Genomic DNA, 449360 nt, shown 5'->3' on the forward strand with positions numbered 1-449360 from the left:
CGATCACGGGAGGCGCGGCGTTGCGGGAGCAGCGGCTGGCCGCCGCGGAGGAGCGCGGCGGCCGACGTGCGATGGCTCAGGTTGCCGAGGGTCAGCAGGACGTGATCCGCCGGCTGTTCGGGGTGACGTTGCAGCTGGCGTCCATCAGCCAGCGACGGCAGGGTGTCGACGTGGCGATCGGCTCGGTCATCGACACCGTCGATGCGATCATCCGCGATCTGCGGAGCCTGACGATTCCGAACTGATCCGCCACAGCGGGACGAAAGTCCCTACGGAGACCTGGCTCGTGCCTGGCTGAATGGGGTCATCGCCTCCGGCAACGGAGGAGATGCCGCAAGGCGCACGTGGTGCTCTTCTCGGGTAGGACCCGGTGGGAGATCGTTCCCTGGACGAGGGATGCGTAAGCACCGCGCAGCGCCGGACCGGCTGCCCGGCACGTCGACCGGGCGGGCGAGGCTCGGAGGACATCTACGGAAAACCCCCGGGCCTCGCGCACGACCAGCGCCGCGCCCCAGGGGCGGTGAGATGTCCCGTCGCTGTGGGAAGCCGGACTGTCTCATCTCGGGCCGGGTGGGTGTGCGGCCGTTCTTCGCGGCGCGGTACGCCCGGGCTGAGGACGCGATGCGCGGATCGTGGGAACGCGCCAGTCCTCAGCCGCCTGGTCGTGATCAACCCACAGGCTCCGGAACATCCCGACACCACCTCGTACGGCGTCAGCCCGGCCCGACCCGGGACGAAGGTCCCTGGTGGCCGGTCGCGTCCGGTGACTGAATGGAATCACCGCCACCGGTAACGGCGACGGGACGGAACAGCACCGGTGGTGCTCTCGACCGAGGTGATCCTCGGCCGCAGATCGCCCATGGACGAGGGCGCGCAGGCGCCACCACAGGGCTGAACCGGTTGCCCGGCACGTCGACCGGGCGGGCGAGGCCCGGAGGAAGTCCACGGATACCTCCGGGCCTCGCACTTGCATGCTCCGCGCTCTGCGCTCGCGCTCCCCCCTCCACCATGCCCATGGTCCCGCCGGTCCGCGCAGGAAGTCGGGTCTTTCGTCCCTGGTGACGACCTCGATGCGGGCCCACGGTGGAGACGACGCTCGGTCGAGGAGGAAGCAATGACCATGACGACATACCCGGTGCGCGTTGACGCCCATCTCGACTCCGGACTGAACCGGTGGCTCTGGTTGGTGAAGTGGATCCTGGTCATCCCGCACCTGATCGTGCTGGCGTTCCTGTGGATCGCGTTCATCGCGCTCACCGTGGTGGCCTTCTTCGCCATCCTCATCACCGGGAGATACCCCCGCGCGATCTTCACCTTCAACCTCGGCGTGCTGCGGTGGACCTGGCGCGTGGTCTTCTACGGGTACGGCGCACTCGCGACCGACCAGTACCCGCCGTTCACGCTCGCCGACGTGCCCGAGTACCCCGCGCGCCTGGAGATCGACTTTCCGACCGAGCATCTGTCGCGCGGGTTGGTGTTGATCAAGTGGTGGCTGCTCGCCATACCGCACTACATCGTGCTGTCCTTCTTCCTGGGTGCCGGCGGTTGGGCGGCCGACCGCGCGCACAGCAACGATTCCGCGCTCTGGTCCAGTGGGCTGGTGGGCCTGCTGGTGCTGGTGGCGGCCGTCGTCCTGCTCTTCACCGGCCGGTACCCGCGATCGGTCTTCGACTTCGTGATCGGGATGAACCGGTGGGCCTTCCGGGTCGCTGCGTATGTCGCCCTGATGTCCGACCGTTACCCGCCGTTCCGGTTGGACATGGGGGCCAGCGATCCCGGGACCATCGAGTTGTCGAAGGGGGCGGCCTCATGAGCCGGAACCACGGAATCCGTCACCTCCATGGTGTCCGGCGGCCGATCCAGCGAGCGTGCCTCGCAGCGATCGCTGCCGTGGCCGTTGCGCTCGGCGTCGGCCCGACGCTCGCCGCGGCACAGCCGGCGACGTCGGTGAACTATCCGGGCGGCTCGAGCGCTACGAGGTTCACCGGCACGGCGTTCGACACCTGTACGGCACCGACCACGGCCCAGATGCAGGCCTGGCTGGCCTCCTCCTATCGCGGGATCGGTGTCTACATCGGCGGCGCCAACCGCACCTGCGCCCAACCGCAACTGACGGCGAGCTGGGTCACCACCGTGAGCCGGCAGGGGTGGAGTGTCGTGCCCGTCTACATGGGCCTGCAGGCGCCGTGCACCTACCGTCCCAACGCGCACAAGATCACTCCGAGTCTTGCGGCGTCGCAGGGCAGGTCGCAGGCGGCCGATGCCATCAGCAGGGCGCGTGCCCTGGGAATGCGATCGGGAAGCGCCATCTACGGCGACATGGAGCACTACGACCCGACGAACTCGTCGTGCCGCACGACGGTGCTGACCTACCTGTCGGCCTGGACGCTGGAGCTGCACCGTCAGGGATACGTCTCCGGTGTCTACGCACATCAGAACTCCGGGGCGCTGCATCTGTCCCAGGCCTACGACTCCTCCGCCTACGCACGGCCGGACGTGCTGTGGATCGCCCGATGGGACCTCAACCCGGCACTGACCGGCTGGCCCGGGATCTCGAACCTGCACTGGGCGAACGGTCAGCGCGGCAAGCAGTATCGCGGGGACCACACGGAGACCTGGGGCGGGGTGCGGCTGAACATCGACAGCGACCGGTTCGACGCTCCGGTCGCAAGTGCCGGGCTGCCGTTCAGGGTCACGAGCACGGTGCCCCTGAATTACCGCAGCGCTCCCAGCACGAGTGCTGCGGCGCTGGGCTCCTACCCACCGGGAACCACGGTGCGGGTCATGTGTCAGACATACGGAACGAAGGTGTACACCACGGCGGTCTGGGACCGGCTGGGCAACGGTGCGTACTCGACGGACTACTACCTGAGCACGCCGTCCAAGACGACATACAGCAAGCCGCTGCCAAAGTGCACCTACCCGTACCAGACCACGCCGCCGAGCCTGAACCGGCGCGCCGGCCCGGGCTCGACGTACGCGCTCCGAGGGACGCTTCCGGCAGGTTCGCTGGCCTGGGTCTCCTGCCAGGCGCCGGGGTCGCGGGTCAACTCGACCGTGGTCTGGGACCGGCTCTCGGACGGCACCTGGGTGAGTGACTACTACGTGTCCAGTCCGAGTACGACGACGTACAGCTCGCCGATCCGGCGCTGCTGAGTGGGACGACGGTGCGCCCGCGGACACGTCCACGGGCGCATCGCCACACGTGCGGTCAGCGCAGCTCTTCGAACAATTCGTAGGTCAGGAACGCCGGCCAGACGACGCCCTTCAACACGGCCAGGACGTGCCACCAGAAGCCGTCGTGCTGCTGCCAGAACCAGACCCAGGCACCGATCATCGCCAGGAAGTAGAAACCGCCCCATGCCGGCGGTGCCGCTTTCGCGCTCTGTTTCTCCATGATTCACGCCTTCGTCCTCGTATCGGCCGGTCGTGGTGGATGCGGCCCGGTTCGGCCGCGACCTGATGGTGACGATGCTGGTGCGTGTCGGTGCCGAGGGGCAGGGGCGAACGTCCCTCGCGGCGGTGTCGGGTCACCGACCCCGGACTCGACCATGCAGGACTGCGCGTGCGGCGAGGGTCCGACCTCGGCAACCCCGGGGGCGAATCATCAAAGGACAGGACGAAGGTCCCTGTCGAGAGCGACCGTCCCGTGGGGTAATGGATTCATCGCACCGGCAACGGCAGCGGTACCGGAACGGCACCCATGGTGTTCTTCGCGGGAGTCACATCCCGCCGAAGCGTGTCTCCCGACGAGAGACCCGGACGCACCGTGACGGACCGAACCGGTCGCCCGGCAACGTCAGTCGGACCCGCGAGGCTCGGAGGACATTCTTCGGAAAGACCCCCGGGCCTCGCTCGCGTCATCACGACGTCGTCGCAGGCAACGCATACCGGGTTGGAGTCAGGGGGAGCGGATGAGCACCACGGAAGACGGGTGGCCCCGCCAGGTCGCCGACCTGGTCGACGGCTTGGTCGACGGCCTGGACCCGCTGGTTCGTCGCCAAGTCGACGCGATGCTCGACATACCCGACGGGAACGGCCCGCCCTCGCACGCCGAGGTGCGGGACATCGTGAAGCGGGTGACCGGAGAGATCACCTTCGACGAATTCGTCCGTCGCAACCGGTCCCATCGGGCCGGTGGATGAGCGGCCTCGGGACCTTGGACCCGTTTGCCGGCACCGTGCCCGACACAACCTGAAAGGTATGGACCGCGGCACGTCACCCGGGCGGGTCAGTACGAGCGCAGGATCGCGCGGCGAACTGCCGCTGCTGCTCGCGTGTTCGGTGCTGCTCGCAGGAGGTGCCGCCGCCTCGTTGGCCGATGCCGACCTACTGGCCGGGATGCTCTGGGCGGCTGCGACCGTGCTCGGTCTGGCTTTCGCCCTGACCAAGGCCGTCGCCGCCCTCCGGCGCCGCGAGTTCACTGTCGACGTCATCGCGATCCTCGCTCTGCTCGGTGCGGTGCTGGTCCGGGAGTGGTTCGCGGGCGCGATGATCGCGATGATGCTGGCGACGGGCGCTCTGCTGGAGCAGAAGGCGTCGACTCGGGCCGCCCGGGACCTCGGTCTGCTGGTGCAGCGTGCGCCGCGGACGGCGCGACGGCGGGAGGCAGGAGCGGTCGTGACCTGCCCGATCGAGGATGTGCGGGTCGGGGACGAACTCCTGGTGGGCACCGGTGAGGTCGTCCCGGTCGACGGTCGGCTGGCGTCGACGGCTGTGCTCGACGAGTCCGCACTCACGGGCGAGTCGCTGCCGGTGGCCGCCACGGCCGGACAGAGCATCCGCAGCGGGGTGGTCAACGGGGGCGGGCCGCTGGAGATGGTGGCCACCACGACCGCAGCCGAGTCGACCTACGCGGCGTTGGTGCGTTTGGTGGAGGAGGCGAAGAACTCGTCGGCGCCCTTCGTGCGCGTCGCTGACCGGTTCGCCATGGCCTTCGTCCCGCTCACCGTCCTACTGGCCGGCGCGGCATGGCTCGGCGGCGGTTCGGTGCGTGCCGTCGCCGTGCTGGTGGTGGCGACTCCCTGCCCGCTGCTGTTGGCCGCACCGATCGCGTTCCTGTCGGGGATCTCCAGGGCGGCCCGCCGGGGCGTCGTGGTCAAGGGCGCCGGCGCTCTCGAACAGCTGGCCGAGGGAGAGGTGATGATCTTCGACAAGACAGGAACGCTCACGCTCGGCCGGCCGGTGCTGCGCGACGTCCTCCTCGCGCCCGGACCGCGGGACGCGCGAACGGTGCTGGCCCTGGCGGCGTCGCTCGACCAGGTGTCCGCGCACGTGCTCGCGGACCCGATCACGAAGGCAGCCCACGACCAGGGTCTGACACTGCGTCTGCCGGAGACCGTGGAGGAGGTCCGTGGCTACGGAATCCAGGGGGGCGTCGCCGGCCGCCGGGTGCGGGTCGGCAAGGCGTCCTGGATCCTGGGCACTTCGACGCCGGAGTGGGTGACCCGAGCGCAGCGCCGGGCAACGCTGGAAGACTGTATGACGGTGTTCGTCGCGGTCGACGGACAGCCGGCGGCGGCATTGTTGTTCGCCGATCGAGTACGCCGCGACGCTCCGCGCATGATCGGTGCGTTGCGTGACGCCGGCATCGACCGGGTGGTGCTGCTGACCGGTGACCGGAGCAGCACTGCACACCGGGTCGGCCGTGAGGTCGGCGTCGACGAGATATTCGCCGAGTGTGATCCCGCGGCGAAGCTGGACACCGTCAGACGGGAGTCCTCCCATCGGGCGACGGTGATGGTCGGGGACGGCATCAACGACGCACCCGCACTGGCGGCCGCGCACGTCGGTGTCGCACTGGCGGCGCGTGGTGCGACCGCGTCGTCCGAGGCGTCCGACATCGTGCTGACCGCCGATCGGGTGGACGTGCTCGCGGACGCGATCCAGATCGCGCGGCGGTCGAAGCGGATCGCCCTGCAAGCGGTCGTCGTCGGCATGGGGCTGTCGCTGGTGGCCATGGGCTTCGCCGCCATCGGCCAGATCCCGCCGGCTGCGGGTGCGTTGGGCCAGGAGGGCATCGACGTGCTGGCGATCGGCATCGCGCTGCGTGCCGTGGTCCCGGCCCGTCGTCGGGTGCGACTCACGCCGCCGGACCGCGCAACCGTCGAGCGACTGCAGCGCGAGCACGACGACGTCCTGCCGGTCGTCGAACGGGTCAGGACGGTGGCGGACGCACTGGCGAGCGAGCCGATCGACCTCGGCCCGAGCCGCGAGCTGCTGCACCTTCTCGAACGCGACGTGCTGGCGCACGAACGGTCCGACGAGCAGGACCTCCTGCCACTCCTCGGTCGTGTCCTCGGTCGCCAGAGCACCTCGGCTCTGCGTCGCGGACACGCCGAGATCGAGGTCCTCGTCGCGCAGTTGCGCACCCTGCTGACCGAGGTACGTAGTCCCACTCCGGCGGACCTGGTCGAGCTGCGCCGCATCCTCTACGGGTTGTATGCCGTGCTGCGCCTGCACAACGCACAGGAGGAGGAGCAGTCCAGCAGCCTGCCCGACGACGGCTGAACGGCTGCTGACCGATGCCGGGTGGCGGGTCGGCTTCCGGTGAAGAGGACGTTCGTCCCTGGGCGCCTTCCCGTTGCCCGGTGAGGATCGCAGTGGTACGCAACGCCACGAGAGGAGCCGGAAATGAATGACAGCAAGCGGGTCGTCGTCGGGGTCGACGGGTCACCGGAGTCCGCGAAAGCGGTGCGGTGGGCCGCGGACTTCGCGGATCTCACCGGGGCAGATCTTCTGCTGGTCATCGCCTGGCAGTGGCCGGCCATGTATGGCGCCCCGGTCCGCTGGCCCGAGTTCAGCCCTGGCAACGATGCCCGGGTCGTCGTCGAGAAGGCGAAAGCAGACCTCGCACGGGCACACGGCAAGGTCGACGTCGCGGTGTGGGAGGGCCGGCCGGGCAAGGTGTTGGTGGACGAAGCAGAGTTTGCAGCGGTGCTCGTCGTCGGTAGCCAGGGACACGGAGCTGTGGCGGAGGCGGTGCTGGGCTCGGTGAGCGCGTACTGCGTGCGGCACGCCCACTGTCCCGTCGTGGTGGTGCGTTGAGGCACGGCGTTCACGCCGCCGTTTCGCGGATCGAGCGGCGGCGTCGGATCGCCCCGCCGGACGTCGTGGTGGCAGGGGCTGCCGATCAGATGAAGAGCAGTTGCGCACCCGCCGTCTTGTCGATGAAGTCGCTCGCGCTGATGATGCCTTCGACATCGTCGATCAGGTCTTCCCGGCGCAAGTTGTTCATGTCGGTCGACATCCGGCACGCCCACAGGTGCCCGCCCGCCGCCACGATCTGCTCCAGCATCTCGGGCACGTCGGGCACATCGAGTTCGGCGATCGCCTTGCGCATCCGTGAGGTTGCCAGGTGCGTCATACCGGGCAGCCCGCCGATACCCTGCGGCAGATGCGCCGCGGTGTTGCCCACCGGGGTGAACTTCAGGTGCGCGCAGGTGTCACGGTGGATCATGTCCAGGCCCCAGAAGGTGAAGAACAGATGGGCTCGGACGCCTTCGCCGAGGGCTGCGTTGGCGAGGATCAGCCCCGGATAGGCCATGTCCAGACTGCCCTTGGAGCAGATGATGGCCAGGGTTCTGTCCGGCGACAGGTCGTCGAACGGTGTCCTCGGCTCGTCGTCGACGGTCGGCTGGCTCATGGATCCTCCCGGTGGATTCGGTCGTCGGCTACACACAGCCGCGGGGTTTGGGTAGTCCCGCGACATACGCCATCTTCTTGGCGGGCTTCTGCGGGAACAGTGCGAAGAGATCCTTGATGGGCACCCCGCCGGCGGTGCTGACGCGGCGCAACGTCGGTGTTTCGCCGCGATCCGCGAAGTCCCGTCGGAGGAACCGCAATGGCTTCCAGTGCGCCTCCGTCAGGGTGATGCCGATGCGCTGTGCGAGCTCGGCGGCAACCTCGTCGTCCCATTCGTCGTACTCGGTCATGAATCCTTCGTCGTCCACGTGCACGGTGCGTTCGTGCAAGGCGGTGGTCGGCATGGGTCGCTCCTCTACGAGTTCCTGGCGGCAGCACCGACGGTGCCGGGGCGATGCGTCGTGAGGTTGTGCGTCCGGTGACCGGAGGTGGCGTGTCCGCGCATCAGGACGTTCCAGTAGAAGGGGCGGAATGCCAGCTTTCCCAGGTGATTCCGCCGGGTTTCGGTCAAGAGGCTCAGCGGCCCGAGGCCGCGGAACGGAAATCCGCCGGTAGCGGGGTCACGCTCGTAGTCGAAGTCGATGAGGAGTGCCTTTCCCTCACCGGACTCGATGAAGCAGTTCACGTGACCGTCGTACGACGCGGTGACGGGCTGCCCTTCGGCGAAGGCGACGATGTTCGTGACCACGCTCGGGATCTGGTAGTGCGCGGCCGAGCCGGCCTTCGAGGTCGGCAGATCCGCCGCATCGCCGAGAGCGAAGATGTTCGGGTACTCCTGGGACTGCAGGGTGTGCTTGTCGACGGGGACGAATGCCAGTTCGTCCCCCAGTCCCGAGCGGGTGACGAACTCCGCGCCCGTGACGAGTGGGATGGTCACCAGCAGGTCGAAGGGAACGGTCCTCTCGTCGTACGACACCAGTGTCTTGGCGACCGGGTCGATCCGTTCGACGACGAAGTCGGTCTCCAGGGTGATGTCACGCTCCGCAAGCAGGTCGCCCAGCGCGGCCGCGACGCTCGGCTTGGTGAAGGCCTCGGACAGTGGCGTGACGTAGGTGATGTCCACCTGGCTTCGCCGCCAGTGGGCGCGCAACCACGCGTCGACCAGGAAGGTGAACTCCAGCGGCGCGACCGGGCACTTGATCGGCAGGTCGGTCAGGTGCACGACAAGCCGACCGTGTTCGAGTTCGGTCAGCGCCGTGTGCAGCGCCCGCGCGCCGTCGGCGGTGTAGAAATCGAAGATGCTCCGTCGCCACTCCGGCCCGAGCATCCCCGGCGTCAGGTCCGGGCGGATCCGCGAGCCGGAGGCGACCACCAGCAGGTCGTAGGAGAGAGCCCGCCCGTCGGACAGGCGAATGCTGGAGGTCCCGGGTTCGACGATGTCGACGTTTCCCACCTCGAAGTCGACGCCGTCCGGGATGAACGTATGCCGTGACCGGGTCAGATCGGCAGCGTCATCGGTGTTGAACGGGAGGAACAACAGGCCCGGCTGATACAGGTGTTGATCGTCACGATCGATGACGGTGATCGACCACTCGTCCGGAGCCAGCCTCCTGCGCAACTGGTGAACGAGCATCGTGCCGGCAGTTCCGGCGCCGATGACGACGATCCGCCGGGTCATGATGTCGCCTGCGCTGTGCCGTCGAGAGGTGCCGGGTCCTGCCGGTACTCCTCGACCAGGTCCGGTCGCGGCACCGGGGCCGCGTCCGTCGGGAGCACGACGACCGGACAGACCGCCATACGCGAGCAGTATTCGCTGGTCGAGCCGAGTACGGCGTGCCGCATCGAACCGACACCGTGGCTGCCGATCACCAGCAGGCTCGCGTGCTCGGACCGGGTCACGAGCACCTCCTCGGCGGAACCCGTCTCGACCTCGGCGGCGATCACCGGTTCGGGAGTCACTCCGGCGATCGCCTCGCGAATGATCCGGGACTGCAGGTCCGCAGCAGCTTCCGCGGTGTCGGTCCCGCCCGGCCGCCATACGGTGACGGCCTCGATCGCGCTGTCGCGCAGGCGAGCCTCCGCGATCGCCCAGCGCAGTGCGCTCAGCGAACCCTTCGAACCGTCGACGCCCACCACGATGACTCGGGTGTCGTGCTCAGCAGTCGTCATTGCACCTGCTCCTTCGTCGAAGGGCGGTGCCCCAGCGCCGCCTGGTCCCTGAGGAACTCCTCCACGGAGATCTCTCCGCGGGCGAGTCGCAACCGCAACTCGCGTTCCGCGTCCGCCATCGGCTCGGTATGGCGATCCCGGTAGTTCACCCGGATCAGCACGATCGTGGCGCTCAGCAGGGCGAGCCCGATTGCCGCGCCACCCATGGCCATCCACTCGTCGAAGGCATCGATCCCGACCGGCCAACGCATCATGACGAACCTCCTGGTCTCTCCGTCAGGACCAGCCTCGTGCGCGATGCTGCCGCGTGGCAGGGCACAAAGTCCTACGGCGCCGGAAGGTCAGTCCTGATCCTTCAGTGCACGGGCACGCAACGGCAGCCAGACCAGCAGGGCCATCATCGCCATGGCCAACGGCACGTGGACGGCGGTGAGCGAGTCCTTGCTGTCGTCGCGGATGAGTCCGCCCAGGTAGGCCTCCAGCACGAGCAGCACCGTCAAGGTGCCTGCACCGAGCCACAATTCGCGCTTGCTGCGCAGCCGCAGGAACGCCCAGACGGTTGCGCCGAGCATGAGCACGATCGTCAGGTCCGCGCCGCGGGCGTGCACCTCCATCCACCCGTCAGCGGTGGCGCCGTCGCCGCCGTTGCCGAGGAACAGGCCGGCCCAGACGCCCTGCAGCAGGACCAGCAGTGCGGCGACGCCGAGGAGGACGGACAGGATCCGGTGGTCGCGGCGGGTGGTCGATCGGGTGCGGTCGGTCCGGGCGGGGGCACTGGTGTGGGTCATCGTGGTCGCTTTCGATCGGTTCCGTGTACGAACGGCGGGTTCGCCGGACACCGACCCTTCCGGTGCTTCTTCTCATTTCCTTCTCAGCGCCCTGATCTTTCGGTGACGTCACGTTCGTGACGGTGATCCGTGGTTCGCCGGCCGATAGTGTGACGACATGGTCGGCGACGATTTCCCGCCGGCGGCCCCGGACGGTCGCCCGTTGCGGGTGCTGGTGGTCGAGGACGAGACCGGCATCTCCGAGGCGCTCGTTGCGGCATACGGCTTCCGCGGCTGGGACGCGCAGAGCGCCGCCACCGTCGCCGAGGCGACCGAGAAGGTCCGCGTGCTGGCACCCGACCTGGTGGTGCTGGACGTCATGCTCCCGGACGGGAGCGGATTCGATCTGCTCGAAGTGCTGCGGGCCCGCAATCCGCAGATCGCGGTGCTGTTCCTGACCGCCCGCGACACCCCGCAGGACCGGGTGCACGGGATCGAGATCGGCGGCGACGACTACATCACCAAGCCGTTCGACCTGTCCGAGGTGCTGGCGCGTTCGCTCGGCCTGATGCGTCGAGCGGGCCTGCTGCGGCAACGACAGGGCACCCAACTACGCGTCGCCGATCTGGTCGTGGACATCGACGCGCACGAGGCCCGACGGGCCGGACACCTGCTGAACCTCACGGCCACCGAGTTCGCGCTGCTGCGGTACTTCGCGCGGCATCAGCGCAGGGTGCTGTCCAAGGAGGAGCTGCTGCGCAAGGTCTGGGGGGCCGACTTCGGCGGCACGGTGCACGTCGTCGAGTTGTACGTCAGCTACCTGCGCAAGAAGGTCGACGCGGAGGGCATGGAACCGTTGATCCACACGGTCCGCGGCGCCGGTTACGTCCTGCGGCCGCCACTGTCATGAGACTCGTCCCGAGAAGCCTCACCTCGCGTATGGCGCTGCTGCTCGCGGGGCTCGTACTGCTCGGCGGCACCATCGCCGGCGTGGCGGGCACGATCGGCATCCGGTCCTTCCTGATGGGCCAGCTGGACGACCAGTTGCACCAAGCGGCGGCGCGCAACCTCGTCCTGAAGGGACCTCCCGGTGACGATCACGACAGGGACAACCAAACCGACGACAATCGGGCCAACGACAACGCGGGACTGCCCCCGGGCACGATCACCGGTCAGCTGACCGGCGGAAAGGTCACCGACCTGGTGGTCGCGGCCGACCTGGACGGAGACCACCGACCCACGACGGCCGATCGTGCCGCGGTCCAGCGCATCGCCGGCTCGAACTCCCCGACGACGGTGGACCTGCCGTCACTGGGTGATTACCGATTCCTCACCTCACCCAGCCGGGGTGGCGCACAGCTGGTCACCGGTGTGCCGCAACAGCGAGTCGACCACACCATCCGGGAGCTGATCGGTCTCGAGGTGGCGGTGCTCGCCCTCATGGTCGCGGTGGTGGCGGGCGCCGGCGCGCTGGCCGTGCGCCGGTCGATGCGGCCGCTGCAGCATCTGGCCACGGTCGCGCGGCGGGTGACCGAGTTGCCGCTGGAGTCCGAGCAGAGCCACATCCCGGTACGTGCCGAGGAACTGGTCGAACCCACCGAGGTCGCGCAGGTCGGCCGAGCGATGAACGCCATGCTCGGCCACGTCGATCTGGCCCTGCAGCAACGCGACGAGAGCGAGCAACGGTTGCGGGACTTCGCCGCCGACGCGAGTCACGAACTGCGCACCCCGCTGACCGTCGCGCGCAGCCACGCGGAGCTGCTGCGCGAATACATGGCCTCGACCGAACTCCCCGAGCACGTGCACCAGTCGCTGCGCCGCATCAGCGACGAAACCGGTCGGATGGCGAGCATCGTCAATGACCTGCTGCTGTTGGCGCGGCTCGACAAGTCCGGGCCCGAGCAGCACGACGACGTCGACCTCACCCGGCTCGTGCTGGAAGTGGTGGACGACGCCCGGATCACCGCGCCCGACCACCACTGGTCGATGGGGGTGCCGGCGGATCCGGTGATCGTGCACGGGGACGAGGAGCAGCTGCGTCGACTGGTCAGCAACCTCACGACCAACGTGCGACTGCACACGCCCGCGGGCACTCACGCGCGGGTGGACCTCGACCAGTCCGCCGGGCGGGTCCGGTTGCGCGTCCACGACGACGGGCCCGGATTTCCGCCGGACCTGATCGACCATGCTCACGCGCGCTTCGCGCGTGGTCGGCACCGGCAGGACAGCACGGACAGCACCGGGCTCGGCCTGGCCATCGTGCACGCGGTCGCCCGCTCGCACGGCGGCACACTCGACATCGCCGGCTCACCCGGGGACACGACCGTGACCGTCACGCTCCCGGCCGGCACGGCCGGCTGAGGTCAGGGCTTCCGGGTCACCAGAAGGGCCCGGGCCGGACAGCCCTGCACGATCTGCCGTGCCTCCTCGGCACTCAGGGTCATCCGGGACGGGATCGGATAGCCGAACTCGTCCACTGCGATTGTGCCGCCGGACAGGACGGAGCACACACCGTGTGCGGTGCACGCGATCCGATCCACGACGACCTCCTGCCGGCGGGCCGCCGCCCGCTGCTCAGCGCGCGACACCGGACCGCTCCCGTGCCGCGATGCACCGTCCGCCCAGGTGCGCTTCGACGTCGGGGCCGAAGGCGCGCAGCGCCGACGCGACGAAACTGCTGACCCCGTCGGGGAATCGGCAGGCGCCGCGGCCCGGCAGGAGGTCGAGCCGCTGGTGCAACAGCGGCAGCTCGTCGGGTCGCAACTCGCCGCGGCTGAGCCGGCCGAACTGGTCGGCGACGGCGGGGACACCGAACATGCACGGCCCGCACTGGCCCGCCGATTCGCCCGCGGCGAAGCCGGCGATCCGGGCCACATGCTCCAGCGGGCAGGTCGCCCGGTCCAGCACCTGTATGGCGCCCGTCCCGGTCCGCAGCCGGTATGGCGCGAGCCCCTCGTCGGACCACGTCGCGTCCCAGGCCTGGCGGTCGGTCAGCCAACCGCCGCTGAGCCCGGACAGTCCCGCGGCGGCGACATCGGTGGCGCCGGCCGCGTGCAGCAGGTCGCGCAGCGGCACGCCTGCGGCGGTGTCGTAGACGCCCGGCCGATCGACGCTTCCGCCGATCGTTACCAGCCGTGGCCCGGGCTCGGCGGCCGTCCCGTGACTGCGGAACCAGTCGGGGCCGTAGCGCTCGATCTGCCCGATCCGCCATACGGTCTCGGCGTTGAGGACCAGGGTGGGGCGCAGTCGCCGACCGCTCGGTCCCCGGCCGCCGAACACGACCGGCACCTGTCGCGTGACGGGCCTGGCCCGACCGCCGTGCAGGTGATGGACGAGGGCGGATTCCTCGGATGCGACATACCGTGCGGGCACCGACAGGATCCGCAGGCCGGCGCTGAGCAGCCGGTCCTCGGTGTCGGTGCCGCGGTGGACCGCCCAGTGCACCGTGTGGCTGATCAGTCCGGCGCCGTACTCCACCTCGGCCAGGTGTTCCGCGACGACCAGGGCGTCCTTGCGGGTGCCGATCTCGCCGTCGCAGGCATTGACGATCAGGTCGGCGCGCTGCTCGTATGCCGCGCGCAGTTTCGTGCCGGTCGGGAAGACCGCGCCGCCGCGACCGGTGAGCCCGGCTTCGTCGAGGAGGTCGATCAGGTTCATGTCCACTCCTGCCGTAGAACCTCGCGGCGGCGCCCGCTGTCGTGGTGCGAACCGGCCAGCCGCCACAGGACGGTGGCCGCGCCGACGACGCCGCAGCCGATGGTGGTGTACCGCAACAGCGGCTCGTTGCCGGTGCTCATCGCGATGCCGTGCCAGAGCGTCAGCGGCCACATCACGAAGCTGGCCCGGTGCACCAGTCGCCATACCCGCTCGCTGATCCGGCGCCGCGCGAGAGACGTCACCACGATCGCGACCAGCACGTCGAAGCCGAGCGTGCCCAGCCCCACGCTCAGTCGGCTGTACGACGAGGTGAACGGCAGCACCACGGCGAGCACGTTGATGTGCACGTAGGTGTCGATGATGGCGGTCGCGATGTGCACGACGAGGAAGGTCAGCATGCCGAGCGCCAGGCTGCGGTGCAGGGCCTGCGTGATGGCGGTACGGTCCGCGACGCCGTGCCGCACCCCCGACAGGACCAGGCCCAGGACCATGACCGCGGTCATCAGCACCATGCTGAGCACCCCGGTCGCCCGGGACAGGTACCACAGCGCGCTCATGACGCCGCGCCCATCGAACGGGACGGCCATGCCGGGGTGCGCAGCGGCTCACCCTGCTCCGGCACCAGCAACGCCGGTATGCCGCGAGCCGCGAGCCAGTCCGGCGCGGCAGCACCGAGCACGCACGCCGCGGTCGTCGCCGCATTCGCCTCGAGTGCGGAAGCGGCCACACAGGTCACCCGACGCCAGGTGTGTTCCACCGGTCGACCGGTGGACGGGTCGAGCAGATGGTGGCGGGCGATGCCGTCGGCATACCAGCGACGTCGATCGATGCCGGAGGTGGCGAGACCTTGCGTCGTGATGACGACCCGGTCGTCGCCGGTCGGTGTCTCGGCCGAGACCACCCAACCGCCCGTGGGCGACGGGCCGGCGACGGCGATGTCGCCGCCCAGGTCGACCAGGAAGCCTCCGCGTCCGCGGCGTGCGATCTCGCGCGCCAGTCGGTCCGCCATCGTCGCCTTCGCGGTCGCCCCCAGATCGAGGAGCGTCCCTGCGGCGAAGGTGACGGTGCTCGCAGCCGCGTCGACGGTCAACGAGTGCAGGGTGCTCGGCGGAGCCGGCGTCGTCTCCGCTGCCGATCGACTCCGACCGGGCCGTGCCAGAACGTCGGCGAGATCGGCGTCATACCCGTTGGCCACCATCGCCCGACCCAGGGTCGGGTCGACCAGACCGTCGGTCGCCGCGGCGGCCCACAGGGCGTCCTCGATCAACGATCGCAGCAGCGCGCTGACCGAGGCGGTGACTACCCCGGTCGTGTTCGTGGCGGGCGCTCGCATCAGCTGTGACACCTCCGAGTCGGTGCGGAAGCGGGAGGCGGCGACGTCGAGTTCGCGCAGGCGTGCCTCCGCCAGTGCACGAGCCGCCGGCAATTCGGCGGCGCGCGTCGCGACGATGCGGCACTCGACGCCGATCGCCCGGAAGGAGGTCGCCGTGGTCATGACGATCGGGTGTTCGCGTGGGTCGATTGCGTTGCGGACGGCGTACTGACCGACGGAACCCGACTGAACGTCGAATTGCCCGATGAATGCGAGGAACTCGACGAGCCCGAACTCGAACTCGACGAACCCGAGCTCGACGAACCTGTCGACGGCGTCGTCGACGTCGTGGCCGGCGACACGTGCGACGTCCCCGCGCTCGCGGTGCCGTCCACCGCGAGGTGCGCGGTCAGTGCCAGTGCCGCCGCGGCGCCCAGACCGAGTACGGCGCGGCTGATGCGGCGTGCCCGACGAAGAACAGGAAGCATGAGGAAGAGCCTTTCCAGGAGAACTTCTTCGATCGTCCCGACGGAACTTCTCAACCTCTTCAGGACCAGCTATGACATGCACCGATCCCACATCCGTTGAATGCGTGTCGCGCACGTGTCGGTGATGAGGGGTTCAATCGGAACGAACCCACCGGCCGAGGCGACAGGGAGAGCAGCAGGATGAGTGAAGTCCTCCTGGGCGGCTACCCGGCCAAGCAGTGCCCGCGGGTGGTGCACAACGAGCACGCGCCCGGCTCGGTCGCGGTCGAGTTGCCGGTGCCGGCACAGCTGCAGATCCTGTTCGACGAGGGACGCGCCTTCCAGGACGAAGTCGTCAGCGTGCTGCGGGACGTCCTCGACGACGGCGCCTTCATCGACGCCGACCAGTCGTGGGATGCCTCGATCGACGCGACCGTGATTGCGATGCGTCGGCGTGCTCCGGTGATCGTCGGTGGCCGGCTACCGGACGTCGCGGCACGCCGGGGCGCTCCCGATCTGCTGGTGCGTGTCGGCGCCGGGGCGGCATACCTGCCCGTCGATATCAAGCACCATCACACCCTCAAGGCGTCCAAGACCAACGAGCTGACCTTCTCCTCGATCGACGCACCGATGCGATGGGAGTCGACCAGCGGCGTGTGCAACCGCGGAAGCCACCGACGCGACGACGTCATGCAGCTGTCCCACTACACGCGGATGCTGCAGGACCTCGGCTTCCACCCCGGAGATGAGTGGCTGTATGGCGGAATCCTCGGCACTGACTCCTATGAGGGACTGACGACTCACGGGTGCGGAATCACCTGGTACGACCTGACCGAGCCCGGAGAGCGAACCTTCTCCCCGTCGTCGGAGTCCGGCCGCAAGATGCGCTCGCCGCTGGAGCGTTACGACCACGAGTTCGACTTCCGGGTCGAGGTCGCCAAGGCCGCGCGCGACGGGCGTGAGCTGGTGCGACCGATCGGCACCGACGAATGCTTCACCTGCGTGTGGGCCGAGCAGTGCGAGAAGTCCGTCGGCCCCGATGACGCCGGGTTCGCGCTGCGGCACGGCCGGCTGCGGACACGCGAGTGGCAGTACCTCGCATCGCACGGGGTGACCACGTTGACCGATCTGGCGACGCTCAAGTTCGACGCCGACTTCTTGGACGGCTTCGTTCGAAACGCTGCCAGCCGGTCGGGCGCCGCCGCGGCCGAGAAGGCGCTGCGTGCCGCCGTCACCAAGGCGGACCTGACCTTGCGCGGTGTCGACATAGAGCCGATCACCGGCGCTTGGCCGGAGGTCCCGATGGCGGACGTCGAGGTCGACTTCGACATCGAGTGGGACCGGGCGGGCCGGATCTACCAATACGGCCTGCGCGTCCGGCACGACGCCGACGACACCACTGCGCGCTACGAACCCGTCGTCTCGTTCGAGTCGTTGGACGAAGGCGGAGTGGCGGCGCTCGCGGATCGGGCGGCCGACCGGTTCGAGGAGCTCATCACCGATGCCGAGCGAAGCGGGCGCTCACTGCTGATCTTCCACTGGTCACCGGTCGAAATCTCTCGCACGCAATGCTTTCCGAGGCTCGCGTCGTTGCTGGCGGGCCGGACTTTCGATCTGCTCGCCTGGGCGAGCACCGAGTTCGTGGCACGAAAGTCCTTCTCCATCAAGGACGTTGCGCCGATATTCGGATTCGCGTGGGGCGTCGACGATGCCGGCGGCTTCTCTTCGATGGACAAGATCGAGCATGCTCGTGGGCATGGCCCCGAGGTCGATGCCGCACGTCGATGGTGTCTCGAATACAACGCTGCCGATGTGGCTGCGCAGGCTGCAATCCGCGACGGCTTGCGGGCTCTTCGGGACACGCCGAACAACGCGGTGTGATCAGCAGGTCAGGTGGCATGGCTGTCGGCGTTCCGGAAATGGGTATGACGCGACTGCACGTGCTGAAGGGTCTTCGTCGGTGAGAACGGGTGCGGCGGCAATCCGCTGGGCGTCTTTCTCGACGCGCGTCACCGGGTGGTCCTGGACACGCCCGGTGTCCCGGACGTTGCCAAGGCCACCGACCTGGCCGAGCCTGCGACCGGACATGCATACCGGAAGCCAAGGCCGCCGCGCGACCCCGCCTGAGTAACTCGTTCTTCCAGCAGCGGCCTGTGCGGTGAACGGTGACCGGGACCTTGGTCCCGTGCGCTTCGGGCGAAGACAGCACACCGTGGACGGAAAACCGCATCAGATCGATCGCCCAAGGGACATCCATGACCGCCACAACCACAACAGCGTTGCCGACCCCGAGCGAACACGACGAGCGGACGCCCGAGGGCATCCGGGTCAGGCACGAATTGCTGACTGCCGTTGAGGGACTCGTGGGCGAGTTCCCGTTCCTGCCGGCGGGCACCGTCATCAGGTGCTTCGGCCGGGCAGTCCGCGAGGTCCGCGCCGCAGGCGTCCCCAACCGTGGGGTCGCCGCTGCGTCCGAACAGCTGGCGCGGGTCATTCTGCAGCTGCGTGAGCAGCGGACATTGCGCACGCCCGCCCGCGGTTTCGTGCCTGCCAGCGGCTGACATGGAGGAGGGTCCAGCGTCCTGGACGACGGCCGCCTGGGCGGTGAGCCGCTGCATCGGTCACAGCGCAAGGATGCTCGCGCGGCGCGAGGTACACCTGCCGCGTGCGTGGGTCGGGCGGACCGTTCACTTCGGTGACAGCACCTGCGGTCGGGTCTATCGCGAGACGGCAGTGGCAGCCCGTCTCGCACACCCATGTGTGCTGGACGTCTGTTTCCGGCTGCGTGGTGTGCGCAGTCTCGGACATGTGTTGTTCGAGTGGGAGAGCCTGTTGAACACACCGCTGTTCGTCGGTTTCCCGGGGTTCGGCACGAAACTCTGGATAGCCCACGATGCCCATGGCACCTATCGGGGTATCTACGAATGGGACGGTGCGGACCTGGCTGTGGCATACGCCCGATCGCTGTGGCGCGTTCTGCAGCTGGTGAGCGTGCCCGGATCCATCCATTACCGGGTGCTGCCGGACGTGCGACGCGAGGACCTGCTCGTGACCGTTGGTGACGGTGTGCACCGCCCGGTAGGACCTGCGGCCCGTGACTGGTGGGACATCGTGGGCGTCTCCTGAGGGTCGCAGCGACTCATCAGCACAGCCGCGGCTGAAGCGCGACCTCGTTCTCGCTGGTCTGTGCGTGACTGCCGTACCGCGCCAGGGGTGTCTTGGGCGGTGGACCTTCTTGCGCCGCGGATGTGGTCCCGGAAGGGGAGGGCGCAACGGACCGAGTAGTGGAATCCTTGACGGTCCGTGGATTGTGGTGTGAGCCTGCCTCGGCGGCGCGGACCGGGGGTGTGGGGTTTCGCGGTGGAGGTAGGAGGCGACAGTGGTTGATACTGGCGTTGGTGACGAGGGACAGGGCGGCCTGGCGGGTCTGCTGGATGCGACCGCGGTGTTGGGCCGCGTTCCTGCAGCGGTCACGGTGTGGGACGGTCAGCTGCGATGTAGGTTCGCCAATCTCGCGGCGGAACGTTACCGAGATCCGGACGGCAGTACCGGTGGGGTGCACGGACGGACCCTGTCCGAGTGGTTGGGGGATGAGGATGCCTACGCCGCGTATCTGCCGCACGCGATCTCGGCGTTGGGGGGGCACGACGGTGTCGTTCGACGCGATGTTCCGAGGGAGCGATTCGCAGGCGTTGTCCTTTGCGCACGTGCGGATGCAACCGGTGCACGCGCAGGACGGGCAGCACGGCGAGGCTGCGTCGAGGACCGAACCGGTAGGGATGCAGATGCTCGCGGTTGCCTCGACCAGTGGCACGGGTGTGCGCGAACGGCGGCTGGCGGCGGCGGAGGACCGCGGTGTCCGGAGAGCGATGGCGCAGGTCGCCGACGCCCAACAGGACGTCATTCACCGGCTGTTCGCGGTCACTCTGCAACTGGCCTCCATCAGTCAGAGGCGATCGCTGCGGACGGCCGACCCGTCGATCAGGGCAGTCATCGAAACCGTCGATGGGATCATTCGCGATCTGCGTTCCCTGACCATCGTGCGCTGATCGCGCGGCTCGGGACGAAGGTCCCTACAGCCGTCCGCCCCGTGGTGGCTGAATGGAGTCATCGCCTCCGGTAACGGCGGCGGTACCGCAAGGCACCGGCGGTGCTCTCCCTCGGTGTAGAACCCGAACGGAGATTGTCCTTGGACGAGGGACGATGCACGCTCGCGCAGGAGCCGGACCGGTTGCTCGATGACGTCACACCGAGCACGCGAGGCTCGGAGGAGATCTACGGACACCCCCCGAGCCTCGCGCACGACCCCCTGGCAGGGATGTTGCCGTCGAGGGAAGACGCTCGGTTCGGCACCGAAATCGGTATCCCAGCCGGGCAGAGGCCGGTCCCCCCGCTGGGCACGGGAGAACCGGACCTCGATGGACGGGGCACGCGCAGACATTCGGAGGTGCGCATGCCCGGCCGGGGGCATGACGCGCGATCCAGGGAAACGCGTCTGCCCCCGGCCCTTTCGGGCGGCGCATCGCACCCTCACGATCCACCAGGGCGCCGCTTCTCGGATCGTCGTACGACCGGCCGACGACGGCACCGTCGCCATCGGTGGTCGTGTCGAGTATGTCGAGAGCAGAGACCTTCCCGCCCGACCCCGGGCGCCCCGGTCACACCTGTGGCACCCCGGTCGTCATACAGGTGAACACGACACCTGAAAGGACGATCTCATGAAGACGATGACCTGCCGCCAGTTCGGTGGACCGTGCGACCTGGAGCACCGCGGCGAGACCGCCGACGATGTGATCAAGGCGCAGGACCAGCACCTCAAGGATGCCGAAAAGGCTGGAGACGCAACGCATTTCGCGGCGCGCAAGGAGATGAAGGGCCGCTGGTTGCACCCGAAGAAGTCGATGGGCTGGTACCGCGACATGAAGCAGGCGTTCGCGGACTTGCCGGAGGGCTGACCCTGCCACCGCAGCGCGGTCGAGAATTCGACGACATCGATGGGAACCGATGCAGCGGCCGGGTGGTCTGAAGGCTGTTCGACATGGTCAACCGGCTGCACGAGGCGGCTGGTGGGAGAGGGAGATCCGCATGGTTTCACTTCGTACGTCCGCAGCTGCGATCGGCATTGCCGCCGCGCTGGGTGGTGCCGGACTCGCAACGGCCAGCCCCGCATCGGCGACCGTCCGTGACGGGTACTGCCAGAGCGGCGAGTTCTGCTACTTCTACAACAGCATCTCCGGTGGCTACTTCCACGGCTCGGGTTCGGACTTCAAGGCGAGCCTGTCCAACTACGGAAGCAAGCAACCCGGCTGCTACGAGTTCCGCAGCCCGGGAGCTGGGCGCGGCCAGTGCATCAAGAACAATGCCGCGGCGTACTGGAACAAGTCGAAGCACAGCGTCCGGATCTACGAGAACACCGGCTACAAGGGCCGATACATCACGGTCAAGCCCGGTGGCTTCGGCAACCTGCCGAGCTGGTTGAAGAACAACGAGGCGTCGCACAAGTTCCTCTGAGCGACCTACCTCGACCCCCGAGGACGCGAAGGCCAGTGGACCCCGATCCACTGGCCTTCGCCATGTGCGCAGCCGGTCCGCGACACCCCTGGGGACGATCACGCCGGCGAGGGAGCAGCTTCACTCGCGCGGGGGAATCGTCGGGCGTCGCAGCCGACGACGCTGGTGGGACCGCCGGGGGTCGGCCCGATCTCCGCACTCGTGAAGGGAACGGAAATGGTTTCAATTCGTACGTCCGCAGCTGCTATGGGCATCGTCGCCGCGCTGGGTGGTGCCGGTGTCGCCACCGCGAGCCCTGCGTCGGCGAGTGTCCGTGACGGGTACTGCCAGACGGGCGAGTTCTGCTACTTCTACAACAGCGTCTCGGACGGCACGCTCCACGGTTCCGGGTCGGATTTCACGGCGAGCGTGTCCAACTACGGCAGCACCCAGCCCGATTGCTACGACTTCCGCAGCCCGGGGGCTGGACGTGGGATGTGCATCAAGAACAACGCCGCGGCGTACTGGAACAGGTCGTCGCACAGCGTTCGCATCTACGAGAACACCGGCTACCAGGGCCGTTCCATCACCGTCGCACCCGGTGCCTGGGGCAACCTGCCCAGCTGGTTGAAGAACAACGAGGCCTCGCACAAGTTCCTCTGAGCGTGTGACCGACGGAGCGCCCCGACACATCGTGCTGCGTCGGGGCGCTCACTCGTTGCCCGAGGCGACGACTACTTCACGACGGTGAGACGCACCGCTTCGACGGGACTGCCGTCGGCACGCTCGGCCTGGGGCCCGGTGGTGCGGGTCGTGAGTGTCGTCGTGCCCACGGGATAGTCGGTCGGGATGCGGACGGTCGTGCGGAACGTGCCGAGGTCGCCCTGGGCCTGCACGGTCCGTAGCAGCACGGTCCGACCGTGCCCTCGCAGGAAGATGCTCACCTTCAGGGGATGCGGCGTCGGCGCGTGATTGGTGTCCTGGCAATCGTCCGTGTAGTAACGGCCGGTGACGGTCAACGCCTGCCTGGCACGCACCGACGTCGTTGCGGGAGCTACGGTTTCGGCAGTCTTGTCCTTGGCCAACTGCAGTTGAGGCCCTGCACACGACATACCGATGGCGGTCCGATTGGTGGGGTCGGTCGACCGCTGCGCAATGACACCGGCGACAGGTATGCCGACACCAGCGACGAGAACGGCGGTCGCGGCCACGAGGACAATGCGGCGCTTCGGCACAACATGTCGTCGGGCTGGTGGTGAAACCTGTTGTGACGCAGCAGCATCGACGTGTTCGCGCCATACGCGCCCGGTGTCCCGGAGCCGGTCCTCAATCGTTGGCATAGGAGTCTCCCAAGGCGTGTTCCAGCGCAGCGCGGGCGTCGTGCAGCTGCGACTTGACCGTGCCGGGTGCGCAGTCGAGCAGTATGGCGACGTCGGCCACGGGCAGGTCGACGAAGTAGTGCAGCACGACTGCAGCGCGTTGCTTGTCAGGCAGCGCGGCGACGGCGTGAGCGAGATCGACTGCGGCGGAGTCGGATTCGGGTACGACGAGCGCCTCCGGATCCAGCTCGTGCCACCCGGGACGAGCCCGGCGCCGGCGTTGCCGCGCCTGGTCCGCGACGATCGCCAGGAGCCAGGCCTGTGCGCTCCCCCGGGCCGGATCGAAGAGCCGCTGTTTGCGCCATGCGCGCTCGCACGCATCCTGGACCAGGTCATCGGCGTGGTCGGGTCCGACGAGCGCGTAGGCGAAGCGGCGCATGACGGGGCGGCACGCGGACAGGGCCGCGGTGAGCTCGCCGCCTGCTCGTGTCGATGCCACGTCAACCCACCTCCCGCCGCTGCGTGCTGTCATGAGGTCTACTGCACGAGCGGTCGTTCCGGTTGGGTCCGGGATGCACGTTTCGCAAGAGGGCGGCCCACGCGCGGCGCCGCACGCGGTGCTCGCGCCCGTGAAGATCCGATCAGCCGGCGACCGGCAGGCGCGTGGTGACCGGCGACGGGGTGGGCGGTTCGCCGATCCCCGGCCGCTCGACCTGGACGGTCTGCGTCCGGGTGACGGTCACGGTGGCCGTCACCGTCTTCGTCTTGGTCTCCGGGTCCGAGCCGTCGCCCGGGTAGCCGTTGGCGGAGGTCTCCACGTCCCACGGGTCGGGCGTCGGGGTCGTGTTGCCGCAGATCTTGGCGACCTTCAGCAGGTCCGCCTGGTCGAGGATGTCGACCTCGCCGATCACCTGCGCGGTGAGGCCGTCCGGGCTGATCCCGCCGCCGACGACGATCGCGTCGGGGAAGTAGTCGCTCGGGCCGGTCAGCACGACGCTGCCCGTCTCGCCGGCGGCGAGGTGCAACGGTCCGGCGTGCGGGTAGTCGTTCATGTCCTCGCTGTCGTCGTTGAAATTGACGCCCAGCGCCAGGTAGTCCAGCGGTCCCGCGTCGGCCGGGTTCGTCACGGTGACGCGGGTCGACCAGCGGCTGGCCGCGACGTCGTCCTGCGTGCAGGGACCGGGCGTTGCGGTGATGTCGATGAACTCGGGCTCGTCGTGCGAGTCGCCGGACGTCGCCTGCTCGGACGAGGACGGTTGCGAACCCGGATCGAAGGAGGCAGTGGAGGTCACGCTGCTCGAGGCGGTGCTCGACGCCGTGCTCGACGCCGTGCTCGAGTCGCTGCCCTGGACCAATGTCGAGAAGGTGGTCGACCCGCCGAGCCAGCGCGGACCTCCCGCTGAATGCGATGCCGCGATCGGGGTCGCGGTCGACCCCGCGGCACCGATGACGGCAATGGCGATGACGGCTGCGCCGATCGAACCGGCGAGTGCTCCCTGGTGCAGGCGAGACAGAGTGGGCATGAGCGTTTCCCCCGGGTGAACGTGGGATCCGCGCCGGGAACGACGCGGATCGGTGACGGTGGCTGAAAAGTAATGGACCGGGGTGCCGCGTGATCCGGTTTTCCCAGAACTCGTCGCACACCGGCGCGCGGGCCGCTCCCCGACATACTCGGGGTATGGCGCTACGCATCGTTGTCCTGCTCTGGCCGCGCGACGGACGGGAGGCACAGTTGCACGATTACGAGGACGCAGTCTTGCCGCTCCTCGCGGATCACCGGGGCGTCCTGATCGCGCGTGAACGGGTCGCCCGCAGCTCAGCGGAGGATCCGATCGAGGTGCAGATCATCGAGCTCGCCGACCAGGACGCGTTCGACTCATACATGCGTGATCCGCGGCGAATCGCCTTGGAGGACAAGCGAACCGAGGCGATCGAGCGGACCCAGATCCTCGACGCCGCCCCTCCGCCCGTCAGCTAGCCGGCGGCCTCGCGACGCTTCACCAGATTCATCACGGAGCAGGTCATCACGACGACTCCGTCCTGGTTGCTGACCTCGCACCGGGTGCGGATGAGTCCGCGATCCGGCTTGCTCCGGCTCGGGCGGGCCTCGAGCACCGTGGCCTGCAACGTCAACCAGTCGCTGGGTCGGACGGGTGCCGGCCAGCGCAACTCGTCGACGCCCGGTCCGCCGAGGCTCGCGTCGTGCGAGATGAAGTTGTCGACATACAGCCGCATCATCAGTCCTGCCGTGTGCCAGCCGCTGGCGATGATTCCGCCGAACGGGCCGCGCTCGGCAGCCGCCTCATCCACGTGGATCGGCTGCGGATCGAATTGTGTTGCGAACTCGAAGATTTCGTCGCCATCGACGCCGATCGGTCCGTAGCTGTCGGCAGCGCCTGGCAGATAGTCCTCGAAGCGGCGCTCGTCCCTGGGAACAGCGGAGAATGTGTTCGTCATCCGGCGCTGACCCGTGTTCCCCGTGCGTCACTCACCCTGCCACTCTGCCAGCCTCGGCTGCCTAGTGTTGGTGTGGTGAGCGAGTTGATCTACCACGTCCGCAAGACCTCGATCGGCATCAAGCGCAAGTATGTGATCTCCGCCGACGACGGCGCCGGTCGCCCGGGCGCGATGCTCGGGTATGCCGAGAAGCAGCTGAAGGTCTCCGACGAGATCGTCCTCTACCGGGACGACGAGCGCACCGAATGCATCGCGGTCGTCCGGGAGAGCAGCGCCGGCTTCGTTGCAGCCCTCACCGGATATGACGTCTTCGACGCTGCAGGGCAGCGGCGCGGCTCATTCGGGGTGTTGGTGAAGAAGTCGATGGACCGGACGACGTGGGAGTTCGAGCAGCCCTCCCTCGGGCGGTTCACCGGATCGGAGCGCAGTGTGAAGACGGCTCGCTGGCGGCGACTGATCAGCCTCGGCGGTGGCACCGCGGGCGAGATCGCGGGCGCCGTGATGAAGTACCACTTCGACTTCGTGCGCGATGGTGAGCCGATGTTCAGCATCGAGAAGCCCAAGGTGCTGGACGACTGGTACCGCGTGACCGTGCACGACGACGGCATCGACCGCACGTTGCTGTTCGCGTTGGCGATCACCATGGAAGCGCGACAACGGGGCTGAGCCGACTACTGCCCCGTGCGACCGTCGATGCACTCCCGCAACAGATCGGCGTGACCCGCGTGCCGGGCGTACTCCTCGATCATGTGCACCAGGATGTCCCGGATGCTAGCCGTTTCGTCGCGGTCGGCGAACGGGATCTCATCGCCGAGCTGGTCCTCGGTCAGTGCGTCGCACCAGCGTTCGGCCTCGGCGATCACGCGATCCCAGCTGGCGAAACCGTCGTCGACGCAGTCCTGGGTGCCCACGGCGCCGGTGAAGTCCAGGTCCGGCTCATCCTCGGTCCGGTAGAGCCGCGGCTGGTCCCACTGACCCTGCAGGAAGCGGCGGAACCAGTTGTGCTCGACCCGCGCCATGTGCCGGACCAGCCCCAGCAGACTCATGTTGCTCGGCGGGACGCTCTGCGTCGCCAGCTGCTCCGGGGTGAGACCGTCGCACTTCAGCCGCAACGTCGTCCGGTAGTTGTTCAGATACTCCCGGTATGTCGCCAGCTCTCCTTGCGGATTTCCTTGTGTCCGTGGGTCTTCCGCGACCGGAAGCCACATGCCGTCATACCCCGGGGAGTTCGTCATGGGCCAAGTCAACCGGGTGGGCGGGGCACCGGCAATCGGTTTTGCCGGTGCCCCTGCGGTGTCAGACCTCGCTGTCCAGGTTGGACATCAGTGCGGCCGGATACCGGCTCCCCGCAACGGCATCGGCGGGTATGGCGCGATCGGCCTCGTCGAGGTCCTGCGTGGTCAGCTCCGCCGCAACGGCGTCGACCGCGGGCTGGACCCGTGCGACCTGCTTCATCCCGACGAGCGGCACGATGTCGTCGCCGCGGGCCGCCACCCAGGCGATCGCGAGCTGCGCGACGGTGATGCCGTGCCGGGCGGCGATCGGCTCGAGCCGGGCGATCAGGTCGAGGTTGTGGTCCAGGTTGTCGCCCTGGAAGCGCGGCCAGGCGGCGTGGACGTCGTCGGCGCCGGTTTGACCCTTGGCCGAGCCGATCAGCCCGCGGGAGAGCACGCCGTACGCAGTGATGCCGATGCCCAGCTCCCGGCAGGTGGCCAGGATGTCCCGCTCGATGCCGCGGCTGAGCAGGGAGTACTCGATCTGCAGGTCGCTGATCGGGTGCACCGCCGCGGCGCGGCGGATGGTCTCGGCGCCGACCTCGGAGAGGCCGATGTGACGGACATAGCCCTTCTCGATCTGCTCGGCGATCGCGCCGACGGTCTCCTCGATCGGGACCGCGGGGTCGAGGCGGCCCGGGCGGTAGATGTCGAGGTGATCCACGCCCAGCCGGGTCAGTGAGTAGCCGAGCGAGTTCGCCACGGCGGCGGGTCGAGCGTCGAATCCGGTGAATCCACCGCCGGGTTCGCGCATCCCGCCGAACTTGACGCTGAGCACGTAGTCGTCACGGTCACGCCTCTGCAGGGCTCGTCCGAGCAGCATCTCGTTGTGCCCGAAGCCGTAGAAGTCGCCGGTGTCGACGAGGGTGATGCCGGCGTCCAGGGCGGCGTTGACGGTGCGGATGCTCTCCGCGTCGTCCGATGCGCCATACGCGCCGGACATGCCCATGGCGCCCAGGCCGACGGCGCTGACGACGGGTCCGGTCCGGCCGAGTTTCTTCGTTGCGAGTGTCATGCCTGCCACGGTGCGCGGGCTCGCCGCGTGGCGCTAGGCACGGGCGGTCCGAGGGACTGCCAGTCCCTGGCTAATCCCAGGTCGGTGCGGCACCGTGGAGGGTATGGATCGTGCTGCTCTCGCCGACCTGCTGCGCAGTCGTCGCGAACGACTGGACCCGGCGGACGTTGGGCTTCCGGCCGGACGCCGACGCCGTACGCCGGGCCTGCGACGCGACGAGGTGGCGGCCCTGGCCTCGATCTCGACCGACTACTACGCGCGGCTCGAGCAGCGTCGTGGACCGCATCCGTCCGTCGGTGTGCTGAGTGCGCTGGCTCGCGCGCTGCGGATGACCGAGGACGAGCGGGACCACCTCTTCCACCTCGCCGACCAGGCACCACCGGCGCGGCACAGCACCGGGGCGCACGTCAGCCCGGGTGTTCTCTATTTGCTCGACCGCCTTGACGACACACCGGCTTTCGTCGTCGACGACCTGAGCCGGGTCGTGCTCCAGAACCGTATGTCGAAGCTGGTCTCCGGCGATCAGGAGTCACTCGTCGGGCACGAGCGCAGCCACACGTGGCGATGGTTCACCGACGAGGCATCGCGCAGTCGGGTGCCCGAGCAGGACTGGGACTCGCACTCGCGCATCCACGTCGCCGACCTGCGAGCGACCGTGGGCCGCCGCGGCGACGATCCGGAGGTGGTGGAGCTCGTGACCGACCTGCTCCGGGCCAGCCCGGAGTTCGCCGACCTGTGGGCCGAGCACGAGGTCGCAGTGCGCCGCTCCGACGAGAAGCGGATGCTGCACCCCGAGGTCGGCCTGCTCGACCTGCTGTGTGAGCACCTGACCAGCGGCGTCGACGGCTCCACCCTCGTCCTGCTGCACCCGCGGCCGGGCACCGACTGCCGGGAGAAGCTGGATCTGCTCGCGGTCCTCGGCACGCAGGACCTCACGACGACGAAGGCATAATCGGGTCGTATGACGCAGACACCGCTGGAACTCTTTGCCACCGATGAGCTGATCAGCGCGGACGATCGCGAGTTGCGGGACGCGGTGCGAGCCTTCGCGACCGACAAGATCAAGCCGCACCTTGCCGAGTGGTACGAGGCCGGAGACCTCCCGGCCCGCGAATTGGCCCGTGAACTGGGCGAACTCGGCGTGCTCGGAATGCACCTGGAGGGCTACGGGTGCGCGGGGACGTCGGCGACGGCATACGGACTGGCGTGCATGGAGATGGAGGCTGCTGACTCCGGTGTCCGGTCGCTGGTGTCGGTGCAGGGCTCGCTGGCGATGTTCGCGATCCACCACTGGGGCAGCGAGGAGCAGAAGGACGCCTGGCTCCCCCGGATGGCCACGGGTGAGGCCATCGGCTGCTTCGGGCTGACCGAGCCCGATTTCGGCTCCAACCCGGCGGGCATGCGCACCCGCGCTCGCCGGGACGGCGACGACTGGGTCCTGAACGGCAACAAGCTGTGGATCACGAACGGCTCGATCGCCGACGTGGCGGTCGTCTGGGCGCAGACCGACGAGGGTGAGAACGGCCGCGGCATCAGGGGATTCGTCGTTCCGACCGACACCCCCGGCTTCTCCGCGCCGAAGATCATGCACAAGATGTCGCTGCGCGCATCGGTCACCAGCGAGCTGGTGCTCGACGACGTCCGGCTGCCGGCCGACGCCGTGTTCCCCGAGGTGCGTGGCCTCAAGGGACCGCTCACCTGCCTCAACGAGGCCCGCTTCGGCATCGTCTTCGGCTCGCTCGGTGCCGCACGGGACTGCCTCGAGGCGACCATCGCGTATGCCGCGGACCGGCAGATCTACGACAAGTCCCTCGCGTCATACCAACTGACCCAGGCGAAGCTCGCCGACATGTCGCTCGAGCTGGGCAAGGGCATGCTGCTGGCGTTGCAGCTGGGGAAGCTGAAGGACGCGGGAACCCTTCGCCCGGAACAGATTTCGCTGGGCAAGCTCAACAACGTGCGCGAGGCGATCGCCATCGCCCGCGAATGCCGCACCATCCTCGGCGCAGCGGGGATCACGCTGGAGTTCCCGATCCTGCGGCACGCCAACAACCTCGAGTCGGTGCTGACCTACGAGGGCACCAGCGAGGTGCACCAGCTGATCATCGGCCAGGCACTGACTGGGCAGTCCGCGTTCCGGTGAGCGTTCTACAAGTTGTAGAGTCGGCGGCGTGACCTCCACACTGCCGCCCTCGTCCCGCCGCGCCGCCGCCCTCGTCGCCACCACCGGCCTGCTCCTGGCCATCCCGGTCGCCGCCCAGGCGCACGTCAAGGTGGATCCCGACACCGCGCAGGCGGGCTCCTATGCGACCGTGAACTTCCGCGTGCCGACCGAGAAGGCGAACGCCTCGACCGTCAAGGTCGAGGTCGACCTGCCCACCGACCACCCCTTCACCTCGGCGTCCTATCAGCCGGTGCCGGGCTGGTCGGCGAAGATCACCACCACCAAGCTGGCGAAGCCGGTGAAGACCGAGGACGGCACGATCACCCAGGCGCCGACGAAGATCGTCTGGACCGCGTCCAAGGGCGCCGAGATCAAACCCGGTCAGTTCCAACAGTTTCCGGTCTCCATCGGCATCGTGCCCGACGTGCCGTCGGTCAGTTTCGATGCCATCCAGACCTATTCCGACGGCTCCGTCGTGAAGTGGGACGAGCCGACGAAGGCCGGCGGCGCGGAGCCGGAGCATCCGGCACCCGTGCTGACCATCGGTGCGGCTGCACCGTCGTCAGCGCCGACGGACGCTCCCTCCGTCGCCGCCGCACCGCAGTCGTCGGACAGTGGCAACGACTCGAACAGTGGCGTCTGGTTCGGTGTCGGCGGCCTGGCAGTCGCCGTGGTCGCCCTGCTCGTCGCCCTGTATGGCGCAACGCGGCGATCGCGATGAGCGCCATACCGACTCGAAAAGCGTTGCGCCGCCTGACCATCGGAGCGGTCGCGCTGCTTGTCGCGGTGCTCGGCGTCATACCGGCGGCGCAGGCGCACGACTATCTGGTCGGGAGCACCCCGAAGCTGAACAGCACCGTCACCGCCGCCCCGAAGCGGGTCTCGCTGACCTTCAACGACATCGTGTTGAGTCGCCCGGCGCCGCCGCAGGTGAGTGTGCGCGGGCCGGACGGTCGCTACTTCGAGACAGCGTGTGCGACGGTGACGGATGCGACCGTCGCCATACCCGTGGCGCTCGGCGCAGCCGGCAAGTACACAGTCACGTGGCGGATCGTGTCCGCCGACGGTCATCCGGTCTCCGACAGCATTTCCTTCACCTATCGACCGAGGGCCGGAGCCGTCGCCGCCAAGGGCATCTCTGCCCCGAAACCATGCAGCGCCAACGGTTCTGCGAGCGGTGCGGCTGCGCCTGCGGACACCTCGTCGAGCAACGGCACGCCGACCGCTGCCATCGTGGCCGTCGTCGCGATCGTCGTCATCGGAGTCGTCGGTGCGGTCGCCATGCTGCTGACGCGCGGGCGGCGCCGTGATGAGACGATCGACGACCAGGAGAACGACGAGGAATACGACGACGAGGACTGAGGGAGCCGGCTGATGCGCGCGGTGCTGATGGACGCGATCGCCGGACCACTCGCGGTGCGGGAGGTTCCCCGGCCGGTCGCGCCGCAGGGTGGCGTGGTGGTGCACGTCCGTGCGACCGGACTGTGCCGGAGTGACTGGCATGCGTGGGCGGGGCACGACGACATCGCGTTGCCGCACGTGCCTGGCCACGAATTGGCCGGTGTTGTCGCCGAAGTCGGTGTGGGAGTGCGCAATTGGCGCGTTGGCGACCGTGTCACGGCGCCGTTCGTCGAGGGCTGCGGCCGCTGTGAATGGTGTATGGCGGGCAACGCCCAGGTCTGCCCCGACCAGGAACAGCCCGGCTTCACGCACTGGGGTTCGTTCGCGGAGTACGTCGTGCTGCACGCGGCCGACACCAATCTCGTCGCGATCCCGGACGGCGTGAGTTTCGAGGCCGCGGCGAGTCTGGGCTGCCGGTTCGCCACGGCATACCGCGCGCTCGTGGGCCGTGCGCACCTGCAGCCGGGCGAATGCGTCACGGTCGTCGGCGCCGGCGGCGTCGGTCTGTCCGCCGTGATGATCGCGAAATCCCTTGGTGCGCAGGTGATTGCGGTGGACCGTCATCAAGGTGCACTGGCGAAGGCGACCGAGTTCGGGGCCGACCACCTGCTGGTCGCCGACGGGGGCGACATACCGGAGCAGGTGCACCGGCTGACCGGCGGCACCCACGTCGCGGTCGACGCCGTCGGCACCGAAAACACTTGTGCCGACTCGATTCTCAGCCTGCGACGGCGGGGCCGGCACGTGCAGGTGGGCCTGTTGCCGCCGGTCGAGGGCCATCCCCGCGTGCCGATGGCGCGTGTGATCGGCTGGGAGCTCGACCTGCTCGGCAGCCACGGTATGGCGGCCGTCGACTACCCGGAGATGCTCGCCCTCATCGAGTCGGGTGCGCTGCGTCCGCAGGACCTCATCGAGCGAGTCGTCGGGCTGGACGAAGCCGCCGAACTACTGCCCACCATGGACACCGCCGCACCAGCAGGCATGACGATCATCGATCCGACACGCACGTCGGTCGAGTAGCGAGTGGAGGAGCGAAGCGGGGGAACGAGTGTATCGAGACCGGGGTCTCGATACACCTCCTCCGCTACGCTCCCCCGGCACCCGACCAGCGTCGGGATTACGGCTTGATGGTCGAGGTGTCGATCACGTAGCGGTAGCGCACATCCCCGGCGACGACCTTGTCGTAGGCGTCGTCGACCTGGGTGGCGTCGATGCGCTCGATCGTGGCGCCGATGCCGTGCTCGGCGCAGAAGTCGAGCATCTCCTGGGTCTCGGGGATGCCGCCGATCATCGAGCCGGCGACGACCTTGTTGCGGCCGATCAGGCTGCCGGGTGAGATCTCGTAGGGCTTGTTCGGCATACCGACCGAGACGAGGGCACCGGTCGGCTTCACCAGTCGCAGGTAGTCCTCCATCGGCAGGTCCGCGCTGACCGTGTTGAGGATCAGGTCGAAGCGGCCGGCGTTGTCCTTGAAGACGTTCTCGTCCGAGGTGGCCAGGTGGTCGACCGCGCCGAACTCCTTGGCGTCCTCGGACTTCGCGGTCGTCCGCGACAGCACCGTCACCTCGGCGCCCATCGCGGCAGCGATCTTGACGCCCAGGTGGCCGAGGCCGCCCATGCCGACCACGGCGACCTTCGCGCCGGGACGAGCGCCCCACCGCTTCAGCGGGGAGTAGGTCGTGATGCCGGCGCACAGGAGCGGCGCCGCGACGTCCAGGTCGATGCCGTCCGGGATGTGGCAGACGAATCGCTCGGAGACGACGACCTGCTGGGCGTAGCCGCCCTGGGTGATCTCGCCGTCGTAGCCCTTGCTGTTGTAGGTGCCCACCGAGCCGCGCTCGCAGAACTGCTCGAAGCCGTTCTTGCACTGCTCGCACTCACCGCAGGAGTCGACCAGGCAGCCGACGCCGACGCGGTCGCCGACCTTGTGGCGGGTGACGGCGGAGCCGACCTCGCTGACGATGCCGGCGATCTCGTGGCCGGTGACGAGCGGGAAGTTGGCGCTGCCCCACTCCTCGCGGATGGTGTGTATGTCGCTGTGGCAGATGCCTGCCCACTGGATGTCGATGCGGACGTCGTTGTCGGCCAGGTCACGACGCTCGAGGTTGATCGGAGCGAACCGCTCGCCGGGCGCGGCGACGGACAATGCAGGTGTTGTTGTCGGCATGGATCCGACGATAGACCCGATCACGAAAGCTGCAAAACTCTCGGAATCCGTTGTCCGGTAAGAAAATTCACAGCCGAAATCGGGAATAGACCCAGGCGGGCCGGCGTCTCCTTCCCTGGGTGCCCGGTGCGTCATACGATCGAGAGGATCGACGCACGGAGCGGAGCTCAGCGGACCCGAGGAGAGTCATGGCAGATCTCGACGGCAAGAAGTACGACTACGTGATCGTCGGCGGAGGTGTGGCAGCGGCCGCAGCGGTGGGCGGCATCCGCGAGATCGACGAGAGCGGCTCGATCCTCGTTCTCGGCGCCGAACCGGACGGGCCCGTCTACCGACCCGACCTGTCGAAGAAGCTCTGGCTCGACAAGGACGCCACGCTCGACGGCACGCAACTGCTGGACGGCCAGCAGGCCGACCTGCAGACCAACAGCCCGGTCACGGCCATCGACCCCGACGCGCACACCGTCACGGTGCAGGGTGGCGCGACGATCACCTACGGCAAGCTGCTGCTCGCCACCGGATCGACGCCACGGATGCTCGACCTGCCCGACTCCGACCGCGTCATCTACTACCGGACCGCGGCGGACTACCGGCGACTGCGCGACCTCGCCGGCCGTGACACCGCAGGCACTGTTGTCACCGCCGTCGGCGGCGGCTACATCGGCGCCGAGATCGCGTCCGCGCTGACCCAGAACGACGCGAAGGTGACGATGATCTTCGACGAGGAGCTGGTGCAGCAGCGCATCTTCCCGCCCTCGATCGCGCAGCTGATCACCAAGGACTTCACCGACCGTGGCGTGCGGCTGCTCACCCGGGAGCAGGTCGCCGACGGCACCCTGACCGGCGACACCGTCGCCATACAGGTCGGTGACGGGACGTCCGTCGAGGCCGGCGTGGTCGTCGTCGGCATCGGGGTGACGCCCCGCGTCGAGCTGGCCGAGGCCGCCGGGCTGACCACCGACAACGGCATCGTGGTCGACGATCACCTGCGGACCTCCGCCGCCGATGTGTATGCCGCGGGCGATGTCGCCAGCTACGACGACGCGCTGCTCGGCCGGCGCCGCGTGGAGCACGTCGACAACGCCGAGGCGATGGGCAAGAAGGCCGGCCGCAACCTGGCCGGGGCCGACGAGGTCTACGACTACACCCCGATCTTCTGGTCCGATCTCTTCGACAACGGCTACGAAGCGGTCGGTGACCTGGACTCGCGGCTGGACACCGTCGAGGACTGGAACGACGCCCACACCGCGGCCGTCGTCTACTACCTGCGCGACGACGTGGTGCGTGGCGTGCTGCTCTGGAACGTCTGGGACTCGACCGGCAAGGCGCGTGAGGTGATCGCGAAGTCCCGCGACGGCAAGCTCGGCCGCGACGAACTCGTCGGCACGATCCCGGCCGGCTGAGGGTCAGCGACCCTTCGGCAGCACCCGCAACAGGTCGGCGTGCATGGTCGCCACGACGTCGTCGAGGTCCTGGCCCAGCAACTCGTCGCGGACGGCTCGCTCGCGGAGCGCGTCGACCTGCGCGGCCAACAACTCGAACGGCGGGTCGAAGACCCAGCCCAGGGACTCGTAGCGCTCCCGCACCGCCTGTTTCGCGGCGGCATACGCCTCCTCGATCTCGTCGGCGTAGCAACGCAGGCCGGGCTCGAACTGGCTCTGGTTGCGCAGGTCGAACCGGATCCGGTGCAACCGGCGGTTCGTGCGCAGGCTCTCGCAGATGGTGTCCGCGACGAGTCGGGAGTATGACGTGACGTCGTCGGGGCTGCCGTTCCCGGCACTGAAGATCTGCGAGTCGCGGATGATCCGCACGCACTCGGCGACCAGCGCGTCCTTGCTCCGGAAGTAGTAATGCACCATGCCGTGCGAGAACCGCGTGCGTCGTGCGACATTGCGCACCGACACCTGGGAGTAGCCGTATTCGCTCCACGTGTGCAGGGCGGCCACGGCGAGGTCGCGTCGGCGACCCTCGTGTACATCGTCTTCGGATCGAGGGGCAGCGGATCCGGCGCGCGCGATTTGGGTCATCGATCAAGTCTCCCATCGTGCGCAACGGCGATCGGCGTTGGCAGGCGGTGGGATTCGCCGTAGTTGGTATGGGATTGGTCAAGCCCGGAAGGCGGACGAGCGTTCATGTCCTGGCGTCGGTCGTACCCTGGACGCATGCCGAGCAGCCCGCCCAGTGGTGCCGTCTCGCCGGCCATCAGCACCGCCGGTCTGGGCGTGCTCGGTGCCGTCGCCGAGGGTCGAACGCACGGCTTCGCGGTGGCCTCGCTGTTCGCTGCGAACGGCGACCTCGGTCGGGTATGGCGTATCCCGCGCGCCGTCGTCTATCGGGAACTCGGACGACTCGAGGACGCGGCCCTGGTGCAATCCGACGGCATCGAGACCGACGGGCCGGGTCCCGACCGGACCGTCGTCCGGGTCACGGCCGCCGGACGACGTCGATTGCACGCCTGGCTCGACGAACCGGTGCTCCGTCCGCGGGATGCCCGCTCCGCGTTGCTGCTGAAACTCGCGCTGCTCGATCGCAGCGGCCGGGATCCGAGTGCCTTGATCGCGGCCCAGCGCGACGTGTTCACCGCACGCCTGGTTGATCTGCGGGCCGACGTGGCGGCCGCCGAGCCCGGCAGCTTCGAGCGCACCCTCGCGCTGTGGCGGGTCAGCTCCACCCGGGCCGTGCTCGACTTCCTCGCCACCATCTCCGACGCGCGAGTTCCCTGAGGAGCCCGTGAGGTACGAGCGGGCGTCTCGAAGGGGGACGAACGAACGTCTCGAAAAGTAGCGCGCGGACGGCGACCTCGAGACGGCCTCCCCCGCTCCGCTCCTCCAGCCTCCTCGGCCAGCAAGGATGAACTAGTCACAGTGTCACTAGTCGGCTGCTAACTTCGTTCCCATGAGTGATCTTTCGCGTCGTGGCCTGTTGGCACTCGGACTGGTCGGCGGCGCCTCGGCGCTCGCTGCGTGCGGCTCTTCTGGGGGCGGCACAGGAGGCGGCACAGCCGGCGGCTCGGGCTCCTCATCCGGAGCGGGCGCCACATCAGGGGGTGGCACCGGTTCCGGCTCCTCCGCCGCTCCCACCGGATCGGGCACGGTCAACGTCCTCTATGCCGGCTCGCTCGTCGCGCTGATGGAGAAGCAGCTCGGTCCGGCATACGAGAAGGCGACGGGTTACACGTTCGCCGGATTCTCGGCGGGCTCGACGGCGCTCGCGGCGCAGATCAAGGGCAAGGTGCGCAAGGCCGACGTCTTCATCAGTGCCAGCCCGGATGCCGATGCCGAGCTGATGGGAGCGAAGAACGGCGACTGGGTGCAGTGGTACGTCACCTACGCGACCTCGGCGCTCGTGCTGGGCTACAACAAGGGCAGCAAGTTCGCCGACAAGATCAAGGCCGGCCCTTGGTATGACGTGCTCACCGAGCCCGGCCTGCGGGTCGGCACCACCGACCCGAAGGCGGACCCCAAGGGCAAGCTCGCGCACAAGGCGCTGCTCGCTGCCGGCAAGGACCACCCCAAGCTGCTCGACCTGGCCAACAACGACAAGATCGTCTTCCCGGAGGAGACGCTGGTCGCGGACCTGCAGTCCGGGCAGCTGGATGCCGGCTTCTTCTACACCAGTGAGGCCAAGCTGGCCGGCATACCGACCGTCGAGCTCACCGGCCAGCAGCTCAAGGCGACCTACACTGCGTCCGTGGTCAAGGGAACTCCCAATCAAGCCGGCGCGGAGGCGTTCGTCGCCCACCTGCTCGGCCCTGACGGCCAGGCGATGCTGAAGAAGGACGGCTTCACGCTCGTCACCCCGCCCACCGTGACCGGCTCCGGCGTGCCGGACACGGTCCGAAAGGTGTTGCCCAGCACGTGACTCGACGACGGGGTGGGCCGCTCCCGCTGCTCGGGGCGGTGCTCGCCCTCTATTTGGCTGTCCCCCTCGTCGCGTTCGTCATCCGGCTGGCCGGCTCGGACAACCGAGGATTCGGCGAATCCGGCCTCGTCGACGCCCTCCGCACCTCGGCGATCAGTGCGTCGATCAGCGCCGGCATCGTCACCCTGCTCGGTGTCCCGCTGGCTCATTGGATGGCGCACTCGCGTGGCCCGCTGCGACGTGTCGTCGGCGTGCTCGTCCAGTTGCCGCTCGCGCTGCCGCCGGTGATGAGCGGCATCGTGCTGGTCTACCTCGTCGGTCCCTACACCTGGCTGGGCGAGCGGTTCGGCGGCCGGCTGACCGAGTCGATCGCCGGCGTCGTCATCGCTCAGACCTTCGTCGCCGCACCCTTTCTGATCATCGCGGCGCGGTCGGCGTTCGAAGCGATCGATCCGCAACTGGAGGACGTCGCAGCGACACTCGGGCACCGGCCGCTCGCCCGCTTCGTCCGCGTCGACCTGCGGATCGCCGCACCGGCCATCCGGGCCGGGATGCTGCTGACCTGGCTGCGTGCGCTGGGTGAGTATGGCGCCACGGTGCTGCTCGCCTACCACCCCTACACGCTGCCCGTCTTCACCTACGTGCAGTTCTCCTCGACCGGCATCCCGACAACGCAGGCACCGACCGCGCTGGCGCTCGGCGTTGCGGCGATCGTGTTGTTGCTGGCGGGTTTTCGAGCCCCTCGCGTCATACAGGAGCGATTGCGGCGGCCTGCTCCGGCGGTCGAACCGACACGACCGACGGCCGTCGATGCCCGACCGGTGGCGTTCGACATCGACACCCGGGTCGGTAGCTTCCATCTGCAGGTGGCGCACACCGCGCGCAGCCCACGCATCGCTGTGCTGGGTGCATCGGGCGCAGGGAAATCCGTCCTGCTCCGCTCGCTCGCCGGGCTGCTCGGGTCCGACGTGGGATCCGTGCGACTGGGTGACACGGAGCTGTCCGCGACGGTGGTCGAGGACCGCAACCTCGGCTACGTGCCGCAGCAACACGGGCTCTTCCCGGACCGAACAGCCTGGCAACAGGCGACTTTCGGCGTCCATGCCGACCCCGGTGTTGCGGCCTGGTGGTTGCATCGACTGCAGCTCGACGGGCTGCAGGACCGACTACCGCACCAGCTGTCCGGCGGACAGCGTCAGCGAGTGGTTCTCGCGGCTGCCCTCGCCGGTTCACCGCGGCTGTTGTTGCTGGACGAACCCTTCTCCGCGCTCGACTACCCGGTCCGCCAGGAACTGACCGGCCTGCTGCGTCAATTGCAGCAACGTGATTCTCTCGCAACGGTTCTGGTGACGCATGACCCCACCGAGGCCGCGATGCTCGCCGACGAACTCGTGGTGATCGTCGACGGTCGGGTCGCCCAGGCCGGGACGGTGCGGGAAGTCTTCGACGCACCCGCGAGCCCGGCCGTGGCACGGTTGCTCGGCCTGACCAACGTCCGGACCGGGGTGATGACGTCCGGGGGTGTCGTCGAAGCCGACGGCGTACGCGTGGCAACGACCAGCACACTGGCCCCCGGGACTCCGGTCACCTGGTGTGTGCGACCCGAGCGAGTGACGGTAGGTGACACCGGCGATCACGAGGTCACGATCGCCGACGTCGTCGACCTCGGCAGTCAGCTGCTGCTCGAGCTGCACTGGTCACAAGGCCTGGATCTGCAGGCGCACCAGTTGATTTCGAATGGCGCTCGGCCCCGTGTCGGCGACCCGGTGAGCGTGCACATCGCCCCGGAGGCAGTCAGCGTCTGGCCAACTGCTGCGGGTTGAGCGCCGGAGCGGCGCCCTGAGGAGCGGTGAGGTACGAGCCGCGTCTCGAAGGGGAGCGAATCGGGGGGCGTATCGAAAACCCCGGGCCAACTGCTGCGGGTTGAGCTCCGGAGCTGCGCCCTGAGGAGCGGTGAGGTACGAGCCGCGTCTCGAAGGGGAGCGTATCGAAACCGCGGCTCGTTACTCGACGCCACGCCTTCGGAACTCCGCCCGGTAGCGGTTGCCCTCGACGTCCTGGTCAATGCGCTGCAACGCCAGGCCGTCCACTCCGAACGCCTCGATCTCGGCATGGGTGAGACGCCACGGCGGACCCTCCAGCGGGTCCGCGTCCGCCGGCAGCACGCTCCCGATGACGAGCAGCACGCCACCCGGCGCGACCAGCGACCGGACCGCCGCGGTGCCCTCTGCGCGCACGTCACGCGGCATCGACTGCACGGTCATCGCCTCGACGACCAGATCGAAGCGGCCGGACCATTCGACCGGCAGGTCGAACAGGTCGGCCACCCGGTAGTCGACCGAACTGTCGGGATGCGCAGTCCGCACCTGCTCCACCGCACTGGGTGCCACGTCGAACGCCGTTGTCCGGAAACCCAATGACGCCAGCAGTTCCGAGTCCTGTCCCGGACCCATACCCGGCACGATCGCGGTTCGCCCGGCCCCGATGGCTTCCTCTGGGTGCTGTGCGAACCACTCACTGAGCATCGGATGCGGCGTCCCGCGGTCCCACGGGACCTCTGCTTCACCGCGGCCGGCTGCGTCATACAGCGATTCGAACCACGCCGTCGGACTGCCCGCGGCGAGTGATTCCGCCGCCAGCTGCTGTGCATGGTCGTCGGCTGAAGATGTCTGGCTCATTTCTCCAGCCTGCCACCCACGCGGGTCGAGTAGTGGAGGAGCGAAGCGGGGGAGCGTATCGAAACCGCGGGCGAGGCAGAATGCGCAGGTGAGCCCTTCGATCCAGCGTGTGACAAGCCGCAACGCGACCTTCCAGCAGTGGCAGGCGCTCCTGGGCAACCGGACCAAGCGACACCGGGCCGGCGAGTTCCTCGTGCAGGGTGTTCGGCCGATCTCCCTTGCCCTGGAACACCATTGGGACTTCGCGGCGCTGCTGCGTCCAGTTGGCGCCCGTCCGACCCGCTGGGCCGAAGAGGTATGGCGCACTGCGCCCGGGCAGCGATTCGAACTCGCCGACGAACTGCTCGCCGAGCTCGGCGAGCGGGACACGGAAGAGCGCCCCGAGCTGGTGGCGGTCGTGCGTATGCCGGCCGACGACCTCGATCGACTCGTGACTCCGGACAAGTCACCACTGATCGCGGTCTTCGACCGGCCGTCCGGCCCGGGCAACATCGGCACGCTGACCCGGTCGCTCGACGCGTTCGGCGGCACCGGTCTGGTGGTGGCGGGCCACGCCGCGGACCCTTACGACCCGCGCGCGGTCCGGGCCTCCACCGGCTCGCTCTTCGCCGTCCCGACCGTGCGGGTCCCGGCTGCAGCGGACGTGATCTCCTGGGTCGCCGCGCAGCGCGAATCCGGTGTCCCATACACGGTTTTCGGCACCGACGAAGGCGGTGAGACCGACCTGCGCGCGGTCGACCTGGCCGGCCCGACCATGGTGGTGATCGGCAACGAGACACGTGGCATGAGCGCGGCGTGGCGGGAGGCGTGCGATCGGATGCTCAGCATCCCGATGGTCGGCTCGGCCAGCTCACTGAATGCCGCCACCGCCGGTTCGATCGTCCTGCACGAAGCTCTCCGACAACGGCAGGCCTGACAGGTCCCCCGCGCGGGGGACCTGTTTCACTCGCGCGAGCATGTCGGGGTCGCACCGTGCCGCCATACGTTCGGTGACATGACACGGCGTACCCACTTCCTCGGCATCTTCCTGGCGGCCTGGTCCTTCGGCTTCGCCTGCGTTCACCTCGCGTGGGCCGCGGGCTGGCGCGGTGGATTGCCCGCCTCCTTCGAGTCGATCTTCGATCGACCGTGGTTCCTCGCGTATGACGTCCTCGCCGGCCTGCTCATGTATGCCGCCGCAGCGGGCGCGTTGCTATTGGTGTCCGGTCGGGGCACGGACCGGCTGCGTGCGGTCACCCGCATCGCCGCCGTCTTGGCGCTGCTGCGTGGCGCTCCCGCACTGGTCTTCGACGTGGCGGGCGGCGACTTCGGCGTGGTCAGCTTCGGGGCGGACGTGTGGTTCACGGTGGCCGGTGTCGCCGGACTGCTGCTGTGGTCCGGCACCCGGCGGCGTACGGCGTTCACACCCGTCGTCGTCCGGCCGGACCACCGGAGCACGCTCTCCGTCTGAGCTGTCGACCCGGGCTAGCCGGGCATCGGGGCCAGCGCGATCTCCAACTGGTAGAGCTGCAGATCGCCCGCGTCATCGCTGATCTCGACCCAGCGCTCGCTGAGCGCAGTGATCTCGTCGATGAGTTCGAGCGCCTGCGCCTCGGTGATCCACAGTCCGCGGCCGCTCTGATGGATCGGGACACGCGGACCCTGCGGGTTCTTGAGCATCCGCTCACGGGAACCGCGGACGGGTGACGTCGCCGAGATGCGGAAGTCCCCGGCGACGACCCACTCCGGGCCGGCTGCGGTGAGCGCCTCGGTCATCTCCGCGTTGGTCCGGCGCATCACCCGCGCGAAGTAGTCGTCCGGCATCGACTCGGCAGGAACGACGAATTCCGTTGCTATCGCTCGGTATCGCTTGATCGCACGACCCTTGCGAGGAGTCTCGGCGACCACCTCGAGAAGACCCACGTCATACAGGCTGCGCACCCAGTAGTGGACCCGGGCGAGGGGCAAGCGCAGGAGCGCAGCCGCCTCGCTCACCGAGTGGTCGTCGTGCAGGAACGGCGCGAGGTACGTCGCTGCCTCGTCGCGCACCAGCGAACGGACCATGACCGGATCGGTGATCTGCACCTACTCAGAGTAACCAGTAGTAATCGAAGTAGGTCTGTGTTTACATTCCTCCTTGTGCAAACTCTCGATATATCGCGTCTTTGGGGATGGGTGCGGCGCTGGGTGGGTGTCGAGCGACACTTCTGGCGGATGATGTGGCGGTCCAGTCCGCCGCTCGTGCTCGGCCTCTTCGTCATCATCGCGGTCCGTGGCGTCGCGATCTGGCTGATGGTCTACGCGAGTGGGCATGCCGTCCAGGCGATCACCGATCAATCCGACCAGGTGTGGACCTGGCTGGTGCTCACGGCGGTCGGGCTGGGTCTCGAGCCGTTGGCGGAGGCCTGCCAGGCAGCGGCGTCGGTCGCCCAGCAGCAGCGGTTCACCCGCCAGCAGGTCCTGCTGGTCGCCGAGGCCGCCAATGCTCCGCACGGTATCGAGCATCTCGAAAACCCCGAGACCAGAGCGCGATTCAGCGATATCGAGGATTACCTGCGAGGCATGTTCGGCGTCAACGCGATGTACGCCACCTGGAACGTCCTCGGCTTCGGAGCCATCGGCCTCGGTGGCCTGGTGGCCGTTGCGCAGTGGTCCTGGCTCGCCGCCCTGTGGACGCTGCTCGCCTTCCGCGTCCTGCATGTGACCTGGACCGGCTATCTCGACGTCCTGCTGCGAGACCTGGTCGAGGACGGCAGCCTGGGCCGCCGCGAGGCCGACTACCTCCGGTCGCTGCCCCTGGAGCGCGAGGGTGGCAAGGAGTTGCGCCTGTTCGGCATGACTCCCTGGCTGCTGCAGCGCTACCGGGAGGTGTGGCTCGCCGCCTTCGCCGGCATCTGGCAGCGCCGGTCGCGGGCGCTGCGGGGTGCCCTCATCGGCTGCACGGTGAGCGCGATCATGCTGGTCGGCTCCTACGTCTGGGTAGGGCACGCTGCCTGGACCGGCAGTCTGGCGATCGGATCCACCGTCACCGTCCTGCAGGGCCTGATGCAGATGTCGACGCTCGGTGCCCTTGGCGATATCAACGTGCAGGCCATCCGAGCCCGCTTCTACGAGAACGAGATTCGCCAGCTGCGTGCCGACTTCGGACTGGGTCCAGAGCTGCTCGAGAGCTCGGGACATGGCCCCGCGCTGGTCGAGTGCGGCGAGGAACGAGCCGTGTATCGAGACCACAGCGGGAAAGCTGGTCGAGTGCCGGAGGAGCGCAGCGGAGGAGGTGTATCGAGACCCGCCGCGGTGGATGTCACCGACGCGACCTTCACCTATCCCTCACGCACCGAGCCGGTCTTCCGGAACCTCGACCTGCACATCCCGGCCGGCCAGTCGGTGGCGGTCGTCGGGGTCAACGGCGTGGGCAAGTCGACCCTGATCAAACTGCTCTGCGGGCTCTATGCACCGGACTCGGGAACGGTCCGCGTCGACGGCCGCGATCCGGCCGTGGACGACGAGGCGCGTCGCCGGGTGGCCACGATCTTCCAGGACTTCGTCCGCTACCAGCTCAGTCTGGAGACGAATGTCGCCCTGCCGCTGCTGGCGCTCGGCGGCGACGCCGGTTCGGTGCGTCATACGGCCGAACGGGCGTTGCGCGACGCCGCGGGGACCGACGTGCTGACCCGCCTCGACGACGACTGGGGAACGGTCCTCGAGCCCGGATATGCAGGCGGCACAGACCTTTCCGGTGGCCAGTGGCAGCGTGTCGCGCTGGCCCGAGCGCTCAGCGCCGTCGCCGCGGGCGCCGGTGTTCTGGTGCTGGACGAACCGACAGCGGCGCTCGACGTACGTGCCGAGGCAGAGATCTTCGGCCGTTTCCTCGAGGTGACCCGGGGTGTCACGACGATCCTGGTCAGCCACCGGCTGTCCAGCGTCCGCCATGCGGAGCGGATCGTCGTGCTGGGACCCGAGGGCGTCGTCCAGGACGGTTCGCACGAGCAGCTCCTGGCATCCGGCGGTCCCTACGCGGACATGTTCCGCCTGCAGGCAGCGCGGTTCGCCGCCGCGGGCGCCGCACGAACCGACGACGAATGGGCGGAAGACGCTGAAATGGCCGGTGAACACTGATGATTCGCTATCACCTGCAGTCCATCGCACTCGTTCTCCGGACTTCCTGGGGGATCAGCCGCAGCGCCACCGTGGTCGCGTTCCTCGAGGCGACCGGCCGCGTCCTGCAATATCTGCGGCCGCTGTTCTTCGGACTCGTCGTCGGCGGTCTCGCGACGCACCAGCTCCACCTGCTCGTGCTGGGAGCCGGCGGCATCGCGTTCACCGAGTCGTTCGGCTTCGTTCTCGGGGTCGCCGGTGTGCAGGCGCGCGTCGGCCTGAACGAGCGCATCGGACACCACTTCGACGCCCGGGTCGCCCAGGTCAGCGGCACCGCAGCGACGCTCGATCATCTGCAGGACCCGCGCTACCGCGATCAGATGCACGCCCTCCGCGAACGCATGGGTGCCCTTGGTATGGCGTACAACTCGCTGATCAACGCCGTCAACAACCTGGTCGCTCCGGTGACGACGATCATCGTCGCCGCGACCGCCGACCTACGCCTCCTGCTGCTGCTCTTCATCGGTGCTCCGGCGACCTGGTGGGCCAGCTCGACCATGCGGTGGGAGGAGCAGGCCGAGGACATTTCGGCGGCAGCCGGTCGGCGCAGCAAGCATTTCGCCGGCCTCGCCGTGGACCCGGTCGCCGCGTCCGAGCTGCGCATCTTCGGCGCGCGCGGGCTGCTGTTGCGGCTGTTGGGCCGTGAAGCCAGCGAATGGCGAAAACCGTTCGTCCGCGCGGAAGCTCGAGGTTCGGTCTTCTCCGCCGTCGTCACCATCGTCTACGTCGTGGCAGCCACGGGCGTGCTGGTCTGGCTGGCGCACGACGCCCTCCACGGGCGCGTCTCGGCGGGGCGATTCGCCACGTCCGTGCTCGTCGTGGGGCAGTTGCGGGACGTGGTCAGCAACCTGCAGTCGATGGTCCACTTCCTCGGTCAGACGTTGCGGACCGTGAAGCGTTACCGCTGGCTCGAGGAGTATGGCGAGTCCACCGCGGCCGCACACGCCGGTTCGACATCGGCGCCGACCGCCCTGCGGGACGGGCTGACCCTGCAGGACGTGACGTTCCGCTACCCCGGTGCCGACCGCGACGCGTTGAGCCACATCGACCTGCACCTCCCGGCCGGTGAGGTGATCGCCGTCGTCGGCGAGAACGGCGCCGGCAAGTCCACCCTGATCGGCCTGCTCACCGGAATGTATGACGTGAGCGGCGGCAAGGTGCTGGTGGATTCCGTTGATCTGCAGGACCTTTCGCTCGACGACTGGCGCCACCGATGCGCTGGAGCGTTCCAGGACCACCTCAAGCTCGAGCTCACCGCGCGCGAGGCGATCGGCATCGGCGGCCTGGCGGAGCCGCGGGTCGAGTGCCGGGGGAGCGCAGCGGAGCTGCGGGTCGAGTGCCGGGGGAGCGCAGCGGAGCCGCGGGTCGAGTGCCGGGGGAGCGCAGCGGAGGAGGTGTATCGAGACCAGGTGTATCGAGACCAGGTGTATCCAGACCAGGCCGACCGAGACCAGATCGACCGCGACCTCGAGATCCCCGACGACATACGCCTGCTCGAGGCACTGGAGGACGCGGCGGCGTCCGACGTACTCACGGCTCTCCCCGACGGGCTCGACACCCGGCTCGGTGCATCCTGGCCGGGCGGGGTGGACCTGTCCGGCGGGCAGTGGCAGCGGCTGGCGATCGGGCGGGCGATGGTCCGGCGAGCGCCGTTGCTACTGGTACTCGATGAGCCGACGTCGGCGCTGGACCCGGCGACGGAGCACGCGCTCTTCGACCGCTACGCGGCGGCCGCGAAGGAGACGTCCCGCGCGGGCGGGGTGACGCTGATCGTCACCCACCGCTTCTCGACGGTGGCGTCGGCCGATCGGGTGATCGTCCTCGCGGACGGCAAGGTCGCCGAGCAGGGCACCCACGAGGAGCTGATGGCGGGCGGCGGTCACTACGCCGAGCTCTACGGCCTCCAGGCCGCCGGATACCGCTGACTCTTCCGCCGAGTGACGCAACAAACGCCGACTGACGCAATTGCACGTGCGTCAGTCGCCGGCAAGTGCGTCAGTCGGTCGGGGTGGTCCAGACCCGCGCCAACGAGGTGAGCTGCGCCTCGAGATCCGGCCAGGGGAAGTGACTCATCGGCTGGTGCAGCACCACCAGCCCGTGGATGCCGCACCAGAGCTGGGTTGCGCGCAGCTGCGCCTCCTCCGGAGTGCGTGACACCTCGGTGAGCGCGTCGACGACGACGTGGAACTGCGCCGCGCCGACGAAGTCCTCCCCCTCGCGCAACGGCAGGTTCCAGGTGGCGGTGAAGAGTGTGCCGAACGCGCCGGGGTTCTCCTGCGCGAAGGCCACGTAGGCCCGCCCGAACCCCAGCACGCGTTCGTATGGCGCGGCGTCCGCGGGCACGGCGTCCAGCATCGTCTGCCCGAAGCGCTCCCAGAGCGTCCGCTTGACCACCAGCAGCAGGTCGTCCAGCGAGTCGAAGTGCAGGTAGATCGACGTCGCGGCGACGCCGACCCGCCGGGCGACGGCGCGCAGGGACAGCTGCCACGGGTCGGCAAGTTCCTCGACCAGGGCGATCGCCGCCTCGATGATCTCCTCGCGCAACCGGGTGCCTTCGCCGCGCGCCGCCACCGCTCGGCGGCGCGACCCGGACGCCGCGGTGCCCCCGTGGTGTGTCGCGGACTTCGACGTCATACCGGCGATCCTTTCAGAGACGTGTATTGACGGTTGTTGCGCTACAGGTGTTAACTTACTTCACCGAACACCCGTAGCCCAAAGAATCAGCCAGCCGAGATCGAGGCGGAGACCATGTCCACGAGCACCCTCACGAAGCCGACCCGAGAGGGCGCTCCCACGCCGCAGCGGCCCGGTCTCGCCCTCGCCCTGGTGTGCGTCGCGATGTTCATGCTGATGCTGGACATGACGATCGTCGCGGTCGCACTGCCCGACATACAGGCCGACCTGCACGCCGACCTGGGTGACCTGCAGTGGGTCGTGGACGCCTACACGTTGCCGCTCGCGGCGCTTCTGCTGACCGCCGCGACGCTCGGCGACCGGTTCGGTCGCAGGCGCCTCTTCTCCGCCGGTATGGCGATCTTCACGCTCGGATCGCTCGCATGCGCGTTGGCGGTAAACCCGTTGATGCTCAACGCGATGCGCGCCGTCCAGGGGGTCGGTGCGGCGATGCTCTTCGGTACCGCGATGCCGATCCTCGGCCACGCCTACCCGGACGTGAGGGCGCGGGCGAAGGCGATCGGTGCGTTCGGTGCGACCCTCGCCGGCGCGACGGCGGTCGGCCCGTTGCTCGGCGGTCTCATCGTCGACAACGCCGGCTGGCAGTGGATCTTCGCGATCAACGTGCCGATCGGAGCGCTCGCGTTCCTCGCGGCCCGGGTCGGCCTGCCGGAGTCGCGCGCCGAGAAGGCCCGTCGGGTCGACGTCGCCGGCACCGCGCTACTCACGATCTCGTTGGCAGCATTGGTGTTCGGGCTGATTCGCGGTCAGTCCGAGGGGTGGGGTTCGGGCATCATCGTCGGCTCGTTCGCGCTGGCGGCAGTCGCACTCGTCGTCTTCCTGGTCCGTGCCGCCCACGCCGACGAACCGATGGTCGACCTCGAACTCTTCCGCCGGCCAGGCTTCGTCGGGATCGGCGTCGCCGGCTTCGTGATCGCCGGAACCATCGTGGCCGCAACGAATTACGTCGGTCTCTACTTCGTCAACACGCTCGGCTACACACCGTTCGAGGCGGGACTGCGCTTCCTGCCCCTCACCGTCACGTCGTTCATCGCCGCCCCGGTCGTTGCGCGCATCGGCCACCGCGTCCCGACCGTGGTGACCATCGGCGGCAGCCTGCTGCTCGTGACGATCGGGCTCGTGTGGGCCTCTCGGGTCGACGCATCGTCCGACTGGACCGCGCTCGCACCGGGATTCGTCCTCGCCGGCATCGGCCTGGGCGCCTCCAGCGCGGTCCTGTCCAGCGCCGCCCTCGCCAGTGTCGAACCCGATCGCGCCGGTATGGCGACCGGTGTCGTCAACACCCTGCGGCAGGTCGGCACCGCCGCCGGTGTCGCCGGTCTCGGTGCGGTCTTCGCGGCCCGCACCGGCTCCCGGATGACCAGTGATGTCGCGCCCGCGCACCTGCCGGCCGGTCAGCTCGGACAGCTGAAGGAAGCGATCGCCTCCGGCGCGGGGCGGTTGGTGTCCGGCCACGCACCAGTGAAGGTCCGGGACCAGCTGACGCACGCGGCCGTCGACAGCACGGCATACGGCATCCACGTGATTCTGCTGATCGGTGCGGTGATCGCCGGCGTCGCGACCATCGTCGTCGCAGCCCTGCTCGCCCGCGCACACCGCGCCGACTCGCACAGTTAGCAGCGACCCGCACAGTTGCGACTCGACGTCACCTGTGCGGCTCGACGCGGTGCCGGATTCTGGTTGAGTGGCGACATGAGTGCCGAACCACGCCGGGCCCGTGACCTCGTCGACTTCGACGGCGCACCCGGCGCATGGAACGCGCTCACCGACGTGCCAGGCGTCGAGGTCGGATACGCCACTCTCGTGCACGGAGAGGGAACGCTGGTTCCGGGCGAGGGACCGGTGCGCACCGGTGTCACCGCGATCCTGCCGCTCGGCCGCGAGCGGATCGGCACCTCGGTCCCGGCGGGGATGTTCTCGTTCAACGGCAACGGTGAACTGACCGGGAGCCACTGGATCGAGGAGACCGGCTCGCTGGCCCTGCCCGTGGCGATCACCAACACCCACGCGGTCGGCCCGGTGCACCGCGGCGTGCTGGAGTGGGCCGTCGCGCGGAACCCGCGGCTGCGCGACGGCTGGCATCTCCCGGTGGTCGGCGAGACGTATGACGGCTACCTCAACGACATCAACGGCCGACACGTGCGGGAGGAGACGGCGATGGCCGCTCTCGACGCGGCGACCGCCGGACCGCTCGCCGAGGGCAGTGTCGGTGGCGGCACCGGGATGAACTGCTACGGCTTCAAGGCCGGCACCGGCACGTCGTCCCGCCGGGTCACCGTCGCCGGGCGCTCGTATGTCGTCGGCGTCCTCACCCAGGCCAACTTCGGCGCACGCCACCAGTTGACCGTCCGGGGCCGGCAGCTCGGCCGGCAACTGCTGGACGACAACCCGATGGAGGAGGCCGCACACCGCACGCCGCCCGGCTCCGGGTCGTGCATCACGGTGGTCGCCACGGACGCTCCGCTATTGCCGTTGCAGTGCAAGGCGCTCGCCCGCCGGGTCACGCTCGGCCTGGCCCGCACCGGCACCACCGGCAGTCACTTCTCGGGCGACATCTTCCTGGCCTTCTCCACCGCCAACGCCGGAGCGCTCGACAGCGGCATCGGCGAAGCACCGGCCGGCATACGGCAGCTCGACTTCGTCCCGTGGCCGGCCGTCAACCCGCTGTATGACGCAGTGGTGCACGCCACCGAGGAAGCGGTCATCAACGCACTGGTCGCGGCCGACACCATGATCGGCCGCGACGGTCACCGCAGTCCGGGCTTCCCGAACGACGTGCTGGCCGGTTGACTCAGGGCCCGACGAGCCCGCCGCGCAGCGCACGCATCGCGGCCGCCCAGCGCAGCAGCGCGTCGAGCATGGCGTTCAGGTTGGCCGGCTGGTAGTCCCGCGGCGTGAGCTGCACGAAGTCGGTCATGTCGTCGTAGATCGACAGCGACACCTGCGCGCGCACGGTCGCGATCTGCACCTCGCCGAGCGTGGACTTCAGTTGTTCACCGGCCCGCAGCCCGCCGCTCGAGCCGTAACAGATCAGCCCGGCGGCCTTGTCGTTCCATTCCGCGTAGAGGAAGTCGATGGCGTTCTTCAGCGCCGCCGAGACGCCGCGGTTGTACTCCGGGGCGACGAAGACGAAGCCGTCATACGAGTCGATCAGCCGTGACCAGCGCTTGGTGTGGTCGTGCCGATAGTGCTGCGCGGCGGCCGGTTCGGGCTCGTCGAGCAGTGGCAGGCCGACGTGCGCCAGGTCGATCAGGTCGTACGACGCATCGCCCCGCTCCTTCGCGTGGCCGAAGGCCCACTCCGCGATCGTCGGCCCGACCCGGTCCGGGCGGGTGCTGCCGATGATGAAGGCGATCCGCAAAGAAGTCACCTGCGAACTCTATGGCTCCGCGCTGCCGCCGGAATCGTCCCGCGACCTCGTTCGTTGGCTCACCATGGAACGTCGCGGTGCCTTCCGCGGTCGTATGACGTGCGCGGGGTGTCGATGTTCCGCGCTGATACATAAGGTGAGAGAAACAAACTCGGGGGTCCGCGGACGCACCGCGGCAGCTAGGAGGCTTGCAACATGTCCAACCTCGATCTGAGCGGTGGGCTCGGTGACCAGTTCCAGCAGAACAACGGTGGGCAGCAGCCGGCCGCACCGGCACCACAGCAGCAGCCTGCGCCGCCGCAACAGCAGCAGGCAGCTCCCCAGCAGCAGACCGCACCGGCACCGGCTCCCAACCTGCCTCCGGCACCGGCCCCGGGGTCGACCGATCTCGTGCTGCAGGCGCCCGACGCCGTCCCGATGATCCAGGAGCAGCAGGCCGTGCAGGCCGTCCCGGTCGCGCCCGAGGCGCAGACCGAGCTGGACAAGAAGGCCCAGGCGTTCGTCAACGAGCTGACCGCGATGGACATGAAGGCCCCGGCGTTCACCGACAAGGTCAACTCGATCGTCAACATGGGTGACAGCGAGATCCGGCGTACCTCCGACGTCTCCAACCGCATGCTGCAGCGCCCGGCCGCGCAGGCCGGCAAGGACTCCGCACAGTCCAAGGTCGGTGGCACGCTGATCGACCTGCGCCGCACGATCACCGACCTGGACCCCAACCGGGCCGACCTCAAGGGCGCCAAGAAGATCCTGAAGTTCCTGCCGGGCGGGAACAAGATCGAGAACTACTTCATGAAGTACCAGTCGGCGCAGAGCCACCTGGACGCGATCATCCGATCGCTGGCCGCCGGTCAGGACGAGCTGCGCAAGGACAACGCCTCCATCGAGGTCGAGCGCAACAACATGTGGCAGTCGATGCAGAAGCTGGGCGAATACAACCAGCTCGCAACGGCATTGGACTCCGCGGTCGAGGGCAAGATCGCCGAGCTGTCGGCGGCCGGCCGCACCGAGGACTCCGACATCATGAAGTCCGACGTGCTCTTCGCGGTGCGCCAGCGGCGGCAGGACATCATGACCCAGATGGCGGTGTCGGTGCAGGGTTACCTCGCCCTCGACCTGGTCCGCAAGAACAACCAGGAGCTCATCCGCGGTGTCGACCGCGCGCAGACGACGACCGTCGCCGCGCTGCGCACGGCGGTGATCGTCAGCCAGGCGCTCGCCCAGCAGAAGATCGTGCTCGACCAGATCACCGCGCTCAACACCACGACGTCCAACCTCATCGAGCAGACGTCGCAGCAGTTGCGCACGCAGGGCGCCGACATCAACCAGCAGGCGGCCAGCAGCACGATCGAGATCGACAAGCTGCAGGCGGCGTTCGACAACGTCTTCGCCACCATGGACGCCATCGACAAGTTCCGCTCCGACGCGACGGTCTCGATGTCGCAGACGATCGGCGCTCTGGAGGGTCAGGTGCAGCGCGCCAAGCCCTACCTCGAGCGGTCCATGCGTTCGCAGGGCATCGACGCCACGACGGCGGCGACCTTCCAGCCGACCGGCGGCAACCAGCAACTGCCCGGCGGTCAGAACAAGCAGTAGGGTCACGATCCGTGGGTTTACTGTCACGACTGTTCGACCCGGAAGGATCCTCCGGGCGGCTGCGCGCCCAGACCGAGCATCGGCTGCAGTCCGCGACGCAGGCGGTGACCGACAGCTCCGGTGACTCGGTGCAGGCGCTGTTGCGCAAGAACCAGTCGCTGATCCTGGAGATCAACAGCAGCGCCGGTGAGTTGCCGACGATCGGTGTCGTGCTCGCCCGGGCGGTCACCGACACCGTGCGCGAGGTGCTCACCTCCGGGGAGGCGGACCGGCTCGACATCGGCGTACGCGTCGCGATCAACGGCACGCTGACCGACTATCTACCGGGGTCGATCCGGGCGTATGTCGGTGCCGTGCGAGCCGGAGCCGGTGGGTCGAGTAGTCCGGAGGAGCGAAGCGGGGGAGGACGTATCGAGACCGCCACCGATTCGCTGGTGGAGCAGCTCACCACGTTGCGGCGCAGCGTGGAGCAGTTGGCCGAGGCGAGTCGGGCCCGGGACATGCAGGCGTTGCAGGTCCACGGGCGGTTCCTGGAGGACAAGTTCGGCGAGTCCGACCTGGACCTGTGATGAAGTGACGACGATCGTGCGGAACGAACGTCGGTGGGTGAAGCTCGGAATGGAGAGGTACGGATCGTGAGCCCGATGGCCAAGGGTGCCAACATCGCGTTGCAGCGCGAGTTGCCCAACCTGACGGGTGTGGTGTTCGGGGTCGACTGGGACTCCGGCGGGGAGCGCGTGCTCGACGACAACCTCACGCTGCTGACCCTGCTGGTCGGCGCCGACGGACAGGTGCTCTCCCCGCAGCACGTCGTCCACTTCAACCAACTCGTCTCGGCTGACCTGTCGACCGCCCAACTCGAGGAGGCGCTCGGCACCGACGACGCGCAGGTCGAGGTCGAACTCGGCGGCGTGCCCGACGAGGTCGCCAAGGTCGTCTTCGTCCTCTACCTCTCCGAGGGCAGCGGGAGCAGCCGCAGCATCGGACAGCTGCGCAGCCTCATCGTCCGGCTGCTCAACCTGGACGGCGGCGCATCGATCATCTCCTCCGTCGATCTGGCGGGTGACCTCTCCACCGAGAGCGCGCTGAAGCTGGCCGAACTCTACCGGCACGGCGGTGAGTGGAAGCTGCGCGTGCTCGGGATGGGTTACTCGTCCGGACTCGCCGGCGTGGCCAAGGAATACGGCGTTCCGCTATGACACAGCGAACCGACCTGCCCTTCCTGCGCGCCAGGCGACGGCAGGCCGAAGCGGGTCGAGTGCCGGAGGAGCGCAGCGGGGCGGCGGGTCGAGTGCCGGGGGAGCGCAGCGGAGGAGGTGTATCGAGACCAGGTGTATCGAGACCTGGCGATGCGCTCGACCTCAGCGCGCCGTCCTCGGAGTCTGCGACCAGTTCGTCTCTCGATCTGGGCGGTTTCGATACGGACTCCTCCGCTGCGCTCCCCCGTCCTACTCAACCCGCTTCGGAGACGATTTCGTCGCTGGACCTCGGCAGCAGCGAACCCGCGCCCTCGACGCCTTCGGGCGGTACCTCGCTGAGCCTCTTCGCCGACGAGCCGCCGACGCCGACGCCGACGAGCGCGCCACCGGCCGGGCCGAACGGCTCGACGTCATTGTCGCTGGACGCACCGTCGGGTGCGCCGGTCGCGGTGCAGACGTCGCCGGGCGGGCACCGGCGCATCGCCGACCACGAGCTGGGACTGCCCGGGATCCGAGCCGGTGAGCGTCGGCTGATGACCGAGCACGAGCCGGTCGTCGAACTGACCCGGATGCAGTCGGCCGCCGGGGCACTGGAAGCCAAGGTCGCGGTCCCGAACCCGTCGGAGGTGGTGCTCGGCATCGTCTTCGAGACGAGCGACACCCGCGAATCCCTCGTGCTGCCAGGGCTTTCCCAGCAGGGCCCGGATCCACGCCGACCGATCTTCCGGGCGACCTCGAGCGGTGTGGCGGTCAACCTGCGCCGCATCACCGACATACATCGCCTGTTGCTCTTCGCGGTGCCCACGCGTCCGTCCAAACAATTGCCGGGCGGCACCGTCACCCTCACCACGTATGGCGACTCCCGGTTCGAACTCCCCCTCGTGGCCGGTCCGACGCTCGGCGCCCAGGCGCTGCTGACCGCGCACGTCGTCGAGGGTCGCCTGGTCCTGCGCGCGGAGCACGATCCCTATTCCGGCACCTTGCAGCAGGTCTGCTCGGCATACGGTTATCGGGAGATCTCCTGGCGCGACCCCTACACCCCGCTCGTATGACGAGCCCGAACCAGAAGGCTTGTCCTGCGCTGGGAAGGCATCAGCAAGCTGCTGCCTTCCCGCACAGCCCAAGCTCGCTGTGTTTGTTCAGATTCAACTTCAGAAGTACGACAAGAAAGGAACCTCACGATGGCTGTGAGCCTCAGCAAGGGCGGCAACATCTCGTTGGCGAAGGCCGCACCGGGTATGACGAACGCCGTGGTCGGCCTGGGGTGGGACCCGCGGACGACCGACGGTGCACCGTTCGACCTCGACGCGTCGGTGCTGCTGCTGGCCGACACCGGCAAGGTGCGCGGTGACGCCGACTTCGTCTTCTACAACAACCTGACCGGCGACAACGGCGCCGTGCAGCACCAGGGTGACAACCGCACCGGCGAGGGCGAGGGTGACGACGAGCAGATCATCGTCTCGCTCAACCAGGTGTCGGCCGACGTGCAGCGCATCGTCGTGGTCGCCTCGATCGACCAGGCCGACGCGCGCGGCCAGAACTTCGGCCAGGTCGCCGACGCCTACATCCGTGTCTACGACGCCGACGACCCGCACAACACCGACAAGGGTGTGCGGTTCGACCTCGGTGAGGACGCCTCGACCGAGACCGCGCTGATCTTCGGCGAGCTCTACCGCAACAGCGGGGAGTGGAAGTTCCGTGCCATCGCGCAAGGCTTCGCCGGCGGTCTCGCGAGCGTCATCACCCAGTTCGGCCTGCAGGTCGGCTAGGTAACCCCACGAAGTTCCACCGCCCGACGGGCCACGACCGGGAACCCTCGGTCGTGGCCCGTCGTTGCCTGTGCGGTGAAACCGCTCACCGGTTGCGGCCGTCATACTGGCAACCGTTCCCGTCCCGTCACGCCGAGAAGAGCACCTGTTGCAAGCCCTGAAGCATTTCCGGATCGACTTCATCATCACGGCCGCTGTGCTCGTGGTCGCCTTCCTCTACAACAACTGGACCGGTGTCGGGCTGACCGCGATCCTGATCGTCGTCGAGATCGTGTTCTCGTTCGACAACGCGGCGGTCAACGCCAAGTACCTCGACCGGCTCAACCACTTCTGGCAGGACATCTTCCTGACCGTCGGTGTCATCGTCGCCGTCTTCGGCATGCGGCTGGTCTTCCCGTTCGTGATCGTCTGCCTGTCCGGCTCGATCAGCCCGTGGCACGCCCTGCAGTTGGCGCTGGAGAAGGGTGACCCGCACACGCCGGGCACCTACGGCTACATCCTCACCGAGGCACACCCCGCCATCGCGGCCTTCGGTGGCATGTTCCTGCTGCTGCTCTTCCTGGACTTCATGTTCGACGAGGAGCGCGAGATCAGCTGGCTGACCTGGATCGAGAAGCCGCTGCAGAAGCTCGGCAAGCTCGATGTGCTCTCGGTCGTCATCGCCGGCATCTTCCTGCTGGTCGCCAGCGAGACGCTGGTCCACGAGACGCACGTGCACACGGCCGTGCAGATGCGCTCGATCGTGCTCTTCTCCGGTCTGCTCGGCATCGTCGGCTACCTCGCGGTGAGCGGCCTGTCCACGATGATGGAAGACCGCGAAGCCGCCAAGGACCACGAGTTCGAGGAGGCCGACGCGCACTCCTCGACCGGCCAGAAGGTACTGCTGGCCGGCAAGGCCGCCTTCTCGATGTTCCTCTTCCTCGAGGTGCTCGACGCGACGTTCTCGTTCGACGGCGTCATCGGTGCCTTCGCGATCACGCCCGACCCGATCATCATCATGATGGGCCTCGGCGTCGGCGCCATGTACGTCCGGTCGATGACCATCTTCCTGGTCCGCAACGGCACCCTCGCCGAATACCGGTTCCTGGAGAACGGCGCCCACTGGGCGATCGGGGCGCTCGCAGTCATGCTCGTCATCAGCATCCGGTACGACCTGGGCGAGTTCGTCATCGGTGGTGTCGGCATCGCCTTCATCCTCGCGGCCTGGGCCAGCTCGGTCCTGGCCAACAAACGTGACGCGGCGGCCGAGGGGGCCGACGCGGAGATCGAAGGAGCAAAGTTGTGAGCATCTCGCTTTCCAAGGGCCAGACCGTCGACCTGCGCAAGCAGGACGGTGGCAACCTCAGCCGGGTCCGGATGGGCCTGGGCTGGGACGCCAAGGTCGTCACCAAGAAGACCCTCTTCGGCGGCAGCAAGCAGGTGCAGCGCGACATCGATCTGGATGCCTCCGCCCTTGTCATCAGTGGCGGCCGGGTTCTCGACACCGTCTACTTCGGCAAGCTGCGCTCGAGCGACGGCGCCATTCAGCACACCGGAGACAACCTGACCGGTGAGGGCGACGGGGACGACGAGTCGATCATCGTCGACCTCGGTGCGGTGCACGGGTCCGTCGAGCACATCGTGTTCGTCGTCAACTCCTACAGCGGTGAGAACTTCACCGAGATCGACAACGCCTTCGTGCGCGTCGTCGACTCGATGGCCCGGGACGCCGAGCTCGCGCGTTTCCAACTGACCGGCTCCGGCACGCACACCGCGCTGGTGATGGCGCGCGTCTCGCGCACCCCGGCCGGCTGGACGTTCACCGCCATCGGCGCGCCCGGCAACGGCCGCACCGCCCGGGACCTCGAGCCGCTCGCCCTGAGCGTCCTCTGACCCACCCCACTCCCATCCGGTATGACACGGCAGACACGGCCGGGCGGGGTCAGCCTCGACATCTGGGGCACCCTGCTCGGCAGTGACCCGGCGTTCAAGCCTGCCCGCAACGAGATGCTGCGCGCTGCCGTCGCACCGGACGTGTCCGGCGACACGTTCGACGCGGCCATGCGCCAGGCGGACCGCGACGTCGACGACGTCTGCGTGCGCGACGGCATCGACATCGGTTTCGGCGGCCGGATCGAGGCGACGCTGACCGCGCTCGACCTGCCCACGGACGGCGTCGTCGCCCGGCTCCCGGAGCTGTATGCCGCGCAGGAAGCACTGGCGCTCGCACACCCGCCGCGACCGTTGCACGTGGAACTTCCGGCAGCCGTGTCCGCGCTTCCGGTGCCGGTGGTGTTGACCAGCAACACCGGGATGCTGCCCGGTGACCTGATGCGAAAACTGTTGGCACTGGCGGGGTTCGGTGCGGTGCCCGGTGTCTTCTCCAACGAGCTCGGCGTCGCCAAGCCGCACCCTCGGATGTTCGCGGCGGCGAGTGACCTGCTCGGCATACCCGCCGGTGAGGTGCTGCACGTCGGTGACAACCCGGACGCCGACGTCGCCGGCGCCCGCGCCGCAGGTATGACGGCAGCGCTGGTGCAGCCGGACGGCGGCTCGACGTTGGCGGTGCTGGAGCAACTGCGATGAGCGCACCGGTCATCCAGGTGGTGGCGCACCCGCTGACCGGCACGGCGGAGCGGCCGATCGACGGGCGGAGCGGTGCGCCGTTCGACACCCGGACCTATTCACTGATGAAGCACGGCGACCTGCCGGCGCTGCAGCAGCTCGCCGACGAGGTCGCCGACGTGCTGATCGCGCGGTGTCCCGAGCTGCCGACCGATTCGCGACCGCTGATCCTGCCCGTCGCCTACCTGGTGGCACCGCCCGCCTGCCGGTACCTCGCCGACCGGATCGCCGACCGGGTGAACGCGCTGCGCACGGGTCTCCCCGCTGCCCGGGTGATGCACGTGCACAAGGACTCGGTGACGCACATCGACTACGCCGCGTCGTCAGAGCAGGACCGCCGAAACGACCTGGCAAGCATCGGTTTCCGGCTCACCGAGCCGGTGCGTGATGCAGTTGCGATCGTCGTCGACGACGTGCGGGTGACCGGACTCGCCGAGCAGGTCATGGTGGACCTGTTGCAGGACAACGGTGTTGGGCGGATCGTCACGGCATACGTCGCCACCTGCGACGAGCAACTGGCCGCGGACCCGAGCGTCGAATCGGCCCTCAACCATGCCGAGGTCCGGTCGGTCCACGACATGCTGCCCAGTGTGCGGCGCGGCGACTTCGTGCCGACGATCCGCTTCCTCAAACGACTGCTCGCCGACCCGGACATCGCCGACTTCCTGGCGGCCTGCCCGGCCGACCTGGTGCAGCGCTTCCGCGCCGACGCCGAGGCGACCGGTGACCGATTCCTCGCCGGCTACCCGGCGGGAACCGCCGCGCTGCTCGCCGAGTCCGACCTCCGCTCCCAGGGTGCACCGGAAGGAACGAGTCGATGAGTAAGAAGCGGATCTGCCTGACCAAGCTGGCCTCCGCGGACGGCCTGCCGCAGGCGGCGCTCGTCGACGCGCGCAGCTACTCCCGGTTCAAGCACGGCGACGCCGCGACGGCCCGTCGCTTCGCAGTCGCGCTGGCGGCGCTGGCCGCGCGCCGGCTCGACGAGCGACCGGTGCTCGTCACGACGTCCGCGTTCGCGCTGGTGCCGCCCGCGGCATACAGCCTGCTGATCCCGTTCGTGCAACACCTGCAGTTGCTGCGTCCCGACCTGGAGGTCGGCACGTTCCGGATCACCCGGCGCGGTGTCAGCAACGGTGACTACTCGCGGATGACGCCCGAGGACCGGCGCGCCTCGATCGGTGCCGGCGACCTGACCCCCGAGCGCGACATCACCGGCGCGGTCGTCCTCGCGCTCGACGACATCCGGGTGACCGGCAACCACGAGCGGGCGATGGATCGCTGCCTGACGGAGGCCGGCGTCGCCGAGGTCCGTCATCTGTATGTCGTCGACGCGGCCGGGTTCGCGGACTGTCCGCAGATCGAGTCGGTCCTCAACGAAGCGGCCATCGACGGTGCGGCCGATCTGCTCGAGATCGCCGCCGAACGCCGGTTCGTGCCCAACGCACGACTCTGCCGACGGGTGTTGTCGTTGCCGGCGGACGAGGTGCGCCGGTTCGTCGACGGCGTGCAGCCGGAGCTGCTCGGCTGGCTCTCGGCCGCGATCGAGCACGACGGGCTCGCCCGTGTCCCGGCATACGAAAAGCGAGTGCACACTTGGGAATCCGTGCTCGCCGAGCACCGCGGCAACCGGCTCGTGACCGAGCCGGACGCCGAAGCCGTCACCGGCTGAGCACCCCGTTCGCCGCGGCCGATGCGCCGCGAACGCGACTGGACAGGCGTTAAACCTTCCCGCCCATCGGCGCAAGTGCGTCAGCGTCACGACTTCGCATCGAACCGGAAGCATGCAGGAAACGCTCGGGAGACCCACATCACACGGGGATACTTTTCCCGGCAGTGGGTTCACACATCCTGATGACGCTGCCTGACACCAGTCCAAAGCACTGATCGCGTTGTGATGCTGAACAGCAGTTCCGGGGGGCGCAGCAGCACAAAGGAGTGATGAATCGGCTCTTCCTGGCAAACCCAGGAAGTGACGAATGAAGGAGAATCACCATGCGCTGGACGAAGTTGGTCGTGTTGACGGCCGCGGGTGCCACGTCCTTGTCATTGGCTGCCTGCGGCAGCGGCTCGCCATCCGGCAAGGGCAGCGGAAGCGGGGGCGGGAACAACACCGCGGCGGCGGCTCAGACCAAGGCGGCCCAAGCAGCCACCGACCCGAACCTCAAGGGTCCGGCCCCGGCCGTTGCCGGTGCGAAGAAGGGCGGCACGCTCTACATCGACGACGGGTCGAACCCGCCGACGATGGACCCCTCGGGCATCTACTACATCGATTCGAACGCCTACGCGACGCAATACCTGTACCGCACCCTGACGCAGTACAAGGTCGTCAACGGCAAGCCCGTGCTGGTGCCCGACATGGCCACCAATGTGGGGACCCCGTCGGCGGACGGCCTGACCTGGACGTTCAAGATCAAGCCCGGACTGAAGTACTCCAACGGTCAGCCGGTCAAGCTCGCCGACTTCGTCTACGCCATCAAGCGGTCGTTCGCGACCGAGAGCGTCGCCGCCAACGGCACGAATTACCAGATGCAGTATCTGAAGGGCGGGAGCACCTACAAGGGCCCGTTCAAGCAGCCGAACGCGAAATTCCCGGGCGTCACCACGAAGGGCAACGACACCCTGGTCTTCCACCTGACCAAGAAACTTCCGTCGTTCAACTATTTCGCGTCGTTCCCGGAATTCAGCCCCATTCCGCAGAGTGCCGACACCAAGACCAATTACCAGAAGAAGCCGCTGACGACCGGCCCCTACAAGGTGTCCAGTTACAACATCGGCCAGAAGATGGTGCTGACGCGCAACACCAACTGGGACCCGAAGACCGACCCGGTGCGCAACGCCTACCCGAACACCATCCAGATCAACTTCTCGGTCGTCGACCTGCCCTCGCAGCAGCGGATCCTGGCCAACAGCGGAACCGGCACCAACACGATCAACATCGACGCGATCGACTCGTCACTCACCAGCAAGGTGACCGGCGCGCAGAAGAGCCAGTTCGCGCTCGGGTCCTCCTCGTGTGAATACTTCGACGAGCTGGACTCGCGCAAGATCCCGCTGAACATCCGCAAGGCGATCGGCTACGCGTGGCCGTACAACGAGATGCGCAAGGCCGCCGGGTTGTCCACCCTGAATTACCAGCCGGCGACGACGTATGCCGCGCCCAGCCTGCAGGGCTTCAAGAAGTACCCGCCGCTGCCGTACGCCACCGGCCAGGGCAACGGTGACCCGGCCAAGGCCAAGGCCATCCTGAAGAGCGCGCACAAGCTCGGCTTCCAGCTCTCGTACTACTACGAGAGCGACAAGCCGACCAAGGTCGCCGCGAACAATGCCGAGAAGCAAGGGCTGACGGCGGCCGGGTTCAAGGTCAAGGACATCCCGGTCTCCACCGCCGAGTTCGAGAAGAAGATCTCCGACCCGTCGGCTCCGGTCAACATGGGTCAGGGCACACCCGGTTGGTGCTACGACTGGCCGACCGGTGACTCGGTCTACCCGGTGCTGTTCAACGGTGCCGGCATACCGAACGGCCTGTCCGTCGGACAGTTCAAGAATGCCGCCGTCAACAAGCAGATGGAGGCCATCGAGCAGTTGTCACCGGCTGCCGCGGCACCGAAGTGGGCAGCACTCGACAAGGAGCTGATGACCGACTACCTGCCGTCGCTGCCGGATTACTACTCGATGAACACGGCGACCTTCGGCAAGAACGTCCAGGACGTCCAGATGAACCCGCTGATCAGCATGCCGACGCTGTCGCAGCTGTGGGTGAAGGGCTGACGGACACCACCAGCCGGGTGGCCGGGGTGCGCCCCGGTCACCCGTCGGGTCGCGACCTCCCCTGTCGCCGACCCACGACACGGTTGCGGATCCGGCGAGTCACAGCCAAGCCGGATCCGCAGCCGCGCCACAATGCGTGGGTCGAGTAGGCCGAGCCCCTCATTGAGGTGGCCGAGGAGTCCGTGAGGCACGAGCGGACGTCTCGAGGTCCCGCGCCCCACGCTGGTCGAGTAGGGCGAGGGGCGAGGCCGTATCGAGACCACGCCCGTCTCGAGGCCACGGCACCACTCTGCGAGACGTGCGCAGCAAAGACCTACCAGTTAGTTGACTCGGTAGTAACTTGGTGTCGGTGACCACACAGGACACGAACACCAGAGTCCACGCATTCACCGACGACGCGTTGGGTGACCTCGACGCGACCGGCGTCGCCGAGCGGATCCGCCATCGCGAGATCAGCGCCGCCGAGGCGGTCGATGCGGCCATCGAACGCAGCCAGCGGGTCGAGGAGTCGCTGCACGCGCTCCGGCACCCGGACTTCGACCGTGCCCGCCAACGCGCACAGGACCCTGGGGACGCCGAATTCGCAGGCGTACCAGCCGCTTTCAAGGACAACATCAAGGTCGGCGGTATGCCGATGACCGAGGGCTCGGCCGCCATACCAGCCAAGCCGCTGCCGAAGGACGGGCGGATCGCCGCGCAGTTCCGCGCGACCGGGATCATCCCGATCGGCACGACGACCATGCCCGAGTTCGGCTGGACGGCCACCACCGAGACGTTGACCGGGCAGACGCACAACCCGTGGCACCTCGACTACTCCAGCGGCGGCAGCTCCGGCGGGTCGGCGGCCTGGGTCGCCTCCGGCGTCGTACCGATCGCACACGGCAACGACGGCGGCGGCTCGATCCGGATCCCGGCCGCTGTCTGCGGGCTCGTCGGGTTGAAACCCACCCGTGGCCGGCTGCGGCTGACCGACGGCGGCGAGGCGATGCCGGTCCGGGTCGTCACCGACTCGGTCCTGGCCCGATCGGTGCGCGACGTCGCGAACTTCTATCTGGCGGCCCAGCGGGTCCACCGCAACCGGCTGCTGGCACCGATCGAGGGTGTCGACCGGCCGATCGACCGACCGCTGCGGATCGGTCTGCTGCTGGACTCACCGGTCGCGCCACCGACCGACGGGCCGACCCGGGAATCGGTCGAGGCGCTCGGCCGGCTGTTGGAGACGCTCGGCCACCATGTCGAGCCGTACTCGATGCCGATCCCGTCCTTCTTCAAGAGCGACTTCGTCGACTACTGGCGGTTCCTGGCGATGGCGGTCGAACGGTCCGGCCCGAAGATGTTCGGTGCCGGCTTCGACCGCGACAAGCTCGAGCCGCTGACCCTCGGTCTGGCCGCGCAGGGCAGGTCCCGGCTCTGGAAGGCGCCGGTCTTCATCAGCCGGTTGCTGGCGTCGTCGGCCGCGTCGCGCCTTGCGTTCGCCAAGGGTCCGGATGTGGTCCTCAGCCCGGTGCTGGCCCACACGACACCGAAGCTCGGCTACTTCGCACCGGACCTGTCCGCCGAGGAGCACTTCGGCCGGCTGGTCGACTACACCGGGTTCACGCCGCTGCACAACGCGACCGGCGGCCCCGCCCTCTCGGTGCCGTCCGGCCGGACCGACGAAGGCCTGCCGATCGGCGCCATGCTCTCCTCGAACCACGGCACCGAGTCCCTGCTGCTGCGGCTGGCCCTGCAGATCGAGCAGGCGCAGCCGTGGCAGCGGATCCAGGACGCGAGCTGACCCGGTCCTGCGCCTGGACGGCCGGACGGCCGGCCCGGCGTACCTCGCTACTGTCGTCAGGTACTCGCCGAAAAGTGGCTCCGACGGCGAGTAACCGACGACAGTAGGCGCTTCGTCGTCCGGGGATGGCGGAAGCTGAATCAGTCGCGCTGCCAGCGGAGCTCGCCACCGACATACGTCTGCAGCACCTGGGTGTCGCGGATGCGCAACGGCTCGTCGGCCAGGATCGCCGGGTCGGTGATGTCGGTGTCGACCGCGATGAAGTCGGCGAGCATGCCGGGCGCCAGGGTGCCCTTGTGGTCGGCGGATCCGGTGAGCTTCGCCGGGCCGGTCGTGTAGCCCGCGATCGCCTCGGCAACCGTCACCCGCTCGGCGGGCTGGAAGCCGCCCTCGGGCGTGTTGTCGGCGCGCTGCCGCGTCACCGCCGCGTGTATGCCGTGGAACGGATTCGCCTCCTCCACCGGAGCGTCGGACCCGAACGCCAGATCCGCGCCGGAGTCGAGGACGCTGCGCCAGCCGTACGCGACCAGGTCGTGGTAGGGCAGCAACGTCCGCACCAGGTCGATGTCGCTGGTGCAGTGGGTCGGCTGCATGGAGGCGGTGACGTCCCATTGCCGCAGCCGTGCCACGTCGCCGGGTTGCAGGTACTGCGTGTGCTCGATGCTCAACGGCAGGGTGGTGCCGGTGTCGCGGCGAATCTGCTCGTAGACGTCCAGCACGATGTGGTTCGCCTGATCGCCGATCGCGTGCGTCGCCACGGCGATGCCGGCGGTGACGGCCGCGTGCGCGGCGTCATACAGGTGCTGCTGGGTCATCACCGCCATACCGAGGTTGGTGGTGTCGTCGGCGAAACCGCGGCTCATGTGACAGGTCCGCGAACCGAGCGCGCCGTCGCTGAACAGCTTGACCGGCCCGGTCCGCACCCACTCGTCGCCGTCGCCCGTATGACGGCCTTCGGCGATCGCCGTCTGCAGCGCTTCGATCGGGATGCCCTTGACGACGCGGATCGCCAGCTTGCCGGCCTGGTGCAGCGCCAGGTATGCCGCCCTGGCGTCCTCGCCGTTGAGGTCGGTCACCGTGGTCAGACCGACCGACAACAACAGGGTCTGCGCTGCGAGCAGCAGTTCGCCGAGGTCGCCCGCAGCCGGCCCGGCGGCGACCTCGTCGATCGGCTCCTGCGCGGACTCGCGCAGGATGCCGGTGGGGTTGCCGTGCGCGTCGCGCACCGCCATACCGCCGGGCGGGTCCGGCCACCGGGCGTCGATGCCGGCGAGCCGTAGGGCCTCGGAGTTCGCCCACATGGTGTGGCCGTCGATGCTGGACAGGGCGATCGGGTGGTCACCGCTGACGCTGTCCAGATCCGCCGCGGTCGGTTGCTTCGGGTCGGCCCACTTGTTGCTGTCCCAACGGCCACCGAAGATCCAGCTGCCCGAGGGCAGGATCGCCGCGTGCTCACGGACCAGCTCGAGGGCCTCCTGCAGGGAGCGCGCCCCTCTCAGGTCGACCGCGACGAGCGAGCGCGCGACGCCCGCGGTGTGGATGTGCGCGTCGTGCATGCCGGGCAGCACGAGCTCCCCGGGCAGATCGACGACGTCGGCGGCGGGCTGTTGGGCGAGGAGCTGCTCGGGGTCGCCGATCGCTGAGATTCGGCCGTTTTCGACGAGAATTCCGGTGACGACCGGTTGATCGGCATTCCCGGTGACGACGCGCGGGTGGCGGAAGACTGTTGACACGGCGGCCAGCTTAGGGAGGGATAGGAGAGGAATGGTGATCGGTGTCCCTGTCCGGGTGCCGACATCCGTCGACGTTCTCCATGAAGGGAGTCGGTCAAAATGGTGTGGATTTGGATCGTTGTTGCGATCATCATCATCGCGCTGATCATCTGGTTCTTGATGCGTGGGAGGAGCTCGCAGGGCGCCTCCGCCGACCGGCAGACACAGGTCGGCCGGCACGCGTCCCCTGACACTCGCACGGACTCCGGCACTGCCGGAACCTCCGGCACCGGGTCCGCCGGTGCCGGAGCCACGACCGACCGATCGTCCGGATCGGGTGCGGCGGCCGCCGGGTCCGCCGGCGCGGCAGGTGCCGGTGCAGCGAGTGCTGCCGGCACGGAGTACGGCCGCGCGGACGATGCGACGACGGGCTCGGCGACCGAGACCTCAACCGGATCCACGAATGCTGGTGCCGACCACGGCGCGGGCGACGCGTCGAGCGCACAGACCGCACAGACCGCAGCGGCGGGCGACGCGGCCGACCCCGACGCCGACGTGCACGACGCTCCCACCACCGCCGTTCCACTCGCCGGCGGGCCGAGGCACGGTGCGAGCACCGACTCCGGCCTGCCCGCCGACGGATCCGACGAATTCACCGACGTGCACGATGCCGTCGACGCCGCCCACTCGCCGACCGGTGAGTCCGCGACCGCGACCGGCAGTGGCAGCGGCGTCGACACCGACACAACCGCCTCGGGCCTGAGCTCCGGGACCGCCGCCGACACCGCCGACGAGCGCGGCCCCGGCAGCGACGATCGGGTTGCCGCGGAGAACGACGACCCGACGGCGCGTGCCGCGGACGCGCCGGGCCAGACCCCGGCAGCCGCAACGCGCCACAGCGACAACGAGATTCAAGGCACGGCGGTCCAGCACCCGACGGCCGGGACCATCACGCCGGAGGACACCGAGGGCACTGACGGTGGTGCCGGCGCGACCGGCACGGACACCGAGCACGCCTGGAGCGACAGCCACGACCCCGAGCGGGCGACGGGCAATCTCGACGGCTCGGCCGGTTCCACTGCTGCCGGATCGGCGACTGGTTCGACGACCGGTTCGACGACTGACTCGGCGAGCACGCCGACTCCGACGTCCGACGGCGACGGTGCGGGCGACGGCTCGACCGGCGGCCACGCCGCCGGATACGCCGCTGCCGCGGGCGGTGCCGCCGTCGTCGGTGGTGGCGCAGCAGCTGCCGCCGCATCGCGCGACGGTGACAACGCGACCAAGGCATCCGGCACTGACGCGACGTCCGGCACTGACGCGACGTCCACCGGGGACGACAAGCTGCCCCTTGGCGATCACGACACGGCAGATTCGGCCGACACGGCCGCGGCTCCCGTGGTCGGTTCGTCGTCGGCCGCGACGCACGACGGCAGTGAGACGTCGGCCGCCGAGACGGACACCGCTGCGACATCGGGCACGGGTGCAGCGGGCAAGGACCCGATGGCCGAGCGCTTCGGTGACGGTGCCGCCTCGGCGAATCCGGACGGCTCCGCGCCGGCCGGATTCCCGATCAAGGGCAACGCCGACTCGATGCTCTTCCACACCGAGGACAGCCCGCGGTATGCCGCGACGAAGCCCGAGGTCTGGTTCCGCGACGAGGCTGCAGCAACGGCAGCCGGCTTCGCCCACTGGGACCGGGAGAAGCGTGGCAAGGCGCCGTCCGGTTCGCAGGAGACGACCGGCAGCTCCGGCACGGCTTCCGCTGCCGGCGCGGGCGGTGCAGCAGCAGCGGGTGCAGCAGGTGCGTCCGGCGCCGCGGTCGGTGGCTCGGCGGGCGATACCGCTGCCGCCGGCTCGGCCGAGGCGGCCGGTTCGGCGTCGACCGGATCCGCCACGGGCGGGTCGGCATCGACAGCCGGTTCCTCGGCGGCATCCGACTCGGCAGCATCGGACTCGGCGGCCGGCGGCACGTCATACACCGTCGGCACCAGCCACACGGGTCCGGCGGTGACCGGCCTGACCGGCACGTCGTCGACCGGGCACACCGCCGACGCGACCTCCGCCGAGGGCACCTCGGACGCCGGCGCCGCGGCAATCGACTCGGCGAGCGACTCCTCCGGCGGTGCCGACTCCGGCAGTGCAGCGTCGGGCGCGGGTGACGGTGCAGCGGCCGCGAAGGACACCGCATCGGATCCGATGCAGCAGCAGTTCGGCGCCGGAGCCGCATCGCCCCGCGAGGACGGCAGCGCACCGACGGAGCAGCACAAGATCAAGGGCAACGCCGACTCGATGCTCTTCCACACCGAGGACAGCCCGCACTACGAGCGGACCGTCGCGGAGGTCTGGTTCACCGATGAGGAAGCCGCCAAGGCGGCCGGCTTCAAGCACTGGGACCACCGCAAGCGGTAGTCCTCCGAACAGTTACGACCACCCGACCCTGGGCAGACGCACCTGCGTCCGCCCAGGGTCGGGTGGTTATATGGCCGGGTGACGGCCGTGACGCGTGAACTCCGCACGCTGTGGCGCGGCCCGCTCGCCGTGCCGGAGACGAAGCTCTCTCCGCGCACCCTGGTCACCGAGACCGGCCTGGTGCTGCTGCTCAGCCTGGGCGCGTCGGCGATCTATTCGATCCTGTCGATCATCCGGGACCTGCAGTCGCACGTCGCGCTCAACCAGCAGACGTCCTCCCTGAACAACTCGCAGGCCACGGTCTCCTGGCTCGACCTGACCTATCAACTGGTCGGCGTCGCACTCGGCATCGTGCCGGCGCTGCTCGCCATACACCTGCTCGGACGCGAGATCCGTCATTCGACCAGCTACCTCGGCATCGACCGGACGCGCCCCGGCCGCGACCTCCTGTGGGGCGCGGGGTTGGCCGCGCTGATCGGCATACCCGGCCTCGTCCTGTATGTCGTGGCGCGTGACCTCGGCTTCAACACCACCGTGGTCGCCGCCGATCTCGGCAGTCACTGGTGGGTCACCCCCGTCCTGTTGCTCTCGGCGGCACAGAACGCGATCGTGGAAGAGGTGGTCATGGTCGGCTACCTGTTCACCCGATGGAGCCAGGCCGGCTGGCCGCTGCCGCTCGTGATCGTCTGTTCGGCCGTCATCCGCGGCAGCTACCACCTCTACCAAGGCTTCGGCGGTTTCGCCGGCAACATCGTGATGGGGCTGATCCTCGGCACCGTCTATCTACGCACCAGGAGAGTCCTACCGTTGATCATCACCCACACGATCCTGGACTCGGTGGCCTTCGTCGGCTACGCGCTCCTGCACAACCACGTGGGGTGGCTGTCATGAGCGAACGCACCATGACCGCACCGAAATTCGAGCGGATCAAGGTTGACAAGGTGAGCTGCGTGCAGGGTGAGGTCATCATGCTGCCGCCGACCTCGATGACGGTGAAGGCCGGCGAGAACATCGCCATCCTCGGCCAGAACGGCGTCGGCAAGACGACCTTCCTGCGGGTGCTGACCGGCAACCTGGCACCGACCAGCGGCACCGTGACGTTGGACGGCCAGCCGATCGACGAACGCGATCGCGCCACGCGTGGGGTCATCGCCCCGCTCATCGGCCCGGTCGCGGGCTATCGCGACCTGACCGTCGCCGACCACCTGATCCTGATCGACCAGACCTGGGGCGGTGACCGCGACGGCGCCGGCGAGCGCATTGCAGCCGTCCTCAATCGGCTCGACATACTCCGCTTCGGCAACCGCTTCCTGGCCGAACTCTCTTCCGGGCAAAGGCAACTCGTCGAACTCGCGATGGTGTTGCTGCGCCCGTCGGCGCTGCTGGTGCTCGACGAGCCGGAGCAGCGTCTCGACGAGGGGCGCCGGGCGCTGCTCGGAGAGGTGCTGCGCGAGCGCGTCGCCGCGGGCAGCTCGGTGGTGTGGGTCTGCCACGACAAGGAACTGGCCACCTCCACCGCGACCCGGACCGTCCACTTCCCGCAGGGCGCCTGATGGCGCGCGGAGGGACCCCGGAGGAACGTGAACGCCTTTCGGACGCCTACGAATTGCGCTACCGCGGCGATGGCGGCCCGTTGTCCTCCGCACTGTTCGGTTCCTACCTGGCGGGTCTGGTCGGCACCGTCTACGGGTCGGTGCTCGCACACTATGTCTTCGAGGAATGGCCGCAGATCGCGGACTGGATGGAGCGGCAGCCGTTCGCTTCGGCCGGCATCGCCGTGGTCGCCGTGCTGCTCGTGGCCGCAGTGGCCTTCAAGCTGGGCGGTGCTCGCGGTCCGGTGCTGCCGGAACCGGGCCACATCGAGTTCGTCGTCGCCACCGACCTGCCCCGGCGGGTGACGTTGCGCGACGCGTGGTGGGGCAGCCAGCTGATGGTCGTCACCTCCTGCCTGTGCCTGGGCGCGGCGATCCCGATCGGTTTCGTGATGGCCGGCGGCGCACCGGTGGCGCTCGCGGTCGGCCTCGTGCTCGGCCTGCTCGGCGGCATCCTCATCGTCCAGTCCTGGTTGCGCGGGCAGGTGCGTGGCGACGCACCGTTGACGGGTATGGCGAGCTGGCCCCTCGTCGAGGCGTTGCCCGGGCACAAGCTGCTGACGCAGTCGTTGCTGTCCGAGGCGGTCACGTCCTCGCTGATGGTGTCCGACACGCGGCGTGCCCGTGCCCAGGCGTTCTCGCTGAAACTGCGGCACAAGCCGGAGCGGATCCGTGTCGCCGGGCCGCATCTGACCGTGGTACTCGCAGACGTCAGTGGCCTGCTGCGCACCGGCTGGTCCTCGCTCGGCTGGGTCGTCTTCGAAGTCGTGGCAGTGGCCCTGGCCGGACTGCACGCCGTGCAGCACGCGAACTCGCCGCTGCTGTTGCCGATCCTGGTCGTGCTCACGCACATCGGTGCGGCCGGACTGACCCGCGGGCTGCAGGGTCAGGCAGCCGCGGCGGGTGACCAGTCGCTCCTCGGTCTCAGCTGGCTGCACGAGTCCGTGCTGCACCTGGCGCCGGTGGTCGTGGTGCAGGTCGTGGTCGCGACGATCGTGGGATTCGTGACCGGGTCCGGCGGGTCGGCTGCGGCATACGCCGTGGCGATCGCGGCACTCGTCGTCGGTGGGCAACTGCTCTACGCGCACAAGGGTCCGGCCCCGCTGGGGCTGATGGCCGGTCCCGGACGTGGCGCGGGCGTGCTGTGGTCGATGCACCCGGGGATCGTCGTGTTGGCCGGCGGATTTGCCGCAACCCTCGGCCCCGACATCGCGCTGATGGCGGGCGCGGTCGTCGCAGCGATCGGATATGCCCGCAGCTCAGCAGCTTTCGCGCCCGCGCGGATCAGCTGAATCCTTCCTGCAAATAAGGCCCGTCCCGCGCGAAACGGGTCGACTCTGTACGGAGCCTGATTTCGTCGTTCCAGGGTGCCGTGCGGTGACCGATCGCTGTCGGTGGCGACACGGGACATGCGGAGGAACGCCATGCACGAACTCCTGGGTCGGCTCGGCCGGTTCTGCGCCTCGCGCGGCTGGGCCGTCATCATCGCGTGGCTCGTCGTCGTCATCGCACTCGCCGGTCTGCGAGCCGGTTTCGGCGGTGACTTCTACAACAACTACACCGTCCCGGGCAGCCAGTCCTCGCACGGCCTGACCGTGCTGCAGAAGGAGTTCCCGTCGCAGGGCGGGTATGCCGGGCAGATCGTCTTCCACGCGAAGAAGGGCACCATCGACGACCAGTCGAGCGCCGTGAATTCCGCGATGAAGAACGTTGCGGCGCTGCCGGACGTGGTGGCCACCACCAACCCGCTGACGGTCGACCCGCCGCGGGTGTCGAAGGACGGCACCATCGCCTACGGGACCGTGAACTTCACGGTGGTCCCCGCCTCACTGGGCACCGACTACCTGACCAAACTGGACACGGCGGTCAAGCCGGCCCGGTCGGCCGGACTGCAGGTGGAGTATGGCGCCGGCGCCGGCCAGATCGGCCAGCAGACCGACGACAAGTCGTCGGAGATCATCGGCCTGAGCTGCGCCCTGCTGCTGTTGCTGTTCATGTTCCTGTCGATCTGGGCGGCGGTCATCCCGTTGCTGTCGGCGCTGTTCAGCGTCCTGACCGGCCTGTCGCTGGTCGGCCTGCTCGCCGCCGCCTCGAGTTTCCCGACGACCGCGCCGACCGTGGCGACCCTGCTCGGTCTCGGTGTGGCGATCGACTACGGCCTGTTCCTGGTTGCCCGGCATCGTGAGCACGTCGACCAGGGCATGGACGTGATCGATTCCGCCGCGGACGCGACCTCCACCTCGGGCGGCGCGGTGGTGGTCGCCGGCGGCACCGTCGTCGTGGCCATCCTCGGTCTCTATGTCTCCGGGGTGCCGTTCGTGGGTGCGATGGGTGCGGCATCGGCCGTCGTGGTGGCGGTCGCCATACTCGCTGCGCTCACCCTGACGCCGGCGTTCATGGGTGTCGCGGGAACTCACGTGCGGGCCTTCGGTCGCTATCGCCGCTCGCACCCGAACGACGAAACCGCCCACGAACACAGCGCATTCGCGCGCTGGGGGACCATGGTCAGCAACCGGCCGTGGCCCTGGGCGATCGGGTCGTTCCTGCTGTTGTGCGTCCTGATCATCCCGGTCTTCTCGCTGCGGTTGGGCCAACTGGATGCGGGCACCAATCCGACGGACCAGACGAGCCGCCGGGCCTATGACCTCGTGTCCGAAGGATTCGGCCCTGGTGCGAACGGCCCTCTCAGCGTTGTGGTTTCGCTGCCGAAGGGAGCTTCGTCGGACAGCAACCAGACACTGCTGACGAACCTGCAGTCCACCCTCACCAAGACGCACGGGGTCGCCTCGGTCAGCAAGCCGGACGTCAACAGCGCCGGCACCACCGCGACCCTGACCGTCATACCGACGACGGCACCGCAGGACGCGGCGACCACCGACCTCGTGAACGACCTGCGGGACAACGTGCTGCCGCCGGTCAAGGCGACGACCTACCTGGCCGGGACGACCGCGGGGTATGTCGACTTCACCGAACGCACCGCGCAACGCATGCCGTGGCTGATCCTCGCGGTGGTGGCGCTCTCGTTCGTGCTGCTGACGGTGGCTTTCCGGTCGGTGGTCATCGCGACGAAGGCAGGCGTGCTGAACCTGGTGTCGGTCGGCGCGGCATACGGCGTGATGGTGGCGGTATTCCAGTGGCAGTGGGGCTCGGAGCTGATCGGGATCCACGAGAGCCTGCCGATCCCGGCGTTCGTGCCGATGCTGATGTTCGCGATCGTGTTCGGCCTGTCGATGGACTACGAGGTCTTCCTCATCTCCCGGGTGCACGAGGCCTGGATGACGACCGGCGACTCACACCGCAGCGTCGCGATCGGCATCGGCGGCACTGCGCGAGTCATCACCACGGCCGCGGCGATCATGGTGGTCGTCTTCACCAGCTTCGTGCTCGATGACGACCCCACCGTCAAGATGCTCGCGGTCGGTATGGCGGTCGCGGTGCTCATCGACGCGAGCGTGATCCGGATGATCTTCGTGCCGGCGGTGATGTCGGTGCTCGACGAGCACGCCTGGTGGATGCCGCGCTGGTTGGACCGCATCACCCCGCACATCGACATCGAGGGCGGCGGGTCATCCTCGTGACGGCCGGTCCGGATCCTGTCGGGCATCGAGGCTCGTCAGCGGCCGCCGCTCGCGCGGCAGGGTGCGACCGTCCGGCAACTGCGCGGCGTATGGCGCAGGCTGCTCCGGCGGCACGCCGATCGCGGCCATGCTGGCGACCTGCCAGCCCGGGGCGACGGTGAGCAGCGCCTCGATCGCGTCCCGGTCGAAGCTGCGGAACTGCCGCACGGACAACCCCATCGACTCGGCCTGGATGGTCAGGTGCGCGACGGCCTGCCCGAGGTCATACATCGCGAATTCAGAGTATTCGTAGTCGGTTTCGCCGACCGTGCGGTGGCACAGGTTGACCAGCAACAGGCTCGCACGAACGCCCCAGCGACGTGCGCCGCCGAGCAGGCAGGGGGTGAGCCGCTGATGCATCGCATCAGCACGGCGCGCCGCGACGAACGCCCATGGCTGCGAGTTGCCCGCGGACGGCGCCCAGCGGGCGGCCTCCAACAGGGTGGCGACATCCGCCGCATCGAGTTCGTGGTCGGCGCGGAAATCCTGCGGGCTCCACCGCTGTCGGAGCAGCGGATGCAGGGGATTCGGCTCGGTCACCGGATCAGTTCACCACGCGCAGGCTCCGCGGTGTCACGCCCGGTTCCGGGAGGCGTAACGGCTTGTCGCCTGGGCTGATTCGGCCGAGCACCCGCGGTGTCCCCGCCCCGGTCAACGAGCGCCCGTCGGCGTCCGTGAGCACCCCCGGTATGCCGTGCCAGGTCAGGTAACCGATCAACGCCATCAGGTAACCCTCCTTGTCGTCGACCGGCAGCCCGAGCTCGTCACTGGTCGTGAGCCGTGCCGGCCCGAGATGTTCGGCCAACCGGTCCATCAGGACCGGGTTGCGCACGCCACCGCCGGAGGCGAACACCTTCACCACCTCGTACGGCGCGAGCGCATTCGCGACGGTCACGGCCGTCAGCTCGGTCAGCGTCGCGACCAGATCCGCGAGCTCGCCGGTCGAGTAGCGGTGAGGTACGAGCCGCGTATCGAGACCCGGGGTATCGAGACCATGGGTATCGAGACCAAGGCCCGCGAGATAGTCCGTCGTGAAGAGCTCCCGCCCGGTCGATTTCGGTGCCGGCAGTGCGTAGTACGGCTCGGCCAGCAGGCGCTCCAGCAGCACCTGATCCACCTGACCGGCGGCCGCGAGACGCCCGTCGGCGTCATACGCCTGAGAGCCGGAGGTGGCTGCGGACACAGCGGCGTCGATGAGGCAGTTGGCCGGGCCCGTGTCGAAGGCCGCGACGCCGTGCGGCGATGCCACGGTCACGTTGGCGATGCCGCCCAGGTTGAGCAGCGCGGCGCTCGACCCCGGTCTCGATACAGCTCCCCCGCTTCGCTCCTCCACTACTCGACCAGCTTCCTGCAAGAGCAAGAGATCCATCGTCCCGGCCAGCGGCGCGCCCTGGCCTCCGGCGGCGATGTCGCGGCTACGGACGTCGCTGACCACCGGCAACCCGGTGCGTTCGACGATCGCGGCCGGCTGCCCGAGCTGCAGCCCGCCGTGCGCGACGCCGTCCTCGACCCAATGGAAGACGGTCTGCCCGTGACTGACCACCAGATCTGCACGACCACCGGCGAACTCGTCGACGGCCGACTGCACGGCGTCGGCGATCTCGCGGCCGGCGAGGATGTCGAGGCGGCATACGTCCGCGGCCGTCGTCGACGCGGGCGGCAACAGTGCGAGCAGCCCGGCGCGGGTCGACCCGGACCAGGCGTGGGTGCGCGCACCCAGCGGCCGCAGTGTCAGCTCCCCGTTGTCGGCGCCGGCCAGCTCGGCGACCGCGACATCGATGCCGTCGACCGATGTTCCGGAGATGCAGCCGACGACGATCACAGGGACTCCTTGCAATATGGGCCGGGTTCTCAGCGGGCTGTCGGACAATGCGCGAGTTGTGGCGTTGTATGCCGGGACGCGCCGACGAACGTGCACTATGAGTCAGGCAGGGCACCACGCTCGTTGTGCTTGTTCGGAACCAACGTCTTGGTCAGGATATGTCAATCTTTTCCAAGTGGAGTGACGCTCCTGGCACTTGATTTTCATTCGATGGTTACAGTGACGAGGCAGAAGATCAGGTGGCTCGGACGAGCGGCCGAGCGCAACGAACACCTTGCGACGCCCCGCGCCGAAGGTCGGAAAGGGACGTGATGGCAGAGGTAACGGGTGACCCGTCGGGAGACCCCACGCGTGACGTGCTCGTCCGCATGCGGTCCGCATTGCCGCAACTGCAGCCGGCAGAGCACCGGGTCGCCGAGGTCGTGTTGCGCGACCCGGCGGGCGCCGCGCACCTGTCGATCACCGAGTTGGCCGAACGCGCGGAGACCTCCGTCGCGACCGTCGCCCGCTTCAGTCACAGTGTCGGTTTCGGTGGCTATCCCCAGTTGCGTCTCGCGCTGGCCGGCGCCGCTGCCCGGGAGTCGGCGCTCGGCGGCCCGACCCGCCAGCCGCCCTCCGACCTGAACGAGGCCGAGACCACCGAGGACATCGTGGCGGCGATCGTCCACCACGAGGTCCGCGCGCTGCAGGAGACCGCTGAACACCTCGATCTGTCGGCCCTCGACGCGGCGGTCGCCGCCGTCGCAGCGGCACCGCGGGTGGAGATCTTCGGCATCGGCGCCAGTGGCCTGGTCGGCACCGACCTGCAGTACAAACTCGTGCGCGCCGGCCGGGTCGCGCTCTGCTGGGCGGAGTTCCATGCCGCGATGACGGCAGCGGTGCTGCTCGGACCGGCGGACGTCGCCATCGGCATCTCGCACTCCGGCAGCACCCAGGACGTCGTCGAGACGCTGGCCGCCGCGAAGAAGGCGGGCGCGACGACGATCGCCATCACCAACTTCTCCGGCTCCCCGATCGTCGAGCACGCCGACATCGTGCTGACCACGGCCGCCCGCGAGACCGCCTTCCGTTCCGGCGCGCTCGCCAGCCGGACCGCGCAGCTGGCCGTCGTCGATTTCCTCTTCGTCGGCGTGGCACGCAGCTCGCTGGAGGCGACCACCGAGGCGTTGCGCCGTACACACGAGGCGGTCCGGGACTCGCGGCCGATGAAGCGCGCGGCCAAGAGGAACAAGACCAAATGAACCTCGGTGAACTCACGACCGAGGCGCGCAACCCGCGTAGTGCCGACCTGGATTCGATGGACACCCGGCAACTGCTGGAGCTGATGAACGACGAGGACCAGACCGTGGCGCTCGCCGTGCGGGAGGTGCTCCCGGACATCACCCAGGCCGTCGACCTGATCGCCGAGTCGCTGCGCGCCGGCGGCCGGTTGATCTACCTCGGTGCCGGCACCAGTGGCCGCCTGGGTCTGCTCGACGCGGTCGAGTGCCCGCCGACGTTCGACACCGACGCCGACCAGGTGACCGCACTGCTCGCCGGCGGTCAGGGCGCCTTCGTGCAGGCCGTCGAGGGCGCCGAGGACGACTTGGATGCCGCTGCCGCCGACATCGACGACCTGCAGGTCGGACACGACGACACGGTCGTCGGCATCGCGGCGAGCGGCCGGACGCCCTACGTCATCGCCGGGCTGCGCCGGGCGCAGGAGCGCGGCGCGCGGACCGTCGCCGTCGCCTGCAACAAGAGCTCGCTGATCGGGCGCGAGGCCAAGGTCGCGATCGAGGTCGCCACCGGACCCGAGGTGCTGACCGGTTCCACCCGGTTGAAGGCCGGCACCGCTCAGAAGATGGTCTGCAACATGCTGTCCACCGGCGCCATGGTGCGGATCGGCAAGACCTACGGCAACCTCATGGTCGACATGCGACCGACCAACGACAAGCTGGTCGACCGCGCGCGGCGGATGGTCGCCGCGGCGACCGAGTCCGATCAGCAGACCGCCGCCGATGCGCTCACCGAGGCCGGTGGGCGCACCAAGGTCGCGATTGTCATGCTGCTCGCCGAGGTCGACGCGACGCAGGCGGAGCGATTGCTCGAGAAGGGCAGCGGCAGCGTGTCGGCTGCGACCCGCTGACCGAGTCCTCACGCGTTCATCCGCACCGACGTTTGAACAATGTGTGATCCGGAACACGTCGTCGTTCTACAGTTGTCGCCATGACGAACCTCGCCGCAAACCTGGCCCGTACGGCGGAGCAGCACCCGGACGTCGTGGCGGTCAAGCTCGATGACTTCACGCTGACCTACGCCCAACTCCGTGACGCCGCAGCGAAGTTCGCCGGAAAGCTGGTCGCGCGCGGCATACGACCCGGAGACCGGGTGGCGCTGTCGCAGCCGAACCTGCCGACGTTCCCGGTCATCTTCTACGGCACGTTGTGGGCCGGCGCGACCGTCGTGCCGATGAACCCGCTCTTCAAGCCGCGCGAGATCGCCTACTACCTCAGCGACTCCGGCGCCTCGGTCATGTTCGGTATGCCGGGCGATGGTCCGGAGGGTGCGCAGGAGGCGGGCACCGACTTCGAGATCGTCGATCCGACCGATCAGGCGGGGCTGCTCGGTGACGCCGACCCGATCCCCGAACCGGTCGAGCGAGCCGACGACGACACCGCGGTCATCCTTTACACCTCCGGTACCACCGGCCGGCCCAAGGGCGCCGAGCTCACGCACCACAACCTGGACGACAACTGCCGGATGGTCACCGATCAGCTGGTGCACCTGAGCCCGGGTGACGTGATCATGGGTTGCCTGCCGCTCTTCCACGTCTTCGGGCTGACCTGCGGGCTCAATGCGGCGGTGGCCGCCGGGGCGACGATCACGCTGATCCCACGCTTCGAGCCCGGCAAGGTCCTGGAGATCATGCAGCGCGACACGGCGACGGTCTTCCAGGGCGTGCCGACCATGTACAACGCGATGCTCGTCGCCGCCGGCGACCCGGCCGACAACGACATCGACGTCTCGTCGTTGCGGACCTGCTGCTCGGGTGGCGCGGCGCTGCCCGGCGAGGTGATGCGCAAGTTCGAGGAGCGGTTCGGCGCCAAGATCCTCGAGGGGTACGGCCTGTCCGAGACGTCGCCGGTCGCGTCCTTCAACCTGCCGGACCGACCGCGCAAGGTCGGCTCGATCGGGTTGCCGTTGCAGGGCGTCGAGATGCGACTGTCGCAGCCCGACGGCACTGACACGCCGGCCGGTGAGATCGGCGAGATCGCGATCAAGGGCGACCTGATCATGAAGGGCTACTGGGGCCGTCCGGACGCGACGGCCGAGGCCGTGCGGGACGGGTGGTTCTACTCCGGCGACCTGGCCCGGCAGGACGAGGACGGTTACTACTTCATCGTCGACCGGTCCAAGGACATGATCATCCGCGGCGGTTACAACGTCTATCCGCGCGAGGTCGAGGAGGTTCTCTACGAGCACCCCGACGTCGTCGAGGCGGCGGTCATCGGCGTGCCGCACGAGCACTACGGCGAGGACGTCGCGGCATACGTGGTCCGCAAAGAGGGATCGGATCTGGACGCCGAGACGTTGACCGATTACGTGAAGGAGCGCGTGGCGGCATACAAATATCCGCGGACGATCACCTTCGTCGACGCGCTCCCCAAGGGCGCGACCGGCAAGATACTCAAGCGCGAGCTGCGGCAGCCGGCCCGATGACGCAGGAAGGTTGACGACACATAGTTTTTCTATGTAACATTCGCCCATGAAACCCGAAACCGTCGATCTCGAAGGCGCTCGCCTACTGGGCGCCGTCGCCCGGCTGAACCGCTGGGCGACAAGACACGCCGAGCTGCGCATCCCGCCGGCGCAGGCCCGGTTGCTGTCGCTGATCGAGGAGCTGGGCCCGGCGCGGATCGGCGAGCTCGCGCACGCCGACCACTGCAGCCAGCCGACGATGACCACGCAGGTGCAACGACTGGAGGGCGCCGGTTGGGCGACCCGCTCGACCGACTCGACCGACGCGCGCGTCGCGCTGATCGACCTCACCGACGACGGTCGCGCACAGCTCGAGCAACTCCGCGCATCCCGCGCCGCGGCACTGGCACCCGAGGTCGCCCGGCTGAGTGAGCAGGAGCGACAGGCGCTGCGCAGCGCGACGGAGATCATCCTGCGGATAGTTCACCCCGGTGATGGTGACCAGTAGTCCGACGCGGGCCGTAACCTGACCCCTATGCCCAAAGCCCACCCCGCAGCGCGTGCCGAGGACGCGGTCAATGCCGTCGTGGCCAGACGGCTGCGCAAGCGTGGATGGAAGCTGCAGGTGCTGCCCTACATCGGGTATGGCGGGACCGGTTTCGCTCGGGTGCTGGCGCGGGTCGTGCTCGGCCGGGACGGCCAGCCGACCACTGCGCCCAGTGCGGAGGAGGCGCCGATCCGGCGCGGTTTCAAGGTCTTCTTCACCGCACCGCTCGCCGAGGTCGGCGTGGTGGTGCAGTTCGGCGCGGCGCGCACGACGGCCACCACCGACCGGGGCGGCTACCTCGACGTCGAGCTGCGCGACCACGGGCTGGAGCCGGGCTGGCACACCGCGACGATCAGCGTCGAGGACCTGCAGGTCGAGGCCCGGGTCCAGGTGATCTCGCCGGACGTCCGGTTCGGGATCATCAGCGACGTCGACGACACCTGTCTGGTCACCGCCCTGCCGCGTCCGATGATCGCGGCCTGGAACAGCTTCGTGCTGGAGGAGACCGCTCGCAAGGTCGTGCCCGGTATGCCGGCGATGTACCGCTCCTTGCTGGCGAACCGCTCCGGGGCACCGATCTTCTACCTGTCCACGGGCGCCTGGAACACCCAACCGATCCTGACCCGCTTCCTGCGCCGCCACGGGTTCCCGTCCGGGCCGGCCCTGCTGACCGACTGGGGGCCGACCAACGACAGCATCTTCCGCAGCGGCCAGGCGCACAAGCGGGCGTCCCTGCGGCGGCTGGCCGCCGAGTTCCCGCACATCCAGTGGCTGCTCGTCGGCGACGACGGTCAGCACGACCCGGTGATCTACGAGGACTTCGCGGTCGAGCATCCGGACAACGTCGCGGCGATCGCGATCCGGCAACTCACCGCGACCCAGCAGTTGCTGTCGCACGGTCACCCGTTGGTCCGCGACGAGTTGCGAGGCCGCCCGATCCGGATGATGGTCTGCGAGGGGCCGGACGGTTTCACGCTGCACCGGTTGGTGCGCAAGGCACTCGGTGACGGGTCGGCCGGTGACGGGTCGGCCGCTGACAAGAGGAGCGGTGCCGATGCCTGAGCTTCCCGAGGTCCAGGGTCTCGTCGACTTCCTGGCATCACGCATCGTCGGACTGCCGGTTGCCCGCGTCGACCTCGGGTCCTTCTCGGTGCTGAAAACCTATGACCCGCCGGTGGATTCGCTCGGCGGTCTCACCGTCACCGACGTGACCCGGCACGGCAAGTGGATCGACATCGACGTCGACGGGATCCACCTGGTCTTCCACCTGTCGCGCGCCGGCTGGCTGCGCTGGTCCGACGCGTTGCCGCAGACCGTGGTGCGCCCGGGCAAGTCGCCGATCGCGTTGCGGATGCGGTTCGCGGATGATTCGGGATTCGACCTGACCGAGGCCGGAACGCAGAAGCGACTGGCCGTGCACATCGTGCGCGACCCAGCGCAGGTGCCGGGCATCGCGTCGCTCGGTCCGGACCCGCTGGAGATATCCCGTGCCGATTTCACCGCGCTGTTGACGGGGTCACGGTCACAGATCAAGGGGGTGCTGCGCGACCAGTCGGTCATCGCCGGGGTCGGCAACGCCTACTCGGACGAGGTGCTGCACGCCGCGAAGCTCTCGCCATACGCTGCCGCCGGGAAGCTGGACCCCGACGCGGTCGATCGGCTGTATGACGCGCTGCGCGACATCCTCACCGAGGCGATCGCGGCGGCGTCGGGCAAGCCGGCGAAGGACCTGAAGGACGCCAAGCGAGCCGGGATGCGGGTGCACGGCCGCACCGGCGAGAAGTGTCCGGTGTGTGGCGACGTGGTGCGCGAGGTGTCGTTCGCCGACAGGTCGATGCAGTACTGCGCGACCTGCCAGACCGGTGGCAAGCCCCTCGCCGATCGGCGGATGTCGCGTCTGCTCAAGTAGTCCGGCGTACCGAAGTCTCCCCCGGGTCGGGTTCGGTACGGCGCCCGGGCCGTCTCGCGTACCGAAGTCTCCCCAGGGTCGAGTGCGGTACGGCGCCCTGGGCCGTCTCGCGTACCGAAGTCTCCCCTGTGTCGACGCGCGTCGGCCGGTATGGGGAAGATGGACCCATGACTGACACCACCACGCCCGAGAAGCTGGCCGACGATGCCGTCGTGATCGACGTGCGTGAGCAGAACGAATGGGACGCCGGGCACGCGCCAGGCGCCATACACATCCCGCTCGGTGAGTTGCCGGGTCGGCTCGGTGAGTTGCCCGAGGCCGACGAGCGCGACCCGCTGCCGATCATCTGCCGGTCGGGCAACCGATCCGGGCGTGCGGTGGCCTGGCTCGCGTCGCAGGGTTTCGACGCGGCGAACGTCGAGGGCGGCATGAAGCAGTGGGCCTTCAGCGGCAAGCCCGTGGTGACCGACTCGGGCGCCGACGCGCAGGTGATCTGAGAGTCGCACCCATCACTCGATCGAGGGCCGGGTCGTCGCCAGACCCTCGAGGAGTATGCCGAGCTGGCGCTCGAAACGCTGGTCGGCATTCTCGAAGATGACTCGCCCCGCCGCGCGGCTGAGCGGGGCGTCGGTCAGTGCGGAGTCGCGGTCGGCCAGCGAGTAGCGCTGCTCGCCTGACTGCGCACGCTCCTGCTCCTCGATCACGAATCCGACCACGAAGTTGCTGATCAACTGCGCCGCGGTCACCATCTGTTCCAGCGTCAGCCCGGAGTCGACGCCTGCCTGCAGCCACGGCTCCTGAGCGGCGAGCAGCGCCGGATCGGTCAGCCGCGTCCCGCTGAAGGTCCGCGCGCCGTCCCGGTGCCGACCGTATTCCGCACGCAACACTCGCGCGTATTCGCCCAGTCCCCGCGGCCAATTCGCAGTGCTACCAGCAAAATCCAGCCGGCCGACGATCCGGCGCTGGATCTCCGTGCCCATCTCGTCGAGCAGTTCCTGCTTGCCCTTGACGTGCCAGTAGAGCGCCGGCGGTTTGACGTCGAGAACGTCGGCGACGGCGCGCACGGTCAGCCCGTCGATCCCGCGCTCGTCCAACACCTGTAGCGCGGCCTCGACCAGCCGCGCGCGGCTTACTCCCTTGCTCATGCCGATTCCCTCGTCCCTCGGGTGTCGGCATTCGTTCTGAGCCTGTTTGGTCGCTCGCTGCGCTCGCTCATGCCGATTCCCTCGTCCCTCGGGTGTCGGCATTCGTTCTGAGCCTGTTTGGTCGCTCGCTGCGCTCGCTCATGACTTGACACCTTAACGGTGTTAGGGAGACAGTTGCAGTCCACTGAACTTAACAACGTTAAGGAAGCATCATGAAAGCGGCAGTTGTCACTGAAGCGGGGGCGCCGCCCGTCTGCGCGGACTTCCCGGAGCCCGACGCTTTCGAGGGCGCCACCGACTACGACCTGGTCGGCGCAGGTATCCACCAGGTGGTGCGGTCGCTGGCCTCCGGGCGGCATTACGGCAGCGGCGGCCGCTACCCCCAGGTCATCGGCGTGGACGCCGTTGCCCGTAGAGCGGACGGAGCGCTGGTCTACACCGGAGATGCCCGCGCACCCTGGGGCACGATGGCCGAGCGCATCGCGACCCCGATGGGGTTCGAGTTGCCGTCCGGTGCCGATCCACTAGCGGTGGCCGCCGGCACCAACCCCGGCATGTCCGGCTACCTGCCCCTACGGGCGCGACGCGATGAGCTCGGCGGGCTCGGCACCGTCCTCGTCCTCGGCGCCACCGGCATGTCCGGCCGTATGGCGATCCAGTCCGCGCTGCATCTCGGAGCGGGGCGTGTCGTCGGCGTCGGCCGTGACCCGGACCGACTCGAACAGGTCGCGTCCTACGGGGCGACGGCGGTGTCACTCGGCGACGATCCGGCCGCGGCGATCCGGGCCGGACTGGACGGGCATGCGCCCGACCTGGTGCTGGACTACGTGTGGGGCGGTGTCGCTGAGGCGGCCTTCGCAGCACTGGGACGGACCGGTATGGCCGAGGACGACGCCGACATCACCTACACCCAGATCGGCGCGCTCGGCGGGCCGGATGCCGCGGTACCCTCGACGTTGTTGCGCAGCAGGCGAATTCGGGTGGTTGGCAGTGGTGCCGGCTCGGCGACCCGCGAGGCGTTGATGACCGGGCTGCCCGAGGTCATCGGTCTGATCGGGTCGGGTGTGCTCGACGTGCCGTACCGCAGCTTCCCGCTCAGCCGGATCGACAGCGCGTGGGCGCACACCGGTGGCGACCGAGCCGTCGTGGTGCCCGGCTGAACCGTCGACTCGACTCCTCGCAGCCGACTTCGAGCCGGCGCTCGCGAGCTCGCCGCTGGCCCGAGCCCGTCTGGTTGTCGCCTTCGTGTGCGGAGGCTGGCGCCATACACTTCCGCGGTGAACATCCTGTCGATCCAGTCCTCGGTCGCCTACGGTCACGCGGGCAACAGCTCGGCGGTCTTTCCGTTGCAGCGCCTCGGTTTCGAGGTGTGGCCGGTCTACACGGTGCACTTCTCCAACCACACCGGGTATGGCGAGTGGCGTGGTCCGGTCTTCGAGCCGGAGACCGTGGCCGACGTGATCACCGGCATCGAGGAACGCGGTGTCCTCGGCGAGTGTGACGCGGTCCTGTCGGGCTACCAGGGCGGCGAGCAGGTCGGTGCCGTGATCCTCGACGCGGTGTCGCGGGTGAAGGCCGCGAACCCGAAGGCGATCTACTGCGCCGACCCGGTGATGGGAGATGTCGAGCGCGGCTTCTTCGTCCGGCCCGGCATACCGGAATTCATGCGGGACACAGTGATTCCCGCCGCTGACATCGTCACGCCGAACCAGTTCGAGCTCGAGTTCCTGACCGGCTCCGAGGTGCGCACGGTCGACGGACTGTTGTCAGCGGTTGACGCGCTGCGCGACCGGGGCCCGCGAACCGTGCTCGTCACATCGGTGCAAACCGACGAAACCCCAGCGGACTCAGTGCAACTCGCGGTCGTCACCGATGACGGCGCCTGGCTGGTGACGACGCCGCTGCTGCCGATGTACGTCTCCGGCGCCGGTGATGCCACCGCGGCGATCTTCCTCGCGCGCTGGCTGGCCGAGGAACCCGCGAAAGCTCTTGCCGACACTGCGGATTCGGTCTTCTCGATCATGGAGCGCACCCACCAGGCGGGCACCCGGGAGATCCAGCTGATCGCCTCGCAGGACGCGATCGCGCACCCGCAGGGCCGTTTCGAGGTCGTCCGCCTCCGCTGACCCGGTCACTCGGCAGGGATGGGGTCGTCGAGGTCGCGCAGGTGACGAACCGGACTGCACAGCAGAATGACCGGCGAGACCACTGTGACGACGCCGAGGACGAGCAGCGCGGCGCGCGGGCCGATCCAGCTGCCCAACACTCCCGCGACCAGCGCGCCGATCGGTATGGCGCCCCACGAGACGAAGCGCACCGTCGCCATAACCCGTGACAACAACTCCGGCGGAGTGGCCGTCTGGCGGAAAGTTCGGGTCGCGGTGCTCAGCACGACGACGCCCGATGCGAAGACGGCGTTGCCGACACCGAAAAGGACCCACGCACCGACGTGACTGCCGAGCGGGAGGAGCAGTGCGCCGACGACGGAGACGAATCCGAAGGCGATGCAGGCGCGCGCAGAGCCCAGTCGCCGGACGATGTATGGCGAGGCCGCCGCACCCAGCAGGGCGCCGATGCCCTCGGTGGCGAGCAGAAAGCCGACCAGACCGGCAGGTGCATGTGCGATCTTCACCAGGTAGACGGCGAAGAGCGCCAGCTGCGCGCCACAGACGAAGTTGGTGACGGTTGCGTCCCACATGCACACATTCATCACCGGGTGGTTCCGGACGAAGTTCCACCCCTCGCGCATCTGTTGGCGGAGCGGTGTGCGGTCAGCGCGTTCGACGCGTTCGACCGACTCGGGCAGATGCCGCAGCAGTAGTGCGGACATGACATAACTCGCAGCGTCGACCAGCAGCGTCGGCACCGCGCCGACACTCTGCACCAAGAGACCGCCGATGGACGGTCCGCCGAGCTGAGTCACGGCATCGGTGCCGCTCATCAGACTGTTCCGGGAGTGCAGTTCGCTCTTGGGCACCACTCTCGGCAGGAACGTCGTGTTCGCGACACCGAAGAAGACGTTGGCGAACGACACGACGAGGGCGACCGCCACCAGCTGCGCCATCGTCAGTCCGCCGGCCCACCAGCTCACCGGGATGCTGAGCATCGCGCCGGCCCGCACCAGGTCGAGCGTCACCTGGAGACGTCGCAAGGGCAGGTGCCGCACGATGGCGCCCGCGGGCAGGCCGACCACCAGCCAGGCGATGTATGACGCCGCCGCCAGCACGCCCATCTCGAACGCCCCGGCATGCAGGATGAGCACGCCGATCAGTGGCAACGCGACGCCGGTGACCGCGCTTCCGACTCCGGAGGTCGTCGATGCGGACCAATACGTCCAGAAGGCACGGGGATCCCCGACATCCGGTTCATCGGGCGCGATCGATTTCACTGCTGCGTGGTCATCGGGCGGCATGCAACTCCCATCGAGTACCAAAATGGAACCTACTACGTTTCAGGATGGAATGTACTACGCTCGCGGCTCGTTGGAGGTTGCATGCGGCGAGAAGACCTCGGCGACGCCGACTGTGGCATCGCGCAGACCTTGGGGGTGGTCCAGGACTGGTGGAGCTGGCTCATCGTGCGCGAAATCGCCGCGGGTGCAACGCGTTTCGACGCAATTCAGGACGTACTCGGCATCAGTCGCCGCGCTCTGAGTGAGCGGTTGGCCTCGCTCGTCGACGATGGGCTACTGGAGCGACGGGCCTATTCGAGCAGACCGCCTCGGCACGACTACGTGCTGAGTCGACGCGGCGAAGGGCTGCTGCCGGTCCTGCTCGCCATGCAGGAGTTCGGCGACCGTTGGCTGCTCGGTGACGGTGCCGTCGCCGCGACATCAACGGCCCGGTCGGTGGAGGTCGAGCGCGTGCACCGGTTGCTCGACCACGAGATCCCGAAGCTGCAGCTGGTGGCACACGACGGCGCGACGGTCCCTCTTCGTGGCGACGGATGGCGCGTTCTCTACTTCTTTCCCGGAGCCTTCGTGCCGGACGTGCAGGGTTACCCGCCCGGTTGGGGCGACATACCTGGCGCGGCCGGATGCACGCTCGAGTCGCGGACGTACGCCGCGCGCCATACCGACTTCGCGACGCTGGGAGTTGAGGTCTTCGGCGTGAGCACCCAGCGCCCAGACCAGCAGGCGGCGTTCGCCGACTTTGCGAAGTTGCCGTTCCAGCTGCTCTCGGATCCGGACGGCCGGGTCGCGACGGCGTTGCGACTGCCGATGTTCCGGGTGGCCGGCGGCGACCGCTACAAGAGGCAGTCCCTGTTGGTCGATCCAGCCGGCACGGTCCGCTTCGTCCAGGCTCCGATCACCGATCCTGCCGGCTCTGTGGACGAAATGCTCAGTCAGGCAAAGAAACTCGTCAGCGCACGACCTACGATCGATGGGTGACCGAATACCTGCAGCGACCAGACGGCCTTCCCCCGACCAACGGATACAGCCATGCGGTGTCCTTCGAGGGACCGATGGTCGCAGTCTCAGGACAAGTGCCCATCGACGGTGGTGACTATGTCGGTGACGACGGCGCGGACCAGGTGCGTCAGGTCTTCACGAATCTGGCGACCGCTTTCACCGCTGCCGGATCAGGGCTGGACCGCGTCGTCTCGATGACCGTCTACCTGACGAATCGCGATGATCTGCAGGCGTTCCGAGAGGTTCGCGACACCTTCCTGGATCCGGAGAAGCTACCGACCTGTTCACTGGTGCTGGTCGCCGGCCTGGTGGATCCGCGATTCCGCGTCGAGATCGATGCCATGGCGACCTGCGGAGCCTGATCAGCGAACGACCCGGGCCGGATCGTCCACGACGGGGTGGCCTTCCGCGGCATACTGCCGAAACCCGCCGATGAGGTCGGTCGCGCGCCGAAACCCCAGGCGCTGCAAGTCTCTTGCTGCGATGGAGGACGAGTAGCCCTCGTTGCAGACGATGACGACCACATCGTCGAAGCCGGGCGCGTCGTCCATCACGGCGCCGCTGGTCGGGTCGAGGCGCCATTCGAGGACGAGGCGATCGACGACGACCGACCCCGGGATGTGCCCCTCGGGCAGCCGCGTGTGGTCGTTGCGGATGTCGATGACCCGGCCGCCCTCGCGCCGGATCTGCTCGAGCTCGTCACCCGTCACGCGTTCCAGTCCGGCGCGTACCTCGGTGAGGAAGTCGGCGACGGTGAGCCGGTCGGTCTCATTGCACATTGCTTCAGGCTACGAGCCGCCGTCAGCGGGTGAACTTCAACATCTGCCAGGTCGATGCGATGGCGACGACGATGATCAGCGCCGCGAAGCACACGACGAGCGTGACCGTCGGCACCCACGTCAGCAGCACGCCACACGCGATGACCGGCACGGTGATGCCGGCGTATGCCGCGAGGAACATCCCCGCCACCGTCTCGCCGCGCCGCGCCGGATCGGCCATCCGGTTGGCCGCCGCGATGCTCGAGGCGAAGATCAGCCCGATGCCGGCACCGGCGACGACGCCACCGATCGCGTAGAGCGGCAGGGACCCGACCATCGTGCCGACCGCGACCACCACGAGGCCGGCGACGATCAGCGCCATACCTGCCTGCAGCTTGAGCCGCGGTCGCAGCGCGTAGAGGACGACCTGCGACACCGACGAGGCGCCCATCGTGCCGAAGACGACCAGGCCGATGACCAATCGCGAGTGCTGGTGCATCACCTCACCCAGCACGCTCCCGGTCAGCGACGTGAAGAAGCCGAGCACTGCGAACGCACCGGCGGCGGCTAGGCCCGAAGCGATGAATTCCCCTCGTACCTCTGGCGATACGCTCACGCGCTGAGGTCGGTATGCCGGGCGCTGCTCCGGTATGGCGACGGTCTCCGGCACGCTCACGGCGATCACGCCGACGAGCAGCAGCGCGACGAGGAAGACGAGGAACGGAAGCGTCAGCGGGTGCGGCCACCACTCGGTGAGCAGACCACCGACGAGCGGCCCGAGCGCCAGCCCGCCCGTGTTCACAGCACTTGCCACCAGGCTCGCGCGCCGACCGTCCTCATCGGGCGCACCCACGGACCGCAGTTCGCTGAGGTGCGCCGTTGCAGTCGAGGTCAGCGCACCGATGCCGGCGCCGCAGATGAATCGTGCGATGAGCAGACTGGCGACATCCTTGAGGAAGATGAACATCAGGCACGACACGACTTCGGCGAGGACGGCCGCGACGAGGATGCGGCGACGCCCCAGGTGGTCCGAGATGTGCCCGGCGAAGAAGAGACCACCCATCACCCCGAAGCCGTATGCCGCGAAGATCACCGTGATCATCAACGTCGGGAAACCGTCGCGTGCCTGGTAGAGCGCATACAGCGGGGTCGGCACCGTGGTGAACGCCATCGTCGCGGCGAATGCCGCTGCTACCAGCCAGAATGCGCGCCGGTGACCGGCTTGGCCGGCGCGCGCGGAGGCCGAGTCCGGGGTGGTTGTCGTCATACCTCCATGGTCGTCCCGTCCGCTGATCGTGTCCAACGAACAATCGTCAGGTGATTCATCGACGGGAGCGATTAATATCGTGGCCATGGACACCCGGCAGCTCGAGTATTTCGTGACGGTGGCGCAGGAGCGCAGCTTCACGCAGGCCGCCGCGCGACTCAATGCGGTGCAGTCCACCGTCAGTGCCGGGGTCGCCGCACTCGAGAAGGATCTGCGGTATGCCGTGCTGGCCCGCTCGACCCGCCGTGTCGAGCTCACCCCACAGGGCGCCGAGCTGCTGCCGATCGCGGAGCGAATCCTGGGCGAGGAGCGAAGGATCCGGGCGATCGGCGGCGACCAGGGCGCGGCGCTGCGCGGCCGAATCCGCATCGGCACGCTGACCAGCCTGGAGTGGCTGGACGTGCCCGGCCGGTTGGGTGCCTTCCACCGTCGGCATCCGGACGTGAAGCTGTCGCTGGCGCAGCGGCCCCGCGGATCGAGCGACATCGCGCGGGATCTGCGGGCGGGCCGGCTGGACGTCGGTCTGGTCGGTTTCGACGCCACCGAGCTGGAGGACCTCGCACCGATCGTGCTGCAGGACGTCCCGTTCGTGGCGATGCTCCCGCCGACGCACCCGCTCGCGACCGAGTCGGCGGTCTCGATCGCGGCACTTGCACGCGACAGTTTTGTCGACGTACCAACGGGATTCGGCAACCGGATCATGGTCGATCGGTTCCTCGCCGGGCAGGGCGTGCGCCGTTCGGTCCTGGTTGAGGTGCCGGATCTGGCGACCGTGTCCGATTACGTCCGATCCGGGCTCGGGGTGGCCGTGGTCCCGAGACCGTCGGGCGAGGCGCGCGGTGTCGTCATACGGGAGTTGGCTGAACAGTTGCGATGGCAGCTGTGTCTGGTGTCCTCGCCCAAGGCCCGCGACAGCGGCGCAGTGCAGGAGTTGCTCCGCGTGCTCGGGGAACGGCAACCGACCGCCGGTTAGGTTGGAGGCATGGCTGACATGAGCAGGCGCGCCCTGGTGACCGGTGCCAGCGGATACATCGGCTCCCGCCTCGTGCCTGCACTGCTGGCCGACGGATGGCAGGTCACCGTCCTGGTGCGGCACCCGAACGCGATCCGCGAGCGAGCCTGGGCGCGCGACGAGACGGCCGTCCGGATCGTGGCGGGTGACGCAACGGAGCCGGCCGATCTCGCACGCGCGCTCGAGGGCGCCGACGTCGCCTACTACCTGCTGCACTCGATGGACGGCAAGGGCGACTTCCGCGAGCGCGACAAACGGATGGCACATCAATTCGCCCGTGCCGTGGCCGATTCCGGCGTCAGCAGGGTCGTCTACCAGTCGGGCCTGCACCCCCGCGACGAGCAGCTGAGCGAACACCTGGCGTCCCGGGCGGAGGTCGGGGAGATCTTCCTCGCCGGAGAGGTGCCGGCGACCGTTCTGCAGGCGGCAGTGATCATCGGCTCCGGGTCCGCATCCTTCGAGATGCTGCGCCATCTGACGCACCGACTGCCCGCGATGGTCGCGCCGCGCTGGCTGCGCAGTCGCATCGAACCCATCGCGATCCGTGACGTCGTACGGCTGCTTGTCGCCTCGGCCGGATTGCCCGAGGACAGCAATCGCACCTTCGACATCGGCTGTGGCGACGTACTGACCTACCGCGACCTCATCGATCGTTTCGCGCGAGCGGACGGGCTGCGGCGTCGCGTGATCGTCCCCGTGCCGGTGCTCACTCCGTGGCTTGCCAGCCATTGGGTCGGGCTGGTGACGCCGGTGCCGACCGGCGTCGCGAAACCCTTGGTCGGCAGCCTCGTTCACGACGTCGTGTGCGCCGAGCGGGACGTCTGGGATGCGACGGGCGTGGCCGCACCGCTGTCGCTCGACGACGCGATCGAGGCGGCGCTCGGTGGGCCGTCCCGCGACGCGGCGGCGTTGCCCGAGCCGGGCGAGGTCGATCCGGCCTGGTTGACCGGCGCCGACCCGGACTGGGCAGGCTGAGGGTGCGGGCGCACCTGGGCCGACGGGCCGCAAACGCTGCCGCCGCGGTAACTCTCGCGGTCGGAACCCCGATGCTGCGCCGGGCCATCCGCAGCCCGCGCGGAGGTATGGCGTTCCGGCGCAGAACCGTTGAGCTTGCTGCGGTCTGGACCGCGGGAGCCGTCGCCATACGAGCGTTGGGTGAGCGGCCGTCCGGTGAGTTGCGTTCCGTCGTGCTGCAACCGGCCGCAACGGGCGCGGCGACCGTCGGCGTCTTCACGGTCGGGGCGCTGGTCGGTGCGCGACTCCCGATCGTCCGCGATCGGATGGCCGACGTGCTGGATCACGCCCGCAAGGGGCCACTGCCGACGGTCGCGGGGCTCGCGCTGCTCACCGGCGCCGCCGAGGAGGTCTTCTTCCGCGGCGGACTGTATGACGTGACAGGGCATCTCGGCTTGCCGCCGGTCCGCACCACGACGGCGGTGCACATGGCGGTGACCACGGCGACGGGCAACCCGATGCTGGTGCTCGCCTCGGGACTGCTGAGCGCGCTGGCGGGTCTGGAGCGTGAACGCACGGGTTCAGTGGTCGCCCCGGTGGTGCTGCACGTCGTCTGGTCGGCCGGGATGTTGCTGGTCCTGCCGCCGATCGTCAACGGCCGGAACGATATCCGCCCTGAAAGCCGTCCTCGCCCTCGTCCAGGATCTGCTTGGCCGAGCCGACGATCTTCGGATCCGGGAAGCCGATGACCGCGCGGTCCTTGCCCGGATAGGGCAACGAGTCGAGCACGAACCGCATCGCCTCGATGCGTCCGCGCTTCTTGTCGTTGGACTTGATCACCGTCCACGGCGCCCACGCGGTGTCGGTGTGCTCGAACATCGCCTCCTTGGCCTCCGTGTAGGCGTTCCACTTGTCGAGGCTGGCGAGGTCGGTCGGGCTGAGCTTCCACTGTTTGACCGGATCGGTGGCGCGCCGCTCGAAGCGGGCGATCTGCTCCTGGCGACCGACCGAGAACCACAGCTTGATCAGGCGGATGCCGGAGTTGACCCACATCTGCTCGACCTGCGGGCAGGAGCGCATGAATTCGTCGTACTGACTGTTGCTGCAATAGCCCATGACCCGCTCGACGCCCGCGCGGTTGTACCAGGAGCGGTCGAAGAAGACGAGCTCGCCGGCGGCGGGCAGGTGGGCGACATACCGCTGGAAGTACCACTCGGATTGCTCACGCTCCGTGGGCTTCTCGAGCGCGATGACGCTCGCACCACGGGGGTTCAGGTGCTCGGTGAAGCGCTTGATCGCGCCACCCTTGCCGGCGGCATCGCGCCCTTCGAAGGCGATGACGACCTTCTGCCCGCTGTCCTTGACCCACGCCTGCATCTTCAGCATCTCGATCTGCAGGCTGCGTTTGATCCGCTCGTATTCCTTGCGGGTCATCCGCGTGTCGTACGGGTAGCCGGCTCGCCACGCGCCGTCGCGGACCTCCGGCAGCTCGACGGGCGGCCGCGGGAACGGCTGCACATCGGAGGGGTGTTCTTCGACGGTGTGCTCGGCCGCGGTCCTGGAGACGTCCACCGGAAGAGTCTGGCAAACCTGCACCCGATGGTCGAGTGGCGGCGAGCGAGTATCGAGACGGACGCGAGACTGACTGCCGACGTTCACCTGCCCGTCACCGCGGCAGCCGATCGAGTGCCGGCGGAGCGAAGCGGTGGAGGTGTATCGAGATCGGTGGCCGAGGAGCGACGAAGGAGCGTCTCGAGGTCCCGCCCCTCGATGCCCGCTTCTATCGGTGTCTAGTGTGAACCCCAGAAGGCGCCATACGGACCAATCCGAAGGAGCAGCGATGCGCGGAGTGATGTTGCACAGCCAGGGCGACGTGCGGGTCGAGGACCGTGAGGATCCGAAGATCACCGCGCCCACGGACGCGATCATCAAGGTCACCGCGGCGTGCGTCTGCGGGACGGACCTGTGGCCCTACCGCGGAATCATCGGCGAGGGCAGGGGTCCGACGCCGATGGGTCACGAGTTCGTCGGCGTCGTCGAGGAGATCGGTGCGGAAGTGCGGACGGTCAAGCCCGGTGACTTCGTCGTCGGACCGTTCATGGCGTCGGACGGCACCTGCGAGATCTGCCAGGCGGGTTACGAATCCCGTTGTGCGAACGTGCGATCCATGGGCTCGATCGGCACCCAGGCGGAGCGCACGCTCGTCCCGTGGGCGGACGGCACGCTGCTCGCCACATCGGGTATGCCGGATGCGGACCTGATCCCGTCGCTGCTCACGGCGTCCGACGTGCTGGGCACCGGCTGGTTCGCGGCCGATGCCGCCGCAGTCGCTCCCGGCAAGACCGTCGTGGTCGTCGGCGACGGCGCGGTCGGTCTGCTCGGTGTGTTGTCGGCGCGCGAGTTCGGAGCGGAGCGGATCATCGTGATGAGCCGCCACGAGCCGCGCCAGCAGCTGGCGAAGGAGTTCGGCGCGACGGACATCGTCGAGGAGCGCGGCGCCGAGGGCGTCGAACGGATCAAGGAGATGACGAACGGGTATGGCGCCCACTCGGTGATCGAGGCGGTCGGCACGCAGGAATCGATGGAGCAGGCGATCCGCTCCACGCGTCCGGGCGGGCACGTCGGCTTCGTCGGAGTCGGCCACGGTGTGATGCTGGACGGCCGTGAGCTGTTCACCTCGACGGTGCATCTGCACGGCGGCCCGGCGCCGGTACGCCACTACCTGCCCGACCTGATCGAGCGGATCATGAGCCGAAAGATCAATCCTGGCAAGGTGTTCGACCTGACGCTGCCGTTGGAACAGGCCGCGGAGGGATACCGCGCGATGGACGAGCGACGCGCGATCAAGTCGCTGCTGACGATCTGAGCCACGCTGACCGGTACGGCGAAACCGCGGGGCGAGCACGTGCCGAGATCACCAACACGAGGGGAAAAGCGTTGACACACAAGCGGGTTCGCTTGGCGGACGCGGCGACGATGCCATGGCTGGGTGGTGGCGGGGTCACCCACGAACTCGCCCGCTACCCGGCGGAGGGCGACTTCGACTGGCGATTGAGCGTGGCCGAGGTCCTGCAGGACGGGCCGTTCTCCCGTCTCGACGGGGTTGACCGGGTCATCGTGCTCTGCTCACCCGGTCGGATGGTGCTCAACGTTCCGGAACCTATGGAATTGCAACGATTTTCACCATACGCCTTCGACGGTGGAAGCGACGTCAGCTGCACCGTCCCGGAGGGTCCGACGCTCGACTTCAACGTCATGACCAGGCGCGGTGCGTATGCCGCCGACGTGGCGACCGTCGCCGGCGCGACCGCTGAGGTGGACGTGCCCAGTGACGGGCTGGCCTTCGTGCTCTGCATGGACGGCGCGGTGACGTGTGGGGTCGGGCTTCGTGCGTACGACTTGGTGCGACTGGACGGATCGACACGTCTTGACGCCACCAACGGCACGGCCGCCGTCGTCGCTCTGAGGTCGACGACCGGCCCCTGAGGAGAGCGAGAGCGTGCCCCTGAGGAGCCCGTGAGGGACGAGCGAGAGCGTGCCCTGAGGAGCCGGTGAGGTACGAGCCGGCGTCTCGAAGGGGTACGAACCGGCACGAGCGATCATCCCGCCCGGGCGCCCGCGCCCCTCTAGGGTGAACCGATGACGGAGACCGAGGCCGGCCCGCCTGCCGGAGCGTATGGCGGACGCATCAAACTCAGCGGCCTGGTGACGATGCTGGCGTGGGACGTCGGGCTGCCGCTGGTGGCGTACTACCTCGCGCGCGCCGCGGGGCAGAGCGCGTTTTGGTCGCTGATGGCGGCGACGATCGTGGCCGGGTTACGGGTGGTCTGGAGCGCGTGGCAGCACAAGAAGGTCGACGCGTTCGCGGCATTCATGATGATGATCTTCGCGCTCGGCATGGTGTTGTCGGCGATCACCGGTGACGCTCGTTGGTTGCTGGTGAAGGGGTGCTTGGTCACCGCGATCGCGGGCGTCGTCTTCCTGGCCAGCGCGGCGCTCAAGCGACCGCTCACGTTGACGGTGGCGAAGCGGTTGGCCGCACGCGACCGGGAATCGCTCGCCGAGCTCGAGCAGGGTTGGCGCGAATCCGCCGATTTCCGAACTGGATTCATCCAGTTGGCGCTGCTTTGGGGCGTCGGTCTGGTGCTCGAGTCGGTCGTGCGGCTGGTCGTCATCTACACGACGTCGCTCGACTTCTCGGTCGCCGCGTCGGCCGTCATACAGATCGTGGCGTATGCCGTGCTGGTCGCGATCACCATCGCCCGCGTGAAGGCGATGCGCGCACTCGCCGGCGAGCCCAAGCTGGTCGAATAGCTGACCCAAGCTGGTCGAGTAGCGGCGAGACACGAGCGAGAGCGTGCCCTGAGGAGCCGGTGAGCTGGTGCCCTGAGGAGCCCGTGAGGAACGAGCGAGAGGGTGCCCTGAGGAGCCCGTGAGCTGGTGCCCTGAGGAGCCCGCGAGGGACGAGCGAGAGCGTGCCCTGAGGAGTTCGTGAGGCACGAGCGAACGTCTCGAAGGGTCTCGAAGGGGCAGGAGCGAACGTCTCGAAGGGTCTCGAGGTCCCGTCCCTGGCGTGGTCGCGTCAGGCTGCGACGGTGTGGTGGCTGCCCATGAGTCCTGGTGTCAGGTTCCAGTGCACGCTGTCTGCGCGAACGCATGCCGTGTAGCCCTGCCGGTGGACGATCTGGTGGTGTCGGCCGCAGAGGAGTGCGGAGTTGATGAGGGATGTTGGTCCGCCTGCCCACCAGGGGTTGATGTGGTGGACTTCGCAGAAGCCGGGTGGTCGGTCGCAGCCGGGGAAGGAACAGCCTTGGTCGCGGAGGATGGTTGCGGCTCGGATTGCTTTGGTGGCTAGGCGTTCTCGCCTGCCGACGTCGAGGGGTTGGCTGGGTCCGCCGAGGACGGCGGGGATGAGGTCTGCGGTGCAGGCGAGGCGGCGGGCGGCTCCGGCGTCGATGACGTTACCGTCGGTGGTGGTGGCGCCGTGCCCGTCCAGCAGTTCCTGTAAGCCCATGGTGAGCAGGACGGTGGCTGCGCCGGCTTGGACGCCGTCGCCGGCAGCGACGCGTGCGCCGGCGCCGATGAGGTCCATGAGGGCGTCGACGCGGCGTTTGCCGGGGGAGCGTTCATCCCGGACCGGGTCACCGGGACCGGCCGATGCCGAGCCGCCAGGACCGTCAACTGGTTTGGCGGGTCGTGGTGCGGACTTGGCGGTGATGGCTTCTTTGAGGATGGCCGCGTTCACCGGTGCCAGTTCCGCCACCAACCGTGTCATCCCGGTGGGTGTGGTGCCCCAGGTGAGGGATTCAGCTTGTTCGAGTTTCTCGTCATCGTGGGTGAGTCGGTCGGGGTTGAAGCGGTCGATGATCCGCCGGGTCAACTGCGTCAACCCTGCCGCGCCGAGCGCCGGGTCGACTTGCAGGAACCAGCCCAGGACCTCGTCCCGGTCAGCGGTGGGTATGACGGGTGCCACCTTGTCCGCCTGGGTCAACGCTGTCTTGGCGGAGTCGACCGAACACGTCCCCTCCCGCAACGCGGCCGTGATCACCGCGTTTTTCCGCTCCCGGCACGCGTCCGCGACAGACGCCACGACCCGCACGGTCCTCGGTTCGACCGGCACATCGCCAGCCACGTGTCCCAACAGCCACTGACTGGTGTTCGCGGCATCGGACTCGGCGACCGCACCGCGGCCGACGGCGTCCGCTGTTGCCACCGTGGCGACCTGGGCAGACCGCCCGTGCAACCGCAGTAGCACCGACACCAGCCGGTCCTCATCGGCGCCACCCAACTGGTGGATCACACCAGGGACCTCGTCCAACGCCTCGACGGCTGCCTCCAAGAGGGCAAGCACTTCCGGGCCACGACCCGGCTCCGCACGCGGAACGTCAGCCACATTCACCGAGACCCCTGCAGGGCGAGAGTAGGGCGTCATCGAAGGGCTCATATCGGCCGAATTCCCTTCCCCTGCTTGCTGTTTCGCGTATGTAGAGGATATCAAGAATGGCATCTGACGTAAAGGTATATCCGAACAAAATTATGAAACGTGAGGGCTGGTCGAACGTTGCAGGACGTCTCTGTGACTGGTTGAGGAGCAGCGAGGGGCCGCCATACGCCGCCGGCCACGACGTCGTCCGTCGTCGCGCCGGTCGACGTCGAGCGCAACCCTTCCCGGCACCGGAGCCGCCTGCCGATCACCTTCATCGAGCACGAGACCGGCCGGTCCACGATGAATCCGGGCATCGCGCGCAACACCGGTCGCCATACGGACAACGGGCGAGTGCCGCACCCTGGCCGCTGCGCCCGACTTCCGGTTTGATCAAGAGGTACGCCCATTCTCAAGGGATCCAGGGGCACGCCATGAGCACCGTCATCGTCAACCAGACGATCACCGCGGACGGCTACGCCGCGGGGATCGATCAGACCGAGGAACATCCGTTCGGCGAGGACGGCGGCGACGGCTGGGGCAACAGGCTGCATGCCTGGATGTTCGATCAGGCGGACGAGAACCGCGCCGAGATCGAGCAGATGGCCGGCGCCCGCGTGCACATCATGGGGCGGAACATGTTCGGTCCCGTGCGCGGCGAGTGGGACCGGGAGTGGAAGGGCTGGTGGGGCGACGACCCGCCGTTCCACGGTCCGGTCTTCGTCCTCACCCATCACGCGCGCGACCCGCAGCCGATGGAGGGCGGCACCACCTTCTACTTCGTCACCGACGGAGTCGAGGCGGCACTCGCCCGGGCACGCAAGGCCGCCGGCGACGGCGACATCGCGATCCAGGGCGGCGCGGAGACGATCAACCAATACCTGGCAGCGGGGCTGGTCGACGAGTTGCGACTGCACATCGTCCCGTACACGCTCGGACGCGGAGCTCGCCTGTTCGACGGGGTGCCACCGCTGAATCTGGAGCAGGTCCATGCCCGTATGGCGAGCGCGGTCATCCACGTGACCTATCGGGTGGTGCGCTGACCCGGGATCGGGATCGACCGCTCGATGCGACACGCTAACGATGTATCGGACAGGCCCTAGATTTGCCCATACAGTCCTCGCGTGGACCCGATACGCAATCCCTACGCGCCCGGTGCCGGGCAACGACCGCCCGAGCTGGCTGGCCGCGACGACGAGCTGCGCACCTTCGACGTGGTGCTCGAGCGCATCGCCCGCGGGCGCCCCGAGCGGTCCGTCGTACTCACCGGACTGCGTGGGGTCGGCAAGACCGTCCTGCTGAATGCGTTGCGGTCAGCGGCTGTTCGTGCCAAGTGGGGCACCGGCAAGCTGGAGGCCCGTCCGGAGCAGCGGCTGCGGCGGCCGCTCTCCTCTGCACTGCACCAGGCGGTCCGGGAGCTGGGCCACTCCCAGCAGGACGATGTCGACCAGGTGCTCGGTGTCATCAAGTCCTTCGCCCAGCGCGACACGCCACCGAACGCGAAGCTCCGCGATCGCTGGAATCCGGGCATCGATGCCCCGGCGGTCCAGGGCCGCGCAGATTCGGGCGACATCGAGATCGATCTCGTCGAATTGCTCTCTGATGCAGGCGGATTGGCCGCCGACCTCGGTCGCGGCATCGCGATCTTCATCGACGAGATGCAGGACCTGCACCCCGAGGACGTGTCGGCACTCTGCGCCGCGTGCCACGAGATCAGCCAGGCGTCGCTCCCGATCATCGTCGTCGGCGCCGGCCTGCCGCACCTGCCGGCGGTGTTGTCCGCGTCGAAGTCGTACAGCGAGAGGCTGTTTCGCTACGCGCGCATCGATCGGCTCCCCCGCGAGGCCGCGGACAAGGCGCTGCAGGCGCCCGCCAAGGACGAGGAAGCAGAGTTCGACGACGCCGCCCTCGAGGCGATGTATGCCGCAACGGGCGGCTACCCCTACTTCATCCAGGCGTACGGCAAGGTCGCATGGGACATGGCCCCCGGCTCGCCGGTCGGTGCTGCGGACGTCGCTGTCGCCGCGCCGGCAGCCGAGGCCGAGCTCGCCGTCGGCTTCTTCGGATCCCGTTACGAGAGAGCGACTCCCGGTGAGCGCGAGTACCTGCGCGCCATGGCGGACGCGGCGACCGACATACCCGACGAGGAGAGGGACGACGTCGAGTCGGTGCCGACGTCCGCCGTCGCGAGTGTCCTCGGCCGCAAGCCGCAGTCGCTCTCGCCGGCGCGCGATGCGCTGCTGAAGAAGGGCCTGATCTACTCCGGCGAGCGCGGCCGTATTGCGTTCACCGTCCCGCACTTCGGCCGGTATCTCCGCAGCGTCAGCTGATATTGCCCCGCAAGCATCCGGCGGGAGCGAAGTGAGACTTCTGCGTACTACCGTTGGCAGGTGAGTGATTCAGCGAACGAGGCCCCGGCGGCACGCGAGATGCCGTCCTTCGCCGAGCTCGGGTTGCCCGAGAAGGTGCAGGCCGTGTTGCGGGAGGTGGGCTACGAGGCTCCGTCGGCGGTGCAGGCCGCGACGATCCCACCGCTGCTCGAGGGCCGTGACGTCGTCGGCGTCGCGCAGACCGGCACCGGCAAGACCGCGGCGTTCGCGCTGCCGATCCTGTCCCGCCTGGACCTGACGCAGAAGGCGCCGCAGGCGCTCGTGCTCGCCCCGACGCGCGAACTCGCACTGCAGGTGTGCGAGGCCTTCGAGAAGTACGCCGGCCATCTCAAGGGGGTCAAGGTCCTGCCCGTCTACGGCGGCCAGGGGTATGGCGTACAGCTCTCCGCGTTGCGCCGCGGAGTCCACGTGGTCGTCGGCACCCCGGGCCGCATCATGGACCACCTCGACAAGGGCACTCTCGACCTGACCCAGCTGCGCTTCCTGGTCCTCGACGAGGCCGACGAGATGCTCAAGATGGGCTTCGCCGAGGACGTCGAGACGATCCTGGCCGACACCCCCAGCGACAAGAACGTCGCGCTGTTCTCGGCCACCATGCCGGCCCAGATCCGCCGGCTGTCGAAGAAATACCTCAACGACCCTGTCGAGATCACCGTCAAGGGCAAGACGTCCACGGCGGCCAACATCACCCAGCGCTACCTCACGGTCAGCTATCCGCAGAAGGTTGACGCGCTGACCCGGATCCTCGAGGTCGAGAACTTCGAGGGCATGATCGTCTTCGTTCGCACCAAGAACGAAACCGAGACCTTGGCCGAGAAGCTGCGGGCCCGGGGATTCTCGGCCACGGCGATCAACGGCGACGTGGCCCAGAACGTCCGGGAGCGGACGGTGAACCAGCTCAAGTCCGGTGCCCTCGACATTCTGGTGGCCACCGACGTGGCGGCACGCGGCCTCGACGTGGAGCGGATCAGCCACGTCGTGAACTACGACATCCCGACCGACACCGAGTCCTACGTGCACCGCATCGGCCGCACCGGCCGGGCCGGGCGCAGCGGCGACGCGATCTCGTTCATCACCCCGCGGGAGCGGTACCTGCTCAAGCACATCGAAAAAGCCACCCGCCAGCCGCTGACCCAGATGGCCTGGCCCAGCGTCGAGGACGTCAACACCACGCGGCTGGCCCGCTTCGACGACCAGATCACCGAGGCGCTGCAGGCGAGGGACCGGATCGACGGCTTCCGCGAGATCGTGGCCCACTACGTCCGCGAGCACGACGTGCCCGAGGTCGACGTGGCCGCCGCACTGGCCGTGGTGGCCCAGGGCGACGAGCCGCTGCTGCTCGACCCGGCCGACGAGAAGCCGCGTCGCACCGAGCGACCGGTCCGCGCCGAGCGGCCCGACCGCGGCGCCGGCACCACCAAACCAAGCCGGGGCTACCGCGCCGAGCGCCGCGAGCGGTCCGACCGCGGCCGGGTGACGTTGGCGAGTTACCGGATCAACGTCGGCAGGCGGCACAAGGTGCAGCCGCGCCAGATCGTCGGCGCGATCGCCAACGAGGGCGGCCTGAGCCGCAGCGACTTCGGCGCCATCACGATCCGGCCCGGCTTCTCGCTCGTCGAGCTGCCGGCCGACCTGGCACCCGAGGTCTGGGACAAGCTGCGCACCACCCGCATCTCGGGCCGGCTCATCGACCTGGCCAAGGACGACGGCACTTCCGAGGACCGGGCGGTTCGTACGCACCGTCAGAAGGGCTGACCGGTCCGGTCGACCGCCCGGCTCGCGTCACCCGGGTCCGCCTACGGTCACAATGGCCCGCGAGTCGGACAGGGTCAATCGTTCTGGTGCGGGGCCAACGCAGCGTCTACTGCGGCCTCGACGTGCAGACGCGTGGTGGGGAAGACGGGCACCGGACTGTCGGCTGCGGAGATCAGCAGCTCGATCTCGGTGCAGCCGAGTATGACGCCCTCGGCGCCGGCCCGGACCAGGCGAGCGATGACTTCGCGATAGACCTGCCGCGACTCCTCTCGGACGACGCCGAGGCAGAGTTCCTCGTAAATGATGCGGTGCACCGCAGCCCGGTCGTCGGGCTCCGGAACGAGCACGCGCAGACCGTGGCTCGCCAGCCGGTCCCGGTAGAAGTCCTGCTCCATGGTGAAAGCCGTTCCCAGCAGGCCGACCGAGGTCAGCCCTGCCCGCGTCACCGCTTGCGCGGTGGTGTCGCCCAGGTGCAGCAGCGGTATGCCGATCGAGGCCTGGACCTGCTCGGCGACCTTGTGCATCGTGTTGGTGCAGATCAGTAACAGCTCGGCGCCGGCCGACTCCAGCCTCGTGGCCGCCTCGGCCAGCAGGTCGCCCGCCTCGTCCCATCGGCCGGCGACCTGCAATGCCTCGATGTCGGCGAAATCCACTGAGGCCAACACGATTCGGGCGGAGTGCAGACCGCCGAGCCACTCCCGTACCAGCTCGTTGGCCAGCTTGTAGTACTGCGCGCTGGACTCCCAGCTCATCCCGCCCAGCATCCCGATCACTCGCTGCGAGCCGGTGGTCACAGCAGTCGTGCCCGTCTTCTTCGGCATGCGATTCATTATGTGCCGCCAGAAATTGAGGCGACTGCACCGGTGCGGCGTTGCTACTGTTCGGGGGCCGTGCACGTGACCGAGGAGGTGGTACCCATGAACACATCGACATGGGTGCTCCTTGCGGGAGTCACGGTCGGGCGATAGGTCGTCCGGGAGCGCCATACAAGAGCCCTCCCGAAAGGCACGACCATGCAGTTCCTCTCTGAAACACGCCCAGCCGACGGCCTCGTCGAGCGCAGATTCGTCCTCGGCGACATACCCGGATTTCTATGGATGCCCGAAAACCTTTCTGCGGCAGCGTCATTGCCGTTGATCCTGATCGGGCACCCCGGCGGCTTGGCGCCGTTGCACCCGCGTCTTGCCGCGCGGGCACGAGCCACCGCAGCACTCGGATTCGCCGCCGCCACCATCGAACTTCCCAGCAACGGCGAACGTGCCCGATCCGCTCCGATCGAGCAGGGGCGCACTGCGCTGCACAACGCGCTCCGGGACGGCGGACGACCGTCCGAAGAGGTGATCGACGCATTCATCCTCCCGTTGGTCGACCGGGCAGTCCCCGAGTGGCGGGCCGCCCTCGACGAATTGCTGGAGTTGCCGGGAATCACCGGCCCCGTGGGGATTTCGGGTGGCGTCGTCGCCGTGGCCACCCGGCTCGCGCTCGTCGATCCGCGCATCACGGCAGCAGGCCTCTTCGCCGGCAGCTTCATCCCCCGAGCCACCCTCGAGGAAGCCCGGCGCGTCACGATCCCGCTGCACGTGTTGCTGCAGTGGGACGACGCCGGCAACGACCGCACGCGGGCGCTCGAGTTGTATGACGCCTTCGGCTCGACGGAGAAGACGCTGCAAGCCAATCTGGGCGGGCACACCGGCGTTCCGTCGTTCGCGGGCGATGATGCGGCCCGGTTCTTCGCGCGGCATCTGGCTGGGACACGGTGACGTCATACCCGATGATCGTCGGTGCCTGTGGGTCGCTCCGGCGTGAAGAGGGACATCAATGCAGCAGACCACGACTCTGCGCCGCCATACCGGCCTGAAAGCGGGTACGCGCTCCGAGTGCGTCCATCAGCTCACTCGTCCTGCGATGCACGGTCCGCAGGCTGACGCCGAGCTGGCGCGCGATCGCCTCGTCCTTCAGTCCGGTGGCGAGCAATGCCAGCAGTTGTGATTCGCCGACCGCTCCACCCGACAGACCGTCGGTCGAGAGCGCCGCCCAACCGTCCGGTCCAGGGTCGATCACCGGCAGCGGATGCGCTGTGCGCCAGAGCATTTCGAAGAGTCCGGCCAGCGCACCGACCAGTGTCGGGTTGTGTACCACCAGCGCGCTCTCGACCGTGTCGACCTCAGTGTCGGTCAGCGGCAGCAACGCCGATGTCGTGTCACAGATGACCATCTTCATCGGGACGTTCGGATGGACCCGTGCCTCTTCGCCGGCCGCCATCGCTTGCTGGGTGAGCGCGAATGCGCCTGGGATCTCGAAGGATTCGGGCGCATAGATCCCACGCAACTTCACACCGCGGGACAGCAGCGGGTTCTCGCCCGGGTTCGGCTCACTGGTGTCCTGTGCGTATGGCGGACGGTCGAGCACCAGGATCTCGTGCTCGACCGAGTGCTGCAGTTGCCGGAACCTGCTGGCGACGGCGTCACGGTCGACGATGATCTCGACCTGCTCCTCGGGCCGGTGCCGCCGGTCGACGGGAAGTTCAGCCAGCAGCGCGCGAGCGGCGGTCCGGGATCGTTCGAACTGCTCCTCGCGCGTCGCGGCCAGCGCGTCGACCGCGATGTCCGGTCGGGTGGCGACATACCGAACGGGCCGGCCGGGTACCTGGTTGACCAGGCCGTGGCCGGCGAGCCGGGTGAGTGCCTTGCGCACGGAGGTCGGTGTGCGGCCGACGAGGATCCGCAGGTCCTCCAGCGAGCTGCTCGGGTGGTGCAGCAGGTGCCGGTAGAGCAGCTCGTCATCCCTGCCGACGCCCAGCACGTCGAGCATTGGCTGCCATGCCGTATGGCGGGATGGTGTCACGGCACAAGTCTGCCAGTGATAACCGATGCGTCGGCGGGTTCGCGACGACTAGACATGAATGAATCCACCCGTTGCACAACCCGATTGGGGTCATGATGAAACGAACGATGACCGCTGTATTGGCAGCATCTGCAATGCTTTTCGCTGGTCAAGCGAGTGCCGGAGCCGAACCGTTGCCGGGCCGCGGCTGGCACTCCCCGCAGTGTGCCGTCGTGGACAGTGACGGCACGCTGACCTACACGACCGACGGGTTGAGGACAGCGCACGCCACCGCCGGCGCGGTGCACGCGACGAAGTACGTCTACGGCATCGTCGCGCTCAGCACGCCGGACCACCTGCTGGCCATCGACAGTCACGGGAATCTCTATCTGACCCGCGACGCGGGCTGCATGTGGGTGCAGATCAACCAGGTCCAGGGTCTCTACTACCCGCGGCTGACGGCGGGCCCGGACGGCTCGGCATACATCTGGGGCATCCACAGCAACCGGGTGTTGCGAGTCACCGGCACGAGCATGACCGAACTGCCCGCAGCTACGCCCGACGACGGCGGCGACCTGGTGGCGCTCGCCGTCGACAAGCACGCGCCGCGTCACGTGCGTGCGGTCAGTGAGACCGGTCAGATCTACGACTCGACGAACGCCGGTGTGCATTTCGTCGCGAGCGGCAAACCCGGTATCGCTGCTAGGGATTCGCTGTATGACGCGTCGATCGACCCGAGCAACCTCAACCACGTCGTGCTCGGGAGCATGGGCGAGGGTGCGTACATGACCCACAACGGTGGACGGACCTGGAGCCACACCGGGATGGGTGCCGCGGGTGACAAGGTCAACGCGTTCTCGATGTCGATCTCGCCCGCCAACGGAAATGTCGTGTACGCGCAGGGTCTCAACCTTGCTGAGAACAATGCGAACGCGCCGTCGGAGGGGCGGCACATCTACCAGTCCAAGGACGGCGGCCGGACGTTCCGCGCGATCGTCGACGCCGACGCGATGGGCGGTGTCTTCCTGCAGAACGGCGCACTCCTCGCGCCCAGCCCCACCGATGCGAACCGGCTCTACTGGGTGTTCAGCATGTCGTATGGCGGCTACGGCACCGACCTGTGGAGCATCGACACCCGCACCGGCGAGCGGACGCTGGCACATGACAATCACCCGAAACTGACTGCTATCACGTTCAATCCGCGCGATCGGGCTGTCATGTATCTCGGCTTCGGGTACGAGCAGGTCTCCTAGCCGTCGGCAGCTCGCTCCTCCGCGGACGAAGGTCAGCTACCACGCGCCGGCGATCTGCCGGGTCGGCAGGTTGAGCCGGTTGAAGAGATTGGTCGTGGCGATCTCGAGCAACAGCGTCGCCATACCCGCCTCGTCGAAATGCTCGACGGCCGCATCCCAGACGCCGTCGGGCACCGCGTCCTCGCGGTCGGAGAACCGGGTGACTGCCTCGGTCAACGCCAGCGCGGATCGTTCGGCGTCGGTGAAGTAGTCGGTGTCGCGCCACGCCGCGACGGTTGCCAGCCGATCCTCGGTCTCACCGGCCCGTCGTGACTGGGCCGCGCCTGCCTGGACGCACGCGCTGCACCCGTTGATCTGACTCGCGCGCAGATGGACGAGCGCCAATGTCGTGGGCGAAACGCCCGCCGTCTCGATTGCCTTGTTCAATTGCTGGATCGCTGTCATTGCCGCCGGGATCACTGCCGCCGGGTTCTTCATGCGTGCTGACATGTCGGTTCCTCGGGTCGATTTCGGATTGGTGGTTCGTTGACGATCCGGGAGTGGTAAGTGTGACGACGGGTTCGGTATGGCGGCGGGGCGTCGTGGTCACACGTTGTCGGCCCGGCTCGTCATACAGGTATGAGTGAGCCCCAGGCATTCGTCACCTTCGAGTCAGCCGTCGAACCGCCCGAACCGATGCGCGGGTTGCAGGTGCCGGAGGAGTTGGTGGATGCCCTCGACCGCGGAAAGCGTCCCCGCGTGACGGTCACCGTGAACGGTCACTCGTGGCGCACGCGCGTCGCGATCATGCGGGGCCGCTTCCTGATCGGCTTCAGCAACGCGAATCGGAAGGCCGCCGGCGCGAGCGTCGGTGACGTCGTCGAAGTCCGACTCGAGCCGGACGACGAACCCGCGGTGGTCGTCGAGCCCGAGGAACTCACCGTCGCGCTGGACTCGGATGGAGCGATTCGAGAGGCCTTCGACCGGTTGTCCTTCAGCAGGCGCCGTGCGCACGTCCACGCGGTGGAATCGGCCAAGCGACCGGACACGCGGCGCCGTCGCGTCGAGGCTGTGATCGCCGACCTGCAGGGTGTGGACGGATAGCTAGTTCGAGGGCCGACCGTCACGTGCACCCACAAGCACGCGTCGGCCCGTGTCAAACACTCGGACCTCGTTGCCCGCCTCGGGCCAACGTGATTCGTCTCGATGTGAGACAGCGGCGAGGTCCCAGAGCGCGTCTGGCGGTTTCTACCGGTGGCGCCATGCGATCTCGGTACTCTGAAGGTCGCGACCGAAGTGGTCCGACTCGGGCGAAACCCGAGACAGATATCGACTCGTGAGATGGGGCACTTCGGTGAGGATCAAGTCAGTTCACTTTGAGGCGTTCAAGTCGCTGTACGACTTCACGGCTGACCTCGCTGACCTGACTGTCATTACCGGTGCCAACGGGTCAGGCAAGAGCAATCTCGTGGATGGTCTGGTCTTCATCGGTAACGCGTATCTGCACGGCCTCGAACTCGCTGTGAGCCACGGCGGGGGGTACGAGAACCTCGCTCACCGACGGACACGGCGAGCGCGACGCCCAATCCGGCTAACGGTTGAGGTGGAGGTCGATGCTAAGGAGGTAACTGAGGGACTTCGCTACGCCGGAATTCGGCGTAGAGAACGCAAGGAAGAAAAGAAGCGTAGGCGGGATCCGAGCGTGATCGTTCGGCACGACTTCGCATTCCGTGCGGTCTCCCAGAAGCTCACCGCCGATTTCGAGGTCACTCAGGAGTCGCTCACTGTGGCAGCGCTGAACGGACGTGTACTCGCCACGATCGTCCGACAAAAGGGCGGTGGTATAGCGGTCGAGCGTCAACGCGGCTCGGAGGATTTCTCCGAATTTCTTGATGATCTCCTTTATATGTACGAGCGGGAATATCTCTTAACCGAGGTGAAGTTGGACCGCAGCGAGATTCTGTTTGGACGCGTCATTTTTATCGACGTCTTTTGGCAGATTTCACGTTTCCTTTCATCTATCCGAGTCTTCCAGTTGTCGCCCCACACGTCGCGACTCCCGGGGGTGGCTTCTCCCCGTGCTCAATTGGAATTGCATGGTGACAATCTTCCTGGGGCGGCCGATTTTCTTCGACGGAACGACGCGAAGGCGTGGGCAAGTGTCGAATCTGCCATGCGCACCATTATCCCCACGCTCGAAGAGATCTCGATCGCATACACCGAGGACAGGCGACTCGCAGTTCAGTTTCGCGAGCGAGGAGTCGGTCGACCGTGGAATGCTGCGGAAGTCTCGGATGGCACAATTCAGGCTTTTGCCCTGCTGGTAGCGATCTTTGATCTGCGAGCCTCGATCCTAGTCATTGAAGAGTTGGAGAACGCGTTGCATCCGTGGATACTCCGGCAGTTACTTGAGCTATGCCAAGACTCGCCGAGGCAGATTCTGTTGACGAGTCATTCTCCGGTTTTGCTTACCGCCGTGCCACCTGAATCGGTGAACTTGATGTGGATGGAGCAAGGACGGAGTCACATCGCCGAGGTTGCCTTGATCGATGCCGAAGTCAGGCAGCAGGTACTCGACGGTGAGATCACAATCTTCGAGCTTCTCGACAGCGGCGCTGTTGCTCAGGCTCTGCCACGCGGACTTGGGTGAGGTCTTTATGAAGACCATGATCGTGACGGAGGGCGTGGGCGAGTACTCCGCATTCAAAGTATTGTTCAGTTCCCTGCCCACGACGTCGGGCGCGCTAGCTCCGAAAATCGTCCGTGTGACATGTCAACCGGACGGACCGATTAAGGGCATCGCCAAGGCGTGCGAGCCACTACTCCGACAAGCTCACGCCCGAAAAACCGATCTGTTCGTCCTCGTCATTGACCGCGAGCAGCAGGAGAGCACTCCTCTAGAGCTGGCCTCTGCACTGAAGGGCGAGCTAGCCAGCCTCTCTCCTGGCTCCTTTCATATCGAAGTTGTCTATAAGGACCGCACGTTCGAGAACTGGCTCATTGCGGATCTGAATGCCCTGCGCAAGCAGCCCGCTCGCTATGCGGTGTCGAACGCGTTGATTAGGCATGTCGAGCCCGACAAAGCCGACAGCGCTAGGGCCATAGATCTACTTAAAAAGGCTGTCAAGGGCAAGCAGTACGACAAGATCGACGACGGCCAGAAGATCGCAGATCGGCTTGACCTAATGGCTGCTGCCCGCAACAGTCGCAGCTTCAGGCACCTGCTCCATGTCCTTGGGCACGTCGAGTATCTCGACCAGTGCAGACTGGCCGCCACCGTGTCGCGGACGTAGTGGGTCGCCAGTACGCCGTCTTACCCTTTTCGTCTCGCGAGGCGGCTATGACTCAGTGACAACCCGTGGTTGTTTTAGAGGTTGACGCAGCAGATGCACGGTCTTGTGAGCTTGCCGACAAGACTCTGCAGCTTCCTCCGTGAACGGTGGAAACGCACCTTGCCACCGACGTTGTCCTGGTTGTAACGAGGCCCTACTTGCTGAAACACGGCCCCAACCCCAACTGCCGGAGGCCCTCCCGGTCACCCGAGCCGAAGTCGGTGCGGCCGGTGGTCTCGGCATACATCAGTTCGTTGCGTGAGGTGACGTGCTCGAGGCCGACGAGGTGGCCGAGCTCGTGCATGACGATGGCGCGCGAGATGTTCCAACCGGTGGGGCGGCGGAGGGCAGCGGACAGTTGCGGGCCGTCGAGGTTCATCGATCCGCTGACCCAGTGCTCCTGGTCGGTGTCGAAGTATGGCGCCCCGTCCGGCCCGGCCAGCCCGGCGACCGTGCCTTCGAGTTGCGGCACCGTGGTCGGGTCGGTCCAGGCGACGAGGACCGGCGACCACCTGTTCCCGTAGCGCGCCCGATCCTTCGGCGCCCGGTCAGTGGACGGCATCTCGGTCGTCGGCCCGTCGATCACGAACTTCAGACCGGTGGCGGCGCCGACCCGCGCGGTCGCTTCCTGCAGCAGCTTGTCGCTGTCAGCGGGAGCGTGTGCGTTGTTGACGACCAGGTGGATCGGCCGGCACGGATCCCATGCGACGGGGCGCGTGCCAGTGGGGCTGTCGACCGTCTGGATGAACGAATACTCCGTGGACGACGACGCCTTCGCGGGCGGACGTCCCAGCGGGGTCGTCCTGGCATCCGACGGCACGGGCGGCCACGAACTCGGTATGCCGCTGCCGGTCCCCTTCGACGTGGTCGCCGGACCGCCGATGACCAGGTCGGTGCCGGGGATGTGTACGCCGTTGGCGAGGCTGTTGCCGGAGCCGCCCATCAGCACCGATCGCGCATAGAAGGCGCCGACGGCCAGCAGCAACACCATGACCACGACCAGGACTCCACGCCCCCGATGTTTCTTGACGGGCGCCGGCCGTGAGCTGCGTCGCGTCTGCTGTGGTTGCGTGCGCGCCGTTGTCGACTGAGCGCTCACCGTCCGCCGCTTGCGCGGCAGGGCGCGACCGGCCTGCAGGTCTGCCAGGCATTGCAGACATCGCAATGTGCGGCGTTCGCCGACGAGACCCGCGCGATCGCCCGCGTCCAGTGGTTCCCCGCAGGCGCAGCGAGCCGGCTTCCGCAGGCGGACCATCCTCACCGGCTCGTCCACTGCACCCCCACTTTCCCTTCAACCCGGAGCAAGAGTCTTGCCGATGCCGCACGGTCGCGCGCTGAAATGACGATACGGGCCGTAGCTCGCCTGTCCGCCGGCGATCCACCCGTTACCCCATTGATGTAACGGTTGCCGGACGGTCGCACCGCAGACGCCGAGGGCACGGCGGACGCCGGCCTGCGACGCTGATCACCATGAGCGACTCGAAGCGGTTCACCATCACCCGGACCATCCAGGCGTCGGCCGGCGACATCTTCGCCATACTGCGCGATCCGCGCGGGCACCTGGCGATCGATGCGTCGGGCATGTTGCAGGACGTCGAGGGCGAACCCGTCAGTGCCGTGGGCGACCGGTTCCTGGTGCACATGGACCGCGCGCCGCTGAACGACATACCGCAAATGGGTCGGTATGACGTGACGGTGGTGATCACCGAGTACGAGCATGACCGGCACATCGCGTGGACGATCGACGGGACGATCCAGCCGCCGCTGCGGCACATCTACGGCTACACGCTCGAACCCGACGGGGACGCCACCCGCGTGACGACCTACTACGACTGGTCGCAGGTGGACCCTGAGCGGATCGAGTCGTCGGTCTTCCCGGTGATCCCCGAGGTGGGGTTACGTGCCACGCTCGGCGTTCTCGACCGCACCGTTCGGCTGGGTCTGCTGCCGAAGCGCTGATCGGCCGACGGTTGTTTAGTCGACGGACTCGGCGAGCTTGCCCAGGGAGTCCTCGAGCTGGGACTGAGAGATCAACGGGAACGTGACCTTGCTCAGGATGTCCTTGTCCGTGACCTTCGACCAGTCGTAGGTCAGGCTCACGTCAGTGGAATCCGCACCCTGGGGCGTCAACTCCCAGACCCATTCCCATCCCGGCGGTTCGGTGCCGGCCGGCGCGGTCTTCCAGGAGACCAGTTTGTCCGGGACGAATCCGGTCACCTGGTTGTCCGTCTGGTAGTCGCCACCCATGTGGGGACCGGACATGTTCATCCGGAAGGTCTGCCCGACGGCGGTGATCCGGTCGGCGTGATCGTCGCTGCGCACGAACCCGGATCCGTCGAGGCGCACGTGGTTGGCCGGGAGCGTCAGCTCCTCGAAGACCGCTTTGGCGGGGGCCGGAATGCTGCGGGTGACGGTGATCGACTTCTCGTTGTCAGCCATACGAACGACCCTACGCTTCAGCCCGCGGCATGCGCAGGGTGCAACTCGGTCACCCCGGTGTCACCGGGCGCGGATGCCCCGGCTGCGGGCCGACGGCGCAGCCGGGCGGCGCCGACCTGCAGGGCCAGGCCGAACGCGAGCCAGCAGCCGAGCACGACGAGCGAGCGACTCGACCCGTTGCCGTCGAAGAACGCCACCGACCGCAACGCCGTGTTGGCGGCCCCCGCCGGCAGCAACTGACCCAGCGCACCCCAGCCGACCGGCAGCATCTCGGGCGCGGATGCGGCCGCCGAGAGCGCGTTGCCGACGAGCATTGTCAGCACCGCACCGACGGCCAATCCTCTTGTCCCCAAGAGACTTTCCAAGCCGAGCACGGTCATCGAGATTGCTCCGAGCGTCAGCGCGAGCACCGCGGCATTCGCGATGAACTGCCCTTCCAGCGAGCCGATCCAGCCCTGCAGTACCCCGGCCATCGCCAGGCCGCCGACGATCGAGAAGCCGGCGGCCACCAGCGTGCGGTCCCCGCGCCGGCGGATCAGCACCGTGCTCAGCGATGCACAGGCGAGGCCGGCCAGCACCGACGGCAACACCGCCGACGTGATCCCGGTGCCGTGCGGGTCATCGGCGGGCGCCGGCACCACGTCCGTCATGTGCAACGGCCGGTGCGCGGCCGCCGCGGCCTGAGCGCCGACCTGATCGAGCAGCTGGGCGACGCTGCTGGACCGGGCGCTCGCGGTCAGCACCTCCACGCCGTCGGCCGAGGCCACCAGTGCGCCATACGCCTTGTGCTCGGTGATGGACCGCACCGCCTCCGCGCGCGTCGGCGCCAGCTGTATGGCGTACGCACTGGGCTGCTGTATGACGAGCCGCTCGGTCAACGGCCCGGTCTCCGCGTGCGGCCCGGCGATCACGATCGGCAGGTCGCGCGGTGCGCTGTTCGCGGCCGGCCAGGCGAAGAGCGCGAGCATCGCGCAGATCAGCGCAGTGAGGCCGACGACGAGGGTGAGGATGCGCTTGGTCTCCGGGCGGGCGACATATGCGGTGGGACCCGACATGGACAACTCCTTAAAACGAATATTCGTTCTTTTTATAAGATCGAGCTTGCCTATCTCCGCCGGGTCTGTCAAACAGAACGACCCTTCTTCTAAAGTGGATGGATGCCCCGCATCTCCGAAGCCAGACGGCAGGCCCGCCGTGACGAGATTCTGCGCGCCGCCGTGCGGTGCGTGGTCCGTTCCGGCTATCAGGGTGCGACCATGGCCGAGATCATCGAGGAGTCCGGGCTCTCCGCGGGCGCCGTCTACGGATACTTCGCCAGCAAGACCGAACTCCTTGCCGCAGTGGCAGATTCGCAACTCGGCGTGCTTGACGACGTGATGGCCGACGCGCTCGCCGACGGCGCCGTCCCTGACCCCGCCGACCTCCTGCGTCGGCTCACCGATCACGTCCGCAAGCGGGCGGCCGGCGCCGACGGAGATCTGACGGTCGTCATCGTGCAGGCCTGGGGCGAGGCCGTCCTCGGCGGTCCGATGCGCGATCTCGTGGCGGAACGCGTCGGCAAGCTGCTCGACGGGTGGACCGAAGTGGTCCGCCGTCGCCAGGCGGCCGGACTCATCGACCCGTCGGCGCGCCCGGCGGATGTCGGATGGGTGCTGCACTCGATGGTCCCGGGCTACATGCTGATGCGGCTGAACGTCCGCGATCTCCCGCCGCGCAGATATCTCGCCGGCGTCCAGGCGCTACTCGACGGGCCGCCCCGCGAAGGCTGAGGCAACGGCCGGAAAAAAATTCTGCGCCCCGATGTCGAAGACGCTGGTATGCATTCGACGTACGTGTGACCAGCAAGTCCGAGCAACAATCAGTAGGAGATCGAGATGCCACGTTTCATGGGGTTCGTCCGGATGGAAGAGAACATCGGCATGCCGCCGAAGGAGCTCTTCGGAGCGATGGACGAATACATCGGCAAGCAGACCGCCAAGGGCGCATTCCTTGACGGCGGAGGCCTTTTCGGCACCGAGGATGCGGTGAACTTCATCTCCCGCAAGGGTGAGGTCAGCCGGGTCGACGGGCCGTATGCCGAGGCCAAGGAGGTCGTCGGTGGATGGGCGATCATGCAGTACGACACCCTCGAGGAGGCCGTCGCCGACCAGCAGGAGTTCGCCGAGCTGCACGCGAAGTACTGGCCCGAGGCCACCGTCATCTCCACGATGCGGCAGATCTCGGACGGTCCGGACGTCCCTGAGGACTGATCTGCCGTCACTACGCTGGCCTGGTGCCGGCGCAGACAAGGGCGAACAATCCCCATGAGGCAATCGTCGCCGCGTGGCGGGCCGAATCGGCCCGCCTCGTCGGCGCCCTCACCCGGATGACGCGGGACGTCGCGCTGGCTGAGGACCTCGCGCAGGATGCGCTCGTCGCTGCCCTCGAGCAGTGGCCCTCCGCCGGCATACCGGACAGCCCGGGTGCTTGGCTGATGACGACCGCGAAACGGCGCGCCATCGATCATTTTCGGCGCGCCGACGTCCTGCGGCGCAAGGTGGCCGAGCTCGAGCAGGCCGGTGGGCGGGAGGAGGACGCGATGCCCGATCTCGACGACCAGGTCGATCACATCGAGGACGATGTCCTGCGGCTCATCTTCCTGTCCTGCCACCCGTCGCTCACACCGGAGTCGCGTGCGGCACTCACCCTCCGCCTGGTCGGCGGACTCACCACCGGGGAGATCGCTCGCGGTTTCCTCGTCGCGGAATCCACCATGGGGCAACGCATTTCGCGTGCCAAGAAGACGCTGTCGACGGCGCACGCCGAGTTCGAGCTACCGACCGGGCAGGACCGGATCGACCGGCTGGACGACGTGATGGCGGTGATCTACCTGATCTTCAACGAGGGATATGCCGCGACCGCGGGCGCGGACTGGATGCGTCCCGCCCTCGCGAACGAGGGGATGCGGCTCGCGCGCATGCTGTCCGACCTCGCACCGGAGGAGCCCGAGGTTCTCGGGTTGCAGGCATTGCTCGAATTGCAGGGTTCGCGCATGTCCGCCCGACTCGACGACGCCGGCGAGCCGGTCCTGCTGGAGGCACAGGATCGAAAACGCTGGGACCAGTTGTTGATTCGTCGGGGTGCGGCCGCGCTGCGACGGGCCGAGGAGCTCGCCGCGCGCGGTCGGCCGGTCGGCCGCTACTTCCTGCAGGCGTCGATCGCCGCGCAACATGCGCGGGCAGAACGGGCCGAGGACACCGACTGGCAGCGGATCGCCGCGATCTACGACATCCTGGCGAAGATCGCGCCCGGTCCGGTCGTGGAAGTGAACCGCGCTGTCGCGCACGGCCGGGCGTTCGGGCCGGCTGCCGGCTTGGCCGTGCTGGAAGCGCTGCCCGTCGACGCGCTCACCGGCTCCCCGCTCGTGCCCAGTGTGCGTGGTGACCTGCTCGAGCGGGCCGAGCGCCATACCGAGGCACGTGCGGCATTCACCGAAGCCGCGGCGTTGACCCAGAACGACAGCGAGCGCGCCATACTGCTGCGACGGGCCGAAAAGGCCTGATCCGCAAGCGGGTTCAGCCGGGGATGCTGTCTCCGGGGAAGCTGGCGCAGGGCAGCACCTCATAGGTCATCATCCCCGCCTGCACGCACGGGTCACCGGCCATCAGCTCGTCCGCCTCGTCCAGTGTGTTGGTCATGATCGCCACACCGGCGACGGTGTCGGACTGGACCGGGCAGAGGATGGCGATCACGCCATCTGCGCGTAGGCCCACCATTCGCCGTTGGTGTTCGAGTTCGATCGCGTCCGCGCCGTCCTGGTGCCGGTCCGGAGCCCAGCGCAACTGCACCATGCTGAACGGTATGGCGCTCGCGGCCACGGCCTGGATCTGCTCGTCGGTCACCTTCGGGCTCATGTCGTCAACATCCCATGAAACCGGTCGGTAGGCCATCCGCAGGGGCGGGCGAATCCGGTTGGGGGGTCGAGTTGACCTCAAGCCTGCTTCAACTGTGAGAGTTGCCGCATGACGATCATCGACCCGGCATACCCCGTCCGCATTGCACGCCCCAGTCGCTCGTTGCCCACGGCAGAGGCGTTCTGGTGTGATGGCGCGGGCATGGAAGTTCTCTGGCGCACCGGCTCGGACGCCGAAGGCGGACACGCGCTGCTGATGCTCGGCACGCCGGGTGCGACATGGCACCTGGAGTTGGTGGACGACGCAGCTTCGCTCGCCGCGAATCCACCCGGACCGGAGGACCTGCTCGTCATCTATCTGGGCCGGCCGGCGACGCAGAGCGAGATCGACCGGCTGGTCGCCGCCGGTGGGCAGGTCGTGCCCGCCCGCAACCCGTACTGGGACAGGTATGGCGTGACGATCGAGGACCCGGACGGCTATCTGCTGGTCCTCAGCTCGCGCACCTGGGGCTGATCGACCGTCGAACCCGATGGTGGACAGGACGAGTTCACGTGGCTACCGTCAACTATGTCAATAACGACATAGTCAGGGGATGTCATGAAGAAACTCTTTGCCGCACTCGCACTGTTGGCCGCGCTCTGCCTCGGCCCGCTCTTCCCGGCGACCGCCCATGCCGCCGAACCGTCCGCGCCGAACTCGTCGCACACGACGGCGAGGCCGAGCACCGTGGCGCCGCGCGGGAACGACACCGTTCCGGTCGGCATCACGCTGCCGGAGCTCTCGCTCTTCCAGTGCCCGGTCACCAAGTGCAATCAGGGGCTGGCGATCCGTGGTCAATCGGTGGACGACTTCTGCTACCTGCCGACCACCACGCCATGGGGCGGGATCTGGCACCTGCTCATCGACACGTCGAATGACGAAATCGGTTTCGCCTCATCGAAATTCATCACGGCCGGACCCGGGGGCCACCTCAGTAGTCAGCCGTGCGCGAGCGTGGGCCAGGGCGTGCACATGACGCTCCCGGCGCTGTCTCTCTTCCAGTGCCCGGCGACGAACTGCAACCAGGGACTGGCCTACCGAGGCGATTCGCTCGCCCTCGTCAGCACGCTCTGGTCCGACGCCCACCGGGACCCGTGGACCGGCACCGGCGAGTGGGACATCCTGCTGGATCACAGCAACAACGAAGTCGGTATGGCGGCACCGAGCTTCATCTACTGAGCCGCGCGTATTTTTGAGCGCGGGCGTTCTGTGGTGGGCGACCTGCATCCCGACGACGATCGGGGATTAGCCGCGACGCCGCTTGTAGTAGGCGTACGTCACGGCACCGAGCAACGGCCCCCAGGCGATCAGCGGCACATACATCGCGGTCGCCAGGATGCCTTGCCAGGTGTGCAGGTCCATCGCGGTGTCCCGAGGAATGTCGCCGCCGGTCATCGTCCGCCCGAACGCGAGCATGACCAGCGAGTCAGTCCACATGATCGTCAGGATCGTCGCGCCGATCGCGCCGGGGATCACCGCAGCCATGGTCGGCACGCGGCGTCCGCGCAGGAACGGCACCCACCGCGGGAACACTTCGCCCCAGGTCGAGACGAGGCCGATCGCGGTGAATGCCAACAGCTCCGAGAGGATCGACAGCAGGACGACATACACCCCGAGGGGCAGCCAACCCGGCAGGTTCCCGCTGTCGTCCGCCGTGCGCTCCTTGAGGATCGGCAGGTGCAGCGCGAAGGTGGCGACCCGCCACGCGCTCGACGGCAGGACCAGGAGTGGCACGATGAGCGCCGCACGTCGTGCCCAGCCGGGCACGCCCGCCACCGGCTCATGGGCGCGTGCCCACGCCATTCGGAGTGGACCGCGATCGGCAGTAACAGCAACGATTTCCGTCATACCGTCAACGATGTCGAGCGGCGGCCGCGGCAGCGTCCCTCTTCGGGAGGAACCTTCTCACTCTGCAGGGGGAGAAGCGGTCAGGCATCCCCGTCCGGGGTTGCCCGTCGGGTGACGGCTTCGCGCTTGGTCTCGTTCACGGCGCTCTCGTATGAGGCAACAAGGGCCGCGATCGTCAACGGTTTGAAGCGTTCCACCGTCTCGCGCAGCTGATCCGGCGGCAGCCCCGACTCCTTGTATGCCGGCCAGACCTGCTCGCGGAACACGTCGGTCAGCTCTTCCGCAATGGCCCTGCCGTGCGCCGTGAAGATCGACTGTGCGGCTACTGCTGCGGACGACGGCAGGCCCAAGTCCAGGATCGACACGCTGATCGAAAGATGAGAAACCGCAACGTGATAGCGACCTGCTCCGGCCGGCTGCACCGTGCCCAACGCCTCCAACGTCACCAGGTCGTCGGCGCTGAGCGTCCGACCGGCACGGTCCTCCAGTTCGCCGCGCGACAGCGTTTCCGGCAGGTCGGGCATCCACGGTGCCAGCAGGGTCCGATGCAGCGCGATCGCCTCGGGTGTGGCGTTCTCCGGCAGCCGCGCCATGTAGCTCTCGATCGCGGCGAGCGTGAACCCGTGCGCCTGCAGCTCGCGCACCAGCTCGAGCCGCGCGAGGTGGTCGGCGGTGTAGACGGCCGACCGGCCGCGCCGCACCGGAGCGGGCAGGATCCCGCGGCCGGTGTAGAAGCGGATCGTGCGCACTGCCAGGCCGGATCGCGCGACCAGCTCCTCGAGTGTCAGCTCGTGCGGTCCTCCGTCTGGCATGGGCAGCATCCTGGCACAACGCGAACTCGCCATAACAGTGACAGTGTCACTGTTAGTGTTGAAGCGACTCGTTCCGTATGCCGTACAGGAGTTCCCACCATGGCTGATGCCCCGCAGGCGCTCGTCTTCGACGCCATCCGCACGCCGCGCGGTCGCGGCAAGAAGACCGGATCGCTGCACGAGGTGAAGCCGATCGACCTGGTGGTGGGGCTGATCGACGAGCTTCGCAAGCGCAATCCGGAGCTGGACCCGGCACGCATCGACGACGTCGTGCTCGGCGTCGTCACCCCGATCGGTGACCAGGGTGCCGACATCGCCAAGACCGCGGCGCTCGCAGCCGGCCTGCCGGAGACGGTTGCCGGGGTGCAGCTCAACCGCTTCTGCGCCTCCGGCCTCGAGGCGGTCAACCAGGCCGCGAGCCGGGTCCGGTCCGGCTTCGAGGACCTGATCGTCGCCGGTGGTGTCGAGTCGATGTCCCGCGTCCCGATGGCATCCGACGGCGGCGCCTGGGCGATGGACCCGGCGACCGCGCTCGCGACGGACTTCGTCCCGCAGGGCATCGGCGCCGACCTGATCGCGACCGTCGAGGGCTTCACCCGCGCCGATGTCGACGCGTATGCCGCGGAGTCGCACGCGCGTGCCGATGCCGCCCACAAGGCGGGCTACTTTAAGGATTCCGTCATACCCGTTGCCGACCGCAACGGCCTGACCGTGCTCGACCACGACGAGACGATCCGACCCGGAACGACGGTCGAATCGCTCAGCAGCCTCAAGCCCTCGTTCAAGGACATCGGGGACATGGGCGGCTTCGACGCGGTCGCGCTGGAGAAGTACCACTGGGTCGACGAGATCGACCACGTCCATCACGCGGGCAATTCGTCCGGCATCGTTGACGGTTCGGCGCTGATGCTGATCGGCACCGAGGCCGTGGGCCAGGAGCTCGGCCTGCATCCTCGCGCCCGGATCACGTCCGTGGCGGTCAGCGGCGCCGACCCCACGATCATGCTGACCGGGCCGACCCCGGCGGCGTTGAAGGCACTCAAGCGCGTCGGACTCCGACCGTCGGACATCGATCTCTTCGAGATCAACGAGGCGTTCGCAGCGGTGCCGTTGCGCTTCATGAAGGACCTGGAGCTCTCGCACGACAAGGTCAACGTCAACGGCGGTGCCATCGCGATGGGCCATCCGTTGGGTGCGACCGGCGCGATGATCCTCGGCACGCTGATCGATGAGCTCGAGCGCCGTGGCCTGCGACGCGGTCTGGCGACGCTGTGCGTCGGCGGCGGCATGGGCATCGCCACCATCGTCGAACTCGTCTGAAACACCATTCACTTCAAGGGAATCCGATGACAAACACCGAGACCGCAGTGTCCTCCGCCGTGCGCTACGACAAGGACGCCGAAGGCATCGTCACGCTGACGCTCGACGATCCCGAGTCGAGTGCGAACACCATGAACGACCGCTATGCAGCAGGTATGGCGGCCGCTGTGGACCGCCTGGAAGCCGACGTCGCGACCGGCGAGGTCGCCGGCGTCGTCATCGCCAGCGCGAAGAAGACCTTCTTCGCCGGCGGCAACCTGCAGATGCTGCAGGCCGTTCGACCCGATGACGCCGGGCGATTCTTCGAGGAGGTCGAGAGGGTGAAGGCGCAGCTGCGCCGGCTCGAGCTGATCGGCAAGCCGGTCGTCGCCGCACTCAACGGAACCGCACTGGGCGGCGGCCTCGAGATCGCGCTGGCCGCGCACCATCGCATCGCCGTGGACAATCCGAAGGCGAAGTTCGGCTTCCCGGAGGTCACCCTCGGTCTGCTGCCCGGCGGTGGCGGTGTGACCCGCACGGTGCGCATGCTGGGCATCCAGTCGGCACTGATGGATTGGCTGTTGCAGGGGCAACAGCGCGGTGTGGCCGCGACCCGGGACAAGGGCCTCATCGACGAGGTCGTCACGAGCCAGGACGAGCTGATCCCGGCCGCCCGCGCGTGGGTGCTCGCGCACCGCGACGACGCGGAAGCCGCTTCCCAGCCGTGGGAACGCTCCGGCTATCGGATGCCCGGTGGCACACCCAGCACCCCGAAGCTCGCGCAGTTCCTGCCGGCCTTCCCGGCCAACCTCCGCAAGCAGCTCAAGGGTGCGGCATACCCGGCACCGCGGGCGATCCTCGCGGCGGCGATCGAGGGCGCGCAGGTCGACTTCGACACCGCGAGCCGCATCGAGTCGCGCGGTTTGACCAGTCTCGCGAGCGGGTCGGTGTCGACCAACATGATCCAGGCGTTCTTCTTCGACATGCAGCAGATCACGTCGGGGTCGTTGCGTCCCAAGGGGATCGAGCCGCAGAAGGTGTCGCGGGTCGGCGTGCTCGGTGCCGGCATGATGGGCGCCGGCATCGCGTATGCATGCGCCAGCCGCGGCATCGACGTCGTCCTCAAGGACATCTCCGTCGACAACGCGGCCAAGGGCAAGGCATACACCGAGACACTGCTGACCACGAAGGTCGACAAGGGCCGGATGACGGCCGAAGCGCGCCAGCAGATCCTGGACCGCATCACCGCCACCGATGACGCCGCCGATCTGCAGGGCGTCGATGCCGTGATCGAGGCGGTCTTCGAGGACGCTGACCTCAAGGCGAAGGTGTTCGCCGAGGCCGAAACGGTAATAGGCACAGACGTTCTGCTGTGCTCCAACACCTCCACGCTGCCGATCACATCCCTGGCCCAGGGCGTTACCCGTCCGAAGGACTTCATCGGACTGCACTTCTTCTCGCCGGTCGACAAGATGAAGCTCGTCGAGATCATCAAGGGTGAGCAGACCTCCGACGAGGCGTTGGCTCGCGCCATCGACCTGGTCCAGCAGATCGGCAAGCTGCCGATCGTCGTCAACGACAGCCGTGGGTTCTACACCAGCCGCGTCTTCGGCACGCTCATCCTCGAAGCGGTCGCGCTGGTCGAGGAGGGTGTCGACCCCGCGACGGTCGAGCGGGCTGCCACGATGGCCGGCTTCCCGGCGCCGCCGCTGGCGATGCTCGACGAGGTCTCGCTGACCCTGACTCAGCACATCCGGTCCGAAGCCGAGAAGGACGCCGCCGAGCGCGGCGTGCAGTTGCCCCCGACGCCGGGTTCGGCCCTCGTCGACCGCATGGTCGGCGAGTTCGGGCGCAAGGGCCGTGCCGCGGGCGCGGGTTTCTATGACTACCCGGCGGATTCGGGCAAGAAGCTGTGGCCTGGCATACGCGAGCACTTCACGACGCCCGACGTCGACGTACCGCTGCGGGACATCCAGGACCGCTACCTGTTCGTCATGGCGTTGGAGACCGCGAAGTGCTTCGAGGAGGGCGTGCTCGACTCGTCCGCCGCCGCGAACATCGGGTCGATCTTCGGCATCGGCTTCCCGCCGCTGACCGGTGGAACGGCCCAGTTCATGCAGGGGTATGACGGGGGGCTCACCGGATTCGTCGCGCGTGCACAGGAATTGGCGGCTGCGTACGGACCGCGCTTCGAGCCGAGCGACTGGCTCGTTGCCAAGGCAGAGTCCGGCGAAACGCTCTGAGGGAGCCATCATGCAGCTCACCAGCACCTACCGATCGCCTTGGCTCACAGGAGAACTCGACGATCTGCGCGCTTTGGCGAAGACCTTCTTCGCCAAGGAGTCGATCCCCAACCAGGAGCGCTGGGCGCAGCAGCACCAGGTCGACCGCGGCTACTGGACGGCCGCCGGGGCCGCCGGTCTGCTCTGCATCGGCCTGCCCGAGGAGTATGGCGGGAGCGGTGGCACCTTCGCGCACGAAGCCGTGGTGATGGAGGAGCAGTCCGCGGCCGGGGACGACGCCTTCGGTTACAGCGTGCACAGCACGATCGTGGCGCCATACATCAACAACTACGGGACCGAGGAGCAGAAGCGGCGCTGGCTGCCCAAGCTCGCGTCCGGTGAACATGTCGGAGCCATCGCCATGACCGAACCCGGCGCCGGCTCGGACCTGCAGAGTCTGCGGACCACGGCCCGGTCGGCCGGCGACCACTACGTCGTCAACGGTTCGAAGACGTTCATCACCAACGGTTCTCACGCCGATCTGGTCATCATCGTCGCCCGCACCGGAGGCGACGGCGGCAAGGGACTGTCCCTGATCGTCGCCGAGACGGACGGTCTCGAAGGATTCGAGCGCGGCCGGGTGCTGGAGAAGATCGGCATGCCCGGCCAGGACACCCGCGAGCTGTCCTTCTCCGACATGCGGGTCCCGCGCGAGAACCTGCTCGGCGGCGAGGAGGGACAGGGTTTCCTGCAGCTCATGGAGCAACTGCCGCAGGAGCGGCTGATCATCGCCGTCGCCGCGGCGAAGGGCATGGAGGTCGCGATCGACCAGACGGTCGCCTACGCCAAGGAGCGTCAGGCGTTCGGTCGAGAGCTGTTGAAATTCCAGAACACTCGCTTCGTGCTCGCTGAATGTGCTACCGAAGCACGCGCCGTGCGCACCCTCGTCGACCACTGCATCGAGCAGCACCTCAACGGCGAACTCGACGCCGCAACGGCATCGATGGCCAAGTGGTATTCCACCCAGAAGCAGTGCGAGGTCATCGACAGGTGCCTGCAGATCTTCGGCGGCTACGGCTACATGCTCGAATACCCGATCGCCCGGGCGTATGCCGCCGCGCGCGTGCAGAAGATCTACGGGGGCACGAACGAGATCATGAAAGAACTGATCGCCCGCACCCTGTGAGTGCGCGTCGTGTCCTGCCCGTCGTCAGCCCGAGTCGTCAGCTGATGCCGGCGACCGGCTCGGTCACCGCATGGTCGGCACTGACCAGCCACACCGTGCCACCCACGATCGTCATGTCGGTCGCGCCCTGCCACTTCTTCGTCCCCGACACGCACCGTTTGGTGTCACCGCCGCCGGCCTTCCCCACCGAGATCCCGCACGCGGTCCGTGTCGCGGTGTAGATGGATCCCGAATCCGTCGCGATGGCAACGACTCCCGGTCGTGAGTCGACCTTCTGCCACGACGATCCCGTGGAGGTGCTGTGCCGGATCGAGCCGTCGGAGCACAGCGCGACCAGGTCGGACACGGAGTTGACGGCCAGGTCGACCACACCGCTCGAGCAGGGTTCTTTCCCGACGGGCTTGCCCGTGGTCAGCAGTGCGGACACGTCGCTCGGGTCGGTGCCCCACGTCGGCTGCAGCCCGCTCGACTCGGCGGCGGTCGCGGACAGCGCATAGGTCGCGGGCTTGCAGGACGAGTCCAGGCCGGTCGCGATCAGCTGGGTGCCGACGAACGCCAGGCCGTTGACGGCGGTGAGGGGAACCCTGATCCGCGCCCAGTTCCGGCCGCCGTCGTCGGTCCGCTCGACCTGGGCCGCCTTGGAACTGCTCGTGCAGTGCAGCGATGATGACGCGGCACGCCATGCACGGTCGTTGGTCAGGGCGAGGACGATGACCTTCGGGAGCAGCGCCGCGGTGGCTTTCGGTGTCGTCGCCGGTGAGCTGCCGGTCGGGGAACTGCCGGTCGATGGCGCCCCGGTCTCAGGCGCTGCCGTGTTCGTCGCGTCGGCCAGAGCCAGCTTCGCGGTGTCGACATGGGTGGACCGCAGCGCGCCGGTCACGAGCACTGCGTCCGCCGCGACCAGCCCGGCCAGCAGGAAGACGGCGGCACTCGGACGTGGCATCACTCCACCCATCGGGACGAGGACAGGCGCCGGCGAGGCCGGCGAGGCCACTATGCCGCATTCAGCGACGCATCATCCACGTGTCCAGGGATATTGCTCGGCACCACTCGCGGCCGCCATACGGACCGGCGCAGCCGCCACGGCATCAGCACTGATTCGAGCTGCACGCCGAGCGACATCTTCGACGTTCCGTCGGTCCGATCCACGAAGTGGATCGGCACCTCCAGGCTGATGAACCCCATCAGCGTGAGCCGGTGCGCCATCTCGACCTGGAAGCTGTAACCGCCGCTCAGCGCCGTCTCGGGCTCGAGCAGCCGCAACGCCTCGGCCTTCCACGCCTTGAAACCGGCGGTCGCATCGTGGACCTGCAGGCGCAACACCCGACGGACGTACCTGTTCGCTCCCGCGGACAGCATGCGGCGGTGCCAGGGCCACTGGTCGTCGACGCTGCCACCGGCGACATACCGCGAACCGACAGCAACCACAGCGGAGTTCGACACGAGCTCGGACACCATCCGCGGGATGGCCTCGACCGGATGCGAACCGTCCGCGTCCATCTGCACGACGATCTCCGCACCGCCGGCCAGGGCCTGCGACATACCAGCCGCATAGGCACGGCCGAGGCCGTCTTTGCCCGGCCGATGCAAGACCTGCACCCGCCCCTTGGTGCTCACGGCCAGCGAGTCGGCCACGTCGCCCGTGCCGTCCGGTGAGTTGTCGTCGACCACGAGGATCGAGAGCTGCGTCGTCGGCAGGGCGAGCAGTTTGTCGACCAGGTGCGGCAGCGACTCCCGCTCGTTGTATGTCGGGACGACGACCGTCACTCGGTGGTCCGAGAGCCCAGGTGAAGCGTTCATACCGCCAGCATGCGGCGGGTCGTGTGTAGGCCGGATGTACGCCGAGCAGAACGGTTTTCGCGGCTAGCCCGCGGAGACCATCCGATAGCCGACGCCCCGCACGGTGACGATCTCGGCGGTCGACTGCACCACGTCGAGCTTGCGCCGCAGGCTGGCGATGTGCTGATCGATGACATTGCTGGCGGGCAGGCTGGCGAAGTCCCACACGTGGTCGAACATCTGGTCCCGGCGCAGGACCTCACCGGCCCTCCTGGCCAGCAGCTCGGTCAGTGCGAACTCGCGCGCGGTCAGGTCTGCACGTCCGAAAGGCGTTGTCACTTCACGCGATGCCGGATCGACGACCAGGTTTCCGACCTGCAGCGTGGTCGGTCGTTCGGTGGCGCCGCGTCGCAGCAGCGCGCGCAGCCGCGCCGTGAGCTCGTCGAAGGCGAACGGCTTCATCAGGTAGTCGTCGGCGCCCGCGTCGAGTCCGTCCACGCGGTCCTCGACGCTGCCCCTCGCTGTCAGCAGCAGGACCGGACTCCAGATCCCGTCCTCGCGCAGCCGCCGGCAGACCTCCAGACCGTTCATCCCGGGCAGCATCACGTCGAGCACGATCGCGTCGAACGTCGTCTCCTGCGCATGCCACAGTCCGTCGACCCCGTTGTGTGCCACCGTGACGGCGTAGTTGTGCTGGGCCAGGCCGCGCTGCAGGAGAGCGGCGAGACGCTCCTCGTCCTCGACGATCAATACGTGCATGTGTCCATATTTTCCGCGTCCTCGCTGAGGAGTCGCTGAGGGCCGACCCGGGCCGGCCGGCAGCCGGATCGGCGTACATCATTCCTTCACCGACACCGGCCCACCGTGGTCCCATGCAACAGCCAGGACTTCTCCTCGAGCGGTCGACCGCGGCCGTCGAACGGCCGCAACGCGCCGGGCACGAGGCGCACCAGCGGCGGCTGTTCGTGGTCGCCACCGCCCTGGTGTTCCTCGTCGGTCTGGTGGCCCGCCTCGGCGTCATACTCCGCAAGGGCGGCATACACGGGATCATCGGCTACGACACCGGTGTCTACTTCTCCGGATCGGACGCCCTGCTGCACGGCCGGCTGCCGTACCGCGACTTCACGATGGTGCACCCGCCGGGGATCACCCTGGCGGTGACGCCGTTCGCGGCACTGACCAACATCATGAGCGACTGGAGCGCGTTCATCGTCGCCAACGTGGCGTTCTGCATCATGGGCGCGGCGAACGCCGTTCTCGTGGTGGTCGTCTCCCGCCGACTGGGCATCGCCCGACGTGGTGCCGTCTGCGCGGGCCTGTTCTACGCCGCCTGGTTCGGCTCGGTCAGTGCCGAGTTCGACGTGAAGCTCGAGCCACTCAGCAACCTGCTACTGCTCCTCGGTCTGCTCGCGCTGCTGCGCGACCAACGGCGGCCGACCCGCTGGTCCGCGCTGCTGGCCGGTGCGGTGATCGGCCTGCCGCTGACGGTCAAGATCTGGTGGGTGGTGCCGGTGCTGCTGATCATCGGCTGGCACGGTGTGTGCCGACGCAGCGTGCGCGCCGGCCTGCAGACGCTGCTCGGCGCCGCGGCGAGCGTGACCGTCGTCTGCCTGCCGTTCTTCCTGGCCGACCCGTCCGGCATGTGGCGATCGGTCGTCACCGGCCAACTGGGTCGCCCCGACACGGTCCCGGTCCTCGCTCGCCTGGCCCAGTTGAGCACCGTGCCGGAGATGCTGCAGCACGTGACCACTCGGCAGGAGCACCTGGCCGCGCTGGTCTTCGTCGTATTGCTCTGCGCGACAGTCGCATTCGCCTGGCGGGGCAGCCGTCGAGCGCGCTTCCTGGCCGCCGTCGTGCTGGTGCAGTTGGGCGTGCTGCTGGTCGCACCCTCGTGGTTCGAGTACTACTCGGACTACCTCGCGGTCGGTCTCGCCGTCACCGTCGGTGCCGCCGCGGTCGCCGTACGACGCGAGCACCTCGCCCGCACGCCCGCCGTCGCGCTCACCGCGGGTGTGCTGGTGGTCACTTCCCTGGTGACCGTCACCGGCGTCCACGCGATCCGGCCGTATGGCGGGGCCACCGAACTCACCCGGGCCGTCCGCACCGAGAAGTGCGTGATGTCCAACAACCCCACCGTGCTGCTCCGCCTCAACGCGCTGAGCAGGGGCTTCGCGGCGGGCTGCCCGAACTGGATCGACGTCTCCGGCCGCAAGATGAGTCCGGACGCTCCGGCTGCGCTTCGGGCGCGGCACACGACCTGGCACCAGGTGCTGCTGCAGTACCTGCGCTCCGGCAATGCGATCGCGCTGTGGAAACCGAACGGCAGCAACACGATCAAGATCGTGAGCAACCAGCTCGCGAAGGGCGGCATCGTCGCGCGTGCCGGTGGCCATGTGATCTATGTCGGCCGGTCGGGCTCGTGAGCCACCACAGTTCTCAGCATCGTCTCAGCCGCTCTGCGGGAGCGTTGCAGCAGTCATCAACCCCGTCCCGAAGAGGATCCATGCTGCAACGTGCCCCGCGGGTCGCTTTCCGTCCCTCGTTCCGTCCCGGCCTGATCGGGTTGGGCATCGTGCTCTACCTGATCGGGACCGCGATCGGCATCTGGGCGGTCTCGACCGGTGCCCGGCACACCGGCGAGTTCGCGCTCGACCGCACCATCGCCGCGGACCGTGGGACCTTCGTGGCCGACGTCAGTCGGGTCATCAATGTAGCGTTCGGTCCGGTCGTCGGCCCGATCTGGGCGCTGCTGCTGTGCCTGGTCGTATGGCGCACCCTCGGTCGCAGCGTCGCGCTGCGCGCTGGTCTGCTGACGCTCGTGGGTTGGCTGTCGGTCGAGGTCTGGAAGATGATCTTCCACCGGCATCGCCCGCCGACCGCGGCTGTGCATGCGCTCGTCACGGAGACCAAGCCGGACAGCTTCCCCAGTGGTCACACGGCTTTCACGGCCGCCCTCGTGGTCGGGTTCGCGGTCGTGTTCGCTGCGCACCGCCGGCTGCGCCGCATCGTGCTGATCGTGGGCATCCCGCTGATCGTGGTGGTGGCCGCCAGCCGACTGGTCCTCGGCGCGCACTACCTGGCGGACGTCGTCGCGGCGCCGATCCTGGTCTGCGGGACCATCGCCGGCATCGTCGGACTCGGTCTCCTCGGCGGCCGCACCGCCGACCACACCGGCGACCGTCCCGTCCATAAAGGTGATACTCCTGGGGTATGAGGGTGCTGCTGGTCGAGGACGAGGCCCCGCTCGCTCGACTGGTCGAGCGCGGGCTGCGCAAGGAAGGCTTCGTGGTCGAGGTCGAGCACAACGGCGTCGACGGCCTCTGGCGCGCCACCGAAGAACCGTTCGATGTGATCGTGCTCGACATCATGTTGCCCGGCATACACGGGTATGACGTGCTGCGCCGGCTGCGCGAGCGCGAGGTGTGGTCACCGATCCTGATGCTGACCGCCAAGGACGGTGAGTTCGACCAGGTCGACGCCCTCGATCTGGGAGCCGACGACTATCTGACCAAACCGTTCAGCTTCCCGGTGCTCGTCGCCCGGCTGCGCGCCCTGGTCCGCCGGACACCGGTGTCCCGTCCCGCCACTCTCGAGACCGGTGGCCTACGGCTCGACCCCGCATCCGCTCGGGTCTTCCGCGGCGACGTCGAGATCGACCTGACCCCAAGGGAATTCAGCCTGCTGCAGTTCCTGATGCGGCGCGCCGGGACCACCGTGTCGAAGTCCGAGATCCTGCAGCACGTGTGGGATCCCGCCTTCGACGGCGACGACAACGTCGTCGAGGTGTATGTCGGCTACCTGCGCCGGAAGATCGACCGGCCGTTCGGCACGGGCACCATCAGCACGGTGCGCGGCGTCGGCTACCGACTCGAGGAATCCTGAGCGCCAGGCAGTGTCACGGTGAATCGTGCTCCGCCCAAAGGTGATTCGCCGGCACGAACGTCACCGCCGATGCTGCGGGCGAGCTCCCGCACGATGGCCAGCCCGAGCCCGAAGCCGCCCTCGTCGCGGCTGCGGCCCTCGTCGAGTCGGACGAACCTGTCGAAGACCCGCTCCCGGTCGGTCGGGTCGATGCCCGGACCGTCGTCGTCGACGGTGACGACCGCCGTACCGTCCGGACCGGCAGTCGTGGTGACCAGGACCTTCTTCGATGCGTGGCGGATGCCGTTGTCCACCAGATTCCGCAGAACACGCTCGACCGCGGGCTCGGATGCCCTTGCCCACGTGGGGTTTCCGACGCAACGCACCGCGACCGCCGAGTCGCCACGCCACCGACCGGCCTCGGCCCGGGCCAGGTCGTCGAGGTCGATGGATTCGAGTGATGCGGTCGTACGGCGCTCCTCGGTCCGTGCGAGCAACAGCAGGTCGCCGATGAGGTCGTTCATCCGCTCCAGCTCGGTGTGGACCGTCGATGCGACCTCCGGCCACTCCCCGGCCGGGTCCATCGACGTCAGATCGGCAGCGGCCTGCAGCGTCGCCAGGGGCGACCGCAACTCGTGACTGGCATCGGCGACGAACCGTTGCTGGCGCTCCTGGGACGACTCGAGGCGGTCCAGCATTCTGTTCAATGTCCTTGCCAGCGCAGCGATTTCATCCTTGGATGGCGGCACGTCGACGCGGGCGTCCAGGTGCCCGGCTTCGATGGCGTCCACTTCCGAGCGCATCTGATCCACCGGAGCGAGCGTGCGACCCGCGACCAGCCAGGCCAGGCCTGCGGCGAGCAACGCCAGCAATGGCGTGCCGAGCAACAGCAGCTTGACCACCGTGCTGACCGCTTCGTGCTCGGGTTGCTGCGGCGAGGACACCTGCACGATGTAGCGCCCGGAGTGGGTGGTCACGCTGCGGCTGACCACGAGCGGCGCGCGCACGTCTCCGGGCGTCCACCAGTACTGCGCGTTCTGCACCCGCTTGTGGCTGGTGGTCGGTCGATCGTCACTCAGCGGCCCGGTGACGGTCTTCGGCTGGGCGGCGATCAACCGCCCCTTCGTGTCGAGCACCACGGCCTTGAACGGGCGGTCGGTGTCGGCGAGCCGGATCGCATGTGGCCCGTCCTCGTGCACGGTGTTGGCCACGATGTCCGCCTGCTGCTTGACGCGTGAGCTCAGGCTCCCGGTCAGGGATCGCTGCTGCAGCGTTGCGAGCACGAAGATCCCGGCCAGCAGCGGCACGATCACCGCGAGAGCCGTCACTGCCGCCATACGGGGGCGCAGTCCGTTCGCGCGCGTGCCGCTCACCGAGATCACCCCGCCATACTGCGCCAGGCACGGGTCGCAACGCGAGACGCTGACCTCAGCGTTTCCTCAGCGACGCGTGGGCACCCTACGCTGGTGACTACTCTCTCGTCCCGCGCGGAACGCCGGTCGACCACCACATCCTGGGTTGCGCCCGTCGGCGCGCTCTTCTGGATCCTCAAGTTGACGACCACGGCATTCGGGGAGGCGGCGTCCGACGGACTGGCCGGGATCAGCCCGGTGCTGGCGGTGCTCGTCGGTCTCGTCGGGCTGGTCGCGGCGTTCCGCTGGCAGACCCGCACGCACGGCTTCGTCTCGGAGCGCTACTGGGCGATGGTCGCCGCGGTCGCGGTGTTCGGGACGATGGTCGCGGACGGGGTGCACGTGGCGCTCGGCCTGACCTACCCCGTCACGAGCATCCTGTATGCCGCCGCCACCGCTGCCGCCTTCATCGCGTGGCGGCGCACGGAGGGGACCGTGTCGATCCACGAGATCAACACCCCGCGCCGGGAGCGCTTCTACTGGGCGGCGGTCATGTGCACCTTCGCGCTGGGCACTGCCGTCGGCGACCTCACCGCGGCAACCTTGGGGCTCGGATATTGGCCGTCCGTCATGCTTTTCGCGATCCTGATCGCCATACCGGCACTCATCTGGCAGGTCACCGGCCGACACGAGGTCGGGTTGTTCTGGGCTGCCTACGTGCTGACCCGTCCGCTCGGCGCGTCCATCGCGGACGGGTTCGCCAAGCCCCCGTCCGTCGGGCACGGGCTCGGCCTCGGCGACATACCCGTCGCGCTCGCGCTCGGTGCCCTGCTCGTCAGCCTGGTGCTGATGACGCTGGACCGCCGCCCGACTTCCTGAGCATCGCACCACGGCGTATGTCGCACGGCGCGAGTAGCGTTGCGGCATGGCTGAGTTCACCGAGTCCGACGATCTGCGGGGAGCGACCTTCCGGGACGTGAACCTGCGCGATGCGCGTTTCAATGCGGTCGACCTGTCCGGTGCGGTGCTGCGCGGCGTCGTCGTCGCGGACGTCGAGGTCGACAGTCCATGGCTCTTCGACGGCGACCATTTCCTGCGGGTCAACGGCGTCGACGTGCTCCCGCTCGTCGACGCCGAGCTCAACCGGCGCTTCCCCGGCCGGGAGCAGCGCGCCGCCGGGACACCGGAGGGACTGCGCGCTGCCTGGGATGCGCTGCAACGCACCTGGGCGGCGACGGTGGAGCGAGCGGCCGCCATGCCGGCGGGCACGGTCGACGAGTCGGTGGGTGGCGAGTGGTCGTTCGCGCAGACGCTGCGGCACCTGGTCATGGCGACCGACGTGTGGCTCGGCCGCGCCATACAACGCACGGAGCAGCCGTACCACCCGGCCGGACTGCCCGATACCGGCACCGACAGCGGGAGCGCGGCCTACGAGGACTCCTCGGTCTTCTCGGCGACCGCGCCGTCATACGCCGAAGTGCTGGAGGCGCGGGCGAGCCGGGTCGCGATGGTCGGTGACTTCCTGGCGACGGTCACCCCGGAGGTGCTCGCCGAGCAACGCAGCAACCCGCACGACCCGCAGTACGACGAGACGGTGCTCTCCTGCCTGCACACGATTCTCGACGAGGAGTGGGAGCACCACCGCTATGCCGTGCGGGACCTCGACGCGCTCGCCGGGGGTCAGCCCTCGGCCAGCTGAGCCAGTGCCGCGACGACCAGCGCCTGCGTGCCCCGGTCCAGCGTCGGCTGTATGACGGGCGCGAAATACGGCGAGTGGTTGACTGGGATGTCCGACGAGATCCGGCCGGCCTGCTCCGCCGCGGCATACGTGTCCGGGTCGATGCCACCGATTCCCCAGTAGGAGTAGGGCGTTCCGAGCGCGGACGGGATGTCGCTGAAGTCCTCGCTCGCGCTCTGCAACGGCAGTTCCCGTGCGTCGTCGCCGAAGAAGTCGGCGAACGCCTCGGTCACCCGACCGGTCACCGTCTCGTCGTTGATCGTGAGCGGGAACTCGTCATACAGCTCGAATTCGGGTTCCTTCGGCGAGCCGGAAGCGTCGCACTCCGCGGTGACGATCCGGCGGATCGCGTCGAGCACGTGTCGGCGGGTGTCGTCGTTGTAGGTGCGGACGTTGAGCTCGATGACGGCGCTGTCCCCGATCACGTTGCTCTTGGAGCCGGAGCGGATGCTGCCGACGGTCACCACCGCCGGCTCGGTCGGCGCGACCTCGCGGGACACGATCGTCTGCAGCCGGATGACGATCATCGCGGCCAGCACGACCGGGTCGATCGCCGCCTGGGGCATCGAACCGTGGGCGCCGCGTCCGTGCACGGTGACGCGCATGCTGTTGGCCGCCGACAGCACCGGTCCGACGCGGCTGCCCACGACGCCGGCCGGCATCGGCAGCACGTGCTGGGCGAGGGCGACATCGACGGTGCCGATGACGTCGCGGAGTCCGTCGTCGAGCATGGTGCGGGCGCCGTCGCCGACCTCCTCGGCCGGCTGGAAGAGCGCGATGAGCGTCCCCGACCACTGGTCCTTCGCGGCGGCCAACAGCGCGGCGGCGGTGGCGAGGCACGCGACATGCACGTCGTGTCCGCACGCGTGCATCACCGGAACCGATTCGTCGGCTGCGTCCGTGCTGGTGACGGTGCTGGCGTAGTCGACGCCGGTCGCCTCCTGCACGGGCAGCGCGTCCATGTCCGCGCGCAGCAGCACCCGTGGCCCGTCGCCGTTCGCGAGGATGCCGACGACCCCGGTCCCGCCGATGCCGGTGGTGACGTCGTCATACCCGGCGGAGCGGAGGCGGTCGGCGACCTTCCCGGCCGTCTCGGTCTCCTGGTGCGACAACTCGGGGTGCTCGTGCAGGTCGCGGTAGAAACTCTCGAGGTCGTCGCGTGTGTCGTCGAGACCGGCGAGAACTGTCCGGGCCGCCGTGGTGCTCATGGTTCCTCCAGGTGGTCGGGTGCTTCGTCGCTCAGCCTGCGTCGTGCGCCTGAGCGTCGTCTGGCCTGGATGGCGTGGGCAAGCTTCTCCCGACGTGCGCGGTCGAGCCGGGCCTTCGCCGCGACCCGTCGTGGCGCCGACCAGGCGTCGGCTTCGGGCAGCATCCACCCACGCCAGCGCGCAATCAGGCACAGCCCGCCACCGGTCACTGTGGATGCCACCAATCCCACTGTCGGATAACCGTTCTCGGTGCACACCACGAGTACGCCGCTGGCCAGGATCGCGCAGGTCGCATAGAGCGTGCTGCCACCGAGCACTGTCGGGATGCGTCGCGTGACGATGTCCCGTATGGCGCCGCCGCCCACCGCGGTGATCGTGCCCAGCAGGATCGCCGGCAGCCAGCCGATGCCGACCGCGAGACTCTTCTGCGCGCCCGCGGCAGCCCAGGTGCCGAGCGCGACGGCGTCGATCACCGGCCAGACCCGGTCCCACACCGGACCGCTGACGTTGGCGACGTAGGTGATCGCCGCACCGGCGAGAGCGGTCAGCAGATAGGCGTAGTCCTGCAGTGCGACCGGCGGCCCGGCCTGCAGCAGCACGTCGCGGACGATCCCGCCGCCGAGACCGGACAGCACCGCGAAGGTCAGGAAGCCGATCGGATCGAGCCGCTCCTGGCGGGCGATGAGTCCGCCGATGATCGCATTGGCGAAGACGCCGGTCAGGTCGAGGATGCGGAACAGCTCCGAGAGGTTGCCGGTCTGCATCGGGCTCCTCCTGACGAGGGTGGTCTGGGGCCTCAACGCTAGCGGCTCGATACGCGGAGTTCGGACAACGTCCCGCCGGTGTGGCCGGTGATGGACCACCATGTGCCCATGGGGAATGGAAGGGCCAGGGGATCCCGCGACGCGATGCTGTTGACGCTGCTGGTCGTGCTCGCGTGCGTACCGATCGCCTGGGGAATGGGGCGCTTGCTCAGTGATGGCTGGTTCCCGCAGGGTGACGAGGCGATCGGCGCACTGCACGCACATGACGTCTTCTCGGCACATCCGCCGCTGCTCGGCATGCGCTCGACCAGCAACCTGTCCAACCCTGGCGTCTGGGCGCACCATCCCGGGCCCATGCAGTTCTACCTGCTCGCCATCCCTTATGCCGCAAGCGGATTCGCACCCTGGGGTCTGATCCTCGGATGTGCGCTGATCGCAATGGCTCTGGTCGCCATAGCGATCGTCGCGGGATTCCGGGCGGGCGGCTGGCCCGGTGCAGGCTGTGCGGCGGGCGTTGCCGTCGTGCTCGAGTTCGTCTTCCGCGACAGCCTCGTGCGGCCGCTCAACGTGTGGCCGCCGATCCTCGGCCTGCTCGCGGTGGTGATGCTCGCCTGGCGACTGCAGCGCGGTGATCGTCGGGCACTGCCGCTGTATGTCGTCTGCGCCTCGTTCACCGCGCAGTGTCACATCGGGTTCGTGCCCGTGGTGCTCGTGCTGTCCGTCTTCCTCGGGGTCGTCGCACTGATCCGCTGGTGGCCCGACCGTGGCTGGTCCGACCGTGGCTGGTCCGGTCGGCGGCGGCGCCGGTGGCTGATCGCCGGCGGGCTGCTCGTGCTGTGCTGGTTGCCGCCGATCATCGATGTCTTCGTGACGGATCCGAACAACGTCGAGGAACTGGCCAGGCTCATCACGGGGTCCACGGCCGGCGCGCCGCTCGGCTGGGGCGCCGCCGCCAAACACGTGTTGCTGATGCTGGTGCCCGTTGCCGTCTTCCCGGCGAACGTGTCGCAGGCGACGCTGCTGGCGCACGGAGACTCCGTCCTCACCGCGCCGGCCGCGAATGCGGCGCTGATTGCGGTGTGCTCGCTGGTGGTTGTCGCGGTCCTGCCGGCATTGTGGGCTGCACGCCGCACCGTGCTGCTGCCTCGCCGCAGGTCCGATCCCGCACTGCCGGATCTCGCGGTGGTCTGTCTGGTCACGTGCGTCGCGGTCGTCTGGGCGACGGCGACACTGACGCGCACCAGGATCATCTACAGCGATCTGCTGATCGCGGGTCCCCTGTGCCTGACAGCGGCGGCGGTGTGGCAGGTCGCCCGCTTCGTCCGTGACCGCGTGCCGCCGATGCGGCGCCGTGTGCCGCACGCCGTTCCGGCATTGGCGGTGACCGCGGTGGCTGTGCTGACCGCTGTCGTCATACTCCCCGACTCGCAGTTGCTGCACCTGCTCGGCGGCGGCCGATCCGATTGGGACACGGCGCGATCGGTCAGTGTGCCGGTGTCCGACGCGGTGGCGCAGCGCGCACCGGGTGCGCCGGTGCGGGTCGAGTGCAGCGGCCTCGGGTGCGAGGCCAGCGTCGGCCCGGCGATCCGAGCTCAACTCGCGGCCGACGGCCATCAGGTCTATTTCGACAAGCAGTGGCCGAGGCACGAGGACGACGACTTCCGCCGTCTGCGGCACGCCCCGCACGATGCCCTCACCGTCATCATTCGCGAGAAGGAGACCGGCACGGCCTGGCCGGCCGACGGCAAGCCGGGCGCCGGCGCACTGTGGAGCAGGGAATGGACCGTCGACTATTACGGGCACCACGAGGACATGGTGGCCTCGATCCTGCCCGGGCGTTGATCGGTCCTCCGACCGGAGACAGCTGCCCCTTCACGCAGTGAGACAGTTACCGATCGGTCCTTGACGGGCAGATTCCACTCCTGCCAACCTCTCACAGGTTGGAAGATAAATTCCGCGAGATGGAATCGGAGCCACCATGTTGTCGCACCACGCCAGGTTGAACACGCGGGGGATCTACCGGAGGCAGCGATCATGAGCCGGTTGCGACAGTTCCATATCGCGCTCGCGGCGGTGCCGTTCGTGCTGATGCTGGTGTGCACGCCGTTCGTGAATCGCACCCGGCCGACGGTCGCCGGATTCCCGTTCCTGCTCGTCTGGATCGTGGTCGCCGTCGTCCTCACCTCGGTCTGTATGGCGATCGTCTACAAGACGGACCCGGTCAACTCGCGGGACGAGGAGACGACCGAATGAACGTCGCACTCGCGATCCTGGTGATCTTCTTCGCGGCGTCGCTCGGCCTCGGACTGTGGTCGCGGCGCGGCAAGGAGATGGACATGGAGGGCTGGAGCGTCGGCGGGCGCAACCTCGGCTCGATCATCGTCTTCCTGCTGCTGGCCGGTGAGATCTACACGACCTTCACCTTCCTCGGGGCGTCCGGCTGGGCCTATGCCCACGGCGGCGCCGCCTATTACATCCTGTGTTACGGCAGCCTCGCGTACGTCATCTCCTACTGGCTGGCGCCGGCGATCTGGCGTTACGGCAAGCAGATGCGCCTACTGTCCCAACCGGATTGGTGGGTCGCGAAGTACAAGTCACGCACCAGCGGAACCGTGGTCGCCATCGTCGGCATCGTGGCGATGGTGCCCTACCTCGAGCTGCAGCTGGCCGGCCTCGGGATCATCGTCAACGCGACGTCATACGGGAAGATCTCGACGACCACGGCGGAGTGGTTCGGAGCGATCGCCCTGGTCGCGTATGTCGTTGTCTCCGGCATACATTCGGCGGCGAGCAACGCGGTCGTCAAGGACATCATCGTGCTGGTGATCGTCGTCATCCTGGGCATCTATCTGCCGATGCACATCGGTGGCGGCTTCGGCCACCTCTTCGACGCGCTGGACGGTGGTGGTCTGCCGAGCGCCTGGTCGCAGGGCGGCGTCTCGCTGCATCTGAGCGAATCCGGTTACGACATGGGATGGTTCATCAGCAACGTGCTGATGTCGACCCTCGGGTTCTTCATGTGGCCGCACTACTTCGGTGCGGTGTATGCCGCGGACAACCCGAAGACGTTCCGCCGCAACGCCGTTTTCCTGCCGCTCTACCAGCTGGTCATCCTGTTCGTCTTCTTCATCGGCTTCACCGCAGCGCTCGCGCTCAAGTCGGCACCGGCGGGCGGTGCGAACAACGCGCTCCTGGAGATCGTGACTCAGGAACTGCCGCAATGGGTGGTCGGTCTGGTGGGTGCTGCGGGCCTCTTCTGTGCGCTGGTCCCTGGCGCGATGCTGCTGACGACCTGCGGCACGCTGATCTCGACGAATCTCTACAAACCGTTGTTCCCCAAGGCTTCTGCGGCCTCGGCGTCCTTGGTCGCCAAGGCATCGGTGCCGGTGGTCGCGCTGATCGCGCTCTACCTGCTCTTCCAGGGCGGCCAGGCGATCGTCAATCTGTTGCTGCTCGGCTACGCCTTCGTGACGCAGCTGCTGCCGTCGATGCTGGCCAGTCTGCTGAAGAGGAACCCGGTCAGCGCATGGGGCGCCACGGCCGGCATGGTCGTCGGTGTCGTGCTGGTGACGTGGTTCTCGTTGGACACGGCGATCTACAGCAAGGCGGGCGTGACGACGTTCGGTTTCCTGCCGGGACCGTTGCAGCACATAGCGATCGGCATCGTCGCGCTGGTCGCCAACATCATCGTGATGTTCGTCGTGTCGGCGTTGACCCCGGGAAGTCGCCCCGCTCCCGAGGGAGAACCTGATCGGGAGCTGGCGACGGCGTGAGGCGTGTGCCGTGCTGCGCTCAGAGCACGACGACCGAGCGCAGCACGGCACCGTCGTGCATCTTTGTGAAGGCCTGCTCCACCTCGTCGAGTGCGATCTCTTCGCTGACGAACGCGTCGAGGTCGAGCCGGCCCTGCTGGTAGAGGTCGATCAGCATCGGGAAGTCCCGGCTCGGCAGGCAGTCGCCGTACCAACTGGACTTGAGTGAACCGCCGCGTCCGAAGACGTCGATGAGCGGCAGATCGGGGAGCTTGAGGTCGGGCGTCGGGACACCGACCAGCACCAGCGTGCCGGCCAGGTCGCGGGCGTAGAAGCCCTGCTTCCACGTCTCCGGGCGACCGACCGCCTCGACGACGACGTCGGCACCCTCGGCGCCGGGGTAGATGCGTTCGCAGATCGCCTTGATCTCCGCGACCGGGTCGACCTTCGAGGAATCGATCGTGTGGGTGGCACCGGCGGACTTCGCCGCCTCGAGCTTGCGCGGGTCGATGTCGACCGCGATGACCGGTGACGACCCGGCCAATGCCGCGCCGGCAACCGCCGCGACGCCGACGCCACCGCAGCCGATGACCGCGACCGACCGGCCGCGTGTCGCACCGCCGGTGTTGATCGCCGCACCGAGGCCGGCCATCACGCCGCAGCCGAGCAGTCCGGCCGCGGCCGGGCGGGCCGACGGGTCGACCTTGGTGCACTGGCCTGCGGCGACCAAGGTCTTCTCCGCAAAGGCGCCGATGCCGAGTGCGGGCGACAGCTCGGTGCCGTCCTCGAGCGTCATCTTCTGGGTCGCGTTGTGGGTGGCGAAGCAGTACTTCGGCTCGCCGCGCTTGCACGCCCGGCACTCGCCGCAGACCGCGCGCCAGTTGAGGATCACGAAGTCGCCGGGCGCCACGTCGGTGACGCCGTCACCCACGGACTCGACGACGCCGGAGGCCTCGTGGCCGAGCAGGAACGGGAAGTCGTCGCTGATGCCGCCCTCGCGGTAGTGCAGGTCGGTGTGGCACACCCCGCACGCCTGGATCGCGACGACGGCCTCGCCCGGACCCGGGTCGGGGACGTTGATCGTCTCGATGCTGACCGGCGCGCCTTTCGCTGTGGCGACAACGGCTTTCACTTGCTGCATGGTGACTCCTCACGTCGGCTGCTCGTGAGAAACGCTACCCTGACCTTTCGAGACGTTCGTTCGTCCCTCACGAACTCCTCAAGGACCTTCTGTTGAGGTGGCTGAGGAACGGGGGAGCGAAGCGGAGGAGTGTCTCGAAGCCTCCCGGTGCAAGGGCTTTCGAGACGTTCGTTCGTCCCTCACGAACTCCTCAAGGTCCTTGGTCGGTCACCAGAAACGGGCGGCGTGCGCGAGCGCGGGCGCCTCGAGCAACTGCACGAGTTGCTCGAACAGGGCGACTGCCTCGGGTGCACTCCAGTCGTCGGCGAGCAACTCGCGGGGCAGGCCCGGGTCACGGAACGGCAGCTGACGCCAGGCATCGATGACGCCGAGGTATGCCGCGAAGGCCTCCCGCGGGTCGGGCGTCGCACCCGCACCGAGGTCGGTCGCGATCCGCTCGTGCCGCTCGATGAATGCGCGGTAGCTGCGGTCGATGCCGGCCAGGTCCCAGCTGTCGTAGAGCAGCGACGTCAGATCCTGCGTGCCCACGTAGTTGCCGACGAAGACGGCGGCATATTTGTCCAGGCCGAGATCGGCGATCGCTCCCTCGGCGGCGCTCTGCATCCGCGCCGGAGCCAACCAGGTCGCGGTGCCGACATTGCCGAACCCCAGGTTGCTCAGATGGGAGCGCAGTTTGTAGCGCTTGCTCCGGTCGGACTCTGGAACGCTGAAATTGACTATGCACCAACCATTCTCGAGGTCAGCAGGTCGTCGGGCGTGCCAGATGACCTCGTCGCCCTCGGCGAGGACTGTGAGGGCGTGTTCGGTCAGCCGGTAGCCACGCACCCCGTCCCCTGCCTCGGCCGTCAGCCAACCGCGCTCCTTGAGCCGGAAGACCGCGGTCCGCACACTCGGTGCGTCGACACCGAGCTCGCTCAACAGCTCGATCGTTCCGGCGATCGGGAGCCAGCCGCCGTGCTGCCGGACCACCGACCCGAGGAAGGACACGATCAGGCTGCGGGTGCGGCGGGAGCGGATCTTCGCGCTCTGCTCGTCAGCGGCGGTCATCGCGATCATTGTCCACAGTGGCCGCCGCGGGTCTCCACCGCAGGTGCACATCCGCTGCTTCGCCGTCGCGCAGCAGCTGCAAACGCGGTGGCACCTTGTCGGTGCGTGCGGTGGGCGGGCGACGCCGGCCGGCGGCGAACTGGTCGGGCCAGGGTGCACCGGGACCGGCATACTCCTGCTCGGCCGCCGCATGCAGTGTCCACTGCGGGTCGTAGAGGTGCGGCCTGGCCATCGCGCACAGGTCGGCGCGGCCGGCCAGCAGGATCGAGTTGACGTCGTCGTAGCTCGAGATCGCCCCGACAGCAATGACTTTCACGTCCGCGCCGGAAGCGACCCGGTGACGGATCTTGTCCGCGAACGGCGTCTGGTAGGACCGACCGAATGCCGGCTTCTCATCCTTGCCGATCTGCCCGGACGACACGTCGATCGCGGCCGCGCCGTGCTCGATGAAGGCCTGAGCGATCTCGACTGCATCCTCGTCGGTGTTGCCGTCGGGGAGCCAGTCGGTGGCGGAGATCCGCACCGTCACCGGTATGTCGGACGGCACTGCCGAGCGCACGGCGTCGAAAACCTCTAGTGGATAACGCAATCGGGCTGTCAGCGGGCCACCCAGCTCGTCGGTGCGCTGGTTGGACACGGGGGACAGGAAGGAGCTGAGCAGGTAGCCGTGTGCCGCGTGGACCTCCACCAGGTCGAACCCCGCATCGACTGCACGCTCTGCTGCGGCCACGAATTCGTCTCGTATCCGGTCGAGTTCGCTTCGCCCGAGTTCTCGCGGCAGGTGGCAGCCGTCGCCATACGGGATCGCCGACGGGCCGACGACCTCCCAGTTGCCGTCCGCGAGGGGTTCGTCGATGCCCTCCCACATGAGTTTGGTCGAGCCCTTCCGGCCGGAGTGCCCGATCTGCGCGCCGATCCGAGCCGTCGACCGCTCGTGCACGAAGTCGGTGATCCGCCGCCAGGCGTCGCGCTGTGCGTCGTTCCACAGACCGGTGCATCCGGGCGTGATGCGACCGTCCGGTGAGGTGCAGATCATCTCGGTCATCACCAGACCGGCGCCGCCGAGTGCCTTGGACCCCAGATGCACCAGGTGGAAGTCGTCCGGGAGCCCGTCGGTCGCGGAGTACATGTCCATCGGCGAGACGATCACCCGGTTCTGCAGTCGCAGGCGGCCGATCGACACGGGCTGGAACATCGCGGGCGCGACCTCGCCCGAGCCCTGATCCCCTGCGAACTCCTCCTCCATCCGGTCGGCGAACGCGTGGTCGCGCTCCTTGAGGTTGTCGAAGGTGATTCGACGGGAGCGGGTCAGCAGGTTGAAGACGAACTGGGCCGGCGCCTGCCCGGCATACATGCCGATGTTCTCGAACCATTCCAGCGACGCCTGGGCGGCACGCTGCGTCGACTCGACGACCGGCTTGCGCTCCTCCTGGTATGCCGCAAGGGCCTCCTCGACGTCGGCGTGCTCGTGCAGGCACGCGGTGAGCGCGAGTGCGTCCTCCATCGCCAGCTTGGTGCCGGAGCCGATCGAGAAGTGCGCCGTGTGCGCGGCGTCCCCCAGTAGGACGACGTTGCCGTGATGCCACGAATCATTGCGAACGGTGGTGAAATTCAGCCATTTGGAGTTGTTCGTCAGGATCCGGTGACCCTGCAGTTCGTCGGCGAAGATTTCGGCGATCCGGGAGACCGCGTAGTCGTCCGAGACGCCCGGTGGCAGGTCGTCCTGCGCCGTGCGGTCGAGGCCGGCGCGGCGCCATACGTCCTCGTGCATCTCGACGATGAAGGTCGAGCCCGACCCGGAGTAGGGGTAACCATGGATCTGCATGGTGCCCCACTCGGTCTGTTTGACGAAGAACTGGAAGGCCTCGAAGACCAGGTCGGTGCCGAACCAGATGTACTTGTTGTGCCGTCGGTCCAGGTCCGGTGCGAAGACGTCGGCATACGTGGTCCGGACGGTCGAGTTCAGTCCGTCGGCGGCGACCACCAGGTCGTGGTCGCGCCGGAGCCGGTCCACGTCCGGTGCGGCGGTCCGGTAGTGCACGGTGACCCCGAGGTCGGCGACCCGTTGCTGCAGGATCTGCAGCAACTCCTTCCGGGACATGGCCGCGAATCCCTGCCCACCGACGGTGAACTCGTGCCCGTCGACGGTGACGTCGATGTCCGTCCAGCGGGCGAAGCGCGCCTCCATGGCGGCGTGGACCACCGGATCCGCACCCTCGATGCTGCCGAGCGTCTCGTCGGAGAAGACGACGCCGAAGCCGAACGTGTCGTCGGGCGCATTCCGCTCCCAGACCGTGATCTCGTGGCCGGCGTCGAGCGATTTCATCAGGGTGGCGAGGTAGAGGCCGCCCGGACCGCCGCCGACGATGGCGACCTTCACGAGGAGGTCTCCCCGGTGGGCGCAGCGGCAGCTTCCTGTCCGACGATCTCGCGCAACCGGAAGTGCTGCAGCTTGCCGCTCGCGTTGCGGGGCAGGCTGTCGACGAAGCGCACCTCGCGCGGATACTTGTATGGCGCGATGTGCGCCTTCACGAAGTCCTGGATCTCCTTGCCCTTGGCCGCATTCGGCGACACGCCCTCGCGCAGCACCACGAAGGCGCAGACGATCGAGCCGCGTTCGGCGTCGGGTTTGGCGACCACCGCACACTCGGCCACGTCGGGGTTGTCCTCGATCGCAGCTTCGACCTCGGGGCCGCCGATGTTGTAGCCGGAGGAGACGATCATGTTGTCGGTGCGTGCTTCGTACCAGAAGTAGCCGTCCGCATCGCGGCTGAAGGTGTCGCCGGTGATGTTCCAGCCGTCCACCACGTAACCGAGCTGTCGGTCGTCGGCCAGGTAGCGACAACCGACCGGGCCGATGACGGCCAGCCGCCCGGCCACACCCGGTGCGGCCTCGTTGCCGTCGGCGTCCACGATGGTGGCCCGATAGCCGGGCACCGGCTTGCCGGTTGCCCCCTCGCGAATGTCGTCGCCCGCGGCGGTGATGAAGATGTGCAGCATCTCGGTCGCCCCGATGCCGTCGATGATCTTCAGGCCGAGCTGCTCGTGCACCGCCCGCCAGGTCTCCAGCTGGATGTGTTCGCCGGCGCTGACCGCCGTGCGCAGACTGCGCAGCTTCGCGATGTTGCCGGACTTCAGGATCTGCTTGTATGCCGTGGGTGCCGTTGCGAGCGTGGTGATTTCGTGGGTTTGGACCAGGTCGGCGAGCTGCGCCGGCGTCGCTGTCTCGGTGAGGAACGCGCAGGCACCGGCCCGCAGCGGAAACACCACGAGCATGCCGAGCCCGAAGGTGAAGGCGAAGGGCGCAGTGCACGCGACCAGGTCGTCCGGCTCCAGGAGCAGCATCGTGCGCCCGAACGTGTTGTCGATGGACAGGATGTCGCGGTGGAAATGCGTGGTGATCTTCGGGACGCCGGTGCTGCCGGAGGTCGGTCCGAACATCGCGACGTCGTCGGCTGCGGTGTCGACGGCGGTGAAGTCGGTGGGCTGGTCGGCGATCAGCGCGGCGAGGTCGTCCGCGCCCGCACCGCCATACGTGACGATCCGCAGGTCGGTGGCCACCGTGTCGCGCAACTCGACGACGGCGTCGGCGAAGCGGTGATCGACCAAGGCGATGCTGGGAGAGGTCTTTTCGACGATCGGTGCGATCTCCCGGGTGCGGAGCGCGGCCATCGTCGTGACCACGATGCCGCCGGCCTTGAGCACCGCCAGCCAGGCGGCGACCGTCCAGGGGTTGTTCGGGGAGCGCAGCAGCACGCGGTTGCCGGTGACCAGTCCGAGCCGGTCGGTCAGATAGCCGGCGATCTGATTGGTCCGCTGCTGGAGCTCGCCGTACGACCAGACCTCGCCCTCAGGCGTCTTCAGCGCGGGTCGGTCCGGGCCGAACTTCTTCGTTGGTATGTCGAGCAATTCGGTCGCTGCATTGAGGCGCTCCGGATACTGGAGCAACTCGGTGGTGAACTCCAGCGTCGGCCACTGCTCTCGCGGCGGTAGATGGTCGCGCGCGAAGGAGTCCCGGTATCCCGATGGGGCGAGATCGGTCATCGTGCACCTCCGGTGCTGGTCCGGATCATGCCCTCCTGGACGACCGTCGCCAGGTGCGTCCCGTCCGGGCTGAAGAAGCGGCCCAGGTTGAGGCCGCGACCGTCGCCGGCCGACATCGCCTCCTGGGCGTAGAGCAACCAGCCGTCGACCGGCGCCGTGCGGTGGAACCACATGGAGTGGTCCAGACTCGCGGTGACGAGACCCTCGTCGGCCCACGCCAGGCCGAGGGCGCGCAGCGTCGGCTCCAGGATCGTGTAGTCGCAGACGTAGCTCAGCGCGGCCGTGTCGCGCTGAGCGGCATCCAGGCCGGGCACCTCCCGCAACACGTCGAAGGGTCGGACCCAGACGGCCTGGTGCGGGACCCGGGCGCCCTCGACGGTCAGGTAGATCGGGCCCGGGACGTGCCGCATGTCGAAACTGCGGCCGTGCGACCAGTAGGCGCGTGAGTTGTCGGTCATCGTGCCGCCGGACGTGCCGTCCAGATAGTCCGCGGAGCTGGGCAGCGTCTCCGGATCCGCAACGTTCGCAGGAAATTCGGACTGTATGACGCCGCCGGCCTCGCCGGTCGCGAAGCTCGCCAGGCAGACGAAGATCGGTTTGCCGCCCTGGTGCGCGCGCACCTGACGGGTGCTGTAGCCGCGGCCGTCCCGCAGCACCTCCACTTCGTAGCGAATCTCGGCACCGATCTCCGCCGGCCGCATGAAGTAGGAGTGCGTCGAGTGCAGCCGCTTGCCGTCCACCGTGCGGATCGCCGCGACGACCGCCTGCGCGACGAGGTCCCCGCCATAGGCCTTGGGCCACGGGCACGGTCCCGTGACGGCCGTGAACGCGCGGTCGAAGTGCTCCGGCTCCACCTCGGTGAGGGTGACAGCGTCGGTGAAGATCTGCGAGGTGACGTCCGCGGATCGAGTTGCGGTCATGGACGATTGGTCCAATCGGGCAGCTCGCTGTCCGGGACCTGCGGCAGGTTGACGACGATGTTGTCCGGAGTGCGGGTCGTCATCCAGGTCAGCGGGTTGTTCCGATCCAGGTTGCACTCGACGTGCGGCATGTGCGGCGGTACGAAGACCCAGTCGCCCTCCGACATGTCGATGTAGTCCTCGAACTTCGCACCGAAGTAGATGCGGGCTCGCCCGGACAGGACGTAGCCGCCGGTCTCGGCATCGCCGTGGTGGTGCGGGACGGAGCGGTAACCGGCGAGGTTGTGCACCTTGCCGAACCAGATGCGGGTCGCGGGGGTGTGCTGGATACTCACGCCGGAAACCCTTGTCGCTCCGTCGGATTGACCGGTCTGGCCGAGATCCGGCTCGTGTCCTCCCCGCGTGACGACCGGAACCACGAGGCCCGCTTCGTTGCGGTACATCGAGTTGTCCATGGCTTCGTAGTTGTCGGAGTTGGGATCCACGCCAGGTCCTTTCACGGCCGTCTCGTATTTCAATTGGCGCATGATCGTCATGGCGATGTCAATAGACCCGTTACGCTGAGGACAGGTCAACCACGAAGGAGATCCGATGCCGATCGACCTGACGCCCCTCCCGGTGAACCCCGCCGAGTTGCCGACGCCGAGGGGCTATTCGCACGGGACGCTCAGCGGCAACACGATCCACCTGGGCGGCCAGACGGCGCTGGATGCGGACATGCGCATCGTCCCCGGCGGCATCGTGGCGCAGTTCCGGCAGGCGTTCTCCAACGTGCTCGCCACGCTGCGATCGGTCGGTGGGGTCCCCGAGGATCTGGTCAGCATCACGCTCTATCTGACCGACATCCCGGATTATCAGGCGCACGGCCGGGAGATCGGTGAGGTATGGCGCGAGCTCGCCGGGCCGGTCTATCCGGCGATGGCCGGCATCGGCACGACGGCGTTGTGGCAGCAGGAAGCGCTGATCGAGATCCTCGGTGTCGCGGTGGTGCCGGACGAGCGCCTGATCCGCCCGGCGACCGACGGTTAGTGCTGCGCGCGCAGGATGTCGTGCAGGTGCGCCAACGCCGCCGCGACCTCCGTGAAACTCGTTGACAGCGGTGACATTCCGGCGCGGAGGCCACGTGGCCTCCGGAAGTCCGGTATCACGCCACGCTGCCACAGTTGCGCGATGACGGACTCCATCGCGTCGTGCTCCAGAGTCACGTGACCGCCTCGGATCGCAGGGTCGCGTGGCGAGGCGACGACCACGCCGAGCGGTGCGAACACCTCGTCGGCCACGTCCGCGACGAACTCGGTCAACCGGATCGACTTCTCCCGGATCGCCTCGATGCCGGCGCGTTCGACGAGCGCGAGCATGTCCTGCATCGGCAGCATGCCCAGGATCGGCGGCGTGCCGCTGATGAACCGGCGCATCCCGCTCGCCGGCGCGTATGACGGACCCATCGTGAACGGCTCCGCATGCCCCATCCAGCCGCTGATCGGCTGAACCAGCTTGTCCTGCAACGCCTTTGCGACATACCCGAAGGCGGGTGCGCCAGGCCCGCCGTTGAGGTACTTGTAAGTGCACCCGACGGCGAGGTCGACCCCGGAGGCGTCGAGCCCGATCGGTGCCAGCCCGACGGAATGGCACAGGTCCCACAGCACCAGTGCACCGGTGTCGTGGACTATCCGGGTGATGGCCGGCAGGTCGGCGATGAAGGCCGACTTGTAGGTGATGTGGCTCAGCAGTACGAGCGCGGTGTCCTCGGTGACCACCGCACGAACCTCGTCCGGCGTGACGCCGGTCGCCGGGTCGGGCTCGATCCAGTCGATCGTCAGACCCGACTCGGCGGCGATGCCCTGCACGACGTAACGGTCGGTCGGGAAGTTCTCGGTGTCGGCGACGATCCGGGTGCGTCCGGGGCGCGCGCCGACTGCGGCGCGCAGCAGCTTGTAGAGCAGCACCGTGGTGGAGTCGGCGACCGTCGTCTGGCCGGCGGCGGCCCCGAGGGCCACCTGCCCGATCAGGTCACCCAGGCGCAGCGGCTGCTCCATCCACGACTCGTCCCAGGCACGGATCAGCCGCTCGCCCCATTCGTCGTCGACGAACTGTGCGAGCCGGCGGCCGGTCGCTCGCAGGGGGCGCCCGAGGGAATTGCCGTCCAGGTAGGCGACGACTCCGTCCGGCAGCACGAACTCGTCCCGGTATGCCGCCAACGGATCGGCCGCATCCAGTGTCTTCGCCTCTGCGACAACGTGATCCGGCAGTTGAGCCAGTATGTCGTTCGTCATGTCAGCCACCGATCTGGGTGCGCACGGAGTAGAGCTCCGGGAAGAAGGTCAGGTCCAGCGCACGCTTGAGGAAGTCGACGCCGGAGCTGCCGCCGGTGCCGGTCTTGTAGCCGATCGTGCGTTGCACGGTGCGCAGGTGCCGGAACCGCCAGAACTGGAAGGCGTCCTCGAGGTCGACCAGGTCCTCGCACATGGCGTATTCGGCCCAATGCGCGCTCGGGTCCTCGTAGATGCGTCGGAAGGCCGGGATCAGGTCGGGTTGCTCGACCCACGCCTGTCGGACGTCCCGGTCCAGGATCTGCGCCGGGATGTCATGGCCGTGTGCGACGAGGAAACGCAGGAAGGCGTCATACACGGTCGGTGAGTCGAGGAGTTCGCGCAGCCGGTCCTGCTGCTCCGGCTTCGCCGCGAAGACCGGCAGCATGCCGGCGTTCTTGTTGCCGAGGATGAACTCGACCGAGCGGTACTGGTAGGACTGGAAACCGGATGCAGAGCCGAGAAAGCCTCGGAACTCTGCATATTCACTCGGTGTGAGGGTCGCCAGCACCGACCACTGCTCGGCCAGGGTACGGAAGATGTGCTTCACCCGAGCGAGCGCCTTGCGGGCCCGGCTCACGTCGTCGGTCTGCAGATAGGTGCGCACCGACTCCAACTCGTGCAGGACGAGTTTGAACCACAGCTCGGTCGTCTGGTGCTGGATGATGAAGAGCAACTCGTCCGGGTGGACGGGATCGCTGACCGGGTGCTGCGAGTCGAGCAGCTTGTCGAGGTCGAGATAGCCGCCGTAGTCCATGCGCGACCGGAAATCGGTGCGCACTCCCTCTTCGATCCGTCGTTCGCCGTCTTCGATCGACACTGCGTCCTCGCCCTTCCTCGATGGTCTGCCCAGTCTGGCAGTGTCGACATGGAGGTGGCAGCGGAGGTGTCGGGGCGGAAGCGGTGCGGCCCCCGGGACGGGCGGCGCACGCTGTCCCCCCTGTTGGACAGCGTGCGCCCGGTCCCGTCGTTCCCCTCCGGCGGTTTGCAACGAGACAAGCTTCCTGCGCCCGGCAAGGGGCCGCAACGATTCGACGGGGGCCGAATTCACCGGCACAGTCCGGGAACTCGGTGGCCAGCCACGCCGCGACCTGCGACCATCGTTCGCATGGCGGATCAGGGGCATTGGCAGGTGCAGGCGGCGACCGATCCGGTCGCAGTGCGCGATCTGGCTAGCGAGCTCGTCGCAGCGAATCCCGTTGCCTATTCGGTCTTTTCGACCGTCACCGATTCACTGATCCGCGAACCGAGCCGGTATGTCGATCCGAAGTGGTTCGTGGTCACGGGCGGTACGGGCCGGCCCGAGTTGGTTGCGATGCTGACCCCGCCGCACCCGTTGCACCTGCCGCAGTCGATTCCGGGTGCGGTCACGGCGCTCGCTGAATATCTGGCCGCGACGGATGCCGACCTGATCGGGGTCAACGGACCGCAGGAGGCCGCACTGGAGTTCGCCGACGGCTACCTACCGGTGGTGGGCCGGCAGATCTCCGGGCGCGAGGGCATGGGCGTCTACGACCTGCCGGTCCCGGCCGAGTTGCCCTGGCCGGTCGAGGGCGAGCACCGGACGGCGAACGACGCGGACATGCCGTTGGTCTCGTCGTGGGTGAGCGCCTTCATGCAGGAGATCGGCGACACGACGATCGACGCCTCGGCGACGGCACGGCGGCAGATCGCAGCCGGCAACGTCAGTCTGTGGACCGTTGGCGAGCGTCCCGTGGCGATGTGCTGGGCGAGTGCGCCGTTCGGCGGGGTGGTCCGGGTGTCCGGCGTCTACACGCCGCGGGCCGAACGCGGTCACGGCTACGCCAGCGCCGTCGTGGCGACCGCGAGTCGTCGACAGCAGGAGCAGGGGCACACGTGCATGCTCTACACCGAGCTGGTGAACCCGACCTCCAACAAGATCTACCGCGCCCTGGGTTACCGGCACCTCGGCAACGACCTGCGGCTGAAGTTCGCCTGACCGCGCCGGTCGGAGAGGACCTCGAGACGCACGCTCGTTCCTCACGTGCTCCTCGGTCATCTGTGAGAGGTGGCCGAGAGTGGGGGAGAGCAGCGGGGAGGGTGTATCGAGACCACACCGCGCGGGTCGAGTGCCCGGGGGAGCGCAGCGGAGGAGGGTGTATCGAGACCACACCGCGCGGGTCGAGTGCCCGGGGGAGCGCAGCGGAGGAGGGTGTATCGAGACCACACCGCGCGGGTCGAGTGCCCGGGGGAGCGCAGCGGAGGAGGGTGTATCGAGACCACACCGCGCGGGTCGAGTGCCGGAGGAGCACAGCGGGGGAGGTGTATCGAGACCGTCAGCGGTCGAACACGCCTGCGGCCGCACACTTGGCGGCCACGAAATCCAGCGGCACGGCGTGCTTGGTGTACCCGTGGAAACCCTCGGTGGTGGTCGCCAGGAAGAGTGAGTCGAGCAGCGCCTCGGCAGTCGCCTCGAGTACGGCGGCAAAGATCGGTCCCAGCTGTGCATCCGGTATGCCGCGCCGCTCTCCCGTGTCGAACGCGATCGCGTAATCCCCACTGCCCTGGGCAAATTCGGAACCCACTTGCGCCATACCGAAGACCGAGCGGGTGGCGACTCGGGTGAGCTGTCGAGAGTCCAGCCCCGCGTCGATCGCGACGATCAGCATGCACGAGTTGCCTCGTTCCCGCTGGTCGATCGCTCGGGATGACGAAGCGGAGGAGGGTGTGTCGAGACCAAGGGCCTCGGTGGCGTCGATCGGCACGCCGCGCACGGTGAGTGTGCCGGAGAAGTTGGTCTGAGCGAGCACACCGACCGTGCACGTGCCGAAGCCGCCGAGATCCACGACGCGTGACGAACTGCCGATGCCGCCCTTGAAACCGAGCGCAGCCGTGCCGGTGCCTGCACCGACACACCCCTGCTCCACCGGATCGGTGCTCGCGCTCCGAAGTGCTTGCCGGACATGGGCTTCCGTGATCGGCCGGCTGCGTATGTCGGACAGGAATCCGTCGTTGGTCTCGCCGACGATCGGATTGAGCGTCTCGACACCTTCGTTGCCCGGCTTCTCGAGCACATAGGACACGAGCGCGTCGGCGGTCCGGAAAGCGGAGAGCGTGCCGGTCAACAGGATCGGCGTCTCGATCTCCCCGAGTTCGACCAATTGCGTTGCGCCGACGAGCTTTCCGTAACCGTTGCCGACGAAGAGGCCGGCCGGCATACGACCGCCGGCGACGTCGACGGCGTCGGGCACGATCGCGGTCACGCCGGTGTGCAGCCGCGTGCCCTCGTCGATCGTCACCTGACCGACACGCACGCCGGGGACGTCGACGATCGTGTTGGTCGGGCCGGGTGTGCCGGTGCCCGGCGCCAGCCCGAGCTCGCGAGCCCGCGCGCGATCGGTCGGCACGGGAGCTTCGCTGCGATCGGGAGGCATGTGCTCAACCGTAGTTGGCGATCAGGTTGCGCTGCGAGAATCTCGGCATGAGGACCTCGGGATCGACCATCGGTGCACGTCCCACGCATGTCGGCGTGATCATGGACGGCAACCGTCGCTGGGCGAAGGCGGCGGGTCTCGCCGGAGCCAGTGCCGGCCACCGCGCGGGCGCGGATCACCTCGCGGATCTGTTGCGGTGGTTGACGGCTCGCGCCATACGGCATGCGAGCGTCTATGTCCTGTCGGCGGACAACATTCGCAAACGCGACGGTGACGAGGTCGCTTACCTGTTCCACCTGCTCGAGACCCTGGTGCCGGCGCGGGTCCGCGAGACGGGCGAATGGCAACTGCACGTCGCGGGGGATCTCGACCTGCTGCCGACGAGCTGTGCCGTTGCGCTGCGCGATGCGATGCGGGACACCGCCGATCGGCGCAGCCACCTCACCCTCGCTATCGGGTACGACCCGAAACAGGACCTCGTCGATGCGGTCCGTGACCTGCTGCGTGACGGCGCGGTCCATGACGGCGAGGCGCTCATCGCGGCGATCGGCAGTCGACTGCCGGGTGGGCCGATCAAGGACATCGATCTGGTGATCCGTACCAGTGGGGAGCGGCGCATCTCGGGCTTCTTCCCGTGGCAGAGCGAACACGCGGAGATCGTGTTCAGCGACAAGATGTGGCCGGCGTTCGACGAGGGCGATCTCGACGCTGCGCTTGCCGAGTACGGCCGGCGACGGGCACGCGCCGCGAGCTGATCGCGGAGGTTTCCGACGGCAACGGGTGGCGTCGAGCGGCTTTCCCGCCTACTGTGAAGTGGATCACTACACCTGTTGTAAACGCGGAGGCGCGATGAACCCGGCAGATCATGTGAAGCGCGGCGTGCGGTGGGGCCTCGGGCACGGATTGCCCGGCGGCCTGATGCGTATGGCGGCGCGCAAAGGCGACTTCCAGGGTCGTATGTCGACCGAGGCGGAGCAGGTCAGCACCCGCGAGCTCGTGCCGCTGCTGAACGAGATCCGCGCCGAGGGCACGATGGCGAAATGGCGTCTGGGGCACATCACCGTCGACCATGCTGCGGTGCGGGAAACGTTGAGCAGCAACGATGTTCATGCCGGTTTCGTCTTCGAGGAAGGCACCGTCCTCGGTCGGATCGGACGATGGGCGAAGCGGGACGGGCTCAACCCGGTCGAGTCGCCATCGCTGCTCGCGGTCGAACCGCCGGACCACACCCGCTACCGCAAGCTGGTGACCCGGGTCTTCTCCGCACGGGCGGTCGAGAAGTTGCGCGTACGCACGGAGCAGATCGCGGCCGACCTGCTGGCCGACATACCGGCCGACCGCCCGGTCGACCTGGTCGAGTCGTACTGCGCGAAGCTCCCGGTCGAGGTCATCTCGGAGATTCTCGGCGTGCCGGAGCGGGACCGCGGCCTGGTGCTGCGGCTCGGTGCCGGCGCGGCGCCCAGCCTCGACATGGGTCTGAGCTGGCGCGACTTCCGCGACGTCGAGGACTCGCTCGACGAGTTCGACGCCTGGTTGGGCGACCACCTCGGTCGGCTGCGCAAGCACCCGGGCGACGACTTGTTCAGCCAGCTCGTGCAGGCCAGCGACGACTGCGCACAGCTGACCGAACGCGAGTTGAAGGCAACCGCCGGACTGGTGCTCGCGGCCGGCTTCGAGACGACGGTCAACCTGCTGGGCAACGGCATTCGGCTGCTCGACGAGCACCCGGAGCAGCTGCAGTTGCTGCGCGACGACCCCTCCGGTTGGGCAAACGCGGTGGAGGAGGTCCTGCGTTACGACCCGCCGGTGCTGCTGACCGGGCGACAGGTCAGCCGGGACACCGAGATCGTCGGGCAGCGCCTCAAGGAGGCGGAGCTGGTCATCACCGTCCTCGCCGGCGCCAACCGTGACCCGAAGGTGTTCGCCGACCCGGACAGGTTCGACATCGGGCGGGCGAACGCCGGTGATCACCTGTCGTTCTCGGCCGGGCGGCACTACTGTCTGGGCGCGTCGCTCGCACGGATGGAGGGGCAGGTCGGACTGCGTGCCTTCTACGACCGGTTCGGCACCGTCGAGCTGCTGCCCGGCGCGGAACGTCGTCCGACCCGCATCCTGCGCGGCTGGGAGAACCTGCCCGCACGGCTCACGCCGGCCGACCGCACCCAGCCCGTAGAGACGGTGCCGGCGGCGTCTTGAGACTGCCACCGTACGGTGGGAGACATGGAGTTTCGCTACCTCGGCAATTCAGGTCTGAAGATCTCGGAGATCACCTACGGCAACTGGCTGACCCACGGGTCCCAGGTCGAGAACGACGCCGCGATCGCGTGCGTGCGCGCTGCGCTCGACGCGGGCATCACGACATTCGACACCGCGGACGTCTACGCCAACACCGCGGCGGAGACCGTGCTCGGCGAGGCGCTGAAGGGTCAGCGTCGCGAGAGCCTGGAGATCTTCACCAAGGTCTACTTCCCGACCGGGCCGAAGGGCCACAACGACACCGGCTTGTCCCGCAAGCACATCACCGAGTCGATCAACGGCTCGCTGCAGCGGCTGGGCACGGACCACGTCGACCTCTACCAGGCGCACCGCTACGACTACGAGACGCCGCTGGAAGAAACCATGCAGGCCTTCGCGGACCTGGTCCGGCAGGGCAAGGTGCTGTATGTCGGAGTCAGCGAGTGGACGGCTGAGCAACTGCGCGAAGGCCACAAGCTCGCGAAAGACCTTGGTTTCCAGCTGATTTCGAACCAGCCGCAGTATTCGATGTTGTGGCGGGTCATCGAGGAGCAGGTCGTGCCGACCTCGGCCGAGCTGGGCATCTCGCAGATCGTCTGGTCGCCCGTGGCGCAGGGAATCCTGACCGGGAAGTACAAGCCGGGCGAGCAGCCGCCCGCCGGCAGTCGCGCGACCGACGAGAAGGGCGGCGCGGACATGATCGCGCGCTTCCTGAACGACGAAACCCTCACGGGCGTGCAGAAACTCGCGCCCATCGCGGCCGACCTCGGCCTGACGATGGCGCAGCTTGCCGTCGCCTGGGTGCTGCAGAATGACAACGTCGCCAGCGCGCTCATCGGTGCCTCCCGGCCGGAGCAGGTCACCGAGAACGTCAAGGCCTCCGGAGTGAAGCTGGACGCGGACGTGATGGCCAAGATCGACGATGCGCTCGGCAGCCTGGCGCAGCGCGACCCGTCACTCACCAAGTCGCCCGAGCACCGCGTGGCCTGACCACGGAGATGGCCGAGGAGTTCGCGAGGGACGAGCGAACGTCTCGAGGTCGCTCCGACATGAGGGACCTCGAGACGCTCGTTCCTCGCTCCTCGGCCACCTCAGGGGCGGGGTTTGCGGGGCTTGAGTCGCAGCGGCGGCAGCTCAGGAGCGGGGATTCGGTCGACCGGGCCGTCATACCCTTCGACGTGACCGAATCGCCCTGAGCCCGCTTGCCATTCGTCACGTGCGGCGACGATCTCCTCGTGGCTGCGGGCGACGAAGTTCCACCACATGACGATGTCCTCGTCCAGCGGCACGCCGCCGATGAGTATGGCGCGCGCCGGCACGTCGCCGGACATGAAGCGGATCAACTCGCGACCGGAGTCGACCAGCCCGAGCTCGGCATGCTCCAGCACCAGCGCTTCCTCTTCCATGGCATCGCCGGGAGCGATCGTCAGGTCACCGTCGTCGAGCAGCACGGCGTGCTCGAAGGACGGGTCGACCGCGATGTCGACGGCGGTGCCGGGAGCCAGCTCGATCTGCGCGCCCACCAACGGGCTGAACGTCCGCACCGGCGACGTCGCACCCGCCAGTTCGCCGACGAAGACCCGTGCGGTCGCCTCACCCGACATCACCGGCAACGGTATCTCCGGGGTGGAGAAGTGGTCGAAACCGTTGGTGCCGTTGCGATCCGCGTCGGGTTGCGCCACCCACAACTGCACGCCGCGCAGGTTGTCCGAGCGGGACACCTCCGAATGGCTGATGCCGTTGCCGGCGGTCATCAGGTTGACCTCGCCCGGTCGGACGAGCTGCACGTTGCCCGCGCTGTCGCGGTGTTCGACCTCGCCGTCGAAGAGCCACGTCACCGTCTGCAGTCCGCAGTGCGGGTGCGGAGCGACGTCCATCGGCGTGGTCGACGGCCCGAAGTGATCGGCGAAGCACCACGCACCGACCAGCGTCCGATCGCGGTGCGGGATCGTGCGCCGGACCAGCATGGCCCGCAGGCCGCCGAGCGGAACCTCGCGCGGCTCCAGGCGTTGCAACGTCGTCATTCGGACACGATAACTTCCGGTGAACTTTGCAAAATTTGAGATTAAGCTGCATGCGATGGCGACCGTCTCCCGTGTGCAGGCCTGGCGCTCCTATCTGGAGTCGAGCGTCCTGTTGCAACAGGCCCTCGACGACCGGTTCCGGGCGACCTCGGACCTCACCCTTGCCGAGTACAACCTGCTGCTGGCGCTCCGCGAAGCCCCGGACGAGCAACTGCGGATGGGCGATCTGGCGCACGCGATGGTCTTCTCCAGCAGCCGGCTGAGTTATCAGGTCGGCGTACTCGAACGTCGTGGTCTCGTATGCCGCAAGCGGGACGCGCAGGACGCGCGCGTCATACATGCGTGTCTGACCGACGTCGGACGGGAGACGTTCGACAGATCGAGTCGGTCGCACCTGATGGCGGTGCGCGAACTCTTCCTGGACGACCTCAGCGCCGATGAGGTCGCCACGCTCGATGCGGTCTTCGGCCGGCTGAAGACCCGGCTGCGGGAACCGACCACGGAATAATTCAAATCTGAAGTAAGTTGGACCGCACATGCCTGCTGTCACAGTGTCGAACATCCTGACCCTCCCGCGAGTCTCCGTGCCCGAGCCGGGTGCGCAGCCGCGTGCGGTCCGGTCGGTCACGACCGCCCCGCAAGGGTTCGAGGGTGAAGGTTTCCCGGTGCGCCGTGCGTTCGCCGGAGTCTCGATGGCGGATCTCGATCCGTTCATCCACATGGATCAGATGGGTGAGGTGGAATACGCGCCCGGTGAGCCGAAGGGCACTCCGTGGCACCCGCACCGCGGCTTCGAGACCGTCACCTACATCATCGACGGCATCTTCGAGCACCAGGACAGTGCCGGCGGCGGTGGCCGCATCACCGACGGCGACACCCAATGGATGACCGCCGGGTCCGGGCTGCTGCACATCGAGAAGCCGCCGGAGTCGCTCGTGATGTCCGGCGGTCTCTTCCACGGCCTGCAGCTGTGGGTCAACCTGCCGAGCACGATGAAGATGTCCGACCCGCGCTACCAGGACATCCGCGGTAAGGAGGTCGCGCTGCTGTCCAGTCCGGACGGTGGTGCGCTGCTGCGCGTCATCGCCGGCGAGGTCGACGGCCACGAGGGTCCGGGCATCACGCACACCCCGATCTCGGTCGTGCACGCGACCGTGGCGCCGGGCGCGCGCGTCCAACTGCCGTGGCGCAAGGACTTCAACGCGCTCGTCTACGTGTTGGCCGGCCGCGGATCCGTTGGCGCAGGGCGCCGTCCGATCGAAATGGGCCAGCTGGCCGTCTTCGGGCCCGGAGATGTCATCGAGGTTGCCGCGGACGACAGCCAGGAGTCGCGCAGCCCCAGTCTGGAGCTCTACATCATAGGCGGCCGCCCGATCCGCGAGCCCGTCGCGGCATACGGTCCGTTCGTGATGAACACCCGCGAGGAACTGATCACGGCGTTCGAGGACTTCCAGGCCGGTCGGCTCGGCACCATTCCCGCCGAGCCGCACCCCGGCCACGACGTGCTCTGACCGGGTACCTCCGCTCCGGTCGGCCGGGTCAGGGACCAACGTCCCTCGCCAACTACGCAACGTAGTAGTACCGTTGGCTACGACAATTCGTAGTAGTCAATGGAGGAGGCGGCGTGGACGCCCTCGATCTGGCGCGATGGCAATTCGCGATCACGACGGTCTACCACTTCCTGTTCGTGCCGATCACGATCGGCCTCTCGGCGATGGTCGCCGGATTCCATACGTGGTACCTGCGCCGCCGCCGGCCCGAATTGCTCCGGTTGGCAAAGTTTTTCGGCAAGCTCTTCACGATCAACTTCGCCCTCGGGCTGGTCACCGGCATCGTGCAGGAGTTCCAGTTCGGGATGAACTGGTCCGACTACAGCAAGTTCGTCGGTGACATCTTCGGGGCGCCGCTGGCCTTCGAGGCGCTGCTGGCGTTCTTCATGGAGTCGACGTTCCTCGGCCTGTGGATCTTCGGCTGGGGGCGTATCCCGGAGAAGATCCACGTGGCGTGCATCTGGATCGTGCACATCGGGACGGTCCTGTCGGCATACTTCATCCTCGCCGCCAACTCCTTCATGCAGCACCCGGTCGGCTACAAGTACAACCGGGCGACCGGTCGCGCCGAACTGACCGACTTCGTCGCCGTACTCACCAACAAGGTGCAGCTCGTGACCTTCCCGCACGTGCTCGCCGCGGCATACCTCTGCGGTGGCGCGATGGTGATGGGTGTCGGTCTGTGGTCGATGCGCAAGCACCCCCACGACATCCAGATGTATCGCAAGGCGGCGCGTGTCGGCGCCGTCGTCACGCTGCTCGCCGGCCTCGCCGTCTCCATCACAGGTGACACCCAGGGCAAGGTGATGACCGAGGTGCAGCCGATGAAAATGGCTGCGGCAGAAGCGCTTTACCAGACCCGGGACAGTTGCGCGGAATTCTCGATCTTCACCATCGGTTCGCTCGACGGTGAGCACGAGAAGTTCTCCATCACCGTGCCGTGCGTGCTCAGCTTCCTCGGCACCGGCTCGTTCAACGGCAAGGTCCAGGGCATCGACGACCTCAAACGTCAGTTGCCCGGTCAGATCGAGAAGGCGGCCGCCCAGCGCGGACAACCCGCTCACTACGTGCAACCCGCCGACGCCGTGTTCACCCCGAACATCCCGCTGGCCTACTGGTCCTTCCGATTGATGATCGGCATCGGCATGCTGGCGTCGTTGATCTCGGTCGTGGTGCTCTGGCTGACTCGCAAGGGCCGCTCGGAGATCCCGCGGTGGCTGGTGCTCGCGGGCATCGCGGCGCCACTGCTTCCCGTGCTGGGCAACAGTTTCGGCTGGATCTTCACCGAGACCGGTCGTCAGCCGTGGCTGGTGTACGGCGTCATGACGACCTCGTCCGGCGTCTCGCCGAGCGTCAGCGTCGGCTCGGTGATCACCTCGATGGTCGTCTTCACGATCCTGTATGCCGGGCTCGCGGTCGTCGAGATCAAGTTGATGCTCGACTACACCCGCCGCGGCGCAGACCCCTACAAACCCACGAAGCAGTCCGCGGACGACGAGCCGCTGGCGTTCTCGTACTGACTTTGAAAAATGATGAGCACAGGAGGTCCGGGGCGCAGGGTGGCAGGCAGCTTGCTGCCAGCCACCCTGCGCCCCGGGCATCACTGATGCTGAAGGGAATTCGCGATGTCTCTGGAAACGTTCTGGTTCATCCTCATCGGCGTGCTCTGGGCGGGCTACCTCATCCTGGAGGGCTTCGACTTCGGTGTCGGCATGTTGTTGGCGATCATCGGTCGCGGCCGTACGAAGGCCGAGACCAACGACAAGCGGCGGCTGATGCTCACCACGATCGGTCCGTTCTGGGACGGCAATGAGGTGTGGCTGATCACCGCCGGAGGGGCGATGTTCGCGGCCTTCCCCGCCTGGTACGCAACGATGTTCAGCGGCTTCTACCTCGCCATGCTGTTGCTGCTGGTTGCGCTGATCCTGCGCAACATGGGCCTGGAATACCGCTACAAGCGCGACAGCGACCGGTGGCGATCGGCCTGGGACGCCGTGATAGTCGGTGGCTCCGTTCTGCCGCCGCTGTTGGTCGGCATCGCGCTGACCAACCTGATCCACGGGGTGCCGGTCGACCGCAGCGGGAACTTCACCGGCACGTTCTTCACCCTGCTCAATCCGATGAGTCTGCTGGGCGGCGTTGCGTTCGTGGCGCTTTCGCTGGTGCACGGCGCGTTCTTCCTCGCGCTCAAGACCAGCGGCTCGGTCCACGAGGACGCGCGGCGGATCGCCCGCCTGGCCGCTCCCGTTGCGGCGTTGCTCGCTGTGGCGCTGCTGGTGTGGATCAACGTGCACACCGGCACCGTCTGGTCGTGGATCGTCACGATCATCGGCGTGGTCTGCTTCCTCGGCGCGCTGGTCGCGGACCGGTTGGACAAGGACGGCCTGGCGTTCGGGGGCACGTTCCTGACGATCGGCGCGGCCACCGCGACCTACTTCCTGGCGGCATACCCCGATGTCATGCCGAGCACCACCTCCGCGGCATACAACCTGACGGTGCACAACGCCGCGAGCTCGCACCTGACCTTGCAGATCATGACCGGGGCGGCGGTCGTCTTCACCCCGATCATGTTGCTCTACACGGCGTGGAACTACTGGGTCTTCCGCAAGCGGATCAGCACCGATCACATTGCGCCACAGACGGATCCGCTCGCGACGGTCGATGTGCCGGCGGATCAGCGGACCCTGGGAACCGGGCCGACGACGTGACGGCTGCAGGCGGATCCGCGCGCCCGTTCGACACCCGACTGCTGCGAGCCGAACCGCGGGTACGTCGCCCGTTGGCCGCGCTCAGCGTGATCGGTGTGGTGCAGGGTGCGCTCGCGATCGCGCAGGCCGTCGCGGTCGCCGGCATCGTCGTTGCCGTGGTGCGCGGACACTCGCTGCTGGGGCCGGCGGTGTTCGTGTCGGCAGTCTTCGCGCTGCGGGCGATCGTCGGAGGGGCGGCGGAACGCGTTGCGGCCTGGGCAGGTTCGTATGTCGGCAACCTGCTCCGCCGCCGTGCGATGAGTCGCTGGCTGGGTGGCACGATCGAGACGCGTCCGAGTGAGACCGTCATGACGACCCGCGCCACACAGGGGACTGCTGCGGTCGAGCCGTATGTCGCCCGATATCTGCCGACCTTGATCAGCGCCGCCGTGGTCCCCGCATTCGCGCTGGTGGCGCTGGCCGTCACGGACTGGGTCAGCGCGCTGATCGTGGTGCTCACATTGCCGCTGCTGCCGCTCTTCGCCGCGCTCATCGGAATGCACACCCGGGACGAGACAGCCGCCCGGTGGCGTGAAACCGACCGACTGACAGGGCATTTCCTCGATGTGATGCGTGGTCTTCCCACTCTGGTCAATTACCAGCGCGCAGAGCACCAGGTCGGCCTGGTGCGTACCGTCGGCCGGCGGTGGCGTGCGGCGACGATCCGGACGTTGCGCACGGCGTTCCTCAGCTCGGCTGCGCTGGAACTGCTCGCCACGATCTCGGTGGCGATCGTCGCGGTCTCGGTCGGGCTGCGGCTGGTGAACGGCGGACTGAGCCTCGAGGTGGGGTTGGTCGCCATACTCCTGGCGCCGGAGGCGTATTGGCCGATCCGCAGGGTGGGACAGGAGTTCCACGCGGCGGCGGACGGTGCACAGGCGATCGAGGAGCTGCTCGCCGACGACTCGACGCGGCCCGCACGCCGGGCGACGTCCGGAACGGCGGTGCGCGCACAGAGTCTGGGCTATCGCTACCCGGGGGAGCAGCAGCTGGTCATCCGTGATCTCGATCTGGACTGTCGCACCGGGCTGACCGTGCTGACCGGGCCGTCGGGTTGTGGGAAGACGACTCTGCTGGAGTTGCTCGCCGGCGTGCGCACTCCCACGACCGGTTCCGTCAGTGCGCCACCGATGCACTTCGTGACCCAGCGACCCTTCCTGATGCCGGGCAGCATCGCCGAGAACCTCACCGTGGCAACGGAGTTGCCGCCGGGGACGGACTGGCTTCCGGAGCCGCTGCGCCGCCTGCCGGACGGCCTTGACACGATCGTCGGGGACGACGGCTTCGGCCTGTCCGCGGGGCAACGCGCGCTCCTCGCCCTGACCCGGGCGAAGCTGTCGGACGCCCCGGTCGTCCTGCTGGATGAGCCGACCGCGCATCTGGACACCGCCATGCAGCAGCAGGTCGAGTCCATGATCCGGCACCTCGCGCGCACCCGCACCGTAGTCGCGGCCACGCACGATCAGCGGCTGATGTCGTTGGCGGACAGCTTGATTCGGCTGGAGTCAGCGACGACCGAAGAGACCCCCGAGGAGCCGGTGAGGGACGATCCGGCGTCTCGAAGGGTCTCGAGGTCTCTTGGCCCTTCTTCCGACGAGCGGGACCTCGAGACGCTCGCTCGTCCCTCGCGAGCCCTCAGGGCGGAGCTCGCGACCTCCTCAAGGACCTCTGCCTCTGTGTGGCGGCCGGTGCCGGGCGTGCTGCCGGCGGCGCTGATCGGCGCACTCGCCTCCGTGTGCGGCGTCGCCCTGACCGCGACCTCCGGCTGGCTGATCGTGCAGGCGAGCACCCGGCCGCCGGTGTTGACCCTGCTGGTGGCCATCGTCTGCGTGCGGGCGTTCGGCATCGGACGGCCGGTGCTGCGCTACGCCGAACGGATCCGCTCCCACGACGCCGCGCTCGGCGATCTCGTCGAGCGCCGGGCGACGCTCTTCGCGAGGTTGATCCCGTTGACACCCGCCGGGCTGGGCCGGCGCCGCCGGGCCGACGTGTTGACCGGCGCCGTGAGCGACCTGGATGACGAGGTCGACGTGCAGGTCCGGGCGTTGGTCCCGTTCCTCGGCTGTGCCATCGCCGCTGCGCTGACGCTGGGTGTCGTGACCGTGCTCCACCCGGCGAGTGGGCTGGTCCTCGGCCTCGTCGTTCTCGCCGTCGCCCTGGTCGGCTGGTGGGACTACCGGCTGGAGAGCGACGGCCAGCGGCATACCCTCCGAGCGCGGGCGAAGGTCCACCGCTCCGCACAGCTCGTCACCACGAATCTGCCTGCGGTGCAAGCGATCGCGGCCGCCGAACCATTGCTCCGACAGCTCGACGACGCGGCTCGTGAGAGCACCCGCGCGACGATCCGGCAAGCGCGCGGACGGGCCACCGGGATCGCCCTGACCACCGCGCTGGCCGGAGCAGCCACCGTCCTGACCGCGCTCGTCGCTCGCGACGGTATGGCGAGCGGGGAGCTGACGGCGCCGATCGCCGCATTGCTGGTGCTGGGACCACTCGCGCTCACCGACGTGCTCGCGACGCTGCCCGATGCCATCGGCGCGGCGGCCCGTGGGCGGTGGGCGCATGCCCGGCTGCGGGACCTCGCCGAGCAGTCACCCAGGGTGCACGACCCCGAGGCACCCGTCGACCTGCCGGGAGGGCCGGACCGGGTCCGGCTGCGCGACGTTCGTGCCTCCTGGACCGGCGACACCACGGACCTGGCCGTCGACGACTTCCGCCTCGAGCCCGGTGACCGGGTCAGCGTCACCGGCCCGAACGGCGCCGGCAAGTCGACCCTGCTGGCGGTCCTCGCCCGACACCTCGAGATCGCCTCCGGTGACTACACATTCGACGGGGCCGACGTACAGCGCAGTCGACTCGTCGACGTGCGCGCCCGGCTGGCGATCGTCGACGACGAACCGCACGTCTTCGCCGGCACGGTCCGCGCCAACCTGCTCCTGGCGCGCCCGAGCGGCACCGACCAGCAGATCGCGCGGGCACTCGTCGACGCCGGGCTCGGCCGGTGGCTGGCGACCCTGCCGGAGGGGTTGGCCACCGAACTCGGTGGCGGCCGGAACCTCAGCGGGGGCGAACGCACCCGCCTCGCGATCGCTCGTGCCCTGCTGTCCGCGCGCCCGATCCTGCTGTTGGACGAGCCCGTCGCACACCTCGATTCGCCCACCGCGCGAGCGGTGATGCACGACCTGCGCGTCGCCGCGGCCGGCGCCTCCGTCGTTGCTGTCTCCCATCAGGGCGTCGGGGACCTGGCGCCGGACCGGGAGTTCGCCATACGGCTGCCGAGCGCTGCGGACGAGCGGGTTACGGTGTCGTCGTGGTGAGGCAGGGACGGTCCGGACTCGGTGATCTGGAGAGTGCGGTCATGGAGCAGTTGTGGGCGCTCCCGGAGGGCGGCTGGCTGTCGGTCCGCGAGGTCCACGAGCGGCTCGTCGACCGTGATTTGGCCTACACCACGGTGATGACGGTGCTCGACCGGCTGGCCAAGAAGGATCTCGTCGGGCGGGAGCGTGCCGGCCGTGCCTGGCGCTACCGCGCCGCGTCGACGCGCGACCAGCTCACCGCCGAGGTGCTGCAGTCGAGCCTGGCGTCGCTGGCGCCGGACGACCGCAAGGCGGCGCTGCTCAGCTTCCTGGACAACGCCTCCGCGGACGACATCGACGTGTTGCGTGCCGGACTCGCCGAGGTCGAGCGCCGGCACGGACGCTGACGCAGGGCCGTCAACCGACTCCGAGCAGCGCCCCCCACGCAGTGACGCCGGTGGCCACCACGACCAACACGGCAACCGCGAGGACCACCACGGACAACCGCCGGTGCGAACCGTTGTCGGCCAGCAGCTCCATCCGGCGGACCGCCGGAGCGCCGTTCGCCCCGAGCATCGCGTCCGGGTGCGCACCGTCCGACAGGTGCACCAGCGCCCGGGCCACCGGCACCGGCCCGACCGTGCGGCACGCGGCGCGGTCGGCGAGCAGCTCGATCAGCAACCGCACCTCCTGCATGCCGCGATCACTGCGTATGGCGCGAGGCACTGCCGTGTGCAGCACGGTGAAGAACTCCAGGACCAGGTCGTGCCGGAGCCGCAGGTGGGCTCGCTCGTGCGCCAGCACGCCAGCCAGGTCCTCGCCCGGCAAAGCGCGAATAGTGCTGTCGGTCAACACGACTCGGCGTCGCTTGCCCGGAATGCAGTAGGCCGTGGGCGTCGGATGGGCCAACACCGTCACCGAGTCGTATGGCGCCTCCGCCCGCGGGTCACCCAGCAGGTCGACGAGCTCGGCATGCTCGCGTCGTGCCGCGCGCAGGTTCCGGCCGATCCGGTGACCCTGCAGCAACAGTCGCGCGACGATCAGGCCGGAGATCAGCAGACCGACGAGCAGTAGCGGGATGTTCGCGGCCGGGGCCGGGATCTGCCGTCCGTCCCGGACGACCTGCAGGATCGCGAGCGGTGCAAGGCACACGGACGCGAAGACTGCGGACAACGAAATCGCTTGCCACAGAAGCAGACCCGGACCCGGGACGTATTCCAGCGCGGTCAGGCGCGGTAGCAGCCGCGGGACCGGCCAGGTGAGCAGGACCGCGACCACGAACAATCCGGTCGTGAGCACGGCGTCATTCTCGCAAGGGAGACCGTGTTGTCGCGGTCAGCCCTTGATCGGGACGGCATACAGGGTGGTGTCGCTGCCGATCGACGCGACGCAGTAGGCGACCTTCGCGGTGCCGCCCTTGGGCACGGCGACCTGGCCGTTGGACTGCTTGGCGGGTTGGACCGACTTGCCCCGGTTGGTTGCCGTCAGGACGTTGTCGCCGGACTTGCTCCACGAGTTGAACTGCGAGATCCCGATCGGTGACCACTTCGCCGCGATGATGTGGCTGTCGCCCGTGGTCATGTCGACCCAGGTGTTGCCTGCGACGGCCCAGGTCTCGTCCGGGGCGAGCATGAAATTCGCAGGGAACACAGCGGGTTCGATCGGCGCGGTGGTGATGCGCGGCTGCAGCTGGGGCAACGAGAAGGTCCGCACCCGCGACGCCTTCGGGTCGTTCTTTGGCACGAAGGCGGTGATCAGCTGGTCGCGGGTGGCCGCGATGAAGGTGCCCGGTGTCGTGCCACTCGGCGCCTTGAGGGTGTGCGGCTCGGGAGCGGTCGTGGCGTCCTTGCTGAGCCAGACCTTGCCCTGCGAGTTGGTCGCGACGAGTGTGCCGTCGGCGAGCACGGCCACCGGGTTGGTGCCCGTGGGCAGTACACGCGGGGTGAGCTTGTCGCCATACAGGATGTAGGCGGACTTGCGGTCGCCCGGCTTGGTGACGATCACGCCGCTCGGAGCCAGCGCAGTGCTCCACTTCTGCTCCAGCGGCCAGGTCTTGGGGTCGCCGCCGGCGAGGGGGTAGGCGATGATCTGCGTCTGCGTGGTCAGGACGATCAGATCGGTCCCGTCGATCGGGACCAGGGCCGGACCATCGGCCACGACCGCGTCGACCGGGAGGTCGGCCTTCCACTGCGACTTGCCCGACGCCGGATCCAGGGAGACCAGTTGAATGCCACCGGTCGTGTCGTTGTCGACGGTGACGACCAACTGCTTGGCGGTCACGACGAGCTGCGGCGAGACGTCGGAGATCTTCACCACCGACCAGAGGTAGCTGGCGGGCAGGCCGGCGGGCGGGCGGATGCTGTCCGGCAGTGGCGTCCCCGACACCGTGGGCGTCGGCCGGCCGGTGGTGCCGTCACCGTCGGAGCGCAGTGCGAAGAACCCCGCAGCCGCCGCGCCGGCCAGCACGACCGCGCCGGCGCCGCCGAGCAGCAGCGAACGACGCGACGGTCCTCGCCCGTCCCGTGTCCCCGCAGGCTCCGGTTCCGGTGAGGTGTCCTGGCCGTCGAAGGTGTCGTCCTCGTCCGACCACGCCGGGGCAGCGGGCTGGTCGAAGCCGTGCGGCGCGGTCGAGGGCGCCGTCGTCGTCGGGATCGGACGACCGTGGTCGTCGGTGAGCGCCTGCGTCGGCGGGGTCAGCGCCTCGGTCGGTTCGTCGTCCTCGAGTGCGTATGCCGGTTGCGGCTCCGGCTCCTCGACCGCCGGTGCGGGGTCCGCCGGACGGAACGCGTTGACGGGGGCCATCGGTTCGGTGCGCGGCTCGGTACGCGTGTCCGTCCGCGTCTCCGCACGCTGCTGGACCGGGGCCACCACCTGTGGGGTGCCGTCCGGGGTCAGTGCGATGTGCCAGACCCGGGAGCCCGGAGTCCGGCCGAGCACCCGGACGGTCTCGCCCGGGGCGTGGCGGTCGGCCCGGCGCCGCGCCTCGCGCAGCAACTGGTCGTAGGGGTCGGTGCCCGGCGTCAACGAGACCTCCTCGTCGTCGACGAGGCCGACGAGTCCCTCCTCGCGGTCCTGCAACTCGATGACGTGCGAGATCTCGTCCGGGACGGGTCCACCGGCCGGTTCGGCCGAGGCGGCGGCCGTGTCCTTCGACGTGCCGGCCGAGGTGTCGTCCGCGGTGTCGTCCGTGGGGGCAACCATCTCCGGCGGCGGCACTTCCCACGCCTCGCCGTCCGGTCCGATCGCGAGGTGGAACGTCGCGCCGTCCGGCGTCATACCCGCGACCCGGATCGTGTGTCCCGGCTGGGTGCGATCGGCGCGCCGGCGCGCGGCACGGATCAGGGCGCGGTGGATGCCAACTCCGGGCGGGACGGTGATCTGCTCGTCGTCCAGCCAGGCCGTCGGTGCGCCGCTGGGGTCGGTGCGCACTTGCAGGACGAACGCCGGGCGCGGCGGAACGTCGTGTTCGTGCTCAGTCATGGCGCTTTCGAGTCGGCTGCTGGAGGTATACCGGACCGGAGGTTACCGGCGGGTTGGGACAACCTTCCGGGAATCGCGGTCGCTCGGCATGAGTCTGACACGCTGTTTGTCGCGTTCCCACGCCGAGCCGCCGTCGAAATCTGTTCGTGACCTACCGGCGTGCTCGATGCCGTCGTGTAGGGGAGTATCGCGACAACACTAGAAATCCCTAGACGGTGATATCGGGACGCGCTCCGATGCGCCCGCGCACCGCGCGCCCACCGTCCGCCGTCGGCCCCGTGGCGGGTACGCTCCCACGGTGTCGTTGGACCAGAAGAGCGTTGCGCGCGTGCTCGGAGTCGAGGTGCCCCCTCTCTCCGGGCCGATCGTCGCAGTCACCCATGACTCACGTGCAGTCGTGCCCGGCGGCGCATTCGTCGCCATCAACGGGTTCACCAGCCGCGGTGCCGACTTCGCGCCGCAGGCGATGGAGCGAGGTGCCGCGCTGGTGGTTGCCGAGGAGCCGATCGACGGCATCCCGACGGCCGTCGTGCCCGACGACCGGGTGGCGCTCGCGGCGCTCGCGACCGAGCTCGCCGGACACCCCTCGCATGACCTGACGGTCTACGGCGTCACCGGCACCAACGGCAAGACCACCAGCTCCTACGTGCTGCACGCGATCCTCAGCGGTGCGTACGGCGAGGCCGCGACCGGCCTGATGACCACCGCCGAGATCATCATCGCGGAGCACCACGAGATGGCCGTGCGTACGACGGGTGAGGCCACCGTCGTGCAGGCCAACCTGGCCCGGATGCGTGACGCGGGTGTGCAGCACGTGGTCCTGGAGACCAGCTCGCACGGCATACATCTGCATCGGGTGGACGGAACTCGTTATGCCGCGGCACTTTTCACCAACCTCACCCGCGACCACCTCGATCTGCACGGCACGATGGAGGCCTACTACCTGACCAAGCGCCGGCTCTTCGAGTGGACCGACGGACCGAAGCTCGCCAACGCGGATGACGAGTGGGGTGCGCGCCTGGCGCACGAGATCCCCGGCACGCTCACCTTCGGGGCGGCGCTGACGGCCGACTACCGGATCGAGGACGAGCGTCGCGACGGCGCGCGCACGGTCTTCGAGCTGGTGACGCCGCGCAACGGACGGCTGCAGCTGAGCATCCCGCTGCTCGGCGACTACAACGTGCACAACGTCGCCGGCGCCGCCGGGATCGCGCTCGAGATGGGTATGTCGCCGAACATACTGGCCCGCGCGGTCAGCGCGATGAACCAGGTGCCAGGGCGATTCGAGCGCGTCCCCGCCGCCGTCGACCGCGGCTTCGAGGTCGTCGTCGACTACGCGCACACCGACATCGGGCTGCGCGCCGTCCTCGAGGTCGCGCGCGAGGTCGCCGGCGACGGCCGCCTGCTGTGTGTGTATGGCGCGGCCGGTGCCCGCGACCGCGACAAGCGTCCGAAGATGGGCGCCGTCGCCTCCGAACTGGCCGACGTCGCGATCATCACCACCGACGACGCCTACCACGAGGACCCGCAGGACATCGCCGACGAGGTGATGGCCGGTGCCGACCCCGCCAACACCACGATCGTCATCGACCGGCGGGCCGCGATCGACGCGGCGCTGCGCGAGGCACGCCCGGGCGACGTCGTCGTCGTGGCGGGCAAGGGGCACGAGCGGGTGCAGCACCTGGCCACCGGTGACGTGCCGTTCCACGACACGACCGTCGTCACCGAGCTGTTGGCCGCTCGCTGACTCAACCGGCGCGCGTGTCGCCGGCGACCCAGGACATGTCCGGGTAGCGATCACCGACGACCCGCAAGGCGGACAGTTCGTCGACGGCTGCGGTCGGAAGCTCGAGCGTCGTCGCGCCGACGTTCTGCCGCAGATAGCGGCGTTGCTTGGTGCCGGGAATCGGGACGACGTCCTCGCCCTGTGCGAGCAGCCAGGCGAGGGCGACCTGTGCAGGTGTGGCGGACAGGTCGGCCGCGATGCCCCGGATGCGTTCCACCAGTGCGAGATTGGCGGTCAGGTTGTCTCCTTGCCAGCGCGGCAACGTGCTCCGGAAGTCGCTGCCGATCCCGGTCGTGGCAGCCGCCGATCCGGTGAGCATCCCGCGCCCGAGCGGGCTGTAGGGCACGATCGTGACCCCGAGTTCGCGTGCCGCGGGCACGTCGGACTCCTCGATGTCCCGGCTGAAGATCGACCACTCCGACTGCAGTGCCGCGATCGGATGTATGGCGCTCGCCCGGCGCAGCGTGTCGGCGGACGCCTCCGAGAGTCCGAGCTGTCGCACCTTGCCGGCGGCGACGAGTTCGGCCATGGCGCCGACGGTCTCCTCGATCGGCACGTCCGGGTCGACACGGTGCAGGTAATACAGGTCGATCGTCTCGACGCCCAGACGCTGCAGTGAGGCGTCGATGCACGCGCGGAGGTAGTCGGGTGTTCCATTCGACCCGTTCGGGAATCCGTCGGCTCCGGTGGTGATGCCGAACTTCGTGGCGAGCACGACTTCGTCGCGGCGGGTGGCCAGTACTTCGGCGAGCAGCCGCTCGTTCTCCCCGGCGGCATACATGTCGGCGGTGTCGAGCAGGTTGATCCCGAGGTCGAGCGCCTCGTGCAGGGTCGCGAGCGCTTCGGGGCGGTCGTCGGCGGTGGCGCCATACCCGAAGTTCATGCCCATGCAGCCGAGGCCGAGGGCCGAGACCTCGAGGTCGGCGATGTGGCGGCGCGGAACGGTGGTGTCGTTGTTCACGGTGCGGTGTCTCCTCCGTAGGTGGCGATCTTGTATTCGGTGGCGGCCAACGAGAGCGTGAGTTCGCGGATCTGCCGGCGCAGGGTGTCGCGGTGTTCCAGCAACATCTCCAGGCGCTCGGGCACCGTTTCCGCACCCTCGTCGACCAGCGCGATGTAGTGCTGCAGGTCTCGGATCGGCATACCGGACAGGCGCATTCGGGTCAGGAACACCAGCCGCCGGACTGCATCCGTGTCGTAGCGACGGTGACCGGCGTCGTCCCGGTCGATGTCGACCAGGCCGATCCGCTCGTAGTAACGCAGCGTGTGTGGGGACGTGTCGAGCAGTTCCGCCACCTCCTGCACCGTCATCGGTTCGGTCGGCAGGCTGTTGGTCACCAGCCGGTCGAACACCTCGCGAATCAGCGGACTGTCCGGCTCCCCGACCGCGTCCAGCGCCTTGCGCATCAGTTCTTCAACTGCCATACCGAAGACGCTAGGCCTTTGAGCGCGCTCGAACGCAAGCACGGATGTTCCGCGGGTCGCTGGCCGGACCGAGATCGCCTTTGCGACGATGGGTGCGTGCGCACAGTCGGCTCACCACTCGGTGGCGGCCCGCCCAAGGTGATCGCTCACCGCGGGGCCAGCCACGAACATCCCGAACACACCCTCGGCGCCTACGAGCGCGCGATCGCCCAGGGCGCCGATGGCCTCGAGTGCGATGTGCGGCTGACCGCTGACCGGCACCTCGTCTGCGTCCACGACCGCCGCGTCAACCGAACCTCCGACGGGCACGGCATCGTCTCGGCCATGGAGCTGGCGCAGCTGGAGGGGATGGACTGGGGGAGCTGGAAGCAGGCCCACGGCGACGACGACGAGGTGCCCGACCGGCACCACGCCAACATCCTCACCCTGCGACAGCTGATCCGGTCGGTGCTGGCCAGCGAACGCAAACCGGATCTGGTCATCGAGACCAAGCACCCGACCCGGTATGCCGGGGAGGTCGAGCGTCGGCTGGTGAGTGTGCTCGGCGAGTTCGACCTACTGCGGCCGGCGCCCGACAAGCCCGTCGTGCGGGTGATGTCGTTCTCCTCGCTGGCCGTTCAACGGATGGCCAAACTCGCGCCGCACCTGCAACGGGTCCAGCTGATCGAGGTCGGGACGTCGCCGTTCTTCCGCGACGGACTGCCGTCCAACGTCGCGATCGCCGGTCCGCGGATGGGCATCATCCGCCGTAACCCCGAGTTCGTGGCGCGCCAGCACCACTACGGACACCAGGTGCACGTGTGGACCGTCGACGACGAGGCGGACATCGAGTTGTGCCTGCGGCTCGGGGTCGACGCGATCATCTCGAATCGCCCGGCGCTGGTGCGTGAGATGGTCGACGCTGCCTACGAAGGACACTGAACGGACACTGAACCGCCCATCCGGCATGATGGCTGCTCGGTACGCCGCGGTAGCGACATGCGCCCACGGCATACGTTCACGACAACGACCGGGCGGCGCGACCGCTGATGACGAGGAGAGGCGGCACCACGTGAGTGAGAAGCGCAAGTCCGAGCCCTGGGTGCGGACGGTGCGGCTGCCGTGGACCATCGACTCCGTGCCGCGCGTCCGTGAGGAGATCGTCGCCGACCTGGGCGACGGCAAACTGCCCGGGGACGTTGTCGAGGAGGCGGAGACGGTCGTCGCCGAACTCGTGGCGAACGCGATCCTGCACGGGCGCCCGCTGCCCGACGGAACGGTCCGCGTGCGGTGGCGTGCTCGTCCCCCGCGGGTCGAGATCGAAGTCACCGACGGCGGATCCGACAAGCAGCCGAAGCCCAAGCCGCAGGCCGACTGGGCGCCGAGTGGTCGCGGGCTGCGGATCGTGCGTTCGCTGGCGTTCGAGTGGGGCGTCAGCGACGAGGACGGTCACACGATGGTCTGGGCGGCACTCGGCGGGGCGTCGCGGCGCCGGATCTGAATCGGCCTCGTGGGTCCCGCCCCGAGGGAAGAGGGAGCAACACCATGACGATCCCGATCGACGGGGTGAAGGTCGGGCACTGGACCGACGCCGAGGCCCGAACCGGTTGCACCGCAGTCGAATTCCCGCCCGGCACGGTTGCGTCATACGAATGCAGGGGCGGTGCGCCGGCGGCCCGCGAGTTGACGTTGATGGAGCCGGACAAGTCCGTCACGACCATCGACGCGCTGCTGCTGACCGGCGGTTCGGCGTTCGGTCTCGCGGCCGCGGACGGCGTGCTGCGCCGTATGGAGGAGGCCGGCCGCGGTGTTCCCACCCCCGGCGGTGCCGTGCCGATCGTCCCGACACTGGCGCTCTTCGACCTCGCAGTCGGTGACGCGTCGGTCCGCCCTGGCCCCGATCAGGGGTATGCCGCAGCAGCCGCCGCCACGACCGACGATCCGGCGACCGGCCAGGTCGGTGCGGGAACCGGTGCGTACGTAAGTCATTGGCGCGGACCGGACGGTGCGCTGCCCGGTGGTGTCGTGACCGCGACCCGGCGGCTCGGCGACGTCGTCGTGTGGGCACTGGTGGTGGTCAACGCCTTCGGCGACATTGATCGCGGCTCGCCGACCGTCGACACCGCTCCGGTCGAGGCGCTGCGGCAGTCCTTCGACTTCGGCCGCACGCACACCACGATCGGGGCGGTCGTCACCAACGCCACGCTCGACAAGGTCGGCTGCCACATCGTCGCGCAGGGCGCGCACGACGGGCTGGCCCGCGCGATCAACCCGCCGCACACGCGCTTCGACGGGGACGCCCTGGTCGCCGCGGCGACTGGTGCGGTGTCCGCGCACGTCGACGTCGTACGCCTGCTCGCGCTCGCGGCCGTCACCGATGCGATCCGCTCGGTCCCGGCCGTCTAGTCTGATGCGCCATGGGTAAGGCATCGCGCCGCAAGGGCGCCGACAAGAAGACCGCACGCGCGGCCCGCGTTCCGTTCGCCGCCAGGCCGTTCGACGGTCTGCCGGGCGAGACCGGCTGGGTCGCGATGCGCGAGATCCTGCCGGCCGCGACCGCCCGGGTGTCGTTCTCGTATGACGGTGCCGATCACTCCGCCACCGTCGCAACCGTGCTGCCGCTGGCGTGGGCGGGTCTGCACCGCAGCGACGGCGAGCGTTTCATCGCGACCCAGTCCGGCGCGGGATCGGGCGACCTCAGTCGCGACCTGGCCGCAGCACTCGTCGCCACGGTCGACACGGAGCCGGGGCAGCCGATCGTCAAGACGCCGCAGGTGACGGCCGAGACGCCGCGCCTGCAGGACCTGCTGACCGGCGACGCCCCCGCGATCGAACTGCACGACGGCTTCGACTTCTGGCTCGAGCAGGACGAGCTGGACGATGCGACGGCCGCCTCGCTGGAGCAGGCCAACGCTGCGGTCACGCCGACGGTGCCGCTGCCGTCCGCGCCGTCGGCCTACTGGTGCCGGCTCGGCGAGCGCACCTACGTGCGGTGGGTGCTCCCGCACGACGAGGACGAGGCCACCGCAGCCCTCGCCCGGCTGCACGCGGCCGGCAATGATGCCCTCGGTGAGGGCCGGTTGCTCGGAGCCTTCCGGACCTGTGGCCTGCTGGTCCCCGTCTGGGAGGTCGACGCGTCGGCCGAGCCCGCGTCATACGACGGCAGCATGGGGGAGCTCAGCGGTCGGTTCGCCGAGGCGCTGGAGTCGGTCCGCGGTGGTGCGGCACTGACCGACGAGGAACGGCGCGCACGCGCCGGCCTGGTGTCGCGTCAGATCACGATTCGTTGACCGTCAGGTCGGCGGTCGGGGCGTCCTCGGCCGATGGCTGACTGACCCGCCTCGGATGCGCGATCGTGCCGCGGATGCGGTCGGTCGAGCGAGCCGCCGCCGGTGCGGCGAGCAGCAGCATCAGCAGCGGCGCGAGCAACAGCAGCCCGGTCGGCGGGATCGACACCCCGGAGTCGTTGGAGATGAACCCGAGGATCCAGCAGACGACGATCGCCGCGAGTCCCTCGCCGAGCATCGGCACCCGGTCGACCAGCGGCATCAGCAGCCGCCCCGGCCAGCGGGACGGGGTGAGCAGCGCCCAGATCGCCACGATCAGGATCAGCGGCACCAGCGCGGTGAGCCAGTTGCTGCTCAGCATCACCCAGTTGGCGCGGAAGATGCGCTGGATGCCGGAGAAGTCGCCGTGGTTGCGCACCTGGGAGACGAAGTCACCCAGGTGGGTGCGGTCCTGCGGCGGACGCAGGTAGTCCAGCACGCCGATGGTGCCGACGATCGCGACCGCGCTGCCGAGGATCAGGGCGGCCCGTCGCCAGGTCAGGGCCAGGCCGCCCGCGTTGAGCGCGAGGTAGGCGAACGCCGGGAACATCGCGAGCGGCCCCGCGCCGTCGGCGCCCCAGTTGGGTGCGCCGTCGATCAGCAACGTCACCAGGGCGATGAGTATGACGGTCGCGGCGGCGAGTTTCCGCTGGCCGGCGCGGACCAGCACACCGGACAGCAGCGCGCAGATCAGCAACGCCGCGGTCGCGATCAGCGCGTCGCCGACGTTGCCCATGCCGTAGAACCGGCCGCCATACACCGGTTGCAGGCCCATCATCGAGACGAACTGCAACTGCGTCCCGTGTATGACGTCCAGCAGCAGCGTGGCCAGGGTGACTGTCGCGATGAACAGCGGCGCGCCGATGGGGATCTTCCGCCACGGTCCGAGCAGGGCGACTGCGGCGATGAGGACCGCGAATCCGACGACGCCCCAGCCGAGGGCGAAGCCCGGGTCGGGCGCATCCCACCACGGCACCAGGCCGATCAGCCAGGTGCTGACCGGCATCGACGCGGTCACGGCCGCGCAGCCGCTCAGCCACCAGCGCAGGGCACGACCCGCCGTCGGGATGGTGCCGGCTGCGTGGGCCCGGCTGCGTCGGCGCCACCACCAGATGCCGCCGATCCCGAAGAGCGCGGCCATCACGACGGCGAAGCGGGTCAGGAACGGTGCCGACAGGCCGTGCTCGACGCGCAACTGCATGGCGATCATGCTGGCGTCGACGATCGCACTGGTGCCGGCCGGCCGCGGCTGCACCACGGGTCGACGGCCCTCGGGCAGATGCGGTGCGGCTTTGCCGAGGCGGCTGAAGACCAGCGCCGACAGGTCGGTCAGTTGGATGACGCCCCGCTGCCGGCTCGAGTTGGAGGTGAGCAGCCCGTGCGGGACACCCGGGCCCTTCACCACCGCGGGGTGCAGGATCTCCGGGCCGGTGTCGTCGGAGAATCCGGCGACGACGATGGTCGCGTCGGCGGGGGCCTTGGCCATGATGTCGCCGAGCAGCCGGTCGTTCTGTGTCGGGAACTGCAGGAAGGTGATGGGGCAGGACGTGAGATCGGCCTTGGCCGGGTCCGAGACGTAGTGGTCGGCCGTGCCGTCGACGTCGGTGGCGGCGAGTGCGGCCAGGCGGCCGCCGTTGGTGATGCACTGGCCGGCGGGCTTCATCAGCTCGGCGATGTGCGAGGGGTTCGCCGGGACCGGGCGGTTCCGGGTGCGGGTCAGGACCTTGTCCCAGTTCGTGAACAGCACCGGAACACCGGACCCCGTCGGCGGCGAGTTGCTCAGGAAGGTCGGTGCCGGGAAGACGTAGCAGGGCGGGCTGGGCGTCTGGCCCGGCGGCGTCATACCGACCAGCGATCCGTAGGACGTGCGCTTGCCGGCGCCGAACGTCAGCCACGACTGGGTCTGGCAGCTGTGCGACGAGAGCGCGCGGGTCGCCATCGATCCGACGGCGCCCTCATGGGCGAGTTTCCAGAGGTTCGGGGTGCCGCTCTCGGTCACGTGATCCCAGGACAGCGCCGGCTCACTGATCACGATGAGCGGCCCCGGCTGGGTGATCTTCTCGGCCGCCGGCCACCGGGTCAGGTAGGAGATGAGGTACGACCCACCGACCGCGACAATGGCAACGCACAGCACGCACACCAGCCACCGTCGGAACACCGGGCAAATCGTACGGGACAAATCCAGCAATCTCCTGTGTCGGATGGTGTATGGCGGGCAACGTCCGTATGACGAAGCGCCTCCACCCATCGGCTCCATCGCTCGTAAACTTCCGGCGTGACCCCACCTCGACGCATCGCCTACCAGGGCGAACTCGGCTCCAACTCACACGCGGTGTGCGAACGCGAGTACCCCGATCTGGAGGGCGTGCCGTGTGCGTCGTTCGAGGACGTCTTCGCCGCGGTCGACCCGGGGGACGGGTCGGCGCCCAAGGCCGATCTGGCGATGATCCCGATCGACAACTCGCTGGCCGGGCGGGTCGCCGACATACATCACTTCCTGCCGCGCAGCCGGCTGCACATCGTCGCCGAGCACTTCCACCGGATCCGGTTCTCGCTGATGGGTGTGCCCGGCGCGTCCCTTGATCAACTGCGTACGGTGCACAGTCACGTGCACGCGCTGGGGCAGTGCCGCAACGTCATACGTGAGCTCGGGCTGGAGCCGGTGATCTCCGGCGACACGGCCGGTGCCGCACGGGAGGTCGCCGAGGCGGCCGACCCGACGATGGGTGCGATCAGCCCGCCACTGGCGGCCGGGATCTACGGCCTGGAGGTGCTGCGCGAGGACATCGAGGACGAGGACCACAACACGACGCGGTTCGTGGTGCTCTCGCGGGACTTCGTCGTCCCGCCCGTCGGCAGCGGGCCGATGGTGACGAGTTTCATCTTCAACGTGCGCAACATTCCGGCTGCGCTCTACAAGGCGCTCGGCGGGTTCGCGACCAACGGCATCAACATGACCAAGCTGGAGTCGTACATGGTCGGTGGCCGGTTCGCCGCGACGCAGTTCCTCAGCGAGGTCGACGGGCATCCGGAGGATCCGGGCCTGAAGCTCGCCCTCGACGAACTGCGCTTCTTCACCACGGACGTGAAGATCCTCGGTGTCTACCCGGCCTCACCCGACCGGCACTGAGGACCGGAGATCCCTGAGGAGCCCGCGAGCTGGTGCCCTGAGGAGCCCGTGAGGGACGAGCGGGCGTCTCGAAGGGGTACGAGCGAGAGCGTGCCCTGAGGAGTTCGTGAGGCACGAGCGAACGTTTCGAAGGGTCTCGAAGGGTCTCGAGGTCCCGTCCCTGGCGTGGTCGCGTCAGGCTGCGACGGTGTGGTGGCTGCCCATGCGGCCGGGTGTCAGGTTCCAGTGCACGCCGTCGGGACGGACCAGCGCGGTGTAGCCCTGCCGGTGGACGATCTGGTGATGTCTGCCGCAGAGCAGTGTGGAGTTGATGAGGGATGTTGGTCCGCCTGCCCACCAGGGGTTGATGTGGTGGACTTCGCAGAATCCGGGTGGTCGGTCACATCCGGGGAAGGAACACCCTTGGTCGCGCAGGATTGCTCCGGCGCGGATTGCTTTGGTGGCTAAGCGTTCTCGTCTGCCGACGTCGAGGGGTTGACTGGGTCCGCCGAGGACGACCGGGATGAGGTCTGCGGTGCAGGCGAGGCGGCGCGCGGCTCCGGCGTCGATGACGTTACCGTCGGTGGTGGTGGCGCCGTGACCCGACACGAGTTCCTGTAAGCCCATGGTGAGCAGGACGGTGGCTGCGCCGGCTTGGACGCCGTCACCGGCAGCGACTCGTGCGCCGGCGCCGATGAGGTCCATGAGGGCGTCGACGCGGCGTTTGCCGGGGGAGCGTTCATCCCGGACCGGATCACCGGGACCGGCTGATGCCGAGTGGTCAGCATCGTCAGCGGGTTTGGCGGGTCGCGGTGCGGACTTGGCGGTGATGGCTTCTTTGAGGATGGCCGCGTTGACCGGGGCCAGCTCGGCCACCAAGCGTGTCATCCCGGTGGGTGTGGTGCCCCAGGTGAGGGATTCGGCCTGTTCGAGTTTCTCGTCGTCCGCGGACAGCCGGTCGGGGTTGAACCGGTCGATGATCCGCCGGGTCAACTGGGTCAACCCTGCCGCACCGAGCGCCGGGTCGACCTGCAGGAACCAGCCCAGGACCTCGTCCCGGTCAGCGGTGGGTATGACGGGCGCGACCTTGTCGGCTTGGGTGAGCGCGGTTTTGGCGGAGTCGACCGAGCAGGACCCCTCCCGCAACGCTGTCGCGATCACCTGGTTCTTCCGCTCCCGGCACGCATCCGCGACAGACGCCATGACTCGCACGGACCTCGGTTCGACCGGCACATCGCCAGCCACGTGGTTCAGCAGCCACTGACTGGTGTTCGCGGCATCGGATTCGGCGACCGCACCGCGGTCGACGGCATCCGCTGTTGCCACCGTGGCGACCTGTGCGGACCGCCCGTGCAACCGCAGCAGCACCGACACCAGCCGGTCCTCGTCGGCGCAACCCAACTGGTGGATGACATCCGGGACCTCGTCCAACGCCTCGACGACTGCCTCCAAGAGGGCAAGCACTTCCGGGCCACGACCCGGTGCGGCGGGGGCGTCATACATCGCAGACTGGGTGATGCTCATGACGTGAATCCCCTTCCCCCGCTTGCTTTTTCATCTCTCAACATTCTACTGGACCGCACTGACAACGACTAGTCATTTATCGAACAAAGTTCGGGTAATTGTTCGGTGATGAGCATCCGTTGATGTTCAGAAGCCGCCATGTTCGGGGCGCAACGAGAGAGGGTCGGTGTTTGGGGCTGTGGATCGACGCTCGTACGCGGCACGGCGAAGAGTCGTCCTAACCGTCGGGGTCCTTGGTGTCGCCCTGCTCTTGAGTGCGTTAAGGGCAACCGTCGGTATGTCGCGCGCGGTGCGGAAGGTCGCCGACGCCGATCAGCGAGCAACGTTTCAGGCGCCGACATCGTGTTGCCGATCGTCGTGATCCTCGCGTACTCAACCCCGTTCTTCCTGGCTCCCGTCGTTCGGCCGTAGGCACGCAGGCGGGCTGGTCGATCGTGGGTGCGAGCCATAAAAGCTGACTGCCGCGTGGATGGTTGGGGCCCGCGGGATTTCGCTCTCTTCACGATGATTGCCGCCGGCGGCGTCCAGGAATGGTGGCATGCTGCAGGTATGAGCAGGACGATTCGCAAGCGCTGGCAGTTCGACCACGCAAGCGGCGAACTGCGCTTGGTCGCCGGTCGCGAGCAGACCTGTCGCCCCGGCTGTCGTGTCTGCGGCAAGGACCGAAAACGCGCGCAGCGCCGCAGAATTCGTCACGGAGAGCGCGCGTCGGTCCGGCTCGACGCGTAGTCGCCCATGCCCGATCGTCGTGCCTCGTAGCGGGGGCGACGACTCAGGCCGGCTTGGTCCACACGACGTAATTGTTCAGGTGATGCCCGTCGACCATCGGTGACGCGATGTCGCAGGTGACCAGCGTGACGACGGGTGTCGGGCTGCTGCCCCAGACGCGCTGGTCGGTGGTCAGCTTGGTCTTCAAGACCGATTCCTTGTGGGTGACCGTCAGCCGAACAACCTTGTCGTTGCTACAGGTCACGGTCACCCCCGCGCCGACCGGCACGTTGCGCAGGTTGTAGAAGTTGTCGGGTCCGTCATACGTGACGTGCCCGGCGATCACCGAGATGCCGTTCTGCCCCGGCTGGGTGGAGCGGTCGTACCACATCGTGGTGTGCGCGGGCGGGTAGATCTGCCCCTGCGAGTTGGTCCCCATCGGCACCACCCGCTCGTTGCCGATGCCCACCGAGGTGACCGTCAGGCTCTTCGGAATGCATGCAGCACCAGCGGGATTCGCGACCGTGACGGGCTTGCTGTTGCCGGTCGGCTTCGGCAACACGTCCGTCGACCGGGAGTGGTGCGCCGACGGCGGGTGTTTGCTCGTGGCTCTCGTGGAGTGCCGCGTGGCGGGTGTCGACGACCCCGTGGGCGGGAGTGCCGTCGTGGCGACCGCGTTGTGTGATCCGTCCGTGCCGCCGTCGTCGCTGAGGCCGTGGATCAACACGCCGGCGCCGACGACCGCAACGGCGACACCCGCGACGATCGCGACCGTGCCCTTCGTGCGCTGTCGGCTCGTGTGTTTGCCCACCGGACCTCCTCGTCATACCCCCGCGGCCGCCGCGGCCGCCCTCCGATTATGTCTGCCGCTTCTGTATGCCGTGCCCCGAGCCCGCCGAGCGCGTCACGTATCGGTCCGCAGGAACACCCTTGACACATCGGTTTACAAATTGCATCATTTTGTAAACCTCGAGTGTGATCGGAGTCACAACATGGCCGTGCTTGATGCATCCGGAACGGTGCCCGACGGGTCGACGCAGGCGTGGCGCGACAAGAAGCGCTACCTCTGGCTGATCGGCCTCGTCATACCGTCGGCGTTCGCGTTCGTCTACGTGGCGTATTCGCTGACGGCCTGGTCCGTGTTCCTGTGGGTCGGTCCGATCCTCATCCTCGGCATCGTCCCTGCGATCGACCTGCTGGCCGGCCTGGACCGCAGCAACCCGCCGGACGACGTCATCGAGGCGCTGGAGAACGACAAGTACTACCGGTGGATCGTCTACATGTATCTCCCGCTGCAGTACGCCGGACTCTTCGCGATCATGGCGATCATCGGCGGCGTCAACCCGGTCGGCTGGGTGCTGCAACACACCGCCGGCTACGACTGGGCGTTGGCCAATCTGCCGCACCGGTTGATCGAGCCGTGGAACCTGACCGTCATCGACAAGATCGCCGGGGCGATCTCGATCGGTTGCGTCGGCGGCATCGGGATCAACACCGCGCACGAGCTCGGCCACAAGAAGGAGAGCCACGAACGCTGGCTGTCGAAAATCGCTCTCGCGCAAAGCTTTTACGGTCACTTCTACATCGAGCACAACCGCGGCCACCACGTTCGTGTCGCCACACCGGAGGACCCGGCGAGCAGTCGCGTCGGTGAGAACTTCTACGAGTTCTGGCCGCGCACCGTCCTCGGTTCGCTGAAGAGCGCCTGGCGGTTGGAGAAGCGCCGCTACTCACGACGCGACAAGCACCCGTTCCGGATCGGCAACGACGTCCTCAACGCCTGGTTGATGTCGGCGGTCCTTTGGGGCGTGATCGTCGCGCTCTTCGGCTGGGAAGTGTTGCCCTACCTCGTGATTCAGGCAATCGTCGGATTCTCGCTGCTCGAGGTCGTCAACTACATGGAGCACTACGGGATGCGTCGTCAGAAGGTCGGCGTCCCCGGCAAGGTCCGCTACGAGCGGGTCAACCCCAGCCACAGCTGGAACTCCAACAACATCGCCACGAACGTGCTCCTCTACCACCTGCAGCGGCACAGCGACCATCACGCGAACCCCACACGTCGCTACCAGGCGCTGCGTGACTACAAGGAATCCCCTGTGCTGCCAACGGGATACGCCGGCATGATCGTCCTGGCCGCCGTCCCTGCCGTATGGCGCCGGGTGATGGACCCGCGGGTGCTCGCGCACTTCGACGGCGACATCTCGCAGGCCAACATCTCGCCGCGCAAGCGCGAGAAGATCCTCGCCCGGTACGGCGCCGCCCCCGACACCGCACCCGTGGAGGCGATCGTCGGCGGTGACACCACCGCGCACGACCAGTCCGGCGGGCACGGCGGCCGGTGCCCCGGCTGTGGCTACACCTATGACGAGCGCACCGGCGCACCGCGCGAGGGCTTCCCCGCGGGCACGCCGTGGGACCAGATCCCGGACACCTGGTGCTGCCCGGACTGCGGGGTCCGCGAGAAGCTCGACTTCATCCCCGTCGGCGCCCAGGAGGTGGCCTGATGCGGATCGTGGCGGACATCGACCAGTGCGAGGGACTCGGGATGTGCGAGGCCATGGCGCCGGACATCTTCGAGGTGGGCCCGGAGGGCCACGTCGTCATACATGACGCGTCGCCCGACGAGTCGCGTCGGCAGGACCTGCAGGCCGCGGTCGACTCCTGCCCGGTGCTCGCGCTGACCCTGCAGAGCTGAGGTGAGCGTGCGGCGTCTGGTCGTCGTCGGTGCCTCCCTGGCCGGACTGCGTGCCGTCGAGGCCGCTCGCCGGGCGGGGTTCACCGGCTCGATCACCCTCATCGGTGCCGAGCACAGCGCGCCGTACGACCGGCCCCCGCTGTCCAAGGCCCTCCTGTTTGGCGCGAGCCCGGCGGAGGTCGCGCCGTTCCACACCGTGGAGCAGTTGCGCTCCGAGCTCGGGGTCGAGCTGCGCCTCGGAGTCGCGGCGACCGGGCTCGACCTCGGGCAGCGGCAGGTCCACCTCGGCGCGGCTCGGGTCACCTACGACGGCCTGATCGTCGCCACCGGTGCCACGGCCACCAGCTGGCCGATGGGCGCCGGCGTCCCCGGCATCCACCCGCTGCGCACCGCCGACGACGCGCTCGCCATCCGGGCGGCGCTCGACAACGGCGCGCGGGTCGCTGTCCTCGGTGCCGGCTTCATCGGCTCCGAGGTGGCGTCGGCTGCTCGCGCGCGCGACCTGCCGGTGACCGTCATCGAGGCCGCGCCCCAGCCGTTGACACGCTCGGTCGGCACTGCCGTCGCCGGCGTGCTGACCGCTCTGCATCGTTCGGCCGGCGTCGACCTACGGGTCGGCACCCAGGTCACCGAGGTGCATCGAAATGCTTCGGGTGTCACGGGATTGAGCCTCAGCGACGGCAGCATGGTGCCGGCCGAGCTCGTCGTTCTCGGCATCGGCGCCCGACCGGCCACCGGCTGGTTGCGCGACAGTGGCCTGGCCCTGCACGCGGACGGGGGTGTCCTCGTCGACGCGACGCTGGCGACCAGCGCACCCAGTGTGTATGCCGCAGGAGATGTCGCCCACGCACCGCTGTCCGTCTTCGACGACGACGTGCTGCGGCTGGAGCACTGGACCAGCGCGGCCGAGCAGGGCGCGGCCGCCGCGCGGCACCTGCTCGACCCGGACTCCGCACAACCGTTGCGGACCGTCCCCTACTTCTGGTCCGACTGGCACGGCCACCGGCTGCAGTTCGTCGGGGTGCCGGCCGCGGACGAGGTGCGCGTCATACGAGAGCAACCGGAACGCTTCCTGGCGCTCTACCGGCGCCGCGACCGGGTGGTCGGCGCGTTCACCATCAACGGGCAGCGCGAGATCATGCGCTACCGCCGCCACATCGCCGGACGCGCGCCGTTCGAGGACGCGCTGGCCGAAGCCGCCGCCGGCTGATCCGGCCGGCGGTCGCGGGAGCCCGGGCGGACGATCCGGACGGATGCTTAGACTCGCGGTCGTGAGCACGGCATCGGGAGCGGGGGAGGATCTGCGCGCGCGCCTGCTCCGGGTCGCGGCCGGGCTGACGATCGCCGAGGGGTGGTCGAAGGTCACCATGGCCCGGCTCGCGGACGAAGCCGGAGTGTCCCGGCAGTCGGTCTACAACACCTTCGGCAACAAGCCGGCACTCGCCCAGGCGCTGGTCATGGGCGAGCTCACGGTCTTCCTCGGCAAGGTCGTCGATGCCTTCGAGCGCAGCGGTGACGACCCGATCGTGGCGATTCACGACGCGGCGCTCGCGGTGCTGCTGCTCGGCCGCGAGAACCCCCTGTTGCGGGCCGTGATCGCCGGGTCGCACGGTGCCAACTCCGAGCTCCTGCCGCTGCTGACCACCGACGGTGCACAGCTGCTGGACACCGCGAAGCAGGTGATCACCGCGGGCGTGCTGCGGTTCCGGCTGCCGCTGGACCAGCAGCAGCTCGCGGTCGGCGTCGACGTGATCGTGCGCACCGTGCTCAGCCACATCATCCAGCCCAGCGGAACGCCCGAGGAGACGGCGTCCGGCATCGCGTGGATCGCGGGTGCCGTGCTGCGCTCCGAGCAGTGACCCCGGATCGGCCCGGCGTTCGCACTCCTCAGCGGTATGCCGCAGCCCGCGCCAGACCTCGCATCCCACTGCGCATCATCGCCGCGTGGTTGGCGATGAGCACCGGCCGGGCGAGCGGGTTGGCCGCGAGTCGGCCGGCCAGGCCCGGCATACCGAGACGAACCTCCTGCGTGTAGTCCAGGATCGTCCGGTCGGCACCGTCAGCACGCAGCGCGAATTGCGACCAGCCGACCAGGTCACCGGCCAATGTCGCTCGTAACACTCCGGATTCGGCGTCGACGAGCTCCGTCGCCAGCTCGATGCGCAGGGTGAGCGGTAGGAAGCTGCGGATCTCGGCGCGGCCGTGGACGTCGTCATACGGCGTCACCGAACGGATCTGCGGCCACCAGCTCGGCCAGCGTTCCGCGTCCTCCAGCACCGCGAAGACCGCGTCCCGAGGTGCGGCCACCGGGTGGCTGCTGGCGAAGCGGAAGAGCCGACTCACCTCGGCAGGCGCACCGTGAGCGCGCCGCGTGCGGCGGCGAAGCGGATCGTGCTCGCCATACCGATGACGTCGCCGTCCACCTCGACCCGCTGTGGCGTGCCGACGTCGACGGTCAGCTCCGCGACCTGCGCGCGGGTGAATTGTTCGGAGTCCTTGTGCGACCGGGTGAGCACCTTGCCGACGACGGGCAACCAGCGCAGCCCGCCGCCCTTGATGACCACGACGTCGAGCAGGCCGTCGTCGACGACGGCGTCCGGCATCAGCCGCATGCCGCCCTGCAACATCCCGCAGTTGCCGGCGAGGACCGCCGTGATGTCGCGCTCGAACACGGGCCGGCCGGGCACGTGGATCCGGGCCGGGACCAGCTCGTGGGACAGCTGGCGCAGGCCGGACACGAGGTATGCCGTCCAGCCCAGCCGCGACTTCAGTTTCTCCGTCGTCTCGGCCATGATGTCGGCGTCGCGTCCGACCCCACCCATCACCAATCCGATGTGTTCGGAGTCGAATTCGCTGGTGCCACGCGAATCCAACGAGATGCGGATCGCATCGACCGACGTGTCGGTGCCGGACAGTCCGATGCGCAACGCGTCGGCATACCTGTTGATCGGCAACCGGAGTTGCCGGGCGAAGAGGTTGCCGGTGCCACCGGCCAGTACGACCAGTGGTGTGCCGGTGCCCAGCAGCGCGGATGCGACGCACCGCATGGTGCCGTCACCGCCGAGCGCGACCACGAGATCGACACCGTGAGCCAACGCCTCGGCGGCCTGGCCGGCGCCGGGATCCTCCCGCGTGGTCTCCCACCAGAGCGGGGCGGCCCAGCCGTATCCCTGGAACACTGCGGTCAGTTCGTGCTTCAGGCGCGGCAGGTTCTTGACCTTCGTCGGGTTGACGACAACAGCGGCTCGTTGCACCGACGCCACCTTTCGCTACTCACGGGTCCAGAATCTGGGGCTCAAAATGAACAACGATCTTGGGTGCGTTGGCACAGCGGCAGCCTGCTGACGCCATTGCCGACGCAGAACAAACCTCGTTGGACACTGCGGCAGACGTTATCGGGTTGCACTCGTCAGTGGTGCGCCGCGTAGCCTTGCCTGTCGTGATCGACATCAAGCTAGTGCGCGACAACCCCGACCTCGTGCGTGCGAGCCAGCGTGCCCGCGGCGCCGACGAGAGCCTGGTCGACCAGGTCCTCGCAGCCGACGAGAAGCGACGCTCCTTCATCACCGAGTTCGAGAGCCTGCGCTCGCAGCAGAAGACCGTCAGCAAGGCGGTCGGTGCCGCCATGGGCAAGCTGAACGCCGCGCGCAAGGCCGGCTCGGCGGATGTCGACGTACTGGCCAAGGAGGCCGAGGACGCCCGTGCCCGGGCGACCGAGCTGTCCGCCGAGGTGAAGCAGCGCGAGGCCGCTGCCGACCAGGAGGACAAGGAGTTCACCACGCTGCTGCGTGCGCTGGACAACATCGTCATCGACGGTGTGCCCGCCGGCGGCGAGGACGACTTCGAGACGCTCGAAACCGTCGGCACTCCGCGCGAGTTCGACTTCGAGCCGCTGGACCACCTGGCGCTGGGTGAGAAGCTCGGCGCGATCGACATGGAGCGCGGCGCGAAGGTCAGCGGTTCGCGGTTCTACTTCCTCAAGGGTGCCGGCGCGCGCCTCTCGAACGCGCTGATGGCCTACGCCCAGAGCGTCGCTGCCGACGAGGGCTTCACCCAACTCGTCGTCCCGACGCTGGTCAGCCCGGCGACGATGGGCGGCACCGGCTACCTGGACGCGCACGAGGACGTCTACCACCTGGAGTCGGCCGACCTCTACCTCACCGGCACCAGCGAGGTGGCCATTGCCGGCTACCACACCGACGAGATCATCGACCTCAGCAACGGGCCGCTGCGCTACACCGCGACGTCGACCTGCTACCGCCGCGAGGCCGGTTCCTACGGCAAGGACACCCGCGGCATCTTCCGGGTGCACCAGTTCACCAAGACCGAGATGTTCGTGCTGTGCGATCCGGAGCAGGCCGTCCAGGAGCACCAGAATCTGCTGCGCATCGAGCGCCGGCTGCTGGACGACCTCGAGCTGCCCTACCGGGTCATCGACGTCGCCGCCGGTGACCTCGGTGGTTCTGCCGCGCGCAAGTACGACTGCGAGGCCTGGGTGCCGACGCAGGGCAAGTACCGCGAGCTGACCTCGACGTCGAACTGCACGACCTACCAGGCCCGCCGGCTGAACATCCGCCGTCGCGTCGAGGGCGGCAAGACCGAGTTCGTCGCGACGCTGAACGGCACGATGCTCACCGACACCCGGCCGATCGTGGCGCTGCTGGAGAACCACCAGCAGGCCGACGGATCGGTCCGCGTGCCCGCCGCGCTGCAGCCGTTCGTCGGCACGGACGTCATCCGCCCGGCCTGACCGCGGCACACGAGCCGCCGCACCAGCCTGCCGAATGACGGCTTCTTCGCCGAGTGACGGTCCAATAAGGCCGTCACTCGGCGAGAGAGCCGTCATTCGCGACGGTCAGTCGCGCAGCGAATACGTGAGTATGGCGTTGCCGTTGGACGTGATCTGCGAGTCGACCAGCCGCAGCCGGGTGAGGGGCACCGACTCGTCGAAGAGCCGGGCACCGTCCGGGGTCACCACCGGATGGGTCGTGAGCGTCAACGCGTCCACGACGCCGGCGATGAAGAGCGAGCGAATCGTCTTGATACCGCCACCGATCGAGATGTCGCCCTCGGCGCCGTTGTCGCGCAACGCCCGCACGTAGGCGACCGGGTCACCGTCGATGAGCGTGCTGTTCCAGGGCAGCTCGCCCGACAGCGTCGAGGAGACGACGTGCTTGCGCAGCGGGTTGATGAAGCTGCCGAACGGGTCGTCGTTGCCCGGCCAGTACTGCGACCACTCCTCCCAGAGCCCGCGGCCGAGCACCATGTCGGTGACCGGGGCGATCGCCTTGCCCATGGCCTCGCCCTCCTCGTCCCCGAACGAGTCGAACTGGAACAGGTTCGGCGCCTCGACGACGCCGTTCAGTGAGTGGAACAGATGCGCGGTGACCTTGCGGCTCATGGAGAACTCCTGAATAGGTGGTGTGTTGCCGAAGGGTTGGACGACGCGGCCCTCAGGAACTGAGCGGTCCGCGCGGAGGAAGTTCTCCCGGGAGTCCGAAATCGGCGAAGACCTCCGCACCCATGAAGTGCGTGATGGCCGTGATCTCGCCCGCCGCGATCTCGAGCACATGTATGGCGAAGGCGCCGAAGCTGCCGTCATCGCGTGGATGGAAGACTGCGACGGCAGCACATCCGTTCGCCGTCGTCGGTATGACGCGGGACCCGCGACAGATCGCACCCGGCCCCGACCACCACTCTTTTATGGCGGAACGGCCACGCAGCCACAACTCGAACGGCGGCATACTGAAAACGGCCTCGGCAGAGAGCAATTCGACGAGTTCGTCGACGTCATACCGCTCGAACGCCGACACGTAGGACTCGGCCACCCGCACATCGCCCTCGGTACGGATCGGCGCAGCCGACTCGCGGCCACCGATGCTCCGACGAGCCCGGGTGAGGGCTGAATTCACAGACGGCACAGTGGTGTTCAGCAGCTCGGCGCACTCCGCCGCCGACCACGACAGCGTCTCGCGCAGGATGAAGACGACGCGTTGCAACGGCGGCAGCGTCTGCAGGGTCGCGATGAAGGCCAGTCGCAGTGAGTCGCGCAGCTCCGCGGCCTGCAGCGGATCGTCCGGTGACTCCACCTGCTGCCCCGGCAGCGGTCCGATCCATGACTCAGCCGGCAGCGTCGGCAGGTTCGCGCCGCTGCCCGGCACCTCCCCGGGCGCGCTCAGATCCATCGGCAGCGCACGCCGCGACGGCGCCTTGCGCATGTCCAGACAGGCGTTCGTGGCGATCGAGTAGAGCCAGGTCCGCAAGGACGCCTCGGCACGGAACCGGTCGCGGTGCTGCCAGGCGCGGAGCACGGTCTCCTGCACGGCGTCCTCCGCGTCGGCATACGTGCCGAAGAAGCGGTAGCAGTAGGCGATCAGCTCCTGCCGGTAGCCGTCCACCTCCTCGGCGGTGATGGTGGCGACGGTCGACATGGAGCGAGCCTACAAACGATCTCCGTCCCGCGACGGAGGTAGCGCGAGGAGCGCCTGGCTACCCTCGCCTGTGTGCGCGACACGTGGCGGCATACCCTCACCGTCGATGACAGCTGGGTGCGCCCGTTGCCGGCGCGATGGTGGCGTGTCGACGCGGTCGTCGCCACCCTGTGGCTCGTGGTCGCGATCGCGAGCACCGAGGGCTACCGGGCGCTGGGCGCGCTCAACCGGGACCACACCGCGCTTTGGTTGCAGTACCTCTTCCTCGCGATCCCGTGTGTGGCGCTGCTCTTCCGGCGGCGCTCCCCGTTGCTGACCGTCAGCTTCACCACGGCTGCGTGGGTCGTGACGGGACAGGTCGACGGCAAGCTGACCCTGACGCTCGGCATCCAGTTCGTCTACATCTTCGCGATCTACTCCGCGACCGCCTGGTGTCGTACCCGCCACCGCGGGGCTTGGGTCATCGGCGGTTGCCTGCTGGTGCTTTTCGGTTGGGTCGCCTACACGCTCCTGTTTGAACGGTATGACGTCCCACCGGTCCCGCACGCCATACCCGGGTGGCTGGGCGCGACCATCGTCACCATCCTCACCAATGTCATCTACCTCGGCGGCGTGGTACTGCTCGGGATCCTCGAATGGCGCAACCTGCGCCGGCGCAGTGACCTGGAGGCCCAGGCGCGGACGATCGACGCACAAGCGGCCGAGTTGCGTCGTCAGGCGGTCGACGCCGAACGGTTGCGGATCGCCCGCGAACTGCACGACGTCGTCGCGCACCACGTGTCGGTCATCGGCGTGCAGGCCGGTGCGGCCCGACGAGTGCTCGATAAGCAACCGGACACCGCCCGTGAGGCGCTTGCGGGCATCGAGCGGTCCTCGCGCTCCGCCGTGTCCGAGATGCGCGCGCTGCTGAGCAGCCTACGCTCCCCGAACGAGCCGGATCGCGCCCCGACACCGGGCCTGACCGACGTCGACGTGCTGATCTCGGACTACCGGTCGGCCGGCCTGACGGTCGAGCTCACCACCGTCGGCGACCTGCCGCCGACGACGCCGGACGTCCCGCCCGGGGTCGGGCTCGCGATCTATCGCACGGTGCAGGAGGCGCTGGCCAATGTGCAACGGCACAGCACGGCAACGGCGGCCTCGGTCGTGACGCGGTTCGGTCGGCATACCGACGGAGCATGGGCCGAGGTCGAGATCCTCGACGAGGGCCGCCCGAGAACCTCGGGCACCGGCACGGGTCTCGGCCTGGTCGGCATGCGCGAGCGCGTCGTCGTGCTCGGTGGTGAGGCCGAGATCGGACCACGAGAAACGGGCGGCTTCCGCGTGCGGATCCGGCTGCCGTTCGAGTGACCCCGCACTGCGACGGTCGTGTCGTGCGGCGATCACTACAGTTGCCGCACGACGGACCGGAGCCGCTTCGCCAGAGGGAGAGCAATGAGCGACAACTCGCACACCAGCCCGCCGGCAGCCGCGACGCGGGTCGTCGTCGTCGACGACCAACGCCTGGTGCGGAGCAGCTTCGCGATGATGCTGTCGGTCGAGGACGACATCGAGGTCGTCGGTGATGCGGCCGACGGAGCGCAGGCGATCGAGCTGGTGCGTCGCGAGAGACCCGACCTGGTGCTGATGGACGTGCAGATGCCGGTGATGGACGGCATCGCCGCGACCGAGCAGATCGTCGCCGGCGATCTCGCCAAGGTGGTGCTGCTGACCACCTTCGATCGCGACGACTACCTCTTCGAAGGTCTGCGGGCTGGCGCGAGCGGCTTCCTGCTGAAGAACACCGCGCCCGAGGATCTCGTCGAGGCGATCCGGTCCGTCGCACGTGGGCATGCGCTGCTCGCGCCGGAGGTCACGCTCCGCGTGATCGAACGTATGACGACAACACCCGACACACCTTCTGTGGACCCGCAGCGGCCAGCGGCCCTCAAGCGACTCACCCCGCGCGAGCGTGAGGTGCTCGGACTCGTGGGTCGCGGTATGGCGAACGCCGAGATCGCCCGTGAGCTCTTCCTCGGCGAGGCCACCGTGAAGACCCATGTGTCCAGTTGCCTGGCGAAGCTGCACCTGCGGGACCGTGTGCAGGCCGTGGTCTTCGCCTACGAGACCGGCATCATCCGACCAGGCGATTGACCGTGCCTCAGCAGCGGTCCGATCCCCCCTGGTGCTTGTTGGCCGTCCTACGTCCGGGGGACCAGGGCGACGACCGGATCTCCATCCCGCGCCGGATCCGCGGCGTGGCCGATCGTCATACGTTCGAGGCATGTTGCAGATTGACCGACTGACGCGCCGCTTCGGTGAGACGGTCGCCGTGGACGCCGTCAGCTTCGAGGTGGGGGACGGGCAGCTGATCGGCTTCGTCGGTGGCAACGGCGCCGGCAAGACCACGACGATGCGGATGATCATGGGAGTGCTCGAGCCCAGCAGCGGTGCGGTGCGGTGGAACGACGCACCCTTGACGGCGCTCGATCGTCGCGAGTTCGGCTACATGCCCGAGGAGCGCGGCCTCTACCCGAAGCAGCCGGTGCTGGAGCAGGTCGCCTATCTCGCGCAGTTGCACGGGGTTTCGGCCCGTGACGCACGTGCACGGGGTATGGCGCTGCTCGACCGGTTCGGGCTCGGCGAGCGTGCGAAGGACAAGCTGGAGTCGCTGTCGCTCGGCAACCAACAACGGGTGCAGATCGTCGCCGCCGTCATCGCGCGCCCCAAGATGCTTGTGCTCGACGAGCCGTTCTCCGGTCTCGACCCGGGCGCCGTCGACGACATGGTGGCGTTGCTGCGCGAATTCACCGCCGACGGCACCCCGGTGCTGTTCTCGTCACACCAGCTCGACCTGGTCGAGCGGTTGTGCGATCGGATCGTGATCCTGTCGCACGGCCGCGTCGTCGCCAACGGCATCGCCGACGAGTTGCGACGCAGCGGACCGGTGCGGCATCGCCTGGTGACCGGTGGCGACGCCGGATGGGTGCGCGACCTCGGGTGGCTCGAGGTGATCGACGTCGCCGGCAACACGGCGGTCGTGCAGCTCGCGGCAGAGGAGGACACCGACCGGTTGCTTGCCGAGGCGATGCAACGGGATGCGGTGCGCGAACTCGCCGAGATCGTCCCGTCCGTCGCGGACATCTATCGCGAGGTGACGGCATGAACACCACGACAACCACCGTGTGGCGCCTCGTCGCGACCCGGGAAATCTCGGTGAAGCTGCGCGACCGCAACTTCCTGGTCTCGACGGCGCTGATGCTGGTCCTGGTGGTCGCCGCGATCGGCATCCAGTTCATCGCCACAGGTCACGAGGAGACCAAGCGGATCGCAGTTCAGAACTCCGCCGCGTCAACCCTCGTGGCCTCCGCGGACCGACTGGCCGACCACGCCGACGCATCGGTGAATCTGCAGTCGGACCGGGTGGATTCGGCGCAGGCCGTCGAGCGGCGAGTGTCCTCCGGGAAGGCGGATGCCGGGCTGCTGCGTGCCGGGGCCGGCTGGCGGTTGATCGGCAAGTCCGGCCGCAGCACCGATGTGGCGACATACCTCGGGCAGGCCGTCCAGCAGGACGCGGTGCGGCGCAACGCCGAGAAGGCGGGGACCTCACTCGCCGCGTTGCAGCACGGAGCACAACTGTCCTACGACCTGCTGTCCCCGGACGATGACGACGAAGGCGCCGCACGCGTCGGCGGGGTGGTCTTCGGGATGCTCTTCTACCTGGCAGCACTCCTCTTCGGTATGGCGATCGCGAACAGCGTCGTCGAGGAGAAGCAGAACCGCATCGTGGAGATCATCGCTTCGGCGATTCCGTTGCGGCAGTTGTTGATCGGCAAGATCATCGGCAACACCGTCCTCGCTCTCGGGCAGGTCGTGCTGTTGTCGCTGGTCGGCGTCGGCGGGCTGATGGTGACGGACAACGCCGACCTGCTCGACCAGCTGGCACCGGGCATCGTCTGGTTCGTGCCGTTCTTCCTCGTCGGGTTCCTGGCGCTCGCGGCGTTGTGGGCTGTCGTGGGCGCGCTCGCGACCCGCTCCGAGGACGTGCAGGCGACCTCAGCGCCGATGACCGCGTTGGTCGCGATCGTCTTCTTCGGTGGCATCCTCGCGACCGGGACGATCCAGTCGGTGCTGTCGTTCGTCCCCGTCTTCTCCACCATCGCCATGCCGGCGCGCGTCCTCACCGGCGCCGCGTCCTGGTGGGAACCCCTGGTGTCATTGGTGATTGCGCTCGCCGGTGCCTACGCGATCCTGCGGCTGGCCGAGCGGATGTACCGCACCGCGCTGCTGCAGACCTCGCACAAGATGAGCTTCCGCCAAGCGCTGCATCAAGAGGCCGACTGAGTCGCCCCATAAGCTGGCGACGTGCAGAAGAAACTCGTGGCACTGGACATCGACGGCACGTTGTTGCAGTACGACGGCAGCATGGACGACGAAGTGCGTGATGCGGTGCGTGCAGTCGCCGACGCCGGCCACCACGTGGTGATCGCAACCGGCCGCAGCATCCTCGGCGCGGCATCGGTGATCGAGATGCTGTCGCTCACCGATGGATTCGCGGTGACATCCAACGGCGCCGTGACTGCCCGGTTGCACGGCACCGGCTGGGAGATCGTCGACATGGTGACCTTCGATGCGACCCCGGTGCTCCGGGTGCTCAAGGACGCGTGGCCGGACGCCGTGGTCGGCGTCGAGGAGCCGGGTGTCGGCACGAAGGTCAGCGCGCCGTTCCCTGAGGACGAGTTGGTCGGTCCGAAGCGGATCCTGCCGTGGGACGAGCTGGGCGCCGAGCCGACCACTCGACTCACCTTCCGCTCGCCCAGCGGCACGGCGGAGGACTTCGTCGACCTGGTCGACCGGCTCGGCCTGCACGGGGTCAACTACGCCGTCGGCTACACCGCCTGGTTGGACGTCAACCCCGAAGGCGTCTCCAAGGCGTCCGCGCTGGAGCAGGTGCGTCGGGAGCTGCACGTCGAGCCTGCGGACACGGTCGCGATCGGTGATCACACGAACGACCTGGAGATGCTGCGCTGGGCGGCTCGCGGTGTCGCCATGGGCCAGGCGCCGGACGAGGTCAAGGCGGTCGCCGACGAGGTGACCTTGCCGATCGACGAGGCCGGCGCGGCCGTCATACTCCGGCAGCTGACGCGAGGATTCGTTCCGCATCCTCGCGTCGAAACCGATACGGATGGCCGTCCTTCGGCCGGACCGCTGGTCTGAGATGGCCGACCAGACGATCACCTCGGCGGCCAACCCACGACTCAAGGCGCTGGTCGCGCTGCGCCGCAGGCGGCGCCGTGAAGAGGCGGGCCGCACCTTGCTGGAGGGGTATGACGAACTGGCGCTCGCCCTCGACGCGGGCGTCCGGCCGGAGGAGCTCTACACCTGTGACGAGCTGATGGCCGATCCCCGGGCGCAGCACGACGTGGTGCGACAGGCGCGGGAAGCGGGTGCCGACATCGTCCGCCTGAGCCGCCAAGCGTTCGAGAAGGTCGCCTACCGCGAGGGCGCCGACGGCTTTCTGGCCGTGGTGCCGTCGGTGGGCGCGACTCCGCGTGAGCTGGCCCTTCCGGAGCACCCGTTGGTGCTGATCGCCGAGGGTGTGGAGAAGCCGGGCAACCTCGGCGCCATGCTGCGCACCGCCGACGCGGCCGGTGTCGATGCGGTGGTCGCGGCGAATCCGGTGACCGACTGGGGCAATCCCAACGTCGTGCGCGGCTCGAAGGGCACGGTCTTCTCGGTGCCGGTCGCGACCGCGACGACCGCGGAGACCTTCGCCTGGGCGAAGGAGCGCGATATCACGGTCGTGGCCGCCACTCCGGCGGCCACCGCACTGCACACCGACGTGGATCTCACCGGTTCGGTGGCGATCGCGGTCGGCACCGAGAAGGAGGGGCTGACCGACGAGGCCCTCGCGGCGGCGGACGTCCTCATCCGAATCCCTATGAGTGGCAAGGCAAATTCACTGAATGTCGCCACGTCGGCAGCGATCGTGCTCTATGAGGCGGTCCGCCAGCGCTGACCGTCGACCGGCCCCGCTGCAAAGTCGCTGAGTGAGCAGTGGCACCATCGGTTCATGCGAGTAGATCATCTTGTTTTCGCCGCCGAGCCCGACGGAATGATCGCCACCGCGAAGCGTTTGGGGGCGCTGTTGGGGGTTGAGCCGGTCGACGGTGGACTGCACCCCCGCTTCGGCACTCGCAACTCGATCATCCCGCTGACCGATCGCCGGTTCATCGAAGTCGTCGAGGTCCTCGATCACCCGGCGTCCGACAAGGCTCCGTTCGGTCAGGCCGTCCGCGCTCGTTCCGCAGCAGGCGGAGGGTGGCTCGGCTGGGTCGTCGAGGTCGACGACATGTCGATCGCCGAGCGGCTGCTCGGCCGCAGCGCGGTTCCCGGCAACCGGCACCGCCCGGACGGCGTGGAGATCTGCTGGAAGCAGATCGGCATCCTCGGTTTGATGGCCGACCCGCAGGTGCCGTTCTTCATCGAATGGCCCGAGGGGCAGGACCACCCGTCGACCGAAGGTGTTTCGACCGCGGCGCTCGCCGGTCTGCAGATCGCCGGATCCCCGGACCGCGTCCGCGAGTGGCTCGGCCTGGTCGGAGAGCCGGGTGTGGACCGTGAGGAGTGGGAGCCTGAGCTGCACTTCGACTTCGCTGCGCCGCACGGCACGCCGGGCCTGATGTCGGTGCAGTTCCGCAGCGCCGGCGCCCCGGTCACCATCTGAGCGACCCGGCCGACGGCCGTCGGTCAGCCGACGAGTTCGTAGCCCGCTTCGTCGACCGCGTCGGCGATCGCCTGCCGGTCGAGCGCCGCTTCGCTGGTGATGCGCACCGGTGAGTCGCCGCCCTCGTGCAGGTCGATCTGCACATCGCGTACGCCGTCGATCGTCTTGAGTTCCTCGGTGACTGCGGCCACGCAGTGGCCGCAGGTCATGCCGTTGACGGTGATGTCGGTCTGAGTCATCTGTCTCTCCTCGGTGTCGGGCGTCGATGTGCCGTCGGTATGGCGGAGCGGTCGCGGGTCAGCTGCGGACCAGGCGCGCGATGGCGTCGGACGCCTCACGCACCTTCTCGGTCGCGGCCTCGTCGGACTCGCGGGCGGCGTCGACCACGCAGTGACCGACGTGATCCTCGAGCAGGCCGAGGCCGACCGTCTGCAACGCCTTGGTGACCGCGCTGACCTGGGTCAGCACGTCGATGCAGTAGGTGTCTTCCTCGACCATGCGCTGGATTCCGCGCACCTGTCCCTCGATGCGCCGGAGCCGCTTGAGGTAGTCGTCCTTGGTGCCGGTGTAGCCCGCCATCCGTGCCTCCCGGTGCAGTGAGCCGCTGGATTTTGTATGACGAGTAGCTCCCGTCATACCTCCCGAACAGAATACCCCAAGGGGGTATTCGCCGAAGCTGTCACTCGTTGGAGGGGGCGGCGCGGATTGCGCTCATCGCCTTGTCGAGGTCGGCGCCGATGCCTTCCGCCCCGTCTGCACGGGACCGGCGCATCGCTGCCACCAGGGCCGCCGCGCACGCACCCGCCAGAGTCCGGGCGGCGAGTGGCTGCAGTCCGCGCGACACCAGGATCTCGCTCGCGGTGTCGGCGAGTAGGTCCACCTTGGCCGCGAATGCCGCGCGCAGCGCAGGTGTTGCGTCGACTACTTCATCGAGGGCGTAACTGTCGGCGCGCCTCCCTGCATCCGCGTAGTGCTCGACGATGCCGTCGCAGGCTCGCCGCAGTGATGTCCAGGGCTTCTCCGTTGCGGGGCGATCGGCAAGGGCAGCGAGGAAGCCTTCGCCCATCGCCGTCCACTTGGTCGCGACCACGTCCTCCTTGGAGGAGAAGTAGCGGAAAAAAGTCCGTCGGGAGACTCCCGAGGCTGCTGCCAGGTCGTCGACCGTCGTGGCGTCGTATCCCTTCTCGCGGAAGAGTCGCAGGGCGATCTCGGTCAACTCCGTCTGGAGCAGTCGTCGCTTGCGCTGCTGAAGGGTCGTCGAAGTCACGATCCCATAGTACATCTGATGTCACTAGTGGCACGAAGTGCCATTTATGACGTACAGTGTCGATATCGGTTCACGCAGAGGAGTAGTCATGACCACCTTGTATCGCGACCAGCAGGCATGGAAAGACCTGCAGCAGTTCCTGCCCGAGCGGCTACAGCTGGACGGTGAGACCGCGCCCGCCGAGGAGTTCTGGGACTGGCACGGCAACCAGGTCCACCTCGATCGCTACACAAACCCGGACGCGCCGGTGCGGGTGATCCTGCACCACGGTGTCGGCACCAACGGCCGGCAGATGTCACTCATCCTGGGCGCGCCGCTGGCCCGGCACGGCTTCGACATCGTCGCCGTCGACAACCTCGGCTATGGCATGACCGAGGTCCGCAAGGGTTACGCGCCGAGGTATGACGACTGGGTCGACCTCGTCGTGGACTTCATCGCAGCCGAGAACGCTCGTGACCCGAAACCCACTGTGCTCTACGGTCTTTCGGCCGGTGGCATGCTGACCTACCACGTCGCAGCCAAGGCTCCGAGAGGTGCGCTGCGGGGCATCGTCGGGATGACTTTCCTGGACCAGCGTGTGCAGGAGGTGGCCGACCGGACGTCGCACGACATCGTCACGGCACGCGTCGGTGCCCCCGCGATGCGGCTGATCGCGGGGACACCTCTCGGGGGACTGCGTTACTCCATGGCGCTGGCGTCCAAGATGTCGGCGCTGGCCAACGACCCCGGCGCGATGAAGGTCTTCATGAAGGACCGGACATCGGCCGGCAATGCGATGTGGTTGCGATTTCTTGCGACATACATGCGCTACACGCCGAAGGTGGAGCCGGCCGATTTCGACGCGTGCCCGGTGCTGCTGACCCAGCCCGCGCAGGACCGCTGGTCACCGCGCGAGTTGTCGACGCCGGTCGTATCCAAGCTGCGGGACTTCGAGGAGGTCAGTCTCGAGGGTGCCGGGCACTATCCACTCGAGGATCCCGGCCTGCGGCAGATGGAGGACGCAATCGTCGCGTTCGTGCAGCGCGTGGCGGCCTGAGGTCAGTTCACGGCGAGCTTGCAGAAGGTCGCGAAGTCGTTGGCCGTGTAGTACCAGGCGGCGGGGTTGGTCAGCGTGCCGCCGCCGGTGACGATGCGCCGCGAACCGCGGGTCGAGTCGCCGGGGGTCGGGACGGTGTAGAGGTGGTAGTAGCTGCTGGACTCGGCCGGCAGCTGGCCCTCGCGGTTCTGGTATACCGTGCCGTCCTGGGTGTAGGGGAACGGCCCGTCGTCCTTGATCAGTTGCTCGGTGTCGCCGACCTCGGCGGGCACCGACGCAGCGTCGCAATCCGGGACGCTCGGGTCGCCGCCACCGCCGTTGACACCGGTGATCTTGCAGAACGATGAGTAGTGGTCGCCGGTGTAATACCAGACGGGAGGGCTGGTCAGCGGCGTGCCGCCGGTGATGATCCGGCGAGTGCCGCGCGTCGGCGCACCGGGCGTGATCACGGTGTACTCGTGGTAGTAGCCGCTGGATTCGGCCGGCAGGATGCCCTCGCGGTTGTCGAAGACGACGCCGTCGTTGTTCGGGTAGGGGAACGGTCCACCCTGCTTGATCAGGTTCGCCGTGTCGGTCGCCTGGGTCGGCAGCGACGACAGCGCACAGTCCGGGATGGTCGCCGCGGCGGTGAACGCCGGGCCGGCGGCGACGCCATACGTCGGAGTCGCGTGCGCGACCGACGGGGTGGCGGCGACACCGACGCCGGTGACGAGCGAGGCCGCGGCAACGGCGAATCCGAAACGAGGAGTAAGAATTCTCATGCTGCGAGCCTGCCAACGGCCCGGAATCCTGCAGGTGGCCGATCGGTCAGGATTGCGTCAGAAGTTGGTCAAGCGCGAGGCGGGTTGGATGGCCGAGGAGGGGAGGGGCGAATGACGGCTTCCTCGGCGAGCGACGGTCGGATCGGGCCGTCACTGGGCGAAGAAGCCGTCATTCGGCGAGGTCAGGCGTCGAGGAACTTCACCAGTTGCGGCGCCAGCCCGACATACGTCGCGGGGGTCATCGTCAGGAAGCGCTCCTCGACGTCGGCCGGCAGGCCGAGGCCACGAACGAATTCACGCAGGTCGGCCTCGCTGATCCGGCGACCGCGGGTGAGCTCCTTGAGTCGCTCGTAGGGCTGCTCCATGCCCGGCACACCGCGGGCGCCGAGGGCGCGCATCGCGGACTGGATCGGCTCGCCGAGCACCTCCCAGTTGGCGTCGAGGTCGGCGGCCATCCGCTCCGGCGCCGCGTCGAGCCCGGCCAGGCCACGCGCGACGTTGTCGATCGCCAGCAGCGAGTGCCCGTATGCCGTGCCGATGTTGCGCTGCATGGACGAGTCCGTCAGGTCCCGCTGCATCCGGGAGGTGACCAGCGTGCTGGCGAGGACGTTCAGCAGGCCGTTGCTGACCTCGAGATTGGCCTCGGCGTTCTCGAAGCGGATCGGGTTGACCTTGTGCGGCATGGTGCTCGAGCCGACCGTGCCCTGACCGCGGGCCTGGGCGAAGTAGCCCATCGAGATGTAGGTCCACACATCGGTCGCGAGGTTGTGCAGGATTGCATTGAAGCGGGCGATGTCGCTGTAGACCTCGGCCTGCCAGTCGTGACTCTCGATCTGGGTGGTCAGCGGATTCCACTGCAGGCCAAGGGATTCGACGAACGAGCGAGAGATGGCGACCCAGTCCGTCTCCGGCACGGCCGCGGTGTGTGCGCCATACGTGCCGGTCGCGCCGTTGATCTTGCCGAGGTACTCCGCGCCGGCGATCCGACGCAGCTGACGACGCAGCCGGTGGGCGAGCACGGCCAGCTCCTTGCCCATCGTGGTGGGCGTCGCGGGCTGACCGTGCGTGTGGGCCAGCAGCGGCACCTCCGCGAGTTCCGTTGCCATGCCGGCGATCTGGTCGACCAGCGCGGTCGCCTTGGGCGTCCACACGCGCTCGGTGGCGCCCTGGACCATCAGCGCATAGGAGAGGTTGTTGATGTCCTCACTGGTGCACGCGAAGTGGATCAGCTCGGCGAGCCCGGCGGCGTCCTCGGTGCCGACGATCTGCGGCAGGCGGCGCTTCAGGTAGTACTCGACGGCCTTCACGTCGTGCACCGTCTCGCGCTCGATGTCGGCCAGCTCGGCGATGTCCGCAGTGTCGAACTGCGCTGGTATGTCGCGCAGCCCGGCGATCTCCTGCTCGGTCAGCCGGCGTACACCGGGGACCGCGTCGTGCGATGTCAGGTGGATCAGCCACTCGACCTCGACGTGCACCCGCTGCCGGTTCAGCGCGGCCTCGGACAGGTGGTCGACGAGCGGGGCGACAGCGGCCCGGTAACGCCCGTCCAGGGCGCCGAGCGCGATGGGCGGGTTGGCATCAGCAAGCGAACGCATGGGCTGATTGTCCCAGAGACGCCTTACGGGACGGCGAGGGCGGTGCGCATCAGCGCGGCCGAGCCGAGTCGCGCGACCTGGGTCGCGGGAAGCCGCCGCGCCTGCCAGCGGCGCAGGTCACCGCCGGAGTTCAGCGTGGCCGCGAGAGTGGCGGCATCCACGATCGCGCTGCACGCCCCGCGGCCGAGGTTCGGCAGCATGGCGTGCGCGGCGTCCCCGATGACGACATACCTGCCGCGTGCGTACGACCTCATCCGCGGCGTCACCCACAGTGCCGTCGCGAGCGTGTCGCAGGCGGCTTCGTCGAGGACGCGCCGCACAGCTGAGGCGGCACTGCGGAACAGATCGCGAGCCTCCGCGAGCACCTGCGCCACCTCGAAAGGCTCGACGAGCCCGCTGCGGTGCGTCGTGAACCAGTAGGTCCGATCGCCGGTGACGGGCACGATGCCCGCAAGCAGCCCGCCGCCCCAGTACTCGCCCACATCGACGGGTTCCGGTGTGCCGGAACGGATCCCGCGCAGTGCAATGTATGGCGTTGCCGTTCGCTCCGCCGCTTTCGGATCGACCAGGCCGCGCACCCGGCTGCGGACGCCGTCCGCACCGACCACCAGATCCGCATCCAGCTCCGCAGGGTCGGTGACCGCACCGCTCACCCGGCGCACGGACGCGGGAACGGCATGCGCGAGCACCGCCAGCAGCCTCGGTCGGTCGACCATGGCCGGGCCCGGGCCACGCAGGGTGATCAGTCGCCGTCCGTCGATCCGGTGCAACGCGCCGCCGGTCTGCCGGGCCGCGTCATCGGGCAGTGCGCCGATTCCGTCGAGTATCCGCTGGGCCGCACCCCATAGCCCGAGTGCGCTGCCGGTGACGGCGCGCTCCGGCTGTGCTTCGTGGATGACCACCTCGAAGCGGCTCGGGTCGAGGGACGCCGCCAGCGTCATACCGGCGATGCCGCCGCCGACCGCGGCAACGCGCGAGATCACGCGGTGGTGGAGTCGTCCATCGCGATGACGGCGAAGATCTCCCCGTGCTGCCCCTGCAGCAGTGCCTCCGGGCCCATCGGGGTGTCGATCGTCATCAGGATCGCGGCACCGAGCTCCTGGGCAATCTGTGCCGACGAGTCACGATCGGCGACCGCGAAGTGCACCAGCCACGACGGCGGTGCATCATCGGGCAACTGCTCGGCCTGATGTATGCCGGCCACGGTCTCCCCGGACGGCAGTTTGACGACGGAGTAGGCGCCTTCAAGATCATCGTAGGTGTAGCCGAACACCTTGCTGTAGAACGCTTTCGAGCCCTCGAGGTCACGTGTCATCAGGTCGTTCCAGACGACCGAGCCGGGCTCGTTGACCAGGCCGAACCCGATCAGGCCCGCTCCCTGCCACAGCCCGAAGAAGGCGCCGGTCGGGTCGGCGCAATAGGCGGACCGCCCGACGCCCGGGATGTCGATGACCTCGGTCAGGACCCGTCCGCCGGCCGCGGTCACGGCTGCGCAGGTCGCGGCGATGTCGTCGGTGGCGAAGTAGGTGGTCCAGAACGGTGGCGCGTCACCGCCGTTCTTGTGCTCCAGGCCGGCGACCGGCTGGTCGTCCTTGCGGCATACGCGGTAGTCGGCGTGCTCGTCGTCGCGCTGGACGTCCCAGCCGAACAGCTTCTCGTAGAAATCCTGCGCGTGGTGCATCCCTCGGTGTGCCGGCTCGAAGGCGCAGTCGACCCAACAGGGCGTGCCGGTGGGCCACGGAGTGGTTCGCTCGCTCATTGTCCGAGCTTAGGCGCGGTGTCGTCGGTATGACGCCCGAAGCACCGTATGGCGGGCGACCGAGCAGGAAATTGCGGGGTTGTTCAAATCAACTTCAAGGTTTCGCCAACCGGCCCCCGCGGTGGCGGCAGCGCCCTAACGTATGCCCATGGAGGACGAGAGGGTGGGGAGGTGTCCTCAGATGACGGGAGACCTGCGCGACTCGATCGCGTTCCGGGCATCACGCGAGGCCGCGAAGGCGATGATCGGCGAGGTCGACGCGTTGCGTTGGCTGCTGCACGTCGTCGAGACCAGGTTGCGGACACCCGGGGTCGCCGACGTCGCCACGAACGTGCACCTGGACATCGCCGAGGCGATCGTCGATGCACACATCGAGGAGTTCGCCGAGCCCGGCCTGACCGCCGAGCGATCGGCGCAGCTGCGCTCCGATCCGCGGTGCCTGGTGGTCGTTGCTGCGCTGCACTTCATCACCACCACGCATTGCCCCACCGTGCTCGACGACAAGGACGATCTGGAGATCCTGCGGTGGGCGACCGACGTCGCGCGCTGCGAGCTACCGGTCAGCTGACTCACCTTCCGACCGACGGAGTGCAGCCGGCTGCGCGTCAGAGCTCGGCCTGCAACTCCGCGACGAGCCCACGGCAGGCCGCCTCGACCTCGTCGCGACACCGATCGAAGTCCGACGCGTTGCCGAAGTAGGGGTCGTCCAGCTCCAGGTCGCCGGCCGCCATGGCGTCCGCGTCGAACTCGCGAACAAGTCGGGTCTCGGCGGATGCGCTCACATGCCCGTCGCCGAGCTGCAGCAGGTCGTGCAGGTGGCCGCGATCTGCGGCCAGGATGAGGTCACGTTCGTCGAGGTCGGACGCGCGCAGCTGGCGGGCCCGGTGCGCGCTGCCGTCATACCCGCCGCGGCTGAGTGCGGCGAGTGTGCGGGGGTCGGCCCCCTGGCCCACATGCCAGTCGCCGATGCCGGCGGAGTCGACCGTGACCTGGTCGCCCAGGCCGGCCTCCTCGAGCATCGAGCGCAGGATCACCTCGCCCATGGGGGAGCGGCAGATGTTTCCCGAGCACACGAAGCACACTGAATACGTCACTCAGCGACCCTACTTCGGCGCGTTCGAATCAACGCCACCCGTCACCGGATCCGGGCGGCACCTCCGCTGGCGACGGCCTCGAAGACCGTCGGCGTCGGGAAGCCACCGGCCGCTGCCGCTGCCACGCAGGCGTCCGCGACCATGGCGGCGTCCTGCTGGTCGACCAGGGCGATGACGCAGCCGCCGAAGCCACCGCCGGTCATCCGGGCGCCGTGCGCGCCGGCCGCGACGGCAGCCTCCTGCAAGGTGTCGACGCTCGGCACGGTGATCTCGTAGTCGTCACGCATCGACGCGTGAGAGTCGTTGAGCAGCACGCCGATTCGTCGCAGGTCGTCACCCGCGAGCAGCAATTCCGCGGTCTGCTCGACGCGCGCCGAATCGGTCACCACGTGGCGGGCACGACGTCGCAGCAGCGGCGGCAACTTGTCGAGCGTGGTGGCCAGGCTCTCCAGGGGGACGTCGCGCAGTTCGTCGACGCCGAGTCGCAGCGCGGCCTCGTGGGAGGACTGGCGTCGCTCGGCGTACTCGCCGCTGGCGTGGGAGTGCGCGGTGTGCGAGTCGATGACCAGCAGGGAGAGGCCGGCCGCGGGCAGATCGAAGGGCAGCTGGGTGATCGTCACCGCGCGGGTGTCGATCTGCATGGCGTAGGACTCCTGGCCGCACACGGACGCCAGCTGGTCCATCAGTCCGGTGGGTGCGCCGGCGATCTTGTTCTCCGCGTCGCGGCCCAGGTCAGCGACGGTCTCCTCGTCGAGCTGCCAGTCGAGCAGGTCCGACCAGGCCCGCGCGGTCACGCACGACAGCGCCGCAGACGACGAAAGTCCGGCGCCCACAGGCACATTGGAGTCGAGCGCGATATCGAGCCCGGTCACCGGCAGGTCACGCTGTCGCGCCGCCCACCCCACACCCACGACGTATGCCGCCCAGCCGTAGTCGCCGCCTTCGGCCACTTCGGTGAGATCCAGGGTGACGATCGCACCGTCGTCCATCGACGTCGATGCCACCCGCACCAGGTTGTCGTCCCGCCGTCGGATCGCCGCCACCGTGTGCTGCGCCAGCGCGATCGGAAGCACGAATCCGCCGTTGTAGTCGGTGTGTTCGCCGATGATGTTGACCCGGCCCGGTGCCGCCCAGACACCGTCGGGCTCCTCGTCATACAGCGCGCGGAAGCGGGTGACCAGCGCGTCGAAATCGATCGGGTCCGGAGTGCGAATCACGTTGCCGTCCATGGTGTCCCTACTCATGCCGACGCGTCCCGCAGTCGCCGCGCCACGTCCTCCGGCAGACCGTCGTTGACGAACGCCCCCTGGCCCGACTCGGACCCGGCGAGGAACTTCACCTTGCCCTCCGCGCGCCGGATCGAGTACAGCTCCAGGTGCAGCCACGCGACGTCCCGGTAGGACGAGGCCGGTGCCTGCTGCCAGGCGGCGATGTACGGCGTCGGCTCGTCATACAGCCGGTCGAAGCGCTGCAGCACGTCGAGATAGATCGGCACGAAACCGTCGCGGCCCGCGGCGTCCAGCGCGGGCAGGTCGGGCACCTGTCGCTTGGGGTAGAAGTGCACCTCGATCGGCCAGCGCGCGGCGAACGGCACGAACGCGATCCACTCGTCGTTCTCCGCGACGACCCTTGTGCCTGCTGCGGATTCGCTGGCGATGAGGTCGCCGAAGAGACTGCTGCCGTGCGCGTCGAGGTGGGCCTGTGCGTGCTCGAGCTCGGTGGCCGCACGCGGTGGCACGAACGGGTAGCCGTAGATCTGCCCGTGCGGATGCTGCAGGGTGACGCCGATCTCCTTGCCGCGGTTCTCGAACGGGAAGACGTGCTCGACCCCGTCCATCGCGTTCAGGTCGGCGGTGCGGTCGGCCCAGGCGTCCATGACCAGGCGGGCCTGTTCGGGAGTGAGCTCGGCGAACGAGGAGTTGTGGTCGCTGGTGAAGCAGACGACCTCACAACGGCCGCGGCCCGCGCGGATCTGTTCCAACCCCTCGGTCCGCGTCTCGGGAACCTGCGCGGTCAGTTCGTATGACGGGAAACGGTTTTCGAACGCAACCACTTGGTATTCGGAGGACGGGACCTCGGACTGGTGGTCCCGCGACGGGCACAGCGGGCACTCGTTCGCCGGCGGCATGTAGGTGCGGCTCTGCCGGTGGGACGCGACGGCGATCCATTCGCCGGTCAGCGGGTCGAGGCGCAGTTCCGACCCGGTCACGGTGGTGGGCAGATCGCGCTGGTCGGTCGCCGCGGTCCGGCCGGTGCCGTCCGCGTCATACCAGAGGATCTGGCGGCCGTCGGCGAGCCGACCGGTCGTGCGCTCCATGAGGTCTCCCGGGAGTGAGGGGTCCGCCGGTGCCGCTCGGGTCTCGGCTGACGCAGTCGAACGTTTGAAAATGTTCAGTCCTGTTGTAGCACGAACTCGTCCGATGTCCGGAATGGCCTCACCCGCCGGACGGTTGTGCTGTGCGGATCGTTCGACGTCGGAAAGAGGATGCAATGCGGATCGCAGTGATCGGGGCCGGCGGAGTCGGCGGCTACTTCGGCGGGCAGCTCGCGGCGGCCGGCCAAGACGTGCTGTTCGTGGCGCGCGGCCGACAACTCGCGGCGCTCCGCGAACACGGACTCACCGTCGCCAGCGATGTCCACCCGGTGCAACTGCCCGACGTCCGCGCCACCGACGACATCCGGGCGATCGGCGACGTCGATCTGGTGCTGATCGCCGTGAAGCTGGGCGAGACGGAGAACGTCGCCCGGCAACTCGCCGACCTGCCGAACGGCCCGCGTGCGGTGCTGTCGCTGCAGAACGGCGTGCAGAAGGACGAGATCCTGCGCACGCACCTGCCGGCCGCCGAGATCCTCGGCGGCGTCTGTTACATCGCCGCGGCCATCGAGTCGCCCGGCGTCATCCGGCACAACGGGTCGCTCGCCCGCATCGTCTTCGGCCCGTATGACGGCACTCGCAGCCGGACCGTCGACGCCCTCGAGCACGCGCTCGCGGAGGCCGGTGTCGAGGCGGAGGTGAGCGACGACATCGAGGCCGCCGTATGGCGCAAGTTCGTCTTCCTCGTCGCACTGTCGTCGGCGACCAGTGCAGCACGGCAACCGATCGGCGTGCTGCGTGCGCACGACGCGTCGCGCCGGCTGCTGCGCGACCTGATGACCGAGACCGTCGCCGTGGCGGCCGCGCGGGGCGTCGCGTTGCCGGCGGACTACGTCGACCAGCAGATGGACTTCATCGACACGCTGCCGGAGCGGATGAACTCCTCGATGCACCACGACCTGACGCACGGCAATCCCCTGGAGCTGCCCTGGCTGGCCGGTGGTGTCGTCACCATGGGCGAGGCTGCGGGCGTGCCGACTCCGGTGTGCCGAGCCCTCGCCGGCGTGCTCGCGCCATACGAGAAGGGCGGAACGCCGGCCTGATCCGCCCGCAACGACGAAGCGGCCGCACCCTCGAGGGGTGCGGCCGCTTCGGCTCTTGAGGCGGTTCGGTCGCTCAGTCCTTGTTGCGCGTGGCGATGCGCGCAACGTTGATCGCGAGCTCGAGCGCCAGTCGGACGATCGCGACGACCACGACCAGCCACACCAGGTCGGTGATGGTGTGCACGATCGCGGAGAACGTGCTCATGTGCTTGACCTCGGCGTCACCGAAGTCCTCGCTGCCGAAGTTGTAGATCAGGTTGCTGATGAAGTGCAGGACCGCCCAGACGATGACACCCAGGAAGGTGAGGCTGGCGATCTTCTCGGTCAGCGACTTCTTGAACTGCAGGTCCGAGAAGAGGTCACCGACGCCCTCGCCGGCACCCGACACGACCTGGCCGGCGTCCGAGGCGAACTGCTGGCCGACCTGCTGCGCGCCACCGACGAAGCCCTGGCCGCCCTGGTCCGACTGCTGCTGACCCTGGTCGCCCGGCTGGCCGTAACCCTGCGGCGGCTGCTGGCCGTAGCCCTGCGGTGCCTGCTGCTGGCCCGGCTGACCGTAGCCCTGCTGGTCATAACCCTGCTGGTCGTAGGACGGCTGGTTCTGCTGCCCGAAGCCCTGACCCAGGCTCTGACCCTGGTAGCCCTGCGGAGCACCCTGGCCCGGCTGGCCGCCCTGACCCTGCTGATCGTTGTTCCACGAGCCACCTGTGGGCGTCGACATACGTTCCCTCCTCTGTCGTCCAGGGCCCCATCCGGCGCCCGTTGTCAGCCCCCATCCAACCTGCTCGCGGCCGGGGCGTCCAACGAACCCCCGATCCCGTGGGAGATATGGTGCCCCTCGCGCCGTGACAACGCCGGTCGCCGATCGACCCGTCCGCGGTCACCTTCCGACGAAGCCGTGCTCATAGGCGTAGCGCACCAGACCGGCGCGGCCGTTGCTGCCGGTCTTCGCCAGCAGGTGGTTGATGTGCGTCTTGACGGTGCTGACCGACACGAAGAGCTCACGAGCGATCTGGTTGTTGGCGAGGCCGGCGGCGACCAGCCGCAGCACGTCGATCTCGCGCTCGGTCAACCCGTCAGCATCGCTGTATGGCGCCGGCGCGCCACTCCCGCCCGCACCCGCCGCCTGCAGCATCGCGGTCGTCGCCTTCGCGTCGAGCAGCGACCGGCCCTGCGCCGCGGCGCGCACCGCGGTCGCGATGGTGTCCGGGTCGGCATCCTTGTTGAGGAAGCCGAGTGCCCCGGCGGACAACGCATCGACGATGGTCGCCGCATCGTCGTACGTCGTCAGCGCGACCGCCTGCGTCCGGGAGCCACCCGACCGCAGCCGGCGGATACCTTCGACCCCACCGATCCCCGGCATCCGCAGGTCGGTCAGCAGCACGTCCGGGTCGGTGTCGGCCACCAACGCCAGTGCCTCCTCCGCCGTGGCAGCGACGCCGACGACGTCGATCCCGTCGATCAGCCCGAGCATCGACCGCAGCCCTTCACGGACGACGGTCTGGTCGTCGGCGAGCACCACCCGAACCGTCATACGACCTCCTCGTCCGTGGCCCAGTGGGCGACCAGCAGCCACCCGTCCGTCGTCGCGCCGGCGTCGAGGGTTCCGTGCTCGACCCTGAGCCGGCGCCGCAAGCCCGCCAGCCCGTGGCCGCCGCTCACCTGCTCGGTCGCGGGAAGCACGCTGACATCACCGAGCGTGGTCACGCGAATCTCGTTGTCGGACAGCGTGATCCGAATCGGTAGAGCGGGCGCGTGACGCACCGAGTTGGTGAGTCCCTCCCGTAGCACCGCCCGGGCGGTCTCCCGCCGCTGCTCCGGTATGGCGGAGGTGTCCCCGACCACCTCGATCCGTGTGTCCGAGCCGATCCGCAGGCGATCGACCGTCTGTTGCAGCCAGTCGTCGAGTGGCTCCGCGGCCGTGGTCGACGCGGCACTGTGCAGCGACTCGACCGCCACCCGTGCACCCTGCAGACCCTCTTTGGCCAGGTCCGTCGCGACGGAAAGCCGTTGCTGCAGTGCGGGACTCGCGTCCTCCTGGCGTGCCTGCAACCCCGCGGTCTGCAATGACACGATGAGCCCGGACAGGGTGTGCGCGAGCACATCGTGCAGGTCCGCGGCGATCTCGCGTTGTCGCTCGGCGCTCGCGGCGCGGGCACGTTCCTGGGCGATCACCTGCTCCTGGGCCGCGGCGAGCTCGGCCGACTCGATCTGCCGGCGGCGCTGTTGCAGCAGCGCGATCACGACCAGCGCGAGCAGCAGGTCGATCGCGAGGGTGGCGAGCCCGTCGTGCTGATGCAGGGCCAGGTAGCCGATGCCGAACAACGGCGCGACGGCATACATCACGACGCGCGGCAGATCGAAGGCACGCGCACAGGTCACGATCGGCAGGTACGGCAGCCAGACGAGCCCGCCGAACGGGAGCGCGACGACCATCGCCGCCGACCCGAGCGACATCGCCCACAACTGCCACGGCAGCCACCGGTCCGGGCTGCTGTCGAGGACATGCCTCCGCCACCAGGCGCCCCCTGTCACGAATCCCGCGACGGCGATCACCCCTGCTGCCGTCCCGACCAGCTGGGCCGCCCGCGACGGGTGTTGATCGCTCGTGACGCCGGTCGCGGCGAGTGCGGAGCCCGCGAAGGAGCCCGCGATCACCAACCGGATCAGGATCCGGTCCAATCGCAGGTCGTCCAGCTCGCGCATCCGCACCCGGCCAAACCTACGGTTCTTCCATGGGAACTCCACCCGGAGCGCGGCGGATCTCCACCCGGGCTCCACCCTCGGGCCGATGCCTCCCGACCCGTGGGCCGGGAGAGTTGAGGTCATGAACACCGCAACCGTCGTCCTCGAAGTTCTGCTCGTCCTCGGCCTCATCCTCGTCCGTCAATTGCGGGTGCAACGCGTCAAGGACAACCTGTTGCGGTTCCCGCTGATCATCGGCGGACTCGGGGTGATCAACGCCGTCAGCTTCCTGCAGGACCATCACGTGACCGCAGGCGACGTGGCCGGCGTGATCGCGGGCCTCGTCGTCGCCGCGGCGGTCGCCAGGCCGCGCGCCCGGTCGATGCGGGTATGGCGCGACGCCGACGGCACCTGGCTGCGACGCGGCACGCCGATCACCATCGGCTGGTGGCTGGTCGCGCTGGCCGGACATGTGGCGACCGCGATCGCCGGGCCGCTCGCGTTCGGTGAAACACCGCATGGATTCAGCGGATTCGACTCCGCGACGATCATGATCTATCTCGGGGTCAGCCTCGGCGTGCAGGCGTGGTTCCTCGAGCAGCGGCTGCAGCGCGCCGGTCGCGCGCGCCCGGTGAGCGCCGTGCAACTCGCGAAGTGAGGTGCACATCACATCCGGTGAATTTGCACTATGGCACCCCAAAGGGCAAAGCTTGTTCTGTGCACACCTCCACCTCGACCACAGCGGCGCCTCGCTTGATGATTGCCGAGCCGATGCCCTTGAAGCGGCTGCAGACGGCTCACCGAATCACCTCCGCGGCACAGCAGTTGGCAGTCGAGAAGGGGTATGACGATTTCACACTCGACGAGCTCGCCGAACGTGCTGGAGTGTCCCGGCGCACGTTGTTCAACTACTTCGACGGCAAGCTCGAGGCAACTGTCGGCGGTGGTCCGCAGCTGCGCCAGGCAGACATCGACACGTTTCTCGCCGGTGGCCCTACGGGGGAGTTCATCGACGACGTGGCCGAGTTGGTCCTGGGCATTCTGCGTGCCACCGCCGAGGTCGAGATGACCCGCCAGGACTGGCTCACCATGCGCCGGTGCTTCGAGACCAACCCCAAACTCATCATCGCGGTCCACGAGATGTTTGCCGGCTTCGTCGAGGGTGTGCAGGAGTTGCTCTCGCAACGCTCCGGCATACCTGCCGCCGATCCGCGATCTCGCGTGTTCATCGCCATGATCGGGGCCGTATTCGATGCCTCGATGGACGAATTCAGCACCGGCGACGACGACCGTGACCTGGCAGGTGTCTTCGTCGACAACCTCGCCATTGCACGCCAGATCTTTCACTGAACCACACCGTATTCACGCCAGACCGGACCTAAGGATTTCCATGGCTTCCCTTCTCTACCGGCTCGGCCACACGGCCTATCGCCGGTGGCCGATGTTCATCGCCGCCTGGGCGATCGTGCTCGTCGGCTTCGGCGCGCTGGCGGTCGGCGTCAGCAAGCCGATGGTCGACAAGTTCAGCATCCCGGGCATTCCGTCGCTGCAGGCGCAGTCCATGCAGCAGAAGCTCTTCCCGGGCACCGGTGACGTGCAGGACCAGGCGGCCGCGACGGTCGTTGTCTCCGCGCCGCAGGGTCACACGCTGCAGGAGACCAAGTACAAGAACGCCGTCAACGACCTCATCGCGGACCTGAAGAAGGTCCCGCAGATGCCGACGGCCGCCAAGGCACAGCCGGTCAACCCGGTCGTCGCGGCGCAGGCGCAACAGGCGCAGATCCTGAAGCAGGCCGGCAAGAGCCCGCAGCAGCAGGCCGCCGCGAAGCAGAACGCCCAGGCGGTCTCGCCGCTGTCCAAGGACGGCCGCACCGGGACGATCAGCTGGAACTTCAAGGTCGACACGGTCGCCGACGTCAAGGCCAGCACGCAAGATGACGTCCTCACGGCGCTCAAGGGTGCCCGCGCGGACGGACTGCAGGCGGAGGCCAACGGGTCCGGCATGCAGGCCATGCCCGAGACGGGCGGCAGCAGCGAACTGCTCGGCATCATCGTCGCCGCGTTCGTCCTGTTCATCACCTTCGGATCGCTGGTGGCGGCCGGTATGCCGATCATCTCCGCCGGCGTCGGCGTCATGATGGGCGAGCTGGCGATCCAGTTCGCCACCGGCTTCACCACGATCGGCACCACCACCCCGATCCTGGCCACGATGATCGGCCTCGCGGTCGGCATCGACTACACGCTGTTCATCCTGGCGCGCTATCGGACCGAGCTGGGTGAGACCGATGACCGGGCGCACGCAGCCGGCCTCGCAGTCGGAAAGGCGGGCAGCGCAGTCGTTTTCGCAGGCCTGACCGTGCTGATAGCCCTCTGCGCGTTGTCCGTGGTCGGCATTCCCTTCCTGACCTCGATGGGTCTGGCCGCGGCCGGGTCGGTGTTCTTCGCAGTGTGCGTCGCGCTCACCCTGCTGCCTGCGGTGCTGGGCATGCTCAAGTCGAAGGCGTTCGGCGCCCAGCTGCGCAAGCGCACGGACAAGATCGCCGAGGACGGCAAGACCACCAACAACGGTGTTCGCTGGGCCAATCTGCTGGGCAAGAAGCCGGCGATCATCGTCGGCCTGGTGATCGTGGTGCTGGGCGGTCTCGCCCTGCCGATGAAGAACCTGCACCTGGCCCTGCCGAGCGACTCGACCGCGGCATCGTCGACGACGCAGCGCAAGGCCGCCGACATGATCACCGAGTCGTTCGGTGCCGGGCGGCAGGCTCCCCTGCTCACCGTCGTCGACGGCAGCAAGATCGACGGCACCCAGCAGCGGATGGCGGCATACGGCCAGGTCATGGGCTGGGCCGGCAGTCAGCAGGATGTCGTCAACGCGCAGATCGTCGCGGTCAACAAGGACAAGTCCGGCGCGCAGATCCTCATCACGCCGAAGAGCGGCGCCGACGACCAGTCGACGCTCGATCTGCTGAACACCCTGCGCGACGGTCAGTCGGCCATCGAGAAGAAGACCGGCACCGAGGTCGGTGTCACCGGTACCACCGCCGTACAGACCGACGTGTCGACCCAGCTCACCGACGCGCTGCCGAAGTACCTGGCGGTCGTCATCGGGCTGGCGTTCCTGCTGCTGATGGTGGTCTTCCGCTCGATCCTCGTGCCGCTCACGGCCACCCTGGGCTTCCTGCTCTCGGTCCTGGCGACGCTCGGCGCGACGGTCGCGGTCTTCCAGAACGGCCTGTTCGGGATCGTCGAGGGGCAGCCGATCGTCAGCTTCATGCCGATCATCCTGATCGGCATCGTCTTCGGGCTGGCGATGGACTACCAGGTCTTCCTGGTCACCCGAATGCGGGAGGCCTACGTGCACGGGGCGGACGCCCGGGCATCGATCGTCGACGGGTTCCGGCACGGCGCCCGCGTGGTGGCGGCTGCCGCGACGATCATGATCTCGGTGTTCGCCGCGTTCATGCTGCAGAGCAACAGCCTGATCCAGTCGATGGGTTTCGCCCTCGCGGCGGCGGTGTTCTTCGACGCGTTCGTCGTGCGGATGATGCTGATCCCGGCCGTCATGTACCTGCTGGGTGACAAGGCCTGGTGGCTGCCGAAGTGGCTGGACAAGATCCTGCCGCGGGTCGACGTCGAGGGCGAGGGCCTGGCGAAGAAGCTGGCGCCCGAGCCGATCGAGGACGACGAGGCGCTGGCGAAGGCCTGACCCGGCACTGGCATGCAGGAAGCGGCCCGGTGAGCATCACGCTCACCGGGCCGCTTCCGTCATACAAGCAGTGCTGTTACTTGACGGCGCTCGCGTCGATGGCGCCGGCCGGTGCGGTCACGGGCGACTGCTGGTTCCAGCCGTCGGCGGTCACCGAACCCTCGTCGCTCTGGTCCGCCGGCGGCAGCAGCCGCAGGAAGTCCTTGGTGTCGCCCGCCAGGGTGAGGCTGCCACCGCTGGGTGAGTCGTCGGTCACGATGTAGACGTCCTTGCCGTTGTACGACGACTTCTTGCTCTTCGACTTCGCCAGGTCGCTGTCGGTGATGGTCTCCTCGCCGAGGACCCCGTCGAGGAACGACTTGATCGTGATGGTGGACAGCTTCGCCTTCGTCGACGGAGGAGCGACGACCCACCTGTCGGCGACCTTGGCCGCGATGGTCGGGGTCATCTTGCCGGCGGTGGTCCAGAAGGTCTTGTCGGCCTTGAGGTAGGTCTTGTCGGAGACGGTGCGGAAGGTCGCGGTGCCCTGCCCGGTCTGCGACACGCTGGCTTCCTGGTTGGTCCCGTCGACGGCGCCCTTGATGTCGATGACCTCGGACTTCGTGCCGTCCTTGATGTCCGCGTGCAGGTGTGCGCTCTTGGCCTTCTGGTATGCCGCCCGGGCCTCGTGCACCAGGGATGTGGCATCAGGGGTGCCGGCCTGGTCGCCGCCGGAGGCCGAGGTCGACGAGCCGGATGTCTGGTCGGACGCTTGGCTCGATGTCTGGTCGGACGCTTGGCTCGATGCCTGGTCGGACGCGCTGCTCGTGCCGGAGTCGGAGGCCTGGCCGACCGCGGAGGACGCCGCGCTGCCGGCGGACGTGCTGCCCCCGGAACCGGAGCTGGAGCCGCAGGCGGCCAACGACAGGCCGAGCGCCGCGGCGACGGTCAACTGGGAGATCGTGGTGACGGTACGCATGTCCTCCAAAGTACGTGACGGTCAGCGGCCGGGCGCCGGCCGGCCCAGCACGTGGAAGGGCCCCTGCCGGCGTCGCCGGCAGGGGCCCTTCGTGAGCGCGGTGCTGGTCGCTCAGTCGCCGTCGTTGGCCGACGGGATCGCCCCGCCGGGCACGGTCTTCGGCGTGTAGATCTTGCTGTCACCCGGGTAGGGCTTGGACCAGTTGTGCGTCTGGTACCAGGTCCAGCGGTTCATCTGGGCCGGGTTCGCCCAGTCGGCGCGCGCGGTCCGACCGGTGAAGTGCTGGTTCTCGCTCCACTTCGTCCACTGGGCGGCGATCGCCTTCGTCGAAGCCGGCACCTTGGTCTTCGCGGCCGCGGTTGCGTTCACCTTCGCGGCGGCCGCGCCGGTCTTGCCCAGGGTGTCCAGGCCGCAGGCCGGCGGCGTCGCGACGCCCTCGGTCAACGGCACCTGGTTCGGCACCGCGTCATACGGCGTGGTGTCGGCCTTCTTCTGGAACGCGTCGAACATCGGCGTCGCCGCCGCCAGCTTCTGGTTGAGCGGCTGGGCACCGAGGATCTGCTCAATGGTGCGCACCATGTTCAGCTGCGAGTAGTAGGTGTTGACCACGGCGCCGTGCTTGGCCCAGGGGCTGATGACCTGCACCGGTGCCCGGTGCCCGTCGATGTGGTCGGCGCCGTTCTGGCTGTCGTCCTCGACGACGAAGATCGCCGAGTCCTTCCAGTACTTGCTGTGCGAGATCGTGTCGACGATCCGGCCCACGGCGAGGTCGTTGTCGGCGACCTGCGCCTCCGGGTCGGCGGTGCCACCGGTGTGGTCGCTCGACAGCCACATCATGTTGAGGCCGGACGGCCCGTTCTTCTGGAAGTCCTGCTTCCAGATCTGGTAGCGGTACTGGTCCGGGATGCTGGTGTCGAACGGCGGGGAGGTCGGGTTCGAGATCGCGTTGAGCGACGGGATGACCGAGCCGTAATTGCCCTTCAGCTCGGGCGTCGTCAGCTGTGCCGGGTCGCCGCCGTCCTGCACCGACTTGGCCGCGCAGTAGTACTGCTGCCAGGTGGAGTTGGCCGGCTTGCCCTCGGTGTACTCGAACTCGCCGTAGTTCTTCGCGGTCTTGCCGGCCGACTCCACGGCGGTCCAGAGGAAACCGGACCGCTGGTGGCCCAGCACGTCCTCCTCGGTGTCGTAGCTGCGGATGTACTCGCCCGCGCTCGACTCCGTGTACTCCGGGTTGTCGCCCTGCATCATCCAGTTGTGACCCTCGGCCGAGTTGGTGCCGATGTCGTAGGTGTTGTCGTAGAGGCCGAACTGGTTGGCCAGCGCGTGCTGGTTCGGCGTGATCTTCTGGCCGAACTGCGCCAAGCCCGGGTCGCCGTCACCCTTGGCCACGTCGCCGAACACCTGGTCGTAGGAGCGGTTCTCCTTGACCAGCAGGAAGACGTGCTTGATGGTCGACGGGTCGCCGATCTTCTTCGGCACCGGCACAGCCGCGCTCTTGGCGCCCTTGGCCTGCTGGGCGTTGGCGGCCGTCCACCCGTTCTGGGTGTAGACCTTCGCGGTGTACTTCCCGATCTGCTTGTCGCTCGGCAGCGTGAAGCGGGTGAACGACCCGGTCGTGCTGTGTGTCCCGTGGCCGACGGCCGGCTCGGTGCCGGGTCCTTCGGTGTAGGTGAGCTTGGGACCCCGGGCGTCGACACCACGGGTGTTGGTCACCACGACCTTGCCGTCCACATCGGCGATCGCGGCCGGGTAGTAGTCGGTCGGCAGCAGGCCGATGTAGTTCGCCGGCTCCTTCGGGTCCTTCGCCACGCCATACACGGCAACCGCGTTCGCGCGGCCGAGCGTCACCAGCAGGCGGTCGCCCACCCGGGTGATGCCGGTCGGCGCGTAGCCGACGTCCGAGGACGCCCAGGGCTGAGTGCTGATGGTCTGGACGACCTTGTTGTTGCCGGTGTTCACGACGGACACGGTGTCGCTGTTGGTGTTGGCGACATACAGCGTCTTGCCGGAGAGGTAGAGGTCGGTCGGGTGCAGTCCGACCGTGATGCTGGCCGGTTCCGCGTCGGGGGTGGCGGGGTCGATCACGCTGAGCGTGCCCGACGTCGAGGTGCCCTTGTAGCCGTCGGCCGGGACGTCCGTGCCGTATGACGTCATCGTCGAGTCGCCGCCGGACGCCCGGCGGCCACCCTCGTTGCTGACGTAGAGCTTGCCGCCGACCAGCTGGACCTGGCGCGGAGCGATCCCGACCTCCCACTTGTTCGTCACGGTGCCGGTCGCGACGTCCACGGCCGCCACCGTGTTCTGGCCGTTCAGCGGGACGTAGAGCGTCGTGCCGTCGGCCGAGTAGGCGGACTTGCCGGGCAGCGCGGACGCGCCGTTGACCTTCGGCAGTGCGACGGTGGTCGGTGCACCGAGTGCGCCGTTGGAGTAGACCGGGAACTTGGTCAGGGCGTCCTGCTGCGGCAGCCAGAGGAACTTGCCGTCCGGGGAGTAGGTCGGACCCTCCTGACCGACAGTGCCGTTGGTCAGTTTCTGGTTGGCGTTCGTCGCTGTGCCCACCCGCCATACGACCTTGTAGGTCTTCAGGTCGACGATCTGCAGCACGATCGACTTGTCCGTGCTGGTGGCGGCGAGGAACCGGCCGTCCGGGCTCACCGTGGAGCCCATGTACTTGCCCTCCTTGGTCAGCAGACGCTTACCGATGGGCTGGATGTACTGGTTGTCGGAGACCAGCTGGCCGTTCTGGTAGACGCCACCGACCTGGTTGTCGCCGAAGAGGCTGGACGGTGACGCGGCGGCGATGCCGCCGGTGCCGACCGTCAGGACCGCAGCGCCGGCGATGGCGATACGGAACTTGCGATGACTGAAACCTTGCTTCCGGGATGCACTACGACGTCGTCGCGTGACCTGCATGGAGGTGCCTTTCAGTGATGTGTGGACAGCAGGTCGACATTGGCGTCGAACTGCCACAGGGGATTGGGCGCATCGCCGTCTGCGGTGCGCACGAGGAAGTAGCCGTTGACCTGCTTGGGTCCATCGCCGTCGGCCATGAAACGACCATCGGGCTTCAGGTCCAGCTGATAGATCGCCTGGCCGACGGCGGTGCTGCCGGGCAGGTGCCAACTGACGACACATCGCCAGTCGTTGCCGGCGCCTTCGGGGGTGATCGTGCCGCCGCCGCGGTTGCAGGAAGCGGACGTCTTCAGTTGCGCCTCGGTCACCGGCGGGTTGTGCAGCTGCGTGGTCTGCAGCCGGTAGAGGTGCGCGAAAGCCGTTGCGACAGAACGGTTCACCTTGGTCTGGGTGATTCCGCTCTCGCTGATCGAGCTGTATGGCGCAATGACCAGCGTGCCGACGACCAGCAGGGCCGCGATCGGCGCGAGGCCGATGGTGATCGCTCGACGGCCGGCGGTGTCGTGGCCGGTGCCGCTGAAGTCGCGGCGGGCGAAGACGGCATACGCCAGCACGGTCGCGACGACCGCCCACACCAGGCTGACGCCGACGCCGGTCAGGATCTGGCCGAGCTGTGCCGGGTCGGTGAACAGCCCGTTCCAGGAGATGTATGCCGAGCCCGGCAACGCCAGCCGGACGGCGACCGGCAGGGGCAGCAACTGGGCGAGCTGCATCGCGAAGGCGACGACGGCGGGCAGCAACAGACCCATCGGTGAGCGGCCGAAGAGCACCGAGCCGAGCAGCCCGAGGCCGGCCAGGGCCAGGGTCGGAGCGAGGACGCACAACCAGGCCAGGGCGACCCGGGTGCCGGCATCACCGGCCGACAGGGTGTGGCCGTCCAGGCCGATCAGCGGGTTGTTGCCGGCCACGAGGACACCCGCGACCGAGCTCGACACGGCCAGCCCGGCGACCATCACCAGCAGCACGGTGACGCTCGACAGCGCCTTGGCCGCGAAGATGCGCCGCGGCGAGCGGACCACGACGAACAGGTGCCGCCAGGTGCCGAGCCGGTCCTCGGAGGTGAAGATGTCGCCGGCGACGACGGAGGTCAGCAGTGGCAGTGCCCAGGTGCCGGAGAAGCCGAGCGTGACGAGTGCGCCGGCCCAGCCGGTGTCGTGCATCGACCGCCCGAAGAGGGTGTCCACCGGCAGGCTGCTCTGCTGGCTGACGCCTGCGACAAACAGTGCGGGTGCGATCCAGCAGGCTGCGACCAGGATGCGAATCCGCCACTGGGACAACAGTTTCGTCATCTCGAAGCGATAGACGCGCGCGGTCGGGGTGCGTGGTGGTGCGGTGGTGCCGGGGGTCTGGATCGTGGTCGCCGATGCGGCGGTCATCCGGGGAGCTCCTGATCGTCCGTGAGTTTGAGGAAGGCCGCTTCGAGCGGCGACAGGACCGGGGTGAGTTCGCGCACCGCGACGCCGTCCCGGGCCAGGCGCGCCACGAGTTCGTCCAGGGCCGGTGTGTCGGCACCCAGCAGGAGTGGGCGGCCGGATTCGGGCACGCCGTCGGTGTCGTCCCGCAGGTGTACGCCGCCGGTCGCCGCGGCGATCTGCCGCGCCTGCGCCGGGTTGGAGGTGACGAGTCGGTAGTCGAGCGCGTCGTTCTCGGCCGCGAGCTTGGCCAGCGGACCGCTGAACGCGACGCGGCCGGTGACCAGGATCGTCACCTCGTCGCACAGCGCTTCGACGTCGTCCATCCGGTGGCTGGACAGCACGACGGTCGTGCCGCGGGCGGCCAGGTCGGTGAGCACGCCGTGCACCTGCCGCTTGCCGGCCGGGTCCAGGCCGTTGGCGGGTTCGTCGAGGACGAGCAGGCGGGGTTCGGCGAGGACCGCTGCCGCCAGACCGAGGCGCTGGCGCATGCCGAGGGAGAAGCCCCGAACCCGTTCGTGCGCAACGTTGCTCAGCCCGACGGTGTCCAGGATCTCGTCGACGGCATCGTCCTCGGCACGACGCCCGGCGAGGGTGAGCGAGGAGGTGAGGTTCTGTCGGGCGGTCAGCGTCGGATATAGGCCGGGACCGTCGAGGAACCCGGCGACCCCCGTCGGGACCACACGGGTCCGCCCGAGTCGCTGGTCGAGGACCTCGCCCTCGCCGGACGTCGGCGCGGTGAGGCCGAGCAACATGCCGAGGAGGGTCGTCTTGCCCGCCCCGTTCGGGCCGACCAGGCCGTGGATCTGACCGGTGGGTACGTCGAGGTCGACGCCGTCGAGGGCGATGACGTCATCGAAATGCTTGGTGATCGCGCGGATTCGGATCGCGGGCGGTATGGCGGGGGATGTGGACATGTGTAGTCGTCTCTGTGCTGTGTCTAGGCCATACCGAACCTATGGATCGGGCACCCCGCGAAAGGAGACGCGAATTGAACACTGCGCGAACCGCTGCGCACGATTGGAAAACTTGCCAGAAAGTGAACGGACCTGTAATTGAACGGAATCCGACCCCTCAAGTCGGCGAGGGCGTCGGTCAGATCGACGGGGCCGTGGTGCGGTCGGAGCCCGACCCGGACGACGGGAAGGTCACGTAGCCCTTCGGCACGTCGACGTGGCTCTGGGTGTTCCAGCCGTCGAAGGTCGCCGTGCCGTCGGAGCCGTCGTCGGACTTGCCCGACACCTCGGCGACGTTGTTGGTCCGGTCGGCCAGCACCTTGAAGGTGTTGATGTCGTCTCCGGAGTCGGCGCCCTTCGCGACATACAGCGACATGCCGTGCTCCGAGGCGCGGCTGGTCGTCATGGCGGCCAGCTCGCTGTCGGACAGCGCGTCGGCGCCGAGCATCTCGTCCAGCAGGGAGCGGATCGTCAGTTTGCTGACGCTGCTGCCCGAACCCATGCCGTGCGGGGCGAGCACCCACTTGTCGGCGAGTAGTGCAGCCGTCGTCGACCCGGACTCGGCCGCCGACTCCCAGAACGCCTGGTTCCCCTTGATGTAGTACTTGTCGTCCACCGTGCGCAGCGTCGCATTGCCGCTGCTCGGGTCCTTGACGGTGAGCTCCTGGTTGGTGCCGTCCATCGTGCCGTGGATGTCGATGGTCTGCGTGACGCCGTCCTCGTCGATCGTCGCGTGGACGTGCGCAGACGTCGCGGCGCGGTATGCCGACCGGGCGTCGTCGGCCAGGGTCTTCGCGTCCGGGACGGGGGCGTTGGGGTCCACGCTCGCGCCGGCGGACGAGGGACCCGTCACGCTCACAGCACGCGTCGACCCGCACGCGGCCACTGCCGGGCTGAGGGCAATGGCGAGTGCGCAGACGGTGATGCGTGTGACGGGCCGCATGATCCCAGGATAATCGGGAGCGCGGACGCCGCCGCACGGCGCTGATATCGATTCGTCCGGCCTCGGGGCGACGCCTTAATCTAAGCGGCATGACCGATCCCCGCCTTGCCCTCACCACCCGCGTTCAGCAGGCCCTCGCCGAGGCCTTCGGACCGGAATGGCGAGAGGCGGACCCGGTGATCCGTCCGGCCAACAAGCGGCAGACCGACGCCGACTTCCAGGCGAACGCCGCGATGGCCCTGGCCAAGAAGGTCGGCCGGCCGCCGCGGGAGATCGCGCAGGCCATCGCCGACCGGATCGGCGCCGACGACGGGCTGATCGCGTCCGTCGAGATCGCCGGACCCGGCTTCCTCAACCTCACACTGCGCACCGACTGGGTCGCGGCAGCAGCCGGCCACCAGCTCGAGGACGACCGGCTCGGCATACCCACGCCCGAGCACGAGATCGTCGTCGTCGACTACTCCTCGGTGAATGCCGCCAAGGAGATGCACGTCGCACACCTGCGCAGTGCGGTCGTCGGTGACTCGCTGGTGCGGACCCTCGAAGCGCTGGGGCACGACGTCATCCGGCAGAACCACCTGGGCGACTGGGGCACCGCGTTCGGCATGCTCATCGAACATCTGCTCGAGGTCGGCGAGGGCAGCGACGACGCGAAGCTGCTGGAGAGCGACCCCAACAGCTTCTACCGCGCCGCCCGTGCGAAGTTCGACGCCGCAGGAGACTTCGCGGTGCGCGCTCGCAAGCGGGTCGCGACGCTGCAGGGCGGCGACGCGGAGAGCCTGCGGCTGTGGCGCGAGATCATGGACCTGTCCAAGGTCTATCTCAACAAGGTTTATCGCGAGCTCGGCGTGCTGCTCACGGACGACGACATCCGGGGGGAGTCGTCATACAACGACGAGCTGGCGGAGGTCTGCGACACGTTGGAGGCCAAGGGCATCGCGGTCATGAGCGACGGCGCGCTGTGTGTCTTCCAGGACGAGTTCATCGGTCGCGACGACAAGCCGGTCCCGCTCATCATCCGCAAGTCGGACGGCGGATACGGCTATGCCACAACGGATCTGGCGACGATCCGGCACCGGTCGCTCGACCTGCACGCCGATCGTGCGCTGTATGTCGTGGGCGCTCCGCAGAACCTGCACTTCCGGATGACGTGGTCCGCCGCTGACAAGGCCGGCTGGATCCAGGGCACCGAACCGATCCATGTGCAGATCGGCAACGTCGTCGGCACCGACGGCAAGATCCTGCGCACCCGCTCCGGTGACCTGATCTCCCTGCAGTTCCTGGTGGATTCGGCGCTGGAGCGTGCCGCCGAGGTCGTCGCCGAGTCGCGTCCGGACCTGTCCGAGGCGGAGCAGGCGACCATCGCGCACCAGGTCGGCATCGGTGCGATCAAGTACGCCGACCTGTCGGTGTCGCACGACTCGGGCTACACCTTCGACCTGGACCGGATGCTCGCCCTGCAGGGCAACACCGGCCCCTACCTGCAGTACGCCACCGCGCGACTGCGGTCGATCCTGTCGCGTGCGGACGCCGTCGACCCGACCGGTCCGATCGCTCTCGCCGAGCCGGCCGAACGCGCTCTTGCGTTGCGGTTGTTGGACTTCGGTGGCGTCGTCGCGGAGGTGGGCGAGTCGCTCGAGCCGCACCGCCTGGCGGCATACCTCTACGACCTGGCGACGACGTTCACGGCGTTCTACGAGCACTGCCCGGTGCTGAAGGCCGAGGACGCGGCCGTCCGCGACAGCCGGCTCGCGCTGTGCGCCCTGACCCGCCAGGTCCTGGTCAAGGGACTCGAGCTGCTCGGCATCAAATCCCCCGACCAGATGTAGCGCCCTCGAGGCGGCCGAGGAGCCGGTGAGGGACGAGCCGGCGTCTCGAGGTCCCGACGTGCAACCCAGAGCACCAGCCCCGACGAACTTGTTCGCGGGGCTGGTGCTCTGGGTTCCGAGGAGTCGGAGCGATCAAGCGTGCGGGCCGCCGAAGATGTCGCCGACCAGCTTCTCCAACAGGTTCAGCAGGATGTCGCCCAGGTCGTCCGACTTGTGCTTCGGCGTGGTCTTCTTCGAGTCGTCCAGACTCGGCTTCGGACCGCTGACCTGCTTGCCGGTCGGGTAGACCTTGTCATCGCCCGGCAGCGGGACGCCCTGGCAGACCGAATCGTGTTTGATCAGTGCGCCGTTCATCAGGAAGCCGTATGCCGCGTCGGTGACGCAGGTGTTCTTGCTGCCGAGCACGGCGCCGTGGTTGCCCTGGTTGTTGACCGTCAGGAGCACCGTGTTCGGCGATGCCTTGTGCGCGGCCACGGCACCCTCGTAGGGGGTTGCCGGGTCGAGCGTGGTGTCGGTCATCAGGATCTTCGGCGACTTCGACAGGTCGATCTTGGTGTTGGTCGCCTGGTAGGGCCAGTACGCACACTGGTTCACGACCTGGCCGTAGCCGAGCAGCGGGTACTTCGGTCCCAGGCTGCGGGCGCGGTCGACGTAGTAGTTCTGGTCCTTCTTCCACGACGTGTCGTTGCAGGTCGTCGCCATGAACGTCGTGCTCTCGCGGTTGTCGGTGTAACTGTCCGACCCCGAGCCGAGCAGTCCGAACGCCTGGTAGAGCGCGATCTTGTTCCCGTCGCGAGCGTCGTCCAGGTAGCCGAGGAACTTCGCCGCGGTCACCAGCCCTTGGTCGGAGTACATCTGCTGCGCCAGGACGTTGTCGACGACGTTGGCGGAGAAGAAGCCGAGCTTGCCCTCCGCGGCCGCCTTGCGCACGCGGGTGTGGGTGGCCTCCACCTCGGCGGCGGTCGACCCGATGCCGTAGGTGTCGTTGTGCCGGGCAGCCCACGGTTCGAACTGCTGCGAGAAACGCCGCTGGAAGCCCGCCGGCTGGTAACCGAAGCTGGCCTGGAAGTCCCGGGTGAACGCCGTGTTGCTGTCGAGCACGAACCGGCCGACGTGCTCCGGGAAGAGCGTGGCGTAATGCGCGCCGAGCCAGGTGCCGGCCGAAACGCCGTAGTAGTCAATGGTTTTCACACCCAGCAGCTGCCGGACCAGATCCTGGTCACGCGCCGTGTTGTCGGTGTTGATGTACGGCAGGTAGTCGCCGTGCTGTGCCACGCACTTGTCGACCGATGCCTTCACTGCGGTCTGCAGGGCGGTCACGTTGGCGTCGGTCAGCTGGTGGTTGTCACGCACATTCGTCTTGGGCGGGTCGCAGCTGACCGGGGTGCTCTCGCCGGTGCCGCGGGGGTCGACGCCGATGACGGTCTCGGTGCGCCCGAGCGGCGAGATGGCCGCCACGATGGCCGAGAACCGTGCGGCCGGTCCGCCGGGTCCGCCGGGGTTGGTGAAGACGACCCGGTCGGACTTGCCCGCCTGCTCCGGCTTGGTTCGAGTGACCATCAGCTTGATGTCGCCCTTGCCCGGGTGCGCGTAGTCCTTCGGAGCGGTGACGCGGGCACATTCCGATCGGCTGGCGGCCTTGCCCAGCTTGTGCACTTCCTGCGGGCACAGTGCGGCGCTCCAGGTGAGCTTCTGCGAGGTGTACTTCTCGAGGTTCGCGTGCGTGGGCGACAGGGTCCCGGCAGCCGATGCGGCGGTCGCAGGAGCAGCGCCGAGCGCGCCCCCGCCCGCAGCAACCAGCACGGCCAGGGCACTCACGGTGGTCAAGTGCTGGAGGCGACGGCGCATGACTGAATCTCCTTCGTTGATTGTCCGTTGGTGGACGCGACGGGGGTGCAATGCGGTTCCGAGCAGTTCCGGAGGCGCGAAATATGCAGCGGATTCGCCGCCGCGTGCGTCACACTGGTCCCACGAGCATGACGCTCGGGGGCTTGTAAGGACTGGGAGGGAACCATGTCCGGCAACCCGGACGCGCAGCAGCCGTCTAGCACAGAGCTCTATTTCGTCGTCGAAGGTCGAGTCGGCCGACTCATCATCTGGTCGTGCACCAACCCGATCCCGCCGGACTGGCGGGTCGCCTTCGGACCCGGCACACACACCCAGTGCGAGGACTACCTGGCCTCGCACCAGCACCTCGCCCACTACTGACCGATCCATGCCGAATGACGGCTTCCTCGCCGACTGACGGCGAGATCGCACCGTCACTCGGCGAGGAAGCCGTCATTCGGCACAGGGGGAGCCGGGGTCAGTCGCCGTTCGGGAAGCCGTTCGGGAAGCCGTTCGGGTTCTGGGACTGCCAGCGCCAGGTGTCGGCGCACATGTCGTCGATGGTGCGCGTGGCGTGCCACCCGAGTTCCTCGTGCGCGCGGGTCGGGTCGGCCCAGTACGCCGCAAGGTCTCCCGCGCGTCGGGCACCCACCTCGTGCGGCAGTTCGTGCCCGACCGCACGCTCGAACGCGTGCAGCAGCTGCAGCACCGAAGTGCCTTCTCCCGTGCCGAGATTGAACGCTCGCACCGGCTCGCTCATCGTCGGCAGGTGCTCCAGCGCCGCGACGTGACCGGCGGCCAGGTCGAGCACGTGGATGTAGTCACGCTCGCAGGTGCCGTCCGTGGTCGGGTAGTCGTCGCCGAAGATCGTCAGCTTGTCGCGGCGGCCGACGGCCACCTGTGAGATGAACGGCATCAGGTTGTTCGGGATGCCCTGCGGGTCCTCGCCGATCAGGCCGGACGGATGCGCGCCGACCGGGTTGAAGTAGCGCAGCAGCGCCACCCGGAATCCGTCGGTGATCGACGCGACGTCGGTCAGCACCCGCTCGATCATCACCTTCGTCCGGCCGTATGGCGAGGAGGACGAAAGCGGTTCGTAATCCTCGTGATAGGGCACGGGTGCGTTGTCGCCGTACACCGTCGCGGAAGAGGAGAAGACCAGCTTGTCGACGCCGTGGCGGGTCATCGCCCGCAGCAGCGAGAACGTGCTGTCGAGGTTGTTGCGGTAGTACTCCAGCGGCTTGGTGACGCTCTCACCGACCGCCTTGAAGCCTGCGAAATGGATGACCGCGTCGAACTTCTCCTGGCTGAAGAGGTGCTCGGTCTTGTCCGCGTCGGTCAGGTCGAAGGCGTGCAGCGGGATAGTCTTGCCGGACAACGCCTCGAGCCGGCCGAGCACGGTCGGCTTGCTGTTGGCGAAGTCGTCGACGATGACGACGTCGTGGCCGCCCTCGAGCAGGGCCAGCACTGTGTGGGATCCGATGTAGCCGGCACCGCCGGAGACGAGTACTCGCATGATGCCTCAGGTTACGGTGCAAGGATGGAGCCCGTGGTGAGGACCCTGTGGACAGCCGAACATATTGCCCGTGTTGAGAAGCCGATGCTGACCACTCAGCCTCGCGGCGGGTACGTCACGGTGGACGTCCAACGTCAACTCGATCGTGTCCTGTCGTTGATGCGGACCCAGCAACCGGTGCCGGCCATCGGCACGGTCGGTCTGCGGATCGCACGTTTCCGGGAGGGCTACTCGCCCGAGTCGGTGACTGCGCTCTTCGACAACATCGCCGAGTGGCAGCGTCAGCTGAACATCCAGGACGAGGTCCGCGCCGACGACGCGGCCGGCCAGGCTGCGGCGCCCCGGAGCAACCGGCTCACCTGGACCCGGCAGCAGCAGGTCTGGGTTCGCGAAATCACCTTCCATTCCACGCGGTTCGGTTCGGCATACGAGACCGATCAGGTGGACGACTTCCTCGACAACGTGCTGCGCGCCATGGGCAACGGCGAGCCGTTGCCGGACATCAAGTCCGCGCAGTTCCACATGGCGCGTGCCGGCCGAGGCGGGTATGACGCAGCCGCCGTCGACCACTTCCTCGACCAGCTCGAGCGCATCCGCCCGCTTCGCTGATCGAGTAGCGGTGAGGCACGAGCCGCGTATCGAGATCGAGAGGCGCAGAAGGTCTCGATACGCGCCTCGTCCCTCGGCGCACTCGACCCGCGGATGTGCCTACTTGGGTCGTTGATCGACGATCCGGCGAGCCTTGCCGACGGACCGCTCGATGCCTCCGACAGGCAGCACCTGCACGCGCGCGGACGTGCCGATCCGATCCTTGATGTCACGGGCGAGATCGGCCTCGACCTGAGCCCACCGATCACTCGGGAAGCCTTCTGCTGCCTCGACATTGACGGACATCTCGTCGAGCCGGCCGGGCCGCGTCAGCACGCACTGGAAGTATGGCGAGAGCCCGTCGTACTGCAGCGCCAGCTCCTCTATCTGGGTCGGGAACACATTGACGCCGCGGATGATCATCAGGTCGTCGCTGCGTCCGGTGATCTTGGCCATCCGCCGGAACGACGGACGCGCGGTGCCCGGGAGAAGCCGGGTGAGGTCTCGGGTGCGGTAGCGCAGCACCGGCATCGCGTGCTTGGTGAGCGAGGTGAACACGAGCTCGCCCTCCTCGCCGTCGGGGACCGGCTCGCCGGTGACCGGGTCGACGATCTCGGGCAGGAAGTGGTCCTCCCAGATCGTCGGGCCGTCCTTGGTCGCTGCGCACTCCATCGCGACGCCGGGCCCCATCACCTCGGACAGTCCGTATATGTCGACAGCGTCGATCCCGGCACGTTCCTCGATCTCGCTGCGCATGGCATCGGTCCACGGCTCGGCACCGAAAACCCCCACCTGCAAAGGAAGTTCGCGTGGGTCGATGCCCTGAGCGGTCATCTCGTCGAGGATCGACAGGAAGTATGACGGCGTGACCATGATCGCCCGTGCGCCGAAGTCGCGGAGCAGTTGCACCTGCTTGGCGGTCTGCCCACCGGACATCGGTATGACGGTGCAGCCGAGTCGTTCCGCCCCGTAGTGCGCGCCCAATCCACCCGTGAACAGGCCGTAGCCGTAGGCGACGTGGCAGATGTCGCCGGGGCGCACTCCGGCGGCCCGCAGCGACCGCGCGACCAGATCCGCCCAGGTGTCGATGTCCTGCCGGGTGTAGCCGACCACTGTCGGCATACCCGTCGTCCCGCTCGAGGCATGCACGCGCACGACCTCCGACCGCGGCACCGCGAACATCCCGAAGGGGTAGTTGTCCCGTAGATCGGCCTTTCCGGTGAAGGGCAGCAGCCGAACATCTGCCAACTCTTTGATGTCACCGGGGTGAACCCCGCTGGAATCCAACGCGTTCCGGTAGTGCGGGACGTTCTCGTACGCCGCCGCAACGGTCTCCTGCAGGCGCTGTAACTGATGCGCCCGCAACTCGTCGACCGACCACGTCTCGGCCGCGTCGAGGTCTGCACCGGTCATTTGATCCTCCTCGATCTGCCGCGAAACTCCGCGATCACTGCACCGTCGGACTCACGGGTGACCGTCACGTCGGTGATGCCGGACCGGCCGTAGGTCACGCGCTCGCTCGCCTCCGCGACGAGTACGTCGCCCAGCCGACCGGCGGTCACGAACGAGATGTCGCCACCCGACGCGACCGTCGTGTGGCCGCTCGCGTTGCACGCCAGCGCGAACGTCGAGTCCGCCAGCAGGAAGATGTGTCCGCCGTGCGCGATGTCGTGGCCGTTGACCTGGTGCTCACGCAGTTGCATGCGGGTCCGGGCATGGCCACGCCCGTCGTCATACACGCCGACGTCGACGAGTTCGATCTGCTGGGCGGCCGACGCGCGGTCCTCGCGCCACATGGTCAGCACGTGATCCGTTCCTTCCATGCGGCCAGCCTGCCACCGCGGCAGTCGGTTCGGGCGGCTTCCTCAAGAATTACTGACCAGTCGATCAGTATTTGGACGACGGCCGCCGTCGTGGACACCCCTTCCGCAACCGACCGGTCGGCGTTAAGAATGGTCCGGGGTACCCGGGGGAAGTGCATCGGAACGCGCGACGGCAGTGCTGCGTCTGCACGGATGTCGTACCGAACGTGAGGCGTTCGGCCGCTCATGCCGCGAATCCCGCGAACACCGTGAAGAATGCGCTGCGGTGGGGAACCGCTCTGTTGTGCACCAGTCGTCAGAAAGCAAGGTTGTGACCGAACCAGGTAAACATCGCGTCGGCGCGGGCAATTCGATGCGTCAGGTGGGGACGTCCGTCGCGGGGGTCGTCGTCGGCTTTCTCGTGGTCGCGATCGCGGTCTTCGTCGGGATCAAGATCTTCGGCGGCGGAGGTGGCGACAAGCCACCGGCCGCAGCCGCGACCACCTCGGTCACGCAGGCGCCGGCGACGAGCCTCCCCGACATACCCGTCCCGAAGGTGTCGCAGTCGGTGCTCGACAAGCTGCCCGTCGCCGACACCGAGGGCAAGGTCACCAAGGCGCCCCTCGACCTGAAGACCGCGAGTGGCGGCGTCGCCATCCGGATCGACAAGGCGATGCCCGGATTCGCCAAGCCGGGCGCGGACCCGGTCACCCTGATCCCGAAGTCGCAGATCGGCAGCACGACGTGGCTGCCGGTCCTGCGCACCGAGCGCGGATGGGCTCAGGTGCGCCTCCCTGCCCGTCCCAACGGCGCGACCGCATGGATCCCCGAGGCCGGACTGAACCGCGCCAAGACCGACTGGGCGGTCCGGGTGAAGCTGACGAAGGGCACGATCACGGTCACCCGCGCCGGGAAGTCCCAGGGCACCTGGACCATCGGTCAGGGCAAGACGACGACGCCGACCCCGGTCGGCCAGACCTTCCTGCTCAGCGGTTTCGTCGATCCCAACCAGTCGTTCTCGCCGGTGATCTACGCCCTCGGCGCGCACTCCGACACCCTCGATTCGTATGGCGGCGGGCCGGGCACCGTCGCAGTGCACGGGTGGCCCACGGAGCAGGGTCGCGAGGGAAAGATCTCGCACGGCTGCATCCGGGTCCCGGCGGATGCCCTGAAGATGTTCGCGAAACTGCCGACCGGTACGCCGGTCGACATCACGGCCTGAGCTGTCGCCGTGAGCACCATCACGAACTGAATACTGGTAAGTAAGTTCCCCAAATGGTGATCTTGGGTACTGTGTTACCCGCGCCACACCCCGGTCTCGGTCCGACGGTCCCCTCAGACATCGGAAATAGGACCAAAAATCAAACGGGAGGATATTGATGAAGCGTCGTCATGTCGCGACGGGTGCCGTCGCGTTGACCACGGCAATCGCAATGGCGGGGGCGGGTGCCGGTATGGCGCATGCTGCCGGTCAGGGCAACGACAACGTGCGGCTGAGCAACTCCGGCCGCAGCACATTGGCCACCAGCGGAGTGCGCACCCTCGGTGTCGCTTCCACCGGAACGCAGCTCGACCTGTCCATCGCAGTGCCGCTGCGTAACCAGGCGCTGATGAACTCCATGCTCGCCAAGGGCACGGTCATCTCGCCCGCCCAGTACAAGAACTTGTTCGGCGCCTCGTCGGCCTCGCTCGCCAAGGTCTCCAAGTGGGCCAAGAGCCAGGGCATGAAGGTCACCTCGACCGACGCCGTCAGCGGCACGGTCAACGTGCAGGCTCCGGTCAGCCAGGTCAACAAGGCGTTCTCGCTGAAGATGCAGCGGGTCGCCCTCGGTGCGCGCACCGGGCTGGCTCCGAACGTCGACCCCCTGTTGCCGCGCGACCTCGGCGTCAGCAGCATCGTCGGCCTCAACACCGTCAGCACCGCGCGGACCGGCCCGGTCAGCAAGCTCAGCCCGGTGACGGCCAAGAAGACCAGCGGTCCGCAGAACGGGCAGTCCTCGATCCGCACCGGCAGCAAGCTCGGCACCATCGGGACTGCAGCAGCCGGTTCGCCGAACTGCTCGACCTACTGGGGCGAGAACCTCTACCCGAGCGCGAAGATCTTCAAGAACGAGTCCAACGCCATGTGCGGCTACAGCCCGCAGCAGACCGTGAAGCTCTACAACGCGAGCAAGGCTGCGACGGCCAACGCCAAGATCGGCATCCTGCTCTGGTGCAGCGACAAGGACGTGGTCGCCAAGACCAACGACCTGTCCGACAAGTTCGGTTACCCGCGGCTGACGTCGTACGACAACCAGTCGGCCCCCGAGGACCCGGCGACCTGCTCCGACGGCGACGCCTACGGCGAGCAGGACATGGACGTTCAGACGTCGCATATCATCTCGCCGAAGGCATCGATCAGCTACTACGGCGCCGCCAGCAACAGCTTCGCCGACCTGCTGGGCATGTTCCAGAAGGCCGTCAAGCAGCACAAGGTGAGCACCATCTCCATGTCGTGGAGTGCTCCGGAGTCGCAGACCCCGGCCAGCTTCGTGCAGCAGTTCGAGCGCACCGCGCAGCAGGCCTCGCTGACCGGCATCAGCCTGTTCGGCAGCAGTGGCGACATGGGTGACGAGAGCATCCCGGACAACGGCACGAAGCCGACCGGCAAGAAGGACGTCGCCTACCCGGCCAGCTCGCCGTACTTCACCTCCGTCGGTGGTACCGCGGTCGCCACGAAGCAGGACGGCAGCCGACTGTTCACCGCCGGCTGGTCCACCACGTGGTGGGCACAGCCGAACCCGGCCAGCACCAGTGGCGTCAAGCAGTACCCGTTCCCGCACAACGGTGTCGGTGCCGGTGGCGGCGTGAGCACCAAGTTCGCGCAGCCGGCCTGGCAGAAGGGCAAGGTCAAGGGTTCGACGACCAAGCGCACCGTGCCGGACGTCAGCGCCAACGCGGACATCGCCACCCCGATCGCGCTCGAGTTCGACAAGGGTGAGATCAGCGGCAGCGGTGGCACCAGCCAGTCCTCCCCGCTGGTTGCCTCGCTCGTCGCCAGCTCGAAGGCACTGACCGGTCGCAAGGTCGGCAACGCGGCGCCCTACTTCTACAAGCTGGGCAGCGCCGACATCCGCGACGTCAAGGCGATCGCAGCAGGCACCTACGGCGCCATGCTCGGTCAGGACCGCACCAGCGGCGCTCTCGTGCTGGAGGGCATCGCCCAGCCGGCCGACTCGCTGCGCGTGCAGACCGGGTGGGACAACGTGACCGGTGTCGGCGAGCCGACCGGCACCTTCCTGACCAACTTCGGCAAGTGACATCGGCTTCGAGCCACGTCTGACCGGTGGTGCGGGCTGCGCACCTCAGGGTGTGAGCCCGCGCCACCGCACAAACTTTTTGGTAAATCGAAGGGGAGCAAGACCATGAAACGCAACACTGCGTTGTTCGGGGCTTCGTTGGTGGCAGGTGTCGCTGCTGCGTCGGGGCTGATCATGACCAGCAATGCCAGCTCGGCCGCCACCGGCTACGGCGCCAACTGGGCCGCGACGGCTCAGGGCACCGGGAGTGGCGGTGCGTGGAAGAACGGCGCCTACGGCGGCACCGAGGAGGGCTTCACCGGAAGTGCAAACGGCACCTCCGGAACGTTCTCGCTCGCCGCGTTCAGTGGCCCGACTGTTTCCGTGTCGGTGAGCTGTAATGGCGCAAACCCGGTGACAACGGTCTCCGGTGGCAATGCCGCAGGCACCTACAAGGCGGGCGCGACTGCATCGCTGGCGGCGTTCAGCGGGGTGGCCGGCGTCGAGGGAACGGTGACGTTCGGTACGAAGTCGGCCGGGCACACGGCCGGTGCGCTCATCAACCTGAACGCGCTCGGTGACGGAACTTTCGTCGCCCTTGCCGGCATCGATTGCTCCGCGGCCACGTCGACGACGACACCGCCGACGTCGACCACGACTCCGCCTACGTCGACTGCAACGCAGCCGCCGACCTCCACGGGCACCAACCCGCCGAGTTCGACGACGACCAACCCGCCGACCACGACGCCGCCGACGACGCCGCCTCCCACCACGGAGCCGCCGACGCCGACGCCGACGACCACGACCCTTCCGGTCACCGGCTGAGCTCGGTCGTCACAGCAGGACAATTCGTGCCCCCATTCGCCCACGCGGCGGATGGGGGCACGGTGCATTCTCGGGATCTGCAAGGCTGGCAGGTATGACGCAGGCGCCCCACCACGCACCGGTTCTCGGCGACGGCCGCGAGTTGCGCCGACTCATGACGAGCGCGCTGCCGCGCCTGGACCACGAAGTGCCGGGCTGGGTGCGCGACGACGGTGCGCACGTCTACTCGATCGACGACCGGTCGCAGCAAGTCGGGCTGGTCGCACTCCGAATGCTCGAACACCGAGACGGCACAGGGCAACTCGCCTGGCAGCTGCACCCCGAGGCACGCGGCCGGGGTCTGGCGGCGGCCGCGCTGCGGGCTGTGGTCGAACACGGCTTCGTCGCCCTCGGCCTCCGGCGCATCGAGGCGTATGTCGCCCGCACCAATCGCCCGGCGCTGCGCTCCGCCGCGTTGGCCGGGCTACGCACCGAAGGCGTGCTGCGTGAGTTCCGCGACGGAGTCGACGCACTCGTGCTCGGCCGGCTGGCCGATGATCCGGCGCCCGGCAGCCGCGATGCGTTCACCGCCTGGCTGAACAGTTCGCTGCCGACGAAGCGCGCCATCGCCCAGGCGCTGGTCCGTGACGAGTCGGGCCGGTTGCTGATCTGCGAGCTGGTCTACAAGAAGCCGTGGGACCTGCCGGGCGGTGTGGTCGACCCGCTCGAGTCGCCGGCTACCGCGGTCGTGCGCGAGCTGCGCGAGGAACTCGGTGTGACTGCCACCGTCCGGTCACTCGCGGCGGTCAGCTGGCTGCCCGCCTGGCGGGGCTGGGACGACGCCACGCTGTTCGTCTTCGACGTGTCGGTGCCGGCGCAGCAGCTGAGCGCCATACAGCTGGAGACGAGGGAGATCCGTGCGGTGCACTGGTGCGACGACGCCGAATTCGCCGAGCACGCAGCCGGTTACACGGTGCGCGTCGCCCGGCAGGCGCTGGCTGCACTCGACGCCGGGGCCGGCACGGTCTACCTCGAGGACGGCCGCCCACCAGCCTGGTGACAGGCGGGAAAAGACGAAACAGGCCCGACCCGGCGACCGAACGACAAGTGCGCCCGGCGGCAGCAAGGTCAGGTGAGCGAACGACAAGCGGACGCCCGTGAGACGACGACCGGCAGGCGTCTGGCGCGAGGCGAGCGTGCGAGCCCGCGCCAGGTGCCGGCCGCGAGGAGTCGAACAAGAAAACTCAGTGCTGTTCGAGCTGGTCGGGGAGCAGCATGTTGATCAGCATGCTGACGAACGACACGACCAGTGCGCCGAGGATCGCGGCCCAGAAGAAGTGATCGACGTGGAACGCGAGACTCAGCGGATCCGACAGCCACGACAGGATCTGCAGCATGAAGGCGTTCACGACGAAGGTGAACAGACCGAGCGTCAGGAAGATCAGCGGGAACGAGAAGAACGTGGCGATCGGCTTCACGACCGCGTTGATGACACCGAAGACCGCGGCGATGATGATGATCGTCAGCACCTTGGAGCCGGTCGACTTGCTGTCCTGAGCCAGCGTGATGCCTGGCACGACGATCGCGGCGATCCACAGCGCGACAGCGTTGATACCGGTCTTGACCAGGAAGTTCTTCATGGCTCCAGCTTGCCATGTATGACGGCCGCGCCCGCCTCGAACGCGCCCGTCCGTGGGGTCCTAAGCTGCGGAAGTATGACTGACGCCACACCGGGGACCGTCCGACTGCGAGCAACCCTCGAGTCCATCCCCCGTTACGTTGCCGGCAAACCCGCAGCCGAGGAGCCGGGGCGGACGACATACAAGATCAGCAGCAACGAGAACCCGTACCCGCCGCTGCCGTCCGTGCTCCAGGTCGTGCAGGACGCGATGCAGAGCATGAACCGCTACCCGGACATGGGCACCGTCGCGCTGCGGACCGCGATCGGTGACCACTTCGGTGTCGACGCCGACCAGGTGGCCACGGGCACCGGAAGCGTCGGGCTGCTCGGCACCCTGTTGCAGATCACCAGCGGACCCGGCGACGAGGTCGTCTACGCGTGGCGGTCCTTCGAGGCGTACCCGATCGTGGTGGGGTTGTCCGGCGCGACCGGTGTCCAGGTGCCGCTCGACGGCGAGGCACGGCACGATCTGTCGGCGATGGCCGACGCGATCACCGACCGCACCCGGCTGGTCATCGTCTGCACCCCGAACAACCCGACCGGTCCGGCGGTGCGCGCCGCCGAGCTCGAGGACTTCGTCGCCCGGGTGCCGTCCGACGTGCTCGTCGTCATCGACGAGGCATACCTCGAGTTCAACCGCGACGACGATGCCGCCGACGCCCTTGCTGTATGGCGCTCCCACCCGAATGTCGCTGTGCTGCGGACGTTTTCGAAGGCCTACGGCCTGGCGGGCTTGCGTGTCGGCTACTGCATCGCGCACGAGCAGGTCGCATCGGCGTTGCGCACTGCCGCCGTGCCGTTCGGCGTCTCGCACGTCGCGCAGCAGGCCGCGATCGCGAGCCTGGCGGCATACGACGAACTCGACGAACGCGTGCAGGCACTGATCGCCGAACGCGACAGGATGCTGATCGGGCTGCGCGACGTGGGCTACCCGGTCCCCGACACCCAGGCGAACTTCGTGTGGTTGCCGCTCGGCGACCGGACCCTCGATTTCGCCGCTGCGGCCGAAGCCGCGGGCGTCGTCGTGCGCCCGTTCGCCGGCGACGGGGTGCGCTGCAGCATCGGCGAGGTCGAGGCGACCGATCGACTGCTGCAGGTGGCGAAAGCATTCCAGAATGCGGGTTGAGTAGGTCGGGGGATCGCAGCGGAGGAGGCCGTATCGAAACCGCGACCGTCTGATTGTCTCGATACGCGGGTTCCCCCGCTTCGCTCCTCGACCCGCAGGGCGCTACTCGTGGGTAGCGCTCCGGATTCGGTGCTCCCGGATCGCGCGGGTAACCTTCCGGCGTAAGGCAATGTGAGCCGCGTCATACCTCTCGAACACCGCGTTGTCGGTATGCCGCAGCCGCTGCGCGCCAACGCCCCGGTGACCCCGGTGCGGGCGCATGACACGCCGGGGCACACCCAGCCCGCGGCCGCCCGAGAAGGAGAACCCATGCCCGACGACGCAATGGATTCGGCGCCGGTGACGCCGGGCCCCGTGATACATCACGAGACGGTGGTGACAGGTCCGATGGAGCACGACATCACCGATGGCGGCCCCGACATGGTGCAGTTCGTCGATGGCGACGGCAATCGCCTGCCGACGAACGCGGCGAACGCGGACTACGCGCAGATCGTCGAGGACATGACGGGCGAGGACGGCCGGTCGATGTACCGCGATCTGGTGCTGGTGCGCCGGATCGACGCCGAGGGTCACGCGCTGCAGCGTCAGGGCGAGCTCGGCCTGTGGCCGTCGCTGCTCGGCCAGGAAGCCGCGCAGGTCGGCGCCGGTCGCGCGATGCGCCCGCAGGACTACGCGTTCCCGGGTTACCGCGAGCACGGTGTCGCCTGGTGCAAGGGCGTGCCGCCGGAGAACCTCCTCGGCCTCTTCCGTGGCGTCAACCACGGCGGCTGGGACAGCAACGAGAACAACTTCCACCTCTACACGATCGTCATCGGCAACCAGATGCTGCACGCGACCGGTTACGCGATGGGTGTGCAGCGCGACGGTGCCGTCGGCACGGGTGATGCCGATCGGGACACCGCGGTGATGGCCTTCACCGGTGACGGGGGCACGGCCCAGGGCGACTACAACGAGGCGCTCGTCTTCGCCGGCGTCGCGAACGCCCCGATGGTCTTCTTCGTCCAGAACAACCAGTGGGCGATCAGCGAGCCCAACTACAAGCAGTTCCGAATCCCGCCATACCAGCGCGCTCGCGGCTTCGGCTTCCCCGGTGTGCGGGTCGACGGCAACGACGTCCTCGCTGTGTATGCCGTGACGAAGGCCGCGCTGGACGCCGCACGAGCCGGCCAGGGTCCGACGCTGATCGAGGCGTTCACCTACCGGATGGGCGCGCACACCACGTCGGACGACCCGACCAAGTACCGCATCGCGGCGGAGGTCGACATCTGGCGCGAGAAGGACCCGATCACTCGCATGCGCGGTTTCCTGTCGAGCAAGGGCCACGCCGACGACGCGTTCTTCGACGCCGTCGACAAGGAGGCCGACGAGCTCGCCGCCCGGATCCGCAAGGCCTGCCAGGAGATGCCGAACCCGCCCAAACCGGCGATGTTCGACGACATCTATGTCGACCCGCACCCGGTGGTCGACCGCGAGAAGGCGGAGTTCATCGCCTACCAAGAGTCCTTCGCGGCGGAGGGTGGTCACTGATGGCTCAAAAGCTCTCGTTGGCAAAGGGATTGAACGCCGGCATGCGCAAGGCCATGGAGGACGACCCCAAGGTCGTGCTCATGGGCGAGGACGTCGGCAAGCTCGGCGGTGTCTTCCGGATCACCGAGGGGCTGCAGAAGGACTTCGGTGAGGACCGGGTCATCGACACCCCGCTCGCCGAGTCCGGCATCGTCGGCACCGCCGTCGGTCTGGCGCTGCGTGGCTACCGCCCCGTGGTGGAGATCCAGTTCGACGGATTCATCTACCCGGCGTTCGACCAGATCATCAGCCAGGTCGCCAAGATGCACGCCCGGTCGCTCGGCCACCTGAAACTGCCGATGGTCATTCGGGTTCCGTTCGGCGGTGGCATCGGCGCGGTCGAGCACCACTCGGAGTCCAACGAGGCCTACTTCGCGCACACCGCCGGTCTGCGCACCGTCAGCTGCGCCGACCCGGCGGACGCCTACTGGATGATCCAGCAGGCGATCGCCTCCGACGACCCGGTGATGTTCTACGAGCCGAAGCGCCGTTACCACGAGCGGGCCGAGGTCGAGCTGGACGAGGCTGCGGGCGCGCCGCTGCCGCTGCACCAGGCGCGCGTCGCCCGTCCGGGCGCGGATGTGACGGTGCTGGCCTACGGCCCGATGGTGAAGACCTGCCTCGATGCCGCGGCCGCGGCCCAGGGTGAGGGCAAGTCGCTGGAGGTCATCGACCTGCGGTCGCTGTCGCCACTGGACACCGAGACGATCTTCGCGTCGGTCAAGAAGACCGGTCGCTGTGTCGTGGTCCACGAGGCGTCGACCTTCCTCGGCATGGGCGCCGAGCTCGCCGCGCAGATCCAGCGCGAGTGCTTCTACTCGCTGGAGGCGCCGGTCATGCGCGTCGGCGGTTACAACATCCCCTACCCGCCGTCCCGCTACGAGGAGGACTTCCTGCCCGACCTGGACCGGATCCTCGACAGCGTCGACCAAGCGCTGAGTTTCTGATGCCTGCGGGTCGAGTAGCGGTGAGGGACGAGCCGCGTATCGAGACCAAGCATCGCCATACCTTGAAACTTGCACGAGGAGAACACATTTCATGGGCGTGAAGCAGTTCAAGCTGCCCGACCCCGGTGAGGGTCTGGTCGAGGCCGACATCGTCACCTGGAAGATCAAGCCGGGCGACCAGGTCAAGGTCAACGACATCGTCGTCGAGATCGAGACCGCCAAGTCGCTCGTGGAGTTGCCGATCCCGTGGGAGGGCAACGTCGTCGAGCTGCTCGTGGCCGAGGGCGACACCGTCGAGGTCGGTGCGCCGATCGTGTCGGTGGACGTCGTCGGCGCCGAGGACGACGCACCAGCGGCAGCCCCTGCGCAGCCGGCGGCCCCGGCGGCCGCGGACGACGACGCGGGCGAGCGGGTCGCCAACCTCGTCGGGTATGGCGCGGTCGAGGGTGCGACGAAGCGTCGCGCTCGCCGGGCGTTCGAGGGCGTTCACGGGCCCGGCAGCCAGGGCGAACCACTGCCCGCTCCGGACCTGCACGTGCACGTCGCGACCGACGCGGTGCCGAGCGCGCCGGTACCCCCGGAGAACGCCCCGGCGCCGACCCGATCCCGCAGCGGGGATTCGGCTCCGGCCGGTTCCGGCGGCAAGGCGCTCGCGAAGCCCCCGGTGCGAAAGTTCGCCAAGGACAACGGGATCGACCTCTCCTTGGTGCAGCCCACCCGGGAGGACGGCGTGATCAGCCGGGCCGACGTCGAGGCCTTCGTCGCCGGCGGTGGGTCGCCGGGCGCCGCTGCTCCGGCGGCCGCGGTTGCGTCAGCAGACGGAGCGCGCGAGACGCGGATCCCGGTCAAGGGCGTCCGCAAGATGACCGCGCAGGCGATGGTCGGGTCGGCGTTCACCGCGCCGCACGTGACCGAGTTCGTGACGATCGACATGACGCGGACCATGGAGCTGGTCGAGCGGTTGAAGTCCGACCGCGACTTCCGGGACCTGAAGGTGACGCCGTTGCTGGTGCTCGCCAAGGCGCTGTGCGTTGCGATCAAACGCAACCCGGAGGTCAACGCCACCTGGGACGGAGCCGCCCAGGAGATCGTGGTCAAGCACTACGTCAACCTCGGCATCGCGGCCGCCACCCCGCGGGGTCTTGTCGTCCCGAACATCAAGGACGCTGACCGGATGTCGATGCGTGAGCTGGGCGAGGCGCTCGGTGCGCTGGTCGGCACGGCTCGTGAGGGTCGCACGCCACCGGCGGACATGTCGGGCGGCACGATCACCATCACCAACGTCGGCGTCTTCGGCGTCGACACCGGCACCCCGATCATCAACCCCGGCGAGTCGGCGATCCTGTGCTTCGGTCAGGTTCGCAAGATGCCGTGGGTTGTCACTGACGAGAACGGCGTCGACCAGATCGTGCCGCGTCAGGTGACCCAGCTCGGCCTGTCCTTCGACCACCGGTTGATCGACGGCGACCTGGGGTCCCGGTTCCTGGCCGACATCGCGGCACTGCTGGAGGATCCGGCGAAGGCGCTCGTCTGGGGCTGACCTCCGGCATACCGGATTCGACTGGTTTCGGGGTATTCGTCGTCAGGCTTCGACAGCTTCCGGCCCTGCAGAAAGTGCGCACGCTGCAAGCGCACTCTTTACAGGGCCGAGCTGTGTTTCGAGCTTGGTGCAGTTTGGGACCTGCAGATGGTGCGCTCCACCGCACCTTCTGCAGGTCTTCAACTGTGATGGCGCGATTCAGGCGCCCGGGCCCTGCAGAAGGTGCGGTCCCTGTTTCGCACTATCTGCAGGGCCGAGTCGTATGGCGCTCAGCGCCGTTCAGCTGACGGGCGTGACTTCGCTGTCAGCGGTGTCCGTGCCGGTTTGCACGTCCGTGCTGGCCTCAGTGTCCGCACCAGCACTGCCGGGGCTGCCGACCACCTTCGGCTGCTTGCGCCGCGGGGCCCGTTTCGCGGCACGGCGCAGCTCCCGGTCGATCACCGCGAAGGCGCCGAGCCCACAGGCACCCCAGCCGACGGCAACGCCGGCCATCTCGGCGGTCTCGGCGTCGATGTCCGTGGCGAGCAGCAGCATGCCGCCGAACGCCAGCCCGACCGCCGGCGCCAGGATGTGCGCGGCAAACGTGACGCGCCACTCCTGCTCGGCATACGGGTGGGTGCCCCGCGCGCGGTGGCGCAGCACCGAGGCGAGGCTCAGGCCGAGCACGGCGAACCAGGTGGCGGAGTAGTAGAACTTGGTCGCGGCCCACTGCGGCGACCAGGTGAAGCTCAGCATGCCGAGCACGATGTAGCCGATGATGCCGACGCTCACACACAGCGTCATGGCGTTCTCGGAGACCCAGACCTTGCGCATGCCGGGCACGACCGGCCGCCGGTCGACCGCACGTGCACCGACGGTCGCGCCGATCATGCACACTCCGAAGAGCGCCGAGCCCACGTAGATGTTCGCCACCGGCATCGGCACCGAGTGGTCGAACCCCATCACGAGTGACCAGCCGAGGCGGATCAACGGCGCCGACATCAGGCACGCGTAGCAGAACACCATCCACCGCAGGTGCCGCTCGATCGCGCCGCGACGGATCGCGACGATGCCGAGCGTGAGGCTGACGACGACGCCGACCCAGAACCCCCACAGGCCGACCGCGAACACCGGGCCGCTGAAGACCTCGGTCCACGGTGTGCGGACGAGGTACGCCGCGGCCGCGATCATGCTCGTCGCGACGATGCCCGCGTAGATGCGGCCGAGGATCCGGTGGCCGCGCAGCATCCGTCGCGTGGCGCCGGTGAAGAGTTGCCACGGTCCGAGCAGCATGATCGCGCCACCCAGAACGGTGTGCACCAGCATCGGCCACTCACTGTGCAGGTAAGGACCCTTTCGTCCGGCGAACGCCGCGGTGATGCTGTGTGCCGCGGCACTGGTGCCGGGCAACGCGTCCCGGAACGCGGTCTCCGGTGTCCAGGCGCCGTGGTCGAAATAGGGCAGCATCGCCAGCACACTGCCCGGGATGTAGATGAGGCAGCCGATCGCCAGCGCGACCATTCCGACCCGCGCCGGGCGCGACAGCCCGCCCCCGGACGTTCGCTGCGGCTGAGGCATGCGGTCCTCCTCGACATCGTTCGTTCTGAATAGTTCCGATTGAACTATGACGATAGCGGCCGCGCCAGCCGTCGGCCAGTCCTCGAGACGGCTCGGTTGCTGGGTGGGTGGACCGGTTCGCGCCCGGTCAGGCGTCGGTGATCCGGTATGCCGAGGGGCCTCGGTCGAGGATGCCCTGCCAGTAGTCGACCATGAGCTCTTCGTAGCGCAGCCCCAGCTCGAGCGCGGCGGACTGGCCGTCGTCGAAGTTGGCGCCGTGCTCGGTGCGCCACTCGCGATAGCCGTCCAGCTTCTTCCGGTGGCGTGCCACCTGCTCCGCGGCGATCTGCGCGCTGGGTCCGCCGAAGAAGTTCTTCAGCACGGACAGGTCACGCGCGGTGACGGCGCCGGTCGTCGGCTCGGAACGCCACTGGTCCAGCTCGGCGCGGCCGGCGGCCGTGATCGCGAGTTCCTTGCGCCCGCGCGGGTCGTCGTCGTCCTGCTGCTCGAGCAGGCCGAGCTCCACCAGCCGCTTGCACTGCAGGTAGACTTGCGTGTGGGGCAACGACCAGAAGGGTGCGACGAACGTGGTCGAGAACTGCTTCACGTCGTATGCCGACGCCGGGCCGGCCATCTCGAGGATGCCGAGGACGAGGTAGGACGCAGTCGTCAGCTCCGCTGCCATCAGTCCTCACCTTCGTTCCGCTCGTTCGCGCCTCGCGTCCTGTCAGGGACGGCGCTTCGTCATTCTGTCTGCCAGCAATTGTGCAAGATGCACGGCGTCGGTGTCGGCCAGGTCGCGAAGTTGGGTGCGGCAGGAGAAGCCGTCGGCGAGGATCACGTCGGCGGGGGCTGCGGCGCGCACCGCCGGCAGCAGATTGGTCTCCGCCACGGCGACGGACACCTCGTAGTGACCTTGCTCGACGCCGAAATTGCCTGCCAGCCCACAGCATCCGCCGATCCGGACGATCTGCGCGCCGGCTGCCTCGAGCAGCTTCTGGTCCGCGGACCACGACATGACCGCATGGTGGTGACAGTGCGGCTGAGCGACCACGCGGGTGCCCGAGAGGTCCGGCGGCATCCATCCCTCGGTGCGGGTCAGCAACTCGGCGAGAGTGACGGTCGCCGCCGCGACCGCCGTGGCCCGCTCGTCGTCGGGCAGCAACTCCAGTAGGTCGTGGCGCAGAACGGCCGTGCACGACGGCTCCACGCCGACGATCGGCACGCCGTCCGCCGCTGCGGGTGCGAGCGTCGAGACCAGCGCGTTGAGAGTGCTTTTCGCCGCATCGAGTTGTCCGGTCGAGATCAGCGTCAGCCCGCAACAGGTCGAGCGCGCCGGCAGGACCGGGTCGTAGCCGGCGGCACGGAGCACGTCGACCATGGACGCGCCGATCTCCGGGGTGAATTCGTCGGTGAAGGTGTCCACCCACAGCAGCGCGGGGCGATCCACCGCGCCCGCCTCGTAGGGGTGCAGGTCGTGCGCCACCGCCCACTGGCCGAACGATGTCGGCGCGATGACCGGGATCGACCGTCGGGAGTCGACCCCACCGAGGCGCTTGGCCGGGCCGACCTTGTCGCCGAATCGCATTGCCAGCCTGGACAATCGGGGCATTCGCCGGGCGAGTCGCAGCCACTGCGGCAGTCGGCCGAGGGTGTAGTGCGAGATCGGACGGCGCCGTCCGGCATACGCCTGGTGCAGGACCTCGGACTTCATCGACGCCATGTCGATGCCGGTCGGGCAGTCGGACAGGCAGCCCTTGCAGGACAGGCACAGCTCGAGCGCTTCGTGCACCTCCGGCGCGCGCCAATCCGATTGCACGACAGAGCCGTTGATCATTTCCTGGAGAGCTCGAGCACGGCCGCGGGTGGAGTCCTTCTCCTCCTTCGTCGCCTGGTATGACGGGCACATGACCGCGCCGGAGCCGGTGTTGTCCGCACGGCACTTGCCGACGCCGGTGCAGCGGTGGACCGACTGGGCGAAGTCGCCGTCGTCCGCGGCCCAGGCCAGGGCGAAGTCGCGAGGTCTCGATACACCTCCCCCGCTGCGCTCCTCCGGCACTCGACCCGCTTTCTCGTGCTGGTCGAGTAGCGGTGAGGGACGAGCCGCGTATCGAGACCGAGATGGCCGACCCGCCTTCTCGTGCTGGTCGAGTAGGCGAGCCCCCCAGGGCGAGCCGTATCGAGACCCCGGGCGCCGGCCGGCGGGAGCGGCCGGTGCCGGGAAGCGCAGATCCGCATCGATAGGGGCCGGATCGACGAGAATACCCGGATTGAGCAGGTTGTCGGGATCGCAGATGTGCTTTGCGGCACGGAAGAGATCGACGGATGCCTGGTCGTACATGTGCGGGAGCAGCTCACTGCGGGCCCGCCCGTCGCCGTGCTCCCCGGACAGGGATCCGCCATACCGACCGACGAGGGTGGCGGCATCGGTCATGAAGGACCGCAACACCTTTCGCGCGTCGGGTCGCTGCAACGGCAGGTCCAGTCGCACGTGCATGCAGCCGTCGCCGAAGTGTCCGAAGGGTGCGCTGGTCAAGCCGTGTGCGGTGACGAGTTCGTCGAAGTCGCGCAGGTAGGCGCCCAGCTGATCCGGCGGCACCGCCGCGTCTTCCCAGCCGGGCCACGCCGGCTCCCCGGCGGGCGAACGGCCGGCCAACCCCGCACCGTCGGCCCGGATCCGCCACAGCGCAGCAGTCTCGGCCGCGGACCCGACCACTCGCGAATCCACAGCGCCGAGAGCGGAATCCGCGGCAACCGCAGCGGCTCGGGCGTCGACCTCGGCCGGATCGTCACCGCTGACCTCCACGAAGAGCCAGGCGCCACCGCGCGGCAGGTCCGGCACGGCGGCGTCGCCACGGCGGCTGCGCAGCACGTCGATCAGCCGGGCATCCAGGCCTTCGCAGGCGGTGGGTCGGTGTGCGAGCACGGCGGGCGAGGCGACACCCGCGGCAACGATGTCGGTGAATCCGAGAGCGATCATCCGGCGGTGTCTCGGGTCCGGGACGAGTCGCACGGTCGCTTCGGTGACCACGCCGAGTGTGCCTTCGGAGCCGACCAGGAAACGGGTGATGTCGGCACCCTGCTCGGGCAGCAGGTGCTCCAAGGAGTAGCCGGAGACCTGCCGGCCGAACCGGCCGAACTGGGTGCGGATGTGCGCGAGATTGTCACGCCCGAGCCGGCGAAGTGCCGCCGCCTCGTCCGACGAGGTCGGATCGTCACCCACCGATTGCACTGCGAATTCGCTTGCCGTGCCGAAGAATCCGCGCAGGCCGAGCACGTTGTCGGCAGTCCGGCCGTAGCCGAGGCTGCGCGATCCGCAGGCGTTGTTGCCGATCATGCCGCCGATCGTGCACCGCGTCGATGTCGACGGATCCGGCCCGAAGCGCAGGCCGTGCGGCGCCGCGGCCCGCTGCAACTGCTCCTGCACCACGCCCGGTTGCACCCGCGCGGTGCGTGCCTCGGGGTCGATCTCCAGGATCCGGTTGAGGTGCCTCGACGTGTCGATGACCAGGCCCGGACCCACGGCATTGCCGGCGACCGAGGTCCCGGCGCCACGAGGGGTCAGTGGCACACCCGCCTCGCGCGCCACGCCGTACGCCGCCGCCACTTCCTCGGCAGATCGCGGGAAAACGACCACTTGTGGCGGCACTCGGTAGAGCGACGCGTCCGAGCTGTAGATCGCGCGCGTCGTGTCGTCGTCGCGCGCTTCGAGGCCGGCGGCGCGCAGGGCGGAGGTCAACGGCATGGGTAACATGTTACCCATGACCTTGGCGGACGATGCGGCCGCGCGGATCCGCGGCTGGCTGTATGACGGCACCATCGGCCGGGACCGCTTCCATTCGGTGCCGCAGATGGCCGAGCGACTCCAGATGTCCCGCAGTCCGGTGCGCGAGGGGTTGCTGCGGCTCGCCGAGGCGGGACTCATCGAATTCGTGCCGCAACGCGGTTTCCGGCCGGTGCGACCGACGGGTCAGGACGTCGCCGAGATCTTCGCCCTGCGCATCGCGCTGGAGCCTGCGGCCGCTGCGCGCGCTGCGGATGCCCGTTCGTCGGAGCTCGCGGAGGAACTGCAGCGGCAGCTGGCCGCCATGCGCGCGGCGGTCGACGGCGACGGTGCGTCCTTCGATAGGGCCGACGAACGGCTGCACGCGGCGATCCTCGACGGCACCGGCAACAGCCGGCTGACCGCGTTGATCGCAGGGCTGCGCGACACCACGCGGCTGATCGGCGCGTCCACCGCGGGTCGGTCACGGTCGCGGGACGAGATCCTGGCCGAGCACCAGCCGATCGTCGACGCGATCATCGAGGGGGAGCCGCAGCGGGCCGCTGCCGAGATGCGAGGCCATCTGCGCAGCACCGGTCGGCTGCTGGTGGCTCAGGCACATGACGACGGTGACGAGAACGCCTGGCGCAGTTGGGAATCACTGGTCGAGCGCGCCCTCACAAGCTCTTCGAGCATGTGAGGGCGCGTTCGCCCCTCGACAGGCTCAGCCGCGGCGTCGCCTGAGGCCCGCCGCACCGGCGACGAGCACGCCACCAGCCGCGATGCCGAGGTTCCGCCCCACGGCGCCGTCGTGCGAGGCCCCACCCGGCGTGGTGATTGAAGCGCTGAAACCACCTGCCGTTCCACGCTTTTCGTAGGTGCTGCCCGACTGCTTGTCGGCATACCGGCTGTGCACGATGCCTTGGTATGACGCGACCGACACGGGCGTCTTGCCCACGACCTGCCTGGCCTCCGCGTTGAGCGGTGCGACCTGATCCGCCGACACGGCATACCAGGCGTTGACCTGCGGCTCGAGCAGCAGCGCACGGCCGTGCGCAGCCGCTGCCATCCGTGCCTCGGTGTTGCCCGACGCGACGTTCACCGCCTTCCACGCCCCGGCCTTGTCGGGTGCGGTGAAGACGGTCATCGCGCCGGCGCTTGTCGTGGCGGATGTTGCGACATACCAGAGCTGTCCGACCGTTTCGGACTGTCCGCGCACGAAGCTCGCGGACAGCGCGTAGACCGGCGTGCCCCGTGTTCCGACCGTGGTCGGAGTCTGCGGCAGTGCCGTGTGGCGTCGCGTCGCGGCGTCCCGGGTCGCGGTCGTCAGCAGGGCGCGCGCGCCGGGGCTCGTCGCTGCGGACACGGCAGCGTGCTGCTGCGCGGCTGAGACCCGCGGCAGGTCGGGGTGTGTCGTGGCGAAAGCGACGGGCGCGACGACGACCGCACCCGCTGTCACCGTGCCGACGACGAGCGCCCCGAATGCGACGTGGCGGGAGAGGTTCTTGCGGGTCATGTCAGGCTCCGATCCCGTAGAGCGTGTGGGTCCAGGAGAACTGCGAATTGGATCGGTACCAGTCGTATGTCGACACGTTGAACCGCGAGTCCGTCGGCCACGGGTCGTAGTACTGCACCTCGTTGTTGCTGGTGTCGTAGCCGGTGAGCACCATCATGTGCCCGCCGCCGGAGGTCCAGCCGATACGCGTCATGACCGGCTCGTTGTTGCTCAGCTGTCCGACGAGCGTGCTGTAACTGATCGTGCCGGTGATGTAGCGGCCGGGATTGATGCCGATGGTGGAGAACGCCTGCTGGTCGTTGCCGAGGTTGGCCTGCGTGTTCGGGCAGGTCGTGTTCGTGGAGCGGCCGAAAGCCATGTCGCAGAACTGATTCTGCGAGTAGTTGTAGCCGAAGTACGCCGCGACGCTGTTGCCGGTGGCGGCCCAGCACCAGTTGGTCTGCTGCTGCGCCTGGCCTTCGATGTAGAGGTAGTAGTTCGACGGCGCAGACGACAACTGCGCCGAAACGCGTTGATCGGTGCCGTGTTCGGCCGTTGTGCCCGGCGCGCTGACTGCGCCGTGATCGGCCGCCTGCGCCGGACTGCTCATGGTGAGCGCCGCGGCGGCCGTCGCGATCGCGACGGCGGCCAAGCGGATCGTGCGGGATGTTCGCTGCATCTGGGGTGCACCTCCTGGGAACCTGCTCGGGAGCAGGGGTGGATGGGCTGGATCGTGCGCGCATCCAAACGACCCCGCAATACCGTTGTGCGAGTGGATAACCCGCGCCGTGAACGTCGGCGTCGTTCGTCCTTCGGGTCCACCCGGTTCTTGACGAATTCTTGAACCGGCGGGTGTGAACGTTTACATACAGTGATTCGGGTGGGTAGCAACGGCGGTGAGGACGGCCGGCTGAACTTCAGTGATGCGCTGCGCTCGGCGATCCGGGCACGCGGCCTGTCGCTGTCCCGCCTGCGAGTCCACTTGGTCGAGAAGGGATTCGACGTCGGAGTCGCCACACTCAGCACCTGGCAGAGCGGCGCCCGTGTCCCTCGCGACGGCTCGATCGACATACTCGGTGCACTCGAGGAGGTCCTCGGTGTGCCGCCCGGCTGGCTGGTCGAAAAGCTTGAACCGGCAAGGATTTCGGCAGTTCGACCGCGTCGACCGTTCGCCGTCGTCGACGAGGCGGACGCGTTGGCGGTGCTGCTCGGGAAGCTCGACGGCGCCGCACACGGACAGTTGCGGACCACGGGGGTGGTCGAGGAGGTCGTGCTGTCGGCTGCCGGTGGCCTGCAGGTGAAGCACGTGGTCCAGGCGGTGCAGGCGGTGCGCGCGGCGGATCGGCTGGTCGTCGTGCACCAGACCGAGCCGGATGGCGACATCCAGCAGGTGCTGCCCGTCGCCGTCGGAGGCTGTCGTGCCGGCCGGGTGGTGCGGGATCGGGCGAAGGGGTTGCTCGTCGCGGAGCTCCTGCTCGACCGCCGCCTCGCGGTGGGCGAGTCCGCCGTCCTGCGGTATGACGTGCACGACGTCGCGACGCACGCGACGACCGAATACTTCCGCTTCCACGAGTGGCCGGTCACCCACCACACGCTCGAGGTGCGTTTCGACCCGGCGGCCGTGCCCGTCCGGGTGATGGAGTTCCAGCGCAAGACCTCGCACGCCCCCGACCTGCTGCGTCGCGAGATCACCCTCTCGCAGGACCGGCGGGCACAGGTCGTCGTGCCCGACGCCGGACCGGGTGTGATCGGGATCGACTGGCAGTGGTCCTGACCCGGGTATGACGAAGGGGCGCCCGGCAAAGCGCCGGACGCCCCTTCGTCACCCCACGAAGTTCTCCCCCGCTCCGCTCCTCCGATACTTCGCGGGGACCCCGACTGCCCGTTGCAGGCAGTCCGCAGGGTTTGTCCTCAGTCGGTGCTGTGCCGCGGCGGGAGCGACTCGTCCACGCCGGAGGCGGGTGCGTCGCTGTCCGCGTGGTGGCGGCCGCCGGTCTCGGCGCCGACGCCGACCGGTTCGGGAACCTCACCGATAGCCGTTGCCTCCGCGAGCGCCGACTCCGATTCCGACGCGGCGACGCGTCCGGACTGGGCGCGCAGTTCCACGTGCGGCATCAGCAGCAGCACGAGGAAGCCGACGAACATGACGATCGCGGCGCACAGGAAGATCAGGTCCATCGAGTCGGCGAAGCCGACCTTGAACGGGTGCGTGAGCTTCGAGTCGAACTTCTGCAGGACGGTGGAGTCGTCCTGCACCTTCGCCGCGATCTGGCCGAAGACCTTCTGATTGGCCGGGGACGCCAGCGACGGGTCTGCCTTGACCGCGGCACCGAGCGCGTCCTGGATCTTGTTGCCGACCGTGCTGAACAGGATCGACAGGAAGATCGCGACACCGAGCGTGCCACCGGTCTGCCGGAAGAACGTCGCCGAGGCGGTGGCCACGCCGATGTCCCGCGGCGGCACCGCGTTCTGCACGATCAGGGTCAGCGGCTGCATACAGTTTCCGAGGCCGAGACCGGTGACGAACATGAAGATCATCACCACCACGAGGCTCGTGTCGGCGGTGACCGTCAGGAAGAGCAGCAGCAGACCGGCCGAGGCGAGCAGCGTGCCGATGATCGGGAAGATCCGGATCTTGCCGGTGCGCGCGGTGATCTGACCGGAGACGATCGCGGCCAGCATCAGCCCGCCCACCATGGGCAGCATCATCAGGCCGGACTGCATCGGCGATGCACCATGGACGATCTGCATGTAGAGCGGCAGCACGGTGATGCCACCGAACATGCCCATACCGACGATGACGCTGGCAACGATGGTGACCGAGGCGGCGCGCAGCTTGAAGATGCGCAACGGAATCAGCGCGTCCTCGCCCATCATCCGCTCGATGAAGACGAACATGATCAGGCCGATGGCGCCGACGACGTAGCAGGCGAGCGCGCGCCCGGTGCCCCAGCCCCAGGAACGTCCCTGCTCGGCGACCGTCAGCAGCGGCACCAGACAGATCACGAGCGCGACGGCGCCCCACCAGTCGATGCGCGCCTCGCGACGAACGTGCGGCAGGTGCAGGGTCGCGGACACCACGAAGAAGGCGACGATGCCGATCGGCACGTTGACCAGGAACACCCAGCGCCAGCCGGTGATGCCGAGGAAGGAGTTGGTCTCGGCGAGGAAACCGCCGACGACCGGGCCGAGCACCGACGAGGTGCCGAACGTGGCCATGAAGTAACCGGTGTACTTCGCGCGCTCGCGCGGCGGCACCAGGTCACCGATGATCGCGAGGACGAGCGTCATCAGACCGCCGGCGCCGATGCCCTGGAAGGCGCGGAACGCGGCGAGTTCGTACATCGAGGTGGCGAACGAACACGCGGCGGAGCCGAGGATGAAGACGCCGATGGCGAAGATGAAGAGCTTCTTGCGGCCGTAGAGGTCGCCCAGCTTGCCGTAGATCGGCGTGCTGATCGTCGACGTGATCAGGTATGCCGTGGTGACCCAGGCCTGGATCGACAGCCCGTGCAGGTCGTCGGAGATCGTGCGGATCGCGGTGCTGACGATCGTCTGGTCGAGCGCGGCGAGGAACATGCCGAGCAGCAGACCGGACAGGATCGTCAGGATCTGCCGGTGGCTGTATTCACCGTTCGTCGGCGCCGGTGCGGCGGCCTTGGTGGTGCTGCTCATGCTGCCTCCCTCCTACGTCGGGCGCCAGCATTCAAGCTGTGCTTGTCTGGTCGCTCGCTCCGCTCGCTCATGAAGCATCCTTTCGAGTGGTTGGCGGAAATTCGGGGAAGTCCGCACCCTGCGTGCGGGCCCGGTCGATCTCGGCGGTGAGGTCGCCGATGAATTCGTGCAGGTAGCGGGTGAAGTCACGCGCCTTCTCGTCGTCCCAGTCGGACAGGATCTGCTGGAACCAGCGCCCGCGACCGTCCTGCAGGCGCTGCACGAGCGCGGCACCCTCGTCGGTGAGCGCGATCCGCTGGGCGCGGCCGTCATCGGGGTCCGAGACCTTGGCCACCAGGCCGTGGTTGACCAGGTTGCTGACCTGACGGCTCACGGTGGACACGTCCGAGTGGACATGCTCGGCCAGCGCCGACACCCGCGTCGGACCGTGCCGCAGCGTGAAGAGCACGGGGTATGACGAAGGCTCGAGGCCCGGATGCACTCGTGGCGAGTGATGCCGGATCGCCTCGATCTTCTTCACCAGTTGGATGAGCTCGGTGGACAGCTCCATCGCGACGGCGTGATCGATGGGCATGACGTTCCTGCAGGGGGAGAAGGTTTCGGAAGGAAGTGGGAGCGACAGCACGCCGCTCCGGACCGGGTCGTGTGACCTGAGTAACTTGCTTGCGGCATACAACTATATTCATCGGATGCCGATGAATCAAATCGGGTCGTATGACCGGCCTCAAGAGAGGAATCGGGGTCCCCGCGAAGTATTCGGAGGAGCGGAGCGGGGGAGAAACTTCGTGGGGTGAGTGTCAGGGAGTGACGGCGAGCGCGTCCAGTACGCGCGCGGCGATGTCCTCATCGCCCTCGACCGAGTAGCGCAGGTCCGCTGTCGCGACGCGGCCGGCGCCTCGCCGGGTGAGCGCCTCGGTGGTCAGCCGGATCGTGGTCATCGAACCCGGCGGCACGACGATGAGCTCGCCGGTGCTGTCGTCCGTCTCGTCGACATGTGCCTGGCCGGAGAACAGCGGTTCGCCGCGCAGTGACCCGTCGGAGCTGCGCGTGATCCGCACGCCCTCGCGGGCGAGGACCGGTCCGGTGCACTCGATGATCACCGAGGTCCCCGGCTCCAGATCGGCGCGGGCAGCCCGCTTCGGGAAGGCACTCAGGATGATCGTGACGAAGGCGGCCGCCGCGGCGGAGTCCAGATTGCCCGGACGGTCCAGCGCTTCCCGCAGATCCTGTTCGTGGCACCAGATGTCGATGATCCGCTTGGACAGCATGTCGCCGATGGTCTCGATGCCGGCGACGAGTGCGGGAACGGGCGTGTCCAGGGTGAGTTCGGGATCGCGGAGCGCCCGCAACCGGCGCGGTATGACGTGCGCCAGTTCCTGGACGACCTCGTGCCCGCTGCGGGTCCGGCGCTCCTCGACGCACTGCTCCATGAAGCGCCCGAAGTCGTGCCGGATCCACGGATAGTCGGGGACGGCGATCTCGGGGAACTCGCCCTTCGCCAATCCGGCCTCCAGGCCGGTGACGTGCGAGATCTGGTCCTTGACGGTCCAACCCGGGCATTGCGTGGGAAGTTCGAAATCGTCGTCCCGACAAGCGGATCCGAGATCGAGAACCGCCTGGATGGTGCCGGCATACGCCGCGACCATCTCGTCGAGTCCTTCGGGCGGGAGCGGTCGCGTCGGCATTCCCCCACGGTAATGGGTGGGCGCCGCCGCACCGGGACAATGACCCACAAGGTCCGGATTTAGGATTTTCGACGTGACATCCCCCTCGACCGCCCGTCCGAGCTCGCGCTCCGGAGCACTCGTCGGCACGGTTCTCGCCGGCCTGATCGCGTGCGCGCTCGCCCTGAAATTCACCGGGGCGAGCGACAAGCTCGAGCTGGTCGACAGCGGAGCGTTCGTCCGTTGGGGGCTGCCGCTGTCGACGACGGTGTTCCAACTGGCGATGGCACTGACGGTGGGTCTGCTGCTGCTCGGTGGGCTGCTGATGCCCGAGGGCGCCAACACCGCACGTCGCATCCGGGTCAGCCGGTATGCCGCGTGGGCGGCGCTCGCCTGGGCGATCGCCGGGGCGATCAGCGTGGTGCTCAACTACGCGGACGTCTCGGGCACGCACGTCGGATCGAGCGGGTTCTGGTCGTCCGCCTGGCAGTCGACCTGGCAGTTGGAGCTGTTGCGCTCGCCGGCGATCACGTCGCTCGTCGGGCTGTTCATCGCCGTCGTCTGCTTCATCGGCGCGGGCCGCGCCATCCAGGCCGCGCTCTTCTTCGTCGGCGTCGCCGGGCTGTGGCCGCTGGCCCTGGTCGGTCACGCGGCGGGCAGCAACGACCACGACGCCGCGGTCAACTCGCTGGCGTTCCACCTGCTCGGCGTCGCGGTGTGGGTGGGCGGCCTGCTCGCCATACTCCTGATGTGGTCGCGGCTCGGCAAGGGTGCACCGGACGTCGTCGCGCGCTTCTCCACCGTGGCGACCTGGTGCATCGCGATGGTCGGGCTGTCCGGTGCGCTCAACGCGTGGATCCGCCTCGGCGGGTTCGGCGGGCTCGGCTCGAAGTACGGCGTGGTCGTGATGGCCAAGATCGCCGCGCTCGTCGGGCTCGGGGTGCTCGGCTGGTTCCAGCGGCAGAAGGTGATCGCCCGGTTGCGCGCCGACCGCGCGTCCAAACCCGGGCGGGCCGCTTTCGCTCGGCTGGCCGGCATGGAAGTGCTGGTGATGGGCGTCGCGATGGGGCTGGGCGCGGCGCTGTCGCGATCGGAGCCGCCGGTGTCCGGTGAGTCGCCGCTCAACACCACCGACCTCGCGTTCTCGCTCACCGACTACCCGACGCCGGCACCGCTGCAGGCGAGCAGTTGGTTCCTGTCCTGGCGGGTGGAGTGGCTCTTCACCGCGGTCGCGGTGCTCGCCCTGGGCGTCTATCTGCACTGGGTATGGCGCCTGCACCGCCGCGGCGACAAGTGGCCGATCGCCCGCACGGTCTGGTGGGTCTGCGGCTGGGCGGCGTTCGTCTACTTCACGGATGCGGCGCCGGCGATCTACGGGCACGTCATGTTCTCGGTGCACATGCTGATGCACATGGGCATCTCGATGTTCGTGCCGATCTGCCTGGTGCGCGGCGGGGTCGTGACGCTGGCGATGCGCGCGCTGCCGAAGCGACACGACGGCACGCTCGGCCCCCGCGAACTGATCCTCGCGATCGTCCACTCGCGGGTCTTCGCATTCTTCGCGAACCCGATCATCGCCGCCGTGCTGTCCTTCGGCACGCTCATCGCGTTCTACTACTCGCCGCTGTTCTACCTGGCGCTGACCACCCACACCGGCCACGTGCTGATGGTCGTCCACTTCATGACCGTCGGTTACATCTACGCCTACGCGATGGTCGGAATCGACCCGGGGCCGAAGCGCTGGGCGCCGCCGATCCGGATGCTGATCCTGTTGGTGGCCATCGCGTTCCACGCCTTCTTCGGCGTCGCGATGATGACCGGCACGACGTTGCTGGCGCCCGACCTGTTCACGGTGCTGCACCTGTCGTGGGTGACCGATCCGCTCGTCGACCAGCAGCGGGCGGGCACCGTCGCCTGGGGTGCCGGCGAGTTCCCGACCTTCATGCTGGCGATGCTGATCGCGATGGAGTGGTACCGCACCGACCGTGCCGCAGGCGAGCGTGCCGAACGGCAGGCCGAGCGGGACGGCGATGCCGAGTTGAACGCCTACAACGACTACCTGGCAACCCGTGCACGGGTGAGTTCGACGCACGAGAAGGGTTGAGAACCATGCGGATCGCCGTCACCCAGCTCGCGTATGACGACAACGAGTCGCTCGAGGACCGCACGTCCCGCGTGAGTGACCTGGTGCGGGCCGAGGCGGGCGCCGACCTGGTCGTGCTGCCGGAGCTGTGGTCCGCGGGTGGGTTCTCCTACCGGGAGTGGCCGGCGCGTTCGCAGGACGTCGGTGGCGCGGTGGTCGCGGTGCTCGCGGACGCTGCCCGCGACGCCGGCGTGTGGTTGCACGGCGGCTCGATCGCGGAGCATCCGGCGTCGGGGGAGACCGGCCCGGAGGGCAAGTCGCTGTGGAACACCTCGGTGCTGTTCCGGCCGGACGGATCGCTCGCGGCGACCTACCGCAAGATCCACCGGTTCGGGTTCGCCGGCGGCGAGCCGAAGCTGATGGAAGCCGGCACGGAGGTCGTCGTGACGGATGTCGCCGGTATGTCGGCCGGCCTGTCGACCTGTTACGACCTGCGCTTCCCCGAGCTCTATCGCGCACAGGTGGATCGCGGCGCGATCGCTTTCGTCATACCCGCTGCGTGGCCGAAGGCCCGGGTCGACGCGTGGTCGTTGCTGTTGCGCGCCCGGGCGATCGAGGACCAGTGCCTGGTGATCGGCTGCAACACCGCCGGCACGCACGCCGGCACCCCGATGGGCGGCCGCAGTGCGGTCATCGCGGCGACCGGCGAGGTGCTCGCCGAAGCCGGTGCCGACGAGGAGATCCTGCGCGTGGATGTCGACCCGGCGTCCGTGGCGGACTTCCGGGAGGCCTTCCCGGTCCTGCGCGACCGCCGCATGTGAACCCACGCCGGTCGAGTAGGGCGAGGAACGAGTCCGTATCGAGACCACGTGCTCGAAGCGTCGAGGTCCCGTATCCGAGGTGGCCGAGGAGCGAGGAACGAGCGTCTCGAGGTCCCGCCGTTGCCCTTTCGAGACGCTTGCTCGTGCCTCACAAGCTCCTCAAGGAGCTTCGTTGGGAGATCCCTGAGGAGCCGGTGAGGGACGAGCCGGCGTCTCGATGGGTCGCGGCGCCTTTCGAGACGCGCGCTCGTGCCTCACGCGCTCCTCAAGGAGCTTTCAGCTCTCGACGACGAGCGCGCTGGCGAACCCGAGCATGACGACTCCGGTCGCGCCCTCGATGCTGCGGCGGACGGTGATGCGCTGCAGCACCCGCGTGGCGAGGCCGGCGACGGCGACCAGCGCGACGAGCACGACCGAACCCACCGCCGCGAGCGTCATGGCATAGGTCAACAGCGTTGCCACGCTTGCGTGTTCGCCGACGAACTGCGGCAGCACGGCGATGTTGAACGCCAGCACCTTCGGGTTGGTGATGTTGCAGAGGAAGCCCTGACGGGCGGCCGCCCACGGGCTGCGGCGCAGTGTCGGGACCGCGTCGGCGGGGCCGTCCGCGTTCCGCATCCGCCAGGCGGCGCGGATTGCCAGGAACCCGAGATAGGCGAGGTATGCCGCACCCGCCCACTTGATGATCCGGAAGACAGTCTCGGCGTGGACCAGGATCGCGCCGAGTCCGGACGCGGCGAGGACACCCTGCACGACGTTCGCGACCAGGATCCCGACGACCGTCCACGCACCTCGTCGCCGGCCGCCGATGAGCGTGCTGCGCAACGTCAGCAACGAGTCGGGGCCGGGTGCGATCGCGAGCAGCAGCGCGAGCGCGACGAAGGACAGGTACTGCGCCATACCGAAGATGGTAGGTGCCGGCAGGGACAGCGGAGGACATGTTCCGAGACCCGGAACGCCGAAGGCGTGCGCGGCGTCAGTAGTCTGCCCCGCGTCACCCAGGGAGGGAACCCATGAAGGCCGTCGCACCGACCGGCGAGAAATATCGCGTACGTCGCAAATGGCTGCCCTGGCGCCGCAAGGCGAAAGGGAAGGACCTGGACTGGTTCGACATTCCGGACCTCGGCGACGACCCGATCAGCATGATCATCTTCGGCATCATCCTGGTGCCACTGATCATCGTGCTGGTCGTCTTCCTCGGCGAGTTCCTCCTGTTGCTGCTCGTCTTCCCGCTGGTGATGATCGCCCGGTCGCTCTTCGGTACGCCGTGGACGATCGAGATCACCCGCACACGCGACCTGGTGGCCGCGGAGAAAGTCAAGGGCTGGGGCGCATCGCGCGACCGCATCCGGCAGATCGCCAAGCTGATCGAGGCCGGCGCCGTACAGCAGGTCATCGCACCCACCCCGACAACGCCGCCCGTCGACCGGCCCTTCCAGTAGTCGGATCGCAACCGGCGAGCCACCTGTCGGCCACCGTCAACTTCACCGGCTGTCGGACCCCGCCCCTACGCTGGACTGAGTGAGCCCGGCCCGGCGCGCCCGCACACGGCGGACGCCGATGACCGGCCGGGCCGGAGGTGTTCGACGTGACCACCCTTTCCACTCGCACCGACAGCACGACCGACAGTTGGACCGTCGACGCACTTCTGTCGCGGTATGACGAGGTCCGTTCCTACACCGAACGTCTCGCCGCACCCCTGTCGCCCGAGGACCAGACCGTCCAGTCGATGCCCGACGTCTCACCGACGAAGTGGCATCGCGCGCACGTGACCTGGTTCTTCGAGACCTTCGTGCTGGCCGAGGAGGAGCGCAACTTCGCGCCATACCAGGACAAGTACTGGTTCCTGTTCAACAGCTACTACGAGGCGGTCGGCCCGCGTTACGCGCGCGCCGAGCGGGGGCACATCAGCAGACCCGGCGCCCACGACGTCGGCACCTACCGCGGCAACGTCGACGCGCGGATGCGCGACCTCATCGACACGCTCGACGGTGGCGCGCTGGAGAAGCTCTCGGCGACCATCGAGCTCGGCTTCAACCACGAACAGCAGCACCAGGAGTTGCTGCTGATGGACATCAAGCACGTCCTGTCCGAAAACCCGTTGCAGCCCGTCTACGCCGGGAGGGCCGAGCCGGTCGGCGTACCGGACGCGCTCGGCTGGGTCGACGTGGAGGGTGGCCTGGTCGAGGTGGGTCATGACGGCGGCGGGTTCTGTTTCGACAACGAGCTGCCGCCCCACCGGACCTACCTGGAGCCCTACCGGCTCGCCGACCGGTTGATCACCAACGGCGAGTGGCTGGAGTTCATGGCCGATGGTGGTTACGACCGGGCCGAGTTCTGGCTGTCCGACGGGTGGGGCCGGGTGCAGCGCGAGCAGTGGGGCGCGCCGTTCTACTGGCAGCAGCTCGACGGCATCTGGTTCGAGCACACCCTGCACGGCACCTTCCCGGTCAACCCGGGGCTGCCGGTGACTCATCTGAGCCACTACGAGGCCGACGCCTACGCGACGTGGGCCGGCAAGCGACTGCCGACCGAGGAGGAGTGGGAGCACGCTGCACGCACCCTGGTCGGCGAGCCGGACGACACCGCCAATCTCGCCAATTCGCAGAGCTACCACGCGCGTTCGGCACCACCGGCGACCGGCGGGCTCCGGCAGATGTATGGCGACTGCTGGGAGTGGACCTCCTCGGCATACCTCGCCTATCCGGGGTTCCATCCCGCGGAGGGCGCGATCGGCGAATACAACGGCAAGTTCATGTCCGGTCAGATGGTGTTGCGCGGCGGATGCGCGCTGACGCCTCCGGGGCATGCCCGGGCGTCATACCGGAACTTCTTCCCGGCCGGCGCTCGCTGGCCGATGACGGGACTTCGTCTCGCCGAGGGGAGTGCGCTGTGAGCGCCGACCGAGCCGAGGACACGAGCGAGGTACGAGTGAGGACCGCAGGGGAGGGAAGAGGCGCGACAGAGAGAATGAGCGCCGCACAGGAGCCGATCATCTCGGTGCTGCTCGACGCGGATCGTGCCGGCGACAGCCTCATCGAGGATGTGCGCCGTGGCCTGGGCAGTCACCCGCGCACGCTCTCGCCCAAATGGTTGTATGACGACACGGGCTCGGAGCTGTTCGACCAGATCACCAAGCTGCCGGAGTACTACCCGTTCGCCGCGGAGCACGAGATCCTGTCCGAGCATGCCGACCAGATCGCCGCCGCGAGCGGTGCGACGACCCTGATCGAGCTGGGCAGCGGCACCAGCGAGAAGAGCCGGATCCTGCTCGACGCGTTCACCGCGACCGGGCGGCTGGAGCGGTTCGCGCCGGTCGACGTGTCCGAGGCGACGCTGCGGCAGGCGGCCGAGACGCTCGCGGAGCGCTATCCCGGACTGCAGGTCGAGGCGGTCGTCGGCGACTTCACCCTGCACCTGGCCCAGTTGCCCGACGGCGGTCGTCGCACGATCGCCTTCCTCGGCAGCACCATCGGCAACCTCTACCGCGAGGAGCGTGGGGCGTTCCTCGGTGCGCTGAGTGATGTTCTGAATGCTGGGGATTCGCTGTTGCTGGGCGTCGATCTGGTCAAGAGTGCCGATCGGCTCGTGGCGGCATACAACGACGCAGAGGGCGTGACGGAGGACTTCGTCCGCAACGTGCTGCTGGTGCTCAACCGCGAGTTGGAGGGTGAGATCGACCCCGACGGCTTCTCCTACGTGCCCTTCTGGGATCCGCAGATGGAGCGGATGGACCTGCGGCTGCGTGCCGAGATGCCGCAGCGGGTGCGGCTGCCCGGCGCGGGTCTGGACTTCACGCTCGCCTTCGGCGAGGAGGTGCGGGTGGAGATCTCGACGAAGTTCCGGATCAGCGGTATCTCCGCTGAGCTCGAGGAGGTCGGCCTCCCGGTGCGGCAGGTGTGGACCGATCGGGCCGGCGACTTCGCCGTCCTGCTCGCCACCAAACCGACCGGCTGATCGCGAGTTCCGGGCGCGCGCGATCATGGACGGTATGACGAAGATCCGAGTGCGCGCTCCGGAGCTGGTGGGCCGGGGCTGGCTCAACACCGGCGGCGAACAGGTCAGCCTGGCGGACCTGCGCGGCAACGTTGTGGTCCTGGATTTCTGGACCTTCTGCTGCGTCAACTGTTTGCACGTGTTGGACGAATTGCGGCCACTGGAGCAGGAATTCGCCGATCAACTGGTGCTCATCGGCGTGCACTCGCCCAAGTTCGAGCACGAGGCCGACCCGGTGGCGCTGGAGCAGGCGGTCGAACGTTACGCCGTGCACCACCCGGTGCTGGACGATCCGGAGCTGACCACCTGGGGCGCGTATACAGCCCGTGCCTGGCCGACCCTGGTCGTCATCGATCCCGAGGGCTACATCGTCGGGCAGTTCTCCGGCGAGGGTCACGCGCACGGTCTGACCGTCCTGGTCCGCGAATTGCTCGAGGAACACCGCGCGAAGGGCACCTTGCGCACCGGGGATGGTCCGTATGTCGCGCCCGAGCCGCCCGCCACGGCGTTGCGCTTCCCCGGCAAGGTCGTCGCTGTCGGGGACGGCAGCTACCTGGTGTCCGACACCGCTCATCACCAGGTCGTGCACCTGGAAGCGGACCTGGAGACCGAGCGCGCCCGGTATGGCGACGGCGGCCTCCTCGATTCCCCGCACGGGTTGTTGATGCTGCCACCCGAGGCTGCCGGACGTCTTGGTTACGACGTGCTCGTCGCCGACACCGTCCGACACCAGATCTTCTCGATCCGCCTGTCGGACGGGCAGATTCAGGTGCAGGCCGGCACCGGGGAGCAGTTGCGAGAGCGGTCCGGCAGCGGCGCGGCGCTCAAGCAGCCGTTGTCCACGCCGTGGGATCTCGCCTGGTGGATCGACCGGGTGGTCATCGCGATGGCCGGAACACACCAACTGTGGGCGCTGCACCTCGCCGCCGACGCCAAGGACAACTCGGTCGCGGTCCTCGCCGGAACCAGCAACGAGGGTCTGCGTGACGGTGACGCGTATGACGCCTGGCTGGCCCAGCCGTCCGGACTGGCGTCAGCAGGTGACGGTTCGCGGGTGTGGGTTGCGGACTCCGAGACCTCGGCGTTGCGGTCGATCTCGTTGTCGGACAACGGGTTCCGTCTCGACTCGTATGTCGGCAAGGGCCTCTTCGACTTCGGCCACGTCGATGGCCCTGCCGCAGACGCGTTGCTGCAGCATCCGCTCGGGGTGACCGAGCTGCCGGACGGAAGCGTCGCCATCGCCGACACCTACAACGGGGCGATCCGGCGTTTCGACCCCACGAGTGGCGAAGTGACCACGCTGGCTTCGGGACTCGCCGAACCCAGCGACGTGCTGGTCGAGACCGACGCGGACGGCGCTCGCTTGCTGGTTGTCGAGTCGAACGCACATCGCGTCACCAGAGTCGCCATACCTGCTGATGCTGCACGGGTTTCGGGTTCGGCGCTGCAGACTCAACGGTCGGTGACCGAGGTCGCGCCGGGAGCGCTCGAGCTGGCCGTCGACTTCGTTCCGCCGACCGGGCAGAAGCTCGACAAGCGGTATGGCGACCCGACGCAACTGACGATCTCCGCGAGCCCGGAGACGTTGCTGGTGCAGGGCGCCGGCGCGGCGCAGGGACTCACGCGGAAGCTGGAGTTCGCGGACGGTGTCGGCGAAGGCGTGCTGCACATCTCGGTCCGCGCGGCCGCCTGCGACGGTGATCCGGTGACCGGGGAGCTGCCCGAGCATGCGGCCTGCCATGTCTACCAACAGGACTGGGGCATCCCGATCCGCCTCGTCGACGGTGCGCCCTCGGAGCTCACGCTCGGCCTGCGCGCAACGCAGTAACGGTTGTGCCCTGAGCCGACCCTTGAGGAGTTTGAGAGGGACGAGCAAACGTCTCGAAAGGGAGCCCGTGAGGGACGAGCGGGCGTCTCGAAGGGGAACGAGCCGCGTATCGAGACCCCTTGACGCTGTAATCATGTAAGCGTGTAATCAAGACATGAACGAGATCGAGGGATGGTTCGCCGGGCGACTGCCCGACGAGTGGTTCGAGGGCGCGGCGGAGGTGACGATCGACCGCGACGAGATCGTGGTCATCGGCACGTTGCCCGCGCCCAAGGTCGACAAGTCCGACGAAGGAGCAGACGACGACGGTGCCCGCGCCGCCGAGACGGGTCGCATCAAACGGTGGCGCGAGGACACCCGCACCCAGCGGATGCGGATCGCGGACGAGGCCCAGCGCCGGTTCGGCGGCAAGGTCGCGTGGGGCGCCGTCTGCGGCGAGACGCGCGAGGTGTTCACGAACCTGTCGGTGCCGGTGATGACGCGCCTGCGGCAGCCCGAGCGCCGGGTGCTCGACACGCTCGTCGACGCCGGGGTGGCACGGTCGCGATCCGAAGCACTGGCCTGGTGTGTCCGGCTCGTCGGCCAGCACGAGGACGACTGGATCGGCCGACTACGGGACGCCGTCGCGACGGTGCACGAGGTGCGCGACGACGGGCCGTCGTCACGCGGTTGAGCGACCGAGCCGCCATACTTGCCGTATGACGCGTCCGACGATCGCTGTCCTCAACGGCCCGAACCTCAACCTGCTCGGCACTCGCGAGCCCGAATTGTATGGCGCCGCAACGCTCTCCGACATACAGACGCGATGTGAGCAGGTGGCCGGCGAGTTGGATGTGCAGGTCGAGTTCTTCCAGAGCAACCACGAGGGCGCACTGGTCGACGAGATCCAGCGACGTCGCGACAATGCGGGCATCGTCCTCAACGCGGGCGCCTACACGCACACCTCCGTCGCCATCCGGGACGCGCTGGCGGCGGTTCAGGTCCCGTTCGTCGAGGTGCACGTCTCGAATGTCTTCGCCCGCGAGGGTTTCCGGCACCACTCCTACCTGTCCGACCTCGCGGTCGGCGTCATCGTGGGATGTGGCATCGACGGCTACGAGTTCGCCCTGCGTCGCCTCGCCGCACACATCTCTGCCGAATGACGGCTTCTTCGCCGAGTGACGGCCGTATCCGACCGTCACTCGCCGAAGAAGCCGTCATTCGCGATGGTGGTGTTGCGTCAGCCGACCGTGAACTCCGTTGAGGTGCCGGTGAAGTCGCTGATCTTCCCGGTCAAGGGCGCCTTCGACGACCCGTGGTGCACGATCCGGTAGGTGCCCTTCGGAGCGTCGGCCGGGATGTCCCAGGTGATCGTCGCCGTCGACGAACCGAGCAGCACGTCCGTGCGCTTCCAGACGAACTTCGTCGCGAAGTCACCGTCGTCCTGCACTCGCTGCCACGACGTCCCGACCTTGCGCTGCACCTCGAGGTAGGTCGCACCGCGACGCAGGTTGTTCTTCGGGTGTCCGGTGACGAACGTGGCCGATACCTGCGACCCGCGCGTGTACGACGAGGTCGGCGGGGTCACGACCTGACCGAACTTCTTGCCGAACGGCGGGTTGTCATAGACCACGCCCGGCACCAGGTTGATCATCCCGAGCGGTGACGGAGCGCCCGCGCTGCCGACCGGCACAGAGTCGCCGTCCTGCAACTTCTTCGCCAATGAGGACAGCTCCTGCTGGTAGGCGCACAGTTCGTAACGGCCGTACAGCGTCGAGCCACCTTCGTACTGCTGGGACGCGTATTCCTCTGGCGTGGTGACGTATTCGGCATACCCGTTGGAATACGACTGGATCATCACCTGGTCGATGGGCACGCCGAGCTCGGACGCGACCGACCGCCGGATCCGCAGACCGGCGACGATCGTCACCTCGCACGGAGTGCAGACGATGTGGAACTGCCCGATCTTCAGCACCTGGATCAGCACTCGGCTCGGCGCCGCTCCGATCAACCCGACCGGCAGCGTGCACAGCTTCGGCTGTTGCTCGGCGAGCATCCACCCCGGTGAGGGCGGCATCGACGGCAGCATCGCCCACAACTTGGCCAGCGGACCGGTCCAACCCTCCGGATAGCCCAGACCGGGACCGTCCTCGACGCTGCCGGCGAGCATCGACGCGCCGATCACCGCAGGTGTCGTGTGATGCTCCTGCCCGTCCGGCGTCCACTTCGAATCGATAGCGATGTCACCGATATTGATGTATGTCGCAATGCTCTCGACGGATCCGGTGATGGGCGTGGTCGCCGACTTCCAGGCCGACTGCATCGCGGTCTTCTGCCGGTCGCCGATGATCGCGATGTTCTGCCACGGGTCGTCGGTCGGACCGGTCCCGGGCTTGAGTTCGAGGTTGGGGGACATGTCGCCCGCGGCCGACTGGGCGAATGCCGAGACGAACTTCGGCTGGCCGGCCAGGTAGTCCTGGCCGAGCTGTTCACGCTCCCACGACCAGGCGGCATACCCCTTGTTGTCACCGCTGACAAGGAGATTCGTGTTCGGCAGCGATGTGCCGTGCGTCGGGAACCACGAGATCGCACCCACATCGGTGCTGCCCTGCTTGAAGCGCCAGACGATCATGTGCGGGTCGATCGAGTCCGGGAAACTGGCCTTGTCCGACGCGGGATTGAGATCGAACGCCGTCTGCGAACGGTTGCGGCTGGCGTTGTTCAACGTGGTGTGCCCGACCGAGATCGAGCCTGGTTTGAGGTCCTCGTGCGCCGCGCTGATCGCGTCGACGTAGCCGTCGACCATCGCATCGAAACTGTCCTGCTGGAAGCCGAGGATCGCCAGGTTGTAGATGAAGTCGTGTGAGCAGCCGCCCGGAGTCGAGTGCGAATGCGTAGCAGTGACACAGACATTCGTGTAGTCGTAGGTGCCCGGGTACTTCGCCATCAGCTTGGCGACGATCGCCGCGTGCGCTGCCACCGGGACCATCGCCTGGTCGGCCACGCACCACGCGATGCGCTTGCCGGTCGCGCGGTCGACGATCACGAATGCTCGCGCGCGAAGTCGCATCGAGATGCCGTTGTCGATCTGCTGCGGCATCGAGTAGCCCATCATGCCGTTCTCGGCGCACGCCCCGGTCGTGTCGCCGATGCCGCGACCGACGAGGTATGCCGACCCGGTTGCAGCGTCGGCGTCGGCAGCACCCGCGACGGCTGTGGTTGCGACCGCCGCGCCCACTCCGGCGGCGGCACTGCCACGCAGCACGGTGCGGCGGGTCGGGCCCGTTGTGTCGTCATACATCGCCATGGCCGGTCTCCTTAGCAATCCTTACGCGCGCGTAACCACGCTGACCGTTCGACTATGACAGGAATCACACCGCCAAGGTGGACAAGCGACCAATAAATATGAACAACCGACCAAGTCGGCGGCCCCACCATGCCGAGTGACGGCTCCCTCGCCGAGTGACGGCGAGATTGGGCCGTCACTCGGCGAAGAAGCCGCCATTCGGGATGGGTGAACGCCGAGAGGCCCGGGGAACCAACCCGCGAACGGGTGATTCTCCGGGCCTCTCGGTCGCTCCCGAGCCTCGGCGGCGCCTCGCGAAAGGGTGTATGCCGGAGCGGCTCAGTGCCGAAGGATCAGAAGGACTCTTCCGGCAGCTCCATCAGGTCCAGGCCGGTGGCCTCGGCGATCGCGCGCTCGGCGGTGATCTTCGGCAGCACGTTGGCCGCGTAGAACTTCGCCGCCGCGACCTTGCCGCGGTAGAACGCCTCGTCGGAGCCGGCGTCGCCGGCGTCCAGGCGAGCCTGCGCGACCTCGGCGCCGCGCACCAGCAGCCAGCCGATGACCAGGTCACCGGCAGCGAGCAGGAAGCGCGAGGTGTTCAGGCCGACCTTGTAGATCTCCTTCGCCTTGCCCTCCTCGAGAGCCGACATCGCAGTGGTGGCAAGCCATTCGGCGATGCCCTGCACGTCGGCCAGCGCGGTGCCGAGCAGCTCGCGCTCGGTCTGCAGACCGTCGTGACCGTCGCCGCCCTTGACCGTCTCGGTGATCTGCCCGGCCAGGTGCATCAGCGAGGCGAACTGGTCCTTGACGATCTTGCGGAAGAAGAAGTCCTGGCCCTGGATCGCGGTCGTGCCCTCGTAGAGGGTGTCGATCTTGGCGTCGCGGACGTACTGCTCGACCGGGTAGTCCTGCAGGAAGCCGGAGCCACCGAAGGTCTGCAGCGACTCGGTGCCCAGCAGCACCCACGCGCGCTCCGAGCCGACGCCCTTGACGATCGGCAGCAGCAGGTCGTTCAGCTTGCCTGCCATCTCGGCGGGCGAACCTGCCTCGGGCTGCTCGGAGCCGGTGCGCAGGAACTCCGCGTCGACGATGTCCTGCTGGCTGGCGGTGTAGAGCACGAGCGAGCGCAGGCCCTCGGCATACGCCTTCTGCAACATCAGGCTGCGGCGCACGTCCGGGTGGTGGGTGATCGTGACGCGCGGGGCGTCCTTGGCCGGCGTGGTCATGTCGGCACCCTGGACGCGCTGCTTGGCGTAGTCGAGTGCGTTGAGGTAACCGGTCGACAGGGTGGCGATCGCCTTGGTGCCCACCAGCATTCGCGCGTGCTCGATGACCTGGAACATCTGCGCGATGCCGTTGTGCTCGTCGCCGAGCAGGGTGCCGACGGCGGGCTCGCCGTCGCCGAAGGTCAACTCGCAGGTGGTCGAGACCTTCAGGCCCATCTTGTGCTCGACGTTGGTGACGTAGACGCCGTTGCGGTCGCCGAGCTCACCGGTCTCGAGGTCGACGTGGTACTTCGGCACGATGAAGAGCGACAGCCCCTTGGTGCCGGCGCCGGCACCCTCCGGGCGGGCGAGCACGAAGTGCACGATGTTGTCGCTCATGTCCTGCTCGGCGGAGGTGATGAAGCGCTTCACGCCGGTGATGTGCCAGGTGCCGTCGGGCTGCTGCACGGCCTTGGTGCGGCCGGCGCCGACATCCGAGCCGGCGTCCGGCTCGGTGAGCACCATGGTGGCGCCCCAGGAACCCTGGGCGATCCACTTGGCGAGCTTCTTCTGGTCGTCGGTGCCCAGGATGTGCAGCAGACGGGAGAAGGCGAAGGTCGCGGCATACATGCCGATCGCCGGGTTCGAACCGAGCACGAGCTCGTTCATCGCCCACTTCAGCGACGGCGGCACGACGGTGCCGTCGAACTCCTTGGGCAGGTCCACGGCCTGGAAGCCCGAGTCGAGGTAAGCCTGGTAGGACTTCTTGAAGCTCTCCGGGAGCTTCGCGGTCTTGGTCTGCGGGTCGTAGACCGGCGGGTTGCGGTCGGAGTCGAGCAGGCTGTCGCCCAGCTCGTTCTCGGCCAGCCGCGCCAGCTCCTTGATCATCTCGCGGGCGGTGTCGGCGTCGACCTCGTCGTACGGGCTCGAACCGAGAACATCCTGGCGACCGAGGAGCTCAAAGAGGTTGAACTCCAGATCACGGGTGTTGCTCTTGTAATGGGACATGGCTCTGGCTCCTCCAGATGGGCCTACTCGTCAGTAACTTCATTGTGCTACTCGTCGGTAGCGGAGGCAAACGCGGGGTCGGTATGGCGCACCCCACGGGCGCCCGGCAGCGACGCATCGAGTCGGCGAGGATGGGCGTATGACGCAGGCCGATCAGCACATGGAAGTGGAGCGCAAGTTCGCGCTCGCCGCCGAAGGAGCGGTCCCGGATCCGACCGATTGGCCCGGTGTCGAGGCGGTCTCGGCACCGGTGCGCTTCGAGCTGGACGCGCTCTACTTCGACACACCGGACCTGCGACTCGCCCGGGCCGGGGTGACCCTGCGTCGCCGGACCGGAGGGTCCGACGACGGCTGGCACCTGAAGATCCCGAGCGACGGCGACGGCCGGCTCGAGCACGGTCTGCCGCTCGATGCCGGGCAGGACACGCCGCCCGAGGAGTTCGTGACTCAGGTCGCCGACCTGACCGATGGCGAGCCGTTGCAACCGATCTGCCGGGTGTGCACGATCCGTGTCGAACGCAGGCTCGACGGCGCGACCGGAGTGCTCGCGACCGTCTGCGACGACACGGTCACCACGAACAACCTGCTCGACCCTGGCCTCGACCAGGCCTGGCACGAGCTCGAGGTCGAGTTGGCCGGCAGTGGCAGCATCGAATTCCTGGACGCCGTCACCGAGCGGCTCGCCGGGCTCGGCATACCGCAGGTGTCGATCGCGTCGAAGCTGCGAACCGCGCTGACGCCACCGTCGACCGGCGGCTGAGGGACAATCGGAGCAGGAGGTGCACGATGCGTCATACCGATGAAGCGCCCGCGGTGGCCACGGCGCTGGACATGCTGCGCGATCGCGGCGAGCGGGTGACGGCCGCTCGGCGCGCGGTGCTCCAGGTCCTGGACGAGGCGCGCGATCACCTGTGCGCCGAGGACATCGCCGAGCGCGTCGACGCCGCCGAGCCCGGAGTGCACCGGGCGACGGTCTACCGCTCGTTGCAGTCGCTGACCGAGCTGGGCATCGTCGCGCACACGCACGTCCCCGGCAGCGCGACCATCTATCACCTGAAGCACTCGCCGGCCGCGCCGACCAACCACGCCCACCTGCAATGCTCGACCTGCTCGCGGTTCTTCGACATACCGACCGACTGGCTGGGGCCGCTCGGCGATCGGCTGCGCGACGAACTCGGCTTCGAGTTGGACGCCCAACACGCCGCGCTGCTCGGCACCTGCGCCGACTGCCGCCATAAGCAGGTTGAGTAGCGGAGGAGCGGAGCGGGGGAGCGTATCGAAACCGCGCGGACCTACTCCTTGGCGACCAGCGTCAACACGTCGTAGGTCGCGACCGGCTCGCCGTCCTGGTTGGTGACCAGGCAGTCCCAGCGGACCTCGCCGTAGTCAGCGGTCTGCCGCGGCGTGATCTGCTTCGCGGTGAGCTTCACGCTGATCGAGTCGCCGGCCTTGACCGGGGTCAGGAAGCGCAGGTTGTCGACGCCGAAGTTGGCCAGCACAGGTCCCGGGTTCGGCTCGACGAACAGGCCGGCCGCGAGCGACACGATGAGGTAGCCGTGCGCGACGATGCCGCCGAAGATCGGGTTCTGGGCGGCGGCCTCGGGATCGGTGTGCGCGTAGAAGGTGTCGCCCGTTTTCGCAGCGAAATCGTTGATGTCGTCGAGGCTGACGGTGCGGCTGTCGGTCTCGACGGTGTCGCCGATCTGCAGCTGTGCCAACGACTTTCGGAACGGATGTATCTCGGCGGCGCCACGCTCGGAACCCGTCGTCCAGCGTCCGGTGATCGCGGTCAGCATGTCCGGCGACCCTTGTATGGCGGTGCGCTGCATGTGGTGCAGGATGCCGCGGACGCCGCCGAGTTCCTCGCCGCCGCCGGCACGCCCGGGGCCGCCGTGCACCAGCACCGGCAACGGTGAACCGTGACCGGTCGACTCCTTCGCGTCGTCGCGGTTGAGCACCAGGATGCGACCGTGCCAGGGAGCGATGCCGCGCACGATGTCCCGAGCGACGTCGGCGTCGTTGGTCACCACGGATCCGACCAGGCTGCCCTTGCCGCGTGCGGCCAATTGCACTGCGTCGGAAGTGGATCCGTAGCCGATCACCGACGCGACCGGACCGAACGGCTCGACGTCGTGCACCTGCGTCGAGTCGGCGTGCGCACGCAGCAGCACCGGCTGCATGAAAGCGCCACGCGCGTCACCGACGGCGGCGTCGGGGTCGCCATACACGACGTCGGCGGCGGAGCGCAGCGCCTCGATCGCCTTGCGCACCTCGTCCCGCTGGGCGAGTGAGGTGAGCGGACCCATCCGGGTCGCCTCGTCGCGCGGGTCGCCGACGGTGGTCTTGTCGAGTCGCGCGCTGATCGCCTCGATGACCGGGTCGATCATCGGCTCGGGCACGATGACCCGACGGATGGCCGTGCACTTCTGGCCGGCCTTGACCGTCATCTCCGTGACGACGCCCTTGACGAACAGGTCGAACTCGGGGTCGTCGACCGTGACGTCGGTGCCGAGCACCGAGCAGTTGAGCGAATCCGCTTCCACGCCAAGGGAAACCCCGTCGTGCAGCACCGACTCGTGACGGCGCAGGATGCCTGCGGTGTGCGCGGAACCGGTGAACGCGACCGAGTCCTGCACGGTCAGCTCGTCGAGCAGCGTGCCCGCACTGCCGGCGAGGAACTGCAGCGAGCCCTCGGGCAGGATGCCGGCCTCGACGATGCGCCGCACCGCGAGCTCGGTCAGGTATGCCGTCTGGCTGGCCGGCTTCACGATGCTCGGCAGGCCGGAGATGAAGGCCGGCGCGAGCTTCTCGAGCATGCCCCACACCGGGAAGTTGAAGGCGTTGATCTCGACCGCGACCCCGGGTCGGGAGGTGAAGACGTGCTGCCCGACGAAGGTGCCGCCCTTGCTCAGCGGCTCGAGCGGTCCGTCCGGGGCGACCGTGGAGTTCGGCAGCTCGCGCCGGGCGCGGCTGGAGTAGCTGAAGACCGTGCCGATGCCGCCGTCGATGTCGACCCACGAATCGCGTTTGGTGGCACCGGTTTTGAAGGAGACGTCATACAGCTCGTCCTTGATCTCCGGCTTCGAGAGGAGAAGTGCGACCTCCTTCATCAGCATCGCGCGCTCGTGGAAGGTGAGGTCACGCACCGCGGGGCCGCCGACCTCCTTGGCGTGGCGCACCATCGCGGCCAGGTCCACACCGGTGCTGCTGATCCGCGCGATCGTCTCACCGGTCGTCGCGTCCAGCAATGGATCGCCCTCGGTGTCGGACCGGAACCACGACCCTGCGGCGTAGCTCTCGAGCATGCGTGCGTCTGTCACTGGGGCTCCTCGGGTTGTCACAGCATCGTTGCGAACGGCAGCGGTGCATGCCAGACTAATAACTGACCACTCGGTCTGTAAATACCCGCAGGAGGTAACCGTGCAGGTGGACCAGGCTCCCTTGGAGGAGGCCTTCGAGGCGACCATCGCCGGCAACGACCGCATCGAGCCGCGTGACTGGATGCCCGAGGACTACCGCAAGACGCTGATCCGGCAGGTGGCGCAGCACGCGCACTCGGAGATCATCGGCATGCAACCGGAAGGCAACTGGATCACCCGCGCGCCGTCGCTGCGCCGCAAGGCTGTGCTGCTCGCGAAGGTGCAGGACGAGGCGGGGCACGGCCTCTACCTCTACTCCGCGACCGAGACGCTCGGCGTCTCCCGCGACGAGCTGACCCGCCGGCTGATCTCCGGCCGGCAGAAGTACTCCTCGATCTTCAACTACCCGACCCTCACGTATGCCGACGTCGGCACCATCGGCTGGCTGGTCGACGGCGCCGCCATCTGCAACCAGGTACCGCTGTGCCGGACCTCCTACGGTCCGTACGGCCGCGCGATGATCCGGATCTGCAAGGAGGAGTCCTTCCATCAGCGGCAGGGTTACGAGCTGCTGATGACGATGATGCGCGGCACCGACGAGCAGCGGGCCATGGTGCAGGAGTCGGTCAACCGCTTCTGGTGGCCGGCGCTGATGATGTTCGGACCGCCGGACGGCGACTCGCCGAACACCGCACAGTCGATGGCGTGGGGCATCAAGCGGCATACGAATGACGAGCTGCGGCAGCGCTTCGTCGACATGTCGATGCCGCAGGCCGAAGCGCTGGGTGTGACCTTCCCGGACCCGGAGCTGAAGTGGAACGAGGAGCGCGGCTCCTACGACTACGGCGAGCCGGACTGGGAGGAGTTCTGGCACGTCGTCAAGGGCAACGGCCCCTGCAACGCGGCACGCGTGGCGCACCGCAAGGCGGCATACGACGAAGGTGCGTGGGTGAGGGACGCTGCCATGGCATTCGCAGATTCAAGCGGGTTGAGTAGCCGGGGGAGCGAAGCGGAGGAGGCGTATCGAAACCGCGAGGGTCTCGATATGGCCTCGCCTAGCGGCTCGCCCTACTCGACCCGCAGTGAGGACCGAAAATGACTGACACCGCAGCAAACTCAGCCGAATGGCCGCTCTACGAGGTCTTCATCCGCAGCAAGCGCGGCCTCAACCACGTGCATGTGGGGTCGCTGCACGCGCCCGACGCCGAAATGGCACTGCGGCACGCGCGGGACGTCTACACCCGCCGCAACGAAGGCGTCTCGATCTGGGTCGTGCCGTCCGCAGACATCACCGCGTCCAGCCCGCTGGAGAAGGACCCGCTCTTCGCGCCGAGTGGCGACAAGGTCTACCGCCACCCGACGTTCTACGAGATCCCCGCCGACGTCCCGCACATGTGAGAGATCAATGACTGAACACATCACCCAGGACACCGAGGGCGAGCACGACAACGCGTATGCCGGGCTGCTCGGCAACGACGCACACTGGGCCTTCGGCACCGACTTCGAGGACCCGCTCGCGGGCGTCGACACCACGATCCCGGACGGCATCGACGCGGCCGAATTGGCGCAGTACTGCTTGATGCTCGGCGATGACGCGCTGATCTACGCGCAACGCCTGTCGGAGTGGACGAGCCGCGCACCGGACCTGGAGGAGGACATCGCGATCGCCAACATCGCGCTGGACCTCGTCGGTCAGGCGCGGCTGCTGCTGGCGCGTGCGGCAGCGGCGGACCAGTCGCTGGTGCCGAGCCTGCCCGACGGGTCTCCGGTCCCGGACGAGGACCGGCTGGCCTACTTCCGCGACGCCGGCGACTTCCGCAACGTCCGGCTCGCCGAGGTCCCGAACGGCGACTTCGCCGAGCTGGTGACCCGGATGCTGGTCATGTCGACTTGGCGCCTGGCGATCCTGCAGCGGCTGGTCGACCACGCGGATGCGGTGGTCGCTTCAATCGCCGCCAAGGGCGTGAAAGAGCTTGCCTACCACCGGGATTTCGCCGGTCGGTGGTTCGTGACGCTGGCACGCGGCACCGAGGAGTCCCACCGCCGACTGACCGACGCGATGCGTACGGTCTGGCCGCTGATCCCGGAGCTGACCGCGTCGACCGCGACCGAGCGGCTGGTCGGCGTGGATCCCGCGTCACTCGCCGACGAGGTCGGTGTCGTGCTCGACCAGGTCCTCGCCGTCGCGGGTATGACGGCGCCCGAGGCACCTGCGCTCGCGGGTGTTCGCGGCCGAACCGGGCGGCAGGGGATGCATTCCGAGGCCTTCAGCAAACTGCTCGGTGAGCTGCAGGTGGTGGCTCGCGCGCATCCGATGGGCCGGTGGTGACATGGTGACCGCGACGACGAATTCGGCTGTGCTCGAACGAGCTTGGCGGATCGCGGCGGAGGTCACAGACCCCGAGCTGCCGATGCTGACGCTCGCCGACCTGGGGGTGCTGCGAGATCTGCGGCAGAACGAGGACGGCACGATCGTCGTGGCCATCACCCCGACATACTCGGGCTGCCCGGCGATGGCGACGATGCGCGACGATCTGGTGCACCGGCTGACCGATGCCGGCTTCGAGTCAGTGCGGGTCCGGGTGCAGCTCAGTCCGCCGTGGACCACCGACTGGATCTCCGAGAGCGGCCGGAAAGCGTTGGCCGACAACGGAATCTCCCCACCGGGAGATGCTCCGCGCGGTCCGATAGAGCTGCAGCTGATGCCGATCCGGCGCGCCATACAGTGCCCGCAGTGCGGGTCCGACGACACCGAGGTGACCAGCGAGTTCGGCAGCACCGCCTGCAAGGCGCTCTACCGCTGCCGGGCGTGCGGTGACCCCTTCGACCACATCAAGGAGCATTGAGCGTGTCCGTCGTGACCGAGACCAACATCAACTCCCGCACCGCGCCGTTCCACGCGCTCGTCGTGCAGGACATCGAGCGGCTGACCGACGACTCGGTCGCGGTGACGTTCGCCGTGCCGGACGAGCTGGCCGGCGAATTCGCTTTCGCCGCAGGGCAAGCACTCACCCTGCGACGGGTCGTCGACGGCGTGGAACACCGCCGGACCTACTCGATCAGCTCACCGGTCGGCAGTCTCCCGCGCATCGGCGTCCGCGAGATCCCGGACGGGCTCTTCTCCCGGTGGCTGGTGCGCGAGGTGCGCCCGGGCGACCGCATCGAGGTGCAGCGGCCGAGCGGCAGTTTCCGTGCCGAGCCCGACCAGCCGGCCCGGCACCTGTGCATCGCCGTCGGTTCCGGCATCACCCCGATGCTCTCGATCGCCTCGTCCGTCGTGACGCACCCGGAGTCGACGGTCACCATGCTCTACGGCAACCGCACGACCAACACGGTGATGTTCGCCGAGGAACTCGCGGACCTGAAGAACGCCAACCATCAACGGTTCGACCTGATCCACGTCCTGTCCCGGGAGCCGCGCGACGTCGAACTCTTCTCCGGGCGCCTCGAAGGCGACCGGCTGCGAACCATCCTGCGCGAGCTGGTGCCGCTGGACGCCATCGATCACGTGTGGCTGTGCGGTCCGATCGACATGCTGACCGAGACACGGTCGGTGCTCGAGGAGCTGGGTGTCGCCAAGGAATGCATCCACTATGAGCTCTTCTACGTCGACGCGCCACCGCCGCAGCTGCGTCACGCCGACGCCATCGTCGAGGGCGAAACGTCAGCATTGACAGTCGTGCTCGACGGTCGCAGCACCACCACGGCGGTCCCCAAGACCACGACAGTGCTCGACTCCGCCCAGCAGACCCGGCCCGACATGCCGTTCGCGTGCAAGGGCGGCGTGTGCGGCACCTGCCGTGCCAAGGTGACCAGCGGTGAGGTCGAGATGGCGCGCAACTACGCCCTCGAGGACTCCGAGGTCGAGCAGGGCTTCGTGGTCACTTGCCAGAGTTTCCCGATCAGCGACGACGTCACCGTCGACTTCGACGCCTGAAAACCAAGGAGCACCGATGCCCGAGGCCTTCGTCCTGGACGCCATCCGCACCCCCATCGGTCGGTATGGCGGAGCACTCGCCGCTCACCGCCCCGACGACTTGGCGGCACTCGTCGTCGGTGACGTCGTACGGCGAGCGGGCATCGACCCCGAGCGCATCGACGAGGTGATCTTCGGTGCGGCCAACCAGGCCGGCGAGGACAACCGGAACGTCGCACGTATGGCGGTGCTGCTCGCCGGATTGCCGCAGAGCATCCCCGGATTCACCGTCAACCGGTTGTGTGCGTCGGGACTGACCGCGATCACGACGGCGCGACAGATGATCGCCGCCGGGGACGCGGACATCGTCGTCGCAGGCGGCGTCGAGTCGATGACCCGGGCACCGTGGGTGCAGGCGAAGCCGTCCCGTCCGTGGGCCAAGCCCGGTGCCAGCTTCGACACCTCGATCGGCTGGCGCTTCACCAACCCGGCGTTCGACGAGGACACGACCCTGTCGATGCCGCAGACCGCCGAGCGGGTCGCGGAGCAGTGGCAGCTGACCCGCGACGAGCTGGATGCCTTTGCGCTGCAGTCACATCAGCGTGCGGTGGCCGCGCGTGACGCGGGTCGTTTCGACGACGAGATCGTCGCGGTCGGTGACGTCGCACAGGACGAGGGACCCCGTCCGGACACCACGGCGGAGAAGCTGGCCAAACTGCGCCCGGTCAACAAGCCGGACGGTGTCATCACCGCGGGCAACGCGTCGTCGCTCAACGACGGCGCCGCTGCCGTCGTCGTGGTCTCCGAAAAGTTCCTCGCCGAGAGCGGCCTGCAGCCGAAGGCCCGGCTCGTCGCCGGCGCCAATGCCGGTGTGTCTCCCGAGATCATGGGCATCGGTCCGGTCCCGGCGACCCAGCAGGCGCTGGAACGCGCGGGATGGCAGGTGGATTCGCTCGACGCCGTCGAACTCAACGAAGCGTTCGCCTCCCAGTCGATCGCCTGCATGCGCGATCTGAAGCTCGACGCCGACATCGTCAACGCCGACGGTGGCGCCATCGCCCTGGGTCACCCGCTCGGCTGCTCCGGCACCCGCCTCGTCGTGACGCTGCTGCGCCGGATGCGGGACACCGGCGGCAAGCGCGGCCTGGCAACCATGTGCGTGGGCGTGGGTCAGGGATCCGCCTTGCTGCTGGAGACACTGTGAGTGCCGTCGAACTCGAGGAGCGCGCGGACCGGGTCGTCATACGCCTCAACCGGCCGGAGGTGCGCAATGCCATCGACGCGGACACCGTCGCGGCGCTGCACCAGGCGTGTGCACTGCTGGAGCGACAGCCACGGATTGCGCTGATCACCGGCAGCGGAGGGGTTTTCGCGGCCGGTGCCGATATTCGTCAGTTGCGTGAGCGACGCCGGGACGACGCATTGCAGGGCATCAACTCCGGCATCTTCGACCGGATCCGCAAGCTGCCGATGCCGGTCATCGCGCTGATCGACGGTTACGCCCTCGGCGGTGGCGCCGAGCTCGCCTACGCGTGCGACTTCCGCATCGGCACCCCGTCGGTGAAGATCGGCAACCCCGAGCCGGGTCTCGGCATCCTCGCCGCCGCGGGCGCCTCGTGGCGCCTTGCCGAGCTCGTGGGTGAACCGCTCGCCAAGGAGATCCTGCTGGCCGGTCGGGTGCTGACCGCGGAGGAGGCGCTTGCTTGCCGGCTGCTCAACGACGTCGTCGACGCCGAAGACCTGGAAACAGCCGGTATGGCGCTCGCCGACCGGATCGCGCGTCAGGCACTGCAGGCGGTGCGACTGACCAAGTCCGTCTTCCACGCCCCGCGTGAGGCGCACCCGCTGATCGACGACATCGCCCAGGCCGTGCTCTTCGAGACCGAGGATAAGCACGACCGGATGACCGCATTCCTGGACCGGAAGGACCGCTCGAAGTGACGAACAACGTTCTGCCCGAAAGGATCGGCGTCATCGGCGCCGGGCGGATGGGTGCCGGCATCGCGCATGCCTTCCTGCTCGGCGGCGCCGACGTGGTCGTCGTGGAGAGCAGCGACGATGCGGCTGCCGCGGGCAAGGAGCGGATCGACCGCAGCCTGGCCAAGTCCGCGGAACGTGGCCTGACCGAGCACGGCACGCTCACGATCGCGACCGACTGGCAGGCCCTCGCCGACTGCGGGCTCATTATCGAGGCCGTGCCCGAGGATGCGGATCTCAAGGCAGCCGTGCTGACCGAGATCGCCGCCGTCGCGCCGGGCGCGAGGCTCGGCACCAACACCAGCTCGCTGTCGGTGACGGACCTGGCGAAGCGGCTGCCGAACCCTGCGCAGCTCATCGGGCTGCACTTCTTCAACCCGGTCCCGAGCAGTTCGCTCGTCGAGATCGTGGTGGCAGAGACGACGCCGGACGAGCTGACGACCGCCGCTCAGGGCTGGGTTGCCGCTATCGGCAAAACTGCTGTCACCGTGAAGGATTCACCGGGATTCGCCAGCAGTCGCCTCGGTGTCGCCATCGCCCTCGAGGCGATGCGGATGGTCGACGAGGGCGTCGCGAGCGCCGAGGACATCGACACCGCGATGGAGCTGGGCTACCGGCACCCCGTCGGCCCGCTCAAGACCACCGACTTCGTCGGACTCGACGTCCGCCTGGCGATCGCCGAGCATCTCGAGCGCGAGCTCGGTCCGCGGTTCGCGCCGCCGCAGGTGTTGCGGGACAAGGTCGCCGCCGGACACCTCGGCCGCAAGACCGGCCAGGGCTTCTACGACTGGACCACCGAGAAGTAACACCACCGCAGCGGGTATGCCGAACGTGCGCTCGGGCGCACTCTCGGCATACCCGCGCTCGATTTCGGCATAGTGGGCGACATGGCCCAACGCATCGCCGTCCTCAGTGACACCCACGGCGTCCTGCCCTGCTTGGACGCCGTCCTGGGCGAGCCGGACGTACAGGCCGCGGACCTCATCGTCGTGACCGGTGACCTCGCGGCCGGCCCGCAACCGTGCGAGGTCCTCGACCGGCTCAGCGCACTCGGGTCACAGGTGCTCCTGGTGCGCGGGAACGCCGACCGGGATCTCGTCGACGCGGCACGCAGCGCAGGGTCGCCGTCGCTGCCTCCGGTGGACGCCTGGGCGGCGGATCAACTCGACTCATCGCACGTGGATCTCCTTGCGGGGCTTGCACATCCGGTGACCGTCCCGCTCGACGGAGTGGGTGATGTGCTGTTCTGCCACGGCACCCCGCGCGACGACAACGAAGTGGTCCTGGTCGACAGCCGCCCGTCGTGGTGGGCGGAGGTCCTGCGCGACGTCCCCGAGACCGTGCGCATCATCTGCTGCGGGCACACCCACATGCCGTTCGTCCGGCTGGTGGACCGACGGTGGATCGTCAACAGCGGCAGCGTCGGTATGTCGTACGGGACCCGCGGTGTCCCCTGGGTGCTGCTCGACGAGCGCGGCGTGCAGCTGCGGTCGACGCCGATCGACGCTGAGGAAGTCGCGCGCTCCGTCGTCGCGCGAAGCACCTTCCCGCAGGTGCGCGAATGGGTCCAGGAATACCTCCTGGACCCACCCTCGGATCTCGATGCGGTTCGGGCGTTCGGCCCTCGGGACGGGCGAGCCACGGGCTGGGACGGCTGACCGTCCCAGCCCGGTGGCCCTCCGTCAGAAGAGGTCTTCCGCCAGCGGCGTCGGCGAACCGAACCGGTGTGCCGTGACGGCAACCGCCTGCTCGTGCAGGAACGGCAGCAGCTCGACCCGGCCGGCCTCGAGCACCGGCTGGGCGTAGAGCGCGATGTCGGCGCGGCCCTCGCTGGCGGCGGCGAAGTCCTCGCGGCTGCCACCGATCAGCCGCACGCGGTGCGGTGCGCTCTCCCCGCGGAGGCGTGCCGACCAGGCTGCGGCGTCCTCCTCGACGACCCGCGCACCGGCGGCCTTCACCGCGGTCACGACTCCGGCGTCCAGCGACGTACCGAGTGAGACCATCACCGGAGCGCCCGTGACCAGACCGGCCGCGACGATCCGCACCAGCTGCGCGGGTGCGTCCGCCTCGACGCGCACCGTCACCGGGACGGGCCGGTAGCGGAAGACGTTCTTCTCCGCCAGCAGTGCGGAAACGTCCTTGGCAGTGCTGAATTCGTCCTTCCACGCGAGCGCGTCCGAGCCCGCGGCGCGGTTCAGGAACGCTGCGTCGTCACCGCTCAGACCCGAGCCGTCGATCAGTTGCTGCACCGCAGCCGAGACCGGGGCAGACGCGGTCGCCGGGCGCGGAGCCCAATCAGTAAGTCCGACAAGGTAGTTCGGGCCACCGGCCTTGGTGCCGGCGCCGACCGCCGACTTCTTCCAACCGCCGAAGGGCTGCCGGCGCACGATCGCGCCGACCGTCGTGCGGTTGATGTAGGCGTTGCCCGCCTCGACCTTCTCGATCCAGGTCTCCAGCTCGCTGCGCTCCAGCGAGTGCAGTCCGGCGGTGAGGCCATAGTCGGTCTGGTTCTGGATGGCGATCGCCTCGTCCAGATCGGCGGCTGCGATCAGGCCGAGCACCGGACCGAAATACTCGGTCAGGTGGTATTCCGAGCCCCGCTTGACGCCGGTCTTGACACCGGGCGACCAGAGACGGCCCTCCGCATCGAGCTGCTCGGGCTTCACCAGCCACGACTCACCGGGCTCCAGTGTGGTGAGCGCCTTCTTCAGCTTGCCGGCCGCCGGCTCGATGACCGGGCCCATCTGGGTGGTCGGGTCGCTGGGGAAGCCCACCTTCAACGAGGTGACGGCGTCGATCAGCTGGTTCCGGAAGCGGTCCGACTCGGCGACCGAGCCGACCAGGATCGCCAGCGAGGCGGCCGAGCACTTCTGCCCGGCGTGGCCGAAGGCCGACGCGACCAGGTCCTTGACCGCCAGGTCCAGATCGGCATTCGGGGTGACGATCATCGAGTTCTTGCCGGACGTCTCGGCCAACAGCGGCAGGTCCGGGCGGAACGTCCGGAACAGCGCCGCCGTGTCGAACGCGCCGGTGAGGATGAGCCGGTCCACCTTCGGCGAGGAGACCAGCGCGCGGCCGACCTCGTTCTCCGGGACGTGCACCAGGTGCAGCACATCCTTGGGTACGCCAGCTGCCCAGAGGGTTTCGACCAACAACGAGCCGCAGCGAGCTGCTTGCGGCGCGGGCTTGACGATCACCGCGGAGCCGGCGGCGAGGGCGGCCGCCATACCGCCGGTCGGTATGGCGAGCGGGAAGTTCCACGGCGGCACCACGAGCGTCAACCGGACGGGCTGCGGCTCGGCACCGTCGACGCGCTCCAACTGCTCGGCCAGGTCGGCGTAGTAGTTCAGGAAGTCGATGGCCTCGGAGACCTCCGGGTCGCCCTGGTCCAGCGTCTTGCCGCACTCGGACCCGGCGACCTCCAGCAGGTCGGCGCGGCGCTTCTCGAACTCGACCGCGGCGGTGCGCAGGATGTGCGCGCGCTCGGAGGCGGACCGGGCGGCCCAGGTGGCACCGGCCGCGTGTGCGGCGTCGATGACGGTCTCCACGGCGTCGGTGGTGTCCACGGAGTGCGCGGTCACCAGGTCCGCGCCGAGCGTGGAAGCGCCGATCCGGTTGATGATCTCGGTGCCCCACGCGCGGTTGCCGAGCAGCGACGGGTCGGTGTCCGGCGTGTTGGCGAAGCGCGCGAGCGGCGCCTCGGCGACCGGCTGCCGGCGATCCTGCACGCGATGCGGTGCCGGCACGTCGTCGGTCAGCGCGGCCAGGGAGGCGACGAACCGGTCCTTCTCGCGCTGGTAGAGCGCAGCACTGTCGTGCAGGTCGAACACCGCCGACATGAAGTTGTCCTGGCTCGCGCCCTCCTCGAGGCGGCGGACCAGGTAGGAGATGGCGACGTCGAAGTCCTTCGGGTGCACGACCGGCACGTAGAGCAGCAGGTCGCCCACGGTCTCGCGCACCGCCTCGGCCTGGCCCTCCGCCATACCGAGCAGCATCTCGAACTCGATGCCGTCGCGAACTCCGTTGCGGCCGGCCAGGATCCACGCGTAGGCGATGTCGAAGAGGTTGTGTCCGGCGACGCCGACACGCACGTTGGCGGTCCGCTCGGGCTGCAGCGCGTAGTCCAGCACGGAGAGGTATGACGTGTCCGTCTCCTGCTTGCTGCCCCAGGTCGCGAGCGGCCAGCCGAAGAGGGAACTCTGCGCGCGCTCCATCGGCAGATTGGCGCCCTTGACGAGGCGAACCTTGATCGGCGCCCCGCCTCGAGCACGCCGTGCAGCGGACCATTCCTGCAGCTTGATCATCTCCGACAGGGCGTCCGGCAGGTAGGCCTGCAGCACGATGCCGGCTTCCAACTCGAGCAGCTCGGGCCGGTCCAGGAGGCGGGTGAAGACGTCGACCGTGATGGCCAGGTCGTGGTACTCCTCCATGTCCAGGTTGATGAACTTCGGTGAGCCTGCAGCGCTTTGGGTCGCGGCGTACTGGTAGAGCGGCAGCAGGCGGTCGACGACGTGCGCGACGGCCTCGTCGTGGGACCACGGCGAGTGCGGCGCGACCGGCGACGACGCCTTGATGGAGACATAGTCGACGTCCGGGCGCTCCAGCAGCTGCCGGGTGCCGTCATACCGACGACTCGCCTCCTGCTCGCCGAGCACGGCCTCGCCGAGCAGGTTGATGTTCAGGTGTATGCCGGGCTTCTTGATGCGGCTGATCTGGCTGCCCAGCTTGGAATCGGTGGCATCGATCAGCAGGTGACCGACCATGCGGCGCAACACTTTTCGGGCGATCGGAATGACGACTCCGGGTGCTGCCGAGGACAGCGTGCCACCGGTCCGCAACGCCGCGCGCTGGTACCACGGCAGAAACCCGGGAGTGACGTCGACCAGCTCGCGCAACGCCTGCGCGGCGACGCCGAGGTCCTCGGGCCGGATGACCCGGTCGACGAAACCTACGGTGAACTCCAGGCCGCGAGGATCCTTCAGCACTTCGGCCAGCCGCTTGGCCGAGGGATCGACCGGTTTGGCGGCCGCGGCGTCGAGCCAGGCCTTGACCTGGGTCTCGACTTCGGCGACGAGTTCGACGTCGACATCGGCAGTGGGCACTGGTTCACCTCGGGTTCTTGTCAGGGGTATTGCCAGCATCGAGTATCGGACCAACATCACTTCGGGTAAAGCGATGTTTTTCGATGCATACCCTTCGGATAATCTGAAGCATGCTCGAAGTCCGCAGACTGCGTCTGCTCCGCGAACTCAGCGGTCGCGGCACCATCGCCGAAGTCGCCGAAGTGCTGCACCTGAGCCCGTCGTCGGTCTCCCAGCAACTGAGCCAGCTGGAGCGCGAGATCGGCGTCCCGCTGCTGCGCAAAGTGGGCCGGCGTCTGGAGCTGACGCCCGCTGCGGAGGTGCTGGTCGAACACACCGAGCGGGTCCTCAGCCAGCTGGAGGAGGCGGAGAGCGCCGCCATCGGCGTGTCCGGCGAGGTGTCCGGCACGCTGCGGATCGCGGTCTTCCAGTCGGCGGCGGTCGCCTTCATGCCGCGGCTGTTGGCCGAGCTCGCGACGCGCCACCCGCGGCTGCGGGTCACCATGTCGCAGCGCGAACCCGAGGAGGGTCTGCGCGAGACGGCCGCGCACGAGTTCGACCTGGTGATCGCCGAGCAGTACCCGCACCATGCGGCGCCGCGCTATCCGGCACTCGATCGGGTGCCGCTCACCACCGATGCGCTGCGACTGGTCGTCCCACCCGGCGACGAGTGGGGCGAAATCGCGTCGATCGAGGACGTCCGCAGCCTGCCCTGGGTCATGGAGCCGTATGGCGCGGCGTCGCGGCATTGGGCCGAACAGCTCTGTCGGCAGGCCGGTTTCGAGCCCGACGTGCGTTTCGAGACCGACGACCTGGAAGCGCACATCGCGCTCATCGAGTCGGGCAGCGCCATCGCGGTCGTCCCGGAGCTGATGCTGGTCCGTCGTCGGCCGGTGGCGCGGCTGATCGAGTTGCCGGAGGCCCCGCGCCGCTCGGTCTTCACCTCGGTGCGGCGCTCCAGCGTCGACACCCCGGCGATCGAGGCGTGCCGGTCGGTCCTTGCCGAGGTCTTCCCGAGGACGGTCGAGCTGACCTAGCCACTCAGTCGGCGAGCAATCCCTCGAAGGCGATGGCGGTCAACGCATCCGCGATCGTTTCGGGGCTGATCCGGCCGCTCGGGCGGACCCATTCGGTCAGCGAGTTGACCATTCCGAAGAGCAGTCGACTGATCAGGTCGGGCGGTATGTCGGTGCGTATGCCGCCCTCCGCCGCTGCTTCTGCGACGAGTTGCGCGAGTTCGGCGTCCAGCTCGCGGCGTCGCGTGAGCGCGGCCAACTCGGCCGGACTGTTTCCGCGGACTCGCAGCAACAGCGTCACCGCCGGCAAGTGACCGATCAGGACGTCGACACTGCCGCGGACCGCGCGGCGCAATCGCTCCAGCGCCGGCACCGAGGTGTCCGACCGCGCTGTCTCGACGGCTTCGGACAGGTTGTCCAACGCTTCGTCCAACGCCCGCTGCAGCAGGTGCTCCTTGCTCGGAACGTGGTGGTAGAGAGCGGATTTGGAGAATCCGAGGCGACTGGCGAGGTCACCCATGCTGGTGGCGTCATACCCCTGCAGATTGAACAGCTCGATCGCCTCACGCAGCACGGTCGCCTGGTCCTTGCCAGGTCGTCCGCGCCGGCGCGGTGCCGGTTCATCGGCGGCTGTCGTCATACCCCGAGACTTTCACACTTCGGATGGTTCGCCGGGGATCCCTCCCCGGCGAACCATCCGGCTGACTACCAACGAGACCCGAAGGTGACCGGGTACGCCTCCACGGCACCGGACTCGGACAGCCGAAGCACGTCATCGATCAACGACTGCGGTCCGGCGAGATAGCTCCACGCGTCGTCGATCTCGTTGCCGATGAACCATGCTCGGTCCTTCGGCCACCACCACATCGGGCCGAGCGGGTCGGTCTCGTCGTCGGTGAACGAGTCGGCCGCTCCGAGGCAGTCGATCGCATCGAGCGGTCCCTGCATCAGGTAGGCGTCTCTGCCGCCCCACCACGAGACCTCCGGGCAGCGTTCCAACACGGCGGTCGTCTCGGCGGTGCGGCGATCGGCTTCCTGCTGGAGTTTCGCGGTCCGGTCGCGCTGCTCGTCCTCACTGATGTCCTCGGCGTAGAACGCGAACACGCCTCGTGAGGTCTGATGGAGTCCGCCGTGTCCGCTCCACAGCCCGTAAAGACACTCCTGGGGCGTCGTGGTCGCGGAGGTGAGCAGCGGCAACAGGGTCGCGACGATGCTCCGAGTCAGGACACCTTGCTCGGTGTTGTACGGCTCGACCTCCTGCTCGAGATAGGCACTCGGGCCGCTCTTCAGGTACGTCGGCAGTGTCTCGTTCCACCGGACAGCACGGGGGATGTACTCGCCGTTGTCCGGGCCGATGTCCTCGGTCAACTCGTGCATGATCCGCACGACTGCGGGGAACCTGTCGGGCACGATCAGCGCGACGCCGTCACGGCCGCGCATACGGGACAGCGCCCATTCGCCGGACTCGACGGGGGCGGGCTGCATCAACGAGAGCGCCTTCATACCCACCATGGTGCAATCTTCACGCAAGCAGTACCAACGGTTTTCACGCGTCGGCGAGCGGTATGACGAGCAGCGTCAGATCGAGAGCAACGACCGCGGACGCGATGGCCCAGCAGACAATCCGCATGGCCAGGGGGTTCACCTGCTCGCCCATGACCGCAGCCGACGACGTGAGATGCACGAGCGGGATGAGGGCCAATGGAAGCCCGAGCGCCAGTGCGACCTGGGACCACACCAGCAGGTCGACCGCCGGCACGTTGCAGGCGAGGAGCGCGACGGCCGGGATCAGCACGACGACTCGGCGAACGAGGATCGGGACGCGGCGGCGCAGGAGGCCGGCCATGACGACCTCGCCGGCCCGGATGCCGACCGCGGTCGACGTCACCCCACTGACCAGCAGTGCGAGGATGAAGCCGACCCGGGCGCCATCACCGACCCGGTCGGCCAGCGCGTGCGCGAGGGCGCCGAAGTCCTCGTCCCGATGTCCGCGCAACGCCGTCGCACCGAGCACCAGCATCGACACGTTCACCGTGCCGGCGAGCAGCATGGCGAGCGTGACATCGAGGCGGTTGTCCCGGAGTCGCTGCCGGATGCTGCCGGCCTGACCGGTGGTGAGCGCGGAGTGCAGATAGATCGCGTGCGGCATCACGGTCGCGCCAACGATGCCGGTGGCGAGCAGGACCATCTGCTGGCCGTGCAACTGCGGTCGTATGTCCAACCCGACCGGAGCCGGACCCATCGCGACGCCGAGGATGAATCCTGCTCCGATCAGGGCCAACCCGAGCACCATGACCAGTTGGAAACTGCGTTCACCGACGCGATCCCGGAGCATCATGAGTGCGCCACCGACGATCGCTGTGATCACGGCGCCGGACCACAGCGGTATGCCGAGCAGCAGGTGCAGGGCGATGGAGGCGCCGACGACTTCCGCCAGGTCTGTGGCAACCGCCACGCCCTCGGCCTGCAGCCAGTACACCAGCCGCGCCGGACGACTCAGTCGAGTGCTGAGCACCTCGGCCAGCGAATTGCCGGTCACCGCACCGAGTTTCGCGGACAGGTACTGCACCGGCCCGGCCGCTGCGACGGCGAGCAGCACGACCCACAGCACCGCGAAGCCGTATCGCGAGCCGGCCGTCGTGTTGGTCGCGATGTTCCCCGGGTCGACATACGCGATGGCGGCGACGAATGCCGGGCCGAGTCGCAACAGACCGGAGCGGGTATGACGCGGGCCCCGCAACACACCGTCAGCTGTGGTCGTGTGTCGCGGGGCCCGGGCGGATCGAACGGTCATGCTCACGAACCGGCTTGGGCGTCCACCTCGTAGCTGGTGTTGATCGACTCGAAGAAGTTGACCAGCTCGAGCGTGTCGTTGGCGGTCGCCATCCACTTCGCCGGATTGCTGACGCCCCAGTGCGCTCCGAAGCCCAGCTCCTCCAAGCGGCGGTCGGCCAGGTAGCGCACATAGGTGTTGATGTAATCCGCGTTCAGGCCGAGGATGCCGCGGGGGAGCAGGTCGCGGTTGTACTGCTCCTCCATCTCGACCGCGTCGAAGATCATCTGCTGGATCTCCTCGGCGAACTCCTGCGTCTGCAGGTCGGGGTTCTCCTCGAGAACCGTCAGGATGAGGTTCATCCCGAACTTCAGGTGCAGCGACTCGTCACGCACGATCCAGTCGATCAGTGAGCCGAAATTGCGCAGCAGGTTCCGCTGCCGGAAGCTGAGCGCGACCATGAAGCCGCTGTAGAACCAGATGCCTTCCAGTACAACGTTGTACGCGACCAGGTTGCGGACGAAGTCACGCTTGCCCTCGGTGGTCGTGATGTCGAGGGTCTGTTCCGCCATTCGCTGGATGTAGCGGACCTCGAACTCCTCCTTGGCCGCCATCGACGGTATGTCGACGTGCGCGGCATACGCCTCCGTACGATCGATCGGGAAGGTCTCCAGGACGTACTCGAAGGCCATGCAGTGGTTGGCCTCTTCCCACATCTGCTTCGCGAGGTAGAGGTGCGCCTCGGGAGCGCCGACGTAGGGGTAGACGCCGAAGGCGAGGGCCTTGTTGACGAGCAGCTCGTTCGGGTTGAAGTAGCTCATCAGGAACGTGACCGCGTGCCGCTCCTCGTCGGTCATCCGCTCGAAGTCGCCCAGGTCCTCGCCGAGCTGGATCTCGTGCGGGAACCAGGTGTTGGCGACGGCCTGGTTGTAGAGGTCGTAGGCCCACTGGTAGCGGATCGGCTTCAGTAGCAGTCCGTCCTGAATGCCGGTCCCGAGGATCGACGACGACGGAGAGTCGGGGCTGGTGGATGTCATTGGCAGGCCTCGCAGTTCAACAGTTCCTGGGGGTCGGTCGGACAGGTGAAGCCATCGGCGAAGACCACGTCCGGTGCGCTGGTCGGGGCTTCCGACGACTCGGCAGGTGGCGCCGGCGCCTCCACCGCGACGGAGGCAGGCGCTGGCGCCTCCACCTGAACCGGCGCCTCGGGGGCGACGGGTTCGGCAACCACGGGCGCGGCTGCAGCGCGGCGTGCGAAGCCGAATCCGCTTCCGGTACGGCCGCTTTCGACGGCCTTGTTGACCTTCACGGTCGACTGCTCGGCCTTGTGCCGCGGCTTCATGTGCAGGTAGTAGGTCGTCTTGACGCCCTTGCGCCACGCGTCGACATACAGGTCGCTCATGCCGCCGATGTCCCGCGACTCGAGGTAGATGTTGCGGCTGATCGCCTGGTCGATCCACTTCTGGGCGCGCGAGGCGACGTGCAGGTATGCCGAGGCGGGCAGCTGGAACGAGGTCTGGAAGACCTCCAGCAGGTCCTCCGGGACTCCGGACACGGCCGAGAGGTCGCCGCGCGACCGCAGCAAGTCCTCGCGGATCGAGTCCCAGAGGCCACGCTCCTGCAGTGCGGCCACCAGGTTGCGGTTGACCTCGAGGAACTTTCCGGACGACGTGGTGCGCGAGAACAGCTGGGAGAACTGCGGATCCAGGCCGGGCGTCGTGCCGGCGACGAGTCCGATGGACGCGGTCGGCGCAATGGCCATGAGGGTCGCGTTGCGGATGCCGTCCTTGACCCGTCCACGCAGCGCATCCCAGTCCATCCGGGTCGTACGCGGCACGTCGACCTCGACGCCACGGCGCTGCTGCAGCGTCTCCAGCGTGTCGATGGGCACCAGTCCGCGGGACCAGCCGGAGCCGGCGAAGTTCGGGTAAGCGCCCCGCTCCTGAGCGAGGTCGCAGGACGCGTCGATCGCGTGCCAGCTGATGAACTCGGTCAGCTGATCGATGAGATCTGCGGCCTGCTCCGACGCGTAGGAGAGGCCGAGCTTCTCCACGACATCGGTGAATCCCATGAATCCCAGTCCGATTGCGCGGTTCTGGTCATTGGAGTGCTCCGACTCCGGCACCGACGAACGCGTGATATCGATGAGGTTGTCGAGCTGTCGGACGGCGAGGCGCGCGGACTCGGCGAGCCGGTCCCAGTCCCACTGCCCGTCGACCAGGTGGCGGGAAAGGTTGATTGAGGCCAGGTTGCAGACCGACACGTTGTCGCGGTCCTGCGGCAGGGTGATCTCGGTGCACAGGTTCGACAGGTGGATCGTGCCGGTGTTGTCGTTCAGCGCGCGCTGGTTGATCGTGTCCTTCCAGGTCAACCAGGGGTGCGACGTCGTCTGCAGCGAGACGAGGATCGACTTCCACTGTGCCCGAGCGCGAATCTTCTTGAAATTGCGGAGTTTCCCGGTCTCGGCGAGCGCGACATACTCCTTGTAACGGCGGGAGAAGTCGTCACCGAAGAGCTCGACCAGGTCGGGGGTCTCCAGCGGGTCGAAGAGGTACCAGTCGTCGTCGGCGACGACGCGCTTCATGAACTCGTCGGACAACCACACGGCGGTGTTGGCGGTGCGGGTACGACGGTAGGGGTCGCCGGCGTTCTGCCGCAGGTCGATGAACTGCGGGAAGTCCAGGTGCCAGTTCTCCATGTAGAAGCACAGTGCGCCGAACTTCTTGCCGCCGCGGGAGACGGCGCGCAGGATCGAGTCGATCGTGTGCATGAACGGGATCGGGCCGGTCGACGAGGTGTTGTTGCTCCGGATCGGACTTCCCTCGGAGCGCAGTTTGGTGACCGAAAGGCCAATGCCACCAGTGCCTTTGGTGAGCCACATGACATCACGCATCGACTTGGCGATGTGCTCGATGTCGTCGTCCATCTGCATCACGAAGCAGTTGGACAGCTGCGGGGTGTTGGTTCCGGCGTTGACCAACGTGGAGCCGGCGGCGAGGTAGTCCAGCGACGCCATCTTGCGGTAGAAGCCGATCGCGGCCTGGGTCGGGTCCTTCTCGTTGACCGACATACCCATGGCGACGCGCATCCAGAAGTACGCCGGGACCTCGAGCGGCTGACGCCTGGAATCCGTTGCCATGTAACGGTTCTTGAGCGTGACGATCCCGATGTAGCGCAGGCCGTCGTCCTGGTGGTGGTCGAGCGCCGCAGCCAGCTGCTCGAGGTTGAACGCGGAGGCGAGACGGGCGTCGAAGAGGCCGTCCTCGACGGACAGCCGGATGTAGCCGGGGAAGCGGGCCTGGTGCAGGAGGGCGAGCTCGGACTGGGTCTCGAAGTCGCCGAGCACCTTCTTGTAGATCGTCTTCAGCAGCAGACGCGACGCGATGACGTCGAAGTCGGGATCGTCCTTGACGTTCTGGACCGCGACCGAGATGGCGGCCTCGTCGAGTTGTTCGGTGGTGATGCCGTCGAAGAGCGTGATCGCCAACTCCGAGGCGATCTGCATGGTCATCGACATGGCGTTCGGTAGGCCGTCTGCGGCCCGCTCGATCGCCCGGTTGATGCGGTCTGCGTCATACGGCTCGCGTGAACCGTCGCGCTTGGTGACATGAATGGCCACGTGCGGTGTCTCCCGTCTTCCCTCGCTGTCGACCGGCGAGGAGAGGACGGCGAGCGAAGACCATGGGCCGGTCGGCCGACGGTCGCTCGTTCGTCAGCCCTTCCCTCGCGGGCTGCGGTCGGACTCGTCCACGGGTGCGTGGGCGAGGCAGTGGCAGGTCTTCGGACTCGTGACTCCGTGCGCCGTGGCGCACACCTACTGGTCGTCGCTTCCCGGGTTGTCGGCCCAGTGCTGATGACGACGTTCGTCCTCACTCACCGCTGCGGGGGCAGTGCCGGATTTTCACCGGCTTCCCTCTTTCCTCGGGTGCTTCAGCCGACGCCTGGCGCCAGCTGAAGCACTCGAACCAGCTGCAAGACACACACTATCTAGGGGTGACTCGTTTGCCAAGCCCCAACATGCTGTAGTTGCATGCCTGTAATTTCACCGCTGTCAAATCGGCAGAATGGCGCCAAATGTTGAAAAAGAACTTACGAAATCCTGATGCGTAAATTCTTATCAAGACCGCGTCGGCGCCCGTAACGTGATGCCGAAGCCGCCGTGGACGCACCTCATGGCCGGTGCCCCGGGACCCGACCACAGGAGTGACAACGCATGCGACACCTCGTCAGGAAGACCCTCGCGACGACCGTCGGTGGAGCCGCGCTGGCGGTGGCCTCGTTCGGCGTCATCGGCGTGCCCGTCGCGCACGCCGCCACCACCCACGGATGCCCGGACGGCTACGTGTGCATCTACCCCGACGCGTCCTGGAACAACGACACCCCGTCGCTGAAGTTCTACAACTACGGCGCGCAGAACCTGTCCGGACAGGTGGGGAGCCACCGCGTCTTCAACAACCAGACCGACGGTGCGGTGGTCCAGCTCTGCACGGCGTATGACGGCGGCGGATGTGGAGCCGCACAACAGCCGGGCTGGTACGGCGACGTCGACCTGACCCCGATCAACTCGGTGCTGCTGGCGAAGACCGCCCAGACGAACAACCAGGAGGCGTCATACGACTTCCTGGTCTCGATCGGCTACACCAGCAAGCAGGCCGCCGGCGTCGTCGGCAACCTGATGCAGGAGTCCGGACCGAGCGTCAACCCGAACGCGACCCAGTCCGGCGGTCCGGGTCGTGGCATCGCGCAGTGGAGTGTCGGCGGTCGATGGGACACCGACGCCAACGACAACGTGGTCTGGTACGCGAACCAGCTCGGCATGTCGCCCTGGTCGCTCGAGTTGCAGCTGCGATTCATCCAGTACGAGCTCGACACCTACAGCTATTACGGGAAGGGACCGTTGGTCGCCTCGACGACGATCCACGACGGGACGGTCGCATTTCAGGACTACTTCGAGGGCTGCGGCGATTGCAACACCCCCCAACGGGAGGCCTACGCGAACCAGGTCTTCGCCGCCTACGGAAGTTGATCCGTTCCGGCAACGGGTATGCGTCCGGTTCACCTACGCAGCTCCGGGCGGCCTCATTCAGCAGTCGTGACGTGTGTCATTCGGTCACGCAGCAGCTCACCGGCGACCGCGTACCTGTCGTGGCTGACCTCGTGGATCAGGACGTGCACCGAGTCGGCCGGCGCCCCGGTACTGCTGACGATCGCCTCGGTGATGCCGGCGGCGATCAGTTCGTATTGCCGATCTCGATCGCCGCGCATGAGCTCTGGGATGATGTCGAGGTTGACGATTGGCATGTTTCGTCCTTGTGTGGGGTTCTGGTTGACGTGGTCCACGATGGACCGGCTGAGTTCATCGTGGAAGACGGCACTTTCGAGTCAGGAACGCACCGGCAGGTAGGAGTTGGACCATGACGGGCGAAGGTCCCGAGTTCTGCGGGCAGACGGTGCGTCGGACGTTGGAGGTGGTCGGTGGAAAGTGGTCCATGCTCGTCCTCTGGGAGCTGTTGCAGCAGGAGCGGCGGTACGCCGATCTGCAGCGCCACGTGGGTGGCATCTCACAGAAGGTTCTGTCGAACGAGCTGAAGTCACTGGTGAGCGCCGGCCTGGTCGAGCGTGAGGTCATCCCCATGGTTCCGCCACAGGTTACCTACCGGATCACCGCTCGAGGTCGGAGTCTGGAGCTGGTGTTCTCCGCCCTGCACGAATGGGGTCTGCGTCACGAGGCCCGGCCCGACCCGTCTCGTCCTTAGTGAGCCCGATCATTCGGATGCTTCGGCCAGCCCCAGGCGCGCTGTTCGGCCAACACCCTGGCGGCGGCCGTCTCGAGTGCGACGGATGCGCGCGGTGCGCCGGGAACCGACCGAGGTCCGGTGAGCACGATCGCGGCGGGAACGTCCGTGCTGCAGAGCACCGGGACCGCGATCGCCTGTATGTCGGGATCGGCGAGTCCGTCGCTGCGAGCCAGCTGTGCACGCAGGATAGTGGGGCGTTCCCGCAGGAAGGCGGTCACCGACTCGGGGTCGCTGAGGGCGACATCCCGCAGGATCGTGCTCCGCCGCTCGCGGTCTGCGGTGGCGACCAGCAACCGTCCGGCAGCGGTCCGCAGGGCCGGCCGAGGTTCGAGCCGGTCGGCGATCGCCTGGTGTTCGGCAGACACGCCGGGCCCCGCGATGTCGAGGTAGAGCACGTCGACGCCGATCAGCACCGCGAGGGCAAGGGGACATTCGGCGACCTCGTTCAATCGGGTCAGCTGCTCGTGCGAGATCGGGGCGGCCGGGTTCATGCCGGCGACGAGTGCGAGCACCTGCAGCCGCCTGCCGAGCCGGTAGACGTTCTCCTCCCGGTGCACATATCCGTGGCGGCGCAACTGTGCGAGTAGATCCGCGACCGTGCTGCTGGGGATACCGGTCGCCGCCACGATCTGGCTGAACCGTGGGGGCATCGCGGCACGACCGACGAAGTCCAGGACGCGGTCGACCCGCTCGACGCCGTGATGTCCGTGGTCCGTCCGCATGAAAGCACCGTACTTTCCGGATATCCGGACGGACTGTTCCCGGTCTCGTCCGGTCCGCAGGCTGGAGACATGTCCGCACGCATTCCCACCAGCCGCATCGTCGCTGACCTGGTGAACACACTGACCGGTGACACCTGGAGTGGTGACTCGACCGCCGAGGTTGTCGGCACCGACCCTGCCTGCCCCTCTCCGCATCGGCTCGCCGACACCTCGGCCGCGGCGATCGCGTCATTCGGCCGCGAGGTCGCCGCATTGGACGAGGACCGCGGTGCACCGGCCCAACGCGTGTCCGTGTCGGCAGCGGCCGCTCTGGACCAGCTGCGTGCGCCGTTTCTCGCCGATCTCAACGGCGTTGCGCCCCACGTCCTGTCCGACGATCCGACCCTGCTGGGACTGAACGACTTCTATCCGGCTCGGGACGGCTGGGTCTTCATACTCTCGACCTACCCGCACCTGCGGGCGGCAGCCTGTCGCGTCCTCGATTGCCCACCGGTCGCCGAGGCGATCCGAGTGAAGACACGCAAGTGGTCCGCGGCACGATTGGAGGAGGCCCTCGTCGCAGCGGGCGGCGTCGCCGCTGCCGCCCGAACCACGGCTCAGTGGGCTGATCATCCGGTCGCGCAACACCTTGCACCGCGTCCCGTCGTCGAGATCGAACGCATCGGTGACGCACCGCCGGCGCCGTTCCCGAATCGACCCCCGGACGCGGACGGTTCCGTGTGGGCGCCGCTCGCCCAACTACGGGTTGTCGACAACACCCATGTGATCGCCGGGCCGGTAGCCACCCGTCTTCTCGCTGCCTTCGGGGCGGACGTCCTGCACACGTCGACCCCGGATCGACCCGACCCGATCGGCATGTTGGCGATCACCGGTGGCGGAAAGGCGAACGCCTACGCCGATCTGCGCGACCGCGGCACGAGGTCGAGACTCGACGCACTGGTCGAAGCCGCCGACGTCTTCGTCAGCTCCTATCGCAACGTGTTGTCATACGGGTTCGGCAGTGTCGAACTGGCGGCACGTCACCCCGGACTGATCTATGCGGAGATGCATGGCTGGGGCCCGGACGGTCCGTGGGCCGACCGCGGTGGCTTCGACCAATTAGCCTGTGCCGCAACCGGATTCTCCATCGATGAGGGCAATTTCCGGGACGGCGTGGACGGGCGACCCGCCTTACCTCCGACCCATCTGCTCAACGACTACCTGGCCGCTTACCTGGCTGCTGCCGGCATCACTGCCGCGATTCGCCGACGGGCTGCGCAAGGGGGCTCGTGGCGGGTGCGGGTGAATCTCGCGCGGGTGTGCATGTGGGTCCAGGCGTGGGGGAAGGCATCGAGGCTCGACCCCCGGTCCGCGATGCCCGAACCATCCATCGGACGACACAGTGTCACGGGTCCGCTCGGCACACTCACGGAGCCGATGATTCCGCTGAGCTTCTCGCAGCACAGCACGCCGCAACCTGGCGCACCGGCGCTGCTCGGCACGTCGGATCTCGCTTTCCGCTGAACGACGCGCATCTCCGAAGAGCGAGTGACGAGAATCGAACTCGCGTATTCAGCTTGGGAAGCTGATGTTCTACCATTGAACTACACTCGCGTGCCCCGAACGGCCGCCATCTCGGCTGGCGCTCGGACCGGCAGGAGTCTAACCCACCCAGTGCGCCACCGGAGCAACTGCCCGCCCGGTACCGTGACCTCCGTGCTGCTCTCCGACCGCGACATCCGCGCCCAGATCGACGCCGGCCGCGTGCGCCTCGACCCGTATGACGAGACGATGATCCAGCCGTCGAGCATCGACATACGGATGGATCGCTATTTCCGGCTCTTCGACAACCACAAGTACCCGTTCATCGACCCGTCCGTCGAGCAGGACGAGCTGACCCGATTGGTGGAGACCGAGCCGGGCGAGCCGTTCGTGTTGCACCCGGGCGAGTTCGTGCTCGGCTCGACCTACGAGCAGGTGACGTTGCCCGACGACGTCGCCGCGCGGGTCGAGGGCAAGTCCAGCCTGGGCCGACTCGGTCTGCTGACGCACGCGACGGCCGGTTTCGTGGACCCCGGCTTCTCCGGGCACGTGACCTTGGAGCTGTCCAACGTCGCCACCTTGCCGATCAAGCTGTGGCCGGGCATGAAGATCGGCCAGCTCTGCTTCTTCCAGCTCAGTAGTCCGGCCGAAAACCCCTACGGCAGCGCCAAATACGGTTCCCACTATCAGGGCCAGCGCGGCCCGACGGCGAGCCGGTCCTACGCCAACTTCCATCACACCGAGGTCTGATGCCCCGCTTCGAGGTCGGTCCGGCGCACGACGGCATACATCCGGAGGCCCACCCGTTCCTCACCCTGCCCGACGGTCGGGAGCATCCCGAAGCCGTCGTGTTGCTGCTGCACGGTGGCGCCGAACACGGCCTCGGACGCACCTCCAAGATGAGCCCGCCGCTGCTGCGAATGCTCCCGGTCGCCCGCAGCATCGAACGCGCCGGCCACGGCAGGATCGCCACGGCGGTGCTCCGGGACGCGGTCCGCGGTTACAACGACGACGCCCGGTCCCCGGTGCGCGACGCGGAGTGGGCGCTCGCCCGGCTGCGCGAGCTCTACCCCGACCGGCCGCTCGCGCTGGTCGGTCACTCGATGGGTGGCCGGGTCGCCCTCGAACTCGCCGGCACCGACGGCGTCACCAGCATTGTCGGTATGGCGCCCTGGATCCCGCAGCTGTATGACGTCGAACCGTTCCTGGACCGGCACACCTTGCTGCTGCACGGCCGCAAGGACGTCATCACCGATCCGCGCAAGAGCTCGCGACTCGCCGAGCTGATCGCGCAGGCGGGTGGCGACGCGCGCAGCGTGCAACTGCCGGACGCGCACGCGATGCTGCTGCGAGCGCGGACGTGGCACCGCCATACGACCGATTTCCTGGTGGAGACCCTGCTGTCCTGAGCCGTCGCCACTGAACAGTCGCGCGGTCTGTCGGTGTCGTGCATTACGTTGGGTGACCATGATCCGCTTCGAGCAGGTGGTCAAGCAGTATGCCGGCGGCACGACGGCCGTCGACAACCTTTCCTTCGAGGCCCCGACGGGCCAGATCACCGTCCTGGTGGGACCGTCCGGGTGTGGCAAGACGACGTCGCTGCGGATGATCAATCGGATGATCGAGCCCACCAGCGGCCGGATCACCATCGACGACGAGGACGTCCAGTCCTTCAACGCCGCCACGCTGCGTCGCGGCATCGGTTACGTCATCCAGCACGCCGGGCTGTTCCCCAACAAGCGAGTCGTCGACAACGTGGCCACGGTCCCGCAGTTGCTCGGCACTCCCAAGGCGCGGGCGCGCGAGCGGGCCCGTGAGGTGCTCGAACTCGTCGGGTTGCCAGGCGATTTCGCGGACCGGTGGCCGTCCCAGCTGTCGGGTGGCCAGCAGCAGCGCGTGGGTGTGGCTCGTGCGTTGGCCGCCGACCCGCCGGTGATGCTGATGGACGAGCCGTTCAGCGCGGTCGACCCGGTGGTGCGCGAGCAGCTCCAGGACGAATTCCTCCGGCTGCAGCGCGATCTCGGCAAGACGATCGTGTTCGTCACCCACGACATCGACGAGGCGCTGAAGCTCGGCGACCAGATCGCGGTCATGCGCGTCGGCGGCAAGCTCGCCCAACTCGCCGACCCGGCATACCTGTTGGCGCATCCGATCGACGACTTCGTGGCCGACTTCATCGGCCGCGACCGCGGCTACCGGGCGCTGACCTTCGCCGAGACGCCGCCGCTGCCGCTGGCCAGCGAGCCGACCGTGTCGCTCGGCGCGACTCCGGAGCAGGCACGGGCGGCCACGCAGGACGAGTGGTTGCTCGTGGTCAACGACGGACACCCGGTCGGGTGGATCCAGCCGCGCGCGATCACCGCACCCGTCGAGCCCGCGATGCTGCACCGCGGCGGCACCGTCGCGCGCGCGTCCGGGCCACTACGTGCAGCGCTCGACGCAGCGTTGTCGTCCCCGAGCCGCCGCGGCGTCATCGCCGCCGACGACGGCAGTCTGCTCGGCACCGTCCGCGCTCACCAGGTGTTGCAGGCGATCGAGGCCACCGAGCGACCGGAGGTCGACGAGGCCGACATCGCACCGCAACACGAGTCGTCCCACGGCACCGTGCCCCTGGAGAAGTAGCCACCCGTGCTCTCCTTTATCCAGGACCACTGGTCCGACATCATCAGCCGCACCGTGGACCACGCATGGCTGGCCGGCCTGCCGTTGGTCATCGGGCTGCTGATCGCGCTGCCGCTGGGCTGGCTCGCACGCCGGGCGTCGTGGCTGCGGGTGATCCTCGTGGGCGGTTCGAGCCTGCTCTACACGATCCCGTCGCTGGCGCTCTTCGTGCTGATGCCGCTGATCATCAAGACCAAGATCACCTCTCCGGTCAACGTCATCGTCGCGATGACGGTCTACACCCTGGCCCTGTTGGTCCGCACCGTCGCCGACGCCCTCGGAGCGGTATCGGAGGAGACCACGCAAGCGGCGATCGCCATGGGATACACGCCGATTCGTCGGTTCTTCGGTGTGGAGTTGCCGCTCGCCGTGCCGGTCATCTCGGCGGGGCTGCGGGTCGCCGCCGTGAGCAACGTCGCCATCGTCAGCGTCGCCGCCCTGCTCGGCATCCGTCAGCTCGGCTTCTACCTCACCGACGGTTACCAGACGACCTACTGGGCCGAGGTGTGGACCGGCGTCGTCGCCTGCCTGGTGCTGGCACTGATCTTCGACCTGGTGATCCAGCTGATCACCCGGGTGCTGACGCCATGGCAGAGAGGGGCCACCACGTGATCACCTCTGTATGGCGCTGGCTCACCGACGGCGCGCACTGGCAGGGCGACACCGGCATCATCCACCGGTTGCTGGAGCACCTGCAGTACTCCGGCGAGAGCCTGCTCATCGCCGCGCTGATCGCGTTGCCGATCGGTGCGTTGATCGGGCACACCGGCAAGGCGAAGTGGATCATCGCCGTTGCCAACGCTTTTCGTGCGATTCCCAGCCTCGGCCTGTTGTTCGTCGTGGCGATGTGGTTCGTGTCCCGCCTCACCGGGGACTCGGCATACCTGGTGCCGACGATCATCGTGCTGGTCATCCTCGCCATACCCCCGCTGCTGGCCGGTGCCTACAGCGGCGTCGGCGAGGTCGACCCGGCCGCACGCGATGCGGCATACGGCATGGGCATGAACGGCCGACAGGTGCTGACCCGTGTCGAGGTGCCGTGCGCGTTGCCGCTGATCTTCTCCGGCGTGCGCAGTGCTGCGCTGCAGATCATCGCCACCGCGACGATCGCCGCGTCGATCAGCGTCGGCGGTCTCGGCCGCTATCTGATCGACGGTCTCGCCAACAGCGACTACGCACAGATGGCGGGCGGGGCGATCCTGGTGACCGCCCTCGCGCTGGTCGTGGACGGAGTGCTCGCCGTCATCCAGCAACTCGTCGTTCCCGGTGGTCTGCGCGCGACGGGCGGGTCCCGACGCAAGCAGCGCGCAACCACTGCGGCAGCCGAATCCGCGCACGCCGCCTGAACTCACCGAAACCACAACCGAGATGAGGAACCCATCATGAAGCGCACACTCACAGTGACCGCCCTGGGCGTCGCCGCGACGCTGGCGCTCGCCGCCTGCGGTGGCGGCAGCAGCAATCCGCTCAGCACGGGTTCCGGATCGGGCGGCAATGCGCCGACCGGGAGCCCGAAGGCCGGCACCATCCATGTCGGCGCCGCGAACTTCCCCGAGTCGCAGCTCATCGCGGAGATCTACGCCGCAGCGCTCAATGCCAAGGGGCTCAAGGCCACGACGGGTGACCCGCTCGGCGCGCGCGAGGTCTATCTCAAGGCGCTGCAACAGGGTTCGATCGATCTCGTCCCCGAATACGCATACTCGCTGCTGACCTTCTACGACGCGTCGGCGACCCAGACGGCGCCCGACGCGGTCCGGGCCGCGCTGACCAAGAAGCTGCCGAGCGGTGACATCGTGCTGAACGCCGCGGCCGCCGAGGACTCCAACACCGTCACGGTCACCAAGAAGACTGCTGACAAGTGGGGGCTGAAGACGATCGCCGACCTGGCCAAGCACTCGAACGAGGTCACCTTCGCGGCGCCCGCGGAGTTCCAGAGCCGTGAGCAGGGCCTGAAGGGGCTCAAGGAGAAGTACAACCTGGTGCCGAAGAGTTTCCGGGCGTTGCAGGGCACGGCCATCGTGCAGGCGCTGAAGAACAACCAGGCGCAGGCCGCGAACATCTTCACGACCGACCCGTCGATCAAGGCCGACGGTTTCGTCTCGCTGCAGGACCCCAAGCACGTCTTCGGCAGCGACAACGTCGTGCCGTTGATCAGCAAGGCGAAGGCGACCGCCACGGTGAAGTCGGTGCTCAATGCCGTGCAGGCCAAGCTGACCACCGACAAGCTCGCCGCCATGGACAAGGAGGTCCAGGTGGACCACAAGGACGCCTCCAGCGTCGCCAAGCAGTTCGTGACGAGCAACGGTCTCGGCTGACCGCATCTCGGCTCCGCGGGCGCCGATCACCACCGCTGGGCGGGGTGGTCGGCGCTCTGCTGTGAAAGCACGAATGAATGAGTGAGCGCTCACTCATTCGTGCTAGCGTGTCATGTCGTGACTGATTCCAAGGTCGCGCGTGCTGGTCGTCGCGCGGCACCCATGCCTCCGCAGCAGCGCCGGGAAGCGTTGATAGACGCGGCAATCGGCGTGATCCGAGAGCGCCATACATTGCCGACGACGCGACAGATCGCCGAGGCCGCAGGCGTCGCGGAAGGCACCATCTTCCGGGTCTTCGCCAACAAGGACGAGTTCTTCGACGCGGTCATCGACCGGACATTCGACTCCCGCGGCCTGGAAGAGGACCTCGAGAAAATCAATGGCGATACCGGCCTGGAAACAGTGATGATCGAGCTGGTCCGCGTGCTGCAGGCCAGGTTCCAGGAGATCTTCGACATCATGGGCGCGTTCAGCATGGTCGGCCCACCGGAGCGGTTCCGCGACCCGGTGCGGCAACGCCGCCAGGAGGCGCGGACCGGGTCGTGTGTGCTGCAGCTGCTCGACCCGTACGCCGACCAACTGCGACTGCCGGTGCCGGAAGTGGCGCGGCTGTTGCGGCTGCTCACGTTCAGCGGCAGCCACAAGCACATCAACGACGGCGAGGTGCTGTCTCCCGCGGTGATCGTGCACACGATCTTGTATGGCGTGGCGACGGCCGATGACCGGCCGGCGTCGAAGGGCGCCATACGTAGGCGAAAAGGCCTTGAAACACAGCAGATTCGGGGGAACTAGGTGCTCTTCAAACTGATCCGGGACAGACTCGCGCCATACAGCGGGTTGCTGCTCGGACTCGTGCTGCTCCAACTGATCAACGTCGGCGCCAACCTCTACCTCCCGACCCTGAACGCCGACATCATCGACAAGGGCGTGACCAAGGGCGACACCGGCTTCATCTGGAGCACCGGCGGCGTGATGCTCGCCGTCTCTCTGGTGCAGGTCGTGGGGTCGATCGGTGCCGCCTACTTCGGTGCGCGGATCGCGATGTTCTTCGGGCGCGACACTCGCGCCACGATCTTCCGGTCGGTCGGCCGGTTCTCCGCGCGGGAGATGAACCAGTTCGGGGCACCCTCGCTGATCACCCGCAGCACCAACGATGTTCAGCAGGTGCAGACCCTCGTGTTGATGAGCTGCACGCTGATGGTCGGTGCGCCGATCATGATGGTCGGCGGTGTGATCATGGCGCTGCGTCAGGACGTCGGACTGTCCTGGCTGGTGCTGATCGCGGTGATCGTCCTCGGTGTCGCGGTCGGGTCGGTGGTGCGCAGGATGGTGCCGGGCTTCCGGCTGGTGCAGAAGCGCATCGACGTGGTCAACCGGGTGATGCGCGAACACCTTTCGGGCGTGCGGGTCATTCGGGCGTTCACCCGCGAGCGTTACGAGGAGCGGCGCTTCGACGAGGCGACCGACAGTCTCACCGAGATCTCCACCAAGGTCGGCAGTCTGATGATGATCATGTTCCCGATGGTCATCACGGTGATGAACCTGTCGACCATCGGCGTCTGGTGGTTCGGTGCCCATCAGGTCGCGCACGGCGACGTGGAGATCGGGTCCCTCTCGGCATACATGACCTATCTGATCCAGATCCTGATGTCGGTGATGATGGCGACCTTCATGTTCATGATGATCCCGCGCGCGTCCGTGGCCGCGGAGCGGATCACCGAGGTCGTCAGCACCGAGCCGTCGGTGCAGCCGCCGGTCGATCCGATCACTCCCTCGCAGGTCCGTGGAGTCGTCGAACTCGACCGCGCCTCGATGCAGTACCCCGGCGCCGACGACCCGGTGCTGCGCGACGTCAGCCTGCGCGCCGAGCCCGGCCAGACGGTTGCGATCATCGGCTCGACCGGTTCGGGCAAGTCGACCCTGCTCTCCCTGATCGCGCGGCTGTTCGACACCACCTCCGGCGCGGTCCGGGTCGACGGCGTCAACGTGCGCGAACTCGATCCGCAGCTGCTGTGGGGACACGTCGGGATCGTGCCGCAGAAGGCGTACTTGTTCTCCGGCACCGTGGCGAGCAACCTGCGCTACGGCAACCCCGAAGCCACCGATGACGAGCTCTGGCAGGCATTGGAGATCGCGCAGGCGCGCGACTTCGTCGAGCGGATGGACGGCGGTCTGGACGCGGCGGTCATGCAGGGCGGGACGAACGTGTCCGGTGGCCAGCGACAGCGGTTGTGCATCGCGCGTGCCCTCGTGGCGCAGCCGCGGATCTATCTCTTCGACGACTCGTTCTCCGCGCTGGACCTCGCCACCGACCGGCGGCTACGCGAAGCCCTTGCTCCACACGTGCGCGAGGCGACGGTTTTCATTGTCGCCCAACGGGTTTCGACCATCCGCAATGCCGACGTGATCCTGGTGCTCGACGACGGTCACGTCGTCGGTGCCGGCACGCACGACGACCTGTTGATCACCTGCGAGGAATACCGCGAGATCGTCGCATCGCAGGGCGGCACCGGAGAGGAGGCCGCGTGATGGCGAAGAAGACGTCCGTGCAAGAAGCACCCCAACCCCCGGCGGACCGTGCGGCCAAGCCGATGCGTCGGCAGGGCGGCCCGGGCATGGGCATGGGCATGGCGGAGAAGTCCAAGGACTTCACCGGTTCCGCGAAGCGCCTGCTCGGGCGGCTGACACCGCACCGGCCGACGTTGATCGTGATCCTCATCCTCACGGTCGCGGCGGTCGCTCTGAACGTCGTCGGCCCGAAGGTGCTCGGCAAGGCGGTCGACAAGATCTACTCGGGCGCGGTCGGCTCGCAGCTGCCGCACGGGCAGACCAAGGACCAGGTCGTGCAGATGCTGCGCGACCATGGGCAGGGCACGTTCGCGGACATGGTGTCCGGCATGGACGTGGTGCCGGGGGTCGGCATCGACTTCGGCTCGCTCGGTCGCATCCTGCTGATCGTGCTGTGCCTCTACCTGGTGGCGGGGGCGTTCCAGTTCCTGCAGGCGCGGCTGCTCAACCGGGTCGTGCAGAACACCATGAACACGCTGCGCAAGGACGTCGAGGCGAAGATCAACAAGGTCCCGCTGAGCTACCTGGACGGCCAGCCGCGCGGTGAGCTGTTGTCGCGGGTCACCAATGACATCGACAACATCGGCCAGTCGATGCAGCAGACCATCAGCCAGTTGCTGGTCAACGGACTCACGGTGATCGGTGTCATCGTGATGATGCTGACGATCTCCTGGTGGCTGACCCTGGTGGCGATGATCGCGATCCCGATCGTGATGCTCGTGACCGGCCAGGTGATGAAGCGCTCGCAGAAGCTGTTCATCGCACAGTGGGGACACACCGGCGCACTCAACGCGCAGATCGAGGAGACCTTCAGCGGGCACGAGCTCGTCAAGGTGTTCGGTCGCCAGCACGAGGTCGACGCGGCGTTCGACGGGACCAACGAGCAACTGACCACGGTCAGCTGGCGAGCACAGTTCGTCAGCGGCCTGGTGATGCCGATCATGATGTTCGTCGGCAACCTGCAGTACGTCGTCGTCTGTGTGCTCGGCGGTCTGCAGGTCGCCAACGGCTCGATGACGCTGGGCAATGTGACGGCGTTCGTGCAGTATTCGCGGCAGTTCACCCAGCCGCTGACCCAGATGGCGTCGATGGTCAACCTCATGCAGTCAGGGGTCGCCAGTGCCGAGCGGGTCTTCGAGGTGCTCGACGCGCCGGAGGAGCGCCCGGACGAGTCGGCCCCGATGGCACCCACCCGTGGTGCGGTGGAGTTCGAGCACGTCGACTTCGGTTATACACCGGACAAGCCGCTGATCGAGGACCTGTCCCTGGCGGTCGAACCCGGGCAGACGGTCGCCATCGTCGGCCCGACCGGGGCCGGCAAGACGACCCTGGTGAACCTCATCATGCGGTTCTACGAGCTGGACTCCGGACGAATCCTGATCGACGGTCAGGACATCACGACGATCAGCAGGCAGGACCTGCGTTCACGGATCGGCATGGTGCTGCAGGACGCCTGGCTCTTCCACGGCACGATCCGGGAGAACATCGCCTACGGCCGGATGGACGCGACCGAGGAGCAGATCCACGCGGCCGCGGAGGCGACTTTCGTCGACCGATTCGTGAAGTCCCTGCCGGAGGGCTACGACACGGTCATCGACGAGGAGGGGTCCGGGGTGTCGGTCGGGGAGCGTCAGCTCATCACGATCGCCCGGGCGTTCCTGGCCGACCCGGCCATGCTCATCCTCGACGAGGCGACCTCGTCGGTCGACACCCGCACCGAGGTGCTGCTGCAGGAAGCCATGGCAGCGCTGCGGTCCGATCGCACGAGTTTCGTGATCGCACACCGGCTCTCGACGATCCGCGATGCCGACACGATCCTGGTCATGGAGGACGGCCACATCGTCGAGCAGGGCGATCACGCGGAGCTGCTCGCCGCGGAGGGCGCGTACCACCGGCTCTACATGTCGCAGTTCGAGGGCGCGATGACCGAATCGGACCCCGACGCACTCGACCCGGCCTGAGCGCACCCGCGGTCGTCGTCCGGCGGGACGTGGCGCGCATCAGTTGCGGCGCAGCTGGAAGGTGAAGTCGGTGTCCTTCCCGTCGAGGAAGCGGTGGTTGCGGGCATACCACTCCGACAGCTGCGCGTTGTCGACGTCCGGTCCCAGTTCGGCGGCGGACCGGGCGTAGCGGGACGCGTCGTGGGCGTCGACGAGGCCGTTGAGCTTCTCGCCCTTCGGGGTCTCGACGACGATGTTCGTCCGGTTGACGGTGTCGGGGTTGGCGACGCCGTCGGCGCGTGGCACCGGGTCGTGGACGTTCTCCAGCGAAAGGACATTGACGCTCGTCGGCACCTTGATGCGGGAGATCGGTGACCCGGCGGTGACGACCTCGGTGACGTGGTACTTGGTGCGGAAATGGTCGTCGACCGCGAGGCGGGTCGCGACGATGCCGCCCTGGCTGTGCCCGGTGACCATGACGGGTTCGCTGCCCGGGCTCACTCCGGCCTCCTTCATGGCGGCGCCCACCGCCTTGTCGATCGCCGGGTAGAGGGATGACTTCACACCGGCCTCGGTGGCGAGGTTGGCGGCGGTCGCGGACGGTCCGTGGTCGCTCTCGAGGTTCCAGTGCGTGGTGCCCGGTATGGCGACGACCCAAGCGCCCTTGCCGTCCGCACCCACCACGCGGCGGACGTGCACGATCGAATGGTCGGAGGTCGACTGGTGCTCGGTCCGCGCGTCCTCGGCGACGATGTCCTGCAGCTGTCGGCTTCTGGCACGCTGCTTCGAGGCCCGTGTCTGCTTGACGCTCAACGGTTTCGAGTCCTGGAACCAACCGAACGATCGGCCGTTGGCCAACAGCCAGGCGATCTGCCCCTCGAAGTCGGACGGTGCCGTGCCAAGTCCCAACCGCCGGGTGACACCCGTCCGGCCGGCCGTGCCGACCAGGAAACTGGTCCACGCGACCGTGCCGTCGACCAGGGCCGGGTCGTCCTCGACCTGCTCCTGGAAGTCCTTCACGAAGTTTCGGCCGATCGCAGCGCCATACCCCAGCAGATCGTCGCCGACGTTGGGCCCGTCCTGGGGCAACCTGCTCTCCACCAGCGCCTTGTCGGCGGATGCCACCACGTCGAGGTACAGCCGCTGCGGGGTCGTGGCGATGTTGACGGCGGCGAACGCCGCACGCCGCAAGGCGTCCGTCAGCTCGTAGGCCGCGGCGCTCCACCGGAGGGTGCGTGCGACGAACTCCATCCGCAGCGCGAGCGAACCGAGGTGCAGCGTCAATGACCCGATCTTCGTGGTGATCGCCACCGCCGATCCCGGCGAGAGGATCGCGCTGGCCCGGGGCAGCGCCAGGCCGATCGCCACCACGGCACCGCACAGATGGGTGGCGTCGTCACCGCAACTGTCCAACCGGGTGGCGGTGGTGCGCATGTCGAGGAAGTAGGCCTCGGTCGAGCCCGACCCGCCGGAGATCGTGTACTGCGAGGTCGTCACGGTGAGCACTCCTGGAGTAGGGCGGCGAAGGCGCTGATACGGGCCTGCACCTGGACGGTCGTCATCGGGCGGAAGGTCAGGTCGTCGTCGTTGTCGACGCGCAGACAGCCCCATCCGTCGGGCAGCAGATGCAGCATCGTGGCGAACCCGCCGAGGCTCGCCGCGGACAGCTGCAGCGTGAGCACCGCCTCGGCGCCCCACGCGAATTGCCTTATCCACCAAGGAAGTCCGGCCATCTCGAGCTCTTCGAGTGCGGCCCCGAGACGCTCGGGGTCACCCTCGCGGATCACCTCGGCCAGGGCGAGCAGCTCACCCGGGGCCAGCGGCGGTATGTCGACGGTGGGCGGCGGCTCATCCGGCGGAGTGGTGCCCGTGGTCCGCTCGAGCGTGGTGATCAGGCCGACGAACTCCCCGCCGAGGCGTTCCGCGGGGCCGGAGATCAGTCGCACGCCCGACGCCGACGGGATGAGCAGTTCGAATTCGTCACCGCTGACTCGTGCCAGCGTCGTGAGGTCCCGGGTTCGCAGGCGGGCGGTGACCTGGGCGTGCGGCCCACCGGTCAGCCTCCGAGCAATGTCCTCGAACTCGTCGGACGCCACGGCGCGTGCGGTGAGCTCGTGGTCGACGCCGGTCACCACAGCAGTGCCGCTCCGGGCACGAGGCCCTTCACGACGTCCTTTGCGATGTGCTTCGCGGTGTTCTCGTGGTCCTCGACGTGTCGCGCGTGGCTGTAGAGCAGCCGGCTGAGCTCGTCCAGGTCGTCGGCGCGACCGCGGAACTCGGCGGCTCGATCGGACAGCTTCGCTCGGTAGCGCTCGGCACCCTGGCTGTGCCATTTCACGGAGCTGTTGCTGCTGACCGCGGTTGCCGCGCTGCGTGCCTGCGTCGCCAACTGTGCGGCCCGACGGGCCTGGGTGCGAATTTCGTCTGGGTCGGACATGCAGATGACAGTAGGCATTTCGGCGCTTTCGCCGCTGCCGGGAACAGCTGCCCTGTGGACAAGGTGGGGAGCGCCGGGGGGTGTGCACAACATCCGATACGGGTCGTCGGATCACGATCGGCGACGCGTCGGAGCGGTAACGTCGGTTCGTGGTCGAGGGAATGCCCGGTCGCCTGCGCACCGCCGTCAGCGGGTTGTCGCCCGGGTACTTCGCCCTGGTGATGGCCACCGGCATCGTGTCTTCCGGGTTACGACTGGACGGGACCCCGCGGCTCGCGGACGTCCTGTTGGTGATCGCCGGTGTCGCCTTCGTGGCGCTGCTCGGGCTCAACGCCTGGCGCCTGATCCGTTTCCGATCTCGCGCCGTGGCGGACTTCTTCGACCCGCAGCGCTCCTTCGGCTACTTCACCGTGGTCGCCGCCGCCGGCGTGCTGGCCGACGGAGTCGCCACTCACGACATCGTCTGGTTGGCACTGGTCCTGTTCGTCCTCGGGTTCACCGCGTGGCTGCTCCTCGGGTATGCCGTGCCGTGGGCGACCATGCTCGACCGGTCACACCAGCCGACGGTGCGTGGCGCCAACGGTTCCTGGTTCCTCTGGGTCGTCTCCAGCCAGTCGATCGCGACGATGGCCGCCATACTCGAACGCCACCTGCACTCGGCGCAGCACCTCTTCGCGATGCTGGCAGTGGTTGCGTGGTCCGTCGGCGTCTTCCTGTATGGCGCGGAGAGCATGCTGATCGCGTTGCGCGAAATGCTGTACGACGCCGATTTCGCGCCGTCCTACTGGGTCTGCATGGGTGCGGCATCGATCACCGTGCTCGCCGGCGCGGAGATCCTGGCGTCGCCAGGGTCGACCGTCGTGACCAATGTGCAGCCGATCCTGGACGCGGCGACCGTGATGTTCTGGTCCTTTGCGTCCTGGCTGCTGCCGATGCTCATCCTGGCCTTCTGCTGGCGACATCTCGTACGTCGGGTGTCGCTGACGTATGACGTCGGTCTCTGGAGCATCGTCTTCCCGCTCGGCATGTATGCCGTGGCGTCGATGCACCTCGGCCAGGTGGAACGCCTGCCTGGGTGGAGCACATCGGCCGCGTCGAACTGTGGCTGGCGCTCGCGATCTGGTGTGTCGTGATGGTCGGTTTCGTCCGGCACTTGCTGCGAACTCTGGTGCGCGCCAACTGATTTGCCCACCTCGGTGGGCGTGGAGCAGATCACGTAATGGGAACGTCTTCTGCAGAATCCCGGCGACGACGCCGGGCCGGCAATAGTGTTGCGCCACCGGATCGCGGCATCCCCATCCGCCGTGGTCGCTGCCCCTGCCGGAAGGAATTCCATCATGGCGTTCACACGTACCCTCAGCATCACGGGCGCGATCGCCCTCGCTGCCTCGCTCGCCGCCTGCGGCTCGAGCGGAGGCGGGTCATCCTCCGGATCGGGTGGTGGCGGGAAGTACGGCAACTGCAAGATCACCAGCAAAGCCAACTCGATCAAGGTCAAGCCGGCCGTCAAGGACACGCTGACGGTCGAGACGACGCTGCCGGCCCAGGGCTGGTGGAACGGCACGACCGCCGACTCCATCAAGGACGGCTATGAGTACTGCATGGCGGCCAACCTGGCGAATATGGCCGGTCTGAAGAACCTGAAGATCAAGAATGTGACGTTCGACCAGCTCGTCGCCGGCCACACCCAGAACTTCGACATCGCACTCGCCGAGATCTCGATCACCCCAGAACGCAAGAAGGTCGTCGACTTCTCCACGCCGTACTTCGACTCCAACATCGGTGTGTTGACCAAGAAGGGCGCCGGCGTCACGGCCGACAACATCACGGGTAAACGCTGCGCGGCATACTCCGGCACCACCTCGGTGGACTTCCTCAAGGACAAGCTGAAGTGCAAGACGCAGAAGGTGTACCCGGACAATCAGACGTTGTACCAAGCCGTTCTGTCCGGCCAGAGCGACGTCGCGCTGCTGGACACCGCGATCGTGCTGGCCGAAGCGAAGCAGACCGGCAACAAGCTGGAGGTCGCCGGTCAGTACAAGACCGGGGAGAAGTACGGCGCGATCTACCCCAAGGGCTCCGCCAACGAGAAGGCCCTCGACAAGGGCATCACCACGCTGAAGAGCGACGGCACGTTGGACAAACTGTCCAAGGATTACCTCGGACCCGCCTTCGGTGGCGATCCGAACAAGGTGCCGGTGTGGACCGTCAAGTGACTCTCCTTGATGCCGGTCGAAAGCGGAAGGCGGATATCCCGTCGTGAGTACGCATAGTCTCGTCCGCGATGACGTGCAGTCGGCGCCGGAGCCCAGCCCGCCGCAGAAGGTCGCGAACCTGGCGATCATCGCGCTGATCGTCGACATCGTCGGCATCGCCCTGGTGCTCTACGGCGCGAAGCTGCTGCGCGACTACAACGACGGCAATGTCCTCTCGACCGTCGTCGGGGTCATCCTCGTGCTCGCGGCGCTCTACCCGCTGTGGCCGACGATCCAGGGATTCCTCGGCGCGAGCAAGCGGGCGAAGTTGCTCGGCGACAAGCAACTCGTGGCTGCCCGGCGCGCTGCCGCCCGTGGACGGGAGGACGCCTCGATCGGCCTGGGCTACGGGGTGGCGGCGATCATCGTCGGCTTCCTGCTGTGGCTGGCCCTGACCAACTCCGGAGCGGTTGCCGACACGTTCTTCCGCGTCGATGCCTGGCGGCAGTCATTCCCGGAAGCGATCCGGGGATTCTGGATCAACGTCTGGGTGGCGGTCGTCTCGTTCATCCTGGTGCTCATCTTCGGACTGCTCCTCGCCATCATGCGAATGTTGCCCGGCCGGGCCGGCGCGCCGCTGCGGCTCATCGCCACGGTCTACTGCGATGTGTTCCGGGCGATCCCGGCGATCGTGACGGTGCTCCTCGTGGTTTTCGGTGTGCCGCTGGCTTTTACCTTCACCCAGACCTGGAACGCCGCATATCTGGGTGTCGTCGCGCTCACGCTGACCTACTCGGCCTATGTCGCGGAGGTCTACCGGGCCGGACTGGCGTCGATCCATCCGAGCCAGAGCGCGGCGGCGCGGTCGCTCGGCCTGGGCTACGGACAGACGCTGCGGGCGGTGCTCGTGCCGCAGGCTGTCCGGCGGATGGTCCCGCCCCTGCTGAACGACTTCATCAGCCTGCAGAAGGACACCGCGCTGTTGTCGATCGCCGCCATCCCGGAGGTCCTGACCGTCACCAAGTTGTGGGAGGCGAAGTTGTTCACGCTGGCGCCGGTCACCCTGGCCGCGGTGTTCTTCATCATCGTCACCATCCCGCAGGCGCGGTTCGTCGACTTCCTGATCAACCGGGACGCATCGAAGAGGGCGGGTGGCTGAGCAGATGGCATTTCTCGAGATCAATGACGTTCGCAAGTCGTACGGCGAGAACGAGGTCCTGAGGGGCGTCTCGATCAGCGTCGAGCGGCACGAGGTGATCTGTCTGATCGGTGCCTCCGGGTCCGGCAAGTCGACGTTGCTGCGTTGTGTGAATCAGTTGGAGGAGGTCAATGGCGGCGAGATCCTCATCGAGGGCGACACCGTCACCGGCGCCGGTGTCGACCTCAACCGGTTGCGCCGCGACGTCGGTATCGTCTTCCAGAGCTACAACCTCTTCCCGCACATGTCGGTGCTGAAGAACGTCATGCTGGCACCGACCATGGTGGCCGGCGTCAAGGACATGGAGGCCAAGGAGAAGGCCATGGCCCTCCTGGACTCGGTCGGTATGGCGGAGAAGGCCAATGCCTACCCGGACATGCTCTCGGGCGGCCAGCAGCAGCGTGTCGCGATCGTGCGTGCGCTCGCCATGGAGCCGCGCATCATGCTGCTCGACGAGATCACCGCTGCGCTCGACCCCGAGCTCGTCGGTGACGTCCTGGAGATCGTGCGCGAGCTCGCGCATGACGGCCTCACCATGTTGCTGGCAACCCACGAGATGGGCTTCGCCAAGGAGGTCGCCAGCAAAGTCTGCTTCCTCGACCAGGGTTCGATCCTCGAGATGGGTCCGCCGCAGCAGATCTTCGAGAACCCGAAGGAAGAGCGCACGCAGCAGTTCCTCAGCCGCGTCGTGAAGTCCGGCCGCCTGTAACGCCCACGCCGGTCGAGTGCCGGCGGCGGCACGCGGGTCGAGTGCCGGAGGAGCGCAGCGGGGGAGGTGTATCGAGACCAAGGGCCCTGAAACGGTTGATGTTTCAGGGCCCTTGGTCTCGATACTGGCTCGCCTAGCGGCTCGCCCTACTCGACCAGCGTGATGCTGCTACTCGACCAGCGTGGACTCCTTGCCGCGATTCACCGCGGCGAGCAGCATGTTGGCGATGTCGACGACCTCGACCTCTTCGCGCGCCTTGCCCTCGGACTGCTCGGCGGTCAGGCCGTCGGTCATCATCACCCGGCAGAACGGGCAGCCGATGGCGATCCGGTCGGCGCCGGTGGCGACGGCCTCCTGGGTGCGGTTCAGGTTGATGCGCGAGCCGAGCTTCTCCTCCATCCACATGCGGGCGCCGCCGGCGCCGCAGCAGAAGGACTTCTCCTGCGAGCGCTCCATCTCGCGGTACTCCACGCCGGGCAGTGCGCCGATGAGCTCACGCGGCGGTGCGTAGACACCGTTGTGCCGGCCCAGGTAGCACGGGTCGTGGTAGGTCACCGACTTGCCCGTCGACGCTGCGCTGCTGGTGATCTCGGCTTCCTCGGGGCGGGCGACCGGCGTGAGGCGCTTGTCCCGCACCAGCTTGTTGAGCAGCTGCGTGTGGTGCACGACCTCGTAATCGCCGCCCAACTGGGGGTATTCGTTCTTCAGCGTGTTGAAGCAGTGCGCGCAGGTCACGACGATCTTGGTCGCGCCGGCCTCGTTGAGCGTCTCGACGTTCTGCGAAGCGAGCGCCTGGAAGAGCATCTCGTTTCCCGCACGACGCGCCGGGTCACCGGTGCACGCCTCGCCGTCACCCAGCACCGCGAACGAAACCCCAGCAGTGTCAAGGAGTTCCGCGACCGCGCGGGTGGTCTTCTTGGCGCGGTCCTCGTAGGCGCCGGCGCAGCCGACCCAGAAGAGGTAGTCGACCTCGTCGAGCTTCTCGACGTCCTGGCCGAAGACCTTGACGTCGAAGGGCAGGCCCTTGGCCCAGTCGAGGCGGGCGCGGGCCGCCATACCCCACGGGTTCTGCTTGCCCTCGAGGTTCTTGAAGAGTCCGCCGAGCTCGGACGGGAATGCCGACTCGATCAGCGTCTGGTAGCGGCGCATGTCGACGATGTGGTCGACGTGCTCGATGTCGACCGGGCACTGCTCGACGCACGCACCGCAGGTGGTGCATGACCACAGCACGTCCTCATCGATGATCGCGCCCGCGTCGCCGAGCGGGTTGTATGCCGTGAGCGGCGACGCGTCGTCATACCCGGTGGCGCCGATCAGCGGGATCTCCATGATCGGGTTGTCGGCGGTGGCCGGCCCGGTGCCCTTGGCGCTCTCCGCCGCCTGCAGGTATGGCGCCCGCGCCTGCGTGTGGTCGCGCAGCGTCATCATCAGCAGCTTGGGGGACAGCGGCTTGTCGGTGTTCCAAGCGGGGCACTGCGACTGGCAGCGCCCGCACTCGGTGCAGGTCGAGAAGTCCAGCAGGCCCTTCCAGGTGAAGTCCTCGACCTTGCCGACGCCGAAGGTGGTGTCCTCGTCCATCTCTTCCAGCGACTCCATGGTCACCGGCTTGCCGTCGACCTGCATAGGCTGCAGCGCCCCGAGCGAGGTGCGGCCGTCCGCGTTGCGCTTGAAGAAGATGTTGAAGAACGCCAGGAACCGGTGCCACGCGACACCCATGGTGATGCGGCGGGAGATGACGATCAGCCAGGTCATCGCAGTGATGATCTTGATCGTGGAGATGACCACGATGAGCGCCTTGACGTTGCCCAGCGAGAGGTGGTGCAGCCAGCCGCCGTACCAAGCGGTGAGCGGGAAGTGCAGGCCGCTCGCGGTGCCCTCGCCCTCGTACGTGCCGATCGCGTACTCCAGACCGCGCAGCGACAGCACGCAGAGGATCTCGATCAGGATGACCATCTCGACGAAGTAGGCCTGCCAGAAGGTCGAACCGAAGAAGCGCGACCGGCGGCCGTCCTGCCCCGCGGAGCGCGCCGGGTGGTTCTTGCGGCGGTTCCAGATCAGCCAGACGATGCCGATCAGGCCGCCCCAGCCGAGCACCTCGGTGACCCACTCGAAGAGCACGAAGTGGCCGATGATCGGCAGCACGAACGTCGGGTTCCACACCTGGAAGTACGACGCGAGCACCGCCAGGGACAGCACGATGAACGAGATCATCGTGATCCAGTGCGCGATGGCGACGATCGGCAACCGCGACATGCGGGTGTGGCCGAAGACCTCGCGGACCAGGGTGGCGGTGCGCCGCCCCTTGTTGTCGCCACGGTCCTCCGGGCGACCCAGACGGAAGGTCCGGACGAATCCTTGGACGGCGGGGACGGCGACGGCGATGCCGGCGACGGTGATCGCCAGGGTGATGATCGCGGCGACGATCTGCAGGGCTGTCATGCGGGCAGTCTAACTGTCGGCTACCCACCAGTAACTTCCAGCGTGCCTTCGCAATCGGGTGCGGTTCGTGGACGCTGTTTGCGCGTTCAATAACAAGGTGTTGGAATACACATAACCGGTCCTGGTGTTGGACCGACCGCTGCCGGACGGGAACCCGGCGACTCCGCAGAAGGAAGGCAACAGACGTGCCCATTCTCGACGACGTCACCCAGGCGATCGGCAACACACCGCTGGTGCGCATCAACCGGATCATCGACGCGGCGGAGGGCACAACGGTCGCCGCCAAGCTCGAGTTCAACAACCCCGGTGCCTCCGTGAAGGACCGCATCGGTGCCGCGATCATCAAGGCCGCCGAAGAGTCCGGCGAGCTCAAGCCGGGCGGCACGATCGTCGAGGCGACCAGCGGCAACACCGGCATCGCGCTCGCGATGGTCGGCGCCGCGAAGGGATACAAGGTCGTCCTCGCGATGCCCGAGACGATGTCGGCCGAGCGCAAGGCACTGCTCAAGGGCTTCGGCGCCGAGCTCGTCCTCACCCCCGGTGCCGAGGGCATGAAGGGTGCCGTCAACAAGTCGGAGGAGATCGCCCAGGAGCGCGGCGGCATCTTGGCCCGGCAGTTCGCCAACGAGGCGAACCCGAAGGTGCACCGCGAGACGACCGCCGAGGAGATCTGGCGCGACACCGACGGCAAGGTCGACATCCTCATCTCGGGCATCGGCACCGGCGGCACGATCACCGGCGTCGGCCAGGTGCTCAAGGAACGCAAGCCGGACGTGCAGATCATCGCCGTCGAGCCGGCGGAGTCCCCGATCCTGAACGGCGGCCAGCCCGGCCCGCACAAGATTCAGGGCCTGGGCGCCAACTTCGTCCCCGAGATCCTCGACACGAACGTGTATGACGAGGTCATCGACATCGACGCCCCGACCTCGGTGCAGTGGGCGCGCAAGGCCGCCACCGAGGAGGGCCTGCTCGTCGGCATCTCCTCCGGTGCGGCGCTCGCCGCTGCAGCACAGGTCGCGGCCCGCCCGGAGTCGGCAGGCAAGACGATCGTCGTCGTCATCCCCAGCTTCGGCGAGCGCTACCTGTCCACGATCCTCTTCGAGGGTCTGGTGGACTAGGCACCATGGCTCACGGCACTTTGCTCACCAACGGTCACCGCGCGAAGCCGGTGACCCAGACGGTGCGTGCTGCCGTGGACTCCATCCGCGAGGACCTCGACGCCGCGCTCGAACGCGATCCGGCCACCACCTCCCGCTGGGAGATGGCACTGGCGTCACCCGGCCTGCACGCGATCTGGGTGCACCGGTTCGCGCACCGGATGTGGCGTCGCGGCGGCCGGTGGCGGCTGCCGGCACGCCTCGTGTCGCAAGCTGCCCGGACCGCGACCGGGGTGGAGATCCACCCCGGTGCGCGGATCGGCAAGCGCTTCTTCATCGACCACGGCATGGGTGTGGTCATCGGTGAGACCGCCGAGGTCGGTGACGACGTGATGCTCTATCACGGCGTCACCCTCGGTGGGCGGTCGCTCGATCGGGTCAAGCGGCACCCGACCGTCGGCAACAAGGTCACCGTCGGTGCCGGCGCCAGGCTGCTCGGTCCGATCAGCATCGGCGAGGAGGCGCAGATCGGCGCCAACGCGGTGGTCGTGTCGGACGTTCCGTCTTACAGCGTGGCGGTGGGGGTGCCGGCCCGCGTGCGCTCGTCGAAGCCGATCGCTGCCCAGCCGGATCCCTACGCGGACCCAGCGCTGTTCATCTGACGGTTCTATCCGTCGCTCAGGGCCCCCGGCGCCACCAAAGTCCCTACTGTTGTTACCTATTCGCCGTTCTGCGCCGATTTTGGCGAGTAACTGACGACAGTATCGACCTCGGCGGCCGTTAATCGGTCGCGCCGGGCGGCCGTCGGCAATACGTTCGGCGAATGCCGATGGAGCTGGAGCAGGCGACGCGCTGCCTGCAGGACCGATTCGAGAACGTCCGGGATGTTGCTCCGGTCGCGCGCGCGGGTGCCTGGTCGACGCCGTACTTCTTCACGGCCGATGTCGGCGATGCCGCCACCGATCTGGTCGCCCGGTTCGGGCCGCACGTCGACGACTTCGTCAAGGACGCGCTCGCGTCCTCCTGGTCCACGCCGGAGCTGCCGACGCCCCGCGCGCATGCGCTCTTCCGGATCGACGACGGGTATGGCGTGGTCACCGAGCGACACCCGGGCGCCTTCCTCGAGGAACTGGACGCGACCGGATGGTCGCGGGCGCTGCCGCGGGTGTTCGCGGCGATCGATCGGCTGCGCCGGGTGCCGCTGCAGACCGAGCTGCCTTCGTATGTCGCGGTCGACGACGGGGTCGACACCGCGCTGGACAGGGCGCAGGTCGGGCTCAACCGCAGCTGGCACGACTGGCTGACCGACCTGTCCGACAACCCCGACGAACGCGGCGGCGGCTGGTCCGGACCACTGGCCGCCTCACCGACCGGTGATCGCAGCTTCCACGAGGGGATGGACCTGCTCGCGAAGCTCAGCGACGGCCTCGAGCCGCCACGCAGCTTCGTGCACTGCGACCTGCTCAATCGCAACGTCACCGTCGCGGGCGACGGCAGCGCGCTGCGTGCCGTCTTCGACTGGGGTTGCCTGTTCTCGGGCGATTACCTGTATGACGTGGCGTGGCTGGAGTTCTGGTCGCCCTGGCACGCGGGTATGGCGGGTCTGGATGTCCGCGCAGCGGCTCGCGCGCACTTCGGGCCGACCGATCCGGCGATCGACGCGTTCGACGAGCGGCTGCGGGTGTGCGGCATACACATCGGGCTGTGCCATCTGGCGTACAACGCGTTCGTCGGCAAGCCGGACGAGATCGCCGCTTCGGACCGGCGGATGGCCGAGTATGACGGCCGCAGTGTCAGCGGCCGGCCGGACTGACGCGCTCGTACCGAGCGCCGTCCGGTGAGCGCCGCAGATGGCCGTGATCGACCAGGGCACGACGCAGCGTCGAGACGTCGAACCAGACGGGCCGCAACAGGTTATTGACCTCGGTCTCGGACAGCGTGACTCCGGAGGGCAGTTCGGCCGCGACGGCGGCATACAGCGTCGCGGCGATCGCGGGACGCCGGGGGATCCGGGTCAGTGCGCCGTGGTGCACGAAGGATGCGAGACGCGGTTCGCGGTGCACGATGCGGTCGAGCGTGGTGTCCATGCCGTCGAGTAGACCACCGGGTCGGTGGCGGCGACATCCGAATTTCTGCCGCCGACGAGCCTCGCCATACGCCAAAGGGCTCGGCGACCGGATGGTCGTCGAGCCCCTTGACGTGTGGTGCGGAGGGTCACTCGCCCTTTGCGGCGGCCTTCAGCTTGGAGCCGACGGTCACCTTGGCGGCCTTCGAAGCCGGGATCTGGATCTCCTCGCGCGTGCGCGGGTTGCGGCCGGTGCGTGCCGCGCGGTCGACGCGCTCGATGGTGAGCAGGCCCGGCAGCTGGACCTTCTCGCCACGGCCGATCGCCTCGAGGATGACGTCGTTGAAGCCGCCGATGACGGCGTTGGCGTCCTTGACGCTCACACCGGTGCGCTGAGCGATGGTGCTGGCAAGGTCAGTGCGGTTCATGAATGGGTCCTGTTCCTTGTCTCGGGGATCGGCCGGGGCCGGTCCGTCGATCGTGGCAAGCCCGCCGAGGAATCGGCGTGCCAGTGGGTCAGCAACTGCGAAAGGTCGGATATTCCGCGCCATTGCAGGGGTGTGGCCCGCGCCCCACGTTAGACGCAGACGGCGACAAGGTCCACGACACCCCGTCAGCGCGTCGTTTCGGCGGCCTCGGGGACGGGTGCGTTCGGGTCGCGGACGGGCGTCGTCGCCGGGCCGGTCGCGGCCGGGTCGGGCCTGGCCGGCTCGGCGAGGGTGCCGCCGACGACAGGACCTTCGCGGTGGCCGACTGCGGCGTGAAACCCAGCAGTAGCAGCGCTTTTCGCGGCTTGGCCGACTCCCTTGATCGCGGCCTGACCGGCAGCTGCAGCGACTTCAGGGCCGCGCTGTTTGATCTGCTCGGTGGTCTTCTCGCGCTGCTCGACCACGGCCGGGTGATTCCAGGCGTGGCCGCTGAGCTGCTTGATCTGCTCGTAGCGGCCACGGCCGGCGCGTGCGCCGAGGACGTAACCGGCGGCGATGCCGACGGCGAATGCCAGCTTGCCCATCGGGGTTCCTTTCATCGGTTTCGTCCGACCCTACCTGCCGCGGTATGACGTGGGTGGTGCCCCGGCGGAGGCCGTCGCGGACTCGGATTGGTGGGGCGCGACCGGCGCCGTAGGATGGCGTCCGCTCGTGTGGCACTGCCACCGCGGGCAAGGAGGGCTCGCATAGTGGCCTAGTGCGGCGGTCTTGAAAACCGCTATGGGTGTAAGCCCATCGTGGGTTCGAATCCCACGCCCTCCGCAGTTGCTCTCGCGCAGGGAGCTTGCGACCGCGCGAGGAGCAGCGCGGGGGCGGGGGATGACGGGAGGAGCGTCTCGGGTTTCGCGAGGTACGAGCGAATCCGAACGCGACGGTTCCCACGCCCTCCGCCCGCCATACCAGCAAGCAACCGACCTTCCGGGTCGTTTGTCGTCGGGACTGGTGTCCCGAACCGACGTCAGCTCGTCAAGAGGCCCGCGAACTCCCGGGCCGCGATGAGGTCCTGGGCGTTCGGGCGATTCCTGCTGACCCCGCCGACGAGCTTGAACGGCCCCCAGGTGTCGCGGCCACGGCAGGTGAACGTGCCGACGACGCGGAAACCCTTGTCCTCCAGGACATCTGCGAACTGCCGGGTGTAGCGCCGGAAGGGCGGCTCCGGCAGACCGCTGGTGGCGAAGATGAACGCATCGGTGCCGGTCATGTCCGGGAGATCACGAATGCGATCGACCAGGGCGCGGTCGAACCCCATCCAGTAGATCCCCGAGCCGAACCCGACGAGCGATGCCTTGATCAACGTCTCGGGGGTGGACTCCGCGAGGGTGAGCACACGGGCGTCGAGGGCGGAGCCGATCGCCTCGGCAACACGGCGGGTGTTGCCGTGCGGACTGCGGGACGAATTCAGCAGGACGGTGGCCATGGGAGTGCCTCTCGTGGTCGGGCCCTTCGTCGTCTCGAAGATACCTGGCCCACGCACCGTTGAGTGGAAGGTGCTGCGGGCTCAGCGGCGCAGGCGGCGACGCATGCCGAATCCGGCCACGGCACAACCGAACGCGGACACCACGCCACCGGCGAGCAACGCGTCGTTCGGGTGGCCGTCACCCATGTCGCCGTCGGTGATGATGGCGGGCCCGGTCGACTTCGCCGGGGTGGCGGCACTGCTCGTGGCTGTCGGTCTCGGTGCTGCCGAACCGGTGCTCGTGGGCTGCGCCGGAGCGCAGTTCTGCGGAACGGTCAGCGGTTCGATGCTGAACAACATGCCGTCGTCGGACGGTGCGTAAATGAAGTCCAACGAGCGGGACTTCGTGACGACCGTCCTCGAGGCGCCCGGCGCCAAGCTCGGGTAGTAGCCCTCGTCGACCTTGGCGCCGGCCGGGCGCCACGAGAAGCCGATGGCGTACGGCGCGCGGTTCGTCACGGTGAAGCTGCCGCATTTCGTTGTCACCGACGGCGCGACGCACTCGGGCGCGTGGGCGGCGAACCGCCACGAGTCGGTGCCGCTCAACACATAGCCCGCTCGTGCCTGCGCGGTGACGATCAGCGCGCCACTGTCGCCGAATTCGTAAGGGGCATAGGTGCCCGCGCCCGTCACCACCCCATTGACGAGGTAATCCACACCCGTGACGCGAGGAATCGTGAGCGAGTTGTCGATGCCACCGCAGCCGACGATCTTCCACGTCGGAGCGACGGCGGTGACCTGGGTGAGTGCCGGCGTGGCGCTGCTGCTGCTCGGGCTGGGACTTCCACTGGAGGTGGCGGCACTACTGGTCGGCGCGATGAGCAGGAACAATCCGACGAACAACACCACCGCCTGCACGAGCTTCCGTCGTCCGTGCGTGAATTCCTGCTGCCGCCATGGCGCCCCCTGTATGTGATTTCCGATGCCCTCGAGCACGCTCGGAGCGGGCACAGACTACTCACAGAAGTGCGCGCGGCGCCGCGGAATCAGCACATCCCGTCAGCGCTCAGAACACCGACCAGCCGGTGAGCGAGGTGAACCGGTCCAGTGCGGCGACGCCGGCGACCGAGTTGCCGCGCCGGTCGAGGCCCGGGCCCCACACCGCGATCGAGCATCGGCCGGGCACGACCGCCAGGATGCCGCCACCGACACCGCTCTTGCCGGGTATGCCGACGCGGTACGCGAATTCGCCTGCGGCGTCATACATCCCGCAGGTGAGCAGAACGGCGTTGATGCGCTTGGTATTGCTGGCAGAGAGCATCCGCGAGCCGTCGCGGCGCAGGCCGTGACGCGCCAGGAACAGCCCGGCGAGCGCGAGGTCGCGACAGTTGATCGCGATGGCGCACTGCCGCACATACTGGTCGGCGATGCTCCGCACGTCCCCGTGGATGTTCCCGTATGACGCGAGGAAGTGCGTCAGTGCGAGATTCCGGTCGCCGTGGGCGGCTTCGGACGCGGCAACCTCCTCGTCGCAATGGATTTCGGGGTTCGCGGACTCCGTGCGGAGAAAATCGAGGACGGCCTCACCGGCGTCACCGCAGACGCCTGCCAGATGGTCGGTGACCACGAGCGCGCCCGCGTTGATGAACGGATTGCGGGGGATGCCGTTCTCGTACTCCAACTGGACGAGCGAGTTGAACGCGTTGCCCGACGGCTCCCGACCTACCCGCCACCAAAGGCTCTCGTCGTCACCCGACAGCGCGAGTGCCAATGCGAAGAGTTTCGAAACGCTCTGCAGCGAAAAGGGTTTGGTCCAGTCGCCGGTGCCGAAGCACTCGCCGTCGGGCAGGGCGACCGCGATCCCGAACTGCTTCGGGTCGACGGCGGCGAGGGCAGGTATGTAGTCGGCGACCGAGCCGGCGCCTATCTGTGGCTCGATCTCACGAGTGATCTGCTCGAGCAGCTGATCCATGTCCACGTCGCCATGATGGCAGAGTGCGGCAGTCAGTCCAGGCCGGCCGTCGACGCCCGGACGACGAGCTCCGGTTCGAAGACGACCTGTCGATGCTGATGCGACGGCGATTGCCGCTCGTCGACGAGCAATTGCGTTGCGGTGCGGCCGAGTTCGATGCGCGGCTGGCGCACGGAACTCAGTGGGATCGCCGCTGCCTCGGCAAAATCGATGTCGTCGTAACCGATGATCGCGAGGTCGTCCGGAACGCGTAGGCGCCGCCGCGTCATCTCCTGGAGTATGCCGAGAGCGAGCAGGTCGTTCGCGCAGAACACGGCGGTCGGCCGGCGGCTCGCGGGCATGCCGGCCAGCTTCGCCCCCGCGGCTCGTCCTTCGGCGACATTCAGTGCGGGCGTTGAGATCGTCTGCAGCGCAGCAGGATCGGAACCCGCGGCGGTGAACGCGTCCCGCGCTCCGGCGAGACGCTCACCGACCTGGCGAATGGAGCGGGGGCCACCCACGAAGCAGATCCGCTGGTGCCCCAGCGCGAGGAGGTGGGCAGTTGCCAGCTCGCCCCCGACCCGGTCGTTGACGGACACCGAACAGTGAGCGCGGCCCGAGCCGCGGTCGACCAGCACCACGGGAGTGCCGCTGTCCCGGATTTCTTCGATGGCAGGGGTTTTGGCGGCCACCGGAGTCACGAGCACCCCGAACGCCCGCTGTTCGCGCAGCAGGTTCAGGTGATGCGTCTCACGGGTGCGATCCTCGCCGCTGTTGCACATCACCACGGTGAGCCCGGCAGCTTCCGCGACCTCCTCTGCGCCCTTGGCGACATCGGTGAAGAACGGGTTGGCGATGTCGAGCACCACGAGTCCGATGCTCCGGCTGGACCCGGAGCGCAACTGCCGGGCCGCCTCGTTGCGGACATAGCCGAGAGACTCGATCACCCGCTGCACGCGCTCGCGAGTCGCCGGCGAGACCCGGTCGGGGCGGTTCAGGACGTTCGACACCGTGCCGAGCGAGACGCCGGCCTCCCGGGCGACGTCCACCACGCTGATCTTGTCCGGCATCTGTCCCTCCTGGCCTTCGACGGCTAAAACGTATCAGTGCCCTATGGAGCGGCGGTTCGCAGCGCGCCGTGTTGCGCTAGGACCGTGAAACAACGTGCAACACAGCGCGATCGGTGCATCTCAACTCGGGCAATTTGCGGCAAAGTGCTTGACCCTCTTCTGTGACGCAGATTACATTCGTTCGTCATACAGTGAAAGGTTTCACTACGAAGGGCAGCCGTTCGATGACCCCCGCCGACATACCCGAGCCAACCCTCGTCCTGAGTCACGCACGCAAGAGCTTCGGCGCCGTTCGCGCGCTCGTCGACGGCTCGATCACGCTCGAACGCGGCGAGGCGCACGCCCTGGTCGGCGAGAACGGCGCCGGCAAATCCACCCTGGTCAACCTGCTGGCCGGTGTGCACCAGCCGGACGGCGGGACGCTGACGATCGACGGGGAGGAGTTCGTCTTCAGCGGTCCGGCGGCGGCGCGCGACGCCGGAATCTCCATCATCTACCAGGAACCGACACTGTTCCCGGACCTCACCGTCGCGGAGAACGTCTTCATGGGTCGCCAGCCGTTGCGATCCGGACGGCGTATCGATCGGGCCCGGATGAATGACGAGGCGCGTGCGATCTTCCAACGATTGGGCGTCGCGCTCGACCCGCGGCGCGTCGCGCGCGGACTGTCGGTTGCCGACCAGCAGCTCGTCGAGATCGCGAAGGCCCTGTCCCTCTCGGCGAAGGTGCTCGTGATGGACGAGCCGACCGCGGCGCTGACGGGCGTGGAGGTCCAGCGACTCTTCGATGTGATGGCGACCCTGCGGCGCGACGGTGCGGCAGTGATGTTCATCAGCCACCGGCTCGAGGAGGTCTTCGCCAGCTGCCAGCGAGTGACGGTCATGCGCGACGGTCAGTTCGTCTCGTCATCGGCGATCGACGACACCGACGTGGACACGATCATTCACCAGATGGTCGGCCGCGACGTCGACTCGCTCTTCCCGAAAACGCCTACGAAGCCTGGTGATTCGGTGCTCGAGGTCGAGGGGCTCGGTCAGGACGGACTGTTCGACGACGTCTCGTTCACCGTCCGGCAGGGCGAGATCGTCGCGCTCGCCGGCCTCGTCGGCGCCGGGCGCAGTGAAGTGGCCCGGGCGATCTTCGGCATCGACCCGCGCAGTCGCGGAGTCGTCCGGGTCGCCGGCCAAGTGCTCGCGGCCGGTCGGCCGCTGGCGGCGATGGCGGCCGGCGTCGCGTTGGTGCCGGAGGACCGGCGTCAGCAGGGCCTGGTGATGGACATGGGGATAGACCAGAACTTCGCGCTCGCGTCGTTGCGGGCGCTGCGCCGCGGCGGGCTGATGCGACGGTCCGCCGAGCAGCGGTTGGCGAAGGAGTGGGCGGAGAAGCTGCAGGTGAAGTTCGGCCGGCTGCGCAATCCGGCGTCGACACTCTCCGGTGGCAACCAGCAGAAGGTCGTGCTCGGCAAGTGGCTCGCCCGCAACCCGTCGCTGCTCATCATCGACGAGCCGACCCGCGGCATCGACGTCGGCACCAAGTCGGAAGTGCACCGCATCATCGACGGTCTCGTCCAGGACGGTATGGCGGTCCTGATGATCTCCTCCGAGCTGCCCGAGGTCCTGGGTATGGCGGACCGCATCGTCGTGCTCCACGAAGGCCGAGTCACCGGCAACTTCGCACGGGACGAGGCCGACGAGACCACGATCATGCGCGCGGCCACCGGTCAACGCGGGAAGAGCGCCGCATGACGACTGCTACTGCGCCCAAGACCCCGGTCCCCGCGCTCGCGGAGGCGACGTCCGCCGGTCGGCTGGACGCGCTCTTGCGGGCCCGGGAGGTCGGGATCGCGCTGGCGATCGTCGTCGTCATCGCCCTGACGACGCTCAAGAACAGCCACTTCCTGAGCGCGGACAGCGTGCAGCAGATCCTCAACGGCGGCGCGCTCATCGGGCTGATGGCCGTCGGCGAGACGTTGGTGATCGTGACCCGCAACGTCGATCTGTCGATCGGATCGACGCTCGGCCTGTCGGCATACGTCGTGGGAGATCTGTTCGCACACAACGCGATCGACGTCTGGATGGGTTTCGTCGTGGCGGTCGCGATCGGCGTCGTCATAGGGCTGATCAACGGTCTGGTGACGGTGCTCTTCCGGGTGCCGAGTCTCGTGGTGACCCTTGCGATGCTCTATGTGATCCGAGGGGTCGACGGGATCATCGTCAACGGCGAGCAGATCGGCGCGAGTGACGTCCCCGGAGGTTTCACCGCGATCGGCTACAAGACGATCCTCGGTGTCCCGTGGCTGTTCATCCTCGTGGCGGTCATCGTGATCATCGCCGGCTACGCCATGCGGACCTTCCGCAGCAGCCGGGAGCTCTACGCGATCGGCTCCAGCCCGCAGGCCGCGACGCTGGCCGGCATACCCGCTGCTCGTCGGGTGCTGACCGCGTTCGTCATCAGCGGCGCGCTGGCCGGACTGGCCGGAGCGTTGTTCCTCGCGCAGTACGCACAGGTCAACAACAACTCGGGGCTGGGTTACGAACTCACCGTCGTTTCCGCGGTGGTCGTCGGTGGCGTGGCGATCTTCGGCGGCAGCGGATCCGTCTTCGGTGCGGCGCTCGGCGCGTTGCTGTTGAACACGATCAACCTCGCACTCGTGGCGGCGCGCATCAGTGCCTCCTGGAACCAGGCGATCGCCGGAGCGCTCCTGCTGGCGGCGATCGCGTTCGACCGATGGCTGACGCTGCGCGTCACGCAGAAATTGCGCAACACGGAGGGAGCACACCGTGACATCTGACGTGCACGCCGCGCCCGCGGGCCGACCCGGACGCTCGACGAGCGCGATGTCGTGGCGCGACCTCGTGCGGTGGGAGGGCGGCCTCGTCATCGTCCTGATCGCCGTGGTGATCTTCGGTTCGACGCAGTCGTCGACCTTCCTGAGCCAGTCGACGATCTTCTACGCCGGCATCAACACCGGCTTCATCGCCCTGATGGCGTTGCCGATGACCTTCATCGTCATGACCGGCGAGATCGACCTCTCGGTCGCGTCGATGCTCGGACTCGCCGGATCACTGATGGGCTTCCTCTGGCACCACGGATGGGGCATCTGGCCGGCGATGATCGCGGCCCTGGTCATCGGCGCGGTCGGCGGCGCACTGAACGGTGTGCTCGTCGCCTACACGGCTCTTCCGTCGATCGCGGTCACGATCGGCACGCTGACCCTGTTCCGCGGCATCGCACAGATCCTGCTCGGCGCGTTGACCGTTCCGGGCGTCGGCGACGATCAGTTCCCGGACGGGCTGACCAAGATCGGCACCGAGTCGATCCCCGGCGGCGCGATCTCGTACTCCACCCTCATCTTCATCGTGCTTGCGGTGATCGCCGGAATCGTCCTGCACGCAACACCTTTCGGACGTTCGTTGCACGCCATCGGCCTGCAGCCGGAGGCAGCGTCGTTCAGTGGTGTCCGGGTGCCGTGGGTGAAGTTCTGGCTGTATGTCGCCTCCGGGCTCATCTGCGCACTGGCCGGCATCCTGCTGACGCTGCAGAACGCGTCCGTGAGCTACACCGCCGGCACCGGCCTGGAGCTCAACGTCGTGGCGATCGTGCTGTTCGGGGGCGTGTCGATCTTCGGTGGCAGGGGCACCATCCTCGGGGTCCTGCTCTCGGTGGTGATCTTCGGCGCGCTGCAGATGATCCTCACCCAGACACACGTGGAGGCGGAGAAGCAACAGGTGATCACCGGGCTGCTGCTGCTGATCAGCGTGATCGTCGCCAACGGCGGCGACCTGGTGGCACGTGCCCGGACGCGGCTCACGGCCCGGCGGGGGAGTTGACGACGGCAGAACACCACGGGCCGACGACGGTCCCGTGTCTCAGGTCGGGTGCGGTGGCGCATCGCACGAAACGGAAGGATCGACAATGCAACTCACAGTAATCGGGAGAACCCGCAACTCGCGTGCCATCTCCGCCGCAGTCGCAGCAGCGGCCCTGGTCGTGGTCGCCGGCTGTTCGTCCCAATCGACCGGGAACGGCGACTCGTCAGCGACCGGAGGGTCGACCGGCAGCGCCGCCGCGTCCGGCGGCGGCAGCCCGAAGAAGGGACTGACCGTCTACTTCATCCCCAAGGACACCCAGAACCCCTACGAGGTGCTCGCCGACAAGGGTGGCCAGAAGGCACTGAAGGAACTCGGTGGCAAGGTCGTCGTCAGCAGCGGCACCGCCGACACCGCAGCGGCGCAGATCCCTTCCGTGCAGGCGGCCATCCAGGCGAAGGCTGATGCGATCGTCATCGCGGCCAACGATCCGAAAGCGTTGTGTCCCAGCCTGAACCAGGCGGCCAAGTCGGGGATCAAGATCCTGTCCTTCGACTCCGACATCTCCTGTGGCAACAGCCCGCAACACTTGTTCATCAACCAGGCGGACACCAAGACCATCGGCACCAGCGAGGTGGACCTGATGGCCAAGCAGCTGAACTCCACCGGTCAGATCGCGATCCTGTCGGCGGCACAGAGCGCGACGAACCAGAATGCCTGGATCGGCTACATGAAGCAGCAGTTGAAGAAGTACCCGAAGATGAAGCTGGTCACGACCGTCTACGGCAACGACGACCCCGCCACCTCGCTCAACGTGCTGAAGGGGCTCATCTCGGCATACCCGAACCTCAAGGGGATCATCTCGCCGACCACGGTGGGCATCTCGACCGCGGCGCAGTACCTGTCCACGCACAAGAACGTGAAGATCGCGCTGACCGGGCTCGGGCTGCCGTCGCAGATGCGGGCCTACGTCAAGGACGGCACGGTGCAGAAGTTCGCGCTGTGGGACCCGTCGAAGCTGGGCTACCTGGCCGGGTATGCCGCGGCCGCACTGGCATCCGGCAATACGACGATGGACACCGGTGCGACGTTCAAGGCCGGCAATCTCGGGTCGTACAAGGTGCTCGCTCCCGCGGGCGACGTCGGCCCCTCCGTGGTGCTCGGACCGCCGACCGTGTTCGACAAGAACAACATCGACAAGTTCAACTTCTGAGCCGACGATGCCCGAGGAGAAGGGACGATCGCGGCCGAACTGCTTTGTCCTGCAAGTGCGTCCGGAGCTGCTCGCGGGTTACCGCGAGCGGCACGCCGAAGTCTGGCCGGACATGCTGCAGGCGCTGCACGATGCGGGCTGGAGCGAATACTCGATCTTCGCTCGCACGGACGGTCTGATCGTCGGGTATGTCGAGACCGCCGATCTCGACGCCGCCCAGCGCGCCATGGCCACGACCGAGGTCAACGCCCGGTGGCAGGCGGACATGGCTCGCTTCTTCGTCGGATTGGACGGCACACCGGCCGATGAGGGGTTCGAGGTACTCGACCTGATCTTCAACCTGGAGGACCAGCTGTCCCGCGTGGAAGGAACCTCATGACAGCCAGCACATCCTCGGATGCAGGCTCCCTGCTGAGTCGAAAGTCGTTGCGACGCACCAAGATCGGCCTCGTCGCCGGCGGGCTGGGCGCCTACTGGCCGCAGTTCCCTTCGCTGCTGCCGCAGCTGCAGCGATCGGCCGCACGGGTCAGCGAGCGGCTGGCGGCGCTCGACTGCGAGGTGGTCGACGTCGGATTCATCTCCGACCCGCAGGAAGGCGCGGCGGCGGCCGAACGCCTGCGGGCCGCGGGCTGCGACCTCATCGTCGGATTCCTCACGACCTACATGACCGCCAACATGCTGGTGCCGGTCGCCCAGCGAGCCAACGCTCCGGTCCTGTTGCTGAACCTGCAACCGACCGAGGCGATGGATCACGCGACCTTCGACACCGGCGCGTGGCTGGCCTACTGCGGCGCGTGCCCGCTGCCGGAAATGGCGAACACCTTTGAACGGTGCGGCATCCCGTTCCGCTCCGTCTCCGGGTATGTCGAGGACGAGCGCGCCTGGCAGCGCATCGAGCAGTGGGTGCGTGCCGCCGGGGTCCGGGCGAGTCTGCAGCGCGGCCGGCACGGGCTGATGGGTCACCTCTATCCGGGGATGCTGGACGTGTCGACGGATCTCACCCTCGTGACAGCCAACCTCGGCGGGCACGTGGAGGTGCTCGAGTTCGACGACCTGCGTGTCCGCGCAGCCGCGGTCACCGAGCCGGAGGTCGACGAGCGTATGGCGCTGACCCGCGAGCTCTTCACGATCGACGAGACCGTCGCGGACGACGATTTCCGTTGGGCGGCAAGGGTTTCGCTTGGACTTGACCGGCTCGCCGACGACTTCGAACTGGACTCGTTGGCCTACTACCACCGTGGTCTGGAGGGCGAACAGCACGAACGGCTCGGTGCCGGCATGATCCTCGGGGCGTCGCTGTTGACCGCCCGCGGCATACCGGCCGCCGGTGAGTACGAGTTGCGCACCTCGCTGGCGATGTTGATCACCGACCGACTCGGTGCCGGTGGTTCGTTCACCGAGTTCCAGGCGCTCAACTTCGTGGACGACGTCGTCGAGATGGGCCACGACGGACCGGCCCACCTGGCGATCGCCGAGGGCAAGCCGACCCTGCGCGGGCTGGGCGTCTACCACGGCAAACGCGGCTGGGGCGTCTCCGTCGAGCTGGAGGTCCGACGCGGACCCGTCACCACGTTCGGGATCGCCCAATTGCGTGATGGGACCTACCGTTTCGTCGCGTCTCGCGGTGAGGTCGTTCCCGGCCCGCTGCTGCAGATCGGCAACACGACCTCACGGGTCGACTTCGGTTGCGACCCGGGCATCTGGACGGATGCCTGGAGTGCTTCCGCCATCAGTCACCACTGGGCATTGGCGATCGGCGATCAGCTGCCGCAACTGCGCAACGTCGCCGACCTGCTCGGGATCGAGCTCGTCGAGGTCGCTCCCTGACCGGAGCGCGCGACGGCACGTCATACCAACAGAAAGAAGGCAAAGTCATGGTCGATCTGGAGGCCGCCGGACCGGTGCTTCGTGCACAGTCGATCGAGCTGCCGTCCTGGGCGTTCGGGAATTCCGGCACCCGCTTCAAGGTGTTCTCCCAGGCGGGCGTCCCGCGAGACCCCTTCGAGAAGGTCGCCGACGCAGCCACGGTCCACGAATTCACCGGCGCCGCAGGCAAAGTCGCACTGCACATCCCGTGGGACGAGGTCGAGGACTACGGCAAGCTCGCGGCATACGCGGTCGACCACGGCATCCGGCTCGGCACGATCAACGCCAACGTCTTCCAGGACGACGACTACCGGTTGGGCAGCGTGGCCAATCCCGATCCCGCCATCCGTCGCAAGGCCCTGGACCACCTGCTGCGGTGCGTCGAGGTGATGAACGAGACGGGCTCTCGTGACCTGAAGCTGTGGTTCGCCGACGGCACGAACTATCCCGGGCAGGACTCGATCTCGGCACGCCAGGAGCGGCTCGCCGAGGTCCTGAGCACCGTCTACGAGCAGCTCGGCGACGACCAGCGACTGATCCTGGAGTACAAGCTGTTCGAGCCGGCGTTCTACTCCACGGACGTGCCCGACTGGGGCACCGCGCTGACCCATTGCCTCGCATTGGGCGAGAAGGCGAAGGTCTGCGTCGACACCGGGCACCACGCGCCCGGGACGAACATCGAATTCATCGTCGCCTCGCTGCTGCGACTGGGGAAGCTCGGCGCCTTCGACTTCAATTCACGCTTCTACGCCGACGACGACCTGATCGTCGGTGCCGCGGACCCGTTCCAGCTCTTCCGGATCCTCTTCGAGGTGCGCTGCGGCGGCGGTTTCGCCGACGACAGCGGGATCGCGTTCATGCTTGACCAGTGCCACAACATCGAGCCGAAGATCCCCGGCGAGATCCGCTCGGTGATGAACGTGCAGGAGGCGACCGCCAAGGCGATGGCGGTCGACCTGACGGCACTGGACGAAGCGCAAGAGGCCGGAGATGTGTTGGGAGCCAACGGACTTCTGATGGATGCGTTCAACACCGATGTGCGGCCGATGCTCGCCGCGCTCCGCGAGGAGCAGGGCCTGAGCGCCGATCCGATGGCCGCCTATGCCGCTTCCGGGTACGCCGAGCGGATCGCTGCCGATCGGGTCGGCGGCGCACAGGCGGGATGGGGCGCCTGATGGGCACGGTCGAGGACCTGATCGGCCGGTCCAACCGGCTGGGAGCGGATCCGCGCAACACCAACTTCGCCGGGGGCAACACCTCGGCCAAGGGCACCGTCGTGGACCCCGTCACCGATCACGACGTCGAGGTCGTGTGGGTGAAGGGTTCCGGCGGCGACCTCGGCACGCTGACGGCCTCCGGGTTGGCGGCGTTGCGGCTGGACCGGCTGCGTGCACTGGCCGACGTCTATCCCGGGGTGGACCGTGAGGACGAGATGGTAGCGGCGTTCGACTTCTGTCTGCACGGCAAGGGCGGTGCGGCGCCGTCGATCGACACCGCTATGCACGGACTGGTGGCGGCGCCGCACGTGGACCACCTCCACCCGGACTCCGGGATCGCCCTCGCCACCGCTGCGGACGGTGAGGCGCTCACCCGCGAGTGCTTCGGCGACCGCGTCGTATGGGTGCCGTGGCGGCGCCCCGGCTTCCAGCTCGGCCTGGACATCGCGCAGGTCGCCAGGGACAACCCGCAAGCCATCGGCTGTGTCCTGGGCGGACACGGCATCACTGCGTGGGGCGCGAACAGCGAGGAATGCGAGCACAATTCGCTGACCATCATTCACGAGGCCGAGAGCTTCATCGCGAAGCAGGGCAAGAAGTCGCCGTTCGGGGATCGCATCGCGGCGAACGCCCCGCTGTCGGAGGCGGAGCGTCATACCCGCGCTGCCGCGCTGGCGCCGGTGATCCGGGGGCTGGCCTCCACCGATCAGCCACAGGTCGGTCACTTCACCGACAGCGACGTGGTCCTGGACTTCCTCGCGTCGGTGGAGCATCCACGGCTCGCGGCACTCGGGACGTCCTGCCCGGACCACTTCCTGCGGACCAAGGTGCGCCCGATGGTTCTCGACCTGCCGCCGAGTGCACCGATCGACGAGGTGATCACGCGTCTGCGTGAGCTGCACGCCGAGTACCGCACCGCGTACGCCGCCTATTACGACGCGCACGCCACGGCGGACTCGCCGGCGATGCGCGGCGCGGATCCGGCGATCGTCCTCGTGCCGGGGATCGGCATGTTCAGCTTCGGCAAGAACAAGCAGACCGCACGTGTCGCGGGTGAGTTCTACGTCAACGCCATCAACGTGATGCGCGGCGCGGAGGCGATCTCGACATACCGGCCGATCTCCGATGCGGAGAAGTTCCGCATCGAGTACTGGGCGCTGGAGGAGGCGAAGCTCGCGCGTATGCCGGCACCGAAGCCGCTGGCCACCCGGGTCGCCTTCGTCACCGGCGCCGGGTCCGGCATCGGTCGGGCCATCGCCCAGCGGCTCGCCGCCGAGGGCGCCTGTGTGGTCATCGCCGATCGTGACAGGCAGGCGGCTGCCGACGTCGCGGCGGCCATCGGCACGACCGACGTGGCGGTGCCGGTGACGGTCGATGTGACCGACGAGAAGGCCATCGCGGCGGCTCTCGATGCCGCCGTACTCGCTTTCGGCGGAGTCGATCTCGTCGTCAACAACGCCGGCCTTTCGGTGTCGAAGGCACTTGCGGAGACCTCCGCGGCCGACTGGGATCTGCAGCACGACGTGATGGCCCGTGGCTCGTTCCTGGTCGCCCGCGAGGCGGCTCGGGTGCTCGAGCAGCAGGGGATGGGCGGCGACATCGTCTACATCTCCAGCAAGAACAGCCTGGTCGCCGGCCCCAACAACATCGCGTATGGCGCCGCCAAGGCCGATCAGTCCCACCAGGTGCGCCTGCTGGCTGCGGAACTCGGCGGCATCGGGGTCCGGGTCAATGGCGTGAATCCCGATGGGGTGGTCCGTGGTTCGGGAATCTTCGCCGGTGGCTGGGGCGCGAATCGGGCGGCCGTCTACGGCGTGAAGGAGGAGGAACTCGGCGCGTTCTATGCCGGCCGCACCCTGCTGAAGAAGGAGGTGTTGCCCGAGCACGTCGCGGCGGCGGTCTTCGCGCTCACCGGCGGTGACCTGTCCCAGACGACCGGTGCGCACATCCCGGTCGATGCCGGCGTGCCGGCCGCCTTCCTGCGCTGACATGGTCCTCGGGAGAGCGCGCAGGTATGCCGCGGTCGATCTCGGTGCCTCCTCGGGCCGGGTGATGATCGGCGAGATCGGTGGATCCTCACAGATCCGGCTCCGGCAGGTGCATCGCTTCGACAACGTCCCGATCCGGATCGACGGGGTCCTGCAATGGGACATCGAGTCCATCTGGCACGAGATCGTGACCGGTCTGCGGGCGTGCGGCGACGAGCCGTCCGCGATCGGAATCGACTCGTGGGCGGTCGATTACGCATTGTTGGACGAGCGCGGCCAACTGCTCGGGAACCCCGTCCACTACCGCGACGAGCGCACCGACGGCATACCCGAGCAGGTCGATGCGGTGATCGACCCGGAGCGACTCTTCGCGCTCACCGGCATACAACGGTTGCCGATCAACACGGTCTACCAGCTGTATGCCGAACGGCGGTCGACTGAGCTCCGGTCGGCGCAACACGCGCTGCTGATTCCCGACCTGATCGTGCACCGACTGACCGGAACGTTGGGCTCGGAGCTGACGAACGCGTCGACAACCGGCCTGTTGGACCAGCGCCGAAAGGACTGGGCAACCGAGGTTTTCGCCGAGCTGGGGCTGCCGCGGGACCTGTTCGCGCCGATCGTGCACCCCGGGAGCCACGCCGGCCCGGTGACCGACGGCTCGACGGGTCAGGCAGGCGTGCCGGTGATCCGGGTCGGTTCGCATGACACGGCATCGGCGGTGGTCGGAGTGCCCGCCCGGACCGCTGACTTCGCCTTCATCTCCTCCGGCACGTGGTCGCTGGTCGGGGTGGAACTGGCCGAACCGATGCTGACCGAGGACGCACGAAAAGCCAACTTCTCCAACGAACTCGGGCTCGACGGGACCGTGCGACTGTTGCGCAACGTGATGGGTCTGTGGCTGCTGCAGGAAAGCCTCCGGCAGTGGGCGGCCGACGGTGACCCGCAGCACCTGCCGACGCTGCTCGCGGGCGCCGCCACCCTGGGCACGGGCGCGCTGGTGGACGTGGACGCTGCGGTGTTCCTGCACCCGGGCGACATGCCGGGACGGATCCGTGAGGAGTGCTCGGGCACCGGTCAGCCGGTGCCCGAGCATCCGGTGCAGGTGGTGCGCTGCATCCTGGACAGCCTGGCCGACGCCTACCGGCGCACCGTGCAGCAGGCGGAAACGTTGTCCGGCAAGCGGATCGAGGTGATCCACCTCGTCGGAGGCGGCGCGCAGAACGCGTTGCTGTGCCAGCTGACGGCGGACCGATGCGAGCTGCCGGTGATCGCCGGACCGGTGGAGGCGACGGCGCTGGGCAATGTTCTTGTTCAGGCACGCTCGGATGGCGCTGTCACCGGAACGCTGTCGGACCTGCGCGCACACCTGTCGTCGGAGGAACTGCATCGCTACGACCCGCGCAGCCGATGACTACTCGATGCCGTTGAGCTGGTCGACGACCTTGAGCAGGTCACCTTCGCTGGCGTAGTTGACTGCCACGAAGTTCGGGATCTGGCCGCGTTGTTGCTCGCACTTGGAGGCGTAGGGCCACAGCACGTCGTACTTGTTGATCGTGCGGGCGTCGGTGACCATCGTGTTGAAGTTGGCCAGCCAGTAGTTCAGCATCAGCAGGTCGTCGGACTTGGTCCCGCGGTTGAGGCGGCAGGACAGGGAGGCCACCGTCGGATTGGTGTATGGCGTGTCCTGCACCCAGTCGAATCCCTGTAGCAGCCAAGGGTATTGGCTGCCTCCGCCGTGCCGCTCCATCAGCACGACCAGTCGCTTGCCGGAGGAGATCATCGATCCCAGCGTCGGCCAGGGCTTGCCGTTCTGCGGGGTGTAGACGTAGGGCATCAGGCCGGCGGCACGGAAGACCTTCGCCGTGTCTGCCGGGGACACGTTGTCCTCGACGAAGAAGGTGATCACCTCGCGCGGATGCGCCGCCATCCAGGTGCGGACCTTCGCCATCGTCGGTTCCCACTCGGTCGAGCCGAGCTCGCACAGGCCGTGGCAGAGGTATGCGCCGACGGGGCCGACCGGTGCGGACGTCACGGACTCGCGCAGCCGTGCGGCACTGGCGACCACGCTCGTGCCGTACGCCTTCTTGGCCTCCGCGATCGCGGCCTCCCGGCTCTGCGGGGCGGTGATGACCAGGCCGGGCTTCTTGGAGTGTTGGCCGTAGTAGCTGTCGACGAGCAGCACCCGGACACCGGCGTCGAGACTTCCGATGATCCCGGTCGACTGTTCTCCGATGTACCAGCCGGGTTCGTCCGCGGCGGACATCGCGTTGTGTGCCGCCGGGAACGACACGTCGTCATACCTGCGGTCGCAGAGCTCGACGTGTCCGTTGCACGCGTGGCTCGCGGTCGACTCCTGGGTCGTGGCATCCGCTGCAGTCGCCGGCTCGGACGGCGGTAGCAGAGCGACCACCACGAGTGCCGCGACGACCAGCGCGCTCGCAACGAGGGCGATGCGGGTCGCCATCCGACGTTGGCGCGGGGCCTCGTCCGGCTCGCCGTCCTCGGTCGTCGCGCGGGGTCGAAAGCCTGCGGCGTAAGCGAGTTCGGCCAGGCCGGTGACGAGTATGACGATGCCGGCCAGCCCGGCGAGGACTCCGAAGGTGAGCCCGGGCCGGAAGATGGCGCCGGCCCCGAGGATCAGCAGGCCGGCGCCGCGGCCGGCGATGGCACGTCGGCTCTCCGGCCGGGTCGTCACCAATTGCCAGCCGCGCTGGGCGAGCGCACCGATGTCCGCGTCCGGCAACCGGGCGGATGTGGCGGCGACGACCACCAGGCCGATGAGAATCGCCAGGGCCGCGCACCACCAGAGCTGTGCCGCGAGTCGGGACCAGCCGGCCGACACGAGGGCGCCGGTCAACGTCTTCTCGTCCTGCAACGACGCGGCGATCGACCCCACGACGGTGAGCAACGCGACGACCCCGCCGCACGCGGCGATGCCGAAGCCGGAGCGCGTCGCTGCCTGCTGCCGATCCGGAGCCACGGTCACACCGGCCGCGAAGAACAGCAACGCGAGCACCGGGAGCAGCCAACTCAACAGGCCGCACCAGCGCACCAGTTGGATGAGCCGCCCGGACATGGAGTGGTTGCTGACCTGCGCCAGCGTCACGGACATGTCCGGCGAGATGTGTTCTGCAGCAGTCGGTGACACCGACGGCAGGACACCGCTGAGGACCGTGCCGATGTCGAGCAGCCGGATGGCGATCCCGTCGGACTGCTCGCCGGTCACGGACTGGTGCAGGACTGCCGCAGAGTGGCGGACCAACGGACTGAGTGTCGAACTGCCCGCCAGTGAGATGCTCACGCTCTCGACGGCCGGCCGCAGGACGACGAGGTTCGGGTTCGCACGGATCGTCTCCTGCGCGATCCGCTCGCCGATCGCGCGCGAGACGTCCGGGTCCTGACGCACCTGGTCGACGTTGCGTGCGAACGTCTGCTCGTCGAGCACGTTGTGATTGACCAGGCCTGCGGCGATGCCGAAGAAGAGCAGCACCGAGGCCAGGACCGTGCACGCCGTCGACCACCGCTTCACGACAAGACCCTAGCGGCGCGCTGTCACAACCGTTGCTGGAACCACGCGACATCCCAGAAGCGCCCGAACTTGTGCCCGACCTCCTCGAACACACCGACCTGCCGGAAGCCGCACCGCAGGTGCAGCCGCTGTGACGCTTCGTTCGGCACGGTGACACCCGCGACGGCCAGGTGGACGCCCTCGGTCGGCAACGTCTCGAGCAGCGCCGAGTAGAGCCGGCTGCCCAGGCCGCGGCCGGTGTGCTCCGGCGCAAGGTAGACGGTGGTCTCCACGGTCGTGGCGTATGCCGCCTTGGGTCTGAATGGGCTGCTCGTGGCATACCCGAGAACTCGGTCGTCCGCCTCTGCCACCAGCAGTCGGTGCCGACCGTGGGCGGGGTGTGCGTCGAACCACGGCCGGCGCTGCTCGACGGTGAACGGCTCGACGTCGAACGTGATCTGGGTGTGTTCGATGTAGTGGTTGTAGATCCGGGTCAACTCCTCGAGATCACCCTCGTGGCCGGCCCGGATCCGGGCACCTGCGGAACTCATGCTGCGACGGTATCGCCGCCGCGTTACGTCGGTGTTTCACAAGTGGACCGGGCCAAACCGTTGCGGCAGCGCACGATTCAGCCGATCGCGGCATCAGCCAAGGACGCGCATCACGTGCTCCACGGCCGGCACGTCGGCCGGTGCCCACTCGATGCTCCGCAACTCGGCTGCCGGGACCCACCGCAGCTCGTCGTGCTCGGTCAGCTGCGGTTCGCCCGACTCGACCGCCGCGAAGAAGGTCGTCAGGGTGACGGTGCCGAACTCGTAGGTGTGCGAGGTGGTTTCCACGTGTTCGCCGACCGAGATCTCGCACAGCAACTCTTCGCGCACCTCGCGGATCAGCGCCTGCTCGGGGGACTCGCCGGCCTCGACCTTGCCGCCCGGAAACTCCCACAACCCGGCGAGTGCCATCGACGGGCCGCGTCGTGCAGCCAGCACCCTGTCGTCACGGACGAGGACCGCACCCACGACCTCGATCAGCTGGGTCATGGCTGCCCTTCCTCTGAACGATGCGGTGCCGTGAGCATAGGGCCACCGCCGGAAGCAGCCCGCACATGAGAAAACCCCGGCGAGCGTCTCCGCCTGCCGGGGTCTTGCACTGTCTCAACTCAGTACGTGCACCCGTAGGGATTCGAACCCCAAACCTTCTGATCCGAAGGTTCGACGTTTCGAGCTGCTGCAGGACGCAGCATGAACGCCAACTTCCGGGCGCTGCAACGATTTCCGCGTCGGCGCACGATTCGCAACGTCGCGCTGATCGCAGCTGGCGTCGCCGGACTGTTCGCGGTTCCCTACCTGGGCGTGCACCAACTCGGGACCCGGTCGCTCGTCGAGGCAACTGCGGCCACCGAGCCCGGCGCGCCGATGATTGCAGCACCGACCACCGCCGCCGGTTACCAGGCGATGTTCGACAAGCTCGACGTAGACGAGTGGGGCGCCGCCGACGTCGGGATCTCCGTGCAGCTCACACCGAACCGCACGGTCTGGTTATTTGGCGACACGCTCTCGGAGAACCACGGCATCGTGAACTCAACCGCCATCACGCAGGACGGTGGCCGGCTCCATATCAGCCAGTACGGCAACCAGCTGCTTCCGAAGGCGGACAACGACGACCAGGGCCGCACCGTCGTCTACTGGATCGAGGCCGCACGCAAAGCCGGCGCCAACCGCATCGAGATCACCGCAGCCCCAACCTGGGTCAGCAACACCGGCCAGGACGGCGCAGGGTGGGGACGCGCCACCGCGCAGGACCGCACCGGCATTCTGACCGTCGACCGGGCCGGCGAAGTCACCTTCAACCACTGGACCGGCTGGACCACCGCGCCACAGCTCGACACCCGATTCCTAACCGTCGCCGACGGTGCGCCGTACCAGCGCGAGGGGCACCTCTTCTACAACAAGCAGCTGCACGACGAGGCACAGCTCGCCAGCGGCAAGACCCTCGTCTCCATCTGCCAAAACCGGATCAAGCCGGCGAAGCGAGCCGACGGCGGAATCGACTACCCGGCATACCGACTCATTTTCAGCGAGGAGCAGAGATGAACCACGCACATGACCTTGAACTGTGCGACTGGCGGACCTGCGTGTGCGGCAAGTCATTCAAATCGTCTCGATCGCTGCACCTGCACGTCACCAAGGCGAACCGAGCCGAGCGGGAACGAAATCAGCAGGTTGCAGGCGGTGATTCCGAATGAGCCGGATCGTCCTGGTGGTCGATGTTGGCCATGGCCAGGAAGCTCTGATCTTCGCCGACCAGCGCGATGTTGAGGCATTCCTAGAGCGGAACCGAGCGGTCGACGAGTGCGCGCAGGGGATGGTGCCAGTCACCACGCGAGGTGAGGCCATTCGTGCCGCGAACCAGCAGAGTGAGGGTGCGCGATGACCACCCACACAAATCGATGGAGGACAGAGCCACACGTCCGCATGGGTGACCCGTGCTTCCTCTGCGGCATCCCGATGACGCCAGGATCTCGTGAGTACGAAGGTGGCCACCTGGTCCCCGAGGGCCACCGGATGCACGGTGGGCACGGCCTGTGTCGACGCTGCTATCGGAGCCCCGAGGGAAAGGCCCTCGTGGCGCAGGCCCGCAATCAGCAGGGTGATCGATGATGGACGAGACCCAATACCGCATCGAGTACACGATCACTCGGCGACAGCCCGGTGAGGATGACTTCACCGAATTCGGGTTCGGCTCCTCCGGCGGGTGGCCCGACCTGCGCTCGTGTGCTTACGAGGTCACCAGCGAGATTGAGAACGAGCTGTGGACCGAAGCCGTCAATCAGCAGGTTCCGGGCATGCCGAAATCAGGGGGTAAAGCATGAGTTCCGCTGGGAAGGATCTGAATTCCGTTGGTCCGAAACGCAGACGGGAGGCCGTGTGGCGGGATAGAAACCGAGAGATGAACTATGTAACACCCGTCACATTGTCATCATCCGTCACATGGCACGAACCCGCTTTGCCGATTGAGGAGCCGGTGAGCGATCTGCTGAGAGCATGGCGAAACTTCGGGCTTGCCTCCGGGCACTCCGACCGCACGATCAGTAGCCGCACCTACACGCTGCTGCGCATCGCTAAGGCCGGGATCGACCCGCTCACCGCGAGCGCGGATGAACTCACGGAGTGGCTGTCGACGCTACGAGATTCCCGTACCGGCGAGCAGGTGACCCGGTCGACGAAGGCGACGTACCGGGCGCAGGTGCGGGCGTTCTACAAGTGGCTGCACGAGACCGGCCGACGAGGGGATGATCCGACCGGGCAGCTTCCGCGGCCGCGAGCGCAGCATGGGCAGCCTCGTCCGCTGACGGTCGCGCAGGTCGAGGACATGCTCCGGGCTTGCTCGGACCCGCGTGCGGCTGTCACGCGGGCCTACATCTTGCTCGGTGGGTATGCCGGCTTGCGGGTGCACGAGATCGCGAAGATCCGCGGAGAGGACGTGCACGACGGGCTGATCTTCGTACGCGGCAAGGGTGGCCACGAGGCGAGTTTGCCGCTGCACCCGCTGCTCGTCGACCTGGTCGAGAACATGCCCGCTCGCGGATGGTGGTTCCCAACCTCTTCGGAGCTCGGGCACGTGCACCGGTGCTCGGTGTCGACCGCGATCAAGCGGGCTATGGTTCGCGCCGGCGTGCCAGGCACACCGCACGCGCTGCGGCACTTTTACGGGACGCAGACGCTCCGGTCGTCCGGTGGCAACCTGCGGACGACGCAGCGCGCTATGAGGCACCTGTCGATCTCGTCAACGGCGATCTACACCGACGTCGACGACGCGGCGCTCTCGCACGCGATCAGCGGCATACCGCCCGCAGCCTGACTCCGAGAGAAGGGGGCTCGTTCGACTGCCGGTCGAGCGAGCCCCTTTCGCGTACGCTGCACCGCACGCTGACATGGGGAGATCTGATGGGCAAGGCAGAGCGGCAGGCAGCAGCTGCGGCACGCAAGGAGCGCTACCAACGCAAGGCGGCGGAGATCGAGGACAAGAAGAACCGGCGCCTGGCCGAGATCAAGGCAAAGGCCGAAGCTCAGCGCCAACAGCGCGCTCGACCGGCAGCCCAACCATCACCACCACCCACGGCTGCATCTGACGTTCCCGCGAGCGCTGGCGATGCCGAACTCGACTTCAAGGGTCTGTTCATAGTTCGCGGGGACCAGCTTCAACTGCCCAACGGCCAGGTGCGGCCGCTCCGCAACTTGGTCGCGACCGTTCACTGGGGCCCGCCAGACCCTGAATACACAGCGGACATGACCGGTCTCTTCGGCGCCGTGCCGTTGCTGTCGAAGCGGCACCGCTTCCACCATTGGCTGACGATTCGACAGATCACGGCGCCCGTCTTTCTCTTGCAGATCGACAAGGCTGACAAAGCCGCGGCCCAGGCGTTCGCCGATCGCTTCAACTCGCTCCCGCGGACGCGATAACCTGGCGACTCACGCAGAAAAGGGCCCCCGCTCGACCGAGTCGAGCGGGGGCCCTTCTGTGTTCGCCCACGAACGAGAACGATGGTAACCGTGACCACCGACGAGATCCTGGCTTACCAGCACGCCCTGTACGTCGTGGCCTCCGAGGCTGCGGAGAAGGTACGTCGGCATGGCGGGACGCCGCGAGAGATCACGGAGGCGTTCGACCGAGTCGTCCGCCAGTGTGGGTGGCCGGAACCTCGTACCTCTTTTGTCTAGGTCTGGCTTGACTTGATTGTCTAGTGTGCCATAGACTAATCTCGTGAACAGGAAAGCCGTGATCAAGCGAATCGAGAAGGCCGCCAAGCAACAGGGTCGGTCCTGGACCTTCGAGAACCACGGCAAGAAGCACGACCTGTACGACCTCGACGGCACGATGATCCCGATCCCGCGACACAAGGAGATCACCGAGCAGATGGCCCGGATCATCTGGCGGGAGTGCGAGAGCGAACTCGGAAAGGATTGGTGGCGCAAGTGAAGATCACCGCGAAGGTGCGGCGCGACGGCAAGTGGTGGCTGGTCCACGTCCCCGAGGTCGACCGTTGGACCCAGGCTCGAAGCCTGGCCGACGTTGCCCCGATGGCCACGGACCTCGCCGCGTTAATGCTGAAGGTCGACGAGCAAGACATCGAAATCGCCGACATCATCATCGAACTCCCCGAGCACGTCCGACAACGAATGGCTGACGCGGAACGGCTCCGCAAGCAAGCCGCGGAAGCAAACCGGGCGGCAGCCGAAGCCTCACGTGAAGCAGCGCGCGAGCTGAAAGACGACGGCCTCACCGTGCGCGACATCGGCAAGGCGATGGACGTGTCATACCAACGAGCTCACCAACTGGTGAACTCGTGACCGTGCATTCGACGTGACAACGCGCAAAAGGCGCCCCACCGATCCGCAGATCTGTGGGGCGCCTTTTGATGCCAACGAGACGATCAGGAGGGCAGGTTGTCGTCTCCCGTGGTGCCGTCCTCGATCGCTTCGTCGAGGCTGGTGTCTTCGACCTCGTCGACGTCCTCGACCGCCGGCTGGCCGGCGACCGAACCGTACGCCGCGGTGTCATCGGTCTGGAATAGGTCGGACGCCAGGTCCTTCGGCAGCCAGCCACCGAGCGCGGTCAACCCGCCGATGACGACACCGAGCACCGGCCACGGGACCGCAGCGATCGCATCGGTGGCCGCAGCTGCAGAGTTGTCGGCGCCGAACACGTAGACGCCGAGCAACCAGCAAACGAACGCGCCAGCCGCGCCGCCACCAACAGCGGACGGGACACGAGGCGACAGGGGCGCGGTGGTGGACTTACTCATGAGATGACCTTCTTCCAGATGAGGTCCCGGGCGACCCCGGACAGTTGATGGCACGCCTGCGGGACGTAGATCTCCCAGGACAGGCGCCGGCCCTTCGCGACCTTGATGACCTGCGAACGGTGGGCGAACGTGGATCCGCTCGTGGTCTGATGCTCGGACACGCCATACGACGCGACCTTCGTCCACTTGCCCGACTTCTGCGCGTACTCCACGGCACGGATCTGGATCGTCTGACCGGGCGGCAGCCCATCGACCGCGACATACAAGTCCGAGGTTCCGGTCACGGGGCCGGTCTCGATCGTGTATTGCGGCTTGCCCGTGCTGAACTTGTCGACCTGGACCGAGTTCCACCCCTTCTTCAGGGCTCGCTTCCCGGACCAGGAGTGGGTGGGTGCTGCGTCGGGCATGTCGTCGCCCTCCTCTTTCACGGGTTGTGTGGTCGCGCCGCCGATACCGAGCCGGCGGAACGTGGCGGCATCGCCGTAGAAGATGTCCTGATCGATGCCGGTCTCGGAGTGCTGCCAGCACGTCAGCGACGGCCAGCCGTGCAGAGCGCCAGGTGTGCTGGCGTACGCGGCCTTCCACAGCGGCCACTGGCGAAGGACGTTCATCTGCGCGGTGGTGGCGTGCTGAGCGAGCTGGCCGAGCTTGTCGTCGTTGGCGTACAGCCACGGCCAGACACCGGTGCGGCGCCGGTACTCGGTGCCCCACCGGATCAGCCACGCCGGCCAGGTCGCCGGGCTCGAGGTCGACTTGTACGGCTCGAAGTCCATGACACCGACCTCGCCGGACCGCAGACCCGCGGTCGCGAGGAAGTCGGTGCAGCACGCGACGGCGTCGTACTCCGGCCACGCGTACGTGTACGCGCCCAGCAGCAGCCCGGCGCCGCGCACGGCGGCACGGTGGGCCGCGTACGCCGGGTCGTGCCAGGACAGGCCCTCGTGGGCCTTGACGAGCACGAACTTCGGGGAGTGCGCCTTCCACTGCGCGATCGTCTGGAACGACGACACGTCGACGCCGGCGAGCTGCGTCGCCGGCTTGGCCGGTGACTTCGGCGGAGACTTCGCCGGCGGCGCCGGCGTCGTCTTGCCAGCAGCCTTCTCGCACTCAGGGCCCCAGATCCCGTCGACCGTGAGCTCCTTCGCCGCCTGCCAGGTCCTGACCGCCTTAATCGTCGCCGGACCGGGTATGCCGTCCGCGGTGACCCCGACGACCTTCTGTACGCCCTTGGCCCAGGTGCCGATCTTCTTCGCAGCCGCGGCGAGCGCTGCAGCCGAGACCACGCGCTGGCCGTGCACTGAGAGGTTCTCCCGGACCTGGACGTGCACCGGGTCTCGGAAGCCGGCGCGGAAGTCGCCGCCCCACTGCATGACCCCGGTTGCCGCGCAGATCGCGCGGATCCGCGCCTCCTGCGCCGCGGTGTACCCCGAGCGGTACTTGCCAGACTGGAAGCGCTCGTAGACCACGCCGGCCTTAGCGAAGTCACACGCGGTCCCCGAGATGTGGTTCGAGGACAGGTCGGGGTTCGAGATCCCTTGTTGCCGGTAGACCTCGATCTGCTGGGCGATCGTGCGACCGCCGTATGCCGACGTCAGGTGCGCGACCTCGGTATCCATCCGCCACGCCACGTAGGCGAACAGGATCGCGAGGTCTTTCGACGCGACCGTGCACGAGGCGCCGGTCGGTGCGGTGAACCTGGCGGAGAACTTCGTCAGCTGGGGCCAGCCATTCGCGGTCGCTGCCATGGGGTGTCTCCTTGCTGCGGCATACGAGAGCCCCGGCCGTGGTTCGGCTCGGGGCTGGTGGGAGTTACGGGATACGCGTAACGCGTATCAGGGTGCGGTCGACGTCGGGTCAGGTGAGGTCGGCGGGTCCGTGGGCGGCGTGGTCGCCTGGGTGCAGGCGATGTCGGATGGAATCTTGTCGCCGTTGGAGAGCACGAACACGGCAGTCCCGTTGTCGCATTCAGAGCGGATGGGGGTGGCGCCGTCGGTGCCGTTCCTCCCGTTGGCTCCGTCCTTCCCGTCCTTTCCGTCGGCTCCGTCTCTCCCGGGCGGCCCGGTCACGGTGTCGCCCTTGTCGCCCTTCGGGCCGGGCGGCAGTTGGCCGGCGTCGGTCACGGTCCCGTTGGAGAGGGTGACGAGCAGGTGGTATGAGTCGGACACGCCGACGCCGGTGACGCTGACGCCCGGATCGCCCTTCTTCCCATCGCTGCCGGCGGGGCCGACAACCTTCCCGGCGTCGGTGGTTTTGCCATCGGTATAGGTGACGATCAGGTGCCCGGCGGCGTTCGGCAGGGCCGAGACGATCCCGACGCCCTTGGCGCCCGGCTTCCCGGTCGCGTCCTTGCCAGGTGTGCCGGCTTTGCCGGTGGCCGACCTACCGGCTGGGCCTGTTGCACCTGACTTGCCGACGACTGTCCCGAGGTTCGCCGAGGTGCCGTCGTTGTAGGAGACGATCAGTGACTGGTTGACGATCGCGACCGACGAGACCCGCCGGGGCGGCTTCGACGTCTTCGCGACCGGGGCGGACTTCACCGACGCCGCCTGCTGGCACACGCCGAGCTTCGTCAATGTGTCGTGCGCCGAGCCGGATGCTTTGCACGCGGCCTGGACCTGTGACGCGAGGTCGTCTGCTTGCTTCGCGGCCGCGGTGGCGGTCGACTGTGCGGCCTGCGCCCGGGCCTGGTTGTGCTCGGCCGAGTTCGAGGCGCGCTGCCCAATCCACCCAGACAGGCCGATGGCGAGCGCGAGAACAGCGACTGTTGCGAGGTACCACTTGAGCGGTATCCCGTGGCCTTCGTCGTCGCTGTCTTCGGGCGCGCCGGCTGCGATCCGGTCAGGGACTTCCGCGGGGTCGATGTCGTCGTCAGGCTTCATCGTCGTCTTCGTCCTCTTCGTCAGTGCGGATCAGGCGCCGGAGCCGTGCCGGGTATGCGGGCAGGGTGACGCCGCCCTCGGACGCGTGCATGCGTGCCCGGTGCGCCCAGGTCGCGAACAACTCGAGCCCTTCTCGGGTGCGGCGTAGTTCCCGGCGAGTGGTGCGGGCGCGTTTGTTGAGGTAGGACGCGACGGTGCCGATACCTGCGGCGAGTGCGACCAGTGCGGATGCCACAACTCCGGGGTCAAGTTCCACACGCCTAGTCCTCCGGGTCGTCGTCCCAGACGGCCGCGGTCCAGAACGCGACGCCGGCCAGGATCAGGGTCAGGGATGGTCCGAGCAGCGACACCGGCGGATGCCGAGTCGCAGCCCACGAGAACGTGATGACGCCCCATGCGGTGTACACACCGGCCGAAACGTGCGCCGCCTGGTCGCCGAACCGCGTTGGCACCGCGTCCGCCGCGGCTGCCACGAGCCCGACACACGCGATTGTGTGCAACGGCACCCAGAGCGGCGCCGCGTCCAACACCCCGAGGGCTCCCTCGAGGTGGTGTCGGCCGCCAGCGAGGTATGGCGCGGTCCGGCCGGCGAGGGCCAGCAGGACGATCGTGGCGTGGCCGGCCGCCAGGAGGAGCGCGAGCACCGGGAGATGTGGGTGCCGCGTCCTGCTGGTCATGCCGGCGTCGACCCGCCTTGCACAGCGGAGACCGCGGCCTTGATCTGGTCGTCGGTCACCGCGGCTGGATTCTCGCCCGGACGCCCTGTGTATGTCGCGAGCGCGTAGGCGTAGACCGAACTGACAGTGCTGCCTCCTTCGTCGACTGATGCGGCGACGAGCCGACCGCGGTTGGCCTCGGCCCACTGTTGAGGTGCGTCGATGCCTGCCATCTCGGCCGCTGCGATGAAGCGCTGCAGCAAGTCCGCGTCGTGGGATGCTGCGATCTGGTCGGCGATGGTGGCTGCCATGACTGAATCTCCTTGTGTGAGTGAGTGATGCGGCGAGATGCTGATCAGGCGGGAGTGCCTGGCAGCGATGTTGGCCACTGGTCGGCCGTTTGATAGGAGAGCGTCGCGACGACGATGTCCGTGCTGGTGACGCCAGCCACGCCAAGCACGGTCGATCCGTCCGGCGTTGCATAGACGAAGCCGGCCGGCCCGGTGGTCGATAGCGACATCAGAGGCGCCATGGCGTTCGAGGACGGCACGAATCCCGGCGGCATCACGGACGACATGCTTGATTGCCCACTCGCAGTGACGACACCTCGAAGCGAGATCGTGACGACTTGCCCGGTGCGGCTCGTTGTGATGGTCCAAGTGCCGCCGACCGTGGCAATGTCGAACCACTCAGCGACGTTGCGCAGTCCTGTGGCACCGCTGACGCCAGTCCACGAGTTGTTCGTGCTGCCGGTGCTCACCCATCGCCAAGCGCCGTTCGTGCCGTGTTTGTCGGTGTAGTAGTACCCGGGTCCGGGCGGAGCCAGGACGCCGACGGGTGAACCCTCTCCGCGTAATTCAAACTCGTTCGAGCCTGCCGGTCCGGTCAGGTGGGGGCCGACGACCTGCCCGTCCACGGTGATCTGGTCTCCGGACATGTCGACTAGGGGCGAATGTCCCGGTCGGCCGCCGATGATCTGGCCGGGTGCGACCGTGCCCTCGGCGACGAGCACGCTCGAGAGGGCGACGACGTCCGGGTCGGCTGCCGAGACCTGCGCAGTCCACGTGTCCGAGATCCGCCGACCAGGGTTTGTCGGGTCGTCCCAGGCCGAGCGCACGTGCATGACGAACCCGTAAGAGTCATCGGTCAGACTCTCGTGGTCCGCGGCGAACACCTGGATCCGGTCCGTCTCGGACAGCTTGACCGGCTGAGTGGACGGCTTCGGTGTCATACCGCCATCGATATGGCGCACCAGGCGGTCGTAGCGGATGTCCACGACGGCGTTGGTCATCGCCGCGCCGGTGATCGTCTCCAGGTCCAGGAGGAGAGTCTTGGTTGCCGAGCCGTCGACCGGTGCCGCGAGCCGGTAGATCCGGGCCTCACGCGAGTAGATCGGTCCGGTGACGATCCCGAACAGGAGCTCGGGGGTGCCGTCCTGCGAGCGCCACAGGCACACGCCCTCGGCCTCGTTGTGGCCTCCGGACGCGTAGCTCCCGGCGACTGCGGCCAGGCCGGAGACATCCTTGGTGCCGATGACGGTGCCGGTGGACCAGTCGAGCTCGTAGAGGGTCGGTTCGACGTCGCCAGGTGCGGATCCGCCGCGGCTGATGTAGGCCCGGGTGTCTGTGATCGTGAACCCTTGGAAGGACGAGCCGGCGGGCCACGTGACGGTTGCGGTCTTCAGCGCCGCCGGCGGTGCCCCCTCGGGCCCGGCTGCCTTGTAGTCCGACAGCTTGTAGAGCGCGAAGGTCTCGGTGGACCCGGACCGGAACGCGGTCGCGATCCGGTCGGTCTGCTGGTCGATCGCGAACTTGCCGTAGGTGTGACCGGCGGAGCCGATGCCAGGGTCCGCAACCGGCTCAGTGTCAGCCTGCAGGACGCGCGCACCCGATGCGGTGCCGCTGTACGCCCACCGGACCGCGGCGCCCTGGGCCGACTTCACGTCCGCGCCCCAGAACAGCCAGACCCACATCTGCCCGTCAGAATACTCGGCCGTGATCGACGACCCGTGCCCAGCGCCGTCGAGGATCGCGTAGTCCAGGCGCTTCCCGGTCGAATCGCACCGGGAGATCCGCAGATCCGATGTCGCGCCGTCGCCGGACTCGACCTGCGCCTCGAAATATTCGCCGGACCAGGGGCCGCGCACGAACGACTGCATCACCCGGCCGGGGTTGCCCTTCAGCGTCGTGACCAGGCGCGGAGTCATGTCCCCGATCGGGAGAAGGGCAGTGCTCATTGCGCTGCCTCCTGGTGATCGTCAGCCCACGCCTTGACAGCGTCGGCGACGACTTGCGGGTCACCGCCGGCTTGCCAGTATTCGTAAGTGCAGGTCACGGCCTGGGTGGGCATCGCATCGAGCTTGTTCTGGCGCGACGTCTCCGCGGAGCACGCGTCCTGCAGCGCCTGGCGAACCTCGGGGGTCAGCTCGGCCACGTTGACTGGAAGGTCAACCATGTGAATCTCCTAACGGGTGTAGGTCGCCCGGAGCAACGGGCGCTGTGAAGCCGTCTTGTACGCGGCACCGGCGAGATTCGAATGAGCTCCTGGCCCGGCCCAATCCGGGGACGCGATCCACAGGCCGGTCTGTGCGCCGTTGATGTACGTCGTGGGGATGTCGAACCAAGCACCCTGCGATCGAGCTGAGTAGTAGTGCTTGGTGATCCCGGTTTGCGTCGAGGGCGGGGGTGGCTGGGCGGACGGCAGGGTGGTTCCCGTCCACTTGCGGACCTCAACCTGTGGATCGTCGCCGTCGCTGCCGTCGTCCTCGACCCACGTCTGATACAGGAACACCTCGAGCCTGTTGATCGTCGCGCCAGAGAACGCCTGTCCGACGGTCTTGGCTTCGCCGAGGTATCCGTTGCCGTTGAACAAGATCGCCGAGTGACTGCCCGGAACGCCACCACCCTGCAGAAGCAGCGACCCTGCGGCCGGACGTGACCCGGTGCCGGTGTCGTAGCGCGACCCGTCGGACAACCAGGCGTGAGAATCGGATGCCTTCCACGTGGTCACGTACTGCGTGACAGTTCCGGCGCCCGGTGCCGTCACCGGGACGACGAACGGCGTTACTCCGATGTCCTCGAGCGTCCCGACCCAGGTCGACAGGGACACCAAGTTGGTGACGTCCGGTGCGAAGGTGCCGTACATCGACCACAGGCCCAGCAAGAACTTGAACTGCCGGGGCAAGTTGTCGTCCGTCGCCGGCACATCGAACTCGAACGCCAGGACGTCATCGACGCCGGTTCCCATCGACGGGTAGACGATCGACTGCTGGCCCACGTTGATGTCCGACACCGTCGGGTCGCTGGCAATACCACCCGGCGTCGAAGCGATCGTGCAGAACATCCGCAGCGACACATCAACCATCGTGTTCGTGCCCTGCTTCGCGATGTAGCCCCGCCACGGCATCGAGAAGCGGTACGAGCGACCCGGTACGAGATCGACCGCGAACTGTCCCACCCCGGAGACCGAGCCCCCGGGTTGAATCGTCAGCCCGCTGACCCGCGACTTGAAGTCCGGTCGGGCACGCATGCCGCGCGACAAGAGGTCGGCGAACCCCAGAGGGCCGGACGGGTCGAGAAGTCGGCCAGCGACCGGGATGCCGCTGATGAACATGTCCGTGTCGGAGTGGACCGAGTTGCCGGAGATGTCACCCTTCGGGCCGATCGACGCGACCGGCGGCTGCCCGGGCTCCTTGATGAACTCCAGACGGTTGTCGCCGAGCCCGCCCAGGGTCACCGACAGGTACTGCACACCGTCGTCGCTGATCGAGTACGACCGGAACGAGCCATCCCCGAACAGTCCCGCCAGCACCCCTTGCAGGTCGCCGGCATACACCGACCCAGCAGACCCGAGCGCGATCGCGACCTGGATGATCCCGGCCGTCAGCTTGCCGACGTCGAGGTTCGCGATCGCGTCCGACGACAGCTGTTGAGACACCCACTGGTCGTCGACCCAACGCCACTCAGCGACGATGTTCGTGCCCGGCGACGGCTCGATCTGCCGCCACGTGTCACCGGCCTTGGTGCCGGGCTGCGTGTGGTCGACGTCGGTAGCTGCCCACGTCGAGTAGAACACCCGGTTACCGGTGCCGGCCTGCTCGATGATCGTGATCACGCCGTCGTGATCCAACGGTGACGTGATCGACACCGGCACCGGCTCGGACGGGTCCGAGGCCTTGCCCGCCTGCGAGCGCATCACCAACCACACGAAGTAGTCGCCGGCGTCGTGGTTGACTGACACCTTGCCGCCGCCGAGCGACTCGATCGTGCCGAACCGGGTTGTGGTTGCTGGGAGTAGGTCCGGCGGAGTGTCCACCGAGCCGGTGACGTGCATCTCAACCCGGGCCGCGTCCAACGGCATACCGGTCGTGTCAGAGTCCAGGTAGCCGCCGTCCCAAGTCGCGGTGAACCCGCCGACGTTGTTCTGACTGACGATCGCTGCAGTCGGTGTCGGTGGCGTCGGCCCAGAGAACACGACCGGCGCATAGGTTCCATCGCCCTGCGAGCCGAGACGCGACATCTCATTGCCGGCCCAGTCATTCACCGGCAGCGGGCCATCCTCGATGGTCGACTGCGCGAGATTGCTCGACTGAGCCCGCAGGACGTCCTTGGTGACACGGGCGACGATCTCCTCGATCGTTTTCTTGCGGAAGTCAGTCGGCATCAGACCTCCGCCCCGAACTTGTCCGGTCGCGCTACGGAGAGGATCGCCGTGTCGCCCTCGTCCGGGTTCATCGCGATGTCCTTGATCCGCAGCGTCAGATCCACGTTGGCGACCCAGCCGCGGCCGGAGCCGACCACCTGAATCGTGTCGCCCTCGCTATACGACCCGAGTGGGGCGTAGGAGTGGTTGCGGACCTTCAGCTCGCTGATGTTCTGCTCGCCGGCATACGACGACGCGATCTGCGCGGCCCTTTTCATTGCGAGCGCCGTCGTCTTGATCGACGCGTCTGACGTCACCTTGGTGCGGTGCAGGCGCCCCTGATCGGGGACGGTGGCGTGGCCGCGTACGGCGGAGCGTCCTTGGCCGGCGCCGACGACCAGGACACGGTCGCAGTAGTCAGAGGCCGACAACGACAGGGTCGGCACGGTGAAGACGTTCTCCCCGATCTCGAACCGGTGATGCGGGGAGTCGCGCAAGTCGACGCCGACGGTCGGGTATCCCAGGTGCAGGGTGTGGTCGATGTCGACGGGGTCGCCGACCTGCATGGACTCTCTGTCGGGGGTGTGCCCGTCCGCCCACGCCATGGTCTCGTAAGAGTCGAAACCGCCGTCTTTGTAGAGGTTGTTCCACCAGTCGCCCATGTCGAGGGTGTCCCAGGCGTTGAGCGGGTACGGCTTGAGCTCTGTGCCGTCGGTGTCGGCCTTCGGGACCGTCGTCGTGACATAGCCGAAGATCGCCCAAGTGATGTTGCCCTTGGCGTCTTTGATCACGCCGTCGACCAGCCCGGAGGGGAACACGGCGTGTGCCTTGTCGTAGACGTACTGCTCTTCGATGCTGCCGTTGTCCCAGATCAGCAGCTTGCCGCGGTTGGTCGTGAAAGCGCCTGTGTCCCACCACATTTGAGGGAACGCGTCCCCTGCGTAGTAGCTGGTGCGGGACGCCAGGCCGTACCGCTTGACCTTGCGGGCGTGCCCGGAGGAGTCGTAATCGGTGTAGGTGTAGATGAACGGCGTCCCGGCCGGCAGCAGCGGCGCCTTCGCGTGGGCCTTCTCCAGCTTGTCGAGATCGATGGTCGTCCACTTCTCGACCGGCAACCGGCCGAGGCGGATCGGCGTCGAGGACGGCGAACACACCACGGACAGGCCGATATTCGACCGGGCGCGGGCCTGGAGGTCCTTCCAGAACGCTCGGGCGATGTCGAACGGGTCCGCCTGCACGTAGTTCTTATCGGCACCCTCGTACGGGTCGCCGGTCGGGTATGCCGAGAACCCTTGGCAGGACAACGCGGCCGGGCCGTCGTCGAGGTCCAGGTCGCCGGTGATGATGCCGCCGCCGCGAATCACGCCATCGAGCTCGGCGTACACGGCTGACTGCCACGGCTTCAGCATCGGTGAGCCGTCGCTGCCGACGATCCGCTTCTCCTTGAGTGGGATCGTGGCATTCAGCCCGCCGGGGCCGGACAGGGTCGAGGAGAGTTGCACGCCGGACAGCTCGAGGTCGTTGATCGCCAGTGTTTCTCCGCCGGCCCGGTCGAGGTTGGTGGCGAAGTAGTGCCACCCCTTCGGCGTCGCCATCAGGTGTAGCTCGGATCGGCGACTTCTTCGAACCACACGTCGAGGGACACCTCGGACAGTCCGTCCATCGTGGGCCCCTGTCCGGTGACGACCCGGCCCATCGTCGCGAACGCGACGTTGGACCGGCCGCGGTACTTCGCCGGGATCGCCACGTAGTCCGAGACGCGCTTGTCGATCCGGGACGCGTTGGCGTTGGCTTCGGAGGCGTAGCTGGCCTCCTGTGTCTTCTCCACGAAGTAGACGCCGCTGCCGTCGTCGTCGCCCCACGCGATCCACAACCGGCCGGTGCATTTGGCCGCAGTGACCAGCATGCCGTCGAGATGCGCCGTGACCACCATGCGGGTAGCCCAGTACGGGACGTCGATGCGTTGCAGACCGCCGGCGTTCGGGAACCGTTCCCCGGCGTCGGTCGTGTTCGTCAACTGCTCGGTCTCGCTGTCGAGCAGAGCGTTCGTGCGTGGCACGAGCTTCGTTCGCGGCGCTGTCACCTCGCGCCGGTCGGTGATCATGTCGTTGGTGATCGTGGCCTTGTTCTTCGGAACCCAGACTGTCGCCAGCAGCAGATACGGATCGATCAGCGCGCCAAGGTTCGCAGCGAAGACCACGTCCGGCTTGTTGTACAGCGCCGTCTTCGGGTCCGTCGGCTTGGTTCCGCCGTTGTAGTGGTAGTCGTCGATCCGGATGATGACGGCCCAGTTCATGTCCGCGGGCATGCCGCCGGGGATCTGCACTTGGAACGTCGCGTCGTTGTTCACGCCGTAGGACTCGCATTTGCCCGCGGTCGGGTAGGTGGAGGCGATCGTGCCGCCACCCGGTGCGATGTTCACCGCTGTGCCCGGCACCGACAAAGCGGTCACCTTCAGGTCGCCGGGGGTGGTGATGCCCGTTGCGCCGCCAGTCGAGTTCCATTGGTTGCGCCGGATCGCCGCGGCATTCGCGCGGCCGCCGTCGACAGCCGTGGCAGCAGTCATCGCCATGAGTGAATCTCCTTGTGTCGTAAGAGTTTCAGGCCGGGATGGTGTCCAGCCACGTCACGACCGCGTACGCGGTGTTCGTGGGGTCCACGGCGTCGAACTTGATGAATTGATGACCCGGTTGCAGGCGGGCCGACAGGTACGAGGTCCGCGACAAGGTGCCGGCCTGCGAGATGCCGCCCTTGGTGATAGTCCGGGTGTGGGTGTCGATCACGAGCGTCTGGTCGTGCTGCAGCGTCGCCGACGTCTGGATCGCCCGCCCGTCACCCGACAGGTAGATCTTCGACAGCGTCCCGGTCACCGGCCCGTGTATGACGACCTTGAACGGTGCCGCGCGGTACCCGCCGACCGTCACCTCACCGACGCGGGCCTGACTGGTGTCGTCGAAGTCGATCGGCCAGGTCAGGTCGTCGTCCCACACCACGCCGCCGTCGGACTCCGCCTCGATCAGGTTCAGCGTCAGCGAGCGCGTCGAGGCGTCCTCGGGCTCGAGGTACGCCTCCGGGTTCTCGAGCTGAAACGTGCAGGCGATCTGCTGTGCCTTGTGGTTGCGCTTGTCCCGCGCGACGATCCCGCACTTCTGTGGGCGCCCGGTGATCCGGATCGTTCGCCCGCCCCGGCGGTACCGCAGCGTGCACACCGCACCCTCTTCGGCACGAACACTGACGGCGTCCCAGGCGGCCTGGAACTCCCACAGCACCGGCCACACGTCGAGACCGTGCTGCACCAGCACCGTGAGCGACCACTCCGGGCCGGTCTTGGTGTCCCGGCCGAACATGCTCCCGTCGCTCTGCGACCGGTCAACCGTTTGTGTCTTGATCTCCGAGCTGCCGTAGTCCAGGCCTCCCTTGACGATGATGCCTTGCGTGCCGTTGCCGAACACGTAGCTGTCGGCACCCGACAGCAGCTCCCACTGCTCCTCCTGCAGAACGGTCACCACGATCAGTCACTGCCCGTCGAGAGGAGGACAACGGTTTCGGCCGGTGTGAGAACTCGCTCACGAGCGCCGAAAACTGTTGCGGCGACTACCAGTTCAGGACCGTCATCGCCCACCATCACGTCATACATCCGCGTACCTCCCGCCGTTGTTCGTCCGGATCATGTCGAAGTAGAAGTCCCGGAAGAACGCATTCGCGTCGTTGGGGTTGCCGCCGTGGTAGTTGAACTCGTAGTTGTCGCCACCACGACCGCCGCCGCCCAGCAGGTCGCGGGTCTTGCTCGCGTCGAGGACCCGCTCACCGCCGCGGAACATGCGCAGTGACGGCTCGAACACGAGCTCCGGGCCGCGATCGCCGACGACGTTCAGTCCGGGTGCCGCCGAGTTCGTCCCGGTGCCATACCAATGCGGTCGCCGGGCGAGCCACTTCGCATACGCCGCGGCCGGTGTGCCGTAGACGCTGCGGATGTAGCCCAGGCCCCACTTGATCTGGGTCGCACCGTTCGTCGCCCAGTCCCGGCCGGCCGCGGCCATCTTCGAACCGGGCAGCGCCTGCGGGATACCGAACGCACCCGAAGACGCGTTCTTCGCCCGCGGGTTCCACCCTGACTCGCCGTTCCACAGGCTGTAGAGCGACGACCACTGCCGACCCGTCCAGCCGCGCGCAGCGGCCATCTTCTTGCCCATGGCGATCGCGGCCAGCGAATTGCCCGGCGCCGATCCGCCCAGGCCGGTCATGTCGCCGCCGTCGGCGTGACCGGTGACGAAGTTCTTCACCGCGTCGACGATCTTCCCGGTGAAGCCAGAGATCATCATCTTCGCCATACCGGACGCCGGGATCTTGCCCATCGCTGCGGTGAACAGCTTCTTCGGGACCGAGAATGCCTTGTCCGCGATCCAGTCGAAGATCCCACCACCGCCGGAGGCCGAGGCGACACCCTTCAATCGGTCGAGCATCCCGGCAGCGGTCTCCAGGCCCCAGTGAACGTGGTTGCGGTGCTGCGCGATCGTGTTGCCGTGCTGCGGGAACCAACCACCCTTGTAGAACCCGTTGTTGCCCCACAGCGGCGTGTAGAGCAGGTCGTGGGTCTGGTTGCGGTAGTGCCCATAGATCCACTTCGCGATCTGCGTCAGCATCGAGCGTGACCCGCCGAGGTCGATCGCGCGGCCGATCGCGTGATACGACATCTGCCCGTCGCCCGCGGTACGAGCGCCGGGACGGTATGCCGACGTCAGCTGCGCGTCGGGGAACGCCCGGTGCACCTGTGCCCACTGCCACCGCCACGACTGCCCGCTGCCCGGCATACCGCCGCCGGCGAACCCAGGCGGGCGACCGTAACGGTTGATGTGCTCGAGGTAGCCGGGGAAGTGGCGGCTCATGGACCGGGTCGCAGCCACGTTGTGGTACCACTCACCGGGGTTGACCATTGCGACCGCGTCGTAGTTCGCATCGACGCCGAGCACGTTGTCGGCCTTCGGCCCGCGCCACGGCCCCTGCACGACGGTGCGACCGCCGGTAGCCAATGCTGGCAACACCGAGTGCCCGCCGCCGTTGGCGACGCTGCCGCCATCACCGAACCGCGGCAACTTGATGTTCTTCAACGACCCGAGGCCGGGGATCTTGCCGACCGCGTGCGCGAACTTCTCGATCAGGCCCATAACGTTGTTCAGCGGCGTCGTCATGACCTTCTTCAGCCCGGACCAGATCTTGCCGATCCCGGACACGGCGTTGTTGAAAATGGTCCGCAGGCCGTTCTTCCCCCACCCGAGCGCGTTCGATATCGCGTCCCGGGCCGCTGAGACCGGCTTCGTCATCAGCGCCTGCCACCCGGCCCAGCTCTTGCGGAAAGTGCCTGTCGCCCACGACCATGCGCCCGTGAAGACGGCTCGGACGGCGGCGATGTAGTGCGAGATCCACCACTGCCCGGCCTTCACCGGCGCCAGCAGGATGGTCTTCAGCCCGCCCCACCATTTCGACCAGGTGCCCTTCGCCCAGGACCAGGCCGACGAGAAGAAGCCCCGGATCTTGCCCCAGTTCGACGCGACCAGGATTACGGCGGCGCCGATCGGGCCGGTGATCAGACCGAGGATCAGCTTCCAGTGGCTGCGCACGAAATTCAGCACGCCCTGGAAGGCGCCCGGGATCGTCTTCGTGAAGAATGGGACGAAAGACCTTGTGAACCAACCAGTTACGGCGACCGCGGCTGCCTTGACGCCGTTCATCGCTCCCTGCACGATCGCCCGGAACGTCGCGGACTTCTTGTACGCCAACACGAGTCCGGCAGCGAGCGCGATCAGGCCGACGACGATGAGGCCGATCGGGGAACCAATGAACGCTGCGGTCAGGAGCCGCTGAGCGCCCGTGAGCACACCTGTGGCGATCGCGGCGCCGCGCTGCGCAACTGCCTGCGCGCGAGACGCCACGGTCGACGCGACGGTGGCGACCCGCTGCCGAACCGATGCGAGGATGCCAGTGTTTGTAGCGGCGGTTTGCTCGCCAGTTGCGGCGAGCTCCTGCCGCTTCACCGCCGTCGCGCCACGGGTCGCAGCAGCTTCGACGAACTTGGCGGCCGCGAGCTCGGTCGTAGCGGCAATCTGCAGGTAGAACCCGATGACGGACTGTCGGCCGACGGTTTGGTTCGCGACCTGGGCGAGCTTGTAGGCGACGAATGCGCCGACCAGGACCGGCAACACCTTCGCGAGCAGGCCTGCGTGATCAGCAGCGAAGCCGAGAACCGTTGCAAACAATGACATTCCGGATGCCACGACCGGGCCGAGCGCGGGGAGCTTGCCGAGCTGGGAGCCGATGTTCTTCAGCGACTCACCGAGCGATGACCAGTCGGCGTTCTTCAGTTTGTCGAGCAATCCGCCCAGCTGTGCACCGCCGTCGCCGCCTTTCGCGGCCGAGAACAAGCCCTTGACTTTGGAGACCAACGGGGAGATGTGTCGGCCAGCGATCGCGGCCCAGTTGCCGAGCTTCTGAAAGATCGTGAAGCTCTGCCCGTCCTTCATCCCGGACTGGAACTCGGCCCACTTCTGCTTGATCCCGGAGATGATCACCGGGAGCTTCTGCAGGCCCTTGCCGAGCCAGACGCCGATGTGGTCGCCGATGACCTTCGACTTCGCCTCGAGCGGCTCCATCCCCTTGGTGATCTGGGTGATCGTCGGTGCCAGGTGCGGGAAGATCCCACCGAGGAGACCGGCGCCGATCCGGCCGAGGGACGCCTGGATGTTCTTCATCGCGCCGGAGAAGGTCTTCCCGGACGACTGTGCCGCGCCGCCGAGGCCCTGCTGCATGGCGGTCTGGAACTGGGCGAAGTTGATCTTCCCCTTCGACGCCAACTGCACGACCTCGTCGGAGGACTTGTGCAGCGACTTCGCGAGGAACTGCACGACCGGCACGCCCTTGTCGGACAGCTGCGCGATGGTGTCGCCCTGGATCTTGTTCGACGTGGCGACCTTGTTGAAGATCGAGCCCATGTCGCCCATGGAGGTGCCGGCGATGGTGGCGGCGTCCGCGGTCAACGACAGGGTGCGCTGCAGGTCCTTGCCGGGCTTCACCCCGGCCGCGACCGCACCAGCCGCCGTGGTCGCGGCCTCGTCCATTCCGAACGCGGTGCCCTTCACCGACGCCAGGGCGTTCTTCATGATCGCGTCGGTCTGCTTGCCGGTGTTGCCGAGACCGGTCAGCTTCGCCCGGGCATCGTCGATCGCCTCGAGGCGCGAGAAGCCCTTCGTGAGCGCGGTACCGAGGACAGCCCCGCCGGCGAGCGCCGCGCCGCCCAGGACGCCCTTGACGAGCGACCCGGCCGCGTGTGTGGCCCGAGAGAAGCCGCCGCGGAACGCGCCGCCGGCCTTGTCGCCGGCGTCGCGTCCCGCGCGTTCGGTGACAGGAGAGACGATCGTGCCGCGAACGGACTTGTCCCAGCCCTTGATGGAGGGCTTGACCTCGATGTAGGCAACATCTGTGGCGGCACCGAACGGCACAACGCATCACCTCCCCAGCAGCTGGGCGATCATCAGGTCGGTTTCGTGATCAGCGCGGCGCTGCTTGAGCACGGCGAGCGCCGTCTCGGGTTCGGGGAACGGCTTGCCGCCAGAGAAGAGGCCCAACCCGGTGCCGATGCCGTGCAGAAGATTGACGATCTCCCGCAGCTCGATCGCGGTGGTGTCGAATTCGGACCAGGGCGGCGTCCACAACTTCTTCGACTGCTGATCGCCGTGCTTGTCCTCGTACGCGAGCACTTGGCGGGCGTACTCCGGGTCCTTGTGCATTGCCTCGCGCCACCGGCACGCTGTCGGGAGCTGCTCGATCAGGTCGAGCAGCGCCACCCACCGGCGCTGATGCCACCAGATGGCGAGATCCACGCCGTACTCGTCCATGAGGTCGGCGCGGATCTCAGCCTTGTAGTGGCCGATCAGTTCTTCGAGGCGTCGTCTTTTCCCGGGGTACCGAAGAAGGCCTCGTAGTGCTCGACGACGAGCTCCATGAACTTCGACATCTGCCGGTAGGTCTTGATGTCCTGCTCCAGGTCGTCGAGCGCGTCCTTGCCGAGGTACTTGATCAGGAACTTCTCGCCGTTGGAGTTGGGGTCGCGCATGGCGCGCCCGAACTCCTCGGCTTCGCGCCAGTCCATCTCGCTCGGGTCAGGGAACACGACGCGCTTGCCGGCCCTCGTCATGTAGATGAATGGGTCTTGCGCGATCTCGTTGTCGAGGTCTTTGAGGGTTGCGGTGACCTTGGGCTTGTCGTTGTCAGTCATGCGGGTGCTGCCTTTCTTGTGCGGGTGAATTGTGTTGCTACTTGGGGATGTCCGAACGGACGACGTCGTCGCTCGTCGGGTCGGTTTCCGGCTCAGCGTCGGGCGATTTCTCGTGCGTGAACACGAGCTCGGTCGGTAGCAGCCGGAGCGTTACCGCGACCGCCTGCCCGGATCGATCCATTCCGAAATCGAGGCTGTCCCTCTCGACCAGGACCTCGGCGCCGTTGACGAAGATGCGCGACGCGCTCGGCTTGTGCAGGGGCGCGTCTGAGCGGTCGCGGATCTCTACTCGAGTCCGTGGCACCTCGTAGTCGGTCATCGCGCTACTCGTCGTCCGCGGTGAGCGCGTCGACCAGGTCGGCCTTGTTGCCGGTGACGGGGATCTGGTCTTCCTCGGCGCGGCCCTCGTTGCGGCGATCGATCTCGGCCTTCAGATCGGACACCTTCATCGACTCGTAGTCGTCGGGTGCTTCCTGCTCCTGGACGAACCCGGATGCGCGCAGTCGTGCGCCCTCGATGGCGTTGCTGGTCTCGACGACCTGCTGGTCGTCGCCCTCGCCCTTGGTGAATCGGGGCATGGTGAATTCCCTTCTCGTGCTGTCGGTTTGGAACAGCGGGTGCGACAGACATGAGCAGGCCGGGGGCACACCCGCGTAACCCCCGGCCTGCGACTCGTGGTGGTGCTCAGGCCGCGGTCTTGAACCCCTGCGCGGTCGGGTCGAACGCGGCGCCGCCGATGTAGTGACGCACCGAGAAACCCTCGGGACCGGTCAGCGCGTCGAGGGTCAGCTCCATCGACCGGGCATCTTCCGCGGCGAACTTCTCCGAGCCGAGGTCGCCGAGCTTGGCCTTGGCGAACCCGAACCCGCGGTAGTACGGCTTCGCGACGGTGCCGTCCATGAAGATCGACAGGAGGCGGTACTCGCCGGACTCGGGGATGTCCGGCTCCTCAAACACGATCTCCTTCGTGGTCGCGTCAGCGGTGATCTGCGAGAGGTCGATGCCGTAGGCGAGCTCGAGCTGCTGCCGCTTGTCGGACTCCAGGGGAGTCACCTTCAGCGACTTCGCCGCCTTCGAGATGTCGACCCGGACGGAGTCGGAGTAGCCATACCCCTCGACCTCGTCCTTGGAGATGTCCCGGGCCAGCTCGTACCCGTCCTTGGACACGATGCCCAGAGGCCACCAGCCGTCGAGTGCCGGCAGCGCCAGGAGCTTGCCGGTGGCGTCCAGCAGCTTCAGCGGCAGCTCGGCGTCCATCGGCGCGAGGAACGTCACGCCCTGCAGGGCCTTGCGCACGTTCGCCGGAGTGTCAGCCAGATCCTTCAACTCCGCGAAGGTCATCGGTGTATCGACCATGATGTGAATCCCCTTTCAGGGCATAGGAATTAACCCCGATCCAGGGGCGTAACGGTGTGCGGGTGTGAAACTCTCGGCGGCTCAGTGGCCGCGGGTGGAGACGCGGTATGACGCGGTAACGAGGCTGATGTCGTCGGACTTGTATGGCACCTCGTCCGGGATCACCAAGGCGGCGATGTTGTCCAGGAGGCCGATGCCTTCGACGTCGTGCGGCAGGCCAACGATCGCCTCGTGAATCTCCATCGCGACATCATTCGCGGCGGTCGACCCCTTGGCGTAGGTCTCGATCTGGATCCGGTCGTCACGCATGACACCGCTCTCGGTGCCGCCCGTGCGATACACACAGATCGCAGGCAGGTCGCCCTCCCACCCGTCCGGCAGGTAGAAGTGAGTCGTGCCGAACGGCTCGCACAGCGCCCGCACGCCGCGGCGGGCATCCGGGAACCGGTAACCCATCAGCCGCCCTCGACGAACGCCGCAGTGCGCGACAGGACGTGGTGTGCGCCGCGGCCACGCTCGACTGCCCACGCGTAGGGTGCCCGGTTCACCAGGCGAGCGCCGGCGCGGGTCTTGCCGTCTACCTCGACTGGTGCAGCCTCGACCTCGAACGAGTTGAGGTACTCGCCGGTGAGAACCGGGGAGATCGAAGCCGCGAACACGGCAGCGGTCTCTGCGGCGAACATGCACGCTTCCTCGACCGGCTCTGACCGGAGCATCCGGTCACGGCCGGCGTGGTTCGGTTCGACACGAACGTCGGACATGGTCACTCCTTCCTGAGTGGCACCTTCAGCCGGTCACCGGCCGGTGACGGGTCGCCGGCGACATTCCAGACGCCCGCGAGCGCCGTGGTGGTGATGCGGACGCGGTCGGTGTTGCGGACGGTGAGAGCGCCGTCGACGAGCATGGTTGCCTCGGTCACGGTTTCGTCAGCGCGGCCGAGCGGCTCGCTGGTCGTTCCGGGGATGAGCAGCGCCGGCACGTTCGGGATCTCCTGCACGTCGGTGGGGTCGCCGTCGGAGTTGCGGCCGCCTGTGCGCAGCAGCGTCACCGTGGCTTCGATGGCGCCGCCGGCAGGGCGCCGGTCGCCGGCCGTGACGCGGGTGAACGCGATCGAGTTGCCGGTGTAGACCGGTTCGCAGGTCAGCACCCAGGCCGTGTTGCCTCGGTGCGTTACCTGCGCGTCCGGGGAGAACAGCGCCTCGAGCGCATCCTGCGCGGCGCGCGGCGGGATCCGGATCGTCATGAGCGACACCATGATCGAGTTGCCGTCGACGACGAGGGTCTCGCGGGAGTGCTTGACCTGGACGTGGTCGACGTCGACCGGCGATCCCCATGTGCCGGCGATCGAGTCGATGCGGTCGAACGGTGCGACGGTCACCGAGTGGGTGCACAGTCGCGGGCTGATGCGGCCCATCAGCAGCGAGGTCCGCGAGCGCGGCTGTCCGGCCACGGCGCCGGCTTCGGGAACCGGCCTCGAGGCATCGGGATGGTGGACGTCGCGCCGGGCCGGTTCTTGGCCCAAGCCTTGACGTTGTCGAGGATCTGTCGGCGGCGGTCGATCTGCCACTGAGAGGTGATCTCAGCGGCACCGTCGGATGACATCGACGTCGGGTTCTCGTAGGCGATGCCGCCGAGCTCGATCGCCCACGCCTTGAACCGCGGCGACCCGATGACCTGAGAACCGAGTGAGGTGACGTCGTCGACGTCAGCGGCATCCGAGAGCCACCCGGCCACGACCTGTTCGGCGACCACTGCATCTTCTTCGGAGAAGTCGGACTCCTCCGCATAGTGCAGCCAGTTCTTCAACTGCGTGGGTTCGAACAAGGCCATGGCCGGGCACCTCCTATCGGGGTACGAGACAACCCTTTCGGGTCAGCTGCCTGACTTCGCGGCGAACCGCTTGCTGATCTCTTCGACGAGCTCCGGCTTGGTCTTGAAGCCCTTCGCGTCTTCAGCGGACAGGCCGACCGCATTCGCGGCGAATGCTTCCCAGACCTTGCGGCTGTCACCGTCCGCCGGGAGCTTGCTCGTGTCGATCACGAGCACCTCGGGGTCGTTGGGGACGGTCGCCGTGTCGTCGACAGAACCGCGCCGTGGCGCTTCGGACGCGGTGAGCAAGCCCATCCGCACCAGAGCGTCACGGACGCGGGTGTCGATGCCGTCGGGGGCAGCATCGCCCTTCTTGACGAGCTTCTCCTTGCCGTTCACCTGCACGGAGAGGTCGTGGACTGTGGCGAAGTACTTGAGCGATGCCATCAGTTGCTCACCCCCGTGTTGACGAGGCGGCGGGCCGCGCGCGGCTCACGCACCACCGAGATCATCGGCCGACGACCACGCAGCAGCCACGCGTCGTTGCGCTTCGGGTCACGTCCGGCCCAGGTCTCGATGCCGGTCGCCGGATCGCCGGAGTACTCCGGCGACGGGATCCGACGGAACGCCCTGGAGCCGAAGACCTTGCGGTCCAGCACCATGGAGTCGACGCCGACCGGCAGCTTCGCCGGCGCGAACGTCAGACCCGCGACCACCGGAAGCTTGCCGGTGTTGATGACGCCGTTCTGGCCCTCGCGCGGCAGTGCCGGCAGCAGACCGTACGAGGCCCACGCGTATGACGTCCACGACAGCAGCACGGTGTCTGCCTCGTAGTTTTCGTCCTCGTCGTTGATCGAGGCGACCGCGAGCATGATGTCCAACCACGCCTTCTGATTGGAGGTCGTCCAATCAGCCTGCGCCTCAATGGTCTTCGTCACCGCGGCGGCAGCGCCGAGGACCGCGGGCGTGTCGATGCCGCGGCGGACCTTGCGCCCGACCTGCTGCGCAGCGCGCTGCAACTCGTCGCGCTTGGACTCCTGCAACGCCTCGTCCGTGATCGGCACATCCTCACCAATCTTCGGCACGCGAGCGAATGCCGCGGTGCCGTCGGTCGGCTTGGCCCGAGGGTACGTAGCGCCAGGCGCGATCTCCTCGGGATCACGATCGACGTACGCTCCTTCGCCGACCTCGTACAGCAGCGCCCCGTTGGTCTCGATCGTCGTCGGGAACAACCAGTCGCTGAGGAACGTGTCCGCGTTGACGTCGTTGACCATACGGCCGACCGAGGTCGGGTCCTGCAGGAAGCGCCACAGCACCCGGATGTCGACATCCGACTGCTTCGGGGCGCTCGGGTAGATGCCACCCATGAGAATCTCCTTCGCTCAGACCGTCAGGTAACGGCAGACGGAACCGGCGGTCGCCTGGCCCTGGACACACAGCCCGATGCGGGCCGGTTCCGGGTCGGTATCGACGGTGAACTTCTTGACCTTGCCGGCGCCAGCGGCCTGCAGGTGATCGCCGGCGGCGACCGCTTCGGAGACCGCGATCTCCTCGACATTGCCGCGAGGCGTGTGGACCGTGACGCGCTGCCCGGCGGGGCAGTCGAACGCTGCCACCCCGACATGCTTGGTCGAACCGGCAGCAGCCGGACCCACCTCCATGTCGCCGGTGATCTCGACGGGCTGCCCGCCAGTCACCGCAGCGGACGCGGTGAACGTGATCGGCTGCGCCGACTCGGCGTAGACCGGTGTGTAGTCGGACATGTCAGGCCTCCGTGCTTTCGGGGAAGACCTGGTTGTACAGGTCCTCCGGCTTGCCCTCGGCGTCGTCGAGGTCGTCGTGCCCGAGCTCGTCGACCGGGATCAGACCCTTCTCCAGACCCGCGAGCGATGCCTCGGCGCCCTCGGGGTCGGCTTCGAGGGACTTGATCCAGTGCTTTGTGCGGGCAGGGGCGATCCGACCGTCCCTGACTGCGGCCTTGACCAGACCCTGGCGGTGCTGCGACTGCTGCTCCTTACGTGCCTCACGGCCCGCCTTGGCATCTGCGCGCAGCTGCTCGTAAGCCTCCTCGTCGAGCGCGACCACGCCCTCGGTGTTGCCCTGGCCACTGTTCGACTCGTCGGCCCGCTCCTGCAGCGCTTCATCGAGCGCGGTCAGGATCGTGTCGCCGTCGGCGTCATCGGAGACACCGAGCCGCTGCGCCAGGCTGGTGGACTGCTCGTCGGTGATACGCGACATCGCAGCTCCTTCCTGATTGGTGTCCCCGGACGCCGCTGCGGCCCCCTGAGACGTGGACCCGGACGCGGACGCGGCCGGGGGCTTTCGGGCCGCGAGCGCGGCGGGGGCGGGTGCTGCTGCGCGGCCAGGATGTTGGAACAAGGCCGCGGCGGCGTCGGCGAGCTTGGCCTTGGCGGCGGCCGACTCTTCCGGGTCGGCTTCGCCGTCGACGCGATCGGCAAGGCCAGCCTCGACGGCTTCCTCGGCCGAGTACCACGTCTCGTCCGCGTCGGACATGATCGAGCGCCACTCATCGCGGGTTCCGCCGGCCTTGCGGGCGTACATCGCGGCGATGTTGTTGCTGACTTGGTCCAGCCGATCGCCGGCCGTGTGCATGTCTGCGGCGGGCCCGACGCACACCATCCAGGCGTCGTGGATCATGAACTCCGAGTCCGGCAGCATTACGATCTCGTCGGCGCCCAGCGCGACGATCGTAGCCGCGGACGCCGCCATACCGTCGACATACGCCGTCACCGTCGCCGGGTGCTGGGCAAGGGCGTTCTTGATCGCGATCGCCTCGCTGCACAACCCGCCGGGGGAGTTGATGTGCAGCTCGATCTCGTCGACGTCGAGCGCGTCGAGCTCGTCGACGAAGTCCTTCGACGTGACGCCGAACCAGCCGTACCCGATCGCGTCATACAGTCGGATCTTCGCCGACTTCGAAGCTGACTGATCAGCGGCAGCAACCGGTTCGATGGTGAACCACTTGCGGCCCTCGACGTTCAGGGCCTGCATCACCTGCAGGGGGTTGGTGGTCATGCGGCGTCGTCTCCTTCTGACTTGCGGGGCAGCTTCAGTGCCAACCGGGTGTGAGCTTCCAGACCTTCATCCGCAGTGAGGACCTTCGCGTCGACGAGCGTCTTGATCGCCGTCGCGAGCGCAGCAGCGTTGCTGCCGATCTCTTCGAACACCAGCCGCGGGGCCGGTTCGTCAGGGCCCCAGTTCAGGTCGACCAGGTCCTCGATGACGTGACCGGTGAATGTGTCCGCGACGTCAGTCGCGACCGCCACCAGGGACTGGGTGAAGAAGTCCGCGAAGGTCGTTCCCAATGCCCAGGATCCGGTCTGGGTGCCGAGGTTGAGGAAGTGCGCCAGCACCGCGCGAGCGATCTGCTCGTCGTGGTACTGGATCGGCTTCATCGTGTCCGGCAGGGTGCCGTCGACGCCGACGAGATCAAACATCGAGCCGTTGCGGATCGAGATACCCGAGTTGTCGCCAGCGCGGGCGTCGGCCGCGAGCTGCTCGCCGTGCTCGAGCTCCTCGTCGGTGTTGTCTGGCCCGCCGGTGTAGCGCGGAATGCCCATACCGTTGCGGTCGATGCTCGAGGTCTGAGTGCGCAGCACCCGGTCCTTCAACAGCCAGTTCTTGTATGCCGTGCGCAGCAACGACGTCCCGGCCCAATTGCCGCCCTCGCGTTCGTTGACGTACGCCACCAGGCGCGAGGTCGGAATGAAGATCTCGTTTTGCGCACTGCTGGTCGCGAGACCTGGCGGCTTCTGCACGATGCCGTCCAGCCCACCGTCCCGGGCGACCTTGAACTTCTCGATGGACCGCGGCATCCGTGGGCCGAGCTTGCGCAGGTGCGCCAGCCCGGTCGCGTCGTCGATCCCGTAGAGCTGCTCGAAATACATGTGCCCGAACGGGATCATCAGCAGGGCGTGCCGTAGGTGGAACGACCAGGAGAACCGGTTTCGGGTGCGGCCCGGGACGCTGTCCTGGCCCATGACCGGGATGCCGAGATCCTGCGAACAGTGCTGCACGACCTCGTCGCGAGCGCCGGCCGGGTCGATCCACCACCTGGTCGAACGGACCGGGTACGTGACCGCGCGCAGCACCGACCCGACCTGCGCGTCCTGCTTGCGCATCGCGTCATACACCGGGATGCACTGCGGCCAACGCAGCTCCGGCGTCGTCTCGTCATCGAGCGAGCCGATCTGCCACCAGTCCGTGCCCGGATCCGCGACGGCATACCCGACCTCGCGGACCGCACGCTGCGTCTTGCGGGGGAGAGGCTTCTCCGCCCTGACGGCGGAGGCCTGCCGCAGAGCACGGCTCGGGCGGAACGACGAAGACGCCACGCGTCACCTCCCAGGGTCAGAAATCCACGTTCTGTGGGTTGAAGTTGCCGCGGCGCGGGGGGTGGCGGCGCGGCGGTTGCCGTGTCGCTGCTCGGTCGCCGCCGGCCTTGCGCGGCAGCGGCGGCGGTCCGGTCTGTGCGCGTTCGCTCTTGATGACGGCCCATCCGGCGAGGCTGCAGCCGACGACCGGGCCCTGGTTGGCGCCCGTCGCGACTGCGCGCCGCCACGTCCACCGGTCGAGGAGCTTGCGAGTCTGCGCGGCCGCGAGCGCGTTCGTCAGGACGGGCGCCCCGCGGTGCCGCACCGTGGGCGGTGGCCGTTCGCCCGGATCGTCAGGGTTCGGAGGCGGATTCGCCGCGGTGTATATCCACGAGGCCGACGCGACCAGGTCTCCGGCCTCGAAGGTCTTGTACTTGATCTCGGCGTCGTCGAGGTCGCCGGTCATGAAGCCCAGCGGCCCCTTCGGGTCGAGCCATACGGTCGCTCCCCAGCGGTCTCGCAGCTCCTTGGTGCGTTCGATCATCCAGACGACACCGGGGTCGTGCTGCACAACCTCGAGGTGCATCGCCTCGTCGACACGGCGTCCGGCGACGCTGATCGTGCCTCGCTCGAGCTCCGGATCCGCCTCGAGCACCAGGTGCAGCGGTGTGTCCGGTGCTGGCTGCGAATCGACGTCTTCGGCGCGGTCCCATGCTTCTTTCGGGATGACCCAGGACATGCCGTCGCGGCGCGGGTACGTCTGCACGCCGCAGCGTTCCCGACCGAAGTCGGGTCGCGTCATACGCGCGAATTCCTTCGCGACGAACTCATAGGTCAGACCCCGGCCGAGCCGAGGGTTGATGCGGGCGACCAGGCCCAGGTCGTCGAACTCGTTGTCGGCGTCGGCATGCCACCCGCGGTAACACAGGCTGCGACGTTGCAACTCGTAGTCACGCCAAAGCGACGCCTGGACCGTCGCGGCCAGCCCGCCGGCGGATCCGGCGTAGTTGATCTGGGCGTTCTCCTCACCGGACACCAGCGGCATCAGCGCGGCCATCTGCTCATCGGTCAGGTTCTGATCCTCGTCGAGGATCAGACGCTTGAATCCCTGGCCGCGGGCGGAATCTGTTGTGCGAGTTCGGAAATAAACGATCTCGCCGGTCTTCAACTCGATCGCCCGTTGGCCGTTCGTGTAGCGCGGCCCGGCCGGGATGACCTCGGCCCACAGCTTCGGCGTTCGTTTCAGCACCGCGACGATGCTCTTGAAGATCTTCTCCGCGGTGTCGTCCCGGTGTGCGGTGTACATGATCAGCGGCTCGCGCAGAATGAACAGTGCGAAGAGGATGATCACCTCGAGGCGAACAGACTTGCCGTTCCGTCGGGAGCAGATCTCCTCGGTCTCCCCGGCTGCCCAGCGCTCGACGAGGCTGCCGTCCCGCTGCTCGACCATGTTGCAGCCCAGGTCGTCGATCAGACCGTTCTTCTGGAACTCATACAGGTCATAGCCGCAGTACTCGGCGAAATCGATCGCGTCGTGCCCGTGCGAGTACTGCGCCGGCGGCACCAACCGGTGCGTCGGTTCCTGCTCACCCAGGGGGAGATCGGCGAGCGAGTACTCCTTGTCAGGAGCCAGCAGATCGGTTAGCCGCATCCCGCTCTCGCTTCTCCCTCATCTCGTCCAACCGGTCACGGGCGACGACGACCTTCGACGGGTCGCCGCCTCGGTCGCTTTCCGAACCTCGTGATGCAGCGTGCGCGGCGACGGCCAGGCCCTTGAGCCGGTCACGGCGGGCCATGATCTTCAGCACCTTGTCGACCGCGCTCAGATCGCCGCGGCTCGCTTTCTTCCACACCTCGGCTTGCAACGCGTCGAGGCGGGCGAGCTCCAGCTCGCGGTCGTCCGTGACCGATGTGCCGTCGACCCGGCCCCGCGCCATCGCCCGCGCGTACGCCTTGTATGCCGAGCCCTTGTTCGCGAAGCCGAGCTCTGTCGCGATGTCGTCGAAGTTCTTGCCCTGCCGGCGCAGCTCGAACGCTTCCCGATCGCGCTCGATGACCTGCGCCCGCGAGCGCCGCGAATCCTTCTCGGGCTTCTTCGGCGGCATCGGGGATCACCACTTCCGTGAAGGCCTCAGATCTTGCATCGTTTTGCCGAGTCGTCCGCCGGCGGCGGTGTTGCCACCTTCGGGACAGTCTTCGTAGTCCGCGTGCTCGAACCTGTCAGCTTTCGAACCGGGGGAGAGGGCCGCATCCTGCGTGTGGCCGTAATGCAGCTTCTGACCCCGCAGCATCGGCAGTCCGCAACGGGGACAGGGCGTGTTGTACGCCTCCTCGATCTCCAATTCGCGCCGACGCTGGTGATCGGAGCCATACGTCGCCGGTATGGGCATCTGGCCGCCACCTAACTTCGCGAAGGCCCCCGGGGTTGCCCAAACCGGGCGAATGTTGCCGACCTACGGGGGGAGGGAGAACGAGGGCGGGACTCTTGCGGCGACTCCGAGACGCCGAATTTTATTCAGCCGCAACGAATTTCGACGCCGAGCAACGCGAAAGCCTCGACCATCACGACGATGACCGAGGCTCAAGCGGATATAGGTCGTCCGCTGGCATTCACTCTAGCCCCAACGTTCTCAGACCTCCGGCAAGTGCCTTCCGCGCGTGTCGCAGGCAGTGGTCGCCGACAGGATCACGTGCAACGAGCACGAACCACACCGAGCCGAGAACCGCGTCGACGACACGTGCCCCGAGGTCCTGGTCGACGAGCCAGCGAACTGCAACGGCTTCGCCAGGTCCGGGCAGCCGGCCTCGTGCTCGACACCATCGAGCCGCGGCAGCCGGGCCGTCAACGTCGGCTCCTACTCGTGAGCGCATGATCGACCCGGTTCACCCGCCGAAGCAATGGACTGCACAACACAACCAGCGCACGCCGCAGATCACTCCACGCCTCGACGTAGGTCGCAGCCTTCGGCCTTGGCATCAGTGGCTCCTACGTTGCGGACCGAAAGGACTGCGCTGCGCATCAAGCCCTCGCCGACGAGGGACGGCCGGACGATCGTCGTCGGCGGTCGACGCATCCGGCTCCGCGACGTTGAGCCCGACCGCGCGACCAATGGCGTGGTAGCTCGGAATCTGTCCATAGCTCGGGGCATCAGCGGCATGGAGCCCACCGAACGCAACTGCACGAATCCTCGACCAAGCCTCGGCCGCGGCCGCAGTAGGCAACGGCGCGCCGACGGGTGCGATGAACAGCTGTGCTTCGTCCCGGATGATGCGCAGTGGACGTCGTGGTTCACCGGTCGCTATCTCGTACGTGGACCAGGCACTCGGCAGGTCCTCCGTGAGAACCGCGAACTGTTCGAGTGCGTTGCTGATAGCCCGCCGCAGGAGGTCCGTCATCCAGTGCGCACGAGACAGGTAGTAGTCGCCGTCGGTGTCGTACTCGTGCGAGCCATCCGCACTCCACGACGCGGCATCGGCTGCCGACTCCCAATCGTCGATCACGTCGTCGGCATCCGCGAGGAAGTCGCCCACGTCACGCACCATCAGCCTCGGTCCTCACGGACAACCGATCCGTCGAGCGAACGGATCAACGTTGCCTCCTCCTCGAAGACGTGGAACCACAGCATCCCGCCGAGCCGGTACGTCGCGAGGTATCGGCCACCTGGTGGCTTCGGATTACCGGTGCCGTACACGTGCAGCACCCGCTCGACGAAGGGCGCGTCGGTGTCTACCTCGACCCACACCGTGAAGCCGTTCGACACACGGTCAGATGCGACGACGTGCTGTAGGAAGGTGGCCCCAGCTGGTACCTCGAGCGGGACGTCGTCCTCGGCCAGCAGGTCGTATCGCCAGATCGTCTTCATTGCTTCCTCCATGGTTCGGGGTTGGTGCCCGTCGCGGCGAGTACCTCGTCCGCGTCCCAGATGTTGATGGTTGCCCGGCCGAGCCGGACCTGATCGATGCGCTGCAGGCCGCGACGCTGTGCCCAGATCTGGAATGCCCGCTCGTGCACGTTCACCAGCTGAGCGGCCTGCGCTGTCGTCACTCGCCTCACGGCCAGTCACCCCACGGATCCTCGGACCCTTCCTGCAGGGCAGCCATCGGCCACGACGACCGGACACCGTGCTCGTCGACGCACGACGGGCGAAGGCAATGCACCTCATCCGACACCGGGTCGCGGCGCAGCGAGTCCGCCCAGCAGGTCGGGCACAGCCACGCGAGCCAGCGACGGCCGCCGGCACGGATGCGCCGGCACGACGAGTGCGCGCACGACGCGCATACTGGGCCGAGGCGACGGCCAGGTGTTGGTGGCCACCGGATCGCGTCGCACGACGGATGCCCGCACAGCAGCGACTCACACACCGGCCCGAAGTCGGGCAGCCAGTCGACGTCGGCGCGGCGATGGTCTGGGTTCGGCAGCTGCGGGAGCCGTTCGAGCGGGAGGTTGTGACCGATCAGCTCGAGGACGCGCTGATGCCAGCCGCGGACGCGTTCCTCGAGCTTGCCCTGCGTCCGGATCTCTCGCTCGCCGCGGATCCGCACACCGAGCGGGTGATCCCGGTCCGCGAGCAGACGCACCAGGCCCGGCAGCCCGTGCAGTGCGTGCCGGCCAGCGTCGGATAGTGCGACCGAGGAGCCGGGCACACGGGCGATCTCGACGCCGGCGATCGACCGACACGACGCATGCCCGCACCACGGGTCAGCGTGCACCGGCCCGAGAGACGGACGGGCCGGCCGCGGCCATACCGGTCGCAGCACAGCGACCGTGAACGGTTCCAGCTCCAACGCCACCCGCGCCTCACGCTGCGCAGCCAGCGCGCCGCGGAGGATCTCGTCCAGCAGCTCGGCCGCGGTCGACGACCACGGGGCCGGCGAACCGACCCGGCCACCACGGTTCAGCATCGACCGGCCACCGACCGAGCGGATCATCGACGGCGCGTCCGGTGCCGGCATCATCTCCTGCGCCGGCATCGACAGTTCGTCCAACCGATCCAGCAGCGGAGTGCGGGCGCCGAGAGTGTGCGAGCACCGCTGCCACCGGGTCGGCCGACACACGTGGTCGACCGGCACCTGGTCGCGCACACCCTTGAGCAGTTCGTCGACGACCTCCGCCAACGACTTCCGCCGCTGGAAGCCGATCACCGGGTCACTGCTGGCCGCGGTCACTGTCACTCTTGCTCCCCACACGTCGGATGCGTCCGCTCACCGTCGGCATACATCTGCTGATCCATCACCAGGCCGCACACCCGGCAACGCGGACGAGAATCCTTCACCGCGGCCAGCGGCCGATGACCACGCGGGCACGTCGCCGCGTGCGCCCGGTATGCCGGCTGGTCCAACGGCAGATCCTGATTCCCGGACACGAACGCGAGCACCTGCGATCCCGACGCCCGCAGGCGCACGTTGCCGGCGATCGTCGGTAACGGGTCCAACGGCATCGACCGGCCACGGGTCGTACGGACCCACCGCACCGGCTGGCCACACATACGACACGCGCTCGAGGCGTGGGCCGACGACGACCGCGCCGCCTTCTCCGTCGCGTCGAGCAACAACGCCGCGACCTCGGTCCACTCGACATCGGACAACGACGACGCACCACCGGCCTCGAGGAGCTCCGCTCGCATCCGGGGACCGGACTTGCCACGAAGCTCCGAGACGACCAGGCCGCGATCGACCGCGAGCCGTGCGATATCGCGGGCAGCCGGCGACATCAGCCGACCGTTCAACCGGGCGTTCACGCGACGACCCGATCCGGTGGCGAGCTCAACGCCTGCTCGACGACCTGCACCATCCGCTCGAGCAAGTCCTCGACCGATGGCTCCGGGACACGGATCAGCCGCTCACCCAAGATCGCCTGACGAGCCTGCACCGACTCACACCACGCGCAGGAGCGTTCACCCGCAGCGAAATGCGCAGCCGCACCAGCCTCAGAACCACACGTCAACCTGCGAGAAGCAGGGAACAACTGACCCATGAAGGATCACCTCCAAGACCGACGCCCAAGGCGACGACCAGAGGACGAACCCAGCAAGCCCACATGCCTGCCAGATCACCCACCACCCACCACAGGTAGACAGGTGCTACTACGAGCGCCGACGACCTCGACGGCCACGACGTGAAGAAGACACAGATCCCCCACCAGAGGACATGCGGGCTGCCTCCCCGCCCCTACCAGTCCCGACCCGACCCGGCAGCGAGGCTGGAAAGTTGTACTGACCTAGTTGGTCTGGCGGGGAGTGCCCAGTGCCGGACGCCCAATCGGGCGGTGGGTCGTTGCCACGTTGAGCGAACGCGGTATCCGAGCCGTGGCTCTCAGGTCGCGTCTGAGGGGGTGCAGCGGTGCCCGGCTCCGAAGATCCGGGTCGCGCGGGGTCTGCAGTCGTCGCAGTCACTGAGTCCGTCGACTCAGCTCGCGCACGGGGTCCTGCAGTCGTCGCGGTGGCCGAGTCCGTCGACTCAGCTCGCGCACGGAGTGCAGCGGTGTCCGGCTCCGAGGAACCGGGTCGCGCGGGTTGGGACACGGTCACGCCGTGCCGTTCGAGGTAGGCAAGAGTGTCCTTGCCATACAGGGGATTGAGCGGTGGCGGTAGCAGCCGAGCCGCTCTGGTCTCCACGTCCATGTCACCGAGCGACGAGTTGCAGCCACCACACGACACGACGAACGTGTCGACGGTCGCCGGGCTGCCGGGCACGGTGTGGTCGTATGTCGCGCCGCGAGCGCCGCGGCGGTCGGACCAGTTGACGGATCTGTTGCAGTACCGGCAGGCGTCGCCGTCGCGTTTGCGGACGGGCACGGTGAGCCGGGGGTTGCGGACGTCGCGGTGACGTTGCCGGTCCCATTCGACTTCAGCCTTGGAGCGCATGTGGACCAGGTCCGTGTCTTCGGCGATCGTCCAGTGCTTGTCGGACCGCCCGCCGTGCTCGATGAGGAGGCCAGCCTGCACTGCTTGGCGGAGCAGGAGCCGTGTGCGGGAACCGCCCAGGAGCTGCGCTGTGCCGAGGTCGATGCTGTAGTCCGTCATGAACGATGCCGACTGCGCTGACAGGCGGACCACGAAACCCGCGACCTCGTTCACGCTCCGCTCGTCCGTAGCCCGAAGCCCGAACACGGCCATCAGCCGCGGGTGTGTGGCGAACTTGTCGCCAACTCTGAGCCAGGGCACGGATCTCCTTCCACCGGAAGCGAATACAGACGGTCATGTGCGGGTGCGGTGTCATTTCCCCAACTCCGGGGGCGGCGGATCGTCACCGTCGCGGTAGAACCGGAGCACCTCGATCGCGTACCAGCCGCCGGGTGGGTACCAGGCGATGGTCCGGCCGACGCGAGCGTCGTGGATCCGCAGTGTTTCCCCGCTCTCGCGAGCGAGCACCGTGTAGGTGGCGAACAAGTGGATCCACGACCGCTTTTCCGTGTGGACGCGCAGATCCTGGATCGGGCACAGGTCAGAGTCGACGAGAAGACCGTCCTTGGAAACAGTGAACTCGGACATGTCAGGCCACCCCCAACGCGCGGGAGGCCCGTTCGACGATGTCCCACAGATCGCGCTGCCCGCCGTGCATGTCCGGGTGCGACGTGCGACGTGCACGCTTCACCAGGGCGACGTCGTCGAGGACCGCATGCTCCGTTCCGACGATCGAGAGCAGCTCGTCACGGGCCTGCGCCGGGGACCATTCCTGTCGGCCCTCGATCTGCCGGTAGCCGACGTACTGCTCGCCCGATTCCGTTGCGCCATAGCGATCCACGGCGCGCAGCGCCTCGAGCGTGCGCGCGATCGCGCGTATGTTGTGCTGCCACAGGATCCGCGATCCCTTGTTGCCCCAGGGCAATCCGTTGTATCGGTCGCAGCGGAACACCAGTGGGCCACGGCGTGACTCGAACGCGAGCGCCACGGCATTCGTGCCCAAGCGAGCGTCCGCGCGCAACTGGCCGTCCAGACGGAGATCCCGCTCGGTGCAATCGACCATCAGCACCGGGTCGTCCATGCGACGGTTCTGAAGGGCGGAGATTTCACGCTCGAGCAGGTCGAGCGTGTCCGACCAGGACGCGGTGAACTTCGATCGCTCGCGCGCCGAGGCTCCGATGAACGCCCGGTCAGTCAGGGGGCGGACCGTGAGCCTCATCGCTCGTGCCCGACAACGACGTTCGACTGCTTCAGCTCGTCTCGCAGCTGCTTCGCGACTGACACTGCGTCGGTGTCGCCGTTGATCGTGATCACAATCGGCTGCGACGCCTCGACGAGTGCCAGAGTCGCATGCACCTGCGCACGGGCGAGGAAACCCGCGGCGAGCGGATCGTCGGAGGTGCAGCGCTCTGCTTTCGCGAGATACCACCGAGCCCGGTGTTCGTGGCTTGGCTCTCGTTCGTCGATCATGAGTCCTTCTTTCCGGTCGCGACGACCCGTTGCAGTTGGGCTTTCCAGCCGACATACGCCGTCACCCGGGTAGCGATCGGCAGGTTGAGCCGGTAGCAGTCGTCGATGAACTCCTGCAGGTCGGCGAGGGTCATGCCCTCCTTCTTGTCGTCGGCGTTGCGCTCGGCGGTCATCTGACCAGCCATCACGGCTCCTCTGCTCGTATGTCTTCGATGTCGTCGAGCGGGTGCTGACCCGTCTCGATCCAGCGCCCGACGTCGACAAGGTCGTTGATGGTGCGGTGCTTCGGCAGAGCGCCCGACGAGTTGCTGAACGGTCCTGCGCTCTTGCCGTCCGCCAGCACTTCACGTGCTACTCGGATCACCTCGACGCGTGTCCGCTGGGCCTCGCTGAGAGTGCTCTTGGTCGTTGTCTGGTTCGTCACGATGCGTTCTCCTGATCTCCATTGATGAGCCCCTGCTCGAAGTCCGACCAGGAGTAGCCCCACACCTTCGGGACGTCGCGGATCCAGTTGGCCGCGACGGAGTAGTCGGCTGTGTCCTGCCAGGCAGGTGGGCGCGACGACAGGCTGAGCTCGGCGCTCAGGTCGAGCTCGTTGACCAGCACCAGCTGCGTCACGGTCATGCCCGCGAGCGCTTTGCGGATCCGGTCGGGCAGGCCCGGCTTGTCGAGGGAGTCCTGTGTCGCGTTCGGGAGCACCACTTCGGCGAGGACGCGCTGCTGCTTGATCGCCCACTCGGTCTTCCCGGCGAGGAGCCGTTCGAGCTTGCGCAGCACGAGCGACGTCGCGACCGCTTCGGCTTCGGGGGCGTCGAGCACCGTGCCGAGGAAGTGGCGGCGTGCGACTCCTGCGGCGTCGAGCTTCAGCTGCAGCTCGGCCCGCTCGCGTTCGTCCTGCTCGCGTTGCGCTTGGCGTGCGCCGCTCGCAGGCGCCGTGTTGGGCTTCGCGGGAGGGCTGTCCTCGGTCGCGTCGGGTTCGTCGTGGAGGTGCGGCTGTGAGCAGCACAGGTGCGTCATGAGGCCCCAGGATCCGGACTCGATCCACGCGAACGCGGCGGGGCAGTCAGCGTGAGCCGCGAGCGCGAGCCGGTCCCACTCGTCTTCGAAGTTGTCGGATGCCGGGTCGAGATCGGCCGCGGCTCCAACAGCGGAGCTGGGTAGGTACTCAAGCGCGGAGTACTCCTCGAGCTCGTCGACCTGCGCCTTGGTGAAGATCTCCACGCCTTTCGCGCGGACCTCTTTCTTCCACTTCGCGATCTCGCGCTCCTGCTGCTTGCGCTTCTCGACCCGGGCGAGGGCCTCCTCGAAGTTCCACTTCGACGCACCAGCGGCTTCCTGCAGCTCCTCCATCGCATCGGCGTCCTTGGCGAACTTCGCCATACGAGAGGCGTCTTCGAGCGTCAGCTGGCCCTCGCTGATCCGCTCACGTGCCGACTCAGGCAGACCGGCGACCTTCACCATGTCGGTGACCTTTCGCTTCGGCCGGGAGACACGCTGCGCGATCGTGGCCGCGTCCCACCCCAGGTCGAGGAGCTCCTGGTAGCCGTCGCCCTCCTCGACCGGTGTCAGGCCGGCGCGCTGCAGGTTCTCGACGAGCATCCGCGCGACCTGCTCCTCGGGCGACGACGAGGTCGGGAGGATCTCAGACTTGATCGTGGACCGGCCAGCAGCCTTCGCGGCCGCGTGACGGCGGTGGCCGTGGATCAGCAACCACTTGCGTCCGTCTGCTGGTGGGGCTTCGTTCTCGGGGAACGGTTCGACGACGATCGCCTCGAGGACGCCCTGCTCGGCGATCGATGCTGTGAGCTCCTTCAGGTCTCCGAGCGAGTGACGTGGATTGCGTGGGTTCGGGGCGATGTCGTCCGGGTCGAGGTACTCGATCCGCGACACGATCTCGGTCTTCGATGCCATGGCGGGTGTGCTCCCATTCGCGAATGATGTTGGTGCTTAGGTTGTTTCGGCGTGATTAGTCGAGATATCGCCACTCAATACGGGTCACGTCGTCGCCGTAGTGAATCCCTTGGGCGTCGACAAAGAACCGGTCCATGAAGTCATCCGGGTGCATGCCCGGGAATCCTTCGGCGATGACCTCGGGCCAGATCAGCCGACCGGCCTCGTCGAACTCATGCGGTCCAGCGACTGCGCAGAGCATCTGCCGACGGACGCTGACGACTTGCACCTCGGCGAGCCGCTCCAACGGCTCACCAGGCTTCCTCCCCTGCACCTTCCGGCACAGCGTCAGCCGGTCACCGACGTGCAGGAGGCGGCGACCGTTCTTGTCCAGCCACCAGCCCTTGCGGCGAGTGACGGTCTTGCGTCGCTCGACCACCGCATCACTGGTCATCGCGACCGACATCAGACGCGGCATCAGCGATCACCTGTTCCGCACGCCGGGCACGGCTTTGGCTCGTAGTGGTCGCCATGACGACCGTGGGTGATGATCAACACGACGCCACCACCGCCCGCGGTGCCGCACGTCCCGCAGGTCGTCGAGGTCAGTTCACTCATGTGGTTCCGCCTCGTGTCCGCCGAGCGCCTCCAACACGACGGGCAAGTCGTCCGGGGCGACGAGCACGTCGCGGGCCTTCGTGCCCTCCGATGGGCTGACGACGCCGTTCGCCTCCAGCTCGTCCATCAGCCTCGCTGCCCGAGCGAAACCGACACGTAGCTTCCGCTGCAGCATCGACGCCGATCCGAACTGTGTGTTGACCACGAGCTCGACGGCCTCCGACAGGAGTCCGCGATCGTCGGTGATCTCCTTCGACGCCTCGGCCGGCCCGGCGACTTCCGCGTCCGCTTCGCCCTCGACGACTGACAGCCACAGCGCCCGTTCCGGGGGCCGGTCAGGCAAGCGCGCGAGCCAGGCCGGCCACGCGTCGAGCGCGTCGTCGTCTTCGGTCAGGAACCGGTCGCGTATGTCGCGTGTGGCGACGACGCCGATGAAGCTCTCACCGACCGTTGCCAGGCCGACGAACTTCTCGTCGGCTAGCCCGACAAGGCGCAGCACCGGCGGTGCGTTATAGGCCTTCGCAGCCGTTACTAGCGCCTGCAAGGCGGCAGCCGACAGGCCGAGCGGCTCGGCGGCATACCTCGCCGAGTCGACGTGTTCGGCGCGGTGCGCGAGACCGCCGACATACCCCGGCAGATCGGGGAAGTGCTTCGGGTCGTCTGCGAGCGGTACCGACAGCGACTCGTCACCGGCGAACAGGCCAGAGACGTCCGACGTCACCAACGTGTCGTCCTGGACGTCAAACAGGACGGTCTGCTCAACGTCCTCACCAGACACCTTCCGGGTCTTGTGGACGGCGAGGATCTTCTTCACCTCGTCCGGCGTCAGGTCGAAGGTGAACGAGTCGCCGTCGTCGCCGCGATCGCGGCCATACGACAGGTCATCACTGCCCATCGTCGACACGACGGCCAGGCCGGCGGTGTAACCCGTGGTCGCTGCGATCGTCAGATTCACCTCGCCCGGCCAGAACCGGACCCGGGACAGATCCGTCCCATCGGCCGCGCCGACGCCATACGGCAGTACCGCCACGAGCGCACGGCGAAGGTCCCGCAGCTCTACCTGGAACTTCATGCCGTCGCCTCCTGCTGCTCGGCCATCTGGCGACGGAGGTGCGTGCGTTCGCCCGGGGTGAGTCCGCCCCACACACCGTGACGTTCCTTTCGGCTCAGTGCATCGTCGAGGCATTCGGTGATGACCGGACAGGAGCGGCATACCTGCCTTGCCTGCGCTGCGGTGTCGTGATCGCCCCGATTCGGGAAGAACAATTCCGGATTCTGTTGCCGGCAAACGGCTTTGGTCTTCCACTCTTGATCGGCATCGCCGAACAGCAGTGCTTGCCCGGTCATTGGTCGACTTCGTTCGGTTCGTGCCCGTCTGCATAGGTGATCGGCATGCCGATCGCGATCGCTACGTCGCGCTCGACGTTGGCGCCGCGGGAGTGCCACCAGTCCTCGAGCATGTGGATCGAGTCGCAGCCCAGGAGCGCGAGGAGATCCGTGCGCATGTAACACGCTGACGACGTGTGAGCGGCGACCGAGTCACCGGGCGAGTAGCCGGGAGCGCACGGCCGACCATCGTGGGTGAGCGGCGCGACCATGAACGGGTTCACCGGCGTCTTGCCCTGCTCGATCAGGACCTCCGCTGCTAGCGAGAACTTCGTCACGGCGTCGGGGACGCCCGAGATCGGACCGGACAGGTAGACACGCTCCCGTGTCGTCGTGCGACGTTCGATCGCGCCAACCCATGCGACCGCGACCGCGGCCACCTGCAGCAGCTCCTCCTTCAGGGAGCGCGGCTCGGTCTCGGCGAAGGCCTCAGCGACCTCCTCGAGCAAGATGTCCGACCACGTACCCACGCCGAACTGATGATTGCGATTGCACGCGTCGCGGGCAGCATCTGCCACTCCTGTCGAATCGGTCTCGTGAAAGAGCGGTGATTCCAGTGCGCGCCACGTGCTCTGGTTGTCGCCAGTGCCGTCCGGATGGTTCTGCTCGCCCCACTTCATGTCCTGCGCGGTTCGCTCACGCGCGACCCGAGCCAGATTCTGAATGTCCTGCAGGGTCGTCATGGCCGATCACCCGCCTCGGCGTCCAGTGCGTCGGCGTAGGCACGGAGCGCGTTTGCCGCAGTCGACGAGTACTTCCGCAATCTGCGGGCCACCGACCGTGCGAACTCAGCATCCCGCCCACCGAATGCCCTTCTCGGCAGGGCGATTTCGTCGTCGCCCAGGACACGCAACGGCTCAACCTTGGTCACGCAGGAGTCGTGGAATGGCCGAGATGACAGAAGTTGCGACCCGCCAGGCCACCACTCGCCTCTGAGTCCACGCGTGCACAGGGCTGTGGTCCCGTCGTGGAAGGTGACATAGGCCGGTGTCCCTGCTGCGCACTCCGGCTTCGGCGGGTCCAACTCGTCAATGCGGACGGCAAGGTCCAGAGGGTCGGCCGCCCAATTGTTGTAGTCATCAAGGATGAGCCGGTACGCGTCGGCGAGTTCTTCGTCAGTCGGCATCGTGAGCTCCGATCCGGGCGACCGGTATGCAGCGTGTGCAGAGCACCGGCGCCGCCGAGTCACCGGCGACGGGGGTGAGGTCGCCACACACGTCACACGGCAGCGGAGTGACAGAGGGGCCGTCTACCCACGCCATCAGCTCGCGACGGAAAGCGATCAGAGCGAGCAAGGCGAGCAAGATCAGCAACGCGCCACCGTTGAAAGCACCCATCAGCGCATCTCCTTCGCAGAGCGCGCCGCGATCGCGGCCGATCGACGCAACCTGTTGAGGCGAGCCGACCAGGGCAAGAGCGCGTCCTCGATCTGCGCCGGCGTGAGATCACGACGACGGATCACCGGCAGGAGGGACGTGATCGCCTGCTTCTCGCGCTCCGCGGCGACCTTCGTCAACCGGGTCGACAGATCGTCGAGGGAATCTGCGTAGACGTTCATGCCGTCCTCCCGAGGTCGTACTCCGCGTCCGACGTCCGCCAGGAGCAGCGCCGGCACGCCGACATCACCAGCAACGGCACCGGAGAGTGCACGAGGTCGTATGCCGAGCGGTCACCGCAGCGCGGGCACGGACCGGTATGCGGCTGCAGTGTGAGAGGGGACGCGGTCGCGGTTGCGATCAGCAGCTCGTTCACCCGGACCTCCAGCGTGGCAACGCCGTTATCCAGCGCGATGAGGTCGACCGCGAGCGCCTTGCGGTCCCACCACTGCGCAAAGCGGGCGAGGACGCGGCCGCGGAGAACGGTGCTCGGAGGGGTGGAACACACGATGAGGTTGCGCATCGGCGAGATCCGAGAGCCGCTGAACTCGATCAGGGCGAAGTCCTCGCGGGGCCGGGTCGTCGGCTTCCACCGCTTCATGACGCGTTCCTCGACTGGCCGCGAGTCGCGTGCCGGAATGCCTTCTTCGACAATGGCTTTCGCGTGGGACGGCGATACGGGGTGTTTCCGCGAGTGCCGGGCTCGCCTTGCTCGCTGATGAACACCCGTGAGCGGGGTTCCTTCTTGAGGTAGCCGACGCCGGCCACGAACTCCATGTCGGGCTTCGGCTGATACTTGCTGGCCATCGGGTAAATTCCCTTCCAGTTGGGCGGGTCCCTGGTTGCCGTCGTGGGTCGATGAGCGAATGACCGGGGCCCGTTCTTCTATGTGCGGGGTAAGGGGTGGCGGCGCGGGCTCTTCGCGCAGCAGGGGGGAGGAGCAACGCCCGCCCGCGCCGCCGTTCCTCGTCAGCCAGGGGAGCCAGACGAGGAAGTTCGGTTGCGGATCTTCGCGACGGCGTAGCCTGCGAGCACTCGACCCCAGTGGAAAGGCCCGTGCGCATGGAGATTCGACTTCTGACGTGGCGTTTGCCGGATTACGCCGTGCCCGCTCCGGACGCCGAGGCTGCCGTGATGGTCGCCCTGACGGACGAGCCCAACAAGGAGACAGCGGAGATGCTTGCGGATCCCGCATGGGGCGTCGTGAGTCACAACGTGACGTACGACCCCGACGGTCCGATCTTGACCGTGCTGTTCCGGCGCCGCTAATACACGAGGGCTACTCGCCGGCTGCTGACCGACCTGCACCCACGGCATCAGGACGCCGCCTTCGCGCGGCGAGTCGAGGCCCGCTCTCTGCGTCGCCGCTCGGCGTCTAACTCACGCTTTACCCGATCCACCTCCGCACGGGTGAAGAGGAAAGCGCCGGTGCGTCCAGGCAGCTTTCCGGTCGGCTCGATCCGACCACTCCGAACCCATCGAGTGAGAGTGCTGCGATCGATCCCGAGAACCGAGCACGCTTGAGGGGTGATCAGAGCGCCCAACTCATCTGCCGTGTTCATGTGCATATGCAAATGTACAAGCTTGTGAAAGTCAAGCGGGGCAGGCATTTGGGCGTGTTGGCTGAGCGGTCTTCCGGTGTGCATGAGCATGTGCAATACTCACCGCATGAGTACAGCACCGATAGGGCGCTCCGACCTGGAATTTGACCTCGCCGATCGCCTTCACAAGTCTCTGCGAGTGTCGGGAAAGACCGCGTTGCAGATCGCGGCGGATCTCGGGGCACACCGAAACACGGTGGCGAACTACCTGGCTGGTCGCAGTCGGCCAGGTCGGCCTGCTCTTGCCGGCTGGGCACTAGCGACTGGAGTCCCCCTGACCTGGCTTGAGTCCGGTGACTCAGGGCCAAGTGGCGGGGGAAGTGCCAGCCTGGCTACTCAGGTGTCGAGAGGTTCCGTCGGTGCTATTCGCGAGGCGATCACTCAGGTTCTCGGGATCAGCGTCGACATGATCACTTTCGCCGTCATCGCTGAGGCACTCGGTGCGCACGACGTCAAGACCCTGGGCGAGAACGGGTTCACTTCCTGGGTCGTGGCGACTGCTTCGGGATTTGACGCCGACGAACTCGACGTTGCGCGCTACGTGCCTGCTTACATCGACAAGAACGGCCTGGCGAAGGAACTTCGCCAGGCCGTGGAAGCGTGCACCCGTAGGGATTCGAACCCCAAACCTTCTGATCCGTAGTCAGATGCTCTATCCGTTGAGCTACGGGTGCTTGCCGCGCGGTGACCGCGCAACGCCTGGGATACTCTACCCGAGCAATCGCCCAGGAGCGAAATCGGCCCGTTTCCCGCCGATCCGCTCCGTCGTGGTCAGGCTCCGAATGGCGCCACCGGCATACCGCCGACGCCCGGCTCGACGGCGAATACCGCTCCGGCCAGGGGCTGTTCGCCGTGCGGAACCTTCTCCCGAGTCGTCGTGACATAGAGCGTCCGGAGGTCGTCACCGCCGAACGTGCAGGCAGTGACATTGGTGACACCGGGGATCTCGACGACCTCGCTGAGCTGTCGGTTGACGTAGCGGTGCACGGCGGAGCCGCCATACAGCGCGACCCAGACGCCGCCCTCCTGGTCGATCCACAGGCCGTCCGGGCTGCCCTGCACGTCGTCGGGCAGCGCCACCCACGGTCGCCGCTCGGTCAGGCCCGTCTCCGGCTCCCAGTCGAACGCCCAGATGGTGCGCGTCGGGGTGTCGTTCAGGTATGCCGTCGTGCCGTCCGGCGACCAGCCGATGCCGTTGGAGATCGTGAGATCGTGCAGGACCGGCGACGCCATACCCTCCGTCGTGAGCAGGTAGAGCGAGCCGCCGCCGGGGCGTTCGTCATACGCCATCGTGCCGCAGTAGAAGTTGCCCATCGGGTCGCAGCCGCCGTCGTTGAACCGCACCGACTCGTCGTTCCAGATCGGCTGCATGACCTGCAGGTCGGACAGGTCGTTGTTGTTCGCGAGTGCGAAGCCGCGCTCCAGGGCGATGACCGCCCCGCCGGCGCCGCGGGGCCGCATGGCTGCGGCGACCTTGCCGACGTGGATGCGCTCGACGTCGTCGCCGCGCGCGATGAGCACGTCACCGGCGAGCATGTCGACGTAGCGGAGTTCGCCGGGTCCGTCGAGCGACCATTCCGGCCACCAGATCGGTCCCTCGGCGTGGAAGGCGTGGGGCTTGGCGATGGGTTCGGCGCGCATGTGTCTCAGCCTATGGGGACGACCGGGCGGGCGAGGAAGTGGCGACAGTAGCGAGTGACTCGCCCGGATCTCGTGCTGCGGGCGAGGAAGTGACGACAGTAGCGAGTTGGTCGGCCGCTAGACCTTTTCGGCTTCCTGGGTCTGCGGGTCCCACTTGGTGATGTGCGCGGCCTCCCAGCCGCGGGCCTTCATCGCCTCACGCGCCTTGCCGCGGTATGTCGGGGTCAGCCGCTCGACGTACAGCTTGCCGTCGAGGTGGTCGGTCTCGTGCTGCAGGCAGCGCGCCAGTGTTCCGCCGGTTGCTTCGACGACGACGTCGTTGCCGTCCAGGTCGATTCCGGTGACCTTCGCCCAGGTCGAGCGCGGCGTCGGGAACCACTCGCCCGGAACGGACAGGCAGCCCTCGGCGCCGTCCTCGGGCGACGGGTCGCCGGGCGGCACGGCGCCCTTCTCGAGCTTGGGGTTGATCACCACACCCCGCTGGTCGACGCCCGACTCGTCGGCGCAGTCGTAGACGAAGATCCGCAACCGCACGCCGACCTGATTGGCGGCGAGCCCGGCGCCCTGGGCCGCGTCGAGGGTGTCGAACATGTCCTGCACCAGCGTGCGGATCTCCGGAGTGATCTCCTTGACCCGCTTGGTGGGCTGGTGCAAGGCCTTGTGCCCGATGACGGTAATCGGACGGACTGCCATGATCTTCAACTCCAGAGGCTCGTGCTCGCGCCGGACGTGTTCCGGGCGCTGACTCGACCACGAAGGTTATCCGGCGGACGGTGCCGCCGTCGCCACGGGCGCTCAGTCGTCGGACAGGTCGCGCGGCCGACGCGGCCGCGTCGGCGGGTCCTCACGGCCCCAGCCGACGTCGCCCTCGTGCCCGAAAGCCGGTGGCGGTTCGTCCTTCGCACGGCGCAGGACCCGCTCGCGCAGCCCGCTGCGGCGCGGGCGCTCCGGGCGCGGCAGGAAGCTGCCGATCGGCCGGACCGGCAGATTCGTCGGATCGTCCTCGTAGGTGGCCTTCGAGCGACTGGCGGCAAGTTGCAGGTGCAGGAAGGGATCGGTCTCGTCGGCGGAGCGCTTCTCGTCCGTGCCGGCCGACGTGGTGCCGTTCGGGTCGTCCTCGCCGAAGATCTCGCCGACGATGGCCAGGTAGGTGCCCTTGGCGTCGCGGATGAAGTCGATGCGGCGCAACGCCTGCTCCCGGCCGGCGCTCTCCAGGATGAACTGCCCGTAGCCGAGCAGCTGGCCCAGGACGTTCCGGTTGAACGACATGTCGGTCACTTTGGCCAGCGGCATCATCGCGACGCGGCGGTTGATGACGCCATACATCATCAGCAGCCGTTTGTCGGTCGCCATGAACCAGTCGAACCGCCACACCACCAGCCGTATGACGGCGTACGCCAACAGGATGAACCAGAGTTTCCAGGCGAAGTCGGTGAGCACACCGAGTTTCGCGGGTGCGGAGAAGCCGGCGATCAGCGCCAGGAAGAAGCCGACCACGGCCATGGCCACGGGCTGGCCGATCGCCGCCCAGTGCTGTCGCTGCGCGACGACGATCGTCTCGTCGTCCAGCAGGAAGCGCGCCATCGCCGACTCGGCGCGTGGATCGACGTGATCCATCGCCCGGCAGACCTAGTTCGGCGCGTACAAAGTCATTGGACAGTCGCTCCGCGCCTGACCAACGACTTTGTCCACATCCGCACCTGCTTCATTTTTGATCCACTGCACTAGCCGTTGAGGATCTTGTCGAAGAACTTGCCGATCTGGTCGACGCCGTTGGTGATGATCGACCAGATGTTGTGCACGATGTCGGCAGAGCGGTCCGGCGACGTGAAGATCGCGTAGGCGATGAAGGCGACCACCAGCCAGATCACGACCTTGCGGACCTTGTCCAGGGCCATCATTCCTCCGGCATTCATGAGTTCGGCGCGCGGTGGGCGCACGGGTCTTCCTGAAGATTGTGACAGATGTGACTGTTGTGACGACTGCTTGGCGCCCGTCGGGTGTGTCGTATGGCGGGCGTGGCGACCTCACGGTACTCCTACGGGAGGGGGCGCACTGGCTAGGATGTGTGGTCGCTTCTGCGGCATTCCGCACCGTTCGATCCGGAGACTGCCAGATGTCGACCTCATCCGACCGCTCGCTCGACCTGCGGTTGCGCGACGCGCTCGATGCCGCTGCGGCAGGTGTGCCGCGCGCTCCGCTGGCCGCGTCCGTGGAGCGACTCATCGGTCGCTACCGACAGGGCGGCGCCGCCTCCGCACCGATCCTCGCGAGTCCGACCGACGTGCTGGCCTATGCCCTCTACCGGATGCCGGCGACACTCGCCGCGTGCTCGAACATGTTCCGGCAGAGTGCTTTCCGCCTTCCGGACATCGGATCAGTCACCGATCTCGGTGGCGGCACCGGCGCGGCCGCCTGGGCCGCTCAGGGCGAATGGCCGGACGCTCGGATCACCGTGCTCGACCAGGTCGGCGAGGCGTTGACCCTCGGCCGGAAGTTGCGCGTGGCCCAGGTCGGATCGGTGGATTTCGCGCGATGGCAGGCGGGTTCGCCGGTGCCGGCGGCCGATCTGGTGACCGTGTCCTACGTGCTGTCCGAGCTGGAGGACGCTGCGCAGGCGGACCTGATGCACGCCGCGCTGGGCGCCGCGAAGCGGGCGGTTGCCATTGTCGAGCCCGGAACGCCGAGCGGGCACCAGCGGATCCTGGCGGCCCGGCAACTGCTGCTCGACGCCGGCTGGCAGATCGTCGCACCCTGCCCGCACCAGTCGGGTTGCCCCGTGCGGCAACCGGATTGGTGCCACTTCAGCGCTCGCGTCGAGCGGTCGTCCGTGCACCGGCAGCTCAAGGGTGGCGAGCTCGGGCACGAGGACGAGAAGTTCTCGTATGTCGTCGCCGTGCGACCGGGTATGGCGGAGTCGGACACTGATGCGGCGCGGGTGCTGCGGCACCCCGTCAAGCGCAAGGGTCTCGTCGAACTGCAGCTGTGTCGACCGGACGGGTCCGCAGGCCGTGAACTGGTGACCAAGCGGCTCGGGGCGTCATACAAACAGGCACGGGACGTGCGCTGGGGCGACGAGTGGGAGCCCACTGCCAAATAACTCTTTGACAGTCGCAGACACGGCGCGCCATACTGCCAAACATGTCTTTGGAGGATGAGGCGCTCAGTGAGCTGCGCGCATCTGCGCATCCCGTCCGGCTGCGGATGATGTCGATGCTCACCGGTGCCCCGATGAGCGCCGCCGAGCTGGCCCGCGAGTTGGACATCACTCAGGCGAACGCGAGCTACCACCTGCGCACGCTGGCCAAGGCCGGGCAGGTCGAGGTGGCCGAGACCGAGTCGGTGCGGGGCGGCCAGGCGAAGAGGTACCGATACCGGTATACGGGGGAGAGCGGCCGGAGCACCGACACGGCGCGACCGGTGAGGTCGGCCGATCCCGACGAGTGGCGGCTCTACATCGACGTGCTCCACCAGGAGCTCGTGCGCCGATCGGCGCAGCGCGTCGATGGCCGGGCGCTCAGCGCGGATGCCGAGGTGTGGCTCACCCCGGAGACCTGGCTCAGGGCATTGGAACTCGTCAAGGAGGCGTCGCGATTGGTGCACGAGGAGGCATTGCGGCCGCACGCCGCCGGATCGGTCCACGTGAACTTCCAGGCCGAACTCTTCCGGATGCAGGACGAGCGCGATGCACCGGACGGTGCGCAATGAGCGAGCGAACACGCACACTGGACGTGTTGCGCGGCAAGGACTTCCGGTGGTTCTTCCTGTCCCGGTCGGTCAACATCGTCGGCAGCATGATGACGCCGGTGACCGTGGCCTTCGCGGTGCTGCACATCGACAACTCCTCGGAGTCGCTCGGCACCGTGCTGGCGGCGGAGATGGCCGCGAGTGTGCTCTGTCTGCTCTTCGGTGGTGTCATCGCCGACCGGCTGCCGCGCCGTGCCGTCATGCAGACCTGCTACCTGGCGATGGCGGCGATCCAGCTCAGCATGGCCCTGTCACTGCAGCGGGGCTGGGCGACGGTCGGCTTGATGATCGTGCTCGCGGCGCTGTCCGGTGGCGTGAGCGCGTTCTCGATGCCGGCCCAGCAGGGCCTGATCCCGCAGCTGGTGCCGAAACATCAACTCCAGCAGGCGGATTCACTGATGGCCTTCGTGCGCAACGGCGCGACGTTCATCGGGCCGGTGCTCGGCACGACCCTGGTCGTGACGACCGGTCCCGCCTTGGCGCTCGCGATCGACGGCGTCACCTTCGTGGTGGCGGCAACCTTGCTGGCGAGGATCGCCCTGCCGACCGCGAAGCGGACCGAACGGACCTCGATCTTCGTCGAATTGCGCCACGGTTGGGGCGAATTCACCTCGCGCACCTGGCTGTGGGTGATCGTCGCAGCGTTCGGCGTGCTCAACGCCATTCACGTGGGCGCGTGGATCGTCGTCGGGCCGGTCGTCGCCAAGAACGATCCGACACTCGGCATCCGCGGATGGGGCCTGGTCGTGGGTTCCGAAGCTGTCGGCATGCTCGTCATGTCGGTGATCCTGCTCCGCTGGAAGCTGCGCCACCCGCTCCGGGCGGGCATGACCGGGATGTTGTGCTTCGCCATACCGTTGCTGATGTTGGGGATTCACCCGGCGACGCTGCCGATGATGGGCGTCGCGTTCGTCAGCGGCATGGGGACGCAGGTCTTCAGCACCGGGTGGACGGTGGCGATGATGGAGCGCATCCCGAGTGCGGTGCTGTCGCGGGTCTCCAGCTACGACATGCTCGGGTCGTTCGTCGCCATACCGATCGGCAGTCTGACGTTCGGCTGGTTGGCAAGCACGATGGACGTGGAGACCCTGCTGATCGGAGCAGGCTGTGTCTACATCGCGATCGTGAGCGTGACCCTGCTCGTGCCGTCGATCCGTCGGCTCGGCCGGCTCGCCGACGAGGAGCCGGCGGTCGTCAAGGCCGCCTGACTCAGACGACCCCGTAGAGCCGGTCACCGGCGTCGCCGAGTCCGGGCACGATGTAGCCGTTCTCGTTGAGGCGCTCGTCGATCGCGCCGGTCACCAGGGTGATCGGGATGTTCAGGTCGGACAGCTCATCCTCGACCGCCTTGATGCCCTCGGGCGCGGACAACAGGGTCACCGCGGTGATGTCGTCGGCCCCGCGATCGGCGAGATAGCGGATCGCCATCGCGAGCGTGCCGCCCGTCGCGAGCATCGGGTCGAGCACGTAGCACTGACGACCGGACAGGTCGTCCGGCAGGCGGTTGGCGTAGGTGATCGCTTCGAGCGTCTCCTCGTTGCGCTGCATGCCGAGGAAGCCGACCTCCGCGCTGGGCAGCAGGCGCACCATGCCCTCGAGCATGCCCAGGCCGGCGCGCAGGATCGGCACGACGAGCGGCTTCGGGGAGGACAGCTTGATGCCGGTGGTCGGCGCCACCGGCGTCTCGATGTGGAACGGCTCGACACGCACCTCGCGGGTCGCCTCGTAGGCCAGCAGGGTGACGAGCTCCTCGGCGAGACGCCGGAACGTCGGACTGTCGGTGCGCTTGTCACGCAGGTAGGTCAGCTTGTGGGCGATCAGGGGGTGCTTGGCCAGCTCGACACGCATGGCGCAAACTCTAGTCGTGCCCGCGCCCGATGTTTACGACGAATGGATGGGCCTGGCGCTGCGCCAGGCCGGTATGGCGCTCGCCACGGACGACGTGCCGGTCGGCGCCGTCGTGCTCGACAGCGCCGGAACGGTCGTCGGTGCGGCACCGAATCGACGCGTCGCCGACAGCGACCCGTTGGCGCATGCCGAGATCGTCGCGATCCGGTCGGCCGCGGACACGTTCGGGCATTACCGGCTCGACGATTGCACGATGGTCGTGACGCTGGAGCCGTGCCTGATGTGTGCCGGCGCGATCATGCAGTCGCGCATCTCACACATCGTCTTCGGGGCGTGGGATCCCAAGGCCGGCGCCTGCGGCAGCGCGTGGGATGTCATCGCGGACAACACGAGCCCGCACAAACTGGACGCCGTGGGCGGCATACGCCAGCAGGAGTGTGCGCAGCTGCTGACCGACTTCTTCCGGGCGCGGCGGAAGGCGAAACGCTCCGCGGACTGAGCGGTATGGCGGTCAGCGCTTGCGGTTGATCGCCTGCATCGCGACGTAGCCGATGCCGAGCACCACCGCGGCGGTGATGGCCAGCCACAGCAGCTTGAAGATCGCGGGCACCACGATCAGCAGGATGAGCAGCACGACGACGACCTTCGCCGAGGTGGGCCAGTCACTCATGGGAGCTCCTTGATCGGGATGGAACTCCAGTTTCGCATGGCACGTCCGTCGATGCTGGTGAGTCCTGAAAAGCGTTGCTGTCCAACGCGATCGGCGGTGTAGCTATTGCGTCGGCGCGTCGCTTCTCGTGGAATTCCTCCCACGGCAGCCACTTGTCGCTCAGCGCCGTCTCGACGTCGACACCCATCCGGTGCGCGACCAGCAGCGCCATCGCCACCACGTCCGCGCACTCCGCTGCGACGGCATCGTGCCGCTGTTGCTCCGTCAGATTGCGGTCACGACCTCGGCCGCCGGCGACCAGCCACGCCTGGCTGAGTTCGCCCACCTCCTCCATCAGTTTCAACAGCATCCAGTCGGGCGTACGGTCCACGGCATACACCTCGGCGTACCCCGCGGAGACGTTCTCCAGACGGCTGGTCCACTCGGCGATGTCCACGGCTGCTCAGCTCTGTTGTGCCGGGCGCTGCGCGAGGACGTACGCGCGCTCGGTCGGGATCTCCACGCCCGGATGCGGCATCCGGGTGGTGACCGAGACGATGTCGAGCCCGGCGTCCGCGATCTCGTCGATCACCTGGTCCGGATCGAGGAAGTGTCCGCTGATGTCAACGCTGTGCCCGAACCACGTCTGGAGGTGTTGCGTCTGCCCCGGAGCGAATTCCTCGCTGCGGATGTGGAACGACACCAGGGCGATACCGCCCGGCTGCAGTGCTCGGAAGACCTGCGCGAAGGTCCGGGCCCGCTCGGTCGTGCTGAGGTTGATGATCGCGTAGAGCAGCACGGCGCCGGCCAGGCTCTGGTCCGGAGCGGTCAGGTCGGTCATCGATTCGACCCGGAACTCGACGTCCGGGTTCTCCGTCCGGGCGATGTCGATCATCGCCGGCGAGATGTCGACGCCGAGCGGCGTGGCACCCAGGGATGCGAGGTACTGGGTGACGTGGCCCGGCCCGCAGCCGATGTCCGCAATCCGGCCGCCGTCACACATCTCGACGACCGCCGCGAGCAGCGCACGGTCCAGCGGTTTGCCCGCCAGTTCGTCGCGCATCGCCTCGGCGTATTCCGCCGCCACGGCGTTGTATGCCGCCGCGACCTGGCTGTCGGTGTATGCCGTTGTGTCCAGGCTGTCGGACGTGGACTCGCTCGTCATACGACCAATCTAGGCGCTGCGCCGCCGGTCGGGTATGGCCGCCCGCTCGACGCCCTGAGCAGTGAGCCGTCGCGAACGCCCCGTGCGGGGCTCGGGCGGACTAGCGTCGATCGTTGGTCAAGGTTCGTAGGTGAGGAGTCGTGGTGCGTCGTCTGGTGAGTGTTGTGGGAGTGTCCGTCCTGTCCGCTGGTATGGCGCTCGCCGGTGCCACCGGCGCGAGTGCTGCGTCCGGGCGTGCGGTGAGCGGGGTGATCGAAACCTCCGGCGGTGACACGGTTTCCGCGCAGCCGTCGGTGTCACGTCCTGACACGAAACACTGCACGGTGACGCTCGCCGATCACTTCATGTCGAACGCAGCAGACTTGTCGTCGCAGCTCTACTCGGGCACCGTGCAGGTCCCCGACAAGTGCAAGGGGCCGTGGTCGAAGGTCGTGCTCGACTCGACCACGTCGGTCTCCGGGCGGCAGTACGACCGGTCCGGCGAGCTCGAGATCGGTGGCGTGCCAGTGTGGTTCGGCACCACCCAGGAGCCGAACGGCGCCACGCCGACGACGTTCTCCTTCAGCAAGGACATCACCGAGTTCAGCGCGTTGTTCAAGACTCCGCAGCAGTTCTCCGGCGGCTACACCAACTACATGTCGGACGTCTACACCGGCAACTACGACCAGACGGTCACGATCACGTTCTATATGGCCGATCGGAAACATCCGGCACCGAACGTCCCCGATCGCGTCGTCGGCGTGCCCGTCGCCGACCTGACACCGAACAGCCCCACCGCCTCCGCCACCTTGAGCGATCTGCCGCGCAACATCACCCGCGCCGAGCTCGAGACGACGTTGAAGGGCAATGGCTGCGACGAGCAGTGGTTCACCGCCGTGCCGGATGCGGTGGCGGACAAGTTCCCCGGCGCCGGGCTGTGTGCAGCGGGTGCCTACCGCGAAGCCACCGTCGGTGTCGACGGCACCCCGGCCGGAGCTGTCGGGACGTTCCCGCACATCTACTCCGGTGGCATCGTGCCCACTCTGTGGCGGCCGGTCGTCGCGATCGACACGCTCGACATGCGCACCGAGTCCTTGGACCTGACGCCGTTCGCCGGCCGGTTGGTGGATGGCAAGACGCACTCGATCTCGTTCGGTATCAACCCGATCGGTGACACCTGGAACGTCCGGGCCGCCCTCTTCCTGTGGACCGATCACCACCGGTCGCAGACATCGGGTGCTTTGACGAGTGACGGTGTCGCCGCAGCGCCGAGGACGCGGACGACTGCGGGTGACCCGGTCGACGGGACGGTGAAGTATGCCGAGACCGCGCACCGCTCCGATCGGATCAGCGGGTATGTCGACACCTCCGCCGGCCGCGTCGTGACGACCGTGAACACCGCTCGTAACTGGTCGAACTCGGGCAGTGTCGGTGATTCCGGGATGGTCCAGAACATCACCCAGCAGGACGAGATGTCATCGCAGTCGGTCTCGCGTGTCGGCCACCGGATCGTGCGCAGCTCGTCGCTGAACGAGTCCTACCCGATCACCGTCGACTACTCCGCAGCCGACTACGTCGACGATCAGAACTTCTCGCTGAACGGCACCGTCGACATGACCCAGCGGGTCGCCAGCTCCGTGCGTGACGGCAGCTGCCACGTTCGCCGCGGATGGGACTGGAACGTCACGTCATACGGCATTCTCGCCCGCAAGGACGGCACGACCAGCGAGTCCGACGGACACTCGAGCACGAGCTACGTCGGCACCGACGACAACGGTCGGCCGTACCGGCACCGGATCACCACGAACCACGGCCAGGTCGTGATGGACGAGCGACACTGAGCCGTACGACCGCGGTGGAAGCTGGTCGAGTATCGAGACCTGGCGAGGTCTCGATACGGCCTCGCCCAGCGGCTCGCCCTACTCGACCCGCTTGGGTGTGGGGTTTCGATACGGCCTCGCCCAGCGGCTCGCCCTACCCGACCGGCGTGGGGGTGGGGTCTCGATACGGCCTCGCCCAGCGGCTCGTCCTACTCGACCGGCGTGGGTGTGGGGTCTCGATACGGCCTCGCCCAGCGGCTCGCCCTACTCGACCCGCTTGGGGCTCGCCGTGCTCGACCGGCGTGGGCTCAGGAGACGGTCACCTTCGTCGTGGTCGCTTCGCTCTTGACGCCGTCGTCCGCGGTGACGGTCACCGTGTAGGTACCCGCCTTCGGGTAGGAGTGGCCACCCTTGATCGACCAGCCGTCGCCCGACTTGGTCACGTCGGCTGTCGCCATCGGCGAGCTGTCGCCCCAGTTGACCGTTGCCGTCGGTGTGCCCGAACCACCTGTCGCCGTTGCCAGTTCGGCAGTGAATGACGTGCCGGCGTGCTGATCGGGGACGCTCTGCGGAGCAAGGGTGATCGGCGTGTACGTCGCGGACCGGTCCCCGTCCGAGGCGATTGCGAAGACGTGGATGCGACCGTCCGAGGACGCGGATCCGACAGCAGCCGGCAGGGTGATCGAGACGAGCTGCTTGCCGCTCGGCAGCGCCACCGGTGCGGTCGAGAAGATCGCCGCGGTGAGCCCGTCCGTGCCGCCGCCGGAAACACGCCCGGCCGACTTCGCGACCACGACGTTGCCGAACTTCGGCGCACCGGCCGCGCCGACCCAGTCACCGAAACCGATGGCGAGCGGTGCGGTCGACCCGTCCGAGAAGTGCATCGTTCCGGTGCCGCTCAGGTCCTTCTGGGTGGCGGTGCCGATGACCGAGATCTTGGTGGCATTCGTGCCGGGATCGAACGTCACGGTCTGGCCGTCGGCGACCACGTTGTCGTTGCCGTCGACCGGCTTCGGCACGTCATACGAGAGCGCCGTGCCCGGCACCTTCTCGGTCTCGCCTTGCACGAAACCGTTGTCCGCCAACGATGTTCGTGAGAAGCCCACGCCGCCGGCGTCGCAGTCGGCGCCGGACCCGGGAGTCCCGATGCAGGTACCGTTCATGGTGTCGGCGAAGAGCTGATCCCGGCTGACATCCACCTCGACGGCGGCCGACACCTGCTTGCCGGCAACACTCGCTGCCACATCGACCGAGGTGAGGCCGGCCGCGTCGAACGTGTGCGGAGCGCTGACGGCATACCTGCCGAGCGGGGTCTTCGTGACGGTCGCGGGCTGTGGGCCCTTCCCGTCGTGGAAGTCCGCCGTTGCCGTGACCGGCCCCGCATCGCCCGAGACCCCACTCACCACAGCCAACGTCGAGGTCAGCCGACTGCCGACCGTGGCCTTGAGTCCGTGCACCGGGGAGACCGCCAGATCACCCTGTGTCCCAGCGGGATTCGCCGACAACTCGAACTCGGACAGCTTCGGCGCTCCACCACTGCTTGCCGTGATGCGGAGCCGGTAGGCGTCATAGGAGCCCGGCTTCGCGATCGAGTAGGGGACCAGCTGGTCGTCCCACCGGAACTTCCGGTTCTGCTGCTTGTCGAGCCGCACCCACGACTTCCCGCCGTCGTGCGAGCCCTCGAGCGTCCATGCGGTGGGGGTTCCGCCGCCGGTCCCGCTGGTGAGGGTGTAGCGGTCGACCGTCATCGGGCCGGAGCCGCTCTTCCAGGTGATCGTCGGTGTCTTCGACGTGAAGCCCGCCTCGGTCGACGAGTCGTCGTCGGTCAATGCGGTCGTTGAGGTGCCGTCGGACGAGGTCGTCGTGCCGTAGCCGGGCGTCGTGGCGTCATACAGCGGCGTGGCGGGTGTGCCCTTGCTCGAACTCGCGCCCCAGCTCGAGGGTTTCGGTCCCATCTGGAAGGTCAGCTTGCCGCCCTTCTGCAGCAGCGATGCGTCGATCGTCGCGCTCTGCAAGGGCTTTCCGTCGAGCGTCGCCGACTGGAGGTAGACGTTCTGCGGGCTGTTGTCGCGCGCGTCGATCGTGAGCTTCTTGCCGCCGGCGAGGTGCACCGTGGCGGTCTTGAAGAGCGGCGAACCGATGACGTACTGTCCGGAGCCGACCGACATCGGATAGAAACCGAGCGCGGAGAAGATGTACCAGGAACTGGTCTCACCGTTGTCCTCGTCGCCTGCGTAGCCCTCGCCGATGTCGCTGCCCACGAAGAGGCGTCGAGTGATTTCACGAACCTTGGCCTGTGTCTCGCTTGGCTTGCCCGCCGCGGCATACACGTAGGGGATGTGGTGCGAGGGCTGGTTGCTCATTCCGAGTTGGCCCATGCGGACCGCCGCCGCCTCGCGCATTTCATGGATCGTGCCGCCGTATCCGCCCGGATTGGAGGCGGTTTCGGGTGTTGCGAAGAACTTGTCGAGCTTGGCGATGAGTCCCTTGCTGCCGCCGTACAGCGCTTCCAGGCCGGGGATGTCGTATGTCGGGTGGAAGGCGAAGTTCCATCCGTCGGTCTCGGTGAACACGTCGCCCCAACTGGTCGGGTCGAACGCCTTGCCGCCGAACGTGTGCCAGGAGCCGTCCGCGTTGCGTCCCTGGAAGAAGTCCGTGTCGGGGTTGAAGAGATTGACGTAGTCCTTGGACCGGGAAGTGAGGTAGGCGGCGTCGTTCTTCAGCTGCGCGACCCGGTTCTTCGGGGTCTTCGGGTCCTTGGCCAGCTTGGTCGCCATCTTCGCGATGCCGGCGTCGTTGATGTAGTCCTCGAGCGACCAGGAGACGGATTCGCCTGTGTTCGTTGACGTGTAGCCCGCGTAGGGGCTCGTCTGCAGGCCCTTGCGGCCGACCGCGCTGTTGGTTGAACGCACGGTGGCGTTCTTCAGGGCCGCGTCGTATGCCGTGAGTGCAGTCTTGGTGTCGAGGCTGCCGTCGAGGTAGGCCTGCGCGAACGCGGTGTCACTGCTGGTGCCGGTCATCAGGTCGGCATACCCGGGCGATGACCAGCGTGCGATCCAGCCACCCTCGCGGTACTGCTGGGCGAAACCGTCGACCAGCTCGTCGGCCAGCTTCGGGTAGAGCATCGAATAGGCCGGCCATTCCGTGCGATAGGTGTCCCAGAAGCCGTTGTTGACGTAGATCTTCCCGGGTTCGACCTGTGCGTTGGTTGCGGTGTCGGTGGCATCGCCCTTGGTGGGCAGGACCGGACTGGCGTGCTCGTACTTGGGTTTCGCGGCCGTGCCGACGTTCTCGTACTGCGAGTTCGGATAGAGATTCATCCGGTAGAGGTTGGAGTAGAGCGACTGCAACTGGGTGCGCCCGGCGCCCGTGACGTCGATGACTCCGAGGCGTTCGTTCCAGGCGGAGTTCGCGGCGTGCTGCACCGCATCGAACGACTTGCCGGTCACCTCCTGGTCGAGGTTGTGCTTGGCCTGATCGCTGGAGATGAAGGAGGTCGCGAGTCGCAGCTCGACGGTCTTGTCCGAGGAGGTGTCGAACGACGCGTAGCGGGCGCTGGCCGACCGGTCACCGGTGGCGTCGCCGGATGTGGCTGGGGCGCGGTCGAATTCGCCATACACGAACATTCGGGTGGCGCCGTCGGAGTTGCCGTTGTCGACCCAGCCGGTGACGGTGCCGTCGGCATCGACGTGCAGCTGCGAATCGCCGGCCACCTTGTCCAGCAGCACCGAACCGGTCGCTCCGGGGAAGCTGAACTTGTAGACGCCGGCGTGGTCGCTCGGCGTCAGCGAGGTCGTGATCCCGTTCGTGAACTTCACGCTGTAGAGATCTGGTCGCGCCGTCTCGTCCTGGTGGTCGAAGGTCAACGCACGACCGGTCAGCGTCGACGTCGGCTCCGCATCCGAGGACGGCATGACGGCGAGCTGATCACGGTCACCCATCCAGGGGCTCGGCTCGTGCGAGACCCCGATGCCTTGCAAGGACGGCAGATTCGCGGCGTTGTTCGTCGATGCGTAGTTGTACTCCCAGCTGCGGCTGCTCGCGTCGGTCATCGGCGTGAAGAAGTTGAAGCCGTTCGGCATCGCCGTCGCCGGCAGGTTGTTGCCCCGGGAGAAGTCGCCCGAGGAGAGGGTGCCGCGACGGGTGTCGACGATGGACGCGCGGTTGTCGAGATCGGTCTTCGGCGCCTGCTGCACGCTCAGGTCGTCGAACCAGGCGCTGAACTTCTGGCCCGCACCACCGTCATCCGGATTGTCGTAGACGGCGATGACCTTGTCGACCGTCTTGCCGGCATACCGGCTCAGGTCGATGTGGATGGAGTTCCACTGGTCGGTGTAGAGGACCTTCTGCATGCCGTGGCCGCGCGCGGAGATGGGCGAGCCGTCGGTGTCGGTCGCGTCCTGTGTCGCGCTCATCCGGGTGCCGTCGGTGAAGATCAGATCGATCGCCACATAGGTCGAGGCGTATGACGAACTGCTGCCCCGCTCCGGAAAGACCTTGTAACTGAGCTCATCTCCCGTGCCGATCCGGTGGCCGACGTTGCCGTAGAGCGAGTCGGCACCGCGTGCGGGACCGGCGGCGCGATTGACGCCGGCGAAATGTAGTCCGTGCGTGCCGGTGAATCCGGTGCCCTTGTGCAGATTGAAGCCGGACGTCGGGCCGCCACCGACCGTCCCGACGAGCGGGACGCCCTCGTCACCGGTCCCGGAGACGTTGACCAGCGGGCCGAACTGCTTGGACGTCGACGGCACCGGCTGCGACGCCTCGAAGGACGTCGTCCAGGGTTTGTCCTTCGCCGCGGCAGCGTGTGCGATCGGTGGCGCCAGCAGACAGCTCGCCGTCATGGCGAAGGTCGTGGTGGCAATGGTGAGGCAGGGTCCCAGGCGCAACGGTGGCTCCTCCGTGAGGCGTGGATGGCTTCTTCTGTGCCGGCGTGCGAGTCGCAAGCTCCTCGCAGCGCCCACACATCCGAAGCCTCCTGTGCTTGCTCAGAATCAACTTCCGGATAGATGTCGTACGAGTGACGACCGTCACAGTCTTGACCCAACCGGCCGGTAATTGTGGGTTCAGAGGTGCACGCGAAGGTAAAGGGTTTTCAAAGGAAATCGTGCAATCGCGCGGCTTCCCGCAGCAAGTGGTCGCGTTCTCTGGTGTTCGTCGCCAGGCCTGCCGCCCGGGTGTAGAGGGCCGCCGCTTCGGCCGGATCGCCGGCCTTCTCGTGCAGGTATGCCGCTGCCGCCGTATGGCGTGGGACGGTCGGATCCACCTCCGCCAGCGCGGCGAGTCCGACCCGGGCTCCGTCGGACTCGCCGAGGGCGATCGCTCGGTTCAGTTGCACGACAGGGGAGTTCGTGATCGAGAGCAGTTCGTCATACCAGCTGACGATCTGCACCCAGTCGGTCTCCTCGACCGTCTGTGCGTCCGCGTGCAGGGCGGCGATCGCGGCTTGCGCCTGGTATTCGCCGAGGCGATCGGCCGCCAGCGCGCGTTGCAGGATCGCGATGCCTTCGGCGATCAGCTCGGTGTCCCAGCGCGTGCGGTCCTGGGCGCGCAACGGCACGAGACGTCCGCCGTCGTCCGTCCGTGACGCGCGTCGCGCGTGGTGCAGCAGCATCAGCGCGAGGAGGCCGCGCACTTCGGGTTCGGTGGTGAGAGTGGCGAGTTGGCGGGTGAGTCGGATCGCCTCCGCGGACAGGTCGATCGCGCCGCCATACCCCTCGTTGAAGACGAGGTAGAGCACGCGCAGCACGGTGCCCAGATCGCCGGGAGCATCGAGTCGGGTGTCTCGCAACTGGCGCTTCGCCCGGCTGATGCGTTGCGCCATCGTCGCCTCGGGGACCAGGTAGGCGTCCGCGATCTGCCGGGTGGTCAGTCCGCCGACCGCGCGCAGCGTCAGGGCCACGGCGGACGGGCTGGTGAGCTTCGGATTGGCGCACAGGAAGTAGAGCTGCAGGGTGTCGTCGGCCTCGGGCGCGTCTCCCGGATCGGGCTGCTCGGCCACCCGCAGTTCGCGCGCCCGCCGCGCATCCGTCGCTCGCACCTGGTCGAGGAACCGGCGCCAGGACGCGGTGATCAGCCAGGCGAGCGGATCACTCGGTGGCGAATTCTGCCAGCTGGCAAGGGCTTTGAGCAGCGCTTCCTGGACAGCATCCTCTGCCGACGGGAAGTCTGCTCCCCGTCGGCAGAGGGCGCTGATGGCTGCCGGAACCACATTCCGCAGCAGCTGCTCGTCCATGAACTACTCGAAGGTCGGAGCAGTCTCGGCCGTCATCAGCGGACGCAGCTCGAGCCACTCGCCGATCGGCTTCCCACCGGCGCCGGGGGCCGCGGACAGCTCGCCGGCGAGTTCGATCGCACGCTCCTCGGACTCCACGTCGATGATCATCCAGCCGGCGATCAGGTCCTTCGACTCGGCGAACGGGCCGTCGGTCACGGCCGGCTTGCCCTCTCCGTCATACCGGACCCACATGCCGGTCTGTGTCAGCGCGTGCTCCTCCACGAGCTGGCCGTCGGCATCGAGCCGGTCCGCGAAGTCGCGCATGTACTGGACGTGCGCGTCGAACTCGTCGCGGGTCCACTTGTCCATCGGGACGTTGTGCGTCGCGTCCGGCGCGCCGCGGTAGTGCTTCAGCAGCAGGTACTTGGCCATGGTCGTTCCCTTCGTCGGTGCGATCCATTGTGGTCGCAGATATCCAGGGGACGGAGCCGCCGACGTGATCTCGACATCGATGAGCAAATTTCTTCGAAATTCTTCGAAGCGGGTCGAGTGCCGGAGGAGCGAAGCGGGGGAGGTGTATCGAGACCGGCCGTCGTCGGTCAGACGATTTCGAGATGATGCGCGAGCCGCAGCACCTCGGCACTGGTGTCATCGACCGATTCGGCCATCCAGTCGATCGCTTCGACGACCGGGAGGTGGCGGACGGCGGTGATCTGCTCGGCGCCGTCGAGATCGCTCGGAGGCGGGCCGAGGACCTTGGTCGGCACGACGGCGAACACCCACCACATCACCGGATGCGGCACGTGCGGCAGGTATGGCGTGGTGTTGCGGCTGTGCGCGATGTGACTGAAGAAGACCTGAAGCGGCTCGGTCGGCGCGGAGCCTGCTTCCTCGAAGAGCTCCCTGCCCGCTGCGGACTCGAGGTCCTCGCCCGGCTCGAGTCGGCCGCCGGGGAGGAACCGCCAACCTTCGACGGAGCTGCAGACCGTGACGATGCCGGGTTCCGGGGTCGCGACAAGGTGGATCCGGTGCACGAGCTCTGCCGGCGGCTCGTCGAACGTGCCGACGATGTCCGCGTTGGCGTAGGCGACATACGACCGGTCGAAGAGAGCCTCGAACCCGGGTGGACCAGCCATGTCCTGACGCTAGCAAGCGGGATCAGTCGGCGGGCCTGGTCGGATAGGTCCGCCCGGTGGGGCTTGTCCAGCTGCACACGCCGTCGGGTGTCATCGAGACCCGCCAGCCGGTCTCATGCTTGGCGCGGTGGTGATGCTTGCACAGGCAGTGCAGGTTGGCCGGTGTGGTGTCGCCGAGTGGCCACGGGATCACATGGTCCAGCTCGCAGTTGGCTGCGGGCATGGTGCACCCGGGGAAGCGGCAATGCTGATCTCGGGTCGTCACCAGCCGGCGGATCGCGGCCGTCGGCCGGTATGTGCGGCTCATGGTCTCGATGACGGTGCCGGTGGTCGAATCGATCAGTGCCCGAGTCACGTTCGTACCGACAGCGTGAGCCAACCGGGCGATGACGCCGGACGGTATGACGCCGACCCCAGGCACGATGACATCGTCGAACGGGCTGCCGGGTGGGGCCTGTAGCGGTCGATCCTTGGTGGCCGTCATCACGCCGCTGCGGCCGGTCGGATGTTGTCGTTTCGCTTCGGTGAGCAGTCGGTCCCAGTCGATGTCGCCGAGGTGCAGGTCATCGAGTTCGTCGAGATTCAGGTCGTCGAGCTCCGGATCGTCATCGGTGCAGCGGCAGCTGTCGACATCGGGTGTCACGCCGAGCATGTCGTCGAGCAAGGCATTGAGTTCGTCACCGACCGGGTCGCCACCGCCGGTTCCGCCGAATGCCGCTGTGCCCGAGAAGGTTTCGTGACATGTCGCGCGCACCGGCAGCTGAAACACGATCGTGGTGTCGAGGTTGACGTTGCGCAACAACAGGTCGATGAACGCATCAGCTCGACACTCGGCAAGGGTCTTGTCGGTCGTCGTGCCGGCGTGCAATTGCCGCGCGTGCTCGTCGATCGCGCGCTGGGCTGCCGCGACGTCCGCGGTGGGGAGTATGGCGGTCAGTTCCGCGAGGCCGGGCTCGTGATGTGGCCGGGCGAACACGCCGATCTGCTTGCGGCGCCTGCGTTTTGCCGCTGGCTCTACAGACGTGGGCTCCAGCTCCGCCAGCAGCTTCGGCATGCGCCGGCGCAACTGTGTGGTCGTGAGTCCGCCGATGCTCTGGTGGAGCAGAGTCCGCTCGACGGCCCGCTTGGTCGTCGTACTCGTGCCGGCAAGCAGGTCGGTGACGATCCCGACCTTCTCCGGGTCCAGGCGCCCCGTGCCTGCTTCGGTGAGGAGGCGGGGAGCGTGCGTCACAGCGTCGAGCGCGTGCTCGATGCGCACGCCGACCTGCCGCGGACCGAGGCCAAGGAGTGGCGCGAGCTCCGTGTCGATCCACTGGTCGGCAAAGCCGAGCTGATGCCGAATCACCCTGGTGTCAGCGATCTTCGGGTCGAAGACCTCTTCGTGTGCGGCAGCCTGTGCGATGCGCACCGCCTGCGTGGAGAAGGCTGAGTTGGCGATCCGCTGAGTGGCGGCAACCTGCTCGAGCAGCCCGTCCTTGGTCAACGGATCGACGTCCGTCCGGGCGCTCTCGAAGGCCAATGACACCAAACACAACGCGGCTTCGAGTAATTGGGAACTGCTCGCGCACGCCAGCTCATCCGCTGTCGGGAGGAGCTGATTCGCCATACCCAATGATAACTGTGTTCGAACGCAAAGGGAAGGCCTTGTGAAGTCCAATTCTATTGAGCGTCAGCGGAATTCACTGCAAGGGCAGGTCGGTTCCGTCACGAAATCAGCAGGAGTGCCACCTCGTCCGCGAGGTCGGTCACCGGCCGCCGGCCATCCAGTTCGAGCGTCGCGCCCGCTCGCAACAACGGCTCCACCGTCTCGACATACTCGGCGATCTCGGCCCGCTGCGCCTCGGACTTGCCGTACGGATTGTTGGTGCGTATGGCGACTCGCTCCAACAGCACGCTCAGCGGAGCGCTGAGCAGCACGACGTGCTCGAAACGGTCATAGAAGGACCCCTGGTTCTGCGCCGTGCCGGACACCGCGATGGTGTCGTGGGATGCCAGCAGTGTCGTCATCCGCGGCTCGTCCCACACGGCGCCGGGCAGTTCCCAGTCGTCGTAATCGGTGTCGACAGTGCGGAATCCGCGACGACGCAGCTCGTTCAGCAGCGTGGTCTTCCCAACGCCGGACATCCCGGTGATCAACACCCGCGGCATGGCTCAGCTGCCGGCGGACCCGGTGGCCTCCGCCACCACCTGCTCGAACTGCCTGCCCATCGCCTCGGCCAGCGCATTGGCGCCGGACAGCGGCCGCACCATGACGACGAAGTCGTCGATGAGGCCGTCGTCGTTCACGTGCAGGAAGTCGCAACCGTTGACCAGGGTGCCGTTGATGGAGGCTTCGAAGACGAGTGCGTGATCCCGGTCGTCCGCGCCACGGATCTCGCGCACGTAGTGGAAGTCCTCGAAGACGCGCGTGACCGCACGGAGGATGGCGGCGGTGATCGCCTTGCCGTCATACGGCTTGAACGCCACGGGGCTGGTGAACCGCACGTCGTCGGCCAGCAGTGCCTCCATCGCTCGGTGGTCATTGGCCTCGACTGCTTCACGGAAGGCGTGCATCGGATCTCCTCGTCCTTCGGATTCGAGAACACTACGACACGGACTGTCGTGGTTACTGTTCGGTAAGGTCCGGGTATGGCTCGTTCGACCGCTCCCCGCCGGCGCCGATCGCCCGCGCTCACCGACGGCCGGTTCGCGAACTGGGCCAGGACGGCGAGTTCGGTCCCTGCCCAATGGCAGTTGCCCGCCACGGAAGATGACGTCGTCGCCCTCGTCCAGCGGGCGCGGGCCGACGGTCGGCGGGTCCGTTGTGTCGGTGCTGGGCACTCCTTCAGCCCGATCGCCGCGCCCACCGACATTGCCGTCTCCCTGGACAACCTCCGCGGGATCGTCGGGTATGACGACACCACTGTGACCGTCCGCGCCGGCACGCGCCTGCGCGACCTGAACGCGGCGCTGGCCGAGCGCGGCCTGGCGCTCCCGATCCTCGGGTCGATCGCCGAACAGTCGCTCGCCGGCGCCATTGCCACCGGCACGCACGGGTCGAGCCTGACCCACCCGAACCTGTCCGGTCTGGTGCGCGGCATCCGGCTGGTCGACGGCACGGGCACGGTCCTCGATCTGGACGAGGACGATCCTCGGCTCGACGCCGCGCGGGTTCATCTCGGGGCACTCGGCATCATCACGCGCGTCGGCATCGAGGTCGTGCCGGCGTTCGCGCTGCGCGAACGCATCGAATGGCTGCCTGTCGGCGACGTCGCGGCCGCGCTGCCGGAGATCAGCACGAGCGCGGAATACACCAAGGTCTGGTGGATGCCGCACACGCCGAACGCACTCGTCTTCCGCTACGAGCGGGCTCCGGCCCCGCGCAATCTCGTCGCCGTGCGCGCCGATCGGTTCGTGGACGAGCGGATCGTCCACCGGAGCCTGCTGCCGGCGGTCTTCGCTGCGCAGCGCATGCAGTCCGGTTGGGTCCCGGCCTTCAACCGTATGGCGGGCCGAACTCTCAAGAAGGCCAGTCGGATCGGGCCGAGTCCGATGCTCTTCTCGACGCCGATGCCGGCACGCCATACCGAGACCGAGGCGTCAATCCCATTGGCGAGCGGTGGGGCCGCGTTCGACGCGGCCGTGCAGGTCGTCGACGACGCCGCGGTCCACGTCAACTTCATCACCGAGCTGCGCTTCGTCAAGGGCGACACCGGTTGGCTCAGCCCGGCGTATGGGGGGGACGTCGTCCAATTGGGCGCGTACACAGCAGTTTTGGGACATCGCGACCGCTACTTCGCGGAGTTCTGGCGACGCATGCATGCGTTGGACGCACGTCCGCACTGGGGCAAGGAGCTGGACCACGGTGCCGATGAACTGCGTTCTCTCTACCCGAGATTCGACGACTTCACTGGCGTTCGTGCGCAACTGGACCCGGATCGGATGTTCGCCAACCCGTTCCTCGACAGGGTTCTCGGCGAGTAGGCGGGACCTCGAGACGCTCGTGCCTCGCTCCTCGGCCACCACTGGGCTGAGGTCAACCGGCCAGCTGGTCCCTGCGACGGCTGAGATATGCGCGCTCCGCCGGATTTCCGGCGAGCTCGATCGCCCGGTCGTAGGCCGTCCGTGATTCGCCGCTGCGGCCCAGCCGTCGCAACAGATCCGCACGCGCCGCGTGGAACGCGTGATAGCCGTCCAGCGAGTCGGTGAGTCGGTCGATCTCGCCCAATGCGACGACTGGCCCGTCGAGTTCGGCGACGGCGACTGCCCGGTTGAGACGCACGACCGGCGACGGATCGAGCCGCGCCATACGATCGTAGAGCGTGACGATCTGCGACCAGTCGGTGTCGCGGGCGGCCGGCGCATAGGTGTGCACGGCGTTGATCGCCGCGAGCAGTTGATACCGCCCGGGCGCTGTCCCACCAGCGGCGACCGCGGCCAACCGTTCGCGGACCAGGGAATGGCCCTCGGCGATCAACTCGCGATCCCACGCGCCACGGTCCTGCTCGTCGAGGGTCACGAGTTCGCCGGTGCGGGAGAGCCGCGCCGCCCGTCGTGCGTCGGTGAGCAGCATCAGTGCGAGCAACCCTGTGACTTCACCGTTTTCGGGCTGGAGTGCACGCAGCAGCCGCCCGAGGCGAATCGCCTCGTCGGTCAACTCCGCGCGCACTGGGTCGTCGCCGGCGCTGGCGAGATACCCCTCGTTGAAGACCAGATAGACGACGGCGAGCACCCCGGCCAATCGCTCTTGTATGTCGGCAGAGGACGGCACTCGATAGGGGATGTGCGCCGCCTTGATCTTCGCCTTGGCGCGGGTGATCCGCTGCGCCATCGTCGTCTCCTGCACGAGGAACGCGTGCGCGATCTCGGCGACGGTCAGCCCGCCGAGCAACCGCAGCGTCAGCGCGACCCGAGCCTCCATCGCGAGCGCCGGGTGACAACAGGTGAAGACCAGACGAAGGCGGTCGTCCTCGACGGGACCCGTTGGTGCGGCAGGAGTTTCGTCGACCATCAGCTGAGCCTCCTGATGTTTGGCATCACGGCGCGACTCTCGCCGCAGCCGGTCGATCGCCTTGCGAGCCGCGGTGGTGGTGAGCCACCCACCCGGGTTCGGAGGTATGCCGTCCAGCGGCCACCGTTCGACGGCGGCCGCGAATGCCTCCGCCGCAGCATCCTCGGCGATGTCGAGATCGCCGAACCGACGAGCCAGGCCCGCGACCACCCGGGCCCACTCCTCGTGGTGGACCCGGGTGATCGCTGCGTCGACCGAAGGGTCGGTCACGACTCCAGCATTGCCTTGAAGGATTCCTCGGTGTGGAAGGGCCGGACCTCGACCTTGCCGCGGCACGCCTTCGAACCCTCCGCTGCGAGAGCGAGAGCTTCGTCGAGGTCCGCGGCTTCGATGACCCAGAAACCGCCGAGGTACTCCTTGGCCTCCAGGTACGGGCCGTCGGTGACGATCGGCTTGTCGCCCCTGCCGTCGACGGTGGTCGCGGTGCTCGCCTCGGCCAACCCGTCCGCATAGACGAAATGCCCTTCCTTCTCGAGCTTTTCGTTGAACGCGCCGGTCTCGGCCATCGACTGCATCATCTCGTCCTTGGACGCGTAGCCGCTGAAGTCCTGGCGCTCGGCCGGCCCGTAGACCGACATCATGTACTTGGGCATGTCACTCACCATCCTTGAGTTGGAGGATCTCTTCCCGGCTGGGGAACCGGTGTACTTCCTGCGGCCACTCGAGTGCGACCGCGAGCCGTCCCGCCCACATGCGTGCGGCGTCGTCGTCGGCAACCTGCACGACGCAGAAGCCGCCGAGGTGTTCCTTCGTCTCGACGTACGGCCCGTCGGTGAAGACTGCCTCGCCGTCCTTCGACTCCACGCTGCACAGTGCGGTGTCCGCGCCGATGCCGCCGTCGGTGAAGACGAAGACACCGTCGCGCTTCATGTCGTCGATCACGGCCAGCGACAACTTGCTCTTCGCGCGCAACTGCTCGACGGTGTGGTGGCCGACCCACTCGTCGTTGAAAGCGATCAGATACTGCGGCACTGCCGTCTCCTCTCGGGCTGCACGAGGACGCGGTGTCCTCGGCGCGGACGGCCCGGGTGGCCGTCATACCAACACCACGAACGCGAGCGCCCTGATACGACACCTGCCGGAGAAGAATCTCAAGATCTCTCCGGCGGCCACAAGGGTCGGACGACGCAAGTCACCGGCGCCGGTCGATCCGACGAGGTCGCCGCTAGGGTGGGACAGCCGTATGGCGCCCACTGTCCTGATCATTTGGAGTGCTGCATGTCCTACGTCGTTGACTTCAAGACCGTCTCGACCGTCGGCCTCGAATCCTCGCCCGTTGCAGAGGCGCTCGCGGGTCTGCGGGCCAACGAGGCGCGCTACTTCAAGAACAAGTACGACCACACTTTCACCGTCGAGCCTGCGGCCGACGCCAAGGCTGCGGTCGACTGGGTGAGCGAGATTCTGCAGGACGAGCGCGACATCGTCATCGCGTCGCCCGCGCTGGAGGCGACGCAGTTCCAGGTCGAGAACATCAAGATGGCCTACGTCTTCTACGAGAGCGGCCTGTCGATCAACGTGATGTACACCGTCGACGACGGCGGCAAGCGTGCCGTCGGCTTCAAGCTGTCGGACGGCATGGAGGTCCCGGAGGAGTTGGGTGCGTTCAAGTTCGCCCGGCAGAAGTCCAAGCTCGCCGGCACGATCCGTGGCTCCTACTTCGTCATCAAGGGTGAGCACTGACCGTCGACCGAGAGCGCGAGATGCTGCTCGCCTGGTTGACCGCCAAGCGCGAGCACGTGCTGACGCAACTGGAGGGCCTTTCCGACGAGCAGTTGCGCCGGCCCGTGCTGCCGTCCGGGTGGAGTTGTCTGGGACTGGTCCGACACCTGACGGTCTCCGACGAGCGGTTCTGGTTCGAGGTGGTCGTCGCCGGACGGCCACTGGACTTCTGGCCGGAGGGCGACAACGCCGACTGGATCGTCGGTGATGACGAGTCCGTGGCCGATGTGGTGCAGGCCTACCGCGATGCCATCGCCGTCTCGGACACCATCATCGCCGAGCGCGGACTCGACGAACCGCCGGCGAATCCCGAAGACGCACCCGGAGAGTTTCCCGACCTACGATCGGTTCTGCTGCACGTGCTCGTCGAAACCGCAACGCACGCAGGCCATCTCGACGCAGTCCGCGAACTGCTCGACGGTCGACAGCGCCTGGTGCTCGACTGACACCGCCCGGCTCCGAGTCGGACCACCTTGACCGCGCGCCGGCGTCAGCCGATCGGTCGAACCTCCTGCGGCCAGCCGCACGCCTCGGCGATCTTGCCGGCCCACACCTTGGCGGCTGCTGCATCGGCGACGTCCACGATGGTCAGGCCGCCGAGGTACTCCTCACTCGTGCCGAACCGGCCGTCGGTGATCTCGAGCGTGCCGCTCGTGGCATCGGCACTGAACGCGTTGTCGAGATCCTCGTCCAGTCCGCCGGCGAAGACGTGCACGCCGGCGTCCTTCATCTCCTCGACCACCGCTTTGGCGAGTGGACCGCGACTGCCGAACCATTCCTCGCTGTGCTCGCCGACCCACTGCTGGTTGAAGTAGATGATGAATTGCGTCATGTCAGATCCTTTGCTGCGACGGCGAACCCGGTGCTCACCTCATCATCTCCACGAACAGCATGCGATGGATACGACAGGGTCGACGCATCGAATGACGTTCGGGCAGCGGCGGTGCGTCAGCCGCGGATCAACCGGGTCTCACGGCGGAACTGGCGACGGCCGATCAGTCGATAGGCGAGTCGTGCCGGCGCCGGGATCACCTTGAGGAAGGTGCGCAGCTCCGCGCTGGTCGGTGTAGTTCTCCAGGTACCAGCCGTTGCGCAGGATGACGAACGGTGCGCCGCTGTCCCACAGATAAGCGCGCATCGAAGCACGGCCTGCCGCGAGGCATCCATCGCGTGCAGGTGTCAGCGCGGGCCGACGGCGCGAGGCGAGGGCGGGTCGACGTCGGGCACCGGGATGCGGGGCAGGGTGAAGGTGAACCGCGCCCCGGTGCCTGGCCCGTCGCTGTCGGCCGTGAGCGTGCCGTGGTGTGCGTGGGTGATGGCGCGGGAGATGGTCAGCCCGATGCCGCTGCCGGCGCGGTCGCGGTCCCGGGCGAGGTCGCCGCGGTAGAAACGTTCGAAGATGTGCGGTAAATGATCCGCAGGTATGCCGTCGCCGGTGTCGGTGACAGTGATGGTGACCGACCGGGCATCGCTGGTGGTGCGGATGCTGACCTCGCCGCCGCGGGTGGTATGCCGCAACGCATTGGTCAGTACGTTGCTCAGCGCTTGGCTGAAACGGTGCGCATCCACGTACGCGACCGGTTTGGGCCCGTCGCACGTATGACTCAGGTGGACGCCTTCGGCCGCGCAAGTCGGGCGCAGGCTTTCGACTGCGGCGTGGATCATCGGCTCCACCGGGCTCAGCTCAGGGACGAGGTCGAGTTTGCCCTCCTCGGCGCGGGAGACGTCGTTGAGGTCTTCGGCGAGACGATGCAACCGGTTCGTCTGATCGCGCAGGACGCGCGCCGGTTGGGGCCCCCACGCGGTGACGTTGTCGTCCAAGCCGTCGAGGTAGGCCTCGATCGTGGTGATCGGAGTACGTAGCTCATGGGCAAGGTCGGCCAGCAGCCGGCGACGGGTGGCCTCGGTGTGCTGGAGGCGTTCGGCGACCTGGTTGAGGGTGTTGGTGAGGCTGGCCAGTTCGGGTCCGGCGTTGGAGGGTTCGGCACGGGCGGTGTAGTCGCCGTCGAAGAGTCGTTCGGCGACGGCCGCCAGCTGCACGATCGGTCGCGTCAGCCGTCGAGACAGGTACCAGGTGACGGCGATTGCGGCGACCAGGGCGATGACCACCGCGGTGCCGAGGGCGATCGTGCTGGCGCTGGTGTAGGCGCGCTCGATATGTCTCAGTTCCGGGGTGTCGGGCTGCATGCCGGCCATCAGCAGGTGCCGGTGGAACAGGGGTGGTCCCACGATTGCGGCGACTCCGGTGGCGGTGAGCGCTCCGCAGACCACGACCAGGCCCTGCGCCAGGACGAGCCGGGTGCCGATGCCGAGGCCGGGACCTTTGGTAGTGGTGCGTGTCATGGTGACACCATCCGGTAGCCGATGCCACGCACCGTGTCGATGTACCGCGGCTGGTTGGGGTCGTCGTGCAGTTTGCTGCGCAGGTGGGCGATGTGGACGTCGACGACGTGTTCGTCACCTACCCATGCCGGATCCCATACGGCGTCGATGATCGCCCGGCGCGGGAATGCGGTGGCCGGCGAGGCGGTCAGCAGCGCGAGTATGTCGAACTCGGTGCGGGTTACTTCCAGGACCTGGCCGTCAAGGGTGACGCGTCGACCGGCCGGGTCGACCGTCAACGGGCCGAAGACTCGCAGACCCGGGCCGGGCGTGACTGGTTGCCGCGGTCGGCGCAGCACTGCCTGGATGCGGGCGATGAGTTCGCGGGGGCGGAAAGGTTTGGTGATGTAGTCGTCCGCGCCCACGGACAGCCCGACGATCGTGTCGACCTCGTCGGCGCGTGCGGTGAGCATCAGGATGTAGCAGTCGGTGAAGGTGCGCACCTGGCGGCAGACCTCGATGCCGTCCAGGCCCGGTAGACCCAGGTCCAGGACGATCACGTCCGGGCGCGCCTCGTGTGCGGCCTGGACGGCGTCGGGTCCGGTGTGCGCTAGGCGAGTGGTGTATCCGGCGCATTCCAGGTAGGAGCGCACCATGGTTGCGAGGTCCTTCTCGTCTTCGACGACCAGCACGGTGGCGGGGGTGTCAGGCATGAGGTCATCATCCGCGCCGCGGCCGGGGTGGTGGGTGTCGGGCGGGCCGGAGGCGGCATTTCTTGATCGTTTCTTCAGGGTTCAGCACGTGTGATCGCAACAGTGGCCGGTCAGGGTGGGGGCCATGATGGTGTTCGATGGGATGACTGGTCACGGGTGGGTGCTGGTAGTGGCCTGCGTCGTCGGCGTATGGGTAGCGGCCGCGTCGGTGGTCACGATGCTGCTAGGTGGCAGCAACCCAGCCCGCACGGTGCGTCCGCGGCCGGGACGTACCGCGCCCGTCGTGTCGCGCGGTGACCACCGCGGGGATCTGTTCGGGCACGCACGGTGACCAAGGCGACTGACATCCCGGCCCGATCGACCCCAGCCCCGACCCGGGTGACGCGCCGCGGACTGCTCCTGGGCGGTCTGGGTGCCGCCGGTGTCGGCGCCCTCGCCGGGTGCGACGCGTCGTCGCCGACCCAGGACAAGACCGTTGGTGTGCCACCCTCGTCCCCGCTGACGTCGGTACCGAGACAGCGAACGTTCGCCACCACGTTGACCGCGCAACCCGCGACGGTCGACGTGGGCGGACACCTCATGCACACCTGGGCGTACGGCGACACCCTGCCCGGCCGGACCCTGCGGGCAACCGCCGGTGACCTGCTGCACATTGCGGTGCAGAACCAGCTTCCGGCCGACACCACCGTGCACTGGCACGGGGTGCGGGTACGCAACGTGGCCGACGGGGTACCCGGCGTCACGCAACAGCCGATCCGCCCAGGCAGCACGTACCTCTACGAGTTCACCGCACCGGATCCGGGGACCTTTTTCTTCCACCCGCACGTCGGGGTGCAACTGGATCGCGGACTGTACGCCCCGCTCATCCTGGACGACCCGCACGAGTCCGGCGGCTACGACCACGACTGGGTCATCGTGCTCGATGACTGGATCGACGGCACCGGCACCACCCCCGACGCGGTGCTGAAAAAACTGCTGGCCGGCGGGTCCATGACCTCCCACTCAGCCTCAAGCGCGAGAAGGTCCACGACAAGCACGGCGAGCAGTGGCGGGATGGGCGACATGTCGATGGGGCCACCGCCGTGGGGCGATGCCGGTGACGTCCGCTACCCCCTCTACCTCATCAACGGCAAATCGCCCACGGACCCCGTCACGTTCACCGGCCGGCCCGGTCAACGGGCGCGGATCAGGTTCATCAACGCCGGCTCGGACACCATCTTCAGCGTCGGGCTGGACGGGCACCGGATGAAAGTCACCCACACCGACGGGCATCCCGTGCGCCCCCGAGACGTCGGCGCCCTCTACATCGGCATGGGTGAGCGCTACGACGTGCTGGTCACCCTGGGCGACGGCGCGTTCGGGCTGTTCGCGAAGCCGTTCGGCAAGACCGGCCACGCCCTGGCGGTCGTACGCACCGGTGCCGGCACGGCACCGGCCGCGGGCACACCACCACCGGCACAACTGGATCGACAGGTGCTGGTCGGCTCCACCCTGCAACCAGCCGCCGGAACACGGCTGCCCGCTCGGGCCCCGGACCGCACCGTCGACCTGATCCTCAGCGGCCAGATGAGCCCCTACCGGTGGGCGCTCAACGGAGCCCCGTACGGCAAGAACACACCGATCAGCTGCCGGCCCGGTGAACGACTACGCCTCAACATCCGCAACGACACGATGATGAGCCACCCGATCCACCTGCACGGTCCGACGTTCGCACTGGCCGAGACCGGACTCCGCAAAGACACGCTGCTGCTGGCACCGATGGAACGCCGCGCGATCGACCTCGACCCGGCACCGGGGAACTGGATGATCCACTGCCACAACGTGTATCACGCCGAGGCCGGAATGATGATCGTGCTGTCCTGCGCGCAATGACCGAAACACCTTCAGATACAAGCCGATCCGTACACCCCACACCTAGGCCCGCCATGACACAAACCCGTGAAGGAGCAATCCGTTGATATACCCCCGTGCCCTGCTCGCCCTTGCCGCCGCCGCGAGTCTGACGCTCGTCGCCGGCTGCTCGTCCACCGCCTCATCGTCACCTGTGTCCGGGGGTCATCACGCCTCCAGCACAGCAATGCCTGGAATGTCGATGGGGCCGTCCTCGTCCTCGGCCAGCTCGTCGTCGATGCCGATGACCCACGGGGACGGGGGCGCCGCGCCGGCAGGAATCAAACCGGCCGCGCACCCCAAGTACCCCGTCGGTGCCATGGTTGCCCTCACCGCCGACCACATGGACGGCATGGACGGCGCCAAGGCAACCGTCGTGGGCGCCTACTCAACTTTCACCTACGCGGTGAACTACACCCCGACCACCGGCGGAGCGATGGTCATGGACCACAAATGGGTCGTCCAGCAAGAGATCCGGAACGCCGGCAGCAAACGCCTGGCCAAGGGCAGGAAAGTCGTTCTGACCGCCGACCACATGCCCGGGATGAAAGGCGCGAACGCGACGATCTCCGAGTCCACCGACCAGACCGTGTACATGGTCGACTACGCCGCCGGCGGCATGACGATGAAGAACCACAAGTGGGTCGTCCAAGACGAAATCAAGCCCGCCCGCTGACCCCGGCGGCAACCCCGCACCCGGGCTGCGACGAGCGAGCACGAGGAGTGCGGCGGTGATCGATGCGGTGATCGATGGCCTACATGTCCATCGGTCACGGTTCGATCGGGTGGCGGGTGGCGGGTGGCGGGTGGCGTCGCGACGCGGCGCGACATCCGTTAGTCACATCTTCGTGATGGAGTGGGCGGCGGTCATCCGCGACATGAAGCAGGGGCCTTCGGATAGCACAGCGGCCGCACCGTCAGCGCGGCCACCGCTCTCCCAGTGCTCCCGCGAAATTCCGTAACCAGTGGCCACGGAGTACGTCCGATTAGACAAGACGTGTCCTCCGACTTTTGGTTATGTCAACCTCAGTTGGTTCCGGGTGATGGTTTGATTTAACCCCGTGGGGGTGGGCCGTGGTGTGGCTGCTGTCACTGCCGTGGGCGTCCGGTGTCGAGGCAGTCGCGCAGACGGTCTAAGAACTGTCCGGAAGACTCGCTGTCCTGCCACGTTTGATAAGCGGTGGCGGCGCAGGCCCATGCGAGGTTCAGCATCAGCCGGTACTCGACCTCATTCCCGTCGGCCAGCGAGCGTCGCTTGTGTACCCAGTCGGCGAGGTCCTGGGTGAAGAGCTCGCCGAATGTTTCTGATGAGCGGGCTAGCGCTCGGTTGTCCCGTTTGAGATGTCGCTGCAGAGGTATCCGCTCTCGCAGAAGTTCGCCGAAGTCGAGGAAGATCGCGGTCAGCGAGTCCCACAGGGGTTCCTCGAGCGGTCGTCGATGCATGCTGGACAGCCACGAGTCACGGTCGCCGGGGTCCTGATCGAACACGACCGCTTCCTTGCTAGCGAAGTAGTTGAAGAACGTGGCCCGCGAGACACCTGCTGCTGTCGCGATCTGCTCGACTGTTGACTGATCGAATCCCTGCGTTGCGTACAGGTTCAACGCGGCACTATGGATAGTGCGCCAGGTCTCGAGCTTCTTCTCCGCGCGTGCCATGTGACCCTTCCCGAGATGCACCATTTGCCTCCGCCAACAGCAGCTCGGCCAGAAACCCCGGGTAGGACAGTTGTTCTTTGCCGGCGACGGTGATTGCGTCGTCGAGCACGCCGCGGATGGTGGGTAGCCGTAGCCGTAGCCGTAGCCGGCGGCAGGCTTGGTCGACCGCGGCCAGGGGGCGGCTTCTTCGGTCAGCCCGCGCCCCCGATGCCGGGTCGGGGAAGACGCGAAATATGGGCTCGAATTGGCCTCTGTGTGCCACCCGGTCAAGAACAGCCGGGTTGAGCATCGTCATCTGCGCCCGACCGCGAGGTAGCGCACATTGGCCAGGAACACCGGGTCGGCGCCAGACCTCGTACGGCCAACCCTTCGCCTGACACAGCCCGTTCGCCCACGCGAACTGCTCGCGCACCTCCGGACGGTGCAACACCTCAGCACGTTTGACGTCGACCACAGCGAACCCACCGTCAGACGTTCCGAGCAGAATGTCAGGCACGTGCTTACGCAGGACTCCACCATCTCGGCCATTCAAGTGAACGGCTGCGTTGCGATCCCGACGACCGCAAGGTCAAATCCACCAACTACAGGCGGTCACGTTCCAGGAGGCTCTCGCACACGACAGTGCCTCGAACTGTGGCCGCCCAGAATAGACCTTGGGTAATGTCGCTGACTCTCGTGCGACGGCGGTATACGAATCGGTGCGGATCTGATCAGCGACGAACCGTGGACCTCGCCAGGTGAGAGCACGATCACGTCCGATGCCAATGTCTCTCGGTACGGACCTCGATCGACAGGGCCGCCTCGGCGGCCTTGGTGCCCACGACTCACGCCATGCGCTACTGACGAGAACGCGAGAAGTCTGACATGCCGCTGCCACGAAAGTGAGCAACTGACAAGTTATTTGAGAACCTACAACGGCACGGCGGCCGCCGGTCGAAATTTGTCCCGGCGGCGGGAATCATTCGACCTGGTCGAAAGTTGAGTCAGGTAAGCGCAACTTTGGTGCCGCCGGTTTGACACGACCGCGGTCACGGGAGTTGAGTCGGACGCAGTCAACTTCGCTCATATGACGCGGAGCAACTCTGCGTCCGGCGACGAGACAAGACAGACGAACATCCAGAGTCAAGGGAGAGAACGACATGGGACGTGCGGTAGGTATCGACCTCGGCACCACCAACTCCGCGGTCGCGGTCCTGGAGGGCAACGACCCCGAAATCATCGCCAACGCCGAGGGTGGTCGCACCACGCCGTCGGTCGTCGCATTCGCCAAGAACGGTGACGTGCTCGCGGGCGACATCGCCAAGCGCCAGGCCGTCACCAACGTCGACCGCACGGTCCGCTCGGTCAAGCGCCACATGGGCACCGACTGGAGCACCGAGGTCGACGGCAAGAAGTACACGCCGCAGGAGATCTCGGCCCGCATCCTGCAGAAGCTGAAGCGCGACGCCGAGTCCTACCTGGGCGAGGACGTCACGGACGCCGTCATCACCGTCCCGGCATACTTCGACGACGCCGAGCGCCAGGCGACCAAGGAGGCCGGTGAGATCGCGGGCCTCAACGTGCTGCGCATCATCAACGAGCCGACCGCGGCCGCGCTCGCCTACGGCCTGGACAAGGGCAAGGAGGACGAGCTCATCCTGGTCTTCGACCTCGGTGGCGGCACCTTCGACGTGTCCCTCCTCGAGGTCGGCAAGGACCCGGAGGACGGCTTCTCCACCATCCAGGTCCGCGCCACGAGCGGTGACAACAAGCTCGGTGGTGACGACTGGGACCAGCGTGTCGTGAACCACCTGGTCCAGCAGGTCAAGAACCAGACCGGTGTCGACCTGTCCAAGGACAAGATCGCCATGCAGCGTCTGCAGGACGCCGCCGAGCAGGCCAAGAAGGAACTGTCCGGAGCGACGTCGACCAACGTCAGCCTGCAGTACCTCTCGATGGGCGAGAACGGCCCGATCCACCTGGACGAGACGATCACCCGCGCGATGTTCGAGGACCTCACCAAGGACCTGCTGCAGCGCACCAAGGCTCCGTTCGAGCAGGTCATGAAGGACGCCGGCGTCACCGTCAAGGACATCGATCACGTTGTGCTCGTTGGTGGTTCGACCCGTATGCCGGCCGTCACCCAGGTCGTGAAGGACCTCACCGGCAAGGAGCCCAACAAGGGCGTCAACCCGGACGAGGTCGTCGCGGTCGGTGCCGCGCTGCAGGCCGGTGTGCTGAAGGGTGAGCGCAAGGACGTGCTGCTCATCGACGTCACGCCGCTGTCGCTCGGCATCGAGACCAAGGGCGGTCTGTTCACCAAGCTGATCGAGCGCAACACCGCCATCCCGACCAAGCGTTCGGAGGTGTTCTCGACCGCCGAGGACAACCAGCCGTCGGTCGAGATCCAGGTGTTCCAGGGTGAGCGCGAGCTCGCCAAGGACAACAAGCCGCTCGGCAACTTCGAGCTGTCCGGCATCGCGCCGGCGCCGCGCGGCGTCCCGCAGATCGAGGTCACCTTCGACATCGACGCCAACGGCATCGTGCACGTGTCCGCCAAGGACCGCGGCACCAACAAGGAGCAGTCGATGACGATCTCCGGTGGTTCCGCGCTGCCGAAGGAGGACATCGACCGCATGGTCAAGGACGCCGAGGAGCACGCCGCCGAGGACAAGAAGCGTCGTGAGGAGACCGAGGCCCGCAACACCGCGGAGCAGCTGGTCTACTCGACCGAGAAATTCCTCGCGGACAACGGCGACAAGGTCCCGGCCGACTCCAAGTCCGAGGTCGAGTCGGCGCTGACCGAGTTGAAGGACGCCCTCAAGGACGAGAACGCTTCTGCCGAGGACATTTCCGCCAAGACCACCAAGGTCAACGAGACCTCGCAGAAGATGGGCGCCGCCCTGTATGCCGCCGAGCAGCAGTCCGGAGGTGACGCCCCGACGGGTGACGCCGCGGACGCCGGTGCCGGTGATGCAGCAGGTGCGTCGTCGAGCGCGTCCGGCGACGACGATGTCGTTGACGCCGAGGTCGTCGACGACGAGGGTGACCAGAAGTGACCGACTCCAAGGGTGCGCAGCCGGGCTCCGATCTTCCGGAGCCCGGCCGGCGGCCGGAGGAAGAGGAGCAGGCCGGACCGGTGATCCGCGACAAGCGGCGGATCGACGAGAACGGTGACCTGCGAGCCACATCGGAGAGCAGAGCGGAGGACACGGTGATGGACGAGACCGCTGCCGATAACGCCGAGCAACCGACCGCGGACGAGTCGGCGGCCGGTGGGGCCACGGGCGAGGCCACCGAGGACGGTGCGGAGCACCCCGACACGGTCCTCGCCGCGGAGCGGCTCGCCGATCTGCAGCGCGCCCAGGCGGAGTACTTCAACTACAAGAAGCGCGTCGAGCGCGACCGTGAGGCCCAGAAGGACGCCACGACGGCGCGCGTTCTGGAGTCGTTGCTGCCGGTTCTCGACGACATCTACCTGGCGCGGGAGCACGGTGATCTGGAGGGCTCGCCCTTCGAGAAGATCGCCGACAAGCTCGATGCGACGCTCACCAAGTTGGGCCTGACCGCGTTCGGCGCCGTTGGTGAGCCGTTCGACCCGACGCACCACGAGGCCCTGATGCACATCGAGGCCGAGGTGCCGGAGGGTTCGGAGGGCACCACGATCGTGCAGGTCATGCAGCCGGGCTACCGGTTGGGTGAGCGCATGGTCCGGCCCGCACGCGTCGCGGTGGCGGACCCGTCCTGATGCAGCCCCAGTCATGGGTCGGGCGGGGGTTGATCGCGAATCCACGCCCGACCCATGACCTTTCGGATTTGGAGTGATCGATGGCCAGTCAGGATTGGCTCGAGAAGGACTTCTACAAGATCCTCGGCGTCTCCCAGGACGCGTCGGATGCGGACATCAAGAAGGCCTACCGCAAGCTCGCCCGCACATGGCACCCGGACCAGAACCCCGGCGACGCCGCAGCGGAGCAGAAGTTCAAGGACATCGGTGAGGCCAACTCGGTGCTCGCCGATCCTGCGAAGCGCCAGGAATACGACCAACTGCGCCAGATGGTCGGCGGCGGTGCCCGATTCACGGCCGGCGGTCCGGGTGGCGCGGCCGGCGGAGCAGGGGGCTTCGAGGATCTCTTCGGCTCGATGTTCGGAGGCGGTGGCGGACAGAACGTCCGCTTCAACACCGGTGGCGGGGGCGAGCAGATCAACCTCGACGACATACTCGGTCAGTTCGGCGGTGGCGGCTACGGCTCGCCGTACGGCGGCTACCAGGCCGGCCCCCGCAAGGGCGCCGACTTGGAGGCGCGCACCACGCTGAGCTTCCGCGACGCCGCTTCGGGCGAGACGATTGCCCTGCAGGCCGCCGACGGTCAGACGATCAAGACGCGAATTCCCGCTGGTGTCAGGGACGGTCAGACGATCCGGCTGCGCGGCAAGGGACAGCCCAGCCCGAACGGCGGGCAGCCCGGTGACCTGCTGTTGCACGTCACCGTTCAGTCGCACCCGGTGTTCCGACGCGAGGGCAACAACCTCACGGTCGACCTGCCGGTGACCTTCGCCGAAGCCGCACTCGGGGCCACGGTGACCGTGCCGACGCTGAGCGGCAAGAGCGTCAAGGTCAAGATCAAGGCCGGCACCCCGTCCGGCCGGAAGCTGCGCGTCAAGGGCCAGGGCATCCAGGCCAAGAGCGGCGCCGGTGACCTGATCGCGATCGTGCAGATCGTTGTCCCGGAGACGCTGTCGAAGGAGGCCAAGAAGGCGGTCGAGGCGATCGCCGAGGAGGAGCGCGCCGGTGGCGTCGACCCGCGAGCCGAGTTGAGCGAGAAAGCCGCGAAGTGATGGCGCGTTCGTCGTGGCGCGGCACGTCGCCGCCGCCGTGGGATGCGCCGATCTATGCCATCTCCGCGGCGGCGCAGCTGGCCGGCATACATGCCCAAACCCTGCGTCAATACGACCGATTGGGCATCGTCACGCCGTCCCGCACGCAGGGCGGCGGGCGTCGCTACTCGATGCGCGACCTGGATCTGCTGCGCGAGGTGCAGCGCCTCTCCCAGGAGGAGGGCGTCTCGCTCGCCGGGATCCGCCGGATCCTCGAGTTGGAGAACCAGGTCGACGCACTGCAATCGCGCGTGCGCGAGCTCTCCGACGCGCTGGCGCACGAGCGCAGCAAGAGCCTGGGTGGCCGGGTCTTCGCCGCCGCACCGGACGGTCAGATCACGCCGCTGCGACCCGGTGAGCGCGTCACTCCGGTGCGCACCGAACGTGCCCTGGTCGTTTGGCGCAAGCGCGGCTGACCGTCTGGCACAGTGGATCCTGTGATCGAGTACCTCATGGTCCTCCCGGACCGCGACACCGCCGAAGAAGTGGCCGACGAGCTCTCGGACAATGACGAATTCGCCTCTGTGCGAGTGGTTTCCGAGTCCTTGGCCGGCGAGGACGACGCCGAGGACGTCGACTGGGTGGTCCACGTGACCGTCGACACCATCGACGACCCGACCGGCGCGGTCGCTCGCGGTCTGGCGGACCGGTTCACCGCACTGGCCGAGGAGAACGACGGCTGGCTCGACGAGAGCAGCACGGGCAGCGAGTGACCCGACGAACGACGAACGCCCACGACCGACCCGGTCGTGGGCGTCCTCGTTCCCGATCAGCCCAGCGGAGTGCGGAACGTGCACGGGATGGTCACGTTCGACCCGAGCGCCTTCTCGGTCAGCCCGATGACCCGCGGCGAGTAGTCCAGCTGCAAGTGGTCGCTCATGTCGATCGGGCAACCGTCCTGCAGCGTGATGTTGTGCACGGTCGCTCCGGGTCCAGCGGTCAGGAACGTGCGCGTGTAGGGCGTGCTGACCTCGTCATACTTCGTGCCGATGATGGTGTAGTCGATGCCCGGCTCGGTGTCGCCGCCGGCGTTGAGGTCGGTCAGGTATGCCGAGCCGATCTCCTGGTCGACCGCCGCCTGACCCAACGTGCTCGGCACGATCGGGTTCAGGCCGAACGCCTTGGCCAGAGTGGCGATGCCCGACAGGGTGGTGCCGTGGTTCGTCGCGCCGAACGTGACGACGTGATCGACCTTGTTGTTCTTAGGGTTCGAGGGGTCCGCGCCACCGAAGTACTTCAGGTAGCCGCGCGCGACGATGCCGCCCTGCGACCAGCCGACAAGGTCGACCTTCTGTGCGCCGGTGGCGGCGAGCACCTTGTCCACCTCCTGTCCGAGCTGTGCGGCGGAATCCTTGATCGGGCCGGTCAGATACACCCCGGGGAACTTGCCGATGATCGCGTCACTGGCACCGAGATTCTCGCCGTACACGCAGTAACCCTGCTTCTTCAGGGCGGGCGCCATGGCGGCGAAGCTGTTGTAGCGGCTGGCCCACGTCCCCTGCACCAGGACAACCGGATTCGGATGTGCCGCCGAGGGCTTGCAGGACCAGTCGTTCATGCCGGGCGCGAGAGCAGTCGGGTTGAAGACGCCATAGGCCAGAGCCGGGTAGAAGCTGGATTGGGTCGGCCCGACGGGGTCGGTTGCAGCACCGGCGGTGCCGATCGTGCTGACCGTCGCCATCCCTGCGCAGGTGACAGTTGCGGCGCAGAGGAGGAGGCGTCGAAGTCCGGACATGGCCACTCGCTTTCGTTGAAATGTGATGCAGGTCACGTACTGATGGATCGAACCTTACTGTTCGGTAAGTACGTGTGTGGTGGTTTGCCGGCACAAAATTCACTGGCAGTCGAACGCCCGGCTGCCTAGCGTTCTGCAGGTGATCCGACAGATCGATCCGAGCGACGACACCGCCATGCGTCAGGTGTATGACGTGGGCGTGGCGTCGAAAAGCGTTGCGCGCCCGTGGTTCTCGCCGCCGTCATACGAGTCCTGGCTCATCGGCATGCGCAAGGCCGACCCGGAGGAGCCACGCGAGCTCTACGGGTGCTTCGACGAGAGGGGAGCCTGCATCGGCACCAACCTGTTGTTCGTCCCGGCGCAGGACAACCTGGAGAAGGTCTACGCCGTTCTCGACGTCGCGCCGGATCGCCGGCGCCACGGTGTCGGAAGTGCGCTCGTGAAGCATGCGAAGGACCGGGTGCGAGAGCTGGGCCGCTCGACCCTCTTCGCCGAGACAATGGCTCCCGGGGCGGGTGATGGCGCGCACGAATACGCGGAGTTCGCCGAGTCCCACGGCTTCACGCCCGCGTGGCGTGAGCTGACCCGCCACCTGGCGCTGCCCGTGGCCGACGCGGTGCTCGCCGATATCGCATCCGCTGCACGCGATCATTGCGAGGGCTATCGGGTCGAGACCTTCGTCGGCCGGGTGCCGGATGAATTGCTTCCGGGTCTCGCCGAGTTGATGGCCATGCTCGCCGTCGATGCACCGTCGGGTGATGTCGAGTTCGACGCAGAGGTCGTGACGCCCGAACGCCTACGGCGCATCTACGACCGCGAGGCCGAGCAGGGGCGAATTCGCCTGTCCGCATTGGCGATAGAGAGTGGCTCCGGCGTGGTGGCGGCCCAGACGGACCTGGTGTTCGACGACACGCTCGATCCCGTCGAGCAGGAGGGCACCTATGTCCACCGGCAGCACCGCGGGCATCGGCTCGGCAGTGCGGTCAAGGTGGCCAATCTGCAGCGGTTGCAGCGCGTTTATCCGGGTCGGCCGTTCGTGCGGACCATGAACGCCGACACCAACGAGCAGATGATCTCGATCAACCGCGCCCTCGGCTTCGAGGTCGTCGAGACGATGACCGAATGGATCGCGGAGGGCGAATCACTGCTCGGCTGAGGCGATCTGGCGGAGCAGTTCGAGCGCGCGAAGGGTGACGGGGCTCGCCGCCGCTGCATCGCGCACGTGCACCGAGATGCGGCGGCGGATCTCCGGCTCGCAGACCGGGACCGCGCTGGTGCCCTTCGGCAGTGCGCCGGTGGTCAGGTGTGGCACCAACGTGACACCCACGCCGGCGGCCGCGAGAGCGAACGCCGTGTGGTGGTCCTGGCAGCGGGCGACGACCCGAGGCTTCGCGCCCACCTGGGTCAGTGCACGCCGCAGGATGCGACCGCAGGTCTGATCCGGGATGCTCTCGTCGATCCAGGGCAACTCCGCGACCTCGCTCAGAGTGAGGGAGTCGCGCGGGGCCAGCTCGTGGTCGGCCGGCAGCGCGGCGACATACGGTTCACTGATGAGCTCGTAGCGGGTGTAACCCGTTGGTGCCCAATATGTTTCGGTCGGGTCTTCGGTGCGTATGTCGAGATCGGTGGTCGCCCGCTCGTCGTTGCTCAGCTCGTTGAGGTCGACCGTGATGACGACGTCGGGGAACTCGCGTTGCAGCTGCGCGACGAGCTGCGGGATCCATTCCTCGCCGGCCGAAGCGAAGCAGGCGATGGTCAGGCTCCCGGTGCGCCCCGAGCGCAGATCGGTGACCATCTCGTCCAGCCGCGACAGGGCGGTCATCGTCTCGTCGCTCTCCTGGGCGAGCATCCGACCCACCGGCGTCGGGCTGATACCCCGGCCGGCCTTCTCGAACAGCGTCAGTCCGGTCTCGCGCTGGAGTTGGTTGATGTGCTGGCTGACGGCGGACGGCGTGTAGCCCAGGTGGGTCGCGGCGGCCTGCACCGACCCACTGGCGACGACGGAGCGGAAGACGCGGAGGCGGTGTACGTCGAGCATTCCTCAACAGTACAGCAATTCTGAATTGTCCGGAAGGAATCATCGCTTGTGCTGCATGGTTCTGCGCGCCACAGTTGACGACATGAGCACCGCACAGTCATTCACCGAGTCCGAGCACTTCGACTACGACAGGGAGCGCGTCGTGCACGACCTGTCAGCACTCCAAGGTCGTGAAACCCAACGGCCACAGTCGTTCACGGCATACCTCGCCGGCAAGATCAAGGCGTTGTGGAAGGAGCAGGATGCCGCGCAGGAGCTGTTGCTGCGCACCCAGGCACCGTGGCTGCACCGCCAGTGACCGCCATGCCGGCCGACCTGTCCGACCATTGTCCGAAGAACGTCCCCTGACCGCCGGTCGGGGGACGTTCTTCTGTGTGCTGCTCCTATGCCATCGGGTTCTTCAGCAGCAGTTCCGTGTTGCGGTCGGCGTCACTGCCGATCCGGTTCGGGTCGCGGTGGATGTCGTTGTAGGACAGCTCGCGATAGACGGAGGCCAGCGCTTCCGGCGAGCCGTCGCTGTATGACGCCTGGTATGGCGCTGCCGACTCGATCAGGGTCGTGAAGAGCGACAGCGTGCCGTCGGCGTTGTCACACACATCGATGATCCGCGCATGCTGCGGGAAGTCGACGTGCGAGGCCGTGTTGATCTCCCAGAACGAACGCGTCGGGTCGTTGTGATGGTGCGGCGTGATCTTGTTGTCGTGGGTGTGGCCGTTGACCCAGGCGACGACGTTCGGGTAGCGCTGCAGGGTGCTCACCAATTCCGTTCCGCTGTGCCGGATCTCGAGCCTGTCGGGTGCGAGCAGCAGGTTGTTCATGCTGTCGCTGGTGTGATGGCTGAACAGCACGAAGAGCTGATCGGTGCGCTCCGTGCGGTGCTCGATGCCCCAGCCGTCGTAGTAGCGACTGGACGATGACTCGATGGTGTCCTTGATCCAGCGGAACTGCTCGTCCCCGATCGACCCATCGGTGAAGCCGGCCCGGTTCGTCGAATCCATCGAGATACCAACGACTCCCGGCGCGATCTGGAAGCTGTAGTAGCCCACTCCGTCGGCGACTGCGTCGGCGGTGAAGCCGTGCCCGTGCGGCCCCGGACCGTCGACCTTCGGGTCCAGGTGGGCGGCCATGAATTCGCGCGGAGTGAAGGTCGCCCGCCGCTCGTCCGGGGTGATCTCCCAGCGCGACTTCGCAAGCGATGACGACTTCGGTATGGCGGACCGGCCACCGGCGGACGATTGCCGCAGGGCGAGATTGGCGCTGGTGTTGTCGAAACCGGTGAACTTGAAGCTCCCGGTGTACATGTCGGCCAGGATCGGTGTCGCGGACGGCAGGGTGCCCTCGATCGAGTCGTCGTGGTTGCCGAAGACGCTGTACCACGGTGTCGCCAGGCCGTCGCTGGTGTGTGCAGTCGTGGCGTGCTTGAAAAAGTCTGCGATCGCTGGGAATCCGGCCTTCTTGTAGAGATCCTGGGCGGAGGATTCCGGCAGGTAGTAGAGGCTGTCGCCGGCGTTCTGGACGCCTTCCCACTCGGTGGGGGAGCCGGTGTTCGCGGTGATGCTGCCGCCGCTCATCAGGGCGAGGAACCAGTCGAGTTCAACGTGCTCGTGGTTGTCCGAGCTGTCGCCGGTGGTGACGACGCAGTCGAAGGCCCGGCCGCTGAACGGTCCCTTGCCGAGCTGGTTGACCCGGCGGACGAGCTGCGCGCCGCCCTGGGTGCCGAGCGCCTCGTGCGGCCGGAACGCGGATCCGTTGATCTGGTGCAGCCATTCGAAGCGAACCGGTGACTGGGCGTCGACGAGGTGGATGTCGGTGAACTGCACGATCGATGCCTGCGCGGTCCGGGTGTCGTCCCGCGTGGCCTTCGCCGGGCACAGCTCGGTGCGCACCGTGAGCGGGTAGCCGGGCCCGGCAGTCAATCGCGTGTAACCGCTGGATCGCATTGGGCTTGCGGCGGTTTCGAGTGTCGTGCCCACACCGACGATGGCGCGTGACGTCCACGCGACCCGGTCGGAACCGGCTGCGCGGGCGGATCGTGTGCCGACTGCCGTGGCGGCCGCAGCGCCGATGCCACCGCCGAGCAGGGTGCGGCGTCGAATGGATGTCATCTCGCTCCTCAAGACTTGGACGTTCGTCCATCATTGCGGGACAAGGCGGTCCATGGGTGTCCGGAGAGCAAGGAATTGGCGAACGCCCCCTGACCTCGGTCCGGGGGCGCCGACCTGGTTCTGCGGACGGAGTGCTCAGGCCGTCGGATGCCGCAGCAGCAACTCGGCATTGCGGTCGCCGTACGTGCCCAGCCGCTTGTCGTTGCGGTGCAGATCGTTGTAGGACAGCTCGCGATAGAGGGACGCCAGTGCCTCGGGAGAGCCGTCGTCGTACGCCGCCCGGTACGGTGCGGCCGACTCGATCAGGGTGGTGAAGAGCGACAATGTCCCGTCGGCGTTGTCGCACACGTCGATGATCCGGGCGTGCTGGGGGTAGTCGATGTGTGATGCCGTGTTGATCTCCCAGAAGCTGCGCGTCGGATCGTCGTGCCGGTGCGGCCGGATCCGGTTCCGGTGGGTGTGCCCGTTGGCCCAGGCCAGCACGTTCGGGTAGCGCTGCAACATGTTCACCACCTCGGCCCCGCTGTGCCGGGTCTCCAGCAGGTCCGGTGCCTGCGCCAGGTTCGCCATCGAGTCGCTGGTGTGGTGGCTGAAGACGATGAAGAGCTGGTCCGAGACGTGCTGACGGTGCTCGGCGCCGCGGTTGTCGTAGTAACGGCTCGAGGACGCCTGCAGGGTGCGCTCGATCCAGCGGAACTGCGCGTCACCGATCGAGCCCTGGACGAAGCCCGCTCGGTTGGTGCTGTCCATCGCGATCCCGATGATTCCCGGGGCGATCGGGAACGTGTAGTAGCCGATGCCCTGCGAGAGGGCGTCCAGCGTGAAGCCGTGCCCGTGCGGGCCGGGCCCGTCGAAGGCCGGATCCAGGTGCGCAGCCATGAATTCGCGCGGGGTGAACGGCGACCGCCGGTCGTCCGCCGTCACCTTCCAGTGTGTCTTCGGCAGCTTCGAGTTCGGCGGTATGACGGTCGGCTTGCCGACCACCGCGCGACGCAGGGCCGCATTGCCGCTGGCGTTCTCGAAGCCGGTGAACTTCACGCCACCGGTGTAGAGGTCCGCCAGGACCGGGCCGTCCGACGGCAGCATCCCGCTGATCGAGTCGTCGTGGTTGCCGAAGACGCTGTACCAGGGCGTGTCGAGGCCGGCGCTGGTGTGTGTCGCAGTTGCGTGTTTGAAAAATCTTGGGACAGTGGGGAATCCAGCCTTCTTGTAGGTGTCGTGCGTGCTGGACTCCGGGAGGTAGTAGAGCTTGTCCTTGGTGTTCTGGACGCCCTCCCAATGCCCCCGAGCGCCCGTGTTCGGAGTGATCTTGCCCCCGCTCATCACCGTCAGGAACCAATCGAGCTCGACCTTCTCGTGATTGTCCGAACTGTCACCCGTCGTGACCACGCAGTCGAACGCGCGGCCGCTGAACGGGCCGGTCCGCAGCTGGTTCACGCGGCGGACCAGTTGGGCGGCGCCGTGAGTGCCGAGCGCCTCCTGCGGTCGGAACGCGCTGCTGGTCGCAGTGTGCAGCCACTCGAAACGCACGGGCGACTGTGCGTCGATGACGTGCAGGTCGGTGAACTGGACGATGGAGGCCCGACCCGTCCGGGTGGTCGATCGCTTCGCCCCGGCCGCACTCAACTCGGTCCGCACCGTGACCGGATAGCCCTTCCCGGCGGTGAGCCGGGTGTAGCCCTTCGTGGTGACCGGCCGCGCGACCTGCTCCAGCGTCGTACCCGCCCCCGACGTCGCCAGCGCGGGTTGCGCCGGTGGGGGACTGGCGTCGGTCCGCGCCCAGCGGCTCGCGAGCGTGGTCGCCGCCACGCCGCCGATGCTGCCGCCGAGCAGGGTCCGGCGTCGGATGATTGTCATGTCACTCCTCGAGATCGTGGACGTGCGCGTGCGTCCAGCGTTTCGGGGCGTGGCGGCGGTCGAGTGTCCGCTGAGCGAGTAGTCGGTGAAGTCGTCGTGCCGGCCAAAGTTGAGCGGAATACACTCAACTTTGCTCTCGTTGACCCAGGGGAGACGTATGCCGTGCTTGCCCGGTCGCCCCTGTCGCGCAAGGGTGGACCCAGGCAACGCGCGGCATACCCGAGACCTGATGACACAACCCGACCAGGGAGGACCGACGACCGTGGATCTACAGCTCACGACGAAGGCGCAAGAGGCCGTTTCGAGCGCCGTGCAGAACGCGACGCGTGCCGGCAATCCGCAGGTGGAACCCGCACATCTGTTGCTGGCACTGGCAGATCAGACCGACACGACCACCGGCCCGCTGCTGGAGGCCGTGGGCTCCACCGCGCAGGCGATGCGCTCGACCGCCGAGCAGGCGCTCCGGTCGCTGCCGGCGACGCAGGGCGCATCGGTCGCCCAGCCGACGATGTCGCGCACCTTCGCCAACGTGTTGGAGCAGGCCCGGCAGGCCATGGAGTCGATGGGCGACACCTTCGTCTCGACCGACCATCTGCTGCTGGCGCTGGCGCAGACCGGTGAATTCGGCCTGAACGCAGACGCTTTGGCGGCTGCCATCCCGCAAACCCGCGGTGGCCGCAAGGTGACCGGACCCGAGCCCGAGGGCAGCTTCGATGCGCTCGAGAAGTACGGCACCGACCTGACCGCCGCTGCCCGCGAGGGCAAGCTCGATCCCGTTATCGGTCGTGACGCCGAGATCCGCCGGGTCGTGCAGGTGCTCTCCCGCCGCACCAAGAACAACCCGGTGTTGATCGGTGAACCCGGTGTCGGCAAGACCGCTGTCGTCGAGGGGCTCGCCCAGCGCATCGTCGCCGGTGACGTCCCGGAGTCGTTGCGCGACAAGCGACTGATCTCACTCGACCTGGCCGCGATGGTCGCCGGAGCGAAGTTCCGCGGTGAGTTCGAGGAACGCCTCAAGGCCGTGTTGGAGGAGATCAAGGGCTCCGACGGCGAGGTCGTCACGTTCATCGACGAGCTGCACACCGTGGTCGGCGCGGGCGCCGGCGGCGACTCGTCCATGGACGCGGGGAACATGCTCAAGCCGATGCTGGCTCGCGGCGAGCTGCGGCTGGTCGGCGCGACCACCCTGGACGAGTTCCGGGAGAACATCGAGAAGGATCCGGCGCTCGAGCGCCGCTTCCAGCAGGTGTATGTCGGTGAGCCGTCCGTCGAGGACACCATCGCCATCCTCCGTGGGCTCAAGGAGCGTTACGAGGCGCACCACAAGGTCGCGGTCTCCGATGCCGCGCTGGTCGCGGCGGCGTCGCTGTCCGACCGCTACATCACCGCCCGGCAACTGCCGGACAAGGCCATCGACCTGATCGACGAGGCGGCGTCCCGGCTGCGGATGGAGATCGACTCCTCGCCGGTCGAGATCGACGAGCTGCGTCGTGCGGTCGACCGGCTGAAGATGGAGGAGCTGCACCTCGAGAACGAAACGGACGCCGCCTCCAAGGACCGGCTCGCGAAGCTGCGGTCCGACATGGCCGACAAGCAGGAGGAGCTCAACGCACTCACCGCGCGCTGGGAGCAGGAGAAGGCGAGCCTGAACCAGGTCGGTGACCTCAAGGCGGAGATCGACGAACTGCGCACGCACGCGGATCGCCTGCAACGAGAAGGCGATTACGCCGGCGCATCCAAGATCCTGTATGGCGAGCTGCCCGCCCTGGAGCAGCGTCTCGAGGACGCGCAGGCGGCCGAGTCGACGCAGTCCACGGCAGGCGGTGAGGCGCCGATGGTGAAGGAGGAGGTCGGCCCGGACGACATCGCGGACGTGATCTCGTCCTGGACCGGCATACCGGCCGGGCGGTTGCTCGAGGGGGAGACCGAGAAGCTGCTGCGCATGGAGGACTGGATCGGCGAGCACGTCATCGGCCAGAAGAGCGCCGTGCAGGCGGTGTCGGACGCGGTGCGACGCACCCGTGCCGGCGTCGCCGACCCCGACCGCCCCGCCGGTTCGTTCCTGTTCCTGGGTCCGACCGGTGTCGGCAAGACGGAGCTGGCCAAGTCGCTGGCGGACTTCCTGTTCGACGACCCGCGCGCCGTCATACGCATCGACATGTCGGAGTACTCCGAGCGGCACGCGGTCGCGCGGCTGATCGGGTCGCCTCCCGGTTACGTCGGCTACGAAGAGGGCGGTCAGCTGACCGAGGCCGTGCGCCGGCGCCCCTATTCGGTGGTGCTGCTCGACGAGGTCGAGAAGGCACACCCGGAGACGTTCGACATCCTCCTGCAGGTGCTCGATGACGGGCGGCTGACCGACGGCCAGGGTCGGACGGTCGACTTCCGCAACGTCATCCTGATCATGACCTCGAACCTCGGCTCGCAGTTCCTCGTCGACCCGACGCTGGACCTGAAGCAGAAGCAGGACTCGGTCATGCAGACGGTGCGGCAGTCGTTCAAGCCGGAGTTCATCAACCGGCTCGACGAGGTCATCATCTTCGAGGCACTGACCAAGGAGGAGCTGACCCGGATCGTCGACCTGCAGGTCGACGCGATCGCGATGCGGCTCGCCGACCGGCGGATCACGCTGTCGGTCACGCCTGCGGCGAAGCAGTGGTTGGCCGACGAGGGCTACGACCCGGCATACGGCGCGCGTCCGTTGCGCCGGTTGGTGCAGAAGCAGATCGGCGACCGGCTGGCCAAGGCGCTGCTCGGCGGCGAGGTGCGTGACGGGCAGACCGTCACCATCGACGTGTCGGCCGACGGCGCCGGACTCGAGGTGCAGCCGGCTGGGGAGCCGGCCACCGCCTGAGCAGTGCCGCGCCTCGAGTGGCAGGATCGCACTCGTGGAAAAGGTCGCGCTGATCTCCGATGTCCATGGCAATCTGACAGCGGTCGAGGCGGTGCTCGCCGACATCGACCGCAGGGGCATCACCCGCATCTGGAACCTCGGCGACTACGTCGGCAAGGGACCGCGCGGCCGTGAGGTCGTCGACATCTGCCGCGAACGCTGCGAGGTCAACATCCTCGGCAACTGGGACGACTTCCTGCCCGACCCGGACCGGGACTTCGGCGGCGAGTCACTCGCGTGGTGGCTCGCCCAGCTGGGTCCCGGTCAGGGTGACTGGTTGCGCGCGCTGCCGTTCAGCCATGACGAGTGGGTGAGCGGGCGACGGCTGCGGGTCTTCCACGCGAGCGAGGAGACGGTGCACCGCCGCGTCCGCTACGTGCGCACCCAAGCGGAGTTCGAGGCACTGTTCACCAACACGCCCGCTACCGGTGACGGGCCGCTGCCCGATCTCATCGGGTACGGCGACACCCACGACCCGCATTTCGAGGTGCAGTTGGCGGCACGCACCGTCTTCAACACCGGCGCGGTCGGCAACTCGATGGGCGACCCGATGGCGATCTACTGCATCCTCGAGGGTGAGTGGGGCTCGCCGGAGATCGCACCCTGGTCGGTCGCGTTCGCCCGCGTCCCGTATGACGTCGAGGCCGAGCTCGCTCACGCCCGAACCGTCGGGATGCCCGACTACGAGGGCTACGAGCTCGAGCTGCGGCACGGCATCTACCGCGGCAACCTGCAGGAGTGGAAGGCCGGCGAGCCGATCACCGACTATCACGAACGTCCGGTCTGATCAGCGCTGCGCGGTGACCCGCTCGGCGATCGCGGTGGCGAAGGACGGCGCGAGGGGGAGCCCGTCACCGACGAGCAGGCAGATCTGCAGCGCGTGGTAGACGTCCGGCTTGCCCACCCAGGTGCCGTGCGCGACCCGGTTGTGCTCGTCCAGCTCGTGGTGCCAGGACCCGGCAGCGGTGTCGATCAGGTGGCGACGTGCGTAGTCCCACCAGGTGAGCAGCGAGTCGTTCCAACGCTTTTCGCCGGTCCCCGAGGCCAGCGCGTATGCCGCGCCGATGGCCTCGCAGACCACCCAGTGCATCCGCGCCCGGACGACCGGCTGCCCGGACCAGTCGGTCGTGTAGACGAAACCGTCCGCACCGTCGACCGCCCAGCCGTCCGTGATCGCACGATCGGCGAGTTCCGTTGCGGCAGAGATCAACTCATCACCGTTGTATGACGCATCGAGTCGTAGCCGGCTCGCGCGTACCGACAGCGCCAGCCGTGACCATTCCAGGCCGTGCCCGACCGTCGCGCCGAACGGCCGGAACGGGTCCGCCGGGCGGTCCTTGTTGTAGTCGGGCATGATCCGACCGGTCGCGTCGAAATGCTCCGGGATCCGCCAGTCGCGTCCACGCGCCCAGCCGGCCACCTGCAGGGTCATCGCCTCGGCACGGTCCAGGTAGTCCGCGTCGCCGGTGACATCGTGCAGCGCGAGGTAGGCCTCGACGGTGTGCATCGTCGCGTTGACCCCGAGATAGGGCTCCGAGCTGGACCAGTCTGCCGAAAGGGATTCCTGCACAAGGTTTTTCGAACCTATCCAGAAGTGCTCCTCGTGCACCTGCCGCGCGGTGGCGAGCAACTCCTCGGCGCCGGGCCGCCCGGCGACGACGGCACTGCTGGCCGCCAGCAGCACGAATGCGTGCGGGTAGGCCTGCTTGCGGTCGTCGACGGCCTTGCCCGTGGATGCGTCGACCGACGCGAACCACCCACCATGGGCAACATCGTGGAACGACCCGGTCAGTGCCTGGATCCCGTGATCGACCAGGCCAGCGAATTCCGTTCGCCCGCTGAGCAATCCGAGTGCAGCGACATGCGTCATCCGGCAGGTGAGCCACAACTCCAATGGTCGGTCGGTCGGTCGGCCGGAGTCGTCGAGCCACGCGAAGCCGTGCTCGGCGCGCGAGGCGACGGCGAAGTCGAGCAGGCGGTCCGCCTCGGTGCGCATCTGTGCCGCAGCCTCGGACGTGGCCGGACTCGTGGTGTCGTCGATCATCGCGCGAGATCCTCGATCGCCTTGGCCACCTGGTCGGGGGCCTCCCACTGCAGCATGTGGCCCAGCTCGCCGAAGGTCTGCAACTCCGCCTGCGGGAGTCCGGCCGCGATGCGTTGCGCGAGCTTCGGCGGCGTGAGCCGGTCCCGGCCGCCCACCAGGACGTGGGCGGGGACGTTCTGCATGGCGGCCAGTGCCGCGATCTCGTCGTGCTGCATCAACGCATCGTAGAAACCGGCGAAGACGTTCACCCGGGTGCCGCGTGCGATGACGGTGGCCTCGTGGACGTCGGCCGGGTCGGCCCCGCGACCGAACGCCGCCGCACGGTGGCCCTTCTCCGTCATACCGCGGCCGATGCGCACGGGCAGGTGCCGCATCGCGGACATGAATTGGCGCTCACCGCGACGGCCGCTGCCGCGCAACCCGCCGGCGGCGGTCGACACCAGCACCACACCGCGCACCCGCTCGACGAACTCCTCGGGCGCGAGCCCGGCATACGCGAAGATCGTCATACCGCCCATCGAGTGACCGCCGAGCACGACCTGCTCGTCCTGCGGCGCCAGTTGTTGCACCACTTCCTGCAGGTCGGCGCCCAGTCGCCGGATCGACTCCTGGCCGACCTTCCGCGAACCGTCGGCGAGCGTCGAACCGCCGTGTCCGCGCTGGTCCCACAGCACCACCCGCAACGACGGATCGAGCGTGCGTAGCACCGGTAGCCAGGACCGGTGGTCCAGGATCCAGCCGTGGCCGAGGACGACGGTGCGACTCACGGGCCCTCCGGGTTCGCGAACGTATGCCGCCAACCGAGCTCCGTCGTCGGTGGTCACTCGGTGCACATGAAGTCCGGCCATCCGGCCATTGTCTCCCGAGACGGGTCCGGGGCGGCGCGCAGGGAACCTGTGTGGTCCGTCGTGCGTCAACATGGCAGTCCACCTGCATCGACTCGGATGTTCGTTCCGGGTCCGCCTCTCGGGAAAGATAGGTTGCTCTACATGCGACGCACCCTGACCGTCACCAGTTCGCTCGCCATCGCCGTGACCCTTGCCTTGACCGGCTGCAGCAGCGGCAGCAAGAAGGCGTCCGGCACGGGCACCTCCGGCGGTGGCCAGGCGGCGACCCCCGCGGCGACGCTGGCGAAGGCGAAGAAGACCCTCGACGACACCTCGGGCGTGCACCTGAAGCTCACCTCCGACAAGATCCCGGCCAAGGAGAACGGCCTGATCAGCGGTGAGGGCGACGGTTCGCACGCGCCGGCCTTCAAGGGCACGATCGCGGTGCGCATCCCCGCCGCCGGGACGATCAACGTCCCGGTCGTCGCCGTGGACGGCAAGGTCTGGGCGAAGACGCCGCTCAGCCCGAAGATGGCGGTCCTCGACCCGAAGCAGTTCGGCGCGCCGGACCCCGCGAAGATCTTCGCCCGGCAGGGCGGGTTCTCCGACCTGCTGATCGCGACCAAGTCGCCGAAGTTCGGCGACAAGAAGCGTGACGGCAAGGACATCGTGCAGACCGTGACCGGCACCTTGCCGGGCGCGGTGATCAAGCAGGGCCTCAACTTCGGCAGCGCCGACAAGACGTATGACGCCGTTTACCAGATCACCGACACGGGGGAGCTGCGGTCCGCCCAGCTGACCGGGGAGTTCTACAAGGGTGCCAATGACACGTCATACACCGTCGAGTTCACCAAGTACGGGCAGAAGGTTGCCATCTCCAAGCCCTGACGTGGAGCGCGTCGCCTCCCCGCGGGCCAAGGCTCTCCTCGCGACGGCGTCCGTCGCCGTCGCGCTCGCGGCCGCCGACACCTATGTCGTGGTGCTGGCGCTGCAGGACATGATGAACGGCGTCGGCCTCGGCGTCGACGCGCTGCAGAAGGCGACGCCGATCATCTCGGGCTTCCTGCTGGGCTACATCGCGGTGCTGCCGCTGATCGGTCGGCTGGCCGACCTCGTCGATCGCCAGCGGATCCTGTTGTGGTGCCTGGCCCTTTTCGTCATCGGCTCGGCCGTGACGGCGATCTCCGCTGAGCTGCCGGTCATGGTCACCGGCCGATTCCTGCAGGGCGTCGGCGGCGGTGGGCTGGTGCCGGCGACCCTCGCGCTCGTGGCGGACCTCTGGCCGGCCGGCAAGCGCGGCACCCCGCTCGGAGTGGTCGGTGCGGTCCAGGAGATCGGCAGCGTGGTCGGTCCGTTGCTCGGGGCGCTGATCCTGGCGGTCTCCGAGTGGCGAATGATCTTCTGGCTCAACGGTCTGGCCGGTGTCGTGCTGGCGGCCTGCATCGTCGCCTGCGGTGACCGCGGCGGCCGCGAACGCATCGGGGCACCCGTGCCGCGGTGGTGGCACGCTCTCACCGGGCTCGCGGCGCTCGCGACCGTCGTCGTGCTCGGTCTTGCGTTGTGGGCCCCGGACTCGTTGACCACGTCGATCAGGTGGGGCGGTCCGTTCGTCCCGTATGGCGATCACACCGCCCGCTTGATGACACCGATCGGCATGTGGGGACTGATCGCGCTCGCTCTGCTACTGGCGCTGTCGGTGCGCTACTGGTGGCCGATCGTGCGCAATGTCGACGTCATCGGAGCGCTGCTGATCGCGATCGCGCTCGGTGCACTGGTGCTGACGTTCGCCGCGTCCAACCCGGAGAAGCAGGTCGTCGGTCCACTCGGCTGGTGGCTGCTGCCGCTCGCCGTCGTCTCTGCCGCTCTCTATGTATGGCGCCACCGCGCCGCCCGGAACCCGTTGATCGCCAAGGGTGTTGTCGTGGGTCGGGTCCGGCCGGCCCTGGTGGTCTCGGCGTGCGTCGGCACCTCGATCGTCGCGATCGTCGTCGACATACCGGTGCTGGCCAGGCTCACGATCACCGACTCGCAGACCCAGGCCGCGCTGGTGTTGCTGCGCTTCCTGGTCGCGGTGCCGATCGGTGCGCTGGCCGGTGGCTGGTTGCTGCGCCGGTTCGGCCCGGCCGTGGTCGCGGCACCCGGGCTGTTGGTGACCGGGCTCGCGCTGCTGCAGATGTCGACCTGGGACGGCGACGCCCTCGAGTCGTGGCTGCTGCCGACGGTGCTGCTCGCGCTCGCCGGGCTCGGTGTCGGCCTGGCGATCGCACCGGTCAACGACGCGGCATTGCACGACGCCCCGCAGACCGCGCACGGCGTGGCCTCGTCGCTGCTCGTGGTGGCGCGGATGATCGGCATGGTCGTCGGTCTCGCGTTGTTGACCGCGATCGGGTTGCACCGCTTCTACGGGCGGGTCCAGTCGCTGTCCAACCCGACCAAGGCGCAAGTGACCGACGCAGGGATCCTGCAGGTGCAGACGGTGTTCCTCGGCGCTGCCGTGGTGGCGCTGCTCGCGGCTGCCGTGGCGCTGTTGCTCGGGCGGCGGGTCAGTGGGGCGCCCGTCGAGGAGGACCCGGAGGCGCTCGCGGTTACGACACCGAGCCGGTGAATTCGTAGTCCACGAGTTCCGGACGGGCCAGCTTGCGTTCGTACTCGCCGACGCTGCCCGGCCACAGCGTCCGGTTGCGGCCCTGCGCATCGAGGTACCAGCTGCTGCAGCCGCCCGACTCCCAGACCGACTGAGCGCTGCGCTCGTCCAGCTGCTGCATGTGGGCGGGCACGATCTGCGGGCGCACCTGAACGGCCGTCGCGCCGCGTTCGTCCCGCGCCTCGAGCAGCTTGTCGACCAGCCCGATCTGCGCCTCGATCATCAGCACGACGGAGGTGTGGCCGAGCACGGTGTTGGGGCCGAGCAGGAAGAAGAGGTTCGGGTAGCCGGGTGCGGTGACGCCGTAGTAGGTCTGGATGTCGTCGGCCCAGTCAGCGTCCAGCGTGTGTCCGCCGAGACCGGTGATGTTCAGGTGCCGGTAGGACCCGGTGACGTCGAAGCCGGTGGCGAAGACCAGCACGTCGAGCTCGTGCAGCGTTCCGTCCGCCGTGGTCACTCCCGTGCCCTCGGCGTCCTGGATGGGTGAGGTCTCGACGGTGACGTTGTCGCCGGCGAGCGCCGGGTAGTAGCTGTTGGACATCGTGGCTCGCTTGCAGCCCATCGTGTAGTCGGGCGTCAGCTTGGCGCGCAGTTCCGGATCCTTGATCGCCGAACGCAGGTGCGCTGCAGCGGCTTTCGACGCCGCTTTCAGTGCGGCGGGTTGCTTGGTGAACGCCCCGACCCGCACGTCACCGGCTGCGCGGAGCTTCGTCCGGTGCGCCTTCATCAGCCAGGGCCGCTTCTCGTACTGGTCGATCAGCCAGTCGGGGTATGCCGGATCGACCTTCGGCAGCACCCAGGCCGGCGTGCGCTGGAAGACGGTGAGGTGCCGGGCGTCCTCGGCCAGCGGCGGGATGACCTGCACGCCGCTGCAACCGGTGCCGATGACACCGACCCGCTTGCCGACCACGGTCGTGCCCGGGTCCCAGGCCGCCGTGTGCAGCATCTCGCCGCGGAAGTTCTCAAGGCCCGGGATCTCCGGGATCACCGGTTCGTGCAGCGCGCCGACGCCGAGAACGACTGCCCCGGCGACGAGTTGGCGGATCTCGCCGGTGCTGGTCGAGACGGTCAGGTGCCATGCGCCGAGGCCCTCGTCATACGTCATCCGCTCGACGCTGGTGCCGAACCGGACGTGCTCGCGCAGGCCGTACTTCTCGACGCAGTAGAGCAGGTAGTCCTGGATCTCGTCGGCCGTCGCGTAGGCCTTGGACCAGTAGGGATTCAGCTCGAAGGAGAACGAGTAGAGGTGGCTGGGCACGTCGCACTCGCAACCCGGGTAGCGGTTGTCCCGCCAGGTGCCGCCGATCTCGTCGGACTTCTCGAGTACGACGAACTCGCGGCCGCGGTTCTTGGCCGCGATCGCCATACCGATCCCGGAGAATCCGGATCCCACGATGACCAGGTCGTGATCGACGCGAACACTCATGAGAAAGAGGCTACGACGGCGTGTCGGCGCAGCCGCGCGGCAACGCCGGGCGCGGCCGGATCAGCGGTAATAGTGCTGCTGCGGCGCGTGATTGACGACCACGACGTTGGTCTGCGGGTCGGCGCCGCACGCCATGGCCAATGAGATGACCCAGCCGATGAACGACCAGCCGAGGAAGAAGTTGATCAGGAAGATGCCGCCCTGATTGGACTTGTTGCGGGTCGCGGCGATCGCCCACGGCAACAGGTAGAAGAAGGTGCACACGGCCAGGATCCAGGCGATCGCGACAACGGCTCCCGACGGTCCGGGACGACCGGTCATCACCACCGAGTTGTATGCCGGCGGTGGTCCCATGGGCTGCGGTGCGTAGAACTGCCCCTGCGGCGGCGCGGGCGGACCCTGCGGCGGCGTCGGTTGGTAGCGGACCGGTGCCGGAGGCGGCGTGCCGTAGTGCCCGACGGGCGTGTGGTAGCTGCTGGGCTCCGAAGGGCGTTGAAAACGCTGGGTTTCCGGTGTCGTGGGGATGCGTTCGGTGTGCTCTGGCCGCGTGTCCTTCTGTAGTCGGACGGGCCGCGTCACGTCGTCGGGACGGCTGTCGCGCTGATCCATGCTTCCCCCACTGATCGAAGTGTTTCCGACAACTGTAGGTGGCGGTTCGGACGGTGTCAGTCGCCGAGCGTGACCAGAACCGGCGCGTGGTCGGACGCGCCCTTGCCCTTGCGCTCCTCGCGGTCGATCGACGCGTCGGCGACCCGGTCGGCGAGCGCCGGGGAAGCCAGCGCGAAATCGATGCGCATGCCCTGCTTCTTGGGGAAGCGCAATTGCGTGTAGTCCCAGTACGTGTAGGTGCCCGGCCCGGGCGTGAACGGCCGCACGACGTCGCTGAACCCGGCATCCACCACCGCGCGGAACGCAGCGCGCTCGGGATCGGTCACGTGCGTCTTGCCCTCGAAGAAACCGATGTCCCAGACGTCCTCGTCGACCGGTGCGATGTTCCAGTCACCGGCCAGCAGGATCTGGGCGTTCGGGTCCTCGGCCAGCCAGCCGGCCGCGGTGTCGCGCAGCCGGGCCAGCCAGTCGAGCTTGTAGGTGTAGTGGGCGTGGCCCACCTCGCGACCGTTGGGCACGTAGAGCGACCAGACGCGGACTCCGCCGCAGGTCGCACCGATGGCCCGTGCCTCGGCGGCGGGTGGTTCGCCATACCCGGGCATGCCGGGGAAGCCGACGGTGACGTCGTCCAGTCCGACCCGGGAGACGACGGCGACGCCGTTCCACTGGTTGAGGCCGTGCATCGCGACCTCGTAGCCGGCCCCCGCCAGCTGCAGCGTCGGGAACTGGTCGTCACGACACTTGGTCTCCTGCAGCAGCAGCACGTCCAGGTCGTGACGTTCGAGCACGTCGACGACCCGGTCGATACGGGAGCGGATGGAGTTGACGTTCCAGGTCGCGATACGCACGACGCCAACCTACGTCGCCTCAATTGGCCACAGTGAAACGGGACCGGCGGTGCTTCGGCTGCTCGATCTCGTCCGCGATGGCGACGGCGAAGTCCTCGGCCGAGATCTTGTCGCCGGCGGGTGAATCGTCCGCGACGCGGTAGTCACCGGTCCGTTCACCGGGTGCGATCTCCGGCGCCGGGGACAGGAACACCCAGTCGAGTGACTCGGGTGCTTCACGGATCGTCTCGAGCGCCTGCGCGGCGGTGAGTGCCTCGGCCTTGTACGCCTCGGGGAAGTCGGGCAGGTCGACCAGTCGGGTGCCGTCGATCAGCAGTGAGCCGGCGCCACCGACCACGAAGAGACGGCTGCTGCCCGCGTTGGCTTCGGCGGTCTGCAGCGCGTCCAGCCAGATCCGGTGGTCCTCGCCGGTCCGGCTCGGGCCCGTGGCGGACAGGAGGACGTCGTGGTCCGCGGCGAGACCGCGCACGAATTCGGTGTCGCCGAGGTTCCCCGCGACACTGCTGGCCGCTTCCGGCACCTGCGTGCCGGAGCGGGTGACGGCGGTGACCTCGTGGCCGCGCTGCGCGAGTTCGGCGACGACTCGCGACCCGACCATGCCGCTGGCGCCGATGACTGCAATCTTCATGTCTGCTCCTGGGTGTCGTGAAGTTCGGTGTTCCGATAACAGTAACCATTGGTAACCTGGTACCTCAACGTAACCAAGGAGGTGCGTCGGTATGACGTCCGCAACAGCCGCGTGGATCGGCGACGGCTACGACCCGGAGTGCCCGACCAGGGTCCTGCTGGACCGAGTCGGCGACAAGTGGACGGTGCTGGTGATCGGCGCACTCGCCGACGGACCGATGCGCTTCACCACACTGCGCGATCGCGTCGGTGGCGTGTCCGGCAAGGTCCTCACTGCGACGCTGCGCGCGCTCACTCGTGACGGTCTGGTCACGCGCACGGCATACCCGACGATCCCGCCACGGGTCGACTACGAGCTCACCGAGCTCGGCCGGTCCCTCCAGGAGCCGCTGGACGTCATACGTGACTGGTCCGAGCAGCACATCGCTGCGGTCATCGCGCACCGCGAGAAATTCGACGAGGACGTGGACCAATAGACTCAGCAGCCATGTCCACCGCACTCATCACCGGCGCCAGCGCCGGCATCGGCAAGACCTTCGCGACGCAGCTGGCCAAGCGGGGTCACGACCTCGTCGTGGTGGCGCGCAACCAGGAGCGGCTCGAGGAGCTCAAGGCGCAGCTCGAGGACCGCTATTCGGTGTCGGTCGAGGTGCTGCCCGCAGATCTCAGTGAACGACTCGACATCCAACTGGTCGCGGACCGGCTGTCCGACACCGCGCGGCCGGTCGACCTGCTGGTCAACAACGCCGGCTTCGGTTTGCGGAAGTCCTTCCTGCGCAACGACATTCGCGTCGAGGAGGAGGCGCTGACGGTCATGGTTCGCGCGGTGACCGTGCTGTCGCACGCGGCAGCGCTGGCGATGCGCGAGCGCGGGCACGGCGCGATCGTCAATGTTTCGTCGGTCGCGGGCTATCTGGCATCCGGCACCTACTCCGCCATCAAGTCCTACGTCACGGTCTTCACCGAGGGGCTGGCGAGCGAGTTGGCCGGCAGTGGTGTGACGGCGACGGTGCTCTGTCCCGGTTTCACGCGCACGGAGTTCCACGAGCGCGCCGGCATCAAGGGCAACGGCATGCCCGATTTCATGTGGTTGCAAGCCGATCCGCTGGTCAAGGAATGTCTCGACGACGTCGATCGCGGCAAGGTCATCTCGATCCCCAGCGTCCAGTACAAAGTGGCCGCGACCGCCCTCAGGTTGTTGCCGCGCCCGGTCGTGCGAACGGGCAAGCTGGTCCGCAAGCATCGCCCATGACCCCGTCCGACCACCTGAACATCCGACTACCGAACGAGGAGTCCTCCGTGTCCAAGCAGGAGTTGCTCGAGCACATCACGTCCGAGGCGATCGTCCGCGGCAAGGTCACCCTGTCGTCCGGCAAGGAGGCCGACTACTACGTCGACCTGCGTCGCGTCACGCTCAGCGGCGTCGCCGCCCCGCTCGTCGGTCAGGTCATGCTCGACCTCACGGCCGACCTGTCGTATGACGCCGTCGGCGGCCTGACGATGGGCGCCGACCCGGTCGCCACCGCGATGCTGCATGCGGCGGCGGCGCAGGGCCGCGCCCTCGATGCATTCGTTGTGCGCAAGGCCGGCAAGGCGCACGGCCTACAGCAGCGCATCGAGGGTCCGTCCATCAAGGGCCGGCGGGTGATCGTGGTCGAGGACACCTCCACCACCGGCGCGTCGGCGCTCGAGGCCGTGGCCGCCGTCCGCGAGGCGGGCGCCGAGGTGGTGGCCGTCGCGGTGATCGCCGATCGCTCGACCGGAGCCCGGGAGCGGATCGAGGCCGAGGGTGTGGCCTATCTGACGGCGTACGGCCTGCAGGACCTCGGCCTCGCATAGTCTCATCACTCGACATTAAGCATAGCCACATATTTGGTTATGCGACACTGATTCGCCCGCGCAACTCCGCGCGGGCGAATCGTCGTTCTGAAGGTGCTGCGTGTCCGAGGTCCACGAACAGTCGCCGGAGCCCGGCCGCGTCGTGCTCGTCGGCGGCGGGCCGGGCGCCGACGACCTGATCACCGTCCGCGGGATGCGGGCGTTGCAGCGCGCCGACGTCGTCGTCGCCGATCGCCTGGCTCCGCGCGACCTGCTGCGCGACCTGCGACCCGGCGCCGAGGTGATCGACGTCGGGAAGACGCCGCACCATCACCCGGTCCCGCAGCACGAGATCAACGCCCTGCTGGTCGAGCACGCCCAGCGCGGCCGCTACGTCGTCCGGCTGAAGGGCGGTGACCCCTACCTGCTCGGCCGGGGCGGCGAGGAAGTGCTCGCCTGCCGGCTGGCCGGCGTGCCCGTCGAGGTCGTGCCCGGAGTCACCTCGGCCTTGTCGGCACCGGCGGCGGCCGACGTTCCGGTGACCCATCGCGGCGTCGCCCACGGTGTGCTGGTGATCTCCGGTCATGACGAATTGGACACCGACACCCTGGTCCGCTGGCGTCACACGATCGTGGTGCTGATGGGTATGGCGCGGCTGCGCGAGCTGGCCGCGGCACTCATCGGTGGCGGCAAGCCGGCCGACACCCCGGTCACAGTGGTGCAGTCGGCCTGGACGCCAGAGCAACGGCAGGTGAGTGGTTCGCTGGAGACGATCGCGGATCTCGTTGCCGCACAAGGGATCGGCAACCCCGCGGCAATCGTCATCGGTGATGTGACCCGAGCGCTGACGCCGGAGGTGGTCGCATGACAGCAGCCCTCGTCCTGGTCGCCCACGGGACGTCGTCCCCGCGCGGCCGTCAGACGGTCATCGATCTGCGCGCTCAGGTGGCCACCCTGCTGCCCGGCGTCCGCGTGCTCGATGCCTATGTCGACGTGCAGGAGCCGCGACTGTCCGAAGTTGTGCAAACCCTTGCACGAAAGGGGATTCGGACCGTGCTTGTTCCGGTGCTGCTGTCGACGGGCTATCACATGGAGGTCGATGTCGCTCGCGCCGCGGAGGCCTCGCCACTGGTCACGGCGACGCCGGCCTTGGGCCCGCACCCGGTGCTCGCGGAGATCCTGCGGGACCGGCTGGACGAGGCCGGTGCCCCGGCGGATGCGCCCGTCGTACTCGCTGCAGCAGGGTCTTCTCGGCCTGCCGCCGCGGACGCCGTCCGCGAGGTCACCGCTCACCTGCGGGCACTGCGACGCGGTCCCGTCGTGGCCGGATTCGCTGCTGCGCAAAGGCCTTCCGTCTCCGATGCGATCGGCCGGGCGGGTGGATCGACGGGGGCGGTCTGGGTCGCGTCTTACCTCCTCGGGCACGGCTTCTTCCACGACACGCTCGCCGGGCTCGGTGCTCCGTTGACCGAGCCGCTCGGCGCGGACCCCCGCATCGCGCGCCTGGTGCGCGACCGCTTCCTCGCGGACATGGGAACGCCGGCCGAGTGGGGCATCCCCACCCGGCCGGCGTCCTGGCTGATCCGTTCCGCCTGACCGATCCCGTTACGGCTGGGCGATCTTGTTCCGGTAGGCGTTGAGCGAGGTCGGCGCGTCCGGCTTCACCAGCTCCGGGAGCACCTTGTCGAACTTCGCGGCCAGCTTGAGGCTGGGCATCACCTTGTTCGGGTTGTTCGAGAACGCAACCGTGGCGGCGCCCCACGAGGAAGCGGCCTTGCGCTGGTTCGGGGTGCCGTGGTGGCCGGGCGAGCTGAACTGGCAGTCACCGACGTCGTAGAACGACTCCTCGACCTGCAGGATCTGGGCCGGCTTCATGCCGAGGCCCTTCTTGTGCGTGACGAAGTAGGTGCCGAACGCGTCCGCCATCAGCTCCGTGCGCCGCGTTGCCTCCGCGCCGGTCAGCGGGCTGTCGAAGAGGTTGTCCTCGTACTGCACGTGGTGCGACATCTCATGTCCGAGAACGGCGTTCGGCCCGACCTTGTTGAGGCCGATCGACTTCAGCGCGTCCAGGATCCCGTCGCCGAAGACCATCTTGTCCTTGAGCTTGCGGATCACCGGGTCCGGGTCGCCCTCGCCGGAGAACGCGAACGCATTCAGCGTGAAGATCGGGTTGTCGCCGTTCTTCAGCGCCGGGTCGCTCTCGACCATCGTGATCAGGTCCTTGGCGATGTCCGTGGCGTCGGCCGGGCCTACGCCATACATGAACTGCACGACGGAGGCCACGCGATTGACGTCGGTCAGCATGCCGCCGTGCATCGCCATCAGCTGCACGTTGTTCAGGCGGACGTCCCAGAAGCGCTGCGCGGTGCCGAACGTCGACGTCAGCCCGTCCTTGTATGCCGGCAGCAGCTGGAAGCCCGCGCCCTTCGGGGTGCCGTTCAGGATCGCGTCGTACGTCGGGACGTCCAGGCCGCCCAGCAACTGGATGAGGAACAGATTGAACGAGTCGACCGGCTCGAGGATCTTGTCGACATACGCGTCCAGCTTGGTCGGGCCGCACTCATAGTCGGAGGGATCGATCGCTGCGGCCGAGCGCCCCTTCGACGCAGCGGTCATCTTGGACAGCTTGGTCTTGAGGACTGCCGTGACGGGCGACTCCTCGATGCCCACGCGCTGGCGGGCGGCATCACGTCGGGCCTGCCAGTCGGCCGGCAGCTTCTTCAGAATGCGCTCGTAAAGCGCTTTGCTGTCAACGGCTTTCGCCTGGCTGGCGACGGCCTGGTGGTTGTTGCCCGCGGTGGCAGCCGAGGCGCTGGAGCTGACAGCTCCGGACATCGAGACGGCCAGGACGGTCATGGTGCTGAATGCGCAAACGCGTGTCAGTTTCACGGTTTCTCCCTCTGATGGACCACGACGGGATGTGCGGTCGCGTCCTCATCGTGAGATGAACCCGTCAGTAGGGTTGCAGGCACTTACCAAACAATTCCCAGGTGTTTACCAAGTTCTGACCGGGCATGGGTGCCGGGCGGTCACTCCCGGGGCAGGTTGAGCCAGTAGATGTCCCGCTTCCGCGCGCCGGGCGGCGCCGACTCGGCGGTGTGCCGGTCCCCGAAACGGGCGAGTGCGTCGCTGACGATCTGGTCGAGTTCGTCGGCCTCCTCGTCGGTCAGGTGGATGCCTCCCACCTGACTGATCGATGCGTGATCGTCCGGGTTGTCGCGCTCGATCATCTCGGTCACGGTCCGGGTGACCCGCTTGATGAACGTGCCGAGCAGCGTGTTCGCAACGCCGGCGGGAATGTTCGCGCTCGCCGCATCGCTGATCTTGATCGAGTCGGCCGCGAGCCTCCAGGGGCGCTCGCGGCCGTCCTCGCTGTCGACCCGTTCGACGATGCCCCAGCGCTCCATGGCTCGCAGGTGGTAGCTCATGGCCGAGGGTGTGATGCCGCACCGTCGCGCGGCCTCGGTCGCGGTCAGGACCTCGCCACCGCTGAATTCGTCCAGCAACTGCTGCCGAACCTCGTGCGCCAGCACCCGGATGGCACGCGGATCCGTCAGCGTGAGGGTGCGTCGTCCCGTCATACCGCCATCGTGCCGCACGCGATGGTCAGGGTGTTCTACGGTCGAGCACGTGGAACGCGTCGTGGTGCAGATCGACTCCGACGCCACGCTGCCGTTCTGGCGCGGGGCGCAGGTCTTCCGGTTCGCGTCGGTCGTCTATGCGGTCGGTGCGCAGATCGTGTCGGTCAACGCGAAAGCTCCTGCCGGGTCAGGGATTCCGGCATACAGCCATCCGATGATCAGTTGGCTGCTGATCGCCCTGCTGGTGATCTGGTCCGGCGTGAGCGGGCTGGTCTACGCGTTCGAGCTGCTGCCACGACCGCCGATGGTCGTCGTCGAGGTCGTCATCACGGTGCTGCTGATCGCGTCGACGGTGTGGGTCGTACGTCCGGAGTACTTCCATCATCACCAGAGCCTGCCGTCGACGTTCTGGATCACCAACGCCGTGGTCTCCGTCGCGCTGCTCTGGGGCCCGATCGCGGGCGGCGTTGCGGGAGTGGGCTTTTCGCTGCTCAGTCTCGGGATCGAGCAGCAGATGCACAACCTCGTCACCGATGCCACCACGCCGATCCTGCTGACGGTCGGAGTGACGCTCGGCGTCGGCGCACGCATCGTGTCGCGTGCCCAGCAGGAGCTGTCGGCGGCGGTTCGGATGCAGGCGGCGACCAAGGAGCGTGAACGGCTGGCCCGGGAGGTGCACGACGGGGCACTGCAGGTCCTGGCGCTGATGCGCCGTCGGGGTGCGGACCTGGGCGGCGACGCCGAGGAGTTGGGCCGCCTGGCCGGTGAGCAGGAGCAGGCGTTGCGCACGCTGATCAGTGAACAGGCCGCCGTGCCCGGCATCGACGAGTCGACCGAACTGCGCAGTCGGTTGCAGGCAGTGCTCCCGGCGTCGGCCGCCTTCTCCGGGCCTGCCGATCCGGTGTACCTGTCGAGTTCCGCGGTGACCGAGCTGGTGGCCGTGGTCCGCACCGTACTGGACAACGTCGAGCGGCACGCAGGTGACGAAGCGCGGGCCTTCCTGCTGCTGGAGGACCTCGGCGACGAGATCGTCGTCACCGTCCGCGACGACGGGCCCGGCATACCCGAGGGGCGGCTGGCGGAAGCGGCGGCCGAGGGCCGAATGGGAGTCAGCCAGTCGATTCGCGGCCGGATGGCCGACCTGGGCGGCGAGGCGCTGATCGAGACGGGACCCGACCTCGGCACCGAGTGGGAGCTGCATGTTCCGCGCACCTGACACGGCAGGATGAGGTACGTGACCGATACGCAACCGACGAGGGTGATGGTGGTCGACGACCACCCGATGTGGCGCGACGGCGTGAGCCGCGACCTGGAGGGCTCGGGTTTCGTGGTCGTGGCCACGGCCGACAGCGTGGCCGCGGCCGAGACGCGCGCGAAGGCGACGCAGCCGCAGGTGGTGCTGATGGACATGCAGCTGCCGGACGGCAACGGTGCTGAGGCGACCGCCCGCGTCCTCGAGGTCGCACCGGACGCACACGTCCTCGTGCTGTCCGCGTCCTCCGAACGCGACGACGTGCTGCAGGCGGTGAAGGCGGGCGCTTGCGGCTACCTCGTCAAGAGTGCGTCCGCCGCCGAGTTGCTCGAAGCGGTCAACGCGACCGCCGAGGGCCAGGCCGTCTTCACTCCCGGACTCGCCGGCCTCGTCCTCGGCGAATACCGGCGTATGGCGAGCGAGCCCACGCCCGCCGGAGCCGAACCGACTCCGACCCTCACCCCGCGCGAACTCGAAGTGCTCCGACTGGTCGCAAAAGGCCTGAGCGCCAAGCAGATCGGCCGCCGACTCGATGTCAGCCACCGCACCGTGGAGAACCACGTGCAGGCCACGCTGCGCAAGCTGCAACTGTCCAACCGCATCGAACTCACCCGCTACGCGATCGAGCACGAGCTCGACTGAATCCTTGGCTTCGACTCCTCGCGCCCCAGACTGCCGCGTGGCTCGCAAGCTCGCTCACGCTGCCGTCTGGGCCGGTCGTCGTCTCGCGTTCCCTGTGCTTCGTTCGCGGGGACTTGCGTGCGGCGACGGTTCCGACAACCCCCATGCCCTCTGAGTAGTCGTACGCAGGTCGTCCCGTCCGCACTGAAACATGCTGGGACGCATGAACACGACACCGCAGAATTCAGGTCCCAATGGGCCGGGCATGCCCTCGGCCAACCAGTTCCCCGGTCAGCCCGGCCCCGCGCCCGCCAACCCGTTCGCGGCACCCGCACCGCCGTACCACCACGGTCCCCGTCCTCCGTACCAAGGAGGGCGGGGACCAGTCATGCCGCCGATGATGCAGCCGCGCAAGGCGCCGTGGTGGCAGCGGGAGGGAGTCGTCAGCAAGCTGCTGGTCCTCACCGGCGGCGCGATCACGCTGATCGGCGTGGTCATGTTGCTGGTCATCGCCGCTCACGCCGGGCTGCTCAGCCCGCAGGTGCGGGTCACCGGGGGCGCGCTGCTGTCCGTCGTCCTGATCGGTGCCGCGCTCTGGATCCACGACCGCCCGGGTGGCTCCATCGGCGGCATCGCACTGGCCGGCACCGGCATCGCCGGCCTCTTCATCCTCACGGTGGCCGTCACCACCTTCTACGAGTGGGTCCCGTCGGTCGGCGGCCTCGCGATCGCGGGTGCGGTCGCCGTGGCATCCGCCGTGCTCGCGATGCGGTGGAACTCGGAGCTGCTCGCAGTCTGTGTGACGATCGCCGTCGCCGCTCTGGCCCCGGCACTCACCGGTGGCATCACCGACACGCTCGTGTGGTTCACCGTCATCCTGCAGGTCGCGGGGCTGGTGCCCGAGCAGGTGAAGCGCTGGGCGTGGCTCAGTCTCGCCCGGACCCTCCCGGCGATCGCCGTGACCGCCGTGTACGTGATCGGCCACCAGGGTGAGGCGGCCATCGCGGCAGCCACCGCGGTTCTCGCGCTCGGTGTCGTCTCGGTCTTCGCCACGCGCGGCGCCGACGACGAACTGCACGCGACGAACTTCTTCCTGACGGCTGTGCCGCTCTTCGTCCTGCTCGTGAACCTCGACCGGGACGTCGCACTTGTGCTGGGCGGGATCGTTTCCGTCGTGATGGGTGCCGGCGCTCTGGGTCTTCGGTCGCTGACCGTACTGCGGCGCGTTGCGTTCGCGGCGGTCGCCCTGATCAGTGCGATGGAGGCCTGCTTCGTCTTCACCCACGGCGAGTGGCTGCCGGTGCTGTTGTTGGTGCCCGGTCTGCTGGTCACCGTCGCCGGTCGCACGACGAAGTCGCCGGTCGCCGCCATCGCGGGCGTCGTCCTCGGCGGCGTCGGCGGGACCGTCTACCTCACCTTCGCCACGCCGGAGATGCTGGCCGACGCCGGTATGGCGACCGCGCACCTGTCGATCGGGACGACGCTCGGCGGCCTGCTGCTCGCCCTCTGGGCGGTCTTCGCCGGCCTTGTCACGCTGGACTACGTGCCCGAGATTCCCCGCAGCGGAACCATCGGAACGGCCGGAGCGGTCGTGCTCTACGGGGCGACTGCGGCAGCGTTGTCCTTCGGCTCCGCGGTCGGCGGGACGCCCGGTTTCCACACCGCTCACCTGGGTGTGACGGTCATCTGGATCACCACGGCGATGTCGGTCCTGGCGGTCGGCCTGCGGTTCCCGCAGTACGCGGCGGCCACCCTGGCCGGCGGTCTGATCCTGGCCGGTTGTTCCCTCGCCAAGCTGTTCCTCTTCGACCTGTCGACGCTCGGCGGGGCGACACGAGCCGCGGCGTTCCTCGTGGTCGGCCTGGTGATGCTCTTCGCCGGCTCCCGGTACGCGCAGGCCTTCGCCCGGATCCGTGGCGAGCAACGCCAGCCGCAGGTGCCGCTGATGCCGCAGCACTGAGCGCTCTCCGAACGGCCCGACCTTCCTCGAAGGTCGGGCCGTTCGCGCGTGGGGTGGCGCCGAACGATGTGAAGCAGTAGTTTCATATATATGAAAGAAAAGCTTCAGGAATCGTTGTGGCGGCACCGCGACGTACGACTCATCGTTCCGGCCCGAGCCCTCTCGGTCTTCGGCGACGGGCTGCTCTCGGTCGTGTTGCTGTTGCGCGTCTACGACTCCGGTGTCGGCCCATGGGGCATCACCGGGCTGCTCATCTGCGAGGGAGCGCCGCTGATCCTGCTGATCGGGCTCGCCGGCCGAGTCGCCGATCGGTACGACTCCCGGCACGTGCTGGCCCTGGCGCTGGGCGGCCAGGTCGTCGGCTGCCTGGCGCTGTCGATGTTCGACGATCTGGTGGCAACGTTCGCGCTGACGCTCGTCGTACAAGCGGGGCAAGCCTTCAGTGGACCGACCTGGAGTGCGCTGACACCGCGCATCGTCGGGGACGAAGCCCTGGGCAAACTGGTCGCGCTGCAACAGGGTTTCAGCATGGCGCTGCTGCCGGTCGGAGCCGCGGCCGGCAGCGTGCTGTACGGCTGGACGAGTGCACGCCCGGTCATCCTGCTCGATGCCGCGACCTTCGCGCTCTTGCTGTGCACTGCCCTCGCCGTGCGGACCAGGCGCGGCGGCGCCCGCGACGAGACGATGCAGCGCGCGGGAACGGGGTCGGCGACCGGCGGGCTACGCATCATCCGATCTGATCGGCTGTTGTGGCCGCTCCTGGTCACCGCTCTGGGCATGGTGCTGGCCGCGGGCGGGACGAACGTGCTCGACGTGTTCCTGGTGCGGGACGTGCTCGGAATGTCCGCCGGCTGGTACGGCGTGACCGAGGTGGCGTTCACGGTCGGTGCCATCGGCGGGTCGCTGTGGGCGGGCCGGATCGACCAGGACCGCACGAGGGTGCGGGCGACGCTGGCGGGGTTCCTCGCCATAGCGCTGGGCGTGCTCGCGTTCGGTACGGCGCCGACATACTGGCTGATCCTGGTGCTGTGCGTCGAGATCGGCGTGGCGCTCGGCGCCATGAACGCCTGCTTCGGCACGCTCCTGATCACCCGGACGCCCGATGAGGCGCGGGGGCGGGTGTCATCGTCAGTCAACGGGCTGATGCAGGTGACGAACGTGACTTCGCTGGTCGTCTTCGGCGCGATCGGCACGTCGCTCGGCGTGCGCAACACCTACCTGTTCGCCGGTGCGCTGTCGGTCGTGCTGGTCTCACTTTCCGCGGCGCGCGTGCTCACGCGGGTGAGCGGCGAGGGTGTAGACGCCGCCGGTGCGGACCGCACGCTGGCAGCGTCGACGGACTGACTGTGGGACGGGCGCAGGCTATTCGCCGGCTGGCGCCTGCGCGGCCGTCTTCTCGCGGCGGTGCTTGAGGTACTCGTAGAGCATCGGGATGACCGAGAGGATGACGACGAGCATGATCGCGACGTCGATCTTGTCGCCCAGGCCCGGGAAGGCCCGGCCGAGCACGACGCCGGCGAACACAACAATCGCCACCCAGAGCACTGCGCCGACCGCGCTCCAGGTGAAGAAGCGCTTGCGGTCCATCCGGCCGGCGCCGGCGACCAGAGTGATGAAGGTGCGCACGATCGGCACGAAGCGACCGATGACCAGCGCCTTGTTGCCGTGCTTGTCGAAGAACTGGTTGGTCTTCTCGAAGTACTCCTTCTTCAGGATGCGGCCGTCGCGTTCGTAGATCGGCTTGCCGACGGCGCGACCGATCTCGTAGCCGACGACGTTCCCGGCGAACGCCACGATCATCAGCAGGGGCACCGACACGTAGAGCGGCACGTGGAAGTTGTACTTCGCGCTCGAACTGAACAGGCCGATCGCGAAGAGCAATGAGTCGCCCGGCAGGATCGGGAAGAGGACACCGCACTCGATGAAGACGATGAGCAGCGCGATGACGAAGAACGCACCCCCGAACTGATCGAGGAGATACGTGGGGTCCATGAAGCTCGGGCCGAGGGAGTGCATCACGGGCGCAAGCGTACGTGAGGCCCGTTGAGGGGACGCTGAGAGAGAAACCGGTGACGACTGGGTGTTGCCGGTGCGGCATACCTCGGGTGGTTGCAGGGTTCTCGGGCTCCAGCGGACAACTTCTGTCCGCTGACTCGTCGATGATGGACCCATGGCAACGACGACGGCGCGACTGCTGCAACTGCTCGGCCTGCTCCAGGCGCAGGCGGTGTGGTCCGGGGAGGAGCTCGCGGAGCGCCTCGGGGTGACCACCCGGTCGGTCCGACGGGACGTCGACCGGCTGCGCGAACTGGGCTACCCAGTGCAGTCCAGCCGCGGCACCGGTGGCGGATACCAGCTCGGTGCGGGTCGCGCGCTGCCCCCGCTGCTGCTGGATCAGGACGAGGCGGTCGCGGTGGCGGTCTGCCTGCGGCTGGCCGCCGGTGGCACGGTCGCCGGTGTGGGGGAGGCGGCGCTGCGCACCATGGCGAAGCTGGACCAGGTGATGCCGGCCGCCATCCGAGCACACGTCGCGGCGGTGCAGGAGGCCACCGTGACCGTCGAATATCAGGCCACCACTGTGGACGCCGATGCGCTGCTGACCTTGGCCAGAGCTGTCCGGGAGCACCACCAGGTGCGGTTCGACTACACGGCGCGGGACGGCGCCGCGTCATACCGGAGGGCGGAGCCCTACTGCCTGATCGCAACCGGAAGACGTTGGTATCTCATGGCATTCGACCTCGATCGGAAGGATTGGCGTTCGTTCCGGCTGGATCGTATGGCGCAGGTGCGGGCCTCGACCTTCGGCTTCACACCGCGGGAGGCGCCGGATGCGGAGGAGTACATCCGGCAGTCGGTGCACTCCGGGTGGGAGAGCGAGGCCACCGTGCGGTTGGCCTGCCCGATGGCGGACGTCGACGACTACGTCGCGCGCTGGGGGACGCTGACAGCGGTCGATGACGATCACTGCGACCTGCACGTGGGCGCGCAGAGTCTGGACGCGATGGCCTGGTGGTTACTGCGCCTGCCGACCGACTTCGAGGTGCTGGACAACGAGGACCTGGTCGCGGCATACCGGCGACTGGCGACCCGGACGGCGAAGCTGGCGGGGCATGCGGTTGGCTGAGTGACCGTGGACGAGCAACCTGAGGTGGCCGAGGAGCGAGGAACGAGCGTCTCGAGGTCCCTCGACGTCGGTGTCGGACCGTATGTCGGGGAGTGGCCGACGTTGCCCGACGGCACGACGGATCCGCGGTTCGACCCCGTGCTGCTGGCTGAGGGGGACCGGCGCAACGTCGAGGACCGCTACCGGTACTGGACGCACGACGCGATCGTCGCGGACCTGGACGAGCACCGGCACGACTTCCACGTGGCGGTCGAGAACTGGGGCCACGACTTCAACATCGGCTCGGTGATCCGGACCGCGAATGCCATGGGTGCCAACGCTTTTCACATCGTCGGCAAGCGGCGCTGGAACCGTCGCGGTGCGATGGTGACCGACCGCTACCAGCACGAGTTCCATCATGCCGACGTCGCGTCGCTCGCCGCATGGGCTGCCGGTGAAGGGCTGCCGCTGATCGGGATCGACAACATCCCCGGCAGCAAACCGATCGAGACCTACGACCTGCCCCGACGGTGCGTGCTGGTCTTCGGCCAGGAGGGACCGGGTCTCACGGCGCCGATGCAGGAGGTGTGCGTGGACGTCCTGCACATCGAACAGTTCGGCTCGACCCGCTCGATCAATGCCGGTGCCGCTGCCGCGATCGCGATGCACGTGTGGGTACTGCGGCACGTGCACGGCTTCGGCGGCTGAACCTTCCGCGTTGTGGCCTGCAGATCGTGCGGTGGGGCGCACTTTCTGGCGGCCTGTAAGTCGGGCGCGACACGAATCGGTGCTTGGCCCTGCAGATCGTGCGGTGGGACGCACTATGTCGCGGCCCGTGAGTGGCTAGACCTCCTCGGCCACCTTCATTCGTCAGCGGCGGGCGACCTGGTAGGTCAACCACATGGCGCCGCTCGGGGCGATGAAGGACTCGGTCAGCGTGAGCGGGGTGAGATCGGTGATCCGCTCGGTGAGTCGCCGGCCGACCGGGTCCAGGATCGGCGCGACCGTCAGTTGCAACTCGTCGACCAGACCATCGGCCAGCAGTGCCTGTGCCAGGGTGATGCTGCCGTGCACGCCGACGTCGCCGGTGGTGCCGGCCTTCACCTTGGCGACGATCTCCGCCAACGGACCGGACACGGCCTCGGCGTTGGTCCAGCCGCCGTCCAGCGGGCTCGACGTCACGACGTACTTCGGGATGTTGTTGATGAAATCGGCGAAGAGGTCGTCGGACGTGGGCCAGAAGCGGGCCCACTCGTCATACATGCCACGGCCGAGGATGACGGCGGTCTGGCTGCCGATGAGCTGTCGGAACGGCTCCTCCATCTCGTCGTCGAACTCCGGCGGGGCGGGCTCGGAGGAGTCGGCGGGTGGGAACAGGCGGTTCGGGTCGTCGACCGCCCCGTCGAGCGAACAGATGGAGTAGAGAACGAGCTTGCCCATGAGAGATCCCTTCGGCGTCCGGTGTGTACATCATGACGACGAGCGAGGACGCCGGTCATCGACAACCACCGAGACGTTTTTCGTGAATCTGTCGATTCGGGTTCGGCACACGCGTCATGGTGCTGTCAGAGGATGTGAACGACGCGAGTTGGAAGGAAACGAACTCATGACGGAGTACATGATCGTGATCGTGGGTGACGCCGACCGCTGGTGGACCACCATGTCTGCCGAGGAGCGCAAGCGTGGGTATGCCGAATACGGCCGGTTCTCACAGGAATTGGTCGAGCGCGGACACAAGATCACCGGTGGTGCCGAGCTGCACGCGACGACCGAGGCGAAGCGGCTGGCGCCCGGCACCGGGGCGGTGACCGACGGCCCGTTCGCCGAGTCGGCCGAACAGGTCGGGGGCTTCTTCATGGTCGAGACGGACAATGTGGACGACGTCGCCGAGTGCTGCAAGATCCTGACCGCGCTCGGCGAGGGCGTCGAGATCCGGCGGACCGTCCGACCCGAGGAGCGTGCGTCATGACCAAGTATCTGATCCTCATCGCCGGCACGGCCGATGAGTGGAACAACGCCACGCCGGCGGATCGCGAGCGTTGGCACCAGGATCACGTCACCTTCGGTCGTGAGGTGGGTGACGCGATCCTGGGCGGCGAGGCGCTGGACGGGCCGAGCACGGCGACGACATTGCGCCGGCGCACCGGCAGCGTCGAGCTCACCGACGGGCCGTTCGCCGAAACGGCGGAGCAGATCAACGGCTTCTATCTCGTCGAGGCCGCGAACCTCGATCAGGTCGCGAAGTGGTGCGAGATGCTGCCGGAGATCTATTCGTTGGAGATCCGGCCGTGCATTCGGATCGAGGGACTGTCGGATTGATCGACCCCCTCGAGGTCGTATGGCGCGACGAGTGGGGCCGGTTGCTGGCCCTGCTCGTCGCGCAGACACGTCGGCTGGATCTGGCCGAGGACGCGCTGGCCGACGCCTTCGAGCGCGCGGCGCAGACCTGGCCGGAAGCGGGTATGCCGGACAACCCGCCGGCGTGGCTGATGACGGCCGCCAAGCGGCGGGTGCTGGACCGGCTGCGCGCCGAGGCCGTCGCTGCGCGGAAGCAGCCGCTGCTGGCAGTGGAGGAGGGCAAGCGGCAGGCGGATCTTGGTCTCGATACGGCGTCCCCCGCTTCGCTCCTCCCGCCTACTCGACCCGCGAACTCTGACCTCTTGCGGTTGGTATTGCTCGCCGCCCACCCGTCGTTGAGCGAGGAAGCGGGGGCGGCGCTCACCTTGCGGCTGGTGCTCGGTGTGTCGACCGCCGACATCGCGCGTCTCTTCCTGGTGCCCGAGCCGACCATGGCTGCCCGACTCACCCGCGCTCGCAAGAAGGTCGTGGCGGCGGGAGTGCCACTCGCCATACCGGATGACGAGGTGTTGCCGCAGCGGCTGGAAACCGTTGCGCGCGTTGCGTACCTGGCATTCACTGCTGGGTATGCGCCGGGCAGTGGCGAGGACGTCGTCCGCGCCGAACTCGCCGGTGAGGCGATCCGCCTGGTGCGGCTGGTCCGGGCCACCGGGCGCGTTGCCGCGGACAGTCCGGCACTGTGTGCGCTGCTCGCGCTGTTGCTGCTGCAGCACGCGCGGCGCGACGCCCGGGTGGCGTCGGACGGCGCGTTGGTGCTGTTGCCGGAGCAGGACCGGACGGCGTGGCATCGCGACGAGATCGAGGAGGGCCTCGCGTTGTTGGGGGAGCTGACCGGTGGGCACTCGGTCTCGATACACCCTCCCCCGCATCGGCACCCCACGAAGTTTCTCCCCCGCTTCGCTCCTCCGAATACTTCGCAGGGACCCCGCCGCTCCTCCGGGCACTCGACCGGCATGGAGATGGAGAGTGCGCTCGCGGCGGAGTACGTGCTGCAGGCGCTCATCGCGGCCGAACACGCGCGCGCCGCGCGCCCGCAGGACACCGACTGGCCGGCCATCGCCGACTACTACCGGCAACTCGAGCAGCTCACCGGGTCGCCGGTGGTGCGGCTCAACCGTGCCGTCGCGGTCGCCGAGGCGGGAGACCTGTCGAACGCGCTGCGACTGCTCGACGGGTTGGACGACCGGCTGCCCCATTCGCACCGCCTGCCCGCCGTGCGCGCCGAACTGCTGGCGCGCGCCGGGCGCCATACCGAGGCAGGTGCGGCATACGACGTCGCGATCGAGCGGTGCGCCAACGAACCGGAGCGGGAGCAATTGCTGAGCAGGCGACGGGCGCTGCCGATCGGTTGATGAGCAGCCCGTCCGCACGACGGGTCGCGGATGGTTGGATAGTGGGAACGCACCGTTCGCCGACGCCTGCAGGAGGGCCTCCATGCCGATCGCGACCCCTGAGAAATACGCCGAGATGCTCGATCGGGCCAAGAAGGGCGGCTTCGCCTATCCGGCCATCAACGTCTCGAGCAGCCAGACCCTGAACGCCGCGATCAAGGGCTTCGCCGACGCCGGCAGCGACGGCATCATTCAGGTGTCGACCGGCGGTGCGGAGTACTTCTCCGGCCAGGGCGTCAAGAACATGGTGACCGGCTCGCTGGCCTTCGCCGCCTTCGCACACCAGGTGGCCAAGGCGTATGACGTCAACATCGCACTGCACACCGACCACTGCCCGAAGGACAAGCTGGACGGTTTCGTGCGTCCGCTCCTCGAGGCGTCGACCGAGCGGGTCAAGCAGGGTGGGCTGCCCTACTTCCAGTCGCACATGTGGGACGGTTCGGCCGTCGAACTGCACGAAAACCTCCAGATCGCAGAGGAATTGCTCGCCAAGTGCAAGGCCGCCAAGATCATTCTGGAGATCGAGGTCGGTGTCGTCGGTGGCGAGGAGGACGGCGTCGAGGGCAAGATCGACGACAAGCTCTACTCCACGCCGGAGGACGCCATCGCGACCGCGAAGGCACTCGGCACCGGTGAGCAGGGCTACTACATGACGGCTCTCACCTTCGGGAACGTGCACGGTGTCTACAAGCCGGGCAACGTCAAGCTGCGACCCGAGGTCCTGCAGAAGGCCCAGGCAGCGGTCCACGAGCAGTTCAAGACCCCCGACGACAAGCCGTTCCACCTGGTCTTCCACGGCGGCTCCGGCTCCGACCCGAAGGAGATCGCCGAGGCCGTCTCCTACGGCGTCGTGAAGATGAACGTCGACACCGACACCCAGTACGCCTTCACCCGCCCGATCGCCGGCTGGATGATCGGCAACTACGACGGCGTGCTGAAGATCGACGGCGAGGTCGGCAACAAGAAGCAGTACGACCCGCGTGCCTGGGGCAAGGCCGGTGAGACCGGTATGTCGGAGCGCGTCGTCGTGGCCTGCGAGAACCTCGGATCGGCGGGCAAGCATTCTTGAGCGCCGTCCTGAGCGAGGCACGAGCGAGGACCGGAGCGATGGGAAGAGGCGCGACAGCATCATGAGTGAGAACCTGCTCGGTATACCCGAGACGAAACTGCCTGTGGACCCTGCGAGTTCAGCGCTCGAACAGGGTGTCGACCCGCGCGACGTCGCGCGCTCGTACCCCAGCTCGTCGTTGGCCTGGGCGACCCTCGCGGAGGACGCCATGGCGGACGGCGACGTCATCGAGAGCTACGCGTTCGCCCGCACCGGATACCACCGGGGGCTCGACGCGCTGCGTAAGTCCGGGTGGCGCGGCCAGGGTCCGGTCCCGTGGGAGCACGAGCCCAACCGTGGCTTCCTGCGTGCGCTCGGCGCGCTGGCCAAGGCCGCGGGCGAGATCGGCGAGACCGACGAACAGCGTCGGTGCGCGGACTTCCTGCGCGACTCCTCCGCGACCGGCGCTCGCGAGCTCGGTCTCTGACAGGACACGCCATGGAGGGTCGGCTGGGCGTCCTCGGCGTCGGAGCGCAGGGCGAGGAGCTCTACCGACATGTGCTGCGGTCGCCCGGCCAGACCCTCGCCGCGCACGTCGCCGCACTCGGCTGGACCGACTACGAGGCGGAGCACGCCATCGAGCAGCTGCGTGCCCGTCGGCTGGTCCGGTTGACCGACCTGGGTGAGGTCGTCGCGGACCATCCGCGGGCGGCTCTCGAACGCGTCGTCAGTGCGGAGGAAGCACGGCTGGCGACGCGGCGCCAGGATCTCGCGCGGGTGCGCGACGCCATCGATAGTTTCGTCACCGATCACCGTGCGGGACAAGAGCTTTCGACGTCGGACCAACCGTTGCGCGAGCGGGTCGATCAGGCAGTGCTGACCTCCGTGCACGAGCACCTGGTCGCATCGACGGTCGGCGTCATACGACAGGCGACCGGAGGTGCACCGCGTGCACTCGACGACTACCCGACGGTGCGCCAGCAGCTCGGCGCGGGTCGGGAGCAGCGCACGCTCTACCTGCCGGAGACACTGCACGAACACTCCGACGTGCTCAGCGCCTGGGCGGACCTCGGGGAGCACCAGCGCATCGCCGCCGGTCTGCCGTCCGAGTTCGTCGTCTTCGGCGAGGAGGTCGCGATCGGCACGACCGAGTGGGGGCGCGGCGGTGGCGACCACGTGCTGCTGCGCGACCCGATGGTGGTGGCGGCCTTCATCGCGCTCTTCGACCGGCTGTGGGCCGCGGCCTCACCGACCGGGCAGTCCGATGACGCGTCGGGTAGTGCGTTGGTCGACTGGATGCAACAGGGGCTGACCGATGAGGCGATCGCCCGCGCGATGGGTGTGTCGTTGCGCACCGTACGGCGACGGATCGCGGCGATGATGAGCGAGCACGACGTGAGCACCCGATTCCAGCTGGCGCTGCGCATCGCGGAACGCCGGCACAAGTCCTGAGGGCATCCGGAACGCCGGCACAAGGCCTGAGGGCATCCGGAACGCCGGCACAAGGCCTGAGGGCATCCGGTCCGTTGGGCCGTCCGGCAAGACGCGTCGGTGAGACGCTGTGTCCGTTGTCGATCAGTTGCAAGTCGTCGGCCAGTGCGTACCCGCTGGATGTGGCGAGCGACGTCCTCAATGTCCGCTGCCCGGTCACTGCTCTCACTACTCCTTCGCCTCGCGTTGTCGGCTGGAACAGCATCGGCTGTCCGCACAGACATCGATCGCACGGAGACCTCCGTCGGATTCGCGAGCGGGCATACCGTCCTCTTCGAGTCAGTCAGCGCGGAGGCCGATGTGATCGCACAGGTCTGGTTCATCCTGGGCATGGTGCTGATCGTCGTCATCGCTCGCGGACTGGGCCGGCGATTCGGCATACCCGTGACGATTCTGCTCACGTTGATCGGTCTGGTCTATGGGTTCCTACCCGGGCCGAAACTGCCACTCGAACCCGAGCCGGTGCTGCTGCTGGTGCTTCCGCCACTGCTCTACAGCACCGCCCGTCGATCAAGCCTGATGGCTGTGCGAGCGAACCTGCGCCCGATCATCAGTCTGTCCGTCCTGCTCGTACTGGTCACCGCCTTCAGCGTCGGCATCGTGCTGAGTGTCGTCGTACCGGCCATGCCGTTCGCCGTTGCCATGATCCTCGGAGCGGCCGTCGCACCGCCCGATCCCGTGGCGGCACTCTCGATCGGGCGTCGCGCCGGCATGCCGCCGCGGCTGACAACGTTGATCGAGGGCGAAGGCCTGCTCAACGACGCGACGGCCCTGACGACGTACCAGTTGGCAGTCACCGCGGCGGTGACAGGGGCGTTCTCGTGGACGACGGCCACAGGTCTCTTTGCCCTGACCGCAATCGGCGGGCTGGCGGTCGGAACAGTCGCGGCTGTTCTCATCCAACGCGCGCGTCCGTGGTTGAAGGACCCGTTGACTGCGAACGCGGTGTCGCTCGCTGCGCCCTTCGTGATCTATCTGGTGGCCGAACGGATACATGCCTCAGGGGTATTGGCCGTCGTGGTTGCCGGCTTGATCATCGGTCACAACGCCGGACAGGAAGAGACAGGTGCCGCCCGATTGCAGACCGGAGCGGTCTGGCAATTGGTCGAGTTCCTCCTCGAAGGCTTCATTTTCCTGCTGATCGGACAGCAATTGCCGGGTGTCCTGTCCGATCTGCGGTCGGAACGGGCCGGCGTCGTTGTCACCGCCGCGCTGGTGACCGTGGGCGTGGTTCTCGCGGTGCGACCGCTGTGGCTGGCCGTCACTCAGCTTGTTCCGAGCCGCCTGCACGCGCGCCTGGGCATTCGCTCCAACCAACGTCTCAGCGGTCGCGAGGTGGTGGCACTCACCTGGTCCGGCACCCGTGGGGTGATCACTCTTGCCGTCGTGTTCGCCGTGCCCTTCACCACCGACAACGGGGACCCCGTTCCGGGTCGGGCGCTGGTGGTCTTCTGTGCGTATGTCGTGGTGCTGGTGACCCTGGTCGCGCAGGGCCTGACGTTCGCACCCCTGCTGCACAAGCTTGACCTGCGGGCCAACGCAGCCGAGGAAGAACTCGTGCGCAATGCTGCGCGGCTCGCTGCGATCGACGCTGCGCGTGCAGACGTGTCCGATCAGCTCCGCCGTGGGGAGATCGGTCCTGACCTGGCGACGACCTTGAATGCAGCGATGGCCGCACGGGCCGATCGGTTTCGCGCGCGCGAGGCTGCTCTCGAGGACACCGAGGACGGACGGATCACCTGGACCGAGGACTACGAGTCCACCCTGCACGCACGTCGTGCTGTCATCGATGCCGAACGACGCGAAATCCGCCGATGGCGTGACAGCGGAAGCCTTTCGGACGCCAGCTGGCGGATGCTGCGTGGGGAACTGGATCACGAGGAGCGGACGGTGCTGAGCCAGTGAGTCGAACAGTCGGACCGCCCATCGTTATCGGCGCGTGCGAGCATGAGCATGCGACACCTGTCAAGGATTGCGAGGGAGCGACCGCGTGACCGACACCGAGCTCACCCGACTGGCGGCCTGGGCCGGTGGCCGGTTGCCCGAACTGCGGGACCTGGCGTATGCCGCGATCCTTGAGCGCATGACGATGTATCGCAGCGACGACATCGTCCCGCCGGACGACCTGCGCGCCTCGATCGAGCAGAATCTGCGTTTCATGCTCATGGCACTGGCCGACCCGGGGGCGCCATTGGACCTGACGGCACCGAGCGATACCGGTAGCCGCCGCGCGCAACAGGGCGCACCGCTGCCGGAGGTGATCCGCGCGTACCGGATCGGCTTCGCCACGTTGTGGGGGGCCCTGCTCGAGCAGGCCCGCGTCGAGGGATCACCTGCGCTGCAGCACCAACTGCTCGATGCCGTGGAGCAACTCTGGGCCATCACCGACGAGCATGCGCTGGCGCTCACCGAGGCCTACCGAGCGACGGCGGCACGAATGCTCGTTGCGCAGCAGCGTCGACGGTCGGCGCTGGTGGAAGCGCTACTCTCGGGTCAGACCGGCGAACGCGTGCCACCTTGGGAAGCCGCACGCTTGCTCGGCTTCGGACCGGATTCGAGTCTCGTCGTCGTGGCAGCAGAGACTCGGGGTGTGGTGCAGGAGAGTTTGAACGGCATCGAGGAGAGCCTCGCCCGGATCGGTGTCGTGTCAGCGTGGCGCCTGTCCCCGGCCCTCCAGTTGGGTGTGCTGTCGGTCGGCCCCATGCAACGCGACGACACCCTCGACCTCCTCCGTGAGCACGCCACGACCCGCACCGGGGTCAGCCCGCTCTACTCCTCCCTGATGGACACCCCGCGGGCGCTCCACCTCGCGCGCGTGGCGCTCGGAGAAATCGCACCGGGGAAGGCCGAAGTGCGCATGTTCGACACCAGCCCGTTGGCAGCTCTCATGGCGTGCGAGCCCGGGGAGGGCAAACGCCTCGTCGCGGAGGTGCTCGGATCGGTCTTCGACCTGCCCGCCGATGACCGGAGCACGTTGATGGACAC

General features: G+C 67.8%; 448 protein-coding genes, 4 tRNA genes, 2 pseudogenes and 1 riboswitch (2 of these 455 cut by a window edge). Of the genes and pseudogenes, 238 read left to right on the forward strand and 216 right to left on the reverse strand.

Annotated elements, in window-relative coordinates:
- From ACZ50J_RS00540 to ACZ50J_RS00550, 3 genes are all read left to right on the forward strand, one after another.
- Positions 1–245 carry the end of a hypothetical protein gene (locus ACZ50J_RS00540; protein ID WP_464299334.1) on the forward strand. The gene continues 418 nt to the left of window position 1, outside the view, so only the last 245 of its 663 coding nucleotides appear in the window; its start codon lies off the left edge, out of view; it ends in the stop codon at positions 243–245.
- Between the two features lie 869 nt (positions 246–1114).
- Positions 1115–1813: a DUF4389 domain-containing protein gene (locus ACZ50J_RS00545; RefSeq protein ID WP_464299335.1), complete on the forward strand. Its 699-nt coding sequence runs from the start codon at positions 1115–1117 to the stop codon at positions 1811–1813.
- Positions 1810–3156, forward strand: coding sequence for a glycoside hydrolase domain-containing protein (locus tag ACZ50J_RS00550; protein WP_464299336.1), 1347 nt, complete (start codon positions 1810–1812; stop codon positions 3154–3156). The genes ACZ50J_RS00545 and ACZ50J_RS00550 overlap by 4 nt, the downstream gene beginning before the upstream one ends.
- Positions 3157–3211: 55 nt before the next feature.
- Here ACZ50J_RS00550 and ACZ50J_RS00555 read toward each other — a convergent pair whose 3' ends face one another.
- Positions 3212–3397, reverse strand: coding sequence for a hypothetical protein (locus ACZ50J_RS00555; protein ID WP_464299337.1), 186 nt, complete (start codon positions 3395–3397; stop codon positions 3212–3214).
- Positions 3398–3914: 517 nt separating this feature from the next.
- Between ACZ50J_RS00555 and ACZ50J_RS00560 the strand changes: the two genes are divergently transcribed.
- The 3 genes from ACZ50J_RS00560 to ACZ50J_RS00570 all read left to right on the forward strand — a co-directional run bounded on the left by ACZ50J_RS00560 (position 3915) and on the right by ACZ50J_RS00570 (position 7047).
- Positions 3915–4145, forward strand: coding sequence for a hypothetical protein (locus ACZ50J_RS00560; RefSeq protein ID WP_464299338.1), 231 nt, complete (start codon positions 3915–3917; stop codon positions 4143–4145).
- A 58-nt stretch (positions 4146–4203) separates the two neighbouring features.
- Positions 4204–6510 carry a heavy metal translocating P-type ATPase gene (locus ACZ50J_RS00565; RefSeq protein WP_464299339.1) on the forward strand — a complete coding sequence of 769 codons (2307 nt, stop codon included), beginning with the start codon at positions 4204–4206 and terminating at the stop codon, positions 6508–6510.
- A 123-nt stretch (positions 6511–6633) separates the two neighbouring features.
- A complete protein-coding gene (locus ACZ50J_RS00570; RefSeq protein WP_464299340.1) occupies positions 6634–7047 on the forward strand; it encodes a universal stress protein in 414 nt (137 codons plus the stop codon).
- An 85-nt stretch (positions 7048–7132) separates the two neighbouring features.
- Here ACZ50J_RS00570 and ACZ50J_RS00575 read toward each other — a convergent pair whose 3' ends face one another.
- The 6 genes from ACZ50J_RS00575 to ACZ50J_RS00600 all read right to left on the reverse strand — a co-directional run bounded on the left by ACZ50J_RS00575 (position 7133) and on the right by ACZ50J_RS00600 (position 10541).
- The gene (locus ACZ50J_RS00575) at positions 7133–7645 is read right to left on the reverse strand and encodes a DsrE/DsrF/DrsH-like family protein (protein ID WP_464299341.1); all 513 of its coding nucleotides are present in this window, start codon (positions 7643–7645) and stop codon (positions 7133–7135) included.
- Positions 7646–7673: 28 nt separating this feature from the next.
- The gene (locus ACZ50J_RS00580) at positions 7674–7988 is read right to left on the reverse strand and encodes a TusE/DsrC/DsvC family sulfur relay protein (RefSeq protein ID WP_464299342.1); all 315 of its coding nucleotides are present in this window, start codon (positions 7986–7988) and stop codon (positions 7674–7676) included.
- An 11-nt stretch (positions 7989–7999) separates the two neighbouring features.
- Positions 8000–9262 (reverse strand): type III sulfide quinone reductase, selenoprotein subtype, encoded by a 1263-nt coding sequence (sqr, locus tag ACZ50J_RS00585; protein WP_464299343.1) that lies wholly within the window; start codon positions 9260–9262, stop codon positions 8000–8002.
- Positions 9259–9753 carry a universal stress protein gene (locus ACZ50J_RS00590; RefSeq protein WP_464299344.1) on the reverse strand — a complete coding sequence of 165 codons (495 nt, stop codon included), beginning with the start codon at positions 9751–9753 and terminating at the stop codon, positions 9259–9261. Before ACZ50J_RS00590 ends, sqr begins: the two co-directional genes overlap by 4 nt.
- Entirely contained in the window at positions 9750–10007 is a 258-nt protein-coding gene (locus tag ACZ50J_RS00595) for an SHOCT domain-containing protein (RefSeq protein ID WP_464299345.1), read from the reverse strand. The genes ACZ50J_RS00590 and ACZ50J_RS00595 overlap by 4 nt, the downstream gene beginning before the upstream one ends.
- Positions 10008–10094: 87 nt before the next feature.
- Complete coding sequence (locus tag ACZ50J_RS00600; RefSeq protein ID WP_464299346.1) at positions 10095–10541, reverse strand: hypothetical protein; 447 nt, start codon at positions 10539–10541, stop codon at positions 10095–10097.
- Between the two features lie 157 nt (positions 10542–10698).
- Here ACZ50J_RS00600 and ACZ50J_RS00605 point away from each other — a divergent pair, with 157 nt between their 5' ends.
- Positions 10699–11430, forward strand: coding sequence for a response regulator transcription factor (locus ACZ50J_RS00605; RefSeq protein ID WP_464299347.1), 732 nt, complete (start codon positions 10699–10701; stop codon positions 11428–11430).
- A gap of 29 nt (positions 11431–11459) precedes the next feature.
- Positions 11460–12881, forward strand: a complete 1422-nt coding sequence (locus ACZ50J_RS00610; protein WP_464299348.1) for a sensor histidine kinase — start codon at positions 11460–11462, stop codon at positions 12879–12881.
- 2 nt (positions 12882–12883) lie between these two features.
- On the opposite strand, the gene ACZ50J_RS00615 is transcribed toward ACZ50J_RS00610, so the two are convergent.
- From ACZ50J_RS00615 to ACZ50J_RS00630, 4 genes are read right to left on the reverse strand one after another with little or no spacing between them, the layout of a single operon-like run.
- Positions 12884–13108, reverse strand: coding sequence for a ferredoxin (locus tag ACZ50J_RS00615; RefSeq protein ID WP_464299349.1), 225 nt, complete (start codon positions 13106–13108; stop codon positions 12884–12886).
- Positions 13095–14177, reverse strand: coding sequence for an NADH-ubiquinone oxidoreductase-F iron-sulfur binding region domain-containing protein (locus tag ACZ50J_RS00620; RefSeq protein ID WP_464299350.1), 1083 nt, complete (start codon positions 14175–14177; stop codon positions 13095–13097). The genes ACZ50J_RS00615 and ACZ50J_RS00620 overlap by 14 nt, the downstream gene beginning before the upstream one ends.
- Positions 14174–14734: a ferric reductase-like transmembrane domain-containing protein gene (locus tag ACZ50J_RS00625; RefSeq protein ID WP_464299351.1), complete on the reverse strand. Its 561-nt coding sequence runs from the start codon at positions 14732–14734 to the stop codon at positions 14174–14176. Before ACZ50J_RS00625 ends, ACZ50J_RS00620 begins: the two co-directional genes overlap by 4 nt.
- On the reverse strand, positions 14731–15672 hold the full coding sequence (locus ACZ50J_RS00630) for an FAD:protein FMN transferase (RefSeq protein ID WP_464299352.1): 942 nt from the start codon (positions 15670–15672) through the stop codon (positions 14731–14733). Before ACZ50J_RS00630 ends, ACZ50J_RS00625 begins: the two co-directional genes overlap by 4 nt.
- A 485-nt stretch (positions 15673–16157) precedes the next feature.
- Between ACZ50J_RS00630 and ACZ50J_RS00635 the strand changes: the two genes are divergently transcribed.
- The 7 genes from ACZ50J_RS00635 (at position 16158) to ACZ50J_RS00665 (ending at position 22109) form a co-directional block, all read left to right on the forward strand.
- Positions 16158–17837: a ribonuclease H-like domain-containing protein gene (locus ACZ50J_RS00635; RefSeq protein ID WP_464299353.1), complete on the forward strand. Its 1680-nt coding sequence runs from the start codon at positions 16158–16160 to the stop codon at positions 17835–17837.
- A gap of 374 nt (positions 17838–18211) precedes the next feature.
- Positions 18212–18517, forward strand: coding sequence for a hypothetical protein (locus ACZ50J_RS00640; protein ID WP_464299354.1), 306 nt, complete (start codon positions 18212–18214; stop codon positions 18515–18517).
- A gap of 1 nt (position 18518) precedes the next feature.
- Complete coding sequence (locus ACZ50J_RS00645) at positions 18519–19082, forward strand: hypothetical protein (RefSeq protein WP_464299355.1); 564 nt, start codon at positions 18519–18521, stop codon at positions 19080–19082.
- Positions 19083–19663: 581 nt separating this feature from the next.
- Entirely contained in the window at positions 19664–20005 is a 342-nt protein-coding gene (locus ACZ50J_RS00650) for a hypothetical protein (RefSeq protein ID WP_464299356.1), read from the forward strand.
- A 669-nt stretch (positions 20006–20674) separates the two neighbouring features.
- Positions 20675–20911 carry a DUF1059 domain-containing protein gene (locus tag ACZ50J_RS00655; protein WP_464299357.1) on the forward strand — a complete coding sequence of 79 codons (237 nt, stop codon included), beginning with the start codon at positions 20675–20677 and terminating at the stop codon, positions 20909–20911.
- Between the two features lie 130 nt (positions 20912–21041).
- Complete coding sequence (locus ACZ50J_RS00660; RefSeq protein ID WP_464299358.1) at positions 21042–21467, forward strand: peptidase inhibitor family I36 protein; 426 nt, start codon at positions 21042–21044, stop codon at positions 21465–21467.
- A gap of 216 nt (positions 21468–21683) precedes the next feature.
- Positions 21684–22109, forward strand: coding sequence for a peptidase inhibitor family I36 protein (locus ACZ50J_RS00665; RefSeq protein WP_464299359.1), 426 nt, complete (start codon positions 21684–21686; stop codon positions 22107–22109).
- Positions 22110–22180: 71 nt separating this feature from the next.
- Here the strand turns inward: ACZ50J_RS00665 and ACZ50J_RS00670 are convergent, their stop codons facing one another.
- The 3 genes from ACZ50J_RS00670 to ACZ50J_RS00680 all read right to left on the reverse strand — a co-directional run bounded on the left by ACZ50J_RS00670 (position 22181) and on the right by ACZ50J_RS00680 (position 24288).
- On the reverse strand, positions 22181–22786 hold the full coding sequence (locus tag ACZ50J_RS00670) for a hypothetical protein (protein WP_464299360.1): 606 nt from the start codon (positions 22784–22786) through the stop codon (positions 22181–22183).
- A complete protein-coding gene (locus tag ACZ50J_RS00675) occupies positions 22773–23264 on the reverse strand; it encodes an RNA polymerase sigma factor (protein ID WP_464299361.1) in 492 nt (163 codons plus the stop codon). The genes ACZ50J_RS00670 and ACZ50J_RS00675 overlap by 14 nt, the downstream gene beginning before the upstream one ends.
- Before the next feature lie 142 nt (positions 23265–23406).
- Positions 23407–24288: a hypothetical protein gene (locus tag ACZ50J_RS00680; protein WP_464299362.1), complete on the reverse strand. Its 882-nt coding sequence runs from the start codon at positions 24286–24288 to the stop codon at positions 23407–23409.
- A gap of 155 nt (positions 24289–24443) precedes the next feature.
- Here ACZ50J_RS00680 and ACZ50J_RS00685 point away from each other — a divergent pair, with 155 nt between their 5' ends.
- Positions 24444–24743: a hypothetical protein gene (locus ACZ50J_RS00685; protein WP_464299363.1), complete on the forward strand. Its 300-nt coding sequence runs from the start codon at positions 24444–24446 to the stop codon at positions 24741–24743.
- On the opposite strand, the gene ACZ50J_RS00690 is transcribed toward ACZ50J_RS00685, so the two are convergent.
- Positions 24740–25222 (reverse strand): MaoC family dehydratase, encoded by a 483-nt coding sequence (locus ACZ50J_RS00690; protein WP_464299364.1) that lies wholly within the window; start codon positions 25220–25222, stop codon positions 24740–24742. The two genes, ACZ50J_RS00685 and ACZ50J_RS00690, sit on opposite strands and share 4 nt — an antisense overlap.
- Before the next feature lie 75 nt (positions 25223–25297).
- Here ACZ50J_RS00690 and ACZ50J_RS00695 point away from each other — a divergent pair, with 75 nt between their 5' ends.
- Positions 25298–25888 (forward strand): LURP-one-related family protein, encoded by a 591-nt coding sequence (locus tag ACZ50J_RS00695; RefSeq protein ID WP_464299365.1) that lies wholly within the window; start codon positions 25298–25300, stop codon positions 25886–25888.
- Positions 25889–25893: 5 nt separating this feature from the next.
- Here ACZ50J_RS00695 and ACZ50J_RS00700 read toward each other — a convergent pair whose 3' ends face one another.
- Both ACZ50J_RS00700 and ACZ50J_RS00705 read right to left on the reverse strand, forming a co-directional pair.
- Positions 25894–26457 carry a DinB family protein gene (locus ACZ50J_RS00700; protein ID WP_464299366.1) on the reverse strand — a complete coding sequence of 188 codons (564 nt, stop codon included), beginning with the start codon at positions 26455–26457 and terminating at the stop codon, positions 25894–25896.
- A 61-nt stretch (positions 26458–26518) separates the two neighbouring features.
- Complete coding sequence (locus ACZ50J_RS00705; protein ID WP_464299367.1) at positions 26519–27511, reverse strand: aldo/keto reductase; 993 nt, start codon at positions 27509–27511, stop codon at positions 26519–26521.
- 103 nt (positions 27512–27614) lie between these two features.
- On the opposite strand from ACZ50J_RS00705, the gene ACZ50J_RS00710 reads away from it, so the two are divergent.
- From ACZ50J_RS00710 to ACZ50J_RS00730, 5 genes are read left to right on the forward strand one after another with little or no spacing between them, the layout of a single operon-like run.
- Positions 27615–28463: a helix-turn-helix transcriptional regulator gene (locus tag ACZ50J_RS00710; RefSeq protein ID WP_464299368.1), complete on the forward strand. Its 849-nt coding sequence runs from the start codon at positions 27615–27617 to the stop codon at positions 28461–28463.
- Positions 28464–28472: 9 nt separating this feature from the next.
- Complete coding sequence (locus ACZ50J_RS00715) at positions 28473–29654, forward strand: acyl-CoA dehydrogenase family protein (protein WP_464299369.1); 1182 nt, start codon at positions 28473–28475, stop codon at positions 29652–29654.
- Between the two features lie 28 nt (positions 29655–29682).
- Complete coding sequence (locus ACZ50J_RS00720; RefSeq protein WP_464299370.1) at positions 29683–30396, forward strand: YcnI family copper-binding membrane protein; 714 nt, start codon at positions 29683–29685, stop codon at positions 30394–30396.
- Positions 30393–31037: a copper resistance CopC family protein gene (locus tag ACZ50J_RS00725; protein WP_464299371.1), complete on the forward strand. Its 645-nt coding sequence runs from the start codon at positions 30393–30395 to the stop codon at positions 31035–31037. Before ACZ50J_RS00720 ends, ACZ50J_RS00725 begins: the two co-directional genes overlap by 4 nt.
- Before the next feature lie 12 nt (positions 31038–31049).
- Positions 31050–32096, forward strand: coding sequence for an alcohol dehydrogenase catalytic domain-containing protein (locus tag ACZ50J_RS00730; protein WP_464299372.1), 1047 nt, complete (start codon positions 31050–31052; stop codon positions 32094–32096).
- Between the two features lie 97 nt (positions 32097–32193).
- Here the strand turns inward: ACZ50J_RS00730 and ACZ50J_RS00735 are convergent, their stop codons facing one another.
- Positions 32194–33243 (reverse strand): NAD(P)-dependent alcohol dehydrogenase, encoded by a 1050-nt coding sequence (locus tag ACZ50J_RS00735; protein ID WP_464299373.1) that lies wholly within the window; start codon positions 33241–33243, stop codon positions 32194–32196.
- A gap of 188 nt (positions 33244–33431) precedes the next feature.
- On the opposite strand from ACZ50J_RS00735, the gene ACZ50J_RS00740 reads away from it, so the two are divergent.
- Positions 33432–34646, forward strand: coding sequence for an NAD(P)/FAD-dependent oxidoreductase (locus ACZ50J_RS00740; RefSeq protein WP_464299374.1), 1215 nt, complete (start codon positions 33432–33434; stop codon positions 34644–34646).
- Between the two features lie 3 nt (positions 34647–34649).
- Here ACZ50J_RS00740 and ACZ50J_RS00745 read toward each other — a convergent pair whose 3' ends face one another.
- Positions 34650–35270 carry a TetR/AcrR family transcriptional regulator gene (locus ACZ50J_RS00745; protein WP_464299375.1) on the reverse strand — a complete coding sequence of 207 codons (621 nt, stop codon included), beginning with the start codon at positions 35268–35270 and terminating at the stop codon, positions 34650–34652.
- 135 nt (positions 35271–35405) lie between these two features.
- On the opposite strand from ACZ50J_RS00745, the gene ACZ50J_RS00750 reads away from it, so the two are divergent.
- The 3 genes from ACZ50J_RS00750 (at position 35406) to ACZ50J_RS00760 (ending at position 38927) form a co-directional block, all read left to right on the forward strand.
- The gene (locus tag ACZ50J_RS00750; RefSeq protein WP_464299376.1) at positions 35406–35966 is read left to right on the forward strand and encodes a PadR family transcriptional regulator; all 561 of its coding nucleotides are present in this window, start codon (positions 35406–35408) and stop codon (positions 35964–35966) included.
- Positions 35967–36138: 172 nt separating this feature from the next.
- Entirely contained in the window at positions 36139–37104 is a 966-nt protein-coding gene (locus ACZ50J_RS00755; protein ID WP_464299377.1) for an extracellular solute-binding protein, read from the forward strand.
- The gene (locus ACZ50J_RS00760) at positions 37101–38927 is read left to right on the forward strand and encodes an ATP-binding cassette domain-containing protein (RefSeq protein WP_464299378.1); all 1827 of its coding nucleotides are present in this window, start codon (positions 37101–37103) and stop codon (positions 38925–38927) included. Before ACZ50J_RS00755 ends, ACZ50J_RS00760 begins: the two co-directional genes overlap by 4 nt.
- 180 nt (positions 38928–39107) lie before the next feature.
- Here ACZ50J_RS00760 and ACZ50J_RS00765 read toward each other — a convergent pair whose 3' ends face one another.
- Positions 39108–39782, reverse strand: a complete 675-nt coding sequence (locus ACZ50J_RS00765) for a class I SAM-dependent methyltransferase (RefSeq protein WP_464299379.1) — start codon at positions 39780–39782, stop codon at positions 39108–39110.
- Between the two features lie 109 nt (positions 39783–39891).
- On the opposite strand from ACZ50J_RS00765, the gene ACZ50J_RS00770 reads away from it, so the two are divergent.
- Together ACZ50J_RS00770 and ACZ50J_RS00775 are read left to right on the forward strand one after the other, a co-directional pair.
- Entirely contained in the window at positions 39892–40698 is an 807-nt protein-coding gene (locus tag ACZ50J_RS00770) for a TrmH family RNA methyltransferase (protein ID WP_464299380.1), read from the forward strand.
- A gap of 78 nt (positions 40699–40776) precedes the next feature.
- Positions 40777–41232, forward strand: coding sequence for a hypothetical protein (locus ACZ50J_RS00775; protein WP_464299381.1), 456 nt, complete (start codon positions 40777–40779; stop codon positions 41230–41232).
- 14 nt (positions 41233–41246) lie between these two features.
- Here ACZ50J_RS00775 and ACZ50J_RS00780 read toward each other — a convergent pair whose 3' ends face one another.
- Positions 41247–41846, reverse strand: coding sequence for a hypothetical protein (locus ACZ50J_RS00780; RefSeq protein WP_464299382.1), 600 nt, complete (start codon positions 41844–41846; stop codon positions 41247–41249).
- 129 nt (positions 41847–41975) lie between these two features.
- Between ACZ50J_RS00780 and ACZ50J_RS00785 the strand changes: the two genes are divergently transcribed.
- Both ACZ50J_RS00785 and ACZ50J_RS00790 read left to right on the forward strand, forming a co-directional pair.
- On the forward strand, positions 41976–43877 hold the full coding sequence (locus ACZ50J_RS00785; protein WP_464299383.1) for an ATP-binding cassette domain-containing protein: 1902 nt from the start codon (positions 41976–41978) through the stop codon (positions 43875–43877).
- A complete protein-coding gene (locus ACZ50J_RS00790) occupies positions 43877–45841 on the forward strand; it encodes an ABC transporter ATP-binding protein (protein WP_464299384.1) in 1965 nt (654 codons plus the stop codon). Before ACZ50J_RS00785 ends, ACZ50J_RS00790 begins: the two co-directional genes overlap by 1 nt.
- Before the next feature lie 70 nt (positions 45842–45911).
- Here ACZ50J_RS00790 and ACZ50J_RS00795 read toward each other — a convergent pair whose 3' ends face one another.
- Positions 45912–46550, reverse strand: coding sequence for a TetR/AcrR family transcriptional regulator (locus ACZ50J_RS00795; RefSeq protein ID WP_464299385.1), 639 nt, complete (start codon positions 46548–46550; stop codon positions 45912–45914).
- Positions 46551–46664: 114 nt separating this feature from the next.
- Between ACZ50J_RS00795 and ACZ50J_RS00800 the strand changes: the two genes are divergently transcribed.
- Positions 46665–48227, forward strand: a complete 1563-nt coding sequence (locus ACZ50J_RS00800; protein WP_464299386.1) for an MFS transporter — start codon at positions 46665–46667, stop codon at positions 48225–48227.
- 75 nt (positions 48228–48302) lie between these two features.
- A complete protein-coding gene (locus ACZ50J_RS00805; RefSeq protein ID WP_464299387.1) occupies positions 48303–49400 on the forward strand; it encodes a DmpA family aminopeptidase in 1098 nt (365 codons plus the stop codon).
- A gap of 1 nt (position 49401) precedes the next feature.
- On the opposite strand, the gene ACZ50J_RS00810 is transcribed toward ACZ50J_RS00805, so the two are convergent.
- Positions 49402–49980 carry an NADPH-dependent FMN reductase gene (locus tag ACZ50J_RS00810; protein ID WP_464299388.1) on the reverse strand — a complete coding sequence of 193 codons (579 nt, stop codon included), beginning with the start codon at positions 49978–49980 and terminating at the stop codon, positions 49402–49404.
- Positions 49981–50175: 195 nt separating this feature from the next.
- Between ACZ50J_RS00810 and ACZ50J_RS00815 the strand changes: the two genes are divergently transcribed.
- The 12 genes from ACZ50J_RS00815 (at position 50176) to ACZ50J_RS00870 (ending at position 62693) form a co-directional block, all read left to right on the forward strand.
- Positions 50176–51576: a toxic anion resistance protein gene (locus ACZ50J_RS00815; RefSeq protein WP_464299389.1), complete on the forward strand. Its 1401-nt coding sequence runs from the start codon at positions 50176–50178 to the stop codon at positions 51574–51576.
- An 11-nt stretch (positions 51577–51587) separates the two neighbouring features.
- Positions 51588–52145, forward strand: a complete 558-nt coding sequence (locus tag ACZ50J_RS00820) for a hypothetical protein (RefSeq protein ID WP_464299390.1) — start codon at positions 51588–51590, stop codon at positions 52143–52145.
- A gap of 75 nt (positions 52146–52220) precedes the next feature.
- Positions 52221–52775: a TerD family protein gene (locus tag ACZ50J_RS00825; protein ID WP_464301386.1), complete on the forward strand. Its 555-nt coding sequence runs from the start codon at positions 52221–52223 to the stop codon at positions 52773–52775.
- Positions 52772–53827 (forward strand): hypothetical protein, encoded by a 1056-nt coding sequence (locus ACZ50J_RS00830; protein ID WP_464299391.1) that lies wholly within the window; start codon positions 52772–52774, stop codon positions 53825–53827. Before ACZ50J_RS00825 ends, ACZ50J_RS00830 begins: the two co-directional genes overlap by 4 nt.
- Before the next feature lie 129 nt (positions 53828–53956).
- The gene (locus tag ACZ50J_RS00835; protein WP_464299392.1) at positions 53957–54544 is read left to right on the forward strand and encodes a TerD family protein; all 588 of its coding nucleotides are present in this window, start codon (positions 53957–53959) and stop codon (positions 54542–54544) included.
- A gap of 148 nt (positions 54545–54692) precedes the next feature.
- A complete protein-coding gene (locus ACZ50J_RS00840; RefSeq protein ID WP_464299393.1) occupies positions 54693–55829 on the forward strand; it encodes a DUF475 domain-containing protein in 1137 nt (378 codons plus the stop codon).
- Positions 55826–56416, forward strand: a complete 591-nt coding sequence (locus ACZ50J_RS00845) for a TerD family protein (protein WP_464299394.1) — start codon at positions 55826–55828, stop codon at positions 56414–56416. Before ACZ50J_RS00840 ends, ACZ50J_RS00845 begins: the two co-directional genes overlap by 4 nt.
- Positions 56417–56437: 21 nt before the next feature.
- A complete protein-coding gene (locus ACZ50J_RS00850) occupies positions 56438–57109 on the forward strand; it encodes an HAD family hydrolase (RefSeq protein ID WP_464299395.1) in 672 nt (223 codons plus the stop codon).
- Entirely contained in the window at positions 57106–57969 is an 864-nt protein-coding gene (locus ACZ50J_RS00855) for a phosphoribosyltransferase family protein (protein WP_464299396.1), read from the forward strand. The genes ACZ50J_RS00850 and ACZ50J_RS00855 overlap by 4 nt, the downstream gene beginning before the upstream one ends.
- Positions 57966–58817: a phosphoribosyltransferase family protein gene (locus tag ACZ50J_RS00860; RefSeq protein ID WP_464299397.1), complete on the forward strand. Its 852-nt coding sequence runs from the start codon at positions 57966–57968 to the stop codon at positions 58815–58817. Before ACZ50J_RS00855 ends, ACZ50J_RS00860 begins: the two co-directional genes overlap by 4 nt.
- Before the next feature lie 323 nt (positions 58818–59140).
- The gene (locus ACZ50J_RS00865; RefSeq protein ID WP_464299398.1) at positions 59141–60916 is read left to right on the forward strand and encodes an ABC transporter substrate-binding protein; all 1776 of its coding nucleotides are present in this window, start codon (positions 59141–59143) and stop codon (positions 60914–60916) included.
- A 349-nt stretch (positions 60917–61265) separates the two neighbouring features.
- Positions 61266–62693, forward strand: a complete 1428-nt coding sequence (locus tag ACZ50J_RS00870) for an amidase (protein WP_464299399.1) — start codon at positions 61266–61268, stop codon at positions 62691–62693.
- Positions 62694–62833: 140 nt separating this feature from the next.
- Here ACZ50J_RS00870 and ACZ50J_RS00875 read toward each other — a convergent pair whose 3' ends face one another.
- Entirely contained in the window at positions 62834–64426 is a 1593-nt protein-coding gene (locus ACZ50J_RS00875; RefSeq protein ID WP_464299400.1) for an amidohydrolase, read from the reverse strand.
- Positions 64427–64525: 99 nt separating this feature from the next.
- Between ACZ50J_RS00875 and ACZ50J_RS00880 the strand changes: the two genes are divergently transcribed.
- The 5 genes from ACZ50J_RS00880 (at position 64526) to ACZ50J_RS00900 (ending at position 71987) form a co-directional block, all read left to right on the forward strand.
- Positions 64526–66817: a sunset domain-containing protein gene (locus tag ACZ50J_RS00880; RefSeq protein ID WP_464299401.1), complete on the forward strand. Its 2292-nt coding sequence runs from the start codon at positions 64526–64528 to the stop codon at positions 66815–66817.
- An 87-nt stretch (positions 66818–66904) separates the two neighbouring features.
- The gene (locus ACZ50J_RS00885) at positions 66905–67708 is read left to right on the forward strand and encodes a CPBP family intramembrane glutamic endopeptidase (protein ID WP_464299402.1); all 804 of its coding nucleotides are present in this window, start codon (positions 66905–66907) and stop codon (positions 67706–67708) included.
- Positions 67705–68370 carry an ABC transporter ATP-binding protein gene (locus tag ACZ50J_RS00890; RefSeq protein ID WP_464299403.1) on the forward strand — a complete coding sequence of 222 codons (666 nt, stop codon included), beginning with the start codon at positions 67705–67707 and terminating at the stop codon, positions 68368–68370. The genes ACZ50J_RS00885 and ACZ50J_RS00890 overlap by 4 nt, the downstream gene beginning before the upstream one ends.
- Complete coding sequence (locus ACZ50J_RS00895; RefSeq protein ID WP_464299404.1) at positions 68370–69701, forward strand: hypothetical protein; 1332 nt, start codon at positions 68370–68372, stop codon at positions 69699–69701. Before ACZ50J_RS00890 ends, ACZ50J_RS00895 begins: the two co-directional genes overlap by 1 nt.
- Positions 69702–69833: 132 nt before the next feature.
- A complete protein-coding gene (locus tag ACZ50J_RS00900) occupies positions 69834–71987 on the forward strand; it encodes an MMPL family transporter (protein ID WP_464299405.1) in 2154 nt (717 codons plus the stop codon).
- Here ACZ50J_RS00900 and ACZ50J_RS00905 read toward each other — a convergent pair.
- Both ACZ50J_RS00905 and ACZ50J_RS00910 read right to left on the reverse strand, forming a co-directional pair.
- Complete coding sequence (locus tag ACZ50J_RS00905; protein WP_464299406.1) at positions 71976–72566, reverse strand: nitroreductase family protein; 591 nt, start codon at positions 72564–72566, stop codon at positions 71976–71978. The two genes, ACZ50J_RS00900 and ACZ50J_RS00905, sit on opposite strands and share 12 nt — an antisense overlap.
- A gap of 4 nt (positions 72567–72570) precedes the next feature.
- A complete protein-coding gene (locus tag ACZ50J_RS00910; protein ID WP_464299407.1) occupies positions 72571–73848 on the reverse strand; it encodes an anhydro-N-acetylmuramic acid kinase in 1278 nt (425 codons plus the stop codon).
- A gap of 311 nt (positions 73849–74159) precedes the next feature.
- Here ACZ50J_RS00910 and ACZ50J_RS00915 point away from each other — a divergent pair, with 311 nt between their 5' ends.
- From ACZ50J_RS00915 to ACZ50J_RS00945, 7 genes are all read left to right on the forward strand, one after another.
- Complete coding sequence (locus tag ACZ50J_RS00915; protein WP_464301387.1) at positions 74160–75089, forward strand: MurR/RpiR family transcriptional regulator; 930 nt, start codon at positions 74160–74162, stop codon at positions 75087–75089.
- Complete coding sequence (murQ, locus tag ACZ50J_RS00920) at positions 75086–75976, forward strand: N-acetylmuramic acid 6-phosphate etherase (protein WP_464299408.1); 891 nt, start codon at positions 75086–75088, stop codon at positions 75974–75976. The genes ACZ50J_RS00915 and murQ overlap by 4 nt, the downstream gene beginning before the upstream one ends.
- Before the next feature lie 80 nt (positions 75977–76056).
- Positions 76057–77550: a long-chain-fatty-acid--CoA ligase gene (locus ACZ50J_RS00925; protein WP_464299409.1), complete on the forward strand. Its 1494-nt coding sequence runs from the start codon at positions 76057–76059 to the stop codon at positions 77548–77550.
- 46 nt (positions 77551–77596) lie between these two features.
- Positions 77597–78037 (forward strand): MarR family winged helix-turn-helix transcriptional regulator, encoded by a 441-nt coding sequence (locus ACZ50J_RS00930; protein ID WP_464299410.1) that lies wholly within the window; start codon positions 77597–77599, stop codon positions 78035–78037.
- Positions 78038–78064: 27 nt separating this feature from the next.
- Positions 78065–79138, forward strand: a complete 1074-nt coding sequence (locus ACZ50J_RS00935) for an App1 family protein (protein WP_464299411.1) — start codon at positions 78065–78067, stop codon at positions 79136–79138.
- The gene (locus ACZ50J_RS00940; RefSeq protein ID WP_464299412.1) at positions 79131–79985 is read left to right on the forward strand and encodes an Fpg/Nei family DNA glycosylase; all 855 of its coding nucleotides are present in this window, start codon (positions 79131–79133) and stop codon (positions 79983–79985) included. Before ACZ50J_RS00935 ends, ACZ50J_RS00940 begins: the two co-directional genes overlap by 8 nt.
- A 167-nt stretch (positions 79986–80152) precedes the next feature.
- Entirely contained in the window at positions 80153–80482 is a 330-nt protein-coding gene (locus tag ACZ50J_RS00945) for a rhodanese-like domain-containing protein (protein WP_464299413.1), read from the forward strand.
- 12 nt (positions 80483–80494) lie between these two features.
- Here ACZ50J_RS00945 and ACZ50J_RS00950 read toward each other — a convergent pair whose 3' ends face one another.
- Entirely contained in the window at positions 80495–81130 is a 636-nt protein-coding gene (locus ACZ50J_RS00950; RefSeq protein WP_464299414.1) for a TetR/AcrR family transcriptional regulator C-terminal domain-containing protein, read from the reverse strand.
- A 212-nt stretch (positions 81131–81342) separates the two neighbouring features.
- On the opposite strand from ACZ50J_RS00950, the gene ACZ50J_RS00955 reads away from it, so the two are divergent.
- Entirely contained in the window at positions 81343–82290 is a 948-nt protein-coding gene (locus ACZ50J_RS00955; protein WP_464299415.1) for a zinc-binding dehydrogenase, read from the forward strand.
- Positions 82291–82407: 117 nt separating this feature from the next.
- On the forward strand, positions 82408–83256 hold the full coding sequence (gene pdxY / locus ACZ50J_RS00960; RefSeq protein ID WP_464299416.1) for a pyridoxal kinase PdxY: 849 nt from the start codon (positions 82408–82410) through the stop codon (positions 83254–83256).
- 5 nt (positions 83257–83261) lie between these two features.
- On the opposite strand, the gene ACZ50J_RS00965 is transcribed toward pdxY, so the two are convergent.
- Positions 83262–84542, reverse strand: a complete 1281-nt coding sequence (locus tag ACZ50J_RS00965; RefSeq protein ID WP_464299417.1) for an MFS transporter — start codon at positions 84540–84542, stop codon at positions 83262–83264.
- Between the two features lie 81 nt (positions 84543–84623).
- Here ACZ50J_RS00965 and ACZ50J_RS00970 point away from each other — a divergent pair, with 81 nt between their 5' ends.
- Positions 84624–85520 (forward strand): winged helix-turn-helix transcriptional regulator, encoded by an 897-nt coding sequence (locus ACZ50J_RS00970; protein ID WP_464299418.1) that lies wholly within the window; start codon positions 84624–84626, stop codon positions 85518–85520.
- Positions 85517–85903 carry a RidA family protein gene (locus ACZ50J_RS00975; RefSeq protein ID WP_464299419.1) on the forward strand — a complete coding sequence of 129 codons (387 nt, stop codon included), beginning with the start codon at positions 85517–85519 and terminating at the stop codon, positions 85901–85903. Before ACZ50J_RS00970 ends, ACZ50J_RS00975 begins: the two co-directional genes overlap by 4 nt.
- Here ACZ50J_RS00975 and ACZ50J_RS00980 read toward each other — a convergent pair whose 3' ends face one another.
- Positions 85904–86320, reverse strand: coding sequence for a rhodanese-like domain-containing protein (locus ACZ50J_RS00980; protein WP_464299420.1), 417 nt, complete (start codon positions 86318–86320; stop codon positions 85904–85906).
- 22 nt (positions 86321–86342) lie between these two features.
- Positions 86343–87566: an MFS transporter gene (locus tag ACZ50J_RS00985; RefSeq protein ID WP_464299421.1), complete on the reverse strand. Its 1224-nt coding sequence runs from the start codon at positions 87564–87566 to the stop codon at positions 86343–86345.
- An 85-nt stretch (positions 87567–87651) separates the two neighbouring features.
- Here ACZ50J_RS00985 and ACZ50J_RS00990 point away from each other — a divergent pair, with 85 nt between their 5' ends.
- From ACZ50J_RS00990 to ACZ50J_RS01000, 3 genes are all read left to right on the forward strand, one after another.
- The gene (locus ACZ50J_RS00990) at positions 87652–88539 is read left to right on the forward strand and encodes a LysR family transcriptional regulator (protein ID WP_464299422.1); all 888 of its coding nucleotides are present in this window, start codon (positions 87652–87654) and stop codon (positions 88537–88539) included.
- A 9-nt stretch (positions 88540–88548) separates the two neighbouring features.
- Entirely contained in the window at positions 88549–89553 is a 1005-nt protein-coding gene (locus ACZ50J_RS00995; protein WP_464299423.1) for an NAD(P)H-binding protein, read from the forward strand.
- A 71-nt stretch (positions 89554–89624) separates the two neighbouring features.
- Positions 89625–90281: a CPBP family glutamic-type intramembrane protease gene (locus tag ACZ50J_RS01000; RefSeq protein ID WP_464299424.1), complete on the forward strand. Its 657-nt coding sequence runs from the start codon at positions 89625–89627 to the stop codon at positions 90279–90281.
- Here ACZ50J_RS01000 and ppk2 read toward each other — a convergent pair.
- Complete coding sequence (gene ppk2 / locus ACZ50J_RS01005; RefSeq protein ID WP_464301388.1) at positions 90184–91050, reverse strand: polyphosphate kinase 2; 867 nt, start codon at positions 91048–91050, stop codon at positions 90184–90186. The two genes, ACZ50J_RS01000 and ppk2, sit on opposite strands and share 98 nt — an antisense overlap.
- A gap of 322 nt (positions 91051–91372) precedes the next feature.
- Here ppk2 and ACZ50J_RS01010 point away from each other — a divergent pair, with 322 nt between their 5' ends.
- From ACZ50J_RS01010 to ACZ50J_RS01020, 3 genes are all read left to right on the forward strand, one after another.
- Positions 91373–92398: a zinc-binding dehydrogenase gene (locus ACZ50J_RS01010; RefSeq protein WP_464299425.1), complete on the forward strand. Its 1026-nt coding sequence runs from the start codon at positions 91373–91375 to the stop codon at positions 92396–92398.
- A gap of 110 nt (positions 92399–92508) precedes the next feature.
- Positions 92509–93018, forward strand: a complete 510-nt coding sequence (locus ACZ50J_RS01015) for a HutD/Ves family protein (protein ID WP_464299426.1) — start codon at positions 92509–92511, stop codon at positions 93016–93018.
- A 153-nt stretch (positions 93019–93171) separates the two neighbouring features.
- Complete coding sequence (locus ACZ50J_RS01020) at positions 93172–93846, forward strand: VC0807 family protein (protein WP_464299427.1); 675 nt, start codon at positions 93172–93174, stop codon at positions 93844–93846.
- A 268-nt stretch (positions 93847–94114) separates the two neighbouring features.
- On the opposite strand, the gene ACZ50J_RS01025 is transcribed toward ACZ50J_RS01020, so the two are convergent.
- Positions 94115–95464 (reverse strand): HNH endonuclease signature motif containing protein, encoded by a 1350-nt coding sequence (locus tag ACZ50J_RS01025; RefSeq protein ID WP_464299428.1) that lies wholly within the window; start codon positions 95462–95464, stop codon positions 94115–94117.
- Positions 95465–95889: 425 nt separating this feature from the next.
- Here ACZ50J_RS01025 and ACZ50J_RS01030 point away from each other — a divergent pair, with 425 nt between their 5' ends.
- From ACZ50J_RS01030 to ACZ50J_RS01040, 3 genes are all read left to right on the forward strand, one after another.
- A complete protein-coding gene (locus ACZ50J_RS01030) occupies positions 95890–96498 on the forward strand; it encodes a dihydrofolate reductase family protein (protein WP_464299429.1) in 609 nt (202 codons plus the stop codon).
- Between the two features lie 81 nt (positions 96499–96579).
- On the forward strand, positions 96580–97785 hold the full coding sequence (locus tag ACZ50J_RS01035) for an AAA family ATPase (protein ID WP_464299430.1): 1206 nt from the start codon (positions 96580–96582) through the stop codon (positions 97783–97785).
- A gap of 99 nt (positions 97786–97884) precedes the next feature.
- Positions 97885–99600, forward strand: a complete 1716-nt coding sequence (locus ACZ50J_RS01040; RefSeq protein ID WP_464301389.1) for a DEAD/DEAH box helicase — start codon at positions 97885–97887, stop codon at positions 99598–99600.
- Positions 99601–99674: 74 nt separating this feature from the next.
- Here ACZ50J_RS01040 and ACZ50J_RS01045 read toward each other — a convergent pair whose 3' ends face one another.
- The gene (locus ACZ50J_RS01045; protein ID WP_464299431.1) at positions 99675–100421 is read right to left on the reverse strand and encodes an aspartate/glutamate racemase family protein; all 747 of its coding nucleotides are present in this window, start codon (positions 100419–100421) and stop codon (positions 99675–99677) included.
- Between the two features lie 192 nt (positions 100422–100613).
- On the opposite strand from ACZ50J_RS01045, the gene ACZ50J_RS01050 reads away from it, so the two are divergent.
- A complete protein-coding gene (locus ACZ50J_RS01050; RefSeq protein ID WP_464299432.1) occupies positions 100614–101360 on the forward strand; it encodes an alpha/beta hydrolase in 747 nt (248 codons plus the stop codon).
- 55 nt (positions 101361–101415) lie between these two features.
- Here ACZ50J_RS01050 and ACZ50J_RS01055 read toward each other — a convergent pair whose 3' ends face one another.
- Complete coding sequence (locus ACZ50J_RS01055) at positions 101416–102444, reverse strand: helix-turn-helix transcriptional regulator (RefSeq protein WP_464299433.1); 1029 nt, start codon at positions 102442–102444, stop codon at positions 101416–101418.
- Between the two features lie 212 nt (positions 102445–102656).
- Here ACZ50J_RS01055 and ACZ50J_RS01060 point away from each other — a divergent pair, with 212 nt between their 5' ends.
- The gene (locus tag ACZ50J_RS01060) at positions 102657–103676 is read left to right on the forward strand and encodes a WD40/YVTN/BNR-like repeat-containing protein (RefSeq protein ID WP_464299434.1); all 1020 of its coding nucleotides are present in this window, start codon (positions 102657–102659) and stop codon (positions 103674–103676) included.
- A 36-nt stretch (positions 103677–103712) separates the two neighbouring features.
- Here the strand turns inward: ACZ50J_RS01060 and ACZ50J_RS01065 are convergent, their stop codons facing one another.
- Positions 103713–104165 (reverse strand): carboxymuconolactone decarboxylase family protein, encoded by a 453-nt coding sequence (locus ACZ50J_RS01065; RefSeq protein ID WP_464299435.1) that lies wholly within the window; start codon positions 104163–104165, stop codon positions 103713–103715.
- A 129-nt stretch (positions 104166–104294) separates the two neighbouring features.
- Here ACZ50J_RS01065 and ACZ50J_RS01070 point away from each other — a divergent pair, with 129 nt between their 5' ends.
- From ACZ50J_RS01070 to ACZ50J_RS01080, 3 genes are all read left to right on the forward strand, one after another.
- The gene (locus ACZ50J_RS01070; protein ID WP_464299436.1) at positions 104295–104759 is read left to right on the forward strand and encodes a YdeI/OmpD-associated family protein; all 465 of its coding nucleotides are present in this window, start codon (positions 104295–104297) and stop codon (positions 104757–104759) included.
- Positions 104760–105009: 250 nt separating this feature from the next.
- Positions 105010–106305 (forward strand): AAA family ATPase, encoded by a 1296-nt coding sequence (locus tag ACZ50J_RS01075; RefSeq protein ID WP_464299437.1) that lies wholly within the window; start codon positions 105010–105012, stop codon positions 106303–106305.
- A gap of 7 nt (positions 106306–106312) precedes the next feature.
- A complete protein-coding gene (locus ACZ50J_RS01080; protein ID WP_464299438.1) occupies positions 106313–106948 on the forward strand; it encodes a DUF4276 family protein in 636 nt (211 codons plus the stop codon).
- A 193-nt stretch (positions 106949–107141) separates the two neighbouring features.
- On the opposite strand, the gene ACZ50J_RS01085 is transcribed toward ACZ50J_RS01080, so the two are convergent.
- Positions 107142–108242 carry a matrixin family metalloprotease gene (locus ACZ50J_RS01085; protein WP_464299439.1) on the reverse strand — a complete coding sequence of 367 codons (1101 nt, stop codon included), beginning with the start codon at positions 108240–108242 and terminating at the stop codon, positions 107142–107144.
- Between the two features lie 215 nt (positions 108243–108457).
- On the opposite strand from ACZ50J_RS01085, the gene ACZ50J_RS01090 reads away from it, so the two are divergent.
- Positions 108458–108946 carry an SRPBCC family protein gene (locus ACZ50J_RS01090; RefSeq protein WP_464299440.1) on the forward strand — a complete coding sequence of 163 codons (489 nt, stop codon included), beginning with the start codon at positions 108458–108460 and terminating at the stop codon, positions 108944–108946.
- Positions 108947–108961: 15 nt separating this feature from the next.
- Here the strand turns inward: ACZ50J_RS01090 and ACZ50J_RS01095 are convergent, their stop codons facing one another.
- Both ACZ50J_RS01095 and ACZ50J_RS01100 read right to left on the reverse strand, forming a co-directional pair.
- Positions 108962–109426 (reverse strand): SRPBCC family protein, encoded by a 465-nt coding sequence (locus ACZ50J_RS01095; RefSeq protein WP_464299441.1) that lies wholly within the window; start codon positions 109424–109426, stop codon positions 108962–108964.
- A 17-nt stretch (positions 109427–109443) separates the two neighbouring features.
- Positions 109444–110481, reverse strand: a complete 1038-nt coding sequence (locus tag ACZ50J_RS01100) for a hypothetical protein (protein WP_464299442.1) — start codon at positions 110479–110481, stop codon at positions 109444–109446.
- 102 nt (positions 110482–110583) lie between these two features.
- Here ACZ50J_RS01100 and ACZ50J_RS01105 point away from each other — a divergent pair, with 102 nt between their 5' ends.
- The 3 genes from ACZ50J_RS01105 to ACZ50J_RS01115 all read left to right on the forward strand — a co-directional run bounded on the left by ACZ50J_RS01105 (position 110584) and on the right by ACZ50J_RS01115 (position 112967).
- Entirely contained in the window at positions 110584–111195 is a 612-nt protein-coding gene (locus ACZ50J_RS01105) for a TetR/AcrR family transcriptional regulator (RefSeq protein ID WP_464299443.1), read from the forward strand.
- 105 nt (positions 111196–111300) lie between these two features.
- On the forward strand, positions 111301–111675 hold the full coding sequence (locus ACZ50J_RS01110; protein ID WP_464299444.1) for a YciI family protein: 375 nt from the start codon (positions 111301–111303) through the stop codon (positions 111673–111675).
- Between the two features lie 23 nt (positions 111676–111698).
- A complete protein-coding gene (locus ACZ50J_RS01115; protein ID WP_464299445.1) occupies positions 111699–112967 on the forward strand; it encodes an RNA polymerase sigma factor in 1269 nt (422 codons plus the stop codon).
- A gap of 13 nt (positions 112968–112980) precedes the next feature.
- Here ACZ50J_RS01115 and ACZ50J_RS01120 read toward each other — a convergent pair whose 3' ends face one another.
- The gene (locus tag ACZ50J_RS01120; protein WP_464299446.1) at positions 112981–113319 is read right to left on the reverse strand and encodes a YciI family protein; all 339 of its coding nucleotides are present in this window, start codon (positions 113317–113319) and stop codon (positions 112981–112983) included.
- A 108-nt stretch (positions 113320–113427) separates the two neighbouring features.
- On the opposite strand from ACZ50J_RS01120, the gene ACZ50J_RS01125 reads away from it, so the two are divergent.
- Both ACZ50J_RS01125 and ACZ50J_RS01130 read left to right on the forward strand, forming a co-directional pair.
- Positions 113428–113832, forward strand: a complete 405-nt coding sequence (locus ACZ50J_RS01125) for a VOC family protein (protein WP_464299447.1) — start codon at positions 113428–113430, stop codon at positions 113830–113832.
- Positions 113833–113916: 84 nt separating this feature from the next.
- The gene (locus ACZ50J_RS01130) at positions 113917–114537 is read left to right on the forward strand and encodes a hypothetical protein (RefSeq protein ID WP_464299448.1); all 621 of its coding nucleotides are present in this window, start codon (positions 113917–113919) and stop codon (positions 114535–114537) included.
- A 66-nt stretch (positions 114538–114603) separates the two neighbouring features.
- On the opposite strand, the gene ACZ50J_RS01135 is transcribed toward ACZ50J_RS01130, so the two are convergent.
- Both ACZ50J_RS01135 and ACZ50J_RS01140 read right to left on the reverse strand, forming a co-directional pair.
- Complete coding sequence (locus ACZ50J_RS01135; RefSeq protein WP_464299449.1) at positions 114604–115206, reverse strand: hypothetical protein; 603 nt, start codon at positions 115204–115206, stop codon at positions 114604–114606.
- 80 nt (positions 115207–115286) lie between these two features.
- A complete protein-coding gene (locus tag ACZ50J_RS01140; RefSeq protein ID WP_464299450.1) occupies positions 115287–116018 on the reverse strand; it encodes a MerR family transcriptional regulator in 732 nt (243 codons plus the stop codon).
- A gap of 99 nt (positions 116019–116117) precedes the next feature.
- On the opposite strand from ACZ50J_RS01140, the gene ACZ50J_RS01145 reads away from it, so the two are divergent.
- From ACZ50J_RS01145 to ACZ50J_RS01155, 3 genes are read left to right on the forward strand one after another with little or no spacing between them, the layout of a single operon-like run.
- Positions 116118–117338, forward strand: coding sequence for an acetyl-CoA C-acetyltransferase (locus tag ACZ50J_RS01145; RefSeq protein ID WP_464299451.1), 1221 nt, complete (start codon positions 116118–116120; stop codon positions 117336–117338).
- A 26-nt stretch (positions 117339–117364) separates the two neighbouring features.
- Complete coding sequence (locus ACZ50J_RS01150) at positions 117365–119560, forward strand: 3-hydroxyacyl-CoA dehydrogenase NAD-binding domain-containing protein (RefSeq protein WP_464299452.1); 2196 nt, start codon at positions 117365–117367, stop codon at positions 119558–119560.
- Between the two features lie 10 nt (positions 119561–119570).
- Positions 119571–120725, forward strand: coding sequence for an acyl-CoA dehydrogenase family protein (locus ACZ50J_RS01155; RefSeq protein ID WP_464299453.1), 1155 nt, complete (start codon positions 119571–119573; stop codon positions 120723–120725).
- A 37-nt stretch (positions 120726–120762) separates the two neighbouring features.
- On the opposite strand, the gene ACZ50J_RS01160 is transcribed toward ACZ50J_RS01155, so the two are convergent.
- The 3 genes from ACZ50J_RS01160 to ACZ50J_RS01170 all read right to left on the reverse strand — a co-directional run bounded on the left by ACZ50J_RS01160 (position 120763) and on the right by ACZ50J_RS01170 (position 123263).
- A complete protein-coding gene (locus ACZ50J_RS01160; protein ID WP_464299454.1) occupies positions 120763–121668 on the reverse strand; it encodes a hypothetical protein in 906 nt (301 codons plus the stop codon).
- A 50-nt stretch (positions 121669–121718) separates the two neighbouring features.
- Complete coding sequence (locus tag ACZ50J_RS01165) at positions 121719–122525, reverse strand: polyprenol monophosphomannose synthase (protein WP_464299455.1); 807 nt, start codon at positions 122523–122525, stop codon at positions 121719–121721.
- A gap of 63 nt (positions 122526–122588) precedes the next feature.
- Complete coding sequence (locus ACZ50J_RS01170; protein WP_464299456.1) at positions 122589–123263, reverse strand: response regulator transcription factor; 675 nt, start codon at positions 123261–123263, stop codon at positions 122589–122591.
- Positions 123264–123376: 113 nt separating this feature from the next.
- Here ACZ50J_RS01170 and ACZ50J_RS01175 point away from each other — a divergent pair, with 113 nt between their 5' ends.
- The 3 genes from ACZ50J_RS01175 (at position 123377) to ACZ50J_RS01185 (ending at position 126386) form a co-directional block, all read left to right on the forward strand.
- Positions 123377–124927, forward strand: coding sequence for a glycosyltransferase 87 family protein (locus ACZ50J_RS01175; protein ID WP_464299457.1), 1551 nt, complete (start codon positions 123377–123379; stop codon positions 124925–124927).
- Positions 124928–125007: 80 nt separating this feature from the next.
- Positions 125008–125718, forward strand: coding sequence for a phosphatase PAP2 family protein (locus tag ACZ50J_RS01180; RefSeq protein ID WP_464299458.1), 711 nt, complete (start codon positions 125008–125010; stop codon positions 125716–125718).
- Complete coding sequence (locus ACZ50J_RS01185) at positions 125715–126386, forward strand: response regulator transcription factor (RefSeq protein ID WP_464299459.1); 672 nt, start codon at positions 125715–125717, stop codon at positions 126384–126386. The genes ACZ50J_RS01180 and ACZ50J_RS01185 overlap by 4 nt, the downstream gene beginning before the upstream one ends.
- Here the strand turns inward: ACZ50J_RS01185 and ACZ50J_RS01190 are convergent.
- Entirely contained in the window at positions 126365–127738 is a 1374-nt protein-coding gene (locus ACZ50J_RS01190) for a HAMP domain-containing sensor histidine kinase (RefSeq protein WP_464299460.1), read from the reverse strand. The two genes, ACZ50J_RS01185 and ACZ50J_RS01190, sit on opposite strands and share 22 nt — an antisense overlap.
- 93 nt (positions 127739–127831) lie before the next feature.
- Between ACZ50J_RS01190 and ACZ50J_RS01195 the strand changes: the two genes are divergently transcribed.
- Both ACZ50J_RS01195 and ACZ50J_RS01200 read left to right on the forward strand, forming a co-directional pair.
- Positions 127832–128596, forward strand: coding sequence for a COG4705 family protein (locus ACZ50J_RS01195; protein ID WP_464299461.1), 765 nt, complete (start codon positions 127832–127834; stop codon positions 128594–128596).
- Positions 128597–128642: 46 nt separating this feature from the next.
- Positions 128643–129416: a DinB family protein gene (locus ACZ50J_RS01200; RefSeq protein ID WP_464299462.1), complete on the forward strand. Its 774-nt coding sequence runs from the start codon at positions 128643–128645 to the stop codon at positions 129414–129416.
- Here the strand turns inward: ACZ50J_RS01200 and ACZ50J_RS01205 are convergent.
- Positions 129398–130663: an amidohydrolase gene (locus tag ACZ50J_RS01205; RefSeq protein WP_464299463.1), complete on the reverse strand. Its 1266-nt coding sequence runs from the start codon at positions 130661–130663 to the stop codon at positions 129398–129400. The two genes, ACZ50J_RS01200 and ACZ50J_RS01205, sit on opposite strands and share 19 nt — an antisense overlap.
- Positions 130660–131427 (reverse strand): trimeric intracellular cation channel family protein, encoded by a 768-nt coding sequence (locus ACZ50J_RS01210; RefSeq protein WP_464299464.1) that lies wholly within the window; start codon positions 131425–131427, stop codon positions 130660–130662. Before ACZ50J_RS01210 ends, ACZ50J_RS01205 begins: the two co-directional genes overlap by 4 nt.
- 108 nt (positions 131428–131535) lie before the next feature.
- Between ACZ50J_RS01210 and ACZ50J_RS01215 the strand changes: the two genes are divergently transcribed.
- The 3 genes from ACZ50J_RS01215 to ACZ50J_RS01225 all read left to right on the forward strand — a co-directional run bounded on the left by ACZ50J_RS01215 (position 131536) and on the right by ACZ50J_RS01225 (position 135200).
- Entirely contained in the window at positions 131536–133269 is a 1734-nt protein-coding gene (locus ACZ50J_RS01215; RefSeq protein WP_464299465.1) for a hypothetical protein, read from the forward strand.
- A 192-nt stretch (positions 133270–133461) separates the two neighbouring features.
- Positions 133462–133680: a DUF3311 domain-containing protein gene (locus tag ACZ50J_RS01220; RefSeq protein ID WP_464299466.1), complete on the forward strand. Its 219-nt coding sequence runs from the start codon at positions 133462–133464 to the stop codon at positions 133678–133680.
- Positions 133677–135200 carry a sodium:solute symporter family protein gene (locus ACZ50J_RS01225; RefSeq protein WP_464299467.1) on the forward strand — a complete coding sequence of 508 codons (1524 nt, stop codon included), beginning with the start codon at positions 133677–133679 and terminating at the stop codon, positions 135198–135200. The genes ACZ50J_RS01220 and ACZ50J_RS01225 overlap by 4 nt, the downstream gene beginning before the upstream one ends.
- Positions 135201–135219: 19 nt before the next feature.
- On the opposite strand, the gene ACZ50J_RS01230 is transcribed toward ACZ50J_RS01225, so the two are convergent.
- The 6 genes from ACZ50J_RS01230 to ACZ50J_RS01255 form a co-directional block, all read right to left on the reverse strand.
- Positions 135220–136320, reverse strand: a complete 1101-nt coding sequence (locus ACZ50J_RS01230) for an S-(hydroxymethyl)mycothiol dehydrogenase (protein WP_464299468.1) — start codon at positions 136318–136320, stop codon at positions 135220–135222.
- Positions 136321–136527: 207 nt separating this feature from the next.
- The gene (locus ACZ50J_RS01235; protein WP_464299469.1) at positions 136528–137367 is read right to left on the reverse strand and encodes a PaaX family transcriptional regulator; all 840 of its coding nucleotides are present in this window, start codon (positions 137365–137367) and stop codon (positions 136528–136530) included.
- On the reverse strand, positions 137354–139747 hold the full coding sequence (locus ACZ50J_RS01240; protein WP_464299470.1) for a bifunctional salicylyl-CoA 5-hydroxylase/oxidoreductase: 2394 nt from the start codon (positions 139745–139747) through the stop codon (positions 137354–137356). Before ACZ50J_RS01240 ends, ACZ50J_RS01235 begins: the two co-directional genes overlap by 14 nt.
- Complete coding sequence (locus tag ACZ50J_RS01245; protein ID WP_464299471.1) at positions 139744–141411, reverse strand: AMP-binding protein; 1668 nt, start codon at positions 141409–141411, stop codon at positions 139744–139746. Before ACZ50J_RS01245 ends, ACZ50J_RS01240 begins: the two co-directional genes overlap by 4 nt.
- Positions 141408–142331 carry an acyl-CoA thioesterase gene (locus ACZ50J_RS01250; RefSeq protein ID WP_464299472.1) on the reverse strand — a complete coding sequence of 308 codons (924 nt, stop codon included), beginning with the start codon at positions 142329–142331 and terminating at the stop codon, positions 141408–141410. Before ACZ50J_RS01250 ends, ACZ50J_RS01245 begins: the two co-directional genes overlap by 4 nt.
- Positions 142328–142816: a cupin domain-containing protein gene (locus ACZ50J_RS01255; RefSeq protein ID WP_464299473.1), complete on the reverse strand. Its 489-nt coding sequence runs from the start codon at positions 142814–142816 to the stop codon at positions 142328–142330. Before ACZ50J_RS01255 ends, ACZ50J_RS01250 begins: the two co-directional genes overlap by 4 nt.
- 106 nt (positions 142817–142922) lie before the next feature.
- Here ACZ50J_RS01255 and ACZ50J_RS01260 point away from each other — a divergent pair, with 106 nt between their 5' ends.
- Positions 142923–143360 (forward strand): RidA family protein, encoded by a 438-nt coding sequence (locus tag ACZ50J_RS01260; RefSeq protein WP_464299474.1) that lies wholly within the window; start codon positions 142923–142925, stop codon positions 143358–143360.
- Here ACZ50J_RS01260 and ACZ50J_RS01265 read toward each other — a convergent pair.
- Together ACZ50J_RS01265 and ACZ50J_RS01270 are read right to left on the reverse strand one after the other, a co-directional pair.
- Complete coding sequence (locus ACZ50J_RS01265; RefSeq protein WP_464299475.1) at positions 143357–144604, reverse strand: kynureninase; 1248 nt, start codon at positions 144602–144604, stop codon at positions 143357–143359. The two genes, ACZ50J_RS01260 and ACZ50J_RS01265, sit on opposite strands and share 4 nt — an antisense overlap.
- Before the next feature lies 1 nt (position 144605).
- Entirely contained in the window at positions 144606–145460 is an 855-nt protein-coding gene (locus tag ACZ50J_RS01270; RefSeq protein ID WP_464299476.1) for a tryptophan 2,3-dioxygenase, read from the reverse strand.
- Between the two features lie 288 nt (positions 145461–145748).
- Between ACZ50J_RS01270 and ACZ50J_RS01275 the strand changes: the two genes are divergently transcribed.
- Complete coding sequence (locus ACZ50J_RS01275) at positions 145749–146600, forward strand: GNAT family N-acetyltransferase (protein ID WP_464299477.1); 852 nt, start codon at positions 145749–145751, stop codon at positions 146598–146600.
- Between the two features lie 337 nt (positions 146601–146937).
- Here ACZ50J_RS01275 and ACZ50J_RS01280 read toward each other — a convergent pair whose 3' ends face one another.
- Positions 146938–148035, reverse strand: a complete 1098-nt coding sequence (locus tag ACZ50J_RS01280) for a P1 family peptidase (protein WP_464299478.1) — start codon at positions 148033–148035, stop codon at positions 146938–146940.
- Between the two features lie 47 nt (positions 148036–148082).
- Between ACZ50J_RS01280 and uppS the strand changes: the two genes are divergently transcribed.
- The 3 genes from uppS to ACZ50J_RS01295 all read left to right on the forward strand — a co-directional run bounded on the left by uppS (position 148083) and on the right by ACZ50J_RS01295 (position 151260).
- Positions 148083–148790, forward strand: coding sequence for a polyprenyl diphosphate synthase (gene uppS, locus ACZ50J_RS01285; protein WP_464299479.1), 708 nt, complete (start codon positions 148083–148085; stop codon positions 148788–148790).
- 94 nt (positions 148791–148884) lie between these two features.
- The gene (locus tag ACZ50J_RS01290) at positions 148885–150231 is read left to right on the forward strand and encodes a cytochrome P450 (RefSeq protein WP_464299480.1); all 1347 of its coding nucleotides are present in this window, start codon (positions 148885–148887) and stop codon (positions 150229–150231) included.
- A 24-nt stretch (positions 150232–150255) separates the two neighbouring features.
- Positions 150256–151260 (forward strand): aldo/keto reductase family protein, encoded by a 1005-nt coding sequence (locus tag ACZ50J_RS01295; protein ID WP_464299481.1) that lies wholly within the window; start codon positions 150256–150258, stop codon positions 151258–151260.
- A 101-nt stretch (positions 151261–151361) separates the two neighbouring features.
- Here ACZ50J_RS01295 and ACZ50J_RS01300 read toward each other — a convergent pair whose 3' ends face one another.
- The gene (locus ACZ50J_RS01300; protein ID WP_464299482.1) at positions 151362–152294 is read right to left on the reverse strand and encodes a pirin family protein; all 933 of its coding nucleotides are present in this window, start codon (positions 152292–152294) and stop codon (positions 151362–151364) included.
- 55 nt (positions 152295–152349) lie between these two features.
- Here ACZ50J_RS01300 and ACZ50J_RS01305 point away from each other — a divergent pair, with 55 nt between their 5' ends.
- From ACZ50J_RS01305 to ACZ50J_RS01330, 6 genes are all read left to right on the forward strand, one after another.
- Entirely contained in the window at positions 152350–152802 is a 453-nt protein-coding gene (locus tag ACZ50J_RS01305; protein ID WP_464299483.1) for a MarR family winged helix-turn-helix transcriptional regulator, read from the forward strand.
- A gap of 28 nt (positions 152803–152830) precedes the next feature.
- Entirely contained in the window at positions 152831–153805 is a 975-nt protein-coding gene (locus ACZ50J_RS01310; RefSeq protein WP_464299484.1) for a pirin family protein, read from the forward strand.
- A 113-nt stretch (positions 153806–153918) separates the two neighbouring features.
- Positions 153919–155364 (forward strand): cytochrome ubiquinol oxidase subunit I, encoded by a 1446-nt coding sequence (locus ACZ50J_RS01315; protein WP_464299485.1) that lies wholly within the window; start codon positions 153919–153921, stop codon positions 155362–155364.
- A gap of 105 nt (positions 155365–155469) precedes the next feature.
- On the forward strand, positions 155470–156552 hold the full coding sequence (cydB, locus tag ACZ50J_RS01320) for a cytochrome d ubiquinol oxidase subunit II (RefSeq protein ID WP_464299486.1): 1083 nt from the start codon (positions 155470–155472) through the stop codon (positions 156550–156552).
- The gene (gene cydC, locus ACZ50J_RS01325) at positions 156549–159908 is read left to right on the forward strand and encodes a thiol reductant ABC exporter subunit CydC (protein WP_464299487.1); all 3360 of its coding nucleotides are present in this window, start codon (positions 156549–156551) and stop codon (positions 159906–159908) included. Before cydB ends, cydC begins: the two co-directional genes overlap by 4 nt.
- Entirely contained in the window at positions 159902–160294 is a 393-nt protein-coding gene (locus ACZ50J_RS01330) for a BlaI/MecI/CopY family transcriptional regulator (RefSeq protein ID WP_464299488.1), read from the forward strand. Before cydC ends, ACZ50J_RS01330 begins: the two co-directional genes overlap by 7 nt.
- A 10-nt stretch (positions 160295–160304) precedes the next feature.
- Here ACZ50J_RS01330 and ACZ50J_RS01335 read toward each other — a convergent pair whose 3' ends face one another.
- Complete coding sequence (locus tag ACZ50J_RS01335) at positions 160305–161186, reverse strand: M56 family metallopeptidase (RefSeq protein WP_464299489.1); 882 nt, start codon at positions 161184–161186, stop codon at positions 160305–160307.
- A 36-nt stretch (positions 161187–161222) separates the two neighbouring features.
- A complete protein-coding gene (locus tag ACZ50J_RS01340; RefSeq protein WP_464299490.1) occupies positions 161223–163367 on the reverse strand; it encodes a hypothetical protein in 2145 nt (714 codons plus the stop codon).
- 298 nt (positions 163368–163665) lie between these two features.
- Here ACZ50J_RS01340 and ACZ50J_RS01345 point away from each other — a divergent pair, with 298 nt between their 5' ends.
- Entirely contained in the window at positions 163666–165114 is a 1449-nt protein-coding gene (locus tag ACZ50J_RS01345; RefSeq protein ID WP_464299491.1) for a UDP-N-acetylmuramoyl-L-alanyl-D-glutamate--2,6-diaminopimelate ligase, read from the forward strand.
- A 1-nt stretch (position 165115) separates the two neighbouring features.
- Here the strand turns inward: ACZ50J_RS01345 and ACZ50J_RS01350 are convergent, their stop codons facing one another.
- Complete coding sequence (locus ACZ50J_RS01350; protein WP_464299492.1) at positions 165116–166114, reverse strand: aldo/keto reductase; 999 nt, start codon at positions 166112–166114, stop codon at positions 165116–165118.
- Positions 166111–166578, reverse strand: a complete 468-nt coding sequence (locus ACZ50J_RS01355) for a MerR family transcriptional regulator (protein WP_464299493.1) — start codon at positions 166576–166578, stop codon at positions 166111–166113. Before ACZ50J_RS01355 ends, ACZ50J_RS01350 begins: the two co-directional genes overlap by 4 nt.
- A gap of 96 nt (positions 166579–166674) precedes the next feature.
- Between ACZ50J_RS01355 and ACZ50J_RS01360 the strand changes: the two genes are divergently transcribed.
- From ACZ50J_RS01360 to ACZ50J_RS01375, 4 genes are all read left to right on the forward strand, one after another.
- Positions 166675–167499, forward strand: coding sequence for a glycerophosphodiester phosphodiesterase (locus tag ACZ50J_RS01360; RefSeq protein ID WP_464299494.1), 825 nt, complete (start codon positions 166675–166677; stop codon positions 167497–167499).
- Between the two features lie 130 nt (positions 167500–167629).
- Entirely contained in the window at positions 167630–168058 is a 429-nt protein-coding gene (locus ACZ50J_RS01365) for an ATP-binding protein (protein WP_464299495.1), read from the forward strand.
- Positions 168059–168102: 44 nt separating this feature from the next.
- On the forward strand, positions 168103–168963 hold the full coding sequence (locus ACZ50J_RS01370) for a P1 family peptidase (RefSeq protein WP_464299496.1): 861 nt from the start codon (positions 168103–168105) through the stop codon (positions 168961–168963).
- Between the two features lie 11 nt (positions 168964–168974).
- Positions 168975–169847, forward strand: a complete 873-nt coding sequence (locus ACZ50J_RS01375; protein ID WP_464299497.1) for a DUF5926 family protein — start codon at positions 168975–168977, stop codon at positions 169845–169847.
- On the opposite strand, the gene ACZ50J_RS01380 is transcribed toward ACZ50J_RS01375, so the two are convergent.
- Positions 169834–172041: a hypothetical protein gene (locus tag ACZ50J_RS01380; protein WP_464299498.1), complete on the reverse strand. Its 2208-nt coding sequence runs from the start codon at positions 172039–172041 to the stop codon at positions 169834–169836. The genes ACZ50J_RS01375 and ACZ50J_RS01380 overlap by 14 nt on opposite strands.
- 117 nt (positions 172042–172158) lie before the next feature.
- On the opposite strand from ACZ50J_RS01380, the gene ACZ50J_RS01385 reads away from it, so the two are divergent.
- Positions 172159–173013 (forward strand): prephenate dehydratase, encoded by an 855-nt coding sequence (locus ACZ50J_RS01385; RefSeq protein WP_464299499.1) that lies wholly within the window; start codon positions 172159–172161, stop codon positions 173011–173013.
- Between the two features lie 174 nt (positions 173014–173187).
- Here the strand turns inward: ACZ50J_RS01385 and ACZ50J_RS01390 are convergent, their stop codons facing one another.
- Positions 173188–174516 (reverse strand): HNH endonuclease signature motif containing protein, encoded by a 1329-nt coding sequence (locus ACZ50J_RS01390; RefSeq protein WP_464299500.1) that lies wholly within the window; start codon positions 174514–174516, stop codon positions 173188–173190.
- A 549-nt stretch (positions 174517–175065) separates the two neighbouring features.
- On the opposite strand from ACZ50J_RS01390, the gene ACZ50J_RS01395 reads away from it, so the two are divergent.
- Positions 175066–175245, forward strand: coding sequence for a hypothetical protein (locus ACZ50J_RS01395; RefSeq protein ID WP_464299501.1), 180 nt, complete (start codon positions 175066–175068; stop codon positions 175243–175245).
- Between the two features lie 43 nt (positions 175246–175288).
- Here ACZ50J_RS01395 and ACZ50J_RS01400 read toward each other — a convergent pair whose 3' ends face one another.
- Positions 175289–176035 (reverse strand): class F sortase, encoded by a 747-nt coding sequence (locus tag ACZ50J_RS01400; protein ID WP_464299502.1) that lies wholly within the window; start codon positions 176033–176035, stop codon positions 175289–175291.
- A gap of 181 nt (positions 176036–176216) precedes the next feature.
- On the opposite strand from ACZ50J_RS01400, the gene ACZ50J_RS01405 reads away from it, so the two are divergent.
- The 4 genes from ACZ50J_RS01405 to ACZ50J_RS01420 all read left to right on the forward strand — a co-directional run bounded on the left by ACZ50J_RS01405 (position 176217) and on the right by ACZ50J_RS01420 (position 179778).
- Positions 176217–177728: a fatty acid desaturase gene (locus ACZ50J_RS01405; RefSeq protein ID WP_464299503.1), complete on the forward strand. Its 1512-nt coding sequence runs from the start codon at positions 176217–176219 to the stop codon at positions 177726–177728.
- Positions 177728–177919, forward strand: coding sequence for a ferredoxin (locus tag ACZ50J_RS01410; protein WP_464299504.1), 192 nt, complete (start codon positions 177728–177730; stop codon positions 177917–177919). The genes ACZ50J_RS01405 and ACZ50J_RS01410 overlap by 1 nt, the downstream gene beginning before the upstream one ends.
- Positions 177920–177926: 7 nt before the next feature.
- Positions 177927–179129: an NAD(P)/FAD-dependent oxidoreductase gene (locus tag ACZ50J_RS01415; RefSeq protein ID WP_464299505.1), complete on the forward strand. Its 1203-nt coding sequence runs from the start codon at positions 177927–177929 to the stop codon at positions 179127–179129.
- Positions 179130–179190: 61 nt separating this feature from the next.
- Positions 179191–179778: a TetR/AcrR family transcriptional regulator gene (locus tag ACZ50J_RS01420; RefSeq protein WP_464299506.1), complete on the forward strand. Its 588-nt coding sequence runs from the start codon at positions 179191–179193 to the stop codon at positions 179776–179778.
- 28 nt (positions 179779–179806) lie between these two features.
- Here ACZ50J_RS01420 and ACZ50J_RS01425 read toward each other — a convergent pair whose 3' ends face one another.
- Together ACZ50J_RS01425 and ACZ50J_RS01430 are read right to left on the reverse strand one after the other, a co-directional pair.
- Complete coding sequence (locus ACZ50J_RS01425) at positions 179807–180262, reverse strand: SRPBCC family protein (protein WP_464299507.1); 456 nt, start codon at positions 180260–180262, stop codon at positions 179807–179809.
- Positions 180259–181173 carry a diacylglycerol/lipid kinase family protein gene (locus tag ACZ50J_RS01430; RefSeq protein WP_464299508.1) on the reverse strand — a complete coding sequence of 305 codons (915 nt, stop codon included), beginning with the start codon at positions 181171–181173 and terminating at the stop codon, positions 180259–180261. The genes ACZ50J_RS01425 and ACZ50J_RS01430 overlap by 4 nt, the downstream gene beginning before the upstream one ends.
- A gap of 185 nt (positions 181174–181358) precedes the next feature.
- On the opposite strand from ACZ50J_RS01430, the gene serS reads away from it, so the two are divergent.
- Positions 181359–182669: a serine--tRNA ligase gene (gene serS, locus ACZ50J_RS01435; protein ID WP_464299509.1), complete on the forward strand. Its 1311-nt coding sequence runs from the start codon at positions 181359–181361 to the stop codon at positions 182667–182669.
- 105 nt (positions 182670–182774) lie between these two features.
- Here the strand turns inward: serS and ACZ50J_RS01440 are convergent, their stop codons facing one another.
- On the reverse strand, positions 182775–183320 hold the full coding sequence (locus ACZ50J_RS01440; RefSeq protein WP_464299510.1) for a dihydrofolate reductase family protein: 546 nt from the start codon (positions 183318–183320) through the stop codon (positions 182775–182777).
- Between the two features lie 52 nt (positions 183321–183372).
- Complete coding sequence (locus ACZ50J_RS01445; RefSeq protein ID WP_464299511.1) at positions 183373–184350, reverse strand: RNA polymerase subunit sigma-70; 978 nt, start codon at positions 184348–184350, stop codon at positions 183373–183375.
- Positions 184351–184422: 72 nt separating this feature from the next.
- Here ACZ50J_RS01445 and ACZ50J_RS01450 point away from each other — a divergent pair, with 72 nt between their 5' ends.
- The 7 genes from ACZ50J_RS01450 (at position 184423) to ACZ50J_RS01480 (ending at position 191056) form a co-directional block, all read left to right on the forward strand.
- A complete protein-coding gene (locus tag ACZ50J_RS01450) occupies positions 184423–185700 on the forward strand; it encodes a sensor histidine kinase (protein ID WP_464299512.1) in 1278 nt (425 codons plus the stop codon).
- Between the two features lie 84 nt (positions 185701–185784).
- The gene (locus ACZ50J_RS01455; RefSeq protein WP_464299513.1) at positions 185785–186483 is read left to right on the forward strand and encodes a response regulator; all 699 of its coding nucleotides are present in this window, start codon (positions 185785–185787) and stop codon (positions 186481–186483) included.
- 130 nt (positions 186484–186613) lie between these two features.
- Positions 186614–187495, forward strand: coding sequence for an ABC transporter ATP-binding protein (locus tag ACZ50J_RS01460; RefSeq protein WP_464299514.1), 882 nt, complete (start codon positions 186614–186616; stop codon positions 187493–187495).
- Entirely contained in the window at positions 187492–188673 is a 1182-nt protein-coding gene (locus ACZ50J_RS01465) for an ABC transporter permease (protein WP_464299515.1), read from the forward strand. The genes ACZ50J_RS01460 and ACZ50J_RS01465 overlap by 4 nt, the downstream gene beginning before the upstream one ends.
- A 21-nt stretch (positions 188674–188694) precedes the next feature.
- Positions 188695–189546, forward strand: a complete 852-nt coding sequence (locus ACZ50J_RS01470; protein ID WP_464299516.1) for an HAD family hydrolase — start codon at positions 188695–188697, stop codon at positions 189544–189546.
- Between the two features lies 1 nt (position 189547).
- Positions 189548–190348: a TrmH family RNA methyltransferase gene (locus tag ACZ50J_RS01475; RefSeq protein ID WP_464299517.1), complete on the forward strand. Its 801-nt coding sequence runs from the start codon at positions 189548–189550 to the stop codon at positions 190346–190348.
- A 54-nt stretch (positions 190349–190402) separates the two neighbouring features.
- Positions 190403–191056 (forward strand): VOC family protein, encoded by a 654-nt coding sequence (locus ACZ50J_RS01480; protein WP_464299518.1) that lies wholly within the window; start codon positions 190403–190405, stop codon positions 191054–191056.
- Between the two features lie 23 nt (positions 191057–191079).
- Here ACZ50J_RS01480 and ACZ50J_RS01485 read toward each other — a convergent pair whose 3' ends face one another.
- The 3 genes from ACZ50J_RS01485 to ACZ50J_RS01495 form a co-directional block, all read right to left on the reverse strand.
- Positions 191080–191295: a heavy-metal-associated domain-containing protein gene (locus ACZ50J_RS01485; RefSeq protein WP_464299519.1), complete on the reverse strand. Its 216-nt coding sequence runs from the start codon at positions 191293–191295 to the stop codon at positions 191080–191082.
- Positions 191296–191353: 58 nt separating this feature from the next.
- Complete coding sequence (locus ACZ50J_RS01490) at positions 191354–191635, reverse strand: metal-sensitive transcriptional regulator (RefSeq protein ID WP_464301390.1); 282 nt, start codon at positions 191633–191635, stop codon at positions 191354–191356.
- Between the two features lie 100 nt (positions 191636–191735).
- On the reverse strand, positions 191736–192323 hold the full coding sequence (locus ACZ50J_RS01495; RefSeq protein ID WP_464299520.1) for a TetR family transcriptional regulator: 588 nt from the start codon (positions 192321–192323) through the stop codon (positions 191736–191738).
- 88 nt (positions 192324–192411) lie between these two features.
- On the opposite strand from ACZ50J_RS01495, the gene ACZ50J_RS01500 reads away from it, so the two are divergent.
- Positions 192412–193359: an alpha/beta hydrolase gene (locus tag ACZ50J_RS01500; RefSeq protein WP_464299521.1), complete on the forward strand. Its 948-nt coding sequence runs from the start codon at positions 192412–192414 to the stop codon at positions 193357–193359.
- A gap of 2 nt (positions 193360–193361) precedes the next feature.
- Here ACZ50J_RS01500 and ACZ50J_RS01505 read toward each other — a convergent pair whose 3' ends face one another.
- From ACZ50J_RS01505 to ACZ50J_RS01520, 4 genes are all read right to left on the reverse strand, one after another.
- Positions 193362–194120, reverse strand: a complete 759-nt coding sequence (locus ACZ50J_RS01505; protein ID WP_464299522.1) for a guanyl-specific ribonuclease — start codon at positions 194118–194120, stop codon at positions 193362–193364.
- Positions 194121–194302: 182 nt separating this feature from the next.
- Positions 194303–195715, reverse strand: coding sequence for an adenylosuccinate lyase (gene purB / locus ACZ50J_RS01510; protein WP_464299523.1), 1413 nt, complete (start codon positions 195713–195715; stop codon positions 194303–194305).
- 23 nt (positions 195716–195738) lie between these two features.
- The gene (locus tag ACZ50J_RS01515) at positions 195739–196698 is read right to left on the reverse strand and encodes an FAD-dependent monooxygenase (RefSeq protein ID WP_464299524.1); all 960 of its coding nucleotides are present in this window, start codon (positions 196696–196698) and stop codon (positions 195739–195741) included.
- Entirely contained in the window at positions 196695–197474 is a 780-nt protein-coding gene (locus ACZ50J_RS01520) for a VOC family protein (protein WP_464299525.1), read from the reverse strand. The genes ACZ50J_RS01515 and ACZ50J_RS01520 overlap by 4 nt, the downstream gene beginning before the upstream one ends.
- A 181-nt stretch (positions 197475–197655) precedes the next feature.
- On the opposite strand from ACZ50J_RS01520, the gene ACZ50J_RS01525 reads away from it, so the two are divergent.
- Positions 197656–198042: a hypothetical protein gene (locus ACZ50J_RS01525; protein ID WP_464299526.1), complete on the forward strand. Its 387-nt coding sequence runs from the start codon at positions 197656–197658 to the stop codon at positions 198040–198042.
- A gap of 37 nt (positions 198043–198079) precedes the next feature.
- On the opposite strand, the gene ACZ50J_RS01530 is transcribed toward ACZ50J_RS01525, so the two are convergent.
- The 3 genes from ACZ50J_RS01530 to galT are packed head-to-tail and all read right to left on the reverse strand — an operon-like array spanning position 198080 to position 200885.
- Positions 198080–198568: a low molecular weight protein-tyrosine-phosphatase gene (locus ACZ50J_RS01530; protein WP_464299527.1), complete on the reverse strand. Its 489-nt coding sequence runs from the start codon at positions 198566–198568 to the stop codon at positions 198080–198082.
- 41 nt (positions 198569–198609) lie between these two features.
- The gene (gene galK / locus ACZ50J_RS01535) at positions 198610–199812 is read right to left on the reverse strand and encodes a galactokinase (protein WP_464299528.1); all 1203 of its coding nucleotides are present in this window, start codon (positions 199810–199812) and stop codon (positions 198610–198612) included.
- On the reverse strand, positions 199809–200885 hold the full coding sequence (gene galT, locus ACZ50J_RS01540; protein WP_464299529.1) for a galactose-1-phosphate uridylyltransferase: 1077 nt from the start codon (positions 200883–200885) through the stop codon (positions 199809–199811). Before galT ends, galK begins: the two co-directional genes overlap by 4 nt.
- A gap of 173 nt (positions 200886–201058) precedes the next feature.
- Between galT and ACZ50J_RS01545 the strand changes: the two genes are divergently transcribed.
- A complete protein-coding gene (locus tag ACZ50J_RS01545; protein WP_464299530.1) occupies positions 201059–201985 on the forward strand; it encodes a 2-dehydropantoate 2-reductase in 927 nt (308 codons plus the stop codon).
- A 73-nt stretch (positions 201986–202058) separates the two neighbouring features.
- Here ACZ50J_RS01545 and ACZ50J_RS01550 read toward each other — a convergent pair whose 3' ends face one another.
- From ACZ50J_RS01550 to ACZ50J_RS01560, 3 genes are all read right to left on the reverse strand, one after another.
- Positions 202059–202706: a DUF4282 domain-containing protein gene (locus ACZ50J_RS01550; protein ID WP_464299531.1), complete on the reverse strand. Its 648-nt coding sequence runs from the start codon at positions 202704–202706 to the stop codon at positions 202059–202061.
- A gap of 159 nt (positions 202707–202865) precedes the next feature.
- On the reverse strand, positions 202866–203519 hold the full coding sequence (locus ACZ50J_RS01555) for a response regulator (RefSeq protein ID WP_464299532.1): 654 nt from the start codon (positions 203517–203519) through the stop codon (positions 202866–202868).
- Positions 203516–204691, reverse strand: coding sequence for a sensor histidine kinase (locus ACZ50J_RS01560; RefSeq protein WP_464301391.1), 1176 nt, complete (start codon positions 204689–204691; stop codon positions 203516–203518). Before ACZ50J_RS01560 ends, ACZ50J_RS01555 begins: the two co-directional genes overlap by 4 nt.
- 121 nt (positions 204692–204812) lie before the next feature.
- Between ACZ50J_RS01560 and ACZ50J_RS01565 the strand changes: the two genes are divergently transcribed.
- From ACZ50J_RS01565 to ACZ50J_RS01575, 3 genes are all read left to right on the forward strand, one after another.
- Positions 204813–205328: a hypothetical protein gene (locus tag ACZ50J_RS01565; RefSeq protein ID WP_464299533.1), complete on the forward strand. Its 516-nt coding sequence runs from the start codon at positions 204813–204815 to the stop codon at positions 205326–205328.
- A 113-nt stretch (positions 205329–205441) separates the two neighbouring features.
- Entirely contained in the window at positions 205442–206020 is a 579-nt protein-coding gene (locus ACZ50J_RS01570) for a TetR/AcrR family transcriptional regulator (protein WP_464299534.1), read from the forward strand.
- A 40-nt stretch (positions 206021–206060) separates the two neighbouring features.
- Positions 206061–208376: an MMPL family transporter gene (locus ACZ50J_RS01575; protein ID WP_464299535.1), complete on the forward strand. Its 2316-nt coding sequence runs from the start codon at positions 206061–206063 to the stop codon at positions 208374–208376.
- A gap of 76 nt (positions 208377–208452) precedes the next feature.
- On the opposite strand, the gene ACZ50J_RS01580 is transcribed toward ACZ50J_RS01575, so the two are convergent.
- The 5 genes from ACZ50J_RS01580 to ACZ50J_RS01600 all read right to left on the reverse strand — a co-directional run bounded on the left by ACZ50J_RS01580 (position 208453) and on the right by ACZ50J_RS01600 (position 215558).
- Positions 208453–209334 (reverse strand): hypothetical protein, encoded by an 882-nt coding sequence (locus ACZ50J_RS01580; RefSeq protein ID WP_464299536.1) that lies wholly within the window; start codon positions 209332–209334, stop codon positions 208453–208455.
- A 111-nt stretch (positions 209335–209445) separates the two neighbouring features.
- Entirely contained in the window at positions 209446–212247 is a 2802-nt protein-coding gene (locus tag ACZ50J_RS01585) for an alkaline phosphatase family protein (RefSeq protein ID WP_464299537.1), read from the reverse strand.
- A gap of 11 nt (positions 212248–212258) precedes the next feature.
- A complete protein-coding gene (locus ACZ50J_RS01590; RefSeq protein ID WP_464299538.1) occupies positions 212259–213623 on the reverse strand; it encodes an ABC transporter permease in 1365 nt (454 codons plus the stop codon).
- Complete coding sequence (locus ACZ50J_RS01595) at positions 213620–214576, reverse strand: ABC transporter ATP-binding protein (RefSeq protein WP_464299539.1); 957 nt, start codon at positions 214574–214576, stop codon at positions 213620–213622. Before ACZ50J_RS01595 ends, ACZ50J_RS01590 begins: the two co-directional genes overlap by 4 nt.
- A gap of 178 nt (positions 214577–214754) precedes the next feature.
- Positions 214755–215558, reverse strand: a complete 804-nt coding sequence (locus ACZ50J_RS01600) for a hypothetical protein (RefSeq protein WP_464299540.1) — start codon at positions 215556–215558, stop codon at positions 214755–214757.
- Positions 215559–215647: 89 nt separating this feature from the next.
- Between ACZ50J_RS01600 and argS the strand changes: the two genes are divergently transcribed.
- A complete protein-coding gene (gene argS, locus ACZ50J_RS01605) occupies positions 215648–217387 on the forward strand; it encodes an arginine--tRNA ligase (RefSeq protein WP_464299541.1) in 1740 nt (579 codons plus the stop codon).
- Positions 217388–217519: 132 nt separating this feature from the next.
- Here argS and ACZ50J_RS01610 read toward each other — a convergent pair whose 3' ends face one another.
- Entirely contained in the window at positions 217520–219235 is a 1716-nt protein-coding gene (locus tag ACZ50J_RS01610; protein WP_464299542.1) for an alpha/beta hydrolase, read from the reverse strand.
- A 165-nt stretch (positions 219236–219400) separates the two neighbouring features.
- Here ACZ50J_RS01610 and ACZ50J_RS01615 point away from each other — a divergent pair, with 165 nt between their 5' ends.
- Positions 219401–219595 carry a hypothetical protein gene (locus ACZ50J_RS01615; protein WP_464299543.1) on the forward strand — a complete coding sequence of 65 codons (195 nt, stop codon included), beginning with the start codon at positions 219401–219403 and terminating at the stop codon, positions 219593–219595.
- Positions 219596–219692: 97 nt separating this feature from the next.
- Here the strand turns inward: ACZ50J_RS01615 and galE are convergent, their stop codons facing one another.
- On the reverse strand, positions 219693–220730 hold the full coding sequence (gene galE, locus ACZ50J_RS01620; protein ID WP_464299544.1) for a UDP-glucose 4-epimerase GalE: 1038 nt from the start codon (positions 220728–220730) through the stop codon (positions 219693–219695).
- A gap of 84 nt (positions 220731–220814) precedes the next feature.
- On the opposite strand from galE, the gene ACZ50J_RS01625 reads away from it, so the two are divergent.
- A complete protein-coding gene (locus ACZ50J_RS01625; protein ID WP_464299545.1) occupies positions 220815–221339 on the forward strand; it encodes a DivIVA domain-containing protein in 525 nt (174 codons plus the stop codon).
- 99 nt (positions 221340–221438) lie between these two features.
- Here ACZ50J_RS01625 and paaK read toward each other — a convergent pair whose 3' ends face one another.
- Both paaK and paaI read right to left on the reverse strand, forming a co-directional pair.
- Positions 221439–222731, reverse strand: a complete 1293-nt coding sequence (gene paaK / locus ACZ50J_RS01630) for a phenylacetate--CoA ligase PaaK (protein WP_464299546.1) — start codon at positions 222729–222731, stop codon at positions 221439–221441.
- A complete protein-coding gene (gene paaI, locus ACZ50J_RS01635; protein ID WP_464299547.1) occupies positions 222728–223141 on the reverse strand; it encodes a hydroxyphenylacetyl-CoA thioesterase PaaI in 414 nt (137 codons plus the stop codon). The genes paaK and paaI overlap by 4 nt, the downstream gene beginning before the upstream one ends.
- Positions 223142–223502: 361 nt before the next feature.
- On the opposite strand from paaI, the gene ACZ50J_RS01640 reads away from it, so the two are divergent.
- The 4 genes from ACZ50J_RS01640 (at position 223503) to ACZ50J_RS01655 (ending at position 228262) form a co-directional block, all read left to right on the forward strand.
- On the forward strand, positions 223503–224342 hold the full coding sequence (locus ACZ50J_RS01640; protein WP_464299548.1) for a L,D-transpeptidase: 840 nt from the start codon (positions 223503–223505) through the stop codon (positions 224340–224342).
- Positions 224343–224499: 157 nt separating this feature from the next.
- Complete coding sequence (locus ACZ50J_RS01645; protein WP_464299549.1) at positions 224500–226419, forward strand: S53 family peptidase; 1920 nt, start codon at positions 224500–224502, stop codon at positions 226417–226419.
- Positions 226420–226524: 105 nt separating this feature from the next.
- Positions 226525–227223 carry a hypothetical protein gene (locus ACZ50J_RS01650; RefSeq protein WP_464299550.1) on the forward strand — a complete coding sequence of 233 codons (699 nt, stop codon included), beginning with the start codon at positions 226525–226527 and terminating at the stop codon, positions 227221–227223.
- A gap of 94 nt (positions 227224–227317) precedes the next feature.
- Positions 227318–228262, forward strand: coding sequence for an NUDIX hydrolase (locus ACZ50J_RS01655; RefSeq protein WP_464299551.1), 945 nt, complete (start codon positions 227318–227320; stop codon positions 228260–228262).
- Between the two features lie 184 nt (positions 228263–228446).
- Here the strand turns inward: ACZ50J_RS01655 and ACZ50J_RS01660 are convergent, their stop codons facing one another.
- Positions 228447–228842, reverse strand: coding sequence for a phage holin family protein (locus tag ACZ50J_RS01660; RefSeq protein ID WP_464299552.1), 396 nt, complete (start codon positions 228840–228842; stop codon positions 228447–228449).
- 75 nt (positions 228843–228917) lie between these two features.
- Between ACZ50J_RS01660 and hisC the strand changes: the two genes are divergently transcribed.
- The 4 genes from hisC to ACZ50J_RS01680 all read left to right on the forward strand — a co-directional run bounded on the left by hisC (position 228918) and on the right by ACZ50J_RS01680 (position 234062).
- Positions 228918–230009 carry a histidinol-phosphate transaminase gene (gene hisC / locus ACZ50J_RS01665; RefSeq protein WP_464299553.1) on the forward strand — a complete coding sequence of 364 codons (1092 nt, stop codon included), beginning with the start codon at positions 228918–228920 and terminating at the stop codon, positions 230007–230009.
- A gap of 309 nt (positions 230010–230318) precedes the next feature.
- Positions 230319–231536 (forward strand): pyruvate dehydrogenase (acetyl-transferring) E1 component subunit alpha, encoded by a 1218-nt coding sequence (pdhA, locus tag ACZ50J_RS01670; RefSeq protein ID WP_464299554.1) that lies wholly within the window; start codon positions 230319–230321, stop codon positions 231534–231536.
- Positions 231536–232522 (forward strand): alpha-ketoacid dehydrogenase subunit beta, encoded by a 987-nt coding sequence (locus ACZ50J_RS01675; protein ID WP_464299555.1) that lies wholly within the window; start codon positions 231536–231538, stop codon positions 232520–232522. Before pdhA ends, ACZ50J_RS01675 begins: the two co-directional genes overlap by 1 nt.
- Positions 232523–232613: 91 nt before the next feature.
- Positions 232614–234062 (forward strand): dihydrolipoamide acetyltransferase family protein, encoded by a 1449-nt coding sequence (locus ACZ50J_RS01680; protein WP_464299556.1) that lies wholly within the window; start codon positions 232614–232616, stop codon positions 234060–234062.
- A gap of 279 nt (positions 234063–234341) precedes the next feature.
- On the opposite strand, the gene ACZ50J_RS01685 is transcribed toward ACZ50J_RS01680, so the two are convergent.
- From ACZ50J_RS01685 to ACZ50J_RS01695, 3 genes are all read right to left on the reverse strand, one after another.
- On the reverse strand, positions 234342–235619 hold the full coding sequence (locus tag ACZ50J_RS01685) for a DUF2306 domain-containing protein (RefSeq protein ID WP_464299557.1): 1278 nt from the start codon (positions 235617–235619) through the stop codon (positions 234342–234344).
- Positions 235620–235746: 127 nt separating this feature from the next.
- A complete protein-coding gene (locus ACZ50J_RS01690; protein ID WP_464299558.1) occupies positions 235747–236283 on the reverse strand; it encodes a PadR family transcriptional regulator in 537 nt (178 codons plus the stop codon).
- Between the two features lie 42 nt (positions 236284–236325).
- Positions 236326–239343 (reverse strand): FAD-binding and (Fe-S)-binding domain-containing protein, encoded by a 3018-nt coding sequence (locus ACZ50J_RS01695; protein ID WP_464299559.1) that lies wholly within the window; start codon positions 239341–239343, stop codon positions 236326–236328.
- 16 nt (positions 239344–239359) lie between these two features.
- On the opposite strand from ACZ50J_RS01695, the gene ACZ50J_RS01700 reads away from it, so the two are divergent.
- Positions 239360–240061, forward strand: a complete 702-nt coding sequence (locus ACZ50J_RS01700) for a GntR family transcriptional regulator (protein ID WP_464299560.1) — start codon at positions 239360–239362, stop codon at positions 240059–240061.
- Positions 240062–240085: 24 nt separating this feature from the next.
- Here the strand turns inward: ACZ50J_RS01700 and ACZ50J_RS01705 are convergent, their stop codons facing one another.
- Together ACZ50J_RS01705 and ACZ50J_RS01710 are read right to left on the reverse strand one after the other, a co-directional pair.
- Positions 240086–240877, reverse strand: coding sequence for a hypothetical protein (locus tag ACZ50J_RS01705; RefSeq protein ID WP_464299561.1), 792 nt, complete (start codon positions 240875–240877; stop codon positions 240086–240088).
- A gap of 1 nt (position 240878) precedes the next feature.
- Positions 240879–241535, reverse strand: coding sequence for a papain-like cysteine protease family protein (locus ACZ50J_RS01710; RefSeq protein ID WP_464299562.1), 657 nt, complete (start codon positions 241533–241535; stop codon positions 240879–240881).
- Positions 241536–241736: 201 nt separating this feature from the next.
- Between ACZ50J_RS01710 and ACZ50J_RS01715 the strand changes: the two genes are divergently transcribed.
- Entirely contained in the window at positions 241737–242630 is an 894-nt protein-coding gene (locus tag ACZ50J_RS01715; RefSeq protein WP_464299563.1) for a hypothetical protein, read from the forward strand.
- Between the two features lie 137 nt (positions 242631–242767).
- Here ACZ50J_RS01715 and ACZ50J_RS01720 read toward each other — a convergent pair whose 3' ends face one another.
- The 3 genes from ACZ50J_RS01720 to ACZ50J_RS01730 form a co-directional block, all read right to left on the reverse strand.
- Positions 242768–244531 (reverse strand): MDR family MFS transporter, encoded by a 1764-nt coding sequence (locus ACZ50J_RS01720; RefSeq protein ID WP_464299564.1) that lies wholly within the window; start codon positions 244529–244531, stop codon positions 242768–242770.
- A gap of 67 nt (positions 244532–244598) precedes the next feature.
- Positions 244599–245105, reverse strand: a complete 507-nt coding sequence (locus ACZ50J_RS01725) for a MarR family winged helix-turn-helix transcriptional regulator (protein ID WP_464299565.1) — start codon at positions 245103–245105, stop codon at positions 244599–244601.
- Between the two features lie 223 nt (positions 245106–245328).
- Positions 245329–246216, reverse strand: coding sequence for a maleylpyruvate isomerase family mycothiol-dependent enzyme (locus tag ACZ50J_RS01730; RefSeq protein WP_464299566.1), 888 nt, complete (start codon positions 246214–246216; stop codon positions 245329–245331).
- Between the two features lie 73 nt (positions 246217–246289).
- Here ACZ50J_RS01730 and ACZ50J_RS01735 point away from each other — a divergent pair, with 73 nt between their 5' ends.
- A complete protein-coding gene (locus ACZ50J_RS01735; RefSeq protein WP_464299567.1) occupies positions 246290–248299 on the forward strand; it encodes a bifunctional copper resistance protein CopD/cytochrome c oxidase assembly protein in 2010 nt (669 codons plus the stop codon).
- 5 nt (positions 248300–248304) lie between these two features.
- Positions 248305–249099, forward strand: a complete 795-nt coding sequence (locus ACZ50J_RS01740; protein WP_464299568.1) for a carbon-nitrogen family hydrolase — start codon at positions 248305–248307, stop codon at positions 249097–249099.
- A gap of 276 nt (positions 249100–249375) precedes the next feature.
- Here the strand turns inward: ACZ50J_RS01740 and ACZ50J_RS01745 are convergent, their stop codons facing one another.
- Complete coding sequence (locus tag ACZ50J_RS01745; RefSeq protein ID WP_464299569.1) at positions 249376–249999, reverse strand: LysE family translocator; 624 nt, start codon at positions 249997–249999, stop codon at positions 249376–249378.
- Positions 250000–250112: 113 nt separating this feature from the next.
- On the opposite strand from ACZ50J_RS01745, the gene ACZ50J_RS01750 reads away from it, so the two are divergent.
- From ACZ50J_RS01750 to aroQ, 6 genes are all read left to right on the forward strand, one after another.
- The gene (locus ACZ50J_RS01750; protein ID WP_464299570.1) at positions 250113–250541 is read left to right on the forward strand and encodes a hypothetical protein; all 429 of its coding nucleotides are present in this window, start codon (positions 250113–250115) and stop codon (positions 250539–250541) included.
- A gap of 146 nt (positions 250542–250687) precedes the next feature.
- On the forward strand, positions 250688–251995 hold the full coding sequence (gene egtB, locus ACZ50J_RS01755; protein ID WP_464299571.1) for an ergothioneine biosynthesis protein EgtB: 1308 nt from the start codon (positions 250688–250690) through the stop codon (positions 251993–251995).
- Between the two features lie 74 nt (positions 251996–252069).
- A complete protein-coding gene (egtD, locus tag ACZ50J_RS01760; RefSeq protein ID WP_464299572.1) occupies positions 252070–253056 on the forward strand; it encodes an L-histidine N(alpha)-methyltransferase in 987 nt (328 codons plus the stop codon).
- 34 nt (positions 253057–253090) lie between these two features.
- Entirely contained in the window at positions 253091–254923 is a 1833-nt protein-coding gene (locus ACZ50J_RS01765) for an NHL domain-containing thioredoxin family protein (RefSeq protein WP_464299573.1), read from the forward strand.
- 154 nt (positions 254924–255077) lie between these two features.
- Complete coding sequence (locus tag ACZ50J_RS01770; RefSeq protein WP_464299574.1) at positions 255078–255596, forward strand: hypothetical protein; 519 nt, start codon at positions 255078–255080, stop codon at positions 255594–255596.
- A 25-nt stretch (positions 255597–255621) separates the two neighbouring features.
- A complete protein-coding gene (aroQ, locus tag ACZ50J_RS01775; protein ID WP_464299575.1) occupies positions 255622–256065 on the forward strand; it encodes a type II 3-dehydroquinate dehydratase in 444 nt (147 codons plus the stop codon).
- Positions 256066–256142: 77 nt separating this feature from the next.
- Here the strand turns inward: aroQ and ACZ50J_RS01780 are convergent, their stop codons facing one another.
- Positions 256143–258209 (reverse strand): neutral/alkaline ceramidase, encoded by a 2067-nt coding sequence (locus tag ACZ50J_RS01780; RefSeq protein ID WP_464299576.1) that lies wholly within the window; start codon positions 258207–258209, stop codon positions 256143–256145.
- A gap of 332 nt (positions 258210–258541) precedes the next feature.
- A complete protein-coding gene (locus ACZ50J_RS01785; protein ID WP_464299577.1) occupies positions 258542–260401 on the reverse strand; it encodes an acyl-CoA dehydrogenase in 1860 nt (619 codons plus the stop codon).
- 139 nt (positions 260402–260540) lie between these two features.
- Here ACZ50J_RS01785 and ACZ50J_RS01790 point away from each other — a divergent pair, with 139 nt between their 5' ends.
- Positions 260541–261161, forward strand: coding sequence for a CYTH domain-containing protein (locus tag ACZ50J_RS01790; RefSeq protein WP_464299578.1), 621 nt, complete (start codon positions 260541–260543; stop codon positions 261159–261161).
- 26 nt (positions 261162–261187) lie between these two features.
- Positions 261188–261652, forward strand: a complete 465-nt coding sequence (locus tag ACZ50J_RS01795) for a Fur family transcriptional regulator (protein WP_464299579.1) — start codon at positions 261188–261190, stop codon at positions 261650–261652.
- A gap of 41 nt (positions 261653–261693) precedes the next feature.
- Here the strand turns inward: ACZ50J_RS01795 and paaZ are convergent, their stop codons facing one another.
- A complete protein-coding gene (paaZ, locus tag ACZ50J_RS01800; RefSeq protein WP_464301392.1) occupies positions 261694–263706 on the reverse strand; it encodes a phenylacetic acid degradation bifunctional protein PaaZ in 2013 nt (670 codons plus the stop codon).
- A 115-nt stretch (positions 263707–263821) separates the two neighbouring features.
- Between paaZ and paaA the strand changes: the two genes are divergently transcribed.
- The 9 genes from paaA to ACZ50J_RS01845 all read left to right on the forward strand — a co-directional run bounded on the left by paaA (position 263822) and on the right by ACZ50J_RS01845 (position 271311).
- Complete coding sequence (gene paaA, locus ACZ50J_RS01805) at positions 263822–264859, forward strand: 1,2-phenylacetyl-CoA epoxidase subunit PaaA (protein ID WP_464299580.1); 1038 nt, start codon at positions 263822–263824, stop codon at positions 264857–264859.
- Positions 264856–265158 carry a 1,2-phenylacetyl-CoA epoxidase subunit PaaB gene (paaB, locus tag ACZ50J_RS01810; RefSeq protein WP_464299581.1) on the forward strand — a complete coding sequence of 101 codons (303 nt, stop codon included), beginning with the start codon at positions 264856–264858 and terminating at the stop codon, positions 265156–265158. Before paaA ends, paaB begins: the two co-directional genes overlap by 4 nt.
- A gap of 7 nt (positions 265159–265165) precedes the next feature.
- Positions 265166–266089, forward strand: coding sequence for a 1,2-phenylacetyl-CoA epoxidase subunit PaaC (gene paaC, locus ACZ50J_RS01815; RefSeq protein WP_464299582.1), 924 nt, complete (start codon positions 265166–265168; stop codon positions 266087–266089).
- 1 nt (position 266090) lies between these two features.
- Positions 266091–266606: a 1,2-phenylacetyl-CoA epoxidase subunit PaaD gene (paaD, locus tag ACZ50J_RS01820; protein WP_464299583.1), complete on the forward strand. Its 516-nt coding sequence runs from the start codon at positions 266091–266093 to the stop codon at positions 266604–266606.
- 2 nt (positions 266607–266608) lie between these two features.
- Positions 266609–267697, forward strand: a complete 1089-nt coding sequence (gene paaE, locus ACZ50J_RS01825; protein ID WP_464299584.1) for a 1,2-phenylacetyl-CoA epoxidase subunit PaaE — start codon at positions 266609–266611, stop codon at positions 267695–267697.
- Between the two features lie 16 nt (positions 267698–267713).
- Positions 267714–268880, forward strand: a complete 1167-nt coding sequence (locus ACZ50J_RS01830) for a thiolase family protein (protein ID WP_464299585.1) — start codon at positions 267714–267716, stop codon at positions 268878–268880.
- A complete protein-coding gene (locus ACZ50J_RS01835) occupies positions 268877–269617 on the forward strand; it encodes an enoyl-CoA hydratase/isomerase family protein (RefSeq protein ID WP_464299586.1) in 741 nt (246 codons plus the stop codon). Before ACZ50J_RS01830 ends, ACZ50J_RS01835 begins: the two co-directional genes overlap by 4 nt.
- A complete protein-coding gene (locus ACZ50J_RS01840) occupies positions 269614–270459 on the forward strand; it encodes a 3-hydroxyacyl-CoA dehydrogenase family protein (RefSeq protein ID WP_464299587.1) in 846 nt (281 codons plus the stop codon). Before ACZ50J_RS01835 ends, ACZ50J_RS01840 begins: the two co-directional genes overlap by 4 nt.
- Before the next feature lie 81 nt (positions 270460–270540).
- Positions 270541–271311 carry a metallophosphoesterase family protein gene (locus ACZ50J_RS01845; protein ID WP_464299588.1) on the forward strand — a complete coding sequence of 257 codons (771 nt, stop codon included), beginning with the start codon at positions 270541–270543 and terminating at the stop codon, positions 271309–271311.
- Positions 271312–271335: 24 nt separating this feature from the next.
- Here the strand turns inward: ACZ50J_RS01845 and ACZ50J_RS01850 are convergent, their stop codons facing one another.
- Positions 271336–274794, reverse strand: a complete 3459-nt coding sequence (locus ACZ50J_RS01850; RefSeq protein WP_464299589.1) for a bifunctional proline dehydrogenase/L-glutamate gamma-semialdehyde dehydrogenase — start codon at positions 274792–274794, stop codon at positions 271336–271338.
- A gap of 71 nt (positions 274795–274865) precedes the next feature.
- Here ACZ50J_RS01850 and ACZ50J_RS01855 point away from each other — a divergent pair, with 71 nt between their 5' ends.
- Positions 274866–275771 carry a LysR family transcriptional regulator gene (locus ACZ50J_RS01855; protein WP_464299590.1) on the forward strand — a complete coding sequence of 302 codons (906 nt, stop codon included), beginning with the start codon at positions 274866–274868 and terminating at the stop codon, positions 275769–275771.
- A 4-nt stretch (positions 275772–275775) separates the two neighbouring features.
- Here ACZ50J_RS01855 and ACZ50J_RS01860 read toward each other — a convergent pair whose 3' ends face one another.
- The 5 genes from ACZ50J_RS01860 to ACZ50J_RS01880 form a co-directional block, all read right to left on the reverse strand.
- Positions 275776–276390, reverse strand: a complete 615-nt coding sequence (locus tag ACZ50J_RS01860; RefSeq protein ID WP_464299591.1) for a TetR/AcrR family transcriptional regulator — start codon at positions 276388–276390, stop codon at positions 275776–275778.
- 65 nt (positions 276391–276455) lie between these two features.
- Positions 276456–277253 (reverse strand): hypothetical protein, encoded by a 798-nt coding sequence (locus ACZ50J_RS01865; RefSeq protein WP_464299592.1) that lies wholly within the window; start codon positions 277251–277253, stop codon positions 276456–276458.
- Between the two features lie 43 nt (positions 277254–277296).
- Positions 277297–278544, reverse strand: coding sequence for an Nramp family divalent metal transporter (locus ACZ50J_RS01870; RefSeq protein WP_464299593.1), 1248 nt, complete (start codon positions 278542–278544; stop codon positions 277297–277299).
- A gap of 2 nt (positions 278545–278546) precedes the next feature.
- Entirely contained in the window at positions 278547–279560 is a 1014-nt protein-coding gene (locus ACZ50J_RS01875; RefSeq protein WP_464299594.1) for a ribonucleotide-diphosphate reductase subunit beta, read from the reverse strand.
- Complete coding sequence (locus tag ACZ50J_RS01880; protein WP_464299595.1) at positions 279557–282142, reverse strand: ribonucleoside-diphosphate reductase subunit alpha; 2586 nt, start codon at positions 282140–282142, stop codon at positions 279557–279559. The genes ACZ50J_RS01875 and ACZ50J_RS01880 overlap by 4 nt, the downstream gene beginning before the upstream one ends.
- A 135-nt stretch (positions 282143–282277) precedes the next feature.
- Positions 282278–282491: riboswitch (cobalamin riboswitch) on the reverse strand.
- A gap of 245 nt (positions 282492–282736) precedes the next feature.
- Between ACZ50J_RS01880 and ACZ50J_RS01885 the strand changes: the two genes are divergently transcribed.
- Positions 282737–283549: a phage tail tip lysozyme gene (locus ACZ50J_RS01885; RefSeq protein WP_464299596.1), complete on the forward strand. Its 813-nt coding sequence runs from the start codon at positions 282737–282739 to the stop codon at positions 283547–283549.
- A gap of 53 nt (positions 283550–283602) precedes the next feature.
- Here ACZ50J_RS01885 and ACZ50J_RS01890 read toward each other — a convergent pair whose 3' ends face one another.
- Positions 283603–283824, reverse strand: coding sequence for a 2-hydroxymuconate tautomerase (locus ACZ50J_RS01890; protein WP_464299597.1), 222 nt, complete (start codon positions 283822–283824; stop codon positions 283603–283605).
- Between the two features lie 113 nt (positions 283825–283937).
- Between ACZ50J_RS01890 and ACZ50J_RS01895 the strand changes: the two genes are divergently transcribed.
- Positions 283938–284279: a winged helix-turn-helix transcriptional regulator gene (locus ACZ50J_RS01895; RefSeq protein WP_464299598.1), complete on the forward strand. Its 342-nt coding sequence runs from the start codon at positions 283938–283940 to the stop codon at positions 284277–284279.
- Here ACZ50J_RS01895 and ACZ50J_RS01900 read toward each other — a convergent pair.
- On the reverse strand, positions 284276–285043 hold the full coding sequence (locus ACZ50J_RS01900; RefSeq protein ID WP_464299599.1) for a helix-turn-helix domain-containing protein: 768 nt from the start codon (positions 285041–285043) through the stop codon (positions 284276–284278). The genes ACZ50J_RS01895 and ACZ50J_RS01900 overlap by 4 nt on opposite strands.
- Positions 285044–285112: 69 nt before the next feature.
- On the opposite strand from ACZ50J_RS01900, the gene ACZ50J_RS01905 reads away from it, so the two are divergent.
- On the forward strand, positions 285113–286546 hold the full coding sequence (locus tag ACZ50J_RS01905; protein WP_464299600.1) for a CoA transferase: 1434 nt from the start codon (positions 285113–285115) through the stop codon (positions 286544–286546).
- Positions 286547–286565: 19 nt separating this feature from the next.
- Here ACZ50J_RS01905 and ACZ50J_RS01910 read toward each other — a convergent pair.
- Positions 286566–286636, reverse strand: a tRNA-Gly gene (locus ACZ50J_RS01910).
- A 102-nt stretch (positions 286637–286738) separates the two neighbouring features.
- Between ACZ50J_RS01910 and dcd the strand changes: the two genes are divergently transcribed.
- The 9 genes from dcd (at position 286739) to ACZ50J_RS01955 (ending at position 296069) form a co-directional block, all read left to right on the forward strand.
- Positions 286739–287314: a dCTP deaminase gene (gene dcd / locus ACZ50J_RS01915; RefSeq protein ID WP_464299601.1), complete on the forward strand. Its 576-nt coding sequence runs from the start codon at positions 286739–286741 to the stop codon at positions 287312–287314.
- On the forward strand, positions 287314–287973 hold the full coding sequence (locus tag ACZ50J_RS01920; protein ID WP_464299602.1) for an alpha/beta hydrolase: 660 nt from the start codon (positions 287314–287316) through the stop codon (positions 287971–287973). The genes dcd and ACZ50J_RS01920 overlap by 1 nt, the downstream gene beginning before the upstream one ends.
- A gap of 58 nt (positions 287974–288031) precedes the next feature.
- A complete protein-coding gene (locus ACZ50J_RS01925; protein ID WP_464299603.1) occupies positions 288032–289186 on the forward strand; it encodes an ABC transporter ATP-binding protein in 1155 nt (384 codons plus the stop codon).
- Between the two features lie 6 nt (positions 289187–289192).
- Positions 289193–289837, forward strand: a complete 645-nt coding sequence (locus ACZ50J_RS01930; protein WP_464299604.1) for an ABC transporter permease — start codon at positions 289193–289195, stop codon at positions 289835–289837.
- Complete coding sequence (locus ACZ50J_RS01935) at positions 289813–290571, forward strand: ABC transporter permease (protein ID WP_464299605.1); 759 nt, start codon at positions 289813–289815, stop codon at positions 290569–290571. Before ACZ50J_RS01930 ends, ACZ50J_RS01935 begins: the two co-directional genes overlap by 25 nt.
- 36 nt (positions 290572–290607) lie before the next feature.
- Positions 290608–291540: an ABC transporter substrate-binding protein gene (locus tag ACZ50J_RS01940; protein ID WP_464299606.1), complete on the forward strand. Its 933-nt coding sequence runs from the start codon at positions 290608–290610 to the stop codon at positions 291538–291540.
- A gap of 117 nt (positions 291541–291657) precedes the next feature.
- Positions 291658–292332: a TetR/AcrR family transcriptional regulator gene (locus ACZ50J_RS01945; RefSeq protein ID WP_464299607.1), complete on the forward strand. Its 675-nt coding sequence runs from the start codon at positions 291658–291660 to the stop codon at positions 292330–292332.
- Positions 292333–294069, forward strand: a complete 1737-nt coding sequence (locus tag ACZ50J_RS01950; protein ID WP_464299608.1) for an ABC transporter ATP-binding protein — start codon at positions 292333–292335, stop codon at positions 294067–294069. It abuts the gene before it with no gap.
- Positions 294069–296069 (forward strand): ABC transporter ATP-binding protein, encoded by a 2001-nt coding sequence (locus ACZ50J_RS01955; RefSeq protein WP_464299609.1) that lies wholly within the window; start codon positions 294069–294071, stop codon positions 296067–296069. Before ACZ50J_RS01950 ends, ACZ50J_RS01955 begins: the two co-directional genes overlap by 1 nt.
- A gap of 39 nt (positions 296070–296108) precedes the next feature.
- On the opposite strand, the gene ACZ50J_RS01960 is transcribed toward ACZ50J_RS01955, so the two are convergent.
- From ACZ50J_RS01960 to ACZ50J_RS01970, 3 genes are read right to left on the reverse strand one after another with little or no spacing between them, the layout of a single operon-like run.
- Entirely contained in the window at positions 296109–297545 is a 1437-nt protein-coding gene (locus ACZ50J_RS01960) for a PGAP1-like alpha/beta domain-containing protein (RefSeq protein WP_464299610.1), read from the reverse strand.
- Entirely contained in the window at positions 297542–298180 is a 639-nt protein-coding gene (locus ACZ50J_RS01965; protein WP_464299611.1) for a hypothetical protein, read from the reverse strand. The genes ACZ50J_RS01960 and ACZ50J_RS01965 overlap by 4 nt, the downstream gene beginning before the upstream one ends.
- Positions 298177–298485, reverse strand: coding sequence for a hypothetical protein (locus ACZ50J_RS01970; RefSeq protein ID WP_464299612.1), 309 nt, complete (start codon positions 298483–298485; stop codon positions 298177–298179). The genes ACZ50J_RS01965 and ACZ50J_RS01970 overlap by 4 nt, the downstream gene beginning before the upstream one ends.
- A 149-nt stretch (positions 298486–298634) precedes the next feature.
- Between ACZ50J_RS01970 and ACZ50J_RS01975 the strand changes: the two genes are divergently transcribed.
- The 4 genes from ACZ50J_RS01975 to ACZ50J_RS01990 all read left to right on the forward strand — a co-directional run bounded on the left by ACZ50J_RS01975 (position 298635) and on the right by ACZ50J_RS01990 (position 302587).
- A complete protein-coding gene (locus ACZ50J_RS01975; protein WP_464299613.1) occupies positions 298635–299618 on the forward strand; it encodes a tellurite resistance/C4-dicarboxylate transporter family protein in 984 nt (327 codons plus the stop codon).
- Positions 299619–299822: 204 nt separating this feature from the next.
- Positions 299823–300701, forward strand: coding sequence for an ABC transporter substrate-binding protein (locus ACZ50J_RS01980; RefSeq protein ID WP_464299614.1), 879 nt, complete (start codon positions 299823–299825; stop codon positions 300699–300701).
- A 43-nt stretch (positions 300702–300744) separates the two neighbouring features.
- The gene (locus ACZ50J_RS01985) at positions 300745–301839 is read left to right on the forward strand and encodes an amino acid ABC transporter permease (protein ID WP_464299615.1); all 1095 of its coding nucleotides are present in this window, start codon (positions 300745–300747) and stop codon (positions 301837–301839) included.
- On the forward strand, positions 301832–302587 hold the full coding sequence (locus ACZ50J_RS01990; RefSeq protein WP_464299616.1) for an amino acid ABC transporter ATP-binding protein: 756 nt from the start codon (positions 301832–301834) through the stop codon (positions 302585–302587). The genes ACZ50J_RS01985 and ACZ50J_RS01990 overlap by 8 nt, the downstream gene beginning before the upstream one ends.
- Positions 302588–302755: 168 nt before the next feature.
- On the opposite strand, the gene ACZ50J_RS01995 is transcribed toward ACZ50J_RS01990, so the two are convergent.
- Positions 302756–305026, reverse strand: coding sequence for a (Fe-S)-binding protein (locus ACZ50J_RS01995; RefSeq protein WP_464299617.1), 2271 nt, complete (start codon positions 305024–305026; stop codon positions 302756–302758).
- Between the two features lie 185 nt (positions 305027–305211).
- Between ACZ50J_RS01995 and cysK the strand changes: the two genes are divergently transcribed.
- The 3 genes from cysK (at position 305212) to ACZ50J_RS02010 (ending at position 307936) form a co-directional block, all read left to right on the forward strand.
- Positions 305212–306144: a cysteine synthase A gene (gene cysK / locus ACZ50J_RS02000; protein WP_464299618.1), complete on the forward strand. Its 933-nt coding sequence runs from the start codon at positions 305212–305214 to the stop codon at positions 306142–306144.
- A gap of 5 nt (positions 306145–306149) precedes the next feature.
- A complete protein-coding gene (gene epsC / locus ACZ50J_RS02005) occupies positions 306150–306785 on the forward strand; it encodes a serine O-acetyltransferase EpsC (protein ID WP_464299619.1) in 636 nt (211 codons plus the stop codon).
- Between the two features lie 161 nt (positions 306786–306946).
- Positions 306947–307936 carry a phosphotransferase family protein gene (locus tag ACZ50J_RS02010; protein ID WP_464299620.1) on the forward strand — a complete coding sequence of 330 codons (990 nt, stop codon included), beginning with the start codon at positions 306947–306949 and terminating at the stop codon, positions 307934–307936.
- Here ACZ50J_RS02010 and ACZ50J_RS02015 read toward each other — a convergent pair.
- The 3 genes from ACZ50J_RS02015 to ACZ50J_RS02025 form a co-directional block, all read right to left on the reverse strand.
- Positions 307917–308210 (reverse strand): DUF2087 domain-containing protein, encoded by a 294-nt coding sequence (locus tag ACZ50J_RS02015; RefSeq protein WP_464299621.1) that lies wholly within the window; start codon positions 308208–308210, stop codon positions 307917–307919. The two genes, ACZ50J_RS02010 and ACZ50J_RS02015, sit on opposite strands and share 20 nt — an antisense overlap.
- Before the next feature lie 127 nt (positions 308211–308337).
- Positions 308338–308616 (reverse strand): HU family DNA-binding protein, encoded by a 279-nt coding sequence (locus ACZ50J_RS02020; RefSeq protein ID WP_188836899.1) that lies wholly within the window; start codon positions 308614–308616, stop codon positions 308338–308340.
- Between the two features lie 185 nt (positions 308617–308801).
- A complete protein-coding gene (locus tag ACZ50J_RS02025; protein ID WP_464299622.1) occupies positions 308802–309200 on the reverse strand; it encodes a hypothetical protein in 399 nt (132 codons plus the stop codon).
- Between the two features lie 151 nt (positions 309201–309351).
- Here ACZ50J_RS02025 and ACZ50J_RS02030 point away from each other — a divergent pair.
- Positions 309352–309438: transfer RNA gene (locus ACZ50J_RS02030), tRNA-Ser, on the forward strand.
- 196 nt (positions 309439–309634) lie between these two features.
- Here the strand turns inward: ACZ50J_RS02030 and ACZ50J_RS02035 are convergent.
- The 4 genes from ACZ50J_RS02035 to ACZ50J_RS02050 form a co-directional block, all read right to left on the reverse strand.
- Complete coding sequence (locus ACZ50J_RS02035) at positions 309635–310093, reverse strand: flavodoxin family protein (RefSeq protein WP_464299623.1); 459 nt, start codon at positions 310091–310093, stop codon at positions 309635–309637.
- An 81-nt stretch (positions 310094–310174) separates the two neighbouring features.
- On the reverse strand, positions 310175–311083 hold the full coding sequence (locus ACZ50J_RS02040) for a hypothetical protein (RefSeq protein ID WP_464299624.1): 909 nt from the start codon (positions 311081–311083) through the stop codon (positions 310175–310177).
- Between the two features lie 55 nt (positions 311084–311138).
- Complete coding sequence (locus ACZ50J_RS02045; RefSeq protein WP_464301297.1) at positions 311139–312044, reverse strand: glutaminase; 906 nt, start codon at positions 312042–312044, stop codon at positions 311139–311141.
- 32 nt (positions 312045–312076) lie between these two features.
- Positions 312077–313093, reverse strand: coding sequence for a LacI family DNA-binding transcriptional regulator (locus tag ACZ50J_RS02050; RefSeq protein WP_464299625.1), 1017 nt, complete (start codon positions 313091–313093; stop codon positions 312077–312079).
- A 224-nt stretch (positions 313094–313317) separates the two neighbouring features.
- On the opposite strand from ACZ50J_RS02050, the gene ACZ50J_RS02055 reads away from it, so the two are divergent.
- The 9 genes from ACZ50J_RS02055 (at position 313318) to ACZ50J_RS02095 (ending at position 324600) form a co-directional block, all read left to right on the forward strand.
- Complete coding sequence (locus tag ACZ50J_RS02055; protein WP_464299626.1) at positions 313318–314838, forward strand: sugar ABC transporter ATP-binding protein; 1521 nt, start codon at positions 313318–313320, stop codon at positions 314836–314838.
- Positions 314835–315884 carry an ABC transporter permease gene (locus tag ACZ50J_RS02060; RefSeq protein ID WP_464299627.1) on the forward strand — a complete coding sequence of 350 codons (1050 nt, stop codon included), beginning with the start codon at positions 314835–314837 and terminating at the stop codon, positions 315882–315884. The genes ACZ50J_RS02055 and ACZ50J_RS02060 overlap by 4 nt, the downstream gene beginning before the upstream one ends.
- Positions 315874–316923 carry an ABC transporter permease gene (locus tag ACZ50J_RS02065; protein WP_464299628.1) on the forward strand — a complete coding sequence of 350 codons (1050 nt, stop codon included), beginning with the start codon at positions 315874–315876 and terminating at the stop codon, positions 316921–316923. The genes ACZ50J_RS02060 and ACZ50J_RS02065 overlap by 11 nt, the downstream gene beginning before the upstream one ends.
- An 85-nt stretch (positions 316924–317008) precedes the next feature.
- Complete coding sequence (rhaS, locus tag ACZ50J_RS02070; RefSeq protein WP_464299629.1) at positions 317009–318115, forward strand: rhamnose ABC transporter substrate-binding protein; 1107 nt, start codon at positions 317009–317011, stop codon at positions 318113–318115.
- Between the two features lie 7 nt (positions 318116–318122).
- The gene (locus ACZ50J_RS02075; protein WP_464299630.1) at positions 318123–318494 is read left to right on the forward strand and encodes an L-rhamnose mutarotase; all 372 of its coding nucleotides are present in this window, start codon (positions 318123–318125) and stop codon (positions 318492–318494) included.
- The gene (locus tag ACZ50J_RS02080) at positions 318491–319942 is read left to right on the forward strand and encodes an arabinose isomerase (RefSeq protein ID WP_464299631.1); all 1452 of its coding nucleotides are present in this window, start codon (positions 318491–318493) and stop codon (positions 319940–319942) included. The genes ACZ50J_RS02075 and ACZ50J_RS02080 overlap by 4 nt, the downstream gene beginning before the upstream one ends.
- A 47-nt stretch (positions 319943–319989) precedes the next feature.
- On the forward strand, positions 319990–321156 hold the full coding sequence (gene rhaI, locus ACZ50J_RS02085; protein ID WP_464299632.1) for an L-rhamnose isomerase: 1167 nt from the start codon (positions 319990–319992) through the stop codon (positions 321154–321156).
- Positions 321156–323186, forward strand: coding sequence for a bifunctional aldolase/short-chain dehydrogenase (locus ACZ50J_RS02090; RefSeq protein ID WP_464299633.1), 2031 nt, complete (start codon positions 321156–321158; stop codon positions 323184–323186). Before rhaI ends, ACZ50J_RS02090 begins: the two co-directional genes overlap by 1 nt.
- A 1-nt stretch (position 323187) precedes the next feature.
- The gene (locus ACZ50J_RS02095) at positions 323188–324600 is read left to right on the forward strand and encodes a rhamnulokinase (RefSeq protein ID WP_464299634.1); all 1413 of its coding nucleotides are present in this window, start codon (positions 323188–323190) and stop codon (positions 324598–324600) included.
- Here the strand turns inward: ACZ50J_RS02095 and ACZ50J_RS02100 are convergent, their stop codons facing one another.
- The 4 genes from ACZ50J_RS02100 to ACZ50J_RS02115 form a co-directional block, all read right to left on the reverse strand.
- On the reverse strand, positions 324601–326718 hold the full coding sequence (locus tag ACZ50J_RS02100) for a hypothetical protein (protein WP_464299635.1): 2118 nt from the start codon (positions 326716–326718) through the stop codon (positions 324601–324603).
- Positions 326719–326741: 23 nt separating this feature from the next.
- Positions 326742–327248, reverse strand: a complete 507-nt coding sequence (locus ACZ50J_RS02105) for an N-acetyltransferase family protein (RefSeq protein ID WP_464299636.1) — start codon at positions 327246–327248, stop codon at positions 326742–326744.
- Positions 327249–327341: 93 nt separating this feature from the next.
- The gene (locus tag ACZ50J_RS02110; RefSeq protein ID WP_464299637.1) at positions 327342–327737 is read right to left on the reverse strand and encodes a (deoxy)nucleoside triphosphate pyrophosphohydrolase; all 396 of its coding nucleotides are present in this window, start codon (positions 327735–327737) and stop codon (positions 327342–327344) included.
- A gap of 127 nt (positions 327738–327864) precedes the next feature.
- Positions 327865–327960 (reverse strand) — tRNA-OTHER (locus ACZ50J_RS02115).
- Between ACZ50J_RS02115 and ACZ50J_RS02120 the strand changes: the two genes are divergently transcribed.
- From ACZ50J_RS02120 to ACZ50J_RS02150, 7 genes are all read left to right on the forward strand, one after another.
- Positions 327939–328790, forward strand: coding sequence for a hypothetical protein (locus ACZ50J_RS02120; protein WP_464299638.1), 852 nt, complete (start codon positions 327939–327941; stop codon positions 328788–328790). The genes ACZ50J_RS02115 and ACZ50J_RS02120 overlap by 22 nt on opposite strands.
- A 148-nt stretch (positions 328791–328938) precedes the next feature.
- A complete protein-coding gene (locus ACZ50J_RS02125) occupies positions 328939–329130 on the forward strand; it encodes a hypothetical protein (RefSeq protein ID WP_464299639.1) in 192 nt (63 codons plus the stop codon).
- 223 nt (positions 329131–329353) lie between these two features.
- On the forward strand, positions 329354–329569 hold the full coding sequence (locus ACZ50J_RS02130; RefSeq protein ID WP_464299640.1) for a hypothetical protein: 216 nt from the start codon (positions 329354–329356) through the stop codon (positions 329567–329569).
- A 152-nt stretch (positions 329570–329721) separates the two neighbouring features.
- Positions 329722–330558, forward strand: coding sequence for a tyrosine-type recombinase/integrase (locus ACZ50J_RS02135; protein WP_464299641.1), 837 nt, complete (start codon positions 329722–329724; stop codon positions 330556–330558).
- Positions 330559–330644: 86 nt separating this feature from the next.
- Positions 330645–331160, forward strand: a complete 516-nt coding sequence (locus ACZ50J_RS02140; RefSeq protein WP_464299642.1) for a hypothetical protein — start codon at positions 330645–330647, stop codon at positions 331158–331160.
- Positions 331161–331461: 301 nt separating this feature from the next.
- On the forward strand, positions 331462–331677 hold the full coding sequence (locus ACZ50J_RS02145) for a hypothetical protein (protein WP_464299643.1): 216 nt from the start codon (positions 331462–331464) through the stop codon (positions 331675–331677).
- A complete protein-coding gene (locus ACZ50J_RS02150; RefSeq protein WP_464299644.1) occupies positions 331674–332048 on the forward strand; it encodes a hypothetical protein in 375 nt (124 codons plus the stop codon). Before ACZ50J_RS02145 ends, ACZ50J_RS02150 begins: the two co-directional genes overlap by 4 nt.
- Before the next feature lie 83 nt (positions 332049–332131).
- On the opposite strand, the gene ACZ50J_RS02155 is transcribed toward ACZ50J_RS02150, so the two are convergent.
- The 35 genes from ACZ50J_RS02155 to ACZ50J_RS02325 all read right to left on the reverse strand — a co-directional run bounded on the left by ACZ50J_RS02155 (position 332132) and on the right by ACZ50J_RS02325 (position 362316).
- Positions 332132–332503, reverse strand: coding sequence for a hypothetical protein (locus ACZ50J_RS02155; protein ID WP_464299645.1), 372 nt, complete (start codon positions 332501–332503; stop codon positions 332132–332134).
- Entirely contained in the window at positions 332500–334248 is a 1749-nt protein-coding gene (locus ACZ50J_RS02160) for a GH25 family lysozyme (RefSeq protein WP_464299646.1), read from the reverse strand. Before ACZ50J_RS02160 ends, ACZ50J_RS02155 begins: the two co-directional genes overlap by 4 nt.
- Positions 334249–334335: 87 nt before the next feature.
- Positions 334336–335382, reverse strand: a complete 1047-nt coding sequence (locus ACZ50J_RS02165; protein WP_464299647.1) for a hypothetical protein — start codon at positions 335380–335382, stop codon at positions 334336–334338.
- Positions 335372–335638, reverse strand: a complete 267-nt coding sequence (locus tag ACZ50J_RS02170; RefSeq protein WP_464299648.1) for a hypothetical protein — start codon at positions 335636–335638, stop codon at positions 335372–335374. The genes ACZ50J_RS02165 and ACZ50J_RS02170 overlap by 11 nt, the downstream gene beginning before the upstream one ends.
- 4 nt (positions 335639–335642) lie before the next feature.
- Positions 335643–336059, reverse strand: a complete 417-nt coding sequence (locus tag ACZ50J_RS02175) for a hypothetical protein (protein ID WP_464299649.1) — start codon at positions 336057–336059, stop codon at positions 335643–335645.
- Positions 336056–336349, reverse strand: coding sequence for a hypothetical protein (locus ACZ50J_RS02180; protein WP_464299650.1), 294 nt, complete (start codon positions 336347–336349; stop codon positions 336056–336058). The genes ACZ50J_RS02175 and ACZ50J_RS02180 overlap by 4 nt, the downstream gene beginning before the upstream one ends.
- Before the next feature lie 44 nt (positions 336350–336393).
- Positions 336394–338274, reverse strand: coding sequence for a phage baseplate protein (locus tag ACZ50J_RS02185; RefSeq protein ID WP_464299651.1), 1881 nt, complete (start codon positions 338272–338274; stop codon positions 336394–336396).
- Entirely contained in the window at positions 338271–338492 is a 222-nt protein-coding gene (locus tag ACZ50J_RS02190) for a hypothetical protein (protein ID WP_464299652.1), read from the reverse strand. The genes ACZ50J_RS02185 and ACZ50J_RS02190 overlap by 4 nt, the downstream gene beginning before the upstream one ends.
- 9 nt (positions 338493–338501) lie before the next feature.
- Entirely contained in the window at positions 338502–340700 is a 2199-nt protein-coding gene (locus ACZ50J_RS02195; protein WP_464299653.1) for a hypothetical protein, read from the reverse strand.
- Positions 340700–342274 (reverse strand): hypothetical protein, encoded by a 1575-nt coding sequence (locus tag ACZ50J_RS02200; RefSeq protein ID WP_464299654.1) that lies wholly within the window; start codon positions 342272–342274, stop codon positions 340700–340702. Before ACZ50J_RS02200 ends, ACZ50J_RS02195 begins: the two co-directional genes overlap by 1 nt.
- Complete coding sequence (locus ACZ50J_RS02205; protein WP_464299655.1) at positions 342274–343251, reverse strand: hypothetical protein; 978 nt, start codon at positions 343249–343251, stop codon at positions 342274–342276. The genes ACZ50J_RS02200 and ACZ50J_RS02205 overlap by 1 nt, the downstream gene beginning before the upstream one ends.
- Before the next feature lie 28 nt (positions 343252–343279).
- The gene (locus tag ACZ50J_RS02210) at positions 343280–344185 is read right to left on the reverse strand and encodes a phage tail family protein (protein ID WP_464299656.1); all 906 of its coding nucleotides are present in this window, start codon (positions 344183–344185) and stop codon (positions 343280–343282) included.
- A 123-nt stretch (positions 344186–344308) separates the two neighbouring features.
- The gene (locus tag ACZ50J_RS02215; RefSeq protein WP_464299657.1) at positions 344309–348172 is read right to left on the reverse strand and encodes an aggregation-promoting factor C-terminal-like domain-containing protein; all 3864 of its coding nucleotides are present in this window, start codon (positions 348170–348172) and stop codon (positions 344309–344311) included.
- 6 nt (positions 348173–348178) lie between these two features.
- Positions 348179–348553 carry a hypothetical protein gene (locus ACZ50J_RS02220; protein ID WP_464299658.1) on the reverse strand — a complete coding sequence of 125 codons (375 nt, stop codon included), beginning with the start codon at positions 348551–348553 and terminating at the stop codon, positions 348179–348181.
- 50 nt (positions 348554–348603) lie between these two features.
- On the reverse strand, positions 348604–348948 hold the full coding sequence (locus tag ACZ50J_RS02225) for a hypothetical protein (RefSeq protein WP_464299659.1): 345 nt from the start codon (positions 348946–348948) through the stop codon (positions 348604–348606).
- Positions 348949–348985: 37 nt separating this feature from the next.
- Positions 348986–349267: a hypothetical protein gene (locus ACZ50J_RS02230; RefSeq protein WP_464299660.1), complete on the reverse strand. Its 282-nt coding sequence runs from the start codon at positions 349265–349267 to the stop codon at positions 348986–348988.
- Positions 349268–349271: 4 nt separating this feature from the next.
- Positions 349272–349526, reverse strand: coding sequence for an SAP domain-containing protein (locus tag ACZ50J_RS02235; protein WP_464299661.1), 255 nt, complete (start codon positions 349524–349526; stop codon positions 349272–349274).
- A gap of 106 nt (positions 349527–349632) precedes the next feature.
- Entirely contained in the window at positions 349633–350304 is a 672-nt protein-coding gene (locus ACZ50J_RS02240; protein ID WP_464299662.1) for a phage tail tube protein, read from the reverse strand.
- An 81-nt stretch (positions 350305–350385) separates the two neighbouring features.
- Positions 350386–350760 (reverse strand): hypothetical protein, encoded by a 375-nt coding sequence (locus ACZ50J_RS02245; RefSeq protein ID WP_464299663.1) that lies wholly within the window; start codon positions 350758–350760, stop codon positions 350386–350388.
- Complete coding sequence (locus tag ACZ50J_RS02250) at positions 350760–351065, reverse strand: hypothetical protein (RefSeq protein WP_464299664.1); 306 nt, start codon at positions 351063–351065, stop codon at positions 350760–350762. The genes ACZ50J_RS02245 and ACZ50J_RS02250 overlap by 1 nt, the downstream gene beginning before the upstream one ends.
- Positions 351066–351067: 2 nt before the next feature.
- Positions 351068–351754 carry a hypothetical protein gene (locus ACZ50J_RS02255; protein ID WP_464299665.1) on the reverse strand — a complete coding sequence of 229 codons (687 nt, stop codon included), beginning with the start codon at positions 351752–351754 and terminating at the stop codon, positions 351068–351070.
- On the reverse strand, positions 351718–352134 hold the full coding sequence (locus ACZ50J_RS02260; RefSeq protein WP_464299666.1) for a hypothetical protein: 417 nt from the start codon (positions 352132–352134) through the stop codon (positions 351718–351720). The genes ACZ50J_RS02255 and ACZ50J_RS02260 overlap by 37 nt, the downstream gene beginning before the upstream one ends.
- Before the next feature lie 42 nt (positions 352135–352176).
- Positions 352177–352560 (reverse strand): hypothetical protein, encoded by a 384-nt coding sequence (locus ACZ50J_RS02265; RefSeq protein WP_464299667.1) that lies wholly within the window; start codon positions 352558–352560, stop codon positions 352177–352179.
- The gene (locus ACZ50J_RS02270) at positions 352560–353480 is read right to left on the reverse strand and encodes a phage major capsid protein (RefSeq protein ID WP_464299668.1); all 921 of its coding nucleotides are present in this window, start codon (positions 353478–353480) and stop codon (positions 352560–352562) included. Before ACZ50J_RS02270 ends, ACZ50J_RS02265 begins: the two co-directional genes overlap by 1 nt.
- Before the next feature lie 15 nt (positions 353481–353495).
- Entirely contained in the window at positions 353496–353876 is a 381-nt protein-coding gene (locus tag ACZ50J_RS02275; RefSeq protein ID WP_464299669.1) for a capsid cement protein, read from the reverse strand.
- A gap of 1 nt (position 353877) precedes the next feature.
- Positions 353878–355149, reverse strand: coding sequence for a head maturation protease, ClpP-related (locus tag ACZ50J_RS02280; protein ID WP_464299670.1), 1272 nt, complete (start codon positions 355147–355149; stop codon positions 353878–353880).
- Positions 355146–356468 (reverse strand): phage portal protein family protein, encoded by a 1323-nt coding sequence (locus ACZ50J_RS02285; RefSeq protein WP_464299671.1) that lies wholly within the window; start codon positions 356466–356468, stop codon positions 355146–355148. Before ACZ50J_RS02285 ends, ACZ50J_RS02280 begins: the two co-directional genes overlap by 4 nt.
- A 16-nt stretch (positions 356469–356484) precedes the next feature.
- Complete coding sequence (locus ACZ50J_RS02290) at positions 356485–358098, reverse strand: hypothetical protein (RefSeq protein WP_464299672.1); 1614 nt, start codon at positions 358096–358098, stop codon at positions 356485–356487.
- A complete protein-coding gene (locus tag ACZ50J_RS02295; RefSeq protein WP_464299673.1) occupies positions 358070–358552 on the reverse strand; it encodes a hypothetical protein in 483 nt (160 codons plus the stop codon). The genes ACZ50J_RS02290 and ACZ50J_RS02295 overlap by 29 nt, the downstream gene beginning before the upstream one ends.
- An 871-nt stretch (positions 358553–359423) precedes the next feature.
- On the reverse strand, positions 359424–359990 hold the full coding sequence (locus tag ACZ50J_RS02300; RefSeq protein ID WP_464299674.1) for a hypothetical protein: 567 nt from the start codon (positions 359988–359990) through the stop codon (positions 359424–359426).
- On the reverse strand, positions 359990–360310 hold the full coding sequence (locus ACZ50J_RS02305) for a DUF7352 domain-containing protein (RefSeq protein ID WP_464299675.1): 321 nt from the start codon (positions 360308–360310) through the stop codon (positions 359990–359992). The genes ACZ50J_RS02300 and ACZ50J_RS02305 overlap by 1 nt, the downstream gene beginning before the upstream one ends.
- Entirely contained in the window at positions 360307–360501 is a 195-nt protein-coding gene (locus ACZ50J_RS02310) for a hypothetical protein (protein WP_464299676.1), read from the reverse strand. Before ACZ50J_RS02310 ends, ACZ50J_RS02305 begins: the two co-directional genes overlap by 4 nt.
- Positions 360498–361619: a hypothetical protein gene (locus ACZ50J_RS02315; protein WP_464299677.1), complete on the reverse strand. Its 1122-nt coding sequence runs from the start codon at positions 361617–361619 to the stop codon at positions 360498–360500. Before ACZ50J_RS02315 ends, ACZ50J_RS02310 begins: the two co-directional genes overlap by 4 nt.
- Entirely contained in the window at positions 361616–362185 is a 570-nt protein-coding gene (locus tag ACZ50J_RS02320) for a hypothetical protein (protein WP_464299678.1), read from the reverse strand. The genes ACZ50J_RS02315 and ACZ50J_RS02320 overlap by 4 nt, the downstream gene beginning before the upstream one ends.
- A complete protein-coding gene (locus tag ACZ50J_RS02325; protein WP_464299679.1) occupies positions 362182–362316 on the reverse strand; it encodes a hypothetical protein in 135 nt (44 codons plus the stop codon). The genes ACZ50J_RS02320 and ACZ50J_RS02325 overlap by 4 nt, the downstream gene beginning before the upstream one ends.
- Before the next feature lie 749 nt (positions 362317–363065).
- Here ACZ50J_RS02325 and ACZ50J_RS02330 point away from each other — a divergent pair.
- Positions 363066–363272 carry a hypothetical protein gene (locus tag ACZ50J_RS02330; RefSeq protein ID WP_464299680.1) on the forward strand — a complete coding sequence of 69 codons (207 nt, stop codon included), beginning with the start codon at positions 363066–363068 and terminating at the stop codon, positions 363270–363272.
- 389 nt (positions 363273–363661) lie between these two features.
- On the opposite strand, the gene ACZ50J_RS02335 is transcribed toward ACZ50J_RS02330, so the two are convergent.
- From ACZ50J_RS02335 to ACZ50J_RS02405, 15 genes and pseudogenes are all read right to left on the reverse strand, one after another.
- The gene (locus ACZ50J_RS02335) at positions 363662–363937 is read right to left on the reverse strand and encodes a hypothetical protein (RefSeq protein ID WP_464299681.1); all 276 of its coding nucleotides are present in this window, start codon (positions 363935–363937) and stop codon (positions 363662–363664) included.
- A 1-nt stretch (position 363938) separates the two neighbouring features.
- On the reverse strand, positions 363939–364568 hold the full coding sequence (locus ACZ50J_RS02340) for a hypothetical protein (RefSeq protein WP_464299682.1): 630 nt from the start codon (positions 364566–364568) through the stop codon (positions 363939–363941).
- A complete protein-coding gene (locus tag ACZ50J_RS02345) occupies positions 364565–364819 on the reverse strand; it encodes a hypothetical protein (protein WP_464299683.1) in 255 nt (84 codons plus the stop codon). Before ACZ50J_RS02345 ends, ACZ50J_RS02340 begins: the two co-directional genes overlap by 4 nt.
- Positions 364816–365004 (reverse strand): hypothetical protein, encoded by a 189-nt coding sequence (locus ACZ50J_RS02350; RefSeq protein WP_464299684.1) that lies wholly within the window; start codon positions 365002–365004, stop codon positions 364816–364818. Before ACZ50J_RS02350 ends, ACZ50J_RS02345 begins: the two co-directional genes overlap by 4 nt.
- Complete coding sequence (locus tag ACZ50J_RS02355; protein WP_464299685.1) at positions 365004–365243, reverse strand: hypothetical protein; 240 nt, start codon at positions 365241–365243, stop codon at positions 365004–365006. Before ACZ50J_RS02355 ends, ACZ50J_RS02350 begins: the two co-directional genes overlap by 1 nt.
- Complete coding sequence (locus ACZ50J_RS02360) at positions 365240–366730, reverse strand: ParB/RepB/Spo0J family partition protein (RefSeq protein ID WP_464299686.1); 1491 nt, start codon at positions 366728–366730, stop codon at positions 365240–365242. The genes ACZ50J_RS02355 and ACZ50J_RS02360 overlap by 4 nt, the downstream gene beginning before the upstream one ends.
- 55 nt (positions 366731–366785) lie before the next feature.
- Positions 366786–367187 carry a hypothetical protein gene (locus ACZ50J_RS02365; protein WP_464299687.1) on the reverse strand — a complete coding sequence of 134 codons (402 nt, stop codon included), beginning with the start codon at positions 367185–367187 and terminating at the stop codon, positions 366786–366788.
- A gap of 132 nt (positions 367188–367319) precedes the next feature.
- A pseudogene (locus ACZ50J_RS02370) lies at positions 367320–367595 on the reverse strand (DNA translocase FtsK); the annotation flags it as partial.
- An 800-nt stretch (positions 367596–368395) separates the two neighbouring features.
- The gene (locus ACZ50J_RS02375; protein WP_464299688.1) at positions 368396–368674 is read right to left on the reverse strand and encodes a WhiB family transcriptional regulator; all 279 of its coding nucleotides are present in this window, start codon (positions 368672–368674) and stop codon (positions 368396–368398) included.
- The gene (locus ACZ50J_RS02380) at positions 368671–369396 is read right to left on the reverse strand and encodes a DUF4406 domain-containing protein (protein WP_464299689.1); all 726 of its coding nucleotides are present in this window, start codon (positions 369394–369396) and stop codon (positions 368671–368673) included. Before ACZ50J_RS02380 ends, ACZ50J_RS02375 begins: the two co-directional genes overlap by 4 nt.
- Positions 369393–369839 carry a hypothetical protein gene (locus tag ACZ50J_RS02385; protein ID WP_464299690.1) on the reverse strand — a complete coding sequence of 149 codons (447 nt, stop codon included), beginning with the start codon at positions 369837–369839 and terminating at the stop codon, positions 369393–369395. Before ACZ50J_RS02385 ends, ACZ50J_RS02380 begins: the two co-directional genes overlap by 4 nt.
- Complete coding sequence (locus ACZ50J_RS02390) at positions 369829–370050, reverse strand: hypothetical protein (RefSeq protein WP_464299691.1); 222 nt, start codon at positions 370048–370050, stop codon at positions 369829–369831. Before ACZ50J_RS02390 ends, ACZ50J_RS02385 begins: the two co-directional genes overlap by 11 nt.
- Positions 370050–370271 carry a hypothetical protein gene (locus tag ACZ50J_RS02395; protein ID WP_464299692.1) on the reverse strand — a complete coding sequence of 74 codons (222 nt, stop codon included), beginning with the start codon at positions 370269–370271 and terminating at the stop codon, positions 370050–370052. The genes ACZ50J_RS02390 and ACZ50J_RS02395 overlap by 1 nt, the downstream gene beginning before the upstream one ends.
- Entirely contained in the window at positions 370268–370690 is a 423-nt protein-coding gene (locus ACZ50J_RS02400) for a hypothetical protein (protein WP_464299693.1), read from the reverse strand. Before ACZ50J_RS02400 ends, ACZ50J_RS02395 begins: the two co-directional genes overlap by 4 nt.
- Positions 370687–370896, reverse strand: coding sequence for a hypothetical protein (locus ACZ50J_RS02405; RefSeq protein WP_464299694.1), 210 nt, complete (start codon positions 370894–370896; stop codon positions 370687–370689). The genes ACZ50J_RS02400 and ACZ50J_RS02405 overlap by 4 nt, the downstream gene beginning before the upstream one ends.
- 255 nt (positions 370897–371151) lie before the next feature.
- Between ACZ50J_RS02405 and ACZ50J_RS02410 the strand changes: the two genes are divergently transcribed.
- Entirely contained in the window at positions 371152–371358 is a 207-nt protein-coding gene (locus tag ACZ50J_RS02410) for a hypothetical protein (RefSeq protein ID WP_464299695.1), read from the forward strand.
- Between the two features lie 47 nt (positions 371359–371405).
- Here ACZ50J_RS02410 and ACZ50J_RS02415 read toward each other — a convergent pair whose 3' ends face one another.
- From ACZ50J_RS02415 to ACZ50J_RS02440, 6 genes are all read right to left on the reverse strand, one after another.
- Positions 371406–371741 carry a helix-turn-helix domain-containing protein gene (locus ACZ50J_RS02415; protein ID WP_464299696.1) on the reverse strand — a complete coding sequence of 112 codons (336 nt, stop codon included), beginning with the start codon at positions 371739–371741 and terminating at the stop codon, positions 371406–371408.
- Between the two features lie 550 nt (positions 371742–372291).
- Positions 372292–372364 (reverse strand) — tRNA-Arg (locus ACZ50J_RS02420).
- A gap of 97 nt (positions 372365–372461) precedes the next feature.
- Positions 372462–373331, reverse strand: coding sequence for an SMP-30/gluconolactonase/LRE family protein (locus ACZ50J_RS02425; protein WP_464299697.1), 870 nt, complete (start codon positions 373329–373331; stop codon positions 372462–372464).
- A gap of 117 nt (positions 373332–373448) precedes the next feature.
- Positions 373449–374024 (reverse strand): peptide deformylase, encoded by a 576-nt coding sequence (gene def / locus ACZ50J_RS02430; RefSeq protein WP_464299698.1) that lies wholly within the window; start codon positions 374022–374024, stop codon positions 373449–373451.
- A 102-nt stretch (positions 374025–374126) separates the two neighbouring features.
- A complete protein-coding gene (locus ACZ50J_RS02435; protein ID WP_464299699.1) occupies positions 374127–374948 on the reverse strand; it encodes a PH domain-containing protein in 822 nt (273 codons plus the stop codon).
- Positions 374949–375055: 107 nt separating this feature from the next.
- A complete protein-coding gene (locus ACZ50J_RS02440; RefSeq protein WP_464299700.1) occupies positions 375056–375271 on the reverse strand; it encodes a hypothetical protein in 216 nt (71 codons plus the stop codon).
- Between the two features lie 176 nt (positions 375272–375447).
- Here ACZ50J_RS02440 and ACZ50J_RS02445 point away from each other — a divergent pair, with 176 nt between their 5' ends.
- Genes ACZ50J_RS02445 through ACZ50J_RS02455 form a run of 3 tightly spaced genes read left to right on the forward strand, consistent with a single transcriptional unit; the run spans position 375448 to position 378286 of the window.
- A complete protein-coding gene (locus ACZ50J_RS02445) occupies positions 375448–376431 on the forward strand; it encodes a small ribosomal subunit Rsm22 family protein (protein WP_464299701.1) in 984 nt (327 codons plus the stop codon).
- A gap of 41 nt (positions 376432–376472) precedes the next feature.
- Positions 376473–377039, forward strand: a complete 567-nt coding sequence (locus tag ACZ50J_RS02450; RefSeq protein WP_464299702.1) for an ArsR/SmtB family transcription factor — start codon at positions 376473–376475, stop codon at positions 377037–377039.
- Positions 377036–378286, forward strand: a complete 1251-nt coding sequence (locus tag ACZ50J_RS02455) for an MFS transporter (protein WP_464299703.1) — start codon at positions 377036–377038, stop codon at positions 378284–378286. Before ACZ50J_RS02450 ends, ACZ50J_RS02455 begins: the two co-directional genes overlap by 4 nt.
- 1 nt (position 378287) lies before the next feature.
- Here ACZ50J_RS02455 and upp read toward each other — a convergent pair whose 3' ends face one another.
- A complete protein-coding gene (upp, locus tag ACZ50J_RS02460) occupies positions 378288–378926 on the reverse strand; it encodes a uracil phosphoribosyltransferase (protein ID WP_464299704.1) in 639 nt (212 codons plus the stop codon).
- A gap of 16 nt (positions 378927–378942) precedes the next feature.
- Between upp and tadA the strand changes: the two genes are divergently transcribed.
- Positions 378943–379425 (forward strand): tRNA adenosine(34) deaminase TadA, encoded by a 483-nt coding sequence (gene tadA / locus ACZ50J_RS02465; RefSeq protein WP_464299705.1) that lies wholly within the window; start codon positions 378943–378945, stop codon positions 379423–379425.
- Between the two features lie 12 nt (positions 379426–379437).
- On the opposite strand, the gene ACZ50J_RS02470 is transcribed toward tadA, so the two are convergent.
- The 3 genes from ACZ50J_RS02470 to ACZ50J_RS02480 are packed head-to-tail and all read right to left on the reverse strand — an operon-like array spanning position 379438 to position 380740.
- Entirely contained in the window at positions 379438–379596 is a 159-nt protein-coding gene (locus ACZ50J_RS02470) for a hypothetical protein (protein WP_464299706.1), read from the reverse strand.
- The gene (locus ACZ50J_RS02475; protein WP_464299707.1) at positions 379589–380032 is read right to left on the reverse strand and encodes a phosphoribosyl-ATP pyrophosphohydrolase; all 444 of its coding nucleotides are present in this window, start codon (positions 380030–380032) and stop codon (positions 379589–379591) included. Before ACZ50J_RS02475 ends, ACZ50J_RS02470 begins: the two co-directional genes overlap by 8 nt.
- A gap of 6 nt (positions 380033–380038) precedes the next feature.
- The gene (locus ACZ50J_RS02480; RefSeq protein WP_464299708.1) at positions 380039–380740 is read right to left on the reverse strand and encodes a class I SAM-dependent methyltransferase; all 702 of its coding nucleotides are present in this window, start codon (positions 380738–380740) and stop codon (positions 380039–380041) included.
- Between the two features lie 155 nt (positions 380741–380895).
- Between ACZ50J_RS02480 and ACZ50J_RS02485 the strand changes: the two genes are divergently transcribed.
- Positions 380896–382560, forward strand: coding sequence for a peptide-N4-asparagine amidase (locus ACZ50J_RS02485; protein WP_464299709.1), 1665 nt, complete (start codon positions 380896–380898; stop codon positions 382558–382560).
- A gap of 287 nt (positions 382561–382847) precedes the next feature.
- Here ACZ50J_RS02485 and ACZ50J_RS02490 read toward each other — a convergent pair whose 3' ends face one another.
- The 7 genes from ACZ50J_RS02490 to ACZ50J_RS02520 form a co-directional block, all read right to left on the reverse strand.
- A complete protein-coding gene (locus ACZ50J_RS02490; RefSeq protein WP_464299710.1) occupies positions 382848–387428 on the reverse strand; it encodes a GH92 family glycosyl hydrolase in 4581 nt (1526 codons plus the stop codon).
- A 206-nt stretch (positions 387429–387634) separates the two neighbouring features.
- Positions 387635–388774 carry an RNA polymerase sigma factor gene (locus tag ACZ50J_RS02495; protein WP_464299711.1) on the reverse strand — a complete coding sequence of 380 codons (1140 nt, stop codon included), beginning with the start codon at positions 388772–388774 and terminating at the stop codon, positions 387635–387637.
- A gap of 3 nt (positions 388775–388777) precedes the next feature.
- The gene (locus ACZ50J_RS02500; protein ID WP_464299712.1) at positions 388778–389188 is read right to left on the reverse strand and encodes a YciI family protein; all 411 of its coding nucleotides are present in this window, start codon (positions 389186–389188) and stop codon (positions 388778–388780) included.
- A 167-nt stretch (positions 389189–389355) separates the two neighbouring features.
- Positions 389356–389892 (reverse strand): NUDIX hydrolase, encoded by a 537-nt coding sequence (locus tag ACZ50J_RS02505; protein WP_464299713.1) that lies wholly within the window; start codon positions 389890–389892, stop codon positions 389356–389358.
- 22 nt (positions 389893–389914) lie between these two features.
- Entirely contained in the window at positions 389915–391549 is a 1635-nt protein-coding gene (locus ACZ50J_RS02510) for an HNH endonuclease signature motif containing protein (RefSeq protein ID WP_464299714.1), read from the reverse strand.
- A 47-nt stretch (positions 391550–391596) separates the two neighbouring features.
- Positions 391597–392040 carry an AAA family ATPase gene (locus ACZ50J_RS02515; protein WP_464299715.1) on the reverse strand — a complete coding sequence of 148 codons (444 nt, stop codon included), beginning with the start codon at positions 392038–392040 and terminating at the stop codon, positions 391597–391599.
- Between the two features lie 3 nt (positions 392041–392043).
- Complete coding sequence (locus ACZ50J_RS02520; protein ID WP_464299716.1) at positions 392044–392445, reverse strand: nuclear transport factor 2 family protein; 402 nt, start codon at positions 392443–392445, stop codon at positions 392044–392046.
- 75 nt (positions 392446–392520) lie between these two features.
- On the opposite strand from ACZ50J_RS02520, the gene ACZ50J_RS02525 reads away from it, so the two are divergent.
- Positions 392521–393855, forward strand: a complete 1335-nt coding sequence (locus tag ACZ50J_RS02525; RefSeq protein ID WP_464299717.1) for a D-arabinono-1,4-lactone oxidase — start codon at positions 392521–392523, stop codon at positions 393853–393855.
- Between the two features lie 52 nt (positions 393856–393907).
- Here ACZ50J_RS02525 and ACZ50J_RS02530 read toward each other — a convergent pair whose 3' ends face one another.
- Genes ACZ50J_RS02530 through ACZ50J_RS02540 form a run of 3 tightly spaced genes read right to left on the reverse strand, consistent with a single transcriptional unit; the run spans position 393908 to position 395914 of the window.
- Positions 393908–395152 carry an RNA polymerase sigma factor gene (locus tag ACZ50J_RS02530; RefSeq protein WP_464299718.1) on the reverse strand — a complete coding sequence of 415 codons (1245 nt, stop codon included), beginning with the start codon at positions 395150–395152 and terminating at the stop codon, positions 393908–393910.
- On the reverse strand, positions 395149–395535 hold the full coding sequence (locus ACZ50J_RS02535) for a YciI family protein (protein WP_464299719.1): 387 nt from the start codon (positions 395533–395535) through the stop codon (positions 395149–395151). The genes ACZ50J_RS02530 and ACZ50J_RS02535 overlap by 4 nt, the downstream gene beginning before the upstream one ends.
- Position 395536: 1 nt before the next feature.
- The gene (locus ACZ50J_RS02540; protein WP_464299720.1) at positions 395537–395914 is read right to left on the reverse strand and encodes a YciI family protein; all 378 of its coding nucleotides are present in this window, start codon (positions 395912–395914) and stop codon (positions 395537–395539) included.
- A gap of 246 nt (positions 395915–396160) precedes the next feature.
- Here ACZ50J_RS02540 and ACZ50J_RS02545 point away from each other — a divergent pair, with 246 nt between their 5' ends.
- Positions 396161–396622, forward strand: coding sequence for a phage tail protein (locus tag ACZ50J_RS02545; RefSeq protein ID WP_464299721.1), 462 nt, complete (start codon positions 396161–396163; stop codon positions 396620–396622).
- Between the two features lie 20 nt (positions 396623–396642).
- Positions 396643–397107 carry a DinB family protein gene (locus tag ACZ50J_RS02550; protein WP_464299722.1) on the forward strand — a complete coding sequence of 155 codons (465 nt, stop codon included), beginning with the start codon at positions 396643–396645 and terminating at the stop codon, positions 397105–397107.
- A 44-nt stretch (positions 397108–397151) separates the two neighbouring features.
- Here the strand turns inward: ACZ50J_RS02550 and ACZ50J_RS02555 are convergent, their stop codons facing one another.
- The 3 genes from ACZ50J_RS02555 to ACZ50J_RS02565 form a co-directional block, all read right to left on the reverse strand.
- The gene (locus ACZ50J_RS02555) at positions 397152–397493 is read right to left on the reverse strand and encodes a YciI family protein (protein WP_464299723.1); all 342 of its coding nucleotides are present in this window, start codon (positions 397491–397493) and stop codon (positions 397152–397154) included.
- A gap of 347 nt (positions 397494–397840) precedes the next feature.
- Positions 397841–399004, reverse strand: a complete 1164-nt coding sequence (locus ACZ50J_RS02560) for a sensor histidine kinase (RefSeq protein ID WP_464299724.1) — start codon at positions 399002–399004, stop codon at positions 397841–397843.
- On the reverse strand, positions 399001–399696 hold the full coding sequence (locus tag ACZ50J_RS02565; protein ID WP_464299725.1) for a response regulator transcription factor: 696 nt from the start codon (positions 399694–399696) through the stop codon (positions 399001–399003). The genes ACZ50J_RS02560 and ACZ50J_RS02565 overlap by 4 nt, the downstream gene beginning before the upstream one ends.
- 327 nt (positions 399697–400023) lie before the next feature.
- Here ACZ50J_RS02565 and ACZ50J_RS02570 point away from each other — a divergent pair, with 327 nt between their 5' ends.
- Entirely contained in the window at positions 400024–401568 is a 1545-nt protein-coding gene (locus tag ACZ50J_RS02570; RefSeq protein WP_464299726.1) for a multicopper oxidase family protein, read from the forward strand.
- 205 nt (positions 401569–401773) lie between these two features.
- Positions 401774–402262: a YdhK family protein gene (locus tag ACZ50J_RS02575; protein ID WP_464299727.1), complete on the forward strand. Its 489-nt coding sequence runs from the start codon at positions 401774–401776 to the stop codon at positions 402260–402262.
- A 413-nt stretch (positions 402263–402675) separates the two neighbouring features.
- Here ACZ50J_RS02575 and ACZ50J_RS02580 read toward each other — a convergent pair whose 3' ends face one another.
- Positions 402676–403242, reverse strand: coding sequence for a TetR family transcriptional regulator (locus ACZ50J_RS02580; RefSeq protein WP_464299728.1), 567 nt, complete (start codon positions 403240–403242; stop codon positions 402676–402678).
- A 1-nt stretch (position 403243) separates the two neighbouring features.
- Positions 403244–403512, reverse strand: a pseudogene (locus ACZ50J_RS02585) (hypothetical protein); the annotation flags it as partial.
- 869 nt (positions 403513–404381) lie between these two features.
- Between ACZ50J_RS02585 and dnaK the strand changes: the two are divergent.
- The 5 genes from dnaK to ACZ50J_RS02610 all read left to right on the forward strand — a co-directional run bounded on the left by dnaK (position 404382) and on the right by ACZ50J_RS02610 (position 408812).
- On the forward strand, positions 404382–406280 hold the full coding sequence (dnaK, locus tag ACZ50J_RS02590; protein ID WP_464299729.1) for a molecular chaperone DnaK: 1899 nt from the start codon (positions 404382–404384) through the stop codon (positions 406278–406280).
- Complete coding sequence (gene grpE / locus ACZ50J_RS02595; RefSeq protein ID WP_464299730.1) at positions 406277–406969, forward strand: nucleotide exchange factor GrpE; 693 nt, start codon at positions 406277–406279, stop codon at positions 406967–406969. Before dnaK ends, grpE begins: the two co-directional genes overlap by 4 nt.
- 80 nt (positions 406970–407049) lie before the next feature.
- Positions 407050–408060 carry a DnaJ C-terminal domain-containing protein gene (locus tag ACZ50J_RS02600; protein ID WP_464299731.1) on the forward strand — a complete coding sequence of 337 codons (1011 nt, stop codon included), beginning with the start codon at positions 407050–407052 and terminating at the stop codon, positions 408058–408060.
- The gene (locus ACZ50J_RS02605) at positions 408060–408515 is read left to right on the forward strand and encodes a heat shock protein transcriptional repressor HspR (RefSeq protein ID WP_464299732.1); all 456 of its coding nucleotides are present in this window, start codon (positions 408060–408062) and stop codon (positions 408513–408515) included. Before ACZ50J_RS02600 ends, ACZ50J_RS02605 begins: the two co-directional genes overlap by 1 nt.
- 21 nt (positions 408516–408536) lie before the next feature.
- The gene (locus ACZ50J_RS02610) at positions 408537–408812 is read left to right on the forward strand and encodes a hypothetical protein (protein WP_464299733.1); all 276 of its coding nucleotides are present in this window, start codon (positions 408537–408539) and stop codon (positions 408810–408812) included.
- Positions 408813–408868: 56 nt separating this feature from the next.
- Here the strand turns inward: ACZ50J_RS02610 and ACZ50J_RS02615 are convergent, their stop codons facing one another.
- Positions 408869–409834: an esterase/lipase family protein gene (locus tag ACZ50J_RS02615; RefSeq protein ID WP_464299734.1), complete on the reverse strand. Its 966-nt coding sequence runs from the start codon at positions 409832–409834 to the stop codon at positions 408869–408871.
- 139 nt (positions 409835–409973) lie between these two features.
- Here ACZ50J_RS02615 and ACZ50J_RS02620 point away from each other — a divergent pair, with 139 nt between their 5' ends.
- Positions 409974–410990: a GNAT family N-acetyltransferase gene (locus ACZ50J_RS02620; RefSeq protein ID WP_464299735.1), complete on the forward strand. Its 1017-nt coding sequence runs from the start codon at positions 409974–409976 to the stop codon at positions 410988–410990.
- On the opposite strand, the gene ACZ50J_RS02625 is transcribed toward ACZ50J_RS02620, so the two are convergent.
- Positions 410976–411872: a LysR family transcriptional regulator gene (locus tag ACZ50J_RS02625; protein ID WP_464299736.1), complete on the reverse strand. Its 897-nt coding sequence runs from the start codon at positions 411870–411872 to the stop codon at positions 410976–410978. The genes ACZ50J_RS02620 and ACZ50J_RS02625 overlap by 15 nt on opposite strands.
- Before the next feature lie 82 nt (positions 411873–411954).
- Here ACZ50J_RS02625 and ACZ50J_RS02630 point away from each other — a divergent pair, with 82 nt between their 5' ends.
- Positions 411955–412170 carry a hypothetical protein gene (locus ACZ50J_RS02630; protein ID WP_464299737.1) on the forward strand — a complete coding sequence of 72 codons (216 nt, stop codon included), beginning with the start codon at positions 411955–411957 and terminating at the stop codon, positions 412168–412170.
- 85 nt (positions 412171–412255) lie between these two features.
- Here the strand turns inward: ACZ50J_RS02630 and ACZ50J_RS02635 are convergent, their stop codons facing one another.
- Complete coding sequence (locus ACZ50J_RS02635) at positions 412256–413977, reverse strand: TIGR03767 family metallophosphoesterase (protein ID WP_464299738.1); 1722 nt, start codon at positions 413975–413977, stop codon at positions 412256–412258.
- 135 nt (positions 413978–414112) lie between these two features.
- A complete protein-coding gene (locus ACZ50J_RS02640) occupies positions 414113–415834 on the reverse strand; it encodes a TIGR03767 family metallophosphoesterase (protein ID WP_464299739.1) in 1722 nt (573 codons plus the stop codon).
- Positions 415835–416096: 262 nt separating this feature from the next.
- Between ACZ50J_RS02640 and clpB the strand changes: the two genes are divergently transcribed.
- On the forward strand, positions 416097–418688 hold the full coding sequence (gene clpB / locus ACZ50J_RS02645) for an ATP-dependent chaperone ClpB (protein ID WP_464299740.1): 2592 nt from the start codon (positions 416097–416099) through the stop codon (positions 418686–418688).
- A 34-nt stretch (positions 418689–418722) separates the two neighbouring features.
- Positions 418723–419514: a metallophosphoesterase family protein gene (locus ACZ50J_RS02650; protein ID WP_464299741.1), complete on the forward strand. Its 792-nt coding sequence runs from the start codon at positions 418723–418725 to the stop codon at positions 419512–419514.
- On the opposite strand, the gene ACZ50J_RS02655 is transcribed toward ACZ50J_RS02650, so the two are convergent.
- Positions 419515–420771, reverse strand: a complete 1257-nt coding sequence (locus ACZ50J_RS02655; protein WP_464299742.1) for an AGE family epimerase/isomerase — start codon at positions 420769–420771, stop codon at positions 419515–419517.
- On the reverse strand, positions 420768–421538 hold the full coding sequence (locus ACZ50J_RS02660) for an alpha/beta fold hydrolase (protein WP_464299743.1): 771 nt from the start codon (positions 421536–421538) through the stop codon (positions 420768–420770). The genes ACZ50J_RS02655 and ACZ50J_RS02660 overlap by 4 nt, the downstream gene beginning before the upstream one ends.
- 222 nt (positions 421539–421760) lie before the next feature.
- Here ACZ50J_RS02660 and ACZ50J_RS02665 point away from each other — a divergent pair, with 222 nt between their 5' ends.
- The gene (locus ACZ50J_RS02665) at positions 421761–422486 is read left to right on the forward strand and encodes an LppX_LprAFG lipoprotein (RefSeq protein ID WP_464299744.1); all 726 of its coding nucleotides are present in this window, start codon (positions 421761–421763) and stop codon (positions 422484–422486) included.
- Position 422487: 1 nt separating this feature from the next.
- Positions 422488–424203: an MFS transporter gene (locus ACZ50J_RS02670; RefSeq protein ID WP_464299745.1), complete on the forward strand. Its 1716-nt coding sequence runs from the start codon at positions 422488–422490 to the stop codon at positions 424201–424203.
- Here the strand turns inward: ACZ50J_RS02670 and ACZ50J_RS02675 are convergent.
- From ACZ50J_RS02675 to ACZ50J_RS02690, 4 genes are read right to left on the reverse strand one after another with little or no spacing between them, the layout of a single operon-like run.
- Positions 424184–425668 carry a flavin-containing monooxygenase gene (locus ACZ50J_RS02675; RefSeq protein ID WP_464299746.1) on the reverse strand — a complete coding sequence of 495 codons (1485 nt, stop codon included), beginning with the start codon at positions 425666–425668 and terminating at the stop codon, positions 424184–424186. The two genes, ACZ50J_RS02670 and ACZ50J_RS02675, sit on opposite strands and share 20 nt — an antisense overlap.
- A gap of 60 nt (positions 425669–425728) precedes the next feature.
- Complete coding sequence (locus tag ACZ50J_RS02680; protein ID WP_464299747.1) at positions 425729–426277, reverse strand: superinfection immunity protein; 549 nt, start codon at positions 426275–426277, stop codon at positions 425729–425731.
- 56 nt (positions 426278–426333) lie between these two features.
- Positions 426334–427125, reverse strand: a complete 792-nt coding sequence (locus ACZ50J_RS02685) for an exodeoxyribonuclease III (RefSeq protein WP_464299748.1) — start codon at positions 427123–427125, stop codon at positions 426334–426336.
- A gap of 19 nt (positions 427126–427144) precedes the next feature.
- Entirely contained in the window at positions 427145–427753 is a 609-nt protein-coding gene (locus ACZ50J_RS02690; protein ID WP_464299749.1) for an NAD(P)-dependent oxidoreductase, read from the reverse strand.
- A gap of 91 nt (positions 427754–427844) precedes the next feature.
- On the opposite strand from ACZ50J_RS02690, the gene ACZ50J_RS02695 reads away from it, so the two are divergent.
- The 5 genes from ACZ50J_RS02695 to ACZ50J_RS02715 all read left to right on the forward strand — a co-directional run bounded on the left by ACZ50J_RS02695 (position 427845) and on the right by ACZ50J_RS02715 (position 431166).
- Positions 427845–428228 (forward strand): winged helix-turn-helix transcriptional regulator, encoded by a 384-nt coding sequence (locus tag ACZ50J_RS02695; RefSeq protein ID WP_464299750.1) that lies wholly within the window; start codon positions 427845–427847, stop codon positions 428226–428228.
- Positions 428229–428239: 11 nt separating this feature from the next.
- A complete protein-coding gene (locus tag ACZ50J_RS02700; protein WP_464299751.1) occupies positions 428240–429004 on the forward strand; it encodes an SDR family NAD(P)-dependent oxidoreductase in 765 nt (254 codons plus the stop codon).
- A complete protein-coding gene (pyrE, locus tag ACZ50J_RS02705; protein WP_464299752.1) occupies positions 429001–429591 on the forward strand; it encodes an orotate phosphoribosyltransferase in 591 nt (196 codons plus the stop codon). The genes ACZ50J_RS02700 and pyrE overlap by 4 nt, the downstream gene beginning before the upstream one ends.
- Before the next feature lie 100 nt (positions 429592–429691).
- Entirely contained in the window at positions 429692–430438 is a 747-nt protein-coding gene (gene cobA / locus ACZ50J_RS02710; protein WP_464299753.1) for a uroporphyrinogen-III C-methyltransferase, read from the forward strand.
- Positions 430435–431166: a sirohydrochlorin chelatase gene (locus ACZ50J_RS02715; protein ID WP_464299754.1), complete on the forward strand. Its 732-nt coding sequence runs from the start codon at positions 430435–430437 to the stop codon at positions 431164–431166. The genes cobA and ACZ50J_RS02715 overlap by 4 nt, the downstream gene beginning before the upstream one ends.
- A 9-nt stretch (positions 431167–431175) precedes the next feature.
- Here ACZ50J_RS02715 and ACZ50J_RS02720 read toward each other — a convergent pair whose 3' ends face one another.
- Positions 431176–432459 carry a hypothetical protein gene (locus ACZ50J_RS02720; RefSeq protein WP_464299755.1) on the reverse strand — a complete coding sequence of 428 codons (1284 nt, stop codon included), beginning with the start codon at positions 432457–432459 and terminating at the stop codon, positions 431176–431178.
- Positions 432460–432599: 140 nt separating this feature from the next.
- Positions 432600–433151 carry an ArsR/SmtB family transcription factor gene (locus ACZ50J_RS02725; RefSeq protein ID WP_464299756.1) on the reverse strand — a complete coding sequence of 184 codons (552 nt, stop codon included), beginning with the start codon at positions 433149–433151 and terminating at the stop codon, positions 432600–432602.
- A gap of 49 nt (positions 433152–433200) precedes the next feature.
- Here ACZ50J_RS02725 and macS point away from each other — a divergent pair, with 49 nt between their 5' ends.
- The 4 genes from macS (at position 433201) to ACZ50J_RS02745 (ending at position 438328) form a co-directional block, all read left to right on the forward strand.
- Entirely contained in the window at positions 433201–434367 is a 1167-nt protein-coding gene (gene macS / locus ACZ50J_RS02730) for a MacS family sensor histidine kinase (RefSeq protein WP_464299757.1), read from the forward strand.
- A gap of 9 nt (positions 434368–434376) precedes the next feature.
- Entirely contained in the window at positions 434377–435045 is a 669-nt protein-coding gene (locus ACZ50J_RS02735; RefSeq protein ID WP_464299758.1) for a response regulator, read from the forward strand.
- A 367-nt stretch (positions 435046–435412) separates the two neighbouring features.
- Positions 435413–436984, forward strand: a complete 1572-nt coding sequence (locus tag ACZ50J_RS02740) for a DUF2339 domain-containing protein (protein WP_464299759.1) — start codon at positions 435413–435415, stop codon at positions 436982–436984.
- A 90-nt stretch (positions 436985–437074) separates the two neighbouring features.
- Positions 437075–438328 carry an MFS transporter gene (locus ACZ50J_RS02745; RefSeq protein WP_464299760.1) on the forward strand — a complete coding sequence of 418 codons (1254 nt, stop codon included), beginning with the start codon at positions 437075–437077 and terminating at the stop codon, positions 438326–438328.
- A gap of 18 nt (positions 438329–438346) precedes the next feature.
- On the opposite strand, the gene ACZ50J_RS02750 is transcribed toward ACZ50J_RS02745, so the two are convergent.
- A complete protein-coding gene (locus ACZ50J_RS02750) occupies positions 438347–439000 on the reverse strand; it encodes a DedA family protein (RefSeq protein WP_464301298.1) in 654 nt (217 codons plus the stop codon).
- Between the two features lie 154 nt (positions 439001–439154).
- Between ACZ50J_RS02750 and ACZ50J_RS02755 the strand changes: the two genes are divergently transcribed.
- Together ACZ50J_RS02755 and ACZ50J_RS02760 are read left to right on the forward strand one after the other, a co-directional pair.
- Entirely contained in the window at positions 439155–440108 is a 954-nt protein-coding gene (locus ACZ50J_RS02755) for a helix-turn-helix transcriptional regulator (protein WP_464299761.1), read from the forward strand.
- Positions 440109–440114: 6 nt separating this feature from the next.
- Positions 440115–440795, forward strand: a complete 681-nt coding sequence (locus ACZ50J_RS02760) for a TrmH family RNA methyltransferase (RefSeq protein WP_464299762.1) — start codon at positions 440115–440117, stop codon at positions 440793–440795.
- Between the two features lie 162 nt (positions 440796–440957).
- Here ACZ50J_RS02760 and ACZ50J_RS02765 read toward each other — a convergent pair whose 3' ends face one another.
- Entirely contained in the window at positions 440958–441527 is a 570-nt protein-coding gene (locus tag ACZ50J_RS02765) for a dihydrofolate reductase family protein (RefSeq protein ID WP_464299763.1), read from the reverse strand.
- A 166-nt stretch (positions 441528–441693) separates the two neighbouring features.
- On the opposite strand from ACZ50J_RS02765, the gene ACZ50J_RS02770 reads away from it, so the two are divergent.
- The 8 genes from ACZ50J_RS02770 to ACZ50J_RS02805 form a co-directional block, all read left to right on the forward strand.
- Positions 441694–442056 carry a YciI family protein gene (locus ACZ50J_RS02770; protein WP_464299764.1) on the forward strand — a complete coding sequence of 121 codons (363 nt, stop codon included), beginning with the start codon at positions 441694–441696 and terminating at the stop codon, positions 442054–442056.
- Positions 442053–442406 carry a YciI family protein gene (locus ACZ50J_RS02775; protein WP_464299765.1) on the forward strand — a complete coding sequence of 118 codons (354 nt, stop codon included), beginning with the start codon at positions 442053–442055 and terminating at the stop codon, positions 442404–442406. The genes ACZ50J_RS02770 and ACZ50J_RS02775 overlap by 4 nt, the downstream gene beginning before the upstream one ends.
- Positions 442403–443797, forward strand: a complete 1395-nt coding sequence (locus ACZ50J_RS02780) for an RNA polymerase sigma factor (protein ID WP_464299766.1) — start codon at positions 442403–442405, stop codon at positions 443795–443797. Before ACZ50J_RS02775 ends, ACZ50J_RS02780 begins: the two co-directional genes overlap by 4 nt.
- Positions 443798–443879: 82 nt before the next feature.
- Positions 443880–444905: a class II fructose-bisphosphate aldolase gene (fbaA, locus tag ACZ50J_RS02785; protein ID WP_464299767.1), complete on the forward strand. Its 1026-nt coding sequence runs from the start codon at positions 443880–443882 to the stop codon at positions 444903–444905.
- A gap of 61 nt (positions 444906–444966) precedes the next feature.
- Positions 444967–445371 carry a DUF3151 domain-containing protein gene (locus tag ACZ50J_RS02790; protein ID WP_464299768.1) on the forward strand — a complete coding sequence of 135 codons (405 nt, stop codon included), beginning with the start codon at positions 444967–444969 and terminating at the stop codon, positions 445369–445371.
- 11 nt (positions 445372–445382) lie between these two features.
- Entirely contained in the window at positions 445383–446336 is a 954-nt protein-coding gene (locus ACZ50J_RS02795) for a hypothetical protein (RefSeq protein WP_464299769.1), read from the forward strand.
- Between the two features lie 339 nt (positions 446337–446675).
- Positions 446676–448280 carry a Na+/H+ antiporter gene (locus ACZ50J_RS02800; RefSeq protein WP_464299770.1) on the forward strand — a complete coding sequence of 535 codons (1605 nt, stop codon included), beginning with the start codon at positions 446676–446678 and terminating at the stop codon, positions 448278–448280.
- 85 nt (positions 448281–448365) lie between these two features.
- Positions 448366–449360: the 5' portion of a PucR family transcriptional regulator gene (locus tag ACZ50J_RS02805; RefSeq protein WP_464299771.1), read on the forward strand. It continues 208 nt past the right edge of the window; only the first 995 of its 1203 coding nucleotides appear in the window; it begins with the start codon at positions 448366–448368; its stop codon lies off the right edge, out of view.

This window comes from Flexivirga sp. G2, from assembly GCF_055397625.1.

Coding starts and splice junctions, on each gene's coding strand:
- ACZ50J_RS01205 (WP_464299463.1), bottom strand. CDS start 130,663: ATGAGCACCACGGCGGCCCGGACAGTTCTCGCCGGTCTCGACGACACA.
- ACZ50J_RS01905 (WP_464299600.1), top strand. CDS start 285,113: ATGTCCGCACGCATTCCCACCAGCCGCATCGTCGCTGACCTGGTGAAC.
- ACZ50J_RS02020 (WP_188836899.1), bottom strand. CDS start 308,616: ATGAACCGCACTGACCTTGCCAGCACCATCGCTCAGCGCACCGGTGTG.
- uppS (WP_464299479.1), top strand. CDS start 148,083: ATGAGGACCTCGGGATCGACCATCGGTGCACGTCCCACGCATGTCGGC.
- ACZ50J_RS02480 (WP_464299708.1), bottom strand. CDS start 380,740: ATGACGAGCGAGTCCACGTCCGACAGCCTGGACACAACGGCATACACC.
- ACZ50J_RS01165 (WP_464299455.1), bottom strand. CDS start 122,525: ATGAACGCTTCACCTGGGCTCTCGGACCACCGAGTGACGGTCGTCGTC.
- ACZ50J_RS01680 (WP_464299556.1), top strand. CDS start 232,614: ATGGGCGTGAAGCAGTTCAAGCTGCCCGACCCCGGTGAGGGTCTGGTC.
- ACZ50J_RS02405 (WP_464299694.1), bottom strand. CDS start 370,896: ATGGCCAGCAAGTATCAGCCGAAGCCCGACATGGAGTTCGTGGCCGGC.
- ACZ50J_RS01070 (WP_464299436.1), top strand. CDS start 104,295: ATGAGTGAGCCCCAGGCATTCGTCACCTTCGAGTCAGCCGTCGAACCG.
- ACZ50J_RS02200 (WP_464299654.1), bottom strand. CDS start 342,274: ATGGCGACGCCGAAGGGGTGGCACTACTTCGCCACCAACCTCGACCGG.
- ACZ50J_RS02495 (WP_464299711.1), bottom strand. CDS start 388,774: ATGGACGAGCAGCTGCTGCGGAATGTGGTTCCGGCAGCCATCAGCGCC.
- ACZ50J_RS01845 (WP_464299588.1), top strand. CDS start 270,541: ATGGCCCAACGCATCGCCGTCCTCAGTGACACCCACGGCGTCCTGCCC.
- ACZ50J_RS00705 (WP_464299367.1), bottom strand. CDS start 27,511: ATGACACTCGCAACGAAGAAACTCGGCCGGACCGGACCCGTCGTCAGC.
- ACZ50J_RS00950 (WP_464299414.1), bottom strand. CDS start 81,130: ATGAGCAAGGGAGTAAGCCGCGCGCGGCTGGTCGAGGCCGCGCTACAG.
- ACZ50J_RS01730 (WP_464299566.1), bottom strand. CDS start 246,216: ATGCCGACGCGACCGCTCCCGCCCGAAGGACTCGACGAGATGGTCGCG.
- ACZ50J_RS01260 (WP_464299474.1), top strand. CDS start 142,923: ATGCCGATCGACCTGACGCCCCTCCCGGTGAACCCCGCCGAGTTGCCG.
- ACZ50J_RS00715 (WP_464299369.1), top strand. CDS start 28,473: ATGACGCAGACACCGCTGGAACTCTTTGCCACCGATGAGCTGATCAGC.
- ACZ50J_RS02245 (WP_464299663.1), bottom strand. CDS start 350,760: ATGGGTTACCGGTTCCCGGATGCCCGCCGCGGCGTGCGGGCGCTGTGC.
- ACZ50J_RS01865 (WP_464299592.1), bottom strand. CDS start 277,253: ATGAAGGCGCTCTCGTTGATGCAGCCCGCCCCCGTCGAGTCCGGCGAA.
- ACZ50J_RS02190 (WP_464299652.1), bottom strand. CDS start 338,492: ATGGTTGACCTTCCAGTCAACGTGGCCGAGCTGACCCCCGAGGTTCGC.
- ACZ50J_RS02790 (WP_464299768.1), top strand. CDS start 444,967: ATGAGTGAGAACCTGCTCGGTATACCCGAGACGAAACTGCCTGTGGAC.
- ACZ50J_RS02120 (WP_464299638.1), top strand. CDS start 327,939: ATGAACGCCAACTTCCGGGCGCTGCAACGATTTCCGCGTCGGCGCACG.
- ACZ50J_RS02415 (WP_464299696.1), bottom strand. CDS start 371,741: ATGCTCATGCACACCGGAAGACCGCTCAGCCAACACGCCCAAATGCCT.
- ACZ50J_RS01855 (WP_464299590.1), top strand. CDS start 274,866: ATGCTCGAAGTCCGCAGACTGCGTCTGCTCCGCGAACTCAGCGGTCGC.
- ACZ50J_RS01185 (WP_464299459.1), top strand. CDS start 125,715: ATGAGGGTGCTGCTGGTCGAGGACGAGGCCCCGCTCGCTCGACTGGTC.
- ACZ50J_RS00850 (WP_464299395.1), top strand. CDS start 56,438: ATGACACGGCAGACACGGCCGGGCGGGGTCAGCCTCGACATCTGGGGC.
- rhaI (WP_464299632.1), top strand. CDS start 319,990: ATGGTCGATCTGGAGGCCGCCGGACCGGTGCTTCGTGCACAGTCGATC.
- ACZ50J_RS01830 (WP_464299585.1), top strand. CDS start 267,714: ATGCCCGAGGCCTTCGTCCTGGACGCCATCCGCACCCCCATCGGTCGG.
- ACZ50J_RS02770 (WP_464299764.1), top strand. CDS start 441,694: ATGACGGAGTACATGATCGTGATCGTGGGTGACGCCGACCGCTGGTGG.
- ACZ50J_RS00985 (WP_464299421.1), bottom strand. CDS start 87,566: ATGACGACAACCACCCCGGACTCGGCCTCCGCGCGCGCCGGCCAAGCC.
- ACZ50J_RS01025 (WP_464299428.1), bottom strand. CDS start 95,464: ATGACGCCCTACTCTCGCCCTGCAGGGGTCTCGGTGAATGTGGCTGAC.
- paaD (WP_464299583.1), top strand. CDS start 266,091: ATGGTGACCGCGACGACGAATTCGGCTGTGCTCGAACGAGCTTGGCGG.
- ACZ50J_RS02195 (WP_464299653.1), bottom strand. CDS start 340,700: ATGCCGACTGACTTCCGCAAGAAAACGATCGAGGAGATCGTCGCCCGT.
- ACZ50J_RS02175 (WP_464299649.1), bottom strand. CDS start 336,059: ATGACCAGCAGGACGCGGCACCCACATCTCCCGGTGCTCGCGCTCCTC.
- ACZ50J_RS00790 (WP_464299384.1), top strand. CDS start 43,877: ATGATTCGCTATCACCTGCAGTCCATCGCACTCGTTCTCCGGACTTCC.
- ACZ50J_RS02350 (WP_464299684.1), bottom strand. CDS start 365,004: ATGGCTGGTCAGATGACCGCCGAGCGCAACGCCGACGACAAGAAGGAG.
- ACZ50J_RS02600 (WP_464299731.1), top strand. CDS start 407,050: ATGGCCAGTCAGGATTGGCTCGAGAAGGACTTCTACAAGATCCTCGGC.
- ACZ50J_RS00610 (WP_464299348.1), top strand. CDS start 11,460: ATGGCGCTGCTGCTCGCGGGGCTCGTACTGCTCGGCGGCACCATCGCC.
- ACZ50J_RS02545 (WP_464299721.1), top strand. CDS start 396,161: ATGTCCTACGTCGTTGACTTCAAGACCGTCTCGACCGTCGGCCTCGAA.
- ACZ50J_RS01705 (WP_464299561.1), bottom strand. CDS start 240,877: ATGACCCGCAAGAACCTCTCCCGCCACGTCGCATTCGGGGCGCTCGTC.
- ACZ50J_RS01625 (WP_464299545.1), top strand. CDS start 220,815: ATGCTGACCACTCAGCCTCGCGGCGGGTACGTCACGGTGGACGTCCAA.
- ACZ50J_RS02535 (WP_464299719.1), bottom strand. CDS start 395,535: ATGCCCAAGTACATGATGTCGGTCTACGGGCCGGCCGAGCGCCAGGAC.
- ACZ50J_RS01590 (WP_464299538.1), bottom strand. CDS start 213,623: ATGACCGCCGCATCGGCGACCACGATCCAGACCCCCGGCACCACCGCA.
- rhaS (WP_464299629.1), top strand. CDS start 317,009: ATGCAACTCACAGTAATCGGGAGAACCCGCAACTCGCGTGCCATCTCC.
- ACZ50J_RS00805 (WP_464299387.1), top strand. CDS start 48,303: ATGAGTGCCGAACCACGCCGGGCCCGTGACCTCGTCGACTTCGACGGC.
- ACZ50J_RS01150 (WP_464299452.1), top strand. CDS start 117,365: ATGACAAACACCGAGACCGCAGTGTCCTCCGCCGTGCGCTACGACAAG.
- ACZ50J_RS02335 (WP_464299681.1), bottom strand. CDS start 363,937: ATGTCCGAGTTCACTGTTTCCAAGGACGGTCTTCTCGTCGACTCTGAC.
- ACZ50J_RS01080 (WP_464299438.1), top strand. CDS start 106,313: ATGAAGACCATGATCGTGACGGAGGGCGTGGGCGAGTACTCCGCATTC.
- murQ (WP_464299408.1), top strand. CDS start 75,086: ATGAACCTCGGTGAACTCACGACCGAGGCGCGCAACCCGCGTAGTGCC.
- ACZ50J_RS01710 (WP_464299562.1), bottom strand. CDS start 241,535: ATGCAGCGAACATCCCGCACGATCCGCTTGGCCGCCGTCGCGATCGCG.
- ACZ50J_RS02765 (WP_464299763.1), bottom strand. CDS start 441,527: ATGGGCAAGCTCGTTCTCTACTCCATCTGTTCGCTCGACGGGGCGGTC.
- ACZ50J_RS01245 (WP_464299471.1), bottom strand. CDS start 141,411: ATGACCGATCTCGCCCCATCGGGATACCGGGACTCCTTCGCGCGCGAC.
- ACZ50J_RS02555 (WP_464299723.1), bottom strand. CDS start 397,493: ATGACGCAATTCATCATCTACTTCAACCAGCAGTGGGTCGGCGAGCAC.
- ACZ50J_RS00700 (WP_464299366.1), bottom strand. CDS start 26,457: ATGACGAACTCCCCGGGGTATGACGGCATGTGGCTTCCGGTCGCGGAA.
- ACZ50J_RS02155 (WP_464299645.1), bottom strand. CDS start 332,503: ATGAGTAAGTCCACCACCGCGCCCCTGTCGCCTCGTGTCCCGTCCGCT.
- ACZ50J_RS00550 (WP_464299336.1), top strand. CDS start 1,810: ATGAGCCGGAACCACGGAATCCGTCACCTCCATGGTGTCCGGCGGCCG.
- ACZ50J_RS00575 (WP_464299341.1), bottom strand. CDS start 7,645: ATGAGCCAGCCGACCGTCGACGACGAGCCGAGGACACCGTTCGACGAC.
- ACZ50J_RS01050 (WP_464299432.1), top strand. CDS start 100,614: ATGCAGTTCCTCTCTGAAACACGCCCAGCCGACGGCCTCGTCGAGCGC.
- ACZ50J_RS02750 (WP_464301298.1), bottom strand. CDS start 439,000: ATGCACTCCCTCGGCCCGAGCTTCATGGACCCCACGTATCTCCTCGAT.
- ACZ50J_RS01895 (WP_464299598.1), top strand. CDS start 283,938: ATGACGGGCGAAGGTCCCGAGTTCTGCGGGCAGACGGTGCGTCGGACG.
- ACZ50J_RS00590 (WP_464299344.1), bottom strand. CDS start 9,753: ATGACGACTGCTGAGCACGACACCCGAGTCATCGTGGTGGGCGTCGAC.
- ACZ50J_RS02455 (WP_464299703.1), top strand. CDS start 377,036: ATGAGCGAGCGAACACGCACACTGGACGTGTTGCGCGGCAAGGACTTC.
- ACZ50J_RS02165 (WP_464299647.1), bottom strand. CDS start 335,382: ATGAAGCCTGACGACGACATCGACCCCGCGGAAGTCCCTGACCGGATC.
- ACZ50J_RS01475 (WP_464299517.1), top strand. CDS start 189,548: ATGGCCGACCAGACGATCACCTCGGCGGCCAACCCACGACTCAAGGCG.
- ACZ50J_RS01340 (WP_464299490.1), bottom strand. CDS start 163,367: ATGACTGAGCACGAACACGACGTTCCGCCGCGCCCGGCGTTCGTCCTG.
- ACZ50J_RS01995 (WP_464299617.1), bottom strand. CDS start 305,026: ATGACAGCCCTGCAGATCGTCGCCGCGATCATCACCCTGGCGATCACC.
- ACZ50J_RS01040 (WP_464301389.1), top strand. CDS start 97,885: ATGCCGTCCTTCGCCGAGCTCGGGTTGCCCGAGAAGGTGCAGGCCGTG.
- ACZ50J_RS01295 (WP_464299481.1), top strand. CDS start 150,256: ATGGAGTTTCGCTACCTCGGCAATTCAGGTCTGAAGATCTCGGAGATC.
- ACZ50J_RS01765 (WP_464299573.1), top strand. CDS start 253,091: ATGACGAAGATCCGAGTGCGCGCTCCGGAGCTGGTGGGCCGGGGCTGG.
- ACZ50J_RS02130 (WP_464299640.1), top strand. CDS start 329,354: ATGATGGACGAGACCCAATACCGCATCGAGTACACGATCACTCGGCGA.
- ACZ50J_RS02450 (WP_464299702.1), top strand. CDS start 376,473: ATGTCTTTGGAGGATGAGGCGCTCAGTGAGCTGCGCGCATCTGCGCAT.
- ACZ50J_RS01130 (WP_464299448.1), top strand. CDS start 113,917: ATGAAGAAACTCTTTGCCGCACTCGCACTGTTGGCCGCGCTCTGCCTC.
- ACZ50J_RS02410 (WP_464299695.1), top strand. CDS start 371,152: ATGGAGATTCGACTTCTGACGTGGCGTTTGCCGGATTACGCCGTGCCC.
- ACZ50J_RS01795 (WP_464299579.1), top strand. CDS start 261,188: ATGCGTCATACCGATGAAGCGCCCGCGGTGGCCACGGCGCTGGACATG.
- ACZ50J_RS00635 (WP_464299353.1), top strand. CDS start 16,158: ATGAGTGAAGTCCTCCTGGGCGGCTACCCGGCCAAGCAGTGCCCGCGG.
- ACZ50J_RS01970 (WP_464299612.1), bottom strand. CDS start 298,485: ATGTCCGACCCAGACGAAATTCGCACCCAGGCCCGTCGGGCCGCACAG.
- ACZ50J_RS00945 (WP_464299413.1), top strand. CDS start 80,153: ATGACTGACACCACCACGCCCGAGAAGCTGGCCGACGATGCCGTCGTG.
- ACZ50J_RS02605 (WP_464299732.1), top strand. CDS start 408,060: ATGGCGCGTTCGTCGTGGCGCGGCACGTCGCCGCCGCCGTGGGATGCG.
- ACZ50J_RS02795 (WP_464299769.1), top strand. CDS start 445,383: ATGGAGGGTCGGCTGGGCGTCCTCGGCGTCGGAGCGCAGGGCGAGGAG.
- ACZ50J_RS01455 (WP_464299513.1), top strand. CDS start 185,785: ATGAGCGACAACTCGCACACCAGCCCGCCGGCAGCCGCGACGCGGGTC.
- ACZ50J_RS00580 (WP_464299342.1), bottom strand. CDS start 7,988: ATGCCGACCACCGCCTTGCACGAACGCACCGTGCACGTGGACGACGAA.
- ACZ50J_RS01290 (WP_464299480.1), top strand. CDS start 148,885: ATGAACCCGGCAGATCATGTGAAGCGCGGCGTGCGGTGGGGCCTCGGG.
- ACZ50J_RS01090 (WP_464299440.1), top strand. CDS start 108,458: ATGAGCGACTCGAAGCGGTTCACCATCACCCGGACCATCCAGGCGTCG.
- ACZ50J_RS00765 (WP_464299379.1), bottom strand. CDS start 39,782: ATGAGCCAGACATCTTCAGCCGACGACCATGCACAGCAGCTGGCGGCG.
- ACZ50J_RS00755 (WP_464299377.1), top strand. CDS start 36,139: ATGAGTGATCTTTCGCGTCGTGGCCTGTTGGCACTCGGACTGGTCGGC.
- ACZ50J_RS01215 (WP_464299465.1), top strand. CDS start 131,536: ATGGGGAATGGAAGGGCCAGGGGATCCCGCGACGCGATGCTGTTGACG.
- pdhA (WP_464299554.1), top strand. CDS start 230,319: ATGCCCGACGACGCAATGGATTCGGCGCCGGTGACGCCGGGCCCCGTG.
- ACZ50J_RS02470 (WP_464299706.1), bottom strand. CDS start 379,596: ATGAGTGACTGGCCCACCTCGGCGAAGGTCGTCGTCGTGCTGCTCATC.
- ACZ50J_RS02615 (WP_464299734.1), bottom strand. CDS start 409,834: ATGTCCGGACTTCGACGCCTCCTCCTCTGCGCCGCAACTGTCACCTGC.
- ACZ50J_RS01440 (WP_464299510.1), bottom strand. CDS start 183,320: ATGAGCCGCAAGGTCACCGCGCATCTGTTCCACTCACTGAACGGCGTC.
- ACZ50J_RS01685 (WP_464299557.1), bottom strand. CDS start 235,619: ATGCCTCAGCCGCAGCGAACGTCCGGGGGCGGGCTGTCGCGCCCGGCG.
- ACZ50J_RS01555 (WP_464299532.1), bottom strand. CDS start 203,519: ATGACGGTTCGGGTGGTGCTCGCCGACGACCAGACCGTCGTCCGTGAA.
- ACZ50J_RS01220 (WP_464299466.1), top strand. CDS start 133,462: ATGAGCCGGTTGCGACAGTTCCATATCGCGCTCGCGGCGGTGCCGTTC.
- ACZ50J_RS00830 (WP_464299391.1), top strand. CDS start 52,772: ATGACACAGCGAACCGACCTGCCCTTCCTGCGCGCCAGGCGACGGCAG.
- ACZ50J_RS00865 (WP_464299398.1), top strand. CDS start 59,141: ATGCGCTGGACGAAGTTGGTCGTGTTGACGGCCGCGGGTGCCACGTCC.
- ACZ50J_RS01230 (WP_464299468.1), bottom strand. CDS start 136,320: ATGCAGCAAGTGAAAGCCGTTGTCGCCACAGCGAAAGGCGCGCCGGTC.
- ACZ50J_RS02260 (WP_464299666.1), bottom strand. CDS start 352,134: ATGGCCTTGTTCGAACCCACGCAGTTGAAGAACTGGCTGCACTATGCG.
- ACZ50J_RS02235 (WP_464299661.1), bottom strand. CDS start 349,526: ATGCCCCGATTCACCAAGGGCGAGGGCGACGACCAGCAGGTCGTCGAG.
- paaB (WP_464299581.1), top strand. CDS start 264,856: ATGACTGACACCGCAGCAAACTCAGCCGAATGGCCGCTCTACGAGGTC.
- egtD (WP_464299572.1), top strand. CDS start 252,070: ATGAGCGCCGCACAGGAGCCGATCATCTCGGTGCTGCTCGACGCGGAT.
- upp (WP_464299704.1), bottom strand. CDS start 378,926: ATGCGTGTCGAGCTGGCCAAGCACCCCCTGATCGCCCACAAGCTGACC.
- ACZ50J_RS00995 (WP_464299423.1), top strand. CDS start 88,549: ATGGCTGACATGAGCAGGCGCGCCCTGGTGACCGGTGCCAGCGGATAC.
- ACZ50J_RS02290 (WP_464299672.1), bottom strand. CDS start 358,098: ATGCGGCTAACCGATCTGCTGGCTCCTGACAAGGAGTACTCGCTCGCC.
- ACZ50J_RS02050 (WP_464299625.1), bottom strand. CDS start 313,093: ATGCCGGACAAGATCAGCGTGGTGGACGTCGCCCGGGAGGCCGGCGTC.
- ACZ50J_RS00665 (WP_464299359.1), top strand. CDS start 21,684: ATGGTTTCAATTCGTACGTCCGCAGCTGCTATGGGCATCGTCGCCGCG.
- ACZ50J_RS01860 (WP_464299591.1), bottom strand. CDS start 276,390: ATGACGACAGCCGCCGATGAACCGGCACCGCGCCGGCGCGGACGACCT.
- ACZ50J_RS01785 (WP_464299577.1), bottom strand. CDS start 260,401: ATGTCCCATTACAAGAGCAACACCCGTGATCTGGAGTTCAACCTCTTT.
- ACZ50J_RS01925 (WP_464299603.1), top strand. CDS start 288,032: ATGATCCGCTTCGAGCAGGTGGTCAAGCAGTATGCCGGCGGCACGACG.
- ACZ50J_RS02715 (WP_464299754.1), top strand. CDS start 430,435: ATGACAGCAGCCCTCGTCCTGGTCGCCCACGGGACGTCGTCCCCGCGC.
- ACZ50J_RS02075 (WP_464299630.1), top strand. CDS start 318,123: ATGCCCGAGGAGAAGGGACGATCGCGGCCGAACTGCTTTGTCCTGCAA.
- ACZ50J_RS00825 (WP_464301386.1), top strand. CDS start 52,221: ATGGCCAAGGGTGCCAACATCGCGTTGCAGCGCGAGTTGCCCAACCTG.
- ACZ50J_RS01085 (WP_464299439.1), bottom strand. CDS start 108,242: ATGGTCCGCCTGCGGAAGCCGGCTCGCTGCGCCTGCGGGGAACCACTG.
- ACZ50J_RS01870 (WP_464299593.1), bottom strand. CDS start 278,544: ATGACCGTTCGATCCGCCCGGGCCCCGCGACACACGACCACAGCTGAC.
- ACZ50J_RS00925 (WP_464299409.1), top strand. CDS start 76,057: ATGACGAACCTCGCCGCAAACCTGGCCCGTACGGCGGAGCAGCACCCG.
- ACZ50J_RS01065 (WP_464299435.1), bottom strand. CDS start 104,165: ATGTCAGCACGCATGAAGAACCCGGCGGCAGTGATCCCGGCGGCAATG.
- ACZ50J_RS02010 (WP_464299620.1), top strand. CDS start 306,947: ATGCCGATGGAGCTGGAGCAGGCGACGCGCTGCCTGCAGGACCGATTC.
- ACZ50J_RS02695 (WP_464299750.1), top strand. CDS start 427,845: ATGACGTCCGCAACAGCCGCGTGGATCGGCGACGGCTACGACCCGGAG.
- ACZ50J_RS01900 (WP_464299599.1), bottom strand. CDS start 285,043: ATGCGGACGGACCACGGACATCACGGCGTCGAGCGGGTCGACCGCGTC.
- ACZ50J_RS01485 (WP_464299519.1), bottom strand. CDS start 191,295: ATGACTCAGACCGACATCACCGTCAACGGCATGACCTGCGGCCACTGC.
- ACZ50J_RS02735 (WP_464299758.1), top strand. CDS start 434,377: ATGAGGTACGTGACCGATACGCAACCGACGAGGGTGATGGTGGTCGAC.
- epsC (WP_464299619.1), top strand. CDS start 306,150: ATGGCTCACGGCACTTTGCTCACCAACGGTCACCGCGCGAAGCCGGTG.
- ACZ50J_RS00930 (WP_464299410.1), top strand. CDS start 77,597: ATGAAACCCGAAACCGTCGATCTCGAAGGCGCTCGCCTACTGGGCGCC.
- ACZ50J_RS02305 (WP_464299675.1), bottom strand. CDS start 360,310: ATGAAGACGATCTGGCGATACGACCTGCTGGCCGAGGACGACGTCCCG.
- ACZ50J_RS01480 (WP_464299518.1), top strand. CDS start 190,403: ATGCGAGTAGATCATCTTGTTTTCGCCGCCGAGCCCGACGGAATGATC.
- ACZ50J_RS01655 (WP_464299551.1), top strand. CDS start 227,318: ATGACGCAGGCGCCCCACCACGCACCGGTTCTCGGCGACGGCCGCGAG.
- ACZ50J_RS00735 (WP_464299373.1), bottom strand. CDS start 33,243: ATGCCGACAACAACACCTGCATTGTCCGTCGCCGCGCCCGGCGAGCGG.
- ACZ50J_RS00835 (WP_464299392.1), top strand. CDS start 53,957: ATGGCTGTGAGCCTCAGCAAGGGCGGCAACATCTCGTTGGCGAAGGCC.
- ACZ50J_RS00570 (WP_464299340.1), top strand. CDS start 6,634: ATGAATGACAGCAAGCGGGTCGTCGTCGGGGTCGACGGGTCACCGGAG.
- ACZ50J_RS01235 (WP_464299469.1), bottom strand. CDS start 137,367: ATGACCGCCGCTGACGAGCAGAGCGCGAAGATCCGCTCCCGCCGCACC.
- ACZ50J_RS00560 (WP_464299338.1), top strand. CDS start 3,915: ATGAGCACCACGGAAGACGGGTGGCCCCGCCAGGTCGCCGACCTGGTC.
- ACZ50J_RS02505 (WP_464299713.1), bottom strand. CDS start 389,892: ATGGCTGGTCCACCCGGGTTCGAGGCTCTCTTCGACCGGTCGTATGTC.
- ACZ50J_RS01010 (WP_464299425.1), top strand. CDS start 91,373: ATGCGCGGAGTGATGTTGCACAGCCAGGGCGACGTGCGGGTCGAGGAC.
- ACZ50J_RS01310 (WP_464299484.1), top strand. CDS start 152,831: ATGCCTGCTGTCACAGTGTCGAACATCCTGACCCTCCCGCGAGTCTCC.
- ACZ50J_RS01750 (WP_464299570.1), top strand. CDS start 250,113: ATGAAGGCCGTCGCACCGACCGGCGAGAAATATCGCGTACGTCGCAAA.
- ACZ50J_RS00915 (WP_464301387.1), top strand. CDS start 74,160: ATGGCAGAGGTAACGGGTGACCCGTCGGGAGACCCCACGCGTGACGTG.
- ACZ50J_RS02205 (WP_464299655.1), bottom strand. CDS start 343,251: ATGGCGATGACTGCTGCCACGGCTGTCGACGGCGGCCGCGCGAATGCC.
- dnaK (WP_464299729.1), top strand. CDS start 404,382: ATGGGACGTGCGGTAGGTATCGACCTCGGCACCACCAACTCCGCGGTC.
- ACZ50J_RS01690 (WP_464299558.1), bottom strand. CDS start 236,283: ATGGCAGCGGAGCTGACGACTGCGTCCTACCTCGTCCTCGGCATCCTC.
- ACZ50J_RS02665 (WP_464299744.1), top strand. CDS start 421,761: ATGCGACGCACCCTGACCGTCACCAGTTCGCTCGCCATCGCCGTGACC.
- ACZ50J_RS01550 (WP_464299531.1), bottom strand. CDS start 202,706: ATGTCGACGCCCACAGGTGGCTCGTGGAACAACGATCAGCAGGGTCAG.
- ACZ50J_RS00555 (WP_464299337.1), bottom strand. CDS start 3,397: ATGGAGAAACAGAGCGCGAAAGCGGCACCGCCGGCATGGGGCGGTTTC.
- ACZ50J_RS01110 (WP_464299444.1), top strand. CDS start 111,301: ATGCCACGTTTCATGGGGTTCGTCCGGATGGAAGAGAACATCGGCATG.
- ACZ50J_RS00895 (WP_464299404.1), top strand. CDS start 68,370: ATGGCGCGCGGAGGGACCCCGGAGGAACGTGAACGCCTTTCGGACGCC.
- hisC (WP_464299553.1), top strand. CDS start 228,918: ATGACTGACGCCACACCGGGGACCGTCCGACTGCGAGCAACCCTCGAG.
- galT (WP_464299529.1), bottom strand. CDS start 200,885: ATGGAGCGCACGACCGGTCGGCTCGCCGACGGCCGCCAGATCCTCTGG.
- ACZ50J_RS02675 (WP_464299746.1), bottom strand. CDS start 425,668: ATGAGTGTTCGCGTCGATCACGACCTGGTCATCGTGGGATCCGGATTC.
- ACZ50J_RS01045 (WP_464299431.1), bottom strand. CDS start 100,421: ATGCCGAAGAAGACGGGCACGACTGCTGTGACCACCGGCTCGCAGCGA.
- ACZ50J_RS01375 (WP_464299497.1), top strand. CDS start 168,975: ATGGGTAAGGCATCGCGCCGCAAGGGCGCCGACAAGAAGACCGCACGC.
- ACZ50J_RS01355 (WP_464299493.1), bottom strand. CDS start 166,578: ATGGCAGTTGAAGAACTGATGCGCAAGGCGCTGGACGCGGTCGGGGAG.
- ACZ50J_RS02560 (WP_464299724.1), bottom strand. CDS start 399,004: ATGACACGCACCACTACCAAAGGTCCCGGCCTCGGCATCGGCACCCGG.
- ACZ50J_RS00785 (WP_464299383.1), top strand. CDS start 41,976: ATGATGTGGCGGTCCAGTCCGCCGCTCGTGCTCGGCCTCTTCGTCATC.
- ACZ50J_RS01015 (WP_464299426.1), top strand. CDS start 92,509: ATGCCATGGCTGGGTGGTGGCGGGGTCACCCACGAACTCGCCCGCTAC.
- ACZ50J_RS02230 (WP_464299660.1), bottom strand. CDS start 349,267: ATGACCGACTACGAGGTGCCACGGACTCGAGTAGAGATCCGCGACCGC.
- ACZ50J_RS01595 (WP_464299539.1), bottom strand. CDS start 214,576: ATGTCCACATCCCCCGCCATACCGCCCGCGATCCGAATCCGCGCGATC.
- ACZ50J_RS02725 (WP_464299756.1), bottom strand. CDS start 433,151: ATGACGGGACGACGCACCCTCACGCTGACGGATCCGCGTGCCATCCGG.
- ACZ50J_RS02400 (WP_464299693.1), bottom strand. CDS start 370,690: ATGAAGCGGTGGAAGCCGACGACCCGGCCCCGCGAGGACTTCGCCCTG.
- ACZ50J_RS01280 (WP_464299478.1), bottom strand. CDS start 148,035: ATGCCTCCCGATCGCAGCGAAGCTCCCGTGCCGACCGATCGCGCGCGG.
- ACZ50J_RS02090 (WP_464299633.1), top strand. CDS start 321,156: ATGGGCACGGTCGAGGACCTGATCGGCCGGTCCAACCGGCTGGGAGCG.
- ACZ50J_RS01560 (WP_464301391.1), bottom strand. CDS start 204,691: ATGCGCGAGCTGGACGACCTGCGATTGGACCGGATCCTGATCCGGTTG.
- galE (WP_464299544.1), bottom strand. CDS start 220,730: ATGCGAGTACTCGTCTCCGGCGGTGCCGGCTACATCGGATCCCACACA.
- ACZ50J_RS00660 (WP_464299358.1), top strand. CDS start 21,042: ATGGTTTCACTTCGTACGTCCGCAGCTGCGATCGGCATTGCCGCCGCG.
- ACZ50J_RS01980 (WP_464299614.1), top strand. CDS start 299,823: ATGGCGTTCACACGTACCCTCAGCATCACGGGCGCGATCGCCCTCGCT.
- ACZ50J_RS01700 (WP_464299560.1), top strand. CDS start 239,360: ATGACCTTGGCGGACGATGCGGCCGCGCGGATCCGCGGCTGGCTGTAT.
- ACZ50J_RS01675 (WP_464299555.1), top strand. CDS start 231,536: ATGGCTCAAAAGCTCTCGTTGGCAAAGGGATTGAACGCCGGCATGCGC.
- ACZ50J_RS01105 (WP_464299443.1), top strand. CDS start 110,584: ATGCCCCGCATCTCCGAAGCCAGACGGCAGGCCCGCCGTGACGAGATT.
- ACZ50J_RS02395 (WP_464299692.1), bottom strand. CDS start 370,271: ATGAACGTCTACGCAGATTCCCTCGACGATCTGTCGACCCGGTTGACG.
- ACZ50J_RS02380 (WP_464299689.1), bottom strand. CDS start 369,396: ATGACGACCCTGCAGGACATTCAGAATCTGGCTCGGGTCGCGCGTGAG.
- ACZ50J_RS01175 (WP_464299457.1), top strand. CDS start 123,377: ATGCAACAGCCAGGACTTCTCCTCGAGCGGTCGACCGCGGCCGTCGAA.
- ACZ50J_RS01135 (WP_464299449.1), bottom strand. CDS start 115,206: ATGACGGAAATCGTTGCTGTTACTGCCGATCGCGGTCCACTCCGAATG.
- ACZ50J_RS00730 (WP_464299372.1), top strand. CDS start 31,050: ATGCGCGCGGTGCTGATGGACGCGATCGCCGGACCACTCGCGGTGCGG.
- galK (WP_464299528.1), bottom strand. CDS start 199,812: ATGAGTAGGGACACCATGGACGGCAACGTGATTCGCACTCCGGACCCG.
- ACZ50J_RS01100 (WP_464299442.1), bottom strand. CDS start 110,481: ATGTCGGGTCCCACCGCATATGTCGCCCGCCCGGAGACCAAGCGCATC.
- ACZ50J_RS02225 (WP_464299659.1), bottom strand. CDS start 348,948: ATGACTGACAACGACAAGCCCAAGGTCACCGCAACCCTCAAAGACCTC.
- ACZ50J_RS02385 (WP_464299690.1), bottom strand. CDS start 369,839: ATGCCGACTGACGAAGAACTCGCCGACGCGTACCGGCTCATCCTTGAT.
- ACZ50J_RS02345 (WP_464299683.1), bottom strand. CDS start 364,819: ATGATCGACGAACGAGAGCCAAGCCACGAACACCGGGCTCGGTGGTAT.
- ACZ50J_RS02160 (WP_464299646.1), bottom strand. CDS start 334,248: ATGGCAGCGACCGCGAATGGCTGGCCCCAGCTGACGAAGTTCTCCGCC.
- ACZ50J_RS00630 (WP_464299352.1), bottom strand. CDS start 15,672: ATGACCACGGCGACCTCCTTCCGGGCGATCGGCGTCGAGTGCCGCATC.
- ACZ50J_RS01600 (WP_464299540.1), bottom strand. CDS start 215,558: ATGCGGCCCGTCACACGCATCACCGTCTGCGCACTCGCCATTGCCCTC.
- ACZ50J_RS02775 (WP_464299765.1), top strand. CDS start 442,053: ATGACCAAGTATCTGATCCTCATCGCCGGCACGGCCGATGAGTGGAAC.
- ACZ50J_RS01145 (WP_464299451.1), top strand. CDS start 116,118: ATGGCTGATGCCCCGCAGGCGCTCGTCTTCGACGCCATCCGCACGCCG.
- paaI (WP_464299547.1), bottom strand. CDS start 223,141: ATGGAAGGAACGGATCACGTGCTGACCATGTGGCGCGAGGACCGCGCG.
- ACZ50J_RS01660 (WP_464299552.1), bottom strand. CDS start 228,842: ATGAAGAACTTCCTGGTCAAGACCGGTATCAACGCTGTCGCGCTGTGG.
- ACZ50J_RS02270 (WP_464299668.1), bottom strand. CDS start 353,480: ATGGGTGGCATCTACCCGAGCGCCCCGAAGCAGTCGGATGTCGACATC.
- ACZ50J_RS01225 (WP_464299467.1), top strand. CDS start 133,677: ATGAACGTCGCACTCGCGATCCTGGTGATCTTCTTCGCGGCGTCGCTC.
- ACZ50J_RS02265 (WP_464299667.1), bottom strand. CDS start 352,560: ATGGCATCGCTCAAGTACTTCGCCACAGTCCACGACCTCTCCGTGCAG.
- ACZ50J_RS01250 (WP_464299472.1), bottom strand. CDS start 142,331: ATGACCGCAACTCGATCCGCGGACGTCACCTCGCAGATCTTCACCGAC.
- ACZ50J_RS02275 (WP_464299669.1), bottom strand. CDS start 353,876: ATGTCCGACTACACACCGGTCTACGCCGAGTCGGCGCAGCCGATCACG.
- ACZ50J_RS01520 (WP_464299525.1), bottom strand. CDS start 197,474: ATGAGCGAGCGAACCACTCCGTGGCCCACCGGCACGCCCTGTTGGGTC.
- ACZ50J_RS00545 (WP_464299335.1), top strand. CDS start 1,115: ATGACCATGACGACATACCCGGTGCGCGTTGACGCCCATCTCGACTCC.
- ACZ50J_RS01570 (WP_464299534.1), top strand. CDS start 205,442: ATGCCCTTGAAGCGGCTGCAGACGGCTCACCGAATCACCTCCGCGGCA.
- ACZ50J_RS00970 (WP_464299418.1), top strand. CDS start 84,624: ATGCGGCGAGAAGACCTCGGCGACGCCGACTGTGGCATCGCGCAGACC.
- ACZ50J_RS01170 (WP_464299456.1), bottom strand. CDS start 123,263: ATGCACGTATTGATCGTCGAGGACGAGGAGCGTCTCGCCGCTCTCCTG.
- ACZ50J_RS00725 (WP_464299371.1), top strand. CDS start 30,393: ATGAGCGCCATACCGACTCGAAAAGCGTTGCGCCGCCTGACCATCGGA.
- ACZ50J_RS02330 (WP_464299680.1), top strand. CDS start 363,066: ATGTCACCGAGCGACGAGTTGCAGCCACCACACGACACGACGAACGTG.
- ACZ50J_RS01490 (WP_464301390.1), bottom strand. CDS start 191,635: ATGGCGGGCTACACCGGCACCAAGGACGACTACCTCAAGCGGCTCCGG.
- ACZ50J_RS02025 (WP_464299622.1), bottom strand. CDS start 309,200: ATGGGCAAGCTGGCATTCGCCGTCGGCATCGCCGCCGGTTACGTCCTC.
- ACZ50J_RS02180 (WP_464299650.1), bottom strand. CDS start 336,349: ATGGCAGCCACCATCGCCGACCAGATCGCAGCATCCCACGACGCGGAC.
- ACZ50J_RS00775 (WP_464299381.1), top strand. CDS start 40,777: ATGACACGGCGTACCCACTTCCTCGGCATCTTCCTGGCGGCCTGGTCC.
- ACZ50J_RS00750 (WP_464299376.1), top strand. CDS start 35,406: ATGCCGAGCAGCCCGCCCAGTGGTGCCGTCTCGCCGGCCATCAGCACC.
- ACZ50J_RS01565 (WP_464299533.1), top strand. CDS start 204,813: ATGAACACCGCAACCGTCGTCCTCGAAGTTCTGCTCGTCCTCGGCCTC.
- ACZ50J_RS02690 (WP_464299749.1), bottom strand. CDS start 427,753: ATGAAGATTGCAGTCATCGGCGCCAGCGGCATGGTCGGGTCGCGAGTC.
- ACZ50J_RS00640 (WP_464299354.1), top strand. CDS start 18,212: ATGACCGCCACAACCACAACAGCGTTGCCGACCCCGAGCGAACACGAC.
- ACZ50J_RS01650 (WP_464299550.1), top strand. CDS start 226,525: ATGAAACGCAACACTGCGTTGTTCGGGGCTTCGTTGGTGGCAGGTGTC.
- ACZ50J_RS01890 (WP_464299597.1), bottom strand. CDS start 283,824: ATGCCAATCGTCAACCTCGACATCATCCCAGAGCTCATGCGCGGCGAT.
- ACZ50J_RS01405 (WP_464299503.1), top strand. CDS start 176,217: ATGGCCGTGCTTGATGCATCCGGAACGGTGCCCGACGGGTCGACGCAG.
- ACZ50J_RS02625 (WP_464299736.1), bottom strand. CDS start 411,872: ATGCTCGACGTACACCGCCTCCGCGTCTTCCGCTCCGTCGTCGCCAGT.
- ACZ50J_RS02295 (WP_464299673.1), bottom strand. CDS start 358,552: ATGCCGCCGAAGAAGCCCGAGAAGGATTCGCGGCGCTCGCGGGCGCAG.
- ACZ50J_RS01720 (WP_464299564.1), bottom strand. CDS start 244,531: ATGAGCAGCACCACCAAGGCCGCCGCACCGGCGCCGACGAACGGTGAA.
- ACZ50J_RS00745 (WP_464299375.1), bottom strand. CDS start 35,270: ATGACCCAAATCGCGCGCGCCGGATCCGCTGCCCCTCGATCCGAAGAC.
- ACZ50J_RS01875 (WP_464299594.1), bottom strand. CDS start 279,560: ATGACATCCACCAGCCCCGACTCTCCGTCGTCGTCGATCCTCGGGACC.
- ACZ50J_RS01780 (WP_464299576.1), bottom strand. CDS start 258,209: ATGGCGATGTATGACGACACAACGGGCCCGACCCGCCGCACCGTGCTG.
- ACZ50J_RS00645 (WP_464299355.1), top strand. CDS start 18,519: ATGGAGGAGGGTCCAGCGTCCTGGACGACGGCCGCCTGGGCGGTGAGC.
- ACZ50J_RS02340 (WP_464299682.1), bottom strand. CDS start 364,568: ATGAGGCTCACGGTCCGCCCCCTGACTGACCGGGCGTTCATCGGAGCC.
- fbaA (WP_464299767.1), top strand. CDS start 443,880: ATGCCGATCGCGACCCCTGAGAAATACGCCGAGATGCTCGATCGGGCC.
- ACZ50J_RS01445 (WP_464299511.1), bottom strand. CDS start 184,350: ATGTCGACCGTCGCCACCATCACCGCCGAGGAGGTGGACGGCTACCGG.
- ACZ50J_RS02565 (WP_464299725.1), bottom strand. CDS start 399,696: ATGCCTGACACCCCCGCCACCGTGCTGGTCGTCGAAGACGAGAAGGAC.
- ACZ50J_RS00860 (WP_464299397.1), top strand. CDS start 57,966: ATGAGTAAGAAGCGGATCTGCCTGACCAAGCTGGCCTCCGCGGACGGC.
- ACZ50J_RS01125 (WP_464299447.1), top strand. CDS start 113,428: ATGACGATCATCGACCCGGCATACCCCGTCCGCATTGCACGCCCCAGT.
- ACZ50J_RS02640 (WP_464299739.1), bottom strand. CDS start 415,834: ATGACAATCATCCGACGCCGGACCCTGCTCGGCGGCAGCATCGGCGGC.
- ACZ50J_RS02445 (WP_464299701.1), top strand. CDS start 375,448: ATGTCGACCTCATCCGACCGCTCGCTCGACCTGCGGTTGCGCGACGCG.
- ACZ50J_RS02300 (WP_464299674.1), bottom strand. CDS start 359,990: ATGGTGCGTGACGTGGGCGACTTCCTCGCGGATGCCGACGACGTGATC.
- ACZ50J_RS02140 (WP_464299642.1), top strand. CDS start 330,645: ATGGGCAAGGCAGAGCGGCAGGCAGCAGCTGCGGCACGCAAGGAGCGC.
- ACZ50J_RS00990 (WP_464299422.1), top strand. CDS start 87,652: ATGGACACCCGGCAGCTCGAGTATTTCGTGACGGTGGCGCAGGAGCGC.
- ACZ50J_RS01300 (WP_464299482.1), bottom strand. CDS start 152,294: ATGACGACGTTGCAACGCCTGGAGCCGCGCGAGGTTCCGCTCGGCGGC.
- ACZ50J_RS02435 (WP_464299699.1), bottom strand. CDS start 374,948: ATGGATCACGTCGATCCACGCGCCGAGTCGGCGATGGCGCGCTTCCTG.
- ACZ50J_RS01790 (WP_464299578.1), top strand. CDS start 260,541: ATGACGCAGGCCGATCAGCACATGGAAGTGGAGCGCAAGTTCGCGCTC.
- paaK (WP_464299546.1), bottom strand. CDS start 222,731: ATGACCGGTGCAGACCTCGACGCGGCCGAGACGTGGTCGGTCGACGAG.
- ACZ50J_RS01575 (WP_464299535.1), top strand. CDS start 206,061: ATGGCTTCCCTTCTCTACCGGCTCGGCCACACGGCCTATCGCCGGTGG.
- ACZ50J_RS01955 (WP_464299609.1), top strand. CDS start 294,069: ATGGCGAAGAAGACGTCCGTGCAAGAAGCACCCCAACCCCCGGCGGAC.
- ACZ50J_RS00625 (WP_464299351.1), bottom strand. CDS start 14,734: ATGAGCGCGCTGTGGTACCTGTCCCGGGCGACCGGGGTGCTCAGCATG.
- ACZ50J_RS01610 (WP_464299542.1), bottom strand. CDS start 219,235: ATGCGCCGTCGCCTCCAGCACTTGACCACCGTGAGTGCCCTGGCCGTG.
- ACZ50J_RS00800 (WP_464299386.1), top strand. CDS start 46,665: ATGTCCACGAGCACCCTCACGAAGCCGACCCGAGAGGGCGCTCCCACG.
- ACZ50J_RS01140 (WP_464299450.1), bottom strand. CDS start 116,018: ATGCCAGACGGAGGACCGCACGAGCTGACACTCGAGGAGCTGGTCGCG.
- ACZ50J_RS01745 (WP_464299569.1), bottom strand. CDS start 249,999: ATGGCGCAGTACCTGTCCTTCGTCGCGCTCGCGCTGCTGCTCGCGATC.
- ACZ50J_RS02580 (WP_464299728.1), bottom strand. CDS start 403,242: ATGGCACGCGCGGAGAAGAAGCTCGAGACCTGGCGCACTATCCATAGT.
- ACZ50J_RS01030 (WP_464299429.1), top strand. CDS start 95,890: ATGAGCACCGTCATCGTCAACCAGACGATCACCGCGGACGGCTACGCC.
- ACZ50J_RS01525 (WP_464299526.1), top strand. CDS start 197,656: ATGACGGGAGACCTGCGCGACTCGATCGCGTTCCGGGCATCACGCGAG.
- ACZ50J_RS02390 (WP_464299691.1), bottom strand. CDS start 370,050: ATGGGTGCTTTCAACGGTGGCGCGTTGCTGATCTTGCTCGCCTTGCTC.
- ACZ50J_RS00595 (WP_464299345.1), bottom strand. CDS start 10,007: ATGATGCGTTGGCCGGTCGGGATCGATGCCTTCGACGAGTGGATGGCC.
- ACZ50J_RS00815 (WP_464299389.1), top strand. CDS start 50,176: ATGTCCAACCTCGATCTGAGCGGTGGGCTCGGTGACCAGTTCCAGCAG.
- ACZ50J_RS02500 (WP_464299712.1), bottom strand. CDS start 389,188: ATGGCCAAGTACCTGCTGCTGAAGCACTACCGCGGCGCGCCGGACGCG.
- ACZ50J_RS01695 (WP_464299559.1), bottom strand. CDS start 239,343: ATGCCGTTGACCTCCGCCCTGCGCGCCGCCGGCCTCGAAGCGCGCGAC.
- ACZ50J_RS02655 (WP_464299742.1), bottom strand. CDS start 420,771: ATGATCGACGACACCACGAGTCCGGCCACGTCCGAGGCTGCGGCACAG.
- argS (WP_464299541.1), top strand. CDS start 215,648: ATGACCGATCCCCGCCTTGCCCTCACCACCCGCGTTCAGCAGGCCCTC.
- ACZ50J_RS01000 (WP_464299424.1), top strand. CDS start 89,625: ATGCTGCGCCGGGCCATCCGCAGCCCGCGCGGAGGTATGGCGTTCCGG.
- sqr (WP_464299343.1), bottom strand. CDS start 9,262: ATGACCCGGCGGATCGTCGTCATCGGCGCCGGAACTGCCGGCACGATG.
- ACZ50J_RS00955 (WP_464299415.1), top strand. CDS start 81,343: ATGAAAGCGGCAGTTGTCACTGAAGCGGGGGCGCCGCCCGTCTGCGCG.
- ACZ50J_RS02250 (WP_464299664.1), bottom strand. CDS start 351,065: ATGTCCGACGTTCGTGTCGAACCGAACCACGCCGGCCGTGACCGGATG.
- ACZ50J_RS00685 (WP_464299363.1), top strand. CDS start 24,444: ATGGCGCTACGCATCGTTGTCCTGCTCTGGCCGCGCGACGGACGGGAG.
- ACZ50J_RS01275 (WP_464299477.1), top strand. CDS start 145,749: ATGGCGGATCAGGGGCATTGGCAGGTGCAGGCGGCGACCGATCCGGTC.
- paaZ (WP_464301392.1), bottom strand. CDS start 263,706: ATGCTCGAGAGCTACGCCGCAGGGTCGTGGTTCCGGTCCGACACCGAG.
- ACZ50J_RS01920 (WP_464299602.1), top strand. CDS start 287,314: ATGCCCCGCTTCGAGGTCGGTCCGGCGCACGACGGCATACATCCGGAG.
- ACZ50J_RS01580 (WP_464299536.1), bottom strand. CDS start 209,334: ATGCGTACCGTCACCACGATCTCCCAGTTGACCGTCGCCGCGGCGCTC.
- ACZ50J_RS00900 (WP_464299405.1), top strand. CDS start 69,834: ATGCACGAACTCCTGGGTCGGCTCGGCCGGTTCTGCGCCTCGCGCGGC.
- ACZ50J_RS02680 (WP_464299747.1), bottom strand. CDS start 426,277: ATGGATCAGCGCGACAGCCGTCCCGACGACGTGACGCGGCCCGTCCGA.
- ACZ50J_RS01095 (WP_464299441.1), bottom strand. CDS start 109,426: ATGGCTGACAACGAGAAGTCGATCACCGTCACCCGCAGCATTCCGGCC.
- ACZ50J_RS01645 (WP_464299549.1), top strand. CDS start 224,500: ATGAAGCGTCGTCATGTCGCGACGGGTGCCGTCGCGTTGACCACGGCA.
- ACZ50J_RS02035 (WP_464299623.1), bottom strand. CDS start 310,093: ATGGCCACCGTCCTGCTGAATTCGTCCCGCAGTCCGCACGGCAACACC.
- ACZ50J_RS01770 (WP_464299574.1), top strand. CDS start 255,078: ATGAACGAGATCGAGGGATGGTTCGCCGGGCGACTGCCCGACGAGTGG.
- ACZ50J_RS02110 (WP_464299637.1), bottom strand. CDS start 327,737: ATGACCCAGCTGATCGAGGTCGTGGGTGCGGTCCTCGTCCGTGACGAC.
- ACZ50J_RS02045 (WP_464301297.1), bottom strand. CDS start 312,044: ATGGATCAGCTGCTCGAGCAGATCACTCGTGAGATCGAGCCACAGATA.
- ACZ50J_RS01545 (WP_464299530.1), top strand. CDS start 201,059: ATGCGGATCGCAGTGATCGGGGCCGGCGGAGTCGGCGGCTACTTCGGC.
- ACZ50J_RS01585 (WP_464299537.1), bottom strand. CDS start 212,247: ATGCAGGTCACGCGACGACGTCGTAGTGCATCCCGGAAGCAAGGTTTC.
- purB (WP_464299523.1), bottom strand. CDS start 195,715: ATGCGTTCGCTTGCTGATGCCAACCCGCCCATCGCGCTCGGCGCCCTG.
- ACZ50J_RS02755 (WP_464299761.1), top strand. CDS start 439,155: ATGGCAACGACGACGGCGCGACTGCTGCAACTGCTCGGCCTGCTCCAG.
- ACZ50J_RS01305 (WP_464299483.1), top strand. CDS start 152,350: ATGGCGACCGTCTCCCGTGTGCAGGCCTGGCGCTCCTATCTGGAGTCG.
- ACZ50J_RS01410 (WP_464299504.1), top strand. CDS start 177,728: ATGCGGATCGTGGCGGACATCGACCAGTGCGAGGGACTCGGGATGTGC.
- ACZ50J_RS02365 (WP_464299687.1), bottom strand. CDS start 367,187: ATGCCGCGTCTGATGTCGGTCGCGATGACCAGTGATGCGGTGGTCGAG.
- ACZ50J_RS02745 (WP_464299760.1), top strand. CDS start 437,075: ATGAAAGAAAAGCTTCAGGAATCGTTGTGGCGGCACCGCGACGTACGA.
- ACZ50J_RS00710 (WP_464299368.1), top strand. CDS start 27,615: ATGGATCGTGCTGCTCTCGCCGACCTGCTGCGCAGTCGTCGCGAACGA.
- ACZ50J_RS02575 (WP_464299727.1), top strand. CDS start 401,774: ATGCCTGGAATGTCGATGGGGCCGTCCTCGTCCTCGGCCAGCTCGTCG.
- ACZ50J_RS02055 (WP_464299626.1), top strand. CDS start 313,318: ATGACCCCCGCCGACATACCCGAGCCAACCCTCGTCCTGAGTCACGCA.
- ACZ50J_RS01210 (WP_464299464.1), bottom strand. CDS start 131,427: ATGCAGACCGGCAACCTCTCGGAGCTGTTCCGCATCCTCGACCTGACC.
- ACZ50J_RS02280 (WP_464299670.1), bottom strand. CDS start 355,149: ATGACCACCAACCCCCTGCAGGTGATGCAGGCCCTGAACGTCGAGGGC.
- ACZ50J_RS00620 (WP_464299350.1), bottom strand. CDS start 14,177: ATGAACCTGATCGACCTCCTCGACGAAGCCGGGCTCACCGGTCGCGGC.
- ACZ50J_RS00690 (WP_464299364.1), bottom strand. CDS start 25,222: ATGACGAACACATTCTCCGCTGTTCCCAGGGACGAGCGCCGCTTCGAG.
- ACZ50J_RS02080 (WP_464299631.1), top strand. CDS start 318,491: ATGACAGCCAGCACATCCTCGGATGCAGGCTCCCTGCTGAGTCGAAAG.
- ACZ50J_RS02185 (WP_464299651.1), bottom strand. CDS start 338,274: ATGAGCACTGCCCTTCTCCCGATCGGGGACATGACTCCGCGCCTGGTC.
- ACZ50J_RS02060 (WP_464299627.1), top strand. CDS start 314,835: ATGACGACTGCTACTGCGCCCAAGACCCCGGTCCCCGCGCTCGCGGAG.
- ACZ50J_RS02740 (WP_464299759.1), top strand. CDS start 435,413: ATGCCGCCGATGATGCAGCCGCGCAAGGCGCCGTGGTGGCAGCGGGAG.
- ACZ50J_RS02240 (WP_464299662.1), bottom strand. CDS start 350,304: ATGGTCGATACACCGATGACCTTCGCGGAGTTGAAGGATCTGGCTGAC.
- ACZ50J_RS01155 (WP_464299453.1), top strand. CDS start 119,571: ATGCAGCTCACCAGCACCTACCGATCGCCTTGGCTCACAGGAGAACTC.
- ACZ50J_RS02425 (WP_464299697.1), bottom strand. CDS start 373,331: ATGCGCGCCGAACCCATCGCCAAGCCCCACGCCTTCCACGCCGAGGGA.
- cydB (WP_464299486.1), top strand. CDS start 155,470: ATGTCTCTGGAAACGTTCTGGTTCATCCTCATCGGCGTGCTCTGGGCG.
- ACZ50J_RS01180 (WP_464299458.1), top strand. CDS start 125,008: ATGCTGCAACGTGCCCCGCGGGTCGCTTTCCGTCCCTCGTTCCGTCCC.
- ACZ50J_RS02105 (WP_464299636.1), bottom strand. CDS start 327,248: ATGAGTTCCGCAGGTGCCCGGATCCGGGCCGGCCACGAGGGTGATCTC.
- paaC (WP_464299582.1), top strand. CDS start 265,166: ATGACTGAACACATCACCCAGGACACCGAGGGCGAGCACGACAACGCG.
- ACZ50J_RS02550 (WP_464299722.1), top strand. CDS start 396,643: ATGCTGCTCGCCTGGTTGACCGCCAAGCGCGAGCACGTGCTGACGCAA.
- ACZ50J_RS00855 (WP_464299396.1), top strand. CDS start 57,106: ATGAGCGCACCGGTCATCCAGGTGGTGGCGCACCCGCTGACCGGCACG.
- ACZ50J_RS01395 (WP_464299501.1), top strand. CDS start 175,066: ATGAGCAGGACGATTCGCAAGCGCTGGCAGTTCGACCACGCAAGCGGC.
- ACZ50J_RS02525 (WP_464299717.1), top strand. CDS start 392,521: ATGGCTCGTTCGACCGCTCCCCGCCGGCGCCGATCGCCCGCGCTCACC.
- ACZ50J_RS01390 (WP_464299500.1), bottom strand. CDS start 174,516: ATGAGCATCACCCAGTCTGCGATGTATGACGCCCCCGCCGCACCGGGT.
- ACZ50J_RS01505 (WP_464299522.1), bottom strand. CDS start 194,120: ATGAGAATTCTTACTCCTCGTTTCGGATTCGCCGTTGCCGCGGCCTCG.
- ACZ50J_RS01460 (WP_464299514.1), top strand. CDS start 186,614: ATGTTGCAGATTGACCGACTGACGCGCCGCTTCGGTGAGACGGTCGCC.
- ACZ50J_RS01120 (WP_464299446.1), bottom strand. CDS start 113,319: ATGAGCCCGAAGGTGACCGACGAGCAGATCCAGGCCGTGGCCGCGAGC.
- ACZ50J_RS00980 (WP_464299420.1), bottom strand. CDS start 86,320: ATGTGCAATGAGACCGACCGGCTCACCGTCGCCGACTTCCTCACCGAG.
- ACZ50J_RS00655 (WP_464299357.1), top strand. CDS start 20,675: ATGAAGACGATGACCTGCCGCCAGTTCGGTGGACCGTGCGACCTGGAG.
- ACZ50J_RS02095 (WP_464299634.1), top strand. CDS start 323,188: ATGGTCCTCGGGAGAGCGCGCAGGTATGCCGCGGTCGATCTCGGTGCC.
- ACZ50J_RS01200 (WP_464299462.1), top strand. CDS start 128,643: ATGGCTGAGTTCACCGAGTCCGACGATCTGCGGGGAGCGACCTTCCGG.
- ACZ50J_RS02700 (WP_464299751.1), top strand. CDS start 428,240: ATGTCCACCGCACTCATCACCGGCGCCAGCGCCGGCATCGGCAAGACC.
- ACZ50J_RS01850 (WP_464299589.1), bottom strand. CDS start 274,794: ATGCTGGCAATACCCCTGACAAGAACCCGAGGTGAACCAGTGCCCACT.
- aroQ (WP_464299575.1), top strand. CDS start 255,622: ATGACGCGTCCGACGATCGCTGTCCTCAACGGCCCGAACCTCAACCTG.
- ACZ50J_RS00880 (WP_464299401.1), top strand. CDS start 64,526: ATGGTGTGGATTTGGATCGTTGTTGCGATCATCATCATCGCGCTGATC.
- ACZ50J_RS01020 (WP_464299427.1), top strand. CDS start 93,172: ATGACGGAGACCGAGGCCGGCCCGCCTGCCGGAGCGTATGGCGGACGC.
- ACZ50J_RS00605 (WP_464299347.1), top strand. CDS start 10,699: ATGGTCGGCGACGATTTCCCGCCGGCGGCCCCGGACGGTCGCCCGTTG.
- ACZ50J_RS01740 (WP_464299568.1), top strand. CDS start 248,305: ATGCGGATCGCCGTCACCCAGCTCGCGTATGACGACAACGAGTCGCTC.
- ACZ50J_RS01725 (WP_464299565.1), bottom strand. CDS start 245,105: ATGCCCATCGATCACGCCGTCGCGATGGAGCTGTCCACCGAGCTCATC.
- ACZ50J_RS02125 (WP_464299639.1), top strand. CDS start 328,939: ATGAGCCGGATCGTCCTGGTGGTCGATGTTGGCCATGGCCAGGAAGCT.
- ACZ50J_RS01160 (WP_464299454.1), bottom strand. CDS start 121,668: ATGCCACGTCCGAGTGCCGCCGTCTTCCTGCTGGCCGGGCTGGTCGCG.
- ACZ50J_RS00600 (WP_464299346.1), bottom strand. CDS start 10,541: ATGACCCACACCAGTGCCCCCGCCCGGACCGACCGCACCCGATCGACC.
- ACZ50J_RS00795 (WP_464299385.1), bottom strand. CDS start 46,550: ATGACGTCGAAGTCCGCGACACACCACGGGGGCACCGCGGCGTCCGGG.
- ACZ50J_RS02515 (WP_464299715.1), bottom strand. CDS start 392,040: ATGCCGCGGGTGTTGATCACCGGGATGTCCGGCGTTGGGAAGACCACG.
- ACZ50J_RS00670 (WP_464299360.1), bottom strand. CDS start 22,786: ATGCCAACGATTGAGGACCGGCTCCGGGACACCGGGCGCGTATGGCGC.
- ACZ50J_RS02015 (WP_464299621.1), bottom strand. CDS start 308,210: ATGGACACCACGCTCGACCGCATCGTGCACCGCGAACCGCGTCTCGCA.
- ACZ50J_RS00565 (WP_464299339.1), top strand. CDS start 4,204: ATGGACCGCGGCACGTCACCCGGGCGGGTCAGTACGAGCGCAGGATCG.
- ACZ50J_RS01265 (WP_464299475.1), bottom strand. CDS start 144,604: ATGACGAACGACATACTGGCTCAACTGCCGGATCACGTTGTCGCAGAG.
- ACZ50J_RS01370 (WP_464299496.1), top strand. CDS start 168,103: ATGACGATCCCGATCGACGGGGTGAAGGTCGGGCACTGGACCGACGCC.
- ACZ50J_RS01885 (WP_464299596.1), top strand. CDS start 282,737: ATGCGACACCTCGTCAGGAAGACCCTCGCGACGACCGTCGGTGGAGCC.
- ACZ50J_RS00740 (WP_464299374.1), top strand. CDS start 33,432: ATGGCAGATCTCGACGGCAAGAAGTACGACTACGTGATCGTCGGCGGA.
- ACZ50J_RS00965 (WP_464299417.1), bottom strand. CDS start 84,542: ATGCCGCCCGATGACCACGCAGCAGTGAAATCGATCGCGCCCGATGAA.
- ACZ50J_RS02520 (WP_464299716.1), bottom strand. CDS start 392,445: ATGCACGCCTTCCGTGAAGCAGTCGAGGCCAATGACCACCGAGCGATG.
- ACZ50J_RS00680 (WP_464299362.1), bottom strand. CDS start 24,288: ATGCCCACTCTGTCTCGCCTGCACCAGGGAGCACTCGCCGGTTCGATC.
- ACZ50J_RS00940 (WP_464299412.1), top strand. CDS start 79,131: ATGCCTGAGCTTCCCGAGGTCCAGGGTCTCGTCGACTTCCTGGCATCA.
- ACZ50J_RS01615 (WP_464299543.1), top strand. CDS start 219,401: ATGTCCGGCAACCCGGACGCGCAGCAGCCGTCTAGCACAGAGCTCTAT.
- ACZ50J_RS01500 (WP_464299521.1), top strand. CDS start 192,412: ATGACCACCTTGTATCGCGACCAGCAGGCATGGAAAGACCTGCAGCAG.
- ACZ50J_RS02375 (WP_464299688.1), bottom strand. CDS start 368,674: ATGACCGGGCAAGCACTGCTGTTCGGCGATGCCGATCAAGAGTGGAAG.
- ACZ50J_RS01935 (WP_464299605.1), top strand. CDS start 289,813: ATGGCAGAGAGGGGCCACCACGTGATCACCTCTGTATGGCGCTGGCTC.
- ACZ50J_RS02360 (WP_464299686.1), bottom strand. CDS start 366,730: ATGGCATCGAAGACCGAGATCGTGTCGCGGATCGAGTACCTCGACCCG.
- ACZ50J_RS00890 (WP_464299403.1), top strand. CDS start 67,705: ATGAGCGAACGCACCATGACCGCACCGAAATTCGAGCGGATCAAGGTT.
- ACZ50J_RS01465 (WP_464299515.1), top strand. CDS start 187,492: ATGAACACCACGACAACCACCGTGTGGCGCCTCGTCGCGACCCGGGAA.
- ACZ50J_RS00935 (WP_464299411.1), top strand. CDS start 78,065: ATGCCCAAAGCCCACCCCGCAGCGCGTGCCGAGGACGCGGTCAATGCC.
- ACZ50J_RS02630 (WP_464299737.1), top strand. CDS start 411,955: ATGAGCACCGCACAGTCATTCACCGAGTCCGAGCACTTCGACTACGAC.
- ACZ50J_RS02635 (WP_464299738.1), bottom strand. CDS start 413,977: ATGACATCCATTCGACGCCGCACCCTGCTCGGCGGTGGCATCGGCGCT.
- ACZ50J_RS01940 (WP_464299606.1), top strand. CDS start 290,608: ATGAAGCGCACACTCACAGTGACCGCCCTGGGCGTCGCCGCGACGCTG.
- pyrE (WP_464299752.1), top strand. CDS start 429,001: ATGACCCCGTCCGACCACCTGAACATCCGACTACCGAACGAGGAGTCC.
- def (WP_464299698.1), bottom strand. CDS start 374,024: ATGGCAGTCCGTCCGATTACCGTCATCGGGCACAAGGCCTTGCACCAG.